General features: G+C 43.4%; 385 protein-coding genes, 3 tRNA genes and 2 pseudogenes (2 of these 390 cut by a window edge). 212 read left to right on the top strand and 178 right to left on the bottom strand.

Translation table 11 applies throughout. The features are described from left to right. The 5 genes from SKC35_RS07605 to SKC35_RS07585 all read left to right on the top strand — a co-directional run. Window positions 1-140, top strand: the 3' portion of a protein-coding gene (locus SKC35_RS07605) for a cupin domain-containing protein (protein ID WP_377978790.1). Its footprint begins 370 nt before the window's first position; the window shows 140 of its 510 coding nt (coding positions 371-510); its start codon lies beyond the left edge, outside the window; the stop codon is at window positions 138-140. Window positions 141-242: 102 nt separating this feature from the next. Then, window positions 243-845: a TetR/AcrR family transcriptional regulator gene (locus tag SKC35_RS07600; RefSeq protein ID WP_377978789.1), complete on the top strand. Its 603-nt coding sequence runs from the start codon at window positions 243-245 to the stop codon at window positions 843-845. Further along, window positions 842-2,185, top strand: a complete 1,344-nt coding sequence (locus tag SKC35_RS07595) for a TolC family protein (RefSeq protein WP_377978788.1) — start codon at window positions 842-844, stop codon at window positions 2,183-2,185. The genes SKC35_RS07600 and SKC35_RS07595 overlap by 4 nt, the downstream gene beginning before the upstream one ends. 7 nt (window positions 2,186-2,192) lie before the next feature. Continuing rightward, window positions 2,193-3,302, top strand: coding sequence for an efflux RND transporter periplasmic adaptor subunit (locus SKC35_RS07590; RefSeq protein ID WP_377978787.1), 1,110 nt, complete (start codon window positions 2,193-2,195; stop codon window positions 3,300-3,302). A 64-nt stretch (window positions 3,303-3,366) separates the two neighbouring features. Then, window positions 3,367-6,738: an efflux RND transporter permease subunit gene (locus SKC35_RS07585; RefSeq protein ID WP_377978945.1), complete on the top strand. Its 3,372-nt coding sequence runs from the start codon at window positions 3,367-3,369 to the stop codon at window positions 6,736-6,738. Between the two features lie 43 nt (window positions 6,739-6,781). Here the strand turns inward: SKC35_RS07585 and SKC35_RS07580 are convergent, their stop codons facing one another. Beyond that, on the bottom strand, window positions 6,782-6,943 hold the full coding sequence (locus SKC35_RS07580; RefSeq protein ID WP_377978786.1) for a hypothetical protein: 162 nt from the start codon (window positions 6,941-6,943) through the stop codon (window positions 6,782-6,784). 3 nt (window positions 6,944-6,946) lie between these two features. Next, complete coding sequence (locus tag SKC35_RS07575; RefSeq protein ID WP_377978785.1) at window positions 6,947-7,462, bottom strand: hypothetical protein; 516 nt, start codon at window positions 7,460-7,462, stop codon at window positions 6,947-6,949. Window positions 7,463-7,578: 116 nt separating this feature from the next. On the opposite strand from SKC35_RS07575, the gene ggt reads away from it, so the two are divergent. The 3 genes from ggt to SKC35_RS07560 are packed head-to-tail and all read left to right on the top strand — an operon-like array spanning window position 7,579 to window position 11,492. After that, entirely contained in the window at window positions 7,579-9,267 is a 1,689-nt protein-coding gene (gene ggt / locus SKC35_RS07570) for a gamma-glutamyltransferase (protein WP_377978784.1), read from the top strand. Between the two features lie 2 nt (window positions 9,268-9,269). After that, entirely contained in the window at window positions 9,270-10,340 is a 1,071-nt protein-coding gene (gene nagA / locus SKC35_RS07565; RefSeq protein WP_377978782.1) for an N-acetylglucosamine-6-phosphate deacetylase, read from the top strand. A gap of 3 nt (window positions 10,341-10,343) precedes the next feature. Continuing rightward, window positions 10,344-11,492, top strand: coding sequence for a methionine aminotransferase (locus SKC35_RS07560; RefSeq protein WP_377978781.1), 1,149 nt, complete (start codon window positions 10,344-10,346; stop codon window positions 11,490-11,492). Between the two features lie 487 nt (window positions 11,493-11,979). On the opposite strand, the gene SKC35_RS07555 is transcribed toward SKC35_RS07560, so the two are convergent. Beyond that, window positions 11,980-13,080, bottom strand: a complete 1,101-nt coding sequence (locus SKC35_RS07555) for a glycerate kinase (protein WP_377978780.1) — start codon at window positions 13,078-13,080, stop codon at window positions 11,980-11,982. 49 nt (window positions 13,081-13,129) lie between these two features. On the opposite strand from SKC35_RS07555, the gene SKC35_RS07550 reads away from it, so the two are divergent. From SKC35_RS07550 to SKC35_RS07520, 7 genes are all read left to right on the top strand, one after another. Beyond that, a complete protein-coding gene (locus SKC35_RS07550; RefSeq protein ID WP_130922319.1) occupies window positions 13,130-13,510 on the top strand; it encodes a hypothetical protein in 381 nt (126 codons plus the stop codon). A 13-nt stretch (window positions 13,511-13,523) separates the two neighbouring features. Then, window positions 13,524-14,033, top strand: a complete 510-nt coding sequence (locus tag SKC35_RS07545) for a DUF3237 domain-containing protein (protein WP_130922320.1) — start codon at window positions 13,524-13,526, stop codon at window positions 14,031-14,033. 5 nt (window positions 14,034-14,038) lie between these two features. After that, window positions 14,039-15,211 carry an MFS transporter gene (locus SKC35_RS07540; RefSeq protein ID WP_377978779.1) on the top strand — a complete coding sequence of 391 codons (1,173 nt, stop codon included), beginning with the start codon at window positions 14,039-14,041 and terminating at the stop codon, window positions 15,209-15,211. After that, complete coding sequence (gene serC / locus SKC35_RS07535) at window positions 15,211-16,272, top strand: 3-phosphoserine/phosphohydroxythreonine transaminase (RefSeq protein ID WP_377978778.1); 1,062 nt, start codon at window positions 15,211-15,213, stop codon at window positions 16,270-16,272. The genes SKC35_RS07540 and serC overlap by 1 nt, the downstream gene beginning before the upstream one ends. Beyond that, entirely contained in the window at window positions 16,269-17,507 is a 1,239-nt protein-coding gene (locus SKC35_RS07530) for a flavin-dependent oxidoreductase (RefSeq protein WP_377978777.1), read from the top strand. Before serC ends, SKC35_RS07530 begins: the two co-directional genes overlap by 4 nt. A 4-nt stretch (window positions 17,508-17,511) precedes the next feature. Next, window positions 17,512-17,895, top strand: coding sequence for a Dabb family protein (locus SKC35_RS07525; protein WP_377978776.1), 384 nt, complete (start codon window positions 17,512-17,514; stop codon window positions 17,893-17,895). A gap of 114 nt (window positions 17,896-18,009) precedes the next feature. After that, window positions 18,010-18,537: a nuclear transport factor 2 family protein gene (locus SKC35_RS07520; protein ID WP_377978775.1), complete on the top strand. Its 528-nt coding sequence runs from the start codon at window positions 18,010-18,012 to the stop codon at window positions 18,535-18,537. A gap of 40 nt (window positions 18,538-18,577) precedes the next feature. On the opposite strand, the gene SKC35_RS07515 is transcribed toward SKC35_RS07520, so the two are convergent. Then, window positions 18,578-19,033: a hypothetical protein gene (locus SKC35_RS07515; RefSeq protein WP_377978774.1), complete on the bottom strand. Its 456-nt coding sequence runs from the start codon at window positions 19,031-19,033 to the stop codon at window positions 18,578-18,580. A gap of 107 nt (window positions 19,034-19,140) precedes the next feature. Here SKC35_RS07515 and SKC35_RS07510 point away from each other — a divergent pair, with 107 nt between their 5' ends. Next, window positions 19,141-22,641, top strand: a complete 3,501-nt coding sequence (locus tag SKC35_RS07510; RefSeq protein WP_377978773.1) for a family 78 glycoside hydrolase catalytic domain — start codon at window positions 19,141-19,143, stop codon at window positions 22,639-22,641. On the opposite strand, the gene SKC35_RS07505 is transcribed toward SKC35_RS07510, so the two are convergent. Both SKC35_RS07505 and SKC35_RS07500 read right to left on the bottom strand, forming a co-directional pair. Next, complete coding sequence (locus SKC35_RS07505; RefSeq protein WP_377978772.1) at window positions 22,638-23,438, bottom strand: SDR family NAD(P)-dependent oxidoreductase; 801 nt, start codon at window positions 23,436-23,438, stop codon at window positions 22,638-22,640. The two genes, SKC35_RS07510 and SKC35_RS07505, sit on opposite strands and share 4 nt — an antisense overlap. Window positions 23,439-23,504: 66 nt before the next feature. Next, complete coding sequence (locus SKC35_RS07500) at window positions 23,505-26,234, bottom strand: DUF7133 domain-containing protein (protein WP_377978770.1); 2,730 nt, start codon at window positions 26,232-26,234, stop codon at window positions 23,505-23,507. A gap of 124 nt (window positions 26,235-26,358) precedes the next feature. On the opposite strand from SKC35_RS07500, the gene SKC35_RS07495 reads away from it, so the two are divergent. Both SKC35_RS07495 and SKC35_RS07490 read left to right on the top strand, forming a co-directional pair. Then, the gene (locus SKC35_RS07495) at window positions 26,359-28,215 is read left to right on the top strand and encodes a sialate O-acetylesterase (protein WP_377978769.1); all 1,857 of its coding nucleotides are present in this window, start codon (window positions 26,359-26,361) and stop codon (window positions 28,213-28,215) included. A 52-nt stretch (window positions 28,216-28,267) separates the two neighbouring features. Next, window positions 28,268-30,502 carry a glycoside hydrolase family 3 protein gene (locus tag SKC35_RS07490; RefSeq protein ID WP_377978767.1) on the top strand — a complete coding sequence of 745 codons (2,235 nt, stop codon included), beginning with the start codon at window positions 28,268-28,270 and terminating at the stop codon, window positions 30,500-30,502. Between the two features lie 36 nt (window positions 30,503-30,538). Here the strand turns inward: SKC35_RS07490 and SKC35_RS07485 are convergent, their stop codons facing one another. After that, a complete protein-coding gene (locus SKC35_RS07485) occupies window positions 30,539-31,210 on the bottom strand; it encodes a TetR/AcrR family transcriptional regulator (RefSeq protein WP_296684301.1) in 672 nt (223 codons plus the stop codon). Between the two features lie 132 nt (window positions 31,211-31,342). Between SKC35_RS07485 and SKC35_RS07480 the strand changes: the two genes are divergently transcribed. The 4 genes from SKC35_RS07480 to SKC35_RS07465 are packed head-to-tail and all read left to right on the top strand — an operon-like array spanning window position 31,343 to window position 36,871. Then, the gene (locus SKC35_RS07480; protein ID WP_377978766.1) at window positions 31,343-32,974 is read left to right on the top strand and encodes a peptidase domain-containing ABC transporter; all 1,632 of its coding nucleotides are present in this window, start codon (window positions 31,343-31,345) and stop codon (window positions 32,972-32,974) included. Then, on the top strand, window positions 32,961-34,259 hold the full coding sequence (locus SKC35_RS07475; protein WP_377978764.1) for an HlyD family secretion protein: 1,299 nt from the start codon (window positions 32,961-32,963) through the stop codon (window positions 34,257-34,259). The genes SKC35_RS07480 and SKC35_RS07475 overlap by 14 nt, the downstream gene beginning before the upstream one ends. Next, entirely contained in the window at window positions 34,249-35,637 is a 1,389-nt protein-coding gene (locus SKC35_RS07470) for a TolC family protein (RefSeq protein WP_377978762.1), read from the top strand. Before SKC35_RS07475 ends, SKC35_RS07470 begins: the two co-directional genes overlap by 11 nt. 46 nt (window positions 35,638-35,683) lie before the next feature. After that, window positions 35,684-36,871 (top strand): multidrug effflux MFS transporter, encoded by a 1,188-nt coding sequence (locus tag SKC35_RS07465; protein ID WP_377978761.1) that lies wholly within the window; start codon window positions 35,684-35,686, stop codon window positions 36,869-36,871. Here SKC35_RS07465 and SKC35_RS07460 read toward each other — a convergent pair. The 5 genes from SKC35_RS07460 to SKC35_RS07440 form a co-directional block, all read right to left on the bottom strand. Next, window positions 36,868-39,243, bottom strand: a complete 2,376-nt coding sequence (locus SKC35_RS07460; RefSeq protein WP_377978760.1) for a TonB-dependent receptor — start codon at window positions 39,241-39,243, stop codon at window positions 36,868-36,870. The genes SKC35_RS07465 and SKC35_RS07460 overlap by 4 nt on opposite strands. Before the next feature lie 69 nt (window positions 39,244-39,312). Next, entirely contained in the window at window positions 39,313-40,011 is a 699-nt protein-coding gene (locus SKC35_RS07455) for a hypothetical protein (RefSeq protein WP_377978759.1), read from the bottom strand. Next, a complete protein-coding gene (locus SKC35_RS07450; protein WP_377978758.1) occupies window positions 40,011-41,357 on the bottom strand; it encodes a hypothetical protein in 1,347 nt (448 codons plus the stop codon). Before SKC35_RS07450 ends, SKC35_RS07455 begins: the two co-directional genes overlap by 1 nt. Window positions 41,358-41,411: 54 nt before the next feature. After that, window positions 41,412-41,732: a hypothetical protein gene (locus tag SKC35_RS07445; protein WP_377978757.1), complete on the bottom strand. Its 321-nt coding sequence runs from the start codon at window positions 41,730-41,732 to the stop codon at window positions 41,412-41,414. Window positions 41,733-41,746: 14 nt separating this feature from the next. Further along, complete coding sequence (locus SKC35_RS07440) at window positions 41,747-42,076, bottom strand: DUF6370 family protein (protein WP_377978756.1); 330 nt, start codon at window positions 42,074-42,076, stop codon at window positions 41,747-41,749. 134 nt (window positions 42,077-42,210) lie between these two features. On the opposite strand from SKC35_RS07440, the gene SKC35_RS07435 reads away from it, so the two are divergent. Next, on the top strand, window positions 42,211-44,817 hold the full coding sequence (locus SKC35_RS07435; protein ID WP_377978755.1) for a TonB-dependent receptor: 2,607 nt from the start codon (window positions 42,211-42,213) through the stop codon (window positions 44,815-44,817). Between the two features lie 36 nt (window positions 44,818-44,853). Here SKC35_RS07435 and SKC35_RS07430 read toward each other — a convergent pair whose 3' ends face one another. Continuing rightward, window positions 44,854-46,077 carry a hypothetical protein gene (locus tag SKC35_RS07430; RefSeq protein ID WP_377978754.1) on the bottom strand — a complete coding sequence of 408 codons (1,224 nt, stop codon included), beginning with the start codon at window positions 46,075-46,077 and terminating at the stop codon, window positions 44,854-44,856. 22 nt (window positions 46,078-46,099) lie between these two features. Next, entirely contained in the window at window positions 46,100-46,999 is a 900-nt protein-coding gene (locus SKC35_RS07425; protein WP_377978753.1) for a hydrogen peroxide-inducible genes activator, read from the bottom strand. A 258-nt stretch (window positions 47,000-47,257) separates the two neighbouring features. Between SKC35_RS07425 and katG the strand changes: the two genes are divergently transcribed. Beyond that, a complete protein-coding gene (gene katG, locus SKC35_RS07420; protein ID WP_377978944.1) occupies window positions 47,258-49,405 on the top strand; it encodes a catalase/peroxidase HPI in 2,148 nt (715 codons plus the stop codon). Window positions 49,406-49,464: 59 nt separating this feature from the next. Here katG and SKC35_RS07415 read toward each other — a convergent pair whose 3' ends face one another. From SKC35_RS07415 to SKC35_RS07405, 3 genes are read right to left on the bottom strand one after another with little or no spacing between them, the layout of a single operon-like run. After that, window positions 49,465-50,865 (bottom strand): Gfo/Idh/MocA family protein, encoded by a 1,401-nt coding sequence (locus tag SKC35_RS07415; protein WP_252624642.1) that lies wholly within the window; start codon window positions 50,863-50,865, stop codon window positions 49,465-49,467. A gap of 33 nt (window positions 50,866-50,898) precedes the next feature. Then, window positions 50,899-51,816, bottom strand: coding sequence for a TolB family protein (locus SKC35_RS07410; protein WP_377978752.1), 918 nt, complete (start codon window positions 51,814-51,816; stop codon window positions 50,899-50,901). A gap of 36 nt (window positions 51,817-51,852) precedes the next feature. Beyond that, entirely contained in the window at window positions 51,853-52,203 is a 351-nt protein-coding gene (locus tag SKC35_RS07405) for a VOC family protein (RefSeq protein ID WP_377978751.1), read from the bottom strand. A 53-nt stretch (window positions 52,204-52,256) separates the two neighbouring features. Between SKC35_RS07405 and SKC35_RS07400 the strand changes: the two genes are divergently transcribed. Next, window positions 52,257-52,826, top strand: coding sequence for a methyltransferase family protein (locus tag SKC35_RS07400; protein ID WP_377978750.1), 570 nt, complete (start codon window positions 52,257-52,259; stop codon window positions 52,824-52,826). Here SKC35_RS07400 and SKC35_RS07395 read toward each other — a convergent pair. The 4 genes from SKC35_RS07395 to SKC35_RS07380 form a co-directional block, all read right to left on the bottom strand. Next, complete coding sequence (locus SKC35_RS07395) at window positions 52,823-53,329, bottom strand: hypothetical protein (RefSeq protein ID WP_377978749.1); 507 nt, start codon at window positions 53,327-53,329, stop codon at window positions 52,823-52,825. The genes SKC35_RS07400 and SKC35_RS07395 overlap by 4 nt on opposite strands. 15 nt (window positions 53,330-53,344) lie before the next feature. Further along, window positions 53,345-55,684, bottom strand: a complete 2,340-nt coding sequence (locus SKC35_RS07390; RefSeq protein WP_377978748.1) for a TonB-dependent siderophore receptor — start codon at window positions 55,682-55,684, stop codon at window positions 53,345-53,347. 172 nt (window positions 55,685-55,856) lie between these two features. Further along, window positions 55,857-56,348, bottom strand: coding sequence for a 2TM domain-containing protein (locus tag SKC35_RS07385; RefSeq protein ID WP_377978747.1), 492 nt, complete (start codon window positions 56,346-56,348; stop codon window positions 55,857-55,859). A 59-nt stretch (window positions 56,349-56,407) separates the two neighbouring features. Next, entirely contained in the window at window positions 56,408-57,055 is a 648-nt protein-coding gene (locus tag SKC35_RS07380) for a DUF1801 domain-containing protein (RefSeq protein WP_377978745.1), read from the bottom strand. 54 nt (window positions 57,056-57,109) lie between these two features. On the opposite strand from SKC35_RS07380, the gene SKC35_RS07375 reads away from it, so the two are divergent. The 3 genes from SKC35_RS07375 to SKC35_RS07365 all read left to right on the top strand — a co-directional run bounded on the left by SKC35_RS07375 (window position 57,110) and on the right by SKC35_RS07365 (window position 60,344). Next, entirely contained in the window at window positions 57,110-59,116 is a 2,007-nt protein-coding gene (locus SKC35_RS07375) for a glycoside hydrolase family 3 protein (RefSeq protein WP_377978744.1), read from the top strand. 110 nt (window positions 59,117-59,226) lie between these two features. Next, a complete protein-coding gene (locus tag SKC35_RS07370) occupies window positions 59,227-59,847 on the top strand; it encodes a putative polyvalent protein kinase domain-containing protein (RefSeq protein ID WP_377978743.1) in 621 nt (206 codons plus the stop codon). Window positions 59,848-59,855: 8 nt separating this feature from the next. Beyond that, window positions 59,856-60,344, top strand: a complete 489-nt coding sequence (locus SKC35_RS07365) for a DUF4442 domain-containing protein (RefSeq protein WP_377978742.1) — start codon at window positions 59,856-59,858, stop codon at window positions 60,342-60,344. On the opposite strand, the gene SKC35_RS07360 is transcribed toward SKC35_RS07365, so the two are convergent. Then, entirely contained in the window at window positions 60,339-60,971 is a 633-nt protein-coding gene (locus SKC35_RS07360; RefSeq protein ID WP_377978741.1) for a hypothetical protein, read from the bottom strand. The genes SKC35_RS07365 and SKC35_RS07360 overlap by 6 nt on opposite strands. 85 nt (window positions 60,972-61,056) lie before the next feature. Here SKC35_RS07360 and SKC35_RS07355 point away from each other — a divergent pair, with 85 nt between their 5' ends. Next, the gene (locus SKC35_RS07355; RefSeq protein WP_377978740.1) at window positions 61,057-62,520 is read left to right on the top strand and encodes a cryptochrome/deoxyribodipyrimidine photo-lyase family protein; all 1,464 of its coding nucleotides are present in this window, start codon (window positions 61,057-61,059) and stop codon (window positions 62,518-62,520) included. Continuing rightward, entirely contained in the window at window positions 62,517-63,956 is a 1,440-nt protein-coding gene (locus SKC35_RS07350) for a cryptochrome/photolyase family protein (protein ID WP_377978739.1), read from the top strand. Before SKC35_RS07355 ends, SKC35_RS07350 begins: the two co-directional genes overlap by 4 nt. Here SKC35_RS07350 and SKC35_RS07345 read toward each other — a convergent pair. Genes SKC35_RS07345 through SKC35_RS07320 form a run of 6 tightly spaced genes read right to left on the bottom strand, consistent with a single transcriptional unit; the run spans window position 63,936 to window position 67,483 of the window. Then, window positions 63,936-65,012: an FAD-binding domain-containing protein gene (locus tag SKC35_RS07345; RefSeq protein WP_377978738.1), complete on the bottom strand. Its 1,077-nt coding sequence runs from the start codon at window positions 65,010-65,012 to the stop codon at window positions 63,936-63,938. The genes SKC35_RS07350 and SKC35_RS07345 overlap by 21 nt on opposite strands. Continuing rightward, complete coding sequence (locus SKC35_RS07340; RefSeq protein WP_377978737.1) at window positions 65,012-65,305, bottom strand: TIGR03643 family protein; 294 nt, start codon at window positions 65,303-65,305, stop codon at window positions 65,012-65,014. The genes SKC35_RS07345 and SKC35_RS07340 overlap by 1 nt, the downstream gene beginning before the upstream one ends. After that, window positions 65,280-65,417, bottom strand: a complete 138-nt coding sequence (locus SKC35_RS07335; protein WP_377978736.1) for a DUF2256 domain-containing protein — start codon at window positions 65,415-65,417, stop codon at window positions 65,280-65,282. The genes SKC35_RS07340 and SKC35_RS07335 overlap by 26 nt, the downstream gene beginning before the upstream one ends. Before the next feature lie 55 nt (window positions 65,418-65,472). Beyond that, window positions 65,473-65,988 (bottom strand): DinB family protein, encoded by a 516-nt coding sequence (locus SKC35_RS07330; protein ID WP_377978735.1) that lies wholly within the window; start codon window positions 65,986-65,988, stop codon window positions 65,473-65,475. 53 nt (window positions 65,989-66,041) lie between these two features. Beyond that, window positions 66,042-66,827, bottom strand: a complete 786-nt coding sequence (locus SKC35_RS07325; RefSeq protein WP_377978734.1) for a PhzF family phenazine biosynthesis protein — start codon at window positions 66,825-66,827, stop codon at window positions 66,042-66,044. Continuing rightward, complete coding sequence (locus tag SKC35_RS07320) at window positions 66,827-67,483, bottom strand: DUF4386 domain-containing protein (RefSeq protein WP_377978733.1); 657 nt, start codon at window positions 67,481-67,483, stop codon at window positions 66,827-66,829. The genes SKC35_RS07325 and SKC35_RS07320 overlap by 1 nt, the downstream gene beginning before the upstream one ends. Window positions 67,484-67,633: 150 nt before the next feature. On the opposite strand from SKC35_RS07320, the gene SKC35_RS07315 reads away from it, so the two are divergent. Together SKC35_RS07315 and SKC35_RS07310 are read left to right on the top strand one after the other, a co-directional pair. After that, window positions 67,634-68,716, top strand: a complete 1,083-nt coding sequence (locus SKC35_RS07315; RefSeq protein ID WP_377978732.1) for a Fic family protein — start codon at window positions 67,634-67,636, stop codon at window positions 68,714-68,716. Next, window positions 68,709-69,251, top strand: a complete 543-nt coding sequence (locus SKC35_RS07310) for a GNAT family N-acetyltransferase (protein ID WP_377978731.1) — start codon at window positions 68,709-68,711, stop codon at window positions 69,249-69,251. Before SKC35_RS07315 ends, SKC35_RS07310 begins: the two co-directional genes overlap by 8 nt. On the opposite strand, the gene SKC35_RS07305 is transcribed toward SKC35_RS07310, so the two are convergent. The 4 genes from SKC35_RS07305 to SKC35_RS07290 are packed head-to-tail and all read right to left on the bottom strand — an operon-like array spanning window position 69,228 to window position 73,341. Beyond that, window positions 69,228-70,571 (bottom strand): dihydroorotase, encoded by a 1,344-nt coding sequence (locus SKC35_RS07305; RefSeq protein WP_377978730.1) that lies wholly within the window; start codon window positions 70,569-70,571, stop codon window positions 69,228-69,230. The two genes, SKC35_RS07310 and SKC35_RS07305, sit on opposite strands and share 24 nt — an antisense overlap. After that, window positions 70,568-71,518 carry an L-threonylcarbamoyladenylate synthase gene (locus tag SKC35_RS07300; RefSeq protein ID WP_377978729.1) on the bottom strand — a complete coding sequence of 317 codons (951 nt, stop codon included), beginning with the start codon at window positions 71,516-71,518 and terminating at the stop codon, window positions 70,568-70,570. Before SKC35_RS07300 ends, SKC35_RS07305 begins: the two co-directional genes overlap by 4 nt. A 7-nt stretch (window positions 71,519-71,525) precedes the next feature. Further along, window positions 71,526-72,368, bottom strand: a complete 843-nt coding sequence (locus SKC35_RS07295) for a DUF6671 family protein (protein WP_377978728.1) — start codon at window positions 72,366-72,368, stop codon at window positions 71,526-71,528. Then, on the bottom strand, window positions 72,361-73,341 hold the full coding sequence (locus SKC35_RS07290) for a sodium-dependent bicarbonate transport family permease (RefSeq protein ID WP_377978727.1): 981 nt from the start codon (window positions 73,339-73,341) through the stop codon (window positions 72,361-72,363). The genes SKC35_RS07295 and SKC35_RS07290 overlap by 8 nt, the downstream gene beginning before the upstream one ends. 246 nt (window positions 73,342-73,587) lie before the next feature. On the opposite strand from SKC35_RS07290, the gene SKC35_RS07285 reads away from it, so the two are divergent. Then, complete coding sequence (locus tag SKC35_RS07285; RefSeq protein ID WP_377978726.1) at window positions 73,588-74,499, top strand: LysR substrate-binding domain-containing protein; 912 nt, start codon at window positions 73,588-73,590, stop codon at window positions 74,497-74,499. A 166-nt stretch (window positions 74,500-74,665) separates the two neighbouring features. Here SKC35_RS07285 and SKC35_RS07280 read toward each other — a convergent pair. The 5 genes and pseudogenes from SKC35_RS07280 to SKC35_RS07260 form a co-directional block, all read right to left on the bottom strand. Beyond that, window positions 74,666-75,517: pseudogene (locus SKC35_RS07280) on the bottom strand (CorA family divalent cation transporter); the annotation flags it as partial. 85 nt (window positions 75,518-75,602) lie between these two features. Beyond that, the gene (locus tag SKC35_RS07275; protein WP_377978725.1) at window positions 75,603-77,843 is read right to left on the bottom strand and encodes a xanthine dehydrogenase family protein molybdopterin-binding subunit; all 2,241 of its coding nucleotides are present in this window, start codon (window positions 77,841-77,843) and stop codon (window positions 75,603-75,605) included. 1 nt (window position 77,844) lies between these two features. Further along, window positions 77,845-78,300: a (2Fe-2S)-binding protein gene (locus tag SKC35_RS07270; RefSeq protein ID WP_377978943.1), complete on the bottom strand. Its 456-nt coding sequence runs from the start codon at window positions 78,298-78,300 to the stop codon at window positions 77,845-77,847. A gap of 45 nt (window positions 78,301-78,345) precedes the next feature. After that, the gene (locus SKC35_RS07265; protein ID WP_377978724.1) at window positions 78,346-78,795 is read right to left on the bottom strand and encodes a nuclear transport factor 2 family protein; all 450 of its coding nucleotides are present in this window, start codon (window positions 78,793-78,795) and stop codon (window positions 78,346-78,348) included. 5 nt (window positions 78,796-78,800) lie between these two features. Continuing rightward, window positions 78,801-79,250 carry a nuclear transport factor 2 family protein gene (locus tag SKC35_RS07260; RefSeq protein WP_377978723.1) on the bottom strand — a complete coding sequence of 150 codons (450 nt, stop codon included), beginning with the start codon at window positions 79,248-79,250 and terminating at the stop codon, window positions 78,801-78,803. A 150-nt stretch (window positions 79,251-79,400) separates the two neighbouring features. On the opposite strand from SKC35_RS07260, the gene SKC35_RS07255 reads away from it, so the two are divergent. Next, on the top strand, window positions 79,401-80,312 hold the full coding sequence (locus SKC35_RS07255) for a helix-turn-helix domain-containing protein (RefSeq protein ID WP_377978722.1): 912 nt from the start codon (window positions 79,401-79,403) through the stop codon (window positions 80,310-80,312). On the opposite strand, the gene SKC35_RS07250 is transcribed toward SKC35_RS07255, so the two are convergent. From SKC35_RS07250 to fabV, 4 genes are all read right to left on the bottom strand, one after another. Next, a complete protein-coding gene (locus SKC35_RS07250) occupies window positions 80,309-81,049 on the bottom strand; it encodes a GLPGLI family protein (protein WP_377978721.1) in 741 nt (246 codons plus the stop codon). The genes SKC35_RS07255 and SKC35_RS07250 overlap by 4 nt on opposite strands. A 3-nt stretch (window positions 81,050-81,052) precedes the next feature. Beyond that, the gene (locus SKC35_RS07245) at window positions 81,053-83,863 is read right to left on the bottom strand and encodes an outer membrane beta-barrel protein (protein WP_377978720.1); all 2,811 of its coding nucleotides are present in this window, start codon (window positions 83,861-83,863) and stop codon (window positions 81,053-81,055) included. 118 nt (window positions 83,864-83,981) lie between these two features. After that, complete coding sequence (locus tag SKC35_RS07240; protein ID WP_377978719.1) at window positions 83,982-84,536, bottom strand: sugar O-acetyltransferase; 555 nt, start codon at window positions 84,534-84,536, stop codon at window positions 83,982-83,984. A 73-nt stretch (window positions 84,537-84,609) separates the two neighbouring features. Next, the gene (gene fabV, locus SKC35_RS07235; RefSeq protein WP_377978718.1) at window positions 84,610-85,812 is read right to left on the bottom strand and encodes an enoyl-ACP reductase FabV; all 1,203 of its coding nucleotides are present in this window, start codon (window positions 85,810-85,812) and stop codon (window positions 84,610-84,612) included. Between the two features lie 121 nt (window positions 85,813-85,933). On the opposite strand from fabV, the gene SKC35_RS07230 reads away from it, so the two are divergent. Continuing rightward, window positions 85,934-86,347, top strand: a complete 414-nt coding sequence (locus SKC35_RS07230; RefSeq protein WP_377978717.1) for an SRPBCC domain-containing protein — start codon at window positions 85,934-85,936, stop codon at window positions 86,345-86,347. Here the strand turns inward: SKC35_RS07230 and SKC35_RS07225 are convergent. The 5 genes from SKC35_RS07225 to SKC35_RS07205 all read right to left on the bottom strand — a co-directional run bounded on the left by SKC35_RS07225 (window position 86,340) and on the right by SKC35_RS07205 (window position 90,490). Further along, window positions 86,340-88,811, bottom strand: a complete 2,472-nt coding sequence (locus SKC35_RS07225; RefSeq protein ID WP_377978716.1) for a zinc-dependent metalloprotease — start codon at window positions 88,809-88,811, stop codon at window positions 86,340-86,342. The genes SKC35_RS07230 and SKC35_RS07225 overlap by 8 nt on opposite strands. 61 nt (window positions 88,812-88,872) lie before the next feature. Then, window positions 88,873-89,061: a hypothetical protein gene (locus tag SKC35_RS07220; protein ID WP_377978715.1), complete on the bottom strand. Its 189-nt coding sequence runs from the start codon at window positions 89,059-89,061 to the stop codon at window positions 88,873-88,875. A 7-nt stretch (window positions 89,062-89,068) separates the two neighbouring features. Continuing rightward, window positions 89,069-89,296: a hypothetical protein gene (locus SKC35_RS07215; RefSeq protein ID WP_377978714.1), complete on the bottom strand. Its 228-nt coding sequence runs from the start codon at window positions 89,294-89,296 to the stop codon at window positions 89,069-89,071. A gap of 17 nt (window positions 89,297-89,313) precedes the next feature. Beyond that, window positions 89,314-90,021, bottom strand: coding sequence for a subclass B1 metallo-beta-lactamase (gene bla, locus SKC35_RS07210; RefSeq protein WP_377978713.1), 708 nt, complete (start codon window positions 90,019-90,021; stop codon window positions 89,314-89,316). A 22-nt stretch (window positions 90,022-90,043) separates the two neighbouring features. Further along, entirely contained in the window at window positions 90,044-90,490 is a 447-nt protein-coding gene (locus SKC35_RS07205) for a DinB family protein (RefSeq protein WP_377978712.1), read from the bottom strand. A 37-nt stretch (window positions 90,491-90,527) separates the two neighbouring features. Between SKC35_RS07205 and SKC35_RS07200 the strand changes: the two genes are divergently transcribed. Continuing rightward, window positions 90,528-90,746: a DUF4287 domain-containing protein gene (locus SKC35_RS07200; RefSeq protein ID WP_377978711.1), complete on the top strand. Its 219-nt coding sequence runs from the start codon at window positions 90,528-90,530 to the stop codon at window positions 90,744-90,746. 49 nt (window positions 90,747-90,795) lie between these two features. On the opposite strand, the gene SKC35_RS07195 is transcribed toward SKC35_RS07200, so the two are convergent. The 4 genes from SKC35_RS07195 to SKC35_RS07180 form a co-directional block, all read right to left on the bottom strand. Continuing rightward, window positions 90,796-91,668: a sugar phosphate isomerase/epimerase family protein gene (locus SKC35_RS07195; protein WP_377978710.1), complete on the bottom strand. Its 873-nt coding sequence runs from the start codon at window positions 91,666-91,668 to the stop codon at window positions 90,796-90,798. A 420-nt stretch (window positions 91,669-92,088) separates the two neighbouring features. Then, window positions 92,089-92,889, bottom strand: a complete 801-nt coding sequence (locus SKC35_RS07190; protein WP_377978709.1) for a type II toxin-antitoxin system antitoxin SocA domain-containing protein — start codon at window positions 92,887-92,889, stop codon at window positions 92,089-92,091. Window positions 92,890-92,964: 75 nt separating this feature from the next. Further along, window positions 92,965-93,252 carry a hypothetical protein gene (locus SKC35_RS07185; protein ID WP_377978708.1) on the bottom strand — a complete coding sequence of 96 codons (288 nt, stop codon included), beginning with the start codon at window positions 93,250-93,252 and terminating at the stop codon, window positions 92,965-92,967. Continuing rightward, complete coding sequence (locus tag SKC35_RS07180) at window positions 93,252-93,593, bottom strand: putative quinol monooxygenase (RefSeq protein ID WP_377978707.1); 342 nt, start codon at window positions 93,591-93,593, stop codon at window positions 93,252-93,254. The genes SKC35_RS07185 and SKC35_RS07180 overlap by 1 nt, the downstream gene beginning before the upstream one ends. Before the next feature lie 131 nt (window positions 93,594-93,724). On the opposite strand from SKC35_RS07180, the gene SKC35_RS07175 reads away from it, so the two are divergent. The 3 genes from SKC35_RS07175 (at window position 93,725) to SKC35_RS07165 (ending at window position 95,208) form a co-directional block, all read left to right on the top strand. Beyond that, window positions 93,725-94,075, top strand: coding sequence for a hypothetical protein (locus tag SKC35_RS07175; RefSeq protein ID WP_377978706.1), 351 nt, complete (start codon window positions 93,725-93,727; stop codon window positions 94,073-94,075). 124 nt (window positions 94,076-94,199) lie between these two features. Beyond that, on the top strand, window positions 94,200-94,655 hold the full coding sequence (locus tag SKC35_RS07170; RefSeq protein WP_130895656.1) for a helix-turn-helix domain-containing protein: 456 nt from the start codon (window positions 94,200-94,202) through the stop codon (window positions 94,653-94,655). Further along, window positions 94,645-95,208, top strand: coding sequence for a PIN domain-containing protein (locus tag SKC35_RS07165; protein ID WP_377978705.1), 564 nt, complete (start codon window positions 94,645-94,647; stop codon window positions 95,206-95,208). The genes SKC35_RS07170 and SKC35_RS07165 overlap by 11 nt, the downstream gene beginning before the upstream one ends. Window positions 95,209-95,212: 4 nt before the next feature. On the opposite strand, the gene SKC35_RS07160 is transcribed toward SKC35_RS07165, so the two are convergent. From SKC35_RS07160 to SKC35_RS07145, 4 genes are all read right to left on the bottom strand, one after another. Further along, window positions 95,213-96,409, bottom strand: a complete 1,197-nt coding sequence (locus tag SKC35_RS07160) for an FAD-dependent monooxygenase (RefSeq protein ID WP_377978704.1) — start codon at window positions 96,407-96,409, stop codon at window positions 95,213-95,215. A 129-nt stretch (window positions 96,410-96,538) separates the two neighbouring features. After that, entirely contained in the window at window positions 96,539-96,892 is a 354-nt protein-coding gene (locus SKC35_RS07155) for a hypothetical protein (protein ID WP_377978703.1), read from the bottom strand. A gap of 5 nt (window positions 96,893-96,897) precedes the next feature. After that, the gene (locus SKC35_RS07150) at window positions 96,898-97,185 is read right to left on the bottom strand and encodes a GldL-related protein (RefSeq protein ID WP_377978702.1); all 288 of its coding nucleotides are present in this window, start codon (window positions 97,183-97,185) and stop codon (window positions 96,898-96,900) included. Between the two features lie 79 nt (window positions 97,186-97,264). Next, window positions 97,265-97,579: a nucleotidyltransferase family protein gene (locus SKC35_RS07145; protein WP_377978701.1), complete on the bottom strand. Its 315-nt coding sequence runs from the start codon at window positions 97,577-97,579 to the stop codon at window positions 97,265-97,267. Between the two features lie 184 nt (window positions 97,580-97,763). Between SKC35_RS07145 and SKC35_RS07140 the strand changes: the two genes are divergently transcribed. After that, window positions 97,764-98,126 carry an alpha/beta hydrolase gene (locus SKC35_RS07140; RefSeq protein WP_377978700.1) on the top strand — a complete coding sequence of 121 codons (363 nt, stop codon included), beginning with the start codon at window positions 97,764-97,766 and terminating at the stop codon, window positions 98,124-98,126. A gap of 118 nt (window positions 98,127-98,244) precedes the next feature. Here SKC35_RS07140 and SKC35_RS07135 read toward each other — a convergent pair whose 3' ends face one another. Together SKC35_RS07135 and SKC35_RS07130 are read right to left on the bottom strand one after the other, a co-directional pair. Next, entirely contained in the window at window positions 98,245-99,093 is an 849-nt protein-coding gene (locus SKC35_RS07135; RefSeq protein ID WP_377978699.1) for an alpha/beta hydrolase, read from the bottom strand. A gap of 7 nt (window positions 99,094-99,100) precedes the next feature. After that, the gene (locus tag SKC35_RS07130) at window positions 99,101-99,826 is read right to left on the bottom strand and encodes a hypothetical protein (RefSeq protein ID WP_377978698.1); all 726 of its coding nucleotides are present in this window, start codon (window positions 99,824-99,826) and stop codon (window positions 99,101-99,103) included. A 173-nt stretch (window positions 99,827-99,999) separates the two neighbouring features. Between SKC35_RS07130 and SKC35_RS07125 the strand changes: the two genes are divergently transcribed. Together SKC35_RS07125 and SKC35_RS07120 are read left to right on the top strand one after the other, a co-directional pair. Continuing rightward, window positions 100,000-101,649: a sulfatase family protein gene (locus SKC35_RS07125; protein WP_377978697.1), complete on the top strand. Its 1,650-nt coding sequence runs from the start codon at window positions 100,000-100,002 to the stop codon at window positions 101,647-101,649. Next, window positions 101,646-102,713 carry a formylglycine-generating enzyme family protein gene (locus SKC35_RS07120; RefSeq protein ID WP_377978696.1) on the top strand — a complete coding sequence of 356 codons (1,068 nt, stop codon included), beginning with the start codon at window positions 101,646-101,648 and terminating at the stop codon, window positions 102,711-102,713. Before SKC35_RS07125 ends, SKC35_RS07120 begins: the two co-directional genes overlap by 4 nt. 62 nt (window positions 102,714-102,775) lie before the next feature. Here the strand turns inward: SKC35_RS07120 and SKC35_RS07115 are convergent, their stop codons facing one another. The 7 genes from SKC35_RS07115 to SKC35_RS07085 all read right to left on the bottom strand — a co-directional run bounded on the left by SKC35_RS07115 (window position 102,776) and on the right by SKC35_RS07085 (window position 107,645). Next, window positions 102,776-102,994: a hypothetical protein gene (locus SKC35_RS07115; protein WP_377978695.1), complete on the bottom strand. Its 219-nt coding sequence runs from the start codon at window positions 102,992-102,994 to the stop codon at window positions 102,776-102,778. A 67-nt stretch (window positions 102,995-103,061) separates the two neighbouring features. Further along, window positions 103,062-103,451: a DUF6597 domain-containing transcriptional factor gene (locus SKC35_RS07110; protein ID WP_377978694.1), complete on the bottom strand. Its 390-nt coding sequence runs from the start codon at window positions 103,449-103,451 to the stop codon at window positions 103,062-103,064. 28 nt (window positions 103,452-103,479) lie between these two features. Next, window positions 103,480-103,953, bottom strand: a complete 474-nt coding sequence (locus SKC35_RS07105) for a nuclear transport factor 2 family protein (protein ID WP_377978693.1) — start codon at window positions 103,951-103,953, stop codon at window positions 103,480-103,482. Window positions 103,954-104,071: 118 nt separating this feature from the next. Continuing rightward, window positions 104,072-104,485, bottom strand: coding sequence for a hypothetical protein (locus SKC35_RS07100; protein ID WP_377978692.1), 414 nt, complete (start codon window positions 104,483-104,485; stop codon window positions 104,072-104,074). Window positions 104,486-104,581: 96 nt separating this feature from the next. Continuing rightward, window positions 104,582-104,776, bottom strand: a complete 195-nt coding sequence (locus tag SKC35_RS07095; RefSeq protein WP_377978691.1) for a hypothetical protein — start codon at window positions 104,774-104,776, stop codon at window positions 104,582-104,584. A 155-nt stretch (window positions 104,777-104,931) separates the two neighbouring features. Next, window positions 104,932-106,326, bottom strand: a complete 1,395-nt coding sequence (locus SKC35_RS07090; RefSeq protein ID WP_377978690.1) for a sialate O-acetylesterase — start codon at window positions 106,324-106,326, stop codon at window positions 104,932-104,934. A 500-nt stretch (window positions 106,327-106,826) separates the two neighbouring features. Further along, on the bottom strand, window positions 106,827-107,645 hold the full coding sequence (locus SKC35_RS07085; RefSeq protein ID WP_377978689.1) for an alpha/beta fold hydrolase: 819 nt from the start codon (window positions 107,643-107,645) through the stop codon (window positions 106,827-106,829). 346 nt (window positions 107,646-107,991) lie between these two features. Here SKC35_RS07085 and SKC35_RS07080 point away from each other — a divergent pair, with 346 nt between their 5' ends. Then, window positions 107,992-108,837 carry a hypothetical protein gene (locus tag SKC35_RS07080; RefSeq protein ID WP_377978687.1) on the top strand — a complete coding sequence of 282 codons (846 nt, stop codon included), beginning with the start codon at window positions 107,992-107,994 and terminating at the stop codon, window positions 108,835-108,837. Here the strand turns inward: SKC35_RS07080 and SKC35_RS07075 are convergent. The 6 genes from SKC35_RS07075 to SKC35_RS07050 all read right to left on the bottom strand — a co-directional run bounded on the left by SKC35_RS07075 (window position 108,829) and on the right by SKC35_RS07050 (window position 114,940). Continuing rightward, the gene (locus tag SKC35_RS07075; RefSeq protein WP_377978686.1) at window positions 108,829-110,058 is read right to left on the bottom strand and encodes a tyrosine-type recombinase/integrase; all 1,230 of its coding nucleotides are present in this window, start codon (window positions 110,056-110,058) and stop codon (window positions 108,829-108,831) included. The genes SKC35_RS07080 and SKC35_RS07075 overlap by 9 nt on opposite strands. Then, window positions 110,045-110,293, bottom strand: coding sequence for a helix-turn-helix domain-containing protein (locus SKC35_RS07070; protein ID WP_377978942.1), 249 nt, complete (start codon window positions 110,291-110,293; stop codon window positions 110,045-110,047). The genes SKC35_RS07075 and SKC35_RS07070 overlap by 14 nt, the downstream gene beginning before the upstream one ends. Before the next feature lie 248 nt (window positions 110,294-110,541). After that, entirely contained in the window at window positions 110,542-110,919 is a 378-nt protein-coding gene (locus SKC35_RS07065; RefSeq protein WP_377978685.1) for a hypothetical protein, read from the bottom strand. 181 nt (window positions 110,920-111,100) lie between these two features. Beyond that, window positions 111,101-112,765, bottom strand: coding sequence for a DNA methyltransferase (locus SKC35_RS07060; protein ID WP_377978684.1), 1,665 nt, complete (start codon window positions 112,763-112,765; stop codon window positions 111,101-111,103). 102 nt (window positions 112,766-112,867) lie between these two features. Further along, the gene (locus SKC35_RS07055; protein WP_377978683.1) at window positions 112,868-113,995 is read right to left on the bottom strand and encodes a hypothetical protein; all 1,128 of its coding nucleotides are present in this window, start codon (window positions 113,993-113,995) and stop codon (window positions 112,868-112,870) included. Window positions 113,996-114,169: 174 nt separating this feature from the next. Beyond that, window positions 114,170-114,940, bottom strand: coding sequence for a hypothetical protein (locus tag SKC35_RS07050; RefSeq protein ID WP_377978682.1), 771 nt, complete (start codon window positions 114,938-114,940; stop codon window positions 114,170-114,172). Between the two features lie 681 nt (window positions 114,941-115,621). Between SKC35_RS07050 and SKC35_RS07045 the strand changes: the two genes are divergently transcribed. Then, complete coding sequence (locus SKC35_RS07045; protein ID WP_377978681.1) at window positions 115,622-116,239, top strand: recombinase family protein; 618 nt, start codon at window positions 115,622-115,624, stop codon at window positions 116,237-116,239. A 296-nt stretch (window positions 116,240-116,535) separates the two neighbouring features. On the opposite strand, the gene SKC35_RS07040 is transcribed toward SKC35_RS07045, so the two are convergent. The 6 genes from SKC35_RS07040 to SKC35_RS07015 all read right to left on the bottom strand — a co-directional run bounded on the left by SKC35_RS07040 (window position 116,536) and on the right by SKC35_RS07015 (window position 126,486). Then, window positions 116,536-117,876 (bottom strand): TolC family protein, encoded by a 1,341-nt coding sequence (locus tag SKC35_RS07040; protein WP_377978680.1) that lies wholly within the window; start codon window positions 117,874-117,876, stop codon window positions 116,536-116,538. Then, a complete protein-coding gene (locus tag SKC35_RS07035; RefSeq protein WP_377978679.1) occupies window positions 117,876-119,243 on the bottom strand; it encodes an HlyD family efflux transporter periplasmic adaptor subunit in 1,368 nt (455 codons plus the stop codon). Before SKC35_RS07035 ends, SKC35_RS07040 begins: the two co-directional genes overlap by 1 nt. A 70-nt stretch (window positions 119,244-119,313) precedes the next feature. Continuing rightward, window positions 119,314-121,527: a peptidase domain-containing ABC transporter gene (locus SKC35_RS07030; RefSeq protein WP_377978678.1), complete on the bottom strand. Its 2,214-nt coding sequence runs from the start codon at window positions 121,525-121,527 to the stop codon at window positions 119,314-119,316. Between the two features lie 56 nt (window positions 121,528-121,583). After that, window positions 121,584-123,170, bottom strand: a complete 1,587-nt coding sequence (locus SKC35_RS07025) for a vitamin K epoxide reductase family protein (RefSeq protein ID WP_377978677.1) — start codon at window positions 123,168-123,170, stop codon at window positions 121,584-121,586. Between the two features lie 154 nt (window positions 123,171-123,324). Next, window positions 123,325-126,186 (bottom strand): carboxypeptidase-like regulatory domain-containing protein, encoded by a 2,862-nt coding sequence (locus tag SKC35_RS07020; RefSeq protein ID WP_377978676.1) that lies wholly within the window; start codon window positions 126,184-126,186, stop codon window positions 123,325-123,327. 66 nt (window positions 126,187-126,252) lie between these two features. After that, on the bottom strand, window positions 126,253-126,486 hold the full coding sequence (locus SKC35_RS07015; RefSeq protein WP_377978675.1) for a hypothetical protein: 234 nt from the start codon (window positions 126,484-126,486) through the stop codon (window positions 126,253-126,255). A gap of 255 nt (window positions 126,487-126,741) precedes the next feature. Here SKC35_RS07015 and SKC35_RS07010 point away from each other — a divergent pair, with 255 nt between their 5' ends. From SKC35_RS07010 to SKC35_RS06995, 4 genes are all read left to right on the top strand, one after another. Further along, the gene (locus SKC35_RS07010) at window positions 126,742-126,948 is read left to right on the top strand and encodes a helix-turn-helix domain-containing protein (protein WP_377978674.1); all 207 of its coding nucleotides are present in this window, start codon (window positions 126,742-126,744) and stop codon (window positions 126,946-126,948) included. A 35-nt stretch (window positions 126,949-126,983) separates the two neighbouring features. Next, window positions 126,984-128,357: a DUF6734 family protein gene (locus SKC35_RS07005; protein WP_377978673.1), complete on the top strand. Its 1,374-nt coding sequence runs from the start codon at window positions 126,984-126,986 to the stop codon at window positions 128,355-128,357. Between the two features lie 462 nt (window positions 128,358-128,819). Further along, the gene (locus tag SKC35_RS07000) at window positions 128,820-130,016 is read left to right on the top strand and encodes an SIR2 family protein (RefSeq protein ID WP_377978672.1); all 1,197 of its coding nucleotides are present in this window, start codon (window positions 128,820-128,822) and stop codon (window positions 130,014-130,016) included. Window positions 130,017-130,033: 17 nt separating this feature from the next. Next, complete coding sequence (locus tag SKC35_RS06995; RefSeq protein ID WP_377978671.1) at window positions 130,034-132,124, top strand: ATP-binding protein; 2,091 nt, start codon at window positions 130,034-130,036, stop codon at window positions 132,122-132,124. 451 nt (window positions 132,125-132,575) lie between these two features. Here SKC35_RS06995 and SKC35_RS06990 read toward each other — a convergent pair whose 3' ends face one another. The 7 genes from SKC35_RS06990 to SKC35_RS06960 form a co-directional block, all read right to left on the bottom strand. Next, window positions 132,576-133,439 carry a reverse transcriptase family protein gene (locus SKC35_RS06990; protein ID WP_377978670.1) on the bottom strand — a complete coding sequence of 288 codons (864 nt, stop codon included), beginning with the start codon at window positions 133,437-133,439 and terminating at the stop codon, window positions 132,576-132,578. Beyond that, window positions 133,420-133,710 carry a helix-turn-helix domain-containing protein gene (locus SKC35_RS06985; protein WP_377978669.1) on the bottom strand — a complete coding sequence of 97 codons (291 nt, stop codon included), beginning with the start codon at window positions 133,708-133,710 and terminating at the stop codon, window positions 133,420-133,422. Before SKC35_RS06985 ends, SKC35_RS06990 begins: the two co-directional genes overlap by 20 nt. Before the next feature lie 67 nt (window positions 133,711-133,777). After that, window positions 133,778-134,002, bottom strand: coding sequence for a hypothetical protein (locus SKC35_RS06980; RefSeq protein WP_377978668.1), 225 nt, complete (start codon window positions 134,000-134,002; stop codon window positions 133,778-133,780). Window positions 134,003-134,671: 669 nt separating this feature from the next. Beyond that, window positions 134,672-134,745, bottom strand: a tRNA-Asn gene (locus SKC35_RS06975). 76 nt (window positions 134,746-134,821) lie between these two features. After that, the gene (locus SKC35_RS06970) at window positions 134,822-136,222 is read right to left on the bottom strand and encodes an efflux RND transporter periplasmic adaptor subunit (RefSeq protein WP_377978667.1); all 1,401 of its coding nucleotides are present in this window, start codon (window positions 136,220-136,222) and stop codon (window positions 134,822-134,824) included. 89 nt (window positions 136,223-136,311) lie between these two features. Beyond that, on the bottom strand, window positions 136,312-137,664 hold the full coding sequence (locus SKC35_RS06965) for a TolC family protein (RefSeq protein WP_377978666.1): 1,353 nt from the start codon (window positions 137,662-137,664) through the stop codon (window positions 136,312-136,314). A 94-nt stretch (window positions 137,665-137,758) separates the two neighbouring features. Continuing rightward, window positions 137,759-138,442: a M15 family metallopeptidase gene (locus SKC35_RS06960; RefSeq protein ID WP_130922429.1), complete on the bottom strand. Its 684-nt coding sequence runs from the start codon at window positions 138,440-138,442 to the stop codon at window positions 137,759-137,761. Between the two features lie 48 nt (window positions 138,443-138,490). Here SKC35_RS06960 and SKC35_RS06955 point away from each other — a divergent pair, with 48 nt between their 5' ends. Further along, window positions 138,491-139,726 carry a nucleoside recognition domain-containing protein gene (locus SKC35_RS06955; RefSeq protein ID WP_377978665.1) on the top strand — a complete coding sequence of 412 codons (1,236 nt, stop codon included), beginning with the start codon at window positions 138,491-138,493 and terminating at the stop codon, window positions 139,724-139,726. An 82-nt stretch (window positions 139,727-139,808) separates the two neighbouring features. Here the strand turns inward: SKC35_RS06955 and SKC35_RS06950 are convergent, their stop codons facing one another. The 9 genes from SKC35_RS06950 to SKC35_RS06910 form a co-directional block, all read right to left on the bottom strand. Next, window positions 139,809-140,288 carry a UpxY family transcription antiterminator gene (locus tag SKC35_RS06950; protein WP_377978664.1) on the bottom strand — a complete coding sequence of 160 codons (480 nt, stop codon included), beginning with the start codon at window positions 140,286-140,288 and terminating at the stop codon, window positions 139,809-139,811. 2 nt (window positions 140,289-140,290) lie between these two features. After that, on the bottom strand, window positions 140,291-141,544 hold the full coding sequence (locus tag SKC35_RS06945; protein ID WP_377978663.1) for a nucleotide sugar dehydrogenase: 1,254 nt from the start codon (window positions 141,542-141,544) through the stop codon (window positions 140,291-140,293). 1 nt (window position 141,545) lies between these two features. Further along, complete coding sequence (gene gmd, locus SKC35_RS06940; RefSeq protein ID WP_377978662.1) at window positions 141,546-142,625, bottom strand: GDP-mannose 4,6-dehydratase; 1,080 nt, start codon at window positions 142,623-142,625, stop codon at window positions 141,546-141,548. A 49-nt stretch (window positions 142,626-142,674) separates the two neighbouring features. Beyond that, on the bottom strand, window positions 142,675-144,447 hold the full coding sequence (locus tag SKC35_RS06935) for an AMP-dependent synthetase/ligase (protein ID WP_377978661.1): 1,773 nt from the start codon (window positions 144,445-144,447) through the stop codon (window positions 142,675-142,677). Window positions 144,448-144,923: 476 nt separating this feature from the next. After that, a complete protein-coding gene (locus SKC35_RS06930; protein ID WP_377978660.1) occupies window positions 144,924-146,555 on the bottom strand; it encodes an Ig-like domain-containing domain in 1,632 nt (543 codons plus the stop codon). Further along, the gene (locus tag SKC35_RS06925; RefSeq protein ID WP_377978659.1) at window positions 146,548-147,432 is read right to left on the bottom strand and encodes a class I SAM-dependent methyltransferase; all 885 of its coding nucleotides are present in this window, start codon (window positions 147,430-147,432) and stop codon (window positions 146,548-146,550) included. Before SKC35_RS06925 ends, SKC35_RS06930 begins: the two co-directional genes overlap by 8 nt. Next, window positions 147,432-149,291 (bottom strand): tRNA uridine-5-carboxymethylaminomethyl(34) synthesis enzyme MnmG, encoded by a 1,860-nt coding sequence (mnmG, locus tag SKC35_RS06920; protein WP_377978658.1) that lies wholly within the window; start codon window positions 149,289-149,291, stop codon window positions 147,432-147,434. Before mnmG ends, SKC35_RS06925 begins: the two co-directional genes overlap by 1 nt. A 27-nt stretch (window positions 149,292-149,318) precedes the next feature. Then, window positions 149,319-149,729: an rRNA maturation RNase YbeY gene (gene ybeY / locus SKC35_RS06915; RefSeq protein WP_130895621.1), complete on the bottom strand. Its 411-nt coding sequence runs from the start codon at window positions 149,727-149,729 to the stop codon at window positions 149,319-149,321. A gap of 23 nt (window positions 149,730-149,752) precedes the next feature. After that, complete coding sequence (locus tag SKC35_RS06910; protein WP_130895620.1) at window positions 149,753-150,106, bottom strand: YraN family protein; 354 nt, start codon at window positions 150,104-150,106, stop codon at window positions 149,753-149,755. Between the two features lie 68 nt (window positions 150,107-150,174). On the opposite strand from SKC35_RS06910, the gene lipB reads away from it, so the two are divergent. Further along, on the top strand, window positions 150,175-150,909 hold the full coding sequence (gene lipB / locus SKC35_RS06905) for a lipoyl(octanoyl) transferase LipB (protein WP_130922437.1): 735 nt from the start codon (window positions 150,175-150,177) through the stop codon (window positions 150,907-150,909). Window positions 150,910-150,939: 30 nt separating this feature from the next. Then, window positions 150,940-151,665, top strand: coding sequence for a 3'-5' exonuclease (locus SKC35_RS06900; protein ID WP_130895618.1), 726 nt, complete (start codon window positions 150,940-150,942; stop codon window positions 151,663-151,665). Here the strand turns inward: SKC35_RS06900 and SKC35_RS06895 are convergent. From SKC35_RS06895 to SKC35_RS06885, 3 genes are read right to left on the bottom strand one after another with little or no spacing between them, the layout of a single operon-like run. Then, a complete protein-coding gene (locus SKC35_RS06895; RefSeq protein ID WP_377978657.1) occupies window positions 151,660-152,295 on the bottom strand; it encodes a PglD-related sugar-binding protein in 636 nt (211 codons plus the stop codon). The genes SKC35_RS06900 and SKC35_RS06895 overlap by 6 nt on opposite strands. Next, window positions 152,296-153,477, bottom strand: coding sequence for a M14 family zinc carboxypeptidase (locus SKC35_RS06890; RefSeq protein ID WP_377978656.1), 1,182 nt, complete (start codon window positions 153,475-153,477; stop codon window positions 152,296-152,298). Window positions 153,478-153,486: 9 nt separating this feature from the next. After that, on the bottom strand, window positions 153,487-154,590 hold the full coding sequence (locus tag SKC35_RS06885; RefSeq protein ID WP_377978655.1) for a chloride channel protein: 1,104 nt from the start codon (window positions 154,588-154,590) through the stop codon (window positions 153,487-153,489). 64 nt (window positions 154,591-154,654) lie between these two features. Between SKC35_RS06885 and SKC35_RS06880 the strand changes: the two genes are divergently transcribed. Genes SKC35_RS06880 through SKC35_RS06870 form a run of 3 tightly spaced genes read left to right on the top strand, consistent with a single transcriptional unit; the run spans window position 154,655 to window position 158,298 of the window. Then, window positions 154,655-156,079 carry a DEAD/DEAH box helicase gene (locus SKC35_RS06880; protein WP_377978654.1) on the top strand — a complete coding sequence of 475 codons (1,425 nt, stop codon included), beginning with the start codon at window positions 154,655-154,657 and terminating at the stop codon, window positions 156,077-156,079. Beyond that, on the top strand, window positions 156,033-156,800 hold the full coding sequence (locus SKC35_RS06875) for a tetratricopeptide repeat protein (protein WP_377978653.1): 768 nt from the start codon (window positions 156,033-156,035) through the stop codon (window positions 156,798-156,800). The genes SKC35_RS06880 and SKC35_RS06875 overlap by 47 nt, the downstream gene beginning before the upstream one ends. 7 nt (window positions 156,801-156,807) lie before the next feature. Beyond that, window positions 156,808-158,298, top strand: a complete 1,491-nt coding sequence (locus SKC35_RS06870) for a GH3 auxin-responsive promoter family protein (RefSeq protein WP_377978652.1) — start codon at window positions 156,808-156,810, stop codon at window positions 158,296-158,298. A gap of 342 nt (window positions 158,299-158,640) precedes the next feature. Here the strand turns inward: SKC35_RS06870 and SKC35_RS06865 are convergent, their stop codons facing one another. Together SKC35_RS06865 and SKC35_RS06860 are read right to left on the bottom strand one after the other, a co-directional pair. Further along, a complete protein-coding gene (locus SKC35_RS06865) occupies window positions 158,641-158,931 on the bottom strand; it encodes a hypothetical protein (RefSeq protein ID WP_377978651.1) in 291 nt (96 codons plus the stop codon). Window positions 158,932-159,123: 192 nt separating this feature from the next. Then, window positions 159,124-160,491, bottom strand: a complete 1,368-nt coding sequence (locus tag SKC35_RS06860) for a TlpA family protein disulfide reductase (protein WP_377978650.1) — start codon at window positions 160,489-160,491, stop codon at window positions 159,124-159,126. 57 nt (window positions 160,492-160,548) lie between these two features. Here SKC35_RS06860 and SKC35_RS06855 point away from each other — a divergent pair, with 57 nt between their 5' ends. From SKC35_RS06855 to SKC35_RS06830, 6 genes are all read left to right on the top strand, one after another. Further along, the gene (locus tag SKC35_RS06855) at window positions 160,549-161,709 is read left to right on the top strand and encodes a hypothetical protein (protein WP_377978649.1); all 1,161 of its coding nucleotides are present in this window, start codon (window positions 160,549-160,551) and stop codon (window positions 161,707-161,709) included. A gap of 88 nt (window positions 161,710-161,797) precedes the next feature. After that, complete coding sequence (locus tag SKC35_RS06850; protein WP_377978648.1) at window positions 161,798-162,955, top strand: helix-turn-helix domain-containing protein; 1,158 nt, start codon at window positions 161,798-161,800, stop codon at window positions 162,953-162,955. Between the two features lie 109 nt (window positions 162,956-163,064). Next, window positions 163,065-188,906, top strand: coding sequence for a tandem-95 repeat protein (locus SKC35_RS06845; RefSeq protein WP_377978647.1), 25,842 nt, complete (start codon window positions 163,065-163,067; stop codon window positions 188,904-188,906). Continuing rightward, on the top strand, window positions 188,906-189,799 hold the full coding sequence (locus SKC35_RS06840) for a PorP/SprF family type IX secretion system membrane protein (protein ID WP_377978646.1): 894 nt from the start codon (window positions 188,906-188,908) through the stop codon (window positions 189,797-189,799). Before SKC35_RS06845 ends, SKC35_RS06840 begins: the two co-directional genes overlap by 1 nt. Beyond that, window positions 189,799-190,959, top strand: coding sequence for an OmpA family protein (locus SKC35_RS06835; RefSeq protein WP_377978645.1), 1,161 nt, complete (start codon window positions 189,799-189,801; stop codon window positions 190,957-190,959). The genes SKC35_RS06840 and SKC35_RS06835 overlap by 1 nt, the downstream gene beginning before the upstream one ends. Before the next feature lie 96 nt (window positions 190,960-191,055). Further along, window positions 191,056-191,310: a hypothetical protein gene (locus tag SKC35_RS06830; protein WP_377978644.1), complete on the top strand. Its 255-nt coding sequence runs from the start codon at window positions 191,056-191,058 to the stop codon at window positions 191,308-191,310. Window positions 191,311-191,683: 373 nt separating this feature from the next. On the opposite strand, the gene SKC35_RS06825 is transcribed toward SKC35_RS06830, so the two are convergent. Then, window positions 191,684-192,793 (bottom strand): Fic family protein, encoded by a 1,110-nt coding sequence (locus SKC35_RS06825; RefSeq protein ID WP_377978643.1) that lies wholly within the window; start codon window positions 192,791-192,793, stop codon window positions 191,684-191,686. Between the two features lie 120 nt (window positions 192,794-192,913). Beyond that, entirely contained in the window at window positions 192,914-193,057 is a 144-nt protein-coding gene (locus SKC35_RS06820; protein WP_252624775.1) for a hypothetical protein, read from the bottom strand. A gap of 92 nt (window positions 193,058-193,149) precedes the next feature. Between SKC35_RS06820 and SKC35_RS06815 the strand changes: the two genes are divergently transcribed. After that, the gene (locus tag SKC35_RS06815) at window positions 193,150-194,199 is read left to right on the top strand and encodes an NAD(P)-dependent alcohol dehydrogenase (RefSeq protein ID WP_377978642.1); all 1,050 of its coding nucleotides are present in this window, start codon (window positions 193,150-193,152) and stop codon (window positions 194,197-194,199) included. Window positions 194,200-194,906: 707 nt separating this feature from the next. Here the strand turns inward: SKC35_RS06815 and SKC35_RS06810 are convergent. The 4 genes from SKC35_RS06810 to SKC35_RS06795 are packed head-to-tail and all read right to left on the bottom strand — an operon-like array spanning window position 194,907 to window position 198,479. Next, on the bottom strand, window positions 194,907-195,407 hold the full coding sequence (locus SKC35_RS06810; RefSeq protein WP_377978641.1) for a heme-binding domain-containing protein: 501 nt from the start codon (window positions 195,405-195,407) through the stop codon (window positions 194,907-194,909). A gap of 31 nt (window positions 195,408-195,438) precedes the next feature. Beyond that, window positions 195,439-195,924 (bottom strand): asparaginase domain-containing protein, encoded by a 486-nt coding sequence (locus SKC35_RS06805; RefSeq protein WP_377978640.1) that lies wholly within the window; start codon window positions 195,922-195,924, stop codon window positions 195,439-195,441. A gap of 3 nt (window positions 195,925-195,927) precedes the next feature. Next, window positions 195,928-197,310 carry a Kelch repeat-containing protein gene (locus SKC35_RS06800; RefSeq protein WP_377978639.1) on the bottom strand — a complete coding sequence of 461 codons (1,383 nt, stop codon included), beginning with the start codon at window positions 197,308-197,310 and terminating at the stop codon, window positions 195,928-195,930. Between the two features lie 11 nt (window positions 197,311-197,321). Further along, window positions 197,322-198,479, bottom strand: coding sequence for an AraC family transcriptional regulator (locus tag SKC35_RS06795; protein ID WP_377978638.1), 1,158 nt, complete (start codon window positions 198,477-198,479; stop codon window positions 197,322-197,324). A 207-nt stretch (window positions 198,480-198,686) separates the two neighbouring features. Here SKC35_RS06795 and SKC35_RS06790 point away from each other — a divergent pair, with 207 nt between their 5' ends. The 14 genes from SKC35_RS06790 to SKC35_RS06725 are packed head-to-tail and all read left to right on the top strand — an operon-like array spanning window position 198,687 to window position 224,285. After that, a complete protein-coding gene (locus tag SKC35_RS06790) occupies window positions 198,687-199,283 on the top strand; it encodes a hypothetical protein (RefSeq protein ID WP_377978637.1) in 597 nt (198 codons plus the stop codon). Between the two features lie 10 nt (window positions 199,284-199,293). Continuing rightward, a complete protein-coding gene (locus tag SKC35_RS06785) occupies window positions 199,294-207,045 on the top strand; it encodes a beta strand repeat-containing protein (protein ID WP_377978636.1) in 7,752 nt (2,583 codons plus the stop codon). 20 nt (window positions 207,046-207,065) lie between these two features. Continuing rightward, window positions 207,066-207,344: a hypothetical protein gene (locus SKC35_RS06780; protein ID WP_377978635.1), complete on the top strand. Its 279-nt coding sequence runs from the start codon at window positions 207,066-207,068 to the stop codon at window positions 207,342-207,344. 1 nt (window position 207,345) lies between these two features. Then, complete coding sequence (locus SKC35_RS06775) at window positions 207,346-207,957, top strand: hypothetical protein (RefSeq protein ID WP_377978634.1); 612 nt, start codon at window positions 207,346-207,348, stop codon at window positions 207,955-207,957. 2 nt (window positions 207,958-207,959) lie between these two features. Beyond that, window positions 207,960-210,185: a fibrinogen-like YCDxxxxGGGW domain-containing protein gene (locus SKC35_RS06770; RefSeq protein WP_377978633.1), complete on the top strand. Its 2,226-nt coding sequence runs from the start codon at window positions 207,960-207,962 to the stop codon at window positions 210,183-210,185. A gap of 9 nt (window positions 210,186-210,194) precedes the next feature. After that, a complete protein-coding gene (locus SKC35_RS06765) occupies window positions 210,195-212,087 on the top strand; it encodes a tail fiber domain-containing protein (protein WP_377978632.1) in 1,893 nt (630 codons plus the stop codon). Next, window positions 212,084-213,361, top strand: coding sequence for a hypothetical protein (locus SKC35_RS06760; protein WP_377978631.1), 1,278 nt, complete (start codon window positions 212,084-212,086; stop codon window positions 213,359-213,361). The genes SKC35_RS06765 and SKC35_RS06760 overlap by 4 nt, the downstream gene beginning before the upstream one ends. Before the next feature lie 10 nt (window positions 213,362-213,371). After that, window positions 213,372-215,015 (top strand): autotransporter outer membrane beta-barrel domain-containing protein, encoded by a 1,644-nt coding sequence (locus SKC35_RS06755; RefSeq protein ID WP_377978630.1) that lies wholly within the window; start codon window positions 213,372-213,374, stop codon window positions 215,013-215,015. A gap of 41 nt (window positions 215,016-215,056) precedes the next feature. After that, window positions 215,057-215,827, top strand: coding sequence for a type IV toxin-antitoxin system AbiEi family antitoxin (locus tag SKC35_RS06750; protein ID WP_377978628.1), 771 nt, complete (start codon window positions 215,057-215,059; stop codon window positions 215,825-215,827). Window positions 215,828-215,844: 17 nt separating this feature from the next. Beyond that, window positions 215,845-218,130: an O-antigen ligase family protein gene (locus SKC35_RS06745; RefSeq protein WP_377978627.1), complete on the top strand. Its 2,286-nt coding sequence runs from the start codon at window positions 215,845-215,847 to the stop codon at window positions 218,128-218,130. A 2-nt stretch (window positions 218,131-218,132) separates the two neighbouring features. After that, window positions 218,133-219,302: an OmpA family protein gene (locus SKC35_RS06740; RefSeq protein ID WP_377978626.1), complete on the top strand. Its 1,170-nt coding sequence runs from the start codon at window positions 218,133-218,135 to the stop codon at window positions 219,300-219,302. Between the two features lie 59 nt (window positions 219,303-219,361). After that, on the top strand, window positions 219,362-222,232 hold the full coding sequence (locus tag SKC35_RS06735) for an invasin domain 3-containing protein (RefSeq protein ID WP_377978625.1): 2,871 nt from the start codon (window positions 219,362-219,364) through the stop codon (window positions 222,230-222,232). After that, a complete protein-coding gene (locus SKC35_RS06730) occupies window positions 222,229-223,044 on the top strand; it encodes a sterol desaturase family protein (RefSeq protein WP_377978624.1) in 816 nt (271 codons plus the stop codon). The genes SKC35_RS06735 and SKC35_RS06730 overlap by 4 nt, the downstream gene beginning before the upstream one ends. Beyond that, the gene (locus SKC35_RS06725) at window positions 223,041-224,285 is read left to right on the top strand and encodes a serine hydrolase domain-containing protein (protein ID WP_377978623.1); all 1,245 of its coding nucleotides are present in this window, start codon (window positions 223,041-223,043) and stop codon (window positions 224,283-224,285) included. The genes SKC35_RS06730 and SKC35_RS06725 overlap by 4 nt, the downstream gene beginning before the upstream one ends. 50 nt (window positions 224,286-224,335) lie before the next feature. Here SKC35_RS06725 and SKC35_RS06720 read toward each other — a convergent pair whose 3' ends face one another. Next, on the bottom strand, window positions 224,336-225,637 hold the full coding sequence (locus tag SKC35_RS06720) for an alpha-L-fucosidase (RefSeq protein ID WP_377978622.1): 1,302 nt from the start codon (window positions 225,635-225,637) through the stop codon (window positions 224,336-224,338). Window positions 225,638-225,712: 75 nt separating this feature from the next. Here SKC35_RS06720 and SKC35_RS06715 point away from each other — a divergent pair, with 75 nt between their 5' ends. The 6 genes from SKC35_RS06715 (at window position 225,713) to SKC35_RS06690 (ending at window position 230,076) form a co-directional block, all read left to right on the top strand. Beyond that, window positions 225,713-226,165 (top strand): DinB family protein, encoded by a 453-nt coding sequence (locus SKC35_RS06715; RefSeq protein ID WP_377978621.1) that lies wholly within the window; start codon window positions 225,713-225,715, stop codon window positions 226,163-226,165. Continuing rightward, window positions 226,165-226,461: a Dabb family protein gene (locus SKC35_RS06710; protein WP_377978620.1), complete on the top strand. Its 297-nt coding sequence runs from the start codon at window positions 226,165-226,167 to the stop codon at window positions 226,459-226,461. Before SKC35_RS06715 ends, SKC35_RS06710 begins: the two co-directional genes overlap by 1 nt. Before the next feature lie 6 nt (window positions 226,462-226,467). After that, window positions 226,468-227,655 carry a parallel beta-helix domain-containing protein gene (locus SKC35_RS06705; RefSeq protein ID WP_377978619.1) on the top strand — a complete coding sequence of 396 codons (1,188 nt, stop codon included), beginning with the start codon at window positions 226,468-226,470 and terminating at the stop codon, window positions 227,653-227,655. Next, window positions 227,655-228,644: an SO2930 family diheme c-type cytochrome gene (locus tag SKC35_RS06700; protein WP_377978618.1), complete on the top strand. Its 990-nt coding sequence runs from the start codon at window positions 227,655-227,657 to the stop codon at window positions 228,642-228,644. Before SKC35_RS06705 ends, SKC35_RS06700 begins: the two co-directional genes overlap by 1 nt. Before the next feature lie 106 nt (window positions 228,645-228,750). Further along, a complete protein-coding gene (locus SKC35_RS06695; RefSeq protein ID WP_377978617.1) occupies window positions 228,751-229,524 on the top strand; it encodes a hypothetical protein in 774 nt (257 codons plus the stop codon). Between the two features lie 9 nt (window positions 229,525-229,533). Further along, window positions 229,534-230,076 carry a nuclear transport factor 2 family protein gene (locus SKC35_RS06690; protein WP_377978616.1) on the top strand — a complete coding sequence of 181 codons (543 nt, stop codon included), beginning with the start codon at window positions 229,534-229,536 and terminating at the stop codon, window positions 230,074-230,076. 59 nt (window positions 230,077-230,135) lie between these two features. On the opposite strand, the gene SKC35_RS06685 is transcribed toward SKC35_RS06690, so the two are convergent. Further along, a complete protein-coding gene (locus SKC35_RS06685) occupies window positions 230,136-230,975 on the bottom strand; it encodes a VOC family protein (RefSeq protein WP_377978615.1) in 840 nt (279 codons plus the stop codon). 133 nt (window positions 230,976-231,108) lie between these two features. On the opposite strand from SKC35_RS06685, the gene SKC35_RS06680 reads away from it, so the two are divergent. Both SKC35_RS06680 and SKC35_RS06675 read left to right on the top strand, forming a co-directional pair. Next, window positions 231,109-231,477, top strand: coding sequence for a BlaI/MecI/CopY family transcriptional regulator (locus SKC35_RS06680; RefSeq protein WP_377978614.1), 369 nt, complete (start codon window positions 231,109-231,111; stop codon window positions 231,475-231,477). Beyond that, complete coding sequence (locus tag SKC35_RS06675) at window positions 231,470-232,861, top strand: M56 family metallopeptidase (protein ID WP_377978612.1); 1,392 nt, start codon at window positions 231,470-231,472, stop codon at window positions 232,859-232,861. Before SKC35_RS06680 ends, SKC35_RS06675 begins: the two co-directional genes overlap by 8 nt. Window positions 232,862-232,939: 78 nt before the next feature. On the opposite strand, the gene SKC35_RS06670 is transcribed toward SKC35_RS06675, so the two are convergent. Then, a complete protein-coding gene (locus SKC35_RS06670; protein WP_377978611.1) occupies window positions 232,940-233,560 on the bottom strand; it encodes a peptidoglycan DD-metalloendopeptidase family protein in 621 nt (206 codons plus the stop codon). A 36-nt stretch (window positions 233,561-233,596) separates the two neighbouring features. Between SKC35_RS06670 and SKC35_RS06665 the strand changes: the two genes are divergently transcribed. The 3 genes from SKC35_RS06665 (at window position 233,597) to SKC35_RS06655 (ending at window position 237,232) form a co-directional block, all read left to right on the top strand. Next, window positions 233,597-234,673 (top strand): carboxypeptidase-like regulatory domain-containing protein, encoded by a 1,077-nt coding sequence (locus SKC35_RS06665; RefSeq protein ID WP_377978610.1) that lies wholly within the window; start codon window positions 233,597-233,599, stop codon window positions 234,671-234,673. Window positions 234,674-234,767: 94 nt separating this feature from the next. After that, entirely contained in the window at window positions 234,768-235,934 is a 1,167-nt protein-coding gene (locus SKC35_RS06660; protein ID WP_377978609.1) for a cytochrome-c peroxidase, read from the top strand. 35 nt (window positions 235,935-235,969) lie between these two features. Further along, on the top strand, window positions 235,970-237,232 hold the full coding sequence (locus tag SKC35_RS06655; RefSeq protein WP_377978608.1) for a M28 family peptidase: 1,263 nt from the start codon (window positions 235,970-235,972) through the stop codon (window positions 237,230-237,232). Window positions 237,233-237,284: 52 nt separating this feature from the next. On the opposite strand, the gene SKC35_RS06650 is transcribed toward SKC35_RS06655, so the two are convergent. The 3 genes from SKC35_RS06650 to SKC35_RS06640 all read right to left on the bottom strand — a co-directional run bounded on the left by SKC35_RS06650 (window position 237,285) and on the right by SKC35_RS06640 (window position 242,516). Then, window positions 237,285-238,739 (bottom strand): RagB/SusD family nutrient uptake outer membrane protein, encoded by a 1,455-nt coding sequence (locus SKC35_RS06650; RefSeq protein WP_377978607.1) that lies wholly within the window; start codon window positions 238,737-238,739, stop codon window positions 237,285-237,287. 21 nt (window positions 238,740-238,760) lie between these two features. Beyond that, window positions 238,761-241,925, bottom strand: coding sequence for a SusC/RagA family TonB-linked outer membrane protein (locus SKC35_RS06645; protein WP_377978606.1), 3,165 nt, complete (start codon window positions 241,923-241,925; stop codon window positions 238,761-238,763). Window positions 241,926-242,105: 180 nt separating this feature from the next. Then, window positions 242,106-242,516 carry a GNAT family N-acetyltransferase gene (locus tag SKC35_RS06640; RefSeq protein WP_377978605.1) on the bottom strand — a complete coding sequence of 137 codons (411 nt, stop codon included), beginning with the start codon at window positions 242,514-242,516 and terminating at the stop codon, window positions 242,106-242,108. A gap of 70 nt (window positions 242,517-242,586) precedes the next feature. Here SKC35_RS06640 and SKC35_RS06635 point away from each other — a divergent pair, with 70 nt between their 5' ends. Next, on the top strand, window positions 242,587-243,435 hold the full coding sequence (locus tag SKC35_RS06635; RefSeq protein WP_377978604.1) for a sugar phosphate isomerase/epimerase family protein: 849 nt from the start codon (window positions 242,587-242,589) through the stop codon (window positions 243,433-243,435). A gap of 45 nt (window positions 243,436-243,480) precedes the next feature. Here the strand turns inward: SKC35_RS06635 and SKC35_RS06630 are convergent, their stop codons facing one another. Continuing rightward, entirely contained in the window at window positions 243,481-244,122 is a 642-nt protein-coding gene (locus SKC35_RS06630) for a DsbA family oxidoreductase (RefSeq protein WP_377978603.1), read from the bottom strand. Between the two features lie 98 nt (window positions 244,123-244,220). Here SKC35_RS06630 and SKC35_RS06625 point away from each other — a divergent pair, with 98 nt between their 5' ends. Genes SKC35_RS06625 through SKC35_RS06610 form a run of 4 tightly spaced genes read left to right on the top strand, consistent with a single transcriptional unit; the run spans window position 244,221 to window position 247,317 of the window. Beyond that, entirely contained in the window at window positions 244,221-245,654 is a 1,434-nt protein-coding gene (locus tag SKC35_RS06625; protein WP_377978602.1) for a DUF2271 domain-containing protein, read from the top strand. Next, window positions 245,655-246,233, top strand: a complete 579-nt coding sequence (locus SKC35_RS06620) for a PepSY-associated TM helix domain-containing protein (protein ID WP_377978601.1) — start codon at window positions 245,655-245,657, stop codon at window positions 246,231-246,233. After that, complete coding sequence (locus SKC35_RS06615; protein WP_377978600.1) at window positions 246,230-246,892, top strand: hypothetical protein; 663 nt, start codon at window positions 246,230-246,232, stop codon at window positions 246,890-246,892. The genes SKC35_RS06620 and SKC35_RS06615 overlap by 4 nt, the downstream gene beginning before the upstream one ends. After that, window positions 246,892-247,317, top strand: coding sequence for a DUF6174 domain-containing protein (locus SKC35_RS06610; protein ID WP_377978599.1), 426 nt, complete (start codon window positions 246,892-246,894; stop codon window positions 247,315-247,317). The genes SKC35_RS06615 and SKC35_RS06610 overlap by 1 nt, the downstream gene beginning before the upstream one ends. On the opposite strand, the gene SKC35_RS06605 is transcribed toward SKC35_RS06610, so the two are convergent. Together SKC35_RS06605 and SKC35_RS06600 are read right to left on the bottom strand one after the other, a co-directional pair. Continuing rightward, a complete protein-coding gene (locus SKC35_RS06605) occupies window positions 247,314-247,676 on the bottom strand; it encodes a hypothetical protein (RefSeq protein ID WP_377978598.1) in 363 nt (120 codons plus the stop codon). The genes SKC35_RS06610 and SKC35_RS06605 overlap by 4 nt on opposite strands. After that, the gene (locus tag SKC35_RS06600; protein WP_377978597.1) at window positions 247,673-248,635 is read right to left on the bottom strand and encodes a zinc-binding alcohol dehydrogenase family protein; all 963 of its coding nucleotides are present in this window, start codon (window positions 248,633-248,635) and stop codon (window positions 247,673-247,675) included. The genes SKC35_RS06605 and SKC35_RS06600 overlap by 4 nt, the downstream gene beginning before the upstream one ends. A gap of 298 nt (window positions 248,636-248,933) precedes the next feature. Between SKC35_RS06600 and hemN the strand changes: the two genes are divergently transcribed. From hemN to SKC35_RS06560, 8 genes are all read left to right on the top strand, one after another. Further along, window positions 248,934-250,298, top strand: coding sequence for an oxygen-independent coproporphyrinogen III oxidase (gene hemN, locus SKC35_RS06595; protein ID WP_377978596.1), 1,365 nt, complete (start codon window positions 248,934-248,936; stop codon window positions 250,296-250,298). Between the two features lie 36 nt (window positions 250,299-250,334). Continuing rightward, on the top strand, window positions 250,335-251,456 hold the full coding sequence (locus tag SKC35_RS06590; protein WP_377978595.1) for a Fic family protein: 1,122 nt from the start codon (window positions 250,335-250,337) through the stop codon (window positions 251,454-251,456). Between the two features lie 57 nt (window positions 251,457-251,513). Then, window positions 251,514-254,735, top strand: coding sequence for a mannonate dehydratase (gene uxuA, locus SKC35_RS06585; RefSeq protein WP_377978594.1), 3,222 nt, complete (start codon window positions 251,514-251,516; stop codon window positions 254,733-254,735). 1 nt (window position 254,736) lies between these two features. Next, entirely contained in the window at window positions 254,737-255,495 is a 759-nt protein-coding gene (locus SKC35_RS06580) for an SDR family NAD(P)-dependent oxidoreductase (protein ID WP_377978593.1), read from the top strand. Further along, window positions 255,495-256,760, top strand: a complete 1,266-nt coding sequence (locus SKC35_RS06575; RefSeq protein ID WP_377978592.1) for an MFS transporter — start codon at window positions 255,495-255,497, stop codon at window positions 256,758-256,760. Before SKC35_RS06580 ends, SKC35_RS06575 begins: the two co-directional genes overlap by 1 nt. A 4-nt stretch (window positions 256,761-256,764) precedes the next feature. Beyond that, window positions 256,765-257,697, top strand: a complete 933-nt coding sequence (locus SKC35_RS06570) for a 3-keto-disaccharide hydrolase (RefSeq protein WP_377978591.1) — start codon at window positions 256,765-256,767, stop codon at window positions 257,695-257,697. Beyond that, a complete protein-coding gene (locus SKC35_RS06565) occupies window positions 257,697-258,944 on the top strand; it encodes a YeiH family protein (RefSeq protein WP_377978590.1) in 1,248 nt (415 codons plus the stop codon). Before SKC35_RS06570 ends, SKC35_RS06565 begins: the two co-directional genes overlap by 1 nt. A gap of 71 nt (window positions 258,945-259,015) precedes the next feature. Then, complete coding sequence (locus tag SKC35_RS06560; RefSeq protein ID WP_377978589.1) at window positions 259,016-259,723, top strand: DUF2490 domain-containing protein; 708 nt, start codon at window positions 259,016-259,018, stop codon at window positions 259,721-259,723. On the opposite strand, the gene SKC35_RS06555 is transcribed toward SKC35_RS06560, so the two are convergent. From SKC35_RS06555 to SKC35_RS06545, 3 genes are read right to left on the bottom strand one after another with little or no spacing between them, the layout of a single operon-like run. After that, window positions 259,720-260,277, bottom strand: a complete 558-nt coding sequence (locus tag SKC35_RS06555) for a GNAT family N-acetyltransferase (RefSeq protein WP_377978588.1) — start codon at window positions 260,275-260,277, stop codon at window positions 259,720-259,722. The two genes, SKC35_RS06560 and SKC35_RS06555, sit on opposite strands and share 4 nt — an antisense overlap. 8 nt (window positions 260,278-260,285) lie before the next feature. Then, window positions 260,286-261,758, bottom strand: a complete 1,473-nt coding sequence (locus SKC35_RS06550; protein WP_377978587.1) for a nucleoside hydrolase-like domain-containing protein — start codon at window positions 261,756-261,758, stop codon at window positions 260,286-260,288. A gap of 1 nt (window position 261,759) precedes the next feature. Then, complete coding sequence (locus tag SKC35_RS06545; RefSeq protein WP_377978586.1) at window positions 261,760-262,320, bottom strand: pentapeptide repeat-containing protein; 561 nt, start codon at window positions 262,318-262,320, stop codon at window positions 261,760-261,762. A gap of 49 nt (window positions 262,321-262,369) precedes the next feature. On the opposite strand from SKC35_RS06545, the gene SKC35_RS06540 reads away from it, so the two are divergent. Next, window positions 262,370-263,476 (top strand): alpha/beta hydrolase family protein, encoded by a 1,107-nt coding sequence (locus SKC35_RS06540; protein ID WP_377978585.1) that lies wholly within the window; start codon window positions 262,370-262,372, stop codon window positions 263,474-263,476. Here the strand turns inward: SKC35_RS06540 and SKC35_RS06535 are convergent, their stop codons facing one another. Beyond that, window positions 263,477-265,453, bottom strand: coding sequence for a beta-N-acetylhexosaminidase (locus tag SKC35_RS06535; protein ID WP_377978584.1), 1,977 nt, complete (start codon window positions 265,451-265,453; stop codon window positions 263,477-263,479). Window positions 265,454-265,540: 87 nt separating this feature from the next. Here SKC35_RS06535 and SKC35_RS06530 point away from each other — a divergent pair, with 87 nt between their 5' ends. Further along, window positions 265,541-267,592: a glycoside hydrolase family 97 protein gene (locus SKC35_RS06530; protein WP_377978583.1), complete on the top strand. Its 2,052-nt coding sequence runs from the start codon at window positions 265,541-265,543 to the stop codon at window positions 267,590-267,592. A 1-nt stretch (window position 267,593) separates the two neighbouring features. Further along, window positions 267,594-268,214, top strand: a complete 621-nt coding sequence (locus tag SKC35_RS06525; protein WP_377978582.1) for an alpha-ketoglutarate-dependent dioxygenase AlkB family protein — start codon at window positions 267,594-267,596, stop codon at window positions 268,212-268,214. On the opposite strand, the gene SKC35_RS06520 is transcribed toward SKC35_RS06525, so the two are convergent. Beyond that, window positions 268,160-268,912 (bottom strand): 1-acyl-sn-glycerol-3-phosphate acyltransferase, encoded by a 753-nt coding sequence (locus tag SKC35_RS06520; RefSeq protein WP_377978941.1) that lies wholly within the window; start codon window positions 268,910-268,912, stop codon window positions 268,160-268,162. The two genes, SKC35_RS06525 and SKC35_RS06520, sit on opposite strands and share 55 nt — an antisense overlap. Between SKC35_RS06520 and SKC35_RS06515 the strand changes: the two genes are divergently transcribed. Both SKC35_RS06515 and SKC35_RS06510 read left to right on the top strand, forming a co-directional pair. Beyond that, entirely contained in the window at window positions 268,870-269,880 is a 1,011-nt protein-coding gene (locus SKC35_RS06515; protein WP_377978940.1) for a bile acid:sodium symporter family protein, read from the top strand. The two genes, SKC35_RS06520 and SKC35_RS06515, sit on opposite strands and share 43 nt — an antisense overlap. Continuing rightward, a complete protein-coding gene (locus SKC35_RS06510; RefSeq protein WP_377978581.1) occupies window positions 269,873-270,895 on the top strand; it encodes a sodium:calcium antiporter in 1,023 nt (340 codons plus the stop codon). The genes SKC35_RS06515 and SKC35_RS06510 overlap by 8 nt, the downstream gene beginning before the upstream one ends. Here SKC35_RS06510 and SKC35_RS06505 read toward each other — a convergent pair. Genes SKC35_RS06505 through SKC35_RS06495 form a run of 3 tightly spaced genes read right to left on the bottom strand, consistent with a single transcriptional unit; the run spans window position 270,848 to window position 272,120 of the window. Then, window positions 270,848-271,102 carry a VF530 family protein gene (locus SKC35_RS06505; protein WP_269006799.1) on the bottom strand — a complete coding sequence of 85 codons (255 nt, stop codon included), beginning with the start codon at window positions 271,100-271,102 and terminating at the stop codon, window positions 270,848-270,850. The genes SKC35_RS06510 and SKC35_RS06505 overlap by 48 nt on opposite strands. Then, window positions 271,099-271,620 (bottom strand): gamma carbonic anhydrase family protein, encoded by a 522-nt coding sequence (locus SKC35_RS06500; protein ID WP_269001353.1) that lies wholly within the window; start codon window positions 271,618-271,620, stop codon window positions 271,099-271,101. The genes SKC35_RS06505 and SKC35_RS06500 overlap by 4 nt, the downstream gene beginning before the upstream one ends. Beyond that, window positions 271,611-272,120: a KdsC family phosphatase gene (locus SKC35_RS06495; RefSeq protein WP_223131674.1), complete on the bottom strand. Its 510-nt coding sequence runs from the start codon at window positions 272,118-272,120 to the stop codon at window positions 271,611-271,613. The genes SKC35_RS06500 and SKC35_RS06495 overlap by 10 nt, the downstream gene beginning before the upstream one ends. Before the next feature lie 52 nt (window positions 272,121-272,172). On the opposite strand from SKC35_RS06495, the gene SKC35_RS06490 reads away from it, so the two are divergent. The 13 genes and pseudogenes from SKC35_RS06490 (at window position 272,173) to SKC35_RS06430 (ending at window position 286,083) form a co-directional block, all read left to right on the top strand. Continuing rightward, complete coding sequence (locus tag SKC35_RS06490; protein WP_377978580.1) at window positions 272,173-276,108, top strand: hypothetical protein; 3,936 nt, start codon at window positions 272,173-272,175, stop codon at window positions 276,106-276,108. Window positions 276,109-276,193: 85 nt separating this feature from the next. Further along, window positions 276,194-276,898 carry a lysophospholipid acyltransferase family protein gene (locus SKC35_RS06485; protein ID WP_377978579.1) on the top strand — a complete coding sequence of 235 codons (705 nt, stop codon included), beginning with the start codon at window positions 276,194-276,196 and terminating at the stop codon, window positions 276,896-276,898. Next, complete coding sequence (gene recO, locus SKC35_RS06480; RefSeq protein ID WP_377978578.1) at window positions 276,888-277,565, top strand: DNA repair protein RecO; 678 nt, start codon at window positions 276,888-276,890, stop codon at window positions 277,563-277,565. The genes SKC35_RS06485 and recO overlap by 11 nt, the downstream gene beginning before the upstream one ends. Next, on the top strand, window positions 277,565-278,932 hold the full coding sequence (locus SKC35_RS06475; protein WP_377978577.1) for a M61 family metallopeptidase: 1,368 nt from the start codon (window positions 277,565-277,567) through the stop codon (window positions 278,930-278,932). The genes recO and SKC35_RS06475 overlap by 1 nt, the downstream gene beginning before the upstream one ends. Window positions 278,933-279,013: 81 nt before the next feature. Next, window positions 279,014-279,349: a helix-turn-helix domain-containing protein gene (locus SKC35_RS06470; RefSeq protein ID WP_130895532.1), complete on the top strand. Its 336-nt coding sequence runs from the start codon at window positions 279,014-279,016 to the stop codon at window positions 279,347-279,349. 62 nt (window positions 279,350-279,411) lie between these two features. Then, window positions 279,412-280,383, top strand: a complete 972-nt coding sequence (gene hemB / locus SKC35_RS06465) for a porphobilinogen synthase (RefSeq protein ID WP_377978576.1) — start codon at window positions 279,412-279,414, stop codon at window positions 280,381-280,383. A gap of 13 nt (window positions 280,384-280,396) precedes the next feature. Beyond that, on the top strand, window positions 280,397-281,566 hold the full coding sequence (locus tag SKC35_RS06460; RefSeq protein WP_269006793.1) for an AIR synthase related protein: 1,170 nt from the start codon (window positions 280,397-280,399) through the stop codon (window positions 281,564-281,566). Between the two features lie 120 nt (window positions 281,567-281,686). Further along, the gene (rplU, locus tag SKC35_RS06455) at window positions 281,687-282,001 is read left to right on the top strand and encodes a 50S ribosomal protein L21 (RefSeq protein WP_130895529.1); all 315 of its coding nucleotides are present in this window, start codon (window positions 281,687-281,689) and stop codon (window positions 281,999-282,001) included. Window positions 282,002-282,046: 45 nt separating this feature from the next. Then, window positions 282,047-282,304, top strand: a pseudogene (gene rpmA, locus SKC35_RS06450) (50S ribosomal protein L27); the annotation flags it as partial. A 311-nt stretch (window positions 282,305-282,615) separates the two neighbouring features. Then, window positions 282,616-283,209 carry a NifU family protein gene (locus tag SKC35_RS06445; RefSeq protein ID WP_377978575.1) on the top strand — a complete coding sequence of 198 codons (594 nt, stop codon included), beginning with the start codon at window positions 282,616-282,618 and terminating at the stop codon, window positions 283,207-283,209. A gap of 528 nt (window positions 283,210-283,737) precedes the next feature. Next, window positions 283,738-284,988, top strand: coding sequence for a hypothetical protein (locus SKC35_RS06440; RefSeq protein WP_377978574.1), 1,251 nt, complete (start codon window positions 283,738-283,740; stop codon window positions 284,986-284,988). Window positions 284,989-284,999: 11 nt separating this feature from the next. Beyond that, window positions 285,000-285,500 (top strand): hypothetical protein, encoded by a 501-nt coding sequence (locus SKC35_RS06435; protein WP_377978573.1) that lies wholly within the window; start codon window positions 285,000-285,002, stop codon window positions 285,498-285,500. 73 nt (window positions 285,501-285,573) lie between these two features. Further along, window positions 285,574-286,083, top strand: a complete 510-nt coding sequence (locus SKC35_RS06430; protein ID WP_377978572.1) for a hypothetical protein — start codon at window positions 285,574-285,576, stop codon at window positions 286,081-286,083. Between the two features lie 167 nt (window positions 286,084-286,250). Here SKC35_RS06430 and SKC35_RS06425 read toward each other — a convergent pair whose 3' ends face one another. Beyond that, entirely contained in the window at window positions 286,251-286,931 is a 681-nt protein-coding gene (locus SKC35_RS06425; protein WP_377978571.1) for an HAD family hydrolase, read from the bottom strand. Between the two features lie 100 nt (window positions 286,932-287,031). Further along, window positions 287,032-287,793: a triose-phosphate isomerase gene (gene tpiA / locus SKC35_RS06420; protein WP_377978570.1), complete on the bottom strand. Its 762-nt coding sequence runs from the start codon at window positions 287,791-287,793 to the stop codon at window positions 287,032-287,034. A gap of 135 nt (window positions 287,794-287,928) precedes the next feature. On the opposite strand from tpiA, the gene SKC35_RS06415 reads away from it, so the two are divergent. The 6 genes from SKC35_RS06415 to SKC35_RS06390 are packed head-to-tail and all read left to right on the top strand — an operon-like array spanning window position 287,929 to window position 296,356. Continuing rightward, entirely contained in the window at window positions 287,929-291,042 is a 3,114-nt protein-coding gene (locus tag SKC35_RS06415) for a glycoside hydrolase family 3 N-terminal domain-containing protein (RefSeq protein WP_377978569.1), read from the top strand. A gap of 1 nt (window position 291,043) precedes the next feature. Next, window positions 291,044-291,934, top strand: coding sequence for a TIGR01777 family oxidoreductase (locus tag SKC35_RS06410; protein WP_377978568.1), 891 nt, complete (start codon window positions 291,044-291,046; stop codon window positions 291,932-291,934). After that, the gene (locus tag SKC35_RS06405) at window positions 291,927-292,508 is read left to right on the top strand and encodes an LOG family protein (RefSeq protein ID WP_130895520.1); all 582 of its coding nucleotides are present in this window, start codon (window positions 291,927-291,929) and stop codon (window positions 292,506-292,508) included. Before SKC35_RS06410 ends, SKC35_RS06405 begins: the two co-directional genes overlap by 8 nt. Then, the gene (locus tag SKC35_RS06400) at window positions 292,505-294,217 is read left to right on the top strand and encodes an OmpA family protein (protein ID WP_377978567.1); all 1,713 of its coding nucleotides are present in this window, start codon (window positions 292,505-292,507) and stop codon (window positions 294,215-294,217) included. Before SKC35_RS06405 ends, SKC35_RS06400 begins: the two co-directional genes overlap by 4 nt. A gap of 1 nt (window position 294,218) precedes the next feature. Beyond that, on the top strand, window positions 294,219-295,955 hold the full coding sequence (gene recJ, locus SKC35_RS06395) for a single-stranded-DNA-specific exonuclease RecJ (protein WP_377978566.1): 1,737 nt from the start codon (window positions 294,219-294,221) through the stop codon (window positions 295,953-295,955). A 35-nt stretch (window positions 295,956-295,990) separates the two neighbouring features. Further along, complete coding sequence (locus tag SKC35_RS06390; RefSeq protein ID WP_269001369.1) at window positions 295,991-296,356, top strand: hypothetical protein; 366 nt, start codon at window positions 295,991-295,993, stop codon at window positions 296,354-296,356. Here the strand turns inward: SKC35_RS06390 and thrC are convergent. From thrC to SKC35_RS06370, 4 genes are read right to left on the bottom strand one after another with little or no spacing between them, the layout of a single operon-like run. Then, window positions 296,348-297,652, bottom strand: coding sequence for a threonine synthase (gene thrC, locus SKC35_RS06385; RefSeq protein ID WP_377978565.1), 1,305 nt, complete (start codon window positions 297,650-297,652; stop codon window positions 296,348-296,350). The two genes, SKC35_RS06390 and thrC, sit on opposite strands and share 9 nt — an antisense overlap. Then, window positions 297,649-298,353, bottom strand: coding sequence for a 2-phosphosulfolactate phosphatase (locus SKC35_RS06380; protein ID WP_377978564.1), 705 nt, complete (start codon window positions 298,351-298,353; stop codon window positions 297,649-297,651). The genes thrC and SKC35_RS06380 overlap by 4 nt, the downstream gene beginning before the upstream one ends. 1 nt (window position 298,354) lies before the next feature. Continuing rightward, window positions 298,355-299,440: a glycine cleavage system aminomethyltransferase GcvT gene (gene gcvT / locus SKC35_RS06375; protein WP_377978563.1), complete on the bottom strand. Its 1,086-nt coding sequence runs from the start codon at window positions 299,438-299,440 to the stop codon at window positions 298,355-298,357. A 3-nt stretch (window positions 299,441-299,443) separates the two neighbouring features. Beyond that, the gene (locus SKC35_RS06370) at window positions 299,444-300,439 is read right to left on the bottom strand and encodes a M28 family peptidase (RefSeq protein WP_377978562.1); all 996 of its coding nucleotides are present in this window, start codon (window positions 300,437-300,439) and stop codon (window positions 299,444-299,446) included. 105 nt (window positions 300,440-300,544) lie between these two features. On the opposite strand from SKC35_RS06370, the gene rnr reads away from it, so the two are divergent. After that, window positions 300,545-302,779, top strand: coding sequence for a ribonuclease R (rnr, locus tag SKC35_RS06365; protein WP_377978561.1), 2,235 nt, complete (start codon window positions 300,545-300,547; stop codon window positions 302,777-302,779). A 208-nt stretch (window positions 302,780-302,987) separates the two neighbouring features. Here the strand turns inward: rnr and SKC35_RS06360 are convergent, their stop codons facing one another. Genes SKC35_RS06360 through SKC35_RS06350 form a run of 3 tightly spaced genes read right to left on the bottom strand, consistent with a single transcriptional unit; the run spans window position 302,988 to window position 304,835 of the window. After that, entirely contained in the window at window positions 302,988-303,881 is an 894-nt protein-coding gene (locus SKC35_RS06360; protein ID WP_377978560.1) for an aldo/keto reductase, read from the bottom strand. Further along, on the bottom strand, window positions 303,878-304,387 hold the full coding sequence (locus SKC35_RS06355; RefSeq protein ID WP_269001376.1) for a D-glycero-alpha-D-manno-heptose-1,7-bisphosphate 7-phosphatase: 510 nt from the start codon (window positions 304,385-304,387) through the stop codon (window positions 303,878-303,880). The genes SKC35_RS06360 and SKC35_RS06355 overlap by 4 nt, the downstream gene beginning before the upstream one ends. Window positions 304,388-304,397: 10 nt before the next feature. Continuing rightward, a complete protein-coding gene (locus tag SKC35_RS06350; RefSeq protein WP_377978559.1) occupies window positions 304,398-304,835 on the bottom strand; it encodes a hypothetical protein in 438 nt (145 codons plus the stop codon). 108 nt (window positions 304,836-304,943) lie between these two features. On the opposite strand from SKC35_RS06350, the gene SKC35_RS06345 reads away from it, so the two are divergent. From SKC35_RS06345 to tgt, 7 genes are all read left to right on the top strand, one after another. Beyond that, the gene (locus tag SKC35_RS06345; protein WP_377978558.1) at window positions 304,944-305,342 is read left to right on the top strand and encodes a DUF983 domain-containing protein; all 399 of its coding nucleotides are present in this window, start codon (window positions 304,944-304,946) and stop codon (window positions 305,340-305,342) included. Further along, the gene (locus SKC35_RS06340) at window positions 305,329-306,399 is read left to right on the top strand and encodes an LptF/LptG family permease (protein WP_377978557.1); all 1,071 of its coding nucleotides are present in this window, start codon (window positions 305,329-305,331) and stop codon (window positions 306,397-306,399) included. The genes SKC35_RS06345 and SKC35_RS06340 overlap by 14 nt, the downstream gene beginning before the upstream one ends. A gap of 2 nt (window positions 306,400-306,401) precedes the next feature. Then, the gene (locus SKC35_RS06335; RefSeq protein ID WP_377978556.1) at window positions 306,402-307,316 is read left to right on the top strand and encodes a DMT family transporter; all 915 of its coding nucleotides are present in this window, start codon (window positions 306,402-306,404) and stop codon (window positions 307,314-307,316) included. Between the two features lie 183 nt (window positions 307,317-307,499). Next, window positions 307,500-308,327 carry a sugar phosphate isomerase/epimerase family protein gene (locus tag SKC35_RS06330; RefSeq protein ID WP_377978555.1) on the top strand — a complete coding sequence of 276 codons (828 nt, stop codon included), beginning with the start codon at window positions 307,500-307,502 and terminating at the stop codon, window positions 308,325-308,327. A gap of 65 nt (window positions 308,328-308,392) precedes the next feature. Further along, window positions 308,393-309,505 carry a Gfo/Idh/MocA family protein gene (locus SKC35_RS06325; protein WP_269001380.1) on the top strand — a complete coding sequence of 371 codons (1,113 nt, stop codon included), beginning with the start codon at window positions 308,393-308,395 and terminating at the stop codon, window positions 309,503-309,505. A 3-nt stretch (window positions 309,506-309,508) separates the two neighbouring features. Beyond that, complete coding sequence (locus SKC35_RS06320) at window positions 309,509-313,114, top strand: PVC-type heme-binding CxxCH protein (RefSeq protein ID WP_377978554.1); 3,606 nt, start codon at window positions 309,509-309,511, stop codon at window positions 313,112-313,114. 133 nt (window positions 313,115-313,247) lie between these two features. Beyond that, on the top strand, window positions 313,248-314,381 hold the full coding sequence (gene tgt / locus SKC35_RS06315; RefSeq protein ID WP_130895498.1) for a tRNA guanosine(34) transglycosylase Tgt: 1,134 nt from the start codon (window positions 313,248-313,250) through the stop codon (window positions 314,379-314,381). Window positions 314,382-314,407: 26 nt separating this feature from the next. Here tgt and SKC35_RS06310 read toward each other — a convergent pair whose 3' ends face one another. Continuing rightward, window positions 314,408-314,878 (bottom strand): Lrp/AsnC family transcriptional regulator, encoded by a 471-nt coding sequence (locus SKC35_RS06310; RefSeq protein ID WP_223131645.1) that lies wholly within the window; start codon window positions 314,876-314,878, stop codon window positions 314,408-314,410. Window positions 314,879-314,976: 98 nt separating this feature from the next. Here SKC35_RS06310 and SKC35_RS06305 point away from each other — a divergent pair. From SKC35_RS06305 to SKC35_RS06275, 7 genes are all read left to right on the top strand, one after another. Next, a tRNA-Gly gene (locus tag SKC35_RS06305) sits at window positions 314,977-315,049 on the top strand. 43 nt (window positions 315,050-315,092) lie between these two features. Next, a tRNA-Leu gene (locus tag SKC35_RS06300) sits at window positions 315,093-315,178 on the top strand. Between the two features lie 132 nt (window positions 315,179-315,310). Then, on the top strand, window positions 315,311-316,471 hold the full coding sequence (locus SKC35_RS06295) for a helix-turn-helix domain-containing protein (RefSeq protein WP_377978553.1): 1,161 nt from the start codon (window positions 315,311-315,313) through the stop codon (window positions 316,469-316,471). A gap of 103 nt (window positions 316,472-316,574) precedes the next feature. Further along, the gene (locus tag SKC35_RS06290; RefSeq protein WP_377978552.1) at window positions 316,575-317,177 is read left to right on the top strand and encodes a hypothetical protein; all 603 of its coding nucleotides are present in this window, start codon (window positions 316,575-316,577) and stop codon (window positions 317,175-317,177) included. A 25-nt stretch (window positions 317,178-317,202) separates the two neighbouring features. Beyond that, on the top strand, window positions 317,203-321,144 hold the full coding sequence (locus SKC35_RS06285) for a beta strand repeat-containing protein (RefSeq protein ID WP_377978551.1): 3,942 nt from the start codon (window positions 317,203-317,205) through the stop codon (window positions 321,142-321,144). 210 nt (window positions 321,145-321,354) lie between these two features. Then, window positions 321,355-323,400 (top strand): hypothetical protein, encoded by a 2,046-nt coding sequence (locus SKC35_RS06280; RefSeq protein ID WP_377978550.1) that lies wholly within the window; start codon window positions 321,355-321,357, stop codon window positions 323,398-323,400. Between the two features lies 1 nt (window position 323,401). Next, window positions 323,402-327,145 (top strand): beta strand repeat-containing protein, encoded by a 3,744-nt coding sequence (locus tag SKC35_RS06275; RefSeq protein WP_377978549.1) that lies wholly within the window; start codon window positions 323,402-323,404, stop codon window positions 327,143-327,145. Window positions 327,146-327,147: 2 nt separating this feature from the next. On the opposite strand, the gene SKC35_RS06270 is transcribed toward SKC35_RS06275, so the two are convergent. Further along, window positions 327,148-328,677: an ADP-ribosylglycohydrolase family protein gene (locus SKC35_RS06270; protein ID WP_377978548.1), complete on the bottom strand. Its 1,530-nt coding sequence runs from the start codon at window positions 328,675-328,677 to the stop codon at window positions 327,148-327,150. Window positions 328,678-328,743: 66 nt separating this feature from the next. Between SKC35_RS06270 and SKC35_RS06265 the strand changes: the two genes are divergently transcribed. The 5 genes from SKC35_RS06265 (at window position 328,744) to SKC35_RS06245 (ending at window position 337,096) form a co-directional block, all read left to right on the top strand. Next, window positions 328,744-329,121, top strand: coding sequence for a hypothetical protein (locus tag SKC35_RS06265; protein WP_377978547.1), 378 nt, complete (start codon window positions 328,744-328,746; stop codon window positions 329,119-329,121). A gap of 66 nt (window positions 329,122-329,187) precedes the next feature. Continuing rightward, window positions 329,188-331,503, top strand: a complete 2,316-nt coding sequence (locus SKC35_RS06260) for a TonB-dependent receptor domain-containing protein (protein ID WP_377978546.1) — start codon at window positions 329,188-329,190, stop codon at window positions 331,501-331,503. Further along, on the top strand, window positions 331,500-332,633 hold the full coding sequence (locus SKC35_RS06255) for a hypothetical protein (protein WP_377978545.1): 1,134 nt from the start codon (window positions 331,500-331,502) through the stop codon (window positions 332,631-332,633). Before SKC35_RS06260 ends, SKC35_RS06255 begins: the two co-directional genes overlap by 4 nt. Window positions 332,634-332,665: 32 nt before the next feature. Then, window positions 332,666-334,588 carry an FG-GAP-like repeat-containing protein gene (locus SKC35_RS06250; RefSeq protein WP_377978544.1) on the top strand — a complete coding sequence of 641 codons (1,923 nt, stop codon included), beginning with the start codon at window positions 332,666-332,668 and terminating at the stop codon, window positions 334,586-334,588. A 36-nt stretch (window positions 334,589-334,624) separates the two neighbouring features. Then, the gene (locus tag SKC35_RS06245; protein WP_377978543.1) at window positions 334,625-337,096 is read left to right on the top strand and encodes a TonB-dependent receptor; all 2,472 of its coding nucleotides are present in this window, start codon (window positions 334,625-334,627) and stop codon (window positions 337,094-337,096) included. On the opposite strand, the gene SKC35_RS06240 is transcribed toward SKC35_RS06245, so the two are convergent. From SKC35_RS06240 to pdhA, 3 genes are all read right to left on the bottom strand, one after another. After that, entirely contained in the window at window positions 337,080-337,742 is a 663-nt protein-coding gene (locus SKC35_RS06240; RefSeq protein ID WP_377978542.1) for a 5-oxoprolinase subunit PxpA, read from the bottom strand. The two genes, SKC35_RS06245 and SKC35_RS06240, sit on opposite strands and share 17 nt — an antisense overlap. 163 nt (window positions 337,743-337,905) lie before the next feature. Next, window positions 337,906-338,412: a hypothetical protein gene (locus SKC35_RS06235; RefSeq protein WP_377978541.1), complete on the bottom strand. Its 507-nt coding sequence runs from the start codon at window positions 338,410-338,412 to the stop codon at window positions 337,906-337,908. 206 nt (window positions 338,413-338,618) lie between these two features. Beyond that, window positions 338,619-339,629, bottom strand: coding sequence for a pyruvate dehydrogenase (acetyl-transferring) E1 component subunit alpha (gene pdhA, locus SKC35_RS06230; RefSeq protein WP_377978540.1), 1,011 nt, complete (start codon window positions 339,627-339,629; stop codon window positions 338,619-338,621). Window positions 339,630-339,742: 113 nt separating this feature from the next. On the opposite strand from pdhA, the gene recF reads away from it, so the two are divergent. From recF to madM, 4 genes are all read left to right on the top strand, one after another. Next, window positions 339,743-340,825, top strand: coding sequence for a DNA replication/repair protein RecF (gene recF, locus SKC35_RS06225; protein ID WP_377978539.1), 1,083 nt, complete (start codon window positions 339,743-339,745; stop codon window positions 340,823-340,825). 197 nt (window positions 340,826-341,022) lie between these two features. Further along, window positions 341,023-342,510, top strand: coding sequence for an acyl-CoA synthetase (locus tag SKC35_RS06220; RefSeq protein ID WP_377978538.1), 1,488 nt, complete (start codon window positions 341,023-341,025; stop codon window positions 342,508-342,510). Window position 342,511: 1 nt separating this feature from the next. Then, a complete protein-coding gene (madL, locus tag SKC35_RS06215) occupies window positions 342,512-342,871 on the top strand; it encodes a malonate transporter subunit MadL (RefSeq protein ID WP_377978537.1) in 360 nt (119 codons plus the stop codon). Then, window positions 342,871-343,629, top strand: a complete 759-nt coding sequence (gene madM / locus SKC35_RS06210) for a malonate transporter subunit MadM (RefSeq protein ID WP_377978536.1) — start codon at window positions 342,871-342,873, stop codon at window positions 343,627-343,629. Before madL ends, madM begins: the two co-directional genes overlap by 1 nt. Window positions 343,630-343,998: 369 nt before the next feature. Here madM and SKC35_RS06205 read toward each other — a convergent pair whose 3' ends face one another. Beyond that, window positions 343,999-345,714, bottom strand: coding sequence for a GMC oxidoreductase (locus SKC35_RS06205; RefSeq protein ID WP_377978535.1), 1,716 nt, complete (start codon window positions 345,712-345,714; stop codon window positions 343,999-344,001). Window positions 345,715-345,732: 18 nt separating this feature from the next. Beyond that, window positions 345,733-346,338 carry a gluconate 2-dehydrogenase subunit 3 family protein gene (locus SKC35_RS06200; RefSeq protein ID WP_377978534.1) on the bottom strand — a complete coding sequence of 202 codons (606 nt, stop codon included), beginning with the start codon at window positions 346,336-346,338 and terminating at the stop codon, window positions 345,733-345,735. A gap of 113 nt (window positions 346,339-346,451) precedes the next feature. Between SKC35_RS06200 and SKC35_RS06195 the strand changes: the two genes are divergently transcribed. After that, the gene (locus tag SKC35_RS06195) at window positions 346,452-347,690 is read left to right on the top strand and encodes an aminotransferase class V-fold PLP-dependent enzyme (RefSeq protein ID WP_377978533.1); all 1,239 of its coding nucleotides are present in this window, start codon (window positions 346,452-346,454) and stop codon (window positions 347,688-347,690) included. Here the strand turns inward: SKC35_RS06195 and SKC35_RS06190 are convergent. The 5 genes from SKC35_RS06190 to SKC35_RS06170 are packed head-to-tail and all read right to left on the bottom strand — an operon-like array spanning window position 347,671 to window position 354,733. Next, a complete protein-coding gene (locus SKC35_RS06190; RefSeq protein WP_377978532.1) occupies window positions 347,671-348,711 on the bottom strand; it encodes a lactonase family protein in 1,041 nt (346 codons plus the stop codon). The two genes, SKC35_RS06195 and SKC35_RS06190, sit on opposite strands and share 20 nt — an antisense overlap. After that, complete coding sequence (locus SKC35_RS06185; RefSeq protein WP_377978531.1) at window positions 348,708-351,746, bottom strand: efflux RND transporter permease subunit; 3,039 nt, start codon at window positions 351,744-351,746, stop codon at window positions 348,708-348,710. The genes SKC35_RS06190 and SKC35_RS06185 overlap by 4 nt, the downstream gene beginning before the upstream one ends. Window positions 351,747-351,748: 2 nt before the next feature. Further along, a complete protein-coding gene (locus tag SKC35_RS06180) occupies window positions 351,749-352,792 on the bottom strand; it encodes an efflux RND transporter periplasmic adaptor subunit (protein WP_377978530.1) in 1,044 nt (347 codons plus the stop codon). After that, entirely contained in the window at window positions 352,792-354,114 is a 1,323-nt protein-coding gene (locus SKC35_RS06175) for a TolC family protein (RefSeq protein WP_377978529.1), read from the bottom strand. The genes SKC35_RS06180 and SKC35_RS06175 overlap by 1 nt, the downstream gene beginning before the upstream one ends. Before the next feature lies 1 nt (window position 354,115). Next, window positions 354,116-354,733, bottom strand: a complete 618-nt coding sequence (locus SKC35_RS06170; RefSeq protein WP_377978528.1) for a TetR/AcrR family transcriptional regulator — start codon at window positions 354,731-354,733, stop codon at window positions 354,116-354,118. Window positions 354,734-354,813: 80 nt separating this feature from the next. Here SKC35_RS06170 and SKC35_RS06165 point away from each other — a divergent pair, with 80 nt between their 5' ends. Genes SKC35_RS06165 through SKC35_RS06155 form a run of 3 tightly spaced genes read left to right on the top strand, consistent with a single transcriptional unit; the run spans window position 354,814 to window position 357,379 of the window. Then, window positions 354,814-355,227, top strand: a complete 414-nt coding sequence (locus SKC35_RS06165) for a VOC family protein (RefSeq protein ID WP_223131615.1) — start codon at window positions 354,814-354,816, stop codon at window positions 355,225-355,227. Then, complete coding sequence (locus tag SKC35_RS06160; RefSeq protein WP_377978527.1) at window positions 355,227-356,195, top strand: zinc-dependent alcohol dehydrogenase; 969 nt, start codon at window positions 355,227-355,229, stop codon at window positions 356,193-356,195. The genes SKC35_RS06165 and SKC35_RS06160 overlap by 1 nt, the downstream gene beginning before the upstream one ends. Beyond that, window positions 356,192-357,379: an MFS transporter gene (locus SKC35_RS06155; RefSeq protein ID WP_377978526.1), complete on the top strand. Its 1,188-nt coding sequence runs from the start codon at window positions 356,192-356,194 to the stop codon at window positions 357,377-357,379. The genes SKC35_RS06160 and SKC35_RS06155 overlap by 4 nt, the downstream gene beginning before the upstream one ends. Window positions 357,380-357,454: 75 nt before the next feature. Here SKC35_RS06155 and SKC35_RS06150 read toward each other — a convergent pair whose 3' ends face one another. Next, on the bottom strand, window positions 357,455-357,793 hold the full coding sequence (locus SKC35_RS06150; protein ID WP_377978525.1) for a hypothetical protein: 339 nt from the start codon (window positions 357,791-357,793) through the stop codon (window positions 357,455-357,457). A gap of 324 nt (window positions 357,794-358,117) precedes the next feature. Here SKC35_RS06150 and SKC35_RS06145 point away from each other — a divergent pair, with 324 nt between their 5' ends. The 5 genes from SKC35_RS06145 to SKC35_RS06125 all read left to right on the top strand — a co-directional run bounded on the left by SKC35_RS06145 (window position 358,118) and on the right by SKC35_RS06125 (window position 366,476). Continuing rightward, window positions 358,118-360,955 carry a TonB-dependent receptor gene (locus SKC35_RS06145; RefSeq protein ID WP_377978524.1) on the top strand — a complete coding sequence of 946 codons (2,838 nt, stop codon included), beginning with the start codon at window positions 358,118-358,120 and terminating at the stop codon, window positions 360,953-360,955. Window positions 360,956-360,990: 35 nt separating this feature from the next. Then, window positions 360,991-362,781 carry an Ig-like domain repeat protein gene (locus SKC35_RS06140; protein ID WP_377978523.1) on the top strand — a complete coding sequence of 597 codons (1,791 nt, stop codon included), beginning with the start codon at window positions 360,991-360,993 and terminating at the stop codon, window positions 362,779-362,781. Between the two features lie 61 nt (window positions 362,782-362,842). After that, the gene (locus SKC35_RS06135) at window positions 362,843-363,385 is read left to right on the top strand and encodes a hypothetical protein (protein WP_377978522.1); all 543 of its coding nucleotides are present in this window, start codon (window positions 362,843-362,845) and stop codon (window positions 363,383-363,385) included. Between the two features lie 486 nt (window positions 363,386-363,871). After that, entirely contained in the window at window positions 363,872-364,936 is a 1,065-nt protein-coding gene (locus SKC35_RS06130; RefSeq protein ID WP_377978521.1) for a phosphoglyceromutase, read from the top strand. A gap of 82 nt (window positions 364,937-365,018) precedes the next feature. Beyond that, window positions 365,019-366,476, top strand: coding sequence for an inorganic phosphate transporter (locus SKC35_RS06125; RefSeq protein ID WP_377978520.1), 1,458 nt, complete (start codon window positions 365,019-365,021; stop codon window positions 366,474-366,476). Here SKC35_RS06125 and SKC35_RS06120 read toward each other — a convergent pair. Next, the gene (locus tag SKC35_RS06120; RefSeq protein WP_377978519.1) at window positions 366,450-367,712 is read right to left on the bottom strand and encodes a DUF5690 family protein; all 1,263 of its coding nucleotides are present in this window, start codon (window positions 367,710-367,712) and stop codon (window positions 366,450-366,452) included. The genes SKC35_RS06125 and SKC35_RS06120 overlap by 27 nt on opposite strands. Next, on the bottom strand, window positions 367,709-368,257 hold the full coding sequence (locus SKC35_RS06115; protein ID WP_377978518.1) for a phosphonate degradation HD-domain oxygenase: 549 nt from the start codon (window positions 368,255-368,257) through the stop codon (window positions 367,709-367,711). The genes SKC35_RS06120 and SKC35_RS06115 overlap by 4 nt, the downstream gene beginning before the upstream one ends. Before the next feature lie 127 nt (window positions 368,258-368,384). Here SKC35_RS06115 and SKC35_RS06110 point away from each other — a divergent pair, with 127 nt between their 5' ends. Then, window positions 368,385-368,801 (top strand): GNAT family N-acetyltransferase, encoded by a 417-nt coding sequence (locus SKC35_RS06110; protein WP_377978517.1) that lies wholly within the window; start codon window positions 368,385-368,387, stop codon window positions 368,799-368,801. On the opposite strand, the gene SKC35_RS06105 is transcribed toward SKC35_RS06110, so the two are convergent. Genes SKC35_RS06105 through SKC35_RS06095 form a run of 3 tightly spaced genes read right to left on the bottom strand, consistent with a single transcriptional unit; the run spans window position 368,792 to window position 371,686 of the window. Further along, window positions 368,792-369,844, bottom strand: coding sequence for an alkaline phosphatase (locus tag SKC35_RS06105; RefSeq protein WP_377978516.1), 1,053 nt, complete (start codon window positions 369,842-369,844; stop codon window positions 368,792-368,794). The genes SKC35_RS06110 and SKC35_RS06105 overlap by 10 nt on opposite strands. Next, window positions 369,841-370,998 carry a TIGR03364 family FAD-dependent oxidoreductase gene (locus tag SKC35_RS06100; RefSeq protein ID WP_377978515.1) on the bottom strand — a complete coding sequence of 386 codons (1,158 nt, stop codon included), beginning with the start codon at window positions 370,996-370,998 and terminating at the stop codon, window positions 369,841-369,843. The genes SKC35_RS06105 and SKC35_RS06100 overlap by 4 nt, the downstream gene beginning before the upstream one ends. Beyond that, complete coding sequence (locus SKC35_RS06095) at window positions 370,991-371,686, bottom strand: HAD family hydrolase (protein WP_377978514.1); 696 nt, start codon at window positions 371,684-371,686, stop codon at window positions 370,991-370,993. The genes SKC35_RS06100 and SKC35_RS06095 overlap by 8 nt, the downstream gene beginning before the upstream one ends. A gap of 234 nt (window positions 371,687-371,920) precedes the next feature. Here SKC35_RS06095 and SKC35_RS06090 point away from each other — a divergent pair, with 234 nt between their 5' ends. Next, a complete protein-coding gene (locus tag SKC35_RS06090) occupies window positions 371,921-375,142 on the top strand; it encodes a SusC/RagA family TonB-linked outer membrane protein (RefSeq protein WP_377978513.1) in 3,222 nt (1,073 codons plus the stop codon). Between the two features lie 29 nt (window positions 375,143-375,171). Continuing rightward, window positions 375,172-376,758 (top strand): SusD/RagB family nutrient-binding outer membrane lipoprotein, encoded by a 1,587-nt coding sequence (locus SKC35_RS06085; RefSeq protein WP_377978512.1) that lies wholly within the window; start codon window positions 375,172-375,174, stop codon window positions 376,756-376,758. Between the two features lie 66 nt (window positions 376,759-376,824). Here the strand turns inward: SKC35_RS06085 and SKC35_RS06080 are convergent, their stop codons facing one another. Next, the gene (locus SKC35_RS06080) at window positions 376,825-377,211 is read right to left on the bottom strand and encodes a hypothetical protein (RefSeq protein WP_377978511.1); all 387 of its coding nucleotides are present in this window, start codon (window positions 377,209-377,211) and stop codon (window positions 376,825-376,827) included. 104 nt (window positions 377,212-377,315) lie between these two features. After that, window positions 377,316-377,693: a DMT family transporter gene (locus tag SKC35_RS06075; protein WP_377978510.1), complete on the bottom strand. Its 378-nt coding sequence runs from the start codon at window positions 377,691-377,693 to the stop codon at window positions 377,316-377,318. A gap of 170 nt (window positions 377,694-377,863) precedes the next feature. On the opposite strand from SKC35_RS06075, the gene SKC35_RS06070 reads away from it, so the two are divergent. Further along, window positions 377,864-381,070 (top strand): outer membrane beta-barrel protein, encoded by a 3,207-nt coding sequence (locus SKC35_RS06070; protein ID WP_377978509.1) that lies wholly within the window; start codon window positions 377,864-377,866, stop codon window positions 381,068-381,070. Between the two features lie 58 nt (window positions 381,071-381,128). Here the strand turns inward: SKC35_RS06070 and SKC35_RS06065 are convergent, their stop codons facing one another. From SKC35_RS06065 to fbaA, 4 genes are all read right to left on the bottom strand, one after another. After that, on the bottom strand, window positions 381,129-382,298 hold the full coding sequence (locus tag SKC35_RS06065; RefSeq protein WP_377978508.1) for a glycosyltransferase family protein: 1,170 nt from the start codon (window positions 382,296-382,298) through the stop codon (window positions 381,129-381,131). A 6-nt stretch (window positions 382,299-382,304) separates the two neighbouring features. Continuing rightward, complete coding sequence (locus SKC35_RS06060) at window positions 382,305-383,105, bottom strand: UDP-2,3-diacylglucosamine diphosphatase (protein ID WP_377978507.1); 801 nt, start codon at window positions 383,103-383,105, stop codon at window positions 382,305-382,307. A gap of 77 nt (window positions 383,106-383,182) precedes the next feature. Next, entirely contained in the window at window positions 383,183-383,902 is a 720-nt protein-coding gene (locus SKC35_RS06055; RefSeq protein WP_377978506.1) for a pirin family protein, read from the bottom strand. Window positions 383,903-384,098: 196 nt separating this feature from the next. After that, the gene (gene fbaA / locus SKC35_RS06050) at window positions 384,099-385,181 is read right to left on the bottom strand and encodes a class II fructose-bisphosphate aldolase (protein ID WP_377978505.1); all 1,083 of its coding nucleotides are present in this window, start codon (window positions 385,179-385,181) and stop codon (window positions 384,099-384,101) included. Between the two features lie 313 nt (window positions 385,182-385,494). On the opposite strand from fbaA, the gene SKC35_RS06045 reads away from it, so the two are divergent. The 31 genes from SKC35_RS06045 to carA all read left to right on the top strand — a co-directional run bounded on the left by SKC35_RS06045 (window position 385,495) and on the right by carA (window position 402,582). Next, window positions 385,495-385,683 (top strand): hypothetical protein, encoded by a 189-nt coding sequence (locus SKC35_RS06045; RefSeq protein ID WP_377978504.1) that lies wholly within the window; start codon window positions 385,495-385,497, stop codon window positions 385,681-385,683. Between the two features lie 432 nt (window positions 385,684-386,115). Then, window positions 386,116-386,733 (top strand): 50S ribosomal protein L3, encoded by a 618-nt coding sequence (gene rplC / locus SKC35_RS06040; RefSeq protein WP_377978503.1) that lies wholly within the window; start codon window positions 386,116-386,118, stop codon window positions 386,731-386,733. Window positions 386,734-386,770: 37 nt separating this feature from the next. After that, the gene (rplD, locus tag SKC35_RS06035) at window positions 386,771-387,400 is read left to right on the top strand and encodes a 50S ribosomal protein L4 (RefSeq protein ID WP_130895445.1); all 630 of its coding nucleotides are present in this window, start codon (window positions 386,771-386,773) and stop codon (window positions 387,398-387,400) included. A 36-nt stretch (window positions 387,401-387,436) separates the two neighbouring features. Then, on the top strand, window positions 387,437-387,724 hold the full coding sequence (gene rplW / locus SKC35_RS06030; protein WP_223131599.1) for a 50S ribosomal protein L23: 288 nt from the start codon (window positions 387,437-387,439) through the stop codon (window positions 387,722-387,724). Between the two features lie 45 nt (window positions 387,725-387,769). Then, window positions 387,770-388,597: a 50S ribosomal protein L2 gene (gene rplB / locus SKC35_RS06025; protein WP_377978502.1), complete on the top strand. Its 828-nt coding sequence runs from the start codon at window positions 387,770-387,772 to the stop codon at window positions 388,595-388,597. Between the two features lie 4 nt (window positions 388,598-388,601). Further along, window positions 388,602-388,880 carry a 30S ribosomal protein S19 gene (gene rpsS / locus SKC35_RS06020; protein WP_130895442.1) on the top strand — a complete coding sequence of 93 codons (279 nt, stop codon included), beginning with the start codon at window positions 388,602-388,604 and terminating at the stop codon, window positions 388,878-388,880. 35 nt (window positions 388,881-388,915) lie between these two features. Then, window positions 388,916-389,290: a 50S ribosomal protein L22 gene (gene rplV / locus SKC35_RS06015; protein WP_130895441.1), complete on the top strand. Its 375-nt coding sequence runs from the start codon at window positions 388,916-388,918 to the stop codon at window positions 389,288-389,290. A 23-nt stretch (window positions 389,291-389,313) separates the two neighbouring features. Continuing rightward, window positions 389,314-390,132: a 30S ribosomal protein S3 gene (rpsC, locus tag SKC35_RS06010; RefSeq protein WP_130895440.1), complete on the top strand. Its 819-nt coding sequence runs from the start codon at window positions 389,314-389,316 to the stop codon at window positions 390,130-390,132. A 35-nt stretch (window positions 390,133-390,167) separates the two neighbouring features. Further along, window positions 390,168-390,587, top strand: coding sequence for a 50S ribosomal protein L16 (gene rplP, locus SKC35_RS06005; protein WP_130895439.1), 420 nt, complete (start codon window positions 390,168-390,170; stop codon window positions 390,585-390,587). A gap of 41 nt (window positions 390,588-390,628) precedes the next feature. Further along, the gene (rpmC, locus tag SKC35_RS06000; protein ID WP_130895438.1) at window positions 390,629-390,820 is read left to right on the top strand and encodes a 50S ribosomal protein L29; all 192 of its coding nucleotides are present in this window, start codon (window positions 390,629-390,631) and stop codon (window positions 390,818-390,820) included. 67 nt (window positions 390,821-390,887) lie between these two features. Continuing rightward, on the top strand, window positions 390,888-391,145 hold the full coding sequence (gene rpsQ / locus SKC35_RS05995) for a 30S ribosomal protein S17 (RefSeq protein ID WP_130895437.1): 258 nt from the start codon (window positions 390,888-390,890) through the stop codon (window positions 391,143-391,145). 45 nt (window positions 391,146-391,190) lie between these two features. Beyond that, on the top strand, window positions 391,191-391,559 hold the full coding sequence (rplN, locus tag SKC35_RS05990) for a 50S ribosomal protein L14 (RefSeq protein WP_377978501.1): 369 nt from the start codon (window positions 391,191-391,193) through the stop codon (window positions 391,557-391,559). Window positions 391,560-391,600: 41 nt separating this feature from the next. After that, complete coding sequence (gene rplX / locus SKC35_RS05985) at window positions 391,601-391,936, top strand: 50S ribosomal protein L24 (RefSeq protein ID WP_130895435.1); 336 nt, start codon at window positions 391,601-391,603, stop codon at window positions 391,934-391,936. Window positions 391,937-391,979: 43 nt separating this feature from the next. Then, complete coding sequence (gene rplE / locus SKC35_RS05980; protein WP_130895434.1) at window positions 391,980-392,534, top strand: 50S ribosomal protein L5; 555 nt, start codon at window positions 391,980-391,982, stop codon at window positions 392,532-392,534. A 43-nt stretch (window positions 392,535-392,577) separates the two neighbouring features. Next, on the top strand, window positions 392,578-392,847 hold the full coding sequence (gene rpsN / locus SKC35_RS05975) for a 30S ribosomal protein S14 (RefSeq protein WP_130895433.1): 270 nt from the start codon (window positions 392,578-392,580) through the stop codon (window positions 392,845-392,847). Between the two features lie 76 nt (window positions 392,848-392,923). Then, window positions 392,924-393,319 carry a 30S ribosomal protein S8 gene (gene rpsH / locus SKC35_RS05970; protein ID WP_130895432.1) on the top strand — a complete coding sequence of 132 codons (396 nt, stop codon included), beginning with the start codon at window positions 392,924-392,926 and terminating at the stop codon, window positions 393,317-393,319. Window positions 393,320-393,377: 58 nt separating this feature from the next. Then, window positions 393,378-393,935: a 50S ribosomal protein L6 gene (rplF, locus tag SKC35_RS05965; RefSeq protein WP_377978500.1), complete on the top strand. Its 558-nt coding sequence runs from the start codon at window positions 393,378-393,380 to the stop codon at window positions 393,933-393,935. A 42-nt stretch (window positions 393,936-393,977) separates the two neighbouring features. Next, window positions 393,978-394,325, top strand: a complete 348-nt coding sequence (gene rplR / locus SKC35_RS05960) for a 50S ribosomal protein L18 (RefSeq protein WP_130895430.1) — start codon at window positions 393,978-393,980, stop codon at window positions 394,323-394,325. 9 nt (window positions 394,326-394,334) lie between these two features. Continuing rightward, a complete protein-coding gene (gene rpsE / locus SKC35_RS05955; protein ID WP_377978499.1) occupies window positions 394,335-394,853 on the top strand; it encodes a 30S ribosomal protein S5 in 519 nt (172 codons plus the stop codon). Window positions 394,854-394,887: 34 nt separating this feature from the next. Beyond that, complete coding sequence (gene rpmD / locus SKC35_RS05950; RefSeq protein WP_223131594.1) at window positions 394,888-395,067, top strand: 50S ribosomal protein L30; 180 nt, start codon at window positions 394,888-394,890, stop codon at window positions 395,065-395,067. A 46-nt stretch (window positions 395,068-395,113) separates the two neighbouring features. Continuing rightward, entirely contained in the window at window positions 395,114-395,560 is a 447-nt protein-coding gene (gene rplO, locus SKC35_RS05945; protein ID WP_130895427.1) for a 50S ribosomal protein L15, read from the top strand. Window positions 395,561-395,577: 17 nt separating this feature from the next. Further along, on the top strand, window positions 395,578-396,900 hold the full coding sequence (gene secY / locus SKC35_RS05940) for a preprotein translocase subunit SecY (protein WP_377978498.1): 1,323 nt from the start codon (window positions 395,578-395,580) through the stop codon (window positions 396,898-396,900). Between the two features lies 1 nt (window position 396,901). Continuing rightward, window positions 396,902-397,708 (top strand): type I methionyl aminopeptidase, encoded by an 807-nt coding sequence (map, locus tag SKC35_RS05935; RefSeq protein ID WP_377978497.1) that lies wholly within the window; start codon window positions 396,902-396,904, stop codon window positions 397,706-397,708. 10 nt (window positions 397,709-397,718) lie between these two features. Beyond that, a complete protein-coding gene (infA, locus tag SKC35_RS05930) occupies window positions 397,719-397,937 on the top strand; it encodes a translation initiation factor IF-1 (RefSeq protein WP_127803117.1) in 219 nt (72 codons plus the stop codon). Window positions 397,938-397,968: 31 nt separating this feature from the next. Beyond that, window positions 397,969-398,085, top strand: a complete 117-nt coding sequence (ykgO, locus tag SKC35_RS05925; RefSeq protein WP_130895424.1) for a type B 50S ribosomal protein L36 — start codon at window positions 397,969-397,971, stop codon at window positions 398,083-398,085. A 46-nt stretch (window positions 398,086-398,131) separates the two neighbouring features. Next, complete coding sequence (gene rpsM / locus SKC35_RS05920; protein ID WP_130895423.1) at window positions 398,132-398,509, top strand: 30S ribosomal protein S13; 378 nt, start codon at window positions 398,132-398,134, stop codon at window positions 398,507-398,509. 40 nt (window positions 398,510-398,549) lie between these two features. Next, window positions 398,550-398,945, top strand: a complete 396-nt coding sequence (gene rpsK / locus SKC35_RS05915; protein WP_130895422.1) for a 30S ribosomal protein S11 — start codon at window positions 398,550-398,552, stop codon at window positions 398,943-398,945. Window positions 398,946-399,046: 101 nt separating this feature from the next. Further along, window positions 399,047-399,652 (top strand): 30S ribosomal protein S4, encoded by a 606-nt coding sequence (rpsD, locus tag SKC35_RS05910; RefSeq protein ID WP_377978496.1) that lies wholly within the window; start codon window positions 399,047-399,049, stop codon window positions 399,650-399,652. 74 nt (window positions 399,653-399,726) lie between these two features. Continuing rightward, window positions 399,727-400,716, top strand: coding sequence for a DNA-directed RNA polymerase subunit alpha (locus tag SKC35_RS05905; RefSeq protein ID WP_130895420.1), 990 nt, complete (start codon window positions 399,727-399,729; stop codon window positions 400,714-400,716). A gap of 87 nt (window positions 400,717-400,803) precedes the next feature. Then, window positions 400,804-401,385: a 50S ribosomal protein L17 gene (gene rplQ, locus SKC35_RS05900; RefSeq protein ID WP_377978495.1), complete on the top strand. Its 582-nt coding sequence runs from the start codon at window positions 400,804-400,806 to the stop codon at window positions 401,383-401,385. Between the two features lie 96 nt (window positions 401,386-401,481). Next, window positions 401,482-402,582, top strand: coding sequence for a glutamine-hydrolyzing carbamoyl-phosphate synthase small subunit (carA, locus tag SKC35_RS05895; protein WP_377978494.1), 1,101 nt, complete (start codon window positions 401,482-401,484; stop codon window positions 402,580-402,582). A gap of 31 nt (window positions 402,583-402,613) precedes the next feature. Here the strand turns inward: carA and SKC35_RS05890 are convergent, their stop codons facing one another. Genes SKC35_RS05890 through SKC35_RS05880 form a run of 3 tightly spaced genes read right to left on the bottom strand, consistent with a single transcriptional unit; the run spans window position 402,614 to window position 405,159 of the window. Continuing rightward, complete coding sequence (locus SKC35_RS05890; protein WP_377978493.1) at window positions 402,614-404,023, bottom strand: TonB-dependent receptor; 1,410 nt, start codon at window positions 404,021-404,023, stop codon at window positions 402,614-402,616. Window positions 404,024-404,080: 57 nt separating this feature from the next. Then, window positions 404,081-404,932, bottom strand: coding sequence for an N-acetylglucosamine kinase (locus tag SKC35_RS05885; protein WP_377978492.1), 852 nt, complete (start codon window positions 404,930-404,932; stop codon window positions 404,081-404,083). Further along, on the bottom strand, window positions 404,929-405,159 hold the full coding sequence (locus tag SKC35_RS05880) for a cytochrome b5 domain-containing protein (protein ID WP_130895415.1): 231 nt from the start codon (window positions 405,157-405,159) through the stop codon (window positions 404,929-404,931). The genes SKC35_RS05885 and SKC35_RS05880 overlap by 4 nt, the downstream gene beginning before the upstream one ends. A gap of 84 nt (window positions 405,160-405,243) precedes the next feature. Here SKC35_RS05880 and SKC35_RS05875 point away from each other — a divergent pair, with 84 nt between their 5' ends. The 3 genes from SKC35_RS05875 (at window position 405,244) to SKC35_RS05865 (ending at window position 408,823) form a co-directional block, all read left to right on the top strand. Continuing rightward, a complete protein-coding gene (locus SKC35_RS05875) occupies window positions 405,244-405,723 on the top strand; it encodes a hypothetical protein (RefSeq protein WP_377978491.1) in 480 nt (159 codons plus the stop codon). 49 nt (window positions 405,724-405,772) lie between these two features. Continuing rightward, window positions 405,773-406,798 (top strand): thiamine-phosphate kinase, encoded by a 1,026-nt coding sequence (gene thiL / locus SKC35_RS05870; protein ID WP_377978490.1) that lies wholly within the window; start codon window positions 405,773-405,775, stop codon window positions 406,796-406,798. A 105-nt stretch (window positions 406,799-406,903) separates the two neighbouring features. Beyond that, a complete protein-coding gene (locus SKC35_RS05865) occupies window positions 406,904-408,823 on the top strand; it encodes a polysaccharide biosynthesis protein (protein ID WP_377978489.1) in 1,920 nt (639 codons plus the stop codon). On the opposite strand, the gene SKC35_RS05860 is transcribed toward SKC35_RS05865, so the two are convergent. Beyond that, entirely contained in the window at window positions 408,816-409,433 is a 618-nt protein-coding gene (locus SKC35_RS05860; protein ID WP_377978488.1) for a phosphatase PAP2-related protein, read from the bottom strand. The two genes, SKC35_RS05865 and SKC35_RS05860, sit on opposite strands and share 8 nt — an antisense overlap. Window positions 409,434-409,489: 56 nt before the next feature. Here SKC35_RS05860 and msrA point away from each other — a divergent pair, with 56 nt between their 5' ends. Then, window positions 409,490-410,149, top strand: a complete 660-nt coding sequence (gene msrA, locus SKC35_RS05855) for a peptide-methionine (S)-S-oxide reductase MsrA (protein WP_377978487.1) — start codon at window positions 409,490-409,492, stop codon at window positions 410,147-410,149. On the opposite strand, the gene SKC35_RS05850 is transcribed toward msrA, so the two are convergent. Next, window positions 410,146-412,851, bottom strand: coding sequence for a putative LPS assembly protein LptD (locus SKC35_RS05850; protein WP_377978486.1), 2,706 nt, complete (start codon window positions 412,849-412,851; stop codon window positions 410,146-410,148). The genes msrA and SKC35_RS05850 overlap by 4 nt on opposite strands. 91 nt (window positions 412,852-412,942) lie before the next feature. Between SKC35_RS05850 and SKC35_RS05845 the strand changes: the two genes are divergently transcribed. From SKC35_RS05845 to SKC35_RS05830, 4 genes are read left to right on the top strand one after another with little or no spacing between them, the layout of a single operon-like run. Continuing rightward, the gene (locus SKC35_RS05845) at window positions 412,943-413,740 is read left to right on the top strand and encodes an N-acetylmuramoyl-L-alanine amidase family protein (protein WP_377978485.1); all 798 of its coding nucleotides are present in this window, start codon (window positions 412,943-412,945) and stop codon (window positions 413,738-413,740) included. A gap of 5 nt (window positions 413,741-413,745) precedes the next feature. Next, window positions 413,746-414,693: an MlaD family protein gene (locus SKC35_RS05840; RefSeq protein ID WP_377978484.1), complete on the top strand. Its 948-nt coding sequence runs from the start codon at window positions 413,746-413,748 to the stop codon at window positions 414,691-414,693. Between the two features lie 3 nt (window positions 414,694-414,696). Further along, on the top strand, window positions 414,697-415,518 hold the full coding sequence (gene prmA / locus SKC35_RS05835) for a 50S ribosomal protein L11 methyltransferase (protein ID WP_377978483.1): 822 nt from the start codon (window positions 414,697-414,699) through the stop codon (window positions 415,516-415,518). A gap of 47 nt (window positions 415,519-415,565) precedes the next feature. After that, window positions 415,566-418,502 (top strand): DEAD/DEAH box helicase, encoded by a 2,937-nt coding sequence (locus tag SKC35_RS05830; protein WP_377978482.1) that lies wholly within the window; start codon window positions 415,566-415,568, stop codon window positions 418,500-418,502. Here the strand turns inward: SKC35_RS05830 and SKC35_RS05825 are convergent. After that, on the bottom strand, window positions 418,494-419,159 hold the full coding sequence (locus tag SKC35_RS05825; protein WP_377978481.1) for a metal-dependent transcriptional regulator: 666 nt from the start codon (window positions 419,157-419,159) through the stop codon (window positions 418,494-418,496). The two genes, SKC35_RS05830 and SKC35_RS05825, sit on opposite strands and share 9 nt — an antisense overlap. 72 nt (window positions 419,160-419,231) lie before the next feature. On the opposite strand from SKC35_RS05825, the gene SKC35_RS05820 reads away from it, so the two are divergent. Next, window positions 419,232-420,554 (top strand): Nramp family divalent metal transporter, encoded by a 1,323-nt coding sequence (locus SKC35_RS05820; protein ID WP_377978480.1) that lies wholly within the window; start codon window positions 419,232-419,234, stop codon window positions 420,552-420,554. Here SKC35_RS05820 and ribD read toward each other — a convergent pair. The 8 genes from ribD to SKC35_RS05780 all read right to left on the bottom strand — a co-directional run bounded on the left by ribD (window position 420,502) and on the right by SKC35_RS05780 (window position 431,750). Continuing rightward, window positions 420,502-421,485, bottom strand: a complete 984-nt coding sequence (gene ribD, locus SKC35_RS05815; protein ID WP_377978479.1) for a bifunctional diaminohydroxyphosphoribosylaminopyrimidine deaminase/5-amino-6-(5-phosphoribosylamino)uracil reductase RibD — start codon at window positions 421,483-421,485, stop codon at window positions 420,502-420,504. The genes SKC35_RS05820 and ribD overlap by 53 nt on opposite strands. Further along, window positions 421,475-424,549 carry an efflux RND transporter permease subunit gene (locus tag SKC35_RS05810; protein ID WP_377978478.1) on the bottom strand — a complete coding sequence of 1,025 codons (3,075 nt, stop codon included), beginning with the start codon at window positions 424,547-424,549 and terminating at the stop codon, window positions 421,475-421,477. Before SKC35_RS05810 ends, ribD begins: the two co-directional genes overlap by 11 nt. 7 nt (window positions 424,550-424,556) lie before the next feature. Next, on the bottom strand, window positions 424,557-425,648 hold the full coding sequence (locus SKC35_RS05805) for an efflux RND transporter periplasmic adaptor subunit (protein ID WP_377978477.1): 1,092 nt from the start codon (window positions 425,646-425,648) through the stop codon (window positions 424,557-424,559). A 62-nt stretch (window positions 425,649-425,710) separates the two neighbouring features. Further along, window positions 425,711-426,193, bottom strand: a complete 483-nt coding sequence (locus tag SKC35_RS05800; RefSeq protein WP_377978476.1) for an Lrp/AsnC family transcriptional regulator — start codon at window positions 426,191-426,193, stop codon at window positions 425,711-425,713. A 1-nt stretch (window position 426,194) separates the two neighbouring features. Continuing rightward, a complete protein-coding gene (locus SKC35_RS05795) occupies window positions 426,195-426,695 on the bottom strand; it encodes a gliding motility lipoprotein GldH (RefSeq protein ID WP_377978475.1) in 501 nt (166 codons plus the stop codon). Continuing rightward, on the bottom strand, window positions 426,667-428,043 hold the full coding sequence (locus SKC35_RS05790; RefSeq protein ID WP_377978474.1) for a PSP1 domain-containing protein: 1,377 nt from the start codon (window positions 428,041-428,043) through the stop codon (window positions 426,667-426,669). Before SKC35_RS05790 ends, SKC35_RS05795 begins: the two co-directional genes overlap by 29 nt. Window positions 428,044-428,140: 97 nt before the next feature. After that, complete coding sequence (gene purD, locus SKC35_RS05785) at window positions 428,141-429,427, bottom strand: phosphoribosylamine--glycine ligase (RefSeq protein WP_377978473.1); 1,287 nt, start codon at window positions 429,425-429,427, stop codon at window positions 428,141-428,143. A gap of 7 nt (window positions 429,428-429,434) precedes the next feature. After that, window positions 429,435-431,750 carry a RecQ family ATP-dependent DNA helicase gene (locus tag SKC35_RS05780; protein WP_377978472.1) on the bottom strand — a complete coding sequence of 772 codons (2,316 nt, stop codon included), beginning with the start codon at window positions 431,748-431,750 and terminating at the stop codon, window positions 429,435-429,437. A gap of 80 nt (window positions 431,751-431,830) precedes the next feature. Here SKC35_RS05780 and SKC35_RS05775 point away from each other — a divergent pair, with 80 nt between their 5' ends. Further along, the gene (locus tag SKC35_RS05775) at window positions 431,831-432,799 is read left to right on the top strand and encodes a KpsF/GutQ family sugar-phosphate isomerase (protein WP_377978471.1); all 969 of its coding nucleotides are present in this window, start codon (window positions 431,831-431,833) and stop codon (window positions 432,797-432,799) included. A gap of 3 nt (window positions 432,800-432,802) precedes the next feature. On the opposite strand, the gene SKC35_RS05770 is transcribed toward SKC35_RS05775, so the two are convergent. Together SKC35_RS05770 and crtD are read right to left on the bottom strand one after the other, a co-directional pair. Next, window positions 432,803-433,279, bottom strand: a complete 477-nt coding sequence (locus SKC35_RS05770) for a DUF4293 domain-containing protein (protein WP_377978470.1) — start codon at window positions 433,277-433,279, stop codon at window positions 432,803-432,805. A gap of 26 nt (window positions 433,280-433,305) precedes the next feature. Continuing rightward, window positions 433,306-434,775, bottom strand: coding sequence for a 1-hydroxycarotenoid 3,4-desaturase CrtD (gene crtD / locus SKC35_RS05765; protein WP_377978469.1), 1,470 nt, complete (start codon window positions 434,773-434,775; stop codon window positions 433,306-433,308). Window positions 434,776-434,865: 90 nt separating this feature from the next. On the opposite strand from crtD, the gene aspS reads away from it, so the two are divergent. Next, window positions 434,866-436,629: an aspartate--tRNA ligase gene (gene aspS / locus SKC35_RS05760; protein WP_377978468.1), complete on the top strand. Its 1,764-nt coding sequence runs from the start codon at window positions 434,866-434,868 to the stop codon at window positions 436,627-436,629. A 65-nt stretch (window positions 436,630-436,694) separates the two neighbouring features. On the opposite strand, the gene SKC35_RS05755 is transcribed toward aspS, so the two are convergent. From SKC35_RS05755 to SKC35_RS05745, 3 genes are read right to left on the bottom strand one after another with little or no spacing between them, the layout of a single operon-like run. Beyond that, complete coding sequence (locus SKC35_RS05755; protein ID WP_377978467.1) at window positions 436,695-437,324, bottom strand: carbonic anhydrase; 630 nt, start codon at window positions 437,322-437,324, stop codon at window positions 436,695-436,697. A 1-nt stretch (window position 437,325) separates the two neighbouring features. Beyond that, window positions 437,326-438,852, bottom strand: a complete 1,527-nt coding sequence (locus SKC35_RS05750; protein ID WP_377978466.1) for a SulP family inorganic anion transporter — start codon at window positions 438,850-438,852, stop codon at window positions 437,326-437,328. A 31-nt stretch (window positions 438,853-438,883) separates the two neighbouring features. Next, window positions 438,884-440,020, bottom strand: coding sequence for a toxin-antitoxin system YwqK family antitoxin (locus SKC35_RS05745; protein WP_377978465.1), 1,137 nt, complete (start codon window positions 440,018-440,020; stop codon window positions 438,884-438,886). Window positions 440,021-440,125: 105 nt separating this feature from the next. Between SKC35_RS05745 and fcl the strand changes: the two genes are divergently transcribed. Continuing rightward, window positions 440,126-441,064, top strand: coding sequence for a GDP-L-fucose synthase (fcl, locus tag SKC35_RS05740; RefSeq protein ID WP_377978464.1), 939 nt, complete (start codon window positions 440,126-440,128; stop codon window positions 441,062-441,064). Continuing rightward, entirely contained in the window at window positions 441,064-441,807 is a 744-nt protein-coding gene (locus SKC35_RS05735; protein WP_377978463.1) for a class I SAM-dependent methyltransferase, read from the top strand. Before fcl ends, SKC35_RS05735 begins: the two co-directional genes overlap by 1 nt. Here SKC35_RS05735 and SKC35_RS05730 read toward each other — a convergent pair. Genes SKC35_RS05730 through SKC35_RS05715 form a run of 4 tightly spaced genes read right to left on the bottom strand, consistent with a single transcriptional unit; the run spans window position 441,804 to window position 449,604 of the window. Continuing rightward, window positions 441,804-445,658, bottom strand: a complete 3,855-nt coding sequence (locus SKC35_RS05730; protein WP_377978462.1) for a S8 family serine peptidase — start codon at window positions 445,656-445,658, stop codon at window positions 441,804-441,806. The genes SKC35_RS05735 and SKC35_RS05730 overlap by 4 nt on opposite strands. A 20-nt stretch (window positions 445,659-445,678) precedes the next feature. Next, window positions 445,679-446,266 carry a ribonuclease HII gene (locus SKC35_RS05725; protein WP_377978461.1) on the bottom strand — a complete coding sequence of 196 codons (588 nt, stop codon included), beginning with the start codon at window positions 446,264-446,266 and terminating at the stop codon, window positions 445,679-445,681. Between the two features lies 1 nt (window position 446,267). Next, complete coding sequence (locus tag SKC35_RS05720) at window positions 446,268-447,605, bottom strand: dihydroorotase (protein WP_377978460.1); 1,338 nt, start codon at window positions 447,603-447,605, stop codon at window positions 446,268-446,270. Next, window positions 447,598-449,604 carry a CHU_0125 family OmpA-like outer membrane integrity protein gene (locus SKC35_RS05715; protein WP_377978459.1) on the bottom strand — a complete coding sequence of 669 codons (2,007 nt, stop codon included), beginning with the start codon at window positions 449,602-449,604 and terminating at the stop codon, window positions 447,598-447,600. Before SKC35_RS05715 ends, SKC35_RS05720 begins: the two co-directional genes overlap by 8 nt. Window positions 449,605-449,734: 130 nt before the next feature. Between SKC35_RS05715 and SKC35_RS05710 the strand changes: the two genes are divergently transcribed. Then, a complete protein-coding gene (locus SKC35_RS05710; protein ID WP_377978458.1) occupies window positions 449,735-451,258 on the top strand; it encodes a pseudouridine synthase in 1,524 nt (507 codons plus the stop codon). Window positions 451,259-451,429: 171 nt separating this feature from the next. Here SKC35_RS05710 and SKC35_RS05705 read toward each other — a convergent pair whose 3' ends face one another. Then, the gene (locus tag SKC35_RS05705) at window positions 451,430-452,356 is read right to left on the bottom strand and encodes a helix-turn-helix domain-containing protein (protein WP_130922635.1); all 927 of its coding nucleotides are present in this window, start codon (window positions 452,354-452,356) and stop codon (window positions 451,430-451,432) included. A gap of 294 nt (window positions 452,357-452,650) precedes the next feature. Here SKC35_RS05705 and SKC35_RS05700 point away from each other — a divergent pair, with 294 nt between their 5' ends. The 7 genes from SKC35_RS05700 to SKC35_RS05670 all read left to right on the top strand — a co-directional run bounded on the left by SKC35_RS05700 (window position 452,651) and on the right by SKC35_RS05670 (window position 459,140). Continuing rightward, window positions 452,651-453,676, top strand: coding sequence for a rod shape-determining protein (locus tag SKC35_RS05700; protein ID WP_130895380.1), 1,026 nt, complete (start codon window positions 452,651-452,653; stop codon window positions 453,674-453,676). A gap of 6 nt (window positions 453,677-453,682) precedes the next feature. Then, the gene (gene mreC, locus SKC35_RS05695) at window positions 453,683-454,522 is read left to right on the top strand and encodes a rod shape-determining protein MreC (protein WP_377978457.1); all 840 of its coding nucleotides are present in this window, start codon (window positions 453,683-453,685) and stop codon (window positions 454,520-454,522) included. A 1-nt stretch (window position 454,523) separates the two neighbouring features. Further along, a complete protein-coding gene (locus tag SKC35_RS05690) occupies window positions 454,524-455,033 on the top strand; it encodes a hypothetical protein (RefSeq protein WP_377978456.1) in 510 nt (169 codons plus the stop codon). Window positions 455,034-455,102: 69 nt separating this feature from the next. Further along, entirely contained in the window at window positions 455,103-455,708 is a 606-nt protein-coding gene (locus SKC35_RS05685; RefSeq protein ID WP_377978455.1) for a sigma-70 family RNA polymerase sigma factor, read from the top strand. A 332-nt stretch (window positions 455,709-456,040) separates the two neighbouring features. Beyond that, a complete protein-coding gene (gene gmk / locus SKC35_RS05680; protein WP_377978454.1) occupies window positions 456,041-456,607 on the top strand; it encodes a guanylate kinase in 567 nt (188 codons plus the stop codon). Continuing rightward, on the top strand, window positions 456,607-457,179 hold the full coding sequence (nadD, locus tag SKC35_RS05675; RefSeq protein ID WP_377978453.1) for a nicotinate (nicotinamide) nucleotide adenylyltransferase: 573 nt from the start codon (window positions 456,607-456,609) through the stop codon (window positions 457,177-457,179). The genes gmk and nadD overlap by 1 nt, the downstream gene beginning before the upstream one ends. Before the next feature lie 17 nt (window positions 457,180-457,196). Continuing rightward, entirely contained in the window at window positions 457,197-459,140 is a 1,944-nt protein-coding gene (locus SKC35_RS05670; RefSeq protein ID WP_377978452.1) for a ComEC/Rec2 family competence protein, read from the top strand. Window positions 459,141-459,174: 34 nt separating this feature from the next. On the opposite strand, the gene typA is transcribed toward SKC35_RS05670, so the two are convergent. Then, window positions 459,175-460,983 (bottom strand): translational GTPase TypA, encoded by a 1,809-nt coding sequence (typA, locus tag SKC35_RS05665; RefSeq protein ID WP_130922640.1) that lies wholly within the window; start codon window positions 460,981-460,983, stop codon window positions 459,175-459,177. Window positions 460,984-461,078: 95 nt separating this feature from the next. After that, a protein-coding gene (dxs, locus tag SKC35_RS05660; RefSeq protein ID WP_377978451.1) for a 1-deoxy-D-xylulose-5-phosphate synthase crosses the window boundary here: on the bottom strand, window positions 461,079-461,373 show its final stretch. 1,658 nt of this gene lie beyond the right edge of the window; 295 of the gene's 1,953 nt are visible here — the last part of the coding sequence; the start codon falls outside the window, past its right edge; it ends in the stop codon at window positions 461,079-461,081.

Genomic DNA, 461,373 nt, shown 5'->3' with positions numbered 1-461,373 from the left:
CTTTACCCACCGGTATGCGCCACCGTTTAGTCGGTTTAGACAATTGGGGTGTGGTGACGGAGATTTGGCAACATACGGATGTTGCGCATCCATCGGATGAATCGGATATCGTCCGTTTGCAGGATGATTTTGGCCGTTAATCAAATTTAACCGAGCGGTCATCTTAAAATAATACAAGAAAACTTTGTAGTCTCTAAAAGTTTCCATAGTTTTGCGTCCCGATATTTGAAAAGGGACAGCAAATGAAATCGCGTATTCTACACAAAGGAACTGAATTATTCTTCCGCTACGGTGTAAAGACCGTGACGATGGATTCCATCGCCACGGAATTAGGGATTTCTAAAAAAACGATTTATCAACATTTTCCGGATAAAGACTCGATGGTCTACGAAGTCGTGAAAGGCTTCATTGAGCAGGATGTTGCGAAATGGGCAGAGCTAGATCGACTTTATTCGAATGTCATCGAGAAGATGTTCAAGTCCTTCGAAATGACGAAGGATTTGTTAACGCAAATGAATCCTCGCTTACTTTTTGAAATACAAAAATACTTTCCCAAAGCCTTTCAACTTTTTACAGAACACGGAGAAAAGTGCATTCATGAAAATCTAATTGCGGACTTTAAGAAAGGGGCGCAGTTTGGGTATTTCAGAAATGACATCGATCTCGAATTACTAGCCCGCTTGCGAATGGCCGAAGTTAATTTAGCCTTCAACCCTGATTTTTACCCGAATAATAAATTACCCCTGTTTGAAACCCAACTGGTAATGTTGGATATTTTCATGCGGGGCATTTTGACAGAAAAAGGTTTAACACTTTACACATCTTACCAAAACAATTTAAAATGATGATCCGCCTAAGAAAAATCTATGCCGGTCTATTTTTAATGACCTCTTTGGCCGCTAACGCGCAGACCTACAGCCTAAAGCAGGCCGTGGATTATGCGATAACGCACCAGGTTCAAGTTAAAAATAGCCAAATCGACTTGCAGAACGCAAGTGCGAAGATCAATGAGATCAAAGCCATGGGATTACCTCAAGTCAATGGTTCTCTTGCATTAACGAACAATATCGTCTTACAACGTGCGTTCATTCCTGCTAAAATATTTAACCCAGCTGCAGCAGATGGTGAATTAATTGCCGCGAAGTTCGGGGTAGATAATTCAGGTTACGCAAACGTGGGTTTAAGCCAATTAGTGTTTGATGGATCCTATTTATTAGGCTTGAAGGCTTCCACTGTTTACAAAGATTTAGCGGTGAAGTCCGTGACACAATCAAAGCAACAAGTAGCGGAGAATGTGGCGAAGGCCTATTATGGAATTTTGGTAAATGAAAAACGCCAAGGTCTTTTAGCCTTAAACGTGGCTCGCATCGATACCTTATTAAAGGAAACACGCGAATTAAATAAGCAAGGTTTCGTAGAAAAGATCGACGTGCAGCGTTTAGATGTGCAAGCGAATAATTTACGCACAGAATTAGAGAACGTGAATCGCTTGCAGGAATTGAGCTATTCCTTATTAAAGTTCCAAATGGGTTTCCCGATGGAAGAGCCGATTCGCTTGAGCGAGAGCTTAGAAAAAGTCGAATTAGCAACGTTTAACACAAACGCAGCAGGCGATTTCAATTATGCGAACCGCATCGAGTATTCCATCTTGCAAACACAAGAGAACTTAGCCGAACTAGATTTGAAGAGCATCAAGGCAGGATATTTACCTCGTTTAGTCTTGAACGCGAACTACGGTTATAACGCGGGGGCGAATGCGTTCAGTGATTTAATGACCAAACAATGGTTCGATAACGCCGCTGTTACGGTGGCTTTGCAGATCCCGATTTTTGACGGATTTTCAAAAAAATACAAGGCGGTTCAGTCAGAGAATAACTTGCAAAAGGTACGCCAGTCTTATAGCTTGTTAAAGTCGTCGATCGACTTGCAACGTTCACAGGCGAGCATTACGATGAAAAACGCTTTGGAATCCATGAAAGAACAAAAGGCGAACCTGGACTTAGCGAATGAGATTTCGCGCGTAACCCGGGTGAAATACCAACAAGGGGTAGGTTCAAACTTAGAGGTTTTGAACGCGGAATCATCCATCAAAGAATCACAAGCAAACTACTTTACGGCACTTTACAATGCCCTAGTGGCGAAAGTGGAATTAGAAAAAGCAAACGGTACACTATACATAGACTAATACAAACATGAAAAAAATAGCCATCCTCCTAAGTGGAATTCTTTTCTTCGCGGCATGCGGATCAAAAGACAAAAAGCAAGAATTAGCGGATTTGAAGTCTCAGGAAAAAGAAATCCAGGCGAAAATCGCGCAATTAGAAAAAGAAGTAGGTAAGCCTTCAGAGCAAGCAGCTGCAAAAGTTATTACTGTTAGCGTAAGTCCTTTAGTGGCTCAAAACTTTCAGCACTTCGTAGAAGCACAAGGAAATGTAGTCGCTGAAAACACGGTTTTAGTTAGCCCACAAACGGGTGGTGTGATTTTATCCTTGCCAGTGGTAGCAGGACAATCGGTGTCTAAAGGCCAATTGATTGCGACTTTGGACAACAACATCTTAAAAGAGTCATTAGAAGAGGTTCGTCAGCAATTATCGTTAGCGAAGACGATCTATACGAAGCAAAAAGCGCTTTGGGATCAACAAATCGGGACAGAAGTTCAATACTTGAGCGCGAAGTCGAACATGGAGTCTTTGGAGAAAAGAATCGTGACCTTGAAAGCGCAATTAGGCTTATCTCGTGTAACGGCTCCGATCGCTGGAACGATTGAATTAGTTCGCCAAAAAGCAGGTGAAATGGGCGCTCCTGGTGTACCAATCGTTCAAATCGTGAACTTAGGTAACCTAAAGATCGCTGCTAAAATCGCTGATTCGTATGTAGGAACCGTGAAACAAGGTGATGAGATCAGCATCAAATTCCCTGATTTAAACAAGGAATTAAAAGCGCGTATCTCTTTGGTATCGAAAATTGTTAATCCCTTAACCCGTACGTTTGACATCGAAGCCCGCATCCCGAATGCAGGTGGTGAGTTAAAGCCGAACTTATTAGCGGTGATCAACATCAACGATACATCGAAGAAAAATGCGATCGTGATCAGCGAAAACATCATCCAAAAGACCGAAAAAGGCAATTTAGTGTATGTGGCAGTGGAAGAAAACGGCAAAAAAGTAGCACGTGCACGTCAAGTCACGATCGGTTTAACCTATAATGGTCAAGCTGAAATCACAGACGGATTAAAGGCGGGCGATTCACTTATTACACAAGGATTTCAAGATTTAGTGGATGGTACAGCCATCTCTTTCTAAGTAGAAAATGGAAAAAAATAGCAAAAACGAGCAATTGCCCGAAGGCAAAGGCTTGATCTATAACATGGTGGGCTGGTTAGCCCAAAACCGCACGACGGTTTACATCTTCACCTTCATCATTTTTGTGGCGGGGATGGGAATCTATTCGAGCTTGCCTAAGGAGCAATTCCCAGACATCGTGGTGCCGCAAATGGTCATCCAAACGGTCTACGCAGGAACGACTCCCTCGGACATCGAAAACACGATCAACAAACCGATCGAAAAGCAAATCAAATCGATCACGGGCGTCAAGCGTGTGAAATCAAATGCTTTGCAGGATATTTCGGTCATCATCGTCGAATTCAACACGGACGTCACCGTCCCCATCGCGAAGCAACGTACGCAAGATGCGGTGGACAAAGCGATCGCAGATTTGCCGAAAGACTTAACGCGTGAGCCTTCTGTCGCTGAGGTAAACTTCTCCGAATTCCCGATTATGAACATCAACATCGCGGGGGATTATCCACTCGACAAGTTGAAGAAATACGCAGAGGATTTACAAGACGAGATCGAGGGGATGCCGGAAATTAACCGCGTAGACATCATCGGTGCCTTAAAAAGAGAGATCCAAATCAACCTAGACCTGTACAAGATGCAGAGTTACGGTTTGACTTTCTACGATATTCAATCTGCGGTGCAAGGCGAAAACGTCAACATCTCTGGCGGTGATTTAGCCGTGGATGGAGTGCGTCGTTCACTTCGGGTGACTGGGGAATTAAAGTCTATTGATCAATTAGCTAATTTGATGATCGGTTCTTCTACGGGTGCGCGTGTCCGCTTAAAGGATGTGGCTGAGGTGAAGGACAGTTATGAAGAGAAGCAAGATTTTGCGCGTTTGAACAATAAGTCCGTCATCACATTGAACGTCATTAAACGTTCTGGGGCGAACCTAATCGCAGCGGCTGATCGCATTGAAGCAACCATTGAAGACTTCAAAGAAACGCGGTATCCAGACGGATTAACAGTCACTACGACAGCGGATCAATCGGAACGTACGCGTGGCGATTTAGCTGATTTGATTAACACGGTAATCCTTGGATTCTTATTTGTGGTTATCGTATTAATGTTCTTTATGGGCGTTAGAGATGCGGTTTTTGTGGGTCTATCCGTGCCTTTATCGGCTTTGTTAACCTTCTTGTTCATGCCTTCGCTAGACTTTAGTTTAAACACTATCGTTCTATTCGGTTTCCTTTTAGGACTTGGAATTGTGGTGGATGATGCGATTGTGGTGATCGAGAATGCGCACCGTTTGTTCAATAACTTCAAGAAATTGACCATTACAGAGTCGGTAAAATTAGCGGCTTCTGAGGTGTTCGTACCGGTATTATCAGGAACGTTGACGACGATTTCGCCATTCTTGCCTTTGTTATTCTGGCCAGGGATCGTAGGTGAGTTTATGAAATACTTGCCTATCACGTTGATCATTACGCTTTTTGCGTCGCTTTTTGTGGCTTATGTCATGAACCCGGTGTTCGCGATCACGTTTATGAAGCGTCACGATGAAGAGGTGAACGATGTGAAGGCGCCTAAGTTTGCTGACATCCGTCGTACTGTATTTATTTTGTTGAGCTTAGCCGTTTTCGGCTATGTGATGGGCTTCGGCTTGGGTCACTTTGGCTTTGGAAACTTCTTCGTGCTTTGCATTATCCTGTATGCGTTCAATCACTTTGTGATCACACCGAAATGGATTGTGCCTTTCCAAGAGACTACTTTGCCTAATTTTAAGACAAATTACCGCAAGTTGATTTCGTGGGTGTTAATAGGAAAACGCCCAATTTATGCGACGATTGCCTCTTTCTTCTTGTTGATCTTCACGATCGCATTAATGGGTATTGTAAAACCTAAAGTGGTTTTCTTCCCTTCAGGCGATCCGGATTACATTTATATTTATGCCAAAAACCCGATCGGTACCGATGCGGTCGTAACCGATTCCGTTTCCAAAGTGATCGAGAAGCGTGTCTTCGCTTTCTTGAACAAAGAGGGGTATAGCAAAATCGTGAACTCCGTTATTTCCAACGTAGGAAAGAATGCTGGAGATCCGATGCAACCAGATCGTGGAGCAACGCCACACAAGAGTAAGGTGACCATCGCATTCGAGAAATTGCAAGTGCGCGAAGGCATTAAAACGGGAGAAGTATTAAGTAAAATTCAAGCGGATTTTGCCAAAAATCCCCTAGCTGGCGTCGAAATTGCCATCGAAAGAGAAAATAATGGTCCGCCAACAGGCAAGCCTATTTCGATCGAAATCGCGGGAGATGACTTCGCTGTTTTACAAGATTTGGAAAAGAAGGTACGTGGAGCCATCACCAAGGCTGGCATCCAAGGTATCCAAGAATTGAAATCCGATCTAGTGACGAACAAACCGGAAATCATCATCGACGTGAACCGCGAGAAAGCGTCCCGAGAGGGCATTTCATCGGCACAGGTGGCGATGGCTGTTCGTACCGGTTTATTCGGCGCTGAAATCTCTAAATTCCGCGACACGAAAGACGAATATCCTATTCAATTACGTTTGAAGGGAGATTCTCGCAACCAAATCGAGAAGTTATTACAGATGAATGTGACTTACCGCGATATGAATATGGGCGGCGCCTTGCGCCAAGTGCCTTTGAACTCCATCGCTGATATTCGCTACGCCACTTCTTTCAGCCAAATCAACCGCAAAAACCAAGAACGCGTTGTAACCCTAGGTTCAGACGTGGTTCAAGGCTATAACGCGAATGAAATCGTGGGTGAATTAACGACTCTTTTCGAAGGAATCGACGTGCCTCAAGGCTATACGATTCGCATGGGGGGAGAACAAGAAGACCAAAAAGAATCCGGCGCCTTCCTCGGTATGGCATTCCTTGCGGCTCTAGTATTAATTTACTTAATCCTCGCAACACAATTTAACTCTGCGGTGAAACCATTAATCATCTTCGCAACGATCTTGTTATCGTTAATCGGGGTATTGTTAGGCTTTATGGCCTTCGGAATGACTTTCTCCGTGATTATGTCCGGCGTAGGTATCATCGCCCTTGCAGGTATCGTCGTAAAGAATGGTATCCTATTAATCGAATTCATCGAGGAGCTTCGCTTCAAGCGTGGTTACGACTTAAAAGAGGCGATCATCGAAGGCGGTGGCATTCGTTTAACTCCGGTATTGTTAACGGCTTCGGCGGCGGTATTAGGCTTAATTCCTTTGGCATTAGGCTTAAGTATCGACTTCGTTACCTTATTTACAGAACTAAATCCGCACATCTTCATCGGTTCTGATTCCGCCGTATTCTGGGGAATCTTAGCCTGGACGATCATCTTCGGATTAACGTTCTCGACCATTTTAACCTTGATCATCGTTCCATGTATGTACTACATCTCGGAGCGCATCAAGCAAAAATGGTTCACGAAGTCAGTGTAAATTATATTGGGTTCAAGAATGCAAAAACCCCTGGGCGATAAGTCTAGGGGTTTTTTGTTTTTGTGATTCCTTCCCTTTTTTTGATGGGATGAATATCTCTTTTTTGTGATTGAATGTATTGACTAATCACTTTTTCATCAGAGGCAGAAAGAATTTCTTGTCCACCAATTTGATCCACATCTAAACGTATTTTTTTAGGTTGCATGAATTAAGAATTAAAATACTGGTTGACTAATTTCTTTGCTGCACTCGTATTAATAATCATTCTTCGATTGCCAAAGTGAAATGCCCCAATTGATTTTTCATAGTGCTCAATCAATTGTTCTTTAGCAATAAAGGAGACATTGCCATCATAACCAAAATGAAAGGATTGTTTACAAGCAAATGCGACTAAATTTCCCGCAACACCAGAGTATCGTTTCTCTTTCCCTTTATTGAACGGAGCACTTTCAAGTAGGTGTATGTAAATATGGTCACGTTTTTGTTCTAAACAAATTAAGCCATGGATTAAATTAGGTTCATTCACTGTGACTAATTTAAATAATGTGCGTTCATCTAGATCAAATTCCAGCATCCAATCAAAGTGCCAAATCAATTGATATAAATCAACTAACTCTACCGGCAGAATAAAGGTAGGTTCGCTTTGACCACTCGTTACCTCCTCAATCGATTTTGTCAGTTTATCAATTCTAAAATCTAAGCCATCATCCAAACTATTTCTCATTTTGGAAAGGTAAAGATCTTTTTCGAGTAGATTTGACTGCTGTCCTTTTTTATAAGTTAGTCGATAATTGCATATTTAGGGACCATTCCCTAATTTACTGTTTCAAAATCAACAACATGAAGAAATTACTCCTACTCCTTTGTTTGCCCCTGTTTGCTCAGGCGCAAGATCGTCCGTATGGTAAAGTTTGGGCGACTCGCTCACAGGCCATTGCCCAAAACGGGATGGCCGCTACCTCGCATCCTTTGTCTACCCAGGCCGCACTTGATGTGCTGAAAGCGGGTGGAAATGCGATCGACGCAGCCATTGCGGCGAATGCGATGGAAGGTGTCGTGGAGCCACACGTGAATGGAATAGGGGGAGATTTATTTGCGATTGTTTGGGATGCTAAGACGAAGAAATTATATGGTTTGAATGCGTCGGGGAGGTCGCCAAAATCTTTGACTTTAGCCGAGTTCAAAAAACGCGGATTGACACACATTCCGTCGCTGGGTCCATTGCCGGTGAGCGTGCCGGGTTGTGTGGATGGCTGGTTTGAATTGCACAAGAAATTCGGGTCGATGCCGATGAATAAGGTGTTGGAAAAAGCGGTTTCCTATGCAAGAAACGGGTTTCCGGTGCACGGTGAATTTGCTTCCGCATTAGGTCGGGTTCCGGCGAATTATGGTAAGTTTCCAAATGTGGCGAACCACTATTATCCGAACGGAAAAACGCCAGTAGAGGGTGATATTTTCAAGAACCCGAACTTAGCGAATACCTTAGAAAAACTAGGGAAAGAGGGACGTGATGCCTTTTACAAGGGAGATATGGCGCGGACGATGGACGCGTTTATGAAGAAGAATGGTGGGTTTTTGAGCTATGAGGATTTAGCGTCGCACACGTCTACTTGGGTGGAGCCAGTTTCGGTAAATTACCGCGGGTATGATGTGTGGGAATTGCCACCGAATAGCCAGGGAATCGCGGCTTTACAGATGTTAACCATTTTAGAGGGCTATGATTTTTCCAAAATTAAACTTGGTTCTGCGGAGCACGTGCATTTGTTTACAGAGGCCAAAAAACTAGCGTTCGAAGACCGCGCAAAATACTATGCGGATCCTGAGTTTGCCAAAATTCCAGTAGCGGAATTAATATCGGAAGAGTACGGCGCGAAGCGCCGGGCGTTGATCAATCCAAATCGTGCGGGTCGCCATTACGAGGCAGGAAATCCGGCCTTGAAAGAGGGAGATACGATCTACTTGACCGTGGCTGATAAAGATGGCAATATGGTGTCCTTAATTCAGAGTAATTATAGAGGTTTTGGATCAGGTATGATGCCGGATGGTTTAGGATTTATGTTCCAAGATCGCGGCGAATTATACAACTTGAAAGAGGGCGAGAATAATACCTACGCGCCAGGGAAAAGACCATTCCAAACCATCATCCCGGCATTTATGACGAAGGATGGTCAGCCGATGATGAGCTTTGGCGTGATGGGTGGCGCGTTCCAACCGATGGGCCATGTGCAGATTGTGATGAACGTGGTGGACTTTGGCCTAAACGTACAAGAAGCAGGCGATTATCCCCGCATGAACCACGAAGGTTCCTCTGAACCTACGGGCGAGACAATGGAAACGACTGGCGGTATGATTACCCTGGAGCACGGCTATCCGTATGAAGTCATTCGCGATTTATTGCAAAAAGGACACCAAGTAGGCTATATGAGCGGAATTTATGGTGGTTACCAATGTATCCAATATGATCCTGTTCGCAAGGTCTATTTTGGGGCAACCGAATCGAGAAAAGACGGACAAGCGACAGGATATTAAGGATGTTTGCAAGTCGCATTTTCACGGGCCACGAATGGCTAGAGAACAAGGAAATCACGGTAGAAAATGGTCATATTTCGGCCATTGCTGATGGCCAAGGCGCGTCGTCTGAAAACTTCCTCATTCCCGGATTTATTGACCTCCAAATTTACGGTGGCGGCGGGATTCTCTTTTCCAATCACCAGACAACGGAGGCTATTCAAGCGACCTTTGACGAACACCACAAAACGGGTACGGTTGCGTTTCAAATTACGCTAAACTGTTCGCCAGCTTCTTCCATGTGGAAGGCTGTCGAAGCTTATTCAACTTACACCGGGCCTGGACTAGTGGGATTGCATTTAGAAGGGCCCTTTTTTAATCCGGTTAGACGCGGGGCGCACCAGGAGGCCTTCGTCCAAAAGCCATCTTTGGCTTTCCTAGAAGAGCTTATCGAGCGAACGAAAGGCATTCCCACCTACTTGACTATTGCGCCTGAAATGTTCAGCGCTGAGGAGCTTTCATTAGTAGTAAAAAGCCACATCATGTGCTCTCTGGGACATAGCGACGCCACTTTTGAGCAAGCGATGAACGCCATAGATAAGGGTGTATCTCGCATCACACACCTATTCAATGCGATGTCTCAGTGGCAATCGCGTGCGTTGGGATTAGTAGGGGCTAGCTTCCAATCAGATGCTTGGACGAGCATCATTGCGGATGGTTTACATTGTGATTTCAAATCACTAAAACTGGCCTATCGCTTGAAAAAAGGACGCCTGTTTTTGATTACGGATGCGGTGACGAATGATGTGTCTGGACCCTATTCCTTTTTAGCCAAAGACGGTCGCTTCACGAACGAAGCGGGTGTTTTATCAGGTTCTTCCTTGACGATGATGGAGGGGATTCAAAACTGTGTTCAACAAGCTTCGATTCCGCTGGAAGAGGCCATTCGGATGGCGACGGTTTACCCGGCAGAAGTGGCTAATTTAGATCAATTAGGCAGTATTGAGGTAGGTAAACGAGCTTGCTTTGTAGAATTGAATTCCGCACTAGAGGTGCAGCAGGTTTGGTACGATGGAAAAGCCTTATTAAATTAGGCTATGATTTCATTCCCTTCGAAGCAGCCACAGGTTCAGACGACTATTTTTACCAAAATGTCCGCCCTCGCCCTCGAGCACGGTGCATTAAACCTTTCCCAAGGTTTTCCAGGTTTCGATTGTGCCCCCGCTTTGCAGGAATTGTTACAGCATTATGCCAAAGGCCACAATCAATATGCCCCCATGGCCGGTGTTCCCGCTTTACGTCAATCGCTAGCGGCAAAAACGTCGTCTTTTTATAACATCCCTGTCGATGCAGATTCAGAAGCGACAATTGTTTCTGGCGCGACGGAAGCCATTTTTGCTGCCATTCATTGCTGCGTTTCTCCTGGTGACGAGGTCATACTATTCGACCCAAGCTATGACGCATACGATCCCATCGTCCGTTTAGCCGGTGGAATTCCTGTTCATATTCCGCTGAAGGCTTCGAACAATTTTGCGATTGATTGGTCTTCCGTTGCTGCGAAAATTACGCCTCGAACGAGAGCGATTATGGTGAACAGTCCGCACAATCCGACCGGCGCGGTATGGTCAATGGCGGATTTGGATGCCTTTGCAGAGATTGTCAAAGGGACCGATATCCTGATCGTTTCTGACGAAGTATACGAACATATCGTTTTCGATGGCGCACAACATGCCAGTGTTTTATTGCATCCTGAATTGCGCAAACGCAGTTTTGTGTGTGGATCTTTTGGCAAAACCTACCACATCACAGGCTGGAAGATTGGTTATTGCATCGCTCCTACATTCTTAACATCCGAGTTTAGAAAACTCCACCAATGGGTTACTTTTTCGAGCGCAACTCCTTTACAATATGCACTAGCGGATTACCTAAAGGAACCCGTTCACTATCTAGGCTTATCTGATTTTTACCAAAAAAAGCGCGACCTATTCTCCTCCCAATTCATCGGAAGCCGCTGGAAAATCCTTCCAAGCGCCGGAAGTTTCTTCCAATGCCTCGATTATTCAGCCATTTCAGGCGAAAAAGATGTGGATTTAGCCGATCGCCTAACGCGTGAAATCAAAGTGGCCTCTATCCCCGTTTCCGTTTTCTACGAAACCGATCCTGGGGATAAAATCTTGCGCTTCTGTTTTGCGAAAGAGGATGAAGTGCTGGTGGAAGCGGCGAAACGATTAGTCAACGCATATTAGATTCATTAAATTATCAGTTTCTTGATAATTTATGTCCTCATTTTCCATTTTATATTGTTTCTCCAAAAACAATCCTACATTTACCTCGGCCTAAGCGATCGATTAGGTACATCTGTTCCACCCTCCTCAAACAAGTTAATCTAGTCTAATTACTTGTGATTTTTTTGAAACGAAATCAAAATTTTAATTCCAATATCTTTGATATATCTATTTGAACAATGAGATAAATATTTCAACTAACCAGCTTTATATTCATATGAAAAAGTACAAAGAATTGTTTATTACATTAATCTGTGGATTAATGGGAATTTTCACCTACAAGGTTTTACGTTTTATTTTTGAGAGATTTTAATACTATTTATATATTAATCTCCCCTTTACGTTTAAGTAAAAATACTCTCATGAAACGGAGAGAAATGTTTGCAATTCTTCAATCGAAAAAAGAATCGTTTGAAAATGCGACAACCCTAAATAAATGGTCCCAAATTTAATTCAAATACTTTAACGCAATCTCCTCACCGATCTGCTCTAAAACCTCAGCAGCCCTCGCGATTGAATCAGTTGAATCTGTAGAACGGGACGCAATCGTGAACACGTCATTTTCGTCCAAAAACAGGGGGAAATTAGTAGAACTTTCGAAGTCCCCTGAGACCAGAATTGTTTGCTTGAAGACTTTATCGCAGCGTTTTACAACTTCAGAAACTACTTTGCCGCCCCAAGTGGAGGAATCAATCTTACCTTCGCCGGTGATAATGAAATCTGCTTTTAAAAGAGCCCGATTAAAGTGGACTTTGTCCATTATCCAGCTGGAACCAGCAACGATTTTAGCATGTAGGAAATAACGGGCACCTGCTCCTAGCCCGCCAGCTGCACCAGCTCCAGGTTCTGAGGCGATGGATCCGAAGAAGGAAGCGATATTATTTAGACCTTTATCTAATTGTTTAATTACTGTCGCGGTAGCGCCTTTTTGAGCGGCGAAAACGTGGGCTGCTCCATCGCTCCCTGCGAGTGGATTGGTTACGTCTGTAACGACCGTGAATGAACAATTTATGGCCGATGGACTTCCTATAGACGCGATTTTAACTAGATTTTCACCGATGGGTTGAACTGCAGCCCCATCTCCATCCAAAAAGGTCCAACTCATAGCAGCAGCCATTCCAATTCCCGCATCATTTGTGGCAGAACCACCGATGGTGAGAATGATTTGGGTGGCGCCGCGTTGTAACGCATCCGCGATGAGAACTCCAGTTCCGAAAGTCGAAGTTTTAAGTGGATTGCGCTCCTTTATCGTTAAAAGGGCAAGGCCAGAAGCGCGGGCCATTTCGATGTAAGCCATTTTTTGGTCAGCCAGCCATAAATAATCTGCCTGAATGGGACGCATTAGCGGATCGAACGTGTCTATTGAAATCCAAATTCCGCCGTGCAATTGTTGAATCACTTCCAGGGTACCTTCCCCGCCATCGGCGAGAGGGAGGGTGGTGAAAACGGTTTTGGGACGACGTTTCTTAATCCCTTTTTCAAGCGCTTCGCATACTTGCGAGGCAGAAAGAGAGCCTTTGAACTTATCAGGAGAGATTAAAATATGCACAGCGATGGATTTATGCCGCAATTTAGCCACAATTCCTTAAATTTAAGGTATGAGAATACTGACAGCCCTTGCCCTCTTATTTTTGATCTCTGTTTCGTGCACGAATCAACCTGATTTGACCGGTTTCGATGTAGAAAGCTTTAAAAAGGACCGCGGGAGTTGTGGCGGGACGAGAGAAAAGCAGATCGACTGGCTGAAAACGCATAAAATGACGTGGAAGGGGGTTAGCTCGAATGATTTGGAAGACATCCTAGGAAAGCCCGATATTCAACAATTAGCGGACCGAAACCAGGAATATTACGTGTATTTTTTGGAAAAAGGCCCTCATTGTGATAAAATTACAAATCCGTCTCAAGCACGTACGATGGCTTTTCGTTTCAGTGCGATGGGATTAACGACTGAAATTACCTTTCAGCAAGGATTGCCCTGATTAAACTAAACCTATGAAAAAAATTCTATTCCTATTCTTTATGAGCATTACTATGTCCCAGGCCCAAACGGCGCCAGCGCTCGATTTCTTCTGTGAACTGAAAGTAAAACTGGATCCTGCCTTAATCGTGGGCGAAACCCCTCATGGAACTCGCCGTATTATTCCCATTATAGGCGGAACAGTGGAAGGCCCTAAAATCAAGGGGGAAATCTTGAATGGCGGAGCAGATTGGCAAATATTGCGAGCGGATGGAGTGACGGAATTAGAGGCGCATTACCAATTTAGAACGGATGATGGCACCTTAATTTATGTCAAAAATACGGGTATACGCGCTGCCACACCAGAAATTGCGGCGCGCTTAGCCAAAGGCGAAAAGGTAGATGCGAATGAATACTATTTCCGAGCGATGCCTAAATTCGATGCGCCAAAAGGCAAATACGATTGGGTAAACAACAGCCTTTTTGTTTGTACGGGTGAACGCTTGCCTGATTACGTGTTGATTCGTGTTTGGAAAGTAATGTAATGCCGATGAGAGCGATACAAGTACTGATTATTTTGATCTGTTTTCTGTGCAACATGCTCGATGGCATGGATGTGTTGATCATTTCTTATACGGCTCCGGCGATTGCGAAGGCTTGGAGTATTTCCCCGGCGAATTTAGGGATTGTGTTTAGTTCTGGCCTGGTGGGAATGACGGTGGGAGCGATATTTTTAGCTCCGCTGGCGGATCGTTTTGGGCGGAAGCCGTTAATGATTCTGGCGGCGGTGATTATGGGAACCTGTATTTATTTGACGTCCTACTCGACAGATGTGAACGTTTTAATGATTTACCGCTTTATTAGTGGGCTGGGAATCGGGACGATGATGGCGAGTACGGCGGCGATCACGGCGGAATATGCGCCTGCATCTACGCGCGATTTTTGGGTGAGCACGGTGGTGGCGGGCTATCCGGTGGGGGCCGTATTAACCGGCATTTCGTCTGCGAAAATTATCGCAGAAAATGGCTGGGAACACCTATTTGAACTAGCGGGTTTGGCGACTTTTTTAGTGATCCCTATCTTGTTTTTCTTCCTGAAAGAATCCGATGAATTTAAGGCCAAAGCCAAGCCAGAAGACGCCAAGATCAGCGCCTTGTTTACCTCTGAATTTAAATGGAGCACTTGGCAACTTTGGAGCGCCTTGTTCCTCTCCTTTACGACCCTCTATTTCTTGATGAACTGGATTCCGAAGTTAGCCTCTAATGCAGGCCTATCGATGGAATTAGCCATTTATTCAGGAACGATCTTTAATCTGGGAGCCATCGTGGGTATTCCGGTGCAAGGCTATTTTTCGACGCGTTTTGGATTGAAAAAATCGATTGGGGTTCTACTATTAATTACCGCAGTTTTATTAGGCATTTTCGGTCAATTTTCTGGATCTAATTTGATCTTAGTGGTGTTGTTCTTCCTCGGTTTCGGGGTGCAGGGCAGCTTCGTGGGGTTGTATGCTGTAGCGGCGAGAATGTATCCGACCGCGATTCGTTCGACGGGTATTGGCTGGGCGATCGGTATGGGTCGTTTGGGCGGCATTTTAGGTCCGATCTTAGGGGGCATTTTAGTGGGCCTAGGTTTAGGTATGGCTGAAAGCTTTTTATTCTTCGCCTTGCCTTCCTTAATTGCCGGAATTATTACGCTAAAAATTAGTTCCCAAACCATTTCCTAATGCGCAAACACAATTTCTTTCCTGGACCGGCGACTCTTCCCTTTGAGGTTATTCAAGAGGCAGCGGCGGGTTTAGTTGACTACAACGGAATGGGCGTTTCTATCGCTGAAATCAGCCACCGTTCTCCCATTTTCACAGATTTAGTAGACGAAGCGAATACGCTCGTAAAAAAACTATATGACCTTTCGGATGATTGGGCTGTACTTTGGCTACCAGGCGGTGCTTCTAGCCAACTGACGGTTGCTCCCATGAATCTGACGGAACCTTCGGACAAGATTGCCTTTGTGGACACGGGGTTTTGGGCGGATAGAGCTATCGAAGCGGCAGCGAATGAGGCGAATGCCTTCTTTTTAGCTTCTTCCAAAGACACGAATTACGACCGAATCCCTAAAATCACAGACGTTCAAGGCGCACGATATTTACACGTCGTTTCGAATGAGACGATCGACGGAACACAATACCACGCGTTCCCCGACGTCGATGTCCCCTTAGTCGCAGATATGACGTCTGATTTCTTGTCGAGACCTTTGCCGATGGAGAAATTTGGGGTGATTTTCGCATCAGCTCAGAAGAATTTTGGGATTGCAGGGATTACCTGCGTGCTGGTGAATAAGGCGGTTTTGCCGGAGAAGAATAGCCGTAAGGTTCCTAAGATATTTGATTATCATACGCATATCGCCGAAAATTCCCTTTACCATACCATCCCGACTTACCCGGTTTATGTGGCGCTATTGATGCTTCGGTATATTGATAAACAAGGTGGACTAGTAGAAATGCAGCGCTTAAGTCAGCAAAAATCAGCCTTGATTTACAACGAAATCGATAGAAACCCTTTGCTGAAAGGCATTGTGGCTACGGAAGATCGCTCCGTGATGAACGCCTGCTTTACGAGTCAATCGACAGAGATGGATCAGAAGATTAACTTGTTTTTAGAGCAAAATGACATCGTGGGGATTAAAGGTTTTCCTACCAAAGGAGGGTTCAGAGCCTCCATCTACAACGGCCAACCGCTAGCCAGCGTGGCTCATTTAGTCGATTTATTGCAAAACTTGCCCCTATGAAAATACTTATCGCCGGTGGAGGAATTGGAGGTTTAGTGACCGCGATGCGCTTGCATCAGGCCGGATTTGAAGTGAAGGTTTTTGAATCTGTGGAAGAGGTAAAACCACTTGGAGTAGGAATTAATTTACTGCCTCACGCTGTGCGTGTGTTGACTAATATTGGTTTATTATCCAAAGTCTCCGCCATAGCGGTAGAGACTAAAGAGTTAATTTATGCGAACCGTTTTGGGCAGTTTTTCTGGTCAGAACCGCGGGGAAAATTCGCCGGATACCGCTGGCCGCAGTTTTCGATTCACCGCGGGAAATTCCAGGTGATGCTTTGGGAAGAAACCCTGAAAACAATCGGTGCAGAAAACTTGAAAACGAATTGCCATCTGCATTCTTTTGAAGAAAAGGGGGACAAAATCACGGCTACGTTTATCAACAAGGAAACGGGGCAGATCGTAGCGGAGGAAGAGGGAGATATCTTGATAGGTGCGGATGGAATCAATTCCGTTTTGCGTCAAAAATTATACCCGAATGAGGGTGGAGTCGTATTTTCTGGCAATATTCTATACCGCGGAACGGCCAAAATTAAACCCTATCAAACGGGTTCTTCGATGGCCATGATCGGATCAAACAAACAGAAAATGGTCATCTATCCCATAGGCGAACCGGACGCAGATGGGAATCAAGTCATCAACTGGGTAGCGAATGTTCGCGAGCCGGAAGGGGCAAAAATTACGGTGCGTGATTGGAATCGCAAAGTGGAAAAAGGTCCGTTACTGGAACTTTACAAAGACTGGAAATTTGACTGGATCGATGTGCCGGAGATGATCGAAAAAACAGATGGCGGCATCTTTGAATTCCCCATGTCAGATAGAAATCCATTGGACAAATGGTCTTTCTCCCGTGTCACTCTTTTAGGGGATGCGGCGCACCCGATGTACCCCATCGGATCGAATGGCGCATCGCAAGCGATTTTGGATGCGGACGCTTTGGCCTTAGCATTACTTTCAGAAAAAGACGTCATTCAAGCGCTCGTTCATTACGACAAAGAACGCGTACCTGCCACGGCAAAAGTGGTCTTACAAAATCGCCAAAAAGGACCCGATTTCATTATGGATTTAATGGAAGATCGTTTCCCAGCTGGCTTTAGTGAAGCCGAAATTCCGCACGAAGAACTAGCACAAATTATGAATCAATATAAACAAGTAGCCGGTTTTGACATCCAAAGCCTCAACGCAAAAACGTAATACTATGAAAAGACGTCACTTTCTTGCCTCGGCTGGCTTATTAGCGAGCACAGGAACAACGGCCAAAGCAGCGGCTAAAAAACCCTTATTACACCACGTGTTTTTTTGGCTGAATAATCCGAATTCCGAAGAGGACAAACAGCAATTAATTAAAGGCTTGAAAGCGCTGAAAGGCATTCCCTCCATCAAGGAAATCCACATCGGAACATTAGCTTCCACCGAAAAACGCGAGGTGGTGGATACGAGCTGGGATGTGTCAGAACTGATGTTTTTCGATGATGAGGCCGGCCAAAAAGTGTATCAAGATCACCCCATTCACGTCGATTTCGTAAAGAATTATGCCCACTTGTGGAAGAAAGTAATCGTGTATGATTCGGTGGATGCATAGATGAATTTGTTCCCAAATCCGTAAACGGAACAAAAACTCGAGATCGTACTGACTGCGCGAGATAGAAAATCCACTTTCTTTGGCAAAATTATTAACCCTTTAAAAACCAAAGAAATGAAAAAAATCATTCTATTATTCGCACTTGCGGGATCAATCTTCGCTTGTACTAAAAAAGAGGACGGTGCAGCAGCATCTGCAAGCACTTCAACTGATCCTTCCGCAGTTTTAGCTGGAGTTGTTATCGATACTTCCGCTAACGTAGGTTTAGTGATGAAGGCAATTCGTGCGATTGAATCAGGTGATTCTGCGGCTTACCGTGCAACATATGCGCCAGATGTCGTATTTCACGACAATTTAGATTCAATGGGTCTTAATGAAAATATGACCATGTTTAAAACTATGGCGGAAAAAGGCATTAAGTTAAAAGTCGAGATGGGGCCAGTTTGGGAAAATCAATTCGATAAGCCTTCTAAGAAAAAAGGCTATACAAACTATGTCATGAGTAAGAGTACCTTTATCTTCACAAGAGGTGAAAAGCAAACGAAAATGGTCATTTTCGCAGTAGATGCGATAAAAGATGGCAAGCAAGTAGAAGAGTGGTTACACTATGACAGAAGTGCTTTTGTCGAAATTTCAAAATAATTGATTTGGAGCAGCGTCCTGCGGACGCTGCTCCTTTTTTTTACTTCATTTCGCCGTACGGGATGGTGTTTACATACAGCGATAATTCTTTCGCCACCTCTTTCATCAAAATCCAACGTTCTTGATTCGCTAACAGCATAATAGAGATGTTATCCGTTTTCAAGTCTTTCGAGATATAATAGTCTTTGCGCGTCTCGCTATAATAAGCTGACTTATCTTCGATCGTTGTCTCCCGTGTTCTATTCAATAAATCATTGTTAAAACGGCGGAATTTTTCCGGTGTATCTAAGGTTAAAGTGAACCAAAGATTTCTCGTGCTGATAAAAGCAAAAGTCACCTCAAAGTGCTCTTTCCCCTCGTCAGAGGTCACTTTAGAATAATTGACTTTGCAGTTTCCGTTGATGATACGGGCTTGAATGAGTTCTGTTTTAGGTTGTGCAAACGCGCTAAGCGCGAACACAAATAACAGGATGAAGCTAAGTGTTATTTTTTTCATATGGGTTTTATTATACGGCAAGGTAATAAAATAATTCCTCCGTCCTACTCACCCCTAGGACACCGGCTTGCGTTTCTTTTCGTACATTCGAATGAAACCTATTGAATATGAAAAAGTCGATCCTTGCCTGTTTGCTATTTGTCCTTTCATTTGTGGCTCAAGCGCAGTTTTCCCTTCAAAACTTACAAGTCGAATACCAAAAGGCTCCACTCGGACTTGATGAAGCTCATCCCCGCTTTTCTTGGCAGATGAATTCTAGTGCTCGCTATGCAAAACAAAGCGCCTATCGAATCGTCGTACAGACGGAATCTGGCCAAACTGTTTGGGATTCTAAAAAGCAAAGCACGGACATCTCTCTAGGCATTCAATATGCTGGAGAAGCCCTACAAGCGAAAACGGCGTATCGCTGGACGCTGGAGGTTTGGGATTCTGCGAACAAGAAATCGACACAGAACTCCCACTTCGAAACAGGCCTGATGAATCCGGGTTTTGATGCCTGGAAAGGAGCGGAATGGATCGGATCCAATGACCTGACATTCTATTCGCACTATTTATCCGTCTATAAGTTTCAATATGGGGTCCAAATCGATCAAGGATCGAAGGCTAGCTTTATTTTTGGGGCAAACGACCCGCGATTACAGAATCGCAATCTGAATATTCAAGACGTGGCTAGTGGTCCTAATCAATCCTATATTAAGCTGGAATTAGATATTTCCGGGCTAACAAAAACCGATTCTGGCCAAGCTTCTTTCCACATTTACCGGGTAGGTTACGATAAAAAAGACCAGGAAGATCAACCGTTCAAAAGCTTTACCATTCCTTTAGCTCTCATCAATGCAGCGAATCAATCTCAAAAACATACGGTGTTTGCGGAATGCAATTTTGGGGTGTTTGATTTTTACATCGATCAAGTAGACAAGGAACACAAGATTAATCCGACGGACAAAAATGCGAATATTTTTGCGCCCTCCGGCGTGAACCTTAACCCCATCGGTTTAGGCAATAATTTTATCAGTTATCCCATGCTTTCGGAGATTGGATTTGCCACTGGAGCTGGACATTCTGCCCGTTTCTCGGATGTCATCATTCGAAATTTTAGACTCCCTTCGAATCCGCTATTTGAGTCTGAGCAGAACCCTGGATTATGGAAAGATTTACCTTTTGATGGAAAGGCATTTAGCGTTTCTGGAAAATTTAGCATAGCTAATCCAAGCCGTCACGCGGCACCGATGTTGCGCACAGAATTTGCAGCGACTACAGGAAAAACAATCAAAAGTGCCCGCATTTATGCCACGACACGCGGCATTTATGAACTATACTTAAACGGTAAACGCGTGGGTGACGAGTTCTTTAATCCCGGTTTAACCCAGTATAATAAGACGCACACCTACCAGGTTTTCGACGTGACGGCGCTGCTAAACAAGGGCCAAAATGCCTGGGGAGCCTGGTTAAGTGAAGGCTGGTGGAGCGGAAATATAACCTATAGTGGTGATAATTGGAATTATTTTGGTGATCGCCAATCCCTTGTAGCCACACTCGAAATTCGCTATACGGACGGGACGCAGCAGGTCATTCAGACGAATCCTTCGAACTGGAAATCATTCAGCGATGGCCCCATCCGCGTGGGAAGTTTCTTCCAAGGGGAAATATATGATGCTCAGAAAAACGCAGCGATCGCAGGCTGGTCATCCACTAATTTCAATGATAAAAACTGGGCTCCTGCCGCAAAAATCAACTTAGAGGGAACCAGTTTCGCCCTTGATTACCAAGAAATGAAATTAGTAAATCATTTAGATGACCGCGTTACGGTGCAACAAGTATTGCAGGCGAAGTCCATTGCAGAACCTAGAAAAGGGGTTTATGTCTATGATATGGGCCAAAACATGGTCGGCTTCCCTAAGATCTTCATCAAAAACGGAAAGCCTGGCCAGGTCATCACGATGCGCTTTGCCGAAGTTTTATACCCCGACCTAGCCGAATATGCTGGTCAAAAAGGAATGATTATGCTCGAGAATATCCGAGCGGCCCTAGCGCAAGATATCCACATTCTACAAGGTGGAGACGAATACATTCAACCCCGTTTTACGTTCCACGGCTACCGCTATGTAGAGATTACGGGAGTAGAAACAGCTCCTGAACTACCTCAGGTAGCCGGAATCGTGCTTTCCTCCGTGAAAAACATTAGCTCTTCTTACGAGACCTCTGACCCAATGGTCAACAAATTATGGTCCAACATCACCTGGTCGATGCGTTCTAATTTCCTTTCGATTCCTACAGACACCCCGGCAAGAAACGAGCGGATGGGCTGGAGCGGAGACATCAATGTCTTCTCTAAAACCGCGACGATGATGGCACCGGTAAACAATTTCATGCGCCGTCACTTACTAGGCATGCGCGATGTACAACGTGCCGATGGCCGATTCACGGATGTGGCGCCGATGGGCGGAGGTTTTGGCGGAACCTTGTGGGGTAGCGCGGGTATCGTGATTCCCTGGGAAACCTATTTGCAATATGGCGATAAGGCAATGCTGGCGGAACATTATCCAGCGATGAAACGCTATATGACTTTCCTTGATTCCAAAGTAAAGGACGGCATCTTGAACGAAGGACCGCTAGGCGACTGGCTTAGTCCGGAGGGCAATAAAAATGACAATACCCTCTTCTGGATGGCCTACCAAGCGGCAGATTTAGCGATTGTTTCGAAAGCTGCCCGCGTGTTAGGATTTACTACAGAGGCAGATGACTATTTAGCCCAAAGCGAAGCCAAAAAAGTCGATTTCAACGCGATTTACGTTGATAAAGCGACACATAAAACCATCAAATCAGGCGTGAAAACCGGCTTTATGGGCGCTCCAAACGACCGTGCCAGCACAGAGTCGTCTGACAAAGGTTTGCCAATGGATACGCAGGCGTCTTATGCGATTCCTTTGGCATTAAACATCTTCAATGCAACCAATGCCCCCAAAGCAGTAGAACATTTAGTCGAAACCATCAAGCGCTCAAACAAGGATGACCAAGGCGAGGCTCGCCCGCCCTTCTCCTTGATGACCGGATTCATCGGAACGGCCTCTATCTCAGAAGCACTTTCCGCGAATGGCAAACACGACATCGCCTACGGCCTATTGACCACGAAAACCTACCCCTCTTGGTTGTATTCGGTGGCGAATGGGGCGACCAGTATTTGGGAAAGACTGAACTCCTACACGATCGAAAACGGCTTCGGCGGGAACAACAGTATGAACTCCTTTAACCATTATTCATTCGGGGCAGTGGCAGCTTGGATGTACACGCATTCGCTTGGAATTCAGCGCGACGAAACATCTCCAGGTTACAAGCATTTCATTTTGCAGCCTACGCCGGATCCTACGGGAAAGATTACGTATGCTAAAGGCAATGTCGAAACCATGTACGGTAACATAAAAAGCGAATGGACAAAACAAGGCAAGCAAACGACCTACCGTTTCACGATTCCGGCGAATACCTCCGCACAGGTGAAACTACCTAAGGGTAAAATCGTGAAAGGTAGCTTTCAAACAAAAACCAGCGCGGATCGAATGAGCTTCGAGCTAGGCGCAGGGGTATACGAATACGTCGTGGAAGAGAATTAACCGAGGAGGGCCTTCATTTTTTTGGCAATAAAATTCGTCGCATATTCTGGGGCTAAACGACTCAGGTAGTACAGGAATGTAGAATCAGATCCCACCAAAATATGGAAACGATCCGCTTCCATTCCGGCTAAAATGATGGCCGCCGCTTCTTTTGCAGGTAGGGCCGTCATTCCACTCGATTTCCCCTCCATTGCGCGCATATCAACACCAGAATTAGCCGTAATATTGGTGGCGATAGCGCCAGGAAAGACCGTTGAAACCTTGACTTTCGTATCTTTTAACTCGGCATAGAGGCCTTCCGTGAAGAGTTTGACTGCAGCTTTTGAGGCGCCGTAAATGCTTTGACCAGGTACAGGTAAAAAACCTCCCATGCTGGAAATGTTCACCACATGTGCTTCAGGACGTTCAAGAAAATAAGGAAGAAAGGCCTTAGTCAAATAAACGAGTCCGAAAAAGTTTACGTCCATCACCCGCTTCACGAGGTCTAAGGTCAGCTCATTCACTTTCACAAAGGGCTGAATAATTCCCGCATTATTAATCAGTCCGTCCACCTGCCCAAAATGCTGCAGCACTTTTTCTGGCACCGCATTGACCTGTGTAAGATCTGAAATATCGGCTTCGATAGACAAAAAATTCTCCGCTCGAGCGCCGGATAACTGTGCCGTTTCTTCCAAAGCCACTAAGTGAATATCTAGTCCTGCCACCTTGCCTCCGCGGGCAATAATCTGCAGAGCCATCTCGCGGCCCATGCCACTTCCGGCACCCGTAATGACGAATACTTTTCCTGGAATTTTCATTTGATTAGCGTTTGGTTTCCTTCAAATTTACACAGAAAGAGCTCCGTTAACAACCTTTCTTTTTCGCTAACGCAAACCAAAAATCTTCATCGAACGCATCGACCAAGGAGTGACGTCATCCACTGCTGCCGTGACTCCTTCGGCTAATTTCAATCGCATAAACTTTGCCCGCGTGGCTGGCAACGTGATGATGTTGTCGCCCTGCGTTCCTTTCACGTTCGCTTGCACCACTTTCCAATCTGAGCCATTCGTCGAGGCCTCTACGGTTATATTACGTGGATAGGTGTGCGTGAATTCAGGCGTCTCGCCTACCTTTGGTCTTATGCCTTTTTTGAATCCAGAATTGGACGTAAAGTGGAATTCTGAGAAGGTAAATTCCGCGGGAAATTCCACTTGGAAAACCATGTCTTTTTCCTGCGTTTTTCCGGTTGACCAACCCTCGTAATTGAAGGCACTTTTAGGCGATGCATTTCCACCTACGCGAGTCGATGCGGTGTGGGAGGCATAGAATTTCCAGCTTTGGTCCGGAACAAATTCCACCGGTACTTGCTTCAGTAGTGACTCGAATTTATACATCCCCGCCTGCTTGTTTGTGTTCGCCCGAATTGCCGCCACCTGCGCAGGACTAACAAACGACGCGTCGTTCGACAAGCCATTTCGGATATACGAAACCACATCCGCAATCCACTGATCAGACTGCTCTTTCATGGATTGCATCAAGCCACCTGCATAGGTTTTTCCTTCGATAGAACCCTCTAAGCCATGCAAAAGCACGCGAACGGCATATTCTGGATGCTGTTGAATGCGGAAAGATCCTGCTAAAGCTGGCGCTAACAATTTCCCATTCCCCATCGACTTACCCATTCCGTCGTTGCCATGGCATTGCGAACAAAGTTCCGCAAAAACCAATTCGCCTCGTTCTAAAATTCCTTTCTGCTCTTTGCTGAGTTCAGGCGCGTTAAAGTTGCGCGATTTAGGTGGTGAGATAATTTGTTCACCTATTAACTTCACTCCTGCCGATTTATTCGAAACCAAAGTCGTTTTGATGGAAGATTCGTGATTAGGGACCATTAGAAATTTCTGCGTAAATATCGCCTGCATCACCACCTCATTATCCGTGTCTTTCAAGGCTTTATTGTATAAATCCGCTAGCCCTTTTTCGCCGGCTTTATACAAGGTTTCAGAAGCCTTTAATGCTTGGATTCGAATGCGGGGATTTGCATCACTCGCTAAATGAGTAACCGTAGAAACTTTCAAAGCGCCTAAGCCTTCCAAAGTCCAGATGGCATGAATGCGACCATTTACATTTGTTCCCTTCAAAGCCATCGCCGTCAAAGCTGGCACCACTGATTTATCTTGGCGCTGCACCAAAACTTGTTGCGCCATATCTTGCCACCAGCCATTCGGGTGATTTAAATAGGTCACCAAAGTAGCCGATTTGTCATCGTACATCCGCGGCTGTTTCGTATCACGTTTAAAGCCCTCATGACTCACGCGCCAAATACGTCCCAAGCCCACCACTTTATCTAATTTGTATTGCTCGATTTTCGTCCGCAAATAAGATCCCTTGGGTGTCCATTGTCCCTCCTGAATAATCCCGTGGTACATATCTACGATGTACATCGTTCCATCCGGAGCGGTAGCCATATCGATGGGGCGGAACAAAGGATCGGTAGAACGAATGAATTCTGATTTTTGATCTTGGTACACATTATGCAAAGTCGTCAAACCCTCGTTTTTCACGGGGTTGATTTGGCGGACGATACGGGCCACTGGTTCTCCGTAAAAAAGCTGACCGCGCAAAGCAGAAGGAAGACGATCGCCGCGGAAAATATCGTTTCCGGCAGATCCGGTTACCCGATTGAGCGAACCATCTGGCTGGCGAATTTCATCCATTCCTCCCTGCATATCTGACACTTTCACCGCAGCGCCGTAAGGTACCACAAAGCCAGGCGCTAGTTCATTTGGCACTTCAAAATTCCCGTATTGAATCGGGAATTGGAAGTGGGACGGCACACCAGAAGCACCACCTTGGAAGTATAATTTTCCATCATCGTCTTGAGTGATTCCCCATTGGGCACGGTTTGCGCCCGTTTTTTCGCGGATGATGCCGCTAGGCGTTTCTCGGATACGGAAAGCATTATAAGTGGAATAAAGCCAATTGTCCATCCCGTAAAATAAGAAAGCTTGCTGGTGCTCGACGTTACCTGAGCGGCCGTATTTGTTCGTGAAAAACTCTTTTTTATCGGCCTTGCCGTCGCCGTTTGTGTCCGTGTATTTGTAGATATTGTCCTGATCAGACTCCATCGTCAAGATGCTATTTTTCCCATAAGGCAAGACGAAACGCGGGAAGATTAATCCATCCACGAAGGTTGTTCCCGTCTCGTAAATCCCGTCATTATTTTTGTCTTCCCAGCGAGAAATACGGCTGGTAGGTTCTAATTCGTTTTTGGAATCCGCATCAAGCATATAGGATCTTAACTCCAAAACGTACATCCGCCCATTCCCATCAAACACAATTTCCGCCGGCTGCTGAATCTGTGGCTCTGCTAAAACGGGTTGCATTTGATAGCCGGCAGGAAGTAAAAACTTCTTCAACTGTTCATCGATGGTCAAAGGTTGCACCGGAGCTTTGGGCAACAAATCAATCCCTTTCCAGTTCTCATCATTCGGATCTACCCCATCCGGGATTTTCAAGGTATCTACAGAAGTAATACGAGAAGAGGTAGAGTGAAAGGAGGCCAAAAATGCAAGCGTCAGCATCCCCGCCAAAGACAAAAGGGCTAATTTTTTCATAGGTTTAGATTTGCACACAAGGAATACAGAATTTCGCTGAATTACAATAGGTTAAGCGGAATTATCAGGGCAGGTCATCCTAAAATGCAGAAATCCTTATCTTAGCGTTACGATCTATACCTCTATGAAAAAAATCTTCTTCCTACTACTCAGCTTTGCGGCGTTTTCAGAGGTTAAACTCCCGTCTTTAGTCAGCAACGGCATGGTGTTGCAACGCGATATGCCGGTGAAAATTTGGGGCTGGGCGAGTCCGGGCGAGAAAGTAAATGTAATCTTTAAAGGAAAAAAGATCCGGGCTATTGGAGATTCCAAAGGAAACTGGGCATGCACTTTGTCAGCAACGCCTGCTGGTGGTCCCTATGAAATTACGATCAATGAAAAGTCCGTGAAAGATGTTCTTTTCGGGGATGTGTGGCTATGCGCCGGACAGTCCAATATGGTCATCAACATGGAGCGAGTAAAGGAGAAATATCCGGCCGATATTGCCTCTGCGAACAACCCACAGATTCGAAATTTCTTCATCCCTACTGCCATTTCCAAAGTCGACGTACGCAACGATTTGCCAGCTAGTTCTTGGCTTCCAGTTAACCCAGAAAACGTGCTACAAATGGGTGCGGTTTCGTATTTCTTTGCGCGTGATTTGTATGCAAAATACCAGGTGCCCATCGGGATCATTAATTCTAGCGTAGGTGGAACACCCATCGAATCTTGGATCAGCGAAGCGGGATTAAAGGAGTTTCCGGCATATGTGAAAGACACCACTCTCGCGAGCGCGGTGTCGCCTGCCCCTAGAAAATCCGCTGACCGTGGCTTATCTGAAAAGTGGGCAAATCCTGCTTATGTTCCCAAAGGTTGGAAACGCTTTTCGATCCCTGGTTTTTGGGAAGATCAGGGTTTAAGAGATCTGAACGGCGTGGTTTGGTTCAGAAGAGAAATCGAAATTCCTGCGTCGTTAGCGGGTTTGCCTGCCAAACTTTTTATGGGTCGCATCGTCGATGCTGACCAGGTATTTGTGAACGGCGAGCAAGTAGGGAATATCACCTATCAATATCCGCCCCGCAGATATAACGTTAAAAGTGGTCTCCTAAAAGCGGGTAAAAACCTCATCGTTATTCGCGTCACCAACACGGCTGGGAAAGGCGGCTTTGTGCCAGATAAGCCATACGAACTGATTTTGGGCGATCAAACAGTCGATTTGCAAGGGGATTGGAATTACAAGGTAGGCGAAGTTTTCCCTCCAGTAACGGAGAAGCCCGCTCCCTCTAATTTCACCCCTACCGCTTTGTACAACGCCATGATCGCCCCTTTTACCTCGTATTCCTTAAAGGGATTTGTTTGGTACCAGGGCGAAACCAATGTGTGGAAACCGGAGGTATATCAACAGCTATTACCGGCTTTAGCCAAAGACTGGCGGGCGCAATTCCAGCAGCCCGACATTCCCTTTTTATACGTGCAATTACCAGGCTTCCAAGACCGAACAATGCTCCCTGCAGAAAGTAATATGGCCGTTTTACGGGATGGACAACTCAAGAGTTTATCCATTCCGCGCAGTGGCATGACGGTAACGCTAGATCTAGGCGAGTGGAATGACATTCATCCATTGACGAAAAAACCGATCGGCGAACGACTAGCACTAGCAGCGCGCAAACTAGCTTACGGAGAGGACATCGTTTCGTCTGGACCTATTTATGAGTCTAACCAAATCGAAGGAAATCGCATCCGCATTCGCTTCCGTGAAACGGGCAGCGGGCTCTCCATCCATAAAACAGATGAAGATGAATTGATGCAATTTGCGATCGCTGGGAAAGACAAGAAATTCGTGTGGGCAAAAGCAATCATTGAGCGGAATACGGTGGTCGTTTGGAGCGATGAAATAACAGAGCCGATGTACGTTCGCTATGCCTGGGCAGATAATCCCGAGGGCGCAAATTTAATCAATGCGGAGGGCTTGCCGGCTTCGCCATTTAGGACGGATAATTAATTGTATCATTCTGCTACAATAACTATCTTTGGCAAAATTACCCTAACACTCTATGAAAAAGATCCTCGGATTACTCGCGATTTCGACTGTGGCTTTCAGTCAACAGCAGTTTATTCAGCAGAAAAATGGCCCTACTCTAGGCTATGATCAGGCCAAAATCATTCAAAAGGATGGCCTATCATTCAAAGACCTGAATAAAAACGGAAAATTGGATGTGTACGAGGATTGGAGAAAACCGGTAGACGAGCGGGCCAAAGATCTAGCAAAGCAGTTAAGCGTAGAAGAAATCGCTGGTTTGATGTTATACTCCGGACACCAAGCTGTTCCAGCTAGACCTGATGGTTATTTCGCAGGAACCTATAATGGGAAACCCTTTGATCCTAAGACCATGGATGCCTCGGATTTAACAGATCAACAGAAGAAATTTTTACAAGCAGACAATTTACGTCACGTCTTATTGACGACGGTTTCGAGCCCAGAGGATGCGGCGAAATGGAACAATAAAATGCAAGCCTTTTGTGAATCAGTGGGCAAAGGAATTCCGGCTAATAACAGCACGGATCCGCGTCACGGAACTTCCGCAAGAGCCGAATTTAATGCAGCGGCTGGTGGACTTATTTCCATGTGGCCCTCCTCTTTAGGAATGGCGGCGACATTCAAGCCTGCGCTAATTCAGCAATTCGGACGCATCGCGGCTGCAGAATACCGCGCTCTAGGAATCGCAACAGCTTTATCGCCTCAAGTAGACATCGCGACTGAACCGAGATGGGGTCGTTTTGATGGGACTTTTGGGGAAAGTGCTAAATTATCAGCGGCTATGGGGGAAGCGTATTGCAACGGATTCCAAGGAGACAACTGGGGTGGATTAAGCGTGAATGCAATGGTCAAACACTGGCCAGGCGGTGGCGCAGGTGAAGCGGGTCGCGACGCGCATTATGCGAACGGAAAATTTGCGGTTTACCCAGGAAATAACTTTAACGAACACTTGATTCCGTTTACAGAAGGCGCATTTAAACTAACAGGTAACACGAAGAAGGCAGCGGCCGTAATGCCCTACTACACGATCTCGTGGAACCAGACAAACGAAAACGTCGCAAACAACTACAACAAATACTTAGTGACGGACCTCTTGCGTAATAAATACGGCTACGATGGCGTCGTTTGCACAGACTGGTTAGTGACCGGCGATCACCAGGCGATGGACGTATTCATCGACGGCAAAGTATGGGGCGTAGAGAACTTAAATATGGCGGAACGTCATTATAAAGTATTGATGGCGGGAGCCGATCAGTTTGGGGGAAATAACGATATGAAACCGATTATCGATGCGTATGCGATGGGCGTGAAAGAGCATGGCGAGGCGAAGATGCGTGCGCGTATGGAACAATCTGCGGTGCGTTTATTACGCAATATTTTCCAAGTGGGTTTATTCGAAAATCCGTACGTGAATCCAGCAGAAACAAAAGCGACGGTGGGTAAGCCGGAGTTTATGCAAGCGGGTTTCCAAGCGCAATTGCAATCGATTGTGCTCTTGAAAAACAAGGCGAATTTATTGCCCATTAAAGAGAAGAAAACGCTCTACATTCCGAAACGTTTCGTGGCAGCGTCGCGTCACTTTTTAGGCTTCCCGATTCCAGCTTCGAATGACTTCCCTATCAATATGGAGCTCGTTCAAAAATACTTTAACGTGACAGACGACGCGTCGAAAGCGGACATCGCTTTAGTGTGTATCGAAAATCCGAAAAGTGGTATCGGTTACGATAAAGAAGATGTGGCCAAAGGTGGTAACGGTTACTTGCCTATCTCACTTCAATACAACGATTACACGGCAAACGATGCGCGTGAGGTGAGTATTGCGGGTGGAGATCCTTTGGAAAACTTCACAAATAGAAGCTATAAAGGCAAAACAGTGAAGTCGCGTAATGTGACGGACATCCAATTAATCGAAGAGACCAAAGCGAAAATGAATGGCAAACCAGTCATCGTTTCCGTCAACGTATCGAACCCGATGGTATTCGCGGAATTTGAAGGAAAAGCAGATGCGATTCTAGCGAGTTTTGGCGTGCAAGACCAAGCGATCTTAGAAATTATAGCAGGAAAAGCGGAGCCACAAGCCTTGTTGCCGATGCAGATGCCAGCGAATATGAGCATCGTGGAAAAGCAAAAAGAAGACGTGCCGTTCGATATGGAATGTCACTTGGATTCGGAGGGACATCGCTATGACTTCGGTTTTGGAATGAACTGGAAAGGGGTGATTCAGGATGGGAGAGCGAAGAACTTCAAATAGGCATAAGTCCGGAGGGAGGGAGTCCGAAGGGGATTTTTACTGTAACGACTTGAATAACAAATCCTTTAAATAGCGCGCGACAAATTCCGTCTTGTGCTTCTTCCCGGCGTCTGTTAATTTAGGCAGGTGCTGACTGAAAAACAGCTGCGAATGCGCGGTTTCAATTAGTGTGCTGCTTAATGAATGAGGAAATTCGTAGGCTAGATTGTGTGATTGAATCAATTCAGAAATGCGGGCACACAAGTCTTTATAGGGCTTAAATACGGCATTCTCATTGATTTCCTTGACCTCTTTCACCAAGTAGACTTTGCTACTTTCAGTGATGACAATTTGGTGTAAATACTTTTTATTGTAATCCGACTGACCTTCACTCTCCTCTAATGGGTGCGTCAATAATTCAATCAGACGTTCTAGTTTCGCTTTTGAATTTGCCAAAGGTTGCAATTGAAACACCACCAAGTACTCCATGTAGGACCAATACCAATTCAAGATATACAATAACATCCGGTGTTTATTCTCAAAATAGCGGTAGATTGACGCCTCCGTCGTATTCATTTCTTTCGCTAATTTCTTAAAGGTAAAATTCTCAAAACCCAGCGTATGAATTAAATCAATCGCATTTTTCACAATTTGTTTGCCTAATTCCGTGCTTTCCGGATCCCGTAAATAAATCTTTTCGTTGACCTTAAAACTAAGTGAATAATCCATTGTTATACCTTTTGAACAAAGCAAAGTTAATAATAGAAACACTAACACAAAAGATATTTTAACAATTATTAATAATAGTATTACTATTATTTAAAAAAGTCTTTATAGTTTTGCATCAGAAAACATATTGTTATGCAACAAACAAGTCCATTTAAGCGAGTTCAAGCTCTGATACAGGATAATAAGAAAGAGGTTACTTCGATCTATTTGTTCTCTATTTTGGGAGGTATTGTGAATCTAAGTTTACCACTCGGGGTTCAAACGATCATCGGATTAGTGATGGGGGCTACCATGGTTACCTCCATCTATGTGCTCATCTTTTTAGTGGTGCTGGGAGTATTCCTGATGGGTTTGTTCCAAATCAACCAGATGAAAATAATCGAGTCTATCCAGCAAAAAATCTTCGCTCATTATGCCTATGATTTCGCGGATAAGATCCCGCAATTGGATCTAAAACAGATGGACAAATACCATATTCCAGAGAAAGTGAACCGGTTTTTTGATACACTGAATATTCAAAAAGGCTTTGCGAAACTATTGTTAGATATCCCGGTAGCGACGGTGCAGATTGTCTTTGGCATTATTCTTTTATCGCTATATCATCCACTTTTCATCATTTTAGGGTTGATCTTATTGCTCTTGCTAGGCTTAATTTTATTTTATACTTCTAAAAAAGGGATCGAAACAAGTATCGAGGAATCGAACTTCAAATATGGGGTGGCAGGATTTTTTGGGGAAATCGCACGAACCATTAAGACTTTTAAATTTAGCCAAGGCTCAGACCTGAATTTAATCCGAACAGACGAAAACGTGCTGGGTTATTTGGGCGCGAGGACAAAGCACTTCCAAGTACTTTTATTTCAATATAAATCGCTGCTATTTTTCAAAGTTGCGTTGACCACCTTAATGCTGACTTTAGGTTCCTATTTATTAATTAACCAGCAGCTAAACGTAGGCGAATTTGTCGCGGCAGAAATCGTGATTATGTTAGTGATTGGGGCGGTTGAAAAACTCATTATCAGCTTAGATAGTGCATACGATGTGATTACAGGATTGGAGAAATTAGCGAGCGTTACGGAAAGCCCCCTTGAAGCAAGTGGTGAATTACAATTAGATGCCAAAGAGGGAATCGAAATTGACATGAGGAATTTTAGCTTTGAATTTGAGCAAGGGAAGCCGGTCTTAAATTCAATCAATCTTACCATTCAACCTGGTGAAAAAATCCAACTCTCGGGGCCAGCGGGTTCGGGAAAATCAATTTTGATGCGAGTACTTACCGGCAATTATCCAGACTTCAAGGGGACTTTATTGCTGAATAATGTTCCCATAAAAAATTACAACTTAGAAAGCCTCCGAAAACACACGGGTATTTTGCTTCAAAATCAAGAGATTTTTGATGGAACTGTGTGGGAAAATATAAGTTTAGGTAATACAGAAATAAGTTCTGCCTTGGTTTTAGCCACAGCAAACGAATTAGGTTTTGCAGACTTCTTAAACCACTTTCCACTGGGATTCGATACAGCCATTGAGCCTTTGGGTAAAAAAACACCGCAAACCATTGTCAAAAAAATACTATTACTTCGAGCATTGTGTGGGGACAAACGTTTGCTACTTTTGGAGAATCCTTGGAATGGCTTGGATGCAGAATTAGCGGAGAAATTGAGAGTTTATTTATTGAACAAATCGAAGACAACAGTGATTATTTCAACAAATGGCTCCGTAGGGTTTGAACAAAAATTGATCATCAATAATGGAAAAGTTTAAGTCATTTAATCAGATTTATCTACGCGATAAAGGCCCTGCGACGAAGCCTTGGTTAATCGGATTGGGCCTCATTATGCTGGGGGTTCTTTTCCTGCCCTGGACCCAAAACATTCGATCGAAAGGCCAGATCACCAGTCTTTACCAAGAGCAAAAACCGCAAAAGATTTATAGCCCTATTGCTGGTAAAATCAGCCGCTGGTGGGTAAAGGAGGGAGACTTTGTAGAGCAAGGCGATACCTTAGCTAAGATCTCAGAAATCAAGGCAGAATATTTAGATCCAAAGTTGATATCGAGAACGCAAGAGCAACTAGATGCGAAGAAAGGGACGGTATCTTACTACGAACAAAAGGTTAAATCCACAGAAGATCAGATCGCAAATTTACGTTCATCAAAAGCTTTAAAGCAAGATCAATTAACGAACAAGATCACGGCTTTGCAGCAAAAATTAACAGGGGAAAAAGCGGAGTTTGAGGCTGCTTCGAATGAGTATAATTTAGTCAAAGACCAATTCGAACGTAACCAAAAAATGTACAAAGAGGGATTGATTTCTCAGACGCAATTCCAGCAGCGAAATGCATCCATGCAAAATTCCTTAGCGAAAAAAACGACCGCTGAAAATAAGGTAAACCAAACCCTCCAAGAGATTCAAAACACGAAAATAGAATTGCGTGGGGTGGACCAAGAATACAGTGAAAAAATGAATAAGGCGGAGGGAGAAAAATTCCAAAGTTTAGGCATGATCGAGACCGGAAAAGGGGACGTCGCGAAGCTAGAGAATCAAGTCGCTAGTTATACGATTCGAGATGGGATGTACTACATTCTCGCGCCGCAAAGTGGGCAGGTGATCAATGCAAAAAAGGCGGGTATTGGCGAAATTTTGAAAGACGGGGAAGAGCTTTTAACCATCGTTCCGCAAAATACGAATTACGCGGTAGAGATGTATGTACGACCGGTGGATTTACCTTTGGTGTCTCCTGGACAGGATGTACGCTTTATTTTTGACGGTTTCCCTGCCATTATTTTTGCCGGGGGGTGGCCGGATCAGAGCTTCGGAACCTTTGCCGGAAAGGTGCGTGCGGTAGAAAATAACATCGACGAAAAAGGGATGTTCCGCGTGATTGTGGTGGAGAATCCGAAAGAGAAAAAGTGGCCAAAGCAAATCAAAATGGGTGCAGGTGCGCAAGGGATTGCCTTATTAAATGATGTGCCACTTTGGTACGAATTATGGCGAAATATCAATGGCTTCCCAGCCGATTTTTATACGGTAAAAAAGGATGAAAAATAGTCTACTAGTCTTTTTGTTTCTCAGCTTTGCAAGCATTGCCCAAACGCCCGTTTTATACCCCGAGGCGTTTCTAAAAATCGTGCAAACCTACCACCCGCTCGCGAAGCAGGCGAGCATCGGTGTGCAAAAATCAGAGGCACAAATCTTGCAGGCAAGAGGTGGTTTCGATCCGGTTTTGAGTCATTACAGTGCCCAAAAAACCTTTGACGGAAAAAACTACTATGAATATCACTCCCCTGAATTAAGTATTCCTACCTGGTATGGAATCGAGCTAAGTACAGGGATGGAAAACCTAGGAGGATCTCGCCTGAACCCAAATCAAACGTTGGGAGAAACAAGCTACATCGGGATCAGTGTTCCGCTGGCAAAAAACCTCTTAATGGATCAGCGCAGAGCCAGTTTACAACAAGCGAAGCTACTGAATCAGATGGCACTGCAGCAACAAAGAAGTGTCTTAAACGACTTGTTTGCAGATGCGATGGCATCCTATTGGAATTGGGTAAAAAGTGTGCGCGTTTTAAAAATTGTTGACCAAAATTTACAAATCGCAAAGGCCCGCGTTTCGTTCGTCAAACGCAGTGTGGAATTAGGCGAAAGACCGGCAGTCGATACGCTGGAGGCGACTACGCAACAACAGTATTTTGACAATCTGTACCAATCAAAATGGGTAGAACGGGAAAATGCGCGCCTAACTTTATCGGTTTATTTGTGGCAAGAAAATAATACACCACAAGAATTACCTGTGGAGGTGCAGCCGGCGGAGATACCGAATGAATTCGCGTGGATTGCAGAATTTGATTTGAACCTGAGCTCGCTCTTAGAAAAAGCCTATGCAAACCATCCAGATTTAAGCGCTTATCAATACAAAATTCAGGGCTTACAAGTGGAGAAGAAACTAAAGTTTCAAAGTCTACTACCTAAACTAGATGTGAGTTACAATGCCTTGTCCAAAGGCCTCACTCCAAGCCTCGAAGTTCGTCCTTTATTCGATAATAATTACCAATACGGGATCAAATTTGAAATGCCTTTACGCCTATCGAAAGGTCGGGCTGATTACGCTTTGGCAAAATTAAAAATCCAAGAAGAGTCCCTTAATCTGGCACAGAAAAAGCAACAAATTCAGGTGAAAGTGAGTGCATATGTAAACCAAGTTGAGAGTTTGAAAAAGCAGATTCAGACGCAGGAAAAGGCTTTAAAAAACTACCAAGCACTCGTGAAAGCAGAGGAATCGCGCTTCGCCCAAGGGGAATCGTCCTTATTCTTAATCAACAGCCGCGAAACGAAAGCGATGGAAGCGGCAGAGAAATTAACGGAGCTAAAAGCCTACTTATTTAAAACGATCTACGCGTTACAGGCAAGTGCGGGGGTATTAATTTAGGATTATTGGACGTACCTTTGCGTCTTCTAAAAATACCCCTTCTATAATGCCTACTTCTGCAAACCGCACGAAAATTATCTTAATACTTGGAATCTTGTCAGCCATTGGGCCCTTGTCCATTGACATGTATTTACCGGCTTTCAAAAACATTGCTTTAGCGCTGAACTGCTCGCAAGAAGAAATGGGCTATACGCTTTCCAGTTTCTTCTTCGGGATTTGTGTAGGTCAATTAATCAGCGGTCCATTATTAGATCATTTCGGTCGTAAAAACGTGCTGTATATTGGTTTATCGATTTACGTGTTGAGTTCCGTTGCCTGTGCTTTTTCGACTTCAGTGGAAATGCTAGTCCTATTTCGTTTGTTTCAAGCTCTCGGAGGTAGCGTAGGAATGGTGGCGCCTAACGCCGTCATTCGTGAGACGTTTGAGGAATCAGAACGTCCCAAAGTGATGTCCTTGATGATCTTGATTTTAGGGGTTTCCCCTATTTTAGCTCCGTCATTAGGTAGTTTATTATTGACGATTGCGAGCTGGAAAGCTATCTTTTTAGTCTTAGCTTTCATCCTTTTAGTGATCATTTTCTTGATCAAATCCTGGTTGCCTGAGAAGACCAATCGCGAACACGGTGGACCGTTCCGCATCACAACCATTTTGAAAGCATATAAAGCCTTATTTAAAGAAAAAGAATACTTAGTTTTCGCTTTCACTGGGGCCATTGGCGCCGGAAGTATTTTTACCTATGTAGGTGGTGCACCCCTCACTTTCTTGACCTATTATGGTGTGGATGAGTCCAAATTTGGTTTCATTTTTGCGATCGTTGCCTCGGGTATTATCTCCGCAAGTCAATTGAATCGTGTCGTTTTGAAAAAGTATTCGAGCTTACAGATTTTGAAAGTGACGCTCCCTACACAATTGATTTTAGGAATTTTATTATCGGTTTTGGCGAAGCTAAATCTACTTTCAATGGAATTAAATATTGGCCTTTTGTTCCTGATTATGGGTTGCCAAGGGTTCAATTTTCCTAACGTAGCGACCCTTGCGCTAAAGCCTTTCCATCGGGGTGCCGGAACAGCTTCAGCGATGCTAGGCTCTATTCAAATGGCTTGGGGCGCAGTTTGTGCTACTTTAGTGGGTTTGCTTTTCGATGGAACGCCGTTCACGATGGCCATCATCATCGTGGGTTGTGCGGTGCTAGCGAACACGATTTTGTTTGGGATTGGACGTAAATATATCTAGTTATTCGAGAATAAATTATCCAATAATGATTCCTTGAATATGTTGGCAAAAGAATAAGCAAACGTAACAAATACCGCGCGTGTATCTACTTTCATCTTTCTATTCAATGCAAAATTAGCCGCCGAAAGGTCCCATCCGCTGCTTTGCATATTAAAGACGTCGCTAATTACGATTCCTAAGCCACCCTTGCCTTTTAGAATCTTAGTCTGGAAGCCTAAATCCACATTATAGACAGCCATTCTCGTCCCTTGAGCCATTGCCGTGGGCGCGTTATAAGCACCAATGATTTGCAATTTAGATTGCTTCGAAAGCGTAAAGTTGTGAATCATTTTACCATACCAACTCACCACTTCATTTGCCACATCCGTGCTCACGACATTGCCATCAATCTTTTGGTCAAAAAGCGAGAGGCTCGTATTCACACTCCAAAATTTGGTCGGAAACCAGTCCAAAATTTCTTCTACACCATAAGTCGTTGCGTTGCCAAAGTTTTGCGGAGTCGTTATGGCTACTCCATTCGGCTTCAAATCAATATAGGTGCGAATGATATTATTCGATAAACGATAAAAGGCGCTGCTAGATAAACTCCAGCCCTCTCCCTCTTTGTTGTATCCTACCTCGAACGCATTCACTAATTCCGGTTTCAAATACGGATTTCCACCGTGCTGATTCAAGGAATCGGTGATGTCAATCATGGGATTTAACTCCCCTAAACCGGGGCGGTTAATGCGGCGGCTATAACTGAATTTCAGGAAGTCCGATTTGTTTACGAAATAAGCGAAATTCGCTGTGGGAAACAGGTTGAAATAGTCGCGTTGAAATGAAATGGACGAATTCGAAATCGAGGTTCCTTCGTTCATCACTTTCTCCGCGCGCAAACCTATATCATATTTAAATGAAGCTGACGGCTCCGATTTGATCTGCACATAGGCCGCATGAATTTGCTCTTTGAAGTCAAAAATATTACTCACAGCAGGATTTTTTACATAGCTAGAACCGATAAACGTTTGGTTTTGGAAGTCGATATTGTTCGCTCTGTAAATTCCTTTATACCCTGTTTCAAGAGTGGTAGAAGAAGAAATTGGCTTCGCATAATCCACTTTAAAATTAGTCGTTTGTGGCTTCGCATAGCTGTACGTACGCTGTAAAAACGTAGAGCCGTAGGTCGTTCCACTCTCCGTCAATGACTTTGTATTGATGTCCGTATCTTGGTTATCGCGACCGATGGAAGCACTCGCGTTAATAACTAATTTTTCTTTTTTGTCGGCAAATAAATGCTTGTAAGTCCCCGCAAATTCAATGGCCAATCCTTTCTCTAATTCAATGGATTCCCGGATATTCCGCGAGTTAAATGCGCCTAATTGGGTGGAGAATTGGGATCCCAAAACTTCATCGTTATCCTGTCCTTCGATATTCGATAAAACCTCAAAATTGAAAAGGTCGTGCGACGATGCCGCATAGTCTACATTGAACTTGAGATTCTGCGTACTTTCCGTGCGGATATCATTCCGGTTTTGAAGCAATAAATAATCCAAAGGCTGATCAAAACTCGTCCGCGTCGTGTTCGCCTTACGAGTCCTTTCAGAAAAACGCATGTCATAGGATAGTCCTACATTCCACTTTCCGACTGATCGATTGAGGCTAAATGCAGCACTCCCGCGGCCTTTCGCGCCAAAACCGCCACCCACAGAAGCCGACACATTCGTACCACTCTTCGCCGCCTTTTTCAAAGTAATGTTAATAATCCCACCTTCTGAATCTGCGTCATATTGAGCTGATGGATTGTTAATAATTTCCACACTTTCCACGCTACTGGCCGGAATTAAATCGGTCGATGAAATCCCAGAGGTGCGCCCATTAATCAAAATGAGTGGGCCCTTTCCGCGCACCGTAATCGCGCCATCTGGATCCACTACTACGGTAGGAATACTTTTCAATAAATCTGTCGCAGAACCTCCGGCTTGCGTTAAATTATCCTTCGCTTTGACGATGAAACCTTGGGTTGTTTTTTGGACTAATTCCTTCTGAGAAAGTACTTCGACAGCAGCTAACATCTTGCTATCCGTTTGCAGCGAAATATCGTCCAAATGCAAAGCCTGTGATTCCAACAATGACACTGGAATTTTAGTCGACACAAAGCCCATCATCTGGGTTTTCAAGACATATTTCCCTGCTGCTAAACCGGATAATTTAAATACCCCAGCACTATCGGTGGTCGCGTATTTCAGAATTTTCACTGAATCCGATGCGCTGTACAAGAGCACATTCACGAATTCAACCGGCGCCTTTTTATCGACGATGCGCGATTGAATGGAGCTTTGCGAGAAAGCGTGAAATCCGAAAAGCAGTAAAAAAAGTAGTGATTTCTTCATAAGGTTAAAGTTCAATCAAAATCGCCATTAGTCGTCTTCCATGAGACCAATGGCGATTCTTGTGCGACATTAAAGGGGGATATACGTGATTTCAAACACCACCGCATCTTGCGATTTGCTGCCCATTGTGGGAATTTGGTAGCCGGCAGAAAGCACCACATTTTTAGAAATAAAATAGGCCCCGCCTAAAACGACTTCGCCCAATGAGTGCCTTCCACTAATAAAATCAGCTTGAAATAAGAGTTTTTCTTTCCAAAGATTCCGCTCTATTCCCGCTTGAAAACCAAATTTATCCAGCGTTCCTGAGGCATTGAACCCCCGACTTTCTGGGCCGAAATAGGCATCAGAGGAATAATAGATCCCGCCCACTAATTTCGTATGCTCTAGTTTATAAACCCCATTCGAATAAGCATATGCACCCCCATCAGCCAATGAGCTTAAGCCAATTTGGCCGCCAAGTGCGGTAGAAAATACAGGCGAAACATCCCATTTCTTTTGCCCATTCAGTACAATAAAAGTTCCCGCGTTATCGGCTAAGGAGGCTGCGTAATCAACGGTCACACCGATCACATTCAACCCCATTTCATAGTTCTTTCCCAAGCCATAACAGAAAGTCGTGGACGACTGAAATCCGGCGTTAATGAAATTCAATTGTTGCTGGAAAAACACATGTTTTGCCTTCGTAATATCCGAACTCGGCACATTAAAGAAGTTCTGTTGACTGAAACCTGCAAAGGAAATCAGTAAAAAAATAAGGCCCTTCTTCATTAAATAAACAATTGAAATTGCAGCGTCACCGAATTTAAGCGTTGGCCTTTCACTAGCTCGCCTTGGCTCACTTGGAAGCTCGGGCGGTTTTGAAGGTCTAGACTTAACTTCGATTTATTGCCTTGAATATAGTAATTGATCCCCGCGTTAAAGGTGTTATTCGAGAAGCCATTCAGTCTATCGTAGTATGCCAAAGTCGCAGACGCATAGGGCATCCAGCGATTCGACATACTCGCATTTTTCGATGGCAATAAATACCCAATTTGCGTATAGACCACCGAACCCGTTCCAAACATCGGGTAACTATTGCCATACACCGGACCATGTCCGCTGATCGAGTTAGCCGCCGTCGCAGTGGTTCCATTCGCCGGATTCATCACCCCATTATAGCGCAAATAATTCGTGCCGTAATTCGTATTGAAATAACCGATGTAGGCATTCAGCGCGCTGTGTTTTTCCTTGTTTAACGGAATGTCCACAAAGCTTTCAATCGCCCAATGGGCCATATTTTGATAAGTTGTATCTGGCGAGGCGGCGGCTTTATTCCACATGGCATCCTTTTGGTAAATGAATCCTCCAGCGATATTGACAATCTTTTTAGTTCCTACATACGACCCTGTCATGTAAGGAGTCGTGTGAGCTTCTTGGTCAAAAAACTGATAGATCAAGTACGCTTGGTGTTGTAAGTTGTGACCCTTCAACGCAAAGTTCGAAACCGGTGCGAGCGCCGGTGGCGTTTGGCCGTTCGACGTGATAGGGAAAGGATCACTAAGAATGTAACGGTAGTCCCAGTGCCCGATTTGGCCCCTAGCATAGACACTTAATTTGCGCGAAAACTGATCGATTTGATCCACGGTGGTTTGTGCAAATACGGGCACATCCATCGTCGTTATCGTCCCGATGCTGGGTTGTGAAAAACGAGATAAGCCTGAAATAATGCTCAAGCCTCCACCCACTTTCAATTGATTTTTATCGGAAAGCCGGTATTCACCTAGGGCATCGTGGAAGAAAGGCGCGATTTTGCGGTTCGAAGTGGAGTTGTATTGGGCGTTGAAATTATTTTGGCCAAACTGAAAATAAATAAACGTTCGGTCCGTAATCTGACCAAACAACTGCATCCGCGTTCTACGTAAACCGATATCTGTCGACTGCGATTCCAGATTTCCTTCCACGGTTGTCCCCGGATTATTTTCTGTAGAACGCAACCAAGCCTGGTTCAATAAAGTGGCCTGAAAATAATGGGTCCCACTTTCGTTCAATTTAAATCTTAACGCTTCATTATCTGCTTGCGCCATCGCAGGCAAAATAGGGCTGATCGCAAGGATCAACAAAAGGAATTTTTTCATAAGATAGACTGGTATAATTTAGACGAATTGAATAAAGGAAAAGGTCTAATTGTACTACAGTCTTAAATTATGAAAACGTAAATATGAGGGGATTTTTGCCTGTGCATGCTGCGCATTCAGAATAAGCGCAAAAAACAGAATCAAGAAAAAGGGGGTTGCTTTCCATTCAAACGTGGACAGCAAACTGAAAAATGAAAGGGCTTCATCCTCCACTTCATCCTCTAATTCAATGGCCACAATGGCGTCAGAATGATCAATGGTGGTATGTAGAAAAGCGCGGGATGAAGACAGAAAATTGGGAGACGTAGATACACGCTCGCCTAGCAGTACAAAACTGCAAATAAAGATGAGCTTTAAAATCCACGCCTTTTTCATGTTGCAAAGATACGCTATTCTGCTTTTAATAGTTCGAAATAGGTCACAACAAATTTGTCTCCTTTCAAACTGCCCTGCACTTTGGCCTTTCGCACCGCCATACAAAAACCCTTTTCGTCATGAGCGTCACCGTGATCGTCCAGTCCCGTCCCCTCTACCGCATACGCCTTGCCGTCGAACTTCACTGCGAGAAAGCAGCCCTTTCCTTTCATCTCAAAGTTGCACGTGCCACAGGAGCTTTCTAAGACCAAAACAGGTTTTGTCGGATCAAGTTTTCCAGCTGGTTTAGTTTGTGCGGCCGCTACGAAGGAAGCCAAAACGAAGAATAAAAGGAGCTTTTTCATCCTGTAAAGAAAAACCTTTTCTCGCACAATATCCATCATTCATCTCTACAATCGACCGTCAGGCAGAAAAAATGGCCTATTCATAGAATTGAATGTACCTTTGTGGTACAATTTTATTGAAATCAATCCACCTAATGAGAAAAATACTTGCTACTGCCCTCATCGCGCTCCTTTCCCTTTCTGTTTTTGCCCAAGTACCAGGCGGTCCTCCGGCTGGAGCTGGCGCCCGCGGACCGGGAGCTAATTTAAACCAAGGTCACGTCTTCGGAAAAGTCATAGACGAAACGGGAAAACCGGTTGAATTTGCCTCGGTTGTTTTACTAAAAATAACGGTAGATCCGGCAACAAAACAAGCGAAAGACATCCTAGTTAAAGCCCAAACAGCCGAACTAAATGGTGACTTTAACTTCAAGGAAATTCCGGTAAACGCGCGTTTAAAAATCAAAATATCTTTCGTCGGCTACAAGAACTACGAAGCAACCGTTGCTTTCGAAATGCCTAAAATGGAACCAGGTGTTCAGCCTGACATGATGAAGATGATGGCGGCATTTGAGAAAGATTTAGGGAACATAAAATTAGCACAGGATTCGAAAGAATTAGAGAATGTCGTGGTGACGGGGACGAAGTCTTTGGTCGAAATGGACATCGATAAAAAATCCTTTAATGTAGCGCAGAACCTAGTAACGACTGGGGGAACCGCGATTGATGTGATGCGTAATATCCCATCCGTTCAGGTGGATATCGACGGAAACGTAAAAGTGCGAAATGCGAATCCAACCTTGTTTATCGACGGTCGTCCTACAAGTCTTTCCATGGATCAAATCCCGGCTGACATCATCGAGAAAGTGGAAGTAATCACGAATCCTTCTGCGAAATACGACGCCTCTGGAAGTATGGCGGGTATCATCAACATCGTGTTGAAGAAGAACAAAAAGAATGGTTATAATGGAATGGTGAACGTGGGGGCGGATCGTTTTGGCGGTTCGAATATCATGGGGAATTTCAGTTACCAACAGAACAAATGGAACTTAACGGCAACCTTGATGAACATGCGTGTGCGCAATAATTCCATCGGAAATAGTGTGCGCTCGAGTGATTTAGGGGGCATTTTGTCTTCTGTCAGCCAAGAATCAGATAACAAGACACAAGGGGTGATGTTTTTTCCGCGTGTCTCAGCGGATTATGCGGCGAGCAATCGGACTACGTTGACTTTGGGCGCTTTCTTTGGTGGAGGTGGTCAATTTAAACCGACAGAGGACACGTATATTTCGAGTTCTGTGAATGGGCTGACTACCTTAAGTCACCGCGTTTCTGAGAGCTCCCGCGAGTTTAAACCGGCTGGATTCCAAGCAGGATTCAAACATACTTACCCGAAAGCGGGAAGAGAATTAACAGGGGATTTGAACTACTTTGGCGGAACAAATAAAGGTGATGGTACGTTTACGACAGATTATGTAAAGAATAATGCCATCACAGGAACACAAATTCAGAAGAATTTAGGCTCTGGAACAAACGCCTTTATGACCGTTCAATTAGATTATGTAACACCGATTAAAAATGAGGGTACAATCGAAACGGGATTACGTGCGCAGATCAATGATTTAGCAAATGAAAACACGAATACCTTAAAACCAGTCGGTTCAGATGTCTACAAGACCATCACGTCAGCATCCACGAACTATGAGAGTACCAATAAAGTGTACGCAGCTTATTTCTCTATCTCCGGAAAGGCGAGTAAAACACTATCCTACAAAATCGGATTACGTGGCGAGAGCTCGGAATACGAGGGGAAATTGTTGAATACAAACCAGGCATTCAGCAATAAATACCCGCTTAGCTTATTCCCATCGATCTTTTTGAAGAAAGATTTATCGAAGACCGATCAGTTGCAATTAAGCATCACCCGACGTGTGAATCGTCCTAATTTCTTCCAAATCATTCCCTTTGTGGACTACAGCGACAGCTTGAATATTCAACGTGGAAATGCGGATTTGGTACCAGAGTTCACAACATCTGGCGAGCTCTCGTATAGCAAATCACAAGGCGCTGCGACTTTCTTGGTTTCTGGTTATTATAAATACACGGACAATTTGATCACGCGTTATTTGAAACAAGAGACGAATCCGATCAATGGTAAATTGGATTTGATTAACACATTTGTGAACGCGAATTCGAGCATTAGCTATGGTTTAGAATTCACTTACACGAACAAATTACAAACCTGGTGGGATTTGACAGCGAACGTGAATATGTATAATTCCAAAATCAATATCTCGAACATCGATGCGACGCAGGTGAACGATCCGCTTTGGTCCGTTTTTGGTAAGTTAAATAACACGTTTATTTTGCCCAAAAAATGGAGCATCCAATTGTCTGGCGATTACCAAGGCAAGACGAATGTGCCAGTCACACAGAACCAAGGAATGCAGGGCCCTCCGGGTATGCAGACGCAAAGTTCATCGCAGGGATATATTGAGCCCTTCTTTGGCATCGATTTAGCGATCAAAAAGTCGTTCTTGAAAAATGATATGGCTTCTTTGACCTTAGCGTTTAATGACCTAACCCGTTCCCGTGGAAACACCCGCGTTTCATTCGGGGAGGGATTCTCACAGGCATCTTACCGCCTATCCAATCCGCAAATGATTCGTCTGACGTTCTCGCTTCGTTTCGGTAAATTCGACATGAGCCAAATGAAAAAGAACAATTCCGGTGGCGGAATGGACTCAATGCAAATGCAATAGAAATAGAAAGGCCCGAAAATATCGGGCCTTTTTTTATTAACTAAACTGGAAAATCAGCGGGAACATGAAGCTGACTATCGCCGCCCATATGGCATAAAGGGGCAAGTAAGCGGTGATTCCGAGCTCGACTTCTTCGAGCGTTTTTTGGCCCTTCAAAAACTCCCAAAGCTTCTTCGTAGCCAGCATCAAATGCAGCATCACAATGGCGTTGCTTCCCAGTACCGCTATGCGATTTGGCGTTATCCCAAACTCAAACAGTCGATATCCAATAGCCGACAAAGCAATCCCATTATCGATGATCGCTAACACCGCTAAGGCGAACAAGAAATACTGATGCACGCGAGAAGCATTCGCCTTCGTAGCTTCGCCTAAAGAGAACAAAATCAAAGCCATCACCCCAATCAATATCCCATTAAAAACAACTAAGAATTCTCGATCATTATAGGGGTCTTTCCCCGTATAAATAATCGCCCCTAGAAATAGAGCCAGCGTGATCGTCACCAAAGGCGTAAATATACGAGCGATCACAGGGGAGATTTTGCTCACGAGACTCCCGTTTTGACGGACTAAAAAAGTGGCAAAAAGAGGTACTGAAGGCAAAATAGAGAGTACTAAATACCGAAAATAAAAGTCCTCTATCGTGATGCCAATAAGTTTGAACAGATTCAACGTTAATCCCGTAAACAAGCCTCCTGCTAATCCGATTACTGCCGTCATCACGACAAGATCCCCGTGGTAACGTAGAAATTCCATTCGCTTTGCTGAATCGTTTCCCGCAAAAAGATAGCCTACTACAAGCCAAATCAAAAGTGGAATATGCAGACAGGTCAAAATTAGCGTGGTACTTCCTTCTGGTAAAAGATTAATAAAAACGATAGAGGATAACAGCACTAAAAGTGGCGCTGCTAATTGTCTTAATGTCAAACCTTGCTTGTACGCAAAATAGGCTCCAATACCTGGCATCACAATAAATGACATATTTCGGGGGAAATAAAGATCGTGTGAAATCGAAAACAGATCTGGCATCTGCATTAAAAAAGCAACGATAGACGCGAGAATAGTCAGTAAAATCCAATCGCCTTTTACTCCCCAAGAGGTGGAAGATTTTGCTAAGCGTTCGTGCCAAACTTGCGCCGTTAGTGAAGTAGAAATTTGTGGGTAAACGACTTGAAAGGCGCGCGAAAAAGCTGTCGGATTAGACCGGTATAATTGCTCTAAAGCAGCCGGATTTGCAATCTGTTGTATGATTTGATTTTCCATAGGTGGAAATTTACGGCAAGGTTTAAGAATTCAATCGCTCATTCACTTTAGCGGTAATTTCGGCTTTTAAACGGTTCAAAATATTCCATTTCGCATAGGGGCGGTAGTACGCCATACTCACTTCGCGTGTTAAAGATCCATCCGTTAATCCAATTAAATGCGCTTGTCTGGCTTCACTCATTTGGCCTACATACAATGCTGGCAAGACCGTCAATCCGTTGAATTCGTCCACGAGATTTAACAAGGTGTCAAACGTATTCGACTCGACTGATAAATTAGAGGGCAAGGACTTGTTCTTCTTCAAATCACACAGCTGAATTATTTGATCCCGAAGGCAGTGCCCTTCTTGCAATAAAAACATCCGCTGTTTGGCCAAATCAGCTTTCGCAATGGAACGACTTCCTGATGGCAAATGCCCATAAACACACAAATCTTCCACATACAAAAGCTCCGTTTCCACCTCCGTCGAGGCAATGGGTGTACTTAAAATACCTACATCTAATTTCCCCTCACGTAAATCCTTGATCAGTTGATTTGTTGTCACTTCGTACACTTCTAGCTGTAACAAAGGATATTTTTCCACCAAATGCTTCAGAATTAGCGGCAACATCGAACTCGCAATCGTAGGAATAACACCCATCTTAACGCGTCCCTCTACTTTTTGATTAATCGCCTTAGAGGAAGATAATAACGCGTTCGCGTGGGCCACCACTTGCTGGGCCTGCATTAAGATCTCTCTACCATTTTCAGTAGTCGCAATGGGGTTTGCCTTTCGATCGAAAATGACGATATCCAATTGCTCCTCCAGCTTTTTCACCATCGCACTCAAAGTCGCCTGCGTAACATGACAATAATCAGCTGCTTTCGAGAAGCTTTTAAATTGATCAACGGCCAGTATGTATTCTAATTGATGTATATTCATTGTTATAGATAATATCTATGTCAAATATAGAAAATTTCAGTTTTCTCTATCCATTTTTTGCCACTAATTTGGCACCACTAAAAATCAAGAATCATGAAAAAACTACTTTTCCTTTGCGGCGTCCTTGCTTCCACAGCAACTTTCGCGCAAGATTATCCGAATCCGCACGCGGCGGCTGCTAATCCACACGGTAGCGGTGCGAATCCTCACGCAGCAGCTGGAGTGAATCCACACGCTGGAATTAATCCTCACACGGGAATGAAAGCGTCTGGAACGACAAACAAAGATTGGTGGCCTAACCAGTTGAACGTGGGCATGCTTCGCCAAAACTCAGAGAAGTCAAACCCGATGGGCCCAGACTTCAATTACATCAAAGCATTTAAGAGTCTTGACTACTTTGCCTTGAAAAAAGACATCGCAGCGGTCTTGACTAAATCACAAGATTGGTGGCCGGCTGACTTTGGCAATTATGGTCCACTATTCATTCGCATGGCTTGGCACAGTGCAGGTACGTATCGTACAGGCGATGGCCGTGGCGGTTCTCGCGCAGGTCAACAACGTTTCTCTCCATTGAACTCATGGCCAGATAATACAAACCTAGATAAGGCGCGTCGTTTGTTATGGCCAATCAAGCAAAAATATGGTGATAAAATCTCTTGGGCTGACTTAATGGTCTTAACAGGAAATGTATCTCTAGAGCAAATGGGCTTCAAAACCTTTGGTTTTGCGGGTGGTCGTACAGACGTATGGGAGCCAGAAGCGAACGTATATTGGGGATCAGAGAAGAAATGGTTAGACGATAAAAACCGTTATTCAGAGGGTCGCAAATTAGAGAATCCATTAGCGGCGGTTCAAATGGGCTTAATTTATGTAAACCCAGAAGGTCCTAATGGTGTACCAGATCCGGCAGCTTCTGCGAAAGATATTCGCGAGACTTTTGGCCGTATGGGTATGAATGATGAGGAGACTGTTGCGTTAATCGCGGGTGGTCACACATTCGGTAAAACACACGGTGCGGGTCCAGCGACAAACGTAGGAGAAAATCCTGAAGCGGCCGGAATCGAAGAGCAAGGTTTAGGCTGGAAAAGCACGTACAAATCAGGTAAAGGAAAAGATGCGATCACGTCTGGTTTAGAGGTGACTTGGACGTCGACGCCTACACAATGGGGTATCGGATACTTGCACTTATTGTTCAACAATGAGTGGTCTTTAGAGAAAAGCCCAGCGGGTGCGAACCAATGGATTGCGAAAAACAGCGCAAACATTATTCCTGATGCATTTGATAAAAATACCTTCCACAAGCCTACGATGTTAACAACGGATATCGCTTTACGCGTGGATCCGGCGTACGAGAAAATCTCTCGTAACTTCTTAGATAATCCAGAAGTATATGCAAAGGCTTTTGCCAAAGCTTGGTTCAAATTAACGCACCGCGATATGGGTCCTAGCTCTACTTACTTAGGACCAGAAGTGCCGAAGGAGCAATTGGTTTGGCAAGATCCAATCCCTGCATTGAATCATGAAGTGATTAACGCGGCAGATATTGCAGCCTTGAAAGTGAAGTTATTGAACTCGGGTTTATCGATCAGCGAATTAGTTTCGACGGCTTGGGCTTCGGCTTCTACTTACCGTCACTCAGATCGCCGTGGTGGGGCTAATGGAGCGCGTATTCGCTTATTACCACAACGCAACTGGGAGGTAAATAATCCAAAGCAATTAGAGAAAGTCTTAGCTGTATTAGAGAAAATTCAACAAGAATTCAACGCGAAAGCAGGTAAGAAAAAAGTATCGATCGCAGACTTAATCGTCTTAGGTGGTTCTGCTGCGGTAGAAAAAGCAGCTGCAAATGCGGGTGTGAAGACTACTGTGCCATTTATCCCAGGTCGTATGGATGCCACACAAGCACAAACGGACATCGCTTCCATCGGATTATTAGAGCCAATGGCGGATGGTTTCCGTAACTACTTGAAAACGCAGTATACGTTATCAACGGAAGAATTGTTCATAGATAAAGCGCAATTATTAACGTTAACTGCACCAGAAATGACGGTGTTAACGGGAGGTATGCGTGCCTTGAACACGAATTACAATGGTTCGAAGCACGGTATTTTCACTACAAAGAAAGATGCGTTAACGAATGATTTCTTCGTGAACTTATTAGAAATGGGAACGACTTGGAAGCCAGCGAATGCAACGAAAGAAGAGTTCGTAGGAACGGATGAGAAAACGGGTGCGGCACGCGCGACGGCGACACGTGCGGACTTGATTTTTGGATCGAATTCTGAACTTCGCGCTTTAGCGGAAGTGTATGCGACGAAAGATTCTCAAAACAAATTCGTAACAGACTTTGTTAAAGCTTGGTCAAAAGTGATGAACCTTGATCGCTTTGATGTCACATTCAAATAATAATTAGTTGAGTTTAATTAATGAAAAAAGCCGGCCCTTATTAGAGCCGGCTTTTTTGTTTACTTTAATTTCATATTGACTGGATCCCACTGAATGATTTTCTTTTGGAAGTAACTTTCGTTACAAGCTAAGGCTGGCGCCGCCGCTCTAAATCCAAAGGCCGCATCTTCTACCACAGACGTCCCGTTGCGAATCGCATCGAAGAAGTGTGTGAAGTGATCCACGTGCTCATCATATCCTGCTGGCGCTCTGAAAATCACATCCTCTTTCGTAGGGCGTTTGCGTTGTGCATCTGTCCATTTCGCGTTGTAATCGCGGGTCATTTCTTCCTGCATGCTCTTAGGAAGCGTAAACACCGAATCATATCCACCAAAGCCCGGAGCTTCTGGCATAATGCTGTGCTTCACAGAAATCGTGTTTCCTTTCACATCCATCACACCCTCAGAACCGATCAAACGAATCACCTCTTGCCCGCCTGTTCCGCTGACAAAGTTGACTTGCAAGGTTAATTGGAAAGCTGGGTGCTCCGCTGTGTTACCATATTGCATCACACCTGACATCACATCTGGTAAGTTACGGCCATCGTTCCAGTGGCTAAATTGCCCTGTCGAGAAGATCGTTTCTGGGCCATTAGAGTTCGTCATAAAGTGGGTTCCTGACAACAAGTGGATGAATAAATCACCCGCTACGCCGGTTCCTACTTCTTTAAAAGCACGCCACCAGAAGAATTTCTTCGCGTCGAATTCCATTTTCGCGGTTGCCTCGATGAAACGATTCCAATCACAAGTGGAAGCGTCTGCATCCTTCGGGATGGTATACTGCCAAGCGCCGATGGAGCTTTGACGATCGTAGACCGCGTTCACCATATTTAATTTCCCGATCTCGCCAGCCGCTAACATCTCTTTCGCTTTCGCTAAGCCGATGCTGCTCACGCGCTGAGATCCGACTTGTAAGACTTTGCCGTATTTCTTTTGGGCTGCAATCACCTTAGGGCCCTCGTCTATTTTATACACCATCGGTTTTTCGATGTAGACGTGTTTGCCTTTTGCCAAAGCGTCGATCGTAATACGCGCGTGCCACACATCATGTGTTGCGATGATCACCGCATCAATATCCGAACGGTCTAATAATTCTTTGTAATTACGGGTCGTGTATAAATCCTTACCGTATAATTCTTTCGCGTTTTCGATGCGACCCGTATATAGATCACAGATTCCGGCTAATTCTACACCTGGCACTTTCAGTGCTGAGGCTAAATCAAAGTGACCCTGAACCCCAAAACCGATTACTCCTAGGCGAATCTTTTCGCCTACCGAGATGCGTTTTTCATAAGTTAAAATGCGTTCCTCTGCTTTTTGCTGTGCGCCTAGAGAGGCGAATGGCGAAGAAGCTGCCACGAGGCTAGTCGCCCCGATTTGTTGTAAAAACTTCCGTCTAGAAGCTTGACTATCTTTGTTCATATTAACTAGGTTTTTTGTGAATTTACTCCCTTTTTACAAATCTTCCAAAGCATACCGTACATAGGCAAATTTCTTGCCATCTGGACTCCAGGAAGGCACATTAATCGTTCCTTGCCCTCCATAAAACTCTTCGGTTAAATCCTTCACCACTTTAGTTTTTAAATCCAATAAGCGCAGTTTGACTTGATGGCCAAAGGGGTGGGCCTGCTTTTGGTCTTCCATATAGGTAATAATCGTCGCGACTTTATTGTTAGGCGCGATGTGTGCAAACCAGTTCGAATGTGCATCAAAGGTCATCTGTTCTGGCTCTGATCCGTCTGGTTTCATCCGCCAAATCTGCATCATCCCAGACCGATAGGAGTTGATGTAAATATGCTTTCCATCCGGCGCATATTCCGGACCGTCATCTAAGCCTTCTGTAGAGGTCAACCGAATCTCATCGCCGCCATTCGAAGACATCGCATAAACGTCATAATTGCCATTTCTCGCCGCACAATAGACCATCGTCTTGCCATCTGGAGAAATGCCATGCCAGTAAGAGGGGGTTAATGGAGTAAGTTGAACAGGATTTCCGCCTTCGGAAGAAACTTTGTAGATGAAGGAGGTATGCTCTTTGATCTCGGCTTTAGCGCTGGAAATAAATAAGGTTTTGCCATCAAATGAATAACCGTGATCGTTGTTTGACTTAGCTACGGAGCCCGTGTTTAGTACCCCTAATTTTTCGCCCTTTGGACTGATTTTTTCTAGCTTTCCGTACGCATTAATTAGCAGAAATTTCCCGTCTCGGGACCAGTTAGGGGCCTCGAAATGGCGCTTTTCGGTGAGGATTAATTCTGATTTACCTGAGGCTAAATCGTAAACGTAAAGAGAGGAAATAACTTTCTTTCCGGCAGGGATCTGCGCAGAAAGTGACAGGCTGAATCCCAGCAAGAGAATCGCTATTTTTTTCATGTTTCATAGGTTTAGAAACATAAGTTAGAAAAATAATTAGCTATTCATATCCTGACCCAAATGAATGATGTTCCCACTGTTATCCAAAATGCTGAATTGGCGCATGCCCCAGGCCATATTTTGAAGCTTCCCATTGGGGTGCACAATTCCGAGCACTTCGCATTCTTTGTATAGAGCGTCAATCTCATCCACGTAAATATAACATCCCGTATTTTTAGGGATGCTTTCGTCATCGCAACACCACAAATGAATATTGATTTCGTCGCGCGAAAACATTAAATAGCCATCCCATTTGGCATTACTTTCGAAGCCTAAATTTTCATAGAAAGCGACCGTTGCTTTGCGATCTAAATAGGCTAGAATGGGGGTGGCTTTTAAGAGGGGCATAAGATATATTTTTAACTAATTTACACTAGATTTGTCCCTAATCAAAAATCAACATGGAAATCATGCTCTTAGGTTTTGGCTGGATAGTGTATTTTTTTATCCATAGTTTCCTGGCTTCTAACGAGGTAAAATTAAGCGTTGAAAAACGCGTTCCTGCCTTATTCGCTTACTACAGAATTAGCTATAATTTAATCGCCATATCTGGCTTAATCCCCCTTTTATACGGGAGCATCTTCCTCCCAGACCCCCTATTGTTCGCGTCTACTTGGTTAGTCCTGCTGGGGATTTGTCTTTTACTTATAGGGCTTGTGCTCTTATATCTGGCGTTTAAGGCTTTTGACGGGGCTGAATTTTTAGGCCTTAAAAAGGAGATGAAACCGGAATTAGTGTTTGCTGGGATGTATCAATACGTGAGACATCCGCTATATTTTGCCACCATTGTCTTAATTCTGGGCCTATTTCTACTTGTTACCACCCAAAAAATGTTGCTCGTCCTCCTGATTTCCTATGGCTATATCCTGATTGGATACCGTTTAGAGGAGAGAAAACTGGTGGAAGTTTTTGGCGATAAATACCTGGACTACCAAAAAAGGGTAAAAGCGATTATCCCCCGTCTCTATTAAAGCAGCAACAACACAATCGTTAAAACGGCCCCAGCCAGCGTAAATAACATCGCCTTTTTAAAGATACTCGTCTTAGGCAAGAACATCCAGAAGGATGAAATCACGAAGAAAAGCAGGGATAGTCCGAAGAAGATGTTCAGGTAGAACAAAGGATCATTCGTGGTGGCTTTATGCAATTTCGTCATCTTGTTCACGATGGCCGGTTGCTCGGAAACCGTGTAATCCGCCTCCCCCGTTTTCAAATTATAGGTCCCTTGTTTAAAGGATACCACATCGCCTATGGTTGTGTCCGGTTTTAAGCCGCGCAAATGTAATTCTTTCCCTAATTCTTCACTCGAAAGCCCGGGTTTCAAGGTTTGAACCTTGTGCACGTCGCTCTTTAAAAAGCTCGTTTCTCTGAAGATTAAGATGATTCCGCTGATGGAATAAACCGCCATAATGCCGGCTAAGAAGAAGCCTAAATAACGGTGGTAGGTGCGCATTTTAGTGGATAGCGAGCTCATAGGTCTGTTTTGATTTTACCAAAGATAAGAAATTCCAATATTCCAATTACGTGGCGCAATGGGATTCACAGAGTTATCGTCGTGTACATTATAACTGATGACGTCCCCGATGTTTGCCATTTTAGCTCTGATCGTGATGTTTTTATAGCGATAAGAAGCGGAAACATCTGCTTGCATATAATCAGGTAACTGGATTAATCTGTAGGCATCGTTATCTACTTTAATGCGCGTGGAACGCCCCGCAAAACGCTCGCCAATGTACACCGTCGTTATGCCTGCTTGAAATCCATTTAGGCGGTATGAAATACCCAAATTCGCCGTATGGCTTGGGTTATATTTCAATAGGCTTCCCTCGATATAGGTGTTGCTTTTCACGTATTTTGTCTCGTTAAAACTGTATCCGGCGTTCAATGTAAATCCATGAATTGACTTAGACATGAGGTCGATTTCGAGGCCTTCGCTTTGGACAGATCCGGCTAATTCCTTAACGTAAGAATAGGTGGTGGCGTTGATTAAGGAGTTTTGGGCTAAATTATTGTTCAAAATTCGGTATGCCGTCACGTTCGCACTCAGTAAACCTCCGAATAATTCATTCTTCACGCCCAGCTCATATTGATCAATTAACGAAGGCGGCAAGGCCTGATTATTTATATCTACACCGGAATTAATCGTGAACGAATTCGCATAACTCGCAAAGATAGAATGCGCAGACGTAGGCTGGTAAATCAGTCCAAATCGAGGGGAAAAAGCACCGTCAAAAGTGACCGCTTCCGACGTTTTCGCCGTACTAAAGGTGTAGACCTCGCTCGCCGTTTGCTGATAAGAATAGCGTAACCCAGCAAGTAGTTTCCATTTTTCAGAGATATGTACCAAATCCTGTACATAAATTCCCAAGCGATTCACCGGCGCCGTGGTAGTCGTGGCGCGCGTTAAGGTAGGTTGATCTGTTCGATTTTGATAAGTACGTGATGCGAATACATTCACCGTATCGTAGCGCGCATAATTGTTATAGGCATTCGTCACGGTATTGAAAAAATCTGAATCTGCACCTAGTAAAATCTGGTGATTCATCTGGCCAAGTTTGATGTTTCCGGTCAAATCGATTTGGGCGATGCCATATTTTTCCTGCAAATCCGTCTTTTGCAAATTGCGCACCCAAGTACCATCTGTACTGATTAAGGCGCCAGCATTCGGACGAGTATTTGCGAAGAGATCGCTAGAGTTTGTGCGTAAACCGCCCATTAATTTCAACGTCCAATCCGTATTAAATCGATGGGTTACATTCAAATTCACGCTCGCCTGTTCTTGTTTCATGTATGACCAAGCGACGCCTAAAAAACGCTCCCGAGGCACCTGCACAATTTGGTAATTAATAATTCCTGCGCCAAAATCTGGAGTTCTTTCCTCCTGCAAATAATCCCCCTCTACCAACAGTTCCGTCTTGTCATTTAGTTTAAAAAGAATGGAAGGATTCACATAGTTCCGCTTCGAACTGACCCCATCCCGAAAGCTATTCGCCTCCTCCACACTAACATTCAGACGAGCGGCTATCTTCGAAGAAAGGCCACCATAAATATCTACCGTAGGCTTTAAAGCTGACCATGAGCCTGCGCGCAATCCTATTTCACCCCCGAACGTAAACTTCGGCTTCTTCGTCACCAAATTTAAAACCCCTCCAGCAGCCACATTCCCAAAAAGAATCGCCGTACTTCCCTTCAGAATTTCCACCTTTTCTACCCCACTAAATTCCGTCATCATTCCGTTCGCAAATCGCATCCCGTTTTTAAAGGTATTCGAACTCCCTAAGGCAAAACCGCGCGCCGCAATTTCCTCCTGGTAGCCACCCGTCGCCCCCATAATGTAGACACCATTCGTATTCATCAAGGCATCGCTCATGGTTCTCACTTGCTGTGCTTCTAACAAACTATGATCTAATGTCATCATACTTTGTGGAAGATCCATGGGGCGGATGGGAAGCTTGCCTATGCTGACAGGCTTTTCGTTTTGACTCAATTGACCTACCACCATAATCTCTTTTAAATCGGTCGTGGTTTCTACTAGTTCCAAAGAGAGAGAAAGTGTCTTCCCCTCTTCCAGCTGAATCTTTTGAACCAAGGTCTTGAACCCTACAAAAGAAGCTTGAAGGGTATAGGTTCCAGAAGCTAGATTCTGAAATTCGAATAACCCCTGTTCGTCGGATAATTTTCCTTTCTTGCCTTCCATTAATCGAACGCTGACACCTGAAACAGGTCTGGATTGAATGTCTTTAACGTTACCCACGAGTTGAGCTGTTTGGCCCCAAATTAAGGGGGAGAACAAAGTAAAAAGTAGTATTAGGCGGATGGAAGCAAGCATTTGAGCGTTGTTTTTATTTAGATTGATTAAAAATAATGTCCAAAACTACAACGCGATCGCTTACAACGCAAGCTTATTTAGAATTATTTTAAATAGCCGTCCTAAAAGAGCATAAAAAACCCTCCAGTGTTTGCTGGAGGGTTTTGGAAAAATTTAAACAACCTTGATAACTTTATTCTCCCTTCTTCAGCTTATCGTATTCCCGTTGTTCTAAGGATCCCACTTGAATTACATAGGCATTCACGTATTGAATCCCTAGTCCTAATCCCCAGCCCAGCATAGGCCAAATAGGCCAAGGCAACACATTAAAGCGGATTTCTCCAGGCATCGTGATATACCAAATGATCCATAAAAAAGGGATTACAACGGAATAAGCGCCAAAACTTCTCTTAAATTTCGCTCGCTTTCTCGCAATCGCCCACAATTGTTGGTCTGTACTTTCCATAATATTTCGTGTTTCGGTTTCCAAATCCGGAGCATACAACAAGGTCAAATTCGCCCCCAAAACTTCGCCGATCGCATTCATCGAATACAGGCTAGGTTTACCCTCGTTTCGTTCCATGCGTTGAACAGTGCGCAAAGCCACGCCACTCTTTTCCGATAATTCGATTTGAGTAAGTCCTTTTGTGGTACGGATTTCTTTTAATTGTTCTCCAAAATTCATGGGGCAAATTTGAGATTAAAATCTGGTGTAAAAAACGTCATGGATATGACTTGTAAACGTCATCTTTTAAAATTTTCGATGGCTCTATGCGATCCATCGCAACTGGGTTTTCGCTTTGTTAGACCACAAATGCAATCCGTCAAACCAATTCCTTTTAGGATATATTTCTCGTTTTTTTCGATGCGCGAGGTGCGCGTTTCGGACTGTTTGCCATCTGTGAAAAAACGAAGATAGGCGCGCTGGCGGCCCGGGGTGAGTTTATCGAAAGCTGTTTTTAAAGCAAGTTTTTTATCGAAGATCGCCGTTAATTCTTCCGGATGTGGGATTTCTGTGGACTTTTCCATTTTCAAACCTAGTTTCTCTACCTCGATGGCTTCTAGGATGTAGGCCTTGATGAGGTCTTCTTTGGCCAAAATCTGCTCCACCGAACTGAACTTCATCCAGCGACCTAATTGCGTATGTTCGCCGGGTTTAATCAACAGCTTGTCCTCATCTTGCAACAGCGCACCGGTAAAAAAGTTCAAGGCGCAATGCTCTTTTAGGGGAGAAATAGCGATGAGGTTTTTCGTACCCACCATGTACACGGGTGTCCGCCACTTAAAAGTTTCCACCAGCAAACAGTCGAGCAAAATGCGGCGCAAAAAGGCCATCTCCGCGGACCACTTGTCGGCACTTTGTATGAATTCGTCTACATTCGGATCTTTCATGTGATTAGAAATGGCTACTTTTTTGCTTTCCTACACAAAGAAAGAAAAAATCCTATGAAATCTCGTGTGCTTATTGCCTTGCTTTTTGCTTCTAGTTCTTTACTAGCCCAAACGCAACCCGTTATTGTCGCTATGAAAAAACCGACCCTGCGCCTAGGGAAATTGTCCTTTAAAGATTTAAACCAAAATAATAAACTGGATAAATACGAAGACTGGCGCTTGCCGGCTTCAGAGCGGGCAAAAGACTTAGTATCCCAAATGACCGTCGAGGAAAAACTCGGTTTCATGCTGATCAGCACGACGCGAATGGGCGGAGATCAAGTGTTCGCGAATGGCGTTCAGGGAGGTGGTGCGAAAACGCCTATCACCGAAGGATTTAATGAAGAGGATTTAGTCCAAACGACAAATATGTTTACCCGCAAGCCTTTAGGCGCCCCTAACATGTCTGCGGCGGGAACCACAAAAGGAGTGACACAATATCACCTGCGCCATTTCATTTTGCGCGCGAATGCGTCGCCAGAAATCATGGCCAAATGGTCGAATAACTTACAAGAACTTTGCGAATCAACGCGTCTAGGTATTCCAGCGATTGTCGCTTCGAATCCCCGTAATCACGTGACGACGGATGCTTCCGTAGGTTTAAGCGTGGGTGTTACCGCTTTCTCTAAATGGCCAGGCGAACTAGGTTTAGCGGCGATGCGCGACTTTGAACTAACTCGTAAGTTTGCGGAAACGGCTTCAGCAGAATGGCGTTCGGTGGGTCTTCGCAAAGGCTATATGTATATGGCGGATTTAGCGACTGAACCACGCTGGGGTCGTGTGGAAGGGACTTTTGGGGAAGATGCGGATTTGACTTCGAAGATGATTACAGAGATCGTTTTAGGCTTCCAAGGAAATAAACTTTCACCATCTTCCGTAGCGATGACTACGAAACACTTCCCAGGCGGTGGCCCGCAAGTGGACGGACAAGATTCCCACTTTGACTGGGGCAAGTTTGCGCATTACCCTGGGGGTATGTTCGATTACCACGTAAAGCCATTTAAAGCAGCGATTGCAGCCGGTACGTCTGCGATTATGCCTTATTATTCTGCTCCAAAAGGAAAGGAATTCGAGGAGGTGGGATTCTCGTATAACAAAGCGATGATCGGTGATTTATTGCAAGATAAATTAGGCTTCCACGGAATCATCAATTCGGATACGGGTCCTATTGAAATGATGCCTTGGGGCGTAGAAAACATGTCGATTCCGGAGCGTTATAAAAAGGCGTTGAACGCTGGAGTAGATATCTTCTCTGGTGCCGCGGATCCTACGACTTTGATCGAAGTGGTGAAGAGTGGATTGGTTTCAGAGGAGCGCATTAACCAATCGGTGGCGAAATTATTACAAGAGAAATTCGACTTAGGCCTTTTTGAGAATCCGTATGTGAATGTGGAGGAAGCGGTGAAGACGGTGGGTAACAAAGAAGCGGTGGCAGCAGCCGATTTAGCTTTGCGCAAATCCATTGTCTTATTACGTAACGACGAAAAGCGTTTGCCTTTAGCGAAGAAGACCAAAGTATACTTCGAGACGTATTTCCAATCAGGCCGCAACGCTGGAGGAGAAGCGATTAAGGTTTCGAAACCAAATTATCCGGGTTTAGAATTCGTATCCACAAAGGAAGAGGCAGATGTCGTTTTATTGTGGTTAGTTCCTACTTCAGGGGGATTATTCAGCTCGCAGGGTTCGAAAATCGATTTGAATCTATCTAAGAATCGCATTGATGTGAATCATGTGAATGAAGTATTGAATGCCAAACCGACGATTGTAGCCATCAATTACACGAATCCATGGGTGATTGAAGAGATAGATAAGGGAAAGGCTTCTTCAATCATCGCGACTTTTGGAACAACTCAAGAAGCGCTACTTGATATTGTGACGGGAGCTTATAAGCCGACTGGTAAAATGCCATTTACGACTCCGGTGAATCAGGCGGCAGTAGAGGCGAATAAATCAGACGTTCCAGGGTATATGGAAGGTCCGGGTTATGGCTTGTTTGCGTTTGGGCATGGATTAAGTTATTAGAATATCAGTTTACTTGTTTTGTTTGTATTGGTTAACTAGGTAATTTATAGAGCATTAAGCATCCATAGTAAGTGGATGCTTAATTTTCTTACCTTTGTAGAACCAATAAAATGAAAGATGAAATACAATATATCCTTTCAGGAAAGAGCCAAGTTAAGCATTGCCATCTTATCCAAACAACCTGCAGTTACCTTAAAAGAAGCCAAGGAGCAGGCTCAGTGGCTGAAGAGTACAAGCAAAACAAACAAAAAGAAAGAGAGAGTTTAATTCAATTTGCTAACCAAGAGAATTTATGGTTAACTGATATCAATGTTGAAAATTACGTTTCACAGGGTGCTGAGCAAAAAGTCTATTTAAAAGATGGCGCCTCAGTTTTAAAATTGAATGATGCTATCTATTATGCATCTTGGATTGATTATTTGCACAATCTCCTACTCAATAATTTATTCTTCCCAGATACTGCTTATCAATTGTTAGGTTTCTTCAAAGAACTAGATGTCGTTTATGCTGTCGTAGAGCAACCATTTATTAAAGCAAGCGAAAAAACAGATTTAAGGCTTGTTAAATTATTTTTGGAAAATAATGGTTTCCAAAACACAAAAAACCACGATTATTATAATGCAGATTTAGGTTTAATTCTAGAAGACCTTCATGACGAAAATGTGCTTACGCAAAACGGAATACTCTTTTTTATAGACACTGTTTTTTATATTGCGCCAGACAAAAAATAATTCCATTTATGAACCCACAATTCCCCGCTTTCAAGCGGATCATTACGAATCCGGTATTATTCAAGTTTTTTGTTTTCCAAAAACTGTCAGCGGCCTTTTGGGCAGGTCTGTCCATGGCTCATTTCGATGAAGAATCGTGTGGGGTACGGGTGAAGCTTTCGTGGTTTAATCAGAATCCCTTTCGTTCCATGTATTTCGCCGTGGAGGCGATGGCGGCGGAGATGAGTTGTGGGATGCTGGCTTTTGGGCAGGTGTACAAGCGCCAGCCGGCGGTGAGTATGTTAGTCGAAAAGCTCGAAGCGAAGTTCGTTAAGAAAGCGACGGGGGTGATTATTTTTACCTGCGCAGATGGGGCCGCTTTTCAACAAGCGGTCAGTGATGCGCTTGAAAATAAAGAGGGCTCGAAGCTCCTCTCTACTTCCATCGGTAAAAATCAGGCGGGTGAAGTCGTGGCTGAATTCCACTTCACTTGGACCTTTAAAGCGAAAACCTTATAGGTTGTATTTCAAGCCAACGGTACCGATAACTTGACCGTCTGTAATCGTATAATTGCCAAAGGCTTTGGCCTGAAAATGGGAATTAATGTCATAGGTAATCGTCTCAGCAACGCCTGTTAAATCCCCCACCGTTAAGTAATATCCTTGCGTTAAAAATCCCCAGTTCTTGTGGCGGTAATGCGTATTTCCAGAGACTAGCGTCACTTTAAAATCAGTATTCCGAGCGTTTCCATTTAATATAAAGGACCCTAGGGTCAATTTTTCAGAAATGGGATAAGACATCGTCAATTCCCGTCCAAAGAAACTCGTCACCTCATATTCCTCCGTCATTTGAAAAGCGGGAATATGAATCCCAGCAGTGGCTTTAAATTTCTTATCGATAAACCGGTAGCGTGTAAATAAGGCCACCGTAGTAGGTGTCATACTCTTCATACGCATCATGTACATCAATGAACCTGTTAAACGTTTCTTCGGATTCGTCCCAGCATTGATGATGATATTAGGCTCTTTCGAGGTAAAAGCAGGGATAAAAGAGAAGCCTCCGGTGCTCACTTCGATGCTTCCTGTTTGGGCATTCAGGGTGCTGGTCGCGAAGAGGATAAAGCAAAGTGTTATAAATTGTTTCATTTTGATACATTAAGGTTAAAAACCGGTGCAAAGGTACGCTTTTTCTTTCTGAAAACATCCTATGGGTTTTTTCAGTTAGTAATTAATGGCCAAAACCCCTATCAACATCGTCTGGTTCAAACGTGATCTCCGCTTTACGGACCACGAGCCTTTGTACCGGGCTTTGGATTCTGATATACCGGTGTTATTGGTTTATTTTTTCGAGCCATCTCTGATCGCATTTCCAGACAGTGATGTCCGCCATTGGCGATTTATCCATGAATCTTTAGTCGAGATGCAGGGGCGATTAGAGGACCGAAACGGGACCCTTTATCTCTTTCATTCTGAGGTTTTGCCGGTGTTTCAGGCGCTATCGGAGCCATATGAAATACGCCAAATTTTTTCTCACGAAGAGATTGGAAATGATTTGAGTTTTCAACGGGACAAAGCGGTGTCGACTTTTTGCTCGAGTGCCGGAATTGTCTGGAACGAAACGCCCACTGGCGGCGTAATTCGCCGCTTGAAATCGCGGAAAACCTGGCAACAACGCTGGGAAGAGACGATGCGTCACGAACCCTATTTAGTTCGGGAGAACAATTGGAATTTGATGCGTTTATCACCTGAATTTTATGACGCTTTTAAAGGTCCAGAACTGCCACTTGCGTTTAAAACCCGGAATCCTGTTTTCCAAGAGGGTGGCGAATACTGGGGTTGGAAATACCTGAAAAGTTTCATCGAATCACGGCATAAAGACTATAGCTTTTCCATCAGCAAACCTGAGGCGAGTAGACGCGGATGCAGCCGGATTTCACCTTATTTAGCTTACGGAAATATCAGCATGCGGATGGCTCATACGTTCACCATGCAGCATTATAAGACCGCTGTGAATAAACGGGCACTCTCTAATTTCACTTCTCGATTGCACTGGCAAGGGCATTTCATGCAGAAGTTTGAAGATGAATCACGTATGGAGTTTGAACCTGTGAATAAGGCCTATCAAGCGCTGGAGAAAGACCGCGATGAGTTCTTGATTCAGGCTTGGCAAAACGGTCAAACCGGAGTTCCCCTCATCGATGCGTGTATGCGCTGTGTGGTCGCAACAGGTTATTTAAACTTCCGAATGCGGGCGATGGTCGTATCCTTTTTTGTGTTTAATCTATGGCAGGATTGGCGGGATTTAGCGCATTTTCTAGCTCGACAATTTCTTGATTACGAACCCGGTATACATTACCCACAAATCCAAATGCAGGCCGGCGTAACCGGAATTAATACGATCCGCATTTATAACCCGATTAAGAATTCTTACGCCCATGATCCAGATGGAATTTTCATTAAAAAATGGGTGCCAGAACTAGTGTCGATTCCATCTACCTTGATTCACGAACCTTGGAAATTAAGTGACATGGAACAGACTCTGTATGGGGTGAAAATCGGTGTGGATTATCCCGCTCCGGTCGTGGATTTAAGTGCGACAAGAAAGACGGCGTCGGACCAAGTTTGGGCGATGCGTAAAACGAAAAAGGCCCGGCAAGAGGGGGCACGAATCCTCCAAAAACACGTCAATAAATGAGTGCATTCCTGATCTTTCCACATCAATTGTTTGAAGAGACACTCGCTCAAGAAGCGGATGTTTTCTATGTCGTAGAATCCGATTTATTCTTCAAACAATACGCCTTTCACAAGCAGAAAATACTCTTCCATCGGGCGAGCATGCGCGCTTTTGCGGACAGACTTCGCATAGCTGGAAAAACGGTGGAATACATCGATGCGCAAGATCCACGTGCTTCGGAAGTTGCGCTCGTTTCTTCCATCGAAGGCGCGATAAGCTTGTTCGATCCGAATGATTACTTGCTAGAACGCCGTCTTAGACGAGGAGGCGACATTCACTTATTAACAAGCCCCAACTTCCTCAACACCGACACCGCACTGCTCGGTACACGTAAGCCCTATTTTCAAACAGCCTTCTATACCCAGCAGCGAAAAGACCGCGGGATTCTACTCGAGGACGACGGAAAACCAATGGGCGGTCAATGGACTTTTGATGCGGATAATCGAAAGAAAATTCCGAAGAATACGTTCATCCCAGCACCGTTTCCGGAGACTGTTACTAACGAATATATGCTGGAGGCCATCGTGTATGTTGCTAGGCATTTTCCGGACAATCCGGGTTCTTTAGAGCGCCCCTTTTCGGGAGCTTATTACCCCGTGACGCATGCGGAAGCGGAGGCTGCATTAGATCAATTTATTCGGGAAAGGATTCCCCTTTTTGGTGATTACGAGGACGCGATTAAAGCGCAAGAAAAAACTTTATTTCACAGTATTTTAAGTCCTTTGATCAATGTCGGATTACTGAATCCAGCTCAAGTTATTGAACGCGTTGTGGCCTCCGCTGCGCCCTTGAATAGCGTGGAGGGATTCATTCGCCAAGTCGTAGGTTGGCGGGAATTTGTGCAATTAATGTATCGGAAAATTGGGGTCCAACAGCGCACGACGAATTATTGGGGATTTACGAAAGAGATGCCCGCGGCCTTTTACGACGGTACGACAGGTGTGGAACCCATCGACCAAACGATTCGCAAGCTCTTAAAAACGGGCTATAATCACCACATCGAACGGCTGATGGTGCTGGGCAATTTTATGTTGTTGTGCGAAATCAAACCCGACGCGGTCTATCGCTGGTTCATGGAACTGTACATCGATGCATACGATTGGGTGATGGTGCCTAATATTTATGGAATGTCACAATTCAGCGATGGCGGCTTGATGACCACGAAACCCTATATCTGTGGCTCTAATTATATCTTGAAAATGAGTGATTATCCGAAGGGCGAATGGCAGGAGATTTGGGATGGATTGTTTTGGCGATTCCTAGATAAACAACGCGAAACGTTCCGCAAAAATCCGCGCTGGGCGATGCTAATCAGTACCTGGGATAAGATGCCTTTGGAAAAAAGAGAGGCCCACCTTGCGCGCGCGGAGACTTTTTTAGCTCAGTTGTCGGCTTAGTTTATTCCAAAACGAAAAGAAGCTATTGAACTCCCCTTGCAGACCTGGAGCTAAACTCGGATGCACTTCACGAACACCTTGAAAATGGGCATTGATCGGGTGATCACGGAAAATACCTTTCAAATTAAGGTCCGCATATTCCCCATAATAGACTTGAATGCCCGGTATATTTTCAGCCAGCGATAGGATGAACTCGATCGTCTTAGGCGCCATCGGGTGCTTCGCAAAATGGCTCGGTTCTAAGACCAAAATCCGGTTGCCGGCTTCGCCCTCGTGGAACGTGGGATCCAATGTGTAATGGGTGTAGATGAAGGTGGGAATTCCATCGATTAATTCCAGCGGTTTCGTCGTGGGCGGGGTAAACAGAAGTGAAGCTTCAACCGATCGTTGTAAATGATCGGGAACCGATTGCGAAGGCAAATCCTCGTAATCAAAATCCAAGAAAGTCCCTCTTTGCTGACTCCCCGTATAGCGATTAATATTCTCCTGATTCGCGTAATACAACTTAGTACTGAACGTGCCGGCACACCATTGCCAACTCAGCGCATTGCTCGCTAAATCGCCGTCCAATAAATGGTAATACATCCATTGGGCAGGTTCTAACCAGTGGTATTTAGCCACATTACAAATCGTCGCGGCGAGGTACATTCGGAGGTGATTGTGCAGGTATCCTTTTTCAGCAAATGTGGCTAAATGAGCATCCAAGGCCTTGATTCTGGTCGTCGATTGCAACACCGCGCGAGGGATTCCAAAACGCTCAATTCCCTCTTGTGGATGGCGAATATCTTCGAAAATAGCATCGCCTTTTTGAAACCAAGTGCGCGTATAAAACTCCCTCCAGGCTAATTCTTGGATGAATTTTTCGCCTTGAGCTAAACCAATTCCGCGGTCTTTTAATCGTTTCACTACTTGGGGAACGTTGATAAATCCACGCGATAAATAGGGGGAAAGATAGGAAACACCTCCGGTTATGAAATTCCGGCTTCGTGCATACTTTTCTGGATCAAATTGATCGATCCGTTCGTAAACGGCGGCAAGGTTCGTGGGGAAATTCATTAGCGCTTGCTGATTTTATTCATACTGATGCTGCGTTGCAGCGTGCATTTAAAACGCGGATCTACAGCGACGCGCTTTTGCAAATGCTTGGTGCCGCGGCCAGTCATTCGCTTGCGCCACATGCGGAAACTGGAATCTTTGCTATTCAAACGCATGAATTCGATGACCTCTTTTTCCTTTAAGCCAAACTGAAATTCGATCGCCTCAAAAGGCGTACGATCTTCCCAAGCCATTTGGATAATGCGGTCAATATCTTCGTCCGAAAACTTATTTGCTACGTCTACACTTTTCACCACAATAGATGATTTGGTCCCAATTCTTCTCCCATTTCTTGCGCCAGGCGAAAGGGCGATGACAGACGGGGCAGGTTTTGGAAGGTAAATGTTGTTTTTTAACGCCTTGCATAAAAAAAGGGCTTGCCTATAAAAGACAAACCCTTTTCTGGAAAGAATGTTTCAAACTAGAACAATTTCTCTGCTGGAGGAGTTGCTCCCGCTAAGCGAATGTATACAGTTGCTTGACCGCGGTGGTGTGTTTGGTGTTCAAAAGCTTTGTCAATCGCCTGGCCCTTTGTCATATCGAAACGTCCAAATAATTTAACCGTCTCCGCTAACTTCGCATCCGGCACATTTTTGATTGCATTAATGGCAAAATCATACGCCGCTAACACTTTCTCCGTTACATTCGCCTTCGCTACATCATTTGATTTTTCCAAATCCTTTGCCGTAGGGGCTACATCCGTTGCTGTTCCCACAAACATATAAATGGCGTCTGAAAGGTGTAACATTTGGCCTGCAAACGAACGCATTTCCTTAGTCGGCTTTAGCGCATAACCTGTTTCAGGCATCGCCTCTAAATACTCTTTCGTGTAAGCACGCGCGCGCTCCCAGTCTTTAATTAAATTTGCCTTAGGTGTTTGCGCCTGAAGGCTAGTGGCCATCGCTAGAATGGCGAAAAAGGTGAATAGTTTTTTCATGTTCGTTATAATTTATAGGGATTGTTTACTCGTTTATTGACTGTTTTTCATTTTTATACGTTAATCTCGCCTCGCAAATATAACACTGCTTCGCCTGCAATTTCCACGCGATCGCCCTCTAATTTACAGGTTAAGTACCCTGTTCTTTGTGATAATTGACGAGCCGTTAATTCCGTTATACCTAAAATCGAAGCCCAATAGGGTGTCAAAGTCGTGTGTGCTGAACCCGTCACCGGATCTTCATTCACGCCACAGGCAGGTCCAAAAAAGCGGGACACAAAATCGGTTTTTTCACCGGGAGCGGTGACGATAATTCCTCGAACGTCATGCGCTTTTAATGCTTCGAAATCAGGTTGCAAGGCCAAAATTTCTGCTTCAGAATCGTAGACAAATAAGTAGTCCGTTTTGCCTTTAAAAACTTTGACAGGTGCCTTAGATAATCCAATTGCAAACGCTGGCTTAAAGGGTAATTCAGTTAAAGAATCAACCGGAAAATTCAAGGCTAAAACGGAGCCATTCGTTGTTACGGATAAAGGACCGCTTCGATGAGAAATGAAGTTGATTTGGTCCCTAGCAAAACCCAATTCATTGAACAAAACATACGCACTCGCTAAGGTCGCATGTCCGCATAAATCCACTTCAACTGTGGGCGTAAACCAACGAATTTCATATTCATTCCCAGCGGGAACTATAAAGGCGGTTTCTGCTAAATTATTCTCCGCAGCGATGTTTTGCATCACGGCATCCGGAAGCCACGAATCTAAGGGACAAACGGCGGCAGGATTGCCTTTAAAGCGTTCGTTTGCAAAGGCGTCAACTTGGTAAATAGGAATTTTCATTAGCCTAAAATTACGGCATTTTCTTTAAATCCTTTAAACGTCAAATAAATCCCCAGAGAAAACTCCCACAGCGCGATGGGGACCGCAGATAAGCCGGCGATAGGTGCATGCTGATCATACACTCCATACAAAACGGCTACATCGCCAGCTACCAACGTAAAGGCTCCGATAATCCCGATGATGGGTAATATGCGAGGGACTAAACGTGTTTGATACAAAAGTGATCCTAACAATAAACCATTGACAGCGGGGATGAAGCTTTGGCTAATCAAAAACAAACGGTCGTAGAGCATCACTAATCCACGGGACATTACTTGCGCCTCCGCACCTAAAGTGCGCAAATTCAAGACTGTTAATAGGCTCGCAACACCCGCAAAAATCAGCGCCGCTTCTAAAATCCGCGCCGCCACAAAACCCAAGGCGAGCATTTCATTTTGCTTCTTTAGGACCGGATAAAACGCCAGCGCCGTACCGATGCAGGCCAAAGCCATCACCAATTCTAATATTCCTCCGAGCACTACATCAGTCGATGGAGCTGAGCCGAGAACAAAATTAGGCTGGTGAATTTCGTGGTAAAGCGATAAAGTAGGGATGGAAATAAAGGTGAGCAGGTAAAGAATACCGGCGGTCAAGGAAGTTTTGCGGGATGTTGTCATGGAAGCAAGTACGACAATTTAAACATCTTTAGACCCGTCTATTATATAAACGGCGATTGAGCGCAGCAGATATATACCAAAATGTTGATTATTTGGGTTATAATTAGTCGAAACAACCCAAATAATTAAATTTTTGGGTTATATTTCGAAATGGAAACGACAAAAATCCCTTTACTGCCTTTGCATCAGGATATTGAAACCAAAGCAGTTTTGCGTAAATCGGCGTTAGCACACCAGGCTTTGGCAGAATTTAAAGGGGTCATCAGCAGCCTTCCAAATGAACATATTCTTTTAGAAACGTTAGCCCTTAGAGAGGCGAGGGAAAGTTCCGCGATAGAAAACATCATTAGCACATTTGATGAAATCTATCGAAGTAGTTTTCAAAACCAGCAGTTTGCTAGCCCTGCAGCTAAAGAAGTTCACCAGTATGCAAAAGCATTAATTGAGGGCTTTGACCTTGTTAAAACAAATGGATTACTTACGAATAATACAATCCTGCAAATCCAAGAAGTCGTTGAACAAAACAAGGCCGGTTTTAGAAGGCTTCCCGGCACAAAATTATTAAATGATCAAACAGGAGAAGTTATTTATACACCCCCACAAGACTACGATACCATCCTTAACTTGATGCAAAACCTGGAATCCTTTATCAATGATGATTCGATGATGGACCTTGACCCATTAATAAAGATGGCTATCATTCATTATCAATTCGAAAGTATTCACCCCTTTTATGATGGTAACGGCAGAACTGGACGAATTATTAATGTATTGTATTTGGTCCAAAAAGGACTCTTAACTTTGCCTATTCTTTATCTAAGCAGCTACATCATCACCCATAAAAACGACTATTATCGATTACTTCAAGAAATCCGTGTAAAAGAGTCGTGGGAGGCATGGATGTTATTTATCCTAGATGGAGTAGAAAAAACGGCTAAAGAAGGGATTATATTAATTCAAGCGCTCCGATTATTGATGCAAGAACAAAAAAGCCAGATTAGAGCATTGGCACCTAAACTATATAGCCAAGACCTACTAAATAGTCTTTTCAAATACCCTTATACCAAAATAGAATACCTACAGAAAGATTTAAGGGTTAGCAGAAATACGGCCATTCGCTATTTGGATGATTTGGTTAGCGCCAATATCTTGGTAAAACATAAAATAGGTAGGGAGAACTATTATGAACACGTGAAATTATTTAATCTGTTAAGTGGCCGAAAAAATGCCTAATCTAAGCCTACAAATCATTCCGGCTACTTTAGAAGACCTCGCAACCTTACAAGCCATCGGTCGAAAGACCTTTGAGGAGGCTTTTGCCGCTAACAATTCTGAGGAGAATTTGGCAGCTTATCTCGAAGAGGGATTTTCGAAGCAGAAACTCGAGGCGGAATTACGAAACGAAAATTCTCAGTTTTACTTCGCACATCAAGGAGATGAAGTGATCGGTTATTTGAAAATAAACTTGGGTGATGCGCAAAGTGAAAAACAAGATCCAAACGCACTCGAAATTGAGCGCATTTATGTGCTTCAGCAATACCATGGAAAACAAGTGGGCGTATTACTTTACGAGCAAGCTTTAGCGATCGCAAAAACACGCAAGGCGCCCTATATGTGGCTTGGGGTTTGGGAGGAAAATCCGAGGGCCATTCGGTTTTACCAGAAGCAGGGATTCGTGGAATTTGACGAACATATTTTTCAACTAGGAGATGAGGCGCAACGGGATGTGTTGATGAAAAAAACGCTACCTACTCTTTTCGAAAAATAAGCGGGAACCTTTGACATACGACATAAACACATCGTCCTGATAAACGAGATTTCCATTTACAAACGTACGTTTCACTTTAGCTGAAAGTCGCTCCCCCACTACCGGTGCCCAGCCACACTTATATAAGAGGGATGACGAGGTAATTTCCCACGGAGCATTTAGCCTTATTTCCACGACATCCGCATAGTTGCCTTCGCGTAGATACCCTCTTTCTTTTAAACGATAGATATCCGCCACCCGATGACTCGTTTTTTCGACAATTTGTTCGACGGAAATTTCCCCGCGAGAAGCTAATTCAAACAGGAGCGGCAAGGTATGCTGTACGATGGGTGCCCCCGATTTTACTTGTTCGTAGGTTCCTTGTTTTTCTTCTTTACTGTGAGGCGCGTGGTCTGAGGCGATGATATCGATACGCCCTTCTTTGAGTGCCTGAATTAACGTTAAACGATCAAATTCGGTCTTTATTGAGGGATTCCATTTAATATCGCCTCCTCTTTTTTCATAGTCTTTTTCCGTAAACCACAGGTGATGAATACAGGCTTCTGCTGTTACTCGTTTGTTTCTATAATCGGTAGAGGCGGGTAATAGCATCGCTTCTTCGCCGGTGGAAATGTGGAAAAAATGGAGTCTATTTTGGTATTTTGATTGTATGTCCAAAACCCGTTTGGTAGCTGTCACGCAGGCCTCTGTACTTCGAATTTTGGCATGTAAAGCAAAAGGAATTTTGCCTTTCGTTTCGGTAAAATAACGCTCATAATTTTGATCAATAATGGATTCGTCCTCGCTATGTAAGGCAACCAAGGTTTCTGCACGCGAGAATAATTTTTCCAAATATTCCGGGTTATTCGCTAGAATTTGTTGCTCATTAAAGTACAACCCATCATCCGTAATACCACAAACGCTCTCATTATCTACCCGCAAGGCCTCCTCTAAATTCCCGGCGGTTACCCCCATAAAGAAGGAATAATTAGCGAGCGATTGCTGCGCCGCGGCTTGGTATTTTTGCTCTAGTAAATCACGGGTTAGCGTATTCGGAATAGTGTTAGGCATATCCATAAAGGAGGTCACGCCGCCTGCAACTGCCGCTCTAGATTCTGTCGCTAAATTACCTTTATACGTTAAACCCGGATCTCTAAAATGCACCTGATCATCGATCATTCCGGGGATCAAATAATTCCCATTGATATCGAAAACGTCTGCATTAGGATCAGAAATATAGGTGGCTATCTTTTCAATTCGGCCGTGATGAATCAACACATCTGAAAAAAAGGAAGTGCCTTCATTGACTATTTTAGCATTAACGAGTAATTGTTTTTTCATTTCGCGGCGGCTCTTTCAAATCGGTCATTAATGGTACGTCCCAAATTATAATTAGGCAGACGCTCTACAATAATTAATTCTACCCCTGATTTTTCTAATTGATGCAAAGCGTCATACATGTTAGCGGCCGCCTCTTTAAAACTTCCACTAGGAGATAGGATATGGTTGATGGCGACTTTGGGACTCTCGATTTTCACTTCTTTAAACCATAAAATAGCCACTTTCTTTTGCTGAACGGCACTCAGCATAAACAGCGGTTCATAGCTAATAATTAATTCACACAGAGGCGAATAATGCTTCTTGCTTCTGCCGGGTGCGAGGTGCACGGACTCGGAAGATGTTCTGTCCAAAATACGTCCGACTACCTCCTCAATTTGCTCGATTGAAATAGCGCCATGCCGCAGTAAAACGACTTCATCTCCATCAAATGAGAGAATGGTCGACTCTACTCCTGCCTCGCAATTACCCCCTTCTAAGATGGGAATTTGGGGGAAATAATCCTCCACATGCAAAGCACTGGTAGGGCTAATTCGGTTATAGGGATTTGCGCTGGGAGCCGCTAAAGGGAAGTCTAGGGTTTCCAACAAGGCTAAAGTTGTATGGTGGTTAGGCATTCTTATGGCTACTGTCGATTGCTGAGCAGTTATAGCATCAGAAATCAACTCACTTTTAGGCAGGATTAAGGTGAGGGAACCAGGCCAAAAACGCTCCGCTAAAAGGGAGGCTTTTGGAGGAAAATGCGACACCAAAGTGTGCGCTTGTTCCATCGATTTTACGTGTACAATCAAAGGGTTCGTATTTGGCCTTCCTTTGGTACTAAAAATCTTCGCAATCGCATGTTCATCGTAAATGTTAGCCGCTAAACCATAGACGGTTTCCGTAGGAATTCCCACCACTTCACCTTTTTCTAACTGGTCTTTTACAAGCGAAATATCAGACGTAATCATAGTATACTTAGGGGTTACAAAAATCACAAAACATAGGGTCCTCCATCGTTTTGGAATCAGGGAAATCAACACAAGTCGTGTAGTGGCATCCCTCACAACTATAAATAAGCGATTTAACTGATTTCGTAGGCAAGGAGCAACAGGAACAAACCAGGCCACGAATGACATCGGTGGGACTAAATCCAGGTCTTTGGCAGGTAGGACAACAGCTCTTCATCTTCTCCACTAATTTTCCCGCCAGCTCCTGTATAACAGACATCCGAGTCGGATTATTCATCGCACGCATATCGGTTTCCAGGATATAGGTTCCAAAGCGATTAACTGCCTCCTGAATCGCTTGGTTTAATCGATCTTCAGATCTAATTCCTTTTTCTACGTAAGCCTCTGGACTTTTCACATGTAAACCATGACTAGGAAATTTAACTTGTTGTAAAAAATCGGCTAAATCCTGCTCTGAACCCTGCTCAAATGAGGCATAATTTGTTTGCAGGCTGGTGTGCTTTACCACAATCTCCAGCTCCCTTTTTCGGTCCAACAGTAGCAGAATTTCTTCATCCGCAGGCAGAAAATACAGCGTAGGATGTGGGCCAAAAGATCCTTCAGAACCAATGGCAAAATCGGCATCACATTCCGCTAAAGCTAAAATGCATTTTTGCCTAGCCGCCTCGACTGGTGTTAATACACGATCCACTTCTCCTGTGAATGTGCCCAAAAGATCCGTATCTACATCTTCTGAAACGATATATTCCATCCCAAATGCCTCTTGCAACGCCGGACCAGTCACCTGTTCCTTTTGGTGTTTTGTCGCAATGACGACTTTTCGCCCGTTGAAATAGTGTTCACTAACCATGGATAATTTGCATATACAGAGGCAATCCAATCGTAATGTTTAAGGGAAATGTAACGCCTAGTGCCATCGGAATATAGATTCCCGGGTCCGCTTTTGGGGCCACTAAACGCATCGCTGCAGGTACAGCAATATAGGAAGCGCTGGCTGCCAAAATGGAGAATATCAGTCTATTCCCCACATTATCAGTGATGAATTGCGAAATAAAGGCGACAGTTACCCCATTAAAAAGTGGCACTAGCAAGGCAAAAAGCAATAAAAAAGAACCCTGTTTTTTAAACGCCTTAAACCTGCTAGCAGCCACCATCCCCATATCTAACAAAAAGATGGCTAAAAAGCCCTTGAATATATCTGAAGTAAAATGCTTAATTCCAATGGATTGAGACGAATCAGAGACGAATCCAATGAGTAAACTTCCAAAAATCATGAGCACACTTCCATTCGTCAGCGAATGTTTCATTGCCTCCCTCCATTGAACGGGGGCATTCTCTTTTTTATCCGGAAATAAATTCAGTAGAATAACGCCCATAATAATGGCCGGAAACTCCATCGAAGCCATAACTGCCACCATTTCTCCTCCTACTTTTAGCTGATTCATTTCTAAAAAAGCCACCGCAGAAACAAAGGTAACTGCGCTGACAGAGCCATAGGATGCTGCGATAGCACCAGCATCAGAGGAATTTAATTTTACGCGTAAAATGAAGTAGGAGTAAATGGGTATGATCAGCGCTAATAACATGCCAAACAAGAGGCTAACTATTACTTCATTCGTAATTCCAGTCACTGCTAATTCGCTTCCCCCATTAAATCCGATGGAGAATAATAGATACAGTGAAATGAAGTTTTTTGATGCCGCCGGAACCTCTAAATCACTCTTGACATATTTTGCGAAAACCCCCAGAATGAAAAACAGTAAGGTGGGGTTTGTCAGATTAAAAGAAAGTAATTCAAAGTTGATCATGTAGATTTCCCCCATCCCCCTTTTGTAAAAGGCGAACCAGATTTAAAGTTGTAAAAATTACCAGCGATAGATAAAGCTTTTCCTGAATGACATCAGGTCCTTGAAAAAGCAACAAGAGTAATCCTCCTATTATGAGAAGATGAGAAACAACAAAGACTATTTTTAAGGCGGCGGACATGTTGCTTGATTTAAATGCAAAATAAATACTCAAGTATCATTAATTTTTATTTAAGTTTATAATGAAATACATAACGATACATTATGAATTATACGCTAAACCAATTGCAGATTTTCTTGAAGGTGGTACAAACGAATAGTATCACCAAAGCGGCTGAAGAGCTGAACCTCACACAGCCTGCGGTTTCGATTCAGATCAAAAACCTGCAGGCGCAATTCGACATTCCACTGATCGAAATCATAGGGAAGAAAATTTACATTACTGATTTTGGAAAAGAGATCGCAGAATCTGCTAAAAGTATCCTAGATCAAGTCTATGCCATCAATTACAAGACGATGGCTTTCAAAGACCAATTAGTGGGTCGCCTAAAAATATCCATTGTCTCTACAGGGAAATATGTTTTGCCTTATTTTTTGACCGAATTCTTGCGTTCAAATCCAGGTGTAGAAATTAACATTGACGTAACAAATAGGGAAAAAGTGATGGAAAGTCAGCTAGAAAACGAAGTCGATTTTAGTCTCGTTTCAGATGCCTTAGATAACCCCACATTTGATTCCATCGACCTGCTTTCAAACGATTTATACCTCATAGGAAATAGCGAAACAGCCAAGATAAAACCAACTTTTAATTACCTTGATTTCAAAAACGAACTGCCTCTCATTTTCCGTGAATACGGGTCAGGTACCCGGAAAGTAATGGAGAGTTATTTCAAAAAGCAAGGAGTGGATGGCTTGAAAAAAATTGAATTAACGTCGAATGAAGCGGTAAAGCAAGCCGTTATTGCCGGCCTAGGCTATTCGATTATGCCCATCATTGGAATCAAAAATGAAATCAAATCAGGTTCCTTAAAAATCATCGAACGAGATGGTCTACCCATCTCTACTAAATGGAAATTGATTTGGCACAAGGATAAAAATTTGTCCCCCGTTTCGAAGGCATTCTTAGCTTATTTAGCCGAAAATAAAGAGCAGATCAAGCAGAAATTCTTTCAATAAAAAAGCCAAGCAAAATTTGCCTGGCTTTTATTGATTATTTTTTCATTAATTAAACTAACACAATTGATTGATTTATTTAATTGAGTCAGAGTCGTTTGCATGCAAAACTATACAGGCTTAATGAATAATAAAATTTAAAGTATTTTATAAAAAACATAAACAGAATTTATAACCACTTCTTCCTCCTAAACCACACATAAATCGAGCCGCTCAGTAAGCACATAAACCCAAGCAACGCCGGATATCCCCAGCGTTCTCTCAATTCAGGCATATAGTCGAAATTCATTCCATAAATCCCTGCCACAAATGTTAAAGGCATAAAAAATACAGAGAATATCGTCAAGACTTTAATCACTTCATTGGTCTTTTGCGCAGAAATCGATAAATAAAAATTGACCAAATTGGACACGTCTTCGTGAATCTGGTCATATATGTTCATCAATTTCAAATGCAAATCGCGGGTATCTTGTAAGACGTCACTTTCTACGTCGGGTAACTTAATGGAACTAACCGCCTCCTGACTAAACAACAATAACTTTTTACTCATCAGCGATTTACGTTTGATTTGGTATAATTCGGAAAGCATTTGGGGTGTTAAATTCTGCGAAAATACCTTATTCTCAAAATCATCCAGTTCATTCGATAAGCGCACCGCTGGTGTTTCGTAGGAATGCAAAATATGCCAAAGCATTTTAGCCACGATAGCCTCCACTACATGCAATTGTCCGGTATCAAAAAAGCGCGTCCGTACATCATTTATAAAGTCATGTGGAATACGGTGAATGGTTACCAACAATCCAGGCCGGTAAAAAAAGGCAATTTTAGTGGAGATAGACTGAATAGAAACCGATTGCCCCGCCCGAATAGGGATGAGAACCCGAGTGACAATAAAATGCGTCCCCTCAATATCTTCATGTTTAGGAAGATGATCAGATTGAAGACAGGCCGATAAGGCATGTTGGTTCAATCCATAGGTTTTGCTAAGTTCCGTTAACTCATCCGAAGTGGGACCAGTAACATCTACCCACGTTAATTACTGGCTTGTACACTCAAAAGTTTCTGCTGCCATAAAGAACTAGTATCTAGCATTAAACTGAATTAATTTACGCCTTCAACTGTGGCTGAAAAGGCTGTTGGTAAAAACGTTTCCCTGTCGCCTTGTATAACGCATTCGCCACCGCCCCAAAAATCGGAGGGAACGGCGGCTCGCCTAATCCAGTCGGATCGATTTCATTCTTCACAAAATGCACATCGATTTTCTTCGGTGCCTCATTGTGACGAATCATGCGGTAGGTATCAAAATTGCGTTGATCCGTGCGACCGTCCGTTAAAGTTAACTGGCCAAACAAAGCATTTCCAATCCCGTCGATTGCCGCACCTTCGGCCATGTTTTTCGCTCCTTCCGGATTCACGACCACGCCGCAATCCAAGGCTGTCGTTACTTGATCAACCGTCACTTGATCGCCTTTCACCTGTAAATCGATGACCTGTGCCGCATAGGAATTGTGGCAGAAATACGCCGAAACGCCACGTTTTTTACCCGCGTTCTCCGGTTTTCCCCAGCCCGATTTATCCCGCACTAATTCCAGCACGCCCATGTAGCGGCTCGCGTCGTAATCGTTGGTTTTTCCTACTGGGTTATCTTTAGCCCGCTGCAATAATTCCAAACGGAACGCAATCGGATCCTTGCCCATGTATTCTGAAATCTCATCTAAGAATGACTGTTCCGCAGCTGCATTAAAATTTGAACGCGGTGCTCGGAAAGCAGCAATAGTGATGTTAGATGGAATCACCCAGCTTTCGGCTAAGTAGTTGTCAATTGCTCCGGCTGGAAAACGATTCGCATGCAATGGAGATTCTGGTACGCCTCCACCTTTGGCATGAAAAGCAATCATCTTCTTATTCTCATCGAATGCGGCGCGATACGTCAATTGATACATCGGTCGGTAAGTACCACCGCTCACATCGTCTTCACGCGTATAAATGAGTTTAATAGGGGCGTTAGCTTGCTTCGAAATCAAAGCCGCCTCAATCATATAGTGACCGTAGGCACGGCGACCGAAACCGCCACCCATGCGAGCTAATTCAATTGAAATATTTTCCTTCGGAATGCCTAAACGTGCCACCATCGATGGAACCATAAAATCTGGTATTTGGATAGGGGCAACGAATCGCACTTTGTCGCCTACAAAATGCGCAAAGGTGTTCGTCGGTTCCATAATATTATGTGCCAAAAACGGTGCCGTAAATGTTCTTTCAATGACGTGTTTCGCCTCCGCAAAAGCTTTTTCTGGATCACCGTCTCTCCGCTCAATTTTGCCTGGTTTTTTATCCATTTCGAGCATTTGGGCATGATGCTTTTTCGTGCTTTCTAAGCCGGATGGAATTGTTCTTTCTTGGCCATTTTGCCCCATCTCCTTTTTCTCAGGCGCCACTTCCCAAACCGCTTTCAGCTTCTTGCGCGCATTCATCACATCCCAGGTAGACTTACCCACAATAGCAATTACTTCATTAAAAGCACGTGTATCAAATCCCGCAAATTTATGGTCATCATTATATACTTTGATCGGGAAAATATCCACGATACCTGGCATCTTTTTCGCCGCAGTCGCATCAAAGGATTTCAATTGCATCCCGAAAGCCGGTGGTCGTTCCGTCATCGCATACAACATTCCTGCTTCACGGTAGTCCATCCCAAATAAAGGTTTTCCTTGTACGATTTTAGGGGCTACTACATTCTTCTGTGGAGTACCAATTAAGCGGAACGATTGATTTCCTTTTAAAACGATATCCTTAGGCACCGGCAATTTCGCAGCCGCAGCGGCAAAAGATCCGTAGGTTTCTGACTTGCCACTGAACGCATGTGTGACCATTCCGTTAGCGGTGGTCAATTCTGTTATTGGCAAATTCCAGGCCTGGCTTGCCGCCGTCAAAATCATCTGACGCGCTGCTGAACCTACCGTCCGCAATTGCTTCCAAGCCATGCGAATACCTTGGCTGCCTCCGGTAAACTGACGCGGAAAGGCTTTGGGGTCATAATTTCCTTGTTCCACCTCCACTTGCTTCCAATCCACATCTAATTCCTCCGCGATTAACATCGGTAAGGAGGTCATTACGTTTTGGCCAAACTCTGGATTAGGAGAAAATATTTTGATCGAATTATCCGACGCAATTTTGATGAAACTAGTCACCTCTTGCCATACGGGCTCGATGTTCAATTCGCCTAAGGATTCCAACGGCTTCGCACTTGCGAACCATGAAATACCTAGCATCATGCCTCCTCCGGATAGCGATGATACTTTCAAAAACGAACGTCTGCTGAGATTTGAGTCTGTCTTTTTCATCTTATTTCGTAGCGGCTAATTGAATGGCTTTTTTGATACGCGTATAGGTTCCGCAACGGCAAATGTTGCCGGTCATGAAATTCTCAATATCTTCTTCCGTTGGATTCGGGTTGTTTTTCAAGAGAGCGGCGGCGCTCATGATTTGGCCAGACTGACAATACCCGCATTGTGCGACGTCCACATCCACCCACGCTTTCTGTACCGGGTGATCGCCCTTCGCTGATAAGCCTTCGATGGTGGTGATTTCTGTTCCTGCCAAAGCCGAAATAGGCAATTGACAAGATCGAACCGCACTACCATTTAAATGCACCGTGCAAGCTCCGCAAGAGCCCACGCCACAACCATATTTCGTTCCTTCCATTCCCAGAATGTCACGAAGCACCCACAAAAGGGGCATGTTTTCGTCCGCCTCTACCTGGTGGACATTCTTGTTAACCTTAACGGAATATTTCTTGATCATAGTCGAAGTGATTTAGGAGAATCGAAGCAAATATATTCAAATTTAATGTTTTATTTGGTGCGTATCACGCACGCTACTAAATGTCATTGCGAGCATCTTCCAATCGTTCCCTTGTTTTTGGTAGACTTCCGTCACCGTAAACTCCGTTACCGCCACATGTTCCCGCACGATAGCATCTAATGTAATGCGATTCCAAACGATGGCTGTATTACCTACGATCTCCACCGCGGTATCTTTCACTGTCGCTTTTTTATACCAAATGCTTCCCGTTTTGATGATATCCAATTCTTCATCTTTCTTCCACGTTCCGCTCATGTGAACGAATTTGGCTTTGGGGTCGAATAATTTGTCTAGTTTGTCCACGTCTTTATCCGACATCCATTGCCACTTGTCCATCGACAATTGGATCAATTCTTTTTCTGCAGCGGTCTGTGCAAAGGAAGATGAAATAGAAACGAGCAAGATGCTCAATAAGAATACTAGCTTTTTCATGTGTTTTATTGTTTTAATTTAACTGGTCGAGATAAATGAGAGAATGTTAATTGAGCCATTTTCCATATATTATTTTCCAATACATATACTTCAGTTACCATAAATGGATTCGTCACAACGTTTCCCCCTACTTGTGCAACTAAATCGATATCGCTCAATAAAATGGCCGTATTGCCATAGAATTTTACATTGGTAGAATACACTTCCGCTTGTTTATACCAAATAAACCCGGCTTTGATGATATCCACTTCACGCGCTTTCCCCCAGGTTCCTCCCATGTGAACAAACTCGCACTTTTCATCAAACAATGTGGCTAATTTATCGACATCTTTGTTGGCCATCCACTGCCACTTATCTTTCGATAATTGCTTGATCGTTTCTTCTGAATTCGTTTGTGCGAAAGCGCTGTTGAATGTCAAGAGCATAAAGCTCAAGAATAATGCGATTGATTTCATAGATTTATTGTTTAAGCTACAAATTTCAAACTTCCTTCGCACAACCAAGTAGATAAATTCCGGGATTTTCTACCATTTTTACTTATTTAGAATTTAGGCCATTTGCATCTATTCGATAAGTGGTAAATTCGTTTTCAAATCTTACGGCCCATGGAACTGAACTACCCAGTCAATAGTATTGATAAATACAATGCAGATAATAATCATAAAACGTTACATCCGTTAGTGTCTGTTGTTGATTTTTCCAAAGCAGACCTGCGTAATTGGGGCGATGCTGATACTATTAGACTTCAATATGGCCTTTATAGCATCTTACTAAAGGATGTAAATTGTGGTGATCTACGTTATGGTAAACATACCTATGACTACCAAGCGGGAACATTAGTCTTTTTTGCACCTGGCCAAGTCGTGGAAATCGAGAATACGAAAATTCCTTATCAACCAATGGGCTTCGGTTTAGTTTTTCATCCTGACTTATTAATCGGAACTAGCCTGGCCAAAAGTATTTCACAATTCAAATTCTTCCATTACGAAACTCACGAGGCATTACACTTATCAGACGATGAGCGCCAAATGATGGTCGATTCTTTCGCTAAAATCGCTTATGAACTTAAACAACCCATTGACAAGCATAGCAAGAAATTAATTGTTTCTACCATCGAATTGTTTTTGGGTTATTGCCAAAGGTTCTACGACCGTCAATTCATCACGCGGGAACATGTGAACAAGGACATTTTAGAACGCTTTGAAACCTTATTGAACAACTATTTTGAATCCGATCAGGCGCAAGTTTACGGCATTCCATCCGTTAGTTATTTCGCGAATGAGCTGCATTTATCGGCCAATTATTTTGGGGATTTAATCAAAAAAGAAACCGGTTTAACGGCGAAGGATTACATCCAAAACAAGACCATCGACGTGGCGAAAAACCGCGTATTCGAATCGGATAAAACGATCAATGAAATTGCATTTGAAATGGGCTTCAAATACCCACAACATTTCACGCGCTTATTCAAGCAACGTGTGGGACAGACGCCTAATGAGTTTAGGTTGTTGAATTAATACCGAAGACCCCAATACGGATTTCGAAAGCCTTTAATGGATTCTTTGATGAAGTCAGCAATGATTTTGTTGTACTCCGCATCGGAGATTTTCTTGCCTTTCATTTTCTTCAAATTGAATTCATTCGTCAGTTTTTTAAACTCGACTTTACTGGCAATTATCGTTACATCGCCGTCATTGACATCCAATTCTAAAATTAAACCGGGTAGTCCAAAAAAGCGTTCAGGGCCCGCTTGAACAGGAATATCTTGCGCAAACCAAGCGGTGATCGTTTGGTTTTTCACCGTATCTACCGTAACTGCTTTCATGCAAATATAACCGGCCACCTCCTTGATTTGATTCAGGATTTTCCAGGTGGGTGCGTGCAACGAATCATCCACTATATAAGACTTACCCAGTAAATCGATGTAATCCGTTGAATGCTCAGCGGCAAAATTTTTCGTTAGGAAAAAGGTTTCTTTTCTGCCAGACCAACCTTGCTCTGCGTTGTCCTCACCTTGCTGGTACAAGCTTTGGTTTTCCGTAAATGCCAAAGTCATTTTTTGCTTCCAGCCTTCGTCTGAACTACCCCATGTCAGTTTAATGCGATCTCTTTCCTCCGCACTTAAATAGGTCAATCGGGACATAATATTTGCCCAAAAAGTGGTTCGTTCATACTGAACAATTCCTTCCGTTTTCACCTCTTGACAGAAGGCGGAAAAAGAGAGTATTAACAATAAAAGAGCAATTTTTCTCATGGCTTAATTTTTGCGAATGGGTGAGCTCAATCCGCGCATGTTGTAGGTATAGCTTAACATCACGTATTGAGAAAGAGTTTGAGTCTTTTCGAAACTTACGAAGTTTTGAAAGGCGTTTTGATTCACTCCTAAATTCTTTTTAAACACATCATATACGGTCAGACGAATCTCTGATTTTTGGGCTTTCCCCACATATTTAAACACAGAAACATTTAAAATAGGCGTCTCTTGATACAATCCGCGCGTCTTATTCTCGTACACTTTGTAGTCTAAATTATAGGACAAGAACGTGTTCTTTCCAAAATTAAAGTTCAATTCAGACCCATATTGATTATTGTAAATCGTCTGCTCAGGTAAAGCTGACTTATCATAGGTCGAATGAATTAAACCAAATTGCGCATTTACATAAAGGGTAATACGATCGCTCGGAGTAAAGGAAAGACGCGAAGATATATTCCCGGAATTCGTATTGGTATTTGATAATACATCGTTCAAAAAGAGCGGGTTTTTCGCCGAATTAAAATCCGCATTAATGTTCAAAGTACTCACCGTTTTTTTCAACGGAAACCCAAATCCAAAATAGCCCACATAACTTTCGCCCCCGGAGATATTCATCGGCTTAGTCAGCACAACTCCGTTCGCGTTAATGCTTTGATTGTAGACCACCTGATTTACGTTGTAATTGTAAGAAAGATTCGAATAGAAGTTCATAAAATTCGCTGCGTCAAATAGATTAAATCCAGTACTCAGGGAATGATTCACGCTTGGCAATAAATTCGGATTTCCTACACGCAAGAACAAAGGATTACTATTGTCGACAATAGGTTGCAAGTCTCGAATAGAGGGTTCTTGTGCACTTTTATCATAGGAAAAGAAGAGATATCGGTTATTCTTTAATTCTAAATCAATCCCAATTTTAGGAATCCATGCCAGGTAATTTATGTCAATCGTTGCCAAATTCGTGGCCCCAGCAGCCCTCCTAAAATCACCCGTTAAGTTAAAGTGTTGTGCCGCTAAACCCACGGTCACATTCACCCCATCTTTTGAATAACGGACACTAGATCCTAAGCGATTATAGGTTAAGTTATTGTCATAATAACGGCTCAAACTGTCGTTTCTAGCAATTGCACCAGACGTACTACGATCGGAAAGATCGCGGTTTAAGCGGTTGTTTTGGAAACTCGTGTTAAAAAACGATTCCCAATAAAATACCTTCGATAATGGCTCCACAAAAAAGAGACTCGACTTCACCTGGGTCTTTGTAGAGAAGTTGTTTGTTAACTGATCGATGGCCTGAATTGAATCCCGCAGCGTCGTAGCATTGAGGAATTGATTCAGCGATTTTTGGGTAGAAGTCCCATCTGAATTCGCATAATTATAGCCTGCGCTGGCAGAGAAACTACGGCCTTTTTTCGCAAATTTATGGCGGAAGATAGCAGAATTTTGAGACGAAAAGGATTGCTGATCACTCCCGTTCATCAGTTTCGTGTTGCGCGGGAATAGGTTATTTTGAACGAGTAATTGTTGGAATATTTGGCTATTCTGCGTCGCATTTCCAAAGGATAGCTTTCCATTACCAATCAAAATCAAGGTATTCAACGTATCAATCGTTTTCTCGTAGCGCAAGCTCATGCGGTGATTCGCGGAGAAGGAACGTTGACTAGTGGTGTCGGCGGAGTTTTGGGTTTTATCCTGAAAAAAGCGTTGCGTACTCGAGATTTTATCAATCAACCGCTCAGATTGATTGAAGTAATAATTCGAACTAAACTTGGTCTTTTTCGTATCGTAATTGTAGTTTGCGCCACCAGAATAGTTTTTAGAAAAACCATCCCTTCTGCCACCTATCGGAACACCCATCTGGTCATCGCCATCATCAAATGTGATGTAGCGATTATTGCCTGAGAAACCGAAATCCGCCTCATCACCCCAAGAGAATGCCTGACTTCCGCGGAAGTCTTGGTAATCATCAAACGACATCCCAGACTGATTCGTATTATTCGCTAAACCAATCACCGAAACCTGGTTTTTCGCGTCGAACTTATTGTAATTTCCTTTGACCTCATTTCTCCCCTCCGTCGCAATGCCAGCAGTAATTTTACCAAAACCGCCCTTCTTATGACTCTCCTTCAATTCTAAATTAATCGTCTTCTCTTTCTTCCCATCGTCGATGCCAGTCACCTTAGCCGCTTCCGTTTTACCGTTGAAAACTTGCACTTTTTGAATCGCATCTGCGGCTATATTTTTGGTCGCTAATTTCGGATCAGAACCGAAAAAACTACGCCCGTCGACAGTCACTTTTTTCACGGTTTGACCTTGTGCCCGAATACTTCCATCTGCCTCAATTTCCATCCCAGGAAGCTTCCGTAATAAGTCTTCCACGGTCGCCCCGGGCGGCACTTTAAAAGAACCTGCATTGTATTCAATCGTATCACCACGAATACTGAGAGGCGCTTTGGCCGTCCTCACCACTACCTCAAACAATTCTTTAGAAATCGGTTTCATCGTCAGAGCGCCTACATTGATAGACTCTTCCTGGGCTGGATTCACATCCACTTGCAAGGGTACATAACTCACATAAGAGGCTTTCAAAAGATAAGCCTGGCGCTTGACATTTTTAAATACAAAAGCCCCTTGTTCATTTGCACGACCAAAATTAACCAGCGAAGAATCCTTAGGCAGCAACAACATCACCGTCGCCTGTGACAACGGATTTCCACTAGTATCGACCAGTTTTCCTTGAATTTGTACGCGGTTTTGACCTATGGCCACGAAGCTGAATAGCAATAGTACGCTGAGTGAGATTGATTTAAGCATAATCCAAAACTACAAAATCTCACTTAGTTATCGGCTCAAAAAAGGATGAGTGGTCTGGAAGAAAGTAAAATAACGTATTTCTTATTTTACTTTGGTGGCACTAAAGTAAAATAACGGACTAATCTATTTTCTTAATAAACCTCGCCGGCACCCCACCCACAATCGTATTACTCGGCACATCTTTCGTCACCACAGCACCCGCAGCTACAATCGAGTTTTCGCCTACCGTAACGCCAGGTAAAATAATGGCGCCTGCTCCCAGCCACACATTTTTTTCAATGTGAATCGATTTCAAATCTAGGCTCTTGCGATTGCCCGGATCCACCGGATGATTTTCGGTCACTAATTTCACTTGCGGCCCTATCAAGACATCGTCTTCAATCGTGATACCGCCTAAGTCCAAAAACGAACAGCCATGGTTAATGAACACGTTCTTACCTATCGTCGTATGCTTTCCAAAGTTGGTAGAAAATGGCGCTAAAACAGTCGTGGATGGATCGATGCTTTGGCCTAAAATTTCAGATAAAATGGCGCGAATCTCCTCCACATTGCCAGAAGCATTCAGCTTAGCAGAAAGCACAATCGTTTGATTCACGATCTCCCAAACCTCCGCCCATTGTGGATCCGTGTGCGGAATGATTCCGCCGGCACGCATGCGTTCGAAAATGTTCATATACTTTTATATAAAATTGGGCCAAAGCTTTTCACAACTTTGACCCAATTACCTTTGCTTTTAAAGAGTCGGTTTATTTCACTACCGTAATCAATCCCGGAATCTCCACCATTTCATTCGCCTCCGCAGCGTAATCTACGCCATCAAATCCGAAGCCAAATAGGTTTAAGAAATCGGATTTATATCCTGCTAAATCGCCAATGGCAGTCAAGTTTTCTGTCGTAGCGCCTTTCCATAATTCGGCCACTTCTTTTTGAACTTCTGGATTCATTTCCCAATCGTCGATGCGGATACGTCCTTTTTCATCTACTGGAATCGATCCATTCGTATACAAACGCGCGCTGAATAGGCGTTGGATTTGCTCGATGCAACCTTCGTGCGTGCCTTCTGCCTTCATTATTTTGTACAACAACGAGATGTACAAAGGAATGACTGGAATCGCTGAGCTGGCTTGCGTTACTAAGGCTTTGTTGACTGAAACGAAAGCTTTGCCTCCTATTTTGGCCAAATCATCTGTAATCTTAAACGCCGTCGCCTCTAAATGGTCTTTCGCCATTCCGATCGTTCCTTTGCGGTAAACAGGCTCCGTTACTTTAGGTCCAATGTAGGAATACGCAACGGTCATCGCGCCATCTGCTAAAACGCCCGCATTCAACAAAGCGTCCATCCACATCGCCCAATCTTCGCCACCCATTACTTCCACCGTGTTCGCGATATCTTCATCGCTGCAAGGAGTAATCGTCACGTCTGAAACAATCCCCGTGTGGAAATCAACCGTTTTATCTGTGAATGTATCGCCAATAGGCTTCAAAACCGAACGGTGCAACACGCCTGAAACTGGGTGTTGACGTACCGGAGAAGCTAAGCTGTAGATCACTAAATCGATTTGGCCTAAATCCGCCTTGATTAAGTCAATCGTCTGCTCTTTTACTTCGTTAGAGAACGCGTCGCCATTAATGCTTTTCGCATAAAGGCCCGCTTTGCCTGCCGCTGCTTCGAATGCAAGGCTATTATAATACCCTGGAGAGGCTGTTTTGCCTTCTGCAGGTGCTTTTTCAAAGAAAACGCCAATCGTCGCGGCATCCGATCCGAATGCACTCGTAATGCGAGAGGCTAAGCCAAAACCCGTCGAGGCTCCGATGACAAGCACTTTTTTAGGGCCATCGATGGCTCCCTTTGACTTCACATAGTCAATTTGATTTAAGACGTTTTTCTCGCAACCTTTTGGGTGTGATGTCAAACAGATAAACCCTCTCATTCTAGGTTCAATAATCATAGTGCTTGTATTTTGTTTGTGCAAATATAGTTAAAGCAAGTATATTTGTCTCAACAGTAACCGTTTTCATACCGTAAGATCTGAGAGCGGTTCATTTTTTTTACCAAAACTAGTAAGTTGCATGGCTTTCATTACGATTGAGACGACGATTAATGCTCCCATCGCGCATGTTTGGGAAAAATGGACAACACCAGAACACGTCCAACATTGGAACTTCGCATCGCCGGATTGGCATTGCCCATCGGCGAAAACGGACCTACAAGTGGGCGGAGAATTTCACTATGAAATGGCGGCAAGAGATGGGTCTATGAGCTTTGATTTTTGGGGTACTTTCCAACGAATCGAGGAGCAAAAATCACTCGAAATTCTTATCGGCGATGGCCGTAAAATGAAAGTTACTTTCGATGCTACCGAAGCAGGAACGAAAGTAACTGAACAATTTGAGCCAGAAAATCAAAACCCGGAGGATATGCAACAAGCCGGCTGGCAGATGATTTTAGATAACTTTAAAAGCTATGCTGAAAACACTATTTAGCCGGTTTTAAAATCAACGAAACACGCTCCAAACAATCATCCAAGTGATAGCGCACCTCTTTGTCTGCAAACTTCGCTTTCGAAGCTGCTATACTCGCCTGAAGCGCCTTCAATTCTCCACGCACGATTGAGCGTACATCGGATTGGGCTACTGGATAGGTTTCGCGCGACGTTATAACAACAGGCGCCTGATCCGTCATCAACGATTTCAAGCGTTCGATGTAAGCCTTCTGTAAATTTCGGCGGTATTGATCGATGTTTTTGCCGCTTGCTAATTCAGTCCAAATGCCTCCGCGTACCTCTTGAAAAAGATCAATGGTCTTGTAATGATTTGGGGTAGTCAAACTTGAATTATCCAAACGCGCAAAAGTCTCTACACTTAACATGCGGTTCAACGGACTAACCTGAAGGCTTCTCATCCGATCGATATAACCAGCCATGTTGTGCGTCACTACTTCTCTATTAATCAACCAATCCACATTCGTAAATACGTTCGAAATGATCCAGTTAACAGCGGCTTGTTGGCTCGCTTTCGGTACTGGATTATAGGAAGAAATTTGTTGATTCGGTTTAGCATATTGCTCATACACGCCGCCCACCATCGTTGTCACGTGGCCCACATAACGCGACCAAGAACTCAATAATTCATCGTTTAATTCGATCAAATCCTCGTAATCATTCGTCTTTTTACTCGTCCAATCGGCTAGGTTTTTAGCCACATATTTCAAGTTCTTCACTCCATACGTACTCGCACGAATGGGATCATTTCCGATATCTTCCGTTTGAGAACTAGGATCAAAAGTCGTTCCTTGATTTCCAAAACGGAATCTGGCATCCCCTGCTTTGGCCTCAATCCACTTGTCTAACGTAGGTACTTCGTCTTCTGGACGAGCCGCGTCTGGTAACACCCGATAGCCCCAATTCACGGCATAGTTATCATAAGGCCCCATTTGTCGGATGTAGCGAACTCCCTGGTCACCCGGCTGCGCGATGTAATTAAAGCGCGCATAATCCATGATACTAGCTGAGATTCCCTCCTTATTCGTGAAATCTGCCTTGCGGTAATTCTCCACTTCATACGAGCTACTCGCCCCCATGTTGTGTGGGAAACCCAACGCGTGACCGACCTCATGCGAAATCACCATTTCCATCATTTCGCCAATATCCTCTTCGCGGGTATCAAGCGTACGAGCGTTCGGATTAGACGCTCCCGTTTCTAATAAGAAACGGTTACGGTACGAACGTAAATGGTTATGGTACCAAATAATGTCACTCTCAATAATCTCTCCAGAACGCGGATCGCTGACGCTTGGTCCTGTTGCATTTCGGGTGGTACTAGCCACATAACGAATCACCGAATAGCGAATGTCTTCTGGTGAAAAATCTGGGTCCTCGGCTGCGGTCGGTGGATCTTTGCAAATAATGGCATTTTTAAAACCGGCTACCTCAAAGGCTTTTTGCCAATTCTCCACTCCTTTTTTCATATGCTTGCGGAGCTTCATCGGGGTCGCTGGATCCAGGTAATAAACGATAGGCTTAATAGGTTCCACCAGTTCGCCACGCTTGTAAGCCGCCATGTCTTTAGGCTCTAATCGCCAGCGCTGGATGTAGGATTTTTGAACTGATTTTAATTCCTCGCTAGAGTAATCGTATTGCTTTTGGGTAAAATAACCCACGCGCTCATCAAATAAACGGGGTTTCATCGGCTTCTCTGGCAATAAAATCATCGACTGATTCATCTGCAAACTGATGGTTTCGGTGTAGGCCGTTGCGGATGGCTTCGAAGCATTATAGGTGAAATCTTGTAGCACCTCGATGTTCAACGGGAATGATTTGATGGAACGAATGAAACTCCGTGACGCATCTAAATTTCTCACCCCGTGCGTCACGCGTAATGAAGCATCTAATGCACTCATCGCGGGAATGTCACTGCTATAAAACTTGGTCACATCGATCACTATATTGCTCGAATCTTTACTATACGTTTCGATGTCAAATAGGTACAAAGTAGGCTCGTAATTATTCGCCTTTACGGATAAACTAATAGGCAATGAATCTGCTGCTACTGCCACATAGGATTTGATTTTGATTAAGATCTTTTCTTGGAACTTTTCCCACACGATCAATTGCTCGTGCGAAGATGTTCCGGCATTCACATAGCCTCCGCCAATGCCCGTTGGAAGTTTGGCGATTTGGCTAACTAATAACATGTCTTTCCCCAAGTGTTTTTTCGGGATTTCGAAATAGAATTTATCGCCTATTTGATGCGTAGTGAATAATCCTTTCTTGGATTTTGCGTCCTTAGTAATTACCTGATCGTAAGATTTTACCTTCGATGCGGGCTTCTTAGTGGCAGAAGAATCAGCTGCTTTAGGCGGCACGGCGGCAGGTGATTTAGTGGTTTGCCCAAGGCTTAAAAAAGTAGTGGCTAGTAGCCCGCAACTGAGTAGAAGTGCTTTTTTCATTCGTTATTACAATTTGGTCCAAATTAGTAAATAATCTATAATTGCACGCCTTTCTTATGGGCTAGTGAAATTTTCCTTTTTCCATTAACAAGGCGTATGCCTCCTCCCAACTGGGAATCGTGTCAGATTCAAAGCCATATGTAGGACCCGTCGCAATTTGAGCCTGACGAAAGGAAGGAATGGCTAAAAACCAAAACCGGAAGTAGGCAAAGAAGCCTTTCGGTTTTAAGCCTGTGAGTGAGATGTACATGGAAAATTTACCTTGGTCTATAAATCGCACCTGTTGCAAAATCAATTATCGCACCAGGCCAAAACAGGATCACATCCGCAATCAATGCACCAGCTCTCACTTCTCTGGCAGGTTGACCTACCGCAGGTCTCGTTCGTTGGTAATCCGTTACTCTGCCACCTAAAACGGTAGCGCAAGAACTCATCGAAGCTAAAAGAGCTAAAGCAACTAATGATTTAAACAAGGACTTTTTCATAAGGCATTTGGTTTTATCTAAATCAAAGATAAAAACAATTTCCGGGTATAATCAAGCAAACTCGAATCCCCTGCTTCGCCATGTCCAGGAACCACGTGCTTCACATGCGGGAATGCCCTTTTCACTTTTTTCACAGTCTTAGACCATGTTTCCACATTTGCATCTCCTAGATACCCCTTAGAAGCACCTATTTCTTTTATTAAACAGCCGCCAAACAACACTTTTTCACTAGGAAAATAGCCCACCACATTATCCCGAGTATGACCTTGGCCAAGAAACTTAATCAACACTTTTTCCTGTCCCACTTTAAAGGTAAAGGATTTATGAAAGCTGAATTCGGGCACAGTCATTTGACTATTTTTAGCTAATTCTAGTGTTAATTCGTTCGCGATGGAAGCAATTCCTGCCTCGTGAAAAGCCTGCAGACCACCTAAACAATCCGTATGAAAGTGGGTCGGAATAACCACAACGATTTTGCAACGCAGAGAATCCTGTACTAAACGAATCAATTCTTTAGCCCCTTTATCGTCTGTGGGCGTATCAAAAATAAGCGCCTGCTTGCCATTTCGAATCACTAATCCATTACAAGCAACATGTCCAAAATCATCGGTTTGCAAATAGGAAGTATGAACAAAGGTGTTTTCTGACAGCTGTTTTAACAATACCTGTTGTGCCTGAATGAATGGCGAGAAGCCTAACAATACTACTAAAAGATAAGTCCTCATTTTTCGTTTACTTTCTTCAAATTTAGGTTATTATACGTCTGTGGTAATTAATTTGGCCTAAATGATACGCTAAATGTGTCTCCAAATGGATAAAAATATAGGAGACCGTTTTCTCTTCATCGAAAATCTTAATGGGATAGATTTCCTCCAGTTTTTCAGCCGGGAAGTCACGAAGAACTTGCAACACAATGGGGTGAATTTCATCCAACATGGCTAGTAATTTCGCCCGGGAAATTCCCGTCGCAGAAAACTCGAGCGGCCGATCTCGTACATAGGCGGTATTCGCATAAACTGCTCCGAAATACGTGTTCAAATTCCCCATCAAATGTAGAAATACATTTCCTCCAGGGTTATTAATCCCCTCCGCTTTTTTCCAAACAGACGCGTCATCGCGATAAGATTCGATTTCGCGGCGAAGCGTCTTCAGGTCGCGATCGTAAAGGGATATAAGTTCTTTTAAAAGGCCCATTTTTTTAATAATTTAGCGCACCAAAAGTACGAACATTATGTCATTCCAAGCCTACCTCGATAACATTCAAGCCAAAACCGGTAAAAGTCCAGACGATTTAAAGCGCTTAGCGGAAGAGAAAGGATTTCTGCAAAACGGGAAACTTGTTGCCACCGTTAAAGCAACGGAGGTTAGAGTGTGGCTCATGTCTGAATTTGGATTAGGCCATGGCCATGCGATGGCAATTTGGTCTTTATTTCAAGGAAAGCATGATTAATAAAAAAGCCCCGCAATTGCGAGGCTCTTTCTATGCTAAAAATCAAAAATTACTTGAATCCAATTTTCTCTAAACCCTTGTGGCTAATCACGATTGCTTCTAATGCCGTTTCATTAAAACATGCATCTTGCTCTACGAAATAGTATTGCATACCCGCTAATTTCTTGTTGTCTAGAATACGTTTGAAATCAATCTTTCCGTTTCCTACTGGCGCAAAACGACCTTGATCATCCATATCTTTTACGTGCCAAATTTTGAAACGACCTGGGTAGCGTTTGAAATAGTCTACTGGATCTGCTCCAGCTTTGGTTACCCAGTATAAATCCATTTGGAAATTCACATTCTTCGGATTGCAATGCTCTAAAAGATAGTCGATCGGAACAATCCCGTCTGCATCTTTGATGAATTCGAAATCATGGTTGTGGTACAATAACTGTAAGCCACCAGCCGTACATTTCTCACCTAATTTGTCTAAGATTTCTGCCAAATTCTTAGCGCCACCTTTCATCGCTAGTTTCTTGTTTACTGCGTCATACATAAACAAGCCCATTGGGGGAACTGGTACAACAAAGTACTTGAAACCTGCCGCTTTTAAATCAGCGATTTGTTGATCAATATTTTCAAACGTTACTGTTCCTTGGTGTGCCGAAATCGGCGTTAATTTCATCTCATCTAACAATGATTTGAAATCCGCTGGAGATAAATTATAGAATTTACCATTGTTGTAACCCGCAGATTCTACGTTTACATAACCTGCTTGTGCTACTTTTTCTAAGGTTGCGCGTGCATCTTTCATGGCATCACGAACCGTGTACAAGGCTAAACCGCCAAAACGCTTGTCAGATTGCACCTCTTTATCAGATGCTTTGAACGAGAATAGGGACATGGCCGTTAAGGCTAATACCGCTACAATTGATTTCATTTTCATAGTTAACGTAGGATTAAATCATTAAAGACACAATTTAATGTATTTTTTTGATAAAATAGAACCCGGATTCGATTTAACTGAAATTCGCTAAAATCCGACCCCGGTCTTCATTCTCTTTTGAATTCTTGTGGTAAAGCTCCACAAAGACCATTTTCCCTTCTTGTGGGAAATGTGCGTAAATTAACCGAAGTCCTGAATTAACACCTCTACCTTTTAACGATTTACACGCTATTTTTTTGACCTTAATAATACAAGTTGTAAGACCTAAATCTGAAATTTCGAAACTAAAAGGTGGGCGCTGATTAGGCAATGCTCCTAAAACAAGCTTAAGTACTTCTAAATCCTCTAAAAGGGATCGGTATTTCTTTCGTAAGAATTTTACCTCCTTTTGGAATTCATCTAATTCTAGAAAAATCATGGTGCTTCGGCCTCCTCCCCATAATTTCTAACAGAAAAGGGAGCTTCCCGATAAAAAGCTAATTCATAATTAATTATATCTCCATCTTTCGACGCTAACCAAGGTATATCCTTGTGAGAGTACTCGCTAATAGCGGAAGCAGACCAGTCACTCATTTGCTCGATTACGCGATCCACAACTTCAGCTTCACTTGCTTTCAATACTTTTAAGTCAGCTTTTACTAAGGGCAAATAACGGGTTTGCGGAAAGCCTCGATAAACGGTTTTAACGCGCTGTAGCTGTTTTTTTTCAATCATCTGCTGAATAAGGTTATCCAGTTTTTGAGGGACAGGGCCAAAAGGTAATTTACGGTATTGTGCTCCTGTTAAGTGCTCCTCATACAATTCGTAATAATTGAAATCCGAAAAATAAAGTAGTTTATACAGGACTGTTTCCCCTACATTGGGCTTTCCTGCGCAACGCTCTAATAAATAGAGTAAAACATTTATAAATTTTTCTACTTGAAGTTTAGGTACAGAAATGCGTTCATTTTTTTCCAAAAACGCATTTTCTTCTTCCACAAAATCAGGATTCAAATCAAAATCAGGGGACAAAAATTCATCCAATGAAAAGCCAAGTTGAAGCGAAAGTTTATGCAATTCTAACACATCGACGCCCCTATTTCCTAATTCAATTTGAGTCAATGAGGATCTAGAAATATGTACTTTCTTGGCTAAATCATCTTGAGACAAGCCTTTCCGCTTCCGAAGCTCTGTTACTCTATAACCGATATCTTTTTTAGTGAGTTTGTCAGACATTTCGCTATTGTTTAGCACTATGATGAATCAAAGGTAAACAATTGTTTGATAATAAAACTATCAACTGTTTGATAATCAAACTTTCTCGATAAAATAAGCAACTAAGTTCGCCCATTCTTCCTCCAGCGAATAGTTCGGCCGCGTTTTTTTCGCGCGGGCATACCAATAATCTGCATTCCAAATGTCCCCTTCCTTACGGTGCAAATAGGCATGAACCCAAGCAGAATCACGATCACCGAGCTGATCGATGAGGGCATGAGCTTGATCCCAATCGCCTTTAGCATCGTACCAAAGACTTTGTAAGAATATAGATAGCTGCGGATCAGGTGCTGGTTGCGACAAAGATTCTTTGAATGATTTCATCAAAAAATTTCTTTCTTAGCTAGGCAAACGACGTCCGTATCGATCAGTTCTAGTGACAAAACCATGTCCTTTACCGCGTCTTTGTATTTCTTAAAATGGGGAGTTAAAATATGAGACTGATAGGCTTCCACACTCGCGTAAACTTCAAAAATAATGATGCTCGTCGCGTCTTTTTTATCCGCCACCGCTGTATACGATAAAACGCCTGGTTCCACTTTTATCGCGGTATTCATCTGCTCATTTAAGAGAGATTTATAAACGTCGAGTTGCTTCGCATCGACTTTGATTTTCGCAATGCGGTGCATGCGATTGGATTCCTGCGCATAGATTTGGCTAGACATTAGCAGAAATAGAATGAAGAAAAAGTGTTTCATTTTAGATGGGGAATCGGTCGATTGAAAACTTAAACGCAAGATATATCAAAGCTAAAACTTTTCAACCTAAAAGGTGTTAAGCTAATAAACAAACTAAAATGATCAAATCCATTTTTAGCATCCTGATAACCGGAATCTTCCTTTCTGCTTGCAATATGCTTCATTCCACTACTACTATTCAGGCGAACGATGCGTTTATTCTAGGAAATAATAAACACGGCCAATTTTCTGCAAGTGTAACGAATGTTTCTACTTCGCCGCTAACGGTTTGGCAATATCCAATCGATGGGGGGCGTCACTCTCCTTTGACGTTACAACCCGCAGCAAATGTGAAACTTAAAGTAGGGAAAAATACCGCTCTTCGAATTGAAAATTCGTCTGATAAATCGGTGGACGTTAAGCTAGATGTGAAGGGTGATGTAGGGCTTTCGATGGGATATAAAAACTAGTCCAAAGAAATAGCATATTCACAAACTAATCGACATCTATCGTCCAACGTAACAAAATAAAATATTTTCATTTATTTCGTTTAATTCGGTTATTTCATTTAATTTCGTAAATCAACTTAAACAAATGGAAGCCGAAGCAAGAATAAGTAGACCCACTAAAGAGGAGCAAAGGGTTGCGAAAGAATCCTATGAAGCGCTATCTGCGACTTTGGAATCCCTTCATGCAACAAACCCAGAAATTGAAATTGAAGAAACCTCTGAAAAAATCAGGGTTCCGCTAAAGGCCTTAAAGCTTTTGGCAACAATCCTAAAAGCAACAAGTCAAGGTAAACCCATTTCCATCGTTCCCATAGCAACAGAAATGACTACACAGGCGGCATCCGAATTATTGGGATGCTCAAGACCCCATTTGATTTCATTGCTAGAAAGTGGAGAAATTCCTTTTATCAAAGTAGGAAAGCATCGTCGAATTAAATTCGAAGATATTACGCAATACAAAGCCCACATGTATTCCAAACAACGAGCGCGAATTATCGACATGATGAAAATGGATGAAGACCTCGGGCTGTATGATTCATAGCGTTAAGTTTACCTGCTTTCTGGACACTAATGTCATTTATCCGATCTTGACCCGGGATATCCTCCTATGGTTTGCCCACTATGAATTATATACGCCCAAATGGAGTCCTGATATTTTTACGGAATGGGCTGATGTTATGAGGCGAAAAAATGTTTCAGAAGCAGAAATACTAAAGCGCATTGAAAATGTAAATTTGGCATTTGCCGGAGCTATGGTTCAAGACTATGAATCTATAACGAAAACATTAAAACTCCCCGATTTAAAAGACCGTCATGTATTAGCAGCAGCGATTAAATCTAATGCTGGCATCATCGTAACCAATAATTTAAAAGACTTCCCAGAATCGTATTTGAAAGGCTTCAATATCGCGGCCAAAAACGCAGACGACTTTTTAACTGATCTCATTGATCTTAACCATGAAATAGCACTAGCCGCTTTTCAAATGATGGTTTCACACAAGAAAAATCCCGATTTAGACGAATATCAGGTATTAGATATTTGTCGAAAAAATGGATTAAAAGATACTGCAGATTACCTGCATGCATTATTATAAAACACTATTTCCCATACTCCTCCAACTCAATCGTATCATCTGTCGAAGACTTGTTTTTATTAGAAAATAGCTCCCCGATTTTTATCACGAACTTACTCGAAATCACGTTGAGAATCGTGTTCAAGAAGAATATCCCGAGCTTCGTTTTAGGGTGAGCCAGTCTAGGAACACCCGGAGGAAGCTTTTGGATTTCCGTCACATAAGGCCTGAACGCTTTGTCGTAAGCGGCAAAGGCATCGCTGTAATCAGCATGGCGAGATAATTCCCCCGCTAAAATATACGCACCCACCACCGACAAACTAACGCCCATTCCAGTTAATGGGGAGGGACAAAAGGCCGCGTCGCCAGTCATGGCACAACGGCCTTTGGACCAAAGGGGTGCGAAAACCTGGCTGATGGCGTCAAAATAAACGTCCGCATTGTTATCTAATTCTGCTAATACCCGTTTAGCTTCCCAACCAGCATCCGCAAATTTTTCCTGCAACAAGGCTTTTTGCTCCTCTTGTGACAGTTTTTCGTAGCCCATGGGTTCCGACATAAACGAAAAAGACGCACGTGTGGTGCCTTCGTTATCAGGGCGCAAGAAGATCACGCGGGCGTCAGTCGCATTATACCAGCGAGCCCATCGACTATCAGAAGCTGTTCTGGGAATCGTAAAATAGGAAACATAAAGTCCCACCGGTTTTACGACAGGCTCATCGCCAAAAATCAAACTCCGAGTCCGCGAACGAATCCCATCCGCACAAATAACTAAATCAAAATCACGAATTTCACCGTTTTGAAAAGTGACTTTTACCCCATCTTGATGTTCATCGAGCGCGATAATTTGATTGCCAAAAAGATACTCGACATTTTCCTTCGTATGCTCGTATAAAATCTTCACTAAGTCCCCACGAAGAATTTCTAATTCACTCGTTCCCAAATTGGATTCGCCTTTCGGTAAAGCGGCCTTGGTGACATTATTTTTATCAACAAATAAAACCCCTAATTCCCCCGTATCCGCTGCTCGAATCTCCTCTTCGATGCCCATCCATTGGGCAATTTTTTGGGCGGCTCCCTTGATGTCGACGTTTTGCCCCCCTAAACGTAATGATTCCGCACGCTCTACAATCGTGACTTCAAAACCATATCGGTGTAACCAAAAAGCGAGGGTTGGGCCAGCGATGCTTGCGCCTGAGATGAGTATTTTTTTTACCTTCATATTAATTCTTACACTGCGATGAAAAACAATAGCTCGTTGCGTAGGTATATCGCTCAGCACTTATCAAGAGCTTTCGGGAAAAGTGCCGGTATATTTTAGTTAGCTATTGCTTGGCCAAATGTAAGCAAATTATGATCCGGACCTAAGAGAGCTTAACTTAATAAGGACTTCAGAATCCGAATCTTTCAGCACAAGAAAAGGTTTCACTCCTGTTGCTTTAATATCGTTTCCTTTCATCGCAAAAGCTTCTTGTTTATAATCTGCGATGAAAATCTCTGTACGAGCAGGTAAGGAATACGTCTTGGTTTCAGCTGGATTTAGATTACTAACGCGGGTTTGTATTTTACCATCTGGAGTATAAATAATTAACGAGAGATGATACACCTCTTTGTAATCATTGGAGAAATTGATGTTAATATTATCCTGGGCTTTTACAGAAAATACCATCAAGAAAAGACTAAAGATAAAGGCTACTTTTTCCATATGAATTAAACTATCCGTTTACGCCCCATTATTACATAAAGTATTCCTGCTAAGGCACCTAAGAATCCCATAAAAATAAAGGCAATCGTCCACATCACTTTTTCATTAGTATTAATTCTCACAGATCCCCAAACTTCAGACAAAGCAGAAACAATAAAAACCCCATTTGCTACCATACCAATGATTAATAAAGCATCAGCTCCGGGGAGATGTATAATCTTCATTAACGCGCCCACTAGCTCAAAAACTAAACTAATAACAAAGCTCCATTTAACTACGATTCCGAGGTTCATCTTATTTTAACAAATTAGTAAATCAAATTAAAAGATTTGGCGCTATAAAACAAACATAGAAGTTTGAACCAATTCGATATTAGAGGCTAACATTTTGAACCTCATTTAAAATATGAGGTCCAATAAACTTACTTAATGATTGAGTGGTCACTATCTCCACTTTTCTGCCAAAAATTCCCTCTAGAAAGAAGGACAGATCCATAAAATTGTCAAAGCTCTTTTTAGCCGGGTCAAAATCAACTAATAAATCCACATCACTCGAATCCTTAATTTTCCCTTTGCTAAACGATCCAAAAATGCCTAGGCTAGTCACTCCAAATAACTTTATCATCTCTCTGTTTTTAGAAAGTGCATTCAAAAGCTCTTTTTTAGTATGGATTTTTACCTGGTTCATTGCTCAAGCAAATTAGACATTAAAACCCTAGCTAACAACATTGTCTAGCCATTTATCAAACTCTTGATTTTGAACCCCTTAAGTCATGATAATTAAACTCGATGAAATTATTTATCTTGTCATTCTAAACCTCTCAAACCTATGAAAAAGCTATTTATTGCCATTCTAACCTGTTTGGCTTTCGATGGGAAATGAGGGCTGGGAAGTGGCTGAGGCTTTGGCCAAAAAAGGAATAACCGCTTTCGTTCTAAAATACCGCTTGTTCCCAACCCCTGAAAAATTAGACGACTTTACAGCTTGGATGAACCGTCCACGTCCGGCTCCTCAAAAGACAGACAGCACGGCAAAGAATACGAATCCAATGGCTCAAATGGATCTGTCGAACCAGTTAACCGACGCAGAAGCAGCCTATGCGATGATCATCAAAAACGCAGCAGCCTGTGGCGTGGATACACAACGCATCGGCATGATTGGATTTTCTGCTGGGGCGGGCTTAACGATGCACGCAACGCTGAATTCCAAAACGGTGGTCACGGATTTGGCCTAGGCAATCCAAACAGAACGAGCAACAAATGGTTTGATGCCTTTATGCATTGGTTGGATGTGAATAAATTCTTAGGGTCAAAATAGGTTCAGGGAATGATGAACAAACAAGATATTATCACCTACTTTTTAATTGAATAAAGTACGCGCATTGTTCTACTAATCATGGCAGGTCCTACGGAATTGTGTGTTTCTTCTTTAAAAATGGCAAACTGAGAATTGAACTCCTTGTACTTTTTCAGGCGTGCCTCAAATTTCACAAGATTATCAAGACCATCTTCTAATTCCGCAATCGAGAAAAATACTTTGGCGTTTAAATCTGCGTGTGCATTAGAGTAAGTTGATTCTGCCTGTAGAATGTCATTATCCCAAAATAAAAAGGACGGACTGTTGATCCCAAATTTGGTGAAAATACCATCCGATTTAAATAAAATATTCGCTACATATAAGCCACTTAATGAATGCCCCGAAATACCTCTTTCGGTATTCGTACTATACTTTGAATCAATGAGTGGAATAATTTCTTCTTTAATGATTTTATAAAATATTTCTCCGCCGCCGGACACCAATCCTGGCGATTTGATATTCCAAACTTTGGTTAGTGTACTGTCTTTCTTAGGCAATGAAGTAAATGTGTAATCCGTCCACCGATTCACCAACCAATCATAATCGTTGGTCTCATCGCCAGCGATAGAAACTAAAATGAAATCTTGCACCAAATTTCCCATTTTAAGAACCTTCATCGATTCGCACGCAATGGGGAAGGCATAATATCCATCCAACAAATAATAAACAGGATACTTTTTCTCTTTTGAATAACTAGAGGGCAAAGCAACCGAAATCTGATAGGCTCTTTTGTTCAAAGCAGAGTTAATCGTATGGGACTCCGTACGAATGGGTGTTGTACTCCATTGGGCCTTAATAGGACTAATACTAGTCCATAAAATGACAAAAGATAAAATATATTTCATAATAAAATTAGTTTATTGTCAAAGGTAATTCTGCAAACAAAGTAACAAAATTGCGCCAAAACGGAAAATAAAGTATATCAAAAATAACCATTCCGTGTGCAATCACATAAAGGACTAGAACCAATGGAAACACCCAGCGAGCGCTCGCTTGTTTTCGCTCGAGATAAATTAAATAAATGATTACTGCGTAAACAGTTAGTATTGTTACTACATAAGCCATCATTGGATCACTAATCACTCGTAGAGTAAAGCGAATAAATGCGGGTTCAATGAATGCCAAACCCGTCACAATCATTCCCCTAGCGTGTAACTGATAATCCTTTAGATACTTTATCGCGATAAAAAAGGCAACAGCCAAAATCACTAAATCCTTAACCGAATTGAACGTACCCACTAAATGATCGTCCGTTAATTGCCCCTGATGTGGCAACCGAGAATGTGTCAATAAAATGATGGAAATAAAGATGAGGGGAATAAGCAGATAGCTTCCTTTACCCAGCAAGCGATGAATGTCTAATCGCTTTTTTCGGATTAAAATGGGCTGAAGAATAAGTAAGCTCATCCAAAGTATGAGCACGCCAGCATGGAAATGAAAATAGAAAGAAAAATCAGCTGTGCCGTTGAAAAATTTGGCAAAATACGAAGGCCAAAACCCCAGTAATACGAGAAGGACTAATCCGAAAAAGTAATATCCCGATAGGTCAAAACGTAATTTAGCTGCCTTGGTTTTCATGCTCATAGTTTGAATATAAGAATAAGCAAAAGAACTATTCAAATAAGCGCCTGAAATGTGTTCCCAAAAGGGGAAAGGGAACAAAAAAGAATTCCTGAAATTGGATTTAAATCTGTAGCCTTTAGGGTCTTTCCTGTTTATTTATCTAATTTGCCAATGTTAAACCTATTTCCATGAAACATATATTAATTGGATTGCTCATGTGCGTGAGCTTTTCACAAATTTTAGCGCAAACCAATAAGCGTCCGAACATCATCTTCATCATGTCGGACGACCATGCTTATCAGGCCATTTCGGCATATGACCAACGCTTAATTTCGACTCCTAACATAGACCGCATTGCAAAAAAAGGTATCCTGTTTACGAATGCCAGCGTGACCAATTCCATCTGTGCGCCCAGTCGGGCCACGATCCTAACCGGTAAGCATTCACACCTAAATGGTAAGGTCGACAATCACTTTAAATTCGATACAACGAACATTACCTTCCCGCAGATTTTACAGGCAAACGGATACCAAACGGCGATGTTTGGGAAACTACATTTTGGGAATAGCCCAAAGGGCTTTGATCAGTTCAAAATCTTACCCGACCAAGGCAATTATTACAATCCTGATTTCATCACAAAAAACGAGGGAAATATCAAAGTCAATGGCTATGTGACGGATATAATTACCGACATGACTTTGGACTGGTTGAAGCAGGAGCGAACTCCTGAAAAACCTTTCCTATTGATGTATTTACACAAGGCTCCACATCGTTCCTGGTTAATGGCAGAACGTCATTTGGATGAAATGACGCAGAAAACGTACCCAGAACCCAAGACGCTTTTTGATGATTATTCCGGTAGGACATCCCCCGCCAAAGAAGCAGAAATGAATATCCTAACCAGTATGAGCTGGGCCGGGGATAACAAAATTTATCCGGCCACGATGGACTCATTGAAAATCCCCGAAATCGGTTTTGATAAGCGTCGTTTCGCTGCTGAAATGGGCCGATTAAATCCGAGCCAAAAAGCGAATTTTGACCGCGTTTACGATCGGATCAATTCGGAATTCATCAAGGCCTACCCCAGCATGACGGAGCAAGATAAAATGCGCTGGAAATTTCAACGCTACATGCAAGATTATCTAGGAACCTTACGATCAGTCGATGAGAACGTAGGTCGTTTATTGGATTATTTAGAAACGAATAATTTGATGGAAAACACAATTATTGTGTATACCTCTGACCAAGGTTTCTACCTAGGCGAACATGGTTGGTTCGATAAGCGTTTCATCTATGATGAATCCTTCAAGACTCCGCTGATGGTGTCGTGGCCAAGCCAAATTAAAGCCGGTCAAAAATCAGATGCCTTAGTTCAAAACCTCGATTTTGCCCAAACCTTTTTGGATGCGGCCGGTGTCCCAGCTCCCAAAGACATGCAAGGCCAAAGTCTAATCCCGCTGATGACGGGTAAATCTTGGAAGCGCGATGCGGTATATTACCACTATTATGAATATCCCGCAGAACACATGGTGAATCGACACTATGCCATCGTGACGAAGAAATATAAGTTAATTCATTACTATTTTTCGACGGATGCTTGGGAGCTAATCGACCGCGAGAAGGACCCTTTGGAATTAAAGAATGTCTACAATGATCCGGCGTATGCTTCGATTCGAAAGACTTTGCATAAGCAATTAGACGCATTACGACTGAAATACAAGGACAATAGCACCATTAGCAACGGCTACATAGATCGCTTTTTGAATGATGCAGCAGAAGGAAAGGTATTCGGTGTGCCAAAACAAAAGGCGACGGAGATGAAAGCCAAAAGAAAATGAGTCGGTATTCTATTACCCTTTATTTATTAGTCATCACACTGTCTGTTTTCAGTCAGGCTAAAATCCCTATATGCCACGTTTCAACACCCAATCGGCTGAAACAAATTAAATCGATTAGTCCCAAACCTACGTTGAAATCCCACGCCAGCATGAAGCGTATTCAGGGAGGTATATTTTCTATGGGATCACACGATGCGCAGGGTCGTGCAGACGAATACCCGGTTCATCAAGTGCGTGTTAAAGCGTTTTGGATGGATGAAACAGAGGTAAGCAATGCGGCGTTTGCGGCATTTGTTAAATCAACGGGCTACATAACCACGGCTGAAAAGACGATTGATTGGACGGAGTTGTCTAAGCAAGTTCCGAAGGGAACGCCTAAACCGGCAGATTCGCTTTTGGCGCCCAGTTCTTTGGTATTCGTTCCCACGACAGGCCCAGTCGATTTAACCGACTATTCCCAATGGTGGGCGTTTAAACGAGGGGCCGACTGGCGACATCCAGCTGGTCCAGGGTCAACGATTCAAGGCCTAGAAAATCATCCTGTCGTTCATGTTTCATGGGATGATGCAGCCGCCTATGCCCGTTGGGCAGGCAAAAGATTGCCCACAGAAGCAGAATGGGAATGGGCCAGCCGTGGGGGATTAAAAAATAAGATTTACCCTTGGGGGAACGTATCGGTGAATTCTGCCCCGTATAAAGCGAATAGTTTCCAGGGGCATTTCCCCTATGAGGATCAAGCATTAGACGGACATAAATCGACCACTGCTCCGGTTAAATCTTTCCCTGCAAATGGATATGGATTATATGATACCGCTGGAAATGTATGGGAATGGTGCGCGGATTGGTACCGCGCCGATTATTACAAAAAAAGTCCGAGTCTAAACCCACGTGGCCCTTCCACGAGTGATGATCCGGATGAACCAGGTGTTGCCAAACGCGTCATGCGAGGCGGTTCTTTTTTATGCAACGATGGGTATTGTTCTAGTTACCGGTGCTCCGCACGGATGAAGTCAAGCCCAGACTCAGGCTTGCAGCATACCGGTTTTCGTTGTGTGATGGACTAATGTAATTAACAACAAACTACGTTAATTTCTCTTGCTGGAATTAGAAAAATAGATTGAAGATTTCAATAAATATCAATCCAAAAACAATAGCGAGGTTTACAATTAAGACCATTTTTTTGCCAAGTAGGCCTATCATTAAATTTTTGATTCGTATCAAAAGGGTCAAACGCTAAAGCAATACCTAAATAAATGAGAGCCTGTCCGATAGATTTTTCCTTCAGATAGAAGATTCCTAAAATATTCAAGGCGATGTAGATGTATTTGTTAAACTGTGTTTTCATGGAGATTTCGTTTAATTTATCCCAAAATTAAGCGCCAGAATTCAATCAAAATTGTACTTTTAAGACACTATTTAATTTCCCAAATAATCTTATCTCCATCCACTTTGCTCGTTGATTTGAAAAAGTCTTTGGGATTATGATTATCCTTAAAAAATCGATTCAAACCAAGTGGTTTGAATATGACAGAAATCTCTCGTAATGTTCCTTTATATTCTAAGAAAACGGGAGCTGTATACTTACCGAGTATTTCAATATGAACGCTATCCGTCCTATTTTCTGAAATTTGAAGAGTCCAATCTTGCCTTTGAACCGAGGCCCCCTTCATAAAAGAAAGGCCCGTGTTAAAATGGGGGAACGCTAGGTAACTAAAAGAGGAATTCGATTTGCCCTCGTAAAAATAGAAGCATTCTACGTACTTTCTCAGAATGGGAGAAGAAGGCTCAATGGTTTTTATCACAAAAAAGAGAGATTTTTTCTACAGTTAATTAATGGTCATAACTAATAACTCTTGAAATTTTCCAGCTGCCATTATCATTCTTCCAAATCATTAAGAATTTGAAAGTACCTATCTCGAGTTTGCCATTTTCAATGTGTTTAAATTGATGTTTACCAACCTCTATTGCCCCATAACCTTCTATGGGATGTACTTCTAAACTCTGTTTAATAAGATTTCTTTTGAGGTCATACTCTCTATTGAAAATTGATTGAAAATTCGAAAACACTTTTTCAAAATCTATCAAACCCCCATTATCTTGATACCACTCAAGGTCTTTAGTAAAATAGGTTTTCATCAAATCCAGATTCTTTGAATTATACGCTGCAAATAATGAACTATCGAGATTTGCTACTTTATTAAAAAGCGCTGCTTGAGTAATGGCAACCTTTCTTTCGTTTTGGTTTTGCGCAAAAGCACTTGTGCAAACTGTGAAAGTCATTAAAAACAGGAATAGATTTTTCATCTGTAAATATACAAAGATGTAACTAGCCTAATCCACTGATTGAAAACAAAAAAGCCGATCATTTCTGATCGGCTTACTCCCTTAAAGGGTGAAATTTACCATTCTTAAACTTTGGCAATTATTTTATCTCCATACCTTTTAAGGAAAAAAATTCAATCCCTAGCCAGATGACGGAAGTCGTCATACTGATTGCTCCTATCAATACTAAAATGGGAGGGAGTCCAAAATACACTTCTGATAAAATTCCTAAAGGCATTAAAAGTCCGCCAAGTGCCAACCAAGATATCGTAACTGATTGGTTTAATCGTTTAGAGAAATGAATTAATAAAAATCCTATGATGACGTTCAATACAGCGAATAAATTACCGTGCACGTGAGCAAGCCGTGATTCAAAATGTTTTCCTAAGCTATACGAATTAACCCATTCTAATTTATTGGGTGCAAAGTCTCTTAAATAGATTAATAAGAAACCATACATCATAAATAAACCCATCGTTAAAAATCCAATAGCAATGTTTTTCTTGCCTTCCATGTTGATTTAGTTTTGTGAATGGGCAAGCTACCATTTAATAAATTTCCAACTTCTGATATCCATCAGGTTTACTCGAATTAAAAATATTGCCCATGGCTAATTTTTGCGCATTGAAAACACCGCTTTGTCCATTTTAGGGGGATTGCCAAAAGGATAATTAAAAGAAACACTGTTTAAATAGGCAAAAACCTTACCTATTTCTTCCTTGCTCATTCCTACGTAATGTGTAGCCTCTTCTTTTTGATCAAAAAGGTTTCCAGAGGTGCTATACGTTCTATCAAATTTTAGCATAATCAAATATACTATGAATTTTTTTAATCCTTCCAACAACCCGAAATACAACAAAAAAGCCGATCATTTCTGATCGGCTTGCTCCCTTACTAGGTGTCATGTTGATGCCAATTTCTTTGTTCAAATCGAACGTATTTTGTCATTCCGGAATGAAATTAGTTATCCCAATTGTCGGTTCTGAATAAATTAACTGGTAAGCCTTCTTTGGTAAATAAATTAGGCATGTCGGTATTATTAAAAGCAAATCGTACAGCTACGGGATTGGTTACCTCATCTGAAGAAACGACCAAGGTGGTTCCGTCAATTTTTCCTTTTGCAGGATAAAATTTCTGATCTTCCCCAGCAATCATTAAATGACTAGGTTCTGCTCCATCTTTCGTAACTAACTTACTTCCTATTTCTCGGAAATAAATTCTGATTTTATTTTTTTCGATTTTTAAACGATCATATTTGGGATAAAAAATAGGGCCAACATCCTGTCCATAATTTTTAACCAACGCTAAATTGGCAAAACGATTTGCTACTTCAATTTTTTGCGTAGGATGGATATTGCTAACATCTGGTACTAAATCAGTCAAAACAACCATTGCCGTATTTTCAAGGGCTAAGTTTTTTGTTTGAGCTTCTCTTAATTTAGCACCAAAATTACTTGGGTATTTATCAAATGGAGCAATTTGTGCAAAGTAAAAAGGAACGTTTTTCTTAAATCCTGCTCTCCAAGAAAGAATTAATTCATTCATTAATTCCGTGTACGTGGAATACTGACTTACATTACTTTCCCCTTGGTACCATAATACTCCTGCAATTTGATAATTCAAAATAGGTGCGATCATGGCATTGTAATTGTCACCTGCACGGCTAGACCACCATTCGTAGGTTTGTAATTTCTTAGCTGCATTGGCCAAAGTTGGATTACTTATAACCTTATCTTGGGGAACCCAAACCTCTGCTGGAGTTCCGCCCCAATTCGAATTAATCAAACCCATCGGTACGCCTAATTTTTCGTTGAGTTTTTTACCAAAAAAATATCCGATAGCAGAAAATGATTTCATCGCTTCAGGATTACAAACTACCCATTTTGCCCGAACATCTTCTTGGGGGAAATCTGCAGTCGCTTTTGGAATATAAAAGAACCGAATACGCTTATTTGTTGCATTGGGCATTTCATCCAACGTTTCTCGCAAATTTTGATCACCACTCCATTCCATATTGCTTTGTCCTGAAAATACCCAAACTTCGCCGATGAGTACATCTGAAATTTGAATGGTATTATTCGTGCCAGAAACGCTGATGCTTTGATTTTCGGAAGCCGCTGGAGTGTTTACGTCTAACATCCAGTGACCATATTTAGCATTGACTTTGTAATGTGTTGTGTCCCAAGAAACTTTTACCTGAACCGTTTCATTGGGATTCGTTGTCCATCCCCATAATTTCACTTTACTTTTTTGTTGCAAAACCATGTGGTCGCCAATGATAGCAGGTAATTGAACATCAGCCTTAGCTGAGAATTGGGCTATAATACACCCAATAAGGAATAAGACTTTTTTCATCTAAAATTTAGTTTAGCGTTATATACTTCATATACAAAATACCCCAATTGGGGGTACACCATCGTGAATCATTTCTCGGTTCGTTTGGATCGAAATTTACATATTATTCGCCAACAAAAAATACCGATTAAAACCAACTATTGGCAAAAACAGAAATTCACAGGCAAAAGCCCTAATGAAATATGTCCAATAAACACGAAACAAGCTGCTGACCTCGAACCACAAAATCCAAAATTAAACCTGCCAAATGATACGATAAAACACATTTCACCTCAACCCAGTGATTTAGGGTTGTAACTCATACGAAAAATGAGGTATTAAAAATGAAAAAGTTGCAACCACAAAAAATGTCTCTTTACAGAAAGATAGGATGGTTTTTAAACAAAAAAAGAGGTCGAAATGACCTCTTTTTGATTTGTGCTCCCCTTATTGACGAAAGATGCAACTATAATACCTTAATTGAGTATGTAACTATCAGGAAATATAAGAGTTAACTAATTCTATTTCCCTAAAAAATCAACAATCATATTAGATATCAGAGTCGGTTTTTCTACAAAAACAAAATGGCTTGTATTAGGTAAAATAGTTAATTGACTACCTGGAATTTTTCTATAAATATGTAAACCATGTTCCAATTTAGTCACATCTCTATCTCCGTATACAATTAAGAATTTGCTTTTGATTTTACTTAAATGGTCATCACTAATCACTTCTTTAGTAATCCACATATGCTTCAATTGCATGTACGATTTTTGCCAATTATTTTTGTTAGGAGATAATTTCAAAAAGTCTTTTAACCAATACTCTTTAAATTCTTCAGATATAGTTTCCGGAGTCCATTTTTTCATTGCATCAATTGCGCCATCAGGATAACCATCTGTATCGCTATTTGAACCACTAACAACTACTTTTTTAACTTTATCCGGTCTATCATATGCCAAAATATAAGCAGAATTTCCACCATCACTCCACCCTAAAACATATACACTATCTAATTTCATTTGGTCAATAAATGACGCGTAATAGTTGGCATAAATTTGATAGCTGATAGAATCAATCTGCTCTGACCTTCCTTGGCCAGGACTATCAATAGCAATAACTCGATAGTTCTTCGATAATGGACCTATAACTTGATTAAAGTTACTAATAGACCCAAATCCCCCGTGCAACAATAAAAGTGGTGTTCCTTTACCATATTCTTCATAATAAACTTTCGCCCCTCTAATGCTTAAATATTTACCATTATTCGAACCATAAGGTATTTGAGCAAAAAGTGATTGGGATAGAAATAATATCCCAAGAAATAGAAGTTTTTTCATTTCAATTGAATTTGTGATATAATTTTTTGAAATATAAGAATAATAAATTCTATTGAAAAAGAAAAAGATGCAACTACCCTAACTCAATGATAGACAACAAAAAAGGCGACATTTCTGTCGCCTTGTGCACTCTAGCTCCCTCTCCTGGGCTCGAACCAGGGACCCCATGATTAACAGATTTTTAAGGGTCTTAATGATATGTTTCCATACAGGGTTTAAACACTGATTTGGTCGAAATTAAAAACTAATTAGTTTGATTTGTCCGACTTTGTCCATACTTGTTCGACATTCTTGGCGTAATTCTTGGCAGAAATTCTGTATTTTAGTTATCATCTAAAATAAAAATATGGAAATCAAACAAAATCCATTTTCAATCTACGATTTCTTAGGTTATCTAATACCTGGCACTATACTTATATATGGGCTAATTTTTGTTTCCTCAAATTATGATGTTAAAACATTCTACGATGAAATATCTTGTTACGAAAGTTTAACAGCTTCAGTACCTTTTATTATTCTTTCATACATAACTGGGCACTTAATAAGTTTTATTTCTTCGTATACAATTGAAAAATATGCCATTTGGAATTATGGTTATCCATCAAAATTTCTCTTTGGATGCAAGCCCCCAAAGTACTTTTTAGCGAATCAAACAAAAACAATAAAGTTTATTAGAATCTTATTAGCCTTAGCATTATTTCCAATTACCTTGATAGACTATATATTAGGTAAACACTTTGGATTCAACTATTGGAATAATCGAACATTGGATGATTTTTCTATTTCATTTATTAAAGCAAAAAGTGAACAAGCATATAACAAATTATCTAAAAATTCTACCATGAAGAAAATGACAATCAATCCGGATGATGTCGATTTCTTTACCATTATGCATCACTACACTTTTGAGCGAACCAAATCTCATAATCCAAAATTTCAAAATTATGTTGCTCTATATGGATTTCTACGATGCGTTTCCTTTTTATTTGTTGTCTTTTTTTGGGTAAACTTATATACATTCACATTACAAGGCTTTTCAATTGAAAGCATAAGTTGGAAGAAAACTAGTGTTATGATTATTTTACCATATTTATTCTTTTTATCCTTTTTAAAATTTTATAAAAGATATTCACTCGAAACATTAATGGCAATGACAACACTTGATGTTGAATATGGGAAAACATCAGAATAAACAACTATTAATCTCCTTTGACTGCTCCACCGTTAACTGACCAACATAATGTTGCGTCACCACTGTTGTAGCATGACCCAAGTGTTCAGCAATATGGTTTATTGAACGCCCATTCCGGTTCAAAGTAGTAGCAAAGGAATCACGAGCAATATCAAGTACAAGGTTAAGAGATAGGTCCAATTTCCGAGTTATGTACCTCAGCTCTTTGTTAATTTCACCACACAGCTTATGAGACTTGTTTGATAAAGTTGTGTCAGTATATCCATCCTTCATCTTCCCGATAATAAATAGACTATCCTTCACCCCAATTTTATCTAACACCTCCTGTAACTTGTCTGTAATTGGAGCAACGATTGGTTTAATATTACTTCGTCTGGTCGTTTTTGTTTTCGTCCTGTAAAACCTAAAACTACCTCCTTGAATGTGGTCCCATCTCATTGCTAATAGGTCCACAAAATTGATTCCGTTACATCGATACAAGAACAACCAAATATCTCTTGCCCACTCCTGTTCTTTGGTTTCAAAATCTGTCAATTCGGCAATTGCTTGGATTTCCTCCGCTCTTAATACCACCTTCGAAGGGAAATAGGTTCTGATACCATAACCACCTGCTCCAAATGGATATTCATAATCCTGAGGAATAAACTTGGTGATGTTTCTGTGATAATTGATAACCGTACGAATATCTGTCATATAACCTGAAATGGTTGCTGGTGAACCGCCACGTTTTGATACCTCATATTCAAAATCATGTAGAAAGTTAACGGTAATGTCCTTATAGGTTAACCCCGGCTTGAACTTTTCCAACTGATTTCTTGCGGTCTTCATTCTGTTCTTCGACGCTGGCTTTAACCTCTTGTTCTCTCTGAAATATTCCGCCATTTCGAAATAGGTCATTTCAGTTGGTGTCACCTTAACGACCGGTTCAACTACCTCCTCCTTAAAAAACGCATCTCGAAATTGTTGTCTATCAAATGGTCTTAGTCTTTCGAATACCTTCTCCGCCTTCTCTAAAAACTCATCACATCGTTGGCGATATTCTTTACTTTTTTCATCCAACGACCGCTTGACAAAAACATGGTTATACTGTTGTTCCGTCAGCTTATCAACGTTTAGGTACAAGACTTCCCCTTGGTGTTGAACGATGACTGATAGGTTAAATCTTCCATGCTTGTCAGGTCTATTCCCTCTCTTGTCTAATCGAATATTAATTGTTGCCATAACGTACTTTTCTATTTAATGTTGGTAATGGGGGTAAGTCTAAATTTGTTCTTGCTCCTGTTTTAATCCATTGGTCTAATTCATCTCTGTCGAATCGAGGTGAACGACCAATCTTTGAAAATGGTATCTTTCCATTCTTCATCCATTCCCCCAATGTGGAACGGGATATATTAAGATAATCACATGTCATCTTAACGGTTAGGTATTTGGTGTATATGTAAATGAAGTCTCTCATGGTAGTATGTTGCATAATTTTTCCATTCTCTTAAAGGATATAATTTTACGCTCAATGTCATTATTTGTCAAAATATCATTGTAAATAACCGAGCGGACAATAATGTTTTTAAGACCCAAAATTCCAGCTGTATCATCTCGACCGAAAATAACCAGTAACCAATTGAGCGGTCCTTCTCTAAAATTCATAATTAATTTCTTTATAAAGGAAGAAGCGCTAGGCTAAGCCCTTTTTAGTCAATAATCAAATTAGAATGAGCTATTTTCGGGAAACCATAATAGTTCGTTCTCGGGATCATTTAGCCATCTAATTAACTTATTGACTGGCAAATGGAATCCGTAAATTTCACCTCCATTTTTACGCATATTATATGGAAGATTCATGTTTTCTCGTAACTCAATAAATTCCTTCAAAGTTGAAAAGAAGTATATTTCACCTGGTTTATGACTTTCAAACTTCATTATATTAATACTTCTAGTACTGCCACTAAATTGCTTTCGAATCTCATAGGTTATTAATGACGAGTTTTTATCCCTCGTCTTTTTAAATTCTAACACTTTGTTTGACTGTAAAAAGGTATCTAATTTGTTTCCTTGTTCTGTATTTAAGCCTGATAACTTTTTCATTTTTTTTTGAATGGTTGACCCTCTATCACCAAAAGGTTATGATTTGAAATTGGGATCTGACATGACAAACCCATTAGTTTTATTTATTGATACACAAGTCCCCCTACCCATCGTTTTGATGAGGATTTCAATGTTCCAATTTAATTTTAGGGATATCTAAATCACGGTGACGCTGTGATGATTATGCGACTAATTCGTATACTTTTTGTGATTCTATTTGATGTATTGCATCCGAATTGTATTCTTTTAGACTTTCAGCCAATACTCTTTTTGAAGTATCCACATTGTTGGGATATAATTCAACTCCGCAGTAGCGATATCCCAACATCAATGCTGTGGAACCTGTGCTTGCTATACCATTGAAGGGATCAAAGACCAATGGGGTATAATCCTGCGTAGGTTTAGGACAAAATGTCGAAAGGAATATTGCAGGTAACATTTGTGAGAATGTTGCTGGGTGCCATTCTTCCCCCTCCACATGTTTAATTCGGGAAGTGTTCGTTTGAACGGTAACTATGTCATGTAATTCATTCTCGCTCATAATTGTTCGTAGTTGCTTGTAGAAGTTAGGAACGTAGTAATTAACACCCTCCCAACCATAGTCTTTACAACCTTTTAACACTGAATAATCAATATTATCTTTCTTAATTTTGAATCTATTGAAGTAAAAGTCCTTGGATTTAGCAAAGTGAAGAACTACTTCATAGCTTGGTTGAAAACGGTGGTTTTGATTCGATATAGGTTTATTAGAATCCTTCTTCCAAATAATTCTATCCACATAGAACATCCCTCGGCTAACCATTTCCAAAACAACATGTTCGATTACTGCCAGACACTGACCTTTATCATATGTCTCTCCTAAGTTTATGAACATATTGCCCGTGTCTTTAAGGCGTCTGTACGGTTTCATCAAGGAATCTACTAGTCGTTTTGCATATAGCTTTGGAGTAGCTTCCCATCCCATTTCATTGGGATCATCACCGTACCGTCTTAGTTTGTAATAAATTGGGCTGGAAAATATTACATCGAGTTGCATATCCTCTGGAAGTTCGATTTCCTCAATACTGCCTTGAATTATTTCATAATTTTCGGTTTTAATTGGATAAACATCGATTTCGGTATAACCCTCTTTTCTCTTATAGTTAAAAGTGTCTATTAGTGATTCAACTTTATCCTTTTTAAAATGACCAGCTAGAAATTTTGATAAGATATTTGACTCTTCCTCTTTTTTGTAGCTATAATCTTCTCTAGCTAAGGTTTCAATTACATAGAATGCCTGTGAGATAAGAATTTCACCTGAAAACACTCGCTCCACAATATTTAACGGGTCTCCATTTTTCTTTGTCCATAAGATGATATTTACCATCATGATTACATTGCTTCGAGACCACCCTTTTCCTAGCGATGTACTAAGAAAATCATATCGTTTATTGCGATCACGTAAAGGATTCTCATCTCCATTTTCTAATCTCATAATAGAGATAAACTCCTTCATTTTTTCTTTTGCTGTTTTTTCCTTTTTGATTTGAGAATGAACAATTAAGTCGCAAAGCGAAAAATCTTCTGCAGTCGTATCGATGTTTAGAACGATAGCATTGATTTCATTTTTTCCTGAACGAAGTAGAGCGGTAAGACGTAAGACACCGTTGATAACATAGAATTGTTGGTCAATTTCAACAACTGTAATCGGTTCAATTTGAGAGAACTCTTCGATACTTGATTGTAATGTATCGACTTCTAAACTACGATTTGTATAGTCGTACAAATTTTTCATCTCCTGTGGGATGACAACTTGAGAAATATTCAGCCTTCTAACTGAATCTAATAATTGTGCTTTGCTTTCCATTTCTTTGGGGTTTAGCGTGAAATAATACCCAAAGGTTGAACTTATTTGAAAGCACTTTTTAGAAAAACTAGCGCCTTATTTTTAAAAATGACAATTTTATTTTTATTCAATTAACTCCATCAATCCCTTTTCTATTTCAATCTTTACACGTGAATTATCAGGCATGATACTATAGAAATGCTTTGTGTTATTGTGATCTTTTGTTGAAAATGACCCAATTTTAAATAATTCTGCTAGTTCATTACCAGCCACTTCTTCAATAGATGTTTTTATAGCACTACGCTTATCCTTTATATATTTTTTCATTTGGTCTAATTCCCTGATTGTGGTTTGATTACCATTTTCATCAACGGAATAGCCCATGAATGTTTGAACAGCTTTGTCCGACCCCGTCTTTTTTAATGCAAAATAAATATTTCGAAACTGGTCAATATGAGATCTCAGATATCGGACAGAAATCTCCTTTCCCCTATGTAAAATGGTGAAAATATAAAAGGTAAGATGAATGTAGTCTAACTCGACAATTTTATCTCCTAATACAACTTTCCCATTTTCAGTGATTGTCATTTGAGGAATATCCATTTCTTGAATGACGGATTTAAAATCCAACAACTCATCCCTAAATTCATTTAAAAACCGACTAATCTGATCAATAATTTCGATTGAGGTCCCATTTTCTACAGCTACATTCAAACACGATTTGCAAATGTGACCTGCTCTTAACTTAAACTCAATCTCATATTCATTTTTACAAAAGTCATTGATGCACCCTTTTGATCTATCATGGTAATAATCATATCGTTCAAATTTATATCCAGATAATGACTGGAAAATATTTTCAATTATTTGATGAGCAATCGCTATGTGCTCTTTTCCCGGAGTATGTTCTTCCCATCCATAAGTTCGAACGAAAACATTTTTATTGTTGAAGTAACTAAACCAATTCTTTCCGAAAAATGCTAAATCAAGTTTATGAGAAGTTAGTATGACATAAAAATCACCGCTATCATAATTAGATTCTTTTCTTACTTTTTCAGCAGCTTTGTTTAAAGAATCGAAGGTAATTGCTACATCCTTTTCAGCAAGTTTAACATATGGTTCTAGGTCCTTAGATCTTAAAAGTTCAATTTGACTAGGATTTATAGGCCCCTTCGTTTTTCCTAGCAGTTGAACTACTTTTTTGATTAGCAAATTACTTACTTCTGGTGTTCCAGTTATATAAACGTTCATCGTGCATTTTTTCTAAAATTTAGCTAAACAATTATAGAAGTGCAATAATTTTGAAATTTCATACAATCAAAGCCAGTTGATTTTACCCATTGTTTGGAGCTGTGAATGAAAGTCCTAAAGGTTAGAGCTTGAGCGGCCGTTACACTCTCGTTTTCCGTTGATGAGTTATATATTCTAACTCTTTTGCTGGAGAAATCTATTCAAGTTTTGCTGAACAAATGCTAAGTCCATTCGGACTTCGAAGAAGTTTGAGGATTCATAAATTTGATATAGTTCCTTGTTACTTTTCAAAATATGGCAGTTTTCAAAAAAGCTAGAACCAAAATAAAGCTCTAGACCAGCACAACAATCTTGAAACTTTCTAATAAATGGATTTGAAATTGTTACTGGGTCTGTATTAAGCAATGCATTTATTTTAAAACAATCATCTTTGTTCTGGCAATCATTAATCTCAACTGAAATATTGTCTGTTGCCCCAGTATATTGTAGTTCTCTTTGTAGTAGTATATCTGTATTAGTTATTGTATTAGTTGTGTCGGGGATCCGACACGTGGTGTCATCATTCTCGACACCTACCTGTAATGAATCTCGACACGAGGTGTCAGATTTTCCGACACCTCCATCTTCTTCTATAGGTTCATAGGTGTCATCAATTCCGACAGGTGTTTTAATCAGCTCCCAAAAATTGGCTGAAGGCTTTGTCTTCTTACCAACTCCCGGTCTTACTTCAATGTGAATAAGTCCTTTGGACTCCAACTTCTTAACTATGCCGTTAGTAGTCTGTCTTTTCTTATTTATGATTTCAGCAAAATGGTTATCACTTGCTATGCAACCTCTCGGTCTTTTATCAAGAGAAACAATTTCTGCAAGGATGATTTTTTCATCACTTGTTAACTTAGGGTTTAAAAGGATACTATAAGGGATGTTCAAATATCGTTCTGACATTATAAATAAAAATCCCCCATTGCTAGTTGGTAACAGACAACTAAAACAATGAGGGGGGTAATCAATTTCTTATGTACTTGAATTGAATCTGTTACTCTTCAACTATGTACTTTACTAAAATATACTGGAAATAACCGATAAAGGGAAGGCTCTAATGCTAAGGAATTGCTAAGAAATCATTCCTCACTTCGTGTAATTTAAACGACGTTTTTGTCGTGATCGACGTATGTGGAATGTTACATAAATGATAAAATCCAAATTCCAGATATTGATATGGGAATCCCCAATTTATACTCTTTTGATATACCATATTTGCCGTAAATTGAGGCTGTGGGAATTGACCCATTCGTGAAACTCAAACCAAATTTTATGGAAACTGAAAATTATAAACCTAAAGTACCATTGAAGACTCTGTCAACTCTATCAAAACAAGAATTCCAATTATTCATAACGTCCCAGGACCCCAGCGCAGTTGAATGGAGGAAATTACATAAAGAAGAATTTAAATTAAGATTACGAGCTAGTGATTTATTAAATGATTTCTTTCGCCGTAATACAAAATCTTAATTTTAGGGTGTACTTTTTATTGCGCTTTCATTTTTTATAAAATGATGCTCTCAAATGCAGCATAATCGGTATTTTCTCTGGAAATTAGCCTTCACACCCAACCAAGCTAATTTTATGAGTATTTCCATTCTTTATGTCCGTTGCAGTACCATTGAACAAAACTCTGACCGGCAACGTGTCAATGAAAATGATTTTGATAAGGTTATAGAGGACCGTTGCAGTGGCACCATATCAATGTTTTCAAGAACTGGAGGAATTGAACTAAAAAAACTGATCGACTTAAAGCTTGTATCCAGTATTTCGATTTGGCAAATTGATAGATGTGGAAGGGACCTTCATGATATACTTTCATTTATCAAGTATACCACTGAAAGAAAAATTCCTGTTAAGTTCATCAATCAAGGTTTATGTACGATTCATGATAATGGAGATGAAAACCCCATATCCAAAATGGTGATTTCGATTCTTGGTGTTGTAGCGGAGATGGAAAGAAAGCTAACCCTAGAGCGGCAGAAAGAGGGGGTAGCGATTGCCAAGTTAAAAGGAAATGTGTATTTGGGAAGGAAACCCAATACAAAGGAAGACCCATTGAAATTCTTATCCAAACCTAAAAACAAACGTGCTCTAGAACTATTAAAGAAAAACTACCGGGGATCAGAAGTGGCAAAGATTACTGGTTTGAATATCAATACAGTCACCAAGGTAAAAAACCTAATAAGGAGCTTGGATTGACCTATTTGATGAATAGTTATTCCAGTAAACTATAGATCCTGATCAGCCAAGGGATCAGGGGCAGGAGGTCCCGGCAGGGAGCTCCGTATCCGAAATCACACATATACAATTAACCTTCAAATAAGGTCCTTCAATCCCTTTTGAGAAATAAAATTTTTGCGAAAAATCTTGTAATATCTGTAAAGTCTGAAAATCACGTTTAAAAATTTCCAGTAAAATTCTCAGAATTTCAATTCATTGATACACTTCTTCGAATACTTTGGTGCAATGGTTCTAGCTTGAACCTCATAGTCATTTTACCAGTTTGAATAATAGTCCAAAATAGTTTTTCTATAATAGAATTCGTATTTTGATTGAATCAAATTAGACTTTGCTATTTTCAAATTAATAGAAAAAGTATTCAAATCAATTGCATTAATTAAACCTTCTAAATAACGGTCTTTACCAGAATCGTAAGCAATTTGTTGAGATATAACTTGCCTTTGGGACGTCCTTAGCTTTTCTTGGGCAATTTTGGCCGCAAAAAATGCCTGTTCAATTTCATGTTTTGTTTGAAGTTTTGTTTGTGAAAGTTGAGTTTCAGCAATTCTTCGATTGATTTGAGCATTCAAAATACGACTTTTAACCTGCCCATTAGAATAAATTGGCAGGTTTATAGTTAGGCGCGCAAATTGATTCAAATTAACACCTAATTGATTGAAATAATTATATTCTTTCCCCGCAATACTTGAATAGGCCGAACCAAATCCTGTCCCCAATGAAACAGTTGGATATTTAGCTGCTTCTGCGAGTTTTACCCCTGTAATCAAACCTCTTAATCGCAATTCTGATCCTTTAATAATTGGTTGTAAATAAGACGAAGAAAGTATATTTTGTAAGTAAGTATCATTCAATTGAATTGAAGTTTCAACTATAGAGTCATTTTCTATGTCAAAAGTTTCAAAATTCGGTAGCGCTATCAATTGAGCTAAAGAGTGTTTTGAAATTTCAATATTATTTTTAGAATTTAAAACCTCATATTCTGCAGAAGAGAGTTGTGCATCTAAATCAATTAAATTGAATTTAGGCATATTTCCTTCACTGACTAAAGCCTTTACTCTAGAATATTGTAATTGAATATTTTGAATTTGTTCTTGTGCAATTTTTGCTAATTCTATATTAACTTGTACTTGCATATAAGCAAGAGTAACTCTATTCCGCAATTCATTTTTTGCACGAATGATATCAACTTGATCGGATTCAGCTATATATCGGTTTTGGATAATTTGATTTTTAAACAAAAAACCATTAAATAATGTAATAGTGGCATTTGCACCAAACGAATTAGAAGAAATAGTTTGTTGTACGAAATCATTTGTAAAGGGGTCAATACTCCTACCAAAATTAATCCCTTGCGAAAAAATACCTGAAACATTTGGATAAATAACTTTTTGAGATTGCTCTAAAGCATATTCTGATTGCTTTGATTTTAACTCTTTCAATTTTACATCAAAATTTTGTTTGTAAGCATAGTCAATACACTCTGTAAGGGAAAAACGTTGCTGTGCTTTTCCCCAAAAACCTGAAAATAATATAATTATAAGTACTATAAATTTATTTTCCACCGTTTGTGACCATTTGGTTAATTTAACTTTCATTAAAATAATCTCATAAACTCATTTAACAATCGATCAATTAGTCTTCTATCTTCTGTAATGATCTCAGCAGATGCAATCATTCCATTGCGATAAGAAATTGATTTCTTTGTAGAAGTTATCAAACCATTTGGAAATTTTACTTTAACAAAATAATTCGAATCTTTGGGGATTTCTGAAATACTTTGAATCTGGCCGCCAATTGTACCGTAATCTTCATAAGGATAACTTTGAAGCTTTATGATAATTTCTTGGCCTCTCTTTACTTTACCAAAATTGAATTGACCGATATTCATTTCTCCGTGAAAGCCCTCTCCATATGGTAGAATATAGAGCAATTCTTGACCTGTCTTTACAAGCTGGTTTTCTTGAAGTGACGATAAAAATATCACTTTCCCTGAAGTTGGGGCATATGCTATGAAGTTTTGTTTCCATGCTTCAATTTCATTTTTTAATGTATGCATGGATAGAATGAGAGCATTTTTTTGTTCAGTAATTGTTTTATCCAATTCTAAAATTTCTTGTTGTTTTAGATTTTGAGAAATAATATTATTCTTTAGAGAACTCAGCATTTGTTCACTAATTTGTCGTTTGCTAAGAACCTTGCTTAATGCAAGACGAAGATCATTTTTAGAAACATAGCCCTTTTCTTCTAGTCGTTTTTGACTACCAAGTTCATCTTCAGCTAATGACAAATCATTTTGATTATATTTTAATTGATTATTCAAATTTGTATTTAATGATTGTAGCTGAGCAAAATTATTTTCAAGCATTTTTCTCTTTTGTAAATAAGAGCCATTACCAACAAGTGCCTTTACTCTAATATACGTTTCTTGAAAAGCTTGATACGATTTTTGTAATTCGCCCAACTGAAAAAAAGGTGGAATTTCGATCAAATTAGCAGAAAAAAAATAATCTTGATTGGTAGCCGAATTTACTAATGAATCAATAAAATTATTTAATATTAAAACTTCCTCATGGTTCGCTATACTTTCTAAATAAGCTATCTTCTGCCCTTGTTGAACTTTTTGGCCATCAATTACCATTAATTTTATCAATTTCCCATCAGTTTTTGATATTATAGATTTTGGTAGGTTATTTGAGACTATTTTAAGATTCCCCCTAACTAAATCAGGAAAACTAATAAACCATGTCACGGACAACATTAGCATCAATACAAAGAAAAATATAGTAATCCCCCAACTTATAATCCAATCTGGAGGCGTACTTAAAATTTCATTTATTTCACTGCTTCGGAGTTCGGACATTTGACTGTTTTCACTTTCATTAAATTCTATTTTATAGACGTTCAACTTCGGTTTTGAATATGCCATTGTTTCCTGTTTCGGTAAGTCACTTTTACTATCCATTCTTTCCCCTGATTTCACTTAAAACAAATTTGATTGAAGTGTTTTTTAGAAATATTTATATTTTCTTGCATCAATTCCCTAATTCCAATTGATTTTTCACTAACTCAAAATATTTGCCTTGTTGCTGAGTCAGTTCAATATGAGTACCAACTTCTACGATTTCTCCCTTTTCCATTACTACTATTTGGTCAGCATTTTTAACTGTACTTAGTCGGTGTGCTACAACAATTACAGTTCTATTCGTAAAAAAATCTTCCAAATTTGACATAATAACACTTTCATTATTGGCATCAAGTGCGTTTGTAGCTTCATCGAAAAATATAATTTCAGGATTCTTATAAACTGCTCTAGCAATCAATAATCTTTGTTTTTGACCTTGAGAAATCCCATTTCCATCCACGCCAATTTTTGTGTTATAACCCAATGGTAATTCTTCAACAAATGAATGAATATTAGCAAGATTGGAAGCATAAAGTATCTTTTTTATATCTGGAAACTCATCGCTAAAAGCAATATTTTCGGCAATAGTATCTGAGAAAATAAACCCTTCCTGCATGACTGTTCCACATTTGCTTCGCCAAAGTTTATGGCTAATATTTTCAAGGGAAACTTTGCCAATTTGAATTTCTCCACGTTGAGGTTTGTAAAATTTCAGTAACAATTTTAAAAGTGTGGTTTTCCCACTGCCACTTGTACCAACAATTGCAGTTGTTTTACCAATTGGAATTTTTAAATTTATATTTTTTAAAACAGGTTCGTTTCCTGCACCATTATAAGTAAATGTGATATTTTTAAGCTGAATATCTTGATTCTCAAACAATGAAGGAATAATTAATTTTCGTATTGTTTCTTCATTTTCAATTTCATGAATCTCATTCATTCTTTCGAGGCTAATTTGTGCATCTTGGTAGTGTTGTAAAAACTGTATCAGTTGCTCTACAGGGCTATTGAGCTGCCCAATAATGTATTGTAATGCTACCATTGCACCTAAGGTCATTTGACCATTGACAACAGCTTCAGCAGCCAAAAATGATATGATAATATTCTTGCCCTCATTGATAAGCATACCTCCGGTTTGTTGGTATTGTTGAATTGCAAGCCCTCTTACACTCAAATGAAAACTTTTCACTTGTAGGTTCTCCCATTCCCAACGTTTTTTTATTTCGGCATTATTGAGTTTTAATTCCGGAACAGACTGCACGAGCTGTATCAACGAGCTTTGATTTTGACTTGCCAGAGCAAATCGTTTATTATCTAATTTTCGACGATAACGTAGGAAAAAAACTATCCATATACTATAAATAACACTACTCATAAGAAAAACACTGTAGATTGTAATGTTATAATAAATCAGTACTATACTAAAAACAATAAGATTGAACAACGAAAAAAGCACATTAAGCGATGTCCCTGTAAGAAAGGACTCAATTCGTTGGTGGTCACCGATGCGTTGAAGTATATCTCCGGTTTTTTTATATTCAAAAAATGAAATAGGCAAACGTAAAAGTTTACTTAGAAAATCTGATAATATGCTTAGATTGATTCGTGTACTGACATGAAGTAAAATCCAACTACGAATAAACTCTATCGATAACCTCCCTATAAAAAGCATAAGTTGGGCTGTCAAAACCAAATAAATAAAATGCAGGTTACGAGTTTGAATACCAGTATCTACTACAGATTGAGTAAGCAGAGGTAATATAAGCTGTATGATTGACCCAATAAAAAGTCCCAGAAAAAGTTGAAAAATAAGTCGTTTATACTTAAATAAATAGCTATATAAATCCAACACTCCTTTTACCCCAGAATTATGGATTTCTTTTCCTTCATTGTCATTTTCGCTTGAATTGTAAAATCTTAAGGTTGGTTCGAGTAAAAGAGCAATCCCTACTTTTTCGCCTTCATGCATAGTCGTTGCCCACTGACTCTCAAATTCAGAATAAGAATATTTAATAATACCTGATGCTGGATCAGCAACTAAAACTTGGTTGTTCTTTTTGATTTGATATACAACAATAAAATGATTCTGTTTCCAATGAACGATACATGGAAGATTTGCGTCTTTTTTAAATTGTTTGAATGTAACTTTTATAGCTAAACTCTTAATACCAATGTTCTCCGCTGCCTCACTAATACCCAATAATGATACTCCTTCAGTTCCTATTTGAGTTGCCTCACGTAGCTTTTGTAAAGAAATTGATCGTCCAAAGTGCTTTGCAACCATACGAAGGCAGGTAGGACCACAATCAATTGAATCATGTTGTTGGTAGTGTATAAATGGCATTTTGTGATGTGGATTTTGATATACCTTAACGTATTATTTTAAAATGTGCCCTACATTTAACCTTCTATCATAATTTCTTCTGATAGCTTTTTGATATAATATTTGAGATTATAAATACTATAAGGTTGTATAATCTGTTTTCCATTAATAAAGAATGTGGGAGTATGTTCAACGTTAAGACTACTAATCCATTTTTCCATTTCTTTTGTTTCAGGTTGTTCATGTATCTGACTAAAATTTGGATACTTTTCATTCCATTTTTTTAAATCTTTGGTTTTATACCAATCTTCAACCACCCCCAAAGTATTTTCTGGACCTTCGAAGCTGTAAAAATGATTAATAACATGCTGACCGTCAGAGTTAACACCCATGAAACGGATGATTACGTGTAACTCATCAACAAAATAATCAGCTAATTCTATCACTTCTTTATGTGCTTCTGCACATGCTTTACATAATGGATTGCTGATCATAGTCAAAGTAATAGATGATTGGAAGTTTCCAATTGTGATTTCATTTGAAAAGCGTCCAATTTCTGTATAAGGTTGTTTTTGAAGGACCGCAAGAAACAAATCAAAATTCATTGTCCAATTCATCAAATCCTTTTCAAAATCTAAAGACTTTATACTTTCAAGCCACCTATGTTTTATAATAAACCACAAAGCCATGGGTATAGAAAACGGAATTACAATGCTATAAAAATCATTTAATGTTATTTCATTTATTCTATCATATGTACGTGATAATAAAAATATTACAAATATTAATACTGAAATAATCTGTATCAGCATACAAAGTGTACACCATTGTTTTACAACCCTCCATTGATAGTAAACTGACCAAAAAAAATAAATAATTGAGAATAAGTGAATGACAGATAATAATTGAGTAATAGGGTAAACAAACGAAACAATAAGTGTTAATAAACTTCCAGAATAATAGAATAGTCCTATTTCTGACCAACTTATCCAATTAAAAATTTTCGAAGCTTTTGATTGCGTTACAACTTTACAACCTGTTGAATTTTGATTTGATATACTTGTAAGACTACAAATATTTTGAACAGTTTCACTTTCCTCTCCAAACTCATTGAACAGTAATAATACAGCAACTGTTAATCCAACACTATACATTAACCATAACAACTTATCGAACAATGTTCGGCAACAGTATAAACCGGCTAAAAAAAATAAGCTAATAACTAAATATGTAATGCCCTTTTCAAAAGTTTGAATGCGCTCATTATTTCGATTTTTTCTAAAGTTTGGTTCAATCGAACTTTCATCTATTGAAAGTAAAATTATTATCCCCGTCCAAGTTTTTACAAGTTCATCCAAAAATATGGTTTTTGTGCCCTCATCGGTGTCATAAATAAGGACTTCGTCATTTTCGATTCCTCGAAGAATAATAAAAACAATTTCTTCATCTTTTTGAATTTGGGCTATGGCAGGAAAATATATTTTGGGAAGTTGTTCTGCTTGAAGTTTTACCGTTATATTACCTATTTTTAACTCATCTAAGGTGCTTATCAAACATTCTATAGAAGGGTAGTTTGGTTGCTTTTTGATATTTTTTCTAAAAATACTGGTTGTTCTAATTCCTACATTGTGTATTATTTTTTCAATATTGTGGTAACCTTTCATAAATATTATTAAGATAATTTTATCTAACATTAATATTTCTAGACTAGCGTTATCCAAAAAATCATTTAAAATGTGGTGTGCTAACCCAATCTAAAACTTATGAGGATTTTAGATCTTGATTCTAATTTTATATAAAATCTAAACTCCCTTTTTACTAGTTAAAAAAGTATCCCTCTACAATAAATGTTTCATTTGGTTTCACATTCACTCTTAACGCGCCTCGACGAAGCTTTATAACAATAGCACAAGTTGCTCTTCCATAATTAGAAGGTATTGCATCTTCGAAAATTAAAATTTTCTCCACAATTGAGGGGTTGATTTCAAGATCAATATTATCAATTTCGTCTTGACGTAGTTCTTGGTTATCAATAAATACTTTTAGGCCTGGTCCGAATCTGTTTTTTCTGGGTAGGATAAGCGTATTTAACACATTGGACATTGTAGGCTGATTTATAATTCTATTTTCACCTATCAATATGCTAGGAGAAATACCATTGATTGCATTTGGATCAGATTTTTTAGTCTGGATCACGACTTCTTCCAAAACGGTATTCTCTTTTCTGATTCTTTCTAAAATTATACGGTTTTTACGATTTTCTAATTCTGCTAAAGATTCTGTTTTATCCAGTAGACTCCAATTAACGGTTGATTTTGAAGTTGAAATAGGAGGAGTAGCTGTTAGTGTGTCTAAAATAACTTTATTATCAGGGGCAATAAAAGTGGCTCTCATTTTGCCGAAAAAATCAATGTTTTGAAAAACAAATTGCTTTTTGGCTTTAGTAAAAAATGGCTTTGTATTTTGTTCCGTTGTATCGTTTCGAATATTTGTTAAAACCATCGAAAGTTTAAACTCTTTATTATTTTCCTTTCCATCTAAACCAACTATTTGCCCCCTTAAGTTAAGCCCCTTTTCTACTGAATATTTGAGTAAAGGGTCAACATTAAAAAAGTGTGAAAGAGGTTTAGTTAATACTATTTTGTCCTTATTTAAATCTATGGTGATTTCATTTGGATTAACATCAATAATACGTTCACTTATTTGATTACCATTTTTATCGATTAAATAACAGTTAATTTCTCCGAACAAAATGTTTTTAGGGATATTGATGAGTAATGTTGGTTTATTGTTTTGAAACCTTTCCAAGTAAACAATGTGATTATCTTTTGTTAATAATAGGGTAATTGTGTCATTCGATATTTCGTTAGTCTGGATAAATACGCTTAGTAGGTTATTACTACTCAAATGATCAACTGCTAAAACAGTGCCTTTAGGCCGTGATGAGGGAAGCGTAAAGTCCTTGTTTCCTGAATTAATTCGATAAACTTCACCACCTTTGGGCAATATGTCAAATACTGCCATACCTTCATTATCTGTTTGAGTGTTAGTCAAAGTGTCATTATGGCTATTCAATAATGAAAAAGGAACACTTATCTTTTCACCCCAATTATTCAGCGTTTCAATAGCCACTTTAGACTTCAATCTATCTACTAAATAGCCTCCTTCAATATGAACAATTAAGGTATCGAAAACTGATTTTGAGGAAACATGCGGCATCTCTCTTTTGAAATTTTGAGAAAAAACAGTGAAATCTTGCTTGAAGAATGCATTATCTGAAAAATTACGCATCCAGTTGGTATATGCTCGAATTTGATAATTACCAGATGGTAACTCAAGGGAAGTTGGAAATGCTAAATCTACCTTTCCGTCTTTTAATTTTAACGTAAAGCGGTTCAATATCTTTTTTTCCTTTAAGTCAATAAACTCTACATACAACGGAATACTTAATTGAGATGGTACATTTTCCTTTGTGTTTTGACTAAGGCTACTTTCAGTAACAAATGTCTTCAATCGAATTGTTTCCCCCGCTAAATAATAGGGCTGAATACCTTTAATGTTAATTTTTTCTCTGGGGATTTCTAATATAGCTTGTATTTGTTGAGGTAATTGGGGTGAATTTTGAGGAAAGGTAATTTTGTTATCCTCAAACAAATCAAAATCTAAAGGCAATAAATTGGCCAAACGTTTTTCACCCATTTTCCCATTAATTTCAACGGAGTAGGGGTCTAATAGATTCCCTTCAGAACTTATTAATATTTCAGATAAAGGCTTTATTTCTGAAAATTGGGCGGATAATTGTTCGTTTTCATATAAAATCACCATTGGTTTAAGAATGGTCAAACTATATAAATTAGGTATCGAAGTGGGTTTAATAATTTCTTGTGGGTTATAATCAAAATAAAGAGGGGAATTTGTCGACTTAGTGGAGTCAGAATTTAAGAAATAAGCCTTAAAACCTTCTTCTTTTAACCGATTATTTAATAATGATTTTAAAAAGTGTCTAATTGAGCCTTTATAAGCTATAATTCTATTTTCTTCCCAACGTGCTTTTTGTTTGTTATTTTGTGCTTCAATTGATTCATATCTACTCAGACCTTTGTATGATATTCTATTAAGTTTTTTTTCAAACCCATCTAGGACGTACGTTTGTTTATACCCTAATTTTAAATTTTCAATAACAATGGGCTGGTTTGCATGAGCTGAAAATTCTCCCGTTTCATTATTGTAATTAATGTCTATGACCTCTTTATTCAAGATTTTAACATCTTTTTTATTAAAATCATTACCTAAAAACTCACTTTCAAATTCTTTAAATTGTTTCTCCCAAACTTTTTCTCGACTTCCTACAACAAATACCTCATTTAAGACTTTACTATCTTCTTCTAGGAAAATTTGTACTTCAAGGCTTTTATCTAAAATTTCTATATTTTGAATCGCCGATTTATAGCCGATCATTGAAGCAACCAAACGATAGCTACCCATTGGTATATTTTTTATTATGAAAGTGCCGTCTTGATTGGTCTGAGTTCCAATAGTTGTGCTTTCTAGAAATACATTTACAAAAGGGATTGGGCTATTATTATTTTCTAATACTTTACCTTTTATGGACATTTTTTGTTGTCCAATTGCAATAAAAGCTAGTATTATAAAAACAAACAAGTATAGATATTTTGCCAAAAAATTAATAGTTTATACAATTACATCATTGGATTCTAGATACAAATCCAATGATGTAACTTTAGTTTAACATGGTCCGTACGATGATGAAGCAGGTGAAATGTTTTGCTTTACTACCGTAATTACCTCTTGTGTTGCTAGATTAATGACAACAACATCCCAAGTAGTTGTCATAGGACTCCACTTTACACACATTTTAGTGGTATTTTCACCATATCCACCAGTTACTTTTTTCAATTCCTTTCTTGAAAGTATTTCAACAGAATCGAAATTTAAACTTCCAAACTTTGATTTTTTCATAGTATTATGAATTTACAATAACAACTATCCCACTCTCATACTTATGAGGCATTGAGCTGCATTGCAAAACTCATTTTGTTTTTTATAAAAAAATATGCAGAAACGCATAATCGTTATGCAGTTTTGCATAATTTTTTATACGGTCTCTTAACTGTATATTTTTACACATTCCATTTTGTACTTTTAAGATATAAAATATAATTTAATAGATTTTAAATTGTGATTTAAATTCCCCCTTACCTAACCTATCCGCATATGACCTACGGTACAACACTTCGCAAATTAAGATTAAAGAGAGGTTTATCCCAAACAGAAGTTGCCAATAGTATACTGCTTGACCAAAGCACTTACTCTCGAATTGAGAGTGATTTACATGAGCCCAAAGCAAGCGTTTTATTGAGAATTGCCAATTATTATCAAGTAGATATTTCTGCACTATATCCTCCCCCAATTTCGAAATAACTCTCAGAAAATCAATTACTTTAAAGCTAAATTTGATGAAAATAATACAAACATTTTGGTCGGGTAATAATCAACAAAATATACTTCATAATCATGCTGGTTGGCTGTCTCCAGAATATAATTGGATGTCTTGGGCATTAAGTTGCTTGCAGTTAAAGAAATTTTATGGCTCGCCAAATTTAGTAACAGATCAACTCGGAAAGCAAGTACTTATAGACATTTTATGCCTTCCATATAATGACGTAAATGTAAGTTTAGATATACTTAACCGGTATTCCCCTAAACTTTGGGCATTAGCAAAAATTTATTCCTACAGTCTCCAAACGGAACCTTTTATTCATGTAGATGGAGACATTTTCATATGGGAAAGATTTGATGACCGTATTAATCACGCCGAGTTGATTGGACAGAATCTAGAAATAGATTTTGCTTATTATTATAAGAGTATGGCAGAGGTTCGGGAAAATTTCGAGTATATTCCTGAGCCTATTTTATCCACACTATTAGAAAATCCAGTGATCTATTCTTGCAATACTGGCATTATAGGTGGGCGAAATTTGGCAATTTTCAAGGAGTATACTGAACTTTCTTTGGAATTTATAGATAAAAATAAACCACATTTAGAAAATATAGATTTGCCTACTTTTAATATTGCATTTGAGCAATTATTGTATTACAGTTTGGCAAAATATAGAAATACTCCTATTGAATATTATGTTAGAGACCAAGAATTTGACCCAACCTATACAGGCTTTGCTCGTTTTGATTGCGTGCCATACCATACTAAATTTATCCATGCACTTGGAGATTTTAAAAAGAATAAAGAAACTTGTTTACACCTAGGAAAGCGATTGCGTAAAGATTATCCAGAGTTTTATTTTCGTATTTTGAAAGTTTGTCAAGAATCTGGCTTAGTTCTTCATAATAAGGCTTATCAATTATCTGAACTTTCGCCAGTATCTAATGAAATATCATACTTCCTTAATTTAAAGGTTCATTTCCAATCATTTGAAGTCAAAAATTGGCTGTATTTTTATGGAAAAGACATGTTTATTTTTGAAAAGATCGAGGAATTATATAGCCTTCCTTTTGAAAAAATTTTAAACCAAAAAATCGTTTTTGATGAGGATTCTGAAATTATAGAGATTTCCGAACAAAATTTCACACAAATCTTAAGAGTTGTTAATCTAGAAACCTTATCTTATTTGGAATTTGAATTAGATTCTTTAAATATGGTTATGTACGACGCTTTTTTAACACAAAAATGTATCAATCAAGCCATTGATGAAATAAGTATATACTTTTCGAAAGATGAAATCGAAACTGATTATCAAAAATTCCAAAATTTAGTTTTAGACAGAATCAAGGAAGGAATGTATCGAGGAAGTTTGAAATGGCTTAAAGATTAAAATTAGAAATAGTTTTTGGGTCTTTTACTGGACTAATTTTTCATGGGGATGTCAATTTCAGGTATTAGATTGCAATTAAAGTCGAGTTCCTGTTTTCCAAAAACTATGATTACGTAAAAACTGCGTTCAGTTTATTAAAGAGTAATTTTACCAATAAATGGCCCCCAACCCTTGAGATCACTAAATTATGGACTCAAGAGTTCGAAAAACTTAATACGCCACAAATAACTCATAATTTACAGTTAAATGTGTTGAAAGAATTGGTAGAGAATGGGATGATAGATTGGGAGACAGGAATTGAATGAGGGGCTTTATACCTAAAAATGTAATCAAAATACTCATTTGCAAAACCTCATATTATGTTACGATTTATAGAGAAATTTTTCGGGTATAGGAGAAGTTATTTGCATGGCTATGACGATATACACAACTAATAGTAAACCTTTTGAAATAAATTGAAATATGACAGACTCACTAAAAGAAAATAAGCTTAGGGTAAAAAAATATCTCGGGCTTGAAAATGTAAGTGTCTTAGCGGGAGCTGGAACAAGCTGGCATTTAGGAGCACCTGTTATTAGAAGCATGCCAGCTAAACTAAAGCAACTTTGCAAGAATGACATTGACACATATTTTGGAGAAGATATAAATCCATCTTTTGAAGATTTAATGAATTGTTTGCAAGCAGATAGATTTATAAAAGAGAAAAAAGGGGAATCAATTTCAGAAATTGACAAGTCAATAAAAACGATGCAGGAATGGTTGTTTGATAATTGTAACACAGAGAAAACAAAATTAAAAATTTTAGATGATGAGAGGCTCAATAAAAATCGATATCACTTTCATGAAACATTTATAAAAAGATTACTTCAAAGACCTAATAATTTAAAACGAGCAAACTTATTTACCACCAATTATGATATGGCATTCGATTATGCTCTAGACAATTTAGGAATCCATTATATAAATGGTTTTATGGGTGTCCATAATCGTTGTTTTAGACCAGAAGTTTACGACTATGATTTATACTATCCTGGTCAGAGTGTTACAGGCAGAGTACATAGAGCAGAAAAGGTTCTTAAATATTATAAAATCCATGGTTCCTTATCTTGGTTAGCCACAAAGCCCAATGTGAACAATACTTATGGGATTAAGGAAATACCCTTAAATAATGAATTTAATGTAGGAGATGTTAACGAATTAATGGTTTATCCTTGTGTGAGCAAAAAATCGTATACATTGGATTTGCCATATTCGGAATTGTTTAGACAGTTTTCCCAAACGATTAATCAACCTCAATCTGTGTTGTTTTGCATTGGTTATTCATTTTATGATGAACATATAAATGATATAATCAAACAAGCACTTTCAATCCCATCTTTCACCCTAATTATTGCAAATTATTCTCCGACAAAAGACACAAGTTCTCCGATTGAAGAACTTAGAAAATTGAATGACAAAAGAATAATAATTATTGATGAAGCAGATTGTACTCAGTCTACATTTATTGGATTTATTGATAATGTAATGCCTGATTTATATGAAGAAGAAGAAAATGAAGTGATTGCAAACACGCTAGAAATACTATATGAAAAATCATTAGCTCCAAATGCAGAATCAAAGAAAGCTGAAGAGGAAAATACTCATGATCTACCTTTTTAATGAAATAACAAGACTGTATGTCAATATCAAATAAAGTAATTGGAAGAGTTCTATCAGTTGACAACTTTAGAGTATTTATTAAAATCGATGAAGATTTAAGGGGCTCATATACTAGTGGAGTAAATGATGTTTATGAGATTGCCCGGATTAATTCATACTTAATTATACCTGTCGGTTCAGATAGGGTCGTTGCCTTAATTTCTCGTGTAACGATGAAGGAAGAAATTGAATTTGATAGAAATTCAACAAATATTACCCTTCCAACTTCTGCAAGATATATATCTGCGACAATGCTTGGCACAATAGCAAAAGAAGGCAAAAAAGAAAAGTTCATTCAAGGAGTTTACAATTTTCCAACATTGGACAATCCAGTCTGGTATGTGACAGAAAAAGACCTTATACATATTTTTGATGATAAGCAGGATACTATAGAATTAGATTACGAAAAGGATTTTTATCTACCCATAGGAACATCTCCTGCGTTTTCAAATTATAAGGTTAAAATTTGCCCTGACCAATTTTTTGTCAAACATGCGGCTATTTTAGGTAATACTGGTTCTGGAAAGTCTTGTACCTTCGCTTCTATAATTCGTAATCTATTTAAATATGATTACAATGGTAAGAAACTTGAAAATGCACACTTTGTAATATTTGACACAAACGGGGAATATAAAGATGCATTTTTACCCGAAAACCTATCTTCGTTTGGGTCAGAAATTCAAGAGGAACTGAATTTAATTAATGCCTATTACTATGGAGGTGATGAAAAAGTTCAAGTACCTTATTGGTTTATGAATTGGGAAGATGTTAAATATCTTTTTAATCCAAGCGAAGCTACACAAGCTCCAGTATTGAATCGTGCCATTGGATTGGCAAAAAATGAGCAGGAAAGTGAAAAGTTATCATTATTGCCTAATTATCTATATACAGATATTGAGGGAATTCTTGAATCTTCTTCCGAGGACCTTAAAAAGAGAACTGGTTATATTGATTACGGAAACTGGAAATGGAAGAACATTAATGAGATAATGAATATTGGATGTGCAGTAAAGATTCATGACTCAGATTTAGGCGATGCAATTTTACTATTATCTAATAGTGAAAACTTTAATAATGCTTCAAACCAAGAACCTCTAAGATTAAAAATTAAAGAGCTATTTGAATTGTTTAAAAAGAAATCGAAGTTAATGCAAATCACTAGCAATCAGAATATTGATATGCCAACATGGTTCAGTTATCAAGAACTTTGTACAAAATTTATAGATTCAGCAATAGCACAGGAATCAACAGGTAATAATCGAATTGCCGAATATATTTCGACACTTAGATTACGAATGACCAGCTTTCTTAATGATAAAAGAATGGCAGTTCCGCTTATGTTGAAAGACTCCAATATCGACAATAAAGAGGTTTTAGCTCATTTTATTGCCTTTGTGTTAGGAGACTTTAATAGGTTTTATAAAGATGAAAAAAGTAATAGTTTCATTAAGAACTTTAATAACTCTGTTGTATCCCTGAATAATAAAAAAACAAATCAAATAACAATTGTAGATGTATCTCAATTACCTTTTGAGGTATTAGAAACTGTAACCGCTTTATTAGGACGTTTAATTATTGAATTTGTATCGCATTTTTTACCTGAACAGAGAGGGAAATTCCCCATTGTAATTGTATTAGAGGAGGCTCAAAATTATATTGCAGAAAAAACCGAATCCGTTGCAAAAACTGTATTCGAACGCATAGCCCGAGAAGGACGGAAATATGGTATTTCATTAATTGTTTGTAGCCAAAGACCTTCCGAATTATCAAAAACAGTTTTATCTCAGTGTAATTCATTTATTATTCATCGCCTTCAAAATCCTGAAGACCAAAAATATATTAAAGGATTAGTATCAAGTGCGAATGCTGATATCTTAGACCAACTGCCCATTATACCACAACAACATGCAATTATAACTGGCGATTGTGTTAGAACTCCTATACAAGTTAGAATTGATGATGTGGATCCAACTCCTAATAGCCACAATCCAAAGTATATAGAAAATTGGTTGACAGAATTGGAAATTCCATATAACGAAACTTGCAAAAAATGGTTGGGGAACTCATAATAATAAAATGAGGATATATTATGATACCAAGAAAGCCAATCTTAGTATGTGTCCTTAATTACCAGAAAGTTTAGAATTGAAGAATAACCATTTAAAATTAAATAGTTATTTACACCTCATGGCAAATTTTTGGCACGAATTAAATCGTGGGTATAACTCTAAACAAAATAGCCCCAAAGTACAAAAAACTCTACTAGGCTCCAACCAAGAAAACCGATGAATAGTAGAAATGGATAGGGATTATAAATAGAAAAGTCGCCTTTTCTGATGACTTTTCTGTTTGCTACCTTACTTGTTGGAATGTTGCGACCAACTTTAGCGATTAAACTGTTTAAATTGATTGAATTTCAACTTTATTTGCAAAAAATGGATTTACGTTTGACAAATCCACTAATAAGATCAATACAAATACTTCGTGTAAATTACAGGAAGTTTAAATTTCTAATTTATTTCATTTTTTATTAGTTTTTAAAATATTCTCTCTGTACAATGTGTATGGTTTCTTATCTGAGTTTGTTTCGATTTCAATTATTGACTTTTCTATTAAATGTTTAGGGGCATCAATTTTATTCAAAAATATTTTAATTCCCGTAATTACCTGTTTACTATCATATTCGGTTTTCCTTCGGCTTATTTTAAATTTGCCGCTAATGACAATGTCTAATATTTCTTCAATTTTATCTCCAAAGTCTTGTTGTGAAGAAAAGGTCAGATCATCAACATACCTCGTATAGGTTATTGAATTTGTTTTACAAAACTGATTAAGTTTCAAATCAGTCTTCATAAAAACTAAATTTGATATTCCTAAACTTGCTGGGCTACCTTGTGGCAATTGATTATCTTTTGTCGTCAATTTAGTAAGCCAGTGAGAAAAATGAGTAGAATAACCAAGTTCCAAAAATATTTTGTAAATAACCTCTTTAGTTATGTTTGGATAGAATTCTTGTAAATCAGTTGCAAAAAGGTACTTGTTCCCTTGGTGTGATTTTGCGTTTGTGATATTGCTTCGTTTTTTTATTCCACCATGAACATTATTGGGAAGTAATACTTTGTCAATAATATTTAATTTAATCCTTTTTTGAACAAATTTCAATAGAACAGAAGGATTTCTAAATGTCCTATTTTTAACTGTTCCATCTAAATACGTTTTAGGTTTATTATTCTTGTCTTTCTTAACTTCTGACCAAACATTATAATTGTTATCAATGCTTGCTAAAAGCGATTTGAGTTCTCTTCGCTTTACTCCTAAAATAAAACATAGCTTATTGAATTCCTTCTTTTTGAATAAATCATTTTTAGACTGCAAAGAATTCATTTACTAATGATTTTACAGATGGACTGACAATTTTAAAAGCATTTCTTTTATTCGGTCCAATATCTTCTTCAGTCATAGACAAAAAAAACAATATAGGAAGTGGTACATCTAATCCTTCACTTATAGATTTCAGAGTGGAAAGATTCGGTTCTTTTAAATTACTTTCAATTTGTGAAAGATAAGTCTGGGTAATGCCAACGGAGGTAGCAAACTCAGCCTGAGTTTGCCCTTTTTGTTTTCTAATATTTTTTATTTGATTTCCTAAATCCATGGTTTTAAAGAGAAAAAATTTCAAGAAGTGTTCGGTTTATTACTCAGTCATCTTTCAAACCTCAATTTTAATCTTTTATGAAGAATGTTAATAAAAGTTCAACTGATTTTGCAATTTCATCTCGAATTTGCTTATTCGTTCTACCTTTTTTACTTCTTAAAAGTTGAAGTTTTACTGATGCTTCATTCAAGACCGTTAGGTCTTGTTCCGAAAGAGAGCCCTGGCTCTTTGTGATAGTTACAATACTTTGTATTGCATCATCAATGATTTGATTTTGTTTTACTCTACTCATTGTGTTTTCTATTTTTTAAAAGACAACAACATTATTGCCCCTGCATGTAGCAATAATGGGGAAATGAATAGAATAGGTGTTTAATTTCTAAATGCGTAGTCAAGGCTCTCGTGCACTTACTTAAAATTCCTGCATATTTAAAAATAATAGCATAATAACAACTTAAAACTCATCCTTACAAATCAGTTGAGAAACAGATTTTAGGGGAATAGCCAGCAGTTAGTTTACCTGTTAAGGTTACCCAATGGGTAGTCAAAGAAACTCCATTTAGAAAGCATAAACATCAAATCAACTTTTCAAAGAACTAATCTATTGCAAAGATATTAATAGTTTCAAGTAAAACAAACAAATATTACTAATAGTTAATAAAACTTCATTATATATAACCCTTCAGTACTATTTTAAAGCAAATAAATTGCACTGAATGAACGTATCCCTAAAATCAGACCGTTGAAAATTGAAGAAATCCCATTTAATTTTAAATGATTATTTACACCTCTTGGCACATTCTTGGCACAAATTGAAAATCACGTGTAAAACCCCTGATGAATTGTGTCGTAAAAACAGAGACCCCTCTACTGGGCTCGAACAAAGAAAATCGATGAATAGAAAAAATTGAGTTGGATTATAAACAAAAAAAGTCACCATTTCTGATGACTTTCCTGTTTGCTCCCTCTCCTGGGCTCGAACCAGGGACCCCATGATTAACAGTCATGTGCTCTAACCAACTGAGCTAAGAAGGAATTTGGTTCCTATTGGGACTGCAAAAATAGGGGGCTAAATCAATATATGCAAGATAGCCCCCTGTTTTTTTTGATTTTATTTCTTGTCAGCGGCCTTTTCTGCTGCTTTCGGATCCTTCTTCTTCACTAAGTCTCCTTCTTTCAGCTTCTTAGCAACTGTCGCGTATGGCCCTGCGATGATCTCTTGTCCGTCTTTCAAGCCGCTCACGATTTCGATATTTTCAAAATCCGATATACCTGTTTTGACTTGGATCATTTTCGCTTTGCCTTTCTCCATCACGAACACTACTTCTTTCGTGTTTTCCTTGCGTTTCTTCGCTTCTAAGGCATCGTTAGAGTTCGTTGCATTCGTTCCATCCTCTTCTTTCTTTTCACCCTCTTTAACCTCAGCACCGATCTCACGAGTGGTTACGGCAGATAAAGGTACCGTAGCGATGTTTTCTTTTCTGTTTGTCAAAATCTCCACAGAGGCTGTCATCCCCGGCTTTAACGGATAAGACAATTTGCCTTTGATTAAATCTGCATAAGAAGAACGTAATACACGAATCTTCACTTCGAATTCTGTTACCGCATCATTTGAAACAACGGAAGCTGTTCCGCTTGAATTCGCTGAACTAGCAATTTCATACACAACCCCTTTAAACTTACGTTCGCTAGAGGAGAAGGCATCTACGTCGATTAAAACCGTATCACCAATGCTTACGCGAGTGATATCGTTTTCGTTCACGTTCACGCGTACTTCCATTTTATTTAAGTTCGCGATACGTAACATTTCTGTTCCCGCCATTTGTGACGTTCCTACGACACGCTCCCCTAATTCTACGTTTAACTTCGAGATGATACCACTTTGAGGGGCATAAATCGTCGTTTTCGTTAGGTTCGTTTTAGCTTCTTTTAAGGTCGCTTGTGAAGATTTCACATTGTAATTCGCCGCATTTACGTTGGCTTTTGCCGCTTCCAAATCTTGTTTAGCCACTGTATAAGCAGACACAAATTGGTCAAAGTCCGCATCAGAGATTACTTTGTCCTTGTGCAATTTCGCATTACGATCGTAATCGATTTTTGCCTTAGAAAGACGTGCTTCGCTTTGGGCTAACACCGCCTTGCTTTGCTCCATATTTGCTTTCGTCGCATTCATTTGTGCTTCTGCACGTGCCAAAAGAGACACATAGTTATCCGGACGAATCTTCAACAATTCCTGGCCAGCCACTACAGAATCGCCTTCCGCTACGTTTAAGGAAACAATCTCCCCAGAAACGTCTGGCGATAATTTCACCTCTACCTCCGGCTGGATCTTTCCAGACGCACTGACTTTTTCAATGATCGTCGAACGAGAAACCTTCGCGAACTCTACCTCCGTAGGCTCTACTTTCCCGATCCATTCCATTTTTTTGGCTAGAAATAATCCACCAAAAATCAATACCACCGCGCCTCCGATGATCATCCAAGTCCGCTTACTGTTGTTGTTTGTTGCCATAATTTTAGTCAATAGTCACTAGTCGATAGTCGCTAGCGAAAAATTTAATTAAACTCTTTATCTATACTCTCTACTCTATTATCTATAATCTAAAAAACCAGGCTCTTCCCTTGATAAAAATCCAAAATCTTCGTTCTAAACACGAAGTCATATTTCGATTGTACCAAGCTCAAACGCGCCTTATCTAAATTCGTTTTTTGTAAGTTATAACTTACGAAATCGATTGTTCCAGCTTGAAAACGGCTTTCAGCTGCGCGGAAAGACTCTTCTAAAGCAGATACTTGTGAAAGGCCTGCCTCGTATTTCATTGCCGCGTTGTTTAAATTAACGTAGGCTTGTTCGATGTTTTGGCGTAAGGTTAAGCGCGCTTTTGAGGCTTCAATCGAAGCATTCTCGCGTTGTAAACCGGCCTGTGCAATTCTTGTTTTATTCGCAAAACGCGCGAAGATCGGGATGTTTAATCCTAGTGAAATCACCTTGTTTTGGGTATTGTTCAATTGATCAAAGTAGCCCATCGTTAAAGCATTCGACTGGTTCGCAGACATACTTGCACTTAGGGATAGGGTAGGCATGGTACCTGCTTTGGCCACCGAAATACCTTTTAAGGCACTTTGTACCCGTAAATCAGCAGCTTTCACTAGAGGCTGAATGGCTAAAGCTTTGGCATATAAATCATCCATTCCCGTGTCATATCCGTTAGAGCTAGGCGTAGGAACCTGAATGCGTTGTAACGAAATGGCCGAAATGCTCGAATCGTTTAACAATTGAATCAAGGTCAATTTATTTAGGTCCAAAGAACTCTGGAAACTCACCTCGTTCGATTCTTCATTCGCTAATTGCGCTTTCAAATCCAATAAGTTAGAAGGGGCAAGGGAGCCCGCATTCACTAATTTCTCCGTACGAGAAATCTGTAATTTCGTAATTTCTGTCTGCGACTTCGCGATGCTTAATTGATCTTCCGAATTCAAAATGGCTAAGTACGAAAGCACCACTTGTAGGGAGATATTTTCTTTGATGGATGCCAAATCTTCTTGCGAAGCCTTCAGGTTATAATCGTTTTGGAGAACCGTATTACGGATTTGGCCCCCATTAAAAAGAAGCATTCCTGCGTTTAAACCCAAGTTATTGTAATTGATATTGCGCGAATCGTATCCGTTCGTGAAGGGGTTAATACTACGTCCAAAAGAAGCCGATTGATTAATATTCGCACTTAAATTAGGCAAGGCGTTGTTCTTAGCCTGCTGCAACTGCAATTGTGCATTGCGCAAACTCACCTCGTAAGACTTCACATTCAGGTTATGTTGTAACGCGATTTCAACCGCCTTCGAAAGCGATAATTGAACTGTATTTCCGTTCGCCTGAATCGCTGAAGCGTTCTGAGCTGTCGCTGATATTCCGCTGGCCAAAAGCAAAGCAGAAAGACTGAATATTTTTAAAGACATAGGTCAACAATAAAATGTATGCAAAGGTAAACAATCCCGCGAAAGCCGCTCCTTATTTTAGGATAAACGGCAAGGCTTCAGGATGAAACCCCATTTATGGTATAACGGAGAACTTTTCTTTTGCCACTTTGCGCGAAAAAGCATTGAAGTGCCACCACTCATATTCGATGGGCATAAAGCCCGCACTTTTCATGGCTTTGCGTAGAATGAGGCGATTATCGATGGCTTTTTGGCTTAATTTTCCCGCCTTCAATAACCTCGCTTCTTCTTTCGGGTAGGCCATTTCGCCAAAGAAATCATATTTCGTCCCCATCTCCAGCGGCTTTCCTGTCTCATCCGCCACCGTCAAATCGATCGCACTTCCATAATTGTGAATCGAATGCTCCTTGGGATCCGCCACATAGGTCCGGCGTTTTTCTGGGCTATATTCCGTTAAGGTATTCCAAAGTTCCCACTGCTTCGAAAGCGGTCTGGCCGCATCATAAATCAACAAATGATAGCCAGGATGCGCTTTTCCCAAATTCTCCTGCGCCTTCTTCAACATCGCCATCGTCTCTTTTTGTAAATACGCATGCGTCAAACAACCATACACGTCCTTCTTCATAAAATTATCAGTTGTCGCATATTTTAATTCGACTAAAACACCTGGAACATGGGACGTAACCTCTAGTAACCCCTGTTTCTGCAACGATAATTCGGCTGCACAAGTCGTTTTTTGAGCCTTTACTGATAGACTTATTAGCAGCATGATGACTGCTTTAGCGAATAGATTCTTCATTTTGACGGAATTTTCCCTAAATTTAATCGTTTTTTACCTCTCTTACCTATGGCTTTAAATTGGATTTGGTTTTTGTTCTTCGGTGTCGCGTTCGTCGTCGCCCTGATTCAATTCATTTTCTTCGGCAATACCGACATATTTAAAATCCTGGTAGACGGGATGTTTGACTCCGCGGAAGTAGCCGTCATGAAAGTGGCTCTTCCATTAACGGGCGTGATGGCCTTCTTTATGGGCATTTTGCAAGTAGGAGAGAAGGCGGGTGCGATTCATTTTTTGGCCCGTAAAATCCAACCTTTCTTTTCTCGTTTGTTTCCTGAAGTTCCAAAAGACCACCCCGTTCATGGCCAAATGATCATGAACTTCTCCGCAAACCTTTTAGGGTTAGATAACGCTGCCACTCCATTCGGTTTAAAGGCTATGCAGGGTTTACAGGATTTGAATCCGGTCAAAGAAACCGCCTCGAACGCCCAAATCATGTTCCTAGTGCTCCACAGCGCAGGCCCCGTTTTAATCCCACTTTCCATCATGGCTCAGCGGGCCATTTATGGGGCTCAAGACGCCTCCGACGTATTTATTCCCTGCCTCATGGCCACTTACGCGGCCACCATCACGGGTCTGATTTTCGTCTCCTTCAAGCAAAAAATTCGTCTGTTTGATCCCGTACTTTTCAGCTGGCTTTTCAGCATCACTGCCATCCTGGCCGGCATTTTATGGTACTTCAGCAGCCTACCAAAAGAGCAAATCGACATCCAGTCCAAACTCTTCAGCAACGGTATCCTTTTCGCCCTCATTTTCTCCTTCATTGCCGCTGCCTTTTATAAGAAAGTAGACATTTTCGGAACCTTCGTGGAAGGCGCCAAAGGCGGATTCGAAACCTCTGTCCGCATCATTCCCTACCTCGTAGGCATGCTCGTAGCCATTTCTTGCCTACGTAACTCAGGCGTTTTGGACTTCATCGTAGACGGGATGAAAATGGCCGTCAACTATATGGGCATAGACAATCGCTTCACAGACGCGATGCCCACCGCTCTTTTACACCCCGTTTCTGGTAGCGGCTCGCGCGCCATGATGATCGATACGATGAAAACTTTCGGTCCTGATTCCTTCGCCGGCCGCCTTTCTTGCGTCTTCCAAGGCTCCGCAGAAACGGTCCTTTTCGTCATCGCCCTGTACTACGGCTCTGTCCAAGTACGCAACATTCGCTACACGCTTTGGGCGGGATTAGCGGCGGACTTGGTGGGGATCCTTACAGCGATAGGGGTGAGCTATTTGTTTTTTGGGTAGCCTTTAAATGGTGAATGGTAAGTGGTAAATGGTGAATGAATCTACCATCAAACATTTACCATTCACCACTTACCATTTACCATTAGGATTTTTCTGCTAATGCTGCCACCAACTCAAACCCCAAGCTCTCTATCTTAAGCCTCACCTCATGCTTATTCTTCAGCCCTACAATCTTGGCTGTTTGGCCGGTGAGTGGGCCGGATTCGATGGTTATGTAGTCGCCCACTTTAGCGGTGGTGCCGATGGTTTCTACCTCGAGGTGGTCAGATAGGAATTGTCTGATGGCGAGGATTTCTGCGTCTTGGATGACGGCAGGTTTGTGGAGCCAGTAGACGAAGTTCACAACGCCGAAGGTGCGGCGGACTAGGCCACTTTGTTTTTCGAGGTCGATGTTAACGAATACGTAGGAGCGGAATAGGACTTCTTCGACCCATTTTTTGCGGTCAGACCATTGCTTCTTGCGTTTAGTGGTAGGGCAATAGGCTTCGATGCCTAGCTCTTCGAGGCGCAAGGAGACTTTCTTCTCCATTCGGGATTTCGTATAAATCGCGTACCAAGCCATGTTTATAAGCGGGCGTCAGCCAGGTCTTTGGAAAGAATAGATTTGATGTCGAAAATGACTCCGTTCTCTGCTTTCAGGGCAGCGAAGGGGAGGTCAAGGAATTCGTTGTGGGCTACGGTTAAAACAATCGCTTGGTATTTATCTGCTAGTTTTGAGACTAGTTCGATGCCATGTTCGTGCTTCACTTCGGCTGCGTTTGCCCAGGGATCGTAGACGTCTACGTCCATGCCAAAGTCCACCAATTCCTTGTAGATATCCACCACGCGGGAATTGCGGATGTCTGGGCAGTTTTCTTTGAAGGTGATGCCGAGCATGAGGGTTTTGGCGCCGCCTATTTTTTGGCCTTTGTTAATCAATAGTTTGACTAATTTATTCGCCACGAAAATACCCATGTTATCATTCACGCGGCGACCCGAAAGGATCACTTGTGGATAATAACCGAGGCTTTCAGATTTGTGTAATAGGTAATAGGGGTCCACGCCAATGCAGTGGCCGCCTACTAATCCGGGTTTGAAATTCAAGAAATTCCACTTCGTTCCGGCAGCTTCTAACACCTCGGTGGTGTCAATGCCCATGCGATCGAAAATCAAGGCTAATTCGTTTACGAACGAGATGTTGACGTCGCGTTGGGCGTTTTCGATGGCCTTGCTCGCTTCCGCTACTTTCATCGAAGGTGCTTTGTGGGTGCCTGCGGTGATAATCGAGCGGTAAAGCTGGTCGACTTTTTCGGCGATTTCGGGAGTGGATCCGGACGTAACTTTCTTGATTTTAGTCAAGGTGTTTACCTTGTCGCCTGGGTTAATGCGCTCTGGCGAGTAGCCGCAGAAAAAGTCCTCGTTGAATTTTAATCCAGAGAATTTCTCCAAAACAGGAACGCAATCTTCCTCCGTACAACCCGGATAAACCGTGGATTCGTAAATGACTAAATCGCCCTTTTTCAAGGCTTTTCCAATCATCTCAGATGCCTTCAAAAGGGGACTTAAATCCGGCTTTTTGAAATGATCAATGGGGGTAGGTACTGTAACAATAAAGGTATTGCAAGTGCTTAAATCCGCAGCATTTGAGGAGAAAGTTAAAGAAATAGATTCCTTTAATTGTTCTGCTGTAACCTCTTGAGTACGGTCAAAACCCGTATTTAGTTCCGCGATGCGGCTCGTGTCAATATCAAATCCGAGGGTAGGGATGTTTTTTCCAAACTCCACTGCCAGCGGAAAACCCACATATCCTAAGCCAATAATGGCGATCCGTGTACTCATCTTATTTGTTCGAGAAAAGTTTTACGTCTGCCTGCACCATATCTTTTACTAAAGCGGCAAGGTCGTATTTGAGGGTCCAACCTAGTTTTTCTTTGGCCTTCGTCGGATCTCCGATCAATAATTCTACCTCCGTAGGACGGAAATAGCGAGGATCTATCGCGATCACTTCTTGTCCCACCTGTACTTGGTAGGCCGGGTTCGAGCAAGAAACGACGGTTCCTTTTTCGTTCACACCCTCACCTGAGAAGGCTACTTCAATGCCTAATTCCGCAAATGAAAGGCGAATAAACTCGCGAACGGTCGTTGTAACGCCAGTTGCGATCACGTAATCTTCTGGTGTATCTTGTTGCAAAATCAACCACATCGCCTCGATGTAATCTTTAGCGTGGCCCCAGTCGCGTTTCGCGTCTAGATTACCTAAGTGAATCTTTTTCTCTTGTCCCAAAGCGATTTGGGCCACTCCACGAGTAATCTTACGCGTCACGAAGGTCTCGCCGCGAAGCGGGGATTCGTGGTTAAATAAAATACCATTTACTGCAAACATCCCGTAAGCTTCACGGTAATTGACCGTGATCCAGTAGCCGTATAATTTAGCAACGGCATAAGGAGAACGAGGGTAGAAGGGAGTCGTTTCGGATTGCGGAACTTCCTGTACCAGGCCGTAAAGTTCCGAAGTGGACGCTTGGTACACTTTGGTCTTTTTAATCAAACCTAGCAAACGTATGGCCTCTAGAATACGCAAGGTTCCGATGCCGTCTACCTGCGCTGTATATTCGGGTTCGTCGAAAGATACTTTCACGTGAGACATCGCCCCCAGATTGTAAATTTCGTCCGGCTGCACTTCTTGAATGATGCGAATGATATTCGTGGAATCACTTAAATCTCCGTAATGCAAGATAAAAGAGGCCGAATCCACGTGCGGATCTTGGTACAAATGATCAATGCGGTCGGTATTAATCAACGAGCTTCTGCGCTTGATACCGTGCACGATATAACCCTTATTTAAAAGAAATTCCGCTAAATAAGCGCCATCTTGTCCTGTTACACCCGTAATAAGGGCTACCTTTTTTCCTGTCGACATACGATTCATTAAGAAACCAAAATTACGCAAAAAAGAGGCCTAACGCAATTTATTCATACAAGGCTAAAATCGCCTTCTCGTGTTTCGCGTAAATCGCCTTGCGCTTTAATTTCAAAGTAGGGGTGATTTCTCCATCCGCTACCGTGAACAAGCGCGGCAATAGAACGAATTTTTTCACTTGTTCGTATTTCGCCACCGAAGCCATCGTTTCCAAAACTTCTTGCTCGATTTTAGCGAACACTTTCGGGTTTTTAATCAAGGCCTCTGGACCTTTCACTCCCAATTCTTGTTGATCTGCCCACACTTGTAAAGCATTAAATTCTGGGATGATGAGCGCTGATGGGAATTTTTGGCCTTCGCCCACTACCATACATTGCTCAATAAAGGCTGATTCTTTCAACTTATTCTCCACTAATTGTGGCGCCACGTATTTTCCACCAGACGTTTTAAAGATCTCCTTCTTGCGATCGGTGATCTTCAAATATTTTCCGTCTACCATTGTACCGATATCACCAGTATGGAACCAGCCTTCCGTATCAATCGCCTCAGCCGTTGCCTCTGGATTTTTGTAATAACCGACCATCACCGAATCCCCTTTCACACAGATCTCCCCATCTTCCGCAATTTTTAATTCAATCGAGTCCACTAAAGAACCCACACAGCCTACCTTAAAATCCGGAGGATTTACACGCGATACCGAAATAACGGGCGAAGTCTCGGTTAAACCATAGCCTTCCGAAACCGGAATGCCGGCCGCCCAGAAAACACGGGATAAACGAGGTTGCAACGCAGCAGAACCCGAAGCGATCAATCGAACGCTTCCGCCCAAGGCTTCACGCCATTTGCTGAAAATAACTTTTCGATAAAAGGCCAGTTTTAAAGAATCTAGTAAACCTAGCTTCTCCATGGGATCGTATTGTAAACCGAATTCCAAAGCGCCAAAGAATAGTGTCCGTTTGATGCCGGTGAGCTCATTTCCTTTGGCCAAAATCTTATCGTAAACCTTCTCCAATAAACGTGGAACGGTCGCAAACATCGCCGGTTTCACCTCCTTGATATTATCCGCAATCGTCTCCATACTTTCCGCATAATACACCGCCACTCCGTAATACATGTACATATAGACGTCTGTGCGCTCATAAATATGGCATAAAGGCAAGAAACTCAAAGCACGATCTTGGGCATATAGATCAAAAAATTTGCCTCGAATCAAGGCCTTGATATTGCTAACAATATTGTGGTGCGTTAACATCACACCCTTCGGACGACCCGTGGTTCCAGAGGTATAAATTAACGTCAATAAATCACTAGGTTTTACCGCATCCATTAAAGGCTGTAAAACGGCCGCATCTTTTCCTTCTCCTAATTCCTTCACTGCCGTCCACATCTCCACATCCGCTACTGGATCAAAGGTATAAACGCCTTTGATTTGCTTATTCCCTTTCGAGGCTTCCTTTACTTTTAAATACAATTCTTCATTCTCACAAAAGATGTATTTCACCTCAGCATCTCTAAAAATATAATCATAATCTTCAATCGTGATGGTAGGGTACATGGGTACCGTCACCCCTCCAATGATTTGCACAGCAAAATCCACAAAATTCCAAGCAGGACGATTTCCTGAAATGATCGCAATTTTATCCCCTGGTTTTACCTTGAGTTCTAAAAGACCTAAGGCTAGGGTTTGGATGTTTTCCAAAGTATCCGCCGCCGAATACTTTTTCCATTCTCCATTTCGCTTTAAGTTAAAGAGATCTTCCTTTTGAAAACTTTGATACGCGTTTAATAAATCGAAAACGCGGTTGAATTGTTGATGAACCATTTGTCTGAAGGGTTTAGAAGCGGCAATTTAGCCAAATTGTATTAAATATAGTTCTTTTTGCACCTAATTTACTTATCCACCAGTTATCCACATATGCATAGGTGATTTATTCTTTTTTTATCTGAATGAAGTATATTTTAAATGTAAAATATCAAAAAAGCATCAAATTCTCTTTTTCAGCTTAAAACTTATCCACACACATAAATTAAAAAAAGAAAAAGTTTTTTAAATCTCTTTTTTGTTTCTTCTTGTTGTTCTCTGTGGATAAGTGGATAACTCAAAATCGTGTTTGTAAGTGCTTGATATCAGTGAGTTTTGCAAATTCGAAACGCAATACACCTGTGTGGATAAGTAGCTAACAACTTGTGGATAAGTCTTAGTTTATCCACAGTGGCGCGTGTGGGTAAAAACTTATGCACACTTATCCACCGTTTGTGTGGATAGAATGTGGATAAAAAGGGTACTTATCCACACTGCTATAGTAGGGTTATCCACAAGTCACTTAACTGGAAGTTGGCCTTTAATTTGATCTTCGTATCAAAGTAATGAACCTCTTCTGATTTAATCCGTGTCTTGTAATTTCCAATGTCCCATTGGCCATTTTCGTTGGTATCCACGATGGCTCTCAGGGTATAGATGCCAGGTTCCACGTTTACAAAAGAACAAGGACCCGTGGCTTTTTGCTCGTATGCTTTCTCTAGTTTATCCCCTTTTAACAGCTGGTAGATATAATGACCAGGCTGGCGAATACCTCCCTCGATGACACCTGTTTCCTCTGGATCTAATCGTTTAATCACCTGTTTGTATTCGTTCGTTGAATCTGCTTCAGGGCCCACAAAAGCGATTTTATCTAAGGCCAAAGTAAACTTGGGTGTCTTAGGCAAAAACGCGCTTTTGATGGTTAATACTGTTTGGAATTTGTTCCATGAGAATGCCTCATCTGGGAAGGTTAAATCATCCTCATTTTCCGTCAAAATATGCACTTTCGTGGATACCCATTGCAATACGGGTTTAGGGAAAATCAGGAGTAGGGAGTCTGTAGGAACGATTTGTGCTCCCACCTTAGGGAACACGTCGAAACCGAGTGCTGTATAGGTTACTTTCTCTTTCTTCGCCAATTCTCGGAACTTTGCCTTTAGTTTGAACTCGTATTTTCTGCCTATTGAATCCTCTAATGCGGCTTCAATTTTTAGTGTGTCCGCTTTATTTAATCCGCCGGCATAGATGCGCAAGTTGCGGTCATTTTCAATTTGATAAAGGGGTTTTTCACTAGATGAAAAGCGTAGATCAGCGGCTTTAATTCCGCGCGAAAATTCATATAGAATCGTCTTAGCGGTCGAGGTTGTTTTGCTTAATTTCAGCGGATCCTGGTTCTGGAGGGCGATTTTAAAGTTGCGCGTCTCATTTTTGCCTAGATCAATGAAGGGCTCTGTGATGAAATCTACGGATTCTTTAGCGGAATTATAGATCAGGTTATTGTTTGCGTCCTCGAAAGCCGCCATGTAATATTTCCCGGCAGCTAAGTTTTCCAAAGCATAGGTACCAGACGTATCCGTTCGAACGAAATAGTAAGGCTTCGCTTTGTCGATAGACAAACTATCCGTGTAGGGATATAGTCCCACCGTAATATTATCGGCTTTCTTGTTAGTTAACAGGTGCTTTACGCGACCCTCAATTTTCAGGGAATCAATCGCATTTGAGGTGCTGAAAACGAGTTTTATATTTTTTCCTTTATTTCGTTCTGCGACATCTTCGATCGCGTTTCTAAAATTGAAGGTATAGGTGGTATTATCTTTCAGAGCACTATCTAATACAAGTGTCAATCCTGTCGGTCGAATGCGGGTTTCATAATTGCCGATGGAAGGCGTTATCAATAATTCTTGATTCAAGCTTTTAACGGTGACATATTCATTGAACGTTAATTCAATCTTTTTGCCCTTGAAATTCTTGCTTTTATTTAGTGGAATCGATGTGGTTACCACCGGAGCTAAGGTATCCTTCTTGCCACCTGGAGGCGAAGCCATCTGGGCGCAACTTTGTAAAAACACTAAGCTGATTCCTAGGCCTAAAAATGCAAACAATAAGCTGAATTTTAGGTAATTACGCATGTTCAAAAAAGTATAAATTACTGGAAAAATTCGGTTTGCCTAGCATCGCTCGCAGGTTTGAAAGTAAACCAATACAGAACGAATGAAGTAAGCGCTTGTTCCCCGTTTTGTATTCGTTACTTAACAAAGAAATGTAAAAGCTATCGAAGATCAGTCCGCGACTCGTTTTTAATTTAAAACCGTATTTCGCTGCCAAAGCCGCAATGGTGGCTGGCGTGAAATGATAAATGTGTCGTGGAACATCATAAGCGGCCCAGTATTCCTCGAAGTAATTTGCATCGAAGGAAGCGGGATTAGGCAAGGCTAAAAGCAATTTTCCGTCGTCCGCTAAACGGCTTTTGAAGAATTGAAAATATTCGTCTAGTTCGTAGACATGTTCTAACACATGCCAAAGTGTAATCACCTGAAAGCTTTTGTCTGAGCTGATTTCTTTCAAAGACGGCGCAATGGGTAGGCCCGTTAATTTCGCAGCTCTAGCGGCCGTTTCTGGGTCTAATTCAACGCCACTAATATGCCAACCCTTTTCTTTCGCGGCCGCTAAGAAGTGGCCGTTTCCACAGCCAATATCTAGCAGTTCTTTATTTCCTTTTTTCTCTGGCTCAATCCACTTCGTTTTCGACTGCAAGGTGAATTTGCGTACGGCGTGATATAACTTATTGACAATTCCCTCATTCGTATCGCTGTGCGAAATATAGGCACTCGCGTGGTAATAAGGTCCCGCTTCGTGTGCTGCTGGTCTTGGATTCGTGTAGATCAACTGACATGAATGACAGGTCACGATATGAAACAGTTCGTTCGATACGGTATAGTCTTTCGCCTTGAATTTCAAGGCGGAATCAGGCGATCCGCAAATGGGGCAGTTTTGTATGTTTTCCATTAGCGTCCCATGAATAAAAGTAAGATCGAAACGTCCGATGCGGATACGCCAGAAATGCGACTTGCCTGTCCGATGGTCTGTGGCAAAATCGATTTTAATTTAATGCGTGATTCTGTCGAAAGTGTTTTGATTTTATCGTAGTCAAAATTCGCGGGAATGGATAGGTCTTCCATCGATCGCATTTTGTCTACCATCAAACGCTCTTTCTCAATGTAGCTTTCGTACTTCACCAAGATCTCCACTTGTTCGCGCACTTCTTGTGAGTAGTTTCTAACGATCGGTTCCACACTTGGGTGTGTTGCGATGCGGTCGAAAGACAAATCGGAACGGCGTAATAAATTCACGATAGGCGCCCCCTCTTTTAAGGTCGCGCTTCCCTCCTGCTCTAACCAGTCGTTTACTTCCGTTGGTTTTACTTTCGTGTTTTTGATCTCTTCGGTCAAAGCCGCAACTTGGGCTTTCTTCTCCTGAAATTTATTCCAGCGTTGCTCGGTCGCTAAACCTAATTGGTATCCTTTCGCGGTTAGGCGTTCATCCGCGTTGTCTTGTCTTAGCAGCGTTCTAAATTCGGCACGAGACGTGAACATGCGGTACGGCTCGTCTGTTCCTTTGTTAATTAAATCATCGATTAAAACTCCGATATAAGCGTCCGAACGAGACAACGTAAATGGATCTAATTCGTGCGTTTTTAAGTGGGCATTGATTCCAGCCATTAGTCCTTGGCAAGCCGCTTCTTCGTAACCTGTGGTGCCATTGATTTGGCCAGCAAAGAATAAGCCATTCACGCGCTTCGTCTCTAACGTGGGAGTCAATTGGGTAGGCGGGAAATAATCGTATTCGATGGCATAACCCGGACGGAACATCTTCGCTTTTTCAAATCCAGGGATTAAACGAATTGCTTCGAATTGGATGTCTTCTGGCAAGGAAGTCGAGAATCCATTGACGTAAATTTCTACCGTGCTCCATCCTTCTGGTTCCACAAAAATTTGATGTGAATCTTTGTCTGCAAAGCGGTTGATTTTATCTTCAACAGATGGGCAGTAACGCGGGCCCAAGCCTTTAATTCTACCAGCGAACATAGGCGAACGGTCGAAGCCTTTCCGCAAGACCTCGTGTACTTTCGTGTTCGTATGCGTGATCCAACAAGAGCGTTGCTCGGTCAGCGGAGTTTCAGTTAAGTACGAAAAGGAACTTGGATTTTCGTCGCCCTTTTGTTCTTCCATGGCTGCGAAGTCTAAGCTTCTACCATCTACACGCGGAGGGGTACCGGTCTTCATTCTTCCAGATTCGAAACCTAGGTTAACCAGTTGTTCGGTTAGTCCGACGGCCATCGGTTCTGCCATTCTTCCTCCGCCAAAATTCTTCTCTCCTATGTGGATCAAGCCATTTAAAAAGGTACCATTCGTTAGTACCACGGCGCGTGCGGTGAAGGTCATTCCCATTCGGGTGATGACCCCTTTCACTTCGCCTTTTTCTACGATTAATTGCTGAACAGAATCTTGCCAAAAATCAACATTCAAATTCCCTTCTAATGCATTTCTCCACTCCTCTGCAAAACGCATCCGATCGGACTGACAACGGGGTGACCACATCGCCGGACCTTTGGAACGGTTCAACATTCTAAATTGAATCATCGTCTTGTCTGAAATGATTCCGGACATTCCTCCTAAGGCATCAATTTCTCTAACGATTTGACCCTTCGCTACACCCCCCATCGCTGGGTTGCAAGACATCTGGGCAATCGTCTGCATATTCATCGTGACTAACAAAACACGTGAGCCCATCTGCGCGGCTGAATAAGCTGCTTCGCATCCGGCGTGTCCCGCTCCCACCACAATTACATCGTATGAATTTAGCATAGCTATGCATGTTTCACGTGAAACATTTTAGTATTGTTTAATGTAAAAATCTTCTTTCTCGGTCATTAACGCCTTATCCTCTTTCTTCTTGTCTTTATAACCTAGTAAGTGCAATAAACCGTGTACCATGACGCGCTCTAATTCTGTTTCAGAAGTACCGAGCTTTTCCCCATTTTCTTTCACGCGATCGATGGAAATAAAGATATCTCCTTCGATTTTCTTGGGGTCTTCTGAGTTATCAAAAGTCACGATATCCGTTAGCGTATCGTGGTTCAAATACTCCTGGTTAATCTGTAACAGATAATCATCGGAGCAAAAGACATAGCTTAGTTCTAGGATCTTTTTCCCTTCTTGTTTCGCCACCTCGTTTAACCAGGCTTTGTGTTTTAACTTCTCTTTTAGGGAGAATGTTATGTCTTCTGTGCAAAATTGAATCATGTGCGCGCTATTAAAGCGCGAATTTACGAAAAAGCATCCTCGAAATGCTCTATTTTAAAGGCTTGTGGATAAAAATTCACCGAAATGCTGTCAAAACGAACTTCTTGGCGCCATTTATGCTGGTATTGGTAGGCACAAGCAGCCCTGCTGATGAGCCTTATTTTGTTTTGGGTGATTTTCTGCTCCGGATGTCCGTGGGTATTTCTGCGAAGGGATTTGACTTCTATGAAGATTAAGAGATCCCCTTTTTTAGCCACGATGTCGATCTCCGCTCGTTTGTAGCGGTAGTTTCTTGCTTCGATGGTATAGGCGTTTTTTAATAGATAGTCTACGCTAATTTGTTCACCTAATTTTCCTTGTGTTATATGTTTTGCCATTATTGTATATTTGTTTTCCTAAAGATAGCCCGGGGTTTAGTTTGGCGCTATCAGCCTCTTGATAAAGAATGAAGCAGAATAAAGAAGTCCAATTTGTTGATTTAAAACTGATAGAATACAAGGAAGCTTGGGATCTACAGGAGACTTTATTAAATCGCATAGCGACAGTGAAATTAGATAACAGAGGCCTTGAAGAGGACCAAAAAGTCATCACGAATAATTACCTTCTATTTTGCCAACACCCCCACGTATACACCCTAGGTAAGAGCGGTGACGAGTCCCATTTGTTGTTGCAAGAATCGTTCTTGTCTACTATAGGTGCTACCTTTTTTAAGACGAATCGAGGTGGTGATATTACCTACCACGGACCCGGCCAATTAGTGGGCTACCCTATTCTGGATTTAGAGAATTTCTATACAGACATTCACTTATATCTGCGTATGCTGGAAGAGGCGATTATTAAAACCTGTGAGGGTTTTGGGTTAGTAGCTGGCCGGATTGAGGGCTTGACGGGTGTGTGGATTGATCCTACAGAAGAAGGCGCTCGCAAGATTTGTGCCATGGGCGTGAAGGCGTCTCGTTGGATAAGTATGCACGGCTTTGCGTTGAATGTAAATACGGATTTGAACTATTTCTCACACATTGTGCCTTGTGGCATTGCGACCCGTGGTGTTACTTCGTTGCAGCAGGAATTAGGCAAGGAAATGGATTTTGAAGCTGTTTCGGCTATTGTCAAAGGGCATTTGAATGACCTATTTAAAATGGAATTAGTGAATGTTTCACGTGAAACATTGAAAGCATAAGATTTACGCGTTCCACGTGGAACATGAAATATGGATACCTTAAAGAACTTCAAGAATACCCTCTTCATTGATATCGAAACTTCGTCCGGAGTATCCGATTTTGCCCTACTTTCAGATAAGATGAAAGAATTTTGGCTAAGAAAGGCGAAGAATTTGATAAATCCCGCTAATATCAGCCTAGAAGAGATGTATTTCGAAAAGGCGCCATTGTATGCGGAATTTGGGAAGATTATCGTGGTGGGAATGGGCTTTTTGTTCGTTAACAAACAGGGCGAGATGGCCTTAAAAGTGAAGACGATTGCCCACGCAGACGAAAAAACGCTTCTCACAGAGTTCATCGCGTTCGTAAATAAGACCTATAAGTCGAGAGAATTAACGCTGGTGGCACATAATGGCAAAGAATTTGACTTCCCGTATTTGTGTAGACGCATGCTCATAAACGGTTTGGAGATTCCAAAGTCGTTGCAATTACAAGGCAAAAAACCATGGGAAATTATCCACCAGGATACGATGGAGATGTGGAAGTTTGGCGATAGAAGATCCTATACTTCGCTGGAATTGTTAGCGGAATTGATGGGTATTTCAGGGGCCAAAGCTGATCTTTCAGGAGACCAGGTGAACCGTGTTTTCTACAAGGAAAATGGATTAGCTAGGATCAATGAGTATTGCCTAGAAGATGTCATCGTAGTGGCGCAACTCTATCTACGTTTTCACTTTTTAGATCTAGTTGCGCCAGAAAATATTGTCAAATTATAAGGCCTTTGCCGGATTTCCGAAGACACGTTTCGAGGCTGCTACATTCTCAATTACCACACTCCCCGCTCCTACTGTAGCGCTCTTTCCTACCTTCACACTTCCCACAATTGTTGAGTGAATTCCAACGTAAGCGTTGTTCTCAATGATCGCTTCTTTGCCTATCACTGAGCCCGCTCCGATGGAAGCAAAATCAGCAATTTGTGCACCGGTTTCCACTATAGCGCCTGAGCCAATGATGACGTGATCCCCCAGTTTTGTTTCAGGTAAAACCTGTGCTCCACTTCCGATGAATACGCCGTAAGCAAGGCTTTTTACATCAGCAATATTGGCGGTAGGATGTATGGCGTTTACGGGTTTTACCTCGCGCTCTTCTAAGATCAATTCGATCATTTTCTTGCGCTCGGTTGGGTTTTCTAAGGCCACAAATACGCCGCAGTTTTTACCAATTAATTTGAAATAAGATTCATCGTCTGCGGTTCCCAAAACCGGAATTTCGCCAATGCTGGTGTCCTTTTTCTTAGGATCATCGTCTAAGAATCCGTAGATAACGACGTCGTTCTTTTGAAAGATGTGGGCTACTTCTAGGCCAAAAGGATTTACGCCAATGATAATTACAGGTAATGAAGTCATTTAGGATTGTATTTTATGCGTGTAATCTGATAGTTTAAAGCTGGGTTTTCCGTCTTTTAATAAGACCAATTCGGTGTAATTTTCACCTAAAGAAATACTTGAATCAGGGGACAAATGTAAGTCTTTCCCGTCAATTTCCGTTAATCCATAGAATGGTGACATATCTCCGATGTTCTCGACTACCCATGAATAATGAATATTTCCATCGGTCATCGGGGTTTCTACGAGGTTAAATAAGACGTCTGCGCGGACAGTTGCGCTAAGTGGCGCATCGGTGATTTTGATATCTACAATCGTTCGTTCGTTCGTAGGTAAGGCTTCGTATTCCGCAATGGATTCCTCCGCATAGCTTCCATCGGCAATCGCGCAGAAGGCATCGAGTAATAGACAGGCGTTTAATTTGCGTAGGGATTGCTTTTCTAGGTCCCATCCTGCCCCGCCGGATTCTAATAATACCAAACCGTATCCGCGAGAAGAAAAGGTATCACCAAAGGCGCGGGACTCAAATTCGTCTGTCCATTTTGCGATTTTGCCTGGGATAATGGGCTGGATTTGGCGCAGCATTCGCTGGCAGATTTGGCCTGCGCGTAAGCGGGATGGAGTCCAAGTTCCTGCGTCGTCCCCTGTAGTGGCTAGGAAGGCGATGTGGGTTTGTTCTGGGCTATTGCCTACCGAATACAAGCGGTTTTGGTCGTGTAAATTGAAGGCGAATGCGGGCTTGATATCGTCAGCCCACGCCGATAAAAGGCGCGCTTCTACGGAGTTTTGTTTCGTCGCATCGCGGTTCATATCGATGCCTAATGCCGTTTCACGTTGCCATCTTTCTGCACCGTCTGCATTCAGGCGGGGAATGATGCGCAAGGTGATTTTCTGATGCAATTTTTGCTTAAACTCGGCACTCGGTTGGCCTGATGTGGCTAATAAACGAAAAATATCGGCCAAAGCCATCGTCGCCGTAGCCTCATCACCGTGCATTTGGGACCAGGCGATCACTTGTATGGGACCCTCGCCGTAGCGAACTTCGTGAATGGGTCTTCCCTCTTCGGTTTTACCTAGTTCGCGGACAGCAAAATGGGTGGACCATTCAGTGATTAATTCTTGCCAAAGAGCCGCCGAAAAACGGCGTTTTGTTAGGCGGTTTTCGCGGAAGGTGTCGTAGTGTTCGAAGGCTTTTGCAAACATTAGTGCTATTTAGTAGATGGGTTTAGGCAGGTAATCTGCCCAGGTTTGATTAGAGAAAATTCCTTTTTTACCTGAGCCGAATAAGACAATCAGGGTAATGATGAAATAAATGAACCAGGCGGATGGACCAAAAAGTTCCATGCCTAAGAAGGTGGCGGCAAGCGGAGTTTTGGCAAGACCTCCATACAAGCAGACGAAGCCGATGGCCGCCGATAATCCTACAGGTAATGCAAACCAAGAGGCAAAACCAGACGCCGCATGTGACCCGATCAAAAACAAGGGTGTCGCTTCTCCCCCTTTAAACCCGAGACCTAAACTCAAGTTTGTCGCTAGTAATTTCCAAAGGGCGAAGTCTGGTGCGACCGACGTAAATGGTCTAAGTAAAAATTCCGAACCAAGTCCGATCGTTTCGTGAAACACCGGGATGCTTAGCACACCGAACAAAATCAAGCCCGCGAGAATCCCTTTTAGAGGACCTTGTACGGGTGATTTGTCGAACGCAGAAATTATAATCGATTCTGAGCGCTTATAGAGAAAGGCAATTAGGGCCAAAAATAGGCCCAGGAGCGCTAATTTCGCATAAAATGCACCTGAAAACTCGGGTAAAAAAACCGAAGGGTAAGAAAGATGTTTTGTGCCGTACACGTGGAGACTGACATAATTCGCCGAAAAAGCAGCGAAAAGGCAGGCGGGGATGTGGCGAAAATTAATTTTGCCCACCTCTCCTACTTCGAGTGCAAAAAAGGCTCCGGCCAGTGGTGTCCCAAAAACAGAGGCGAAGCCAGCGGCCATGCCGGCCTTAGAGAATAGGTCAACGTCTGAAAATTTCTCTCCCAGCCCCCGTCCCATAGTGACAGCCGTTCCTTCACGTCCGACGGAGGCGCCTGCCAAATGACTGAGCCAGGTGGCGGGAATGATGAGGTAGGCTGGGACTTTGAAACTTTGGAAAATTAAACCTACCAGAGGTAAGGCATAGAGGTAGGATCCGTTGTGTTGAATCCAGTCGAGGCCTGCTAAAAATAGCGAAGAAAGGCTCCCTGTGGCGAAGGAGAGTGCGACCAATAGGCCTAGATTCAATAGAAATGCCTTAATTAATCCCTTTATTCGAGCCAAAACAACAATAATTTTGTTTCAAAGGTAAGAATTATATTTTCCCTACCTTTGCAAATCTACTACAATGCCGAATCCAATGGATGAATTTTTAAGTTTGGGATTAAATCCACAGCTGCAACGCGCGTGTACCGCGGTGGGTTATACGAAACCAACTCCGATCCAGGAGAAGGCCATTCCGTTATTATTGCAAGGCCACGATTTGCTGGGAATTGCGCAAACGGGGACCGGAAAGACGGCTGCTTATGCGTTGCCTATTTTGATGCGCTGCAAATATGCGCAGGGAAAGAATCCGCGTGCCTTGATTTTAGCGCCTACCCGCGAGCTGGTGATGCAGATTCACACCGTGATGATCGGTTTAGCGCAGTTTACGGACTTGCGTATTTTAGCCTTGTACGGTGGATTAGGGCCAAAACCTCAGATCCAAGCCCTCGAGGAAGGCATCGACATCCTCGTTTCTACGCCGGGTCGATTCTTAGAATTGTACCGCAAGGATGTGATAGTGGTGAAGGAATTGAAATTCTTGATTTTAGACGAAGCAGATAAGATGATGGATATGGGCTTTATGCCGCAGATTCGTCAGATTTTGGAAAAAATACCGTACAAAAAACGAATGAACGGCCTGTTTTCCGCGACCTTCCCAGAGAAGGTGGAGAACTTGTCCCACGAGTTTTTGGAGTTTCCGATGAAGATCGAAATCACCCCGCAGGCTACGCCAGCGAGTCAGGTGACGCAATCGGTCTACGAGGCGCCTAATTTGTTAACGAAATTACATGCCCTCGCTTACTTTATGCAAAACCCTGATTTTCATCGGGTTATGGTATTCTGTCGCTCGAAAGATGCGGCAAATGAGGTGGAGAAGTGGCTGTTGAAATCATTACCGAAAGACCAAGTTCGCGTAATTCACTCGAACAAGGGCCAGAACACGCGTATCAACGCCATGGCGCAATTCCGTGAGGGAAATGTGCGTGTTTTAGTGACGACGGATGTGGCGGCACGCGGGATTGATATCCCGAAAGTTTCTCACGTGATCAACTTCGATGTGCCTTTGATTTATGAGGATTATGTCCACCGAATCGGCCGTACGGGTCGTGCGGAGGAGATAGGGGAGTCGATTACCTTTATTACGTTAGCGGAAAGCTACCACTGGACGAAAATTGAGGAGATCATTCAACAAAAGATCGAAATCGAACAGCTGCCGGAAGGAATCAAGATCGAAGAAACGCCGTTTTTAGAGCAACAAGATATGTTACGCGCGGTCGATGACCAGCGCAAACGCGAGGATCCGGACTTTAAGGGTGCGTTCCACGATAAAAAATGGGTGATTAAGGCCAAAGCGGCAGGCAAGAAAGTGCCTCAGAAAAAGGCGGTTACCAAAGCTGGACCGAAAGGCGGTGCCGTTCAAGGCCCTAAGCTTGTCGTCCGCAATAACCGCCCAGGAAAGAATGCAAAATTCCGTCCTGGCGCAGGGTCAAGTAAAAAGAAACGTTAGTTTTGTGATTATGAAGAGAGTTCTGTTATTGTGTTTGATTTCGTTCATGGGGTATTCTCAGACGAAAAAAGAGGTGGCGGCGGCGCCGCAGGCGCCGGCTACTCCGGTTCGCGCAGCGAAGTACGAAGTTTTGTATGGTTCTAAACCGCTTTCGAAAGCCGATCAAAAGGAATTAAATGAGTTCGTGGCGAGCTGCGATGCCTCTTTTGGCTCGAGAGCTGAAGCCGTTGCTTTTTTCGCGGAACGCGCATGGGAATATGTGGCTACCGCACGATTAGACACCGCAACACAGCGATTTAATTTAATCAGCGCCTTGGACCCGAATAGCGTGGATGCGTTTTGGGGATTAGGGGTTATTTCGTTCCAAAGAGGAGACAATGATCTCGCTATTCGCCTGTTAAACAAGGGTTTAGAGTTGGATTCAACACAGTCGATGATGCGCGTTGATTATGCGATTGTGAAGTTAAGTTGCTATGAGAAAGGGCAAGATTGTGGAACTTTGGACGAAGTAGAAACGGAATTAAAGCATGCCTTGGCGCAGGATCCGAAGAACGCGAATGCGTGGATGAAGCGTTGCCAGGTGGCGTTTTACAAAGAAAATTATGAGTTAGCGTGGACCTATTTCCACGAAGCTCGCATGGCTGATATTTTGCAATTGGACTTGAATTTTGGGTCGCTGTTAGCTGCCAAAATGCCAGATCCGAAAGGCATATTTAAATAGTGTAGCGATGGGTATTCGTTCCTTTTTTGCCAAACCTCTAGCGGCCCGTGTCGTTAAAAAGTACCGCTTAAGCCAACAGCAGGCTTTTGAGCGCCAAGACTTTTGGTTGAAGCAAATGGTGGCGAAGGCGGAGAAAACGCTTTTTGGGCGCGGTCACTCGTTCTCCAAAATCAAGAACTACCTCGACTACCGTTCTAACGTACCCATCTTCGAATACGAAGACATCAAACCCTATATCGACGAAGTGGTGGCGGGCAAGGAAGATATTCTTTGGCCTGGAAAACCAGCCTATTTTGCCAAAACCTCCGGCACCACCTCCGGCGTCAAATACATTCCCATCTCATCAGATTCGATGCCTTTTCACATTACTGCTGCGCGGGATGCCTTGTTGCATTATGTGTATTACAGTGGAAATGCGTCGTTTTTAGACCGTAAATTGATCTTTCTAAGCGGTTCTCCGGAGATGACCGAAACGAATGGTGTTCCAACGGGCCGCCTTTCGGGGATCGTGAACCACCATGTGCCAGGTTATTTACGCGGCAATCAGATGCCATCTTATGAGACGAATTGCATCGAAGACTGGGAGCAAAAGCTCGAGGCGATTGTGCAAGAAACGATTTCGAAGCGGATGGGATTGATTTCCGGGATTCCGCCTTGGGTGCAGATGTATTTTGATCGTTTAGAGGAGTTATCTGGCCAAAAAATAGGTGACCTCTTCCCCGATTTCCAGGTCTTCGTGACCGGCGGTGTGAACTTCGAGCCATACCGGGAGAAACTACTGGCCTCGATAGGCCGAGAAATTGACGTGGTGGAGACATATCCCGCTTCGGAGGGGTTCATTGCGTTTGACGACTCTTCGGGCGAACCAGGGCTTTTATTGAACGTAGACGGCGGGATTTTCTTTGAGTTTGTTCCTACGGATACTTATTTCGGCGCTAACCCTGTCCGCTTAAGCCTCACAGAGGTCTCATTAGACGTTAATTACGCGCTTTTGTTAACGACGAATGCTGGCCTTTGGTCCTATTCCATCGGCGATACTGTGAAGTTCGTCTCTTTGAATCCGTACCGCATTGTGGTGACGGGTCGGATTAAGCACTTTATTTCGGCTTTTGGCGAGCACGTGATCGCTGAAGAAGTCGAGAAAGCTCTTGCTGCTGCGTTGTCTGCATGTCCAGAAGCACGTGTCGTTGAGTTCACTGTTGCGCCGCAGGTTTCTCCTTCTTCGGGTTTACCCTACCATGAGTGGCTGATCGAGTTTTCGTCGCCGCCTTCTTCTTTAGCTACTTTTCAGGAAGCTCTAGACGCGTCCATGTGCGCGCAAAATATCTATTACCGCGACCTGATTACGGGGTCCATCTTGCGCCCCTTAGTGCTTACCTCGCTTCCCTCGGGTGCTTTTATTTCGTATATGAAGTCACAGGGTAAATTAGGGGGCCAAAACAAAGTTCCCCGCCTCTCGAATGACCGGGGGCTGGCAGAAGGCGTCCTGCGGACGTAATCGCGGCGTAGCCGCTTAGTCGCCTACGGCTTAGTCATCGCTTCGCGATTAAGTCAAATATGTCGATTAAGTCGCCTGGGGGCAATAATGTGTGAAATAAACGTCGAGGTACGCAGAGGGCTTTTCAGGTATTGACAGAATGTGTCAATTATCTTCCCGTTTTTTGGCATAAAAAAAGCCTGAAGATTCAGGCTTTTTCAATTCGAATATTAATTAGGCGCTTAGCCTACAATTACATCTTTTTTCATTTTGTGTTTGTTTAAAACTGGGATAAAGGTAGGAGGAAAAATGGATTAATGATGATTGTGAATGATTTATTTTACGGTTAAATAATTGCCGGATTTAAACCAAAATGTTGCCTATTTCATAAGCATACTCAGGAGAGATGTCGTAATCCCAACGCTTTCCAGAATCATCCTTGGGCGATAAAATGATTTTTTCCCATTTTAGTTCTCCCATTTCGCCAATGAGCGCTTTTTCAAAGATTGAATGGTCTTTTAATTGATCAATACCATCTAAATGCTGGTGATTTAAAAGTAGCGGTAGAACTTCAATTCGCTTTAGTTCTCCTGTATTAAAAAGGCAATCAACATAATAGGGAGCAATTTCGATGATTTTATCTATGCGTATCATTATTGAAGTGGTTTAATACTGTGAAAACTCTTGCTATCCCACATAGTGATTAATTCAAATGTATGAATTTTCTGCCTAACCCTATCAGGTTATTGATAATCGAAAGTAGGGTATTGACAGCAATTGTCAATACCTGAAAAGTCCTCTGAGTACCTCGACGTTTATTTCACACAATAGTGGCATCAAAGCCCCCTAGGGCACATTAGGTCGCGAAGACTGTAAGCCGGCAAAGTATTTTCGGAGGGTGGAGGGGCTGATTTTTTTAGCCACGATTTCGCCTTTGCGGTTTAAGAGATAAAAGGTGGGGTTTGAGAAGGCGTCGTAGGTGCTGCGCAAGGGGGAATTAGCGGGTAATTCTACGTGGAGGACGTTCGTGTTTACGCGGTACTTAGAAATGAAATCGAGCCAAACCGCGCGGGATACTCCGGGTTCGTTACAGACCGCGAAGCGGCCTATTTTCAGGTTCATGATGCGGGAGATGACGGAGGTGGTGGAGTCGATTTCGGGGACCTCTTTTTGGCAATGATCACAGGTGGGTGCGTAGAACATTAGGAGGGTGTAATCGTTCTCTGATGCGAATTTATGGAGGTCCTGGGTGGCGCCGGCGGTGTCTTTTAGCACGATGTTTGCGGCGACTGCGTTCGATTTTAAGGCGCTCAATTTATCGGCTTCTTCTTTAAAGGCTTTTTTCTGCGCGGCGGTAAACGCGCCGCACGCATTCCCTACCCCGTATTTGGTTAAAAACCAAGCATAGCCCTCTGTGTTGCCCACGATGTTTCGGTTCTTCATCACGCTGGAGAAATAGTCGAAAACGAAGGGATAGGATTTAGCGCCGCAGTCGATTTTGGACATGGCTTTTTCTACACCTACACGGATGGAATCAGCCTGCAAAGGATAATAGGAGAGGTATTCTACGAGCAAAGAACGGAAAACGGGGGTGAACAATAACTTGCCATCGCTAAAAGGGATGCGAGAAAAGAACTTAGAGCGAGCCGCGTAGTCCGTACGGCTAGGAACGGATTCGTCTAGCGTATTGAGCGATTTGAAATAGAGCGCAAGCGTAGAAGATGGAGGAAGCGTAGCCAGCGCTTTCTTGCGGAAGGCGACTAAGGAAGATGTTTTGGACTGGAAAAAGGCGGCTTTCTCCGCGAACTTGAACTTGCGGCCGCGGGCAATTTCTACCTGGTACAGGGAGTCGATGACGGCAAAGGATTTTTCGAGTCTTTGGTAGTTTAAAAAGACTTCGTTTTTCGGATCTGAGGAGTGTGCTGAGGCTAAATAAGCTGGGCCAGAAAAGGTCAAAGCGAATTGATCGTTATTCTCGATATTGAAGTAGATGCGTTCTTTGGATGGGGCGAATTGTAGGTAATAAATACCGCCTTTGATGGGAGTTTTCGATGTTAAAAGCGTGCCGCGCACCGTGTCTTTGGCCAAATAATTCTTCTCATCAAACAGCGTTCCACGGAAATAAACGGGGTCTTTCGTGCGGGAAACAGTGATTTTAAACTGCGCCTGGGTAAAAAGAGGGATGAAAAGTAAAAGGGCAAAGATTCGGTTCATAGGGGCAAATATAAAACGAAATTATGCTTAATTTACATTCGAAAACAAAACACCACCTTGCTAACCATCGTTGAACTATTCTATGATTTCGTGATCTCCACACTGGTGGGGCTATTCGGTCTACACCTGATTACGAAGAAGGGTATGCTGGCGTCGAAGTTTTTAGGACTGTATTTTTTGATTTTTTGCTTTCGCATTATTACCGCCTATTTTGCTACGGGGGGAAGATTAATTCAATATCCTCAGCTTTGTAATTTGCAATCCCCCATTCATTTTCTTGCGCCTCCGGTAGGATTGCTATTTATCTATTTTATGTTGTATCCGCAGCGTAAATGGCAACTTTGGCAGACCTTATTATTCATTCCATTTGTGTTGCATACGGCTGAGTTGTTGCCGTTCTTTTTTGGCCCACTTGAAAATAAAGTGAAACAAGTGGAGTTGATTATGCAATCAAAATCGCTGATTAAATTTAAGAGTGATGTGATGTATTTTTCGCCGCAAGTAATGGCGATTCTAAAGGTAATTTTCACCACACTGAATGCCATTGCGTCATTCCTCCTGGTCCTCCATTTCATCCGTAAAAATAGCTACAAGCGAAGCTTTGTCATCAATTGGTTGCTTGCTTATACTAGCTTAAGTCTACTGTCCATTGTATTCATTATCGCCTACGTAATGGGTATCATCGGGTTTAATAATTTACAATTCTCCTATGCAGATTTGCTGATGAATTTAGCTGCATTCCTGAATGTAGGGGTTGTCTTATATCGTCCGGCTTTGTTAGATACCATGACTTTCCAAAGCCTGGTGGATCGGCTGCAACCAGAGCAGCGCCATCCTGAGCCAGATGAAGATGCGGAGAAATTGAAAAAATACGAGGGATTTGCCCAGCGATTAGAGGAGTATTTCGTAGCTCAAAAACCTTTTTTACAGGGCGAGGCTAGCTTGGATAGTACGGCAAAAATGGTTGGGATTTCGGCGCGGGAATTGTCGAGAACAACCCAATATATCTACGAATTAAACTATCCAGATTTTGTCAATTCGTGGCGGATCAATTATATCGTGAAGCAGCGTAAACAGCACGAATCATGGCGTGCAATGTCTCAGGAATTGCTGGCGGAACAAGCCGGTTTTGGCTCGAGACAAGGGCTTCATAATGCTATTAATAAGCTTCACAATATCACTCCGGCCGCTTTTTTTGCTCAAAAAGACGCAGAATAATTTTTGTCCAATTTTTGTAACAGGCGTAATATGTTACAGATGCACTTGTCCAATTTTTGTTATTTAGCTTATCATTCAATTGTTCTAAATGTCAAACGTCGGATCCTTGTACCTTTTCTCTTTAGTGAGCTCGCTGTGCTTGCTTTTTGGTCTGAATTTTTTGATCAGAAAAGGGAATCTAGTTGTTGCTAAAATCTTAGCGGTACAGTTTTTAATCCTTGCCTATTTAGTGGTTGCGGCTTATTATTTAATGCCGGAAGTGATTGTGGTGACCCCCTACTTCTATCGGACTTCTGCTCCGCTTTTTTATATTTTGCCGCCCTTAAATTTCATGTTTATGTGGTATTTGCTACATCCGCGCGCAAAATTCAAGTGGATACATTTAGTCTTCTTCCTACCATTCTTGCTACAACTCATAGAGAATACGCCTTACTATTTGAGTTCGAAAGAAGTTAAAATAGAAGAAGTAAAATGGATGCTCGCACAGGGGGATTATTTCGCTTATAATCCGCGTTTTTTGTGGTTCGATCCTTACTACCACGTGTATGCGAAACTGGGGATGTACTTCGTGTTCTATATCGCGATGGTGTACTATTATGTTCAATTTAGACGAGACAAACAGAATGAGGTATTGTTCCAAAAAGGGGTTTTCCATTTCTGGATCATCGGGATTCTGCTCTTTCGTTTCTGTACCATTTTTTACTTGTGGTATCTTTTCATCTATACAGGCAGCGGTAAATCGTCCTTTATCACGACGGACTATCTTTTAATCGCTGAGTTCGTTTTCCATTTATTTTACTTGGCCATTAACCCCAAATTATTGGATGTCAAAATCCTCGCTGAGAATCTACGTGGTCCAGAAAAGGAAGAAGTCGTTCTCACGGACGAAGAGGAAGTGCGATTGAAGACCTTGGCATCCAAGGTGGACGAGTATTTTAAAACCACAGAGGTCTTTCTAAATTCACAATTGACAGCGGAATTATTAGGCTCTCTAACAGGTCATCCGCATCGGTTGATAGGGCAGGCGATCAAACATACACATGGCATTTCGTTCCGGGATTATTTGAACAATTACCGGATTGCGTACATCGAAGAGAAGTTAAGTGACCCTGCTTATTTGGCCAAATCCTCCATTGAAACGATTGCCGAAGCGTCCGGTTTCGGTTCTCGCCAAAGCTTCTACACCGCCTTCAAGAAAGCCAAAGGCTGCACCCCAAAGGAGTATTTCAACTCCAGAATAGGTTAGATTATTCGTCCAAATTCTGTCAAAGACACTTTTTTTGACAAATCCCCCCACCTTGATTTACTTTATTTGTTTGCCGAATTGTATTATTTCAACACCGGCAGACTGATATATGAAATTACGTTTACCGATTCGCTTTGTTCTAATTGTCCTTTTTCAGCTGGTTTCTGTGTTCGCTTTTTCGCAGACCGTAGGCGGAACTGCTGCCGGAGATGACTTCGATGGTGATGGGATTATTAACTCCGTTGATATTGACGATGATAACGATGGAATTCCGGATACAAATGAATATTGTAATTCGTCTATTGCATTACCAGCTACTAATACCATCGCAGGTATACGAGAATATACAGTTCCAACAGGTTGGACTATTGCGAATTCTTCTCCTGACATTGCAACTACTGCGTCATCCATTTACGGTGGTTGGATTGGTGGTTGTTCAGGTGTTGCGCCTGCTGCACCGAATGGGCATACTTCATGGGTTAGCTTTTATTCCAATACGCAAGAAGCATTTAAAACTACGCTCAATAATTTAGTGGTTGGCAAGACCTATATGCTCAAAGTGTATTATGCCAAATTTGCTGCGACTGCGGCATTAGGCCAAATTACAGCAAAATTAGGGACAACCGTTATTGATCAATATAGACCTAGTTTAGGTTGTGGCTGGGAAACGCGTTTTATCACTTTTACCGCTTCAGCTACAAGCCAGGATTTACAATTTCAAAATACGGGCGTCGCATCACCCATGCAAAATGTTAGTGTGTCTGTTTCATCTGATGCCTTATATGAAGTGTGTGATACGGATAATGATGGATTATCTAACCAATTCGATTTAGATTCTGATGGAGATGGATGTCCTGATACGAAAGAATCAGGCGTTACGGGTACCGTACGCAATGGGGACGTTAAAAACGGAGCTAACGGTGGAGTTGTCACAACAACAACGAGTATTGCCGGTGCAATTGCAGGTCTTGCAAATTCTTATGGTGCGAATGGATTAGCTGACGGGATTGAGACAGTTGCTGAAAGCGGTATCCTAAATTACATTTCATCGTATTCAAATTATGCTTTATCGGCTAATTTAAATACTTGTACTGGAGTGGATTCAGATGGAGATAGCGTGTCTGATTTAATAGATATTGACGACGATAACGATGGTATTCTAGACGCAGCAGAGTGTATAACTAAGCCGAACAAAATATTATTTGCTGGATCTAACGAAGATTTTTCAACCATGCGGTCGAGCTTGTTTAATGAGTTTAACAATAATAAGGCAACGGGAGCAACAATTGTAGAATCCAATATCATTGAGTCAGCAACGGTTCCAGCAGGGTTCTATGATGGCTATGACATGGTTATTTTTGGCGGAGCTGCATTTAATGCCATTCACCCAAATCATTGGGCAGCCTTAACTACGGCGATTCAAAACAAAACGAGTAAATCGTTTATCATCCAATCCGACAACTGTTGTGTGGTAGGTAACCAAAATGGATTGGTCAATTTGTTGAATACTGTGTTTGGGACAAATTATAGTTTGTCTAATGCAAATGCAGGAGCAGATGAAGTCTTTCCTTTGAATCAGCAAAACAGCTATGCAAACCTAATTTCTACTACATCATTGGTAGGGAACAATTATTTCCCAATGTTAAATGTGGCGGTTAGCGATATTTTATTTAATTCCCCTACCGTAAGCGGGTCCGCCCTTGCGGGTATGAAACAATTGCCAGGCACAGCAGATAAAAATCGTTTTGTTGCTTGGTTTGTAGATGGTACGCCTACGCAAGGCGCACCTTGGTATCCAACGAATCAGAATAAAATTGCTGCAATTTTTAATGACGCCTATAATGCCACGTCGCCTCTAAATTGTGATACTGATAACGATGGCATTTACAATCATCTAGACTTAGATTCTGATGGTGATGGTTGTCCCGATGCGAAAGAATCAGGTGTATCAGGCACCCTAAGTCCCGGTTCTGTAAAAAATGGTATTAGTGGTGCTGTTACCTCGACAAATACATTACCCGATGCGATTGCGGCAGGTCCCTATGGAACAAATGGATTGGCAAATGGTGTCGAAACTGTTGCAGATAATGGGGTTATTAATTATTCCAATAATTATAAACTGTTTGCACTAAATAACAGCTTTACGGTTTGTGCGGATACAGATGGAGATGGAATTAAAGACGTTTCAGATATTGATGATGATAATGATGGCGTTTTAGATGCTACAGAATCCCCATTTTGTTTTTATTCGTCAGGGGAATGGCTATCAGGTGCGCGACCAAGTATTCGCGTTTCGACACCATTATCCGTAAATGCCTCCTACAATCGTCCAAATGATTTGGTAGATGGCGACAACGGCGCAGGAGCGGCTAGCTATGCCGTTATTTTTAATGCGACAAGTACGGCCGCCCGACCAGTTTATTCATTCAGTATGCCCATGCCGGTAGAGTTGAAAACCATATATCTTGGCTATATAAATGCAAATACCCACTTTAATGCGAATACCTTATTGCGTCTCGAAGGCTCAAATGATAATTCTTCATGGACCGTATTAAGCGGAAACACCTATGGTGTTGTCACTGCGGTTCCTGGTTTAGTAGGAACCATTAATGCGAATACGTTTACGGTAACTCAAAATTCAGGGAAGTACCTGTACTACCGCATTTATTGGGTTTCCGGAGGTGGTATTAATAATACGGGTTATGCGAATGAAGTGTATTTTGAAACGTTACCAACCTATCAAGCCAGCTTAAATCCTAAAGTATCTTGTACCACCGATACGGATGGGGATGGCAAATTAAATCATTTGGATACCGATTCAGATGGTGATGGTTGTAGCGATGCATTGGAAGCTGGGGCGACAACGAGTAATACGGCCAACTTCCAATTCTCTTTTGTGAGTCCGACGAACGATGCAAATAGCAATGGATTAATTGATTCAAAAGAAGGAGCAACTGCAGGAACAATTAATTATAACTCAAGTTATGGGTCCTTTGCAGTTGATGCTTTGCTCAACGGGTGTTTGGATTCCGATGGAGATAACGTTAGTGATGTAAATGATCTTGACGATGATAACGACGGGATTTTAGATTTGGAGGAATCTCAAGATTGTGGGAGTGCTGTTTTAATTACACCAGCGACTGCAACCTCAAGCCCAGTATATGGCGGCAACGCTGCAAGTTATACAATTGATGGTTCTGGGTTTTATGGTTCTGGACTTTCCGCAACCGTTACAGCACCCTCAACCTTATCAGATGCGTGGTTGCTAAAAGAACCGTTGACTTCTGGTTTTATTGAATATACTTTAGCTGCTCGGGCCAATTTAGGTGGAGTAGTATTGTGGGCACCTGATGCAACAAACTATGGAGGTGGTGATGCACCGCCCAAAGATTTCACCGTCGAAATAACCTTTAATAATGGTCAAGTATTTACGACAGGCGTTTATACAACTGCTCAACCCAACGGCAGCGGTTCACTACCTGGTGCGCAGGTATTTTATTTCCCGCGTACGTTTAAAAATGTGACTAAGTTAAAATTAAATATACTTAATGGTTGGTATGATATTAGTGCCAATAGTTTAAATCAAGTAAGTACCGATGGCCAAACAGTAAATGCGGCTTATAATATGTTCTTGGGAGAGTTTAGAGCCTTGTGTGGTGCCACAGACATGGACACTGATGGCGATGGCGTTTCTAATCGGTTGGATTTAGACTCAGATGGCGACGGTTGCTCAGATGCATCAGAAGCAGGAATATCTTCAGCTATATTAACCTCAGGACAGGCTCTGAATTTAATTGGCTCATCGATCATTTCAGGAACAAGTACATCCACTCTTTCGAACGCGGTTATAAATACGATCACATCTGCTTTAGCTACTTTTGGCCCTAATGGATTTGGGAATTCGGTGGAAACATCATCGGAAAGTGGTGTATATTCCGGTAGCTATAATTATTTATTTGCTACTTCTAAAAACTATGCAGCTTGCACTGATTTAGATCAAGATGGGGTTAATGATGTTAATGACATTGACGATGATAATGATGGCTTATTGGATGCCATTGAGTCTCCTAGTTGTTTTTATAAGGCAAGTGAATGGTTATCAGGTGCTCGCAACGAAGTTCAAGTTTCCACCGGCCTTGCTATGAGTGCAACCTATAGAAGTACGAATAAATTAGTCGACGGAGACAATGGAACGGGTGGTACAAGTTTTGCTGTTAATTTCACCGCCACCACAGTTGCCGCCCAAACTGTATATGCATTTAAAATGCCTATTCCTATTGAGCTAAAAACTATTTACTTGGGATATGTTAATACATCAAGTCATTTTAATGCGAATACCGCTTTACGATTAGAAGGATCAAATGACAACGTTTCGTGGACGACTCTGAAGGATGGTTATACGGCAGTTACAGCTATTCCTGGGATTACTGGTACGATTAATGCTAATTCATTTGCAGTCGCTCAAAACAGTGGCAAGTATCTTTACTACAGAATTTATTGGGTCTCTGGTGGTGGGATTAATGCATCCGGTTATTCCAATGAGGTGTACTTTGAAACTTATACAAATTATCAATCAAGCGTATTTCCTAAACTTAATTGTATCACTGATACAGACGGAGATGGTATAGCTAATCATCAAGATTTAGATACGGATGGAGATGGTTGTCCAGATGCAAAGGAAGCGAGCATTACTGGAGATTTAATGTCTGGTACAATAAAGAACGTAACACTAAATAATTTAATCACATCATCAAATGTTGCAAGCAGTATAGCATCCGGAACCTATGGTGCTAATGGTTTTGCAGATGCCTTAGAAACTTCGTCGGAGTCGGGTGTTTATTCAGGAATGTATACGTATGAATCTGTTATATCTAAAGCGTTAAACCCATGTATTGATTCAGATAATGATGGACTGAATGATGTTCTTGATATTGACGATGATAACGATGGTATTTTAGACACGCAGGAGCAAGTGTCTTGTGTTTCTTATGGAGTAAATTTAGAAAATGTCAACTTCTCTGGTACGTCTTTAACCAACAAAACTAGTAATTCAATTACTACCAATACTCCTGCTTGGACGTCATCTTATTCTACAGAAAATTTTACGCTTCCATTATCCCTTAAATTTAATCGGTTAACAACAGATGGAACGGTGATGTTTGGTTTATTGCCAGCTGCTGCCGCACAAACACCAGATAACTACAACGATAATGGAGCTAAGTTTTATTTAGCTGCCACCCAAGCCTACGGTTATTTTAATGGCGGTGTATGGAGCTTTAGTCATGGAGCCGTAACTGGTAGTGAAGAATATAGTATTGATATTTCTGCGACGGGTTATGTGACAGTAAAAATAAATGGGGTACAAAAAACAGCATATCAAGGCGTTAACTCAGCTTATAAGTTAGCTATTTCGGGGGGATCAACATCTGCTTTGCTGTCTAATATTCGATTAACAAACAATACCTATTTAGAAAAAACTTTTTGTTCAGATCGAGATACAGATGGTGATGGCACTCCTAACCGTTTGGATTTGGATTCTGATGGAGATGGATGTAGCGATGCCTTAGAGGCAGGAACCACTTCAAGTCGATTAACAGATTTTGTACATACAACATCTATGAGCAATAATGGTTTTGCGGATGTATTAGAAACAAGTACAGACAATGGAACCTATAGTGGCACATATACTTTATTATATGCCTTAGATAGAAACACCAAAGCTTGTTTAGATACAGATGGGGATGCAGTTAGCGATTTGTTTGATTTAGACGATGATAATGATGGTGTATTAGATGCGGAAGAATGTGATGCACCGTCTTTTGCAAGTTGGACAGAGGAAGCAAAATATAAAACTAAAATAATGAGTTCTGCCTTTCACGGGACCTTATTTAGAAGTAAAACTGGAAAGTATTATGTGGCAGGACAATATGCTAAACCAGACGGCACAGATCAAGTAATACCTACGCTAGTTACACCTGCTAATGGCTATAATTATACGGGTGAAATAATTGATATGGCAGCCGTAGGTTCAAACAGTGCTTATATTTTAGCTACAACGGAAGGAATTTGGGTTTGGGGGTATTTAAATACCAATTTTGTATTACCAGGAACAACAAATACAGCGGCAAGTCCATTCCAAAAAGTAGTTTTACCTTCAGAAATTGATCCTAAAAACATCAAATCGATCAGTGCATCGACAAATAATTTCTTGATTTTATTGCAAGATGGAACGGTGTATGCAAATGCAATGACATTCCCATCTTTAAATGGATCAGGTTTGACGGCAACAACGAAAGGATTTACGAAAGTGTTAGTTTCGTCAAATACTCCATTAGCCAATATTGATCAGATTGAAGCTACTTCAGGTGGTTCAATCGCGGCTGATGTTACCAATAATAAAATCTATACTTGGGGTAACCAAGTGTATTTAGGAAACGGTTCGGCAGCATCCGATAGAAATTTCGCGACCGAAATGACCAATCCGTTGCCAAGCGGAACAGGAATTGCGATGATTGACGCGACCTACAGTACAAGCATGACGTACATGTTATTAGGTACCGATAAAAAGGTGTATGCAATGGGGTCTGGTTCAGCAGGAATTTTAGGCCAAAATAGTACGACTAATTCAACTAGTTGGTTGCAAGTTAAAGGGAAAGATGGCGTTGGATTTTTGGAAAATATAGAATATTTAAGCGCTCAAAATTCAACTGATTTATACACTTCAGCTTCAGTGATAACTAACACAGGACAGCCGCTGTCATGGGGTGATGCTGGAGGAAGTACCATGATTGGTTTGGGGAATGCAAATACGTTAGTTCCTAAAACACCCGACGGAATTTCTCCTACTGATAAAATTTATGTCATTGAAAATGGTGGCCACCTTACCCCAATGTTAAATGATAAAGGCGAAATTGGAAATGTTGGGCATAATGTTGCGGGTTCTTTTGGTGATGGTTCGACTCAAAATAGAGCAGTCTACATTTTCAATCCTTTTGAAAGAGGGACTGATTTTTCAGACAACATTGCCGCTACCTGTAACCCGGATATTGATGGCGACGGGATTATCAATCGTTTGGATTTAGATACGGATGGTGATGGATGTAGTGATGCTAAAGAAGCGGGCGTTTCTGGAACTTTAATTTCAGGTACCCTTGTCAACAAAGTAAATGGCTCATTAACAAACACATCTGTTTCGAACGCGATAGCTCAGGGAGTATATGGGACAAATGGTTTAGCCGACGGTGTAGAAACAAGTGCTAATTCAGGATTGATTAATTATGTATCCACTTACAGTAATTATGCAAAAAGCGCTACTGTAAATGTTTGTGCTGATTTTGACACCGATGGAGTCCCTGATATCATGGATATTGATGATGATAACGATGGTATTTTAGATGCCATAGAATCTCCCAATTGTTATTCGACAGCCACATTTTTTACAAGCGGTAATAGACAAGCTAGTATTACAATCTCATCAGAGATACCAAGAGTTAGCCCCAATAATCAACCCAAAAATTTAATTGATGGAGATGGGGCTACAATTGCCATTGGGTTTGTCAATAACTCTTCTATTGTAAACAAAGAATTGTATAAAATTACGTTTAACGATCCTGTTTCTTTATCACAATTAACGCTTCGTTTTGCCGATGGTAACAGTCACTTTAATTCGGGTGCAATAGTTAAAGTTCAAGCCAGTAACGATAATTCAACTTGGACAGATTTAAACACGGGAACAACCTTTAATACCCTTACGGACAATACGATTGTTGCTCCATTTTGGACAGCAAATACACCTAACGAAATATTTACGGTTACACAAAGCCAAGCTCGATATAAATTTTACCGTTTATATGGAACGGCAGGAACGGTTAATGTCAATGGGTATGCTACCGAATTTTATTTCACCACATCAACTAACTACGAACCAAGTTTCTACCCTAAAGCAACCTGTACTGCAACAGATACAGATGGAGATGGCATTACCAATAATTTTGATTTAGATTCTGATGGGGATGGTTGTCCAGATGCTAAAGAAGCTGGTGTAAGTACGGGAGCATTAACCAGTGCATCTATTCAAAATAAAGTAAATAATGTTTTAACTACTACTGCTAATGTAGCTAGTGCAGTTATTTCTGGGACTGTTGGGGCCAATGGCTTTGCTGATGGTTTAGAAACGGCAACAGAAAGTGCTGTTTACAGTGGTACACTCCTCTACAAATATGCAATTTCAACTAATTACAATGGTTGTTTAGATTCTGATAGTGATGGAGTAGGCAACTTATTTGATTTAGATGATGATAATGACGGGGTATTAGACTCACAAGAATGTGCGCCTTTTGACCCCAATAATGTGAATTATTCAAGGCAGTCATTTACCGTTACAAATGGAGCCTCAGCCTCTCAAACCTTTCCAGCAGCACCTGATGGCTTATTAGTCAATATTTGGTCTTTAGATAATTCATTCAATGTTCGTATCAATGGTACCCATTTAGTGAATCCTCAGGAATTAGAATATTTTGTTCCATACACATCCAATTCAGTTGTAGAATTTTTAGATGGGACATCGTATACAGCAGTATGGGACATTGCAGGAAATCAACAGCGACCTTTATCACGTATCTATATAAATAAATTGGGTGAAGTAAGCATTTTTGGATCGCGTACCTCTAATGGTCCATTAGAAGAAATGCGTTTACGATCAGGTTCTTTTAATAGAATAACCTTAAATACGAATGCACAGAATACCTTTCAAATAGGTCAAGTAGTAATCGGTCAAACGTTTATCACAGGTGATTATGGTGTGATTATTCCAGCTGATTGTGATTTTGATAAAGACGGAATACCAAACGAGATTGATTTAGATTCTGACGGAGATGGTTGTAGCGATGCAAAAGAGGCAGGTGTAACCGGAACATTGAATTCAGGTAGCATTATTAATTTAGCTTCAGGTTCAAGCTCTACCACGACAACCACGGCAAACGTAGCTAACACAATAGCTAATGGACCTTATGGTACGAATGGTTTTGCAGATGCATTAGAAACTTCAGGAAATGGCATTTACTCAGGTTTATATTCATATTATTATGCGGCAAGTTCAGCATTAAATGTCTGTTTGGATTCTGATAATGATGGTGTAATTGATCTTTCAGACATTGATGATGATAATGATGGTGTTCTTGATGCTTTGGAATCAATTACTTGTTTCTTCACCAATACGGAAGCAAGCTTACCTACGAAATTAACAACAGAGTTATTAATTTATAGTACGAATGCAATCATCAATGCAATAGATAAGGATGCTACAACTTATTCGGCATTCAGTACTGGACAAAATTGGGTAGGAAAAGAATTGTTTAGAATTACCCCAAGCGTTGTAGGACCTATTGCTATTAGTGGTGTACAAATGGAGTTAGTCAATTGGGCACTTTCAAGTACAACCGCCAATACCTTTAAATTACAAGGAAGTGTAGACAATGGTTCAACTTGGGCGGACTTATCTGCAGCAGTGAGTTCAACCGCAACTTCTGGTTTGTTCACTGTATCAAACACCTTGAATCCTAATATTAAATATACTTTATTCCGCATTGTTGGAGTTGCAGGAACTTGTGGTTATGGCGGTGTCTATGAATTACGTTTAGTTTTACCCACGTCTTATCAAGCAAGTTTGTATCCCAAAACTAGCTGTACCAATGATATTGATAATGATGGCGTATTTAATCATTTGGATCTAGACTCCGATGGGGATGATTGTCCAGATGCAAAAGAAGCAGGAGTTATAGGGACATTAACTACAGGAACAGTCATTAACCGTTCTGTTGGATCAACAACGAATACCACGACAGCCGGTGTTGCTAATTCAGTAGCCGCAGGGCAGTATGGATTAAATGGTTTTGCAGATGCATTAGAATCAACTGTAGATAATGGGGTATATAGTGGAACATATACCTATAATTATGCCATATCGAATTCTATTAACGCCTGTATAGATACCGATAATGATGGAGTGGGTGATGTGATTGATTTAGATGACGATAACGATGGCGTTCTGGATACGATAGAGGATAATTGCAGCATCATCACTACTAACAAAACGGGTTTAATTATTACAAAGCCTGCCACCATTAATTATAGCTATAACTCTAACACCATCAACAATTTGATAGATGGGGTAGATGCCAATGTCTACGTAGCAAACGGTCCAACGGGAACATTGAGCAATAGTCCTTGGTTTAATTTTGAATTCCCTACTCCTAAAGCATTGACTTATTTGGAAATAGGGCACTATGTAAATCAGTATTTATTCTCCTTAAGTTCTACCTATAAAATTCAAGGTAGCAGTGATAATACGAATTGGACAGATGTAACGGGAACTTTTACGTATAACAATGTTGCCACTTCTACGAGCGGTGGATTGTCATCTAATAATTCCAATATTGCGAATTTTGCCAGCAATCGAACAGCCTATAAATACTACCGAATCTATGGAATCTCTGGTGCAGCAGGAGCAGGCTGGGCCACAGAGATTTACTTTAAAGAAGCGAGTTGTGCTTCTGATATTGATGGTGATGGAATTCCTAACCGTTTAGATTTGGATTCTGATGGTGATGGTTGTCCAGATACAAGAGAGGCGGGAATTACTACTTCATTAACGAGCGGCTCGGTTACTAATATAGTGAGCAATGTTACTAGCACGACCACGGTAGCGAGTGCGGTAATATCGGGTACATTTGGTACCAATGGATTTGCAAATAGCATTGAAACGACGTCTGAGTCTGGGTCATATTCAGGGACGTATACTTACGATTTTGCTTTAGATGCAACTGTCAGTGCTTGTTTGGATACGGATAGTGATGGCGTGCCAAATATTCTTGATATTGATGATGACAACGATGGTATTTTAGATATAACGGAATATAACTGTGAAGTTTCTACTTTGGCCAAAACAGGGATAACCGTTTCCTCTACCGTCACATGGGGTTATAATGGAACCACCTTAAACAATTTAGTCAATGGTACGGAAGACCTAACCGCCTATACGACCGGAGATTTCTTGAATCAGACCATCTTGCAATTCAATTTGCCTACTGCTAAAGTTTTAGAACAAATTGAATTAAGTACACAGTCTGGACTGACTACTTTAGGTACAACGGGTACGTATAATATTGAGGGTTGGAACGGAACGGCTTGGGATGTTATTGAGAAGAATAAAACCTTTGGTAGTCCATCCGCACCTATCAGAGCACCGGGAAATACGTACAAATTCTATATGCCTAATAACCTGACGGCCTATACGAAGTACCGTATTTTTGGTACGTCAGCTAAAGGGACATATAATTCAAGTAGTTGGATTCAAGAAGCCTATTTCTTCGAACGCGCTTGTAATACAGATATAGATAATGACGGCATTAAAAACTGGTTAGACACTGATTCTGATGGTGATAATTGCCCAGATGCGGTAGAGGCGGGAACCACTGCCATAGCGACTTCGGGTGTTACAAGTAATGCAAAATTAAGTGCTGTTATAATTCCCGCACCTTATAGCGCGAATGGTTTTGCAACCGGTTTAGAAACTACTTCTGGAAGTGGCATCTATACTGGAACCTACACCTATAATTTTGTGGTGGATGCTTCTGTGAATGCATGTACAGATACAGATAGTGATGGAATTGCGAACGCCCTTGATATCGATGACGACAATGACGGCGTGCTCGATGTAACAGAATTAAACTGTGCTATTGCTATTGTTGCGAAGACAGGCATTACGGTTTCGTCGACGGTGACTTGGGGTTATACCGGTACGACTTTGGCGAATTTAGTCAATGGAAAAGAGGATCTAACTGCGTATTCTACCACAGATTTTATTGATCAAACTATTTTACAATTTGATTTTTCGGCTGCCAAAGCCTTAAATTTAATCGAGATCAGCACACAGAATAGTGGTACAACGTTAGGAACAACAGGTAAATATAATGTACAGGGATGGAATGGTTCGAAATGGATTAATATCTTAACGAATCAAACGTTTGCCATGACGGCGCCTGTACTAGCACCGGCAAATTCCTACACGATTAAAATGCCGTTTAATACGACGGCCTATACCAAGTACCGTCTTTTTGGTACCTCAACCAAAGGAACGGTCAGCACAACTACCTGGATTCAAGAAGCCTATTTTACAGAGCAAACGTGTAATCTAGATTCAGACGGTGATGGTATTCCTAATACACAAGACACGGATTCAGATGGTGATGGCTGTTCGGACGCCGTGGAGGCGGGAACTGTCACAGGAACTTCAGCGACAACGGTTGCTGGTACCTATGGTGCCAATGGTTTTGTCAATACACTAGAAACATCAACAGAGTCAGGGATTTATTCAGGCACTTATTCGTATCAATTAGCGACAGATGCCACCTTTAATTCTTGCCTTGACACCGATAATGATGGGGTGGTAGATGTGATGGATATCGATGACGATAATGATGGAATTTTAGATAGCGTCGAATGTCCAGCCACTGAATTAATATCTAATGGCAACTTTGCAAATGGTACTACCGGTTGGACCGTAGGTACCGGATGGACATTGATTGATGGCACAATGGCTAATTTTAGTGATGGTGCGGCTAATTTCAAATTAAGCCAAACTATCGGTAGACCCTATCCAACCACGCGTCCAGGTTATGTAGATTTCAAAGTAGATGTAAAAGCAACGGGGTATAATAATATACCATCGAATGGCTATACTGCATCCATAATCATGCAAGTAAACGGTATTCAATATGCCGTTCTAACGAATCCTGCAAATAATACCACAACTGCCACCATTCAAACTTCTAATGGGGCATTAAGTTCAATCAGTACTTTCCCTGTTCAATTAGCTTCAGGCCCTTTTACGACGGTAACAATCTCCATACCAAGTAACGTATTTTATACGAGCAATTCCATGGAAGTTGGGTTTACTGCGGGTAACGACGACTTCTATATTGGCAACGTTTCGGTTTCTAGCAGTCCTAATTTAGCGGCTTGCGATACGGACAGAGATGGTATACCAAATTCAAGAGATTTAGATTCTGACGGCGACGGTTGTTTCGACGCAGTGGAGGCGAAAACAACCTATCATTCAGGCTCGGGCGTAAGTAGTTCTGCTAAATTAACGACGAGCACTTTGACAGGAGCTATTGGCGCGAATGGTTTCATCGACGGCATTGAAACTGGAACAGAAAGTGGTTTGTATAGCGGTACTTATTTGTATTCTCGTGCTACAGATCCAACGATTAAATCGTGTATCGATTCTGATTTTGATGGGGTTCCAGATGTGGATGATTTAGATGATGATAATGATGGGATTTTAGATGCAGCGGAATGTAGCGTTGCATTGATGATTGAAAATACACCGGCAAATTTAGGACAGGTTTCTCGTAAGAGCTGGACGCTGACTGGTTATGACGAGGCAGCAGTAAATACTTACGCGGGAACGACTTTCGGGGGTGTGCGAGCAGAGGCTACTCAAAATATATATGGAGAAGTAAAACTTCCTCCAGCTACACCAACCGTAGTTCAAGAGCCTATTAATTCGTTGGATATCCCATCAGCAAATTTGGGAACAATTGTATACCGTGAAGTCTTTGTCAAAATTCCAGCTACCACCTCATTTAGTACGGCAAGTCAAATTAACTTTAGAATCGCGTATACGTCTACTATTTGGAATACGGCAATGCTTTATATGTCTCACGCGGGAGCGACTATTACCACTCCAATTCAAGGTGGTGGCGGAAGTAACAGCGTACTTCTAAATGCAAATAGCACTGATTTAAAACTGGTATCTCAAACAAAGTACGGAAGTGTACAAGCTTACCAAGGAGGTACATTCGTTGTAAGTGCTGCCAATGCGGGGAAATGGGTTCGAATGGCTGTGGCGATGCACGATGGTATCAATAATGAACAAGCAACGGTTCAATATACCTTGGGAAGTTCTACCACTTGGCTACCTGTCGATGTGGCGAATGGTTTCCAATTTGCTGCAACTGGTTTTGGTAACTCATTAGACGACTCAAGACTCGTTTGTGACTTCGACGGCGACGGAATCCCTAACTCGCAAGATCTAGACTCTGACGGCGACGGTTGTTCTGACGCGAACGAAGCGTACAATAATGTGTTGACGCAGGGTACGGATGGTAACCAACAATTTGGCACAAATCCAATCACGGTAGATGCCACAGGTAAGATTACGAGTGCGACATATACCGGCACGAATAGTAATTATTTAAGTGCTGGAGCGGCGAGCGTTATCACGACACAACCGGCAGATCAATCTACTACGCCTGGTGGTTCTGCTGTATTCTCTGCGAATGTTACGGCGGGAACGGGCACGACTACCTACCAATGGCAAGTGAGTTCTGATGGTGGGAATACCTGGTCGAACGTGACGAATTCTTCGACTTATGCCGGTGCGGGAACGAGTACTTTGGCGGTGAGCAATGTGTCCATTGCGATGAAAGGTTACCGCTATCAATTGCTGTTATCGCAGTCGAATTATGTGTGCGGAAATGTGACGTCGTCTGCTGCCAAAATCCTGATGTCTAACACGCCATCGATTGTGGATGATGCCAAAACAGGAACGGAAGACACGCCCCTAACTGGCAATGTTTTAACGAACGATACAGGATCAGGAACACCCGCAGCAGCTCTAACAGTAACGACGTTTACGGTAGGTGGCGTTACGTATAATGCCGGCCAAACAGCGACGATTGCGAATGTGGGAACGTTCGTGATGAATGCTGACGGCAGCTTCACTTTCACGCCTGTCGCGAATTACAATGGCTCAGTTCCAGCGATCGAATACACGGCGACGGATGCGAATGGAGGGTCGGATGTAGGGGCTTTGGCCTTAACCATCACCCCAGTCAACGACGCGCCAGTCGCGATAGATGATGTCATTGCTACGAATGAAAATACCCCAGTTTCTGGCAATGTTTTAACTACCGGAACTGCGGATTCTGATGCAGACGGAAATACGTTAACCATTACGCAATTCACGATCAACGGAATCACCTATAACCCTGGTGATGTTGCGAATATTCCGGGCAAAGGTTCGATCACCATGAACGCAAATGGCTCGTATACGTTCACGCCTACGGCAGGTTATTCTGGAGCCGTTCCGAACTTAGATTATACGCTAAGCGATGGTAACGGAGGCTCAGATGTAGGTCGTTTAACCATTACGGTTAATCCGGTAAATGATCCGCCATTAGCGACGGATGATATTGTCACTATTTTACAAGGAAGTACCGCGACTGGCAATTTATTGACGAATGACGCGGATGTAGATGCGGGCGCAACCTTAACCGTAACTTCGTTTAGCTTTACGATTAATGCAACGACCTATACGAATACAACGGGTTCTAGTTTAGTCACGATGCCGGGTATAGGAACCATTCAGATTAGTGCAAATGGGGCTTATAGTTTTGTTCCTAGCGGAACCTACACCGGAACTGTTCCGCCTATTTCTTATACGCTAAGTGATGGATCGCTGACTGATATAGGACTATTAGACATTTTTGTGGCGCCAGTGAATGCAAATCCTGATGCAGTAAATGATGTGAATTCTACTCAGGAAGATACGCCTGTTTCCGGAAATGTTCGCTCAAACGACACCGATGCGGAAACTACAAATACATCTTTAGTCGTAACCCAATATTCATTTACGGTAAGTGGCGTAACCTACACGTATCCAGCCGGGTCGACCAATGTGATTCCGGGTGCAGGAACTATTGTGATGAATGCGAATGGAACGTATACATTTACGCCATTCCCTAATTACAACGGGACTGTTCCTACCATTACGTATACCATTAGCGATGGAAACGGGGGTACTGATACGGGAACATTGAACATCAATGTGACCGCGATGAATGATAGGCCAATTGCCGTTAATGATGACAATAAAACAACGCCGGAAGACACACCAGTCACGGTGAATGTGTTAGCGAATGATTCGGATATTGATGGTAATACTACTTTGACAGTTACTCAATTTACGATTGCAGGAATAAACGGTTCATTTACGACCTCTTCGATTGCTACGATTCCAAATGTCGGAACAGTCACAGTCACGCCTAACGGCGATTTAACATTTACGCCAGTCGCGAATTACACGGGATCAATTCCTACCATCACGTATACGGTTACAGATGGTTTCGCCACGAATACAGCCAATGTAAACATCGCAGTAACGCCAGTTAATGATGCACCGACGGTTTCTAACGAAACGCGTATAACACCTGAAAATACAGCGATCACTGGCTTTAGTGTATTAACAAATGACACGGATGTTGAAACGGCAACAGCTTCTTTAACCGTTACCCAAATCACGGTGGGCGGTGTTACCTACCCAGCGGGATCTATTGTGGAATTAACAGGGGTAGGATCGGTGATTGTGAACGCAGATGGGACGTATACGTTTACGCCTAACCGCGGGTATTTTGGCACAGTTCCTGTGATTACTTATGCTGTTTCAGATGGAAACGGAGGAGTAACTTCAGGTACGCTAAGCATCACGGTTACACCGGTAAATGATCCGCCAGTGGTGGCTCCAGAAACGGTCAATATGCTGGAAGATGCGGTCGCTACGGGTAATTTATTAACGAACGATTCAGACCCAGAAAGTAATCCATTAACGATCACTCAATTTACGATTGCAGGTATCTCTGGAACATTTACATCGACGGCAACGATTCCAGGAGTAGGAGCGATTACGATCAACGCAAATGGAACCTATACCTTTACGCCTACAGCGAATTATAATGGTATTGTTCCGATGATCGAATACACCGTTAGTGATGGCCAAGGGGCATCGACGAATGGTAATTTAACGATTGTAGTAGCGCCTGTGAACGATGCGCCTATCGTGGCAAATGAGAATTTATCCGAACCGATTAATACGCCTATCACGAATAATGTGTTAACAAATGATCGTGATGTGGAGGGTTCTTCGTTAAGTATTACGGCATATTCGATAGGTGGTGTGAGTTACCCGGCAGGTCAATTAACGACCATCACAGGGGTAGGAACCATCATCATCAATGCGGACGGAAGTTTCGTGTTTACACCAGCTTTAAATTATTATGGATCCGCTCCAGCGATTAGTTATACGGTTTCAGATGGAACGGCGACGAGCACAGGAACCTTAAGCTTAACCATCACTCCGATCGATGCGGATGGTGACGGAATTCCAGATGCAACGGAGAAAGGCTCAGGCACTCCAAGAGATACGGATGGAGACGGAACGCCAGACTGGTTAGATCTAGATTCAGATAACGACGGAATTCCAGATAGCCTAGAAGATGCCGTTTGTATCGGATTCTTACCTTGTACGCCTACGGATACGGATGGAGATGGAACTCCAGATTACCGTGATTTAGATAGCGACGGCGATGGAATTGCTGATTCGATTGAAGATAGCGGTTGCACCGGAACGGCACCTTGTACCCCTACGGATACGGATGGCGATGGAACACCTAACTATTTGGATTTAGATTCAGATGGTGATGGAATTACGGATGCGATTGAAAAAGGACCGACATCTACTCCGCGCGATACGGATAATGATGGCACGCCAGATTATTTAGATACAGATAGCGATGGTGATGGTATTTTAGATCGTATCGAAGGAACGACAGATACGGACGGTGATGGTATTCCAAATTACCTCGATCCTGATAGTGATGGCGATGGCATTTCGGATGCGATCGAAGGAACAGTCGATACGGATGGGGATGGAAATCCGAACTACATTGATACCGATTCTGACGGCGATGGTATTACAGATGCGATCGAAAAAGGACCTACCGGAACTCCAGTGGATACGGATGGAGATGGTACGCCGGATTACAAAGATTTGGACTCAGACAACGACGGTATTTTAGATAGCCTAGAGGGCTCAACGGATACGGATGGAGACGGTATTCCCAATTTCCGAGATCTGGATAGCGATGGCGATGGCATTGCCGATCGGGCAGAGGGCACCGTTGATACGGATGGTGATGGCACGCCTAATTTCTTAGATGTTGATAGTGACGGCGATGGTATCCCTGATCGTGTAGAAGGAACCGTCGATACAGACGGAGATGGTATTCCAAATTACCTGGATACGGATAGTGATGGCGATGGAATTTTGGACAGCATCGAAGACGCAGGTTGCACCGGCACCGCACCTTGTACGCCTACGGATACAGACGGAGACGGCACGCCTAATTACCTAGACTTAGACTCAGATGGAGATGGTATTTCGGATAACATCGAAAAAGGTCCAACGGGCACTCCGGTGGATACGGATGGCGACGGTATTCCTGATTATCTAGACTTAGATTCTGATGGCGATGGCATTACCGATGCCATTGAAAAAGGTACAGGAACCACTCCGCTGGATACAGACGGTGATGGCACGCCTGACTTTAGGGATTTAGATTCTGATGGCGACGGCATCACGGATGCGATTGAAGGAACCACCGATACGGACGGCGACGGCATTCCGAATTACCGTGATTTAGATTCAGACGGTGATGGTAAATCGGATGCGACAGAAGGCAACGTAGATACCGACCTTGACGGAACGCCTAACTATTTAGACTTAGATTCAGATGGTGACGGTGTGTTAGATGCGGTAGACCAATGTCCATTAGTGGCTGGTTTAGCGAACTTGAATGGATGTCCCTTAGATAGCGACGGTGACGGATTAGTTGATACCGTGGATACCGATGATGACAATGATGGCATCTTGGATACGGTGGAGGCAGCAGCTTGTAGCCCATCTGCAGTAGATTGTGATACGGATGGCGACGGTATCCCGAATCGTTTGGACTTAGACTCTGACGGCGATGGTATCAAAGACATCACGGAAGCCAATGGGACGGATGCAAATAACGATGGCATTGCTGATGGCGCAGTAGACAGCAACGGTGTTCCAGCTTCTGCGAACGGGGGTTTAACGCCGCCTAATACAGACGGAACGGGTAACAGCAATCCGTATGATTTGGATTCAGATGGCGACGGCATTTCGGATGCGATCGAGAAGGGAAATGGGTCTACTTTGGCAGATACAGATAATGACAACATCCCTGATTATTTAGATACGGATTCTGACGGCGATGGTATCACGGACGCAGTGGAAGGATCCATCGACACGGATGGCGATGGAATTCCAAACTTCCGAGATCTTGATTCTGACGGCGATGGTATACCTGATATTAATGAAGGTGTAACCGATACGGATGGCGATGGTATTCCAAATTACAAAGATCTAGATTCAGATGGTGATGGTATTACGGATGCGATTGAGGATGCGGGATGTTTGGGAATTGTTCCTTGTACCCCTACGAATTCGGATAATGACAATATCCCTGATTACTTGGATGCGGATAGCGATAATGATGGTATTCCAGATGCAATAGAGAAAGGACCTACAGGAACACCGGTAGATACGGATTCAGATGGAACGCCAGATTACCTAGATACGGACAGTGACGGTGACGGGATTTTAGACAGCGTAGAAGATGCGGGTTGCACCGGTACGACGCCATGTACTCCTACGGATACAGATGGTGATGGTATTCCGAACTTTAGAGATTTGGATTCAGATGGAGACGGCATTTCGGATGCGATTGAAGGAACCACTGATACTGATAATGATGGAAGACCAAACTACCTAGATGTGGATAGTGACGGGGATGGCATTTCCGATGCTTTGGAAGGTAACACCGATACAGACGGCGACGGCATTCCTAATTATTTAGACCTAGATAGTGATGGCGATGGTATCCCAGATAGCATTGAAAAAGGGCCTACGTCTACTCCGGTAGATTCGGATAATGATGGTACGCCTGACTATTTAGATCTTGATACGGATGGTGACGGTATTCCAGATAGCGTGGAAGATGCCGGTTGCACAGGCACCGCGCCTTGTACACCTACGGATACAGACGGCGACGGCATCCCGAATTATAGAGATTTAGATTCTGACGGTGACGGTATTCCAGACAGCGTAGAGAAAGGTGCGAATGGGTCTTCGCCAGATAATACAGACGGCGCATTGGGACCAGATTACCTAGATACCGACTCTGATAATGACGGAATCTTAGACGCAGTTGAACGCGGTATCGATGGAAATAATCCATTAGACACCGATGGCGATGGCATCCCAGATTACAAAGAAGTGGATAGTGATGGCGACGGTATTCCAGATGCAGTAGAAGGCACGGTCGATACAGATGGTGATGGTATTCCGGATTACCGTGATTTGGACTCTGATAATGATGGCATTTTAGATGCAACGGAAGACGCAGGTTGTACCGGAACGGCACCTTGTACCCCTACAGATACGGATAATGATGGTATCCCAAATTACAAAGATTTGGATTCAGATGCTGACAATAAACCGGATCAATCAGAGGGAACCACGGATTTTGATGGAGACACGATTCCGAATTACTTAGATCCAGATTCTGATGGCGATGGCATTAATGACAACGTAGATCAGTGTCCATTATTACCGGGAATTGCTGGCAACAATGGTTGTCCATTAGATACGGATGGGGACGGTGTTTACGATACGCTAGACCTGGATGACGATAATGATGGCATTTTAGATACAGTAGAAGCGGCAGCTTGTTCGCCATCAGCACCAGACTGCGATACCGATGGCGATGGCATCCCGAATCGCCTAGATCCAGACAGTGATAACGACGGCATTTCAGACGTGAGAGAATCCAATGGTACGGATGTAGATGGCGATGGAAAAGTAGATGGCGGAGTAGACGCAAATGGAGTTCCTAGTTCGACAAATGGGGGTTTAACTCCTCCAAATACCGACGGAACCACCTTGCCTGATCCATACGACACGGATAGTGACGGCGACGGAATTTCGGATGCTTTGGAAAAAGGACCGAACGGAAATGCCCCAGTCGACACAGACGGCGACGGCATCCCAGATTACCGCGATACGGATTCAGATAATGACGGCATCCCAGATAGCGTAGAACGCGGAACAGGTGCGGCGATCTTAGACACGGATGGTGACGGTATTCCAGACTTCCGCGACACGGATTCAGACAACGACGGCATCACGGATGCAGTGGAGAAAGGCCCATCTGGCGCGACCCCATTGGATACGGATTTAGATGGCATCCCTAACTACCGCGACCTCGATTCAGACGGTGACGGCATGACCGATGCGACCGAAGGAACGGTCGATACGGATGGCGACGGCAAACCGAATTACATCGATGTGGATAGTGATGGCGACGGAATTTTGGACAGCATCGAAAAAGGATTTAACCCAGCTTCTCCTGTCGACACGGATGGCGATGGCATTCCTAATTACAAGGATCTAGATTCTGACGGAGATGGCATTCCTGATGCAATTGAAGGTACGACGGATTCAGATGGAGACGGTATTCCAAATTACCTCGATACAGATTCTGACGGCGACGGCATCTTGGATAGCATCGAAGACGATGGCTGCACCGGCACTGCGCCTTGCACGCCTACTGATACAGACGGCGATGGCATCCCGAACTACTTAGACCTAGATACAGACGGCGACGGTAAAACCGATGCGGTCGAAAAAGGCCCTGGTTCGACCCCTATGGACAGCGACGGAGACGGCATTCCTGATTACCGCGATGTGGATAATTTAGGCAAGCCGGATGTGAACGTGACGAACAAATCCGTTCCAGTAAGCGGAAATGTGAAAACGAATGATCCAGTTCCAGCGGGAACCACGTATGGTCATCCAGCCCAACTAGCCGGCGCGACCTTAACGATGAACGCGAACGGAACCTATACTTTCACTTCGGCAGTGCCAGGCAAATACGTGTATTATATTTCAGTTTGTGGGCCAAATCAAACGTCCGGTTGCCCTCAAACTCCATTAGAGATCACGGTATTAGATCCATTAGTGGCGGATGCTCCGGTGGCGAATAACGATCACGTGACGATGGAACAAGGAACCGTGAAGACGGTGAATGTATTAGCGAACGACAAAGCCGGCGAGGTAAATAATGCGTTGGTTCCATCAAGCTTAAGCATCACGACAGCGCCTGCTCACGGTACGACACTGATCAATAGTGACGGAACAATTCGCTATACTCCTAGTCCGTATTTTGTAGGAACGGATAGTTTAGTGTATAGCATTTGTGATAACCAAAATCCTGCCTTATGTAAAACCGCTGTTCTCTACTTCACCGTAGAAGCGGCAGGCGCTCCGGCGGTAACGACGGCGGTGGATGACTACAATAACGTGGCCTCGGGAACCCCTGCAACTGGCGCATTGTTAACAAATGATTCGAACACAACTGGAGCCGCTTTAACGGCTAGTTTAGTAACGGGACCTAGCTCTGCGCAAGGAACGTTTACGATGAATGCGAACGGAACATATACCTTCACCCCTACGGCTGGATTTAGTGGTCCAGTAGACATTGTTTACCAAGCGTGTACGACGGGTAATATTTGCTCGAAAGCAACGCTCCACATCCTAGTGGATCCGGCGCCAGTCATAGTGAATGACGCGGCATCGGGCTATGCGAATGTGCCAGTTAGCGGAAATGTTTCGACGAACGACGTGATTCCTACCGGTTCTACGTATGGTCAACCAGCTGCATTAACCGGAGCGACAATAACAGTCGCGGCTAACGGAACCTACACGTTCACAGCCACTGTGGCCGGAACTTACACGTATACGATTCCAGTATGTGCACCGGGTCAGACCGTGAATTGTCCGACGGAAACGTTAGTGATTACCGTTAATGAGCCAGGTCCAGTGGATGACACGGCGACTGCGTTTGCTAATGTGGCGAAAACGGGTGATATTTCGACTAATGATTTAAATCCAGCAGGCACGACCTTCGGCCAGCCAGCTGCCATAACTGGTGCAACGATAACAGTCGCGGCTAACGGAACGTACAGTTTCACTGCGACAGCTGCAGGAACTTACACGTATACGATTCCAGTATGTGCACCGGGTCAGACGAGCAATTGTCCTACGGAGACCTTGGTGATTACGGTGACAGAACCGACACCAGTAGACGACACGGCGACTGCGTTTGCTAACGTTCCTAAAACCGGAAACATCGCTACGAACGACAGCAACCCAGCCGGTACGACTTTCGGTCAACCTACGCAACAAACGGGAGCGACAATCACCGTAAATGCGGACGGAACCTACACGTTCACAGCCACTGTGGCCGGAACGTATACCTACACGATTCCAGTCTGTGCACCGGGTCAGACGGTTAATTGTCCTACGGAAACGTTAGTGATAACGGTGAATGAACCGGGGCCTGTAAATGATACAGAAACCGCGATCACGAACGTTGCGAAAACGGGTGATGTTTCGACTAATGATTTAAATCCAGCGGGCACTACCTTCGGTCAGCCAGCTGCCATAACTGGTGCAACAATCACGGTAAATCCGGACGGAACGTACAGCTTCACAGCAACAGCTGCAGGAACTTATACCTATACGATTCCGGTATGTGCACCAGGTCAGACAGTGAATTGTCCTACGGAAACGTTAGTGATAACGGTGACGGCGCCTACCGTGACGCCGCCGCCAGTAACGCCTCCGGCATTAACTAAACCGATTGTCCAAAACGATTATGCCACCACGCCTATGAACGTGCCTGTCATCATTCCGGTCTTATTGAATGATAGCTCGACGAATGCGGGTAAAGTCATCAACGTGTCCTCTGCTCGTGTAACCGTAGAGCCAGTGCATTGCACGGCGGTGTTTAATGCAGATGGAACGCTGACCTACACTCCAGCTATAGGTTTTGTGGGAACGGATAGTTTAACGTATTCGATCTGTGACGATGCGGTACCAGCGAATTGCCAAACAGGGGTTGTCTACATCACCGTCACGGCGGTTCCACCGGTAGCACCTTATTTGGCACCTACCACTAATCCAGACATCGATGCGACAAACATCAATGTGCCGGTGAGCGGTAATGTGTCGACGAACGATGTTCCGGGTGCGACTTATGGTCAGCCAGCGCAACAATCGGGGGCGACGATTACGGTCAATGCGAACGGAACCTACAGCTTCACGGCGACGATTCCGGGTGTTTACACGTACCTAGTTCCCGCTTGTCCTACGGGCCAAACGACGAACTGCCCTACGGTTCCGCTCGTGATTACGGTCAGCGATCCGTTAAAAGATAGCAATAGTCCGGTCGCGAATACGGATTTGGCGACGGTTAATGCGGGATCATCTGTGACGACGAAAGTTTTGGCAAATGACAAAGCAGCAAATCCTGCGGCGAGTCTGAATCCAGCGAGTTTGGCAATCGTAACCAACGGAGCGAACGGAACGGCCGTGGTGAATTCGGATGGAACGATAAGCTATACGCCAAAAGCAGGCTTCACCGGAGTGGATGAAATCACCTATAAAATCTGTGATAATTCGACGCCGGCCCTTTGCTCGACAGCGAAAGTTACGTACACGGTTCAGCCGGTTGCAGAGCCAGCGAAGACCTTTGCGACGGATGATTATAACAGCACGCCAGCGGGATCTCCTGCGACGGGATCTGTGGTAGCGAACGACGGAAATACGGCAGGCGAGACCTTGACAGCAACGATTGTTAGCGGGGTTTCAGCGGCGGAAGGAACGCTCGTGTTTAAGGCGGACGGAACTTATACCTTCACGCCGGCGCCAGGATTCTCTGGTCCGGTGGATGTGGTTTACACGGTATGTTCTGCGAGCAATGTGTGCGCGAAAGCGACGCTTCACCTAGTCGTGAATCCGGCGCCAGTGATCACGCCTGACTTTAACGCGACCTTGATCGGGATTCCGGTGAACGGTAGCGCGGCGACGAATGACGTGGTGCCAGCGGGATCGACGTATGGACAGCCGGCTTCGATCAGCGGCGCGAGTCTGCAGATGAATCCGGATGGAACGTATCGCTTTAGTTCGACGACGCCGGGAACGTATGAGTATTTAGTTCCAGTTTGTGCCAAAGCCCAAACGACCAACTGTCCTCTCGTTCCATTAGTCATCACGGTGAGCGATCCGAATGCCATCACGAATCCACCGATCGCCAATGCGGACGTGGTTTCAGTGGCTGCGGGTTCTCCGGTAACGACGAACGTGCTAGCGAATGACCAGGCGGCGAATGTGGGAGGAGTGCTGGTGTATAGTACTTTGGCAATCACCAACGCACCACTCAATGGAACCGCGAAAGTCAATGCGGACGGAACGATCACGTACACGCCAGCGCCAGGATTCGTAGGCACAGACGTGTTAACCTACACGGTCTGCGATAACAGCCAGCCGGCACTTTGCAAGACCGCGAAAGTGTACTACACGATAGGGGCCTCGGCTTCAAAAAACTTGCTCGCCTCAGATGACTTTGCGACGACGCAGGGAGGTGTGGTCAGCGGAAACGTGTTAGGAAACGATAAGAGTTCGACGGGCAGCGCCTTGACAGCGACGGCGGTGACGAACGTGGATCCTGCGAAAGGAAGCTTCAGCTTAAGTCCTTCTGGAGCCTATACCTTCACGCCAGCGGCGGGTTATGTAGGACCAGTGGATATCATTTACTCGGTGTGCAGTGCGGATGGAAAATGTACCCAAGCGACCTTGCACATTACCGTTTTACCGGTGCCGGATATGATCGCACCACAGGCCATCACGCCTAATGGGGACGGTAAAAATGACACCTTGATTTTCCGTGGCTTGCCTGGATTGAATATTGAAAACCGCTTGACGATTTACAACCGTTGGGGTAACATCGTGTTCTCGACGGGTAATTACCAAAACAATTGGTCAGGTCAAACGGACAATGCTTTTGGGGCGCTTGCAACAGACAGTCAGCTGCCGGATGGAACGTATTATTACATCCTTGACTTCTTTGGTGCTAGACCAAACCTAGGCAATTATGTGTACTTAGATAGATCTTCGAACTAATGAAAAAGAGTTATATACTGATTTTGTTTTTGCTGGTTAGTTTGCGCTCGTTTGCGCAGATCGAGACCATGTATTCGATGTACCGTATTAACCCGATTATTTCATCACCGGCTTATGCGGGAACGATGGAGGCGGGGCACCGCGGGGAAATCGTGATGATGGACCGCCAGCAATGGTTAGGGATTCAGGGGGCGCCGCGGACGTTGGCCTTAACGGCGAACTTTCAATACAAACCCAAAATAGGCGGAGGCTTCTTATTGCTCGCAGATCAGGCGGGACCTTTGCGCATCTCGACGATGGCGGGCGATTTAGCCTACCACGTGCAGTTTAATCCGGAGTGGAGCATGGCTGGCGGGATTCGCTTAGGCGTTTCTTCGGTGTATTTAGATTATGACGGCATCCAAGTGGTGGACCCGAATGATCCGATATTAGCGACGAATAAAGGCTCAGGATTGAAAGGAAATACGGGCTGGGGCGTGCGCTTTAATCACAAAGGCGGATTCTTCGCGAGCTTGTCGATGCCGCGGGTGTTGAGCTACGATTTTGGCGGGTTTTCTGGAGCCTACAAGGACGTGACGTATTTGTATATTAATGCCGGAACGACCGTGCGCGTGAACGATCAATTGTCGTTTTCACCATCGTTTATGGCACGTGCCGCACAGGACGTTCCACTGAGCTGGGACGTGAATGTAATGGCTCGGATAGGGAAGGCCTTTGATGCGGGTTTGGCCTATCGACATAAGGATAGTTATGGATTACGTTTTGGGATGCAAGCAAACCCCAAAATCTACCTCGGCTACATCTACGAAATGCCCATTTCCGGCCTGAGCAAAGTGAGTAACCAGACGCACGAAATCGCGATTCGCCTGTCTATTTTAAATTCTCCGAAATAATGAAGAAGCTATTTTTTATCCTGTTAAGTTTCTCTGCTTTTGCTCAGCAAAGCACCGTGGAAGAGATAAAATACACCCCGCGTCACAGCATGGCGTTGCTGTTAGGGGGCACGAATCGTTGGATGCAGGAGTTACCATCGCGCCGTGATTTCTTAGTTAATTATACTGAATTAGGGTTGCAATATGCCCGCGAAACGAAGCCGAATGTGGACGTTTTTGGGACCTTATTATTCGGTCTCAATGGGTCGCGCGATCGCTATACTTCCGCGGGCCTAGGTCTTCGCTATTACCTGCGTGATAGGGATAAGTTTCGCCTGAAACCGTTTGGGCAGTTTGCGGGGGATGCTGTTTTCGATAATAATTATAACCAAACCTACCGTGATGTAGATTTCGCCGGTTCCATCGCCGCGGGCGTGGATTATAAGGTGGCGGAACACTGGCTTTTGCGTGGTCTCACGCAGGTGGGATTCCCGTTTTTTGTGTCAGGAAAACTAGATCCATTGAATCATAGAGGGACGAATTTTAGTACGACTTTAGGGCTGGTATTTGAGTGGGGTCATTCGCCTATCGCTGAACCGGTGCCTGATGTGGTGGCGGCTCCATTAGATACCGATGGCGATGGTATATTGGATTCTGAGGATGATTGCCCTACGGTGAAAGGGGTGCGCGAAAATAAAGGTTGTCCGTCTGATAAAGATGGTGATGGGGTGATCGATGCGCTGGATGATTGTCCAGTGGTGGCTGGTTTGAAGGAGTTGAAGGGTTGTCCTCCGGTAGTTCCTTCGGAGGCTCCGGTTCTGGCTGCTGTTGATCCGCGTCGCGAGGTGAATCTTGATTCGCTTTTCGATACCGTGGTTTATTTCCGCACGGATAAGTCGTGGATAGGGCCGATGAATGCGCGTAAATTAGACCGCATTATTTCCTTGTTAGCGGAGTATCCTTTTGTGAATGTGAAGCTTCAAGGTCACACGGATTACCGCCAGACCGAGCAATATAATGAAGGACTTGCGGAGCGTCGTGTGGCGTCTGTTCGCCGTTACTTGATGCAACGCGGAGTTTCTGCGGATCGCTTTAAGGGCGAGACCTTCTCAGAGTTAGTGCCGGCTTCGAAGACGGATCTGCAGTTGAATCGTCGTGTAGAGGTACATATTTGGAAATAGGAGTTTAGTTATTTAGTCCAAAAACTGTGCTTGGCGCAATTTTTGACAAAGAGTGATTTTGCGGTGATGTAGTTTTGATTGTTATTTCTCTTGTAAATGAAATCAATACGATTAAAGTACTGTACGGATAACGGTTGCACGTTTAAGTTTGTTAATCGGGCAAATCTTCAGCGCTTCGACGTAGTCGAAAAGAAAGGGTCTGTTTCTATTACGCTTTCTTTAAAGACGGGAGAATCGGTTTCGCTTTTAAGTAATGCGGAGACTATGGATGTATTTAATCAGCGCTGGTCGCGCTTTGAGGCTTCGGAAGAGATCTTTTTTGATCTCGCAGAGTTCGAAGTCATACGATAATTTAGAACACGGAGTTTCGAAACCCTTTGGCTACTGGCTGAAGGGTTTTTTCGTTGGGGGCGGCGGTCGGCGCGTTGCGCCTTAGTCGCCACTTCGTGGCTTAGTCGCGGCGGAGCCGCTTAGTCAATGAGTCGCCTACGGCTTAGTCATCGCTTCGCGATTTAGTCAAATATGTTGTTTGAGGCCTGTATGAGCACTATTACGTGAAATAAAGCTCGAGGTACGCAGAGGGCTTTTCAAGTATTGACAGAAAGTGTCAATAGTCCAAAAGCGGCTAGGGGGGCTTGAAGGTTTTCGAATATTATCATATTGGGAATCCACTATTATCGAAACTTGTAAATTTTGCAAGTTTCGATAATAGCGATGCGTGGTCTTAACTCAGGCGGTAGCGCGTACTGCGACCTCCCGCCTCTTCTTTTTGCAGGATGTTTTTAGAAAGTAGGTCGTTTAGGTCTCTGATGGCCGTGTCTTTTGAGCATTTACAGATTTTTGCCCATTTATCGGAGGTGAGATGGCCGTCGAAGCCGTCGAGGATTTTGTTGAGCATTCGCTTTTGCCTGTCGTTTAGGGTGATGAGGTTGTTTTTTTGCCAAAATTCCCCTTTTAACCATACGCGTTTTAATAGTGTGTCTGTTGATTTTAGCGCTTTGATGAGAGTTTCTAAAAACCAGTGGAGCCAGAGAGTGAGGTCGAGGTTTCCTTTTTGGGTTTTCTCTAAAATAGTGTAATAGGCATTTCTGTCCAGCTGTATTTGTGCCGAAAGGCTGTAAAATCGTTGCGCGCTGGTGTCTGAGCGTGCCATTAATAAATCCGTCACGGCGCGTGTAATTCGACCATTCCCATCGTCAAAAGGGTGGATGGTCAATAGCCAGAGGTGAGCAACGCCCGCCTTTATTACGGAGTCTAGGGTTTTATTGGTGTTAAACCAGTCTAAAAAGAGGGCCATTTCGCCCTCGATTTTCGAAGAATCCGGTGCTTGAAAATGGATTTTTTCCTTGCCAAAAGCTCCCGAAACTACCTGCATCGGACCCTTTTTATCTGTCCTCCATTGGCCTACCGAAATGGGGTACATTCCGGAACGCCCGGTGGGGAAAAGGGCGGAGTGCCAGTTGAAAAGCCGATCGGAGGTGAGTGGGTCGTTGAAGTTTTGGGTTGCATCTAACATCATTTCCACCACGCCATCCACGTGGCGATCAGAGGGAATCGAACCGGCAATTTCCAAACCTAACTGCCGCGCAATCGAAGAGCGAACCTGCTCCGCATTCAAGCGCTCGCCCTCGATCTCCGAAGTCTTCAGCACATCCAAGGTCAGGGTCTCTAAAAAAGCCTCCTTTTGTAAAGAAAAACCGAGGGCTTCCATCTTCCCCAAAATCCGCCCCTGCAAGAAATGCACCTCGCTTAGGGGCAAGATCAGCTGATCTAATCTCCAAGTGAAGTTAGACCAAGACTCGAGTTCGTGGATGTAGGTGCTTAATCGTTGCATAATGTGCAACGAATGTAGGGATTAATCGTTGCATAAATTCTTTTATGCCTTGATTTTCTTATTCTCGGCGGAGCCGCTAAGTCGTCCTTCGGACTTAGTCGAAAGGGTCATTAGTGGCTCTCAACGCTTCAATCGATATTTATCAGTAATTGCTTTTACCAAAGAAGATTTATAAATGAAATTTTTGGGGAGTTTAATCGCGCCTTTTAACAACAAGGTCTTTGCTTCAAATACTTCATTATGGGGTAATTTCTTAGTTGCCATTGTTTGTAGGGGTTTGAAATATTTTAGAAACATTTATATAATAAATCTACATATTTATAAGCTAAATTTACCTCATAATAATAAACAAGACTATGATAAAAGTACACGGATATGGCGCAGTAAATCCGCAGGCGCCCATTGCGCCGATTGATTTTGAAAGACGCGATGTAGGTCCCAAAGACGTAAAAATTGACATCCTCTATTGCGGGGTTTGTCACTCCGATATTCACATGGTGCGCTCCGAGTGGGGGCCGTCTGTTTATCCCATTGTTCCTGGCCACGAAATTGTGGGCACGATCACGGAAGTGGGAGCGGAAGTAACGAAATTTAAAGTGGGCGATTTAGCGGGTGTGGGTGTTTTTGTGGACTCATGCCGCGAATGTCCATCGTGTAAAAAGGGTCAGGAGCAATACTGCGACGAGGAGATGACGCCTACCTACAATGGCTATTACCGCGATGGGGTGACGCAGACTTTTGGCGGATATTCCTCGACTTATGTCATCGACGAAGCGTATACGTTGCATATTCCGTTTACCAAAGAGCTCGAGCGCGTCGCTCCTCTCTTATGCGCCGGCATCACGACCTATTCACCTTTGCGTTATGCAGGAGTGGGTAAGGGTCACAAAGTGGCGGTGTTAGGTTTGGGGGGGTTGGGCCACATGGCGGTGAAATTTGCGGCCTCTTTTGGCGCTGAAGTGACTATGTTGAGTACGTCACCATCGAAAGAGCAGGATGCCAAAGCCTTAGGCGCGCATCACTTCGCCTTATCGACGGATCCTGCAACCATGGAATCTTTGAAAGGCTCGTTTGACTTTATCCTGAACACGGTGGCGGCGTCACATGATTTGAACAAGTTTTTGGGCTTATTAAAGGTTGAAGGCAAGATGCTTTTAGTGGGAATTCCTCCAGAGGCGGCTCAAGTTTACGCGGCTACGTTGATTTCCAAAAGACGTTCCATCATCGGATCCATGATCGGGGGCATCGCCGAAACTCAAGAAATGCTCGACTACTGCGCGGAGCACAACATCCTTTCTGATGTCGAAATGATCAACATGAAAGACGTGAACGAGGCTTACGAGCGCGTAATCAAGTCGGATGTGAAGTACCGCTTTGTGATTGATATGAAGTCGCTGCGCGACTAGTCACGGCGATGCCGTTTAGTCGGCGCTATGCGCCTTAGTCGCTGCCGCTGCTACGCAGCGCAGTCAAAGAGTCGCCTACGGCTTAGTCATCGCTGCGCGATTTAGTCACCTTCGGTTTAGTCAAAAAGTCCCTTACTGCGCTTATTGGCACTTTTAGTTGAAATAACTCGCAAAGTATAAAAGTCGATTTTCAGGTATTGACAGATTGTGTCAATATGCGAAAATCGACTTTTTTAGTTTAGTCAATTTGTGGTTTTGGGATGGGGTAGTATGTGTCTTCATATTGTTTGACTAGCAATAATACTCTCTGTATGTTTACTCCGGCTATGCTGTCGACCGGATGGTTCTTGTCTAATTTTAGATCTAACCAATTCAGGCACTCTTGATATTCAATATCGGATTTGATTACTGTCAGTTTCATAGTGGTTTTTGATTTAGTGGTTTACTCTAATAGTGTATAAAACAAATTCAGGTATTGACAAAATCTGTCAATACCTGAAAAGCCCTCTGAGTACCTCGAGGTTTATTTCACTAGATAGTGCCATTAGAGCCTGCAGACGAACATTCGCCCTCCGCCCTCCGGACTAAGCCTTAGGCGACTCATTGACTAAGCGGCAACGCCGCGACTGAGGCGCACAGCGCCGAGCCGACTAAATCGCGCAGCGATGACTAAGCGGCAACGCCGCGACTAAGCTGCGCAGCAGCGCTTAGCCGCGCGGTCTTGGCTTCATCTTCAAACTATCCGCCGGATAGCTTGATTTCAACATCGCCATTTGCGACTTAGCCCAGTTGATGATTTTAGAGCGGTCTGCCTCTGATAATTTGGCATTACTATGTAGGCCAAAATACGTGTATGACGGCATCGGCATTTCGCCCTCTTCTACTTGTTCCACCACTTCCTCTAATTTGTGGTTTTGCACCGCGATCGGCATCTTCGTGAACGTCGCGAAATTCAAGTGCTTTTTACCATCATTCACATGGTGATCTAGCCAAAAACCAACCGGCTGAACCGAACTATACCAAGGATAGGTAGATTTATTCGAGTGGCAATCGTTGCAGGCATTTTCTAACAGGACCTTAACGTCTGCGGGAACCTCGTATTTTGTTTCCAAAGCGTAGGTGTTATCGTTCGAGAGATTTTTTTCTGTAGGAACGAATTGGATGGCGATTAATACAACGATTAATCCAACGATGATTTTGTTTTTCATGATTAACAGGGTTTTATGTAAATGCAAGGTATTAATTTATTGTTTCGAATTCACCTTTTTCTAGGTTCTTACGGACGTTATTCGTCGCAAAAATCTTACCATTCATCGAAATGTAAACGCCGGGCTCTAGAATTTGGAGGAATGCCAAAGCACTGCCCAGATTAAACATCCCATCCGAGCTACCAAATTTGTAGGGAATCATGGCGCCGGTGAGGACGATGGTTTTAGCCAAATTCTGCGCGGCCAAATACTGCGCCGTTTGGACCATCGTATCAGTTCCATGCGTAATTAAGATGCGATTAGCGCCGGCAGACGCGCAGGCAAACGATATTAATTGTCTATCCACGTCACTAAACTCTAAACTATCTTTCATGAGCAAAGTATCGATCGAAACATCTAATCGACTGCGGCCCTTTTCAAGCATCTCTGGCAGATGCGTGTCTTTAAAGAACAACGACCCATTTAGCTCGTTGTATTCCTTGTCAAAAGTGCCGCCGGTTACGAAGATTTGGATCATAGTTTACGAATTCAAAAAGGCCTCACTCACCCTAAAATACTGCTTGTTCAAACGGTATACTTTTAGGCGAGAATCGGTGTCTGATTTTTTGAAAATAATGAAATTGACATCGACTTGAAGGATGGCTTTTAGTTTCAAATTCAATTGACTTAAGAGGTCATTTTTCATCCGAATATTGTGGGAGAAATGGACGCCTTTTTGCTCTACTAAACCGAGTAATTCCGAGTTCGGAACGTCGTTATTTTTCAATAGGTATTTTAAAACAATAAGCTCTGTTTCTTCGAAATTAATCGCCGCTTTTCCCAGGTACAAGATGCCGTCTTTGTCCGTGATATAGTTAGCTTTTTTAGGATTCAGCAGAAGTAAAAAATAGATTAATAAGGAGATCAGAAATAAGACCAAACCAGAGATAAAGAGCATCCCATATTCCTCCCAATAATCTGTTTCTAAAAAGGTGGCTGAGGACTGTGGTTCTCCTAGAAAATCAGCTAAGGGAACAGCCAGTAAATCGATGCTAACAGTCGCGTGATTGTGATTAAAATAATAGAGTATATCGTTTTCTACAACGGGTTGAAACCGCTCGAATATTTTTGTGGAAAATGCTTCGTTTTGAAACGTATCGTACGTATTGGTGTCGAAGTTGATACGCAAAATTCGCCGTTCTTCTGTGAAGGCAAAGTAGTTATTTTTGTCACGAAAATTCTTTGTGTTATTGCCAAAAAACAAGGACGTTTTACCCCTCTTTTTCCACGTTTTCGTGCGGAGGTTAAATTGCCAAAAATCTTGTGATTTTTCTAGTTTTAAATAGTCTAATTCATTCGTGGTAACACCATTAAATAGGTATAAGTTTTCGCCGTTTTGGTATAGATTTACATCAAATAAACCAGGAGGAAAATTCTTACCTTGAACAGGGGAATAAATCTCCCATTCTTTGGACTTTAAATCAAAATAGGTGAAGAAATTTCTAGCGGACCAAAAGCCATAACCTCCAAAGCGAAAAATGCGATTGTCATACACAAAATCAGCACTATTAATCTGCATCTTATGTTCATAGGATTGGTCAATTCGGATAAGCAGATTATCCTTCATTTCATAGACTTCACCCCCTAAATGATGCGAAAGATAGAGGCGTTTATCGATCTCAAATAACCCATATGATACAGGAATAAATTTCCTCGAAAACGTACTATCTGTAAACTTAAAATAGACTGGCTCAGATAGCGTCATCTCTGGAATTTTAATCCGGGAATAACGATTTTTTTCGATCACATAAATGTACGGTTTCGCGTAAGCATACAGAGTCGTAGCGTTGTTTGCTAAGCTGATTTGCTCCGGCTTTGCCGCGAAATAAATGAATAACAATAAAAAGAAGTATAGCTTTTTCATGTAGCTTAAAATTAAGCTAATTTTTCCAAATATTGGCTAGGCGTCATCCCTGTTTCGGCTTTGAACGTCGCATAGAATCCAGAGCGCGAGGAGAAGCCAGACTGGGCGCCTATTCCATCGATGGACAGGGTATCTGCCGTTCCTGCTTTTAATAATTTTTTTGCGTGCTCGATACGTACTGTAGAGCGGTAAGCCGTGAATTTTTTCTGCAGGATCATGGTGAAGCAATAAATGATGTGGTGCTTCGGGATGTCGAGTTTTTCCGAGATATCTTCGATATCGAATTCAGGATATAAATAAGGTTTCTCGTTGTTGATGTAGTCGACGATGAGTTGAGCGGTTTCTGCCAAAGGATCAGCCGAATCAGCCGCCATGATAGTTAGTTTAGCCGCCTTTTTAGTCGAGGTTGCGATAGGCATCCCATACAATATTTGCGGGAAGAATACGATTAAAATGAGCGGTAGCAATGCGAAAGCAATTCCAGAAATGTTGTAGGTAGGTGCAGATTCCATAATGACGCTGCTAACAGGCGCATCATACAGATTTAGCGTCATCACAAGGAAATTCACCGCCACGATTAAGGTGACTAAAATGAGGGTAAATAACCAGTTATAAACGAGTTTATTTTGCTTGTTTGCCTCTAAGTTTTTCCGCTCTCTCCGATGGTATTTTTGCAGAAGGAAAACGCTGGCGATAGCATAGATAATCACTAAACTGGGGCGCGTCACAAAGGAGATACTAGGCGGAATAAAGAAGCCACTTCCTAGGGTGCGAACATTGTTGATATTTTCATTGATCAGCCTTGCCGTTTGCAATTTAAAGTCAAATGTGCTGAATAGATAAGGGGAAATATTGATGGCCTGAAGGAGAAAAGGCAGCAGATGTAGGTAATCTTTTTTGGAAGAAAAGAGGCTTTTATCCGTAATCGTATTTCGCGTGTATACATACAGCATCGGTCCCGGTAAATACCATAAAGGGGATAAGTTACCGTAGAAGATAGCTGTCCAAAAATCGTCGTGGTGGTAAACCGTGAAATAATGCGTCAGGCCATATGTGGAGAATATCCCGAAAATCCCTGTTAATAATAACGCATTCGGATTAATGCGCCAGTTGTAAATGGCGATAATCGCAGAGGTGATGATAGAGAACAGGGAGACGTATAAAATCATTTAATCAATGAATGGCTTGCAATTTAGCAGATTAAACTTACACTATTTTTCAAAAGTCCAAAAAAATATCAGTCACTGACTAGTCCAAAAAAACACATTTTGGACTAAAACCGTTTTATCCTATAAAGAACAATCGCATTATTAATTCGAATTTTACTTGTTGAACTAGGCCAAAACCACATTTAATGGCCATTTACAAGGAAAATTATGAAAAGAATTATGCTTCTTTTGTTGTTCGTAGCGAGCTCAGTATCAGCTCAAACATGGAATTTGTCTGTAGGGGCGAACACAACAAATTTTGTTTATACGGATTCGCAGGGAACCAATCCCACTTTTTTAAAACCAAGTTCTGGGTTTAACATGACTCTCGGTTATGAGAAATCGATGTCCCGTCGTTTCCAATACGATCTAGGCCTTGCCTACTCGCAATACAACGCGGTGGGTGATGTGCAGAACATTCCTTTTTCCTACCAAACCGATTTCATGGGTCTTTCAGGCGGTATTGGCCCGAAGTTAGAATTCAGAAATGATTTCACCCTAATGCTGAAAGCGCGAGGTGCGGTCCAAAAAATGATTAACGGCAACCAGTTCCTACAAAACCACTATGAAGATTTATCGGAAGATGATCAGTTCAAAGGACTTCGCTACTTCGTGGGCTTTTCCCTCGAATTAGAAAAGAAAGTCAATTCAAACTTGTACGTATACACGCAATATCAACATTTAGACACCATTCAGTTCGGCACTTCAACCCTGAACTTTGTACCCTCGACGGTCTCTTTTGGCATAAAGATTCAGTCGAAATAGCGTTTGTTTTATGAAGAAAATAATAACACTCATCACATTCATTTTGATTTCTTTTGTCGGTTTTTCGCAGACCAAAGGGATCTCCTATCAAGCTGTGATCATCGATCCGAACCCGATTCAAATTCCGGGTTCCGACGTGACGGCTCAACCCTACGTGAGTAAGGAAGTCTGGATCCGTTTTGGAATCTATGCCGGCACGACCTTGCAATATGAGGAACTTCACAAGACCAAAACTGACGAATACGGCCTAGTAAACCTGATTATTGGCGGTGGTGTCAATACAGGTAAAGCAGGAACATTTACCTCGTTGAGCTGGGACGGCGTGACGAAAAACATCATCACGAATGTGAGTTTTGATCAAGGCGGTCGCTACACGGAGGTGAGCAATCAAAAATTAACGTATACCCCTTACACCTTGTTAGCGGAGACAGCGGTGAAATTAGCAGGGGTTTTACCCATCGCCTCAGGTGGTACGGGTGCAACGAATGCCATCGCTGCCCGCACAAATTTAGGTTTAGGCAATGTGGACAACACGGCGGATGTGGATAAGCCGGTTTCCATACCTACTTTGGCCATCTTAGACACTAAAGAATCAGTAGCAAACAAATCAACGAACATCATCGCGGACTCGGCTTCTTCCGTAAAATATCCGTCTGTAAAGGCGATTAAGGAATACATTGATAATAGAAACTCTGCCATGGCGCAGCAGGCGCAACAGGCAAATAATGCTAATTTAGCGGCCAAAGCCACAGCCCTAGAAACCCCGCGCACCATCAACGGAATTTCTTTTGACGGTACCACAAACATCACGATTCCAGTGGGCGTAACCCCGCCAGATGCGGATGCAACCACAAAAGGTTTAGTCAAATTAGCAGGTGATTTAACTGGAACGGCAGATGCGCCGGCGATTGCTGTTAATTCAGTAACGACCGCGAAAATCATAGATGGCGCAGTGACTACGGGTAAACTTGCTGCTGGCGCAGTGACCGACGCTAAAATTACCTCCGTTTCCGGATCCAAAGTAACGGGAAATATCACAGGCAATGCCGCGAATATAACGGGAATGCTTGCTGTTTCAAACGGCGGAACAGGTGCAACGACCGCTCCAGTTGCCTTAACGAATCTAGGCGCGGAAGCAGTGGCGAATAAAAGTACAGATCTTAGCGCAGATGCAAATTCGACACAGAAATACCCTTCCGTAAAATTAATCAAAGACTACGTGGATACACGCGTGGCCGCAGCTGGGGTGAGCGACGGGTCAATTACCTCTGCTAAAATCGCAGATGCAACCATCGTCAGTGCAGATATCGCATCGAATGCAGGTATCACAAACGCGCAATTAGCGAATAGTTCTCTGACCTTGGGAACGACTAACATTGCCTTGGGTGGAACGACCACTTCGTTAAGCGGGTTGAGTTCTGTTACGGCTACTGGCTTCACGGGAGCTTTGACGGGTAATGCGACGACCGCGACTTTGGCAGATGCAGCCACAAAACTAGCGGCTACAAAAAACATTAATGGTGTGGCCTTCGATGGTTCTGCTGATATAACGGTGACGGCGGATGCGACGACTTTGACAGGTATTGTTCCCATCACTAAAGGGGGAACGGGTGCATCTACGGCTTCGGGAGCACGTACAAATCTAGGTTTAGTGATAGGCACAGATGTGCAAGCGCCATTAACAGCTGGCACAGATTATTTAGCCCCTACTGGTAGCGCAGCGAACTTAACTAACTTCCCTATCTTGAATCAAAGTACAACGGGGAATGCATCCACGGCGACTTTGGCCAATAACATTTCTGCTACAGCGAATACCTCTTTAACCTCTCTAGCGAATTTAACGACGGTGGGAACGATCACGTCCGGAATCTGGAGTGCTACAGCGATTGATGTGGCGCACGGCGGAACGGGGGCCACTAGTTTAACCGGCTTAGTGAAAGGGTATGGAACCGGAGCGTTTAGTGCGGCCGTGGCTGGAGTGGATTTCGAAACGGCTATTGCGGCGAGTACGCAAACGCCTACCGCGCAATATTGGCGGGGAGATAAGACCTGGCAAACCTTAACGACTGATGTGGTTCCGGAGCTGACAAACAACCAGTATTTCACTAAATCTCGTGTTTTAGGCACAGAATTAGCGAATCTTTTGCCTGCCCATGGCGTCATTTCTACGACGGATAACGTGAGTGTGGGATTCAATAAATTGCTCGGAAATCAATTAATGAATTTATCCACGGGCGTTTTCACGTTTACGGGGATGACGGTGACAGGTGCCACGACCTTTAATGTGGGCTCTGCGGAAGGCTACATTGTGGACAACACAACAGACATTGAGCACCCTTCGATGAAGTACCTGGAATTTGCGGGGGCTACGGGTTTAAGCACCCCTTATTTGGCCTCCCATACGATGACCTACCTTTATTTAGATCCTACAGGGGCGTTGCAAATGAGTGGCACGGAATTAACGCCAGCTCAAAGAAGACAAAATATCTTATTAGGTAAATTAGGGCATCCAGATCACACGAACATTATTAGCTATTATGTTCAACCGGATGTACTCCAAAGTCCCCTATCCCAATTGCGCGACGTTTGGCAGCCTATTCGTTTAGTCAACGATGGTTTTACGGCCACTGCGAATGGTGCAAATTTGAATTTCAATACGACGGCGGGGACTTTGTTTGGCCTAGGAATCGGATATGGGGCGAATCCTAATTCCCCTTCTAGCCTGGCCATTGCCGCTAAAACGCCTGTAACTTTTCAATACCGCACACAAAACGGCGGAGCAAACACAGATGTGACGTTGATTGATCCTACGAAATACGATAACGCGGGAACGTTGACGACGGTAGCAGGAACGGGGGCCCATGCCACGAACCAACGCATTTTCTTATTACAAAATGGGAAGATTCGAGTTCAATATGGCCAAACGGATTACACCACCTTCGCTAATGCCATCGCGGGGATTCAAAGTGAATCGTTTAGCACTTATGCCGGCATCAAGGATTACGGAATTTTGATTGGAATTTTGACGGTGCGCAAGGATGCAACCAATTTATCTGATCCGGCGAAAGCCCAGTTTTTCAATGTGACGAAGTTTGGAGAAACAATCGGTGCCACCTCCGGTACGGTGACTTCAGATCTACAGCAATCCTACAATAACGGTGCGCAAATCATCACCAATTCCACGAACGGCGCCTTCGACATTCGCCGCGGTAGCGCAGCGGATACAGACAATGTGGTCGTTCTCCAAAACGGCGCCGGCGCCCCCGTCTTAACCATTAACGGCGCGGGTACAATCACGTCTGGAACCTGGAGTGGCACGGCCATTTCAGTGGCAAACGGAGGAACGGGAACTACGACGGCAGCAGGTGCCTTACTAAATTTAGGTGCGGAGGCAATCGCTAATAAAAGTACGGACCTAAATCTTGACGCGAACTCTACACAGAAATATCCATCTGTTAAACTAATCAAAGACTACGTGGACACCCGCGTGGCTTCAGCAGGAGTAAGTGATGGTTCGATCACTTCCGCAAAAATTGCAGATGCCACCATTGTTAGCGCGGATATCGCTGCGAACGCAGGGATTACAAATGGACAATTAGCGAACAGTACGACGATTTTAGGTTCGACTACCATGACTTTAGGCGGAACGGTTACTTCGGTGACGGGCCTAACTAGTTTAGCAGCGACTACGCTTACGGGAACTTTATCGGGAACGGCAAATGCAGGAACATTAACAGGCACAACGCTTTCGGGCAATGTGGTAAATTCGAGCTTAACGAGCGTGGGAACGATTACGAGTGGTATTTGGAGTGGAACGGCGATAGCTATCGCGAATGGTGGAACGGGATCTACGACGAAAAACTTTGTGGATTTAACGACGGCACAAACGATAGCAGGAGCGAAGACCTTTAGCAATCAAATGACTGTTCCATCGATTGTATTAAATAACGGAACAGCGAATTGGGAGTTTGGAGCAGGGGCAGGTTCGACAGGAATTTCCTTATTACAGGGTGGATGTTGTGGTCGGTTAATGATGGATGATAATGGCAGATTAGCTTTAGGCGCGAATTATGCACCTACCACTTTTCAGTTCGATGTGCAAGGAAATGCCAGGTTTACGCAAGATGTGACAGCCCCTAATTTTTTAGGTAATGCCACTAACGCCACAACCGCAGGTAACATTACAGCAACTTCGAATACAACTTTGACCTCTTTAACTAATTTAGCAACGGTAGGCACGATCACGTCTGGAACTTGGAGTGCGTCTACAATTGATATTGCCAAAGGAGGTACCGGCGCCACAACCGCAGCCGGGGCTAGAACGAATTTAGGATTAGTGATAGGTACTGACGTGCAAGCGCCACTAACAGCGGGATCTGGAATTTCAATTGCCTCTGGAACGATTTCTGCAACAGGCTTAACTACTTCGAATTTAAGTTCAACGGCGGGAATAACTGTAGGTCAATTAGCGACAAGTACGACGACTTTAGGTTCGACTACGATGACTTTAGGTGGTACGGTTACTTCGGTGACTGGATTAGTTTCCGTTAGTTCCACAGATTTCACCGGGGCTTTGACAGGAAATGCGAGCACGGCGACGAAATTAGCAACTTCTCGCTCCATTAATGGGGTAAGTTTTGATGGCAGTGCCAATATTACGATTGCGGCGGATGCGAATACATTAAGTGGCACGACACTTGCGAGCAATGTGGTGACCTCGAGCTTGACTGGTGTAGGAACGTTGACATCAGGAGCAATTCCGTATTCTCTATTAACAGGAACGATCCCTACTTGGAATCAAAATACAACGGGAAGCGCGGCTACATTAACCACGGGAAGAACGATAGCTTTAACAGGTGATGTAACTTATACTAGTCCGGCGTTTAATGGCTCTGGTGATGTAACTGCGGCTGCTACATTAACGAATACAACGGTTACTGCTGGATCTTTCGGCTCTACTACGGCTATTCCTACCTTTACGGTGGATGCCAAAGGCCGTCTAACCGCCGCCGGATCTGCTTCGATCATAGCGGATGCAGGAACTTTATCAGGTACTACGCTTGCGAGTAATGTGGGAACTTCGAGCTTGACGAGTGTAGGAACGATTACGAGTGGTGTTTGGAGTGGAACGGAGGTTGCGATTGCCAAAGGAGGTACCGGCGCCACCACCGCAGCTGGGGCTAGAACGAATTTAGGATTAGGATCTTTGGCAACAAAATCAACCATCGCAAATGCGGATGTAGCCTCAGGCGCAGCAATCGATTTCGCGAAATTAAATATCACCAGAGCAGATATCGCCGGCTTAGGAATCCAAGACGGATTAACGGCTGGTTCTGGTATTTCTCTTTCCTCAGGAACCATCTCCGTTACCGGATTAACATCGGCGAATTTGACTTCATCAGCTGGAATCACGAATGGTCAATTAGCGAATAGTACAATTCAATTAGGATCGACAACGATGACCTTAGGAGGAACGGTTACTTCTGTAACAGGTTTAGTTTCCGTCAGTTCCACAGATTTCACCGGGGCTTTGACAGGAAATGCGAGCACAGCGACGAAATTAGCAACTTATCGCTCCATTAATGGGGTAAGTTTTGATGGCAGTGCCAATATTACGATTGCGGCGGATGCGAATACATTAAGTGGCACGACACTTGCGAGCAATGTGGTGACCTCGAGCTTGACTTCAGTAGGAACGATTACGAGCGGTGTTTGGAGTGGAACGGTCATTAGCAGCAATAAAGGTGGAGCCGGATCCATAAATGGATTATTAAAAGCGAACGGAAGTGGAGTAGTAAGTGCTGCCGTGGCCGGAACAGACTACTTTAATCCAAACGGATCTAATATTAAAATAGGTTATGCGGCAGGAGGAGGAACACAGGGAGCTCATTCGATTGCCATCGGAAGTAATGCAGCTCAAAGCAATACACAAGCAGAAGCCGCAGTAGCCATCGGGTATGCTGCTGGTCAAAATGGTCAAGGCGCAAACAGTGTCGCAATTGGGGCATTTGCAGGAAATACGCAAGCGGCAAATAGTATTGCATTAAATGCAAGTGGAGTTAATTTAAATCCAGTTAGTTCCGGATTTTATGTAGATCCAGTAAACAATGCATCTACTTCTTCCTTCTTGTTTTATAATCCTACTTCCAAAGAAATCACGTATAATGCCATCCCTACCTTAAACCAAAATACAACGGGAAATGCTACGACTGCCACTACTGCGGGTAACATTACAGCAACATCCAATACGACTTTAACTTCGTTAGTGAATTTAGCTACTGTAGGAACAATTACTACAGGTACTTGGAGTGCAACCACCATTGATGTAGCACACGGAGGAACTGGTGTAACTTCATCTACAGGATCAGGTAGTTTAGTTTTGAATACTAGTCCCACATTAGTAACTCCTAATTTAGGAACTCCTACTTTTGTCACTTTAACCAACGGAACAGGCCTACCTATTTCTACGGGTGTGAGTGGATTAGGAACGGGTGTGGCTACATTTTTAGCAACGCCGACAAGCGCAAACTTAGCAGGAGCGGTGACAGATAAAACAGGAACAGGGGCATTAGTATTTGCCAATACACCTACTTTGGTCACTCCTGTCATCGGAGCAGCGACAGGAACATCGCTTAGCTTAACCGGGAACTTAAGTGCGTCCGCTGGAACGTTTTCTACGACTTTAAACGCGGGAGCTACCACAGTCGCAAGTTTAGTTTCGCCATCCATTACTGGAGGATCTGGAACAACCCAATCGTTGACCTATAAAACGACTTCTGGTGTAGGTGCTACTGGGGCAGATCATATTTTTCAGGTGGGGAATAATGGAGGCACTGAAGCAATGAGAATTACAAACACGGGTAACGTTGGAGTAGGAACAAATTCGCCAACTGCAAAATTTGATGTGTCCGCTGGAACAACGACGAATGTAACGGGGATGAACTTAACAGGAAGCATTGATGATTTCTTCCAAGTGAACGTTCAAAATACTAATAATACAGGGACAAAAGCACAAAGCGGTTATGCTGCAACAGCTGACAACGGAACAACTACAACTGGATTTGCTTGGATGGGGATTAATAATAGTGCGTTCAATTTCCCGGCTCTGTACAATATCGGGGCAGCGAATGACGTCACTTACATTGGTAGTGGACAGGATATGCATATAGCAAATGCAAACCAAACAAAGTCAATCATCTTCAGTACGGGTAAAAATTCAACACCATTCTTTAATGAAAGAATGCGTATCACTAATGCTGGTAACGTGGGTATTGGAACGGCAACTCCATCTACCACCTTGGAAGTAAACGGAACCACTCGTTTAGGCGGAGCAACTACCATTGCGGGTGCGGCTACCTTTACAAGTACGGTGGCTATTACAATGGGAGCAGCTGCAGGTAAAGTCTTGACTTCGGATGCAAGTGGAAATGCTAGTTGGCAGACGGGTGTGACAACATTAGCCTCTAAAACAGCGAATTATACGCTGACTTTGAATGATAATTATATCATTATGGGAACCGCAGCCGCAACCGGCCTAACTTTCACCTTACCTACTGCGGTAGGATGTGCTGGGAAAGAGTTTACTATTAAAAATGTAAGCGCATACTCAGTTGCCATTGCTACAACAAGTTCTCAATATATCATTCAAGATAATTCCACAGCGACTACTTCAACTGCAACTATTGGAATAGAACCTTCTAATAACTGGATAAGAGTTATTTCAGATGGAGCAAACTGGATTGCATTTAGAGGATTGTTCTAACATAAAACAAACAACATAACATGAAAAACATCTTACTACTCGCCGGAACTTTGGCCTTATTCTCTTTCGCTGCTGATAAATTCATCTCTATGCGCATTGCGGAACCGACGGTGAATTACCACTGGAACAATTTGAATTCCATTAAGGCGATTGCGGACCAAAGCAACTTACCCCACTCGCAAGTGAAATTCATCATCGCTTCGATCGATAGTTTACAAAAAGACATGGCGCGCACAGCTCGCTTAGATAGCACAGTAGCGGCTCCGGCTCCTGCAGCAGCGCCAGCTAAAAAGAAATAAGGTGAAAAAAATAGTCTTCTTTTTATTGATTTCTTTCGGTGCATGGGCTCAAACCGGCATTGGCACCACCACGCCTAATGCCTCTGCGAAGTTGGATGTATTTGCTTCCGACAAAGGATTTTTACCACCTCGCATAGCACTAACCGGAACTAATGATAATACAACAATTAAAAATTCTTCAGGATCTTCTATTCCCCCGGCAACAGGATTGTTAGTTTACAATACTGCAACTAGTACAACGGATCCTTATAAGGTAGTTCCGGGGTATTATTATTATAACGGAACTAGTTGGATAGCAATTGCGAATGGATTAATTATTGATAATAGTAAGACTACTTCTCCTTCTTCGTTTTCTTTAGCAGCCACTGATAACAATAAGATATTTCTGATTACATCAACCACTAGCATTAATGTAACGGTACCTAATAATTTACCAGTTGGTTTTTCATGTCAAGTAATACAAGGCGGCGTAGGTCAAGTCATTTTTGTCCAAGGGACAGGTGTAACATTAAACTCGGCAAACGGACTCACAACAAGAGCAACAAATAGTATTATAGGGTTAGTAATGAATACTACTACAAATGGGTTTGTTTTTGGGGATAGCATCTATTAGCCATGCGTAAATATCTTTTTTTATCATTTTTATTGAGCCTTTCGACTTTGTCGAATGCGCAAATTAATTTTCAAAACTTAGCACTTCGGAAACCTTTTGTAAATACCACTCAAGTATTTTCCTATTCAGGTGCCATTCAAAAGTTCATCGTGCCTAATCGTGTCACGAGTATTCAGGTGAATGCAATTGGCGCCAAAGGTGGCACGGGTGCCAGAGGGCAAATTGGTGGTGCAGGAGCAAATATTTCGACAACTTTAAATGTAATTCCAGGCCAAACTATTTATATCGTAGTGGGAGGATTTCCGGGTCAGTCAGCTACGGCTAAGTATGGCTTTGGAGGTAATGGAGGAAGTGGAGGTAACTATGGAGGTGCAGGCGGAGGATTATCAGGGGTGTTTACTTCCGCAAGTCCAGCGAATGCAAATGCTTTAGTAGTTGCTGGTGGTGGTGGAGGTGGAGCAGGAATTTCTACAGAGTTTAATTATACTGGTGGTAATGCGGGGAATACGATTAGTGGAACTTCTAGCAATGGAAACCAACCCGTTGAGCCGGCCTATATCAAGAATAGCAAATACCAGAATGGCTATGCAGCCACTATAACTACACCTGGATTAGCCGGAGAGCCCTATGATCCTGGAACTAAAGGGACAAATGGTAATGATATTTTGGGAGGATCTGGAGGCTCAGATACTGGAGTAGGAACTTGGAACGGTGGCGGCGGCGCAGGCGGCGGATTTTTTGGTGGCGGCGGAGGTGCAGGTGGTGGCGGAGCTACGGGTGGTGGTGCTGGTGGTGCCACAAAATCCAGTTCTGCCTATAGTATATTTGGGACACCCAATACAACTGGAGATGGTAGTGTGGCTATAACTTGTTTTTCAAACTCTGGATTGGCATTAAATTTAGATGCAGGAAATTCAAGCAGTTATACAGGATCTTCAACTATTTGGAAAGATTTAACTCTTAATGCAAGCGATGCTAGTTTAAGCTCAAGTAAATACTATCCATCTTACGAGGGTTATTTTTCATTTGATGGCACAACTAGTTATGGGGATTTTACGGCTAATGTAAGTAATGCAACCGCTGTAACTGTAGAGATGTGGGCGAATGTTACGAATGTTGGGGCTTCAAATATGAATGGTATGATGTTTGGTTTCAATACATATGATGTTTGGACAAGTGATGGACATTTAGGATTTAATTGTGGCAATGGTGTTTTATATGGGATCAATACTTCTGTCTTCAGTACTTATTGGGGAGATTGGCAACATTATGCATTTGTTATGTATCCTGGGAGTAATTATACCTCCAATAAGATATATATTAATGGAGTTCAACAAACACTTAGTACACAAATTGCAGGGACAGGTTGGAGCGCAACAAATGCAGTTTTTGGATCAGGGATAGGCAGAATTTCTGGGTGTAGGCTTTCAGATGGGTATAAGATAAATATGGGTGTCGCCAATTTTAAAATTTATAATCGTGAATTAACGCAACAGGAAATCAATACTAATTTTACAGCTTATAGGTATAAATTTCGTGCTGCTAAAGATGGGCTAGGTCCTGCATCGGCATCTACTAGTGCTTATCAAATTAAACAAGATTATCCTAACTCAACCGATGGATTTTATTGGATAAAAAATGCAAATATCAATGGTGGAAGTCCTATAAAAATTTATGCTGACATGACTACGGAAGGTGGTGGATGGACATTAATATTGAAAAATTCATCTTATGCAGGATGGAATTATGCGAATGCGATTTCCTTAAATTCTTCGAATCCATTTACAACCAATGCAGATATTACAAGCACTTCTACATCAAATTATTCTATTGTTGGGTGGGCAAATTATATTAAAAAAAGTGCAAGTGGTTTTCAATATATGATTGATGCTACTAATAGAAAAAGTTATGGTGGAATTTGGACGGCCAATGGGAATTATAGTTTTGTTAATACGGATAATTCACAAACTAATGTCACAGTTGATAAAAAGTTTAATAAATGGGAATATGTTGCAAACAATATGGGGTTGTCACAAAGAATGCCATGGTATAGTTCAACTGCTGGGTCTGGTTATGGTTTATTAACGATTTGTGATGGCACAGGTAATTGGTGGGGCACATTAATTTCTACTTTTTATGGATATCCCCCAGTGCCATGGATTAGTAATGCTGGAACAGGAGGGGATGTAAATGAGTTTCCTGGAATTATTTGGTACTGGGTTCGTTAAATTTGTAGCATGAAAAAAACATTGTTTTTCTTATTGATCTCCCTTAATGTTTTTGCCCAAACGGGAATAGGCACCACTACTCCTGACGCATCCGCGAAGCTAGAAGTTGCGTCTTCTAACAAAGGTTTTCTTCCTCCTCGCGTGGCCTTAACAGCAACGAATTCGGCGAGCCCCATCACGAGTCCGGCAAATGGATTGATGGTCTTTAATACGGCTACTACTGGAGCTAGCCCATTCAATGTTTTACCTGGTTACTATTATTGGGACGGGGTGGGCTTAAAATGGGTGAGTCTTTCCACAACAGTAGGGAATGTCCAAAATCAAGGCATATTTAGATCCACTGCAAATACTGCAGTAAATTCAATTGTAAGTTCATGGAATTCGAGATTCAATAATATAGCCGCGGGGGATTTAACAATTACTTCAAACACCACCTTTGCTTTAGCAAATGGGATATATAAAATTGAATGGGCTCTTCCCTATCAATCAAGTAATACATATAACATCATCCAACTTCAAGAAAATATGTCGGGCACATGGAATGCTCTATTAAACGATGCGGGGTATTCCACGCTTGGAAACGGAGGGAATACCGACTGGGGTGGTGGAACATTCGCTGCAGATATCGTCGATTGTTCATCAAGCACAAGAACGTTTAGGTTCTTTAATTTAGACATTTATAGGCAATTGTATTATGGTGCAACTTTTATCATAACAAAACTTAATCCCTCCATTACAACATCAACAACGGCTGATAATTTAGGAAATCATACTGCGACTAAGAACATTCAGCTAGGCGGAAATTACCTGTCAAATGATGGCGGGAATGAGGGTATAAGTGTGGATAATTTGGGAAAAGTAGGAATAGGAAACAATGCTCCTACCCAAACTTTGGACGTTACCGGCACCGGAAAATTTAGTACATCGCTAATAAATGCAGGGGCAAGGACATATCTGGGTAAGGATGGAAGCAATATGCATTGGTTCGCTACTACGGATGCTGTTGTAGAGTCAAATAATCTGGCCTATGGTTTTGAATCCAATGGGTCTAGTATTCAATCGCACAAATGGTATACAGGTGGAACTTCTAAAATGCAACTGTTAAGTAATGGTAAATTAGGATTAGGGACTGCTAGCCCTGCGACAACGTTGCACATTGAAAATGCAAACACCTTTGGTACGGATCCATCAAATACAACAAGCCCTAGTTTGTATATTTTAAATACGAATAACACCTCAAGCTCCGCGCATGCGTCTGCATTAATCCGCACAGCGGGGTTAACTGGAGGTAAACCCTATTTAGGATTTGATATTGTAGGTCAGTTTGGTTACAGCATGGGGATAAATAATTCCTCGGATCAGTTTATTATAAATACAGATTGGAATTTTAACACATCCACAGCATCATCTAATGCCCTTATTATTAATAATGCCGGACAATCACGGGTTATAATTCCCTACAGCGGTGGCTCATATCAAAATGATTGGCCATCTGGATGGGGAGGCGGCCTAGCCACCTATGATATTTCTGCTAGTGCCATTTATTATAACTCTTTGGTTCAGCGCTCTGACAGGCGGCTTAAAAATACTATTGCAGATATAAATAATGACGTGAAGACAAATTACTTAAAGCTTAGGCCAGTAACGTATTATTGGAATCAGGATAAACCAAGAGATACTAGCTTGCAATATGGATTGATTGCTCAAGAAGTAGAAACCTTATTTCCGGAAATAGTTTTAACTGCAACTGATTCAGGCCAAACAAAGTCAATTAATTACCAAGCATTACATGCACTCTCCTTAAAAGTGATTCAAACGCAACAAACAGAAATTGAAGAACTTAAGCAAAAACAATTAGACTTAGAGGGCAGATTGAAATTATTAGAATCTAAAATAAAATGAAAAGACTACTACTCCTTTTCTTATTGATTTCAGAAAGTGTTTATTCCCAAACGGGCATCGGAACCTCTGCACCAGATGCTTCCGCAAAATTGGAAGTGAATGCGACGAACAAGGGATTTTTGCCGCCTCGCGTTTCTTTAACAAACGCCTATGATCAAACAACCATTCCATCGCCAGCCACAGGTTTATTAGTCTATTGTAAGGGCGACGCCGGACTTTCTGCAGGCTACTATTTTTGGAATGGAGGTGCCTGGGCAACCATTGCAACTGCAGGGGGCAGCGGTAGTGTAGCGGCGGAATTTGGTTCACAAATGTTAGGGGTAAATCCAATTTCAATTACTTCCTCAACACCTGTTGAATTATTGTCATTTACATTGCCTTCAGCTGGTACTTGGGAAATTATTCCAGTTATTAGAACTCAAGGATCAACAACGATAGTTGGACAATATGCTTTATATGACGCTTCGGGGGCATTAATTTCAAACTCTGAAATTTTAGCAGGTTATGGTGTTCTTTCTACAACAGGTACAGCAGCGTATCAGGTAACAACAACGGGTAGTGCCACCTATAAAATAAAAGCCTGGGCATCCAATGGAGCCTATAATGTTTATTCAAATACAGATGGACGATCTTTCGTTACTTGGAAAAAAATATCTGGAAATGCCCCAATGACCGTCATCAATTTTGGAGATATAAAAACGGGGATTCAAACCACAGATCACAATGGATGGGTTAAATTAGATGGGCGGTTAAAATCTTCATTAACTGCTACACAACAATCACAAGCAACGGCACTTGGAGTGGGCGCTAATCTTCCAGATGCAACAGATGCGGTTTTGGTGCAATCTAGTGGTAGTTTAGGAAGTGTAACAGGAAGCATGAGTAGGATGCTTGCTCAAAATCAATTACCTAATATTACCCCAGCTATTACGGTTAATAATACTACCGCTACTATGCAAAGTGCTGGAAGTCACCAACACCCAATTGCAGTTGTTAATAGTTCAGTCGGAGGGTATGCAGCTTACAACCCCACCGCTTTTAAAACAGGTATGGCTCCTACAACTGATGCCGATGCTGATATAACTGATCGTGGTGGCACTGCGAACCTAATTAATACGGGTATAATTGGTTCTGCAGGAGACCATACTCATATCATTGATGCACATAATCATACCGCCACATCAACCAGCATCAATGGAGGTGTAACGCAACAAACTATCGATATTACACCACGAAAATTAGTTGTAAACACGTTTATTTACCTCGGGTTCTAAAAAAGACAAATTGAAAAAGATAGTATTTTTCTTCTTAATCTCTGTAAGTGTATTTGCCCAAACCGGCATAGGCACCACCACGCCTAATGCCTCCGCGAAGCTAGATGTGTACTCCACAAACAAAGGTTTTTTGCCTCCGCGCGTAACCTTAACAAGTACGACCGATGCGTCTACAATTACCTCTCCGGCGGAGGGACTTTTGGTCTATAACCTAGGTTCTGTAGGATTGCAAGCGGGCTATTATTTTTGGAATGGAGCGAACTGGGCAACGATTGCGACGGCTACGTCGGCGGGGAATGGAGTGACGGCATCTGATATGGTAAAGATTTATGATGGAGTGGGGAATGCAGCCACAATAAATACAAGTGGTGCCACTTTTTCAGTGACAACGTCTGGTAAATATTCTTTTGATATCTCGACGAGTGCGACATGTAATAACTGTATGGTGACGCTTAATTTTCAAGTGAGAGATGGGTCAAATAGCAATGCGGTGATTGGATCAGATTATCAAACTAGTTATAGTAATAATGTGCATGCTGAGTATAATGGTAGAATAGAAGTAAATCTTATAGCTAGTAGATCCTATAATGTGTTAGTGACTGCATCAAGTGGCAGTATTAACATTAATGATTACACGAGAGTTTATATGAAACAGGTATCCGGTAATTTACCTGTTACAGGCCAAAGCGTCGAGTATGGTATTGCAAGATACACCGGTGCAGATGGTAGTGCGATCTCCGATAATGCCCTAGTTCCATTTGATGCCACTGCTTCAGGTAATTTAACTTGGTCTAGTAATAAGTTTACATTGAAAGCCAATAAAACGTATGAGCTGGAATCTAGTTTAGCTATTTATATATCGAGTAGTACTGTGGCAGGTCGTTTTCAAATTTATGATTATACAAATAGTGTAGCATTAGCGAATGGATTATTCATGTCACAAAACGGAGGAGGTAGTTATGGTCAAAGTGCAAATTCTCCCATGAAAGGAATAATAACTCCAGCCTCAGATATTCAAGTTGGTATTCGTTTATTAGACCATTATGGCCCTAATGGGCCAAGTATTATTGGAAATACATCTGTATCTGGAATAACATCTGCTCCTAATGCCTCTTATTTTATGGTGAAGCAAATTGGATCATCTGCCATAGTAAACCCTTGGGTTTTAAGTGGGTCAGATTCGTATAATACCACTGGAAAAGTGGGTATTGGGACGAATTCCCCTACGTCTGCTTTGGACGTAACCGGAAACATCAATGTAACAGGTAAGATTAATCTTACAGACCCTAGTGGAAACGTGGTTACAAAAGCTGCTGGATTTGTTGGAAGAGGAACTGATATAACGCTGGGAAATTTAAAAGTTAGATTTGCAGCATCTGGCAATATGAGTCTTCAAGTAAGTACAGTATCTGGTACTTACAGCATTTATGGAAGTGGGGTTTACGTGTCTGGGGGAGTAGCAGGACTTAGTGCAGGTAACTTAGCAGTTAATACTTCTCCAGTATATTTAAAATCTACATTAAACTTTCTTGGTGCAGGCGATACTGATAATTGGTTAATTATGGACAATAGTGCATCAATGAGCTGGAGGATTAGTATGATTATTGGCCCAGCCTATGTTAATAACTTCATCTCTATCGAGCGTCTTTTGTAAATTCAACCTAAATAGTTTATTTTTGTTTAAAATTTAGTAGTATGACTACGAATAATTTGACTAAAATAAACCAATTACTGCAATCCATACCATCAGGTATTGTGCTGCAATCGTCATGGTTAATACGTCAAGGCTACAGTTTAAATCTCCAAAAATACTACCGTTCCAGTGGTTGGCTTCAGTCTTTGGGCCACGGTGCTATGGTGCGCTCGAATGAAAACCCGGGGTATGATGGTGCGGTTTATGCTTTGCAAAATCAATCAAATCTTTCCATACACCCAGGAGCAAGAACGGCCTTAAGTTTATTAGGAAGAGCTCACTACTTAGAACTTAGTGCTTCGCAGACTTGGTTATTTGGGGGAGTTGAGGAAAAACTTCCTACCTGGTTTCGTCAGCACACTTGGGACACAGAAATTCTTTACAAGTCCACGGCATTTTTACCAGTTAGTGTAGGCTTAGTTGAGTTTCGTTTTCCTAGCTTTACACTCCAAGTTTCTAGTCCCGCCCGAGCGATTATGGAATGCTTGTATGTAGCACCTGGGGAGATGGATTTGATGGAATGCTATGAAATAATGGAGAATCTGAATGATCTGAGGCCCTCGTTGGTGCAGAAACTTTTGGAAAAATGCACTTCGATAAAAGTGAAAAGGCTATTCTTATATATGGCTGATAAACTGAACCACCCTTGGTTAAAGTTCCTTGATCTATCGAAAGTGGATTTAGGGAAAGGCAAAAGATGTCTTGTTAAAGGGGGCGTGTATATTTCCCAGTATCAAATAACCGTACCTATCGCTTTAGCTACAAGGGAATAATTTATTAAATTTACCCCATGAAACCCACCCTCTCCTCCTTCATCGCCATCATAGCCAGCGTCCTCTACTTGGCCGTCTACTTCATCCCAGACATGGGTGGATCGGACGTGATGGGTGCGCAGTGGTTGTATTCGAGCAGCTTGAGTTTAGGGATTGTGGCCTTCATCGGTCTACGCTATAAAGTCTACGAAGAGGCGATCAAACAGGTGCTTTTTTACAAGTTTACGTGGGTGTTTTCGCTGTTGGTTTTTTGGGCGATTGGGTCGTATGTGTATGCGATCAATCCCACGGAGACGCTGGTGACTTTGGCCCGATTGATTACTACCTATTTTGTCTTTTTGAATCTCTCGATTCTCTATTATAATCAGGATCGCGCGTTTCTTTTTACGGGGATTGGGTATGCGATTACGGCCTATTTGTTTTTTGATGCCATCTATGTGATCAAGGGGTTCAGCGCGAATTTGCGCACGATGGATTTAGACGCAGCCATCCTTGGCTTGAATAAATACCACGGAAATAAGAACGTGACGGCGGCGACGCTTTTGATATTGATTCCGTTTGCGATGTATATCATTATGTCTGCCAAATGGCTGGGCAAAATCGCCGGCATCTTCGCCTTATTCCTTGGCACTTTTGGTCTGTTTTTGTTGAACACGCGTTCCACCTATGTGGGCTTTGCGTTGATTATGGTGTTGTTTTTCACCGGGCTGATTTGGAAGAAAAAGTCAGCTCTAAAACCAGCGCTTCTTTTCGTTTTATTGCCGGCGGTATTAGCGATCTTCGCTTCGAATATGCGTTTGAAACTCGCGGTGGCTGGGCAAGAAAATGCGGGCGGTTATGGAACCGTAACGAAGCGTATCGGAGACATCAATATCGCTAGCGAACAGAATTCCCGTATTCACTTATGGGGAACCGCAGCAGATTATGCACTACATAATCCCGTCTTAGGCGCCGGCTATGGCAACTGGAAATTAGCCTCGATTCCGTACGAGCGCGACAGGGCGAATGAGTTGTTTGTGCCCTACCACGCGCACAATGATTTCATTGAAATGTTTGCGGATTTAGGTTTAGTAGGAGGTCTTTGTTTTGCTGGATTGTTCCTGCTTTTGCTCTATTACACGGTTCATTTTTTAGCCCAAAAACGCGGCGACGAACTCATGGTCATCATCGCCTTTTTAGCCGTTACCTGCTACGGCGTGGACGCTCTTTTGAACTTCCCGGCAGAGCGCACGGCGATGCAGACGATGCTGTCATTGGCGGCGGCTTTGGTGTTGATTCCTTTGGACAAAACCTCACGGAACTTACGTAGACTACCCTTCATTTACCTCATCGCGGGTGCCGCTCTTATAATCCCAGCCATCTACATCGCGAACGAAACCTTTGAGTCTTTGAAGATCCAAAAATTCGTGATGGGCGAAGTAAACGCAGATCCGAAAATGGCGACCATCGAGGTGGAAAAGCTACCAGATATCCCGAACCTTTCTTCGTCTACCTTGCCTATGAAAGCGATGTTATCTCGCTATTATATTCGGGACAAACGTTTTGACGACGCCTTGCGCGTATTGAAGGAGAGCGAAAACGACAACCCTTTCTTGCATTATAACGACTTCTTGCGCACCTCCATTTATGCGTCTTTGAACAAAATGGATTCGGCACATTTCTATGCCAAACGTGCCTTTGATGCTTGGCCACGTGCGTCTAGTTATTACAAGAATATGATTTTCACGTCTGCGAAACTGAAGGATACGAATGAGATCAAGCGGGCGTTACAGGTATCTTTGGACGTAAACAACGACAACGCCTTAACGTGGAATCAATACTTGCTAGGCATGTTCGAAGTGAAGCAAGGGGCAGACAAAAACTTGCTGGCGCAATTAGAAAAGACCCTGAAGAAGTTCCCGGCAGACACGGCGATATTGAATCCGACGAAAAATATGTTGCGCGGAGGCAACCGCGATTTACAAGGCTTAACGGCTAAAGGAAATGCGCTTTTTGTAAAAGGAAAATACGGGCAAGCAGCAGCCATTTATAAAGAACTATCTAGTCTAGATCCTGGAAATTTCTCCCACCTAGAAAACGTGGGAATCTGCTATTATGCGGGCCGCAAGTTTGCAGAAAGTTTGTTCTATTTTGCCAAATCCGAACAACACCCTGGAAACAATACCGGGAAATCGGCGTACTTTGCGGGTATGTCTCAGCTGTCCACTGGCAAGAAAGCAGACGCATGTGCTAGTTTTAATAGATCACAAGCAAAAGGCTACCCAGATGCAGCTACAGCCATTGCTCAGCATTGTAAAAAATAATTATGAAGAAAATCTTACTATTTCTCTTGTTCCTGAGTGGTACCATCGTAGCACAAGAAAACGATAAATCACTAGTCATCATTGGCGGTCCTACGGATCTTTGGACAAATAACCGCTTAACAGGAAAGGATGAATTCAATGCCTACACGAACTTAGGTTTGCAATTCTCGAAGCGCAAATCGGCGAACATGGATGTGGTTTATACGTCTTTGGCCGGTTTTCAAGGGGATTTCTTCAGTCCCGGTATTTGGAACAATAAATTCATCACCGCTGGCGCGAACATGCGTTATTTCCTAATTCCGCGTAAAAAAACCTCGGTATTCAATCCCTTTTTCCAAATAGGCGCAGAAGCTTTCGCGCGCCGCGACTACGGCTTCCCAGGAAATGCGTATGAATTAAGCGCTTTGGGTGGTTTAGGTTTAGATCTGAAATTATCGAGAGATTTCTCCATCATCGTTCAATCGAATTTAGCCATCCCGATGGCGCAAGCGACAGATGCGGGAGTAAAAGTAGCTTCTGTACGAGGATCGAATAACAGTACTTCTTTCGGACTTGTCTACCATTTCGGCTGGAAAGCAGCGAAGAAGAAGGCTGAGGAAGAAGCGGCCGCAGCGGCAGCGAAAGCAGCGGAAGAAGCAGCAGCAAAAGCGGCGGCGGAGGCAGCAGAACAAGATCGAATCGCACGCGAGACGGCAGCTAAAAAAGCAGCAGCTGAGGCAAAAGAAAAAGCAGAGGCTTTGGCAAAAGCAGAGGCAGAGGCGAAAGCAAAAGCAGAGGCGATCGCGAAAGCGGAGGCAGAAGTGAAGGCTGCGGCTCAGTTGAAAGCAGATCAAGAAGCGATGGCTGAAACGACTATCTTGTATATGAATAACCAGTGGGAGTTGACGACTGAATCAGAGGCTAAATTGAAAGTTGTTGCGTCTGCATTGACGGCTCGCCCAGAAATCAAGGTGCGCATTGATGGTCACTCAGATGCTTTTGGTACTTCAAAAAATAACTTAAAGGCATCTCGCTTTAGAGCACAAGGGGCAGCTAAATTCTTAGTGAAAAATGGAATCGCGGCTTCTCGCCTTAAAGTAAATGCCTACGGAGAAGACAAGCCTATCGCATCGAATAAAACGAAGGCGGGAATGGCACAGAATCGACGCATTGAAATTAGAATTATCAAATAATAAATTTCAATATTTAAAGGCTATATTTAGACTTTAAAATCAAAATTGAAATCTATTATATGGGATCATCTAGCATAAACTATTACTTTAGGGTATGGGGCTGGATGATCCTATTTTTTTGTGTAGCGCATACTTCACAGGCGCAATGCAATGTAAATGACCCTTACGATAAGCTCATCAGCGGTTACCACGCTTCGGTTGCCATCAAGAGTACGGGGGAATATTCCATTTGGGGAGCGAATATGGCTCCATCAGGTTTAACGGGGCAATTGACCCCTTTGGAAATCAACGGAACGAATTATTCTGGTATTTCAGGTACCATCTACAAAGCGGGAATCGGAGGTACAAATTCCGGGGCCTCTATAGACCAAGCTGTAGTCTTAACCTCCACCGGTTTATTTGCCTGGGGAGCCATCGGATCACTTTTTAATCCATCCTTAACGAATTCTGCCGGAGTTGCCCAAATTATTCCGCCTACAGGATCTTCTCCTATCGGTTTGCCCATGGGATTAGAACCGCAAGATGTCAAGATGCTTTTCGCCGTGTATCGTACCTTAGTTTTACTGAGCAAAAGTGGCGATGTGTACGTTTTAGGGTATTTGACCGGGGCTTTGGATGGGAATGGTGCGGCGCAAGGGACCACCGGAATGAACAGCTGGCAACGGGTGAAATTAGATGCTACCACCTATTTAACTGGAGTGAAGAATGTCCGTGGGCAATCCGCTAGCGCGAATTACAATGCGTTTGTGGCCGAAACCACGGACGGCAAAATGTACACCTGGGGAGCCTCGACTTTTTTAGGCGATGGCACCGGCGCTGCTTATCGCTCGTTTGCTACGGAGATGACCTTGCCGGCTGATGTTAAAACGAAGGGGATCAAGATGATCGGGGTGACGGGCGGAATTACAGGTGGTAGCTCGTATAACACCTATTATGTCCTAAGTAATTCCGGAAATCTGTATGCGATGGGGGATAATAAAAATTACCAGTGTGGTGATTTTTCACGTGACTTATTACATTTGGATTGGGTGCAGGCTAAAAAATCTTCGGCCCCTAATGACTTCCTCACAAACGTCATTTTCGTCACCGTACAGGAACACAGTAATTCCGTTCCGGCTGCTTCGGCCATCACCAAAGCAGGCGATTTATACTCTTGGGGTTATAATGCCCGCAACATGCTAGGCAGGCCTATTGAGAATGCTTCCTATGACCCGGGTCTAGCGGGAGGATTTAACCAAGGCACGGACAAGGCACTCTTTGCGGAAATGGGAGGCCACACGCTGTTATATGTAAAGGAAGGGAGCTCTAAATTCTGTTATGTGGGCCACCGCATTAATGGGTCTATGGGTGATGGGACGTCGTTTGATGCCAAAGAACCCATCTTCAACTGCGACCAAACCCCCACCATTGACCTCTGCGGCTCTGTACCAAACGTCTCAGATTCGACTACTTCGACCATCAACGCGAGCCCTAAAATCATCAAGGCAAACAACAAGGATTATTCCACCATCTTCGTCCAATTAAAAGATTTCAAAGGCAATAACTTAACCGGAAACGGCGGCCTTGTGACGATCTCCTCTACTCTGGGAACGGTTTCTGCCGTCGTAAACAATAACAACGGAACCTACACCGCCATATTAACAGGTGGTATCACAGCGGGTACGGCGATTGTCAGCTTCACCATCAATGGATCGAATGCCGTCCAAACCGACACGGTCACCATCTTGCCCTACCTGTGGCCTGGTGAAATTGCCTCTGACCAATCCCTCTGCTACCCGGCGAAACCCTCTCCATTAACGTCAAAAACAGACGCCTACGGCGTCCCTAGACCCATCACCTATGTTTGGCAACAAAGTCTAGACAACATTTCATTCACTCAAATTCCAGGCGCGACCGCAAAAACCTACACGCCACCGCTTTCGAAAAGCACGATTTACTACCGTCGTGGCGCGCGTTCATCAATAGATAGTTTAGAATTCACGAACTCCGTCGTCATTCGAACAGAAGAAATTGCGGGTGGAAAATTAACCGGAACCGGCACCTTCTGTGGGGACAAAAACAGCCAGCCCATTAAGCTGAGCGGGCATATTGGGACGATTTCGAAATGGCAATCGGCAGATACACCAGACTTTTTAGTGGGTGTAGCGGACATCGCGAACACGGATTCGAGTTATACCGCTACAAATCTGCCTAATACAAAATACTTCCGCGCGGTGATTACACAGCCTGTTTGTGGGACGGTCTATAGTTCTGGAACTGTGGTCGTGATTAACCCCATTCCGTCGATCACATTTGTCCCTAATCCGGCCCAAGTGGTTCGCTGGTCGAGCCTTACGATTACTGCTTCAGGTGCGGATCGGTATGCCTGGTCGCCGCGCTACGGACTTTCGGCGGTGGACAAAGCGGTAGTAATCGCGAACCCGATTAAGACAACGACCTATTCGATTAAAGGAACCAATAACACGGGTTGCAACAGCACGACGTCGCTTACAGTGACGGTTTTATCAGCCGGAACCTTGGACACGGATGGAGATGGAATTTATGACGAGGATGAGGAGAATCCGTTGAAGTACAAGCCGGATTGCGATGGCGATGGGATCGAAAATCGATTGGATCCTGATCCTTGTCCGTTCTTCGAGCCGCAAGGAATTTCGCCTAATGGGGATGGGAAAAATGATTTCTTAATCTTTGAGGGCCTGTTAACGAAGCCTATTCCGAACCATATTTCGATCTTTGATCGGGTAGGAAGTTTAGTGTATGAGACGGATAATTACCAAAACAATTGGGCCGGCGAAACATCCAAGGGCACTTCTTTGTTTGAGAAAACGGGATCTGTTCCGGATGGAACCTACTATTATATTTTGGACTTTTATGACCAAAGACCGACTGTGAAAAACTTTGTATATGTCTTACGTAACGTTAAAAAATGATGATTGAATCGTATTTTGCTACCATCCCTAGTGCACACCGCGGCTTGATTTTAGCCGGCGGAATTATGTTGTTTTGGTTGATCGAAACCGGGATTCCCTTAGTGAATTTCAAAGGTAATAAGTGGGCTCACGCGAAGCTGAACCTCTTTTTGACTTTCACCACCATTGCGATTAATTTCCCGTTTGCGATGCTATTAGTGATGGCGAGTGACTGGACGGTCTCTGCGAATTTTGGCATTTTGCACTGGTTTGCGATGCCTAGCTGGGCCTTCTTAATCGTGGGATTATTGCTGATGGACTTAGTGGGAGCCTATTTGGTTCACTTGATCGAGCACAAGATTAAGGTGCTGTGGAAGTTCCACATGGTGCACCACGCGGACACGCAGGTGGACACGACCACGGCGAATCGCCACCACCCGGGCGAGAGTGTGATCCGTGCGGTCTTTGCGATTTTGGCGATTTTGGTTTGTGGCGCGCCTATGTGGATTGTGTTTTTGTACCAAAGCCTCAGCGTCGTCCTTTCTCAGTTCAATCACGCGAATATCAGTTTGCCGCTTTGGCTAGATAAGGCCCTTTCCTATGTGATCATTTCACCTAATATGCACAAAGTACATCACCACTTCGAGCGTCCACAAACGGACTCGAACTACGGAAATATCTTTGCTTTTTGGGATCGTCTTTTCAATACTTTTGATGCTACGCCGATGGAGAAAATCAAATACGGTTTAGACGTGTTAGAAAACGACAAAGACCAATCTTTTGCTTACCAATTAAACCTTCCTTTTAACTCGAAAATTAAAACAGACGAATGAAAAAACTCTTAATGCTCTTCTTGCTCCCGCTTTCGTTAGCGGCGCAAGTGCTATCGCCGGTGGTGCAGCCCACGGCAGATTTTGATGCGAAAAAACTAGAATCGATTGATGCTTTAGTGAAATCCTATGTGGAGAAAAACCACTTAGTAGGAGCGGTTACTTTGATCGTGAAGAACAACCAACTCGTGCATTATAAGGGCCACGGTTACGCGGATTTGGCGAGCAAAAAACCCATGCCAGCTGACGCGATCTTCCGCATCATGTCACAGACCAAAGCCCTAACCAGCCTTGGCATCCTGCAGCTTTTCGAACAAGGAAAATTACGCTTAGATCAACCGATCTCAGACTTCCTTCCGTCCTTCAAATCACCGCGCGTCTTGAAGGATTATAATGCAGCCGATACGAGCTATACTTCGGAACCAGCCAAACGCGAGATCACTTTCCGCGATTTATTAACGCACTCTTCGGGCTTAGATTACGCGGGAATCGGATCCGAAAAAATGAAGGCGATCTATGCAAAAGCGGGTGTTCCATCTGGACTAGGCGATAATGGAACCACTTTATTGCAGGCAATCACGAAATTAGGGACCCTGCCTTTGATCCACAATCCAGGCGAAAAATTCACCTATGGTTTGAACACGGATGTGTTAGGCTGTTTGATTGAGGTGATTAGCGGAGAGACTTTGGAAGCCTATTTAACAAACCACATTTTCATCCCATTAGGAATGAAAGATACCTATTTCAATTTGCCGGCGGATAAGGGATCGCGCTTGCCTACGGTATACACGGAAAATGAGCAGAACCAAATCATCCCGTGGTCATCCACCTACCGTGGCATCAACCCGAACTATCCCTTATTCAAAAAGACCTTCTTCTCTGGCGGTGCTGGACTTTCGTCTACGGCATTTGACTACGCGGTCTTCTTGCAATGCATCCTGAATGGCGGTAAATACAACGGGAAGCAGCTAATCGGTCGACGTACCGCAGAATTGATGGTGAGCCCTAACTTCAATTTAGGTAACGATGATTATGGATTAGGTTTCCAAATCACTGGCGAAAAAACCGCTAACCGCAAGATGCGCAACAAAGGATCCTTCGCTTGGGGCGGCTACTATGGAACGACCTATTGGGCAGACCCGAAAGAGAAAATGATTGTATTGATTATGTCACAACACACGCCAAACTCCCACGGCGATTACCAAGAAAAAATAGAGAATATTATTTACGGAGCATTGAAATAAAAGAGGAGGGGCCGCGCGTGCATAGCGCAGCGCAAAAAGCGGCCCCTTTTTTATTTCAAAAGCTCAATCACCTGTGTCCCCACCGGCACATCCGCCACCACAATTCGCATTCCATTCTTCTCGATTTTAGCTTTGACAGGGGCGCCATTTAAAACGGAAGCCTTCTTGTATTTGCCTGGAATGAACATGCTTTCTTCACTCGGTTTGTGGAACAAATGCACAAACACACTGCTCGCGTTCTCCGTTGTCACACCCCATTGTTGCGGTTTCACCGGTCCTCCGCGCGTTCCATAAACCGAACGGCCGTTCGCCTCAAGCCATTTGCCTACCACCGCTAAACTGTCCGTGAATTCCGGCTGAATCTTGCCCGTAGGCATCGGGCCCACGTTCAATAATAAGTTCGCATTGCGACCCGCCGCTCCTACCAATAACTGGTGAATTTGGGTAGGCGTTTTGTACTTGTGGTCGTTCATATTATAACCCCAAGCGCCGTTGATGGTTTCGCAGGTTTCCAAAGGCAAAGCAGACGCCGTTTGAAAGCTCAAACCATGTAGATTTTCACCTGGAAGATCGCGTTCGAACATTTGGAAATCCTCTCCTGGAATCGGATCCAAATGGTGGTTATTCCCGATCATACACGCCGGCTGAATCGAGTGAATCAAGCCATAAATCTCATCGTATTTCCAATCAATCCGCGAGCTGCGATCCTTATTTCCCTCCGGATTCGTTTGATCCCAATGGCCATCAAACCAGATGTTTGAAATCTCGCCATAGTTCGTCAACAACTCCGTTAACTGCGCCTTCATGAATTTCAAATAAGAGGCATAATCGCTCTTTCCCGTTCTTCCCGAGCTTTGGCCCGTGCGCCCCGTTTCCCGCGGATAATCATCGCGGTACCAGTCCAAAGTCGAATAGTATAAACCCAGTTTAATCCCCTGCTTCTTGCATTCCGCCGCTAATTCCTTCAGCACATCGCGCTTAAAGGGCGTATTCGTAATCTTCCAATCCGATTGTTGTGTATCCCAATTCGAGAAACCATCGTGGTGGCGCGTGATGAAAATGATGTATTTCATGCCAGAATTCTTGGCCATAGTAACCCACTCGGCTGCGTTGAATTCGGACGGATAAAAGCCCTTTAAAAGACGTTGGTAATCTTTCTTTTCGATCTTCCGGTTGTTCATCACCCATTCGCCATCGGCTAGCATCGAAGAAATGCCCCAGTGCACGAAAAGACCGTATTTGTTGTTTTGGAAATCCGTTCTCGCCGCTAGATTTGCGGGAGTAGGGGAGTAAGTTTGGCTGTAAACCAGCGTGCTGGTAAGCAACAACGATAGTAAAAGTACTTTTTTCATAGGTCTAGATTTTCCTCAATTTACTAGTTGTCAGCGCTATTCAAAAATTTTACCGCAAATTCCTTAACTTGGTACATGGAAACGACGAATCATTTTGTCGCTGAGTGGGTCGAGGCCCGTACGCGATTTTCGAATCAATTGAAAACCTTACTTGCAGAGGATTTAAGCAAGCATTTAGGCGATTCGCCTAATTCGATTGGGTTTTTGATTCGCCACATCGGGGATGTGGAATTGTTATTTTCGAAGAATGTGTTTGGGAATTCTTCGGTGCAAGTATCCGCTAAAACGGTTATTTCCGGCCACGATACGGGTGAGTGGGTAGATTTGCCCACCTTGTTAGCCTATGTGCAGGAGTCTTTCGAAACCCTACACGACACCTTAGTTTCACAGCCTGATTCGGTTTGGTCGGAGGTGATTACGACGAAGGAATTTGGGACAAAAACAAAAGCAGAAGCCTTGGGTAGAATTGTCTCCCACACGGCTTATCATGCAGGACAAATAGCCATCATCCATAAATACGGTAACTAATGAGTTTACGACACGCAGGCATTTTTAATTTTAAGGCAACGGTTTCAGAATCACAGAAGCACGAATTCTTCGTGGCGCTGAAAGCATTAGAAGAAATTAACGGAGTAGAAAAAATGGAAGTCTCTCGCCAAACAAGCCCCAAAAACAAGTTCAAATACGGCTTCTCCATGGAATTCGCATCGCCTGAAATGTACCAAGCCTATTCGATTCATCCACAACACGACGCCTTCGTGCAGGAATTTTTCATTCCCTTAGTGGAGGACTTTATGGAAATTGATACCGAACAATTAATGTAAGAACCGATGAAATACCTTTTCCTACTACTTTGTTTTTCGGCTTTAGGCCAAGCAGATTTTGAAAAAAACCTGCAAAAGCGCCTCATTTTAGCCGAAGATGGCTCCACGATCGAGATCGAGGCGGGGCGTTTCCAGCTGACTAAATCCTTGTCTTTAGAAGGGAAAAAGAACATCACCTTGCGCGGAAAGGGCATCGATAAAACCATTTTGAGCTTTAAAGGCCAAACCCAAGGCGCAGAAGGCATTCGGGTTTCGAACTGTGAAAACATCGTGATTGAGGATATGACGACGGAGGATTCCAAAGGCGATTTGATCAAGACGATGAATGTAAAAGGTATCACCTTTCGCCGCCTGAAGGCAGCGTGGACAGGTGGTCCCAAGCCCACAAATGGCTCTTACGCACTCTATCCCGTTTTATGTGAGAATGTCTTGATCGATTCATGCATCGCGATTGGCGCTTCGGATGCGGGCATTTACGTGGGGCAGTCTAAACATATTATTGTTCGTAATTCAGAGGCCTATGAAAATGTGGCCGGCATCGAGATCGAAAATTCCCTCTATGCGGATGTCTATAATAACAAGGCGATCGGGAATACGGGCGGTATTTTGGTTTTTGATTTACCTGATTTAGTCCAAAAAAAGGGCGGCCACGTCCGTGTCCACCACAACCTGGTGAAGGACAATAATTTGAAGAACTTTGCCCCTAAAGGGAATATCGTAGGAAATGTGCCTAAAGGAACGGGGATGATGGTTTTGGCGACAAGTAATGTCGAGTTCTTTGAGAACCAAATCATCAATCACGCCACGATCGGCGTCGCGATTATCTCGTATTATATGACGGAAAACGCCATCAAAGACAAGGATTACGATCCCTATCCTACGGCGGTTTCGATTCACCACAACACCTTCGAGCGTAAACCGAGAAGGGTGCCGATGGATAGCCGTTTTGGCAAAATGTACCGCTTCGTTTTACGCTTCGGTCGCCACGTTCCGGCGGTCGTGTATGATGGTATTTTGAACCCAGCGAAGGTAGGTCCAGATGGGAAATACCCGTTGGATTATTCCATTTGTGTGCGGGATAATGTCAACCAAAGTACCGCCTACCTCGATGCCGAGAATAATTTCAAAGGCTTGAAGCAAGGCAAAGATTTGTTTGATTGTGATTTAGAACACGTGAAATCGATCAAATTCTGATGCGGATACTGGGCGTTTTATTGTTAGCGTTTATTGGGCTTATTTCGGCAGAAACTAATTACAGAGAAAACTTGTCTGATTACGGTTTTTTCAGAGGTTTTTTAAAGGACCAAATTCCGGCAGAAGGCGTCGTTCCTTACGCCCTAAATTCCCCTTTATTCTCTGATTACGCTTCGAAACTACGTTTCATAAAACTCCCTGAAGGGCAATCGGTCGCTTATAATCCGGATTCCGTTTTGCAATTCCCGGTGGGCACCGCCATCGTCAAAACCTTCTATTATCCCATCGACGAACGCAACCCGAAGAAAGGTCGCCGCCTGATGGAAACCCGCGTTTTATTGCATGAAGCCAAAGGCTGGGTGGCATTACCCTACATTTGGAACAAAGAACAAACGGATGCCACGCTGGAAGTGGCTGGCGGAAGCGACATGGTTGCGTGGACAGACGCCTCTGGTAAAAAGCAATCCTTCGAATACCAAGTCCCAAACATGAACCAATGCAAGGGCTGCCACGAACGTTCTGGGCAAATAACGCCGATTGGCCCATCCATTCGCCAATTAAACGATGGCCAACAATTGCAACATTGGGAGACGGCAGGCATATTAAAGGGCTTGCCAAAAGACCACATTCCCGCCCTCGTCAACTATTCCAACACGGCAGCTTCTCTCGACGATCGGGTGAAAGCCTACCTCGATATCAATTGTGCCCACTGCCATAATCCCACCGGTCCAGCCCGCTCTTCTGGCCTCTATTTAACTTGGGATTCCAAAGATCGCACGGCCTATGGCTTCCTAAAATCCCCTGTTGCCGCTGGCCGCGGCTCAGGAAATCTGAGTTACGATATTGTTCCCGGCAAGCCGGAACAAAGTATTTTACACTACCGAATGGCGTCCCGTGACCCCGGCGTCATGATGCCGGAATTAGGCAGACAACTCACTCACCATGAGGGAGTTGAATTAGTTCGTTCCTGGATTCAATCGATGCAGTAGGGTAGGAATTTGTTCCGTTTACGGATTTTGGAACAAATGATAATAGTGATGTAATTTCTTTTAATGGTAATGTTTCTAGGTTTGAGGAAACATAACCTTAAAAGAAATGAAAAAACTACTCACCTCTCTAGCCCTAGTCCTGCTCGTATCTGCAGCGACTTTCGCACAAAATCGCTACACGATGGTAGCGTACCACAAATTACAGCCGGGAAAAACGATGGACGATGCCATTGCATTGGAAAAGCAATATTTGCCTATTCATGAAGCGCGCAAGTCAGCTGGTATTATTGATGGCTGGGCCATGTATGTCCCGTACAATACGATTAAATCCGAGGGAATTGACTTTGATTATATGACTGTGAATTGGGGTTCCGATTTAGATAAAATTCATCTTTATCCGATGGAATTATTTGGCGAAATCTTAAAAACAGATCCGGGTTTAGCGAAACTTTCAGCCGCTACTATCAGTACTCAAACCATTCTTCGTCACTCCATAGGCAAGAAAATTACAGGTACAGCTAAAGGTACAAACAAGGATCATTTCATCATTTTTGATATGATGAAAGTAACAGACGCTGCTGCTTATGAAGCGTTTGAGCAAAAAGTATTAAAAGTGCACGAAGAGAGAGTAGCAGCTGGAAATATTTCAGGCTGGTCGTTCTACAAGACTTTATATCCTTCTTCTGATGAAGTGAAGTATAATTACACAACTGTTCAGAGCATCGATAAATTATCAAAATTAGATCAATTCTCTGATAGCTATTACAAAGCAATTCCAAAAGCATTAGGTATTTCACCTGAAGAATTCATGAAGCAGGCAACGGTGAAAAGATCACTTAATGCAACCATGATCACTAAAATTGCTCTATCTACTAAATAAACACACACAATGAAAAAAATATTCATGATCATGGCTGTTGCTACAGCCTTATTTTCTTGCGGTCAAAAGCAAGAGGCAGCTGCTACCTCTACAGAAGCAAGTGCAGATTCTTTAGGAGGCACCATGTCTTCTACGGATGAGAAATCGCAAATTATTCAAAACCAGATCAAGGCAGCTTTTGCTAATGACACGACTTATAAGTGGGATGAAATTGCAGATAACATTGCTGTTTATTATCCAGGAGATACCATTCCTGATATTAAAGGAAAGAAAGCTTATATGGCGGATTTTACTTCGAATGGCCAACTTTGGGATAATCCTCGCTTCAGTTTCCTTCGTGTGATGACATTAAAAATGAATAATGGAGAAACTTGGACTAACCTTTGGGGCACTTGGCATGTAAAAGGGAAGTTTACAGGCAAGGAACTTGTTATGAACGTGCACCAAGCTATAAAGTGGGAAAATGATAAAGTGACACAAGAAGTTCATTTTTATGATACTAAAGCGATCGTAGACGAGTTTGCAGCGATGAAAGCCGCTGCGAAGAAATAATAGAATTTTTTGTTGAAAAGGGTTTAGAAAAGGGCGGCGCTATTAGTGCCCCCCTTTTTTTATTTTACCGCATTTTCTAAATCCGCGATTACAAATTTAGACATCTGTAAAAAGGCATATGTCGCCTTAGGAGCGGTCTCTGGATTGCTCATTAATTTTCCCAAAACCGAAGGAACAATCTGCCAAGAAACCCCATATTTATCTTTCAACCAACCGCATCTTCCCGGCGAACCTCCATCGACTAAATGATCCCACAAGTGATCAATTTCTTCCTGTGTATCGACCGTGACCATCATCGAAACGCCTTCATTGAAGTTATGTTGATGATCCATCGAACTCTCCATTAAATGGAAGGGTTTGCCGTTCAATGTAAATTGAGAATATTTCACATTACCCTCCGTATCGTGTTCCCCTTTTTCATACAGCGCCTTGTGAAGTATTTCTGAGTTAGGGAAAAGGGACGTATAAAAATCAATCGCTTCGTTTGCCTTCCCATTATTGACACCGTTAAACATCAAATTAGGGGCCATCTTAGCGTGTGATTCATGGTTCTTCATGATCTGCCAATTCACCCCAAACTGATCCGCAGCCCATCCATACAAAGGACTCCATGGATACGTATTTAGATCCATTAACACGGTTCCATTTTCGGTTAATTTCGCCCAAACACGTTTGATTTCTTCCTCGTCTTCTAGATTTAAGAAGAAGGAAATAGATGGATTAATCGGGTATCCTGGTCCGCCATTTAGGTGCATAAAGCGTCTATTAAATAGACGGTAATTTACCGCCATGGGGTTTTGAGAGATAGGCTCAAAGCCTGAAAAAGTGCTTTGATAAAAGTCAGCAGCCTCTTTTGCATTCTTGTCAAACCAGAGGCAGGTCGCAATTTCGTGTATCATAGTGGGATTAAATTTCGATAGATTATTTGACTTTCCAAATTACTACACACAAAATAATAACTAAAAAAATAGTTAGAAATATTTTGTAACTAAAAATTTAGTTATACATTTGCCTCAACGAAACGCAAAACGAATGAAAAAATTAACACAAGCAGAGGAGCAGGTCATGCAGGTCATTTGGAATTTGTCGGAAGGGGGATTCTTGAAGGACATCATTGAACTATTGCCGGAGCCGAAGCCACACTCGAATACGGTGGCGACGCTGTTGAAGATTTTAGTGGAGAAGAATTTTGTCCAAATCACTAATCCGAATCGGAACAATCTCTATTCCGCGAAAGTCTCGAAACGTGATTATTCAGGCCAACGCATGGCTGGTTTAACGGAATCCTTTTTCGATGGATCTTACACGAACGTGGTGTCCTATTTAGTGGACAAAAAGCAGATGTCTATTGAGGATTTAGAACTCCTATTGCAAAACTTAAAATCGAAAGGCGATGAATAAGATGGAACTATTTATCTACCTGTTGAAGTCGATGATTTTATCAGGGATTTTCTTCGGATACTACACGTTGTTTTTGAAGAACACGATTTACCACGCTTACAATCGCTTCTATCTGTTAGCGTCAATGGCCCTGAGTCTGGTCATTCCTTTCTTTAAACTGTCCACGTTTACCGTTTCTGAGGAGCAGGCGGCAGGAGCGAAGAAGGTGCTGATCTATTTGACACAGCTACCCGCTTCACAAGTACAGCAAGAAAGCATTTCTTGGGAAATCCTTGTCATAATGGGTATAAGCGCTCTATTTGTCGGTTATTTAGCCTATTCTATTCTGAAGGTTTTCCGTTTGAAAGCGGTTAGTGCCAAAAAGCAGATGGGCGATTTCACCTTCATCGAAACAGACTTAGACGAAGCGCCGTTCTCGTTTTTCTCGAACCTTTTTTGGAAAAAATCGATCTCGATGGAAGACGAAAGTGGCCGCAAAATACTGCAACACGAGCTCGCCCACATTCGCGAAAAACACTCTTGGGATCGCCTTTTTTCTCAACTAATTTGTTCCATTTTTTGGATGAATCCTTTCAACTGGATCATGCAAAAGGAATTGCAAAACATTCACGAATTTATCGCTGACCGCGACGCGGTGGGCACCGGAGAGGTGGATGCTTTTGCCAAAATGCTCTTACAAACCTATTACGGTAATCATTTTTTAAATCCGAGTCACTCATTCTATTACTCATCTATTAAACGAAGAATTATTATGTTAACAACCTCCAATACCCCTAAATACGCCTACCTAAGAAAGGTGGCCGTATTGCCTCTAGTGGCGATTTCTTTGGTCTTATTCTCGATCCAATTGAGCGCTCAAAAGCCTAAGCCTAAAAAGGAATTGGCAACACAATACACGGTTACGATGCGACCAGATTCGACCACTTTTTCTGACCCTAAAACAGGCAAGAAAGTGTTTTCTGTTGCCACTCGTGACATGCCACCTCCGCCGCCACCCGCTGGTGCGCCTGCACCGCCGACTCCGCCTGTTCTCACTTTACATGGCTCTGGTTCTGACGTCAAATTGATCTATCTCGATTCAACCACGGTAGAATTTAAAGGTGCAAATAGTGAAGGCAAACAGGTGGTATTTCGAGCAGAGAAAGTAGGTAATACCGCTACTTCGCCTAGTGAAAAATCAGGCATAGTATTTAAGCCATCGTCTGGTCAAAAAGTCAAACCCCTCATCGTCATCGATGGCGTCATCACCTCTGAGATAAATCTAAACGATTTAAACCCGAATAACATCCAATCGATGAATGTCTTAAAAGGCGAAAAAGCCAAAGCAAAATATGCAGAAAAAGGTGCAAACGGTGTAGTAGAAATTACTACTAAAAAGCCCTAACTCTAAGGTTTTAAAAAATGATAGAATAATATGTAATAGCCGGTGATTTTCACCAGGCTATTACCGTTTAGGGGAACCCTAACTAAATCCCATAGGATCCGGGCAATTTTCCGCATAAAACGCCACATCCCGCTTAGAACAAACGCCCGGATAATCCCCATGAAATCCTTGCAGATCGCGGATGAGTTGAAAATGTAGGTGCGGCGGCCAGCCGCCATTTTCGTCCGAGTTGCCTAGGTGGCAAAGCAGTTCTCCTGCGTCAAAATTCATTCCCTCGTCTATTTCCGCCATATCTTCCATCCCTAGATGTCCGTACAAACTGTAGATGTTTTCTGCGGGGTGGTAGAGGATAATGGTGGGGCCATAATTTCCTGAGCCGCGATTAACTTGATAGCTGTGAACGATACCAGCTAACGGCGCGAAAACGGGTGTTCCCGCTGGTGCCCAAAGATCAACTCCTAAGTGAATGTTCCTGAAATCGTCTGCGTTCGTCGCAAAATTCTCGTGTGCCTCGTAGATGATGCGGTGTTCGAGGTAGCCGCCTACACCGTATTTGGCCCCTAATTTTTCTTCCATATACGCGCAAAAAGCGTCGATTTTAGAATAAATACGGCGTTTTAGCTCCTTATTCTTCGCACTTAGATCCAGCTTGATACTGTTATCAGGCGTTAATGGCTCGTAAAATAGGCGGTTAATCATTCTTGAATTTATTTGCTTACATTTAGTCAAAGATAAATGATGCGCCTGCTATTCACCCTGCTTCTTGCCCCCTTTTTCGTCTTCGCACAGCAAAAATATCAGTTAATTGGATCTGTGGTAGAGAAAGGTAACGTTTCCATTCCGGGAGCCAGTGTGTTCCTTGAAGGTACTACGATAGGTACGCAGACGGATGCGAACGGGCATTATGTCTTGAAGAATATTCCACCTGGAAGACATCGTTTGGTAGCCTCAATGGTGGGGTATTTACCTAAGCTAGTTTCCCTGGAATTCCCTGCAAAAATCTTAGAATTGAATTTCAATTTAGAAGAAGACAACAAAACACTGGCCGAAGTACGGGTAGTGGGTTCGCAGGACAAGACCTGGGAAAAGCAATTTAGGGCGTTCGAGAAGGGGTTTTTAGGGGAAAGTTATAATCGAAAAGAGGTCTATATCACGAATAGGGAAGTAGTCGATTTTTCTGAAAACGAGGACATCTTTACTGCCAAGGCCGCGCAACCCGTACAAATTGTCAACAAGACGCTGGGCTATAAGATTACGTATTTCATGGACAATTTTGAGAAGACGAATAGTCTGACGGCGTATAAGGGTTTGGCGAGTTTTGAGAAATTAGTACCGGAAGATGCGCGGCAGGAGCGGAGGTGGCAGCGAAATCGAGTGGAGGCTTATGAGGGTTCGATGAAGCATTTTTTGAAGGCTTTGGTGGATAATCGACTGGAAGAAGAGGGATTCAATGCCTATTTATTGAAGCCGGAATATTTGAATAATTTGCGGAGGGGCTTGTTTTTTGACAGGAACAATGAACGGCATGTCGCCTTTAAGGCGGCTGACTTAGCCGGCCCTGTTACCACAGATGGCTTACGAACCCTTGAATGGCGAATTCCCATGGAAATTGTCTTCAATAAAAAGCGTGTGATGAGGCCCATCTTTATAGACGCACCTTATCCATATACGATTCTAATTCCCAAAGGCCTGATCCAAGTGACGAATACAGGCGATATCATGAATCCTTACTCCATCGAAATGCGGGGAGATATGGGCAAAATAGGGATGGCGGAATTACTTCCTTTGGACTTTGACACAAATCAACCTTAGGCTATTCATCGCCAAGATGTTACGAAACGTCTACTAGACCGGTTTAAAGCATACTATTTTTCTACATTTACGTTTAGCAGAAAAAAATCAATCTATGCGTTTATACACTCTTGTTCTAAGTCTATTATTATTCAGCTGCAAAGATTCGCTGGATACCGTTACCTCGGATCCGTATGTAGAAATCCAAAAAGCACTCTCGATTAATCCTTCGGCGCTTGAAAATTATGCCGCACAAGGCAAGCCAGCGTATGTGAATAAGGATAATACGGGGGCGAATGCCATCACGGATAAGGCTGCGACGCTGGGTCGTGTCCTGTTTTATGATAAGAACCTGAGTACGAATAATACGATTGCCTGTGCGAGCTGCCATAAGCAGGAATTTGCGTTTGGGGATACGGCTATTTCCAGTTTAGGCGTGGAAAATGGGCGGACGATTCGGCATTCGATGCGTTTGATCAATACGCGCTATGCGAATGAGGCGAAGTTTTTCTGGAACGAGCGGGCGGCCAGTTTAGAGGCGCAGACGACGATGCCCATTGTGGATCATTTAGAGATGGGTTTTAGTGGCCAAACAGGACGCGGCACGATTGCCTCATTAATTACAAAACTGAATGGAATCGGTTATTACAAAGAACTCTTTACGCTCGCTTATGGTGATGCGACGATCACGGAGGCGCGGATGCAAACGGCTTTGGCCCAATTTATTCGCAGCATTCAATCCTTCGATTCGAAATACGATATAGGCCGCGCACAAGTGGGCAATGACGCGGCGCCTTTCCCTAATTTCACCGCTCAAGAAAATGCGGGCAAGGCATTATTCATTAACCCTCCCATCTTTAATGCGGCTAGCGAACGAATAGCTGGAGGTTTTGGATGCCAAGGTTGCCACCAAGCCCCGGAGTTTGACATTGATCCGAATACTCGTAACAATGGTTTCATCGGCGTGATCGGAAGCAACCAAACGGATTTGGATAACACGCGTTCTCCTTCTTTACGTGACATCTTAAATGCGGCGGGTGTAGCAAACACCCCTTTCATGCATACAGCTGCTTCTGCTACAATTCGCCAGGTGTTGAATCATTATAATACGATTGCGGCTAACCCACGGAATACGAATTTAGATGCGCGTTTGAAGCCGAACAATATCGGCCAAAACCTCCAAATGACTCCCGACGAAATCAATTCCATGGTCGCCTTTTTGCGTACCTTGACCGGAAAGGACGTGTATACGAACAAGAAATGGGGGAATCCTTTTCTGTAGATAATTGTGTAATATTGTCGGAATAAAATCTTCCGATGAAAAAAATCCTCTTACTCTTAGCGCTGCCATTATTGGCTCAAGCGCAGAAAATTAACAAAATCATTACACGCTCAGAAACCGAGCGTATCGAAACCTATTTAGCTTCTGACGAGCTGGCGGGCAGAAAACCCTTCACGCCAGGTATCGAAAAGGCGGCGCAATTTATCTCCGCTGAATTCGAAAAAGCGGGTTTGCAGAAGACGAATGGCTCTTATTTGCAGAGTTTCCCGATGTATCAGTCGAAGGTGCTTAATTTTACAGCGATCGTTGACGATGTAACCTTGTGTCCAGCAGTCGCTATTATTTCCAAAGAAGCGACCATCCAGATCGACGAAAAATCGGGTTTTGAGGTGGTGAGCATTAAGGAAGGAGAGAATTTTGGCCAAAATGCCTACCGCATTATGAGCGCAAAAAAACCTACGATCGCTTTCTTGCACGAGAGCTTTGCAAAATACATCCCGCGCCTTTCCGGCAGAGGTCCGCTGAGAGAAAATCAATCCACCATTATTTTCGTGGTTGCGAATACCATTCCGACGAAGTTTAAAGTAAGCGCGACGCAGCAAGTAGAGAAACTACAACTGTCTAACGTCGTGGGCATCCTTCCCGGCAAAAGCCGTCCGAACGAATACGTGATTTTCTCAGGCCACTATGACCATTTAGGCATTGGCAAGCCAGTAGCAGGTGATTCCATCTACAACGGCGCAAACGACGATGCCGCAGGAACTACGGCGGTGATGATGCTCGCTAAATATTACGCTAAAAAGCGAGATAACGAACGCACCTTGATCTTTGCGGCCTTTACGGCAGAGGAAAGTGGAGGACACGGAAGCGTCTATTTCTCCAAGCAATTTAATCCGGATCAAGTGATGGCGATGTTCAATCTAGAGATGATCGGTACAGAAAGTAAATGGGGTAAAAATAGCGCCTACATCACGGGTTATGAGAAGTCTTCGATGGGTGAAATCCTGAAGAAGAATTTAGTGGGAACCCAGTTCACTTTTTATCCGGATCCGTACGTAGACCAAAACTTGTTCTACCGCTCTGATAATGCCACGCTAGCCGAACTAGGCGTTCCAGCACACACCATTTCTACTTCGAAAATGGACAGCGAGCCTAATTACCACAAGGCGAGTGATGAAGTTCAGACTTTGGACCTAGACAATATGACCGAAATCATCAAGGCTATCGCGAAGAGCGCGACCAGCATCATTTCCGGACAAGATACGCCTAGCCGTGTCGATACGACTAAGCTTAAATAAACAAAAAAGCCGCTCCCTCGAAAGAAGGAGCGGCTTTTCAGTGTAATCTTAATTACTTATTCAAGTTCGGGTTGTTTTGAATCTCTTGAATTGGAATCTTCAAAGTCAAACGTGTATCGTTGTAAAGGATAGGTGTTCCTACGAACTTCAAGTGGTTAGAACCACGGTTTACCGTTCCTTTGTTACGCTTTAACGACAAGTACGACTTTCCTTCACCCCAAAGCTCAATACGAGTCTGTAAGTAAATCTCATCAGTCAACGCTTTACCTGTTAATGCATCGATGTAAGACGCATCAGGAACACGTAAGGCCATGATTGCTTTAAGCGACTTTCTTGCACCTGCTTCGTCACCTGTTTTAGCACAAGCTTCTGCATTTAACAAGTACATCTCTTCCACACGCATGTAGATGTAATCCGCGTCGATTGTTCTTTGACCACCGATTACTTTGTTCGGGTGGTAGAACTTACCCATTGGCGCTAATTTATCAGCTACGGAGAATTGTGCTTTTCTTACGTCAGTTGCCGGGATTAAGTCATATAGACCTTTATCCATACCTTTCACGTCTCCCGCCCAAGCGTAAGAATAGGTATATTTGTCCATTTGGCCCCACCAAGAGATCAAGTTTAACTTAGAGTCAGTCGTGATATCCACGCCCCACATCCATTGGCTAGTCGCTACGTTGTTAAAACCACCTACCACTTCCGTTGCCGTCATGATTTTGAATCCACCGGTTGCGATGATATCAGCAGTCACTGTTTTCATCGCCGCGTTGTTACCCATCGCACCGTGTACGTACGCTAACATACCTTTTGCTACGTTTGCATTCACTTCCGCTTTCGAAGCTCTAGTGAAATCAGACAATAACGATTGTGCATCTGTTAAATCTTTGATCATTAACGCGTACACGTCCGCTGCAGTGCTCTTAGGCAAGTTTGGATCTGTCGTGTTTGTGTACAATGGTAAGATTTTCTCAGTAGGCACGTACTCGTTTTGGTAGTATTGCGCTAAGTAGAAATAGGAGAATGCACGCATCGCTTTCGCTTGACCCATGTACCAACGACCTGAAGCCGTTCCTGGGATGGCATTGCTACCACCTAAACCATCGATTACTGTGTTAGCAGCAAAGATTAAGCGGTAGTAGAAGCGCCATGCTTGGTAGTTATCATCTACTGTGTAATCCTGAGTTGCTTGGAACTCCGTAACTGTTCTAAACCAACCGTAGATAACGGATGTTAAAGCCATATCTCCAGAAAGTAAATCTCCGTAGATATCGTATGATTTATGGCCAAAGTCATCGTGACCCGTTGTACCGCCAGAACCAGCTCCATACATGGTAGCATAAATTCCGGATACGTTCGCAGATTGTAAACCTGGATTTAAGGCAGAAGCTTCCGCGATTTGATTCGCTGAAATCAATTCGGTCGGTTCCGTCTGCAAAAATTCTTCTTTACAACTAACCGTTCCCATTAGAACAGCCGCAAATAAAAATTTATATACTGTTTTCATCTTTCTATTTCGTTTAAAAAATTAAAACTTAACTCTTAAGCCTGCGGTCATCGTAGACAATGGAGAATAACGATACGTGTCAGATCCTCCTGTTTCAGCCGTACTTGGGTTGAAACCATTTCTAGCAGATGCTAAGAATAAATTATCTCCAGATACCCAGATATATACACCTGAAATAGGGCTGTTTCTGAAGAATTTGCTAGGAACCTTGTAACCGATTTGAACGTTGTTCAACGCTAAGAAATCAGATTTCGTGATGAAGCGAGTCGATGTAGAACTAACGTTCGCATCTTGACCTGCTGATAAACGAGGAACATCTGTTGCAGAACCTGCTTTTGTCCAACGAGCTAAAATATCTGTGTGGTAGTTGTTACCACCTGCAGCACCACCTGAGTTCATTAAACCAGCATAAGCACCATCATACGCGTATCCACCTAAGCTGTAAAGGAATTGCATGTTAATGTCAAAGTTTCCTAAACCACCGTTCAAGCTAAATGCACCTCTAACTGTAGGGAATGGAGATTTGTCAACGAATTTCGTTGTAGCGTCTGCATAGGTAGCCGTTCTAGATACTTTCACTTGAGCCATTTGCTCAGGAGTTTTCGCTTGGAAATCTGCTAGAGATGGGATGTTCTCTGCTGTTTGGCGAATACCATCTGCATTTGAATCTACCCAATATACATTCCACTCAGATACTCCCGTTTCTGGGTTCACACCTGCGTATTCACGTACATAGAAATCGAAGATTGAGTGACCTACTGCTCTACCGTAAGCACCGTCGATGTCAATGATTTTTTCTTTACCTGTTGCTGGGTCGATTGGTAAACGAAGCATTTCGTTTTTGATCATCTCACCATTAACTGTGAAGTCTAAGTAGTTCTTCTTCGATTGTAACAAGTGAGCTGTAATGTCGAATTCAAGACCTGTATTACGTAAAGCACCATCGTTCACACGTAAAGAAGCATAACCTACTGAAGGTCCTACTTTACGATCGAAGATCAAGTTATCCGTAGTCTTCGTATAGTAATCAATAGCAACGTCTAAGTACTTACCTAATTTGAATTCAGTACCAATTTGCATTTGCTTCGAAATCTCCCAAGTTAAATCTGGGTTACCCTTTGAAACGAATGATAAAGAGATGTTTGAGTTCAAGTTTTGTACTTGGAATAAGTCATATCCAGGATAAAGACCGATACCACCTTGCTCTCCAATTAGACCATAAGAGGCTTTCAATTTCAAATCTTTGATCAATGGAACATTTTCCATGAACGCCTCTTTTGATACTAACCAAGCAGCACCTACTGAACCGAAATCACCCCATTTGTTTTTCAAGAAACGAGATGAACCGTCACGTCTTACCGTTGCAGATAAGAAGTATTTGCCATCATAGTCATAGCTCAATTGTCCGAAATATGATTCTAATGAATAGTTATTCAAATAAGATCCTGGAGGGTTAGAGATAACCGCGTTGTTGAATTCAACACCATCTGGCATTACTAACTTGTACATCGAAGCCCACATGTATTTCGTTTCCGTTGCATAGCTTTCGTGTGCTACGAATGCTTCTACGTTGTGTGCGTCAAACGACTTCTTGTAACGTAATAAGTTTAACAAGTTGTAGTTTAAGTTCTCTGTTTTAGCCTTGTAGATGTAACCACCTTGACCTGAGTTAGGACCATAGAATGGATTATTCTGCGTGTCTTGGCTAGAGTTTGAATATTGTAAACCTAACTTGTTCTCAAAAGATAAAGAAGGGCTAATTTGAATATTCAAAGATGTAGCAGCATTCACATCGTGTGACTTGCTATTACGGATACCTAACTTCGCATCAGCAATCGAGTTCGTTAAGGCTCCAAAACCACGACCTACACCGTAGTCATATTGGTATCCATTGTAATATGGATCACGTACGTATTGAGACGTTGTGTTATCATGCAAGAATAGTGGATAGATCGGAGGTAAGTTATCTACAAACCAGAATACAGATCCTGAATCAGATGTTTGACCTGGATTGTTTGTAACACCGTAAGAATAACCAATGTTCGTAGTCGAGCTTAACCAAGACTTCGGATTGTGCGTTAAGTTCAAACGAGTTGAATAACGCTTGTAATCCGTATTGATGGAATAACCAATATCTTCTAAAGCACCATAAGAAGCGAAATAACGTGTTTTGCTATTTCCTCCAGAGATCTTTAAGTTAGCCTCGTTACGATTTGAATTTTGGAATGCAAAATCAGACCAGTTTTCTGGATTGTAACGACGCGCTGTTCCTGGAACTACTTGTTTCGTAGCTGGATCAATTAATTGAGCCGCAGGAACTGTCCACATATTGTAGTTAGGCATGTTCGCAAACAAGTTCGTGTTTGCATAAGCCGTAGGGTTTGCGTTCGCTAAAGCAACACCTTTGTTATAATAACCTTCCCAAGTTAACCCGATGTATTGCTCTGGGTTACGGATAGTGCTATAACGAGGCAACAAGCTCATGTTTTGGCCTGATTTTAATTCTAATTCAATCACAGCCTCACCTGTTTTAGAACCTTTCTTCGTGTTGATTACAACCACCCCATTCGCTCCACGAGAACCGTAGATCGCTGTTGCAGCCGCATCTTTTAAGATCGTTGTGTTCTCGATATCACCCGGGTTAATTGAGTTGATATTTCCCTCGAAAGGCACACCGTCTAACACGTAAAGTGGACCACGGCTACCATTTACCGTACCGATACCACGGATACGAATGGATGCTGAAGAACCCGGTTGTCCTGATGAGTTGATGACAGTTACACCAGCTGCTTCACCCGCTAATCCCTTAGAGATGTTAGAGAAGTTTTTACGCTCGATGTTTTTCGCATCTACGACTTTCGCCGTACCTGTAAAAGATTGCTTTGTAGACGTGCTATAAGACGTTACGATAACCTCATCTAACGTGTTGTCAGATGTTAATGCTACTTGAACAGATGAAGTGGCACTCGTTACAGCTACGGTAGATTTGTTGTAACCTACGAAGCTGAAAGTTAAGCTTTGGCCATCCGCGGCCGCGATAGAGAACTTACCAGACTTGTCTGTGTTTGTTCCCGTTTTTGTTCCATTTACGATGACAGATGCGCCCACTAAAGGTTGGCCGTTCTCATCTGCTACCGTACCTGTTACAGTTTTCGTTGCTTTCTGGGCGAACGATACCTGCATCATGAACACTAAGATTAGTGTCAAAAGGCTAGTAATTTTTGTTTTCATAAGCGATGAATTTTGCAAAAATTGGGTTAAAAAATGATAGAATTAATTTGGGTTTTATACTGATTGCCAAATGTTTATTTGGTTTTCAAACCGAAAACAAGCACAGAATGTTTAAAATTCAAAGAAAAATCCAAACTATTTGATTTCATCTACGCTATCTAAAACGTAGCAATGTCCGTGATTTTTCATCCCAATTTTAGGATAATACCCCTCCGCTGCAGGGGCAGCTAATAGGATAACTTTAGCTTTAGGAATAAATTTTTTCACCTCTATAATGAGCTGTTTGCCAATGCCTTGGTGCTGATATGCCTCATCAATCGCGAGATCAGATAGGTAGCTAGAGAAGACAAAATCGGTCATAACGCGCGCTAAACCCACTAATTTTTCACCATCGTAAGCTCCCACATAGACATTGCCGTGATCGAACATGATCTGCATCGCTTCCTTGTCAGCTAGAGGGCGGCGCAAGCCTAAGGTCGATTTATCCAGGATGTCGATGAAGTCTTGAGTGGTGATTTGAGGCTGAGGTATATAGGTGATGGGCATGGGAAAATATTTTTTTAAGATTCTTAATTTATTCACAAAAAAAAGTCATTTTTACACAAAACCTATACATATGAAAATTAAACAACTGTTAATTGTTTGCCTTTTGGCATTACCAGCGTTCCTGCAGGCGCAAAAATTATACACCTATCCGATTGGTGTTCAAGCCTATACTTTCCGGAATCAATTCCCTAAAGATGTAGCGAAGACACTCGACCTGATTAAATCCATGGGGATCACGGAGATCGAAGGAGGGGCCCAAAAGGGTCAAACCCCAGAACAATTCAAGCAAATGTGTGCGGATCGCGGCATTAGTATTCCTTCATCCGGTGTGGGTTACGATCAACTAGAGAATCCTGCGGAGGCGATTGCAAACGCAAAAACATTAGGCGCTAAATTCGTGATGTGTGCTTGGATTCCTCACAAAGTGCGTGGTGGATTTACCTTAGAAGAGGCAGAAAAGGCAGTTGCCTTATTCAATAAAGCAGGAAAGCAATTCAAAGAAAATGGATTGACGCTTTGCTACCATGATCATGGTTATGAGTTCCAGCCTTTTGGCAAAGATGAAACACTCTTAGATTATATCATCCAAAATACGAATCCGGAATACGTTTCTTTCGAAATGGATGTGTTGTGGACGATGCACGGTGGTGGCGCTTCGATGCCAGAGAAATTATTGAAGAAATACCCTACGCGTTTTAAGCTAATGCACGTGAAAGATTTGCGCAAAGGTGTGGCAGGCGATTTAACTGGCGGAACTCCAGCTGAAAACGATGTGCCAGTGGGAACGGGTCAAGGAAATTGGAAAGCAATCATCAAACTTGCGAAGAAGAACGGCATCGAGCATTGCTTCATCGAAGACGAAAGTAATCAAGAAGAGCAATTTGTTCCGATTAGCATTGCGTATTTGAAGAGTCTTTAAGTAAAAGGGCCTCGATGGAGGCCCTTTTTTATTGTTCCGCGGCTGTTATTGTTCTGCGGCTGTTTGTAGCAACGTTTTCGTAAACACTTCGATGGGTTCCGCCCCAGAAATGCCGTATTTTCTGTCAAAAACAAAGAAGGGCACGCCTCGCACGCCCAGGTTTTCTCCCTCTTGAATATCTTGTTTCACGCGGTACGCGTAGTTTTCGTCTTGCAAGGCATTCAGAATTCCCGCGCGTTCTAGTCCTACCGTTTCTCCACATGCTACAAGCGCTTCGTCGAGTGCTAGGTTTTTGCCCTCCATAAAATAGGCTTGAAACAAGCGTTCCTCGATGGCATCGCCTTTGCCTTGGTCTTTCGCGTATTGGATGAGGTGGTGGGATTTAAGGGAATTGGCGACTTTGGCCTGATCAAAATCATAGTGTAAGCCTACCGCTTCTGCCATGTCTGAAACGCGGTCGTGCATCAGCTTCACTTGCTCTAAGGAGATTCCTTTGCGCGCAGCTAAATAATCGTAGACACTCGTTTCTTCGCCTAGTTCCATCGGAATCGTGGGGTCTAATTGGAAACTCTTCCACTCGATCTCCACTTCGTCCTTTCCAGGAAACGTTTCTAATGCTTTTTCCAAATGCCTTTTGCCTATGTAGCAAAACGGACACATGATATCACTCCAAATTTCTATTTTCATTTTATTCCCGATTATATCTACAAATCTCTACGCTTTATCGCAAATATCGTTCCATAAACCTGATAAATTTTCAATATTGTGGTCTAAATGCAAACCCTATGATCCATTCAATCGCCCTAAGTCTACTTAGTTTAACGCCCTCAGCCTCGTCTCATGGCCTTTTGACCTCCCATTTTGAAAATGTATTAGGTACTTCTCTAGATCTTAAGATCATCGCTTCGTCAGAGGCCGCAGCTTCCATCGCAGAATCCAAGGTGTTAGCGGAGATTAATCGCTTGAACGACATTCTTTCCTCTCGTGAATCTTCGGAGTTTAATGTATGGCGCTCGTCACATGGCGAGTCCATTGAAATTTCGTCCGAATTACGTGAGGTGTTACAGCATTTCGAAGAATGGAATTTGAAAACGGACGGAGCTTTGAATCCGGCGTCGGAACATATCGCCAAAATGTGGACATCGGAAATTCCCTCAACTTCAGACTTAGCTTTGGCGGTGAACGAAGTGAATCAAGCACATTGGTCACTAGACGAAAACGGAGCGACGCGATTAACGGAGACAGAATTGAAATTACACAGCTTTACGAAGTCTTATGTGATGGAGAAAGCAGCTGCAGAGGCGATGAAAGAGTACGGAGTGGCTGGAGTGGTCGTGAATATTGGGGGTGATTTTGTGGTGAAAGGGGATTGGACGGAGAAAATAGGTGTGTCTGATCCGCGAAATGCGGGAGAGAACGCGGAGGTTTTGGGCTATATCCAAGTGAATAATCAAGCGGTGGCGACATCCGGTGATTACCGCAGAGGTTCCGATATTGATGGCGTGCATTATTCGCACATCATGGATCCGCGAACGGCGGAACCTGCTTCGGAAGTGATTTCGGCGACGGTGGCCCACGTGGATGCGGTGACGGCGGGGGCTTTGGCAACCGCATTTAACGTAGTAGGGGTGGCTGCTTCGATCGATTTAGCGGCGCAGTATCCAGAGGCATCCTATTTAATCGTGGACAAAGAGGGTGCGGAATATAGAAGTGAGAACTGGCCTGCGACTTCTACGGAGAAGTCTGCGATCAGCTTAGTGAACGTCAAAGAGAAATTGTGGACTGCAGGCCAAACATTGGATATCAATTTTGAACTAGCGCGATTCGAAGGACGCGCACGTCGTCCGTTTGTGGCGGTTTGGATTGAAGATGAGAACCACAAGCCAGTGAGAAGAATCGCGGTTTGGTATAATAAGCCACGTTGGTTGCCAGATTTACGTTCATGGTTTGCGGCGAAAAGAGAAGTGGAATTCGATGCGGCTTCGGTGACGGGTGCGACGCGTGGGGCGGGGCAGTATACCTTGGTTTGGGATGGAAAGAATGATGCGGGGGAATATGTACCTTTGGGGAAATATACCGTGTTTATTGAGGCGGCTCGAGAGCACGGAACGTATCAGTTGATTAAGCAAGAAATGAAGTTTAACGGGAAGTCAACTAGCCAAACATTACCAGGCGGCGAGGAGATGACGGCGGCTTCTTTGGTTTATAAAGCGAAGTAAATGAGAGATTTAGCGACGTGGTCGAGGTGGCTGCACATCTATTTGTCGATGTTCAGTTTCATTATTGTCTTGTTCTTTTCGGTGACGGGTTTGACCCTGAACCATGTGGATTGGTTTCCAGAAAGCACGGTTGTTTCTGAGCAGAAAGGTTCTGTGAAAGCTGGCTGGGTTTCGGTGGCTGACACTGCTAAAATTCCTAAACTCGACATCGTCGAGCAGCTTCGCGCGAACCATAGTATTAAGGGACAATTGAACGATTTCCGAATCGATGAAGAAGAGATTTCGATCTCCTTTCAAGGACCTGGTTATACGGCAGATTTCTTCGTGAATCGCGCGGATGGGAAATACGAATTGACGGAAACGAAGATGGGTATTATCGCCGTGATCAACGACCTACACAAAGGACGTGATACCGGGAAATCGTGGTCGTGGGTCATTGACTTTTCTGCGATCTTTATGATTGTAATCTCGGTAACGGGGTTAATTTTGTTATTATTTTTAAAGAAGAAACGCGCGAACGGGATGCTTTGGTTAGCTATCGGCGGGATCGTTGCCTGGGTATTTTATTATTTTGTATGAAACGTATATTCACCATTCACCATTTACCATTCACCATTTTACTTTTCTGTTCAGTAGCTGTTTTTGGTCAAGACCACGCTCCCCTTCCGCCACTTCCGGTGGAGGCGACTTTTGGCAATAACCGTGTTCAGTTTATCGGTGTTATCAATCGCCCCGTTTCAGCGGATGGGAAGTTGAGTTATTTTAATCTCAGCACAGGGATGGTGGATTATAATAACACCGCTTCAGAGACGGAATTAGTGATTGTGAATAACCTCACGTATAAGCTTTTTGGGAATATTCGAGCGACGGCTGGAGCGGAATGGCATTATAAATTAGGCTTAGTGCCACAGGTGGGTTTGCAGTATTTTAAGGCGAATCGGACGTGGTTATTTTTATTGAATCCCAATATTAATTTACAGCCTTCGCGTAACATCTCCACTATTGGTATCGTCGAATTTAAGCCGGCTATTTCGAAAGATCTTTCTTTTTATTCCAAAGCCCAGATTTTACATGTCGCTAGTTTAAGCGAAGGAACTCACGCGCGTAGTGCCTTGATGTTGCGTGCGGGTATTACTAAAGGAAAATTCACAGTTGGTCTAGGTGCGAATTTCGATTATTATGGACCGATGAAGATGGAGAAAGATAATGTAGGTCTATTCACCCGCTTAGCGCTGTAATGAAGAAATTACTCTTTCTTTTCTGTTTGAGTATGTTAGGCTGCAAAACCGTGGAGCCGCTAGATGATGCGACGGCAAATCTGAATCTTTGGAACGAAAAGAAAATTGTTAACTATTCATTTTCCTTTAAACGGGTTTGCTTTTGTCCCCTGGAATATGTGGGGCCACATCAAATTGTCGTTCAAAATGGTAAAATAACCACCGTAAATGGCGCGCCCTATAATGCTGCGGAGCGCTACGGTGTGATGTATACGATCCCGGAATTATTGCAAGTCATTAAGGCGAACGTCGACAAAAATCCAGCGAAGAAAGTGCTGAATTTTAATGCCACTTATGGCTACCCCACGAATGTCTTCTTCGACTTTTCGGAAATGATGGCGGACGAAGAAATCGGCTATGAGGTGACTAATTTCAAAATCAATTAGGGACAGATTGAGATAGGTAAGGCCTTTTTAGGAGTCGGGCTGTAAGCCTTGCAAGTAATGCATACTTCTGTCAGCTGGGTGGAGTCTAACTTGAAAAAGAATTCGTCCCCTTCTTTCAGGCTAACAGGTAAGGCGCAAGGGTTTGAAAGTGCGAAGGCATTGGTATATTTTTTCCCCGTTGAGGGATTTTCCCAAGTAGTTTCAACTTTAGATAAATCAATCGTTCCTCCTATCAATTCAATCACGTAATTATTGCAAATACCCTTTAGGGAAAGACGCCCTTTGTAGCAATTATCAGGTAGCACTTCTTGGGATTTACAGGCGCCTAAAAGTAGGCAGAATAGGAGTAGTGGTTTCATTCCGCTAAAGTAATCATCGCCTTGATTACTTGTTGAGTGGGCTCGTTAATTTTTGCAAAAATACCAGGAACTTGATTTTTTGTGAAGCGATGGCTGATGAATTTATCTGCCTGAATCTTACCATCGCGGAATAAATTTATGACGTAGTGGAAGTCTTCCAAAGTTGCGTTTCGGCTACTCATTAAAGTGGCTTCTCTTTTGTGAAATTCCGGATGTGAAAAGGAGATGGCCTGTTTTTGTAATCCGATCAAAACGTATTTTCCACCGTGCGCCATTTTGGCGAAACCTGATTCAATAGCGTTTAGATTTCCGGTGGCATCGATGACGGTGCTGTAGGCCGCTGAGGAAGCTTCCGAAACCCCTAAATTGTCGACACAAAATTGCAAACGAGCTTTATTAGGTTCCGCTACTTCGACTAAAGCCCCTTGAATTTTAGCCAATAAAATCGTGAATAAACCAATAGGTCCGGCACCCATCACGAGGACTTTTTCACCTGCTTTTAGTTCCGCGCGGCGAAGTCCGTGCGCGGCGATCGCTAAAGGTTCTACTAAAGCAAGTTCATCTGCTGAAAGGCCATTCCCCGGTAAAATGTAACGATCTTCTACCACGATATATTCGCGCATTCCGCCGTCTGTATGCACCCCAAAAACCTGGATATTCTCACAGCAGTTCGGCCGCTCCATTAAGCAAGCCCCGCAAGTAGCACAATTAAAATAGGGGATAATCGTCGCTAATTCTCCCGGCGAAAAGGTGTCAGATTCCACGATTTCTACTGCCAGTTCGTGGCCTAATATGCGGGGATAGGAAAAGTAGGGTTGGTTGCCAGCGAAGGCGTGAATGTCCGTTCCGCAGATGCCGATGTTACGTACGCGAAGGAGGGAAAATCCGGGTGTGCGCTGAGGCATTTCTACTTGTTGAGAAACCAAAACTCCAGGCTCATTACATATCCATTGTTGCATAGGGTTGAAATTAACAATTTTAATTAAATGAAGCAGGAATAAATGGGGAGAGATTATAGATAATGGTAAGTGGTGAATGGTAAATGGGGGTGGTTTTATCGATCATGATAATTGGGAATATCGATCATTATTTACGTTTTTATGATCGATAAATAGGTTTTTTGTGATCGATAAATGCAGAACAGTTCAAATCAGATCATTCACCATTTACCATTTATCATTCACCATTTAATTTTGCTGAAAGCAAAATTGACATTCGTCATTTTTCAACAATCCTCTCAAAGCTACCTTTGCCCCCATGCAACCGGTAAGCCTAGATTTATTGAACAAGTACAACGTAGCGATTCCGCGCTACACGAGTTATCCGACGGTACCGTTTTGGGATGAGACGATTGACAGCGAACATTGGGAACGGATGTTTGTGCGTCGTTTCGAGGAGAGCAATGAACAGGAGGGGATTAGCGTGTACATTCACTTGCCTTTTTGCGAGAAACTCTGCACTTTTTGTGGCTGTAATAAGCGCATTACGACGAACCATTCCGTGGAGGAGGAGTACATCGATGTGCTGTTACAGGAGTGGAATTTGTACCGAAAATCGATGAGCTCTAAGCCGGTTATTCGGGAATTGCATATCGGAGGCGGGACGCCTACGTTCTTTTCGCCGCAGAATTTACAGCGGATGTTGCAGGGAATTTTAGCGGATTCCGTTGTGCCAAAGATCCACGAATTCGGTTTCGAGGGTCACCCCAATAACACGAGCCGCGAACATTTGCAAACGCTTTTTGAGCTGGGATTTAACCGCGTGAGTTTTGGGATGCAGGACAGTAATCCGCAGGTTCAGGAGGTGATTAATCGGGTGCAGCCTTTGGAAAATGTGAAACAGGTGGTGCAATGGGCGCGAGAGATCGGGTATGAATCGGTGAACTTGGATTTAGTGTATGGCCTGCCTTTGCAGACCTTGCCGCGGATCGAAAAGACCATTCAGGATGCGATTTCGATGCGGCCGGATCGTATTGCTTTTTATTCGTATGCGCATGTGCCGTGGACGAGCAAGGCGCAGCGACTTTTTGACGAAAACGATTTACCGGAGGCGTCTGAGAAGATGCAGTTGTACCAAAAAGGCAAGGAGCTTTTCCGCGCCGCCGGTTACACGGACATCGGGATGGATCACTTCGCGCTCCCATCGGATTTGATGGTCAAAGCGCACAACGAGGGCACCTTGCACCGCAACTTTATGGGCTACACGGTGCAGCAGACGGGTTTGCTTTTAGGTTTAGGCGTCTCGAGCATCAGCGACATTTACTATGGTTTTGCCCAAAACAAGAAGACCATTCAGGAATATTACCAGCAAATCCACGCCGGCGAACTGGCCGTTTTCAAGGGCTATTTTTTAAGTCAGATGGACCAAAAAATGCGCCAATACATCCTCGACATCGCCTGCCAAGGCAAGACCCATTTCCACAAAGAAGACCTTGAAGTCCTCCGCCAATACACCTTTCACGAACTCGACGAACTTGCGATCGATGACCTCGTCACCTGGGGTGAACACGGCGTCATCGTCACAGATCTAGGCAAGCATTTCATCCGCAATATCTGCAAGGCTTTTGACCTGAAACTGCTGGCGACCGCGGAGGCTGTGACTCAATTTAGTAGGGGGGTGTAAAAATGAGTCGATTAATTGTGCTAATCGCCTCAAAAAATGCTTATATTTGAGGCGATTATACTTCCTAATCGCCTCATCATGTACAATTGGCAACGCGTTTCTTGGCCCCATTTTGAATTCGATACGAATCGTATCGAGCCGCAAATCTTTGCATTTATGCAGAAATCAGGCGAATTGAGCGGTAAATTAGCTGCTTTGCCTGTGGAGGATCGGACGGAAATGATGATTCAATTGATGGTGGCGGAGGCCTTAAAGACGTCTGCCATTGAAGGGGAACACTACAGCGAATTAGATATTATGTCTTCGGTTCGTCGGAATTTAGGTTTAGCGAGTCCGCATTTGCCTAAAAATAAGGATGTTATTGGGCTGAGTGAGATGTTAATGGATGTGCGGAATTCGTTTGCTGAGCCATTGACGGAGGAGCGGCTGAAGCTTTGGCATACAAAATTAATGGGTAATACGCCGCAGATAAATGCGGGCGAATGGCGGACGGATGAGGCGCCCATGCAGATTGTTTCTGGGTCTGTCGCTCGGCCTACCATTCATTACGAGGCTCCACCGTCTTCGCGCGTTCCACCCGAAATGGCGCAATTTTTACAGTGGTTTAACGAGTCAGCTTGGATGGCGCCACCGGTTAAGGCGGCGGTCGCTCACTTGTATTTCGAGTCGATTCACCCGTTTGAGGATGGCAATGGCCGTATCGGTCGCGCCATCGTGGAGAAAGCGCTTTCGCAGGGTCTTCAATGTCCTTTGCCTTTTAGTATTTCCAAAGCCATAGAGGCAAACAAAAAGGCCTATTATCAGGCCCTCCAGCAAGCAGAAAAAGGGCTTAACATCACAGATTGGATCGAGTGGTTCGTGCAAACATTGTTAGAAGCCCAAACCTTTGCCGACAAACTCATCCAGTTCACCATTTCGAAATGGCACTTCTTCGCCGTCTTCGAGCACCAACTGAATGAGCGCCAAAACAAAGTCATCAACCGCATGCTAGCAGCCGGTCCTGACTCTTTCCAAGGCGGAATGAATGTCCGCAAATATGTGGGAATCACGGGAACCTCCCGAGCCACCGCCTCCCGCGATCTTCAGGAACTCGTTTCAATGCAGGTATTTACGCCGGTGGGGGCGGGGAGATCGGCGAGGTATGAGTTGGTTTTTTAATCAGTATTTTTTGTGCATTTTGCACTTTAATAAGCATAAGCCTCTAAACAAAATACAATGATACACACGATGCGTTGGTTCGGTCCGAACGATCCGGTTTCCTTGATGGATATTCGTCAAGCCGGATGCACAGGAGTCGTTACCGCATTGCACCAAATTCCGGTGGGGGAAGTTTGGCCTATCGAAGCCATTCAAGAACGCATTGCTATTATTGAAGCGGGGAATCAGGATTGGACGCCCTTACATTGGTCAGTCGTGGAATCACTGCCGGTTCACGAGGGGATTAAGAAAGCCTTGCCGTCTCGCGCTGGGTTGATTGAAAACTACAAGACTTCTTTGCGAAATCTGGCAGCATGCGGCATCAAAACCGTGTGCTATAATTTCATGCCCGTGCTCGATTGGTCACGGACAAAATTGAATTTCGAGATGCCGGATGGGGCACGCGCTTTGCGTTTTGTTTGGACGGATTTCGCGGTGTTTGATTTGCATATTTTACAGCGTCCGGGCGCCGCTGCGGATTATACGCCGGCGGTTCAGGCTGCGGCTTCACAGCGTTTCGCGACGATGACTTCTGACGAAATAAAAGAATTAAAAAATACAGCACTTTTAGGTCTTCCCGGCTCAGAGGAGGCCTTTCATTTAGCCAATTTCCAAAGTCTTTTAGACGAGTACAAGGATATATCTGCCGACCAATTGCGCGAAAACTTGCACTACTTTGTGCGATCCATTGCGCCTTTGGCACAGGAATTAGGTATTAACTTATGCATCCATCCGGATGATCCTCCTTTCCCTTTATTGGGCTTGCCACGGGTGGTGAGTACGGAAGCGGATTTGGCGGCGTTGATGGCGGCTACTCCAGAACGCGCGAATGGAATTACGTTCTGCACTGGTTCGTTAGGGGTGAGAGCGGATAATGATTTACCTGGTATGGTTCGTCGCTTCGCAGATCGCATTCACTTCTTGCATTTGCGGACGACTTTTAGAGAACAGAATGATCCCTTGATTTTCCACGAGGCGCCGCATTTAACGGGTGATGTGGATATGTTTGAAGTGGTGAAAGCGGTGGTGGAAGAAGAAAAAAGAAGAGGGGGAGAACAGATTCCGATGCGCCCAGATCATGGTCACCAAATGTTAGATGATTTGAAAAAGAAAACCTATCCAGGCTATTCGGCGATCGGACGATTGCGTGGTTTATCGGAAATCCGCGGATTAGAATTAGCGATTCGCTCCTTTTTAGCGGTGTTTTTTGTGGTTTGTAGTTTTACTTTGAAGGCGGATGATGGCTACCGCTTGTGGTTGAAATTTGACAAAGTCGCATCCGCGGCTCGTTATGCGCCGTATGCAAAATCGATTTCATCGGAGTTTGCCTCGACGCCCATTTTAGTGACGGCGAAGAAAGAATTAACGAATGGTTTGAAAGGGTTGACGGGGGTGGCGCCGGTGAGCCTAGCAAAGAATGGAAGTATTCAATTCGTGAAAGACCCGAGCTTAAAAGAAGAAGCTTTTAGCATCGTTGCAGGCCCGCAAATTCAAATCAAAGCCAGCTCTGACCGCGGGATTTTGTACGGGGTTTTCGAATTGTTACGGATGATTCAGCAGGAGAAGCCTTTGGCAAACTTCAGCTCATCGCCCAAAGTCAAATTCCGCATGTTGAACCACTGGGACAACGTGATGGGCACGATCGAACGCGGATACGCGGGGCAATCGCTGTGGAAATGGTACGAATTGCCGGAAACGGTCGACCCGCGCTACACGGATTACGCCCGGGCAAACGCGTCCATCGGGATCAACGCGGTCTCCGTGAACAACGTAAATGCCTCGGCGCGGTTCATGACGCCGGAGTATTTAGCGAAGGTAAAAGTGCTCGCCGACGTGTTCCGCCCATACGGCATCAAGCTATTTTTATCCGTGAATTTTGCCTCTCCTAAACTGGTGGGAAAATTGAAAACCTCGGATCCGCTAGACCCCCAAGTGCGCGCTTGGTGGACGGCGAAAACGAAAGAAATTTATGCGCAGATTCCGGATTTTGGCGGCTTCTTAGTAAAGGCAAATTCTGAGGGCGAACCGGGTCCACAAGAGTTCGGTCGCACCCACGCGGACGGCGCGAATATGTTAGCGGAGGCGATGCAACCCTTTAATGGAATCGTCATTTGGCGGGCCTTCGTTTATGCCCCTAATCCCAAAGGCGATCGCTTCAAAGAGGCTTATAACGACTTCAAACCTTTGGATGGAACCTTCGCGAAAAACGTGATCGTACAAGTGAAGAATGGTCCCATCGACTTCCAGCCGCGCGAACCATTCCACCCCTTATTCGGTGCGATGCCGAAGACGCCTTTGGCCTTAGAATTCCAAATCACCCAAGAATACACGGGTTTCAGCACGAACGTTTTCTACCAATCCATCCTCTTCAAAGAGTGCTTGGATTCAGATACCTACCAAAACGGCAAAGGTTCCACCGTCGCCAAAGTCATCGACGGCAGCCTAGGAAACGACCAAATCACCATGATGGCGGGCGTGGCAAACACGGGTTCCGACAGAAACTGGACAGGACATTTACTGTCGCAAGCAAACTGGTATGCATTCGGCCGATTGGCTTGGGATCACACATTAAGCTCCGAAAAAATTGCGGACGAGTGGGTAAAGCAGACGTTGACCCACGACGAAAAAGCAGTGAAAACAGCTTCGGATATTCTGATGAAATCCCGCGACACCTATGTGAAATTCACGACACCTTTAGGCTTGCACCACGTGATGGGCCAAAGCATTCACTGGGGCCCGGAGCCTTGGCTCGAGCGCAGCCAACGTCCGGATTGGACCTCGATATATTACCACCGAGCGGATTCTGTGGGTCTAGGTTTTGACCGAAAAGCGTCGGGAAGCAATGCCTTGAGTTTATACCATCCAGCGGTCGCACAACAGTGGCTTGATCCGGCGAAGACGGATCTGAACTATCTATTGTGGTTCCACCACGTGGGTTGGAAAGAGAAATTGACTTCTGGGCGGACGCTTTGGGATGAATTCTGCTACCGCATAAATACTGGTTTGCAGGAAGTGAAGGATTTGCAAAAGGACTGGGATTCGCTGCAAGGCAAGGTGGATCCGGAGATTTTTGCGGATGTTCGCGGTCGTTTGGCCGCGCAACAACGGGAGTCTGTTTTGTGGCACGATGCCCATTTACTGTACTTCCAAACCTATTCGAAATTGCCGATAAGCTATGGGACGCCCACGCGGACTTTGGCAGAAATAAAAGAAATTGTACGTATTTACCAACTGAAATAAGATGCAACAACCATTCTCATTGCAAGGGCGCGTGGCGCTCATCACGGGCGGCGGAACCGGAATCGGATTCGATATCGCGAAATGCTTTTTAGCGTCCGGCGCCACGGTCGTGATCACGGGTCGCCGCGAAGAGGTGCTAAAAGAGGCGGTGGCAAACCTGGGTTCAGGGGCACATTATGCGGTGAATGATGTTTCAGACTTGAGCTTGACGGCACAGCTGGTTTCGGATCTTGTGGCGCAGCATGGCGCCATCGATATCCTCGTCAACAACGCGGGCATCAACATGAAACGCCCGGCCGTGGAAGTGTCGGATGACGATTTTGCGAACATCATTAACGTGAATTTAAATGCTGTTTTCTCGCTGACGCGTGAAGTGGGAAAACATATGTTAGACCGCGGAAAGGGTTCGATTATTATGATCTCATCGATGGCAGCTTATTATGGAATCGATAGAGTCGCGGCCTATGCATCTTCTAAAACGGGGATCTATGGTTTAGTGCGCGTGCTCGCTTCCGAGTGGTCTGGCAAAGGCGTTCGCGTGAATGCAATTGCGCCAGGATTTATCGAAACGGCGATGAGTAGAACGGCGATGAATTCAGATCCGGATCGCAAACACAAGGCGATGGATCGCACGCCGATGGGCTATTTTGGGAAACCAGAAGACATCGGTTGGGCAGCGGTTTATCTAGCTTCTGATGCAGCAAATTACGTTACAGGCGTCTCAATCCCGGTTGACGGCGGGAATTCAATCGGATTCTAATGAAAGGAAATTACCGCTGGGTGGTGGTCGCCCTCTTGTTTTTTGCGACGACGATTAACTATTTAGATCGCCAGGTGATCGGCTTGTTGAAGCCCACGCTGGAGAAGGAATTGAACTGGTCGGAGACGGATTACAGTTTCATCGTGATGTGTTTCACGGCGTCGTATGCGATCGGATTGTTGGCTTTTGGGAAGGTGATCGATAAGATCGGTTCCAAAATGGGTTACGCCATCTCCATCGTCATCTGGTCGTTCGCGGCGATGGCGCATGCCTTGGCGAAAACGTCGTTTGGGTTCGGCGCGGCACGCGCCGCTTTAGGTGCCGGCGAGGCAGGGAATTTTCCGGCGGCGATTAAGACGGTCGCGGAGTGGTTTCCTAAACGCGAACGCGCTTTAGCGACTGGGATATTTAATTCCGGAGCGAACATCGGTGCGATGGTGGCTCCCATTATGGTGCCCTGGATTTTGGGAGCCTACGGCTGGCAAGAAGCATTTATTATTACCGGCGCCATCGGATTTATTTGGTTGATATTGTGGTGGGTATTTTATGAAGTCCCCGCGAAACATACTTCGGTTACTTCAGAAGAATTAGCGCATATACAGTCTGAGGAAGAAAAGTCCGAAGTCGCACCCATCGCTTGGTCTAAACTTTTTGGATATCGCCAAACCTGGGTCTTCATCGTAGGTAAGTTCTTCACGGATCCGATCTGGTGGTTTTTCTTGTTTTGGTTGCCGTCTTATTTCTCCACGACCTTTGCGCTAGACTTGAAAAAGCCGAGTTTGCATTTGGCGATTTTGTTTACGTGTACATCCATCGGGAGTATTGGCGGAGGCTATATTTCTGGGTATTTCATCAAGAAAGGCTGGCCGGTATATAAGGCGCGGAAGTATTCGATGTTCTTCTTCGCGCTCTGTGCGGTGCCCATTATTGGGGCGCGTTGGGCGACGGATATTTGGCAAGCCGTATTCTTAATTTCCATTGCGGCATCTGCGCACCAGGCTTGGTCGGCAAATATTTTTACGACGGTTTCGGATATGTTTCCAAAACACGCCGTTTCTTCCGTCGTGGGCATCGGTGGCTTGGCAGGTTCGCTGGGTGGCGTGATTTTTCCCTATATTATTGGAGTCATTTTAGATTCCTACAAGGCAGACCAGGCTTTGTCAGACGGATATAATGTTATATTTGTGGCTTGTGGCTGCGCGTATTTGTTTGCGTGGTTATTAATTCATTTCATTTCGCCTCAGATGAAGGCGGTTCAATCGTAAGACTATGAAAAAAGTATTATTTGCTTTATTTGCCTTTGCATCAAGCGCTTATTCGCAAGAGCACCATCCTCTAGAAGGCGCTTGGGATCTAAACGTATCCATGGAAAACCGCAATGGCGGAGTTTCGACGGCACCCTCTTGGTTAGAAGTGCGTCACTCAGGTCACAAAACCTTAACGGGTCGTTTTGTAGGTGATGGAGGTTCAGCACGTCCCATTTCAGAAGTGTTTTTTAAGGACGGCCATATTTCGTTTAAGATTCCACCACAATGGGAATTAACAGACGTTCAGATGAGTTTTGAAGGAGATTTGAAAGACGGAAAATTGTCTGGAACGATCGTAAAACCAAACGGCAAAGCGATGGCTTTTACAGGCGTTCGCGCTCCCTCTTTATGGAGAACGGCGGAACCGGTTTGGCAAAAACCGATCACCCTATTTAATGGAAAAGATTTAACAGGCTGGAAAGCCTTAGGGCCTAAAAACCAATGGATCGCAGAGAATGGCGTGCTGAAAAGCCCAGCCTCTGGCGCGAACCTATGCACAGAACAAAAGTTCAACGACTTCAAATTGCACATCGAATTCCGCTTGCCTCCCTCTAGCAATAGTGGCGTCTACTTACGCGGCCGTTACGAGGTGCAGGTGGAAGATAGCTTTGGCAAAGAGCCCTACAGCATCTATTTAGGCGGTATTTACGGCTTTATCGATCCGCTTTTCCAAGCCGCAAAACCATCCGGCGAATGGCAAACTTATGACATCACTTTAGTGGGGCGCAAGGTTTCAGTCACCTTAAATGGCCAAAAAGTCATCGTCGAACAAAACATCCCCGGCATCACCGGCGGCGCGATGGACAGCGACGAAGCAGCGCCAGGGCCCATCATGTTTCAGGGCGATCATGGTCCCGTGGAATATAGAAACATCGTGTTGACTCCAGCGAAATAATGAAGAAGAGCCTTTTAACAGAAGATTGGACCGTTGTCCTTTTAGGATTTATCATCATCGGCGTCGCCCTTGTAGGGGTGAAAATTCCATCTCCTTCTTTCGGCTGGGAGACAACCGTTGACTTATCAGAAAAAGTGCTCACAGCGGGTAACTTAATGAAGCTAGGTCAGCTATTCGTTTTCACGTACATCATCGCGATTCTCGCGGCAAGTGTTTTAGGCAAAAGTGTGTCAGGAACGGCCAAAGGTTTTCCCATTGTTTTCGTGCTTACCTCACTTGCTTTAGTGTTAGCAGGCAACGCATTTCTGAAAAATTGGAATTTAGAAGCGGTGATTTTCAGCTTAACGATCGGGTTGGTTTTGAGTAATTTCTTCACGCTTCCGACCTGGTTGACTGAATCCCTTTCGACGGAATTGTTCGTGAAAATTGGTTTGATCTTATTAGGTACGAGCGTAATTTTCGGGGACATTTTGAAGGCCGGTTCACTCGGTTTGATTCAAGCCTTGGTGGTGGTGATTTCGGTTTGGTACTTTGCGTTTTGGATCTCCAAAAAAATGGGCATCGACGAGGAATTCGCCATCATGATCTCTAGTGCGGTGTCTATCTGTGGCGTTTCAGCTGCGATTGCGACGTCTGGAGCCATTAAAGGCGATTCGAAAAAGCTGTCTTATGTTATCTCCATCGTCTTGATTACAGCGATTCCGATGATCATCTTTTTGCCATTTATAGCGCAGGCTTTGGGTCTTTCGCAAGCGGTGACTGGTGCTTGGTTAGGCGGAACCATTGACACAACTGGTGCGGTAATCGCGTCTGGAACGATGGTGGGCGAGGAGGCTTTGAAGATCTCGACGATCGTTAAATTCTCCCAAAACGTATTGTTAGGTTTCGCCGCTTTCGCCATCTCCATTTATTGGACGGTGACGAACAATCAATCTTCGGCCGTGCAAGAAGCAAAGCCTACGGGCTCGATTATTTGGGAGCGTTTTCCTAAGTTCGTTTTGGGATTCATCGCGGCATCGCTGCTTTTCTCATTCGTGATTTCAGCCGAAACGATCGATTCAGTGAAGGGAGGTTTCAAGGCTTTGCAAGGACTTTGGTTTGCCTTAGCTTTCACTAGCATCGGTTTGGAAACCAAATTCTCAGACCTATTCTCGAAAGAAGGGAAGAAGCCATTGTATGCCTTCTTAATCGCGCAGTTATTTAACGTGTTTGTGACGCTGGCGGTGGCTTATGTGCTGTTTGGTTAGTTTTTTAAGCAGAAATACACAAAGAATACTTAGTCTATCGTTTTTATAGAATAAAATAGTATCATTGCCAAATGAAGTATGTCTTTTTCTTTTTGTTTCCCCTCTTCGTAGCGCAAAGCCAAGGTCTAATAGAGCATCAATCCCAAGTTTGGTACGGATATTACCTCATGCATTCTTTAAATCCGAAATGGTATGTTCAAGGTGAAGTGCACACACGGCATTTCATAGACCCATTAGTGCACCACCAAAATGCTTTTAGAGCACATGTGCACCGAACGATAGGGGATAATTGGGATCTTTCTGCTGGAGCAGCCCTTTTCCTAAACACGCCTAATGATCCGCGGACGGCGAATAGACTAGCCATTCCGGAATACCGCCCTCATCTAGATGTCGTATACAAACATCGCTGGTCCAAAGTTCGGTTAGATCATCGTTTCAGATTAGAGATGCGCTTTAACCGAGTACCGAATGCGAGTCGTACAGAACTGACGGATGCTATTAACTTTAGCAATTACCGTCTTCGTTACCGAATTCAAGCCTTATTTCCCTTCATCAAGCGAATACAGGGAAAAGTGAATACGGAAATTTTATTGAATGCGGCGCAGGAAAATCCCGCGAATGAGTTAGACCAACACCGGATGTTTGCCGGTGTCAGTATTCCGCTGCGGGAAAATTTAACAGTTGATGTGGGTTATTTGCACGCCTTTCAGCAACGCCCTAATTTGAATTATTACGATCGCAGTATTTTGAGCATTATGGTATATCATCGTATCCCTTAAAAAGTTTTTTTATTCCAATCCCACAACACAATATTCCAGCCAATTCCACCATATTCTAAGGTATCAATTACTTGGAATCCCCGTTTTTGATGCGCTTTTAGCGAACGGTGATTTGCCTGGGCGACGTCTGTTACACAATACGTGTAACGATTAGCATAATGATCTCGGAAACTTCCGTAGAGTTTTTGGACCAAATCCTGTCCCCTATACTCCTTCGAAACACAAAGCTGAGCCACAATCGCATAATTTTCAACCGGCTTACCTTCGAAAATGCAGCGTTCAATATTCTGCACCAGATCTGCTAATAAAGGATGCTGGCGTGCCGTTTCTGGCAACGCGACTAAACTGTATCCCACCACTTTTTCTCCATCTTTCGCAATGATACCCGGGCTTTTTTGGTTCAGCAATTCCAGAAAATCAAGGTCATATTCCGCCATCAAAAAACCCTCCGTCTCCGCCTCTTCCTGCGTAATGTTATTACGCAAATTAGCTTGCTGTAAGGCTAAAACGCCTTTCATCTCCTCCTTGGCTTTGACTAATTGAAGTGTGATCATGAGGGAATTTAGTTTATAGTAATCACTACTCTCTTGTACCTCGTCAAAGCCGGCGACCCCGAATCCGTTCCTTCCACCACGACGTGAAAAGTATCACCTTTTTTTGCATCAGCAGGTATTTTCACGGTGATGTTGCCGTCTTTTAGTGTCACTTCAGCTTTCCCAGATCCTGCCTCCGAATAAGGCCAAACCTTCAGCTTCACCGCGTTCCCATCCGGATCTCCCGTCGTGACATGAAGTGCAATTTGATCTCCTGCTTTTGCGGTAATCGAAGTGCCTTCTTTCACCAAAATCTGAGGCGCGTGATTCGCCTCTTTATACGATTTCACACACCAATCTGCGCGGGCTGCGAAGTCTTCTTGCGCGGCGATTAACCAGCGGGTTTGGGAATAAGAAATGTCTAATTTACCGGTCTCCGGATTGAAATCAGCTGCCTTTTCGTTGTCTTCGAATCGATACGGATTTCCCTCCGCTAGAGCGAATCGACCACCCCAACCACCGTAGGATGGGTTGTTCAAGTTATTCAACCCCACATCCACTAGGTGCAAGAAAGCGGGTGAATCTCCCTCGGAAATAAAATCAAAAGGTTGGAAAGATCCCCATTGCGCATCCTTCAATTTAGTCGGATCACCGTGTATGTGCTCGTCGTCGCCGGGCTGCTTTTGGCCATCTCCATAGGCATAATACATCTTCAATAAAGGCCCGTGATTTTGGATGATTTTAGGCCCCATATAGGTTCCCTCGAAATAGGGTTGCGTCGCCTTAGGCATCACGCGCTTCCATGGGTAGGCAAAACTGGCAAACTGCTGCGCATTATAAAATACCCGAATCTGCGGCCAATGTCCACCGATGTAATTTTTCAGCGTCGCATCCTGATCCATCACGGTGTAGATGATGGCTTTTCGAGAGATTTTTTCTTTGATGCTGGGCCAGTTTTTTTCGCTGGCATATTGCTCTTCAATCGATTTCAAAGCTCTAGCAATCGTATTTGTCCCACCCCACGCTTGCAAATAAATAGGCTCCGGATCGTTGTCTAACAATTTTGCTTTGATCCATTCTGACCCCTCTGTCACCTGCTCCATTTCTCCTTCGAAATCAATATTTCCCACTTTGACTAAACTATTTAAGTAGGCTGGAGATGGGTAGTTTTTGTCGTGCAAAATTAGGTTCGGATGAACTTGTCCATACGCTTTCAATAAATCTTGAATCCATTGAACGCCTGGCCAGCGCAAGTCTGTTTTCGCACCATACATTTTGCGGGTCATCTCCATTTCTGAGGTGAACTTGGTCCCTTTCCCGTCGCCTTTGTAATGCCACATGGAGCTAGAATACACTAAACCTTCCAGCTGGTATTCATTCGAATACAAAAGCATCCGGATGAACGTATCCACGTCATCGATTTCGCCGTCTGTCGTGACAATCGTACGAGGCTGAGCGAAAAGTGGCGCGCTCAGCAGGAGTAGCAATAAGATTTTTTTCATATTAGGATATAGAGATGTCAAAGCCCTGCAATAATCCCGCCAAACCATTCTGCGAAAACTTCGCCTTCTTGATCTGATTTATGCTGGGGTGAATGATAAAATTAAACGCGCTGCGGAAGTCCGCTTTGCTTAGATTCGTCTGGTCAAAAAGTGCCCCAGCCAAATCGCAATCATCGAAAACGGCTTCCGAGAAATCGGATTCTGTGAAGTCCACTTCGTGCAAAGAACAGCCCGCGAACTTTGTCTTTTTTCCTTTGATTTGGTAGAAGGAAGACAAGTTTAAAACACAGGTATCAAAACTTACTTCGAATAAAAAAGGATTGCAGGCTTCGAAGCGAAGGCCCTGCATTTTGCAGTCTTTGAAGTGCACTTTTTGGAGTGCTGCTCCGCTAAGTTTGACTAAACTGAGATTGCAAGATTCAAAGCTGCAGTCTACGAATTGGAAATTTTTAAAATCTTCTGATTCGAACTGGCAGTTTTTGAAAACGCAATGTTCGTATTCGCCGATGGCGAGCGTGCTTTCTTTCTCGAATTTTTGGTCGACGATATAAGGCTTCTCCATACCGCAAATTACCATTTTTTCCCTATTTTGCTTCTCCTTAATCTTCACTATGAAAAAACTATTCCTCTTCCTCGCACTTAGCACCACTATTTTTGCCCAAGAAAAAATCGATTTAGGTACCCTGAAAGGGGGCGGCTATCAAGTTTTGATGCCAGCTAAATGGAACAAAAAACTAGTGATGTATGCCCATGGTTACCAATTTATGGGAACCCCGACGGCGAGTGCCAATGCGGGATTGGATAAGCGCTTACAGGTGATTTTGGATCGAGGTTTTGCCGTTGCAGCATCTGATTACCCTATCCAAGGTTTTGCCTTACCGGAGGGAGTTGATGCGACCGAAGAATTGCGCCAAGCTTTCGTGAAGAAGATGGGCCAACCGGACTCGACCTTTATGATGGGGCACTCGATGGGCGGTGGAATTACGTTCGCGACTTTGGAGAATTTTGGCCAATACTATCATGGTGGATTACCTCTTTGTCCGCTATCTTCTCGCCCGTATTTACAGTGTAGAAAAGAGTACGATATGTATGCGACGATGAACGGTTTATTCCCAGGAATCGTACCTTCGTTGAAAGATATTTTTGACGTCAATAGCTCTGTCGGATTCGTATCCTTTGCCACCGCAGGCAAACGAATGGGGGAGATCAAAAAGGCTTTATTGCAGAAAGATTCCGTGTTAGCCGTGGCTTTTGCGAAGCGCTTTGACTTGAAATTCGATGACCTTCCTGGCGCCTTATTTTTTAACCAAAACGTGTTACGCGACATCGCCCTCAAGCTAAAAGGCAACCCTTTTGATAATACAGAAACGCTTTACACGGGCTTCCCAGATAACTTGAAAGTAAATGCGGTAGCAGAACGCTTACCTGCCACGAAGGATCAGGCAGAGCTTTTTGCGCGCTACGACCGCACCGGAAAAATTGATAAGCCAGTCGTATTGATGCACACGATTTACGATCAATTAATTCCGGTTTCCTATGCCGTGACGAACATTGAAAATATGATTCACGCACAAGGACGCGATCAATATTTCGCCGTTAAATACACGAACGGTCAGGCCCATTGTCAATTCACAGATGCACAAACCGCTAAAGCTTTTGATGCGATGCGGGCTTTTGTGAAGACAGGACGGAAGCCGGCGATCGAGTTTTTACCTTAATTACATCAAAGGGATATTCTCCGGTCGGTCTTTCAAAGTTCCAGTAACTAATGCTTCTAATTCATCCCAAATACCCAGCTCCAAGCTCGCAGCTGGCTTGCGCGCCGCTTTGATTTCGGCAATAAGAGCAGATGTTTTTTCGGGATTTTTTTGGCCTAAATAATCAATGATCTTAGGAGCAATAGTAGAGAATGAATTCACTAATGGTTGAATAGAAGAGATCTTTTTAGCCTCTTCTGCTGCCTTTAGCATCGACTGCAAACTTCCTGCAATTTGTTTAGAATCCCCGTTTTTTAAGAAATCTTTTACTTGTAGTCTAAACGCAAAGGCCTCTTTCGAATCCGGACGCAACACATCCCGTAAGTTGCGGTAGGTTTTATCGCGTTGTTCTGTGGGGATAGTCATATCACCCATTAAACGCTTGTACCCTTTGATAGGCGTTAAAAGATTTAAGAAGGATTCCGTGTTTGGAAAAGAAGCTAGCACTGCTTTTTTTGAATCATTCAAGTGCAACCCTGTTTTCTCCAGGTAGGCTTCAGCGGCAAAAAGTCGCTCATGAAATTCGTCTATGTCTGCAGTAGCCGGATTCGTCCACAATCGTTCCGCAATAGCTAAGGTTCTAGGCCAAACACGGCCCTCAAAAACTTCTGCATCCACCACTTCTGACCACATCGCAGCTTCGCCACCTTTCCAAGGGCTGCTTTGCGTGAAGTCTTTATTCATCAAATGGATATAGGAAGGCATAAAATGATCCAAATAAAAACCTCTCGAATCAATCGCAGGATTACCTTGTTTCACAATCGCGTCTAACGAAAGTCCGGGTCCCATCATACTTGGTTTCCAAACTTGGACGGTTATGTCGGCTGGAGTTTTGGCATTAAAAGCTTCCTCCCATACCACGGATTTATATCCCTCTTTTTTTACTACCGCATCGAAACGTTGCAAGAAATATTCTTGTAATTCGTGCACATTGGCAATCTTTTTTTCCGCCATAAAAGCCACAATCTCTGGGTTGTTTTTCCACGCAACGCCATTACTCTCATCCAAGCCCAAATGGAAATATGCGAAAGGAAAAATGCTTTTCATTTCTGAAACTAATCCGGCTAAAAACGTATAAGTATTCTCTTTCGTGGGATCAATCGTAGGAGTGGGAGCGGTGTTCATCATTTGCATAATGGCCATCATATTCATGGGCTTTGCTCCAGCCTCTATTTTGAATCTCGGCCCCGGTTTGTATTCCTTTTTCTCACTAGCTAGTTCTGGATAGCCTGCAAAGAAACTTTGACTATGGCCGGGAAGATCGAATTCTGGGTATACGTCGATTCCTCTATCAGCGCAATAGGCTACGAGTTCCTTCATTTGGGCTTGCGTGAAATACTGTCCGCCGGAACCTAATTCGTGTAATTTGGGGTATTTTTTTGACTCGATTCGAAAGCCTTCGTCATCCGTTAGGTGCAAGTGCAAAATGTTTAATTTTGCCGCTGCCATGGCATCTACGTTTCTTTTTATGACGTCCAAAGTAATAAAGTGCCGCGCCACATCAATCATTAAACCGCGCCATTCAAATCGTGGTTCATCTACAATAGTTACATAAGGAATCGACTTATTTTCGACTAATTGAGTTAGTGTTTCAAGTCCTTCCATCACTCCTCTAACACTGCCTGCACTTAATTTCGCGCCTTTCGCATCTACAGCTAATGAGTAAGCTTCTTTTTTCAAATCTGACTTCAATTGTACTTGAATGGCTAATTTCTTAGCGCCCGCGGGCAAAGCAGTTAAGGAAGCGATACGTTTTTCTGCTCTTTTTGCCGCTTTTAAAATTAGGGGATCAGTAGAACCCGTAACCGAAATGGAGGAAGATATGAGGGAATATTTCCCGTTATTTAGTTGTATCGTTTGCGGTTTAGGCATCAAAGATTGCGCCGAAACTTGAAGTGATAAGGAAATTCCTAGCCATAGAAAGGCAATTTTTTTCATAATTAAAGGTTTAGAAAGCAAATTAATCAATTTTTTTAACACCAATAAATTGACTGATTAAACGGCAAGATTTAGTAATTTTGCGGTATGAACAAAACCCTTCTTCTCCTACTTTTGAGCGTCTCTTTATTCGCCCAAAAATCGTTTAAGATAGCTTCGCCTACAGATCAAATTTCAATTCAAGTATCGCAAGGTGCTGACAGAGCCCTTAAATACCAGGTTTTTTATAAAGCCAAAGAGGTCATCGCAGCCTCTGACCTAGGTCTAACCCTGAAGAAACCCGCTTTGGAGTTACGTAAATTTCAAATCTTAGGCGTGGATTCTACCCTCGTGGACGGCACCTGGAAACCGGTGTGGGGAGAGGTTAAGGAGATCAGAAATAATTACAAGGAATTGACCCTGCATTTGAAGGAATCCGGGGTCTTGATGGACGTGATTTTCCGCGTTTTTGATGACGGAATCGGCTTCCGTTATTTCTTCCCTACCCAAGACAATTTCAACCATTTTATCGTCGATAACGAGTGGTCTTCTTTCACGATGACGGGTGACCACAATGCCTTCTGGATTCCAGGAGATTATGATACAAACGAGTATACCTACCAAAGAACCAAAATCTCCGAAATCGATGCCTTAGCTGCGGCAGCTAAAGAAAAAGACATCGCGGTGACGTCTTTAATGGGCAAAAACTTCGTCCAAACTCCCCTGATGTTAAAGTCAGCGGATGGCCTCTATGTGAATGTGCATGAGGCGGCATTAGTCAATTATCCGGCGATGCATTTGAAACTAGAGGGACTCGAATTTACCTCCGCTCTAGTGCCGGATGCAGTTGGAAATAAGGCCTACGCACAGACGCCATTCAACACCCCGTGGAGAACGGTGGTGGTGTCGAATAAGGCGGAACAGATTTTGGCCTCTAAATTAATCTTGAACCTAAACGAACCCTCGAAAATCAAGGATTCCACCTGGATCAAACCCCAAAAATTCATGGGCATGTGGTGGGAAATGCACGTGGGCAAGGCGAACTGGCCTTTGGCAGGTGGAAAACACGGCGCAAATACGGAGAACGTGAAACGCTACATCGACTTCGCGGGCAAACACGGATTCGACGGCGTCTTAGTGGAAGGCTGGAACACGGGCTGGGAAGATTGGTTCGGAAACTGGAAGGAAGAAGTATTCGATTTCGTGACGCCTTACGCGGATTACCAAATCGACACCCTCACAAAATATGCCGCTTCTAAAGGTTTGAAGCTAATTATGCACCACGAAACCTCGAGTTCCGTGACGAATTACGAGCGCAGAATGGACGCCGCCTATCAATTTATGGTAGACAAAGGGATCAACACCGTGAAGACGGGTTACGTGGGCAAAATCATTCCACGAGGCGAGCACCACGACAGCCAATGGATGGTCAACCACTACAACCGCGTCGCTGAGAAAGCGGCAAATTACCACCTGATGGTTGATTCCCACGAATCCGTTCACCCCACAGGCTTGCACCGGACCTACCCGAACTGGATGGCCGCAGAAGCCGCTCGTGGATCGGAATTTAACAATGCGCCAACGCTTGGAATTAACGCGGAGCACACGACCATTTTACCTTTCACTCGCTTGATGGGCGGACCGATGGATTATACGCCGGGGCTTTTCCACATGAATTTGAACCAGTTCGATTCGACGCGGACGACGAAAGTACGCTCTACTTTGGCCAAACAATTAGCGCTCTATGTCACCATCTACAGCCCCTTGCAAATGGCGGCAGATTTACCAGAAAACTACGAACCTAAACTGGACGCTTTCCAATTTATCAAGGACGTCGCAGTGGACTGGGACGATACGAAAATCATCGCCGCAGAACCGGGCGAATTCGTAACGATTGCCCGCAAGGCGAAAAATAAAGACACCTGGTTCATTGGTTCGATCACGAACGCGACGGCCAGAAATATGTCTTTCGATTTAGACTTTTTGGATCCGGACAAAACGTATGAAGCGATGCTCTACCGCGATGCGGATGACGCCGATTTTGAGAAGAATCCAGAAGCCTACGTAGTCGAAAAACGCCTCGTAACGGCGAAGTCAAAAATGACATTCCGCCTGCAACGCGGTGGCGGCTGTGCGATCAGCCTTAGACGCTTAAACTAGTATGGAGCTATTCGATTTTCCTGCGGACCCTTCGGTAAACCTGCTTCCAGGCGACGGAATCGTCCATTATTACGGGAAATTGATGTCTTCTACGGAAGCAGCCGACATGGCGCAGGCCTTACTAGAACGCATCGAATGGCGAAACGATGAGGCGGTCATTTATGGCAAACGCATCATCACGAAACGCAAAGTGGCTTGGTACGGAGACGAACCTTTTTCGTATACCTACAGCAATACAATGAAGACCGCCTTGCCTTGGACACCTGAATTGCAAGCCTTAAAATCCCTCGCGGAAAAACACTCCGGCGAAACCTATAATTCCTGCTTGTTGAACCTATACCACGATGGCTCTGAAGGAATGGCCTGGCACAGTGACGGCGAAAAAGATTTGCAAAAAAATGGGGCGATTGGCTCGCTGAGCTTTGGCGCAGAAAGAAAATTCTGCTTCAAGCACAAACAATCCGGCGAAAAAATAGACGTCTTCCTCGAAGCAGGAAGCTTACTCGTCATGAAAGGCGAAACCCAAACCCACTGGCTGCATCGTCTGCCACCCACCACAAAAATTCATCAGCCCAGAATCAATTTGACTTTCAGAACAATCGTCACCACGAGTGCGACATAGACGGGGAAAGTAAAAAGCAAAAGGGCGAACAAAACCGAATCGTAAAAGACGGAATCCTTCGTTTTCGCCGCCGCAAAAGCCCGTACCGGAATATACAGAGGCAAGGCAAAATAGTAAAGCAATCCGTGCGGGAATCCTACGTGCTTCGGCACCTCAATCAAGCGTTCCATCTTCTCGAAAACCGCCGCATTAAACTTGACTCGATCCGCCGCTTCCACGATAGGCGCAGGCCACGGCATATTTTTGAAAGCCAGGTGAATTCCCTTCCCAAAAGCCGTAAAACTCGAATACCCAATCCCCGCAATCTGAACAATCGGGAAAATTCCCTCCGCGTGCGCACTCTCTAAAATACGACTCGCGCCCTTTTTAAATGGCTGCAACTCGTGGGTATTGAGGCAGATTCCTTCGATGAAAATCAATACAATTCCGTCGTTGCGGAGGCATTCCACTGCTTGACGAAAGGTGGTTGAATTCAGGTGCAAGTGCTCTTTTCCCTCACGTTGGCGAAAGACGGGAAGCATATTTAATTGCCTTAATAAAAACCCGAAAACTGGGTTTCTAAACACGTCTCCCCGCGCTAAATAGTTGATATTTCGCGGATACAAAGCGCCTATGATGACGGCATCTAAAAATGAATCCGGGTGGTTAACGACCAATAGAACAGGGCCTTTGGTTTTCATCAACTCCGCATTTTTCACCACGAGGGACGGGCAAAAGAGTCGCAGCGCGAATCGAACAAAGATTTTTAGGAGAAAGATCAAGTATTTCTTTAATTTTAAGCACCGCAAGGTTTAAAAATTTTCGCATGCAAGCAAGCTTTCTCTCCGTCGTTTTAATGCCCATCGCCCTCGCGATAATTATGACCGGATTAGGTTTGTCGCTCACGATGGCGGATTTCAAGCGCGTCTATGAATATCCGAAAGCGGTCATCGTAGGCCTAGGAACCCAAATGATTCTGCTGCCTATCATCTGCTTTTTCATCGCGAAAGGGCTAAACTTGCCCCCTGAATTAGCCGTAGGTTTGATGCTTTTAGCTGCGGCTCCCGGTGGTCCTTCGGCGAATTTGTATTCGCATATCGCCAAAGGCGACGTCGCGCTGAATGTCACCCTCACCGCCCTCAACAGCATTTTATCGGTGGTTTCCATCGCTTTTATCGTCAATCTTTCGATGAAATTATTGATGCAGCAGGACGCCTATGTTCCTCTGCAATTTTCGAAAGTATTAGAGGTGTGTTTGATTGTTATTTTACCTGTTTCGGTGGGTATGCTGGTTCGAAAAAAAGCACCCGGATTTGCACAAAAGCTCGAGTCTCCCGTGAAAATCTTGTCCGCCATTTTCCTCGCCTTGATTATTGTTTTAGCCGGTTGGAAAGAGCGTGATCACTTGATGCAGGATATTCAGACGGTCGGTTTGGCCTGTCTTTTATTTAATGTGGCCTGTCTCTCGATTGGGTATTTTCTGCCGCGATTGTTGAATTTGGAGAAGAAGCAAGCTATCGCGATAGGGATGGAGATCGGGATTCACAATGGGTCTTTGGCGATCTTTATAGCCTTGAGCGTGATCGGGAATGGGACAATGACGATTCCGGCGGTGGTGTATAGTATCATCATGTTCATTACGGCGGCTATTTTTGGCTGGCTGGTAAATCGCGGCGAACATGTCTGATTTCATCCTAGTAGCTATTTTTCTGGTTTCAACCGCCGTGATCTGGATCACCGGAATCCACTTGACTAAGGCCATTGACCATATTACAGACCATTATGATTTAGGGGAGGCTTTTGGGGGGATGGTTTTTTTGGCCATCGTGACTAATCTGCCTGAAATCGCTATTACGGTTGTCGCGGCCTATCACCGAGATTATGATATCGCCGTCAGCAATATTTTAGGCGGCATTGCGATTCAGACGGTGGTGCTGGTATTAATCGATGTATTTGGGGTGGGAAGATCGGCCCCCTTGACCTGGAAAGGGCATTCAAAGGTACTCGTTTTAGAGGGTGTGGCGCTTATATTTATCTTGACTTTGGTACTGATGGGGACCACATTCCCGTCCTCTTTCCTGATATTGCGTTCGACCCCCTTCGAGTGGATGATTGCATTAATCTGGTTGGGATCGATTTTTATGATTGCCAAAGTAGGTAAATCCGAGCCGGACTACCGCAGCAAACAAGATGTGAATTACCAGCTTCGTCATCCCAATGTTCGATTTAAGGGGACATTACGTCAAGCCTTTTTCGTCTTAGCGGGTGGCGCCGTGCTCACTTTAGGCGCTGGCTGGGCCTTAGAAGCTTCTGGAGAAACGTTGTCTGTTCGCTGGGGGATTGATGGGGTACTTTTTGGAGGAACAATACTGGCACTTTGTACTGCCTTGCCGGAGATTTCCACCGGAATTGCGTCAGCACGGATCCGGGATTATAATATGGCGGTGAGTGATATTTTTGGCGGTAATGCCTTCTTGCCGGTCTTGTTTTTAGTCGCCTCACTGATCGGTGGCGACGCGATTTTGCCGAGTATTTCCAAACCAGATATTTACCTCACGGCTTTGGGCATCTTCTTAACCGGCATTTACATGGTGGGAATGGTGATACACCCGAAAAAGCAAATTCTGCGAATGGGCTACGACTCCTTTGTGGTTCTACTCGTCTACCTGCTGGGCATTGCGGGCCTTTTTGTGCTTCTCTAGTTTTTTAATATTCCAAACATACAGCGTCTCCACCTTCGCCCTCGCCCAAGGCGTCTTGCGCAAGAATGTCAAGCTAGATTTGATACTCGGATCACTCGCAAAGCAGTTAATTCGGATTTTGCGAGCCATCTCTTCCCAGCCTAATAAATCGACTAGATCAGTTAAAATGGCTTCGAGTGTTACGCCATGTAAGGGATCATTGCTCATTGTGTTGGATTTGAAAACCACGACGCGTATTCTACATAATTATAAGCCGTGCGCTTGAAAACTTCGGCAGCCTCTGGGCTGACATCTTTTAAATATTTGGCTGGATTTCCCGCGTAAATACTGCCTGCCGGCACCCGAGTTCCTTGCGTCACCACGGCACCCGCCGCCACAATACTGCCTGTTTCGATATAGGCGTTGTCCATCACGATGGCCCCCATTCCGATAAGCACGTTGTCCTCGATGGTACAACCGTGGACGATCGCATTGTGTGCGATGGAAACATAATCGCCTATGTTGGTGACGGTTTTTTGGTAGGTACAATGCACCACCGCACCGTCCTGAATGTTCGAATAATTGCCAATGCGGATGGAATTCACATCCCCGCGAACGACCGCATTAAACCAAATCGTGCACTGCTTTCCGGTCTGCACATCCCCCACGATGGTGGCATTAGGTGCGACCCAGTTGTCTTCTCCTAAAACGGGTGATATCCCCTTTACTGGTAAGATTAAGCCCATTTTCCTTGGAGTTTTAATACTTTTTCAATCACATCTCTCACCGCACCACGGCCACCATTAAAGGGAGAAACGTATTTCACGACTTGGTGCAATTCAGGAATCGCATCTGCCGGGCAGGTGCTTAAAATATCCGGGCGAGACAGGACTTTTAAATCCGCCATATCGTCTCCCATGTATAAGATTTCGTTCTCTTTAACGCCTAATTTTGGCAATAATTCTAAATAAGTTTCCAGCTTATCTTTCCCACCTAAACCGAAATAGATGTGTTGAAACTTGAGATTTTCTAAACGTTTTTTGACCCCTGGATGACTTCCACCTGTAATCACGCACATTTGAAAATTAGCCTCACGCGCTTTTTCGAGCGCATAGCCATCGCGGATGTAGAAGGTGCGGAAATGTTCGCCTGTCTCCAGAACGTGTACATTGCCGTCCGTCATCACACCATCGATGTCAAAAATGAAGGCTTTAATATCTTTAAATAAGGAAAGTACGTTAGACATAGGGATTATTTTGACCCAAATATCTGAATATTTTATGTATTTTTATCCCTTTATGCAGAATACGATCACATTCTTTCGCATCCTACTTTTCACCCTTGCCCTGAGCTTTAGCCTTTCTGCGCAAAAGATTCAGGTAGGGCCCTATTCGCTGCGCGTGAATAGCGCTCAGAAAGAGAAAAACCAGTGGGGGCCTACAGAAATCACCTACCGTATCGCGAATGATAGCCTTGTTTTTCAGGTGACTGAATTTGCCTGGGACGAAAAGTCGAAAACAGGTATGGCCAAAGGCGGAGAAATTCAAGGTGAAAAACTAGGTCACAAAAACGCGCGTCTGCAGATCGATGCCATGCAATTTCAACCGGCGAATGGGACGCTTCGATTTATTTCGGCGGACTGGATCGAGCAGGAAAAAGCGCTGAATGGCGAGGGATCACTTACTTTACGGCGAAAAGACAAATACTTCTCTTTCGAATTTAAGGGAACAGAATTCACCGAAATGACGGGGGATGTGTGGTCCGCGGAAGGAAAACCAGTTTTCAAGGATCTGCGCAAAGGTTTACGGGATGGGGCTTTGCATTTCCAGAAGCTAGGGACGATGTCCGCACCACAGATTTGGTTCTTGCCAGACTCGTCTATTGTCGTTCCGCAAGGTCGCTGGAGTAGTCCATTAAGCGAAAAGGATTCGCTCACAAGAAAGGATGTGGCCGGTCAGTATTATCCGAAAAACCAGACCTTCCATTTTAAAAAATTAACCGGGGCCACGAATCGCGCCTTGTTCGAAGACACGTTCCACGATATGCGGATGTCGGTGGATTTAGGGGTACTAAGGGTCAAGGAAAAGCGCATCGATTTTTACCAAATTTCCGGCCGAAACCAGGTTCCCGCTTGGCTCGAATCGAAGGATTATTACAATGACGGCCGCATTCAGGAATTACAAGGCTTGTTGAATTATAGCCCGATGCGGATTCTGTACCGCTATTTAGTCGAAAATAAAGTGGAGACGGCGACCATCGGCGACCTAGCCGTTTTAGTGAATCGCCGGCCAGAGCAGATTCAATCCGGTTTTCTGTCCTACGTGGATGCGGGCTATATGCAAGTGGTGGATGAGCTGTATTCTTTTACGGCTTTGGGGCGGCATTATGCGCGGGTGGCTTATGAGAAAAAGGATTTTGACACCTTTTATGCGGCCTCGATGGGCGAAAATCTCGATGCGGATTCTGCCTCGATTTCCCTCGATTTAGTGGACAAGAAATTGCGCATTCGGGGCATCCAGCAGGTGATGATTTCGGACTCGCTGAAGGCGGAATTTATTCCCTATGACGAGGCGTTGACCTTCCAAAAAGGCCGCGACTTCAATTTCTTAGGCGAAATCAAGATCGGCGATTACCGCTTCCGAGGCCCAGATTTTGCCTTTAAATTCAACGACTTTACGGCGCAATTCGCACAGATTGATTCGATTACTTTTATCCCTAAAGGCCAATCCAAGGAGTTTGGAGGGGCTTTTCGCTATGGATCAGGTTCGCTTATTTTGAGCCCACCGGGCAATAAGTCAGGGCGTTTTGGGGTAGCAGAATACCCTAAATTACTTATCCCAAAAGGGATGACCGCCCACTTCGACGAGCCATGGCGCGCGAAAGGGGTGTATGATTCGACCTACTATTTTAAAGTGCCCAGCATCGCCCTCGATAGTTTGACGCAAAAGGCGCCCGTATTTGTGGGGACCTTTCACTCTAAAGGGCTTTTACCCCCCTTAAACACGCAATTGATCTTGAAGCCGGACCAAAGTTTTGGCTTTACCTATACCCAGAAAACGCCCCTAAAAATCTATCAAAACAAGGCCAACCTCAGCCTGAGCGCCCCGCTGGAAATGGACAAAAAGGGCCTTCACACGGCAGGATCTTTCTCGATGGATGGGTTCCAATCCACGCTAAAAGAGGCCTTCCTGTATCCGGATTCGCTAATTAGTGTCGGCTCCGAAGGTAAACTAGGGGAGATGGCAAACAAGAAAGGCCCCATTGCGAGTCTGCCAGGACACCGATTCACCTGGTTGCCACGCGAGGATTCCTTGGCCATTTATCCAGAGAAGAATTCCTTTGCGCTCTATGCGAATCAATTGCAATTAGAGGGGCCGGTTTGGATGCACAAAAAGCAGGTTTTTGGCAAGGGCGACATTACCTTAGGTGATGGAAAACTGAAATCAGAACTGTATTATTTCCAACCCGCGACGTGGAAATCGAAGGATGCATCGCTCACCATAGGATTGAAGAAACCGGTATTCCAGGCGGAACGGATTTCTATCGAAGCTGCACCAGGCGCGGTGAATCTGAACTTTAAAGCGGTGGAAGATGCGAAAGCGCTATTACCTATTCAAGGGTATTCCACGACTTACGCAGGGGCGGTTTGGGAGCAAAAAAACCAAAAGATAAAGCTACAGAAGCCTGTTTTACACATCTTAGATTCCGCTTCAAAAGCCGGGCCCATCACGGCGAAGTCAGGCGTGCTGGATCAAGTTTCTGAGGTCATTTCGCTAGAAGGCGTGAAAGAAATCGAGATTGGGCCAGCGACGGTTTATCCGGCAAAAGGTCTATTAGCGATTGCGAAGGGTGGCCAATTTAAATCTTTAGTAGGTGCGAGGGCGACGGTGAATGGCCACGTTTTGGCAAACATTAACACCGTCACCGCTAACGCGAATCGATTTACGGGAACAGCGAATTACTTGTTGCCGGTGGAGGGAAGCGATAGCTTAGTTATTCCTATGAAGAATTTCGATTTTCTGCCGGAGGGAATCCGGGCGGAGGCACGCTACATCGAGAAAACGCCTTTAAAATTAACGGCACACCAAGAATTCAAAGGCGATGTGTATTTCTTATCGGAGAAACCGAGTTTGGAATTCAAAGGATCCATCCGGCCCTTATTAGGCACCCTGAAATTCAAAACGGCCTGGATTCCGTTCGCGAATTCGAAGGGAATTGTGGTGAACGACGAGTTGAAAGATGAACTCGGTCGCTCCGTCACCGCCGGCATTTTCGTGAATGCGGCGAATAAATTATACCCTTCTTTCCTGGGCCCCATGTCGAATGAAGACGACCCCGTCTTGTTCAAAGCGGCCGGCGAAGTGACGGAAGCGTCCGAAGTGTACAGCATTAAAAATGCGGAATCGCAGATGCATTTATCGATTCCGAAAAAGCGTGTGGACACGGACGGAATGGTGCAATTATTCACGGGTAACAAACTAGTTCGGTCTTTTGGCAAGATTTCCATGTCCATCGACACGCTCATTCCGCGTATCGAATCTTGGCTCAGTTTACAGTTCCAAGTGCCGGTTCCCATTCTGCAGAAAATGGGTGATCGCATTGTGAAATACAATTTAGAAGAGGGATTACTTACAGCTGCGGCGGATGAGCCGGCGGATCGAGACGAATACTTGAAGCGAGTGGAACCGATTTTAGGCAAAAAAATTCCTGAGGCCACGAAAGCACGCATGGATCGGGAGCATTTAGCCTTGGATAAAGTGGATCCAGAATTCACGAGCATGATTAATTTCTCCTCCGTAAAATGGGCTTGGTCACCAAATTTGAGCGCTTTTTACTCGATTGGGGATTTGCCTTTGATCAATGTGGGACCTGTAGATGTGAATGCCACGATTAAAGGATTTATGGAGGTGGTGAAGAAGCCAAACAAGGAAGAGTTTTACGCCTATTGGGAATTATCGGAAGATCTTTGGTATTATTTCGCTTATTTTGAGGGAGAGTTAGGTGTTTATTCTTCTGACAATTCCTTTTTAGCCACAGTGCGTGAGTCGATGAAGACACAGAAAAAAGGAGGAGTAAAAGTTGTAGAGGCAGCTGCAGAAGAAAAAAATGCGTTTATCAAGCGCTTCACTTCCTATTACAAACCATTGATTCCGGTGAAGAAAGCGCCGGCTAAGATAGAACCAACAAAAACAAAACCAGCCAAGAAAGGCAAAGAGAAGAGCGGTGGATTTTAAGAGTATAACCTTTTTACAGCATTTTTTTGATTGCCTAGACCGCTGGGGTCTGGTCCGTCGTGACCCGTTTGGGAACCCGATCGGAATGAAACGAATTATCGTGTTTATTCTGGGCTGGTTAACCTTTGCTCGCTTGAGCATTTACAACAAAACCGAAATAAAGGGAACAGAAAAAATCATCGATTTACCACGTGAAGGCGTTCTGTTTTTATCGAATCACCAAACCTATTTTATGGACGTGATTTGCCTCTACCACATCTTTTTCTCCGTGAAATGGCGGGTGAATAACAGTATTCGCTTTCCTTTTTATTTACTGGCTCCGCGTTCTCGGCTTTTTTACGTGGCGGCATCAGAGACGATGAAGGAGGATGGTTTTTTACCCCGAGTATTTTCGTTAGCCGGGGCTATTTTAGTGAATCGCTCCTGGCGTGCACATGGCCAGGATGTAAAGCGGGAGGTAGATTTAGAAGCCCAAGCGAAGGTTATTAAAGGCCTAAATTTTGGCTGGGTAGTTAGTTTCCCACAAGGAACTACGCGCCCATTTGCCCCCATCAGAAAAGGAACTGCGCACCTCATTAAGGCCGCAAATCCCATCGTCGTTCCTGTCCAAATCAACGGTTTCCGCCGCGCCTTTGACAAGAAAGGCTTCTTCTTAAAGAAACGTAACACGACTTTGAGCGTGGAGTTCAAAGACCCGATTCGCTTTAAAGAATCAGATTCAATCGAAGAAATTTGCCAACGAATTTCGGAAGCTACTGGTATTCCGATGGCCGACCCAAATGCTAACTAAAACCCAAGGCATCGTCATTTCCTACATGCGGTATCGGGAAACCTCGATCTTGGTGAACGTCTACACCGCGGAAATGGGGATCAGTTCTTACATCGAAAATGGGGTGCGTTCTGCCAAAGCCAAGCATAAAATGGCCCTCTTCCAACCGCTCACCTTGCTAGACTTAGAAGTCTACCACAAGCCGGGAAAGGGGTTGCATCGGATTTCAGAGGCCAAATGTTTCTTCCCCTACCAAGCCATCCCCTTTGACATCGCGAAGTCTTCGCTAGCTTTATTTCTTTCTGAAGTTTTAAGCAAAGTATTAAAAGAAGAGGAGGCGAATCCCGCTTTGTTCGAATTCTTGAGCCATTCCATGCAATATCTGGATCGCGCTTCAGAACATTTCGAAAACTTCCATCTACAGTTTTTATGGCAATTAGCTGCCTTTTTGGGTTTTGGGGCAGGTAATGCCGCGGAATTCTACCAGCAACTGAAAGCCGCCGGCTGCATCGTGCCAAATTTTACGGAATTAGACGCCTTGATTCACGCGGATTACGGTCACCCCATTATGCTTCACCGGGCGGAACGCAAAGAATTATTGGCCGGAATGCTTAATTATTATCAATTGCACATGGAAAATTTCGGAGAGATTCGTTCCTTGCAAATCCTACAAGAAGTATTAGCCTAATGCTTAATCGTTATCACATTCAGCTGGCTGAAAAGCCGAACTATTTGGACATCACCTTTCAGTTTACCCCACGTAAACCGGGCAAACAGGTGATTCAACTACCTATTTGGCGTCCAGGCCGCTACCAGGCTCAAAACTTTGCGAAAAACATTCCAGTTCTGAAGGCCTTTAGCGGAGGTGTTCCCATACCCATCGAAAAAATCGCTTCCTCTATTTGGACCTTAGAAGCATCGGAACCAGTCGAAATTCGCTACAGCTATTATGCGAATCAACCCGATGCCGGCGGATCTGTGGCGGAGGCTGACTTGCTTTATATCAATTTCATCAACTGTCTTCTGTATGTCAAGGGCCGTGAAAACGAGCGTTGCGAGATTCAAATTGAAAAACCAGCCGGCTGGCAGAGTGTCTGTACTTTCAAAAACGGTGGAAAATACCGCGAGCTTGTGGACTCGCCTTACATCGCGGCCCCTGCCATCTTTCAACATAAATGGAAATGCAATGGCGTGAAATTTGCGATCGATGTAGTCGGATCGCGCCAGGCTTTGACGAAAAAACTCACTGACGCCTACGAAAAATTCACCCAAACCCAGCTCGACTGGATGGGCACTTTCCCCGTCAAAGAATATCACTATATGCTCTGGGTTTGTCCTACGCCCTATTACCACGGGGTGGAGCACACAAAATCTACGATGATGGTGATGGGACCGCCGGATCGCGATGCCTACGAAGACTTGATCGGCTTAGGCTCGCACGAACTGTTTCACGTTTGGAATATTGCGACGATTCGCCCGAAGGAACTATTTCCCTATGCATACGACCGAGAGGTGCCGTTTTCCACCGGCTGGGTCGTGGAGGGAATTACGACCTATCTTGGGGATTGGTTTTTGTATGAGTCGGGCGTTTGGACTCGGCAAGAATACCTGGCCGGTTTATTAGGCAACTTGAAATTGCATTTTGATCGCGATGCGAATGCGCAGCAGTCGCTGGAGGAAAGTTCGATCGATTTATGGCTGGACGGCTACGGGGTGAGCTTGCCTTCTAAGCGCGCGTCCATTTATTACAAGGGAGCGGTGGTGGCTTTGGCTTTGGACCTACAATTACAGGCAAAAAACGGCAAGTCGTTAAAAGAAGTGATGCATAAAATGAACGCGGAGTTTGGGGCATTGAAAAAAGGCTACACGAAAGCCGACTTCATCCGGATTTGCGAGGAAACGTATGGCGAATCTTTACAGGATTTTTTCCATCAATTCGTAGAAACGACAACCGACATTACCGCTGATTTACAGGACATTCTGGAAAGTGCCGGCTTGCAATTCGCGCAGGACATCACGAAAGGTTGGACCTTAATCGAAAAACACGCCTTTTGATTGCGCTTTTTTTCCTGAAAGTAGAAGTTTTGTCTTTTCAGTAGCTACGAATTATCCTCATAGTTTTGGAATTTTACCGGAATGAAAGAATTTGCTACTTTAATTCGAAAAGCCCGGATAGATATAGGCTACAGCCAAGATTATGTATCCTCGGAATTAGGAATTACGGTATCTGCCTACTCTAAAATCGAACGTGGCCTGACGGACCCTTCCCTGAGTCGCATGAAGCAAATCGCAGGAATTTTAGAAGCAGATTTGTCGGTTCTTTTTAAGTCCAAAGACTATCCCCATTTCTCCGGCGTTGCCGATCCTGGTGGTTCCAATGAACCCGTTTTTCGCTATGAATTTGATGCTTGTGTAGGCTTAGTTCGAGACCTGCAAGAGCAATTGCGGAATTTGAACGATCGCCTCCTTTAATCCCCCTTTTTCATTGCGGAATCAGGGCTTATGCCTAAATTGCAGGTTCAAAATCAATTCCTATGTTGAATAGACCGCGTCGTAACCGTTCCAGTGCCGCTATCCGTACGATGGTGGAGGAAAATCGCCTTTCGGTGAAGGATTTACTTTTCCCTCTTTTTGTGATGGATGGTTCTGCCACGAAAACCGAAATCAAGTCGATGCCGGGCATTTACCGCTACACGACGGACCTTTTATTGAAAGAAATCGAGGAGTGTCTCAATCTAGGAATCACTTCTTACGCCCTTTTTCCCCAAGTAGCAGAGGACCGCAAGGATTCGCTAGCGACTGAATCGCACCGCCAAGGCAGTCTGTATTTAGAGGCCATTCACGCCGTGACGAGTCGTTTTCCGGAGATTTCGATGTTAACGGATGTGGCGATGGATCCCTACAGTTCGGATGGACACGACGGGATTGTACGCGGCGGCGAGATTTTGAATGACGAGACTTTAGAGGTGTTGGCCAAAATGACCGTAGCACAAGCCCAAGCCGGATCAAAACTGATCGGTCCATCGGATATGATGGATGGTCGCGTGGGTTATCTACGCGAATCGTTAGACGATGCTGGTTTCACGAATGTGGGCATTATGGCCTACAGCGCGAAATATGCGTCTGCTTTTTACGGACCTTTCCGCGATGCGTTAGAGTCTGCGCCTAAATTTGGCGATAAAAAGACCTACCAAATGAACCCCGCAAACAGCCGCGAAGCCCTTCGCGAGGCGGAATTAGATGAATTAGAAGGAGCAGATTTCTTGATGGTCAAACCGGCTTTGGCCTACTTAGACATCATTTCTTTACTCCGCGACAATACCAATTTACCGATCGCCGCCTACAACGTTTCAGGCGAGTACGCGATGGTCAAAGCAGCCGCAGCAAACGGCTGGATTGATGGCGAAAAAGCGATGTTAGAAAGCTTGCTTTCGATGAAGCGCGCCGGAGCCCAGGTCATTTTGACCTATTTTGCCAAAGAATTTGCCCAATTAAAAATATCCTAAAACTGATCCTACGATGTCGTCAGACCGTTACATGCAACGAGGTGTTTCTGCCTCGAAAGAAGATGTTCACAAAGCCATTGCGAACTTAGACAAAGGTCTTTTCCCGCAGGCATTCTGCAAAATCTCCCCAGATATCTTGGGCGGTGATGCGGACTATTGCAACATTATGCACGCGGATGGGGCGGGAACGAAGTCGTCTTTGGCCTACTTATACTGGAAGGAAACGGGTGACATCTCCGTCTGGCGAGGCATCGCACAAGACGCGGTGGTGATGAACACGGACGATTTAATCTGCGTGGGCGCGACAGACCAAATGTTGCTTTCCAGCACCATCGGCCGCAACAAAAACTTAATTCCAGGCGAGGTTATCGCCGAAATCATCAACGGAACCGAAGAAGTTTTACAAATGCTACGCGATAACGGCATCGGCATTTATTCCACTGGCGGTGAAACCGCAGACGTAGGTGATTTAGTGCGCACGATCATCGTGGACAGCACGGTTATCGGTCGTATGAAGCGCTCAGACGTCATTTCAAACGGCAATATCCAAGCAGGCGATGTGATCATCGGCTTAGCCTCTGACGGCCAAGCGAATTACGAAACGACTTACAATGGCGGAATGGGCAGCAATGGCTTGACTTCCGCACGTCACGACGTGTTAGGGAAATACCTAGCGAATAAATACCCAGAAAGCTTTGACCCATCTGTTCCTTCGGATTTAGTGTATTCCGGCTCTCGCAACTTAACGGAAGCGGTTCCCGGAACCCCGTTAAACGTAGGTCAATTGATCCTTTCCCCTACGCGTACCTACGCGCCAGTGGTGAAAGCTTTACTAACAGAATTACGTCCTCATTTGCACGGAATGGTGCATTGTTCCGGTGGAGCGCAGACAAAAGTGATGCACTTTGTGAACAATGTCCACGTGATTAAGGATAATTTGTTCTCGATTCCACCGCTGTTTGATTTGATCCAAAAAGAGAGCGGAACTAGCTTCAAAGAGATGTACCAAGTATTCAACATGGGCCATCGCTTAGAAGTCTATGCGAATCCAGCACACGCGGATGAAATCATCCGCATCTCCCAGTCCTTTGGTATTCCTGCCCAAATCGTGGGCCGCGTAGAAGCCTCAGCGACTAAGAAGCTGACCATCAGCAGCGAATACGGAGAATTTATTTATGAATAGTGTTTGCTATTAAGCGAATTAATTTTTAGATTTGCACCCCCATTTAAAAGGCTTTTAAAAGTTTTTCATTTGTCTTGAATCACTAGCCTCGTGGGATTGTTTCACTTAAATACAGTAAAAATGTACGCAATCGTAGAAATTGCCGGGCAGCAATTTAAAGTAGAAAAAGACCGTTCTGTATACACTCACCGTTTAGCGGGAGCAGAAGGCGCTGCACTGGTTATCGACAAGGTATTACTTGTTGACAATGACGGAAAGATTTCCGTAGGAGCTCCCACAGTAGCTGGAGCCACTGTTACAGCTAAAATTGTTGCACACGTTCGTGGCGAGAAAGTTTTAGTTTTCAAGAAAAAGCGTAGAAAGACCTACCAAAAAATGAATGGTCACCGTCAAGATTTGACGAAAGTATTGATTGAATCAATCAACCTAAAATAAGTCTTAAACTAAGCGATTCTTCGGAACGCATAAATAAATAATAACATGGCACATAAGAAAGGCGCCGGATCATCCAAAAACGGTCGCGAATCACATTCAAAACGATTAGGCGTTAAGTTATTTGGAGGTCAAGCAATCATTGCAGGAAATATCATCGTTCGTCAACGTGGTACTGCTCACAATCCTGGCTTAAACGTAGGAATCGGAAAAGATCACACATTATTCGCTTTGACGGATGGTGTTGTAAAGTTCCAAAAAGGTTTCAAAGGACGTTCATTCGTTCACGTTTTACCTATTTCAGCTAATGCAGCTCCTGCAGATGCACCAGCGAAAGCTCCGGCTAAGAAAGCAGCTCCAGCACCTAAAGCTGAGGCAGCAGTAGAAGCAGCTCCAGCAGCGGAGGCTCCAGCTAAGAAAGCTCCTGCGAAAAAAGCAGCAGCTCCAGCAGCAGAGAAAAAAGCACCAGCGAAGAAAGCAGCTAAGGCTGAGTAATTTCATTCGTTAGACATAGAAAACCCGGCATGAAAATGCCGGGTTTTTTTGTTTTTTGGAAACCAAATAGGCCGTACCTTTGTTCTAGATATTAAAATACCCCTCCCTTTAAATACTTTGGAATGAACACATCTTCAACTATACATATCTATACCGAATCGACCCCTAATCCACATTCCATGAAGTTCGTCTTCAATATGGAATTACTACCAGAAGGGATGTCATTCGATTACACCCAACCAGCCGACGGATTAACGAAGGAGAAAAACTCGCCTTTAGCGGTCGCTCTTTTTGGCTTTGATTTCGTATCCCGTGTTTTCATCACGAACAACTTCATCACCTTAACAAAATCCGAGTCAGTGGCTTGGGAAGATGAGTTATTCGGGATCAAGACCTATTTAAAGAAATATTTCGAGGAGAAGCAACCCGTTTTCTCTCTACCAGAAGCAACGATTGCTGACGACCAGTCTAACGACACGCCAGCCATCAAGCAAATCAAGCAAGCTCTAGACGAATACGTTCGCCCAGCAGTAGAATCCGACGGTGGTGCGATCACCTTCCACTCGTTTGACGAGACAACAGGCCAGGTAAAGGTTTTATTGCAAGGTTCTTGCTCTGGCTGCCCATCATCAACCATGACCCTAAAGCAAGGAATCGAAGCGTTATTAACGCGTATTGTTCCGGGTGTGAAGGAAGTAGTGGCGGAAGGGGTTTAAAAATCGCGAAGGCGATTTTTAGAGTATAGATTATAGAGTAGAGAGTAGAGATAGGAGTTGATAGTGCTGGGATTTGTTTATCTCTTCTCTATGCTCTCTAATCTCTACTCTTTTTTTAAAGAATAGAGCACAAAGCACAAAGAATAAAGTTGGAATAAAAAAAGGGGCCTCGGCCCCGTTTTTTATGGTTTATGAAATGCTTTAAACCATTTCACGAATGTTATCGCCGCAGGCGATGCTAACTCTGCTCTTTGAACCTAGCACTTTTTAAAAATACCAGATTACTGATATTCTACTTGCATTCTTTAGATTGTAATTGTTTCTTCAATTATTAAGGGTACTTTTAATCCAGTGGTGAAACTCAATTCAGAATAGACAACCACTTATTTTACTTCGTATTGTTGGATTTTTTCTGTTTCAATAATCCTGTTCTCCCCCATCATAATTTGTTTTAATCATCCTACTGATGGATGATCTCACCATTCTCTATTTTGGCCTGGCTAAGATCTAGATAAAACATCTTTTATTATGGAAAACAAAGTACCATTAACCTTAAGTGAATGTCGAGTTATTCATTTAACCCCCGAAGGTTTTTTCAAACTATTATTCGGATTATTCTCTCTCTTGTTGTTGAATTCATGTAGTAAGGAAGTTACATTGGATGAGGTAAGACCTTCTTCTGTTGAGACCATTTCTGAATTAAAAACGTGGGCAACAAAAAATGATAAGTTAAATCAGGCCAATTTGATTGAATGGAATAATTCTATTCCAATTATGCTGCCTGATAGTATTAAAGGATATGCTGCTCCTGTGAAGACAGCATCTGGATACAAAGAGTTTATTACTTTTGAGCTAGGAGGAAAAAGACATGGATGGTACAAGTCTTACAATAGATTAAATAGTACCGATATGCAAATCGTGATTCAGACGGCAGAGGGAAAAACGTTAAGATCTGGATTTATCCGAAAGAAAAGTGCGTCTACCCCTAAAGGAAAGGCTACACCGATGCGCGAAATGAATTTTGATACACCGATAGATTGGATGCTTATTGAAGAAATACTCGGCATTCTATTAGAAAACGTTACTATTAGTGCACCCAGATTAAACCAAGGAGGGGGTGGATTTTATTTTGGGAATACCAGATTCGACATGAATACTTTTAATTATTATTTTGAAGCGGGCTACTTTAATGCAGGAAATTATGGTGGGGGTAATTCTCCGTATAGTTTTGTTGATTATAATTACACAGAATTCGAAGACAACTTTACCAATCCATGTTTTTCAAAGGTTTTAACTAACTTAAAAACTCATAATTTTCATGGAGTAATAGGAGACATCATTAAAAATTTTGTCAATAGCCCTACTTTCAATTTAAAATTCTCAAATGAACCAGTAATTTGGAATGACGATAAAACACATAAATTGGATGGTGGTTACTATCCAAGTAGCAATACGATTAAGTTAAGTGAAAGTTCACTTTCTCAGGCATCACAGGAATATATCGCTGCAGTTATAATTCATGAAATATTGCATGCTAAAATTGGCAAAACTGAAAAAATCGACCACACGACCATGTTACGTGAATATATTAAACCAGCCAGTGAATTTTTGCATTCCATGTATAGTAATATTAGAGTAGATCAAGCAGAAACTATATTTATACGTGGAGTATCAAATAATGCTGATGGATACGGCAAAATCGTTTCTTTTCGAAGATCATTTGATATTGAAATAGAAGATGCGCTTTTGAAATTTTATTTTGGTCATTCTTGCAACTAAATTTTATTGTTATGAAAAAAATATTCTTATTATTTTTTGCAATGCTCTCATTTACAGCTTTCTCGCAAAAAAAAATCAAAATTTTACCAATTAATATTGAACGTGACAATTTATACGAGCACATTACCTCTGGTTTATTTATTGACTCTACTGATAAATTTCAATCAGGATGGCTATTTATCAAAGTTGAAAAAACGGGTAAAGTATCTGAAATCAAAGTAAATGGATTCTTTGATGAAAAATTTGTCAATGTTTTGAAATCTAATATTTACAACCCCAAAGCACCCTGGTTGAAAAAAAATAAAAAAAAATACCTATGGTATATTTTACCAATGCAATTCGGCCAAATACAATCTAATTATTCTCCTAAAGAGATACAGTTAAACGTTTTAACACATGACTACAACCTTAATGCTTTAGGAGAACTAATTGTGGAGGAACCAGGGCACGTTATTATTCTACATTCTCTTAAAAGATTAACTAATGAAAGAATGCAGGAGGTATATATGTGACCTTATCGCATCAAATTTTAAATATGAATTACAACATATAAGTAGGTTTAATTTAGAGAGATTCAGATACAAAATGAAATACACATTTATCACTTTTATGCTCTTATTTGCAACCATATGCCAGGCACAGAAAAGCAAATTAAATTATAAAAAAATATATGAACATGTTGAATCAGAAAAATTACGATCATTCTTGACAAAAGGGTTAATTATTGATTCTACAATAAAACTGCAATCAGCCTGGGTTGTAATTAAAGTTGAAAAAACAGGAAAAGTCACAAATCTTCATTTGGCAGGAGAACTTGAGGATAAATTTAAGAAAATTTTAGAAGCGAATGTTCATGACGCAAAAGCTCCTTGGCTGAAAAAGAATAGAAATAAATACTTGTGGTATATACTCCCAGTGTTATTTGGCCAAATTCAACCGAATTATAGACCTAAAGAACTTGAATTGGCAATACTAACCCAAGAGCACAATTTTAATGCATTAAGAGATTTTATGATGAAATACCCTGGACATGTTGTATTGATCCGCGCATACAAAAGTCTGACTAACAAGACCATGGAAGAAAGTTTTATGTGACTTCTGAAACTATAATGGCTGTTTAATCAATTGAAAGCACAAAGAATAAAGTTGGAATAAAAAACGGGGCCTTGGCCCCGTTTTTTATGTTTTATGAAATGCTTTAAAACATTTCACGAAGGTTATCGCCGCAGGCGATGCTAACTCTATTCTTTATTCTTTGTGCTTTATAAATAATTTAGCACCTCCCTCAACTCCTCCACCTCTCTAAAATTCTCATGCTCCACCTTGTGCGAAACCACCTCATGTGCCCAAGTCGTGTGATAAGGAACATGGATTCCGTGTCCACCAACTGCGAGTGCAGGTAGGATATCTGATTTCAATGAATTCCCAATCATTGTGAAATGTGCTGGATCGACATCGAGGTGTTTGATCAGTTTTAAATAATCGCTTTCTTGCTTATCCGACATGATTTCGATGTGGTGGAAATATTGCTCTAAGCCGGATTTAGCGAGTTTGCGTTGTTGATCTAATAGGTCACCTTTGGTGGCCACGACTAATCGGTATTTGCCTTGCAAGGATTGTAGAACTTCGACGACGCCTGGCAAAATTTCGATATCGCGCTCGAGTAATTCTTTGCCCAGGTTTAGAATTTTTTCGATTCCGTCTAGGCTCATCGTTCCGCCAGAAACTTGAATGGCCGTTTCGACCATGGAAAGCATAAATCCTTTGACCCCATAACCATAGAGTGCGAGGTTATTCATCTCGACTTTGAAAAGCTCTTGACCGGTGGTGTGGACGGGTAAATAGTCTTCTAAGAGCGCACAGAATTTATCTTCTGTCTCTCTAAAATAGGGTTCATTCACCCAAAGGGTGTCGTCTGCGTCGAATGCGATTACATGGTTCATGATGCTAAAATAAAAAAAGAGTAGAGATTATAGAGCATAGAGTAGAGATGGGTTAATCTCTATCTACAATCTATACTCTCTACTCTATTATCTCTAATTCTTAATAAGAAGTAGCAATCGTAATAAAATCAGCCGCAACTAGCGAAGCGCCACCGATTAAACCACCATCTACGTCTGGGCAAGCGAATAATTCTTTCGCGTTTTTCGCGTTGCAGCTTCCGCCGTAAAGGATAGAGATGCTGTCGGCTACGTTTTGGCCATATTTTTTAGCGATGTGTGCACGTAAAAAGGCGTGCATTTCTTGTGCTTGGTCTGAAGAAGCGGTTAAACCGGTTCCAATCGCCCAGATGGGTTCGTAAGCGATCACTACTTTGCTGAATTCCTCCGCTGAAAGGTGGAATAAGCTTTCTGTTAATTGTTGTGCTACGTGGCCTAAGAAATCTGCGCCTTCGCGTGTTTCTAAGCTTTCGCCGCAGCAGAATAAAGGCGTTAAGCCGTTTGCCAAAGCTGCGTCTGTTTTAGCCGCTAATTGCTCGTTTGTTTCTGCAAAGTATTGACGACGCTCAGAGTGTCCTAAGATGACATATTGTACGCCAGCAGAAGCTAACATGGGAGCAGATATCTCTCCTGTGTAAGCGCCAGAGGCTTTTTCGTGGCAGTTTTGGGCTGCAACGGCTAAATTTGGAATGCCCTCAATCACTTGATTTACACCTGTTAAATACAAAGCCGGGGTCGACATAATCACCTGAACATCCGCGGAAACGCTAGACTTCACTAATTCTGCTACTTCAGTAGCCAAAACGAATGCTTCTTGCGCCGTTTTGTTCATTTTCCAGTTACCTGCAACAATTTTTTTTCTCATACGTTCATCATTTAAGTCCTAAAATTACGAATGCTTTCGTTGGAATGAAAATTAGCACGAAAAATTAGGGCGGATATTTCAGAAGATTCCCACATTTAGCGTATTTTCACACCTTATATGAATGTTAACCTTGCTATGAAAAAAATCAGCACCGGATTACTGCTTTTCCTTTTAAGTTTCCAGGCCTTTTCACAGGATTTATTCCCACATACCCAGCAAAAATGGGTGGATTCCGTTTTCAATTCCTTGAGTGTAGACGAGAAAATCGGTCAACTATTGATGCCCCGTGGAAATGTGGCGGATACCTATGACACGACGCGTTTGTATTCGATTGTGAAAGACTACCATGTGGGAGGCTTCGTGCTGTTTAAAGGACACCCGGTGAAGCAGGCGCTGTTAGTGAATGAGTTACAACATAGAACGAAGGTTCCGCTGTTTATCGGGATGGATTTAGAGTGGGGATTGGCGATGCGTTTGGATTCGACGTTTCGTTTTCCATACCAAATGACTTTAGGTGCGATGCAAGGGAATACGGCTTTGATCGAGAAGATGGGCCTGCAAATAGGGGAGCAATGTAGACGAATGGGCGTGCACATTAATTATGCGCCAGTGGTGGATGTGAACAATAATCCGTTGAACCCGGTGATTAATTTCCGCTCGTTTGGGGAGAATCGGGAGGATGTGACGGCGAAGTCTTTGGCCTATATGAGAGGGCTCCAAAAAGCCGGAATCATTACTTCAGCGAAACATTTTCCAGGCCACGGCGATACAGGCGTGGATTCTCATTTTGATATTCCGGTCTTGAATCACTCGCGTGCGCGCTTGGATAGTTTGGAATTGTACCCGTATCGAGAATTGATCTCGAATGGCTTGCAGGGCGTGATGGTGGCTCACCTGAATTTGCCCGCGTTAGATACGACGAAATCTTTAGCCTCGACACTTTCGAAACCGATTGTGACTGGTTTATTGCGCGATGAATTGAAATTTAAAGGCCTCGTGTTTACGGATGCGATGGACATGAAAGGGGCGACGAAGATGTTCCCAGAAGGCACGGCGAACGTGAAGGCGATCCTTGCCGGTAATGATATTTTAGAAACATTTGTGGATGTTCCGGCGGCTTTTGATGCCATTAAGAAGGCGTTAACGGACGGCGAAATCTCGCAAGAGGATATCGATCAGCGGGTTAAACGTATTTTACATGCCAAAGCCTGGGCGGGACTTGCCCACTACGAACCGATCGTCGTGGAGAACTTACTCAAGGATTTGAATCCGATTAAGAGTGAAGTGTTGAACCGCGAATTAGCAGAGAAGACGATCACGTTAATCAAGAATCCGGGCGAGTTAGTTCCCATCAAAGCGTTGGATAAAACACGTATTGCGACCCTAGCGATCGGGAAACCATCTTACGGCTCTGCATTTCCTACGGAGTTCCAAAAAATGGCCAACAACTACGTCGAAATGCCTCATTTCTATGTAGATGAAACGAGCGCGGATACGACGATTACACGTATCGAAAATACCTTGAAAAACTACGATGTGGTGTTGATGGGGATTCACAGCATTTCGATTCGCCCGGCGAATAATTACAGTTTGAAGCCGGCAATCAAGGCTTTGGTGAACCGTTTTGCCACGCCTAAAACAGTGGCGATTCACTTTGCAAACGTGAATACGTTGACACAATTTGACAGTTTGAAGAACGCTGGAGCTTTGATGACGGCCTATCAGGATGGGATAACGCAGCAGGAAGCGGCGGCGGAGATTGTTTTTGGGGCGATTCCGGCGACGGGGAAATTACCGGTTAGTTTGAATGCGACTTACAAGCAGGGGATGGGTTTGACGACGACTTCGTTAGCGCGTTTGCAATACAATTTACTTCCGGAAGCGGTGGGCATTTCGTCTGCCTACTTAAACGCGAAAGTGGATTCGATGGCGAAATTAGCGATCGCGGTGAAGGGCGCTCCGGGTGTGGTGGTGTTGATTGCCAAAGAAGGGAAGGTCATTTACCACAAAGCTTTTGGCAACCAGATATACGAAACGACAGTTCCACTGAAGACTTCCGATATCTTCGATTTAGCTTCTATTACCAAGATTTCCACCTCCGTTCCGGCCTTGATGAAATGGCAGGATGAAGGTAAATTCTCTTTGAAAACGACGATGGGACAACTCGTTCCTTCTTTTGCTAAATCGAATAAATCAGGACTTTTATACGAAGATGTGTTAACACACCAGGCTCGCTTGAAGGCTTGGATTCCGTTCTGGATGGACTATATCGATAGTACCGATATGATTTTCCACAGCAAGAAATTCCAAGCTAAATACACGCAGGACGATGTGAAGTACAAATACATTGAACGTTTCTTGAGCCCAGCTTCTGGGGAAGCGCGTTTGAAGAAAAATATTACCGACCAAAAAGCGATGTGGAAAGAATTCGTTGATATCACGAAAGACGTGACGCGTTGGAAGCCATTTACCTTATCTTATGCGCAATCCGAGGAATACCCCACGCAGGTGGCGCCTACTTTATGGGCACACAAGACCTTGAAAGAGCAGATTATGACGGCGATTAAAGAGAGTCCGTTGCGCGAGAAGAAGGAATATGTGTACTCTGATTTATCGTATTATTTATTGCCATCAGAGTCGCCGCGTATGACCGGAAAGCCTTGGACGGACTTTTTAGCAGATTCGTTTTACAAACCTTTAGGAGCATCGACTTTAGTTTATCAAGCAGAGAAACATTTCCCATTAGCACGCATTGTGCCATCTGAATATGATTCATTATTCCGCAAGACCTTGATTCACGGAAAGGTGCACGATGAGGGTGCTGCCTTATTGGATGGCATTTCAGGTCACGCGGGCTTGTTTGGGAATGCGAATGACTTAGCGAAATTAATGCAGATGTACCTCCAAAAAGGCTATTACGGTGGCCAGCAATTCATTCAAGAATCGACGATCAAACAGTGGACTTCGTATCCATTTAGTGCGGCGGAAAATGCACGTCGCGGGGTAGGATTTGACAAAGTGGATCGCAACAAGGCGGGTATTTCTGCGGCGGCTTCGGCGAGTCCGGAGAGCTTTGGTCACTCGGGTTTCACGGGAACCTATACGTGGATTGATCCTACGCAGGATTTAGTCTACGTCTTCTTATCGAATCGAGTGTATCCGACGCGGAATAATTCCAAAATTTCGGATATGAACATTCGCACAGGAATCAATGAAGTGATTTACCAAGCGATTAAAAAAGGAAACTAAAATGCGCATTCTCATCACGGGGGGTACAGGTTTTGTGGGTGGTGCTCTGAAGCAATTTTTACTTGCTCAGGGTCACGAGGTGGTGATTTTATCGCGATCTGGCGGAGACTTCCAATGGGATGTTTCCTATGGCTACATCGACCCAGCGGCTTTCGAAGGCGTAGATGCGATTGTGCATTTAGCCGGAGCGGGCATTGCAGACGAACGCTGGTCTGCCGCGCGCAAAAGAGAATTGATCAACAGCCGAGTGCGCAGCACCGCGGTTTTATATCAGGCCTTATCAACGATTCCTCATTCCATTAAGACCGTCGTTTCTGCTTCCGCCATCGGCTTTTACGGAGCTGATACCGGCGAGAAGGACTGTGTGGAAACATCTCCTGCAGGCTTGGATTTTCTAGCGGATTGTACCAAACAATGGGAAGAGGCGGTTGACCAAATCGCCACGGTAGGTATTCGCCTTGCTAAAGTCCGCATCGGCTTAGTAATGGGCGCTAATGGCGGAATATTTCCCGTTATTTCGAAACCGATTCGGTATTACGTAGGAGCTAATTTAGGTTCGGGAAAGCAATGGCAATCCTGGATTCACATTAACGACCTAGTGAGAATTTTTAACGAGTTATTGATAAATTCGAGCCTTTCAGGTGTCTATAATGGCGTAGCTCCGGAGCCTATTAGGGCAGGAGAAATGAATAAACAAATTGCCAAAGCATTACACAGACCCTTCTTCTTACCCGCTATTCCAGGGTTTTTACTTCGCCTGGTTTTAGGGGAGATGGCGTGTTTAGTGCTGGGAGGTAGCCGTGTGTCTTCGGCCAAATTAGAAAAAGACGCAGCCTTTTCCTTTACCTTTGTCCGCTTCGAGGAAGCATTAAAAGAACTAGTACATGTCTAAAAAAATATTGATTTATTGTGGGTCTTCGAAAGGCCATAATCCGGTTTATGCGGAGCAGGTAGTGAAATTAGCGCAGGCCTTACACGCACACGGTTGCCAGGTGATTTTTGGAGCTGGAAGTGTAGGTTTGATGGGTGTTTTAGCCGATGAGTTTTTGCGCTTGGGCGGACACGCTATCGGTGTGATTCCTCAATTCATGGAACCATGGGAAGTGAAACACAAGGGTTTGCCAGAACTGCATGTGACGGATACGATGCACACGCGTAAGGCTTTGATGGCCGATATGGCGGATGGTGTGATTGCGATGCCAGGAGGCTTTGGGACTTTGGACGAATTGTTCGAAATCTTAACCTGGAAGCAATTGGACCTACATGAGATGCCGGTTTCGGTATTTAATATCAATGGCTATTTTGACCACCAATTGAAGCAAATTCAACACATGGTGGACGAAGGATTCTTGAAGCAACCAAATATGGATGCCCTGCAAGTGGAATCAGATCCAGAAAAATTAGCGGATTGGATCATGGCGTATGAGCCAGAGAAGATGGAGAAGAAGTGGATTTACGTGGGATGAGAAAGCTGTTGTTCTTCTTGATGATGTCGGGATTTCTGATGGCCCAAAAAGCCCCGGAGAACTTAGGTTCTGCCGTGAATTCAGAATTTTCGGAGCTAAATCCGGTGATTTCGCCGGATGGAAGAACACTGTATTTTGGACGTAAAAACCACCCAGCTAATCGCTATGGAGTGAAAGGATCTGAGACGATTTCAGGTTCACAGGATATTTGGTTCTCCGAAAAAGTAGGGGATACCTGGAGCACCGCAAGACGACTTTCCGAGGTCTTAAATCGCGATCAGTACAACACCATTTTATCGATTTCCCCAGACGGCCAAACGATTCTCCTGAAAGGGGCTTATGTCAATGGCGCCTACGAAACACGTGGTTTCTCCATCTCGAATAAAACGACCGCCGGCTGGACCGTTCCCGTTAAAGTTGACATCCCGGGCTACGAACAAATGAGCAAAGGGAAGAATGAATACGGTTATTTGACGATGGATGGGAAGGCGATTTTACTGGCTTTTGCCCGCAAGAAAAACAGCGAAGACGACGATTTATACATCAGCTTTTTTGAGGAGGGCCGCTGGACGCGCCCGCTCGAATTAGGCGAACAAATTAATACGAAATACTCGGAGACCACCCCCTTTTTATCAGCCGATGGAAAGACACTTTATTTTTCATCCGATCGTCCGGGAGGCCAAGGAAGTCAAGATATCTACCTGACACGTCGTTTAGACGATACGTGGCAACACTGGCGCAAACCTCAAAACCTAGGTTCCCCCATCAACACCGATGAATACGACGCGTATTATTCCATCGCGGCAAAGGGCGATTATGCTTATTTTATGTCTGGGAAGGGGTCGCTAGGGAAGAAGGATATATTTAGGTTAGCTATCGAGAGTCCGGAGTCCGCAGGGACTGAGGTACTGAGTCCGAAGGCCGAAGGGAAAGAGTCCGGGGTTAGTCCGGAGGGAACGAGTCCGAAGTCCGGAGGAAAAGAGTCCGGTGGAAAAATTGGCAATGCGCCAGCGGATGCCGCTATGGCGGATAGCCGTTTCGGGTCATCATCCACCCGCTCCGTGACTTCCCAAGAGTCAGATCCAGTCATTTTATTGTCTGGAACGGTACTTAATCAGCAAACGGGTAAAGTGCCGGAGGATGCTTCGGTGACATACGAAGACCTGTCGAATGGAAAAGTATTGGGTCAGGCGAAGCCAGATCCGACCACGGGTAAATATAAATTAGTCCTTCCTTATGGAAAGAATTATGGAATTACGGCGAAGGCTAAAGGTTTGATTCCCACTTCCACTAACCTCGATTTGACTACAGCGCGTGGGCGTTATTTGGAATTAGATGACCGCGATCTGTCGATGGTACCACTCGTAAAAGGGAATACGGCGACGATTAATAACTTGTTCTTTGACCTGGGTAAGGCGACTTTGAAGCCTGAATCGGAGCCTGAATTGAAGCGGATTCTACAGGTGATGAACGAGAATAAGAACTTAGTGATTGAGATCAGTGGGCACACGGATAACACGGGATCGGACGAGATCAATAATAAATTGTCATTAGAGCGGGCGAATGCGGTGAAGGAAAACCTACTGAAAGGGGGAATTGATCAAGCGAGAATTAAAACGAAAGGCTATGGTAAGTCGAAACCCAAGGCGGATAATGCCACCGAGGAAGGACGCCAAATCAACCGCCGCGTAGAAATAGAAATTTTATAAGATGGAGCCAAAAAAGAATTGGAAATACGTGCCCGCACCGCCGGCAGCGGAGGTGGAGGCATTAGGTGAGGCTTTGGGCTTAAAGAATCCGTATTTTTTGTCCTTACTCGTATCGCGAGGGATCAAGACTTTCCAAGAAGTAAAGGACTTCATGGTTCCAGAAATCAGTCAGCTGCACGACCCTTTCCTGATGAAGGATATGGACAAAGCGGTGGAGCGCCTTGGACTTGCCCTAGAATCTGGAGAGAAAATCCTGATTTATGGTGATTATGACGTGGACGGTACGACGGCGGTAACGTTAGTCTACAGTTATCTCGCAGGTATTTTAGGTGCGGATTGTGACTACTATATCCCGGATCGCTATGCGGAAGGCTATGGCGTATCGCAGGCAGGTATTCAATATGCGAAAGACAATGATTATACCTTAATCATCTCTCTCGATTGCGGTATCAAAGCCCACGAACGTGTGGCTTGGTGCAACGAAAACGGAATCGATTTTATCATCTGTGATCACCACTTACCAGAGGCCACGATTCCAGATGCGGTCGCGGTATTAGATCCTAAAAGAAAAGATTGTCCTTATCCCTTCAAAGAATTAACGGGCGCTGGTGTCGGCTTCAAATTGATGATGGCTTTTGCCATTGCGAATGATCTAGAACTCGATCCTTTGTGGGAATCAATAGATCTTCTAGCCTGCAGTATCGCAGCGGACATTGTGCCCATGAATGGGGAGAACCGGGTGTTGGCCTTTTTTGGCCTGGCTAAATTGGGTTCCAATCCAAGTCCCGGACTCGCCTATCTATTGAAAAAGGCGAAGAAAAAAGCGCCAATTCAAATCTCAGATATTGTCTTCTCTATTTCCCCCATTATCAATGCAGCGGGTCGAATGGACCACGCTCACGGAGCGGTAAAATTAATGTTAGCCGCTGATGATCAGGAGGCGGAGGCGCTGGCGGAGGCAGTGATTCAACAGAATTTGGATCGCCGTGTAGTGGAGAAGGAGATTGTGGCGCAGGCTTTGGCGATGTTTGAAGGGAATGATTTTCTACTCTCAGCACGCAGCACCGTATTATTTAATCCGGCCTGGCATAAAGGCGTGGTGGGTATCGTGGCCAGCAAGATTCAAGACCAATATTTCAGACCCACGATTATTTTAACGGAATCACACGGTCAATTAGTGGGTTCTGCTCGGTCTGTTCGAGGTTTTGATGTACACCACGCTTTGGAGGAATGCGCGGATTTATTAGAGCAATTCGGAGGGCACACGCATGCGGCAGGTTTGCATTTGAAACCGGAGAATTTGCAGGCATTCATTGAGAAGTTTGAGCGTATTGCGCAGGAAGGTTTAGCGAATATCTCGCTGAAAGCGGATTTGCCGGTCGATATTCAGATTCCTTTAGAGGCTTTGAGTCTGTCGTTTTACGATAAACTCTTAGTTCGTCTATCTCCATACGGCCCAGGAAATATGCTCCCTAACTTTGTTTCAGGACCAGTTTTTGTAACGAAAAGTCCTTTTGTCATGAAGGAAGAGCATCTGAAAATTTACGTGGGTTCTACGCCAGATGAGCGGTGCCTTGAGGTAGTAGGCTTTGGAATGAAAGCGGATTTTTATGACGGATTATGCGCCGCTTATGAGCAGCGGTTACCCATCAAATTGGTTTACCATCTGGAAGTGAATGAATATTTAGGCAATCGCACGGTACAATTACGGGCGCTAGATTTTGCATCTTTTAATTAAAAATTATAATTTTAACCATAACCAAAAAACTACATATGAAAAAAGTACTCGACTTATTGCCTTCAGTTCTCGTGGGAGCCTTGTTCTTATTCGGAGGATTGAACTTCTTCTTTAATTTCGTTGCACAGCCACCTATGACTGGAGATCCAGGTGTATTCATGGGTGTATTGTTCTCTTCAGGAATTTTGAAGGTTATCAAAGTATTAGAAGTAATCGGAGGAGCCTTGATCTTATTCCCGGGCAAACGCGCCTTAGGACTAACGATTTTAGCCCCAATTTCAGTGAACATCTTGTTATTCGAATTGTGCTTAGCGCATCAACCTGGTGTGGGTATCGCTTTAATGGTATTATCAGCGATTATCGCTTACCAAGAAAGAGAAAAATTCAAGGCGCTATTGTAATAAATAAGCTTTGAAATCAGCGAAGTCCGTCCCCATGGGGATGGACTTTTTTGTTTTATCCAAAAGCTCCGCTAAGCGAGCAGGCACCGGAACGGAAACGCCTAATGTCCCTTCCACGGTAGGTAAGAACTTCGCGTAATGGGCGGTAGACAATAGAATTCCCGTGATTTCGCCCGGATATTCATCGGCATATTGTTGCAAACCATCGTAGGCAACAGCTGTGTGTGGACACATCACATAACCGGTGCGTGCGAACACGTCAGCCATAATTTCTTGCGTTTTCTGGTCGTTTGTATAATAGCCTTTGATGATCTCGCGCACTTGAGACCATTCGTCACCTGCTAGTAAACGCATGCGAATGAAGTTTGAAGGGCTACCTACATCCATCGCATTCGACAATGTTTCAACAGAGGCAACCGGATTATATGCGCCAGTGCGTAAATAATCAGCCACCGGATGGTTCTCATTACAAGAAGCAACGAATGCTTTTACCGGAAGACCCATTCGGTAGGCCATTAATCCAGCGCTTAGGTTTCCAAAATTTCCAGATGGCACACTAAATACCACCGGGGCATTCAAACCTTTCTTTTTCGCTTGCGCGTAGGCTGCGAAGTAGTAGAAGGACTGTGGAATTAAGCGAGAAATATTGATGGAATTAGCAGACGCTAAATCGAAAGCCGCGCGTAGTTCCTCGTCGAGGAAGGCTTGCTTGACTAATCTTTGGCAATCATCAAACGTGCCATCAATTTCTAATGCGGTCACATTTCCGCCCAACGTCGTTAGTTGTTTCTCCTGAATAACGGATACCTTTCCAGTAGGATATAAAATCGTCACCGAGATGCCTGGAGTGTTGAAAAAACCCTGCGCTACCGCACCACCCGTGTCTCCAGAAGTGGCCACTAAAATGCGGATTTCGCGCTTCGATTTCAACAAATAATGGGACATAATCGCCGCCATGAAGCGCGCGCCAAAATCCTTAAACGCCATCGATGGCCCGTGGAATAATTCCAAAACCTCCGTGCCCGGCTCTAAGGAAACGATAGGCGCCTCGAAAGTCATCGATTGATCGATGATCTTCTTGATCTCCGCAGACGTTAGGCTATCCCCGAGCAAATTTTCACACACCGCGATCGCCATTTCTGGCAAGCTGCGGTACTGAATCGTTTCGAAAAACGAAGCTGGCAAAGGTTTAATTTCTGTAGGCATATACAAGCCATTGTCCGGGGGAAGACCACGGAAAATAGCCTCTTCTAGGCTTACATTAGGGCTTTTGTGTTCAGTGCTATATAATATCATACTAATCTTAGGGCATCTCCCTCCAGTGTAGGAAGTACGGAATACCGATCAAATTCAAGGCAAAACGCGATATCTTTTTCAATCCCTAAACCTAATAAGCGGTTCACGTGGGACGAATTCTTTACCGCCGTTAATAGATCATTAGAGGCTACATTGTATTGTTTCCAGGCCATCAAAGCCGCATCATCTGCCGCCTCGTATTCGCCCGTCAAGGCATCAATTAAAGCACCCGCGAACAAGGTGTCTTCTAAATTTGGTTTCCCTTTCCAGCCAGCACAAACGACTAAGGCATTTCCGTTCCAGGCTTTTAAAGCGTCCGCCACTCGGGAAATATTCAAGAATGCTCCCACATACACCGCAGGTGCGCTACTCGACCGACGAATTGCCACGGTACCGTTCGTGGTGGTGACGCAAATTTTGGCCCCTTTCACCTTCTCTACTTGATAAGAAAAAGGAGAATTGTCAAAGTCGAATCCCGCTGGGGTAATCCCGTTGCGTTCCGCCGCCGTCAAATACCCTTTTGCGCCATATTGCTGGCACAATTCAACCTCTTCCACTGGAACAATCTCCGCGGCACCGCTCGCAAAAGCAGTTACCATGCAGGAAGTCGCACGGAAAATATCCACCACAACTACCGCTAAGGCCGATAAATCATATAAATGGATCAAGTCCGGCGATAAACAGACGTCGATTTTCTTCATTTTATAAGAAAGGTAATTTGACGATTTCGGCTTTGATGGCTTTGTCACGGATCGAGATAAAGATCTCTGTTCCTGTGTGTTTTGTGCTCACATAACCCATTCCGATTCCTTTTGAAAGGGATGGAGATTGTGTGCCCGAAGTTACTTCGCCAATTGTCTCGCCTGCCGCGTTTAAAATCGGGTAATGTTGGCGAGGAATTCCGCGCTCAATCATTTCGAAGCCTACTAATTTTTTCGAAGGACCATTCGCCTTGATGGCGGCGTGGTGGTCTTTCATAATGAAATCTTTGTTAAATGACGTGATCCAGCCTAAGCCAGCCTCGATCGGCGACGTCGTGTCATCGATGTCGTGTCCGTATAAGCAATAGCCTTTTTCGGTACGAAGCGTATCGCGCGCACCTAAACCGATTGGTTTGATGTCGAATTCTGCACCTGCTTCGAAGATCGCGTTCCACATCGCTAACGCGTTTTCGTTTTTCACGTAAATCTCGAATCCTCCCGCGCCGGTATAGCCCGTGTTCGAGATGATGATGTCAGATAAACCGGCCATTTCACCTATTTTGAAGGTGTAATACGGCATGTCTGCTAAGGTAACAGACGTTAATTTTTGTAGTGCCAAAATCGCCTTCGGCCCCTGCACCGCTAATAAACTATATTCGTCGCTGCGATTCACCATCTCCACCCCGAAGGAATTGTGTGAGGAAATCCAGTTCCAGTCTTTCTCAATGTTCGATGCGTTCACGACCAAGATGTACTCGTTAGCGTTCACGCGGTAGACTAATAAGTCATCGACGATACCTCCCTCATTATTTGGCAAACAGCTGTATTGCACTTTCCCGTCCACTAATTTAGACGCGTCGTTCGAAGTCACGTATTGGATAAAGTCCAAAACGCGGTCCCCTTTCAAGAAGAATTCACCCATGTGACTCACGTCGAAAACACCTACCGAATTGCGCACAGCTAGGTGCTCTTCGATCAGGTTCGTGTACAATACGGGCATGTTAAAGCCAGCAAAGGGCACCATTTTAGCGCCTAGCGATACGTGAAGGTCATTTAAATGGACCTGTTGTAAGTTTGTTTCTTCCATGGATTATTCTCGGTATAGAACCTGTAAAAGTGTTTGGCCGACCGCTTTAAGGGTCGATTTGTCGATGTTAGCTAAATTATCTGCATGCGTGTGGTGGAAGCTTCCAAACTCGAAGCCGCCATTCGACGCGCGTAAATCAATTAAATCAATCATTTGGATTTTGGCAACCTCATTTACCGCCGTATGGTCATCTGAAATCCCGAAGGCATCCTGATCCACGAACAGATGACTGTATCCTAAATCCGCCGCCGTCGCCCAAACCGAGCGCACAATTCCCGGCGCATATTGCATCGAAGTCCCCTCGTGCGGGAACATCGCGCCTTTTCCACCCACCATATCTAATAAGATACCATAGTAGGGGCGGTAGTTCGCTGGAACCAAATTCGCAGCCCAGTGCTGTGACCCTAAAGCCCAGCTATTCGGCTTGTGTTCGCCCGTATAATCTTCCGGCTCCCCGTGATCTTCTAAGTCAAAAAGGACGATATCAACCCCCACCGCGGGTTTCGTCTTAGCCTCGTGCAAATTGCGCGCGATTTCTAACAAGACCCCCACACCACTCGCACCATCATTTGCCGCATCGATCGGTTCGTTTTTACGCACTGAATCTTTGTCCGCAATACTGCGTGCATCCCAATGGGACGACAACAAAATACGTTTAGCGATGGCTGGTTGGAATTGAGCGATGATGTTCGTGCCTTGTAATTTCTGGCCGTCGTAGCGGAAAGCCGTAAAAGGCTGTTCCGTCACGGTCCAGCCGTAGGATCGTAATTTGGAAACTAAAAATTGTAAAGTATTTTGACTCGCCTCAGAGCCCGGAACACGCGGGCCAAAAGCCACTTGTTGCGCAATAAATTGATAGGCAGAATCCGCCTTGAAATCAGGCGTTTCTACTAGGTTAACTTCAGCAGCTGGCACCTCCGCAGCTGGCTTCCAAACAAAGTAAGCGCCAGTCAGGGCGAAAACAAGCAGTAAAAAGAGGGCAATGCGGGAACGGTTCATCTAAGAAATGCTGAAAAACAAGCTCAAAGATAGCAATACAATGCCGAATTAGGAATTAAGAAATCAATAATGTGTACCTTGCAGGATAATTTGAATTGAAATACCATGCCTTCTCCTAAGGAACTGAAATTTTTGAGCGGCTTAAAAGCTGAAATATTGGAGTTTTTTGAATTGAACGACTACCGTTCGTATTCTTTGAACCAATTACACAAGGCTTTTGCTATCCGCGATCGCAAGACGAAGGAGATTTATTCTGACCTTGTTGGTAAGTTGATTGCTGAAAATCGATTAATCAAGAATGAGGAGGGGAATATTCGCTTTGATAACGAATCTTTCCAGGTGACGGGTCGCGTGGATCACGTGAATGCGCGTTTTGCGTTCGTGATTCCGGAAGATGGGGCGAAGGATATTTGGGTGGCTACAGGCGATTTAAATAATGCCAAAGACGGGGATAAAGTCATCGTCCAAGCACGTCGCCCATCAGAAAAAAGAAAAAATGACCGTCCGGAAGGAGAGGTCGTACAAATATTGGAACGTCGTTCCGCTGAATTAGTGGGTGTCATTCAAGTGACTCCGCACTACTCATTTTTAATCCCCGATTCGAAGAAAATCTACGAAGATGTCTACTTGCCTAAGTTCGAAATCAAGGACGCTAAGCACTTAGATAAAGTAATCGTAGAAGTAACTCGCTGGGGAACAGACGGTAAAAAGGCCGAAGGTCGTGTCATCAAAGTGCTCGGTAAAGCCGGAGAAAACGATACGGAAATGCACTCGATTTTAGCGGAATACGGCTTGCCCTACGACTTCCCTGAAGAAGTAGAAAAAGCTGCTGCCTCGATCTTGGTGCAGATTCCTGCCACTGAAATCAAGAAGCGCAAGGACATGCGTAACGTCTTAACTTTCACGATCGACCCGATCGATGCGAAGGATTTTGACGATGCCATCTCTTACCAAAAACTAAAGAACGGCAACACCGAAATCGGTGTCCACATCGCGGACGTTTCCCACTATGTTAAACCCGGCAGTGTACTCGATATTGAGGCCTATAAGCGTGCTACTTCGGTTTACTTAGTAGACCGCGTGGTGCCTATGTTGCCGGAAAAACTATCGAACGGACTTTGTTCCCTTCGTCCAAACGAAGATAAACTAACCTTCTCCGCCGTTTTCGAACTAGACGCGAACGACACGATTGTGAAAGAGTGGTTTGGCCGCACGGTTATTCACTCAGACCGCCGTTTCGCTTACGAGCAGGCGCAAGAATTAATCGAAAATGATTCCGATGACAGCTATGTGCCCGTTATTCGGGATTTGAATCGCATTGCGAAAAGTTACCGCGCTAGACGTTTCGAGCACGGCTCCGTGAACTTCGAAACAGCCGAAGTCCGCTTTGAATTAGACGCGGATGGCAAGCCTATCGGCGTTTTTCCACGCGAGCGGAAGGATGCGCACAAGTTGATTGAGGAGTTTATGCTTTTGGCTAACAAAAGAGTCGCTGAATTCGTCTTCAACAAGAAAAAAGACGAGCCTCGCAATACAATGGTGTACCGTATCCACGAAGCACCGGATCCAGAAAAATTGCAGGTATTCTCGTCGTTCGCGAAGAAATTTGGCTACCAAGTAACGACTGATCCACAGCACGTCAGCAAATCGTTCAATGCCTTGATGGAAAACATCGAGGGCAAGGGCGAGGAGCATGTATTGCAGAGTTTAGCGGTGCGTACGATGTCTAAAGCCCGTTATAGCACCGATCCTGTCGGTCACTTCGGCCTTGCGTTCCCGTTCTATTCACACTTCACCAGCCCGATCCGTCGTTACCCAGACGTGATGACGCATCGCCTGTTGCAACATTATTTAGACGGCGGCACTCCAGCGGAGCGCGCCCCATTAGAAATCCAATGTAAGCACAGCTCAGACCGCGAAAAACTCGCTTCTGATGCAGAACGCGCTTCCATCAAGTACAAGCAAGTGGAATACATGAGCTTGCACGAACCACAAGTTTTCGACGGTATCATCACGGGTGTTACCGAGTTTGGAATCTTCGTAGAGATCGGAGAAACTTCATGCGAAGGCCTTGTGCGTATGGTCGACTTGAATGATGACTTCTACGATTTAGATAAAAACAATTACCGCATCGTGGGTAAATCGAATGGCCGTGTCTTCACCTTTGGAGATAAGGTTCAGGTGAAAGTCCGCGACACGAACTTAGCGAAACGCACGATCGACCTCGAATTAATTGGTATGCGCTCTGGCCTAGTAGGCAAATTCGCAAACAACCGTTCTCGTAAGAGAGAAGCTCCGAGGGGAGGAAGGGTGATTCCGAAAGGCAAAAGGAGAAGATAATTTTATATTTCATTCAAAATTGTGCTGCGCAATAATTTTCGAATGAAACATAAAATTTCTCTCTCTCTCTTATAATAGGCGTAGACTTAGAATAAAAAAAGGCTTCAATTCGAAGCCTTTTTTTATATATTAAGAGATTTTTATCTATACTCTCTACTCTATTATCTCTACTCTATTATCTATCCACTCTACTCTATTATCTCAACTCTCAGTCCAGCACCGAAGGTGCAGGACGACTCGTATTATACAACTCATACCAATCCTGGTGATCCATCTCGATGTCGAATGCGTCCACGATGTTTTGGATACGATTCTCTTCTAAAGTGCCGATTAATGGTAAAGCGCCTAATTTGATTAACCAAGCCACAGCGACTGATTCGATATTGCTATCGTATTTTGTAGCCATCTCATTCAATTTCTTGCGCAATTTCAAAGCTTGCTCGTCCGTTCCATGCTCGATGCGACCACCGGCTAGTGGCGAAACCGCTAAAGGGCGCATGTATTTTTGCTTGATGTAATCTACGATTCCGTTATCTAATGCGCTTGTGTTTAACAAGTTCAAGTCGATGTGGTTAGAAACAACTGGAATGTTCAAGAAAGAAACTAACAATTGGTGTTGGTAAACCGAGAAGTTCGAAACACCGATGTTTTTCACCTTGCCGGAGCTCTTTAGCTTTTCTAATGCGAGCGCCGTTGTTTCAATATCTGATAAAGGATCTAATTGGTCTAATAAAAACACGTCCAAATAGTCCGTCTGCAAGTTGCGAAGCGAGTTTTCGACAGACGCCGTGATGTGGGCTGATGAGGTATTTACATGTGCTACGCGAATGTCTGGTCTGGCAGGGGATGGAATGTTAACTCCACATTTGGAGAACAAAACAATGTCAGAACGCTGAATGGATTTTTTTGCCAAAAGCTCTCCAAAAGTCTTTTCCGCCGTGTATTCGCCATAACGATCCGAATGGTCAAAGGTGTTAATGCCTTTGTCTAAACAGAAATGTACGATTTCGTCCATTTTCTTGTCGTCTTTTTCCCAACGCCAAAAGCCGTAGATGGCTGGTGAAACTTTGGGGCCGGCGTCACTTAGGTATACTTTTTTCATCCTACAATTATTTTAGAAGCGGCTAATAAATCATCCACTAAATGCGTGGCTTTGGTTTCTGTTCCAGCAGGCGCTAAACGAATGGTCCGCAAACCCGCTCGTGTTCCCGCTGTAATATCGCGCTCGTGGTCGCCCACCATCCAAGAGGCATCCATATCGATGTCGTATTTCGCAGCGGCTTTCTCAATCATCAATGATCCGGGTTTACGCGTCAGCGAATGACTGTCAAAATTCTCGTGGTAAGGGCAGAAGTAGATGTCATCTAATTTCACTCCCGTTCCCTCTTGGATCGCATCGTGAATTAAGTACACGTCTTCACGTTTATAAACGCCTTTTGCAATACCGCTTTGGTTCGTAATAATAATCAACAAATACCCCGCGTCCTTAAGAGCCTGTAAGCCTTCTTTCACGCCGGGTGGGATCACAAAATGGCCTAAATGGTATACGTAATCAACGCGATCCACATTTAGAACGCCATCGCGATCTAAGAAAATACACTTATTCATTCAATTTTTTTTAGGCAAATAACGCAGCTAAGCGGCTCCAAGGGATACGGCTTAAAATCAAAACTAGACCAAGGCCGTTCAATAACCACATGTTTTTGAACTTCGCGGCATCGGTGATGGCTTTCTTGTTTTTGGCATTCACTACCGTCGCTAAAACAATCGCGATAATGTTAACTGAAACGTGTTCTACTAAGATTAAGCGAGTCGCTGAATCTTTCATAGCTGCACCAAAATCAGCAAATGCTGCTGTTGTTACCGGGCTAAGCGCTACATAAAGCACTAATCCGATCAATAATTGCGTGTGTAATGAGATCATGTAAAACAAGCCTACTTTGCGATCAGATTCTGTGAAAGTTTTGCCTGTCAAGCCTTTGAAAATAGATAAAATTCCTAGGGCTAAAACCACTAGAAACAAGATCGAGTGAATGGTAACGAAAGTTGAATACATAAGAGTGTGTTTAATTTTAACAAAGATACAAAAAGCCTCCGTAACGTGACCTTTGTTACGTTTAATCGTCTAATTTTCTTTACCTTTGGGCATAAATTACCCGATTCTATGTCAAATCCCAGCAAGCTAACGGCTATGTTTAACGCCCGTTGCCCGCATTGCCACGAAGGCCGTCTGTTCAAATATAAATGGTGGAATGTTCTTAATTTTGCTCAAATGCACGAACACTGTCCATCCTGCGACGTTCGTTACGAAGTGGAGCCTGGATTTTTCTATGGTGCGATGTATATTTCCTATGCGTTTACGGTGGGAATCATGTTAGTGGGGGGGATTTTGGTCTTTAATTTCCTAAACGATCCTCCGGCAGAGGGCTACGTGGTGCCTATCACGACCGTTTCGCTGCTGTTAGTGCCGGCTAATTTTAGGACAGCTCGTGTATTATTTATACATTGGTTCTCTGGTTTAAAATACGACCCAAGCGCTGCTGCTAAGCATGAAAATTCTTGATTATTACATTTTAAAGAAATTTCTGAAGACCTACGTTTTCGCCGTTTTCATCATCGTTCTCATCGTGATGGTGATCGACTACACGGAGAAAATCGATGATTTCATTCGCAAAGAGGCTCCTTTACGGGAGATTCTCTTGGATTATTACCTGAATTTCATTCCCTATTGGGCCTCGTATATTAGTCCTTTAATGGTCTTTATCGCGACCGTTTTCTTTACCGCAAACCTTGCAGCCAAGACAGAAATTATTGCCATTCTTAGTTCTGGAGTTAGTTTTACGCGCTTGATGCGTCCCTATTTAATCGGTTCAGGCATCTTAGCGATTGGGACCTTTTTTATGATCGGTTGGGTAGTGCCAAACGCGAACAAGATTCGCGTCCCTTTTGAGCATAAATACATCAATAACACCTACTATTTCGACAAGCGCGACGTCCACATTAAGATTGGGCCAGAAACGTACGCCTATTTAGAGACCTACGATAACACGACGAATACGGGCTATCGCTTCAGTTTAGAGCGTATTGTGGGGACGGAAATTCAGCAGAAATTGATGTCGGATCGCATCACTTGGGACTCGACTTCGAAGAAATGGACGATTCATGATTACCGCATTCGGACGACAGGGGCGACCTCGTTGAAGTTTGGCGCGAAGATCGATACGACGCTTAATTTGTTTCCCAAAGACTTCGAGAACAAACACTTATTACATGAAACCTTTACCCTGCCAGAGCTAAATCGCCACATTGACTTAGTGCAATCGCGCGGTGCGGACGGGATCGAAGTCTTTCAAATCGAGAAATACCTCCGTTTCGCCAATCCTTTTTCGGTGATGATTTTGACCATTATCGGCTTCTTGGTTTCGGCTCGAAAAGCACGCGGCGGCGTTGGATTCCAGATTGCGTTGGGCTTTAGTTTGGCTTTCATTTATATCCTCTTCTTTATGATGAGTAAGGGAATTGCGGAGGGGGGAGGAATGCCTCCGTTATTAGCGGTTTGGCTACCTAATATCGTGTTCTCCGCCGTGGGTGTGGGACTTTATTACACTATCCCGCGCTAATTATGAGACAGGCTCCTCAGCTTCTCGACTATTTTAAGATCCATTTTATTGTGATTTTGTATGCGTTTACCGCCATTCTGGGGAACGCGACAGAGGCGAATGCGCTGACGATTGTCTTCTTTCGTTGCGTGATTGCGGCGGCTGGATTAGGGCTGATGCTCGCTGCTTCTAAAAAGTCCTTTCAGGTTGCCGCTTCGGTTTTAAAGATCTGGCTGCTGAATGGCGGATTTGTAGCGCTTCACTGGTTGTTATTTTTCGGTGCTGCCAAAGTTTCTACGGTTGCCATGTGCCTCGCCGGTCTTTCTACCCAGACCTTTTGGACCTCCATTTTAGAGCCCATTGCGAAGAAAAAACCCATTGCGAAGATCGAAGTGTTTCTCGGAATCTTAGTAATTATTGCCTTAGGCATTATTTTCTCAGTAGAGCCAGGTCAATGGATTGGTTTGGTAATGGGCATTGGGGCAGGATTTTTTGGGGCCTTATTCTCTGTCATTAATGGAAATTATACCCACACCCACGACCCTAAATTGATTACCGTTTATGAGATGGTGGCGGCAGGATTCGTCACGGGTGCCGTTTGGTTGAGCGGCCTTTTAGGCGGTTCGCCTGGCTTCGTTCCGATTGGACTTGATTGGCTCTGGATTAGTATTTTGGCAGTCGTTTGTACCGTTTATGCGTACACCGAGACCATCCATTTGTACAAGGTTTTCTCCGTCTTTTCGATCAATCTCGTAATCACGCTCGAGCCCGTATATGGAATTTTGCTGGCGGTCTTTATTTTTGGCCAAAAAGAAGTCATGCAACCCGCTTTCTACTGGGGAACTGGTCTGTTGGTGCTGACGGTGATGGCGCATCCTTTTTTGTCGCGGAGCGACAAAAAACAGTTGCCAGTGGTCAGTAGTCAGTGGATGGAGTGAACTAGTCATTTACCATTCACCATTCACCATTTACCGTTTCTTTTCTCTACTCTCTTATCTATTATCTCTACTCTCAATCAGGACAGACTAGTAGAATTACCCATTTTTTTCTTTTATATTTAGTCGTTTTTGGAACCAGTGGACTACTGCCCACTGACAACTGTCTACTGACTTACTAAACCTATGAACCCAATCGCCATGAATCTGCTCGTTTACGGGCCAGATATGAATGAATCTGTATTATCAGAGCTTGCCTTTATTCAAGAGGTGGGTTATCAAGGCGTTGAAATTCCGGTATTTAATGTTGATTTAGCGCATTGGTCTGCTTGGAAAAAGGAGGTCGATCGGCTGGGTTTACAACCTTTCGCTTGTGCGATTGCGGGGCCTGCGGAGAATTTGATTTCGCCGGATCCAGCTGTTAGAGCGGTGGGAATTGCGTATTTGAAAGGGGCGGTAGATGTGGCGGCTTATTTAGGGTCACCGTATTTGTCTGGTCCGTTTCATTCGGCGCTTGGTGTTTTTTCAGGAGCCAAAGCCACCCAACAAGAAATCGACTGGTCCATCGCCAGCATCCGAGAAGTGGCAGATCATGCGGCCACGAAAAACATCACCCTTTGTTTAGAATATTTAAACCGTTTCGAGAGCTATTTGGTCTCGTGTGCGGATGAATTATATGCCTTAGTGGAGCAGATTAATCACCCGTATGTGGAGATTATGTTTGATACGTTCCACGCGAATATCGAGGAAGTGAGTACAGCAGACGCGATTCGTCGGATTGCGAAGCGGACGCCGCACATTCAATTGTCGGAGAGTACACGGGGAATTTTGGGCGAGGGACAAGTGAACTGGCCGGATGTTTTGCAGTCTATTAAGGACATTAACTATTCAGGCTGGCTCGTGGTGGAGGCCTTTAGCGAGAAATTACCAGCGGCCCATATTTGGCGAAAAATGTTTAATTCTGAAAGAGAGTTAATCGAGAAATCATATAAAATGGTAAATGATAAATGGTGAATGGTAAATGAATGGTAAGTGGTAAATCAATGGTAAATGTTGGTTGAATTGAAATCTTTTAAACTATGAAAAAATATAACGTTGCGATTGTCGGACTAGGTTTCGGCGCAGAATTTATTCCTATTTATTTGAAGCATCCGTTGGCGAATATGTATGCGATTTGCCAAAGAAATGAAGAAAAACTCAACTCCATCGGGGATGCGTATGGGATCGAGACGCGCTACACGGATTTTGAGAAGCTAATCCAAGACCCCAATGTAGATGTCGTTCATATCAATTCTCCTATTCACTTGCATGCAGAACAGACGCTTAAGGCGCTTAATGCGGGTAAACACGTGGCTTGTACGGTGCCTATGGCGACGACCGTAGAGGAATGCAAAGCGATCGTGGAGGCGAGCAAGCGCATGGGCAAGAAATACATGATGATGGAGACCGTGGTCTATGCGCGCGAGTTTTTGTACATCAAAGAATTATACGAAAAGGGTGAGCTAGGCAAGATTCAATTCTTGAAAGCTTCGCACCAACAAGATATGGACGGATGGCCGGATTATTGGCCAGGTTTGCCTCCGATGCACTATGCGACACACTGCGTAGGGCCGGTGGCTGGATTGTTACGTTTGGAAGCGGAATATGTTTCTTGCTTCGGATCGGGTACGATTCGCGAAGAATTGATTCAGCATTATAATTCGCCATTTGCGGTGGAATCAGCGCACATTAAGTTCCGTGATTCGGATTTGAGCGCGATGGTATACCGTTCGCTTTTCGATGTGGCGCGTCAATACCGTGAGAGTTTTGAAGTATATGGATCGAAGAAATCGGTAGAATGGCCTTTAATTGAAGGCGAAGAATTAGTGGTGCATACGGCGAAAAAACCGGAGCCAGAGATTCCATCTAAGGTGCCTACGCCGGATTTTGCCCATTATTTACCGGAAGAAATTCAACGTTTCACGACTAAAGGCGTGTACGATGAGGAGGATAACACCCACCTTTCGTTTACCCAAGGGGGTGGACACGGTGGATCGCATCCCCATTTGGTGAATGAATTCTTGCAAGCTTTGGCCGCAGATCGCGATCCATTCCCGAATGCTCCGCAGTCCGCTAACTGGACGTCGGTAGGTATACTAGCTCACGAATCTGCTCTTCAAGGCGGAAAAATTATTGAAATTCCTAAATTCTAAGCCATGCGTTTTCTCTTATTTGCTGCGGCACTTTTGTTTCAATTTTCAGTTTCGGCTGCTCCAGGCAGACGTCTCGAATTATTGTTTTTAGGCGATAAAGGCCACCACAAACCCTTTGACAGATATCCTGCGCTGCAATCCGCGGTGGGCATCAAGGGGATGAATATCACCTACACGGAATCCTTGAAGGATTTGAATGAGGCGTATTTGAATAAATTCGATGCCTTGGTGATCTATGCGAACCATGATTCGATCGCATCACCGCAGGAGAAAGCGCTCTTGAATTATGTGGCTTCGGGTCACGGTTTAGTGGCGATTCACTGCGCGTCGTTTAACTTCCGGAATTCGAAGGAATTTGTGAAGATGGTGGGCGGTCAGTTTTGGCGCCATGGGATGGATTCGATTCGCGTGAAAAACGAGGCGAACACCTACGTGAAGATTAAGACGGTCGACGAGACCTATTTGCACAGCCAATTGCAGCCGGATAACCAGATTTGGCAATCACGAATTCTAGGACCAGAGCAGGCCAAAGATAAGCCAGGTGCCACCACCGAACCTTACACTTGGACGCGTACGTATGGAAAAGGAAATGTATTTTACACAGCCTATGGACACGATGAGCGTACCTGGGAAACCGAAGGATTTCAAGATCTAGTGACGCAAGGTATTCTACATGCGGTAGGGGCAGAGAAAAGAGCTTTATTAATGGCATTGAATATCCCGGTATTGAAATACCGCGAAGCGAAATTGCCTAACTACGAGAAACGCGAAGGCGCTCAATTACAGCAATTACCTTTAAGTCCAGAAGAATCAGTGAAGTTTATTCAGGTTCCGGTGGACTTTAATTTGCAGGTTTTCGCTTCTGAACCGAACGTGATGCACCCGATCGCGATGGCGTGGGATGAGCGCGGACGTTTATATGTGTTGATCACGAAAGACTATCCAAACGAACGCAAAGAAACCGGCGGAAGCGATTACATTTTATTGTGTGAAGACACAAACAAAGATGGCAAAGCAGATAAATTCACGAAATGGGCGGAAGGCCTAAGCATTCCTACGGGGATGGTGTTCGCAAATGGAGGCTTGATTATTTCCCAAGCACCGCACATGATCTTGTTGAAAGACACGAATGGCGATGATGTGGCGGATGAGAAGAAGATTTTATTCACCGGTTTTGGAACAGGTGATACCCATGCTGGACCGTCGAATTTGCATTATGGATTCGATAACTGGATTTGGGGTTGTGTGGGTTATTCAGGATATAAGGGCAAAGTGGGAGCGGATTCGCTACAATTTGCGCAGGCATTCTTCCGCTTCAAGCCAGATGGTTCGAAGATGGAACACATGACAACGACTTCGAATAATACCTGGGGCTTCGACTTCAACGAGGCAGGTGATGTGTTCGGTTCGACGGCAAATAATGCGCACGGCTGGTATATGGCCATTCCGCACCGCAATATTTGGCATGCACCTATGACCTTGAATGGTTCCAAAAATACAGATACGCACAAGGACATGCGTACGATCACGAAGAAAGTGCGTCAGGTCGATGTTTTTGGCGGATTTACAGCAGCCGCAGGACATAATTTCTACTCTGCGCGCTCGTTCCCGAAAGAATATTGGAACCAAATCGCTTTCGTTTCAGAACCAACGGGTCACGTGATTCACCAAAATCGCCAGGTGCCGACGGGCTCTGATTTCAACGACAAAGAAGCATTCAACTTCCTAGCCGGTGCTGACGAATGGGTATCTCCGGTGTTTGCGCAGGTGGGTCCGGATGGAGCTGTTTGGGTGGCGGACTGGTATTCGTACATCATTCAGCACAACCCGGTTCCGCAAGGATTTAAAAACGGTGGAGGTAATGCCTACGACACGGATTTACGTGATTTCACCCACGGTCGTATTTACCGCGTAGGGTATAATAAAGCACCAGAATACACGCCAGTTTCCTTGAAAACGCAGGCGGAATGTGTGGCGGCTTTGAGTAATTCGAACTTGTTTTGGCGTTTACAGGCGCAGCGTTTGTTAGTAGAACGCGGAAATAAGGATGTGGTTCCGGCTTTGGTAGCGCTTTTAGGTTCTGCCAAAACCGATGAAATCGGTCTCGCTCCTGGTGCCATCCACGCGCTTAGAACGTTAGAAGGTTTAGGTGTTTTACCAATGTACGCTCTAGCACGTGCGATGAAACATACATCGGCAGCGGTTCGTAAGCAAGCGGTGCAGGTATTGCCTCGTACGGCGGCTTCGGCGAAATTGATTTTGGACCAAAAAATGCTGAACGACAAAGACTCCTTAGTCGTATTGCATTCCATTTTAGCTTTAATCGAATCTCCCTCTTCTCCAGCAGTAGAAGCGGCGATGGCGCGTAAAATCGCGGTCTCTGCTAAAACAACGGATCGTTGGATTCCAGACGCTTTAGCGGCCTATGTAATGGCCGGTGGTCCTGCACGTCGTGCGGCATTCATTGCTAAACAAGGCGCTCAATCAAGCGCGGTGGTAGCAGAGAAATTAGCGAAGGAGGCTAAAAACCCATCGACAGCTGGCACGGAATCAGGCCTAGATTTAGTCGTGGAAGAAGTACAAATCAAAGGCGGAAACTTCCGTTTACGTGAAGGCGCTAGTTTCGTGATCCGGGTGAAAAACAGAGGCGATAAAGCCTTGCCAAAAGGCACCCCACTTCCGTTAACCGTCAAAATCGAAGGAATGGGCCGTCGTACGGATTTGGAATCTTACACGTTCACAGACGGTGCGGCTCCAGGTGAAACGGTCTCTGTCGTGAAAAATAACAACGGTCCTTGGACAGGAAACCTAGGCTGGACGGCAGACGAAGCAGGCAATTACGTGATGGAAATTGCTTTAGATACGAAAGCCGTATTAGGCGAATCGAATCGCAACAATAATATCTTCAGACAACCGATCGTGGTTTCTTTACCAGCGGATTTAGGGTCGTATATCGTAGAGAAATCGTTCCGCGGAATGACCTCAGATGATTCAGCGAATGATATCGTTGCTTTGTTACGTTCGATCAAACAAGTGGCTAGCCCTACCATGGGTGCGGCTTTGAAAGGCGCTTCAGCTACTTGGAATGCAAAACGCGTGGCAGAATTATCTGCTGAAAATACGGACTTCCTAAAAGGTTTAGGTAAGCAATTACGTCCGCAGGATGTGGAGGCGTATGAGCGTTTAGCGGGTCTTTGGAAAGTAGAAATTCCAACTTCCGAAGTGAAAGGAGTAGTCGTGAAACGCACGATTATGACAATCAAAGAAGCGATGAAATACAGCCCAGCGGAATTCACCGTTCCAGCAGGCGCGACGGTCGAATTAATCTTCGAAAACGTGGATGCGATGCAGCACAACTGGGTTTTAGGCGCCTTAGGTAGCCAAGAAAAAATCGGCTTAGCCGCAGACAAGATGATCACGGCAGCAGATGGAGCAGCTAAAAACTACATTCCTGCGATGCCAGAAGTGTTAGCCTACACGCCATTAGTGGAATCAGATGGCCGCGTGAAAGTGGTCTTCAAAGCACCAAGTGTTCCAGGCAATTATCCATTCTTGTGTACGTTCCCGGGACACTGGAGGATTATGAATGGGGTTATGAAAGTGGAATAATGCGGCTTTCGCCACATTAGAGATAGTAGAGTAGAGAGTATAGATAAGAGATTGTAGATTAGAGTTGTGGGATGTTTTTAAATATCTCTACTCTTTACTCTATAATCTCTTATCTGTTTCATAGCTTTGCAGCATGAAATTCTCAATAAGCCACACGGATCCTAGCTCGAAGGCACGCGCAGGGGAAATTACCACAGATCACGGGACGATTCAAACGCCCATTTTCATGCCTGTAGGCACTGCGGGGACCGTTAAAGGCGTTCATATTTCAGAATTAACAGATCCCATTAAGGCCCAAATTATTCTTGGGAATACCTACCATTTGTACTTACGTCCCGGTTTAGAGGTGATTGAAAAGGCAGGTGGATTGCATAAATTCAATGGCTGGCAGGGACCTATTTTGACGGACTCGGGAGGCTACCAAGTGTATTCTTTGGCAGGAACCGGACGAAAAATTCAGGAAGAGGGAGTCAAATTCAAATCACATATCGACGGTAGTATCCACTATTTCACGCCGGAAGGTGTGATGGATATTCAGCGCACGATCGGGGCGGATATTATGATGGCTTTCGACGAATGTACGCCGTATCCGTGTACCTACGAATACGCGCGCAAATCGATGGATATGACGCACCGCTGGCTGGATCGTTGCATCAAGCGTTTTGACGAAACAGATCCTAAATACGGCTATAATCAGACTTTATTTCCCATTGTACAGGGGAGTGTTTATTCTGATTTACGGAAAGTTTCGGCGGAATATATCGCGTCCAAAGGCGCTTTTGGCAATGCCATAGGAGGTTTATCCGTGGGCGAGCCAGTTGAAGATATGTACGCGATGGCGGATGAGGTGACAGATATTTTGCCCAAAGACAAACCGCGTTACCTGATGGGCGTGGGGACGCCGGCGAATATTTTGGAAGGAATCGCGCTCGGAATTGATATGTTCGATTGCGTAATGCCTACGAGAAATGCCCGCAACGGGATGATTTTTACGACGCAGGGAATTATCAATATCAAGAATAAGAAATGGGAGTCTGACTTCTCGGTCATCGATCCACATTTCGTGAATGAGGTGCACGGTCAATACACGAAATCGTATTTACGTCACTTAGTGCGTTGCGAGGAAATGCTAGGCGCCATGATTGCGAGTGTGTGTAACCTGCGCTTCTATCTGTGGATGGTGGGCGAGGCACGCAAGGAAATTCAAGCGGGAACTTTTACGGCTTGGAAAAACCGAATGATCCCGCAATTTATGCATCGGTTGTAAAGTTTCGCAATACGCGAAACGTTTGATCAAGGAATAGGTAAAACCTTACTTTCTTTGAATGAAGACAAGATCACCATCGTCGAAGTGGCAGCCACTTCTTCGATTTCATTGATTTTTTCTAGCATTAATTTCTGATAAGTCGAAATATCTTTGGAAATTATTTTCAGCATAAAATCGCCAGAACCCGTCACGTGGTGGCACTCAATTACCTCTGGAATTTGGTTGATTTGTTTGACGAACGACTCCGTTACTTGCTTCTTGTGACCCGTCAAAGTAACCGTCACAAACGTGCTCACTCCTAAGCCCACTTTTTCTCTATCCACCTGAGCGTGATAGCTTTGGATAATTCCCAAAGTCTCTAATTTCTTTACGCGTTCCAAAGTAGGAGCCGGTGAAAGACCAATTTCTTTGGATAATTGGGCGTTTGTGATCTTCGCATTTTGCTGCAGAATCTCTAGTAATTTGTGATCAGTTTGGTCGAGTTTGTTGATGCTCATATTTTTTTCTAAAGTATAAATTTAGAGAATATTTTCACTAAAATTTGATTTCGACTTGCATAATTCAATAGGAGGCCGTATTTTTGCATCCACAAAACGCGAAAGTAGCTCAGCTGGTAGAGCGCGACCTTGCCAAGGTCGAGGTCGCGGGTTCGAACCCCGTCTTTCGCTCAAAACGAAAAAGCACCATCGGTGCTTTTAGTTTTACCAGGACGCTTGGGTGGTGGAACTGGTAGACACGCGGGACTTAAAATCCCGTGAGCCGTAACGCTCGTGTGGGTTCGATTCCCATCCCAAGTACAATTCAAGCGTCTGAAAAAGCCTTCCTTTACGGGAAGGCTTTTTTGTTTTCTGGCTAGTGCAATGCGGGACAGCGAATCTCAAAATATTGTGTACCTTTCCGTTAACTAATTGTTCTAATAAATATAAAGCGTGATTCCTGCGATTTGTCTTCTCGGATTCTTAGGATCGATTCTTCTTTTGAAGTTTACAGACAAGGTAAATCCCGCGAACCGCTATTTAGGGTATCATTTCTTTTTGAATTCCTTGTTCGGTATTGCGCATTGGGCCTCCGTTGTTTCAGACTCAGAAACTCTGCGAGCAATCTTTACCGTTCATTATTTTCCTATTTATCTGTTAAATACTCCTTTCTTATATTTTTATGTGAGAGCTGTGTTGACTGATAATATTCAAATTAAAGGCTTGGATTATTTTCATTTTTTGCCTTTTGGCATTGTATTGATCAACATTCTTCCTTTCGCGCTTCATTCTTGGGCATTTAAATTGGATTTCGCTTACCGCTTACATCAGGACTTCCGTACTATTTATGAGGTTCCATTTCTACTCATTTCTTTCCCCGTGTATTTTGTTTCTAGGTCGATTTTCTCCCTCATTTATATAGCGGTTTCGTCATATATTGTGTGGCAGGCCATTCAAAAAAGACTTTTGGCAAAATCCCTAGTCCTAAAAAGTTGGTTAATTACCTGTCTAGGTTTAGCGGCTATTTTTAATATATCCTTGTTAGCGTTCAGTTTTTATTCCTTGTGGCAAAATGATTTTGTGCTCATGATGGATGAGCAGGGTAGAGGCAGGACGGTTGCTACCATTTTTATGTCAGCGCAAACTATTTCGATCTACTTTTTCCCTAGAATTTTATATGGTCTTCAATTGAATAGTGGCTCTAGTATGAGTGATGTGATTAAATTAAATGAAGAAATTTCGTCAGTCGCAAAGAGTTTAGATATCTCAAAGACTCGCTTAAAGCAAGTGGATAAACTGATGGAGGTTCATCTGTTGGAAAAAAAATATTTACTACCAGGATATTCCTTGTCGGATTTAGTTTCTGCTATTTCAACCCCAGAACACGTATTAACCTATTACTTTAATAATTACAAAGGCATTACTTTTCTAAAGTGGAAAAACCAGCTTCGGATCGAAGAAGCGGTCAATCTACTGAAGGCTGGCGAGGCAGAAACGAATACGTTAGAAAGTGTAGGGAAGGCCTGTGGCTATAAATCTCGCTCTAATTTCATTCAGGCTTTTAAAGCACAAACGGGGGAATCTCCTTCGGTCTATTTAAAAAAGCTTACGTAGTGATTTGATTCAATTCGGCGAATCGGAACAAGGCCTTTGTCCAAAAAATATTTTTCCGGACATCTTTACACTAATATTGATCTTCAAGATTTAATTCTGTTCTATGAGATCAATTTTTACCCTCCTGATTGCCCTATTTTTTGTTTCTTCGCTACAAGCGCAAACCTGGAATTTCGAATCCGGCAATAACATCACCCGTTATGTTTTTACGAATTCTGCCGGAAATAATCCGGATTTTTTGAAGTCTAGTTCTGGTCTTCATTTGGCGTTATCCCGCGAGAATAAACTATCGAAAGTATTTGTGTATGATTTAGGTTTGGCCTATAATCAATACAACAATGTGGGCGATGTACAGAACATCCCTTTTTCTTATCAAGCTGATTTTATGGGCTTGACCGGTGGCATCGGGCCCTCTTACACGGGTTTACATGGTTTAACGGTTTCTGCCAAAGCTTCAGCAGCCGTCCAAACCCTAATGAACGGCACTCAGTTTCTACAAAACCGCTACCTCGATTTAGCGGATGACGATCAATTTAGCGGCCTGAAATTCTCGGTAGGTTTTACCTTATCGATCACGAAAAAAGTCAACGATCAGCTTTCGGTTTACACTTCTTTTCAACACCTAGACACGAACACTTTCGGTTCATCGACACTGAATTTCGTTCCCTCTACTTTTAGTTTTGGCCTTAAATTAGCCACAAAATAATCCCTCAATCATCTGTTCTATTACCATGAAAAAATTATTACTCCTTGTTCTATTATTTATTTCAGTTGTTGCAAATGCCCAAAAAGGAATATCCTACCAAGCAGTCGTTTTAGACCCAGCCTCCATCGAGTTGCCCGGATCTGACATTACAGGTCAACCGCTAGTGAATGGAAATGTCTCTGTAAAATTTGTTATTATTTCCGGAACGAATATTCAATTCGAAGAGGTGCAACAAACTAAAACGGATGCCTATGGTTTAGTGAACCTAACGATCGGTTCGGTAGCTAGCACAGCATTCAATGCGATGAGCTGGGACGCGAATCAAAAGTCCTTGCAAGTATATGTGAGTTTCGATAACGGAGCCTCTTATACCAAAGTGTCTGACCAAAAATTAACCTATTCGCCTTATGCTTTGTTTGCAGAAACAGCTGGGAAATTAAGTACGACCTTAGGGATTACTGGCGGCGGAACTGGTGCAACAACGGCCGTGGGCGCAAGAGCCAATTTAGGTTTAGGTAATGTGGATAATACCGCAGACGCAGACAAACCCATTTCTGCAGCCACGCAAGCGGCTTTGAACTTGAAAGCGAATGTGGCAGATGTAAATGCGGCGCTAGACTTAAAAGCAAGTGCAGCGATGTTAGCGGCACACATGGCCATCACGGTAGACACGAGTATGCTGGCGACGAAAGCGGCCTTGACAGATTTGAATGACTATGCGCCTATTAATTCTCCTACGTTTACGGGTACCGTTTCTGGTATTACAAAATCAATGGTGGGTTTAGGTTTAGTGGATAATACGACTGATGCGGCAAAGCCGATTTCGACGGCTTCACAAGCAGCGTTGGATTTGAAAGCTAGCGTAGCATCGGTAAACTTAAAAGCCCCTTTGGCCTCTCCAAGTTTAACAGGAACCCCCTCTGCTCCTACGGCAAGTCCTGGAACAAATTCGGCACAAATTGCAACAACGGCTTTCGTTCAAAGTTCAATTGCTTCAAATACGCTTAGTTTAGGGTCGGCTAATGCCACTCCAAATACAAACGGTGCTACATTGGCGTCCAATATATTGAAATTAAGCCCAGCGGATGGCACAAACTCTGGTATAGTCAATACATTTGACCAGACTTTTGGAGGGATAAAAATCTTTAAGGATGGAGCTGCTAAACAAATTATTGCAACGAATGCCGTTTTAGATCAAAGTAACACAACCTCAGCGAATCAAGCAGGATGGACCAACCAATGGCAATCATTTACTGCAGGCACGACAGGAGTATTAAGTTCTATAGAATGGAAAATGGGCACACCTACATTGCCATACGGAACAGCTGCCAATGTTACTATTAAATTATACGAGGGAGAGGGAATTGATGGAACACTATTAACCACTGTTAATGGTTTAACACCAGCCAATGGGAGTAATATCTTTATAAATTTTCCACTCACGAATATAATCGTAACGGCAGGGGCAAAATATACTATGTTATTAACAACTCCTACGGTTAATGTAAGCTGGCTAGATGTAAATATTTCAAATTCTTACGGTAGAGGAAAAGGGAGTAATGATCCAAATTGGGATTATATTTTTAAAACTAATGTTAAGGCCATTAGCTCTGAACCTTATATTACAGCAAATAACTCTGGAGTAATTACTGCTAGTTCTTTTGTGAAATCTGGTGGGACCTCATCAGAGTATTTAATGGCAGATGGTTCCGTTTCTTCTGGAGGAGGATCTTCTTTAGTGAATGTAGGAAATTCTGTAACGGGTCTATTATCAGTTTCAAATGGAGGAACAGGAGTTTCAACATTGTCTAGTTTAAAAACAAATCTTGCTTTAGATAATGTTAACAATACAACAGACGCAGCGAAGCCCATTTCCAATGCTACTCAAACTGCGCTAGATTTAAAATCTCCGTTGGCATCACCTGCCTTCACGGGCGTTCCTTTAGCACCTACCGCAGCTTTAGGTTCAAATACCACTCAATTGGCTACAACGGCATATGTGCAAAATGCCTTATTAAATTCTTCTGTAAGCACTGCTTTAAATGGAGCGATATGGACAAGTGCAACCTCGGGAAGTTTGAATGGAGTAGCATTTACAATAGCTTTAACTTCATCAGTCCCAAGTATTGGATCTCCTAGCTCATGGGTTACGACACAAACCCAGGCAAATTATAGTACGGGTTATTATTCTTCAGGCACATTAAGTTCAACGCAATCAGCAATTCTTGCCCCATCTGGGAGCAGTTGGAGGGTAACTTTTGCATCCCCCATCCCTAATTTAAAACTTTATGTATACTGGCGCTCAAGCGGTATCGGAGGTTCTACACTTTATCAATTTGATCAAGCATTTTCGATTTTGAGTGGTTCAAATGGGTTAACTAAAACCAGTAATACATTGAATATAACTAATTGGGGACAAGGCATTTTGGAATTCACTAGCCCAGTAACAACTTTAAATTTAACGGCAGATGGAACCAGCTGTTGTTCTAGTCAATCAATGACTTTTGCATCAGGTGGCACAATACCGATCTCTGGTACAGGTGAAGTAATTAGAACAGCTTCCCCTACATTAATAACCCCTAACCTAGGAACGCCAAGTACGGTCAATTTGACTAATGGAACAGGCTTACCTCTCTCAAGTGGCATTACAGGGGTACTATCTATTGCCAATGGTGGAACAGGAACATCGACACAAAATTTCGTTGACTTAACTTCAACACAAAGTATTACCGGTGCTAAAACATTTAATTCTAATTTACGAGTAAATGGAATGACCATTGGGACAATTACGTATCCAAATACAGCAGGAACGAATGGATATTATTTAAAAACAGATGGAACAGGAACAGCTAGTTGGGCAGCCATTTCTGGAGGATCTTCCTCCCAGTGGACAACAGCTACCAATGATATTTATTTTAATACCGGAAATGTGGGTATTGGAGTATCTTCACCTGGATCTGGCTTTAACACTAATTTCGATCTTCAGGGTCGTGCGTCTTTTAGAACCAATGGAGCTAATAGTGGTATGATCTTCGATGGATATTCTCCATCTGGTAGTCTGCAGGTGGCAAGAATATATACGGATGCGACAAGTGGTACGCCAAGTGATTTTGTTTTAGGGACCTATCCTAATGGTCACATGAAGCAATTGTTTTTAAAGCAAAGCAATGGCTATGTAGGTGTAAATAATGATAATCCTACAGCGCAATTAGATGTAGAAGGTAATTTGAAAACTAGCGGTACAATTACTGCGGGTGCTGTTGCCTATCCAAACAGTAACGGAAGTGCAGGACAAGTATTAACCGCAAATTCTAATGGGCAAGCTTCCTGGACAAGTATTTCTGGAGGTGGTGGACCTCAAATAATTACGGAAGCTCAGCGTGATGCCCTAAATGTAACAACCTCAGGGGTATTGATTTTTAATAGCAATACAAATCAATACCAAGGCTCTGTTTATTATACCACGGGTTATAATTATAATTACTTTACGACGACTAATTACGGATTTACTGAAATAAGACCCGGTTATGGTTTAACACAAACTTTTACAGGGAAAGGGCAAGTTATCACTTCCGCGAATATCGCTGTGGTCAATATGGGACGTGTAAGTAATACTGGTGATTTTACCTTCGCTATATGGGACGAAACGTATCAATATCCGATATTTAGTACAACAATTACATTAAGCGGAGCTGGAACAGTTTCGGTATCTATTCCAAATAGCTGGATGAATCTGCCACAAACTTTACCAAATGGCCCTTGTTCAATTCGAATTACTTCTGCATCTGGATCTGGAGGATCTGCGGATTTCTTATTAAATGCAGGAGCTAGTGTCGGGTCATTGAGTAATACCTATTGGTCCTCATTGGGTGGAACAGCTGGAGGTTACACAACTCCAGATACGGGACATCAATTAGCCATTGACCTGTTCCCACAAAATGGGCTCAGATGGGTAAGTTTTAATTAAATCATTTATAATTCAACTATAAATAACATAAAACCCTCTGCCTCGGCGGAGGGTTTTATGCTTTTAGCTATAATTATTGGAATAAATCCCCCTCCCCCTTTGCCCTCTGCAAAATCCTAGTACCTTTGTTATCAACACAATACCCTCAATTTATATTCGTATTGCTTCTTAACCACTAATAAGCAATCTGTTCTGTTTAAAAGATTGCTTATGAAAAATTATTTCATTCTCACAGCCTTGCTGTGCAGTTTCTATTGTGCTCAGGCACAAACTCCTTTAAAGTCGATTAATTACCAGGCCCTGATCGTTGATCCGGCCGCGATTGAATTGCCCGCGAATGGGGTGCAGGCGCAGCTGTATTTGAACAAGGATATTTGGGTGAAGTTTGGGATTTATGCGGGGGCGACTTTGCAGTTTGAAGAGTTGCATAAGGCGAAGACGGATGGGTATGGGTTGATTAATTTGGAGATAGGGGCGGGGGAGAATACGAGGGCGGCAGGGACTTTTGCCAGTTTGAACTGGGGCGGTCCGGTGAAGAAATTGGTGACGCAGGTGAGTTTTGATTTGGGTGCCAAATACACCGAGGTTAGCAATCGCGGCCTAAATTACCTGCCGTATGCGCATTTTGCGGAGGAGGCGGGGAAGCTGAGTGGCACGTTGCTACTTACTGCTGGCGGAACGGGTGCGACCTCCGCGGTGGCCGCGCGGTCTAATTTAGGATTAGGTAATGTGGACAATACGGCGGATGTGGACAAGCCGGTGTCTGGCTTGGTTTTGGCCCAATTAAATACCAAAGAATCCCTTTCTAATAAATCTAATTCGATTCTTTCTGACTCCGCTTCGAGCGAAAAATATCCATCGGTTAAAGCGGTGAAGGAGTATGTTGATAGTCGTTCGGCGAATTCGAGTGTCGCAAATCAAGCAAGTTCTGCAAACTTAGCTGCGAAAGCCACGGCTTTAGAAACTGCACGCACCATCAATGGAGTGTCTTTTGATGGATCATCCAATATTTCATTTGCATTAGATTCCCTTAGCGGAATTTTATCCTTAAATAAGGGCGGAACAGGAGCTACGAACGCGGCTGTTGCGCGAACTAATTTAGGGCTTCGAATCGGACTAGACGTACAGGCTCCATTAGTAGCGGGGGTGGATTATCAAAGTCCCATACGGCTCGGGATAGATGTGCAAGTGCCCCTAGTTTCTGGGGTCGACTATCAAGTACCATTATTGGCGGGAGTAAACTACCAAACCCCTTTAATCGCCGGTTCAGGCATTACACTCACTGGAAACACCATCCAAGCCACCGGTTTAACCACAGCTAATCTTTCCGCCACCGCCAGCATTACGAATGGCCAATTAGCCAATAATCAAATTACCCTTGGTTCCACGAGCGCTATTTTAGGAGGAACCTATTCCAGCATGTCCGGATTTAGCTCCCTAAGCGCAACGACTTTCATAGGAGACCTAAGTGGAAATGCGAGCACCGCAACAGCGGCCTTGACCGCAGTTACTGCTGCGTCAGCCACGACGGCCTTAACTGCTAACTCAGCATCGACCGCGACAAGTGCCACTTTCGCGACAGCTGCCACCACCTTATCCTCCCCCCAAACCATTTTCGGCTACCCCTTCGACGGAAGCGCCGCGATTACAGGAATTATTTCCCCCGCCTTTGGAGGAACTGGAGTAAACAATGGTAGCAAAACGATCAGTTTAGCGGGCGACCTCGTGACTTCTGGGAATTATTCCACGACGATAAACACCACGGGCATCACGAACATTACGCTTCCCACCTCGGGTACGATGGCCACGCTAGCCGGCACGGAAACACTCACGAACAAAACCTTTGTGAATTCGAGTTTAACCGGAACGTTAACGCTGGGAGGAACGACATTTCCATCCAACCCGGGTGCCACGGGTCAAGTCCTGAGTTTAACCTCCTCCGGAGTGGCAAGTTGGACGAGCGCCTTGAGAGATGGCTTTGATGAGACCACCGCCACTGGTTCCTCGGGGAATTTAGCAGCAGTTACTGCAGGGCAAACCAATTTTACGTTGACGCAAACACCGCACACAACGACTAAACTGAAGATGTATGTGAATGGTATTTTGATCAGCCAAAACGCGTACAGCTATAAGACCACAAGTGCGTTTACGACGACGGCTACGGCGCCTACGCCTTTTTTGGCCTATGTAACCGCAAACAATGGCTCCTACGTGATTGCCCTAGGAGATCGTATTCAATTTGTTTACTCGTACTAGGATGAAGAAGCTATTCATTCTATTCGTGTTTTTTGCGGGGCAACTATACGCCCAAAACAGCAACTTATCCATCGTTTCAAGCGCCACGAGTGGAGGAACCTGGTCGCCGCTATTATCCTCTGCCACCACCCAAACGACGTATACTTTCACCCCTAATGCAGACAACGCGACCGTCAGTACGGCAGAATTAGACGAATTGTTGCGTGTGAAAATTAGCAACGTCATCATTAATACGGCTTGTGCAGGCTGCACACAGCCGGGTCAAATCGATTTTAATACGACGCTGAATTCGTACAATCAAAATAGTCCTACCTACAACAAAACGCTCACCTTCAACGCGGCCTCAGACGTAACGATACCTAACGCCATTGCGATGCGCAGTACCACTTCGAACAGTTCAAATAAAGGTTCCTTAAGCTTAGTGATTAACACCCCTGGAAACATTACCGTGACGGCTGATATTTCGATGGCGAATATAGTGCAAACCTGGGCTACCGCCATTCTAAATGAGGGCGGTTCTGTGACGCTCAATTCGACTGCAGGGGCAGTGAAAGTCACTGGGAATATCAATTGCAGCGGTACCGAAAATTTAACCAATTCAGGTCTTTATACAGGGAATGGAGGAGCTATTACCATAAATGGTCCAGCAGGCGTAAGTATTACGGGTACTTTATTATCCACTAGTCGGACGAATTTTGCTGGGGCTATTACTATTTTAGATGGAAACACAAGTGTGACGACGGGCGGGGCGAATGATGGTATAAGCGGCCTCATAAAGGGGGGAGCTTTTAAGAAATTGGGTTCTGGAATCCTGAAGTTAAGCGCGACAAACAATGCCGTAACCTCTTCTGAGCTGGCGGATGGAACCTTGCAATTAGCGGGGGGCACGGCTTTGCCAGACTATAACACGTTATCATTTACGGGGGCGAACACGACCTTGGATTTAAACGGAGTTTCGGAAACGATTGGTTCGATTGCTAGTTTAAATGGCTATGGGAAAGTGACCAGTAGCGTGGCGGGGAATATCACGTTAACGGTGGGCTCGAGTAATATGAATACGGTGTATACCGGTTTGATAGAGGATGGGCTGGGCGTTTTGTCTTTGGCCAAATACGGAGAATCTTTCTCCCTCGGAAATGCCACCCACAGCCAAGCGAACACCTACACCGGTTTGACCACGATCTACGCGGGAACCCTAGCGATTTATAACAGCCGTTCCTTAGGAATTACGAGTGGAGGGACGATCGTCAGAGGGTCTGGAAAATTAGCCTTGTACAACAACATCCAGGTGGGGGCGGAGGATTTAGCCCTGAATGCCTCCGGTGTCACCTTATCGAACGAAAGTGGGAATAATAGCTGGGATGGACCTGTTGTCTTAGGCCAAACCACCACCCTCAACAGCACCGCCGGCACACTTTCTTTAACGCAGACGATGACAGGAAACAATGTTTCCCTAGTCACGACAGGCGCTGGTTCGATGACACTCAGCGGAACCCTAACTTTAGGTACAGGAGGCATTACGAGCAATATGGGCACTTTTTCCCTTTTCTCTGCCGGTATTTACAGCGGAGCAACGACCGTCTCGAGTGGCATTGTACATATTCGAAATAGCGGATCCTTAGGTTTCGGCACAGTCACCGTGGCGCTGGGAGGAAGCTTGCAATTGCAAGGGGGAATAACTATTTCTAATACCCTAAGTTTGAAAGGCACAGGCCCCCTCGGGACTGGCGCACTCCAAAGTGTCGCAGGAATAAATGCAGTAAGCGGTACGATTACTTTGACGGGCGATACACGTATGAATGCGGATCTAAACAGCCAGTTAACCATAAATAGCAACCTTAGTGCAGGAGCCATGGCCTTAACGCTTGGGGGAGCTGGAAATGTCTTTTTGAATGGTAGTTTGACTGGAAGCGGGAGTCTGGTGAATACGTGGGGGATTAGTCCCGTTTCCTTGAATCTTGCGACTAGCTTGATCAAAGATGGCACGGGATCATTGACCTTGAATGCTGCCAATAGTTATACTGGGGCTACGGTCATTAGTGGTGGAAATCTGGCTTTAGGGGCGACAGAAGTGGTTAATAATGCTTCCATGATTCTTTTTAATGGAGGTAAATTGAGTTCGGAAGGTTTTTCGGAGACCTTCGGGCCTATTTCGATTTTGTCAGAGGGCTCTGAGATTGAATTAGGTGCAGGTGTTCATGAGTTGCGTTTTGGCCCTAAAAATACGTGGGATTTTAGAACCCTGAACATAAGCGGCTGGCAAGGAACCGCCGGTATTTCTGGGACGGATGGACGTATTTATGTGGAAAATAGCGCTGTACTTTCGTTAACGGAAGTAGAGCAGGTGAAATTTAGTACGGCTAATGCGATTCAATTGATATCGGGAGAACTAGTCCCGAACGCCATAGCTCAAAGCGGGAATGCGAATATTCGTTTTATGACCGGGATTACGGTGAATGGAACGTGGTCCCCCGCACTTTCGAGCGGCGCCACGAATACGACGTATACCTTTACTCCCTCCGCGAATCACGCGAATATAAATCCAACGGATATAGACCTAATTTTGCGCACCCGATATAGCCATGCTACGATCAATACGGCCTGTGTTTCTTGTTCCCAATCGGGAATTATTAACGTAAATACACCCATCGAAACCTGGAATGATCATGGACCCACTTTTAACAAGTTGTTGACCATTAATGCTGCATCAGAAGCGAACATTTTGTCCCCTATCGCCTTGCGCTACGCTACGGATGCTTATGGAGATAAGGGGGTTTTGAGTTTTTATTTGAATACGGCGGGGAATATTTATGTGAACGCAGCGATAAATACGAACATTCCGCTTTCTCGAAGTTCGACTATTCCATTGACGGATGGTGGGAGTGTGTATTTGAATTCAACGGCTGGTTCGGTTTTAGTCAACGCGGCTATTAACACGAGTGGGGCAGTTAGTACAACGAACGCTTCGTCTTATTCCGGAGTCGGAGGGACGATTTCCATCACGGGTGCTGGTGGGATTAGTGTGTATAACACGCTAACGGCAACAGGACGAACATATGGTAATTTAACTTTTAGCACCGGAAATAATGTGGTGACGACGGGTAATGGGGTAAATGATGGAATCACGCGTGTGATGATAGGCCGTACGCTTTCCAAATCAGGTACAGGAACACTCCAGCTAAGCGCAGCGAATCAGATTTCGGACACTTATCTGTATGGAGGAATTTTACAAATAGGGATAGCAGGTGCCATTCCATCTTATAGTACAGTCAATTTTTCAGGAGGCCATTTAAATGATGGAGGCTTTAGCTCTACGTTAGGTACACTATATGTGTATAATAATGCTACAATTACCTTAGGAAATTCAGCCCATGAGTTGAAATTCACGAATTTAGGGTCCTTGTCAGCTACTAAAATGTTGACTTTTGCGATGGGTGATGGGTCGGTAGCGGATTTGGGTTTGAATATGTATGGGGCTTTCGTTAGTACATCCACTTCGTTTGTTAACCTTTTTGGCAAAAAGCAAAGTACGCTCACAGGCGGATTAGGCCGTTTCGGAACGGTAGTCTCCTCGATTATTGGTGCGCCAGGAAGTCCGGTGCGTGTTTATTTGGGCTATGACTTAAGTACATCCCAAAAAGCCCAAGTCCAATTCTATAACTCCAGCCTGGCGAAATACTACACCACGACGCAAAAGCCCGTGGCCGTCACGAATGGCGAGATGTTGCCATTGGCGGTGAAATAAAACTAATTCCCTAATCTATAATACCTTTGATTCGTTGCTAAAAATGGCTTCTCTGCATAGACGATGGCATCGAATAATTTGCAGTCGTAGCCGGCTACTTTGTTCAATACTTTCAGTTTCACGTGGTGTTTTCCCGTCGCTAATTTGTACTTCCAAGTAATCTCGTGACGTCTCGTTGTGAAGGCCACCGGTAGTTTTACTTTTTCAAATAGCTTGCCATCCACAAATACTTCTAAATCAAAAGTCCCTGGATCCAAGGACGCCCATTTCGCGGTTTCGCCGCGCACCACGAAGCCATTTCCCTCGAAATCGAAGTCATATTCGTCGGTTAAGTTTTTACTGATGTTAATCTTCTCTGTAGGGAATGAGTGGTCAAAACTTTGTTCGAAAGCTACTGCTTTAGGGGCTGAATAGGGAATACTTACGGCGTTATCGGAAACGCTACCGCCGTTGTTTTTGATATTTTGCAGGGCGTGTTTGAAACCGATTTCATAGACGTCATTTAGCGAAGTGGACGTGTATTTAAAGTCAATGTCTTCTGCCTCTTGTAAGCCTAATTTCCAATAAGCCGGAATCCTGTCATATCCGATCATCGCACCTAAAATTCCCGCTGCAGATGACGGATTGCAATCCGCATCTTGTCCACAGCGAGTGGAGATTTCAATCGTTTTGCCAAAATCCCCATTACCATACAATAGCCCTATCACCACATACGCGGAATTCACGGTCGCATCGATGTTAAACGGAGCGAAAACGCCGTCCGGACAACCAATGTCGTTCGCCCATTTGTTTTGGACTTCTAACCAGGTTTTTGTCCAATCGTTCGGGTATTGTTTGTGCCATTTGATGACATCGGAGATGCATTTGTAGTATTGGCTGTTTGCTGGGATGGTTTTCAAAGCTTCAGCAACGACCTTGTTAATGTCGTTGTTAATGAATGCTAACGTATAGCAGGCCCCTAAATACACCCCACCATAATAGCCGTCTCCGTAGTTCATGATGTGCCCGATTTTATCGGAGATTTTGGATGCCGCATTCGGCATACCTGGCGACATTAAACCCGCAAAGTCACATTCAATTTGGTAATCGATACAATCCGCGTGCGGATTATTTTCCCAATATCCAGACGCTGGAGGCATCATCCCGTTCAAGATATTATAACGTCCTGCCTGATTTGCATGCCAAAGCGCATAACCCGCATTCGCATACGCCTTCGCGTGTGATTCGATAGGCGCATTCAATCCCTCTTTTTCGAATACTTCCACGAATGTCAAATCCATATACAAATCATCGTACAATCCCGGATTATTGATCATCGTGTTCTTTAAATAGCCATCATACCACGGAATTGGCTGGTAGGAATTGATCATCGTGCCATTATAGCGAAACTCCATAGGACCCCCGAAAGTCACTCCAATCGTCTGGCCAGCCCAGCCACCCTTGATTTTATCTTTCAAGACGGCTTTGCTCATCGAGATATTTTGCGCTTGTGTCGCGAAGGCTAGCAAGCATAGGAAGGCTATTTTTTTCATTTTTTTGTCGTATTTATTCCCTGTAAATTAATAATTATTTTTCAATTTCTGCCTTACCTTTGCGTCGTGAAACGCATCGTCGCTCTTTTATTGTTCTTAGCTATGCAGGTTCCCTTGATGAATCAATGGGGTGCCGTGGCATACTACCGCATTAATCGCGACTATATTGCTGAAAACCTTTGTGTGAACCGCGATAAACCGATGTTGAACTGTAATGGTCAATGTTATTTAGCGAAAAAACTACAGGCAGCAGAGGAAAAAGAGCAAAAATCAAATTCAGAGCGTTTAGAAAAAATGCCGGAAGTGGTGTTGAGCTTTCAAGCCATTCAACCGGTATTTACAGCTCGTTTCATTGCTTCTGAACTCGTTGAAAATCATTTCACATCAACGGAATTCTTTCCTAACTCAGCCGCTAAAGGCTTTTTTCATCCTCCACAGGTTTAATTAATTTTCTTGACACTTTACCCTTGGCTTGAAGTCATGGGCATTACTCATTTTAATTAATTATACATGAAACAGCTATTAATAGCGGTGTTAATAGGTATAACATCACTAGCGCAAGCGCAAAAAATCAAAGTACTTAATTCGATTACAAACGAGCCTATCGTAGGCGCTAGCCTGAAAAAAGGCGATAAAACAATTTCCATTTCAAATGAAAGAGGGGAATTCCAAGTTAAAGAAAAGGGAGAATTCACAGTAACGGCTTTAGGTTTTAAAGCAGCGAAAACGACTGGGGAAACAAGCCCTATTTTTCTAGAGGAATCCACTCAAACCTTAGAATCAGTCGTGGTAACTGCCTCTCGCCAAGCGGCGACGCGTGCGGAGACGCCTGTTGCCATTCATAAAATTGGATCTGCGCTGATTCAAGATACGAAAGCACTTCAATTAACGGAGATTATCAATAAAGTTCCGGGTGTGGTGATGTTGGATTACCGAAATGAACAACACGGGATGGGTATTCGCCAGCCTTTTGGTACATCTGCTTATTTCTTGTACATGGAAGATGGTCTTGCATTGCGTCCTTTGGGGGTATTTAATCACAATGCCTTAATTGAATCGAATCTACAAGGATTGAATTCAGTGGAAGTAATTAAGGGACCAGCGTCCTCCCTTTATGGGCCTGAGGCCGTGGGTGGAGCGATTAACTTGATCACGAAGACGGCACCGGGAATTCCTACGGCGCAAGTGGGTTTACAAGTAGATGAGTGGGGTTACAACCGCGTGCAGTTCACTGCAGGGGCACAAGTAGGCAAAAAATGGTCGATTATGACGGGCGGTTATGTAGCGCGCCAAAAAGGCTCTTGGGCCTCTAATTCCGACTTCGACAAGTCTTCGATCAACGTACGCTTAGATTATCAATTTACGCCTAAGACGAAACTTTGGGGTTCTTTTGCCTATAATGATTACTTCTCGCAGACAGGTGGGAACATCGACAGTACGGGCTATTATTCTCGTAGCTATAAAAGCCCGGCGGATTTCACTTACCGCTCATCGTTCTCGTCTCGCTCTCGTTTAACGTTAGAGCACAAATGGTCGGACAATGCGAATTCTAGTTTGACTGCTTTTTATCGGGATAATGCCTTAGGCCAAAACCCATCCTATTCGATTTCTTGGACAAGTCCAGCAGTTACGGCTTCAGGACAAGTGAATCAAAACAGTTTCAAAAGCTTTGGCTTGATGGGGCAGCACTCGCAAAATTTTGAATTCCTGAACTCAAAATTAGTAGCAGGATTTTTGTTAGATCGCTCACCAAATGATTATTGGGCTTACAAAATTAACTTAGCGGCGACGCTTCGCCCAGACAAGAAATCGGTGGAGAAATTCACGATTACACAAGTCTTGCCATCGACGTTCTTAGGCAATTATTCGGCGGTGATTTGGAACAAAGCGGCTTACGCGCAGTTTGACCTGCATCCAGTAGAGAAATTGCGTCTTTCTTTAGGAGGTCGTTTCGATCAAATGTCCTTTGACTATACGAACTTCATCGATAATTCGACGGGCACAAAAAGCTACGAACAATTCTCGCCTAAGTTAGGGGTCACGTATGAGGCTTCCTCAGCCCTAGGTTTCTATGGTAATTTCTCCAAAGGCTTCTCGCCACCTGCCCTTTCAGCGGTATTCCGCGCGAGACCAGCGGCACAAGCGGCGGCAACAGGGGAGAAATTCTATTTAAGCATTGACCCAGCTGTTTTTTCGAATTACGAAGTGGGAGGTTGGGCCTCTCTTTGGCAAAATAAAGTCTTCTTTGATTACACATTCTATCGTTTAGAGGGCAATAATGAACTTTTAGGAATTCGCCAGCCGGATAACACGACGGATTATCAATCTGCGGGTAAGACCTTGCACGAGGGGATTGAGTACCAAATCACGATCCGCCCGAACGATTCTTGGAACTTCCGCTTTGGAGGAACGAATGCAAAACATACGTTTGTGGATTTTGTGTTAAGTACAAAATCAACAGATGCTTTGAAAAATGTGAATGGCAAAGAGATGCCGCAAGCGCCTAACTTCATCGCGAATTCAGAGGTGACTTACAAGTACAAAGGAGCGCGTATTGCCTTAGAATGGCAAAAAATTGGGCCTTGGTTCCAAGATCAAGTGAACAAAGTAAGCTTCGAAGGCGTATCTGTTTTCAATCTAAGAATGGGATATAATTACAAAGCGTATCAATTCTTCACTAACATCTTGAATCTAGGTGATGCTTTATATGCCACCACGGCGACTCGTGGAAATAACGCTACAGATAAATCAACCTATACGCCAGCGGCTCCTCGCACAGTGGTTGCCGGTGTACAAATCGACGTATTCCAACTATTCAAAAAATGAAAAAATTAATCCTTTTGCTCGTTTTCTTTGCGCAGATCTCTTTCGCGCAAACGGTGTCTAATCCTGCTAATCAGGCGTTAGACCCCTCTTTTGCACTGAAATCAAACGGCGATGTCGTTCTATCTTGGGTAGAGAAATCAGCTAATGGGGTTTTGTTCTTTCGAAAAGTCAATCAGGGGCCTGCTGAGCAGGTCCCTATTGATAAAAAAGCGTCAACTCATGCAGAGGGTATGCCTAAACTGGCCTATAAAGCGGATGGCACGTGTATCCTTTTGTATGAGATGAATCGCCCTACAGCAGCGTCTCGATTTAATGGAGATTTGCTATATGCAATGGAGGTGAATGGGGTTTGGCAAAAACCACAACACATTCACCAAGATACCGCGGCAGGACTGAGCCACTCGTTTGGGAAGATCATTTCTCTGCCGAATGGTCAGGTGGGTGCGTATTGGTTAGATGTGAAAGTAGGGCCAAAAGGCCGGACGCTCGTTACGGCTTCTACTGCGCCTGGTTTAGGTTTTGGGGACATGAAAATTCTCGACAAACAAACCTGCGAATGTTGCCGGATCGATGCCTTAGCTGATACAAAAGGAAATGTTGATGTGATTTACCGCGATCTGAACGACAAAGGAGAACGCGATATGGGGTACATTCATTCCAATGATTTTGGCAAAACCTATACAGAATCAGTACCCTTGTATGAAGATCACTGGAAAGTAAATGCATGTCCTCACGCAGGACCGTCTTTAGTTCGTGGGTCAAAAGGCCTAGAAGCCGCTTGGTATACCGGCGCAGAGGGTTCTTCTGGCGTAAAATGGGCGTATCAAGGATCTAAAAAGATGATTCTCCATTTACTTGGTGATAAAATCAGGATGCCTCAGTTAGCCTCGAATCCGAAAGGAGAAACGGCACTCGTTTTCGCCGAAATCAAGCAAGAGGGCGATCGTTATTACAAGCAAATTGGCTTCGTCGTAAAGGATTTGTCCGGGAAATTGACCAAATCCTATGTTTCAGACCCTGCCTTTGATTGCTCTTATCCAGCGATTAAATGGGGTGGAAAATCCTGGATCATTGCTTACGAGGCGGTTAAGGAGGAGGTAAATCAAGTGGTTCAAGTTATTTCAAAATAAGAGCGCGCTATTTTTCTGCTATCTTTACATTGATGAGAAAAAGGCTGATCGTCTTGCTGTGTCTTTTATCGCTTTCATTGAAAGCGCAGCAGATCTCCTTTGACCAAATCACCAATCTCCCCGTTTCCGGATTAAAAAATCCTTGGGCGGGTGGAATTAATTCGGTGCATTTTTTTTCCATTGACCTCGATGGCGACGCGCGAGAAGACCTCGTTGTTTTCGATCGCAGTGCGCAACATCTGAAGACTTTTTTAAGAAATGCCAGCGGTGGTTTTACCTATTCTCCCGGTTACCAAAAACGTTTTCCCCTCATCGAAAACTGGATGAACCTATTGGATTACGATGGGGATGGAGACAAAGACCTTTTTACCTCGACTCCCGGCGGGATTCAGGTATATCCGAACGTCGGTAATAATTTCCCTAAGTCAACAGGCACCCTCAAATCAACAGGCCTCAATGGCCTCATCAATATCTACGTCAGTGCAACAGATATTCCCGCCATTGCGGATATCGATGGGGATGGGGATTTAGATATTTTGGCCTTTGAATCTGCGGGGCATTTTATCACGTATTATGAAAATACGGGAGATTTGAAATACGTCACCAAGTCCCTTAATTGGGGCAATTTTTATCTGAATGATTGTCAGGATATCACGTTTGGGTTGGTTCCAGAATCTGTTTTAAGTACTCAGTCTACAGCGGCGGTTCAACATGCCGGAAGTACGTTAGCTTTATGGGATCCGGATAAAAATGGAGTCTATGATCTGATTATAGGCCACGTGGGTTGTCCAGGATTTATCTTCCTAAAAAATGAGGGGACTCGTGAGAAACCGAAGTTCCGCAATGCAGACTATAATTTCCCAACTAGTGCGCCACATACTGTTCCTTCTCTTGCTAGTGGATCACCCATTGATATCGATGGAGATGGCGTTTTGGATTTGATCGCGTCATCCCATTTGCCGGATCTGAATCCGGCTTTGGAAACGGCCTCTTATTACCGGTCTGAAAATGGCCAACTTACCCTGAAAACCAAGGTATTTCTCCAAGAAGAAATGATCGACGTGGGCGATAATGCCTCGCCTGCATTCTATGATGTGGAGGGTGATGGGGATCTGGATTTGTTGATAGGAAGTGGCAGTGTCACTTTTTATGAAAATGTGAATGGGGTGTTGTCGTTTAAATCGAGGGATTTTTTAACGCTTGCCGGAGCTTCCTCAGTACAATTACAAGTTGTGAATGGTCGCCTGATGTTGTATTATGTAAAGGGTTCAGCCGCGTTTTATCGGGTCTATTCAGGAGGACAGCTAGGCGAAGAAAAGGCTTTGAATGTTGTGAGTCTTCGCGAAACGCCTCGGCTTTATGATATCAATCAAGATGGCTCGCTGGAACTCGTGGTTTTGGATTATTTAGGTGGCACACGGGTGTATGATTGGTCGGATTTGGCCAAACCTTACCAGCGAATCGAAACCCTATTTCGCGGCATTGCTTATGCAGATATCACGGGAGATGGCAATGCAGAGCAAATCACCATTGATGCTTCAGGTTCTATCTATGTGTCCGGTTTAGGGCTGGAAGTGCAGCGTTTGCCTTTTCAGGTAGGCCAAAATGCCCAAATATCTACTGCCGATTTCAACCGCGATGGCAAAATCGATATCGTAGTCGGACTTGCCTCTGGCGGAGTTCAATTGCTCCAAAATACCTCGGACATTATCGTTCCCTCGGAGGAATTGTATGTGTGGCCTAACCCTTCCACATCGCTCATTAATATTCGAGTGAAAAATGCAGGATCGTTGCATTGGTTTGATCTTTCAGGTCGCGCTTTAGGCGGTGCGATTTCGGTCGATGCAGGGGAAACCTTGCGCATTCCTGCGCCGTTGCCAGGGGCAGGAAATTATTTATTGAAATATGAGTCTGCCAAAGGTTCGGCCACTCAAAAGGTGTTGATTCAGCCTTAAATGAAACAAATCTGACCACTTACGTGTTTAGCAAAAATGAAACAAACTCTACTTTTACTGCTTTTTTCTTTTTCGGTTTTGGCCCAAAACAGCGGCCGAATCTCTGGAAAAATCGTTGATCAATTAACGCAAAAGCCGATTGCTGGGGTTTCTGTGACGCTGGATGGTTCTACAAAAGGCGTAAATGCAGATGACAAAGGAACTTTCCGTTTAACAGGTTTGGCCTTAAAAACATACAACATTTCATTCTCCGCGGTAGGCTACGAGAAATACACGGCCTTCAACGTGATCATCAATGCGGGTAATGAAAATTTCTTGAACATAGAATTACTCCCATCAAATCAGCAATTAACGGAGGTGGTAGTCACCCAAAACCGCCGCACCGCTAAAGCCGCGACCCTCGAATCTCCACTCAGCGTTCAACGCTTAACAGCGGAGGAAATCAAGAGCAACCCAGGTGGAAACTTCGATGTCAGCAAAGTAATTCAAACCCTACCCGGTGTAGGGGGAGGCCCACAAGGCGGAGGCTTCAGAAATGACATCATCATCCGTGGCGGAGGCCCGAACGAAAACGCCTATTATCTAGATGGTATAGAAATCCCTGTATTAAATCACTTCCAAACCCAAGGTAGCAGCGGAGGCCCGCAAGGAATGCTAAATGTGTCTTTTATCGAAGATGTGAAGCTTAGTTCTTCGGCCTTTGATGCGCGTTATGACAATACGCTAAGTTCTGTTTTTCAGTTCAAACAACGCACGGGTAATCCGAATAAATTCCAAGGTAATGCGCGTCTAAGTGCGACTGAATTCGCTTTAACGACTGAGGGGCCACTTTCTAAATCAGGTAAAACCACGTTTTTAGCCTCTGTTCGCCGCTCGTATTTGCAGTTCCTTTTTCAAGCTTTAGATATTCCCATTCGCCCGAATTTCTGGGACGGACAATTTAAAATCACGAAGCAAATTAACTCGACTACCACTTTATCGCTGATGGGACTAGGGGCGATTGATGACTTCTCTTTTGGTCCGCTGAAAAAAGCCACGCCGGAGAAATTGTACATCTATAATGCGAATCCGTTGATTAATCAGTGGAATTATACGCTAGGGATGTCGCTCAAGAAGTTGCTGGATAATGGCTATGTGAATGTGGCCCTTTCTAGAAACGTGTTTGACAACAATTTCTTGCGTTATGAGGACAATTTAAAAAAGGATCCATCGCAATTAAACTTTGATTATGCCTCACGCGAAACGGAAAATAAGTTGCGCGTAGACGTGAACAAGAATACCAATGGCTGGAAGATCAATTATGGCCTTTCTGCGCAATTCGTGGAATATGCGAATAGTACCTACCAAGTTTTGAATAATACGATTCCAAACCCCGCCATACGTTTAGCTTATCCAACAACGACTATTTCTTACACGAGTCCCCTAAATTCGCTTTGGAAATACGGTGCCTTTGCGCAAGTTTCGAAGACCTTTTTTGACTCTAAATTAGGTCTAAGTGCTGGCCTTCGCACAGACATGAACAGCTTCACAACGACGGGAATGGATCCTTTGGAAACAATTTCTCCCCGCGTTTCGGCTAGCTATGTATTGTCTGAAAAATGGACGGCAAATGCTTCAGTGGGTCGCTACTTCAAATTAGCGCCGTATACGATTTTAGGCTATGCTATTACACCTCCTTACAGTATGTATAGCCTCGCATACACGCCGCCTCATTTAGTCAATCAAGATGCGAAATACCAGCAAAGCGACCATTATGTAGCAGGACTAGAATACTTACACGACGAATCGTTGCGTTTCACGGCGGAAGCCTTCGTGAAGGAATATGCGAATGTGCCTATTTCAAATGCTAAGGGGATATCATTGGCGAATTTAGGTGGTGACTTCAACATTCTAGGTAACGAAGATGTCACGACTACGGGTAAAGGTCGTGCCTACGGTTTTGAGTTATTTGCCCAAAAGAAATTGACCGACAAATCGTTCGGAATCTTGTCTTACACCTATTACCGCAGTATGTACAGCGGTTTTGATGGCAATTTAATCGCCTCTAGCTGGGATAACCAACACTTATTAAGTGTGACCTGGGGCTATAAATTCCCACGCAACTGGGAGTTAGGTCTTCGTTTCCGTTACCAAGGAGGCGCACCCTACACACCTTATGATGAAACTACGTCCAAGTCAAGTTACCTGACTTTAGGCCAAGGAACCTTTGATTACTCGCGTTTGAACACACAACGTCTTCCTAACTTCCATTCGAGTGATGTGCGTATTGACAAGAAATACAATTTGAAGAAAACGACCATCGATTTGTTCCTAGACGTGACCAATTGGTACATCGCCGTGAATCCAGGAATTCCCACCTACACGTTCAAGCGTTTAGAGGATAATTCAGCCTTTGCGACGACGAATGGTTTACCTATTGCCAAAGACGGTAGCAACGCCATTCCTACCCAATTCTTAAATGACAAGGCGCAGGTAACGCCTACGATCGGATTTATAGTGGAGTTTTAAGGCTTTGTATAGCTTTGGCAAATTCCAAAGCATGAGGGCCGTCACCATGGATACACCAGGTGTCGGCCTTTATTTTTTCCACCTGATCTAGCACATCTTGTATTTCTGTGATGCAAGCCCCTGGCTGACTGCGCGGAGTTAAGGAACCATCACTTTCATAGCGACGATCGGCAAAAGCCTCTTCTGCTGTTTGTAGACCCATTGCCTGTGCGACCTCGATCGACTGGCTGCCTTTCAGTCCGAATAAAATTAAGTCTCCATTCACATCCTTTACCGCTTTCGCAATGGCCTTTGCGACATCAGGATTTTTAGCCGAAGTATTATACAAAGCACCGTGTGGCTTCACGTGATTTAGCGTTCCACCTGCAGTTTTTACGATTTGATTCAGCGTCTCTATCTGCTTTTTCACCAGCAAATAGATCTCCTCTGGGCTCAGTTCAATCTCTTTTCTCCCAAAATTCTCTCGATCTAAATAGGACGGATGCGCCCCCATTTTAACTCCGTGGCGAATACACAATGCCACCGTTTCGCGCATGGTAAACGCATCCCCCGCATGAAATCCGCAGGCAATATTTGCTTCATCGATGTAGGGCATGAGTGCGGCATCATTTCCAATGCCTTCGCCAAGGTCGCAGTTGATTTGCATATAATAGGTAGCTAAAAAAAAGCCTGTGTTTCCACAAGCTCGTTCATTTAAAATTCTGGTAGGCCTAGCCTAAGATGATGTCTTTTTTCATGAGATGGGTTTTTAATACTATTAAACCTTTGCTAAAGGTACTCATTAATTTTTCAATTAATTCCGCTAATTCCTATTTTAATTCAACAGAATTTCCAGATAAAAATTTACCTGAACTAATTCGATCTTTACTAGGGTAATCTTGTACAAAAACCTTGTTGAAGCCCGATAAGGCGTGTTTTGCAATAATAGTTAATCGAATAAAGGACGATTCATCTAACCAGGTTTCTTCAAGCGGCTCAATCGTTCGAATGCGTACGGCGTGCAATGAAAATTGATCTGTATCTCTTTCGCGTGGGACATAAGCGATAAAATTATCTTTTAGCTTAATATCTCGACCTTGTAAATTGCTTCCGTTAAACGTACCTACTGGTTTATAGAAAGTGAGTTCGATGTGCACATCAAAAATTTCAGAGTTCGTTAAGTTGACGAACTTGAACAAGTAATTTTGTTCTCCATTAAAACGGATTCGGCTGATCTGGTTCGAAATGAGAATTTTAGGTTTCTTATTGAGTAAAAAGAAGACTAAAAACAAATAGGACGACAGTAGTCCTGCTGCGATACTTAAGATAAAATTCATAGTGGTTGTTTTTTCAAAGGTATTCCAATTTCACCTTCTTTCAATCCCCCACTTTCATTTTATCAACTAATTGAAATGCAACAAAAAAGCTCATCCGACTTTGCGAATGAGCTTTTGACTTAATGACTAAATCGCGAAGCGATGACTAAGACGAAGTCGACTAAGCTGCGAAGCAGCGACTTTTTGACTTAGCTGCGAAGCAGCGACTACTCTTCGATAAAAGGATAATTTTCTTCGACATATACATCTTTGTAAGCCTCTGATTTATCTGGGAATGGAGATGTTTCTGCGAAATCAACTGATTCTTGAACTAGAACCTTGATTTTAGCATCGATCTCGTCTAATTCTGCTTGCGTTAAGATGTTGTGCTCTAAGATCGTGTGTTTCACCTGTTCGATTGGGTCACGGTCTTTGTAAGCCTCTACCTCTTCTTTAGAACGGTATTTCTGCGGATCAGACATCGAGTGACCTCTATAACGGTAGGTTCTGAATTCTAAGAAAGTAGGACCTTCGCCTGCACGAGCACGAGCTGCGGCGCGAGAAACCGCCTCATGAACCGCTTCCACATTCATCGCGTCTACTGGCTCCGATGGCATATCGTACGCCTCACCGATTTTGTATAATTCAGTTACGTTAGAGGTACGTTCTACGGAAGTACCCATCGCATAACCGTTGTTTTCAACCACGAAAATAGCCGGTAATTTCCAAAGCATCGCCATGTTAAATGCCTCATGTAAAGCACCTTGACGTGTCGCACCGTCACCAAAATACGTGATAGATACGTTACCTGTTTTCTTATATTTTTCGGCGAAGGCAAGGCCAGCTCCCATCGGGATTTGGGCTCCTACGATACCGTGGCCTCCTACGAAACCTACTTCTTTATCGAAGATGTGCATTGAGCCACCTTTTCCTTTAGAAGCGCCGGTGATTTTACCGTATAATTCCGCCATAATTGCGTTAGGAGAGGTTCCTAAGGCCAAAGGGATACCGTGATCACGATACGCTGTGATGTATTTATCACCTTCAATTAGGGCAGATTTGGAACCAGAAGAACAAGCCTCTTGTCCAATATATAAGTGACAAAAGCCTTTAATTTTCTGCATTCCGTACAACTGACCGCATTTCTCTTCGAATTTGCGTTGTAATTGCATGGATTCGTACCAATACTTGTAAGTCTCTTTAGAATACTTGGGCGCGTCTGCGTTTTTCTTTGCCATCTTCTTGATAGAATATTTTTAAAGCGGTATGCCGGGTTAATTCCGGCGCTAATCCCTGCAAAATTAGTACAAAATCTTTATTTTTACACGCTTTTAATCGCATTCCTACATCCATGCATCTCAAATCTCTTCAGGTAAATCAGTTTAAATCCTATGAGGAGGCTAGATTTAGCTTTATTTCGGAGATTAATTGCATTGTAGGAGAGAATGGGATTGGGAAAACCAACCTATTGGATGCCATCCATTTCCTTTCGATGACGAAAAGTGCGAGGGGCATTTCGGACCAGCTCTGCATCAAGCATACGCAGGATTTTTTCCGGGTACAGGGAGATTTTGTCGACACTCAGGATCGCGAAACCCAGATTACCTGTGTTTTTCAGAAGGGGACCAAAAAGCAATTCCTCCGCGATGACAAACCCTATCCCCGTTTAGCGGACCACATTGGCCATTTTCCGGTTGTATTAATGGATCCACACGACACCGATTTAGTTCGTGAGGGAAGTGAGGAACGCCGCCGGTTCTTTGACGGGATGATGTCCCAGCTCGACCGCAATTTCCTGGATCAATTATTACGCTATAACCGCATCGTCCAGCAACGCAACGTATTGTTAAAGCAATTCGCAGAACGCGGCCAGGTCGATCGCCTGCATTTAGATAGTTATCACGCGCCCTTAGTAGAACTAGGGGAATCGCTGGCAAAAGCCCGAAAGGAATTCCTAGAGGTCTTTTTGCCTAGTTTTAAATTTCATTATTCCAAACTTTCAGACGACCGCGAGGACGTCGATATTCAGCTCGAATCCACCTTTGAAGCTGGGGGCTTTGACGCGGCGCTGCGCGCCGCGGAACCGCTGGATTTGTCCGCGCAGCGGACATCCATCGGAATTCATCGAGATGAATTTGATTTTAAAATCAATGGCTACTCCTTGCGCAAATTTGGCTCCCAAGGTCAGCAAAAATCCTTCGTCGTCGCGCTAAAATTAGCGCAATTCGATTCCCTCGTAGCCGCCAAACCCCGCAAACCCCTCTTGCTCCTCGACGACATCTTCGACAAACTCGACGACCGCCGCATCCAGCGTTTGGTCCAAATGATGGCAGAAGACCACTTTGGCCAAGTCTTCATCACCGATGCTAGACCGGAAAGAACGAAGAAATTGCTGAAGGATTTGAAGGGGAATATTCATTATATCACGCTTTAGTCGCCGCTTCGCGGCTTAGTCATCGCTTCGCGATTTGGTCACGACTGCGTCGTTTAGTCGCCGCTTCGCGGCTTAGTCACGCAGTGACGACCCTTTGACTTAATCGCGCAGCGATGACCCTTTGACCAAGTCCGCAGGACGACTAAGCGACAAAGTCGCGACTTATTTCCTATCTTTGAACAAACCTATTCAACCACATGATATCCATTTTTGCCCAAGCTGAAAAGCACCTGGAGAAGACCGCCATAATTTCAGATGGCACAACTTATACTTATTCCCAGCTTTTAGACGCTTCGAAAGCCTTCGCCTCGACTTTATTAGATAAAAATACGGACCTAAATGAAGCCCGAGTTGCCTACATGGTGAACCCTGGTTTTGATTATGTACGGGTACAGTGGGGGATTTGGCGCGCTGGCGGTGTAGCCGTTCCGCTTTGTCTGACCTATCCGTTGCCCTCTTTGCGCTATACGATCGAGAATTCTGGCTCGAGCATCGTAGTCGTTTCCCCAGAATTCGAAGAATTACTCAAGCCATTATGCGAAGAACTCGGAATACGCATTCTGACCACTATCGACTCTCGACTAGCGACTAGCGACTCCCCACTGCCTACCGTTTCTGACTCCCGCCGCGCCATGATGCTCTACACGTCTGGCACGACGAATTTACCTAAAGGTGTGGTGTCCACGCATGCGAATTTGAATGCGCAGATTTCCACCTTGATTGATGCCTGGCGTTGGACTTCTGCAGATTATTCGATCTGTATTTTGCCTCTGCACCACATTCACGGGGTAATTAATATCGTTTCTTGCTCGCTTTGGGCGGGGGCGACGTGCCAGTTTTTGCCTAGTTTTTCTGCGGAAGCGCTGTTTGATATCTTTAAAAAAGGTCAGTTGAACGTCTTTATGGCCGTTCCTACCATCTATTATAAGTTGATTACGCATTGGGAATCGTTGTCTGAGGTGGACCAAAAAGAGATGACCCACATTATGTCCAAATTCAGACTCATGATCTCTGGTTCTGCCGCGCTGCCGGTCTCGGTGATGCAGCGCTGGAAGACGATTAGCGAACATAGCCTTTTGGAGCGTTATGGCATGACCGAAATCGGGATGGCCTTGAGTAATCCCTACGATGGTCCGCGCGTTCCGGGTCACGTGGGATATCCACTTCCGGGCGTTCAGGTGCGTTTAGCAGACGAACAAGATAACGTAATTCCAGGTACGGAGATAGGAGAGATTCAGGTCAAAGGGCCAAACGTCTTCAACGAATACTGGCAAAAACCGGAGTCCACCGCGGAGTCATTTACGAAGGATGGATTCTTCAAAACCGGCGACATCGCGACGATGGACGAGCTGGGAGGCTACCGGATTTTGGGCCGAAACTCCGTCGACATTATTAAATCTGGAGGCTATAAAATTTCCGCTTTGGAAATCGAAGAAGTCCTTCGCACCTACCCCGGAATCGACGATTGCTGTGTCGTGGGCGTCGAAAATGACGAATGGGGCGAACTCGTAAGCGCCGCCATAGTCTGCCAAGATGATTTCGACACCAAAGCCTTAAATGCCTGGATGCGCGAGCAAATGCCCGCCTATAAAACCCCTCGGGCCTACCACCGTTTAGCCGAATTACCTCGAAACGCGATGGGAAAAGTCACGAAAAAAGACGTCGTCAACCTAATCAAAAACTAATATGCTATTACGCGGAGTTGCCTTATTAGCTGCCTGTTTCGTTGCAGGCCAAATTCTGGGGGAAACCCTCGGTCGTTTCTTGGGGATCCAAGCCAATGTAGGAGGCGTCGGATTTGCGATGCTTTTCCTCATTTTAGCCCAAAACGAGCTCGAAAAACGCGGCCTCTTCCACCTCGAAATGGAGGAGGGCGTACACTTTTGGTCCAAAATGTACATCCCCATCATCGTGGCCATGTCATCTGTCCAAAACGTCCGCGTCGCCTTCTCTAACGGCCTACTCGCCCTTTTGGCAGGCATCATTCCCGTCATCGCCTGCCTCGCCTTAATGCCCATTTTATCTAAACTAGCGCCCAAAGACTAATGGAATACATCATCACTTTCCTCGACAAAAACGGCCTAGTCTTCGCGTTCCTCGTAACGGGCTTAATCATGTATTTTTCCGAGGGAATCTCGAAAAACCTGACCCGCGGCAAAATCCCAGGCTCCGCCATCTCCATCTTCATGGGCTTAGTTTTGGCCTATTTCGCTGGCCTTGAAACCTTGGGCAAAAAAGGCATCGCCGACATCCCCGGTTTCTCCGGCTTCGAAATCATGGGTGGCCCCATGTTCCGCGACTTCGCCATCGTCTCTACCGCGATGGGCGCCAGCTTCGCCATCATTAAAAAGACCGGCCCCATCGGAGTCCTATCCTTATTTTTGGGAGTCATCATCTCCTTCGCAGCCGGCGTCATCATCGCCTATGCCATGGGAATCACAGATGCCGAAAGCCTCACCACCATCGGTGCCGGCGCCTGCACCTTCGTCGTAGGCCCCGTAACCGGAACAGCCTTAGGAGCAAGTTCAGACATCATCGCCATCAGTATCGCGGCAGGAGTGGTGAAATCGATTTTGGTAACGATCGGAACCCCTTTAATTGCCCCTTACATTGGTCTAAAGACGCCACAATCGGCGATGATTTTTGGTGGGCTCATGGGTACCACCAGCGGAACCGCTGCCGGTCTAGCGGCCACAGATCCTAAATTAGTGCCCTATGGAGCCATGACGGCTACGTTCTATACGGGATTGGGTTGTTTGATGTGCCCGTCGGTGTTGTATTTTTTGATGCGCGCAATTTTGTAGAGTATAGATTGGAGAGTATAGAGTAGAGATAATGATGGTGAATGGTAAGTGGTGAATGGTAAATGTGTCCGCAGGAAATTAGTCCGCAGGGAGGTAGTCCGAAGTCCGGAGGGAAATCAATTCTCTCTACTCTATAATCTCTACTCTACCATCTCTTCTCTATACTCTCCAATCTTGACAAAAGTTGTCAATACCCGAAAAGCCGCTTGAGTGCCTCGCGCTTATTTTCACTCAAAAATGCCCTACAGAGCAGCAAACCACATAAAATAAAAAGGGTGACAGAATCTGCCACCCTTTTTATTTCCACCGGACTTATTGACTAAGCCGCAGGCGACTAAGGCGCTTCGCGCCGACCAGCGACTTCGTCGCTTACAAATTCTTCTTCTTCAACTCATTCACCGCAAAGTCAGCTGCACGAGCTGTCATCGCCATGTACGTTAACGAAGGATTCACACAAGAAGCGGAAGCCATTGCCGCACCATCCGTCATGAACACGTTTTTTACCTCGTGAACTTGGTTGTGCTTGTTAACGATTGAGTTCTTCACAGATGTACCCATACGAGCCGTACCCATTTCGTGAATACCTAAACCGATATGTGTGTCTTGCTTGTTGTATGCGTTGATGTTTTTGAAACCAGCTGCCTCTAACATCGTAGCTGCCTCGTTCATCATGTCCTCGCGCATTTGTAATTCGTTTTGGCCAAAGTCTGCTGAGAATTCCAATACTGGTAAGCCCCACTTGTCTTTTTGTGCGCTTAGAACGAAACGGTTTTCTGGGTTTGGAAGAATTTCTCCAAAACCACCAAAACCAACCGTCCATTGTCCTGGGTGCGTTAAGCTCTCTTTGAAATCTGCACCAAAGCCATCTGCTCCCACGCCACGGCCCCAACCCTCGCGGCTCGCGCCACCTTGGTATCCGAAACCACGTGAATAAGCACGCTTGTCTTTGCCCCAGTTTTGGAAACGAGGAATGTATAAACCATTCGGACGATTTCCGAACATGTAATCTTTTTCAAAACCTTCCACGGTCGCACTTGCACCTACCCCTAAGTGGTGGTCCATAATGTTACGGCCTAATTGATCTGAGTCGTTTCCTAAACCGTTTTGGTAACGATTAGATTTTGAGTTCATTAAGATCGAAGTAGACTGGATAGCACCAGCGTTCACGAAGATGATTTTAGCGAAATATTCTTTCGACTCGTTCGTGATTTGGTCAATCACGCGAACACCTTTGGCTTTCTGCGTAGCTTCATCATAAATGATTTCAGCCGCAATCGCATTGTGAACCATCGTTAAACGACCTGTGCGCATCGCTGCTGGCAAAGTCGCTGATAAAGAGGAGAAATACGCGCCATACGGGCAACCGCGCATACACTTGTTACGGTAGTTACAAGACGAACGACCTAAAGCGGTATGTTGTTTTCCTGGGTTTGTTAAGTGCGCTACGCGACCTACGGTCACGGCACGACCTAATTTCTTATTCACTGCATTTTTGAAGTGAGTTTCTGGAGCAGTCATCTGCATCGCCGGCATGAATTCAGAATCCGGTAATACGTCTAATCCTTCAGCTTGACCTGAAATACCTGCAAATTTCTCAACATACGAATACCAAGGAGCTAAATCATCATAGCCGATTGGCCATGGTGTACCGACACCTTCTTTTTCATTTGCTAAGAAATCCTCACGGTTCCAACGGTATGTTTGGCGACCCCATAACAACGATTTACCACCCGTGTGGTAAGCGCGAGTCCAGTCGAATCCGCCTCTTTTCTCCAAATAAGGGTTTTGCTTATCGTTTTCGAATAAATACCGGTGCTCTTCGTTTGCCGTATAGCCTGTACGCATACCTGCCCAATACTCTTCAGCAGCCATATTCGTAGGACGACCACGGTGATCGAATTCCCACGGGTTTTTATTCGCCGTTTCGTAGCCTTCGATGTGCTTGATCTCGCGACCACGCTCTAAAACCGCTACTTTTAAGCCTTTTTCTGTTAATTCTTTTGCAGCCCAACCTCCGGAGATACCGGATCCGATGACGATTGCGTCGAACGTTTGGCCTTTAATTGCATCTATATTCAGATTCATTTTTTCTAATTTTTCAGATTAATACATGAAAGATTTTTGAGACGGCTTCATATCCGTAATCAACTCAAATTTGCCAGGAACTGGCTCGTAAACGAAAGAAGCTTCAATGCCTTTTTCAGATGTATAGTATCCTAAAAGCGTTAATTCTTTCATTAATCTCCAGAATGGAACACCGTTAGCGCCTTCTAAAGTGTCTTTATCTACGTTATCGCCCACTTTGATTCGCTTTTGAGAATAGCTCTTCATTAAATCTTTTGTGTTTGCCTCTAGTAAAGTCAACATCGCCACTTGACCTGCCGCAGGTTGTGCTAAGAAATTAGCTTTCGCTAAGTCGTTCACCCCTTTTAGGAAGCTGTTGTGTTCTGGTTTTTTGTAGCAATCTTTTAACATCATTTCGATGAAAGCGGGAACACCTGCATCGATAGCACCTGGCGTAGACGTTCTTGGAATAATATGTTCAGCGACAGCTGAGACGATTTGACGTTGCGCATCTGTTAGGCTGAAATCTGCTGCAACGATGGAGGTATTGCCTTTTCTCACATCCATGGCCATTAAGGTAGGAGCTGTGAAAGCACCCCCTAACAACAAGGCGATTTGAGAGATGGCATCTCTTCTTTTCATCATGAGTTTTATGTTAAATTGTTCTAGGTATTCGCCTAATATGAGGCGGAAAACAAATTTAATCACATTCTTCATTATTCAAGGGCAAAATGTGATTTTTTTGCTAAATTTCTACCATGAATAAACGCACTTTCCTTAAAGCCTGCACACTTTTGGGGGCTTCGGCGCCTTGGTTTTCGTATGCCAAAACTCAAACAGTCGAATCACTCGCTTCAGACGAAGATTTTTGGGAGGGAATCCGCGGTGGATATAAGCTCAGTCCAGACTTCATTAACCTAGAAAGTGGGTATTATAATATCACCCCAGAAGCCACTTTGGAAAAATACTTTCAGCATATCCGCAAAGTCAACGCCCAAGGAGCCTATTACATGCGGACGGTGCAATTCGATAATAAAAAACGAATCGCCGCTCGCGTCGCTCGACTCGTCGGTTGCCCAGAAGACACGCTCGTGTTAACGCGAAATACCACCGAATCCCTCGACACCATCATCAGCGGTTTTCCTTGGAAAGCAGGGGATGAGGCCATCTTTGCGATTCAGGATTATGGCGCGATGCAAGATATGTTCAAGCAGGTCGCTCGTCGTCAAGGGATCGTTTTGAAAGTCATTTCATTACCTACTAACCCTGCTTCTGATCAGGAGATTGTTGATTTATATGCCAAAGCCATCACCGACAAAACCAAGCTCATCATGGTGTGTCACATGGTGAATGTGACCGGCCAAATCAATCCCGTGCGCCAAATCTGCGACATGGCACACGCCCACGGTGTGGAAGTGATGGTCGACGGCGCACACGCCGTGGCGCAAATTCAATTCAAAATTTCAGACCTGAATTGCGACTATTATGGGGCGAGTTTGCACAAGTGGCTGGCGGTGCCTTTGGGGGTAGGCATCTTGCACGTGCGAAAAGAAAAGATCGCCCAAATTTGGCCCTTACTTGCGGAGGAGGGAGTTCCTTTGACAGACATTAAACACTTAAATCACGTAGGAACGATTCCTGTTTACACCGATTTAGCGGTTGATGACGCCATTGATTTCTACGAAAAACTGGGTCCAGCTAGAAAGGAAGAGCGCTTACGTTATTTACAAAATTACTGGACCACGAAAGTGCGCGCTATTCCGCGTGTTCGATTGCACCATCCGGCGGATCCCACGAAATCGTGTGCGATTGCGAATGTAGGTATTGTGGGTATTAAGCCATCGGTTTTGGCTGAGCGCTTGATGAAAGAATTCAAGATTTTCACCGTAGCCATCGACGGAGGCAATATCCACGGCTGCAGAATAACCCCGAATGTTTTCACGACGCCGAAAGAACTAGACGTTTTAGTGAAAGCGATTAGTGAATTAGCAAGCTAACAGGCGATTTGACCAAGATATCTTGATGACTATCTTTTAGTGATCCTGTTTTATCGTCAAAGTGAAACACCTGCACACGGTCTTCCTCTTGGCTAGCGACTAACACAAACTTGCCCGATGGATCGAATGTGAAGTTGCGGGGGATTTTGGCTACGTTTTGGTGAAATACACGTGTTAATTGTCCGTCTGCTTCAATCTTAAATACCACGACTTGATTGCTTGAGATTCGGTTAGAGGACATCAGCCATTTGCCGTTCGGCGAAATATGGATGTCTGCTGAGCCTTTCACTTTTGTGGCCGATGTGTCAGCGGGAATGCTTTGGATTTTTTCCAATTGCGAGCCTTTCACGGCAAACACATCCACATCCGAACTCAACTCGTTCAATAAATAAGCACGATCGCCTTTCGCATTGAAACGAATGTGGCGAGGTCCGTTGCCGGAGGTGAGGGCGATTTCTGTGCGACTTTCTTCTAAAAGCCCGTTTGCCAAAATGCGATGCGCATAGATCTTATCCGAGCCCAAATCCGTCACAAATAACGTATTTTGATCAGGAGAAAGAGCGACCATGTGAGCGTGGGCACTGTTTTGGCGGTCCTTGTTTAGGCTGGAACCTGTGTAGGCGATGTATTGGGCTAGAGGCTTCAGTCTCCCGGACACTGTTTGGAAAACACTCACACTTCCGCCCGAATAATTCGCGGTATAAACCGTTTGTGATTTTTCGCGGTACAGGATGAAGCAGGGGTGATCACCACGACTTAATTCCGTGTTGATGGCCTCGTATTTTCCATTGCGTCTTTGGAAAGAGGAAACGCTCGCCTTGCCGTCGCCCTCTTCCGAAACGGAGAATAGGTAATCCCCTGAAATTGTCTGATAGGACGCTGCAGGGGAGTTTAAGGCATAGCTTTTGAAAGCTTTACCGGTCTTCGCATCCCAATTGAACACCTCGATGCCGGGGTTGCCTTTGGACGTATACGAACCAATAATCAGTTGCGGAAGTAGTAAAATCGTGCTCAAAGTCATATCGCTGGAGGGATTAATTTGTAAACTACCGGGGTCACGATGCGGGATAGGAGGGTGGAGCTAATCAGTCCACCGATCATCACGATCGCAAGCGGTGAAATAAGGGGATTTGTGGATATCGCGATGGGGATAAGGCCCCCTATCGCTGTCAAAGTTGTCAAAATTATCGGTAAAAAGCGAACTTCGCCGGCTTCGCGGATGGCTTGTTCCATCGGCATACCTTCGGCCCGTAGCTGGTTCGTGAAATCCACCAACAAAATGGTATTTTTCACCTCTATACCCGCGAGCGCAATCAGTCCCACCGTCGCCACAAAGGAAAGCGGCGTTCCCGTAAACCACAGCGCTAAAAGGGCTCCCACGATCCCCAATGGAATCACAGAAAGTACGATCAGAGTGCTTTTAAAAGTCCCAAACTCAAGAATTAATACCGCGATAAAGAAGAAGATCGTCACTAATATGATCGTCCCAAAACCACTGAAACTCTCGTTCTTACTCTCCACTTCTCCACCCATTTCGAAGTGGTATCCAGCAGGCAAGGCGATCTTCGCGAGACTCTTTTCTGTCTCTGCGATCACCTCGTTGTTCAAGAATCCTTTTTCCACAAATGAACTCACTGACACCAAACGATTCTTATTCAAGTGACTAATGCTGACGGGGGAAGTTTGCAATCTGACTGAAGCCACCTGGCTCAATGGAATCGCAGTTCCTTGCACGTTATTCACGTACAGGTTATCAAATACCTCTAGACTCGGGTGTTTCGGATGCGGTTTTGAAACTACGATGGCATATTCCTTGCCTTCCTTGTCTGTCATTTTGCCCAAATCAAAACCGGCCACCACCAAGCGAATCATCCGGTCGATGCTGACCGTCGGGATGCCTAGCATGCTGGCTTTTTCCTTGTTGATATCGAATTTGATGTCCGATTTCAGGTTTTTCAAGGGGTTTTTCACGTATATCGTGCCTTTCGTATTCTTCAGCATTGTTTCGACGCGGCTGGCGATTTGGCGCAAGGTGTCTACGTTATCCCCTAAAATACGCACCTCCACAGGAGCCACCACTGGCGGCCCTTGTTCGAAGTTTTTCACCTCGATGGTCGCGGCAGGATAGTTCGTGTATTTCGTGCGCAATTTCTCGATCAGGTTGATTTTCTCGTCAGCACCTAAATCATCCTGCAGTTGGACGAACAAGTTGCCGTAATCGGTTCTGTCATTCAAAGGAATCGCATTATAGTAGATCCGAGGATTTCCTTTGCCCACGTTCGCAGAGACATATTTTACCTCGGGCAGCTTGCGCAGATCGCTTTCGATCAGTTTGGAAACCGAATCCGTGTAGGCCATATTCGACTGCAAGGGGCTGAAAATATTGACCATAAATTGTGGTTTTTCCGACGCCGGGAAAAGGCTAAATCCTACGACTGGGAAGAGTCGCAACGAAGCCACAAAGATGACAAGGGCGATCAGCAAAGTCGTTTTGGGGCGAATAATAGCCCAATCTAACAAACGAGAATACGAACCCGAAATCAATTTTTTCAACACGCGCATGAATAGATTTCCCTCTGGATTGCCTTGGTGGGATTTTAGGATACGGCTTGATAAAAACGGTACTACTGTCAGCGAAACGACCAATGAAGCTACGATACAGAAAATCACTGCCATCGGTAGACTGCGGATGAATTCGCCAGACGCTTCTGGTAAAAATACTAAGGGCAAAAAGGCGATAATCAAGGTCACCGTGCAACCCAAAACCGCCATTCCTATCTGATTCGTTGCCTTTAAAGTTGCGTCTAATCGGCTGTGTCCTTCGCGCATCCAGCGCTCAATATTCTCCACCACCACGATGCTGTCATCCACTAAAAGGCCCAGTGCAACAACTAAACCTACAATACTCAGCTGGTTCAGGCTATATCCCATGATGTTCAAGAGGATAATTCCTATGGCTAAGGATAGCGGAATCGAAATCATCACGATGGAAGCGGCGCGTAAACCGAGGGGTAATAAAGTCAATGCGACTAATAAAATAGCGATAATAAAGTCCTTCAATAGGCCGCTAAGGCGGGTATTGACGTTTTCGGCTTGGTCGAAATTCACGACTAAGTCGATGTTCTTCGGCAAAGTCTTCTTGAATTGGGCGATCACAGGTTCGTAAGCGGCCTGGGTTTTCGCGATGTTTTCGCCGGATTTTTGGGCGGCCGTCACGAATAGACAGCGGTTCTGGTTCAAGCGCGTAATGTGATTTTCTGGGGCGTAGTCGAAATAGACTTTGGCTACATCCGTTAACAGTACGTTTTTCCCTTGATACGAAAATACGATCGTGTTTTTAATCTCCTCGATGTTTTGGTAATTGCCGGACGTCAGGATATTAAAGGACTTCGAATTTTCCACGATACTTCCGCCGGGAATGTTCGCGATTTCGCTTTGGATTGCTTGTAAAACACGGTCTGGCGATACCTGCATCTGCGCCATCTTTTCGATATTCAAATCGATCTTTACCTGTGATTCTGGCAAGCCAGAAATCGTCACTTTCTTCAAGGCGGTTACCTTTTCCAGATCCTCTTGTAGGCGTTCAGCCGTGATTTTTAATTGGTCCAAAGACGCATTGTTCGAAATCAACGCCATCTGCAACACGTTCGTGCCGGATGGAGTGGCTTTTTGAGCCTCAAGTTTGATGACCTCTTTAGGCAAATCCCCCTTGATACTGTTCAATTCGCGAACAACCTCGGAGTATTTCTCGTCCACGTTCACGCCGTATTTATAATAGACCGCAAACACCGCAAGGCCATCACTAATCGTTGTGTTGATCTTGCGCACGTTCTCCAGTTCGTACAATCTTTTCTCGACCGGCTTCACCACTAATTCCTCCATATCGTCCGGACTCGTGCCCGGATAAACAGCGATTATAGGAAATTGAGGGGCATTCATGTCCGGATCTTCCGACCGGGGCATCGTCATAATCGTGACAATCCCCACGACCACGACCATTAAAAACATTGTGAGCGTAAATTGGTAATTCTTTACCGCGTAGTTAGCTATCTTCATAATTAGCGGACGATTTTAATGGCTGAACCTGCGTCTAAATAGGCATTCCCGCTGGTGATGAGTGATTTTGCGTCTTCCAAACCTGCAGAAACAAATACCTTCCCGTGATCAATACTCGCGATCTGGATCTTCACTTTCTCCGCGGTTTTCCCGTCTTTCGTGATAAACACATATCCCTCCGTCGCATTTCCATCCAAAATCGCGTCATATGGAATCACCCAGGATTTAATCTGTTTCCGTGGACGAATTTTCGCTTTCCCAAAAAGCCCCGCCGCCAGCTGCGCTGTCGGCGCACCACTGATGCGCAAACTCACCCAAAGCGTCCCCGTCACCGGATCGACTCCTTCGGATTTGGCTAAAACAGACGCGTTAAAAGTCTTCCCGTCAGCCGCATCCAACGTTATTTCCGCCGGATCTCCCGCCTGCGTCGCCGCCCAATCACGATCGCTCAAACCCACTTTTAACACCCAATTTCCTTTGTTCGCTCCATTCAATAAAACGACCGGAGTTCCGGGTCCTACGACCTGGCCGTCGTTCGCTAATTTCTTCAAGACAAAGCCGGATTTCACGGCTCTGATTTCGGCATAGCTTTGGTTAAACGCGCCCGCATTATAGGCCTGCTGTGCGATTTCTAGGCCGGTTTTGGCATTTTGAAATTGCTCCAAAGTCGCCACGCTATCGCGGTACAAGTTCTTCGCTCTCGCGTGATCGCGTTGTGCTTTTTCGAGCATAATTTGCGCTTGCTGCACCTGCGCCTTGATTTCGGTTAGGTTTAAGCTGGCCAATAGTTGACCCGCTTTCACGGCGTCACCCTCTTTGACAAATACGTGCTGAATCACGCCGCCTATTTTGAAACCTAAATAGGTCTCATCTTCCGTCGTGAAGACGCCAGAAGCCTGGATGGGGCGGGTGATGGATTCTTGCTGCAGGGAAATTACGGAAACCGGGATGACGTCGCTTGCTGTGGTAGCCACGGCTTCCTTCTTCTTCGAAGAGCAAGCGGAAAATACCGTGATAAGGGAAATAAGTAGGCAGATCTTTTTCATTAGAGTGGGTAGCTGGCAGCTTCGCGCTCGTAAGCGGCAGCGGCGATTAATACGTTGAATTGTTTTAATTGGTAGTTGATTTGGGCGTTCATCCACTGATTTCTGGCGTCCACCGTTTCTAAATAGGTGCTCACGCCCTCTTTATAACCTTTTTCGATGAGGCGCAAATAAGCGGAGGCCGCCTCGTAGGATTTCGTGGAGGCCTGAAAGCTAACAATAGAGGATTGCACGTTTTTCTGAGCGATTTCGGTCGCCATATTGAATTGTTTCGTACTCAGATCCAACGCATTTTTCGCGGTGGCGATGTCTAATTGCGTCTGTTTCACCTTGTACAAATTACGTTTCCCGGAGAAAATAGGAATGTCCATTTGTAGGCCAAAGAAATAGTAGCCACTCTTCGAGCTGATGTTATTTAACGTAGCCTGCGATCCCAGGTTCACAAAACCATTTAACTTAGGCAGGTAAAAGGACTCATTCATCTTCAAAACCGTCTCCTGGATGTTGATCGATTTAGAAAGCAAGGATAATTCCTCTCGAACACCGGGAACCACCGAGTAAACTCCGGCCACCGCTTTCTCAACCTCGAAATCGATGCGTATTTCAGCTCGTAATTCGCGGTTCAATAAGAAGTTGAAATAGTATTGAGCCGACTGGTTTTGCTTCACCGCATCTGCGATCTGTGCTTGAATCGTGGCGATTTCACTGTCTGAGCGCAGTAAATAGGCAGGTAATCCTTTGCCGTTTGCCAACAGCTTTTCGTTGACTTTTTTGCCCTCTAACGCTAGATTGAGGCTGTTTTCGTAGACTTTTACTAAACCTAAGCTGAGCAAATAGTTATAGTAGGCCGTCTTGATTTGCTTGACTAATTCGCGTTTGTACAGTGAAACATCTTCGCGTTGTAGACTAAGCGATTGCTCTTGTATCTGCTTGTTAAAGCTGATGTCCTTGTTATACAGTGGCATCGTCGTTTGCACTTTCACATCGTAGAAGTCGCGGGGGAAGAAATTCGTCTCAACGTTCGCAATCTGTGGAAAGGCTGTGCTTTTCGTCAACGCATTCAGCGTGGAATAGACAGGATTCAATAAATCGCCCACCGGGAAAGCAATGCTACGGCCACCCTCGCCACTTTGGTAGCCACCTTGGAAGGCGACGTTGGGTTGGTAGAGGCTTTGGGCGGTTTTCAATGCGATCATCGCCTTTTCCACCTGGATGGATTTTTGTTGCAGCGTGATGTTTTGTTGAAAGGCCGTGGCGACGTATTCGTCGAGGACGGACTTTTGGCCAAATATTGGCAACGCAAAAAGGAGTAATAAGTATTTCATCTTAGGCTTTTTTCATCGTTTTCAATAACCAATCCAGCGACTCGTGCATCGTCTTTTCCACGTCCTCCGCTGGCACTAATTTGTCTAATCGCTGGCGAATCGCGAGGGAGACCAGGCCGTGCACCATGCTCCAAACCGCCATCGCCACCGTTTCCACTTTGGCAGGAACTACTAATCCTTTGTCCATCGCATCTTGCACGATCATTTTCAAGGCCTCTAGCGCCTGATCGCCACTCGACCAACCTGCGCCCATATCGATTAAGGCGGACATTGGGGCCTCCTGAATGAACATCAAATCATAATATTCCGGATATTCTAGGCCAAAATTCAAGTAATTCACGCCCATCTGGTGCAAGCGTTCGATAGGATCGCTGATCAACCCTAAAGCAATATTTTGCTCTAGCATCTTCTTAAACCCTGACTCGCAGCAGTAAAATAAGATCTCGTTTTTATCCTTAAAATACAGATAGAGCGTCGTGGGGCTATATTGTATGCGTTCAGCAATCTTCCGGACGGACACTTTGCTGAAGCCCTCTTCCACGAACAATTTCATCGATTCTTCTAGAATCAAGGATCGAATCTCCTGTTTTTGTTTCTCTTTTCTAGCGACTATTCCCATATGTACAAAATTACACCGTAAAGTTAATTAACAGTGTTAAGTTTTCAAAATTTAGTATTTTGCAACAAATACCAAAAGCTATGAAAATCAACTTTATCCATAAAATCCAACACATCGGGATTCCCGTACATAACATGGAAGTCTCGATTCCTTTCTATGAACGTCTTGGTTTCGAGAACGTGATGGAATCGCCATTCGAATTTGACGGCGGTTTTGGGACTTGCGTAATGATGAAAAATCACGAGGTGATCGTGGAGTTATACCAAATGCCGGAAAAGCAATTAGCCGAAATCAAACAGCGCAAAGTCGGTCACATCGACCATTTCGCGATCGACGTAGAGGATGTGGATTACGCATTTGAAGCTTTGAAGCAAGCCGGTTTTGAGATTTTAGAAAAGGAACCTACGTTTTTGGCTTTTTGGAAAAACGGCACGCGCTTCTTTAATGTCAAAGGCCCGAACGGCGAGATCATCGAATTCAATCAGATCCTCTAATGAAAGCGGCTGTTCTCGTAAAACCTTTGCAAATCGAACTAGGCGATCATCCTATCCCAAACCCCGGTCCAGGCCAGCTGCGTATTCGCTTGCAGGAAGTGGGCATTTGCGGATCGGATGTGCATTATTTTGGGGGCCATCGTCCGCTGCCTGAACCCACCATCATCGGTCATGAGGGCTGGGGCTACATCGACGCGCTAGGTGAGGGAGTGAATCGCGTACTTGGCGAAAGAGTAGTCGTAGATCCTAATGCACCGTGCGGAAATTGTACCTATTGCGCACGCGGTCAAGCAACAGTTTGCCCGAATAAACGCACGATCGGTCTAAACGTCCCCGGTTGTTTCGCTGAATACGTGCTGATTCCGGCAGATTTTGCCCATAAACTCCCGGATTCCATTTCCGCACAGGATGCCGTTACCATCGAACCCACGGCTGTTGCCTACCATGCCTTGAAAAAAGCGTCGCTCACGAAAGGCGATGCCATCTATATCTTAGGCCTCGGAGCTATCGGAATGTTAATTACGCACCTCGCGGTGGAACAAGGTTTGAAAGTTTATGCGAACGATTTGAATCCTGTTTTGCAGGAGAAAGCGTATGAATTCGGGGCACTAAAAGATGATTGGAAATCCCAAGACATCCGCGTGATTTTCGAATGTACGGGTTCAGCCGCTGCTACTACACAGCTTATTGCTGATGCTCCGCGCGGTGCCAGTGTGATCCTCTTAGGCTTATCCGAAAAGCAGGCTAGCTTTACCCCCTTGGATTTAGTTCGCCGAGGCATTTCGATCCAAGGATCTTTAATTTACGATCATCCAGAAGATTTCCAGTCCGTGATTCAGCTGATCAAAGACGGAAAAATTCAACCGCATAAAATCATTTCAAAATACATTCCTTTAGCGGAAGTACAGGCTGGTTTACAAGCTGCTACTGACGGACATCCGGGAAAAATAGTCGTTCAAATCGTATGAAAAACTCGATGTCTTGGCTCCAAATAGGCGTAGTCTCCCTCTGCTTTTTGCTCAATTTCAACGACGGAATAGACGTTTTGCTTGTTTCCTTTGCGGGCGAGCACATCATGAAAGAATGGGGATTAAACAATGCACAGCTGGGTTACGTATTTTCGGCGGGATTAGCGGGGATGACGGCGGGCTGTTTCCTAATTGCTCCTTTGGGGGATCAATGGGGTAGACGCAAAGTCTTTTTAGGATCTTTGTTTCTGATCAGTGTGGGCATGTTATTCGTTTATTTTGCTCCATCATTCAATGCATTACTAATTTTCAGATTCATTACTGGTCTAGGCATCGGCGGGATCCTCCCTAATTTAGCGACAGTTGCCTCCGAATTTTCCACGGATAAAACCCGCGATTTCAATGTGGGGATTGTGCAAGGAGGTTGGCCTTTGGGAGCGATTTTGACCGGTTTTGTGGTGGCCAGGGTATTTCCCCTTTTAGGCTGGCGCGCGACTTTTTTGATTGCGAGTGCTTTCTCGTTTGCGCTTTTACTCTTAGTCTATTTCTTTTTGCCAGAATCCCCAGGATTCGTGCCGGAATCGAAACACAGTAAGACGAAGATTAATGAACTCTTTACCCCAGAATACAGAACCTCCACACTCTTACTGTGGACAGCCATTTTCTTCGGCTTTTTGACTTTATACACCTTAATCAGCTGGGTACCTACGCTCGCCAAACAATCCGGCATGCCCTTCGAGCTCGCCACCTACGTAGGGATGACCTTGAATTTTGGGGCCTTTACTGGCGTATTTGTAATGGGTTTAGCGATCTCTCGAATTGGCATCAAGAAAACGATGACGCTCTTCTTCATCGTCGCTTTTGTCTTGATGACCTTCTATGGTAATGTAAAACTCGATTATGTAGTAAACCTCACCTTAGTCTTCTTTATCGGCTTTTTAGTCCAAGGAGGGTTTAATAGTTTCTATCCGGCAGCGACGCGTATTTATCCTGCGGCAATCCGTTCGACGGGGGTGGGATTAGCAATGGGGGCGGGCCGTTTTGGAGCGATTTTGGGACCCACCGTCTTTGGCCTACTGACAGATTCCGGCATGTCCGTGGCAGGCCGATTCCTAATTTTCTCGCTTCCAATCCTGGTCGCCGTGTTTTTATTGCATAAAATCAAGAGCAAAGAACTGAGCTAAAACAGAAAAAGGCGAACCACTGGTTCGCCTTTTTACCCCTTAATCTTTCACTATAATTTGTTGATGTTGGGTAAATTAGTTCATAGCGATGATATCGCGCTTCACTTCCGTTTTGATCGTAAACGACTTAGAAGTCAACACGTTTTTGTGGTCATCTAAGACTACCATTCGGTAGTTTCCATCAGATAATCCCGTCAAATTGAACAATTTTTGCGATGCGATTCCTTCCTTATGAATCTCGTTATTTTCTCCATCGTAGATAATGACTGTGGCTCCTGCTTTGGCAGACACCCTATATTTCAATTTACCTACAGATTCAATGTTCACGGGAAGCGATAATTCTGCTCCAGTAGCGGCAGAAACGACAAACAGGCTGGCTGCGAAAAATAGGGCAGCAAATGTGTACTTTTTCATAATGCTTGATTTTAATAAACTTAGGCGGAATGATTTCCGTTTGTTGACCCAAAACTAGTCCTTTCACATTACCCGCAAATTAAATCCGTGTTAATTTTCACTTTTCTAAGAAAGTTCTTCTATAGAAAATGCAAAAACTTGAAATTGTACTATAAAACAGTGTAGAAAAGTGAAATTTTCTGTGAAAAATACCCATGTTACCGAATTGTTAATCGAATGGGGTTTCTTTTAACATATACATAACAAAAGCCTAACATAGGCTTAATCGAGCTCAGCGCTGGCGGGAATACTTTTGTGTCGTCAAAATCACCAGTATTCCTTTTTATGAAATCAGTTTACAAGTACACCAATCTCATCATCTTATTCTTATCGCTCTCAACAGCGGCATTTGCACAAGATGGAACCTTACGCGGAACTATCAAGGACGCAAAAACGAAAGAAGACATTATCGGAGCTACCATCTTAGTGCAAGGCATTAATAAAGGCGCAGCGACTGACATCAACGGTTTCTTCTCGTTCTCAAAACTTCCAGTTGGGTCTTATTCATTAAAGATCTCCTATGTAGGTTACGAATCTAAAATCTATGAGGGAGTTAAAGTAGAAGCGGGTCAAGTAACCGACTTGAACTTAAATCTCCAAGAATCTAGCTCTACCTTAGCGGAAGTGAAAGTGGTAGCGCAACGCTTAACAAATACAGAGGTTTCTGTTATCTCAGAGATCAAAGCCTCTCAATTAGTCGTAAGTGGTATCTCCGCTGCACAAATCACGAAGACTTTAGACCGTACGGCGGCAGAGGTCGTGAAACGTGTTCCAGGTGTAACCATCTTCGGTGAACGTTTCATTAACATTCGAGGTCTAAACGAGCGTTATAACACCGTACAATTGAACAATACTTTCGCTCCATCGATGGAGACGGATATGCGTTCATTCTCCTTCGATATCATTCCAGCTGGTCAAATCGACCGCATTTTGGTGTTCAAATCACCAGCAGCAGAATTACCCGGCGAATTTGCGGGTGGTGTGGTGAAGATCTTTACCAAAAGTATTCCAGAACAAAACTTCCTAACAATCGACGCAAGTTCTTCTTACAGAGATGGGACGACAAATTCGACGTTCTACTCTCCTTCACACGGTGCGAACTATTGGACAGGTTTTAACTCAGGGTATTTTGACCTGCCTAAATCTTTCCCAGCAACGAAATTAGAAATCAATAACGCTGGTCCAGCGCAATTAGCGCAAATCGGTCAGTCTTTAAAAAATAACTGGGTTCCGGTGAAATCAACACCACTTCCAGACATGCGTTTCTCCTTATCTAGTGGTTTGAAATTTGATGTTGGAAATGTGAAAGTGGGTAATGTAACGGCCATTAACTACTCGAGTACGTATTCGAATTTTGGAATGCAACGGAACGATTATGGATATAGCTCCATTTTATCAACTGGAAAACCCGATGTCGTTTTCAACTTTTTGGATCAACAATATTCAACAGCTATTCGTGTAGGGGTGATGCACAACTGGGCGGTCAAATTTTCGAATAACCACAGCATTGAAATCAAGAACTTATTTAACCAATTAAGTAATTCCCAGTATGTGGATCGTAACGGAACGGATATAGGTAATACGTGGAATATTCGTTCTTTTGATCAAGTCTACCGTGGTATTTATACGGGTCAATTAGCTGGTAAGCACGACTTTAACGACGGCAATACGAAATTAGACTGGGTAGCTGGGTATAATTCCTCATTCCGTGAACAACCGGATTACAAGCGTTTCCGTTATTTAGTAGATGGGAATTCTCGTGCCTTATACGTACCTCAAGGAGCAGCTCAAACCTTTAATTTAGGTCGCACGAATATCATCTTGAATGAAAGCGCAATAACGGGTGGTCTGAACTTAGCGCATAAATTTATCTTGGCTTCAGGCAAGGATGGTGCAAAAGGGAAGGAATTAGAGTTCAGAGCAGGGGTTTATGCGGAATCGAAAAAGCGTCAATTTGATGCAAGAAACTTAGCCTTTGTCAGAGCAAATTCGAGCCTATACAACTTAGGGGGATTACCTGTGGAGCAAGTATTTGATCCATCGAATATCAATCCTACGACAGGCGTAAAGATTGATGAGCAAACAAATCCAAATGACTCCTATTCTGCCACTAACGTTCTTTTCGCAGGATATGTGCAAGCCGGTTTGGCCTTAGGATCTAAGGTGAATGTGGTCGCTGGCGCACGCGCAGAAAATAACAGCCAGAAATTAGATTCGTATGATTTAATCGGTAAGCCTTTAAAATACGATAATACAGTCTTGAATATCTTGCCGTCAATTAACTTGACGTATAATTTCACAGAGAAGTCATTACTTCGTTTAGCTTATGGTCAAACAATCAACCGTCCTGAATTCCGTGAAGTGGCACCTTTCTCTTTCTTTGATTTTGTAAATAACCGTAACATCACGGGTAACTCTAAATTAAAGAATGCAGAGATCCAAAATTATGATTTCCGGTTTGAGTCCTATCCTACGCCATCAGAGGTAGTGAGTATAGCCTTATTCTACAAGCAATTTACAAATCCAATCGAGGTCGTTTTTGCAACTGGATCTAATCCAAATTTAAGCTTTGAAAACGCTGCTAGTGCGTATTCTGCTGGTATTGAAGCGGAGGTTCGCAAGAACTTGAATTTCATTCAAGCAACCGGTTTCTGGGCTAAATCAAGTGTGGTATTTAATGCGGCTTTCATTGCAAGTAAAGTTTCTTTAGGTACGACCGCGGGATTGAATCAATCGGATAATCGTCCCTTACAAGGCCAAAGTCCTTACATCATCAATGCGTCTTATAACTACAATGACACACAAAAAGGCTTGCAGTTAAACCTGTCCTTTAACGTGATTGGTAAACGTATCTATGCCGTAGGAAATAACTACGGATATGCCTACCCAGACTGGTATGAGATGCCTCGTAATGTAGTGGATTTTACTTTCTCTAAGAAAGTCTATAAGAACATTCAGATCAAAGGTGGCGTATCTGATATCTTAAATAACAACAACCTTGTCTTGCAAGATGGTAACCAAGATGGAAGCTTTGATTCAACAAAAGATCAAACAATCCAATCCTACGCTCCAGGCCGTGTATACTCTTTAGGGCTTATTTTCACCCCTTTTGGCTATAAATAATTTTACAATTAAACTAAACAATCAATTACAATCCAATGAAACTTTTTACAAACAAATTGATCAAGTTAATGGCTATTTTGTCAGTCGTTTCTCTTGCATTCTCTTCTTGCCAAAAAGAAGAAGAGGTATTCCCGCTTCCTACGGTAACGTCTAGCGGTGAATTGTCTGGTATCGCGGGTGCTTCTGTTACAGTTAGCGCTACAATTTCTGCTCCTGCAGGTTTGAAATCTATCACTGTTTTGAAAAATGGTGCTGCTTTCGAAACGAAAGTTTTAGCTGGGGAGAAATCATATACGTATACCTCTACTTACACGATCGAAACTTTAGCCGCTGGCTCGAAAGTGAATTTCACTATCCAAGCAACGGATAACAAAAGCCAAATTTCTGCTTTAGTTCCAGTGGTTGTTACAGTGACTGCAACTCCTCCTAAGCAAATCGTTACCGTAACGGGCGTGATCGAAGGAAACGTAACTTGGACAGCAAACAAAATCTACAAATTATCAGGTTTTGTACGTGTAGGTGAAGAAGCTACTTTCGGTACAGTGACTAAAGTAGGAAATTTAACGATCGAACCAGGTACTGTGATCATCGGAGAACGTGCTACTAAAGGGGCTTTAATCGTTCAACGTGGTTCTAAAATTACTGCGATTGGTACAGCTGCTGCACCTATCGTGTTTACTTCAGAGAGAGATCCAGGAACACGCGAACCAGGTGACTGGGGTGGTTTAGTTATTTGTGGTCAAGCGCCAAACAACTTACCAAACACACAAGCTTCTCGTGAATTAGAAGGTGGTTACGGTGCATTCCACGGAGGTACTGATGCAGCGGATAACTCAGGTACGTTAAAATATGTACGTTTAGAATACGCTGGTATCCCGATCAACCCGAACCAAGAGGTTAACTCATTAACAATGGGTTCAGTAGGTTCAGGTACGACGATTGATTACGTGCAAGCTTCTTATGGTCTTGATGATTCATTTGAGTGGTTTGGTGGAACAGTAAACGCAAAACACTTAATCGCTTACAAAGGATTAGATGATGATTTCGATACAGATAACGGTTATTCAGGATATGTACAATTCGGTGTAGGTATTCGTGGATCAGCTATTGCAGATCAATCAGGTTCAAATGGTTTTGAGTCAGATAATGATGCTGCAGGTTCTCAAAATACACCATTTACATCTGCTGTTTTTGCTAACATGTCAATTATCGGAGCCAAAGGTGTTGTAGGAACTGCAATTGACCCATTATTCCAACATGGTGCTCAATTACGTCGTAGCACGAAACAAAAATTATACAATACGGTAATTACAGGTTATCCATACGGAGTTTATATTGATGGTCGTAACGGTATTGCAAGAGCGAATGCTGCTGCAGGAGATATCGATTTAGGAAACGTGATTTTAGCAGGTGTTGAAGGCTGGGGAACTAATGGTTTTGGCTTAGGCTGGTCTGTTAACGTGGCTCCTAAAGGGGTTCCGGTTCCAGGTTATGACAACATGACATCATTGAACAATGGTACAACAACAGGTTTGACGGCGTTTACGATTGGCACTGCGGTACCTCAAGATTGGTTCTTATCTTTAACAGGTAACAAAATCTTAGCAACGACAGGAAACACGGGCTTATCTACAACGTTATGGGCTGCAGGTCGTCCTACGTTCACATTAACGGCAGGTACAACTGAAACGTTAATTGGTGCAAACTTGAAATCAGGTCTTCCTGCTTTCTTCGAAGCAACAGATTACGTGGGTGCATTTAAATCTACAGACTGGACAGCGGGTTGGGCAGAATTTGCTCCTCAAGCAGTCGTTTATATTAAGTAATGATATCCAAGGGAGCTGGCTCAGGTCAGCTCCCTTTTTTTTATTTTTTACACCAAACACCATGAAACAAATTATTGCCCTTTTTGCCCTGTTATCTTTGGCCTCTTGCCATAAAAAAGACGAAGTCGCTTACTACTTTAATGAAGCGCAACAAGATACCCTTACCACCAATATTATGACATTCGTGGCGGAGAACCCGCCCTTTGCAAACGATATAACGCGTTTTCAAGCTAAATACAACAATTATTACTGGATGCGTTTACCCTTTTATAAACTAGTGAAACTAGAGATGAAAGAAGATAGTACGTGGTACTATTTCCTTACTAGACCCGTTGCAAACCTACAAGTTTTCCAACGCGGTGTCGTGGGAACATTTAAATTAAAACCGGGCAGCTTAAAACCGTACGATTTTAAAGAAGTGGTGAATACACCGCACTTAAAAGAAGCAGACGTGTTAGAGCGCGGCGCTTTCCTTTTTAGAGAATTAAAGAATAACGGGAAGCTAAATGAGTACTTGGTCATGAAAGATTACATCCAATGGCCAGATTCAACATTACTATACAATGAAAATATAAACCGGTGGGTACCCACCCACAAATTATAGTGGTTCAAAGACAATATATTGGTGTAATACAGAAAATGCCAGGAGGTTTCCTTCTGGCATTTCTTGTTTTTTTTCTATCGGGTTGTTTACAAGATAAGGAAGGCAACGTAGCCCCCTCTACTTGTTCTACGTCTCCTTTATCCACGGTCTCTTATACCCGAGATATCTATCCCATTATTAAGAATAATTGCTTGTCTTGTCATGATGCGAAGAATCATTTTGGAGGAATTGTGATTGAGAATTACACACAAATTTCCGAGTCCTCGAAATCAGGCGAATTATATGGACAAGTGTATTTTCCTCCAAGCGGGAATCAGCCCTATATGCCTAAAGGAGCCCCATTGCTAAAATGCGAGATAGCCTTGATTGAAGCTTGGGCAAAACAGGGATCATTGAACAATTAAGGGAATAATTAACAGAAAGTTTATAGCTCGTTTATATTCTGATTATTTGTATATCTTAGCTTTGGCTTTCTAAACAAAGAATATGAACAAACTATACACTTTACTATTTATCCTAGTAGCCGTTGCATTTTCGGCTTTTGCACAGAAAGAGTCAGACGCGCGCGTCATTGTTATCACCACCGATGGTTATCGCTGGCAAGAAGTATTTAATGGAATCGATACCTCCATCGTCAAAATTAAGCGATTCCATCACGGGGACTCCGCTCGATTAATTCAGCAATATTATGCGCCTACTTTGGCAGAAAGACGGGCTAAATTAATGCCTTTTTTCTGGGGTAAATTAGCTGCTGCGGGTCAGCTGCACGGAAATAGAAAAGAAGGAAGTCAAGTGGATAATGCAAATCCGTATTGGTTTTCTTATCCAGGATATAGCGAGATTTTAACGGGTCAAGTAGATACGGCGGTTAATTCAAATGATTATAAGCCTAATCCGAACACCAACTTTTTTGAGTATTTGAACGCTTTGCCAGCCTACAAAGGCAAGGTGGCCGCTTTCGGTGCTTGGGATGCCTTTGATCGTATTTTGAATGAGAAAAGAGCGGGTTTTCCAGTGGTGAATGCCTTTGATTCCTATCCGGAATTAGAGAAAGATCCAGAGACTCAGCTGCTGGCGAAGATGATGAAGGAGTCATTCAAGCCTTTTGGTATGGCGGAATCTTTGGACGCATTTACGCATTTCAAGGCGATGCATTATTTGAAAAAGAACAAGCCTAAGGCCTTATACATTTCCTACGGAGAAACGGATGAATTTGCGCACGAAGGAGCCTATAATCACTACTTAGATGCGGCACACCAGTTTGATGCTTGGGTAGGGGAGATTTGGGATTTTGTGAATTCGGATGCAGATTACAAAGGCAAAACGACTTTGTTGATTACGACGGATCACGGTCGTGGGGACGCCATCAAGACGCAATGGACTTCTCATGGGGAAAGAGTGAAAGATTGCTACCAGATTTGGTATGCGATGGTGGGTGCAAATGTTCCTGCTCTTGGAGAGGTAAAATCAGCAGAGAAAGTATTTCAGAAAGAGTTGATTCACAAGGCTGCGAAGGCTATAGGTGTGTCGTTTAAAAGTGAAGTAAAATAATGGATTTAACAATTCCTTAACATGGGTTTTGGAAATCAAGCTTACCTTAGTAAATTGAATTTTTATCTCTAAAAATTATTTTATGTTCGGATTAGATCCTACACTGTTTTTCCTTTTGTGTTTCTGCCTGTTAGCCGCTTGTGCTTTCGAATTTGTGAATGGTTTTCACGATACGGCAAATGCAGTGGCTACCGTCATTTATACGCATTCTTTACGTCCTACCCAAGCCGTGGTTTGGTCTGGATTTATGAATTTTTTAGGATTATTAACCGGAGGAGTAGGGGTAACCATGAGTATTATAGGGCTGCTCCCCACTGAGCTGCTCGTCGATACGAATGTCTATCATTCGATGGCTATGGCCCTTTCCCTATTGATTTCAGCGATTTTGTGGAATCTGGGTACCTGGTATTTTGGTATTCCGGCTTCTAGTTCTCATACCTTAATTGGTTCTATTATTGGAATTGGATTAGGTCACGCCTTGTTGCCGGAGCAATCGAATAAAGGTATATCTGCATTGAATTGGGATAAAGTAATTGAAATTGGACAGGCCCTTTTGCTTTCTCCGTTGTTTGGATTTGCTCTGGCGATTATATTAATGTATGTTTTGAAGAAGACGGTTACGAATAAAGAAATCTTCAAAGAACCGAAGAAAAAATCTCCTCCCCCGGTGTGGATTCGTTCTATTTTAATCGCGACATGTACCTTAGTTTCCTTCTTTCATGGACGTAATGATGGCCAAAAAGGAATCGGCTTAGTGATGGTTATTTTGATTGCTTTCTTACCAGGGTATTTTGCCATCAATACGACTTTAGATATGCAAATGGTGAAGTCAAGTTTAGCGACGGTTCAAACGATTTCGGCTAAAATTGATACGATCCCCTTGTCTGAAAAAGAACGTGATGGTTTAGCACAATTGAAGAAATCAGCTGTTGAATTGTCCGTGATTACGGCACAAGATTTAAATCCATCAACACTTTCGACGGATCAAAAATTTGCGATTCGTAAGGCTGCCTTAACGATCAATAAATTCTCGAAGAAGTTAATCGAAAGTGAATCAGTTGCCCTTTCTGAAAATGATAAATCTGCTTGGAAAAAGGCCACGGCAGGAACAAAGGCGCCTTTCTTTACGTTTGGAGCTTCGTCTAGTACGGGTATGGCAGGCGTAACAGATTTTGCGCCTAATTGGGTGATGTGGATGGTAGCGTTGTCACTTGGACTTGGAACGATGATTGGTTGGAAACGTATCGTCGTAACCATTGGTGAGAAAATTGGTAAAGATCACTTGACATATGCGCAAGGTGCTTCGGCGGAATTAATTGCTTCCTTAACCATCGGGTTAGCGACGGCTTATAAATGGCCAGTGAGTACGACTCACGTATTAAGTTCTGGTATTGCAGGAACGATGGTGGCGCAACGCGGGATTAAAAATTTACAAGGAGGAACGGTGAAAAATATCGTGATGGCTTGGATTTTAACCTTGCCGGTGACGATTATTCTTTCTGCTTTGTTGTTCTTATTCTTCCGTTGGATTACGGGATAATTTTTGCTTAAAATAGACCCACGATCCGGCAGATAGCGCAAGTCCTGCAAATCCTAAGATCGTGATCCAAGAGAAGAAGAGTTGCGGCAGGTTCCAGTTTGGAAAAATAAAGCCTGCCGCAATTAATAACACATTGTATCCTAAGTAGCCAATCGAGTCTACGATATACATCAAGAAACCGATATTTGCTTTATGCCTAGTGATCGCGATCATGCGTTCAAACACGGACGTTGTGATGGTCAAATAGGGCAAGTATATGCCAAATCCGGTCAATACAATCAGCCAAAAACTGTTCATCGAATGCACACCCCACAAGCCGGCAATGACCAGTAATAAATAACCGGTTGCAATGGCGCTAAGGCTAATGAAAAAGGCCAAATAATTTCGCTTTATTAGGACCAAACTCCCGTTAATCACGAGAATTCCCACAGTGACCCAGATCTCTGTTTGGGAATATATCGAAGGCACTCCATCATACCCTAAATAATGCCAAATTTCGGGTGCAAAATCAGATCGAATCCCACGTAATAGGGACGCGAACAAATACAATAAAGAAATAGTTAATATGCCCGGCCAAAGTTGCTTTACCAGCTGGATACGGTCTTTCTGCGTCATAGGTTGACGTTCTGCTCGATCGGCCACTTCTTGCGCGGTAGGTCGCGGAATCTGTGTCAACATCCAGACAAAAAACAGAAAAGGAAGCGCGTATAGTAAACCAGCTGCGAAGGGCATCCAGTTCTCAGCGACGCCCCAATTCAATAAGGAAACCCCTACGGATTTAGAAACTCCATCAGCTAAGATAAAACTGCTTCCTAAGGCAGCGATAAATAATTCGGTGTTCTTTTTGCCCTCTAAAAAGCCTTGGATATAACCGAAAATCATCCCGAGCGGGAGACCATTCAGTAGTAAAAAGATCAAATTATAGGGCTTTGGCACTAGCCCAAATCCCAATAACGCTAACTCTGCTACTAAAATACTAATGATTATCGCCTTCGCTCGCTTCTCCCAAGTAATGGAAGAGACGAAGAAGATGCCACACCATTTAGAGAGCATGTAACCCGCAATTTGAGAAGATATGAGGATGGATTTCCAGTGGATTCCCATGAAAAATTGTTCCTCATAGGTGCCTGCTGTGAATGGTTTACGGAAACCATAGACACAGAAATAGCAACCAAAAGCGGCGATCATGGACCAGGCAGGATGCCATTTCCAGCTCTTTACATCTGTCTGGATCATTTCAAGTGTTCCCGTAGCATCGAGGCGTAAAATTCAATTGGCTGAACAGGTAGGTTCGGGACTTTGGCCATATCATCACAGCGACGCAACTGTACCGCGTCCCGGTAATAGGGATTCGCCTCAAAAGCCTGGCATTCTTCCGCTGACATCGGTCCGCCTTGTAATTGCAGGCTGATAACCGACGGCTCGCTTAATAGCGCAAAATAGTCCGGTTCCACCGCACACAAATAGCGTTTCGCAGCTACGTGCAAATGCACCGGCTCTGAAACAGCTTGCGTGAAATACTTGATCAAAAAACGATGGCCTAATTCTTCATGCAAATCATCTATGCCATGCTCTGGCGCATCATCGGGTAAGGCGTGCAAAAGATGCCCTATATCATGCAAAAGCGCGGCAACCACTAAACTCGCAGGGGCGCTTTCAGCCCTTGCTAAATGGGCCGTTTGTAAGGCGTGTTCCCCTTGTGTAACGGGTTCGCCACCGTATTCAGAATCTCCTTGTTCGTGGAATAAGGTGATGATTTTTTGGACGATTTCTGCAGGCATACTTATTCAATTATTTATGTTAAATTAGGGCTTATAAAAGGCCTAAAAAAGGCCTAAAAGGTGATTTAAAGTAGATTTTACTCAGGGGTAACGATTCGATAATATGGAAGAAAACTATACGATAAGAATGGCAGAACTATCCGATGCAGCATCCGTAAAACGTTTGCTGGAGGAGTTAGAAAATCGCGAATTTGACCAAGAAATTTTCGATCGTATTTATGCGGAATACTTGCATACTCCTTTAACGCTTATGCAGGTTGCCGTCCATGGTGAGGATGAAATCGTCGGTTTCATCTCCTGCAAAGGACAATCCCTTTTACACCACGAAGGCCTCGTTTTTGAGATTCAAGAATTAATTGTAACCGCGTCGCACCAAGGGAGAGGAGTGGGTCGTCAATTAATCGCTGCATTGAAGCCTGAATTAGCGCAGCTAGGAGCTAAGTCTTTAGAAGTTACCTCTAACAAAAGGCGTAAAGAAGCCCACGCATTTTACCAAACCGTGGGCTTTGCGAATTCGCATGAAAAGTTTACGATTTACTTTTGACCTAGTTTCAAGGCCAGCTTGATTTTGGTAAAAATATCGTAGTTATTGTAAATGCCTCCGAAGACTCCCGCACCAGGACCAAAAGCAAATACCGGAATCATTTGACCCGTATGTCCTTTCGTCGTGAAGGCTCCTTTAACCTCACCTGTTTTCATATTTCCACCCATTAACGCAAATCCCCCCGTCTCGTGATCGGCTGTAATAACTACTAAGGTTTCTTTGTCCTTTGCCGCAAAATCTAGGGCATATCCGATACTCTTATCGAAGTCCACCATCTCTGTAATGATGTAGTCCGTATCGTTCGCGTGGCCACCCCAATCAATCTGGGAACCTTCGATCATGACGAAGAATCCTTTCTTATTTTGATGCAGAATCTCGAGTGATTTTTTAGTCGATTTCAATAAGGCATCGCCGCGACCTTCCATTACTTTGATCGGATTTTCTTCTGCGTACAGCGCGACAAGTGGGCCCTTTGTGATACCATCTACATCCAACGTCGATTGAACTTGGTATCCTTTTTTGCGCAAGGTATCTAACAAATTCATGCCGTCTTTTCGTTTCTCAAAATACTTTCTTCCTCCACCTATTACTACATCGACGGGCGTTTTCATAAAATCCAATGCGATTTCTTCGTGCATCGAGCGTTTCAATTGATGCGCAATGAAAGAGGAGGGAGTCGCGTCTGTGATATCACACGTACTGACGAGTCCGGTGGCTAAGCCTTTTTGTTCCGCCATTTCTAGCAAGGTAGTCGAGGGAACTTTCAAAGAATCTAATCCAATAGCCCCATTATAGGTTTGTTTTCCCGTGGCAAAAGCGGTGGCACCGGCAGCAGAATCCGTCACATAATTATCAGACGCTTGGTTTTTATGAAAGCCGATCACCTTCACGCGTTCTAGATTTAGATGTCCCCGATTAGCGGTTAATCCAGCATAAATCTGGCTGACACCCATTCCGTCACCTATTAAAAAGATGACATTTTTCGGTGCTTTTTGGCCCATTAAACTAGCACTTAATAAGCACAGAGCTATGATTTTTTTCATGAGTATAATTTTTGAATGTATTCAGCTGTAAAACCAGGCGATGTGGTCATTCCTTTGCCACCAATTCCGTTGATAATATGGATCACGTCATCCACGACTTTCGTGAATACCTCTGACTGAGTTCCTTGTAAATAGAAACCAGCCCAGGTCGAATCAACGGTCCAGTTTTCAAGCGATGTGATTCGCTTCGCTTCCGCCAGCATCATCTCATTAATCTCAGAGGAGACTTCAAACCCAAAATTAGCTTGTTCTCCTGCCGGCACATATTCGTGCGAATCCCCTAGAATGATTGAACCATCATCTGCTTGTTTAAACAAGATGTGTATGCCTTTTGCCTGTAATTGTTTTTGCTCGGAAGACGTATAAATCTTTGAAAATGATGGGCAAGATTTGAAGCTATCGTAGCGACGAATCGTTAAGCCTGTCAGGATATTCGATTTGAGTATTTTCTTCTGAGGCGCTAGGCGCATCATCTGCAATTTGCTGATTTTTAGCTCAGCGCTAGGGTAGTGTTCTGGTAATAAAAATTGCGTGTCTCTACCATTCGCCAGGATCACTTGATCCCCCCAAAACGTTTGTTTTTTCGACGTTGTCAACATAGCGATTCCGCGTTTTTTCTCCACGGAAATCACCGGACATAGGTTATGGTAATGTAAGCCTAAATGCTTAATCATGAATTCACGAACGCGGTGCACCATGACAAGGGGATTCAAAGAGGCTTCCTCTGGGATAAATAGCCCGCCTTTGACATAGTCTTTTTTGAAATGAGGATTAATCTCCAAAGTTTCAGTGGCCGTATACAATCGAGAGGTATAGTCGCGGTCTTTGAAAAGCTGCGCCATCTCCTCTAGCAAAGTCATTTCTTGGTCATCTGAGGCCACGTACCATGAGCCGTTTTTGACGACCGAAATATCCACTTCTTCCTGAAGATCCTTGTAGATTTTCAAGGACTTTCTCCCGTAATCGAACCAGGAATCTAACGCCTGACCTGAAGGAACGGCTTGGCCAAAATTACGGAAGCTCGCCTCGTAGGGCTGCGCATCCTTTTCTAATAACAAGACCGATTTTCCTCTTCGAAGGGCATGGTAGGCACAATAGGTTCCGATGATTCCGCCACCTACAATGACTAAATCGTATTTTCTATTTTTATACATATGCTAAGAGGTCAGAAATTTTTTCGAGTAGGCCATCGTTAGAATGTGCAGCTAATTGCTCGCGGCTATGGGTGCCGTTGCATACGCCCAGAGCATAACGAACTCCCGCATTTTTGCCGAAAAGCAGATCCACCGGGGTATCCCCCACATTAATTACTTCTTCTAGATCGGTAATACCTAGCGACTTCATCGCATACTGAATCATCGCAGGAGAGGGTCTTCCTTCGCCTTTCACCTCGTCCGGAGTCACCGAAAGATGAATGCTTGTCGAGGATTCCAAGTTAGCCACCCAGCCAAGGCGACCTAAAATAATATCCGCTACCTCGCGGTAAAAACCGGTGGTAAGCGCAATTTTAATTCCCTTCTGATGCAAGGCCTCGAATAAGGCTAAGCAACCTTCCGTAGGAAGGACGGGTTGATTCCGGTAGTGGTTTTCTAGAATGGTTTTAAAATCCGCATATGACTGCGCGGCTAGTTCTGATATGCGCGGATCCCCTTTTCCTAATTGCTCCGTCCACAACAAAGTGAAAACATACAATTTAGCATAGCCTTGTAAGGCTAAAATACGCTCATCACTGGAATGCAATTCGTTTTTAATGGCAGCCTGTTTAAAGCAATATTCCACTTCATGTTGATCCATCACGGTGGTGCCCGCCATGTCCAAAACAACTAGTTTAATCTCTTTCATATTCGAAAATTACAAACCCTAGATTACGGATCTGTTAAGGCTAAATAATGAAATTATTATGCTTTATAATATGGTATTTTTCGAAGATTTTCTGCGGAGAATTATTGTTTTGATTTCAAGCTTAACAGCCCCTTAACACTGCCGGCTTTTTCTTAATCATCTCTTAATTTTTCTGCACCATAGCCTTTAAAAACGCAACCTACTTTTGCACCAAATAATATTAAACAAACTCATATGAAAAACAATGTACAAATGTTTTTTGCTAAAATGAGCCCAAAATCGTTGATTTGGCTGGTTTTTGCACTGATTACTACGGTAAGTATGACTGCTTTTGGTCAATCGCGTAGTTTGAAAGGAACGGTTACTTCTGCAGAGGAGAAATCGGGTGTTCCTGGTGTTACTATCCGAGTGAAGGGTAGTTCTAAAGGTACGTTATCGGATGCACAAGGTGCTTATTCGATCTCAGTATCTGGAAATGAAGTTTTACAATTTTCTATGATTGGTTACACTTCTAAAGAGGTGACAGTAGGAAATGTTTCTGAATTAAATGTCGTTTTAGCTCAAGACGAAAAACAATTACAAGAAGTAGTTGTAACTGCCTTAGGTATTAAGAAAGACATTCGTAGAATCGGGGTTGCTATCCAGTCAGTAGACGGAGCTAGCACCATCAAAGCACGTGAGCCCAATGCGATCAACGCATTGTCAGGTCGTGTAGCTGGTTTAACGATCGGTTCTCAACCTGAATTATTACGTAAACCTAATATCTCCTTACGTGGTAGCTCTACTGTATTATATGTAGTAGATGGTGTACCTATTAACTCAGATACATGGAATATCTCAGCAGATGATATCGAAACATATTCGGTATTAAAAGGAGCTTCCGCTTCTGCTCTTTATGGTTTCCGCGGAAAGAACGGTGCGATCCTAATCACTACAAAACGTGGTTCATCTGACAAACGCGGTTTCTCTGTAGAAGTGAACTCTTCTACTCAAATGCAATCAGGTTTCTACGCAATTCCTGAAGTACAAGACGAATATGGTCCTGGTGATCACGGTTCGTATGCTTTCGGTGATGGTAAAGGTGGTGGTTTGAACGATGGTGACTACGATGGTGGTTGGGGTCCACGTTTTAACGGACAGTTAATTCCACAATACGATTCTCCAGTAGATCCTATTACGGGTGTTCGTTCAGGTACTCCTTGGGTAGCTCGTGGTAAAGATAACTTAAAGCGATTCTTAGAAACAGGTATTTTATCTACGAATAACGTTTCGGTATCGGCTACTGGTGAGAAATACAACTTGCGTTTCTCAACTTCTCATATTTACCAAAAAGGTATTGTTCCTAATACCCAATTGAATATGACGAACTTCAACATTACGGCTGATTATAAGTTCTCGAACAAATTAAAGTTTGAGTCGAACTTACAATACAACCGTCAATATACGCCTAACATTCCTGACGTAAACTACGGTCCTAACTCGATCATCTATAACATCGTGTATTGGGCAGGTGCTGACTGGAATATCGACGATATGAAAAACTACTGGCAAAAAGGTAAAGAAGGTGTTCAACAAATCTATGCAGAATACCAACGTTACAATAACCCTTACTTTATGTCATACGAGTGGTTACGTTCACACTACAAGACAGATATCGTAGGTCAAGCTTCATTACGTTATACGTTTAACGAAAACTTGAACTTATTAGCACGTACACAAGTAACAACTTGGGACATGGTGCGTACAGAGAAATTCCCTTACTCTGCTGGTACCTATGGTCGTGATGAGCGTCGCGGTGATTACCGCGAAGATCGCCGTTCTTTATTTGAGAACAACACAGAATTGTTGTTAACGTTTGACAAAGATTTGTTACCAGGCTTTAATACAAAAATTAACGCGGGTGCCTCTCAACGTGTATTCCAATACAAGTCAATCTTTGCTTCTACGAACTACTTGAACGTTCCAGGTTTATACAACTTCTCGAACTCTTCTAACCCAGTTCAGGTAGCTAACTTTGGTTCTGACATGAATGTTCTTTCAGCGTATTATTCTGCTGACTTCTCTTATAAGAAATACTTAACTGTGTTTGCTACAGGTCGTGTAGATAAATTATCTACGTTACCAGCAGGTAAAAACTCGTTCTTCTATCCATCATTCGGTGCTGTGACTGTCGTATCTGATTATGTGAACTTACCAGAAGCAATCTCGTTCTTGAAATTCCGTGGATCATTTGCAAACGTGAAAGATGGGTTAACATCGTCTACGATTGATAACCGTGCAGGGACGTATTCTGGCGAAAATTATAACTCACCTTACGATGGGCCATCTTACCAAAATAATACGGTTTACACGACGGGTTTCTATTATAATAACCAAACGGGTGCTTCTTATGGTAACGAATTAAGCAACCCGAACTTGAATCCTTCAGAGACTTCTCAGACGGAATTCGGTATGGACTTACGTTTATTCAAAAACCGTATCGCGATTGATGCCGCTTATTTCATCTCGAATGATGGTCCTTCGATCTTCTCTTTACCTATCTCTTCTACTTCAGGTTATACGTCTGCTTTAGTGAATGGTATCAAAACACAGAAGAAAGGGTATGAAATCTCTGTAACCGGTTCTCCTATTCAAACGGCGGATTTTAGCTGGGATGTATTAGCAAACTACTCTACGTATGAGCAAACGTTAACAGATATCTATCCAGGTATCAATAGCTTAAATACGTTCTTAAAAGTAGGAGATCGTACAGATAAATTATACGGTTCAGCTTTCGTTCGTACACCAGATGGGAAAATGATTAATACATCAGGTGGTATTCCTGTAACAGTTTCTGGAACTCAAGCGCAATACTTAGGAAATATTAATCCTGATTTTGTGTTTGGTTTAAATAACAAATTTACCTACAAGAATGTAAGCTTAAGCGTTTTATTAGACGGTCGTGTAGGTGGTGTGATTATTGATTACACGCAACAACAAGCCTACCGTGGTGGTCGCCACATCGGAACTACGCAAGGTATCTTCGCTGAAGCTCGTCCACAAGATGCTTTAGGAGTAAAAGCATTCGTAGGTCAAGGTGTGGTTGTTTCGAATGGTGTTGCCATCAAGTACGATGCAAATGGTAAGGTAACGAACTATTCTGAATTACAGTTTGCTCCTAACACGGTTAAGACGTATGTACAAGATTATGTAGGTCGCTATTACAACACAAACGAAGGAAATTTAATCAGCCGTTCTTTCGGTATGGTTAAAGAAGTGGTAGTAGGTGTGAAGCTTCCTACTAAATGGTTTGGTAAAGCAGTTTCTGGCGCAAACGTTTCTTTCGTAGGACGCAACTTGTTGTACTTCGCTGAAAAGAAAGATGTTGACTTATCTCAATACATTACGGATGGAGCTTCAGGTTCACAAACTCCTTCAGTTAGAAGCTACGGAGTTAACTTAAACTTCACATTCTAATATTTTCATTCCTATAAATAGTTCAAAAAATGAAAGTTAAAAATATAATCTTAGGTATGTTGAGCTTCTCGTTACTTGCATTAAGCAGTTGTGAGAAAACGTTCGACCAGTTAGAGAAAGACTCTAACCGCGCGGTACAAGTTCCTGCCTCTTTAGTGTTGCAGGCTGTAGAATACAACGTAATGAACGACAATGGACGTCCATTCTCTGCGGAGGCACGTTGGAATCAGTTTTATTGCTCTAACTATAATTATTATGCAAATAATGAATATAATTTAGGCCAAATGCCTAACCAATATACTACCTTGAAAAACGTAGTAAAGATGGAAGAGGAAGCAAAAAAATTGGGTTTGCCTGATGTTAACGGATACTCTGCTTTAGGCAAATTCTTCCGTGCCTATTTCTTCGATCAAATGTCGAAGCGTGTGGGAGATTTACCTATGAATGAAGCTTTGAAAGGAATCACGAATACCGCTCCGGCGTATGATTCTCAAAAAGTAATTTACGTTCAAATCTTGAAGTGGTTAGATGAAGCGAATGCGGATTTAACAACGGTAATTGCAAGAGGAGAAACGGTTTCAGGTGATTTCTATTTCGCTGGAGATTTGAAAAAATGGCAAAAAGTAGTGAACGCTTACCGTTTACGTGTCTTGATTACTTTATCTAAAAAGGATACAGATACCGATTTATCGGTAAAAACGAAGTTCGCTGAAATGGTAGGTAACCCTACGAAATATCCTTTGTTAGGAGCGAATGGTGAATCGTTACAGTTTGTTTGGAACTCATTCAACAAATACCCATCTAACCCGGATAACTTTGGTTTCGATGCTACGCGTCAAAACATGGCTTCTACGTATGTAGGCCTATTAACGAAAGTGCAAGATCCACGCGTTATGGTTACATGTGAGCCAGCAGGTTCAGATTTAAAAGCAGGTAAATTGCCTTCAGATTACACGGCTTACCGTGGTGCTGGTTCAGGTGATGTGTTAGATGATATGTCTAAAAATGCAGGTTTATCAAATGGTGCTGGTTATGCTCCTGGTATCTATTCTTTCCAAAACCGTGCACGCTATTACCAAAACTACACTGGAGAAAATACCTTCATCGTAGGATATCCTGAATTATGTTTCAACATCGCGGAAGGTTATGCCCGCGGATGGGCTACAGGTTCTGCGGAAGACTGGTACAAGAAAGGGATCAAGGCATCTCACGCATTCTACGGTATCGTAGAAGGTGCGAATACATTTACCTATTCGAAGACAGGTACAAAAGATGCTGCGGACTTAACTAAGTTCACGGTGAACTTTAACTTCGATACGTATTATGCACAATCTGCAGTAGCTTATGATGCAACAAATGCGATCGAGAAAATTGTATCTCAAAAATATGCAGCCTTCTTTATGAACTCAGGTATGGAAGCGTATTTCAACTGGAGAAGAACTGGTTTCCCTGCATTCTCTACAGGTGCTGGTAACGGAAACTCAGGTCGTATCGCTTTACGTTGGTTATACCCTACAACAGAGAGAACGGCAAATGCAACGAATTACACCGCAGCGATTACTAGCCAATATGCTGGTAAAGATGATATCAACGACGTGATGTGGTTGAATAAATAGTCGATGATTCTGGTACAAAAAAAGGAGGGACATTGTCCCTCCTTTTTTTTATTCATATCTCAAACTTTATTTTTTAGCTCTAGGAGTTCTTGCTTTAGGTTTCGCTGGAGCTTTAGCAACAGGCGCCTTTTTAGCCACTGCTGGTGTTGCAGGTTTTTCTTTTGCGATTAATGAAGCTAATAATTTAGCTTTCGCTACTTTCTTGCCTTCTTTCGCTTTTTTCTTCGCTTCTTTTTCTGATTTCTTTTTAGCGTCTTTTGCAGCTTTCTCTTTTGCTTTCGCTTTTTCTTTTTCTTGCTCTGCAATTAACTTACTGTATTTCTTAGCAACGGAAGCAATTGACTTGTGTGTCTCGTGCAATACCTTCTTTGCGTTCTTTTCAGAAAGTCCTTTTAGTTTAGGCAAGATAGCTTGCACAAGTTGATCGGTCAATTTTTTGTTATCCTCACTCATAATGGTCTTATTTAATTGTATGATCAAACTTATAGAAAGAATTCATTAAAAGAAATTTATCTGTGTTAACATTTCGGTAACATAGAAAAATTTAATATTGGAATTTAGGCGGGGGCACTGTATTTCAGGCCCACTATCCCCACGATAATGAGGGCAAGGAAGAAGAATTCGTAAATATTTGTTGCATTTTTGAGGATAAAAATATCGCAAATTTTGATTAAAATCAGAGAAACCGAAGTCCAGGTGGCGATAGCGATCGTCATCGGAATGGATTTCATAGATAGGGATAAAAAGAAAATGTTAGCGGCTCCTAAACCTAAATAGGTGAGCAAATAACCTAATTCTCTGCCTACTGGGGCACTTAACAGAGAATTTTCAATTGCGGCATTTTTGAGGGCCACTAAGTCAAGTTTGCGCAAGGAAAAGGTCCAAGCAGCTTCTAAAGCAGAGGCAATGAATAAAAAGATCCAAGGTTTGCCCATAAAACAAGTATATAGAAGTCTCAAAGCTAGGAATAAACACCCGCTTCACCATCGAAACTGGATTAACAAACCATCAATAACAATTACTTCACACTCTCTTAACAATTTGGTAACATTGGAAGGTTGGTGCGCGTATTACCTTTGCGCTACAAACAACCAATATATTCAAAATGTACAATTTTAGTCAAAAGGCATTCGGCCTACTAATTTTTGTTTTCACTTTATTTGCTTTTAATGCAAATGCGCAAGTGACGACCGCTTCTTTAGCGGGTAAAGTGAAAGATGCGAAAGGAGAAGAAATTCCAGGAGCTAGTGTGATTTTAGTGCATACGCCCACAGGAACGCGTTATGGTGTTTCTACCCAGATCGACGGTAACTTCGTTTTGGCAAACATGAACCCAGGTGGTCCTTACACGCTTTCTGTATCTTTCGTAGGATTCAAACCTTTCAAAGCTGAGAACTTAAACTTGACGCTAGGCTCTAATCCGTCTGTGAATATTGTTATTTCGGAAGAAACGACAACGTTAACGGAAGTCGTGGTAAAAGCGGATAAGGGAGGTACAAGAACAGGTTCCGTTACTTCGTTAAACGAAGCAGCGATGAAAACGGTTCCTACGATCTCGCGTAGTTTAACGGATATGACTAAATTGACTCCACAAGGTAGTTCATCGAACTCCTTTGCTGGAACGAATTTCCGTTACAACAACGTAACGGTGGATGGTTCGATTAATAACGATGCGATCGGATTTAGCCCATCATTAGGGGGCCAAAGCGGTACATCAGGGATGCCTGGTTCTTCTACACGTACGAATCCGATCTCTTTAGATGCAATTCAAGACGTGCAAGTTTACGTAGCTCCTTATGATGTGAAGATCGGTAACTTTACAGGTGGTTCGATCAACGCAGTTACGCGTACAGGTACAAACCAAGTGAAAGGATCTGCTTATGCTTACGGTCGTAACTCATTAATTACAGGACCAAACAACGCAGGAGACGGTTCAAAAATCCCATCGGATTATTCAGATATCCAAACGGGTTTCCGTCTAGGTTTGCCTATCATCAAGAACAAATTATTCTGGTTTACAAATGAAGAAATCACACGTCGTAATGAGCCTTTGTTTTACGGAGCAGGTGATCAAGGTACCATTATCGATGCTGCGACAGCAAACTCTATTTCTTCTTTCTTAAAGACGAACTACGGATTTGATCCAGGTGCCTTTGGTGCTTATTCTATCAATTCATCGAGTAATAAATTCTTTAACCGTTTCGATTGGAATATTTCTGATAAACACCAATTATCGATTCGTAATTCATACGTAGCTTCTGAAGCGACGAATTTAGAGCGTGATGCGTCTAACTTCCGTTTCGGATCGATGGACTTTAAGCAAGTAAACCGTACGAATTCAACGGTTGCGGAATTAAAGAGCCACTTTGGCAGCTCTTCAAATAGCTTTGTATTAGGTTACTCAGATATTCGCGATTCACGTGAGCCATCTAGTGCTAATCCAGCTTTCCCTCAAGTGGAAATTGCAGCAAACGGAGGGACCATTTTCTTAGGAAATGAGCGTGAAGCAACGATCTTTAATATGAAGCAAAAGACCTTTGAAATCACGGATAACTTTACGTGGTTTAAAGGAAATCATACGTTCTTAATCGGTACCCACAATGAGTTGTATAATATCAACTATGGTTTTGTGAACTCTTGGAACGGCCGTGTGGCTTACAAAAGTGTTGCAGATTTCTTAGCGGGTAACGTAAACCGTGTGCGTGGATCTTATAGCTTCTCAAATAACGATCGTGATTACATCTTAAACAATCCTTATGCCACTTTTAATGTAGGTCTTTACAGTATCTACGCTCAAGATGAGATTCAAGTAACGGATAAATTGAAATTGTCTCCTGGTATTCGTTTTGACGTGGCTAGCACGGACAAGCCTACGTTGAGCCCTCAAACAGCTGCCACGAAAGTAGATCCAAATGCTGGAACAACTTACACAGCTGGAACGCCATTGAATCAAGTGTCTAACTCGATTTTTGGTCAGGTATTAGTTTCTCCTCGTTTAGGATTTAACTACGATGTGAATGGTGATCGCTCGACCATTATTCGTGGTGGAACAGGAATCTTTACCGGTCGTATTCCTTTTGCTTGGTTAGGCTATGCATTCTATAATGACGGTGTTGGTTTTGGGTCATTTGACGTAAACAACGTAGCAGGTAAGAATGTAGGTGATGTGTTAAAAGATGGCGCTAAGACGTTTGCCTTTAACAACGGCCAAAAAAGCTTAACACAAGTGGATGCGATGGCGAACAACTTCAAAATGCCACAAGTATTACGCTCTAGCTTAGCGGTGGACCATACGGTGGATGGTTACAAATTCACTTTGGAAGGTATCTACACAAAGACGATCAATGACTTGAAATTCCAACAAGTAAACTTGAAAGACTCGGTAAAATACTATTCATATGACGTGTTGAAGCAAATGCCAATCTATTTATCAGGCGGTGCAACGGGTCAAAAATTGAACACGAACTTCGCAAATGCGTACGAATTATCGAACACCTCTGAGGGTCACCGTTACAGCTTAACGGCTCAAGTTTCGAAGACATTCACGAACGGATTTACGTTTATGACGGCTTACACGTTTGGCGAAAGCTTTGACTTAACGAACGGTATCCGTAATTCGATGGAATCTAACTGGCAGTTAAACCAATCTTTAACGCCTAATGATCCTAAGATTGCGTATTCAAACTTCGATATCCGTCACCGTATTATCGGTTCATTCGGATACACGAAAGTGTACAAGAATGGTAGTGCAACCACTCTATCGGGTGTATTCAGTGCACAATCAGGAGCTCCATTTACGTGGGGTTTTGTGAACTCAACGATTGCAAATACACCACAAGCAGCTGGTTTAGCCTATGTATTTAAGGATGAAACAGAAGCGGCTAAATATATGGTTGCGGATGCCAAATTAGGAACGGCCGCAGATCAAGCGAAAGCATTCATGGCATACATCAATGCAGATGAGTATTTGAGCACACGTAAAGGAGATTTTACAGAACGTAATGGTGGTCGTACCCCTTGGAATGCGACATTAGACTTGAAATTGAATCACTTGATCAAAATGTCAAATGGCCACGATTTACAGTTCTCTTTAGACATCATGAACGCAACGAACTTGATCAACAGCAACTGGGGTAGAATCTATTTCTCACCTAACACCTTTAATTCAACAGCTAGCTTAGGCTTATCTCGTGTGAATTCAGGTACAGCAGCTGATCCAACGTACAAGTTTGCCGTTCCATCTTCGCCTTACACGGTAGATCAAATGGGATCTAGATGGCAGATGCAGGTAGGAGCGCGTTACACGTTCTAATCTACTTAGTTTTAAATGAAAAAGGCGAATCGAGAGATTCGCCTTTTTTTATGTCCTTTTACCGCGACCAGCGGAATCTTCGTCTGCCCAGCATGCCGGATAAACCCGTTCCTTGGTTTTGGCCAAAGTTTGCCACATAAACCGGTTGTGCAATTAAATCTGTTAGATGTCCGGCCATCAAACGCTGTGATTGAGAAACCCATTCCTGGTATTGATCTTTCACCGAAACGTGAGAAGGTAGGTAGTTTTTGAAAATGCTTAAATCGAAGGAAGAAGCGCCGATTCCTGCGCCTGACATCTCGCCATCGAACGCGTTAATCATCTGTTCGATGTGATTCGGTACCGGAACCATCATCGCCGGTTTGCCTAAGTACATCGCTTCGGCTACTGACTCAAAACCGGCCGTAGAAATCAAGCCCGCACATTCGGTCATTTTAGCCAAATAATTCTCCGCATCAATCGGATGAAAAGTCAAGGAGTCAGAATAGTGATACGTCTCTTTGCGCGCTGGATTATCCCAAAAGCAATCCAATTTTACCTCCGGATTCGCATTCGACCACGCCATGATATCTTCTGATAAACGGAAGTGCGTTAAATACGCTAACCAACGCTCGCCAGCCTTAGGAACAATACTTTTTACTTGCTGACGCAATAGGGGAGGAACCACCTCGATCTTTGCGTCGTTATCGATCGGGCGGAAAGACAAGCCCAATAGCTTCTTCGAACCGATCGACGTGATCATCGTATTCATATTTAAAAGCATTCGGTCGATCTTCTTCTCTGGGATACTTTCGAAGTTCTTGTTCAGTAACAGGAATTGATGTCCCACGGACATCGTTGGGATTTTGGATCCCGATTTTAGCTTATATAATCCCGTGATGGACTCGTAGAAATTGACGATTCCGTCTGGCTGTAATTCTTCGATGAATTCTTCTAATTGCGTGGCGCTCTTCCAAAAAGTCTTGAAATTCGTGAAGGCCTGCGCGGCTGTTTTAAAAAGCTGAACCGATTTCCCATTCCCAAAAATAATGGATGGACTATTGTATTGTAATAGTGGAGTATTGCCAATGAAATCTAAAAAGAAGGATGGGATTTTACGCCCCTGAAAGGACCCTACAGCATATCCGACCACTTCGTGACCCGCCTCACGTGCGATTTGTGTGAAGGAAATCGCTTGCGTTAAATGCCCGCGACCCTCGCCTTGTACGGTAAATATGAATTTGCCCATCTTATGTTAGACTGCTACTGCTTCGCCCAAAATTTCGTTTAACTCTGCTTTCAAATTGTATAGTGGGAATTCAATGATTTGCCATTCCCCTTTGTGTGTTTCCACTAAGGCCGTTAAGGATTCGACCCAGTCTCCGGAATTCATGTACGCGATTCCGTCGATCATTTTGATTTCAGCTTTGTGAATATGACCACAGATGATGCCATCCGCGCCTTTGGCCTTCGCTAACTCCGCTAGTTTCTCCTCAAAATCCGATATGAAATTCACCGCCGCCTTCACTTTCTGCTTAATCACCTGCGATAAAGAATAGTAAGGCTTTCCTTGCCAGCTGCGGTATTGATTATACCATTTATTCAGCCACAACAAGAAGGTGTAGCCGATATCGCCTAAATAGGCTAGCCATTTCATTTGGCTCGTAATGCTGTCGAAAATATCGCCGTGAGTGATGAAGTATTTCTTGCCAAAACTCTTCAACATATAATCTTGGCGAATCGAAAACTGCTTTCCAATTTTCAACGGAAGCACTTGCTCTAAGAAATCATCGTGATTCCCACGCAAATAAATCACCTCCGTATCGCACTTATCCATCATCTTTAATACACAACGGAAAAAAGCCGTGTGCTTCTTCTTCCAGCTGCCTCCTTTTTTTAGTTGCCAGCCGTCGATGATATCGCCGTTTAAGATGAGTTGGTGGCACGAATGTGCGCGTAAGAATTCGTTTACCTCGGCTGCTTTAGCTCCCTTGCTACCTAAATGCAAGTCTGAGATAACGATCGTTTTGTAGGTGGGTTGTGAATGATGGCCCATGTTTGCCTATTTGGTTTACCAAAAATAGACCATCACTTTAACCTCCCTATTAAGAGAATATTACTCTATTGTTAAATCTACCAAACCATTGGTACCTCAATCAACAACACCTTCGTGCCCGCTGCTGAAGCCTTTACTTCAATTTGATCCGTCTGCGAAATCCCGATCGCATCTCTGCGTTCCAGATTCTCGCCAGCCACTTCGATGCCACCTTCAATCACAAATACGAATGCCCCTTGCTGTGCGCCGTGCAACGCATAGCTCAGACTTTCGCCTTCCGCGATTTCGGTGATATTAAAATAGGTATCTTGATTTACTTGCAATGAATCAATGTCCGTTCCCAGTGGCGAAACCACCGTCTTCCATTGTCCCTTAAAATCGGCTGGATTATAGGTACGCTGATCGTAGCGCGGTGTGATATTTTTCAGTTTAGGCATGACCCAGATTTGGAACAGTTCCAAACCTTCTGTTTGACTCGCATTAAACTCCGAATGGTAGATCCCAGAGCCCGCAGACATAATCTGCACATCCCCCGCATTAATAATGCCATTCGTTCCCATCGAATCCTCGTGCGCCACCGCGCCTTTCATCGGAATGGTCACGATCTCCATATTATCATGTGGATGTTTGCCAAAACCCATCCCCGCCGCAATAAAATCATCATTCAGCACGCGCAACGCACCAAAATGGATTCTCGCCGGATTATAATAACCAGCAAAGCTAAAACTAAAGGCGGTCTTCAACCAGCCGTGATCGGCTGTTCCGCGGGTGTGAGAGGGGTGTAGTTCGGTTTTCATAAAGGTAGTCCGGAGTCCGGAGGGAAAGAGTCCGAAGGGTTTTAGTCCGGAGGGTTAAAATTTATACAAATATCATTTCTTTATTTTCGTCCAACAAAAAAGTCGGAACAATTGTTCCGACTCCTTTTTATTTAGTCCTTTTCGACTCCTTACTTCGGACTCAGTCCCTTCGGACTTAATCCCTCCGGACTGTCGACTACAAGTATTGATTCGCGTTCGTTGCGTTCAAGTCTTCGAAAGCTGTTTTTAAGCGAGCTACCAAAGTCTCTTCGCCCTTACGTAACCAAACACGTGGGTCATAGTATTTCTTGTTCGGAGAATCGTCGCCTGTTGGGTTACCGATTTGGCCTTGTAAATAAGCCTCATTTGCTTTGTAGAATCCTAAGATACCTTCCCAGAACGCCCATTGCGTATCTGTATCGATATTCATTTTGATTGCACCATAAGATAATGCCTCACGGATTTCTTCGCGAGAAGAACCAGAACCACCGTGGAATACGAAGTTGATTGGTTTCTCAGCGGTTAAGCTATATTTCTCTTTGATGAATTCTTGTGAGTTCTTCAAAATCACTGGTTGCAACTTCACGTTACCCGGCTTGTAAACTCCGTGTACGTTACCGAATGCCGCAGCGATCGTGAAACGGTGTGAGATTTTGGACAATACTTCATAAGCATAAGCCACCTCTTCCGGTTGTGTATATAATTTAGATGAATCAACGTCAGAATTATCCACGCCATCTTCTTCACCACCTGTAACACCTAATTCGATTTCTAAGGTCATGCCCATTTTAGACATACGCTCTAAATATTTTGCGCAGATTTCTAAGTTTTCCTCCAAAGGTTCCTCAGATAAATCAATCATATGAGAAGAGAACAAAGGTTGTCCCGTCTCAGCGAAGAATTTCTCACCAGCATCTAATAAGCCGTCGATCCAAGGCAATAATTTTTTCGCGCAGTGGTCAGTGTGTAAAACTACTTGAACACCGTATGCTTTCGCCATTTGGTGAACGTGGTAAGCGCCAGAGATCGAACCAGCGATTGCCGCTGCTTGATTCTCGTTAGAAAGCGTCTTTCCAGCGTAGAAAATACCACCACCGTTAGAGAATTGGATGATTATCGGAGAATTCACCGCTTTCGCTGCTTCTAATACTGCATTTACAGTATCTGTACCTGTTACGTTAACCGCTGGTAAAGCGAATTGATTTTTCTTAGCGATTTCAAATAACTCTTGAACCGCATCTCCGTGCAACACTCCTGTTTGATTGGATAAACTTGACATAATGCTTTTTTTTCTTGGGAAATAAATAAAAACTGCCTGATTTTCAGCAACTAAAGCCCAAAAATACAAATAATTATTGATTTTTCGAGGGGTAATATGAGAAAAATCCAATTTTGGGGCCTGGCGGCAGTCATCGCTGCGCGATTTAGTCCGGAGGGACTGAGTCCGAAGTCCGGAGGATTTTACCATCTATACTCTCTACTCTATAATCTATACTCTAAAGGAGTCCGGAGGGACTGAGTCCGAAGTCCGGAGGATTTTACCATCTATACTCTCTACTCTATAATCTATACTCTAAAGGAGTCCGGAGGGAATGCGTCCGAAGTCCGTAGGTAGTCCGGAGGGAATGAGTCCGGAGTCTGGATGTTGTCCGGAGGGAATGAGTCCGGAGTCTGGAGGATTTTATAATCTACAATTCACCATTTACCATTTACCATTCACCATTCACCATCCCTCCGGACTATTTCCCTCCGGACTATTTCCCTTCGGACTATTTGACTAATTGCTTGATTCTCAAAATATTTTTACTCACCCTCTTGTTTGTATTATTTTTTTTCCTACCTTTGCACTCCCGTTCGACAAACGCAGTTTTTTATTCAGAGAGAGGTTGGCAGAACTTCCCGAATTTATTTAAAACACATAAAATGCATGTCAAACAGGTCTTAAATCGAGGAAAGCTTGATTTTTGTGTTAGAACTGGTATTAATTAATGACCGTTGAATGCCCAGCCCATTAATTAAATATTAAGCTACACAAGGTGTTTTTTTCACTGTTATCCACAGTGGACCCACCTTGTCGCCTTATACCAATTCTGCTTTTTTTTATTGTTTAGATTCCTATATCACGTTCAGTTGAACGATGATTTTGAATAAAAGTCTTACAACAAGCCACGTTAGCCTTGTAAGCATATTTATATTTTAAATATTAACATATTATGTCAGGAATTATTGGTAAAAAAGTCGGAATGACTAGCCTATACATGGAAGACGGTAAAGCTGTTCCATGTACGCTAATTGAAGCCGGTCCTTGTGTGGTTACACAAGTGAAAACTGTAGAGAAAGAAGGCTATAATGCTGTTCAAATTGGCTACGGTGAGAAAAAAGAAAAGCACACAACAAAATCTTTGTTGGGTCACTTCAAAAAAGCAAATACAACTCCCAAGAAGAAATTGGTAGAATTTCGCACGTTTGAGCAGCCTCTTGCATTAGGAGATGTTTTAACGGTAGAAATGCTAACACTTGATACGTATGTGGACGTTGTAGGAACTTCTAAAGGTAAAGGTTTCCAGGGTGTTGTTAAGCGTCACGGATTTGCCGGTGTGGGTGGTCAAACTCACGGTCAGCATAACCGCGGTCGTCACCCGGGTTCAATTGGTGCGTGTTCATTCCCATCTCGTGTATTCAAAGGCTTACGCATGGCGGGTCGTACAGGTGGTAATCGTGTTAAGGTTCAAAACTTACAAGTTTTGAGAATCTATCCAGAGAAAAACTTATTAGTAGTTTCTGGATCAGTACCTGGAGCAAAGAACTCATACGTAATCATTGAAAATTAAAAATTGGGCCTAGCCTAAACAATAGACATTCTGAAACATGGAATTATCAGTATATAACATAGCAGGAAAAGATACCGGAAAGAAAATTACTCTTTCTGACGAAATCTTTGGTATCGTTCCTAACGAGCATGTGGTTTACTTAGATGTGAAGCAATATTTAGCTAACCAACGTCAAGGAACTCACAAAGCGAAAGAGCGTGCAGAAGTTTCTCGCTCGACTCGCAAGATTAAGAAACAAAAAGGTACGGGTGGTGCGCGTGCAGGTTCAATGAAATCTCCTTTGATGAAAGGTGGTGGACGTATCTTCGGACCACGCCCACGTGATTACCACTTCAAGTTGAACAAGAAAGTGAAAGCATTGGCTCGCCAATCAGCTTTAGCTGCTAAGGCTCAAAGTGGAGATATCGCGATCTTGGATTCAGTTTCTTTCGCAACACCACAAACTAAAGCGTATTTAGCGATGTTAAAAGCGCTTCAATTAGATAACACAAAAACATTATTGATCACTCCAGAAGTAGACAAGAATGTAGTATTATCTGGTCGTAACGTTCCAAAAACGAAAGTAACAACTGCCGGAGATGTGAACACATACGATTTAGTGAACGCAGGTAAGTTGTTAATCACGACTGCAGCGATTGAAAAAATTGAGTCATCATTCAGTAACTAATTGACAGAAGATTTTCTGTTATAAACGAAAATAAAAATGGGCATTATTAAACGTCCGGCCTTGACTGAAAAGTCGCAAGCCATGCAAGAGAAAGGCCAATACACGTTTGTTGTTGAGTTGACAGCAAACAAGATTGAGATTGCCAAAGAGGTGAAGAAGATGTACGGTGTTGATGTTCAAGATGTGAGAACAATGCGTCAGATTGGAAAAGTAAAATCCAAGTCTACACGTACGAAAGTCACTTCTGGACGTACTTCTACGATCAAGAAAGCAATTGTAACAGTAGCTCCGGGTGAAGTAATTGACTTCTACCAAGGAATCTAATTAAAAAAACTAAGGGGGTTCATCCCGATAAATTGAACTAATTAAATGGCAGCAATTAAAAAAATTAAACCAACAACTCCAGGACAACGTCACCGCATCGCGCCGACGTTCGAGGAGATTACTACGGACAAACCGTACAAGCCTTTACTAGAACCGATCAAAAGAACGGGTGGTAGAAATGCAGATGGTCGTCGCTCGATGCGTTACATCGGTGGTGGTCACAAGCGTCGTTACCGTGTGATTGATTTCGCTCGTTTGAAATTTGACGTTCCTGCAACGGTATTAACAGTAGAATACGATCCAAACCGTACTTCTCGTATCGCTCTTATTGAGTATACAGACGGTCAAAAGTCATATATCTTGGCACCAGCTGGTATCCAGGTAGGCCAAACAGTTATCTCAGGAGAGAAAGTAGCTCCAGAGGTGGGAAATACATTGCCTTTGGCAAACATCCCATTAGGTACATTAGTGCACGCAATTGAATTACAACCTGGTAAAGGAGCTGAAATGGCTCGTTCTGCTGGAACGTACGCTCAATTGTTAGCACGTGATGGAAAATATGCAACCTTGAAATTGCCTTCAGGTGAGATGCGTATGGTACTTGCTCGTTGTCTTGCGACAATCGGTACAGTATCTAACTCGGATCACATGAACGTGAACTTAGGAAAAGCAGGACGTCACCGTTGGTTAGGTCGTCGTCCACGTGTTCGTGGTGTTGTAATGAACCCAGTCGATCACCCTATGGGTGGTGGTGAGGGTCGCTCTTCAGGAGGTCACCCACGTTCTCGTAACGGTTTATTGGCTAAGGGTAAGAAAACTCGTAATCCAAAGAAAAACACAAATCGTCTTATCATCAGTAGAAGAAAAAAATAGTTAGATGGCACGTTCACTAAAAAAAGGTCCTTACATTGATTACCGCCTTGATAACAAGGTTCAGGCTATGAACGAATCCGGAAAAAAATCCGTGATTAAAACATGGTCTAGACGTTCAATGATCTCTCCAGATTTCGTAGGTCACACATTCGCAGTTCATAACGGGAATAAGTTTATCCCTGTATTTGCAACGGAGAATATGGTAGGTCACAAATTAGGTGAGTTCTCTCCCACACGTAACTTCCGTGGTCACGTGGCGAAAAAAGACAAAGGTAAAAGGTAATTAGATAGACTCTCGGGTCTTAATCAATATTGAAAATGGAAGCAATTGCTAAATTAAGAAATGTTCCTACGTCGCCGCAGAAGATGCGTATTGTCGCAGACATGGTACGTGGACAGAAAGTATCCAAAGCGTTGGGTATCTTAAAATTTGAACCCAAAGTTGGTGCTAAATCGATAGAGAAATTATTACTCTCTGCGGTTTCTAACTGGCAAAACAAGCATGTCGATGCTAAAATTGAGGAAGCTGACTTGTTTATCAAGACGATTTTCGTTGATGGAGGTGCTTCGATCAAGCGTTTACGCCCTGCTCCGCAAGGAAGAGGTCACCGCATCTTGAAGCGTTCAAATCACATCACTATTGTAGTGGCTTCTTCTGAAGCTCCAGCTTTAGTAACCAGTTCAGCAGAATAATAGACTATTAGATAAAACAAGAAATGGGACAAAAAATTAACCCTATTGGATTAAGATTAGGTATCGTGAGAGGTTGGGATTCTAATTGGTACGGAGGTAAAACTTTCGCTGATAAGCTTGTCGAAGACGAGAAAATCAGAAAGTACGTAGCCGCTCGTATTCCAAAAGGATCTATCTCAAAGGTTATTATTGAGCGTACCTTAAAGCGCATCACTTTGACAATCAACACAGCTCGTGCTGGTGTGGTTATCGGTAAGCAAGGTGCTGAGGTAGATAAAGTAAAAGAAGAGTTAAAGAAAATCACAGGTAAAGATGTTCAAATCAACATCTTTGAGATTAAGCGTCCAGAAATCGATGCTAAATTAATCGGTGAAGCTATCGCTCAACAATTACAAGCTCGTATTTCATTCCGTCGTGCGATGAAGCAAGCAATCGCGTCAGCGATGCGTGTAGGTGCACAAGGAATTAAATTAAAATTATCAGGTCGTTTAGGTGGTGCTGAAATGGCACGTTCTGAAGGATACAAAGAAGGTCGTATTCCTCTTCACACACTTCGTGCTGACGTAGATTACGCTATCTCTGAGGCTTTAACTGTATACGGAAAGATTGGTATCAAGGTATGGGTATTCCGCGGTGAAGTTTTTGGTAAGCCAGATTTATCTCCTAATGCAAACATGGGATTACAATCTACTGCAGCGGATTCTCGCGGTGGTGATCGTGGACCTCGTGGACGTGGTGATGACCGTGGTCGTGGCCGTCGTCCAGAAGGAGCAGATCAAGGTGGAGACCGTAATAAGCCAGGTGCTGGCGGTGCGAACCGTGGCCGTGGTGGAAAGCGATAAAATATATTTGAATTAGATATTAGACTTATAAGAAGATGTTACAACCAAAAAGAACGAAATTTCGTAAGCAACAAAAAGGTCGCGTAAGAGGTGTTGCAACCCGTGGCCACGAGATTGATTTTGGATCATTCGCTATTAAATCTTTAGAGCCAGGTCGTATCACCGCTCGTCAAATTGAAGCAGCTCGTATCTCGGTAACCCGTGCTATGAAACGTGAAGGACAAGTTTGGATCCGTGTTTTCCCTGACAAACCTATCACTAAGAAGCCTGCAGAGGTTCGTATGGGTAAGGGTAAAGGTGCTCCTGAGTATTGGGTAGCTAATGTTCGCCCAGGAACTATCTTGTTTGAATCGTCAGGTGTACCTTTGGCGGTTGCTCAAGAGGCTTTACGTTTAGCAGCACAAAAGTTGCCAATGCGTACAAAGTTTGTTGTTCGTAGAGATTATTCAGAATAGGATATTAGACCCACAGTTTAATACATCCAAATAACATTGTTATGAAAAACGCAGAAATACAAAAATTAGGAGTTGAAGAATTAAAGAAGCAGATCGCTGCTGAGCAAGAGAATATCTCTCGTTTGAAATTAGCTCACGCTATTTCACCGATTGAAAATCCGATGCGTATTCGTCAAAACCGTAAATTGATCGCGAAATTAGAAACTGCTCTAAGCGCGGCAACAAAAGCATAAGTATTAATTTTAATAGGCTGGTTCAACTACGCTATCAGCCAATTGTTTAACAAGTAATCCAACAACCATGGAAGAAAGAAACCTGAGAAAAGTAAGAATTGGGAAAGTGGTGAGTAACAAGATGGATAAGTCTATCACCATTACCGTTGACCGTAAGGTTAAGCACCCATTGTACGGAAAGTTCGTACAGAAAACAACAAAATTGATGGCACACGATGAGAACAACGAGTGCGGAATCGGTGACACAGTGAAAGTGATGGAAACACGTCCTCTTTCTAAAAACAAGTGTTGGAGATTATTAGAAGTAATCGCAAAAGCGAAATAATTCTAAGATTGTTATTCAAAATTTAAAATTTAAAGATCAAATATAATGTTACAGCAAGAATCAAGATTGGGTGTAGCGGATAATTCTGGAGCAAAAGAAGTTTTAGTCATTCGCGTTTTAGGCGGTACTGGCAAAAGATACGCTTCTATTGGAGATAAAATTGTCGTTTCTGTGAAGTCAGCTCTTTCTTCTTCTAGTATGAAGAAAGGAACCGTTTCAAGAGCAGTAGTTGTTCGTGTGAAGAAAGAAATTCGTCGTAAAGATGGTTCTTATATTCGTTTCGAAGATAACGCAGCCGTTTTATTAAACGCAAATGATGAGCCGAGAGGAACTCGTATTTTCGGGCCAGTTGCGCGTGAGTTGCGTGATGCAGGATTCATGAAAATTGTTTCCCTAGCCCCTGAAGTTTTATAATTAGATGAGATATTGGGTGAACCCAATTTAATAATCATACAATGGAAAAAAATACAAGTAAACCAGCAAAATTGCACGTTAAAAAAGGAGATACTGTTCAAGTGATCGCAGGTAATGCGAAAGGTAAAACAGGTGTAATCACTCAGGTGATCGTTGAAAAATCTCGTGCAATCGTAGAAGGAGCTAACTTGCAAACAAAGCACGTTAAGCCATCTGCAGCTAATCCTCAAGGAGGAATCGAGAAGCGTGAAGGTTCAATCCACATCTCTAACCTAATGGTAGTAGAAAATGGAAAACCTGTACGTACAGGTCGTAAATTGAACGAGAAAGGTAAATTACAACGCTATTCTAAAGCGACTGGTAAATTTATCGCATAATTAGAACTTAACCGTGGGTCGGAAATCCACAAAATATACTACAATGGCAGTACCTAGATTAAAAGAACGTTTTGTTAAGGAGGTTGTACCAAGCTTAAAAGAAAAGTTTCAGTACAAGTCTATCATGCAAGTGCCTAAGATTACTAAAATCGTAATCAACAAGGGTGTAGGAGCCGCAGTGTCGGACAAAAAATTAATCGATATTGCAATCGAGGAAATCACACAAATCGCTGGTCAAAAAGCGGTAGCTACGATCTCTAAGAAAGCTATCTCGAACTTTAAGTTACGTGAAGATATGCCTATCGGTGTTAAAGTAACGTTACGTGGAGATAAGATGTACGAATTCTTAGATCGTTTAACAACAGTTTCTTTAGCACGTGTACGTGACTTTAAAGGAATCTCTGAAAAAGGATTTGATGGTCGTGGAAACTATACCTTAGGGGTGAAAGAGCAAATCATCTTCCCTGAGATTTCAATCGATAAAGTAAGCAAGATCTCTGGTATGGACATCACGTTTGTGACGACTGCTGGAACAGATGAAGAAGCTTATGCTTTATTAGCAGCGGTTGGAATGCCTTTTGCAAATCAAAAAAAATAAATAGCCCTTTAGGCTTTCATAAAAACCTTTAAATTTTTACAAAATGGCTAAAGAGTCAGTAAAAGCAAGAGAAAGAAAACGCGAAGCAGCAGTTGCAAAATATGCAGTGAAGCGCGCAGCTTTAAAAGCAGCTGGAGATTACGTTGGATTGGATAAACTTCCAAAAAATGCATCTCCTGTACGTTTACACAACCGTTGTAAATTAACAGGACGTCCTCGTGGATATATGCGTAAGTTCGGTATTAGCCGTGTTACGTTCCGTGAAATGGCATCCAATGGTTTGATTCCAGGTGTAACTAAATCAAGCTGGTAATATTATTTGATTAATTAAATTCATTTTTGTAATTTTGCAGGCCCATTTTAAAAGACCTGCGGCAAATTTAAAAACAATGACAGATCCAATAGCAGATTATTTAACCCGATTGAGAAATGCCTTGAAGGCACGCCATAGGGTAGTTGAAATTCCTGCTTCCAACATTAAAAAGGAAATTACGAAAGTACTTTTTGATAAAGGATACATTTCAAACTATAAATTCGATGATTCATCCGTACAGGGTACCATCAAAATTGCGTTGAAATACAACTCAGTTACGAAGCAACCTGCTATCGTTAACTTGACTCGTATCTCTAAGCCAGGTCTTCGTAAATACAATGGTGCTGAAGAGTTGCCACGTGTATTGAACGGATTGGGTATCGCTATCTTGTCTACTTCTAAGGGAGTAATTACAGATAAAGAAGCTCGTACTTTACACGTAGGTGGAGAAGTACTTTGTTACGTATATTAATAATTGTTTCACGCTGAAAGGGGAGCGATCCCGGAATTTAAGCTATAATTAAAGTCTAATGTCAAGAATTGGAAAGAAGATTATCACTATCCCTGCAGGAGTTACTGTAGACGTGAGTGCTGGTAATTTAGTGACAGTGAAAGGTCCTAAAGGAACTTTGTCACAACAAGTTGATCAAGATATGATCATTGCTATTGAAGAGGGTGTTTTAACTGTGGCTCGTCCGACAGAACAAAAACGTCACAAAGCGATGCACGGATTATATCGTTCATTGATCAACAATATGGTCGTGGGTGTGAGTGAAGGTTATACGAAAGTATTAGAAATCATCGGGGTTGGATACAAGGCCGCAAATCAAGGAAATATTTTAGAATTAAGCTTGGGTTACTCTCACGCGATTTTCATGTCGATTCCTGCTGAAGTAGCTATTGTAACTGCAATGGAGAAAGGTAAGAATCCAATGGTTACATTAAACTCGATCGATAAGCAATTAATTGGTCAGGTAGCTGCGAAAATTAAGTCGTTACGTCCAGTTGAACCATACAAAGGTAAAGGTGTTCGTTTCCAAGGAGAGCAAGTACGTCGTAAAGCTGGTAAAGCGGGCGGTAAAAAATAAATTATAAGCGTGGGCCGGAAATCCACACAAACAAGTTAACAAATGGCAACAACCAAAAATTTACGCAGAACCCGCATTAAACGTGCGATTCGTGCTAAAATCGCAGGAACAGCGGAGCGTCCGCGTTTAACTGTATATCGTTCTAATTCTGCATTATATGCACAATTAGTGGATGATTTAGCTGGTAAGACTTTATTCTCAGCTACATCTTATACAAAAGATAAAGTGAACAACAACATTGAAGCTGCTAAGACAGTAGGTTTAGCGATCGCTGCAAAAGCGAAAGCGGCTGGAATCGAGAAGGTAGTTTTTGACCGTAACGGTTATTTGTATCACGGAAGAATTAAATCATTAGCTGAAGGTGCTCGCGAGGGTGGCTTACAATTTTAAGAAATAGATATGTCGCATTTACAAGCAAAACCAATAAAGGTTAACGAAGGTGAGTTGAAGGAGAAAGTAGTAGCCATCAACCGTGTTGCAAAAGTAGTGAAAGGTGGTCGTCGTTTTAGTTTCTCAGCAATCGTTGTCGTAGGTGACGGTGCTGGTATCGTAGGATACGGTTTAGGAAAAGCAAACGAGGTAACTGATGCTATCACTAAAGGTATCGAAGACGCTAAGAAAAATTTATTCCAAATTCCTTTGTTGAAGAACACGGTTCCTCACGAGCAATTAGGAAAGTTCTCAGGTGGTTTCGTTTTAATTAAGCCAGCTGCTCCAGGTACAGGATTGATCGCCGGTGGTGCGATGCGTGCCGTGTTAGAATCAGTAGGTGTGCATGATGTCTTAGCTAAGTCTAAGGGATCTTCTAATCCTCACAACGTAGTGAAGGCAACCATCGATGCATTAGTTAAGATGAGAGCTCCACACACGGTAGCATTCCAACGTGGAATCTCTGTTGCTAAAGTATTTAATGGATAATCAGAGCGCGTAAGCCTCTCTAATAGAACATACAATGTCTAAAGTTAAAATTACTCAAGTTAAAAGTGCAATTAAGCGCCCTGAAGTACAAAAACGTACGATCGCAGCTTTAGGATTAGGTAAAATCCGTAAGAGCGTTGAGGTAGAATTGAATCCAGCTATTGCGGGTATGATTCGTGCCGTAAACCACTTAATTGTAGTTGAAAATATTTAATTAACATGCGAGTTGCTGGCAACAGCAGCGCTAAGCCCCCAATAGAATGAAATTATCATCATTGAAGCCGGCAGAAGGTTCGGTAAAAGTTAGAAAAAGAGTAGGTCGTGGTCAAGGTTCTGGTTTAGGTGGAACTTCTGCTCGTGGTCACAAAGGTGCTCAATCACGTTCAGGTTATTCTCGTAAGAGAGGTTTTGAAGGTGGTCAAATGCCATTACAACGTCGTGTTCCTAAGTTTGGTTTTAAAAACCACAACCGTGTAGAATACAAAGCAATCAACCTAGATACATTGCAGGCATTAGCTGACTCAATCGGAACTAAGGTGATCACGTTTGAAACACTTTATACGAATGGTTTAGTATCTAAGTCTGACTTAGTGAAAATCTTATCTCGTGGATCTGTAACATCTGCTTTAGAAGTTACTGTGAAAGGTTTCTCAGGTGCTGCTAAAACTGCGATTGAAGCAGCTGGCGGTAAAGCAATTGTTGGTTAATCCTCTATTCTAATCGAATGAACAAGTTAATAACAACTTTCAAGCATATTTTCTCAATCGAGGAGTTAAGAAGCCGTATTATTAATACGCTTCTTTTCATTGCATTCTTCCGTTTAGGTTCTTATATCGCTTTACCAGGTGTAGACGCGACTAAGTTAACACAAGCAGGAGAGGGTGGTCTTTTCGGTTTATTAAATATCTTTTCAGGCGGTGCTTTAAGTAATGCTTCGGTATTTGCTTTAGGTATCATGCCTTACATCTCTGCTTCGATTGCGATTCAGTTATTGACCATTGCCCTTCCGTATTTCCAAAAAATGCAGAAAGACGGTGAGTCAGGTCGTAAGAAGTTAAACCAAATCACACGTATCTTAACGATTTTCGTAACAGCTGCTCAAGCGTTCACTTACTTACAAGTGACGATCCCAACTGAAGCGATCATGGTGGATCCTTGGTTCTTCCGTTTATATGGCGTGGCTATCTTAATCGGTGGTACGATGTTGTGTATGTGGTTAGGAGAGAAGATTACAGATAAAGGTATCGGTAACGGTATCTCGATGTTGATCATGATTGGTATCGTTTCTCGTTTTCCAGCGTCTATTTTACAAGAAGCAGGTTCACGTGGAATGTCCGGTGCTTTGATGTTCATCATTGAAATTATCGCTTTATTCTTCGTCGTGATGGGAGCGATTATGGTGACTCAAGCAGTTCGCCGTATTCCAGTTCAATATGCGAAACAAGTAGTGGGTAGCAAAGCAACTGCAGTAGGTGGCGAGCGTCAATACATTCCTTTGAAGTTAAACGCTTCAGGTGTAATGCCAATCATCTTCGCACAAGCTTTAATGTTTATCCCAGGATTAGTCGCTCAGTCGTTTGCTGAAAAATCAGAATTTGCTTCTTCGGTTGCCTCTGCTTTCGGTGATTTCACGACATGGCAATACAACGTATTATTTGCATTCTTAATCATTGTGTTCACGTTCTTCTACACAGCGATCTCGATTAACCCGACTCAAATCTCTGATGATATGAAACGCGGTGGAGGTTTTGTTCCAGGTGTGAAGCCAGGTGAAGAAACAGCTGGTTTTATTGCAACAATTTTAGATCGTATTACTTTACCAGGTGCTGTGATGTTATCGTTAATCGCGATTCTTCCTGCAGTAGCTAACTTGTTTGGCGTGACGAGAGGTTTTGCTTCCTTCTTTGGGGGTACATCACTCTTAATCCTAGTTGGAGTAGTATTAGATACATTGCAACAAATTGAAAGTTATTTGTTGATGCGTAAATACGAAGGTTTAATGCAATCAGGACGAGTGAAAGGTCGTTCTGAATTGATTAATCGTTAAGATGATTTATTTAAAGACACCCGCTGAATTAGCCATCATTCAACAGAATGGGGAAATCCTAGGGAAGTGTCATGCTGAAGTAGCAAAGGCGATTGTGCCGGGAGTTAGTACTTTGGCTTTAGATAAAATTGCTTACGAATACATTAAGGATAATGCCGCGCATCCATCCTTTTTGAACTACCAAGTAGGAAGCCAGAAATATGCCTATTCATTGTGTATTTCGGTAAATGATGTGGTGGTTCACGGTTTACCGGGTGAATTGATCCTGAAAGAGGGAGACATTATTTCGATAGACGGAGGAGTTTATAAAAATGGCTACCACGCCGATAGTGCTTATACCTATGCTATAGGGAATGTCGCTGAGGATGTAGTTCAATTATTACAACGGACGAAAGAGTCTTTGTATTTAGGTTTGAATCAAGCCGCACCAGGCAAACGAGTAGGCGACATTGGTTTCGCCGTTCAATCATACACGGAATCTTTTGGATACGGTGTCGTGAGAGAGCTAGTAGGTCACGGGGTAGGTAAGAAGCTTCACGAAAGCCCAGAGGTTCCTAATTATGGTCGTCGCGGGGAAGGAGCTAAGTTGAAAGAAGGAATGGTCATTGCGATCGAACCAATGATTAACTTAGGGAAGCGTCAAATCTCAGTAGATAAGGATGGTTGGACTATCCGTACACAAGATCGCAAGCCAAGTGCTCACTTTGAACACACGATTGCGGTAGGGAAAGAAGGTCCCATTATTTTGACGACCTTTGCTCCGATTGAAGAAGTGATTAAAACATCAACAGTATTGTTGAATATATAAATTAATAATTATGGCCAAACAGTCCTCGATAGAAGTAGACGGAATTATTTTGGAAGCTCTTTCGAACGCGATGTTTCGGGTAGAATTGGAAAATACGCACCAAGTCATTGCACACATTTCGGGCAAGATGCGGATGCACTACATCAAGATTTTACCAGGAGATAAGGTGAAGTTAGAGATGTCCCCTTATGATTTAAGTAAGGCTAGAATTGTTTACAGATACAAGTAATTTAAGGTTTGATTTTATAAATACAGTTAATATGAAAGTTAAAGCATCTATCAAAAAACGTAGTGCAGATTGCAAAGTAATCCGTCGTCACGGAAAGCTTTACGTAATCAACAAGAAGAATCCTAAGTTCAAACAAAGACAAGGATAATTCGACAGAATTTTAAATTGATTAATAACAACAATTAATTACCTATATGGCTCGTATTGCAGGGGTTGATATTCCCGACAAAAAAAGAGGAGAAATTGCGTTGACTTATATTTTCGGTATTGGTCGTAGCACTGCTCAAAAAATTTTAACGAAAGCTGCGGTTTCGTTTGACAAGAAAGCTGGTGAGTGGAACGATACGGAGGCTAGCGCTATCCGTGCGATCATCGCTGCTGAATTCAAAACGGAAGGTCAGTTGAAATCTGAGGTTCAATTGAACATCAAACGTTTGATGGACATCGGTTGCTACCGTGGATTACGTCACCGTAAAGGTCTTCCATTACGTGGTCAACGCACTAAGAACAACTCACGTACTCGTAAGGGTCGTAGAAAAACAGTTGCTAACAAGAAAAAAGTAACTAAATAATAACTAGAGGGTAACACCTCTTCGTATTTCATTTCAAATTATGGCACAAGCAAAAAGAAAAGATAAAGCGAAGAAGAGAGTAGTTGTCGTTGAACAAAACGGACAAGTACATATCAAAGCTTCCTTTAACAACATTATTATCTCCATTACTAACTCAGCAGGTCAAGTGATCTCTTGGGCATCAGCAGGAAAGATGGGTTTCCGTGGGTCTAAGAAAAACACTCCTTACGCAGCACAGATGGCAGCATCTAACTGCGCAGCGGTAGCTGTTGAAGCAGGAATGAAGAAAGCGGAGGTTTTCGTAAAAGGACCAGGAGCTGGACGTGAGTCTGCTATCCGTACTATCCAAAACTCAGGTATTGAAGTTTCTATCATCAAAGATATTACGCCAATGCCTCACAATGGATGTCGTCCTCCAAAACGTCGTCGCGTTTAATAATTTTTATGCAGGGGTAATTAGTAATTATTTTCCCCCGCTTTTTATTCACAATTTAATTACTTCATTGGGCATAAGAGGTCCAATGACTTTTAAGAAAAATGGCTAGATATACAGGTCCCAAATCCAAGATTGCACGTCGTTTCGGTGAAGCAATTCTAGGTCCGAGCAAAGCATTAGCTCGTAAAAACTATGCTCCAGGAATGCACGGTAAAGGAAAACGTTCAAAGGTTTCTGAATACGCAGTGCAATTGAAGGAAAAGCAAAAAATGAAATACACATATGGTATTTTAGAACGCCAATTCGAAAACTTGTTCCACAAAGCTGCTGTTAAGGCAGGGATCACAGGTGAAAACTTGATCAAATTATGTGAAGCTCGTTTAGATAACGTAGTGTACCGTTTAGGAATTGCTCCTACTCGTCGTGCAGCACGTCAATTAGTTATTCACAAACACATCATTGTAGACGGCGAAGTAGTAAATGTGCCATCTTACTCTTTACGTCCAGGCCAATTAGTAGGTGTTCGTGCAAAATCAAAATCTCTAGAAGTAGTATCTAACTCTTTAGCAGGTCGTTCTCCTAAGAACTTCAACTGGTTAGAGTGGGATGGTGTTGAATTGGTTGGTAAATTTGTTGCTATGCCAGAGAGAGATCAGATTCCTGAAAACTTCAACGAACAAGCAATTGTCGAATTATACTCTAAGTAATCTCCTAACGAGATTGCTAGAGTTTATTAAGAGTACCAATAACGTTTTTTCAGTATCATTTTAAGCTACGAAATATGTCAATATTAGCATTCCAAATGCCCGAAAAAGTTGTGATGGAAAAAGCCACAGACTTCCACGGGTTATTTGAGTTCAAGCCACTCGAAAAAGGTTACGGTGTTACCATTGGTAACGCACTTCGTAGAATCTTACTTTCTTCATTAGAAGGATATGCTATAACAAGCGTTAAGATTTCTGGTGTGTTACACGAATTTTCTGCCATTGAAGGCGTTCACGAAGATGTATCTGAGATCATCTTGAACTTGAAAAAAATTCGTTTCAAGAAGACACAAGAAATTTTGGATAACAAAGTTTCTATGAAAATTAAAGGACAAACAGCTATCACTGCAGGTGATATTGCTAAGTTTACTCCTTATTTTCAAATATTAAACCCTGAATTGGTTATTTGCAATTTAGATTCTTCGAAAGAAGTTGAAATTGATTTAGTAATCGAAAAAGGTCGTGGTTATGTGGCCGCTGATGAGCCTCGTGCAAACGAGTTAGCCTTCGGACACATCGCTATCGATGCGATCTACACACCGATCAAAAATGTGAAGTTTAGCATTGAGAACACACGTGTAGAGCAAAAAACGGATTATGAGAAATTAGTTTTAGATATCGAGACGGATGGTTCAATCCACCCAGAAGATGCATTGAAAGGTGCTGCGTATATCTTGATCCAACACTTTATGTTGTTCTCTGATCAAACAATGACATTTGAAACTCCTAAAGCAGAAGAAGATAATGTAGTAGATGAGGAATTACTTCACATGCGCAAGTTATTGAAGACTTCATTAGCTGACTTAGATTTATCTGTACGTGCTTACAACTGCTTGAAATCTGCAGACGTTCGTACCTTAGGTGAATTAGCGAAATTAGAAATCTCTGATATGATGAAGTTCCGTAATTTTGGAAAGAAATCATTAACTGAATTAGAGCAATTGATCGAGGAAAAAGGTTTGACCTTTGGAATGGATGTTTCTAAATATCGTTTAGACGAAGATTAATTAATAATTTAAACAAAGTAATAGGTGGTTTGCCGCGAGGTAAACTAACCGCAGCTCGCAAGAGCTTTTAACTTACGAAATAACACAATGAGACACGGTAAAAAATTTAATCACCTAGGAAGAACAGCCTCTCACAGAGCAGCGTTGTTATCAAACATGGCTTCATCTTTGATCTTACACAAGCGTATTCAAACGACTGTTGCTAAGGCAAAGGAATTACGTAAATACGTAGAGCCAATGATTACAAAGTCAAAAACAGATAGCACTAACAATCGTCGTGTGGTATTCTCTTATTTACAAAATAAGGAAGCGATCAAAGAATTGTTCTCTATCGTTTCTGAGAAAGTAGCGAATCGTCCAGGTGGATATACACGTATTATCAAGTTAGGTAATCGTTTAGGTGATAACGCAGAAATCTGCTTCATTGAATTAGTTGACTTCAACGAAACAATGTTAGCTGCATCAGCGGAGAAAGCGGGTAAAACTCGTCGTAGCCGTCGTGGTGGCGCTGCAAAAGCAACTGAGGCTGCGGCTCCAGTAGCGGCTGAGGAAGCACCATCTGCAGAAGTTGTTGAAGAAGCTCCGGCAGCGGAGGTTGCAGCTGAAGAAGCAGCACCAGAAGCACCAGCAACTGAGGAGTCCACAGAAGAAAAAGGAGAAGACGCTTAATCTTTCTCTTTCTATTTTTTTAAAGGGCTTCAACTTTCCGTTGAAGCCCTTTTTTTAGGTAATTAGCATTTGACCCCTATTTTATAACAGCATTTTATGAGATTTACCGAGTCCACACCAGCGGTTTTAATTTTACAAGACGGAACCATCTTCCACGGGAAAGCACTAGGAAAAATAGGTACTCACGGCGGTGAGATCTGTTTTAACACCGGTATGACGGGTTATCAAGAAATCTACACGGATCCCTCTTATGCGGGTCAGGTAATCATTAATACGACGGCTCACATCGGAAATTATGGTGTGATGCAAGAAGCTGAGGCAGAATCAAATAAAGTTCAAATCGCCGGTATGGTTTGTAACGAATTCGCTAGTGTTCACTCACGTGAGACGGCTGACGGATCACTACAGGACTATTTGGCGGATGCAGGTATCGTGGGCATTTCTGGCATTGATACGCGCGCTTTAGTACGTCACATCCGGACGAAAGGGGTGATGAACTGTTTGATTTCTTCTGAAATTTTTGACGAAGCGGCCTTAAAAGCTGCCCTAGCTAAAATTCCTTCAATGGAAGGTTTAGAATTATCTTCCCAAGTATGTACGCAGGAAGCCTATTTCTTAGGCGATGAGAAAGCAGAGCGCAAAGTAGCGGTGCTTGATTTAGGCGTTAAGAAAAGTATCTTGTCAAATATCGCGGAGCGTGGATGCTATTTAAAAGTATTCCCCGCTAAGACTTCATTTGCGGAAATCGCCGCTTGGCATCCAGATGGATATTTCGTTTCGAATGGCCCAGGTGATCCTGCCGTGATGTCTTATGCGATTGAGACGGTAACCCAATTCTTGAATAGCGATAAGCCTGTTTTTGGGATTTGTTTAGGTCACCAAATTCTAGCACAAGTAGTAGGATTAACTACATACAAAATGCACAATGGTCACCGCGGTTTAAATCATCCGGTGAAAAACTTGGTGACTGGTCTGTCAGAAATCACCTCCCAAAACCACGGTTTTGCGGTGAAGATGGACGAGTTGAAGTCATCGGATCAAGCAGAATTGACGCACATTAACTTGAACGACCAAACGGTTGAAGGTTTACGTGTGAAAGGTCGCAAAGCCTTCTCGGTGCAACACCACCCGGAAGCGAGTCCAGGACCACACGATTCTCGTTACTTATTTGATCAGTTTATCGATCTAATGAAATAAAAAAAAGCCCTGAGAGATCAGGGCTTTTTTGTTAGGCTTGGTAGCCAAAGAGCGAATGCTCTTTAATTAATTTTGAGACGGATTTAGGTACATAATCAACCCATTCATCGGTACCACTTTGGATTAATTCTAGTACCTGATCCGTGCGAATGTTCATCAGTTTTTCGTCGTAATTTTTAATCTCAGCTAGCTTGTTATTATCCATTAAATACTGGAACAAGCCTTTCAAATGAGCTTCTGGTTCGAAATTCTTCAATTGAACGATGTCTCCATTTTCGGCGACGGTGGGGTAGAGGTATAATTTGATGTTTTGGCCAAATAAACAGCCAAAAGCACTCATAATTCCGCCGGGTACCCCCTTATAATGCTTTTCCTCGAAGATGTATTCTAAGTTCGGCATACCCATGACGAGGGCCATTTTTAACTTAGAGAACTGACTCAAAAAGTCGACTAATTTGAAGTATTCGTGGAAGTTAGATATTAATACTGTTTGGCCTAAAGAACATAAAATGTCCACGCGGTCTAAGAAGTCTTTCTCATCGATCTTGTGCGTCTCATTCTCTAAGCTTTTAAGCGTTAATTCGGACAATACACAGATTTTATCATCATCCACATCAGGCTCCTGCTCGAACTGCGCGACGCCTTTCTTTAACATGTCCGAGAAGATATTCGTCACGGGACGGAAACGTCCACGTACCGCCACGATGTGTTTTTTCGACAAAGCATCGTACGGTTGCATCACCTTACCATCGGGACCAAAAACCGCCGCCTGTGTATATCCATGCTTTACTAAATACAAGGACATCAAGCGATTATCCACCTCTTTAAAGTCTGGTCCCTCGAAACGAATCATATCGATTTCGATCCGGTCTTTAGACAAATCATCTAAAAGGGATAAAAGTAATTTTTCAGGATTATCGTAATAATGGTAGCACCCGAACAATAAATTCACCCCAATCACCCCTAAGGCTTGTTGTTGCAAAATATTGTCATTGTCGAGCATATTGACGTGGATAACCACATCATTAAATCCGCCGTTTGGAGTTAGTTGGAAACGTAAACCGATCCAGCCGTGGGCGTCATTGGTCTTTTGGAAATTTAAGGCAGAAACCGTGTCAGCGAAGGCAAAGAAGCGTTTCTCCGCAGCAGTTTCCGTCAAACGTACATTTAGTAATTTAAATTCCCGGTTTAACATCTTCATTAAACGCGGCTCACACACATACTTTCCAGAGGCCTCTTCGCCATAAATAGCATCCGAGAAGGCCATATCGTAAGCGGAGATCGTTTTTGCAATGGTGCCCGAAGCACCGCCCGCTTTGAAGAAATTCGCAGCTACATCTTGACCTGCCCCGATTTCCGCGAAGGAACCGTAAATGCTGCGGTCTAGATTAATTTGAAGTGCTTTTTGTTTAGTCCCTATGGATTTAATATGCGATGTCATAGGCAATGTGTTGTGTTTGTTGTCTTAGGCTTCTGAAGATGGTCGCAATTTACGAAATTATGGCCAAAATTCCCCCTTGTGATACAAGCAAAGTCCTGCCATCGGTCCTTCACTAATATGCCCCACATTCAATCCATGCTTCTTTAAAATTTTCTTCAGTATATCCGAATAATAAAAAGCTACTGAACCGGTAAAATGAACTACGGGCGCCTCCGTATAGCGTTTTAAATACAACGAAATAAAAGCCTCGAAGGATTGTTCAATCAAGCCATAACAATAGGCATCGCGGCGATGATCAAACAAGAATTTCGAAAAGCTGGCAAACCAGCGATTCGGAAAGGCTTGTTTATAGGCCTTGTCTAAAACGGTTAAGCGGTCCATTATGCCAAATCGTTTCTCGAAAACGGCACGAACCTCCGCCGGCATTTGGCCATGTAAATAACTCAGGAGTACTAATTTCCCTAAATGTCCGCCGCTCCCCTCGTCACCTAACCAAAATCCTAAAGGTGGAATTTGCGCCGAAATGCGCCCGCCATCCCAGAAACCGGAATTAGACCCCGTTCCTAAAATGCAGGCGATCCCAGCCTCTTTCCCGCAAAGCGATCTGGCAGCGGCGATGAGGTCGTTCTGGATTTCAAGGGAACAAGTACTAGGGAAATAAGGTCGAAAGGCAGCGGCAATCACCTCGCATTGCGCCTCGCTCGTAACCCCCGTTCCGTAATAATAGATGGCTTGGATAGGAAGTTCTTTAAATCCGCTTAAAACCGATTGTTGCGCTGTGGTAATCTCTTCGGTAGTTTGGTAGTAGGGGTTGATACCCGCACTGCTAAAACTTTCATAAGCCGAAGCCGGATCTTTGATGAGTCTCCAGGCCGTTTTAGTCGATCCACTTTCAACGATTAATATCATACTGCTAGGATTCCGATGGGGATAAATTTCTCAAAGACTTTTTCAGAATGTGGCGCATCGGCTAGTTCAGGCGTTAAATCCTGCCCCGCCCAGTGTTCGTAATGTTTGCCATTTTTCCACAGTTTGGACTCCGTCATGTCATAAATAAGACCCTGAAAGGCAACCCAAATCTCAGGCTTGTCCTGCCCATTTCGAAGGGCTAACTGGCTGCGCGTATATGTCTTCATAATTTACACGAAGCTAAATAAAAAGGGCCAAACCCGCCTTTTTTTCAGAAAGATTTTTAATTTTACACCGTAAAACACTCGAACATGAAACAGTTTCTACTCCTATTATTGACGATTTCAGTGCTGGCTTGCGGCGGCGGGTCAGACCCAGCGCCTACTCCTACACCTCCCACTCCTACGGTGAGTGTGTCTACTTTAGTGAAGAAAGTGTGGACAGTTAGTACGGCTCAGTGGGATGGTGTTACGAAATACGATAAAACGGGTACCGCTAACGTAGTACAGGGATATTCGCAATACAAACTAGATTTATCTACGGCAGGTTCGGTGACTTTAACTGAATTTGACGGAAAAATATTTACAGGAACCTATACCGTAGCGACGGATGGTCTTTCCCTTACTTTGAATGGATTAACCTCTGCAGATGGAGCACCTACTGGGACAGGTGGTACAATTACCTACACGATTCTAGCTACACCTACAGCGACTGGCTTGAGTCTACAACAAACGACCGCTTATGTGAAAGCAAGTAGCGCTATCGTTAAATTAGCCTTAGTTAATCCTTAATCAGAATTGAATTAATAGAAGCCGTCCTTGTGGCGGCTTTTTGTGTTATATGGAAAAGAGAACGGAAATTGGAGAAGTAGGGGAGTTTGGTTTAATTAACCACATTGCCGCGAAGTTTACGCAAAAGCAGGAGTGGACGGATTTGGGTATCGGAGATGATACCGCTGTTTTGGATCCCAAAGGAAATAAGGTCGTTACGACGACGGAATTATTCATCGAGGGAGTTCATTTTGACCTAGGTTATACGCCATTACAGCATCTAGGCTTCAAAGTAGTTTCTGTCGTTCTCTCTGACATTGCTGCGATGAATGCCATCCCAGCTCAAATCACAATCGGTTTAGGCTTAAGTAATCGCTTCTCAGTGGAATCGGTGGATGCCTTGTATGAAGGGATTCGTTTGGCTTGTGAGGAATACAAAGTGGATTTAGTGGGAGGAGACACAACTTCTAGTCCGCAGGGTTTAATTATTTCGATGACTGCGACAGGTGTGGTGGAAGCCGATAAATTAGTGCAACGTGGTACGGCGAAACCCAATGATGTCCTGTGTGTGACAGGGGATTTAGGTGCGGCGTTAATGGGCTTGCATTCTTTGGAAAGAGAAAAACAGGTATTCTTATCTAATCCAGATATGAAGCCGGAGCTGGAAGGAAAAAGCTATGTCGTTTTACGTCAGCTGAAACCGATGGCACGTTTTGATATGATTCATGAATTTAGAGAACTAGGAGTGGTGCCTACCTCGATGATCGATTGTTCAGACGGCTTAGCCTCAGAAATCATTCATTTATGCAATGCCTCTGGTTTAGGTGCACGCATTTTTGAGAAAAATATCCCGATTGATGATGAAACGTACCTGGCCGCAACGGAATTTAATGTGAGTCCTTTGACCGCTGCCTTGAATGGAGGAGAGGATTACGAATTAGTATTTACTGTTTCACAAGAAGATTTCCCTAAAATAGAGAAGATCGCTGATGTGACCGCGATCGGATACATGACGAACATCGGTAACGAAAGAGTAATGGTGATGAAATCGGATGCAATCGTCGACTTAACGGCCCCGGGGTTCGGGAAACAATAATCCGTTCGTCTACTTTTTCGGCCGTTTGATAAATTTACGGATGGAATCGTTTTAAAATTGGTAATTTTGTCATTGAAATCTAACCGTGTTTAGAAGAGATAAATTATGACGAAGTCTTCCTTCATTCGGAAATACTCAAACCGCTTTCTATCCAGATGGCTGGTCTTGGTCTTTGACTCGTTAATTGTCATTTTCTCGTTTTCTATTGCGACACTTTTGCGAATGAATTTCCAGTTAATGGAAATTGATTTCTCTGTGTTCGCCTCTCAATTGATTTTTGTCTTAGGCTTGCGACTTTTAGCCTTTCTGTATTTTCAATCCTATGCTGGGATCATTCGCCACACGAGTATTGAAGATGCCATATTGATTTTGAAAGCCGTATTCACCGGTTCATTCGGTGCCGTATTAGTTTCTGCGGTCATTCGAAACACACTTGGCTTTGAGCACGTCTTTAATTTATCCGCTTCCATCCTAATTATTGACTTTTTCATCTGTTTGTTCTGGATGGTCATTCTTCGCTTCTTTGTAAAGAGCTTCTATGAATCCTTCATTAATCAGTTTAAACCTACTATTGGGGTGTTGATCTATGGTGCAGGATATACGGGAATGTTGACAAAGAATGTATTCCAAACAGATCGCAGCACGAATTACAAGATTTTTGGTTTTATAGATGACAATGAGTCTAAAATAGGGAAGACCATCGAGGGGATTAAGGTCTATAGTTTACCGGAGGTATTAGATAAGTTTGTAGGTTCTAATGACGGAATGGAAGTCATTATGGCCATCAATAATATGTCGGCTAAATCGAAGCGCAAGATTTCAGATATTTTCTTAGATCGCGGAGTGGTGGTAAAAGCCCTTCCTCCAGTAGATAAGTGGGTAGAAGGGGAGTTTGCGATGAACCAAATTCACAATGTGAAGATTGAAGATCTCTTAGGTCGTGAGGTGATTCAAATGAATAACAAGCGCATAGGCGAGGAGATTTCAGGTAAAGTAATCCTGGTGACGGGTGCCGCTGGGTCGATTGGTAGCGAAATTGTTCGACAATTGATTGCTTATTTCCCTGCTAAATTAGTGTTAGTAGACCAAGCGGAATCGGCCTTGTATGATTTAGAATATGAATTAGCCGGTAAGGTGCCTACGAATGTACAGTTAATTGTGAATGTGGCGGACGTATCTGATACCCGTCGTGTTAGTAAGATTTTCAAGAACCATCGTCCTGATATTATTTTCCACGCGGCGGCCTATAAGCACGTTCCTTTGATGGAAAATAATCCATATGAAGCGATTAAGACGAATGTGATTGGTACGCGTATCTTATCAGAATTAGCGGCTGAAGTAGGTGTTGAGAAATTTGTGATGGTTTCTACGGATAAGGCCGTGAATCCAACGAATGTGATGGGAGCGACAAAGCGTTTAGCTGAGATGTATACGCAGTCCATGAACCAATTGGAAGGGGTGAAGACGAAGTTTATTGCGACACGCTTTGGGAACGTATTAGGGTCTAATGGTTCTGTGATTCCCTTGTTCAAGAAACAAATCGAACGTGGAGGCCCAGTGACGGTGACTCACCCAGAAATAACCCGTTATTTCATGACGATTCCAGAAGCTTGTGAACTCGTATTAGAGGCGGCAACGATGGGTCAAGGAGGAGAAGTTTTTGTCTTTGATATGGGTGAATCGGTGAAGATTATTGACTTAGCGAAGAAGATGATTACATTGAGTGGTTTACGTGTCGATAAAGATATTGAGATTCGCTATACCGGATTGCGTCCAGGTGAGAAGTTGTATGAGGAGTTGTTAAATAACGACGAGAATACGCTTCCTACCCACCATCCTAAGATTTTAATTGCGGAAGTTAATACGCCTTCTTACGCTTACATGGAAGTGGCGACGAACGATTTGAATCACTTATTATCGAGTGGCACGAACAATTCGATTGTGGCCAAAATCAAGGAAATTATTCCAGAGTACAAATCAAACAATTCCGTGTTTGAAACATTAGACAAGAAATCGTCTAAATAATCCCCGTCTTTTTAACGATCCAGATAGCCGCTAGTGTAAACAGCGGAGCAGCTGCCACGTCTAAGCTGTAATGTACGTGTTGAATCAATAATAAGCTAACTAATACCAGACTAAGGGTGATGGCGATGACTCTTTCTTTAGCTGTTGGTAAAAAGAAGCACACAAACACCATCGTGGCCGTGTGGCCTGAAAAGAAGAGGTCTTTTGTGATGGGCATATTTTCGCCATAGATAAAAAACTCCGCTAGAGGATCGTGCAAATCGACTAAGCCTGCAGGAGGATTTAGGGCGACTAAATAGATGGTCAAAAATCGAAATCCAGTCTCCAGATTAAACGCCCAGGCGAACCAAACGAATCTTTTAGGGTCTTGCAGTAATCGATATAACAAGTAGATGACGGATAAATAGATGATCCCAAAGATAGGGTAGGAAACATTTAGGGCCGGAAGAGCGTTAAGTAATGGATCGTTCCACTGGATGCCTTCTCGCAATTGAATCCATTGGAAATAATCATCCGCTTTAAAAGGGAAAATGAGGAACACAGCTAAGGCGGCTACGAACTGTAGCGTGAAGGTGCGGTCACGAAAGGCGGCTTTCCAGGTTTGTTTCAAGTTTGAACTAAAATTAGGTAATTTGGGAAGCGAAATTAGTGCTAAAAAACAATAAGATGAAAAAGATCTCGAAAATAACGGTAATTGTGTTGAGTATCATCACCAGCGCATTTCATTTTTCGTGCGGAAGTGCTGGCGAAAAAAAGGAGGCAGGTTTACAAAATCAAACAAAAAAGATGGATCAGAAATTAGATAAAATTACGTTTGGAGCGGGATGCTTCTGGTGTGTAGAAGCGGTGTTTCAGCGCGTGAAAGGGGTGAAGTCAGTTACTTCTGGCTATATGGGAGGGAAGATCAAGAATCCTACGTATCGCGAGGTTTGTTCAGGGCTTACAGGACACGCAGAAGTATGTCAGTTAGCTTATGACCCGAAGGAAGTGGATGTGGCAACGTTGTTGGAGATCTTTTGGCAGACACATGATCCTACCACTTTAAATAGACAAGGGGCGGATACGGGCACGCAATACCGTAGCGCGGTGTTTTTTCATACGCCCGAACAACAGAAAGAAGCAGAGGCTTGGAAGCAAAAGTTGAATGCACAACACGTTTTCCCTAATCCGATCGTAACGGAAATCGCGCCGGCATCAGAATTTTACGTGGCGGAGGATTACCACCAGAATTATTTCAATGAGAATGGGACGGAGCCTTATTGCCAAATCGTCATCAAGCCGAAAATGGATAAGTTCCTGAAAGCGTTTAAGTCTAAATTAAACTAGAATCCTCCTTTGTCGTAGAAACTACGTCTGCGAGACAGTTTTAAGTCCTGTAAGAGCGTAGATTTTACGCGAAGGTCAAAGGAATAGTTACTCGCGCGTCCATAAAATGGGCTCGCGATAGGTGTCCAGTTAAAGTTCATTTCCCAGCAATGTAGATCGCGGTGCACGGACATATTCGTGTAGGTTAATCCTTTGTACTTAAAGTCAAAGCCGGAAGTCACGGAGACCTTCCATTTTTCAGAAAGACTCAAATCTCCCTGGAAGCTTAAGCCACTGATGTTTTGAGGCGAGGCTAAGCCTGTCTTATTCATGCTGTATTGGTAGGAGAACGAGAAATTCCAAGGCACATTCCAGTCGACATAGTCGTCTAGGTTTCGGTTAATTTGATTCATTTGTGCCTCGCTGGCATTCTTGTTCTCTTTTGGCTTAGGCTTCCCAGCTGAGAAACGGCGACCAATTGAGAAATTAAATCCTTGTAGACGCGCTAAACCCGCTCCTTGGCTGAACATGTAGTCTGGCGTTCTACGTCCAATGTCAAAAAATAAAGGATCGGCTACATACAAATAAGGGTCAAAGCTACCACCCATATTGATATCAAAATCCTTCACGCGGGAGGCTAGGTTAAAGCCGATATTCGACAAGGCATATTCTTTCGCGAGTAAATTATAGCTTCCATTAATGCCAAAGTTATCCAGGATGCGGACCTTCTCCGTGAGCACGCTGGCCGTGTCTGACTTGGTTTTTAACTTCGCTTCGAGGGTATTTTGGAATCCAAAAGAAACAGCCCCAGAGGCGCCGCCATAACTCATCGTGCGCGGATCAAATGTGCTGATGCGGCGAATATCCCCTATCTGTTCTTTCCCCTCCGTATTGATGAATTTACGATTGTTAATCCGCACATCTTGGTAATACCCGAAACTCGGATCTGAATAATCCGGCGTATAGCTCAAACTAACCGATGGGACTAACGTATGTCTAATGGCCTCTAAACGGCCTTTTTTGAAACGCAAGGTCCCAAACAAACGCGTATTCATACTCGCAGAAAAGGCGATCTGAGAATTGAATTTAGGCAAGCCGCCTACTGTATCGATGCGCACCGTTGAATCAGCCGCCACATACGTGTATTTATACGATCGCGTGTACATATTTCCAGACCAAGAAACACCAGGGGTTAGGTTAATGTGCTTTGTTAGCTTCAAATTAGGCAAAGCTAAAGGTATGCTGTAATTGAATTTCGTCTGGGCCTTTTCCCATAAAATAGGAAGCGTGCTTGCATCTACTGGGATAACGCCGGCCGGCACATCGTCAGCTCCTGTAGGAATAAACGGCTTCTGTATCGTTCCACGCAAGGAATTAGAGGATCTTGGGTAGACATCGAATTCATAACGCGTATAGGGGTCACCCACTTGGTTGGTCATCGAAATGCCACCAGAGAAGTCTAAGCCGATTCGGAATTGATCGATGAAGCGATCGCCCAGCGAGTTTTTCTTTTTGAAGGGTTGTATTTGGTTTAGGCCAAAGTTAAAGTCTGTTCCCGCATCAAATACGCGAGTACTCGTGTTTTGGTTAATACGTAAGTTGATGCTAGTGCGGACGGTTTGGCCAAAATTTCGGGAATACTGAACGGACGATCCAATCGTGTTAGATAAGTATTGTTGCGTATTGAATGTATTGTATTGATTGTACGAGTTCGAGGCAATGTTTACCGAAGCGGAGAAACTGGAATTGCCGGAACTGCGGGGCGTATGCGACCATTGCAAGGCAAAGTCTGTTCGTTTCGTAGGGGCAAATTCATCCCCATTGCTGTTGCGATTAAAGGCTAAATTAAAGCTGCCGGCATAGCGATAGCGCTTGTTGTATTGCGAATTCGCGCCCAAACCCCAGCCACCTTTGGAGTAGATTTGGCCGGTAAAACGAATCCCGATGTTTTCACTTGCGGCCCAATAATACCCGCCTTCCCGCAAATAGAAACCGCGTCCATTCGGCTCCTCGCCATAAGTGGGCATTATGATCCCTGATTTTCCGGCCTCTTTCGGCTGCGAATAGGGAAAGAACCCAAAAGGCAAGCCAATGGGCAGTGGAATGTCATTTAATTCAAAGTGAAAGGGACCGGAGATGATCTCTTTTTTACCCACGACTTTGATCTTGCTGGCCTTGATATGAAAGTGGGGATGCGTTAAATTACAGGTGGTGTAGATGGCATTTCGGATGTAGAGGTTCTCCTCTTCGTCTTTTTTGACATTTTTGCCCTGTACAAATCCTTCGCCTTGTTGTGTTACAATGCCTTTGATGATGGCTCGTTTGGTCTTAAAATTATAGCGAATTTCGTCTGAATCGTATTTATCACTGCCTTGAAGAAAAACGGGCAGTCCTATCATTTTCTTCGTAAGCGTATCTTGAGTTCCGATGGCGTAGACCTCATTTTTTGCCCAGTCGAGGCGGATGTAGTTCGCCTCGAGGGAGATTTCGCCGTACTTGACTTTGGCACCCCCATACAAATTCACCACTTGCTTGTCTGCATCTAAAATCGTAGAGTCTACGGCAGAATAGAAAACGGTGGTCTGTAAATCAGCGGCCGTGTCCTTAGGAATGGATTTTTGTAAAGTATCCGTCGAGATTACCCGCTGCGCTTTGGCCTCTGAAAGCGAAGCAAAAAGGACAAGCAGGGTAATAAAAAGGTAATATGTGGATTTCTTTACCAAATGGAATTTAAAAATTATATTTGTACTTATTACATACAAGCCTACAAAATTACATCTTTGCTTGTTATCAACGTGTAACAATTAGAAAATAATGTTTAATCAGATAAAATCTATCGGTTTATTTTTTTCGTTGGGTTTATTGCTGACTGCTTGGACGCCTAGCGGCTTTCAGAAGGGAGACATTAAGAATCGAATAAAAATCGTTTGCCTCGATGCAGGTCACGGGGGAAAGGATCCAGGTTGTTCAGGCCCTAAAGGCTCACATGAGGGAATTGTCACGCTGCATATCATTCAAGAATTAGGCAGAAAGCTGAAAGCGGCTCATCCCGATTTGAAGATTATTTATACCCGAGATACGGACACGTTCATCGAATTAAATGAGCGGGCAAATATCGCAAACCGCAACAAAGCGGATTTATTTATCTCCGTGCATTGCAATGCCGCAGTGAATAAAAATGCCTACGGAACAGAAACCTACACGATGGGTTTACACAAAACGGATGGCAATTTAAACGTAGCGAAGCGAGAAAACTCCGTTATCTTGCAAGAGAAGGATTACCAAAAGACCTATGATGGCTTTGATCCAAACTCTCCTTTAGCTCATATTATGATGGCAAATTACCAAAGTGCTTTTATGGCGAGCTCGGTAAAATTTGCCTCTAAGGTAGAGGAGCAGTTTACAAAGACTTATCAGCGTAAGAGTTTTGGGGTAAAGCAAGCTGGATTTTTAGTGATCTGGCGCACGGCGATGCCTAGTGTATTAGTAGAGACTGGTTTTTTGACAAACCCGGAGGAAGAGAATTATTTAGCTTCCGAAAAAGGACAAAACGAAGTGGCAACAGCTATTGCTTCTGCGTTTAAAGCTTATAAAGAAGAAATCGAAAAATAGATACGATGTTTCAAAGCAATGAATTGAAAGTAGGGTTTTTGGCATTGTTAGCCTTCTTAATCCTCTATTTCGGGTTTAATTTTCTAAAGGGGAATGATGTATTCTCTACGGCTCGTATTTATTACGTAGAATACGAAAACGTGGATGGACTGATGGTTTCGAACCAGGTAATGGTCAATGGAATCGAGGTGGGTAAAGTGAAGAAAGTCGAAATTCAGCCGGCCAAAGCGAACAAAATTCTCGTTACGCTACGTTTAAGTCAAGATATCGTTATCCCAGACAAAACCGTTGCCGTCCTTTCGGATGGAGCTTTGTTAGGTGGCAAAATCATTCGTTTGCGATTAGAAGGGAAAGGGAACTTAGTGGAGGATTCGTTCTTAAAAGGAGAAACCGAAGTAGGAGTGACAGCCTTATTAAAAGAACGGGCGATTCCCGTGATCGCTAATGCGGATTCACTTTTAGTTTCTTTCCGCCAAATTTCGAACAAATTTGATCACACCGGCACGTATTTGAATACCTTGTTGAAAACATCGAATGAGACGGTTTCAAACATCAATGGATCAGTCAATGGAATTGTGGCAGATAACCGCGCGAATATTGCGCAGATCTCTTCGAATATGAAGACCTTGTCTATTGATTTAATAGAGACAGAAAAGCAATTGCGCCCTTTGTTAACGAAGTTTAATACCGTAGCTGATTCTTTAAATGCCTTGAAGATAGGCAAGACTTTGAAAGAGGTGGATGCGACGGTACTTTCGTTAAAGAAGATCGTACAAGGAATTGAGCGTGGCGAAGGTAGCGCTGGTAAATTAATTAAGAACGATAGCCTGTACCTAGGCTTAAATAAAACGCTCGTGGATCTGGACAAGCTATTGCTTGATTTTAGATTACAGCCAAAGCGTTATATCGGCATTTCTGTTTTCGGAAAGAAAAACACCCCTCCATCTAATTAATCTATGTCTACGATTCAAGTGAAAATTACAGCCAGTCCTGAGCTGTCTGATATTTTAGTCGCTGAGCTAGGCGAAATTCAATTCGATATTTTCGAGGATTCGGAGTCTGGGGTGATTGCCTATTGTCCTGAAGTGGATTTCTCTGCGGAGGCTTTGACGGAAATAATGTCCCGCTATGGTCTTGAGACCTACGAGACGAATCGCATCGAAAAGCAAAATTGGAATGAGGTGTGGGAGAGTAATTATGATCCCATTCGCATTGAGGATTTGGTTTTGATTCGGGCGAGTTTTCACCCCTCTGAGTCTGGATTTCAGATGGAGGTGGTGATTAATCCCAAAATGTCATTTGGCACTGGCCATCATGAAACGACTTCGCTGATGACGAAAGCGTTATTCGATGTGGATTTAAGCGGTAAAAGTGTGTTAGATGCGGGAACCGGCACCGGGTTGTTAGCATTTGTGGCAAAGAAACGCGGGGCTGGATTTGTCCGCGGATTCGATATCGATGAATGGTCAGTGGAGAATTCGATGGAGAATGCAGGACTGAATGATTGTGCCGAAATTCCATTTGGCCTAGGGACCATCGCTGACGAAGATAACACGCCATACGATGTGCTTTTAGCCAATATCAATCGCAATATCTTATTAGCCGAAATGGCCGATTACGCCGCGCGCATCAAGCCTGGCGGACTACTTTTCTTAAGCGGTTTCTACACCGAAGACATTCCGCTTTTACTGGAATCCGCTGAAAAGCAGCAACTTAATTTTATCGCGCAAGCATCAAAAAACAACTGGGCTTGCTTGCAATTGAGAAAAAAATCTTAATTTTAAAGGTTTGACTCTTGTAATCCGAGAAATCGGGTGTTTTAAAAATGAAAATCTCCCCTAACAAACCTTTCCAGGTTGTTTATTCTTTATTGTCTCACGAATGCCTCGGATATTTATTCGATGTCTTTGTGGTGCAATTAAATGAGAAAGGTCAATTGACCTGGGAGTACCAAACGCTTACTTCTCGGAACTTCCACGAATTTGAGCACGCCTTGGACGATCGCGATCGCACGGCGGTGGGTTTGATTGAGAGTATGAAGCCAGTAGCGGTTTTTGAAAAGTTCAATACCTCGAAGCGCAAGACGATGGAGGAATTCTTTTTGAAGACTTGGGACGCGGAGAAAGGCGAGAAAGAAATTCAAGAGGCAGTGATGTCCGTGATTGAGAAGAAAAGAGGTCAAGTGTTTGGCTTAATTTGTCCAGATAAGACGCTTTTCATCATGGGGAATGATGGCAATCCGATGCGCCAATCGGTGCAAATCGAGGCGGAGGCCGTGGATGTGTTGTTCCACTTTATGCGCAATGAGGAGAACACACACTATTTTCCTACCCTAAAATACCTAGGCAATAAACTCGAATTTCAGTACAAAGACGCGGTCGTATTATGCGACGAGCCGGCTTGGATGCTGATGAATCAAAAACTATACCACTTCAATCCAGAACTAGAGGGCAAGAAATTGCGTCCGTTCTTGAACAAGAAGTTTGTAGCGATTCCGAAGAATATGGAGGAAGATTACTTCCGAAAATTCGTGAAGGCGATGGTGGCTCGTTACCCCGTTCACGCGAAAGGATTCGAGATTACCAATACTGAAAAACCGGTTCAATTCTTACTTTCTTATGGCCCTACGGCGCCTAAAATGGAGGACGAAGAGACCCTGAAAAAGAAGGCGGCACTTGAAGCAGCAGATCGCTGGAACTTCGTGCTATCCTTCCAATACGGCAATAACCGCTTCCCTTGGGATGGCTTATCATCTGAGGCAAACGTGCTTTTCGAGAAGAAAGGCGATAGTTATGCCTTCCAAAAAATTATGCGTTCCCACGTCAAGGAAAAACGTGCCTTCCAACAACTGAAGACCTTAGGGTTAAAGATGGAAAACGATGGCCGTGCTTTTATGCAACGTGGGGATGCGGTTCAATGGTTAACGGCGAACAAAGAATCGCTAGATCAAGCGGGCTTTGTTGTACAATTCAAGGGCGATGGCCAAGCGCCACGCTATTTCTTAGGAAAACCAGAAATCAAGATACGCATTGGCGAAAAACTAGACTGGTTTGACATTCAGGCGGTTATTTCGTTTGGGGAGTTCCAAATTCCTTTCTTGAAAATTCGCCAGCTGATCTTACAAAAGAAGAAAGAATTCCATTTGCCAGATGGTTCCATCGCGATGATTCCGGACAACTGGTTCCACGATTACCAAGATCTTTTCTACTTCTCCGAGACGCGCCCTGGCGAAGAAGGCGTGTTCTTGCGTCGCCAGCATTACCAATTAGTGCAGGAATGGGAGAATCAAGACTTAGTGAAAACTGCTCTGCGCGCTAAAACGGTGAACGATTTAGCGTTGGAAGCGAAAGAATATCCCGTACCGAAGAACTTCAAAGGTACCTTGCGTCCGTATCAATTAGAAGGCTACCGTTGGATGCGTACGCGTCAGGCAGCCGGATTGGGGGCTTGTTTAGCAGATGATATGGGTCTGGGTAAAACTGTTCAGACACTTTGTTTATTGCAGAGCTTAAAAGAACAAGGGGAAACCTTGCCTACCTTGCTCGTGATGCCTACTTCCCTGTTGTATAACTGGGAGATGGAGGCGAAGAAGTTTACTCCACAGTTACGCGTTTTAGTCTACAGCGGACCTCAAAGAGAGAAATTGCAGGCGCAAATCGGGAAAGTTGATTTGATTCTATGCTCGTTCGGGATGGTCCGCTCGGACATCGAATGGTTCGAAAAGCAGGCATTCTCGTATGTGATTTTAGATGAGTCTCAGGCGATTAAGAATCCGTTAGCGAATATTACCAAAGCCGTTCAAAAATTAAATGCGAAATTCCGTCTCGTAATGACGGGAACACCGCTGGAGAATTCGACGATGGATCTTTGGTCCCAAATGAATTTCGTGAACAGTGGTCTACTAGGTACTCAACGTTATTTCAAAGACCATTTCCAATTGCCTATCGAGAAGAAGGCGGATATGGAGAAGAAAAAACGTCTTTATTTCTTAATCAAGCCCTATTTATTGCGTCGTGAGAAGCGTCAAGTAGCTGCTGATTTACCAGAAAAAATGGAATCGGTGACCTATTGCTCGATGACCGAGGAACAAGAGCGCTTGTATGACAAGACGAAATCGTTCTACCGTGACGTGTTGTTGAAGCAAATTAAGGACGAAGGCTTGCAGAAATCGCGCTTCTCTGTGTTACAGGGTTTGACCAAATTACGTCAGCTTGCGAATCACCCATCGTTGTGCGAAGAGGGTTATGCAGGAGATTCAGGTAAGATGGAGGCCGTGTTAGAAAAATTAGAGACGGTCTTAGAGCAGCATCACAAAGTGTTAATCTTTAGTCAATTTGTTCAGCATTTGAACTTGATTAAGGCCGCATTAGAAGAGCGCGGAATTCCGTATGCCTACCTCGATGGTAGTACGGTGGACCGGAAGGGTCAAGTAGAAAGTTTCCAAAAGGACGATGGTCAATCCGTTTTCCTTATCTCCCTAAAAGCGGGTGGGGTAGGTCTCAACCTGACCGCAGCGGATTACGTATTCTTGTTAGATCCGTGGTGGAATCCAGCGGCAGAGGCTCAGGCGATCGACCGGGCGCACCGCATCGGCCAAAAGAAAACCGTATTCACCTACAAGTTCATTTCGAAAGAAACGGTAGAAGAGAAGATCCTTGCCTTGCAGCAACGCAAAAAGGATTTAGCCTCTGAGCTTGTGACATCTGATGAGAGCATCTTGCGCGCATTGAGCGAGGATGAAGTACTCGATTTATTAAGCTAAGATTTTGACGAGGATGTTTTTCGCCACTTCATGACTAATGAAGATGGGCGCAGCGTCGTTAATGGAAACGAAGATCGAACGATCGAATTCGTTGATTTCTTGAATGGCCAGTTTTGCGCCTAAACTCAAATTTAATTTCGTCAGTAATTGCAAGAAGACCGCCGAATCTTGGGCCACCCCCATCAATTTGCAGGTTTTGTTTGCCTTGATATCAGACAAGTGAGAATAGGCTAGCTCGGGTAATATACCGTCCTTATTGGGGATAGGGTCGCCATGTGGATCCGTTTTAGGGAAGCCTAGGTATTCGTCTAATTTGTGGATTAATTGATCTGATTCGATGTGCTCGAGCTGTTCAGCGATTTCGTGCACTTCGTCCCAGTTGAATCCCATTTTGTCCACTAAGAATACTTCCCAAAGTCGGTGTTTGCGCACAATCGACAACGCAATTTTCTCGCCTTCTGCACTTAAACGAACGCCTTGGTATTTTTGGTAATTCACCCAGCCTTTTTCGGCTAGTTTACGCAACATGTCGGTCACCGATGCCGCTTTAGTCTGCATCAATTCCGCTACCGCGTTCGTAGAAATGTCCTCCGAAGTCGCCTCAGATAGGCGATGTATAACCTTTAAGTAGTTTTCTTCTGTGAATGAAATGGCCATGGAGTAAAGGTAGTAAATTTATTTTTTAGGTTAATCTAAAAATTATTTTTAAATTGTACAAAATTCTACTTTATGTCGAGTCCGTGGCGTTCTAGTCCTAAAATGAAATCCCTCTCCGAAGTGTTTGGGACGATTCCTGTACCCACGGGTAATGGATTTTGGAAGAATTTACGTGCCTTTATGGGGCCAGGCTTCTTAGTCGCGGTGGGATATATGGATCCGGGTAACTGGGCGACCGATTTAGCTGGTGGAGCCTCTTTCGGCTATACCTTATTGTCTGTGATTCTTGTCTCGAGCATTTTCGCGATTGTCTTGCAGCATCTAGCTTTGAAATTAGGCGTTGCCTCAGGACGCGATTTAGCCCAAGCCTGTGGCGATGCATTTTCGAAACCGGTAGCGATTTTTCTGTGGTTGGTCTGTGAGCTAGCGATTGCGGCTTGTGATTTAGCAGAGGTGATTGGGTCAGCGTTAGCGCTTCAATTGTTGTTTGGGATTCCCATTTTAGCAGGTATCGTCATTACGATTTTAGATGTATTTTTGATATTATATTTCCAAAACAAAGGATTTAAAGTCATCGAATCCATCGTTTTATCCCTCTTAATCGTCATCGTTTGCTGTTTTGCCTATGAGTTATTTATCTCGCAACCTTCTATCGCAGGAATCCTAGGCGGCTTAGTTCCACAAACTTCCGTTGTGATGAATCCTAGTCAACTCTATGTGGCTATTGGTATTTTAGGAGCGACTGTGATGCCGCATAATTTGTACTTGCATTCGAGTATTGTACAAACACGTGCCATCAAGGATACGGACGAAGACAAGGCTAAGGCGATTAAGTACGCCACTTGGGATTCGACACTATCTTTAGGATTAGCCTTTTTCATCAATGCGGGGATTCTGATTTTAGCGGCGGCAGCCTTTCATGGGAACAACTTGCAACATGTGGCGGATATCCGAGATGCGTATCAGTTATTGGACCCAGTATTAGGCAGTAAATTAGCGAGTATTTTGTTTGCGGTTGCCTTGTTAGCATCGGGCCAAAATGCCACGTTGACAGGAACATTAGCCGGCCAAATCGTGATGGAGGGATTCCTCGATCTGCGCATTGCCCCTTGGTTAAGACGTTTGATTACCCGCTTAATTGCCATCATTCCTGCTTTTTTTATTACCTGGATCTACGGAGAATCGAAGATAGGGGAGCTGTTAGTCTTCTCTCAAGTGGTACTTTCGATGCAGCTAAGTTTTGCGGTGATTCCGCTGGTCTTATTCACAGGGGATAAACAGAAGATGGGAAAATTCGCGAATTCATCGCTTTTGCAAGGAATTGTTTGGGTGATAACCGCAATTATTTTGGGTCTGAATATGTACTTGCTGGGGCAGGTTTTAGGATTCCTTTAAACCAGGTATCGTCACTTAGGTAGTCAATTGCTCGCCATTTCACAGGCAGTTTAGGTTCAGGGATTCCTTCATCAAGTGTTTTGGCACTTCTGATTTTCCAAAGCTCATCCACCAGTCCATCCGCAAACAACATTTCCATCGTTTTCGCGCCGCCTTCCACTAGGATAGATTGAAGGGGTAAGGCAGCTACTTCCGCTGATGAACGTAAGACGATTGTTTCTCCTTCATCTGTTAAGACTTTAGCGGTGGAAGGAATTCTGCCGGTAGGATCTAACACGATTCGAACTGGATTTGTACCTGCTACTAATCGAGTCGTTAGCGATGGATTGTCGTTAATAATGGTTTGGACCCCTACTAAAATTCCTTGATGTTCAGCGCGCATTTGATGCACTCGTATAGCCGATAACTCGTTCGATAGCTGAATGGGCGCACCGGTGGCGCCAGCGATGAATCCATCGGCACTAGCCGCGTATTTGAAGGTAAGGTAGGGCCTTTTTAGGCGGTGAAAGGTAAAGAATTGGCGGTTTATCCATTCTCCTTTTTCTGCTAGTAAACCGATGTGGCAAGTTATGCCTGCAGCTTCCAATTTCTCAACCCCTTTTCCTGCCACGAGTGGATTAGGGTCTAGGTTCGCAATGCAGACAGTGGTGATTCCAGATTGAATCAGCAAATCAGCACAGGGAGGAGTTTTGCCAAAATGGGAGCAAGGCTCCAAGGTCACAAAGGCCGTCGCGCCTTCTACAGATTCCGAGCATGAACGTATCGCATTTACCTCTGCATGAGGACCACCATACTGTTGGTGATAACCTTCGCCTAGAATGCGGTTATCTTTGACGATGACACAACCTACTAAAGGATTAGGAGCAACGCGCCCTGAGCCTAATAAGGCTAGGTCAAAGGCGCGTTGCATCCAAATTTCTTTATTCGGCATGAACTGGTTTGCGGTTACTCGATAAATAACTGTAAATCGCTGGAATGATGTACAAGGTCAGCGTAGTAGAGAATAACATACCACCCACTACGGCGATACCCATCGAAACTCTACTTTGAGATCCCGAACCTAAGGCTAAGGCGATCGGTAAAATACCTAAAATCGTACAAAGCGAAGTCATAATAATAGGACGGAAACGAGCAACAGCTGCCTCTTGCACCGCCTGTGTTTTTCTCAAACCGGTTTCTTTCCGCTGATTGGCAAACTCCACGATTAAGATACCGTTTTTCGTCACGAGACCGATGAGGACGATGATACCGATTTGCGAGAAGATGTTTAGTGTTTGGCTGAAATCCCAAAGCGTTAATAACGCTCCTGCCACCGCCAAAGGAACAGTAAACAAGATGATGAATGGATCGATGAAACTTTCAAACTGGGCCGAAAGAATCAAGTAGATCAATAAAATGGCAAGAGCGAAGGCGAAGAGTAGGGAAGAGCTGGACTCTTTGAATTCCTTACTTTGGCCATCATATGCGGTAGAGAAGGAAACGTCGAAGGTCTCTTTCGCTAATTTATCCATCTCGTTCAAAGCCTCGCCTAAAGTCACCCCTTTCGCCATCTGCGCCGTTACCGTAGCCGCTACGTAGCGGTTATAACGGAATAGTTGGGGAGGCGTACTCTGTTCCGTAATTTTCACTAGATTGTCTAATTGGATCAAATCCCCGCGGTTGTTTTTCACATAAAGGGACTTCAAATCAGAAACGTCATTCCGCATAGGGCGGTCGATTTGGCCGATGATTTGGTATTGTTTCCCGTCCATCACGAAGTAACCAAAACGTCTACCCGAAAGGCCTAACTGCAAGGTTGTTGCCACATCTTGGATGGAAACGCCTAGGTTTTGTGCTTTATCACGGTTGATTTCAAGGCGCAATTCGGGTTTTGTAAACTTCAAGTTCACGTCTGCCATTTCGAACTTCGAACTCTCCCTCACTTTGGCCATAAATAACGGGATATTCTTCTTCAAACTCTCGAAAGTGGAAGCTTGAATCACGAAGGCTACCGGTAAACCACCGCCACCACGTTGTCCCGTAGACAAGGTCGGCTCTTGGATTAAGGTCGCCCGGGCACCAGTGAATTTCTTGATTTTAGGTTGAATGGCATCCGCAATTTGTTGCTGCGTTCTACGTCCTTCCGGATCCGCTAAAATAACGCGCATAGTTCCCGTATTCGAACCACCATTCCCAAAAGGAGGGGACGTAATGGAGTAAACGGCATAGCGTTCGTGCGCCGGAATATCCGTCATCAAGAACTTCGCCATTTCATCGGTGTAGTTCAACATATACTCAAAAGTCGCGCCCTCTGGTGCTGTTGCACTGACACGCAATCCCCCTCTATCCTCTAAAGGAGCTAATTCAGAGGGAATAGCTTCGAATTTAAACAGGGCGTAAATAATGCCAAATAAGGAGAACATTATCACCCAAGCCATCCAACGAATCTTAATAAAGGCCGCTAATGAGTCTTCATATCCTTTCGTTAAAGCAACAAAGAATGGTTCCGTAACGGTATAGAACCACGGTTTTGTATGACTCCCCTTTAATAAACGGGAGCTCAACATAGGTGTTAATGTCAAAGAAACGAAGGCAGAAATAATCACGGATCCTGCCACCACGATTCCGAATTCGCGGAACAAGCGTCCTGTAATCCCTTGTAAGAAAATGACCGGTAAGAATACGGCTGCGAGTGTAACGGTCGTCGAAATAACGGCAAAATAGATCTCTTTCGATCCTTCTACGGCCGCTTCCCAGGGGCTGAGTCCCTCTTCGATTTTGGTGTAAATATTCTCTAAAACCACAATCGCATCATCCACTACGAGGCCGATCGAAAGCACGATACCTAATAGCGTCAATACGTTGATGGAGAACCCGGCTAGATACATAAAGAAGAACACCCCAATCAAACTGACTGGAATGGCCGTCAATGGAATGATCGTCGATCTCCAATCACGCAAGAACAAGAAGATGATAATCGTTACTAATAAAATCGCGGTGAAGATGGTTTCCTCCACCTCTTCAATCGATTTACGCACATATTTCGTATTATCGAAGCCTTCCTTCATCTCCACATCCGCCGGCAAAGTCAAGCGAATTTGTTCCACTTTCTTGTGGATGGCATCTACGATTTGAATTTGGTTCGAACCCGGTTGCGGAATTACCGCGATGGAAATCATCGGTTTTAAATCCCGCTTGAAGAATGTTTTGTTGTTTTCTGGCGATAGTTCTGCCCTACCTACATCAGAGAATTTTACCGAGCGATCACCCTCTTCTTTGATGATCAAATTATTGAAATCATCCTCTGTAGTCATACGGCCCTGTGTTCTCACAGTTAATTCCGTGTTCGCTCCTTCGATACTTCCAGAGGGTAATTCGATATTTTGTTTGGCTAATGCATTCACGATATCAGGCGCTGTCAAACGGAAAGAGGCTAATCGTTCCGGATCGATGTGCAAGCGCATCGCATATTTCTGCTCTCCCCACAATTGCACGGAACTAACGCCCGGAATCGTTTGGAATTTCTCTTTGATATTTCGGGTGGCTAATTCATTCAATGAAAGCAAGCTACGCGTCGAAGAGAACACATTAATGTTGTAAATCGGGTTCGCATCCGCATCAGCTTTCGCTACGATGGGCGGATCCACGTCTTTAGGTAATTGACCCATTGCCCGAGATACGCGGTCACGCACGTCGTTCGCTGCATCTTCGATATTCACCGAAAGATCAAATTCGACCGTGATACTTGAACGGCCATCCCGACTCGAACTGGATAAAGTACGAATACCGGCGATACCGTTAATCGATTCTTCTAAGGGCTCGGTGATTTGGGATTCAATAATGTCTGCGTTTGCTCCCGTGTAGGACGTTTGCACGTTCACTACTGGCGGATCCACCGATGGATATTCACGAACCCCTAAATAGGTGTATCCGATGATTCCAAATACAATGATCGTGATGGACATCACAATCGAAAGTACCGGTCTTTTTATACTAATCTCTGAAAAAGATGCCATAGCTAGTTTATTTTACGACTTCTTTAATTTCTACTTCGCCATCAGGTTTCACTTGGATGATACCATTGGTAATCAACGTATCTCCAATCGCTAATCCGTCCAAAATTTCAACGGTCTTGTCACCTCGCGTTCCTAAAGTTACTTTTGTCGAAACTGATTTGCCATTTTTTACCACATACACTTTGCTACCTTTCGCCTCGGGAATGACTGCTTCCGTAGGGATCATGATCGCCGATCCTTTTGTTTTCAAGATCAAATTTACCTTAGCAAAGGCTCCTGGAACCAATTGATTACCTGGATTAGGCGCTTGCGCACGGATCTGTAAGGTTCTTGTTTGGGGATCGATTTTCGGATCAATCGCATACACACGACCGATGAAGTTCTTTTCCTCGTTCTCTGTTACGAATTCGATGGTTCCGCCATTCTTCACCTGAGTGGCGTATTTCGCCGGAATTGAGAATTCGATTTTCGCCGGATTCGTGTTGGTCAAAGTCGCAATTTGCGTGCTAGGAGAAATATAACTTCCCATACTTACGTAACGGAAACCAATTCTGCCCGCAAACGGTGCGCGAAGCGTTGTTTTTAAGATCTGCGCTTTTAGGTCTTCGATATCCGCCGAAATCGTATTCACCGAGTTCACCGCAATATCATATTCCCTTTGCGAGATCGCTTCTTTTTGCAAAAGGACTTTTTGGCGAGCCTCGTTGTCTTCTGCTAATTTCTTATTGAAACCGAGTTTGCGAAGACGTGCTTGTAAATCATCGTCGTTGATGCGAAGTAAAACCGTTCCTTTGGCTACCACATCCCCTTCTTTGATGTTGAGTAAAATGATACGTCCCGCGATTTCAGAACGAATTTCAACTTCCTCATTAGGCAAAATAGAACCCGTTGAGCTGATCATATCATCCAAGCGCGTCGATTTAACCACCGTTACAATCACGGATGTTTTGCCGCCCTTTCCACCAGGTCCACTTTTCTCTTTCCCTTTTTCCTTCGTCTCCTCAGCGAAAAAGGTCTTTTTGATTTTCGGATAAAAAGCCAAACCCAAGATCAAGGCAATGGTCAAAACCGACAGAAGCGTCTTTGTAATTTTATTCATAGTAATAGGTTTTCATACTAAGGTAAACAAATCCGAGGAAAGCATTACCCTAACTTATAGGCTTAATTGGTTAAAGAATTCGAAATCCAAGGCATAAACTGCTCATTCTCTACTTCGTTCATCACGAAATGACTCTGAGCGTTGCCTATGTTTTTAATACTAGCTAGTTTGTGCAAAATAAATTCGCGGTATTCATCCATGTCAGCGACCACGATTTTCAATAGAAAATCACTATGTCCTGAAACGCAATAGCATTCTTGCACTTCGACTAATTGCATTACATCTTGTTCGAATTGCTTCAAATAGTCTGCCGCGTGTTCTTTCAGGGAGATGTCACAGAAAACGGTTAAGGTTTTACCTAGTTTGGCTGGGTTGATCATCGCTCGGTACCCTGTGATCACGCCCTCTTTTTCCATGCGCTTGATTCGCTCGTGGATAGGCGTCGCACTCATTCCTAAGCGTGAGGCCATTTCTTTATTGGAAAGAAAGGCATCTTCGTGCAGAAATGCGAGGATCTTTTTATCGATGTCATCTATTTTTGCCATGCTATTTTGTCCTCTCGTTTTTCTCCAATCGTAGTCCAAATGAAACCATTCCCGCTAAGGTATCTACCCGCATTGATTGTGCCACTTGAATTTGGTATTTTCCTGGTTTAGGAAATTTCAAAGCGGAATAAATAAGAAATTTTTTCTCATATATATCGCCAAAACCGGCGCCTTTCGGCTTCCCCGTTGTAGGGTCATATAAAATTGCTTCAGCTAAACCTTTTTGTATGGTTGTTCCTTTGGCATCTAAAATACTCGGGCTAAAATACAGGTTATAAAAGGGGTAGGCGTTGTTTTGACGTACCACCACATAGGTCGCATAACTACTCGTGGAGTCAGAAATTTCTACGTTAAACCGTATGGGTTGCTTTTGAAACCAACCTGATTTTTCGAAATTAGTGGTCTCATCCAGCACTACATTTGAATCACTGCAGGCAAAAAACAACAGCTCAAACAGGAAAATCAATCCAAGGCTAAGCTTCAGGGGTAGGCGCTGCACCATCTCTTGGAGGTCTTGGTTTAAACTTCTTTTTCTTTTTGAATGGTTTAGGCGTTGCCGTTCCACCATCTGCTATGGGCGCTGCTCCTTCCGGACGAGTTTGTCCTTCTGGACGAGGTCCGCGATTTTCACCTTCCGGCCTAGGAGGTCTAGGTCCGCGGTTTTCTCCTTCTGGTCTCGGAGGTCTAGGTGGGCGATTTTCTCCTTCAGGTCTTGGTCCACGATTCTGTCCCTCCGGACGAGGGCCTCTCTCAGGACGTGGTCCGCGATCTTGCCCTTCAGGACGTGGTCCACGATTTCCTCCATCACGATTTCCTCGATTGTTTCGGTTGTTGCGATTGCCGGATTTTACACCGCCGTATTTCTTATCCATCCGCTCTAAATCAGAATTTAGCTCAGATACGGTAGGTTTTTCCACTGCTGGAGCATCTGGATTCAGATCCTCAAATGACTCCGGAATAATCCCTTTCTTATTTAAATCAACAATTTCAGCCACGCGATCACAGCTCACTGGAATCCAGATGGCCTCTTCGCCCACAATCCCAAACCACATCATTCGCTTGAAAATATCCGTCTTCTGCAAGATAGCCTCTCCACGCTTTGTTTTTAAACGACCCTCAATGGTAGGAATGCTCTTTAGGGCATCCATATAAGTCTCTAACTCGTAGTTTAAACAGCATTTTAAACGACCACATTGGCCACTTAATTTGACTGGATTCAACGATAGATTTTGGTAACGAGCCGCAGAGGTTGTTACGTTTTTGAAATCAGATAGCCAGGTAGAGCAGCATAATTCACGTCCACAAACTCCGATTCCGCCTAATCTACCTGCTTCTTGACGAAGAGATATTTGCTTCATTTCGACCCGAATCTTGAATTCTGTCGCTAGTAATTTGATTAATTCGCGGAAATCGACGCGGTCTTCAGATGAATAATAGAAGATCGCTTTGGCCCCATCGGATTGGAATTCCACATCCGAAAGTTTCATGTTTAGCTTTAGGTCGCTGATGATTTGACGACCACGGTACATGGTAGGTAAATCACGCGCCATCGATTGCTCGTGCTTTTCGATGTCTTTTTCTGTCGCTAAACGGAAAATGTTTTTGACCTTATCGTCGTCTTTGATATTCTTCTTCAGCAATTGAAGGCGAACGAGTTCTCCTTGCAAGGAAACGGTTCCTAACTGGGTTCCGCTGCTAGAATCGACCATAACGGCGTCACCGGTATGTAATTCAAGTTGATCTACGTTTCGGAAATACTCTTTTCTACCCCCTTTGAACTTCACTTCCACGATGTGAAAGCGCTGAAAAGAAGGGACGTCTAAGTCTGACAACCAGTCAAAAACGTTCATTTTATTGCAACCACCTGAGCCACAACCGCCATTACTTTGACAGCCTTTTACCTCTCCGCTTGCGCTGGTAGAGCCACATGACCCACTGGAACACGATTTACATGCCATATCTTAATACATCTAATCCGATGTCTCTTCTAAAGTTTTTTCCTTCGAATTGGATGGTTTGAGCGGCCTTTTGTGATTTTTGGATCGCTCTTTCCAAGGTATTCGAAGTTCCAGTTAAAGCCATAACACGGCCGCCACTAGTAATAATATCGCCGTCTTTTGACGTCGTACCTGCGTGGAAAACGATGGCGTCTTCCACTTTTTCAACCCCTGTTAACACATCGCCTTTGCGGTATTCCTCTGGATATCCGCCCGCCACTAACATCGTTGTTACGGCGTATTGGTCCAAAATGGAAATCGTTTGTTCGCTCAGCGTGCCATTGGAGGCTGCAATTAGCAAAGATAGGAAATCTGATTCGATTCTTGGTAAAACCACCTCCGTTTCCGGATCCCCCATTCGTGCGTTGTATTCGATGACGTATGGCTCGCCTTCGTGGTTCATTAAACCAATGAATATGAAACCTTTATAGTCTATATTTTCTGCTTTCAAGCCTTTAACCGTAGGTTCGATCACCTTTTGCTTCACCACTTCCATGAATTTCGCATTCGCAAATGGAACGGGTGAAACGGCTCCCATACCACCGGTATTTAAACCTTCGTCGTTTTCGCCGATGCGCTTGTAGTCTTTCGCCTCCGGTAAAACCACGTAGTTTTCTCCATCAGTTAACACGAAAACGGATAATTCGATTCCGCGTAAGAATTGCTCGATCACCACTTTAGAACTGGCATCACCAAACTTCGCATCTAATAACATTTCGTTCAAGGCCGTTTCCGCTTCCTCTAAAGTCAGGGCAATAATCACTCCTTTTCCAGCCGCTAAACCGTCCGCTTTTAAAACGATGGGTAAAGATTGTGTTTGCAAATAGGCTAATCCGTCCGCGATGGTGTCCTTCGTGAAAGTTTGCGATGCGGCTGTTGGGATGCCGTATTTGTGCATAAAGTTCTTTGAGAAGTCTTTGCTTCCTTCAATTTGGGCGCCTTCTGCACCTGGTCCTACGATTCCTACGTGCTTCAGGTCAGCCTGTGATTCGATGAAATCGCGCACCCCTTTTACTAACGGCTCTTCTGGGCCCACAACTACTAAACCTATGTCATGCGTCCGAATCGCCGCAGCAATTCCCTCAAAATCGGTCACGCCGATCGCTAAATTGGTGCCGCATTGTGCGGTTCCCGGATTACCCGGAGCAATGTATAAATTACCTAGGATAGGGCTTTGGCTAATCTTCCAAGAAAATGCGTGTTCACGGCCTCCAGCACCTAATATTAAAACGTTCATATACTTATTAATTGGCTAATTCACTTAAAAATTTAATGCGCATTAAACGAAGTTCTTCCTCCGTCACATCTTCGATATCACACGTATCCAAGGCCTCTGCGATGTCATCTGTATCCGCAGACATGAAGTATTCGTATATTTCCTCTTGTTTGTCTAGTTCCATCACCTGATTGATGTAATAATCCAGGTTCAGCTTCGTACCTGAGAAGCAGATGGTCTCGATCTCTTCGATCAATTCCGCCATGCTCACTTCTTTTTGCTCAGCGATCAGGTCTAAATCGATTTTGCGATCGACCTGTTGGATGATATAAATCTTGATTTTGGACTTATTGACCGTCGATTTGACGACTACTTCTTTCGCCGTCTCAATCTCGTTTTCTTCCACGTAGCGATTGATCACATCGAGGAATGGCTTGCCAAATTTCACGACTTTACCCATTCCTACGCCGTTGATTTGGGCCATTTCATCCTGTGTAGTCGGATAAGTGGTCGCCATTTCTTCCAAAGATGGATCTTGGAAAATCACATACGGAGGCAAATTTTTCTCCTTCGCGATCTTCTTGCGGAGGGTTTTAAGTATGTCGAAGAGGGCGTCGTCATAGGCTTTGGCCCCTAAAGCAGCTCCCTCATCCTCATTTTCAGCGGGCTCCGCTTCTTTTTCGTAATCGTGGTCTTTGTAGAACGTAATCGGGAAGGATTCCTTCAAGAAAGCCTGTCCAGCCTCGCTTAAACGCAGAACTCCGTAATTCTCAATGTCTTTTTCTAGCAGGCCAAAAATGGCCATTTGCTTGATAAAGGAGATCCAAGGCGACTTTTCATCTTCGATAGGCACCGGCTTAGAGGCCGTTTTGCGCATCTTCGGTTTTTTAGGCGTATCCTCGTCTCCGTCTTCATCTTCGTCCTCATCATCCTCTTCGTCTACCTCAGGGGCAATCCACGAAACCGTTTTTCCTGCACCAAACAGAGATAATTTCTCCTGTTCGTGGCTCGCAATAAAAGAATTTGATTTGCCCTCTAAGAAATCAGCGATATGTTCTGCATCGAATTGTTCGCCAGTTTGCTGCACTGCTTTCAACACAAGGCTAACCTCCTCTTCCGCCTTAAACGTAGGCGTAGGGTGCATGCAATTGTCGCAGAAACCACAGTTTTCGGCCATGTGCTCTCCAAAATAGTGAAGCAATTGCTTGCGACGGCAAACCCCTAAATTCGTATAGTAAACCATTTCAGATAAGAGAATTTTCGCATTCTCCTTTTCTGTCACGGCCTTATCTTTGTTAAACTTATCTAATTTCAGGATGTCATCGTAGGTATAGAACAAAATACACGTTCCATCCAAACCATCGCGACCTGCGCGACCCGTTTCCTGATAATAACCCTCCAGTGACTTAGGGGCATCATAGTGAATCACAAAACGCACATCCGGTTTATCGATTCCCATTCCAAAAGCAATCGTCGCCACCATCACATCCACTTCCTCATTCAAGAAAGCTTCTTGGTTCGCCATGCGTACCTGTGGCTCTAAACCGGCGTGGTAGGGAAGCGCCTTTACGCTATTCACGTGCAGTAATTCTGCAATTTCCTCGACGCGCTTTCTAGAAAGGCAATAAATAATGCCCGCCTTGCCGTTATGCGATTTAATAAAACGGATCAATTGCTTATCGATATCTTTCTTCGATCGGATCTCGTAATAGAGATTTTTGCGGTTGAAAGAGGATTTGAAAACGGTCGCATCTTCCAGATTTAAGGTCTTTTGGATGTCGATTTGTACTTTAGGAGTTGCCGTCGCTGTTAGAGCGATGATGGGCATTTTCTCATCGATCGTCTCGATGATGGTACGAATCTTGCGGTATTCCGGTCTAAAATCGTGACCCCATTCGGAGATACAGTGAGCCTCGTCGATCGCGACAAAGGAGATTTTAGCCTGTTTTAAGAAGTTCAGGTTCTCTTGTTTATTTAGTGATTCCGGGGCGATGTACAATAATTTCACGGCTCCAGAGATCACTTCGGCCTTTACCCGGTTGATTTCAGCACGGGTTAAAGAGGAATTTAAGAATTGAGCATTGATGCCAAAAGCCAACATTTGATCTACCTGATTCTTCATCAATGCGATCAAAGGCGAAATAACAATCGCTGTTCCCTCCATTACAATCGCCGGTAATTGATAGCAAAGCGATTTGCCTGCCCCAGTAGGCATCAGAACGAAACTATTCTTTCCTTGAACGGTATTTAGAATAATGGCTTCTTGTTCACCCCGAAATTGGCTAAATCCAAAGGTTTTTTTTAGCTGTTCCTTTAAGCTATCGATCGTAATTGGATGGGGCATAATTTGATTAATGGGTTGTTTCGGCGATGATTAGATTCTGCGGGCTTCTACTTATCTTTGCCCTACAAATTCTTCTAACATTGAAATTAAGCAAAAATATCCAATCCACAGCAAAAAAAGTTTTGACACAGGAAGCAGAGGCCATTCTGCAAGTGAGCGCCGGAATTAATTCGGATTTTGAGGCTTGTGTAGAACATTTGTTGAGCATCCCAGGGCGCATTGTCTTCACGGGAATCGGTAAATCGGCCATTATTGCCCAGAAAATTGTGGCAACGATGAACTCGACCGGAACGCCTGCTTTATTTATGCACGCGGCGGACGCGATTCACGGGGATTTAGGGATGATTCAGGACGGCGATGCAGTGATTTGTATTTCGAAGTCAGGCGATACGCCGGAAATTAAGGTGTTAGTGCCTTTGATCAAGCGTTTGCAGGTGAAATTGATTGCGATGGTATCGAATAAGCATTCGTATTTAGGCCAGCAATCGGATTATATATTACATGCTTTGGCGGAGCAGGAGGCGGATTTGTTGAATCTGGCACCTACGACATCGACGACGGTGGCTTTGGCTTTAGGCGATGCGTTAGCGGTTTGTTTGTTAGAATGCAAAGGATTTACGGCACAGGATTTTGCCAAATACCATCCAGGCGGCGCCCTCGGTAAACGCCTTTATTTAAAAGTGGGCGACATTTACCCGACCCACGATTTCCCTGTCATCTCCCACACGGCCTCCATCCAGGAAGCGATCCACGAAATTTCCTCTAAGCGTTTAGGTGCAACGGCAGTATTGGATGCGCAAGGAGAATTAGCCGGAATCATTACGGATGGAGACGTTCGCCGTACTTTGGAAAACTCGAAAGATTGGTCTGCGATAGTGTTAGCAGACATGATGAATACCACACCGAAGACAATTGAGGCGGAGGCATTTGCGACGGAGGCTTTGGCGATCATGCAAAGCAAAAATATCACTCAACTGGTGGTGACGGCAAATAAAAAGGCCGTGGGATTTGTACATCTCCACGACCTGTTGAAAGAGGGTATCGTCTAAAACTTAGCGCATACGGTTCGACGATTGCACCAGCATCTCGTCCTTGCGGATGAGGCGGTTCGCAATCATATTAGCCAGCAGGGAAACCACTAAGGCGTAGAATCCGTAGCCATATTTTCCCTGAATTTCCGGTTCAAACGTAGGCATCGCCTCCTTAAAAATCACCCAAAAAGCATAGCCCATCGCCCCCGCTAAAACCAGCGAGTTGATTAAGCCTAACATCATTTGACGCATGCGGCTTTTGAAAGAGAAGATCGTTACAAGCGTAATAACCGTCGATAAAGTCACTAAAAGGGCAATCGCGATATTGCTATGCGCGGCTACTTCTTTTCCGTTTTGGAATAATTGCCATTGGTTCGAGAAAAGTTCTGCTTTTTGGCCTGAAGTGCCTATTTTTTGCCAAATAGAAATGCCCGATGTTGCGATGGCATTGCCAATAATCGCTAAGGCTAAGAAAAGGGTTTGTGGTCTTTGAATCATAATAGTATAGAATTGAATAGGCGAAATTACGCATTTTCTGCAAAAAGCTTCGCCGCAATTTTTGCCGAAGATAAACAAAGCGGAATTCCTCCGCCCGGATGGACGCTGCCGCCTACCCAATACAAATTTTTGATCGCCTTGCGGTAATTAGGATGACGTAAAAACGCTGCGAAGCGATTGTTCGATGCATTACCATAAAGCGCACCACCAGCCGAAGACGTTCTCGCCTCGATGCGTCTCGGGTCTAAATAATCCTCTGCCACGATGTGTTTCTCGATATCTACGCCTAAGTTACGCGACAATTTCTCGATCACATTTTTTCTCATTTTTGTCACCAGCGCATCCCAATCCTGTCCCTCGTTTGCCGGGACGTTCATTAAGATAAACCAGTTTTCGCTACCTGCTGGAGCATCTGATTTCTCTACTTTCGAAGAAATATGTAGGTAAATGGTCGGGTCGTCGTTGATGGTTTGGTCCTCGAAGATGGCCTTGAATTCACCCTGATAATCGTCTGAAAAGAAGATGTTGTGCACGCCTAATTCGTCAAAACTACGGTCCATTCCCCAATAGAAGATGATGCCGGAGCTCGATTTAGGCTGGTTTAATAGCTTTTTAGGTTGTGGTTCTTGTTCTAGAAGTTTTGTGTAACTCGGGCGGATGTCTGCGTTGCAGGCGATGTAGTCAAAGGTATAATTTCCTTTTTCGGTCTCTAATCCGGTCGCAGTATGATTTTCGGTGGTGATGCGGGACACTTTCTCGTTGAAGTGAAAGTCCACACCTAGTTCTTCGGCGAGGCGGTGGAGTGCTCGAGGGATGCTGATGATACCACCTTTGGGGAAAAAGGCACCTATGTTGTATTCTAAATGGGGAATGATCGATAAAGTCGCTGGCGTTTGGTAAGGATCCGAGCCGTTGTAAGTGGCGTAGCGGTCAAAAAGCTGGACCGTTTTCGGGTTAGTAAAACGCTTCGCGTGGGAGCGGTGCATCGTGTTGAAAAGACCTAGGCGCGGAATATTCAGGTAGCCTTTCAGGGCTTTCCGCCCTGTCCAAGTCGATAAAGAATGCAAAGAATTGTCTAAGAAAAGCTCACTGATGATGTGGTAGTTTTCTCCAATCTCGCGCAAGAAACGTGCTACGTTCTCCTCCGATTCGCCCAGTTCCGAAGCAATTGCTGCGGCTGTTTCTGCCGGTGCAGCATTCGTTTGCAAGCGTGTGCCATCTTCCCAAAAGTAGCGGCAAATCTCCGGCAATCGTTCGTAGCTGAAATAGTCACGGGGATTTTTGCCTGCCAGCGTGAACAGTTCGTCCACTAAATGCGGCATCGTAAATAGGGAGGGGCCGGCGTCAAAACGAAATCCGTTTGTCTCGATTTGGGCTAATTTGCCTCCAGGATAGGAATTCGCTTCGAAAACGCTGACTTGGTGGCCCGCCACCGCGCTGCGAATGGCAAAGCCCAAACTACCCATTCCGGATCCAACAATCCCAATTTTTGACATAATTCAAAATTAAGTAAAAAAGAATAAAGCCCTAAATGTTTTTCTCTCCCTGCGCTTTTCCGTAATTTTGCCCGAATTTTAAAATTTTCTATGCTACGTACACATACAAATGGCGAATTGCGCATCGAACACGCGGGCACCGAGGTAACTCTTTGTGGCTGGGTTCAGCGTTCACGAGATAAAGGGGGGATGATTTGGGTGGATCTTCGGGATCGTTACGGGGTCACTCAATTGATGTTAGAAGAGGGGAAATCGTCTGCGGAGGCTTTGGCACTAGCTAGAGGATTAGGCCGTGAATTCGTCGTAGAAGCGAAAGGAATCGTGGTAGAGCGTTTGTCCAAAAACGACAAAATGCCCACCGGCGACATCGAAATCAAAGTAAAAGAATTGCGCGTATTGAATCCGGCGAAATTGCCTCCGTTCTTGATCGAAGACGAGACAGATGGCGGCGATGACATTCGCATGAAATACCGTTATTTAGACTTGCGCCGTAACCCCATTCGCGAGAGTTTGCAATTGCGCCACCACGTGGGCCGCGAAGTGCGTAATTACTTAGATAAGCAAGATTTTATCGAGGTGGAAACACCCGTTTTAATTAAATCAACCCCAGAGGGTGCGCGCGATTTCGTCGTTCCTTCTCGGATGAATCCAGGCGAATTTTATGCCTTACCGCAATCTCCACAAACCTTTAAGCAATTATTGATGGTATCCGGTTTTGACCGTTACTACCAAATTGTGAAGTGTTTCCGAGATGAAGATTTGCGCGCGGATCGCCAGCCAGAATTTACCCAAATCGACTGCGAAATGTCGTTCGTGGAGCAAGAAGATATCCTGCATATGTTTGAGGGATTGATTCGTCATTTGTTCCAAAACGTGAAAGGCCTGGACATCGGTCAAGTGCCTCGCATGACCTACGCGGACGCGATGAAATACTACGGTTCTGATAAGCCAGACATTCGTTTCGATATGAAATTCGTGGAATTGAAAGGTGAGGGCGTGGATTTGACGTCAGGCAAAGATTTCCAAGTTTTCGATGCAGCGAACACGGTAGTAGGTATTTGCGTGAAAGGCGCAGCGGAATATACCCGCAAGCAAATCGATGAATTAACTGATTTCGTTCGCCGCCCACAAATCGGTGCGAAAGGATTGATTTACGCTCGCGTTCAAGCGGACGGCGTGGTGAAATCATCCGTAGATAAATTCTACTCAGAAGCAGATCTATCGACTTGGGCCGCGGCGTTTAACGCAGAGCCAGGCGACTTGATCTTGGTGCTTTCTGGCGATGGAGATAAAGTGCGCAAGCAATTGAACGAACTTCGTTTAGAGATGGGAGCGCGTATGGGTTTACGTGATCCGAATAACTATACCGTTCATTGGGTAGTGGATTTCCCACTATTAGAGTACGGTGAAGAAGAAGATCGCTGGTTTGCGATGCACCATCCGTTTACGAGCCCTAAGCCAGAGGATATTCCATTGATGTTAGCTGGCGAATTCGGCAAGGTTCGCGCAAACGCTTACGATTTAGTTGTGAATGGCGTAGAAGTGGGCGGAGGCTCGATTCGTATCTTCCAAAAAGACCTGCAATCAAAAATGTTCGAAGTCCTTGGATTCACTCCAGAGGAAGCACAAGCACAATTCGGATTCTTATTAGATGCCTTTGAATATGGGGCGCCGCCGCATGGTGGTTTGGCCTTTGGTTTTGACCGTCTTTGCTCTTTATTCGGTGGAACAGATTCGATTCGTGATTATATCGCTTTCCCTAAGAACAACGCTGGGCGCGACGTGATGATCGATTCACCATCTCCACTAGCGCAAGCGCAGTTAGATGAATTGAAGATTAAGACGACGGTTTAGTCGATTAGATAGGAGAAAAAAGGGGGCCGCGCAGCGGCCCCCTTTTTTTATGCAAACTTGTAAATTTAAAAATCGTAATGGAAAACGGGACTTGTCCATTCGCCCGCATTGATATTCAATACTTCCTTGATTTCGCCATGGTGAATATCAAAAACCCAGCCGTGTAAGTGCGGGAATTGTCGATTTGACCAGGCCTTCTGGACGATGGTTGTTTTGGCCAAATTCTGAATCTGCTCTGCCACATTCAATTCAACTAGGCGATTAAATCGCGCCGTCTCATCCGCAATTTCATGTAAGTCCGTATAGTGCTTCTCGTATACCTCCTTGATATTTCGCAGCCACTTATTGATTAAGCCAAAATCTTGATTGGTCATCGCAGCTCTAACTCCACCACAATTATAGTGTCCGCAAACGATAATGTGTTTCACTTCTAAAACTTCCACCGCATATTGTAAAACGGATAGCAAGTTAATGTCCGTATGCACCACCATATTCGCCACGTTTCGGTGTACGAAAATATCGCCCGGATCCGCATGTGTAATTTCCTCTGCTGGAACGCGACTGTCTGCGCATCCAATCCATAAAAATAAGGGATTTTGGTCTTTCGATAAATTATCGAAATAAGTGGGGTCTAATTCTAGCCTTTCGCTAGCCCAAGCTTTATTACTCAGCAGTAATTTTTTGTATTCTTTCATCTTATTTCTTTTTAAGGTCGACTTCGATGCCGCGTTCTGGTGCTGTACTTATAAATTCCTGAATCAATAAATTAATATCGTGGTCCATAAAATGTACTTTGGTTGTATCGATGTACACTTCTGAGCCAGTCGGCATCTTTCTTAGGGCTTCTTTTAAGGACATTTTGTGTAAAAAGGTGACATCTTTCTGAAATTTGATTAGGATTTCATTTCCATTTTGGAAAACGGTGAAAACCGACGAATAATTCGTGATGACCACGAAGATCAATCCCACTAATGTTCCTATGAAAATTCCCCACAGCAAATCAACTCCTACCACCACAGCTACTGTCACCAGAAAGGGAACCCATTGCTTCCAACCTTCTGAAATGACCTTTTTGAATTCCTTGGGATGCGCTAATTTATATCCCGTGTAAAGCAAAATACTCGCTAGGCAAGCCAACGGGATTTTATTCAAATATACTGGCAAAGCTAGGACAGCAACGAGCAATAATACACCATGGAAAAAACCAGACATACGCGTCTTACCTCCGGCATAAATGTTTGTGGATGATCGCACGATCACGGAAGTGATAGGGATTCCACCTAGTAATCCACTACTTATATTTCCGATTCCTTGTGCTAATAGTTCTCTATCAGGTGATGAGATTCGTTTTAAGGGGTCCAAAGAATCAGTCGCCTCTAATGACAACAAGGATTCTAAAGAGGCTACGATGGCCAAAGTGATGGCGACGGAATAAACTTTGGGATTCGGTATAAAACGCCAGTCAGGGGAAACCAAGCCGCCCCAAACTTCGCTACTTGAAGCAAACAAAGGCAGGTTCACCATATGGTCTTTGGAATCTCCTAAATACCAGTTCGGGGCATATGTGCCTAGTAATTCATTGATCCCTATTCCGACTAAAACAACAAATAGGGAGGCTGGCAAGGCATTTAACCAACGAAAAGTGTTACCTAAAGCGGTCCAAGAAAAGAGGATTAGTAAGCCAACAATGGAAATCAAAACAGCTCCTGCTTTTATTGTCGCGAATGAAGCTAAAATTTCAGTAAAGGTGTTCTCTCCATCTTTTTGGTCAAATTCAAACTCACCAATAAAGTCCAAATCATCTCCAATAGCATGTGGTATTTGCTTTAAAATGATGACGATTCCAATCGCCACTAGCATGCCTCTTATGACAGACGAGGGGAAAAAGCCACCAATTTTCCCCATTTTTAAGAGCCCTAAAGCGACTTGAATGAGACCGGCAATAATAACGGCTACTAAAAATCCAGGAAAAGATCCTAGGTCAGTAATAGCCGTGGCGACAATAATAGTTAAGCCTGCCGCAGGTCCGCTGACAGAAAGCTCTGATCCGGATAACAGCGAAACGAGCGTTCCGCCCACAATTCCAGCGACAAGGCCGGCTAATAATGGAGCACCTGAGGCTAGTGCAATTCCTAAACAAAGGGGTAAGGCGACTAAAAAGACCGCTATTCCTGATTTCCAATCCCCTTTTAAAAAGGATTGAATATATGCTGATTGTTTCATAAGGTTGTTTAAATGGTTTGTAAAAAATCAATTAAACAACGAAATCAGGAGGGGTTACAGGTGAGTTTCTGAATCCCGATGTTAGGACAACACGTAATTCATTTTGGGACTCTAACGTATACCCGTAAGAGAACATGTAAACAGATGGAGTCCAAATGATTTCTGCATCTTCAGAAGCATCATCATCTTCATAATCTTCATCATCTGAGTCCATTGGCGGAATCTGCAAAGGCTTTCGTTGTGATACGGGTTCATTGCCCTGGAAAATAACCTTAGATTGTTGGTCTCTTTCTTGAATCAGTAAAGGCTCCGTCGAGTCGAATTTGTCCTTACCAAATCTCCACTCTTTCTTCAAGCGGCCACCACTCCCAAACTCGTGGTATTCTCTCCAACGACCTACTTTTACACTGTCGTCCATTCGTCCATCCTCCTTTAAACTACCATTCGGATAGAAGAAATAATAGGTGCCGCGGACTTTACCATATAATCGCGGAATGACTTCTTTGATTTTCTTTTTAGCCGCATCGTAATACGCGATATGTGATCCAGCGGTATATCCTTTTTCGTAGTAGACTTTATTCTCTAATTCATTTTCGGGACCATAGGTTTCCCAACGTCCGTCTTTTACACCCATGAAGTAAAAACCCTCTTCGATGAGTTTTTGGTTGACGTATTTTTTGAAGGGGCCGTGGCAGATTTGTGCGTTTTTCGCCTCTTTCGTAGGGATAGAAACGACACGGGATTGAGAGGGGTCGAAGATGAAAATTTCCGAAGCATAAGGGCTTAATGCCTCATCTTCTACGTATTTTACCACATTTACCTCTTCCACGGTCATTCGAACGCCACTGCCATAATTGCCCAGTTTGCGTTCTGTTTTAATGCCAGCATATTCGTCGCGAGCTTGGAGTTTTTTCTTCGCCGTTTTGACGATTTTTTTGCCTAAATCCTTAACTCCTAAACTCTCAATAAAGGCCTTGCTATCTTCTTTGAATTTCTTCGCTTCAGCGGCTTTGTTTTCTAAGCCGGTGGAAAGGCGGCCGTTTAATAAACCCTTTTCGTGAACCGAGGTGTCTATGAGTGGCTTGTTCGTGTTAATAGCCCGATTCTGCGCTTGAACACGTAGGTTCAAACAAAGCAACAAACAGAAAAGGGCAACGCGTAAAAGCATAGGGTAGACCTAAAAATATTTCCCAAAACTACGAATTAAACTTATTACCTGACGGACTTTGTGTATTTTTGCAAGGATTTTTTGAGGCCTTATTTGATTCATTCATTGGAAAAACAAGCAAAAATATATGTAGCCGGGCACCGCGGCATGGTGGGTTCTGCTATCGTTCGGAAATTACAGAAAGAAGGATACACGAATTTAGTGCTGAAAACCTCGGCGGAATTAGATTTACGTGACCAAGTAAAAGTTGCCGCCTTTTTCGCGGCAGAGGAACCCGAATACGTCTTTTTGGCAGCGGCTAAAGTAGGTGGTATCGTGGCGAATAATACGTACCGTGCGGATTTCTTGTATGAGAATTTGGCCATCCAAAACAATATCATTCACTCTTCCTTTGTCAATAAGGTAAAGAAATTGCAGTTTTTAGGCTCCTCTTGTATTTACCCTAAATTAGCCCCTCAGCCTCTTAAAGAGTCGTATTTGTTAAGTGGGTATCTAGAAGAAACAAATGAACCTTATGCCATCGCGAAAATCGCCGGCATCAAAATGTGCGAGGCTTACCGCGCACAATATGGCTGTGATTTTATTTCCGTGATGCCTACAAATCTGTATGGCCCGAACGATAATTACGATTTAGAAAATTCTCACGTCTTACCTGCCATGATTCGCAAGTTTCAGGAGGCCAAAGAACGAGGAGATGCGTCGATGACTCTTTGGGGAACTGGTTCGCCGATGCGCGAATTCTTGCATGCGGACGATTTAGCGGAGGCTTGTGTCTATTTAATGGAAACCTACAGCGACTCAGAACTGGTAAATATTGGTACGGGAATCGATGTGACGATTAAAGAGTTAGCAGAGACCGTGAAAGAAATAGTGGGCTTCACTGGCAGTATTCAATGGGATACTTCGCGTCCAGATGGCACGCCGCGCAAATTGATGGATGTGTCTAAATTGCATTCATTAGGTTGGAAACATAAAATTGAATTGAAAGAAGGAATCGCACTGGCTTACCAGGACTTCTTAACGAATGTCAGTATCAGAAAATAATGGAGGAGAAAGAGTGGTTTAGTACCTGGTTTGATTCCCCCTATTACCATATCCTGTATGCCCAACGGGATGAGACAGAAGCCCAGGATTTTATAGGCTCACTTCAGCGTAATTTACACCTGGAACCCGGTGCTCGCGTTCTCGACGCGGCTTGCGGAAAAGGACGCCACGCCATCACCTTAGAGCAATTAGGCTTCTCGGTCGATGCCTTTGATTTATCTCCTTCGAACATTGAGGCTGCTCAGGCCTTTGAAAATAAAAATCTTCTATTCTTCGTACATGATTTGCGGGAGCCCTTGCCCTTGCAAAACGAATACGATGCAATCTTTAATTTTTTCACGAGTTTCGGGTATTTTGACGATCAGCAAGACAATCAAAAAGCTTTCAATACCTTCGCCGGCGGATTGAAAGAAAACGGCTTATTGGTTCTGGATTTCTTCAATCCCACCTATGTACTAGCGAATTTAGTGTCCACAGAATCAGTGGAACGCGCGGGAATTACCTTCCACATCAAGCGCTGGTCAGAGGCCGGATATTTGTACAAATCCATCGATTTTAGCGATGAAGGCAAATCCTATTCCTTTGTGGAAAAGGTAGAGCTAGTGGCTAAAAATGATTTCGTTACTTATGCGGCTCAGGCAGGTTTACAATTAGTCGACTTAAAAGGCGACTACCACTTAGCTGAGTTTAATGAGCTGACCTCGCCTAGAATGATCTTCACTTGGGCTAAAAAATCGAATTAATTTTTCTGGAATTTGATGCTCACTTGGTTTTCTAATTCTGGGAAACTGATCACATAATTACCTGTCGTCAAAGCAGAGATATCTAAACTTAATCTGTTATCTCTGCTCTCTACTCTATAATCTCTAATCTCCTTTCCTTGCATATCACTAATGCGCACGCGGATGTTAGCCGCTTGAAAAGCACTAGGAATTCCGATATGCAGCACTTCTGTTGCGGGGTTAGGGAAGGCATAGAAAGTAGCAAATGGATTGTCTGGAGTTGCCGCTAAAATCGTAATGCCATAACTCGCAGAGGCTAAGCAGCCGTTGATGTCTTTTAGTTTTACTTTATAAACCCCATTCGCTGTTGGTTTGTAGGTGGTGTTAGTTGCGCCAGAAATCGCCACGTCATTAAAGTACCATTGGATGTCATTTCCAGTGGAGGTAGTTAGCGTACCTTGATTAAAGGTAATTAAAGGTTCTAAGGGGTTAGTCGTCGTCACCGAAGCGGCAGGTGATACAACGGGGCAAATGCCATTAAAGCTGGAATTTAGGGTATAGGCTCCTGAAGTATTAACCTCTAATTTATTCGTTGTTGCACCTGCGATGGCTGTTCCATTTTTAAACCATTGGTAAGTAGGTGTTCCGGAGGCAGGCGTTCCCGTTAACGTGATTTTGTCCCCAGCACAGATGGTGGAAGCTCCTGTTGGACTAACGGCTACGACTGGACTTTCCCCTGTAGTTACGGTTACTTGTACTTTCGGGCTAGGGCAGGCGTAAGATTTGAACTTCATTCCGTATAAATAATAATACCCGGATTGGATTTCAGCGCCACTGTAAAGCGCCCCTGTTAATTTTAAAACGCCCGGTATGGCGTAGGGATAACCAATATTAGTAGGTGCATTTACGGTATCGGCAGCGGTTCGATTGCTGCGGAAAATCGACGCGCCGTTTGAGCAGACGTGGGATAAAAGGTAATTTCCGGCTTTCGGGAAAGGAAGGTTTAGAATAACTTTTTGGCCCGGATCACTTTTATCGTCAATTAATTGACTGCTGACAGTAGTGGAATTTGCAGTTGTTCGAGTGGCTGTTAGGTCTTTCGAAACGGAGGCAATTAATTCGCCCGTGTCTTTGTCGAAAATTCCGAAAGTTACCGTTCCAGAAGTTCCGATATACACCGTTGCTGATTCTAAAATAGTGGGTTGGCTCACAACGAAAATGGGTTCAGGGCCAAAATTGCCGTAATAACTTCCTCCCCCAAAATCCGCCTTCGATGCAGGTCCCATCGTGCCACTAAAATTGTCGAATGCTGCATAAAAGGTCCCTATTGAGGTGGTCTTAAAAGAGGCTCCAGCACCTAAAAGTGTGGATCCATTGTACCAAAGTGGGCTGCCATTTGTTGTCGATAAATTTAGCTCAGAGGCTCCGCTACATACGGTTCCTGTCACCACGGGAGCGGCCGGGCTTTCGATCGTTTTGCTGATGCTCACTAAATCGTTTGAGGTGTTTTGGTCTCCTGCTAATTGCGATTTTAAACTGAAGGTATAGCTCGTTCCAGCCATCAGTGTTGCATCGCCTGCCAAGGTTACATCGATCTCTCTCCCAGACGCTAAGCTACTTATGGTCCCCGTTGCGGTACCTACAAGCGTAGCGCCCGATTTGATTTCTAGCAATACCGGAATATTGGTTTGCGTAAGAGACCCCGCGTTTTTTATGCGAGCAACAAAACTCGAAGCACCAGTTGTTGCGCAAAATCCAGCCGTTGTTTGTGCAATAGATACCGCCGTAAAGTCTTTTGAAGCCTGCAAAATCTGTAAGGCATAATCCTTCGTTTCGCCGGAGGAAATGCTTCCACAGGAGGTGGCAGCTCCAGAGGAAGCGACCCATCGAATGCGGTAAAAATTGTCTTGTTTTAGTGTGCTAGGGATCGAAATAGTCGTTGCATTCGAGACGGAATTATACAATTCCTCCCCCGAATCGGTAAAGTCCCCATCTTGGTTCCAATCGCCGTACAGGCGGATTTGGGCTGTGGAATTTCCCGCAAAAGTAAATTTCACAGGGAGCGTCGAACCTAGTTCGGCTTTAAAGGCTGGGGTTAAACCTGTGGAATCTTTCGTCGTTCCTAAGGTAAATGTTTGGAAGTTTGTCGTGGTGGTAGTGGGTGCCAAAGCACAATAAGCCGGGCCACCTATCCCAGAAACGGCTAATCCAAAATCCTGTAAGACATTCTTTAGAACGCCTTTGTGGCTCACAGTTACCGTGAATGTTTGGCCAGGCATCGTATTGTTGATGACAATTTGTTCAACGTTGTCGCGAATATTATCTCCAGGAACGGCTAAGGCATCCGGTGTGGCTGGATCCAAAGTGAAAGGCAAATAACTCGATGATCCACTCGTTAATCGAATGTCCAGGTCATTGACTAAACGTGGGGTCCGGTCGTTTAGCGCAGAAGAGGTGCTTGCCTCTGGGTCTGTCCAGGCAATGGTCGCTTTTATTGGCCCATTTCCGGAGCTGGTGATGGTATAGGTTTTGGTTTCACCTTGGTTTAATTTCCCCTCTGTTAACAAGTGTGCATTCCCTTCATTTTTTAAAAGGGCTGCCGCTTTGTCCATTTGAATAAGTCCAAAGCCTGATTTATAGTCAGGACCCACCGCCTCCATATCCAACGCCGTATGAATAGCCACCGCTTTCAGTGTGGAAGCAAGCATGAACCGATTATTATTTAAACGATTGTATAATTGTTGAATTAGAAACAAAGATCCAGCCGCTTGGGGAGATGACATCGACGTTCCGCTCAGGGTTGTGTAGCCTTTGTCCCCTGAATTGCTCGTGGAAAACATACTTGTCCCTATAGCCATTACGTCCGGTTTGATTCTTCCATCGTCTGTGGGACCCCAGCTTGAAAAGTTCGAAAGTGTCACATCTGCCGCTTTCATTGGAATCAAGGAACTCAATGCGGCAGCACCTACCGTTAAGATATTTTTAGCCGTTCCTGAGGTAGAAATGATGTCGTAGCCATCATTTTTTGAACGAGCTTTGTTCGAGGAGTCGGAAGAAGTTTTTAGAAAATAATATTCTCCTGAAGCGGGTCCATTTTCGTTTCGACTATTTCCCGCTGATTTAACGATCAGGTAATTAGGAGCGTTATAGGCGATGCGATCCCAGGTTTGGGTATTGGCATCATACAAACCAAATTTATAATCTTCCGTCGTACTCACCGCATCGTTTCCCCACCACTGCCATTTCTTTTTGGTCTCATCATATACCCAGCCCGCTTGGTAACCATAGGAGTGGTTACTGATAAGTAGAGAAGTGGAGGCCGTACTAATTTCAGAATTGTCATTCGAATAGTCCCAAACCTTCAGGTCCGCCTCATAGGCCATTCCTTTCGCTGATGGACTCACGCCACCTGCGACCAAAATTCCAGCCACGTGAGTGGAGTGCTCATTAGTACCGGTGATGGTTTGTTGTGCCACGGCTCTTCCTCCAAATTCCTGGTGACTCGTCAAGACGCCACCGCCGTCCCACATGCCTAGTTTCCCTTTGATGGAATCTGATTTTCCAGTAATACCGATGTTCAATGATCCTCCTGGATATAGGAGGTTAGTTTTGGTCATTTTAGCGGCTTGTGCATTGGATTCAGGTCGTAAATACAGTGCTTCGCCTATTTCTGAGAAGCCTTGAAAAGTCAGCGTACGCCCTTTTCCGATGTTTTGTTGCAAGGGAATCCCCTTCTTTTTAGCTAAAGCCTGATCCCCGCGGTAAATAGAATCTTGTTGCATTCCAAAGCGCAAGGCACGTTCTTTTCTAGAGGCATCTTGTGCCCAGACGGAAAAACTTAACAAGAAAAGAAGTACTATTTTACCCTTCATACAGCGTTCAATTTACGCAATTATTTGATCTCTACCTTAAACGTTTTTCGGTGGTAAATTGTTAGACCTTTTTCCAGAATGGCTCTGCGGTGTTGCAAGGTGGGATAGCCCGCATTTCGTTCCCAACCATAGTCAGGGTGTTCTAGGGCCATCTTTTCCATTAGTTCATCTCGATGCGTCTTCGCAAGAATGGAGGCGGCTGCAATGGAAAAATACTTCGAATCTCCCTTCACAATACAGGTATGCGGGGTTAAGGGGTAGCTGTAAAAGCGATTTCCATCGACTACTAAATGTTCAGGCCGATGTGTTAACTGATCCACCGCCAGGTGCATCGCCAAAATACTCGCCTTTAAAATGTTGATTTCATCAATTTTCGCCGCATCCACTTCTGCGATGGCATAGTCGATGGCATATTCCCGCACTAAACGTTTTAGTTCGTTGCGTTGGCGCAGCGTCATCTGCTTCGAATCCGTCAAGAACGGATGGTGAAAATCCCGGGGTAAAATTACTGCTGCCGCTACAACCGGCCCCGCTAAACAACCTCTCCCTGCTTCATCTAAGCCAGCTTCTAGCCCGATAGGCGCATAAAAGGGGAGGAGCGCAGCCATCTTAGCGGTTAAACAATAAGCGTTTACCCGTTTTACTTTCGTCGAAAGCACCTTGTGAATAGGCCAGATGCCCAGAAACAAACGTATGCTCCACGGAAGCAGACAACGTGTGTCCCTCCAGAGGTGACCACCCGCATTGGTATAGGATATTCTCTTTTGAAACGGTCAATGGTTTGTTTAAATCCACGATGGCTAAATCTGCCCAATACCCTTCACGGATATACCCACGCTCTTCGATTTGGAAGCAATCAGCCACTGCGTGCGCTGTTTTTTCGGCGATGAGCTCGAGGCTGATGTGACCTTCTTTGGCCAAATCAATCATCAACAATAAAGGATGCTGGACTAAAGGCAAGCCAGATGGCGACTTCCAAAAACTCTGCGATTTCTCCTCCCAGGTGTGTGGCGCGTGATCCGTTGCAATAATATCCAATTCCCCAGACAAAAGAGCCTTGCGCAAAGCGGTCTTATGGCGCGCATCTTTGATGGCCGGATTGCATTTAATTTGATTACCCAGCGTGTCATATTGGGCCGCGTCGAACCACAAATGGTGTACACAAACTTCCGCGGTAATCTTCTTGTCTTTCACCGCTTTACCGGTCTCGAACAAGGCTAATTCCTCCTCCGTCGAGATGTGTAAAATGTGCAAGCGCGTGTTATTTTTCTTGGCTAAATCGACCGCCATCGACGACGAAAGGTAGCAGGCTTCCTCGTTTCGCACTAAGGGGTGGATGTAGGCCGGCGCGTCTTCTGGGTATTTTTCTTTGAAAAGTTCCGTGCGTGCGCGCACTGTGGGCTCATCTTCGCAGTGCGTCGCGATGAGCATTTCGCAGCTGGAGAATAATTTCTCTAAGGTCTGCTTGTTATCCACTAGCATATTGCCGGTGGACGAACCCATAAATATTTTGATGCCGCATACATCGCGGGAATTGGTTTTTAACACCTCTTCTAGGTTGTCGTTGCCGGCACCCATAAAGAAGGAGTAGTTGGCCAAAGATCCAGCCTCCGCTATCGCGTATTTGTCCGCCAATAATTCTTGAGTCAATGCATTAGGCACCGTGTTCGGCATCTCCATAAAACTGGTGACGCCACCCGCCACAGCTGCCCGCGCCTCGCTGGCAATCGTCGCTTTGTGGGTTAAACCGGGCTCTCTGAAATGTACCTGATCATCAATCATTCCGGGGAAAACGTGTTTCCCGTGTAGGTCTAAAACGACATCCCCCGCAGCAGGGCTAATATCTGCGGCTATTTTCGCAATTCGACCATCTGCGATGCGTATGTCGGAGGCAATGATTCGCCCTTCATTAACGATTTGGGCATTTTTTAAAACGTAATTAGTCATTCAGATCAGTGATTTTAAATTCAGTTCGGCGGTTTTCTTGGTGTGCTTCTTCGCTGCAATCGACGCCATCAGAACAACCGTTGATGAGTTGCGTTTCGCCATAGCCTTTGGCTTTTATACGTGACGCTTCGATTCCGTGCTCGATGATGTATTTGACAGCTGAATCAGCTCTTCTTTGGGACAATTTCAAGTTATAGCTCGCACTCGCCCGAGCATCCGTATGGGATCCTAATTCGATAGAAACGCCAGGATTGTCCTTTAATACTTGAACGATTTTGTCTAATTCTGCCGCTGCATCTGGGCGAATATTGGACTTATCTAGATCATAATAGATCGGATTTACGTCAAATAAGGCGCCTAACTCTTCTCCCACTTCAGCAAGTCCCAGCGTAATTTTATGGTCAAAAGTCGTGTCCGTTAATTCTTTCTTCAATAATTGCTTCGGAATCTCGCGGCCATCCATCAAGAATTCACTGCGCTTGGTCAAGTATTTCTCTTTGCTGGCGTTGAAGCTGATTTGGTCTGCCGGATTTAAGTCGATGATGTCAAGGTAACCTTCGGCATTACTAAATTGAACCGGTTGAATTTCTCCATTGCGCTTAATACCCACTTTCGCCTTCGCAATTGGCTTATTGCGCTCATTAACAATCTGTGTTCTCAAATGGTATAAGGCCACTTTCGCAGCTTCTCCGCTCTCCGAGATCATGATTTCGTTAGACCACCAGCGATCCTCTGATCCAGTGGATTCAAAATAATAGATATCGTCATCGCCTTTGCCTCCCACCCGATTAGAGCTGAAATAACCTTGCGTGGAATCTGCTAAAAACAACCCAAAATCATCTCCTACCGAGTTAATCGGAACGCCTAAATGTTCGATTTGAATTTCATCTCCACTGCGACTCGCCACAAAAAGGTCTAAGCCACCTAAACTCGGATGACCATCCGAAGAGAAGTACAATTTACCGTCCTCAGAAACATATGGAAATAGTTCATTGCCACGTGTATTAATGGTGGAGCCTAAATTAATGGGTCTTCCAAAACGCCCCGAATTATCCATGGGCGCCCGGTACAAATCCAATCCGCCTTTTCCGCCTCTTCTATTTGAGCTAAAATAAAGCGTTTTCCCATCTCTAGAAAAGGCCGGACTCCCATCCCAACCAATCGAATCCGAAATCGCTAATCGTTCTGGGGTAGACCAGTTGCCATCTCTTTTGGTCGAAATATACAAATCCACATCCGGTGAAGGATCCTTGCTTTTACCTGAATTCCCGCGTGCAAAAACCATCGTATTTCCATCCTTAGAAAAGGCTGGCGTCCCTTCGTTTGCATTCGCATCTAACAGATTCGCGCTGAATAACTCGAGCTTTTCAATTTCTCCCGGGCTTTTCAATCGTGCTTTATACAAGCCTAAAAAAGGCAGACCATTATTTTTATAGATCAAGGGCTTCTTTGAACTCGTTAATATCAGCTCGTCGCCTATTTTAATAGGACCAAATTCTGCCTGATTCGTATTTCCCACCAATCCTTGAATCTTCACCGGACTCGGCTTTTTGCTGTATTCTTCTACTGCTGGTAAATTTTCTAACTCGATTTCAGCTTTCACCACCAGCTCACGCGAAGGTTTAGAATCGATAAATTCTTTCAGGTATTTGCGCGCATCCGCATATTTTCCGTTCGCTTTTGCGGCGTAGGCGAGGTGTAGATTGATGTTTTTGTCGTCGTAGCCCTTTTCTTTGGCAATCAAATAAAACGGCGTTGCATACTGAATGCGGTTCGAAAGTCGATAGGATTCCGCCACGAAATAGTTCGTTTCTTTTGCTCTGTAGTTGCGTTGGGCCAAAGGCTTCACCTCCCGAATCGTCCACTCATATTCCCCCAATTCAAAATTTTGCTTCGCCTTTTTGAACAATCGAGCATCATAATTACAGCCGCTTAACACACCTGCAACAACGATCAAAAAGAGGTAAATGCTTGAATTAAATGGCTTTACGAATTTCATAGTGGACTAATGTAACGTAAAAATAAATACAAACCGGATTATTTTCTGTACCTTTGCCTAAATTTCGACAATCGAAACCAAGATGACAAACGTTCGTCCTCTTTTATTCCAGCAGTGATGTTGTACCATTATGAGAAAAAGAATTTCAAACGACGATAACCGTCGTGACAGCCGACCATCAGAAGGTCGTGCATCCACAGGAAGATCTACTAGCAGATCAGATAGTCCTCGCGAGTTTAGAGGACCACGTAGTGACTCAGGAGCTCCACGTGAGTTCAGAGGCCCACGCAACGATTCAGGTGCCCCACGTGCACCACGTTCCGAATCATCCAATCGTTTTTCAGGAGAACGCAAACCATTTGATGGAGAGCGCAAGCCATATCAAGGTGGAGAACGCAAACCATTCAATCGCGATAACCGCGAAGGAGGCGGAGAGCGTCGTTCATTCGGGGATCGTAAGCCATTTGATGGGGAACGCAAACCATACCAAGGTGGCGGCGAGCGTAAGCCATATCAAGGAGGCGAACGCAAACCATTCAATCGCGATAACCGCGAAGGTGGTGAGCACAAGCCATACCAAGGCGGCGAACGCAAGCCTTTTGGCAGAACAGAAAATCCAACACGTACACCCTATAAAGGAGATAATCGCTGGGATCGCAATGCGGCCCCTAAGGTAGAAGGTTCGGAAGAATCGACGAAACCACTTGATGAGAATCCAACAGCGCGCATCGAGCGTCGCTACGAGGAGCGTACAGAACGTTTTGCAGACCGCGAAGAACGCCCAGAAGGCTCTCGCAATCCGCGTTATTCAGATCGCGAGACCTTTAAAAGTCGCTCGCGTTTTGATGCTGGTCCTGCCTACGAACCACAATACAAATTAGATCGCTATAAGGAGCGTGCTCCTTCGAAAATCCAGAAGAAAATCGCTCAAACCGATCGTCGTTCTGACGAAATTCGCTTAAATCGCTACATCGCTAACGCGGGAATTTGTTCTCGTCGTGATGCGGATAAGTTAATCGAAGCAGGTGAGATTAAAGTAAACAACAAGGTAATCACCGAAATGGGTTACCAAGTGATGCCTACGGATATCGTAAAATACGGTAACCGTAAGTTGAACCGCGAAAAACCCGTTTATTTATTATTAAATAAGCCCAAAGACTTCTTAACCACCACTGAAGATCCAAACGATCGCAAGACCGTAATGGAATTAGTGAAGAACGCGACAGAATCGCGTATTTACCCGGTGGGACGTTTGGATAGAAATACGACTGGTTTGTTGTTGATTACGAATGATGGGGAATTAGCGGATAAATTGACGCACCCATCGAACGAAATCGAGAAGATTTACCAAGCGGAATTAGACAAGCCATTGACAGACGAAGATTTCGAGAAAATCAAAGAGGGTTTAACCTTGGAGGATGGCGAAATTAAAGTAGATGATTTGGCCAAAGTAACTCCAGACGGTTACGTGATCGGAGTGAAAATCCACTCCGGTAAAAACCGTATCGTTCGTCGTATTTTCGAACACTTAGGTTACGAAGTGACTAAACTTGACCGCACGACTTTTGCCGGCTTGACTAAGAAAGACCTTCCACGCGGAAGCTGGAGATTCTTGACGGAAAGAGAATTAGTGAAGTTGAAGTATTTGATGTAGTCGCAGCGGAGCTGCGACAGTCGCCGCAGGCGGCTTAGTCAAAGAGTCGCGACTTCGTCGCTTAGTCATCGCTTCGCGATTTAGTCGACTATCGACTAGTGACTATCGACTAACAAAAAACCCGCTGAAAGAATTCAGCGGGTTTTTTGTTTATCAGCAGGGTTTTTTGTTTTAGATATTCATCAACGACTCTCTGCGTCTCATCTTTCCAGCTGGAATACCGAACATCATCTTGAAACGACGGCAGAAATAGGCCGTGTCTTTGTAGCCCACTTCGGAGCCGATGGCGCGGATAGACTTCTTCGTTGTGCGAAGTAAACCTACTGCCGCTTCCATGCGTTGGTACTCAATATAATCTTGTGGGTTGATACCCGTTAACATCTTGAAATATTGGCCTACGTAGTCTTCTGAAACGTTAGCGACGTTTGCCAAAACCTTATTAGATAAATCACCACCCAAATGATCCTTGATATAAGCGAAGATATCGATTAAGCGTGGGTCTTTAAAGTATGTCGAGTTAGTAGCTAATTGCTCTACGAATAAACGGTTCTCAATGATGTAACGAATCACTTCAATGACGATCTCTTCCGTTTTGATCTTAATGATACGTCCTTTACCGATCGCGTCAGATAGATCCTCTTCTAAGATTTCACGGATGGTTGCCGCTAATTTATCATCCCGTTTGATTAAGAACGGTGGAATGTCTAGCGAAGTAAAGAAGTTCACTGAATCGAAAACTTTCGCTTCGAAGGCTACCATTCCGAACGAGTTCGGTTGGGTTCCGATAAGTGAAGCGTCGGTGTTTTGGTCAAAGTACAATTCCCGATGCGTCATGAACTCTTCATTGTTCACCGCTTTCGGTTTTTCTGCGTTTCCGTAGGTTACGCTGATCATTTTACCCCCTGGGATAAAAAGCATATCGCCTTCCTCCACTGGAGTCTCCTCCTCGCCAAATGAAACCTCCCCTTTGTACAATATCAAGAGTGAATTTTCTACGTCGTAGAAATTCTTGATACGAATCGGTTGTAATATTCTAATGTTTCTCGCTTTGATGAATTTAACACCTAAGGACTCGATGATCTTGTTATAATCTTCCATAATGTATCACCAAAAGGTGTAATTAATACGATTTTTCTACTAAACTTGGACAAAACTAATAAATCAGATAATAATTCCAAATTATTTTGTCGATTAATTTGCCCCTTTTGTCCTATTTTTTTTCAACGATTTTATTGTAATATATTAATAAGACGTGGATTTTTTGATTTAGGTAATTCTACGCTCCTGCTTTGGCCTATTTTATAATTATTTCGTGGAAAATGTAAAATTCGATTTTTTTAAAATTTTAGCTCATTTTTTATGTAAATTTGTGTTTTACTATCACAAAATCAGATGGGCTTATTTAATTTTCTTTCGAAGGATATTGCCATGGACTTAGGTACGGCAAACACCTTGATTATTCACAAAGATCAGGTTGTTGTAGACGAACCTTCGATTATCGCTTTAGATCGCAATACAAACAAAGTGTTAGCGGTGGGTCGCCAAGCGATGATGATGCACGAGAAAACGAATGACAATATTAAGACCATCCGTCCCTTAAAAGATGGGGTGATTGCTGACTTTACCGCGGCTGAATTAATGATGCGTGGTTTAATCAAGATGATGGATAAAGGAAATTCTTTCTTTTCTCCAGCCCTACGAATGGTAATTTGTATTCCTTCTGGCATCACAGAGGTGGAGAAAAGAGCCGTAAAAGACTCCGCAGAACACGCTGGAGCACGTGAAGTGTATATGGTACACGAACCGATTGCTGCGGCGATTGGTATCGGAATAGATATTGAACAACCGAATGGATCCTTAGTCGTGGATATCGGAGGTGGTACTACGGAGGTGGCGATTATTTCCTTGAGCGGAATCGTGGTTGAAAACTCGATTCGTGTAGCTGGGGATGAGTTTACACGTGATATTAAAGATTATTTGTTGCGTGAGCACAAGCTGGTTATCGGTGAGCGTTCAGCGGAGCAAATCAAAATTCAAGTAGGTTCTGCCTTGCCGGAATTAGAAAATCCACCAGCGGATTTTGAAATCCGTGGTCGTGATCAAATGACCGGTATTCCTAAAGAAATCTTGATCAACTATTCAGAAATCGCTTATGCCTTAGATAGCTCAATCACGAAAATTGAGGTAGCGATTATGGAGACTTTGCAAAGAGCTCCAGCGGAATTATCTGGAGATATCTTCCACAACGGTATTCATTTAGCGGGTGGTGGTGCGATGTTACACGGATTAGATAAGCGTATTGAGAAGAAGACTCAGTTAAAAGTACATGTAGCTGACGATCCGTTGAAAGCGGTAATCCGTGGTACAGGAGAAATCTTGAAAAACTTAGAGAAATACCGTCCGGTATTGATTACCTAGTAGGGGATGAATCAACTGTTTGAGTTCTTATTGCGTCAGCGAAACCTGCTATTGTTTGTTCTGCTGCAGTTGATCAGTCTTTGGTCTGTGTTTACGTACAATAATTACCAACATACCCTCTATTTTAACACCACGAATGCCTGGGCGGCGTCTATTTTGTCCACGCGTCAAGAAGTGGCATCCTACCATCAATTACGGGAGATTAACGGCGAATTAGCATTAGAGAATCAAAAACTGCATCAGCAAGTATTTCAATTGCAAGCGCAGGTTCAACAGAAAGCGGATTTGCCGGTATTTTTCAGCAAGGCATCCCTAGATCGTTATAAGCCTATCGCGTGTAAAGTGATTGATCAGAGTACGAGGAATTCGCAAAATTATTTAACGATTGAAAAAGGCTATTTAGATGGTATCAAACCAGGCATGGCGGTTATTTCTTCAACGGGAGTGGTAGGGAAAGTCATCTCTTGCCAAGCAAATTTGTCCTTAATCGTATCTGTTTTACACACTAGCAATACTGTTTCTGCTAAAATTAAGTCATCAGGGGAATTAGGTTACATCAAATGGCCTGGCTATCAACCCGAAGTGGCCGAGTTAATGGATGTTTCGAAATACAAAAAAGTAGTAAAAGGGGATACCATCGTTACCTCTGATTATAATGCGGTTTATCCGCCAAATGTTCCCATTGGTATTGTAGCAAAAGTAGGATTGCAAGACGATGGAACTTTTCATGATATCAAAGTGATGTTATTGACCCATTTCTCCACCTTACGCTATGTGTATGTGATTGAAAATAAGTTTGCGGGTCAACAAGCGAAATTAGAACAAGCTAAACCTAAAATCGACTAAGATGAACGCTACCTTTCAATACAAATGGTGGATCGCGGTCGTTATAACGATTGTCGTGCAACTTTTGTTTTTGCGTGATTTGGCCCTGTTTTATTACGGATTTTGCTTCATTTATTTGTGGGCTATTATTAAAGCGCCTATCGAAACGCCTCCTGTTTACCTGATTGTAGGAGCTTTTGTCTTGGGATGGTTATTAGATACCTTTTATAATACCCATGGGATGCATGCGTTCGCAACAGTTTTAATTGCGTGGCTACGTCCTACTTTTTTCAATATCTTGACGCCTGCGAATGGATACGATGAGCGTTCTTCGATCAGTTTGGCGGAGATGAAGTGGATGTGGTTTTTCCCTTATTTGGCATTGATGCTCTTAACGCATCACCTGGTGCTATTTTTACTGGAGGCGAGTGATTGGAGTCTTTTTGGCCTGAGTCTATGGAAAGCCTTTCTGAGCACTATGTTAGGCGCAATCGTATTTACCTTATTGGAGTTATTCAACAAGGGGAAATAAGTCTTTTTGTCACCTTTTCTTTTTGGCGTTTAAATTGTAGGCATGCTGGTATCTTATCGATAAACCGCCATGAGTACAGAAACGAGTTCAGCCGTTGCGCTGACTGAATCGCAAGCCAGAGCACTCTTCGAAAAGGAGTTTGTGCCGCATATGGATGCGATGTATAATTTTGCCCTTCGACTGACGAATGACGAGGACGATGCGCACGATTTAGTGCAGGACACCTGTATGCGTGCTTTTCGATTTATCGGTTCTTTTGAGCCAGGTACGTATGCCAAAGCCTGGTTATTCCGCATTCTCAAGAATAATTTCATCAACGATTACCGCAAGAAATCCCGTGGCCCGTCCAAGGTAGAATTCGAATGGGTGGAGCAATCCTTTGCGGGTGATGACGATCCAGAACCTGCATTCCAGGCAGATTTGCAGGCGGAAACGGTGAATGAAATGCTAGGCGATGAAATCACCTCTGCGATTCAAGCTTTACCTGTTGACTTTAGAATGATCATCATTTTGTGTGATTTAGAGGAGTTTAGCTATGAAGAGATGGCCAAAATTCTGAATATCCCCATCGGGACCGTGCGTTCACGACTTCACCGTGCGCGAACCTTTTTGAAAGAAACCTTAGCTACCTATGCTGCAAAGAAGGGCTACAAAACTGACATGTTGTCAGCCTAGCCCGGAACTATTTTTTTACGATCCATGTTTAAAAACGTATGAAGACGAATTGTTCCCATCAACCAGAGTGTATGAAGTTGATCCAACGCATCCTTGATAAGGAGGCGACAGCGGAGGAGGAAGCCCGTTTTTTAGCGAATAAAGACCATTGTTTGCCTTGCAGCGAGGGTCATAAACTTGAAATAGCTTTACGTAAAGCCTTAAAGTCAACCTGTACGTCTACCTGCCCCACCAGTTTGCTCGATAGCATTCGTTCAAAAATATCGTCGATTGTACTCCTTATATTGCTCTTAATTCCCTTATTTTGTTGGTTCATTTAATCATCGAAATTTTTGGAAGGCAAACTCATCATATTTTCGGCCCCTTCGGGCTCCGGTAAAACCACCATCGTTAAAGAATTATTGGCGCGCAATGCAAATTTGGGCTTCTCGATCTCTGCCTGTACCCGCGATAAGCGTGGTCGTCACGAAGAGCACGGGAAGGACTACTATTTTTTGACGCCAGATGATTTTCGCGCTCGCATTGCAAATGATGAATTTGTAGAGTGGGAAGAGGTATATGCAGGGGCCTATTATGGCACCTTGAAGTCGGAGATTGAGCGGATTTGGGCTTCTGGGAAACATGTGATTTTTGATGTGGATGTGCGCGGAGGTTTGGCCTTAAAGAAGTATTATGGGGATCGTGCCTTAGCCGTTTTTGTGAAAGTGCCTACGTTGGAAATTCTTGAGGAGCGTTTGCGTTCACGGGGAACGGAAGATGAGGAGGCATTATCAAAGCGAATTTTTAAGATGAAATTTGAATGGTCTTTCCAGGAACAATTTGATGTGATTTTAGTAAACGATAAGCTCGAGGACGCGGTGGCAGAAGCGCAAGATTTGTTTGATAAATTAACAAAATAATGAAGGTAGGCCTGTTTTTTGGTTCGTTTAACCCGATACATCAGGGTCATTTGATCATTGCGCAGGCGGTGTTGAATCAAACGGAGGTTGACCAAATCTGGTTCGTCGTTTCTCCTCAAAATCCCCACAAGAAAAGTAAATCCTTGTTGCATGAATTCGATCGATTAGACCTGGTAGAGCGGGCCATATCCGATAATTACGCTTTCAAATCATCTAATATTGAGTTTCAATTACCTCGTCCCTCTTATACCATAGACACGCTCGTGCATTTAGCAGAGCGTCATCCGGATACGGAGTTCAAGTTAATCATAGGGGGAGATAATTTAGAACAGTTCAAGAGCTGGAAAAACTATCACCAAATACTTGATTATTATGGTCTCTACGTCTATCCGCGGGGCGAAGAACCGGCATCGGATTTATGGGCACATAAGAACGTTCAGCGCATTGAAGCACCTATTTTACACATTTCAGCTACTTATATCAGGGCCTGTATCCAACAAGGTCAGTCGATAAAATATCTAGTTCCTGATGAGGTGGAGGCCTTAATCTCCTCCAAAAAATTCTACCTTTAGGCCTTTCCGCCTAATCAATGATCTCCTATTTTTCTCGTTTTCCTTTTGTCCGAATTTTGCTGTTTTGGATGCTAGGTATCCTGCTTTCTGGATTTGCTTATTGGCCTCTTTTAGGTGTTTTGGGTTTTCTTTTGCCGGGGAGAGTTAGTAGAAGTGCCGGCATCTCCTCCTTGATTGTCGTTTTTGCGATGGCCTGGACGGAGCGGCTGCAACCTGTTTTGCCTGCTTTGCCGAGGAATGGTTTTGTGTTTCGAGTGGATGGATCCGTAGAGGAGAAACCGAAGTCGTGGTCTGTGTTAGCTCGCTGTATGGGCTCACGAGATTCGACGCGGGTATGGTCTTCTTCCTCTGGATTATACAGGCTTTATCTCGCTAAAACATTACCTAAACCCCAGGTTGGTGATGTGTATGCCGTGCGGCAAGCGGTCGAGCCTTTCCCCTTGCCCCTTTTTCCTTTTGAAAAGGATTGGGGTGCCTATTTTTCCCAAAAGGGAATAGGCGGATCTGCTTTTGTTTCGCTCGATCGAATTCGGCTCATTGAAAAAGGAGGTGTAGAGCGGACTTTTTTTGAAAAGGCTCAGGCGCATTTTGTGGGCTTACTTGAACGGGCTTTCGAGCCGGGGCGAGATCGAGACGTGGCCGAGGCGATGCTTTTAGGAGTGAAGACGAAGATTGATTTCGAGACCTTATCTGCTTATTCGGCTTTAGGTGCGATTCATATATTGTCTGTTTCGGGTCTTCATGTCGGGCTATTGTATATGGGATTGAGCCTTTTATTGGGTTTCTTGCTTAAACGGCGGCCGTTTGGACCCTATGTGTTTTTTGGATTGATGATGGCTTTGTTATGGTGCTATGCCGGGATTAGTGGCTTTTCTTTGCCGGTGCTGAGGTCTGCTTGGATGTTTTCGGTGATATTGTTTGCTAAAACCTTTCTTCGAAGGCAAGAGAGCCTGAATACCTTGGCTTTTAGCGCCTTCGTTCTATTGTTCTTGCATCCGGCGTCCTTATTTGATGCGGGGTTTCAGTTATCTTATTTAGCGGTTTGGGGATTAATTGCCTTTCAACAGCGCTGGGCTTCAGTTATCCAGTTCAGAGGTCGGCTTCACTGGCAGTTGACCCAAATTTGGGAATTAACCTGCGTGGCCTTAGCAGCTCAAGTATTTACCTGGCCTTTGATTGTGTATTATTTTCATCAATTGCCGCATCCACTTTCCTTCTTTCTGTTGAATCCTTTCTTGATTTTATTCTCCTCTATCGCCTTGTTTCTAGGTTTTTTGCTGTTGGCGATAGGTTCTTTTTTGCCCGAATGGGCTTTTCAACCGTTGGCTTATTTATTGAAGTCAAGTTTTCAACTTTTACATGGTTTGATGTTTAGTTGGGTGGAACGCGTCACATCCGTAATCCCCTTTTTGCGGATTTCGCTGCTTGAAATGGGATGTTATTTCGTGGCGATTGCCTTACTCGTTTGGGCGCCGCGTCGCTGGAAAGTGTGCGCGTGCATCACGCTAATTTTTTGGCAAACACCTGAAACGATACCTCAGGCTTACCTAAGTGCGTTTAAAGGAGAAGCCGTTTGGGTAGAGAATGAAGGGGAGAAATCCATTGCTTCTTTGCCTGCGAGTACGGACCCTGCCTGGATTCAGGCGCACTTAAGTCCGATGTGGGCGAATGTAGGGGTGAAGGATACGCTGACGCGTAGGTGGCCTGTTAAGGGTAATCTACAATGGAAATACCGAAGTGAATCGTTTGCATATGTGCGCATCCCCACGGAATCTCGGGGGCAGCTGCATTTGATTTTAGGGAAGGAATTAAAATATCGGAACCCAGTGTGGCTAAAAAGTTGGCGACAGGCCACGTGGTATTTTCTAAAGCGACCATCGGTGTATTGGATGGGGGAGCTGAAGCCTTACTTACCTTCGCGGTATTATTTTTTGGATGAGCAACCTGCGTTTAGACCATAAAAAAAGGCTGCCGGTGAGGGCAGCCTTTTCAGGATTAGCTTGGCTTCTTTTCGTTACGCTTACGCTCACTTGGATCTAACCAAATTTTACGCATACGTAAAGACTTAGGAGTGATTTCTAAGTATTCATCCTTTTGGATAAATTCCATACACTCTTCTAATGAGAAGTTTAATTTAGGAGCAATTTTGGTATTCGAATCCGTACCAGAAGCACGCATATTCGTTAATTGCTTCGCAGCTTGAAGGTTCACTTCGATGTCATTTTGGCGATTGTGCTCACCTACTACCATCCCTGTGTATACTTCTTCACCTGGATCGATGAAGAACACCCCTCTATCTTGTAATTTATCAATTGCGTAAGGAATCGCGGGACCTGTGTTCATTGAGATCAATGATCCGTTGATACGGCCTGGAATTGCTCCTTTGAATGGTTCGTAAGCGATGAAACGGTGAGCCATAATTGCCTCTCCAAAGGTAGCCGTCAATACTTTAGAACGTAAACCAATCAAACCACGAGATGGAATGTTGAATTCTAAGTGTTGTAAGTCACCTTTAGGTTCCATAATCAACAACTCACCTTTACCTTGAGTCGCTAATTCGATCACTTTACCTGCAACTTCTGCTGGAACGTCTACTACTAATGATTCTACTGGTTCTAAACGCTCGCCGTTTTCTCCTTCTTTGAAGATAACCTGAGGCTGACCTACTTGTAACTCATATCCTTCACGACGCATCGTTTCGATCAATACAGACAAGTGAAGAATACCACGACCGAATACTAAGAATTTATCTTCGCTTTCTGTTGTAACTACTTTCAAGGCTAAGTTTTTCTCTGTCTCTTTGAAAAGACGATCACGTAAGTGACGAGAGGTAACTAATTTACCTTCTTTACCAAAGAATGGAGAGTTGTTAATCGTGAACAACATATTCATCGTAGGCTCATCAATCGCGATACGCGCTAATGCCTCTGGATTTTCTGCATCTGCAATCGTGTCACCGATTTCGAAATCTTCGATACCTGTTACTGCGCAAATTTCACCACACTCTACTTTCTCTACTTTTACTTTTCCTAGACCTTCGAAAACTTGAAGTTCTTTGATACGCATTTTCTTCGTTGTGCCATCCGCTTTGCAAAGGGAGATTTGCATCCCTTCTGTCAACGTACCACGCTCTAAACGTCCGATCGCGATACGACCTACGAATGAAGAGTAATCTAATGACGTAATCTGCATTTGAGGAGTACCTTCTTGTACTTTAGAAGCTGGAATGTGCTCGATGATCGCATCTAACAATGGAATGATGTTATCTGTAGGTGTTTTCCAATCAGTACTCATCCATCCTTGCTTAGATGAACCATAGATACAAGGGAAGTCTAATTGATCTTCTGTTGCTTCTAAGTTAAACATCAAGTCGAAAACACTTTCGTGTACTTCGTCTGGACGACAGTTCTCTTTATCTACTTTGTTTACAATAACGATAGGCTTTAATCCTAACGCAATCGCCTTCGAAAGTACGAAACGTGTTTGAGGCATCGGGCCTTCAAAAGCATCCACTAACAAGATAACGCCATCAGCCATACGTAGAACGCGTTCTACCTCACCGCCAAAGTCGGCGTGACCAGGTGTATCGATAATGTTGATTTTTACTCCATTGTAACGAACAGATACGTTTTTAGACGTAATCGTAATCCCTCTTTCTCTCTCTAAGTCGTTATTGTCAAGGATCAAATCTCCAAATTCTTGATTTTCTCTAAAAATCTTGGATGCATGAATGATTTTGTCAACTAGGGTCGTTTTACCGTGGTCAACGTGGGCAATAATGGCAATGTTGCGAATGCTTTGCATAAAAATGTATTCGTTGAATGAAACGAAATTCCTTTAATTGGGAAATTCAAGGTGCAAAGGTAGGGATTATTTCTTTGAAAAGTACTATTAACGCTTTAAGAAACAAGCGCTTTCGGATTATTTTTCGCCACTTGCGTGGAGACGTTCGCTTGGATTTTTGCTAAAATGCCGTTTGCGTCGATTCCGCATAGGGCATACAATTCTTTTTGCTCCCCGTGCTCGACGATTTCGTCTGGAATTCCAAGGCGAATAAGTTGTGAAGTATAGTGGTGATCTACCATAAATTCCGCAATCGCAGATCCAAATCCACCTTGAATCGCTGCGTCTTCTACCGTGATTACCTTCTTGAATTGTGTAAATACGCGGTGCAATAACTCCTCGTCTAATGGC

The sequence above is a fragment of the Aquirufa originis genome, from assembly GCF_042714495.1.
GTDB lineage: Bacteria > Bacteroidota > Bacteroidia > Cytophagales > Spirosomataceae > Aquirufa > Aquirufa originis.
Note: the sequence above shows the minus strand (reverse complement) of the source record. Positions and strands in the feature narration are given on the sequence as shown.

Excerpts from the sequence above, each read along its gene's own strand:
- SKC35_RS07600 (WP_377978789.1), top strand. The coding sequence starts at position 243 with ATGAAATCGCGTATTCTACACAAAGGAACTGAATTATTCTTCCGCTAC.
- SKC35_RS07595 (WP_377978788.1), top strand. The coding sequence starts at position 842 with ATGATGATCCGCCTAAGAAAAATCTATGCCGGTCTATTTTTAATGACC.
- SKC35_RS07590 (WP_377978787.1), top strand. The coding sequence starts at position 2,193 with ATGAAAAAAATAGCCATCCTCCTAAGTGGAATTCTTTTCTTCGCGGCA.
- SKC35_RS07585 (WP_377978945.1), top strand. The coding sequence starts at position 3,367 with ATGGTGGGCTGGTTAGCCCAAAACCGCACGACGGTTTACATCTTCACC.
- SKC35_RS07580 (WP_377978786.1), bottom strand. The coding sequence starts at position 6,943 with ATGCAACCTAAAAAAATACGTTTAGATGTGGATCAAATTGGTGGACAA.
- SKC35_RS07575 (WP_377978785.1), bottom strand. The coding sequence starts at position 7,462 with ATGAGAAATAGTTTGGATGATGGCTTAGATTTTAGAATTGATAAACTG.
- ggt (WP_377978784.1), top strand. The coding sequence starts at position 7,579 with ATGAAGAAATTACTCCTACTCCTTTGTTTGCCCCTGTTTGCTCAGGCG.
- nagA (WP_377978782.1), top strand. The coding sequence starts at position 9,270 with ATGTTTGCAAGTCGCATTTTCACGGGCCACGAATGGCTAGAGAACAAG.
- SKC35_RS07560 (WP_377978781.1), top strand. The coding sequence starts at position 10,344 with ATGATTTCATTCCCTTCGAAGCAGCCACAGGTTCAGACGACTATTTTT.
- SKC35_RS07550 (WP_130922319.1), top strand. The coding sequence starts at position 13,130 with ATGAGAATACTGACAGCCCTTGCCCTCTTATTTTTGATCTCTGTTTCG.
- SKC35_RS07545 (WP_130922320.1), top strand. The coding sequence starts at position 13,524 with ATGAAAAAAATTCTATTCCTATTCTTTATGAGCATTACTATGTCCCAG.
- SKC35_RS07540 (WP_377978779.1), top strand. The coding sequence starts at position 14,039 with ATGAGAGCGATACAAGTACTGATTATTTTGATCTGTTTTCTGTGCAAC.
- serC (WP_377978778.1), top strand. The coding sequence starts at position 15,211 with ATGCGCAAACACAATTTCTTTCCTGGACCGGCGACTCTTCCCTTTGAG.
- SKC35_RS07530 (WP_377978777.1), top strand. The coding sequence starts at position 16,269 with ATGAAAATACTTATCGCCGGTGGAGGAATTGGAGGTTTAGTGACCGCG.
- SKC35_RS07525 (WP_377978776.1), top strand. The coding sequence starts at position 17,512 with ATGAAAAGACGTCACTTTCTTGCCTCGGCTGGCTTATTAGCGAGCACA.
- SKC35_RS07520 (WP_377978775.1), top strand. The coding sequence starts at position 18,010 with ATGAAAAAAATCATTCTATTATTCGCACTTGCGGGATCAATCTTCGCT.
- SKC35_RS07515 (WP_377978774.1), bottom strand. The coding sequence starts at position 19,033 with ATGAAAAAAATAACACTTAGCTTCATCCTGTTATTTGTGTTCGCGCTT.
- SKC35_RS07510 (WP_377978773.1), top strand. The coding sequence starts at position 19,141 with ATGAAAAAGTCGATCCTTGCCTGTTTGCTATTTGTCCTTTCATTTGTG.
- SKC35_RS07505 (WP_377978772.1), bottom strand. The coding sequence starts at position 23,438 with ATGAAAATTCCAGGAAAAGTATTCGTCATTACGGGTGCCGGAAGTGGC.
- SKC35_RS07500 (WP_377978770.1), bottom strand. The coding sequence starts at position 26,234 with ATGAAAAAATTAGCCCTTTTGTCTTTGGCGGGGATGCTGACGCTTGCA.
- SKC35_RS07495 (WP_377978769.1), top strand. The coding sequence starts at position 26,359 with ATGAAAAAAATCTTCTTCCTACTACTCAGCTTTGCGGCGTTTTCAGAG.
- SKC35_RS07490 (WP_377978767.1), top strand. The coding sequence starts at position 28,268 with ATGAAAAAGATCCTCGGATTACTCGCGATTTCGACTGTGGCTTTCAGT.
- SKC35_RS07485 (WP_296684301.1), bottom strand. The coding sequence starts at position 31,210 with ATGGATTATTCACTTAGTTTTAAGGTCAACGAAAAGATTTATTTACGG.
- SKC35_RS07480 (WP_377978766.1), top strand. The coding sequence starts at position 31,343 with ATGCAACAAACAAGTCCATTTAAGCGAGTTCAAGCTCTGATACAGGAT.
- SKC35_RS07475 (WP_377978764.1), top strand. The coding sequence starts at position 32,961 with ATGGAAAAGTTTAAGTCATTTAATCAGATTTATCTACGCGATAAAGGC.
- SKC35_RS07470 (WP_377978762.1), top strand. The coding sequence starts at position 34,249 with ATGAAAAATAGTCTACTAGTCTTTTTGTTTCTCAGCTTTGCAAGCATT.
- SKC35_RS07465 (WP_377978761.1), top strand. The coding sequence starts at position 35,684 with ATGCCTACTTCTGCAAACCGCACGAAAATTATCTTAATACTTGGAATC.
- SKC35_RS07460 (WP_377978760.1), bottom strand. The coding sequence starts at position 39,243 with ATGAAGAAATCACTACTTTTTTTACTGCTTTTCGGATTTCACGCTTTC.
- SKC35_RS07455 (WP_377978759.1), bottom strand. The coding sequence starts at position 40,011 with ATGAAGAAGGGCCTTATTTTTTTACTGATTTCCTTTGCAGGTTTCAGT.
- SKC35_RS07450 (WP_377978758.1), bottom strand. The coding sequence starts at position 41,357 with ATGAAAAAATTCCTTTTGTTGATCCTTGCGATCAGCCCTATTTTGCCT.
- SKC35_RS07445 (WP_377978757.1), bottom strand. The coding sequence starts at position 41,732 with ATGAAAAAGGCGTGGATTTTAAAGCTCATCTTTATTTGCAGTTTTGTA.
- SKC35_RS07440 (WP_377978756.1), bottom strand. The coding sequence starts at position 42,076 with ATGAAAAAGCTCCTTTTATTCTTCGTTTTGGCTTCCTTCGTAGCGGCC.
- SKC35_RS07435 (WP_377978755.1), top strand. The coding sequence starts at position 42,211 with ATGAGAAAAATACTTGCTACTGCCCTCATCGCGCTCCTTTCCCTTTCT.
- SKC35_RS07430 (WP_377978754.1), bottom strand. The coding sequence starts at position 46,077 with ATGGAAAATCAAATCATACAACAGATTGCAAATCCGGCTGCTTTAGAG.
- SKC35_RS07425 (WP_377978753.1), bottom strand. The coding sequence starts at position 46,999 with ATGAATATACATCAATTAGAATACATACTGGCCGTTGATCAATTTAAA.
- katG (WP_377978944.1), top strand. The coding sequence starts at position 47,258 with ATGAAAGCGTCTGGAACGACAAACAAAGATTGGTGGCCTAACCAGTTG.
- SKC35_RS07415 (WP_252624642.1), bottom strand. The coding sequence starts at position 50,865 with ATGAACAAAGATAGTCAAGCTTCTAGACGGAAGTTTTTACAACAAATC.
- SKC35_RS07410 (WP_377978752.1), bottom strand. The coding sequence starts at position 51,816 with ATGAAAAAAATAGCGATTCTCTTGCTGGGATTCAGCCTGTCACTTTCT.
- SKC35_RS07405 (WP_377978751.1), bottom strand. The coding sequence starts at position 52,203 with ATGCCCCTCTTAAAAGCCACCCCCATTCTAGCCTATTTAGATCGCAAA.
- SKC35_RS07400 (WP_377978750.1), top strand. The coding sequence starts at position 52,257 with ATGGAAATCATGCTCTTAGGTTTTGGCTGGATAGTGTATTTTTTTATC.
- SKC35_RS07395 (WP_377978749.1), bottom strand. The coding sequence starts at position 53,329 with ATGAGCTCGCTATCCACTAAAATGCGCACCTACCACCGTTATTTAGGC.
- SKC35_RS07390 (WP_377978748.1), bottom strand. The coding sequence starts at position 55,684 with ATGCTTGCTTCCATCCGCCTAATACTACTTTTTACTTTGTTCTCCCCC.
- SKC35_RS07385 (WP_377978747.1), bottom strand. The coding sequence starts at position 56,348 with ATGAATTTTGGAGAACAATTAAAAGAAATCCGTACCACAAAAGGACTT.
- SKC35_RS07380 (WP_377978745.1), bottom strand. The coding sequence starts at position 57,055 with ATGAAAGATCCGAATGTAGACGAATTCATACAAAGTGCCGACAAGTGG.
- SKC35_RS07375 (WP_377978744.1), top strand. The coding sequence starts at position 57,110 with ATGAAATCTCGTGTGCTTATTGCCTTGCTTTTTGCTTCTAGTTCTTTA.
- SKC35_RS07370 (WP_377978743.1), top strand. The coding sequence starts at position 59,227 with ATGAAAGATGAAATACAATATATCCTTTCAGGAAAGAGCCAAGTTAAG.
- SKC35_RS07365 (WP_377978742.1), top strand. The coding sequence starts at position 59,856 with ATGAACCCACAATTCCCCGCTTTCAAGCGGATCATTACGAATCCGGTA.
- SKC35_RS07360 (WP_377978741.1), bottom strand. The coding sequence starts at position 60,971 with ATGAAACAATTTATAACACTTTGCTTTATCCTCTTCGCGACCAGCACC.
- SKC35_RS07355 (WP_377978740.1), top strand. The coding sequence starts at position 61,057 with ATGGCCAAAACCCCTATCAACATCGTCTGGTTCAAACGTGATCTCCGC.
- SKC35_RS07350 (WP_377978739.1), top strand. The coding sequence starts at position 62,517 with ATGAGTGCATTCCTGATCTTTCCACATCAATTGTTTGAAGAGACACTC.
- SKC35_RS07345 (WP_377978738.1), bottom strand. The coding sequence starts at position 65,012 with ATGAATTTCCCCACGAACCTTGCCGCCGTTTACGAACGGATCGATCAA.
- SKC35_RS07335 (WP_377978736.1), bottom strand. The coding sequence starts at position 65,417 with ATGCAAGGCGTTAAAAAACAACATTTACCTTCCAAAACCTGCCCCGTC.
- SKC35_RS07330 (WP_377978735.1), bottom strand. The coding sequence starts at position 65,988 with ATGAAAAAACTATTCACCTTTTTCGCCATTCTAGCGATGGCCACTAGC.
- SKC35_RS07325 (WP_377978734.1), bottom strand. The coding sequence starts at position 66,827 with ATGAAAATTCCTATTTACCAAGTTGACGCCTTTGCAAACGAACGCTTT.
- SKC35_RS07320 (WP_377978733.1), bottom strand. The coding sequence starts at position 67,483 with ATGACAACATCCCGCAAAACTTCCTTGACCGCCGGTATTCTTTACCTG.
- SKC35_RS07315 (WP_377978732.1), top strand. The coding sequence starts at position 67,634 with ATGGAAACGACAAAAATCCCTTTACTGCCTTTGCATCAGGATATTGAA.
- SKC35_RS07310 (WP_377978731.1), top strand. The coding sequence starts at position 68,709 with ATGCCTAATCTAAGCCTACAAATCATTCCGGCTACTTTAGAAGACCTC.
- SKC35_RS07305 (WP_377978730.1), bottom strand. The coding sequence starts at position 70,571 with ATGAAAAAACAATTACTCGTTAATGCTAAAATAGTCAATGAAGGCACT.
- SKC35_RS07300 (WP_377978729.1), bottom strand. The coding sequence starts at position 71,518 with ATGATTACGTCTGATATTTCGCTTGTAAAAGACCAGTTAGAAAAAGGT.
- SKC35_RS07295 (WP_377978728.1), bottom strand. The coding sequence starts at position 72,368 with ATGGTTAGTGAACACTATTTCAACGGGCGAAAAGTCGTCATTGCGACA.
- SKC35_RS07290 (WP_377978727.1), bottom strand. The coding sequence starts at position 73,341 with ATGGGGGAAATCTACATGATCAACTTTGAATTACTTTCTTTTAATCTG.
- SKC35_RS07285 (WP_377978726.1), top strand. The coding sequence starts at position 73,588 with ATGAATTATACGCTAAACCAATTGCAGATTTTCTTGAAGGTGGTACAA.
- SKC35_RS07275 (WP_377978725.1), bottom strand. The coding sequence starts at position 77,843 with ATGAAAAAGACAGACTCAAATCTCAGCAGACGTTCGTTTTTGAAAGTA.
- SKC35_RS07265 (WP_377978724.1), bottom strand. The coding sequence starts at position 78,795 with ATGAAAAAGCTAGTATTCTTATTGAGCATCTTGCTCGTTTCTATTTCA.
- SKC35_RS07260 (WP_377978723.1), bottom strand. The coding sequence starts at position 79,250 with ATGAAATCAATCGCATTATTCTTGAGCTTTATGCTCTTGACATTCAAC.
- SKC35_RS07255 (WP_377978722.1), top strand. The coding sequence starts at position 79,401 with ATGGAACTGAACTACCCAGTCAATAGTATTGATAAATACAATGCAGAT.
- SKC35_RS07250 (WP_377978721.1), bottom strand. The coding sequence starts at position 81,049 with ATGAGAAAAATTGCTCTTTTATTGTTAATACTCTCTTTTTCCGCCTTC.
- SKC35_RS07245 (WP_377978720.1), bottom strand. The coding sequence starts at position 83,863 with ATGCTTAAATCAATCTCACTCAGCGTACTATTGCTATTCAGCTTCGTG.
- SKC35_RS07240 (WP_377978719.1), bottom strand. The coding sequence starts at position 84,536 with ATGAACATTTTCGAACGCATGCGTGCCGGCGGAATCATTCCGCACACG.
- fabV (WP_377978718.1), bottom strand. The coding sequence starts at position 85,812 with ATGATTATTGAACCTAGAATGAGAGGGTTTATCTGTTTGACATCACAC.
- SKC35_RS07230 (WP_377978717.1), top strand. The coding sequence starts at position 85,934 with ATGGCTTTCATTACGATTGAGACGACGATTAATGCTCCCATCGCGCAT.
- SKC35_RS07225 (WP_377978716.1), bottom strand. The coding sequence starts at position 88,811 with ATGAAAAAAGCACTTCTACTCAGTTGCGGGCTACTAGCCACTACTTTT.
- SKC35_RS07220 (WP_377978715.1), bottom strand. The coding sequence starts at position 89,061 with ATGTACATCTCACTCACAGGCTTAAAACCGAAAGGCTTCTTTGCCTAC.
- SKC35_RS07215 (WP_377978714.1), bottom strand. The coding sequence starts at position 89,296 with ATGAAAAAGTCCTTGTTTAAATCATTAGTTGCTTTAGCTCTTTTAGCT.
- bla (WP_377978713.1), bottom strand. The coding sequence starts at position 90,021 with ATGAGGACTTATCTTTTAGTAGTATTGTTAGGCTTCTCGCCATTCATT.
- SKC35_RS07205 (WP_377978712.1), bottom strand. The coding sequence starts at position 90,490 with ATGGGCCTTTTAAAAGAACTTATATCCCTTTACGATCGCGACCTGAAG.
- SKC35_RS07200 (WP_377978711.1), top strand. The coding sequence starts at position 90,528 with ATGTCATTCCAAGCCTACCTCGATAACATTCAAGCCAAAACCGGTAAA.
- SKC35_RS07195 (WP_377978710.1), bottom strand. The coding sequence starts at position 91,668 with ATGAAATCAATTGTAGCGGTATTAGCCTTAACGGCCATGTCCCTATTC.
- SKC35_RS07190 (WP_377978709.1), bottom strand. The coding sequence starts at position 92,889 with ATGTCTGACAAACTCACTAAAAAAGATATCGGTTATAGAGTAACAGAG.
- SKC35_RS07185 (WP_377978708.1), bottom strand. The coding sequence starts at position 93,252 with ATGAAATCATTCAAAGAATCTTTGTCGCAACCAGCACCTGATCCGCAG.
- SKC35_RS07180 (WP_377978707.1), bottom strand. The coding sequence starts at position 93,593 with ATGTCTAGCCAAATCTATGCGCAGGAATCCAATCGCATGCACCGCATT.
- SKC35_RS07175 (WP_377978706.1), top strand. The coding sequence starts at position 93,725 with ATGATCAAATCCATTTTTAGCATCCTGATAACCGGAATCTTCCTTTCT.
- SKC35_RS07170 (WP_130895656.1), top strand. The coding sequence starts at position 94,200 with ATGGAAGCCGAAGCAAGAATAAGTAGACCCACTAAAGAGGAGCAAAGG.
- SKC35_RS07165 (WP_377978705.1), top strand. The coding sequence starts at position 94,645 with ATGATTCATAGCGTTAAGTTTACCTGCTTTCTGGACACTAATGTCATT.
- SKC35_RS07160 (WP_377978704.1), bottom strand. The coding sequence starts at position 96,409 with ATGAAGGTAAAAAAAATACTCATCTCAGGCGCAAGCATCGCTGGCCCA.
- SKC35_RS07155 (WP_377978703.1), bottom strand. The coding sequence starts at position 96,892 with ATGGAAAAAGTAGCCTTTATCTTTAGTCTTTTCTTGATGGTATTTTCT.
- SKC35_RS07150 (WP_377978702.1), bottom strand. The coding sequence starts at position 97,185 with ATGAACCTCGGAATCGTAGTTAAATGGAGCTTTGTTATTAGTTTAGTT.
- SKC35_RS07145 (WP_377978701.1), bottom strand. The coding sequence starts at position 97,579 with ATGAACCAGGTAAAAATCCATACTAAAAAAGAGCTTTTGAATGCACTT.
- SKC35_RS07140 (WP_377978700.1), top strand. The coding sequence starts at position 97,764 with ATGGGAAATGAGGGCTGGGAAGTGGCTGAGGCTTTGGCCAAAAAAGGA.
- SKC35_RS07135 (WP_377978699.1), bottom strand. The coding sequence starts at position 99,093 with ATGAAATATATTTTATCTTTTGTCATTTTATGGACTAGTATTAGTCCT.
- SKC35_RS07130 (WP_377978698.1), bottom strand. The coding sequence starts at position 99,826 with ATGAAAACCAAGGCAGCTAAATTACGTTTTGACCTATCGGGATATTAC.
- SKC35_RS07125 (WP_377978697.1), top strand. The coding sequence starts at position 100,000 with ATGAAACATATATTAATTGGATTGCTCATGTGCGTGAGCTTTTCACAA.
- SKC35_RS07120 (WP_377978696.1), top strand. The coding sequence starts at position 101,646 with ATGAGTCGGTATTCTATTACCCTTTATTTATTAGTCATCACACTGTCT.
- SKC35_RS07115 (WP_377978695.1), bottom strand. The coding sequence starts at position 102,994 with ATGAAAACACAGTTTAACAAATACATCTACATCGCCTTGAATATTTTA.
- SKC35_RS07105 (WP_377978693.1), bottom strand. The coding sequence starts at position 103,953 with ATGAAAAATCTATTCCTGTTTTTAATGACTTTCACAGTTTGCACAAGT.
- SKC35_RS07100 (WP_377978692.1), bottom strand. The coding sequence starts at position 104,485 with ATGGAAGGCAAGAAAAACATTGCTATTGGATTTTTAACGATGGGTTTA.
- SKC35_RS07095 (WP_377978691.1), bottom strand. The coding sequence starts at position 104,776 with ATGCTAAAATTTGATAGAACGTATAGCACCTCTGGAAACCTTTTTGAT.
- SKC35_RS07090 (WP_377978690.1), bottom strand. The coding sequence starts at position 106,326 with ATGAAAAAAGTCTTATTCCTTATTGGGTGTATTATAGCCCAATTCTCA.
- SKC35_RS07085 (WP_377978689.1), bottom strand. The coding sequence starts at position 107,645 with ATGAAAAAACTTCTATTTCTTGGGATATTATTTCTATCCCAATCACTT.
- SKC35_RS07080 (WP_377978687.1), top strand. The coding sequence starts at position 107,992 with ATGGAAATCAAACAAAATCCATTTTCAATCTACGATTTCTTAGGTTAT.
- SKC35_RS07075 (WP_377978686.1), bottom strand. The coding sequence starts at position 110,058 with ATGGCAACAATTAATATTCGATTAGACAAGAGAGGGAATAGACCTGAC.
- SKC35_RS07070 (WP_377978942.1), bottom strand. The coding sequence starts at position 110,293 with ATGAGAGACTTCATTTACATATACACCAAATACCTAACCGTTAAGATG.
- SKC35_RS07065 (WP_377978685.1), bottom strand. The coding sequence starts at position 110,919 with ATGAAAAAGTTATCAGGCTTAAATACAGAACAAGGAAACAAATTAGAT.
- SKC35_RS07060 (WP_377978684.1), bottom strand. The coding sequence starts at position 112,765 with ATGGAAAGCAAAGCACAATTATTAGATTCAGTTAGAAGGCTGAATATT.
- SKC35_RS07055 (WP_377978683.1), bottom strand. The coding sequence starts at position 113,995 with ATGAACGTTTATATAACTGGAACACCAGAAGTAAGTAATTTGCTAATC.
- SKC35_RS07050 (WP_377978682.1), bottom strand. The coding sequence starts at position 114,940 with ATGTCAGAACGATATTTGAACATCCCTTATAGTATCCTTTTAAACCCT.
- SKC35_RS07045 (WP_377978681.1), top strand. The coding sequence starts at position 115,622 with ATGAGTATTTCCATTCTTTATGTCCGTTGCAGTACCATTGAACAAAAC.
- SKC35_RS07040 (WP_377978680.1), bottom strand. The coding sequence starts at position 117,876 with ATGAAAGTTAAATTAACCAAATGGTCACAAACGGTGGAAAATAAATTT.
- SKC35_RS07035 (WP_377978679.1), bottom strand. The coding sequence starts at position 119,243 with ATGGATAGTAAAAGTGACTTACCGAAACAGGAAACAATGGCATATTCA.
- SKC35_RS07030 (WP_377978678.1), bottom strand. The coding sequence starts at position 121,527 with ATGCCATTTATACACTACCAACAACATGATTCAATTGATTGTGGTCCT.
- SKC35_RS07025 (WP_377978677.1), bottom strand. The coding sequence starts at position 123,170 with ATGAAAGGTTACCACAATATTGAAAAAATAATACACAATGTAGGAATT.
- SKC35_RS07015 (WP_377978675.1), bottom strand. The coding sequence starts at position 126,486 with ATGAAAAAATCAAAGTTTGGAAGTTTAAATTTCGATTCTGTTGAAATA.
- SKC35_RS07010 (WP_377978674.1), top strand. The coding sequence starts at position 126,742 with ATGACCTACGGTACAACACTTCGCAAATTAAGATTAAAGAGAGGTTTA.
- SKC35_RS07005 (WP_377978673.1), top strand. The coding sequence starts at position 126,984 with ATGAAAATAATACAAACATTTTGGTCGGGTAATAATCAACAAAATATA.
- SKC35_RS07000 (WP_377978672.1), top strand. The coding sequence starts at position 128,820 with ATGACAGACTCACTAAAAGAAAATAAGCTTAGGGTAAAAAAATATCTC.
- SKC35_RS06995 (WP_377978671.1), top strand. The coding sequence starts at position 130,034 with ATGTCAATATCAAATAAAGTAATTGGAAGAGTTCTATCAGTTGACAAC.
- SKC35_RS06990 (WP_377978670.1), bottom strand. The coding sequence starts at position 133,439 with ATGAATTCTTTGCAGTCTAAAAATGATTTATTCAAAAAGAAGGAATTC.
- SKC35_RS06985 (WP_377978669.1), bottom strand. The coding sequence starts at position 133,710 with ATGGATTTAGGAAATCAAATAAAAAATATTAGAAAACAAAAAGGGCAA.
- SKC35_RS06980 (WP_377978668.1), bottom strand. The coding sequence starts at position 134,002 with ATGAGTAGAGTAAAACAAAATCAAATCATTGATGATGCAATACAAAGT.
- SKC35_RS06970 (WP_377978667.1), bottom strand. The coding sequence starts at position 136,222 with ATGGCAACAAACAACAACAGTAAGCGGACTTGGATGATCATCGGAGGC.
- SKC35_RS06965 (WP_377978666.1), bottom strand. The coding sequence starts at position 137,664 with ATGTCTTTAAAAATATTCAGTCTTTCTGCTTTGCTTTTGGCCAGCGGA.
- SKC35_RS06960 (WP_130922429.1), bottom strand. The coding sequence starts at position 138,442 with ATGAAGAATCTATTCGCTAAAGCAGTCATCATGCTGCTAATAAGTCTA.
- SKC35_RS06955 (WP_377978665.1), top strand. The coding sequence starts at position 138,491 with ATGGCTTTAAATTGGATTTGGTTTTTGTTCTTCGGTGTCGCGTTCGTC.
- SKC35_RS06950 (WP_377978664.1), bottom strand. The coding sequence starts at position 140,288 with ATGGCTTGGTACGCGATTTATACGAAATCCCGAATGGAGAAGAAAGTC.
- SKC35_RS06945 (WP_377978663.1), bottom strand. The coding sequence starts at position 141,544 with ATGAGTACACGGATCGCCATTATTGGCTTAGGATATGTGGGTTTTCCG.
- gmd (WP_377978662.1), bottom strand. The coding sequence starts at position 142,625 with ATGTCGACAGGAAAAAAGGTAGCCCTTATTACGGGTGTAACAGGACAA.
- SKC35_RS06935 (WP_377978661.1), bottom strand. The coding sequence starts at position 144,447 with ATGGTTCATCAACAATTCAACCGCGTTTTCGATTTATTAAACGCGTAT.
- SKC35_RS06930 (WP_377978660.1), bottom strand. The coding sequence starts at position 146,555 with ATGCGTAATTACCTAAAATTCAGCTTATTGTTTGCATTTTTAGGCCTA.
- SKC35_RS06925 (WP_377978659.1), bottom strand. The coding sequence starts at position 147,432 with ATGGAAAACATACAAAACTGCCCCATTTGCGGATCGCCTGATTCCGCC.
- mnmG (WP_377978658.1), bottom strand. The coding sequence starts at position 149,291 with ATGCTAAATTCATACGATGTAATTGTGGTGGGAGCGGGACACGCCGGA.
- ybeY (WP_130895621.1), bottom strand. The coding sequence starts at position 149,729 with ATGATTCAATTTTGCACAGAAGACATAACATTCTCCCTAAAAGAGAAG.
- SKC35_RS06910 (WP_130895620.1), bottom strand. The coding sequence starts at position 150,106 with ATGGCAAAACATATAACACAAGGAAAATTAGGTGAACAAATTAGCGTA.
- lipB (WP_130922437.1), top strand. The coding sequence starts at position 150,175 with ATGAAGCAGAATAAAGAAGTCCAATTTGTTGATTTAAAACTGATAGAA.
- SKC35_RS06900 (WP_130895618.1), top strand. The coding sequence starts at position 150,940 with ATGGATACCTTAAAGAACTTCAAGAATACCCTCTTCATTGATATCGAA.
- SKC35_RS06895 (WP_377978657.1), bottom strand. The coding sequence starts at position 152,295 with ATGACTTCATTACCTGTAATTATCATTGGCGTAAATCCTTTTGGCCTA.
- SKC35_RS06890 (WP_377978656.1), bottom strand. The coding sequence starts at position 153,477 with ATGTTTGCAAAAGCCTTCGAACACTACGACACCTTCCGCGAAAACCGC.
- SKC35_RS06880 (WP_377978654.1), top strand. The coding sequence starts at position 154,655 with ATGCCGAATCCAATGGATGAATTTTTAAGTTTGGGATTAAATCCACAG.
- SKC35_RS06875 (WP_377978653.1), top strand. The coding sequence starts at position 156,033 with ATGCAAAATTCCGTCCTGGCGCAGGGTCAAGTAAAAAGAAACGTTAGT.
- SKC35_RS06870 (WP_377978652.1), top strand. The coding sequence starts at position 156,808 with ATGGGTATTCGTTCCTTTTTTGCCAAACCTCTAGCGGCCCGTGTCGTT.
- SKC35_RS06865 (WP_377978651.1), bottom strand. The coding sequence starts at position 158,931 with ATGATACGCATAGATAAAATCATCGAAATTGCTCCCTATTATGTTGAT.
- SKC35_RS06860 (WP_377978650.1), bottom strand. The coding sequence starts at position 160,491 with ATGAACCGAATCTTTGCCCTTTTACTTTTCATCCCTCTTTTTACCCAG.
- SKC35_RS06850 (WP_377978648.1), top strand. The coding sequence starts at position 161,798 with ATGTCAAACGTCGGATCCTTGTACCTTTTCTCTTTAGTGAGCTCGCTG.
- SKC35_RS06845 (WP_377978647.1), top strand. The coding sequence starts at position 163,065 with ATGAAATTACGTTTACCGATTCGCTTTGTTCTAATTGTCCTTTTTCAG.
- SKC35_RS06840 (WP_377978646.1), top strand. The coding sequence starts at position 188,906 with ATGAAAAAGAGTTATATACTGATTTTGTTTTTGCTGGTTAGTTTGCGC.
- SKC35_RS06835 (WP_377978645.1), top strand. The coding sequence starts at position 189,799 with ATGAAGAAGCTATTTTTTATCCTGTTAAGTTTCTCTGCTTTTGCTCAG.
- SKC35_RS06830 (WP_377978644.1), top strand. The coding sequence starts at position 191,056 with ATGAAATCAATACGATTAAAGTACTGTACGGATAACGGTTGCACGTTT.
- SKC35_RS06825 (WP_377978643.1), bottom strand. The coding sequence starts at position 192,793 with ATGCAACGATTAAGCACCTACATCCACGAACTCGAGTCTTGGTCTAAC.
- SKC35_RS06820 (WP_252624775.1), bottom strand. The coding sequence starts at position 193,057 with ATGGCAACTAAGAAATTACCCCATAATGAAGTATTTGAAGCAAAGACC.
- SKC35_RS06815 (WP_377978642.1), top strand. The coding sequence starts at position 193,150 with ATGATAAAAGTACACGGATATGGCGCAGTAAATCCGCAGGCGCCCATT.
- SKC35_RS06810 (WP_377978641.1), bottom strand. The coding sequence starts at position 195,407 with ATGAAAAACAAAATCATCGTTGGATTAATCGTTGTATTAATCGCCATC.
- SKC35_RS06805 (WP_377978640.1), bottom strand. The coding sequence starts at position 195,924 with ATGATCCAAATCTTCGTAACCGGCGGCACTTTTGACAAGGAATACAAC.
- SKC35_RS06800 (WP_377978639.1), bottom strand. The coding sequence starts at position 197,310 with ATGAAAAAGCTATACTTCTTTTTATTGTTATTCATTTATTTCGCGGCA.
- SKC35_RS06795 (WP_377978638.1), bottom strand. The coding sequence starts at position 198,479 with ATGATTTTATACGTCTCCCTGTTCTCTATCATCACCTCTGCGATTATC.
- SKC35_RS06790 (WP_377978637.1), top strand. The coding sequence starts at position 198,687 with ATGAAAAGAATTATGCTTCTTTTGTTGTTCGTAGCGAGCTCAGTATCA.
- SKC35_RS06785 (WP_377978636.1), top strand. The coding sequence starts at position 199,294 with ATGAAGAAAATAATAACACTCATCACATTCATTTTGATTTCTTTTGTC.
- SKC35_RS06780 (WP_377978635.1), top strand. The coding sequence starts at position 207,066 with ATGAAAAACATCTTACTACTCGCCGGAACTTTGGCCTTATTCTCTTTC.
- SKC35_RS06770 (WP_377978633.1), top strand. The coding sequence starts at position 207,960 with ATGCGTAAATATCTTTTTTTATCATTTTTATTGAGCCTTTCGACTTTG.
- SKC35_RS06765 (WP_377978632.1), top strand. The coding sequence starts at position 210,195 with ATGAAAAAAACATTGTTTTTCTTATTGATCTCCCTTAATGTTTTTGCC.
- SKC35_RS06760 (WP_377978631.1), top strand. The coding sequence starts at position 212,084 with ATGAAAAGACTACTACTCCTTTTCTTATTGATTTCAGAAAGTGTTTAT.
- SKC35_RS06750 (WP_377978628.1), top strand. The coding sequence starts at position 215,057 with ATGACTACGAATAATTTGACTAAAATAAACCAATTACTGCAATCCATA.
- SKC35_RS06745 (WP_377978627.1), top strand. The coding sequence starts at position 215,845 with ATGAAACCCACCCTCTCCTCCTTCATCGCCATCATAGCCAGCGTCCTC.
- SKC35_RS06740 (WP_377978626.1), top strand. The coding sequence starts at position 218,133 with ATGAAGAAAATCTTACTATTTCTCTTGTTCCTGAGTGGTACCATCGTA.
- SKC35_RS06735 (WP_377978625.1), top strand. The coding sequence starts at position 219,362 with ATGGGATCATCTAGCATAAACTATTACTTTAGGGTATGGGGCTGGATG.
- SKC35_RS06730 (WP_377978624.1), top strand. The coding sequence starts at position 222,229 with ATGATGATTGAATCGTATTTTGCTACCATCCCTAGTGCACACCGCGGC.
- SKC35_RS06725 (WP_377978623.1), top strand. The coding sequence starts at position 223,041 with ATGAAAAAACTCTTAATGCTCTTCTTGCTCCCGCTTTCGTTAGCGGCG.
- SKC35_RS06720 (WP_377978622.1), bottom strand. The coding sequence starts at position 225,637 with ATGAAAAAAGTACTTTTACTATCGTTGTTGCTTACCAGCACGCTGGTT.
- SKC35_RS06715 (WP_377978621.1), top strand. The coding sequence starts at position 225,713 with ATGGAAACGACGAATCATTTTGTCGCTGAGTGGGTCGAGGCCCGTACG.
- SKC35_RS06710 (WP_377978620.1), top strand. The coding sequence starts at position 226,165 with ATGAGTTTACGACACGCAGGCATTTTTAATTTTAAGGCAACGGTTTCA.
- SKC35_RS06705 (WP_377978619.1), top strand. The coding sequence starts at position 226,468 with ATGAAATACCTTTTCCTACTACTTTGTTTTTCGGCTTTAGGCCAAGCA.
- SKC35_RS06700 (WP_377978618.1), top strand. The coding sequence starts at position 227,655 with ATGCGGATACTGGGCGTTTTATTGTTAGCGTTTATTGGGCTTATTTCG.
- SKC35_RS06695 (WP_377978617.1), top strand. The coding sequence starts at position 228,751 with ATGAAAAAACTACTCACCTCTCTAGCCCTAGTCCTGCTCGTATCTGCA.
- SKC35_RS06690 (WP_377978616.1), top strand. The coding sequence starts at position 229,534 with ATGAAAAAAATATTCATGATCATGGCTGTTGCTACAGCCTTATTTTCT.
- SKC35_RS06685 (WP_377978615.1), bottom strand. The coding sequence starts at position 230,975 with ATGATACACGAAATTGCGACCTGCCTCTGGTTTGACAAGAATGCAAAA.
- SKC35_RS06680 (WP_377978614.1), top strand. The coding sequence starts at position 231,109 with ATGAAAAAATTAACACAAGCAGAGGAGCAGGTCATGCAGGTCATTTGG.
- SKC35_RS06675 (WP_377978612.1), top strand. The coding sequence starts at position 231,470 with ATGAATAAGATGGAACTATTTATCTACCTGTTGAAGTCGATGATTTTA.
- SKC35_RS06670 (WP_377978611.1), bottom strand. The coding sequence starts at position 233,560 with ATGATTAACCGCCTATTTTACGAGCCATTAACGCCTGATAACAGTATC.
- SKC35_RS06665 (WP_377978610.1), top strand. The coding sequence starts at position 233,597 with ATGATGCGCCTGCTATTCACCCTGCTTCTTGCCCCCTTTTTCGTCTTC.
- SKC35_RS06660 (WP_377978609.1), top strand. The coding sequence starts at position 234,768 with ATGCGTTTATACACTCTTGTTCTAAGTCTATTATTATTCAGCTGCAAA.
- SKC35_RS06655 (WP_377978608.1), top strand. The coding sequence starts at position 235,970 with ATGAAAAAAATCCTCTTACTCTTAGCGCTGCCATTATTGGCTCAAGCG.
- SKC35_RS06650 (WP_377978607.1), bottom strand. The coding sequence starts at position 238,739 with ATGAAAACAGTATATAAATTTTTATTTGCGGCTGTTCTAATGGGAACG.
- SKC35_RS06645 (WP_377978606.1), bottom strand. The coding sequence starts at position 241,925 with ATGATGCAGGTATCGTTCGCCCAGAAAGCAACGAAAACTGTAACAGGT.
- SKC35_RS06640 (WP_377978605.1), bottom strand. The coding sequence starts at position 242,516 with ATGCCCATCACCTATATACCTCAGCCTCAAATCACCACTCAAGACTTC.
- SKC35_RS06635 (WP_377978604.1), top strand. The coding sequence starts at position 242,587 with ATGAAAATTAAACAACTGTTAATTGTTTGCCTTTTGGCATTACCAGCG.
- SKC35_RS06630 (WP_377978603.1), bottom strand. The coding sequence starts at position 244,122 with ATGAAAATAGAAATTTGGAGTGATATCATGTGTCCGTTTTGCTACATA.
- SKC35_RS06625 (WP_377978602.1), top strand. The coding sequence starts at position 244,221 with ATGATCCATTCAATCGCCCTAAGTCTACTTAGTTTAACGCCCTCAGCC.
- SKC35_RS06620 (WP_377978601.1), top strand. The coding sequence starts at position 245,655 with ATGAGAGATTTAGCGACGTGGTCGAGGTGGCTGCACATCTATTTGTCG.
- SKC35_RS06615 (WP_377978600.1), top strand. The coding sequence starts at position 246,230 with ATGAAACGTATATTCACCATTCACCATTTACCATTCACCATTTTACTT.
- SKC35_RS06610 (WP_377978599.1), top strand. The coding sequence starts at position 246,892 with ATGAAGAAATTACTCTTTCTTTTCTGTTTGAGTATGTTAGGCTGCAAA.
- SKC35_RS06605 (WP_377978598.1), bottom strand. The coding sequence starts at position 247,676 with ATGAAACCACTACTCCTATTCTGCCTACTTTTAGGCGCCTGTAAATCC.
- SKC35_RS06600 (WP_377978597.1), bottom strand. The coding sequence starts at position 248,635 with ATGCAACAATGGATATGTAATGAGCCTGGAGTTTTGGTTTCTCAACAA.
- hemN (WP_377978596.1), top strand. The coding sequence starts at position 248,934 with ATGCAACCGGTAAGCCTAGATTTATTGAACAAGTACAACGTAGCGATT.
- SKC35_RS06590 (WP_377978595.1), top strand. The coding sequence starts at position 250,335 with ATGCTTATATTTGAGGCGATTATACTTCCTAATCGCCTCATCATGTAC.
- uxuA (WP_377978594.1), top strand. The coding sequence starts at position 251,514 with ATGATACACACGATGCGTTGGTTCGGTCCGAACGATCCGGTTTCCTTG.
- SKC35_RS06580 (WP_377978593.1), top strand. The coding sequence starts at position 254,737 with ATGCAACAACCATTCTCATTGCAAGGGCGCGTGGCGCTCATCACGGGC.
- SKC35_RS06575 (WP_377978592.1), top strand. The coding sequence starts at position 255,495 with ATGAAAGGAAATTACCGCTGGGTGGTGGTCGCCCTCTTGTTTTTTGCG.
- SKC35_RS06570 (WP_377978591.1), top strand. The coding sequence starts at position 256,765 with ATGAAAAAAGTATTATTTGCTTTATTTGCCTTTGCATCAAGCGCTTAT.
- SKC35_RS06565 (WP_377978590.1), top strand. The coding sequence starts at position 257,697 with ATGAAGAAGAGCCTTTTAACAGAAGATTGGACCGTTGTCCTTTTAGGA.
- SKC35_RS06560 (WP_377978589.1), top strand. The coding sequence starts at position 259,016 with ATGAAGTATGTCTTTTTCTTTTTGTTTCCCCTCTTCGTAGCGCAAAGC.
- SKC35_RS06555 (WP_377978588.1), bottom strand. The coding sequence starts at position 260,277 with ATGATCACACTTCAATTAGTCAAAGCCAAGGAGGAGATGAAAGGCGTT.
- SKC35_RS06550 (WP_377978587.1), bottom strand. The coding sequence starts at position 261,758 with ATGAAAAAAATCTTATTGCTACTCCTGCTGAGCGCGCCACTTTTCGCT.
- SKC35_RS06545 (WP_377978586.1), bottom strand. The coding sequence starts at position 262,320 with ATGGAGAAGCCTTATATCGTCGACCAAAAATTCGAGAAAGAAAGCACG.
- SKC35_RS06540 (WP_377978585.1), top strand. The coding sequence starts at position 262,370 with ATGAAAAAACTATTCCTCTTCCTCGCACTTAGCACCACTATTTTTGCC.
- SKC35_RS06535 (WP_377978584.1), bottom strand. The coding sequence starts at position 265,453 with ATGAAAAAAATTGCCTTTCTATGGCTAGGAATTTCCTTATCACTTCAA.
- SKC35_RS06530 (WP_377978583.1), top strand. The coding sequence starts at position 265,541 with ATGAACAAAACCCTTCTTCTCCTACTTTTGAGCGTCTCTTTATTCGCC.
- SKC35_RS06525 (WP_377978582.1), top strand. The coding sequence starts at position 267,594 with ATGGAGCTATTCGATTTTCCTGCGGACCCTTCGGTAAACCTGCTTCCA.
- SKC35_RS06510 (WP_377978581.1), top strand. The coding sequence starts at position 269,873 with ATGTCTGATTTCATCCTAGTAGCTATTTTTCTGGTTTCAACCGCCGTG.
- SKC35_RS06505 (WP_269006799.1), bottom strand. The coding sequence starts at position 271,102 with ATGAGCAATGATCCCTTACATGGCGTAACACTCGAAGCCATTTTAACT.
- SKC35_RS06500 (WP_269001353.1), bottom strand. The coding sequence starts at position 271,620 with ATGGGCTTAATCTTACCAGTAAAGGGGATATCACCCGTTTTAGGAGAA.
- SKC35_RS06495 (WP_223131674.1), bottom strand. The coding sequence starts at position 272,120 with ATGTCTAACGTACTTTCCTTATTTAAAGATATTAAAGCCTTCATTTTT.
- SKC35_RS06490 (WP_377978580.1), top strand. The coding sequence starts at position 272,173 with ATGCAGAATACGATCACATTCTTTCGCATCCTACTTTTCACCCTTGCC.
- SKC35_RS06485 (WP_377978579.1), top strand. The coding sequence starts at position 276,194 with ATGAAACGAATTATCGTGTTTATTCTGGGCTGGTTAACCTTTGCTCGC.
- recO (WP_377978578.1), top strand. The coding sequence starts at position 276,888 with ATGCTAACTAAAACCCAAGGCATCGTCATTTCCTACATGCGGTATCGG.
- SKC35_RS06475 (WP_377978577.1), top strand. The coding sequence starts at position 277,565 with ATGCTTAATCGTTATCACATTCAGCTGGCTGAAAAGCCGAACTATTTG.
- SKC35_RS06470 (WP_130895532.1), top strand. The coding sequence starts at position 279,014 with ATGAAAGAATTTGCTACTTTAATTCGAAAAGCCCGGATAGATATAGGC.
- hemB (WP_377978576.1), top strand. The coding sequence starts at position 279,412 with ATGTTGAATAGACCGCGTCGTAACCGTTCCAGTGCCGCTATCCGTACG.
- SKC35_RS06460 (WP_269006793.1), top strand. The coding sequence starts at position 280,397 with ATGTCGTCAGACCGTTACATGCAACGAGGTGTTTCTGCCTCGAAAGAA.
- rplU (WP_130895529.1), top strand. The coding sequence starts at position 281,687 with ATGTACGCAATCGTAGAAATTGCCGGGCAGCAATTTAAAGTAGAAAAA.
- SKC35_RS06445 (WP_377978575.1), top strand. The coding sequence starts at position 282,616 with ATGAACACATCTTCAACTATACATATCTATACCGAATCGACCCCTAAT.
- SKC35_RS06440 (WP_377978574.1), top strand. The coding sequence starts at position 283,738 with ATGGAAAACAAAGTACCATTAACCTTAAGTGAATGTCGAGTTATTCAT.
- SKC35_RS06435 (WP_377978573.1), top strand. The coding sequence starts at position 285,000 with ATGAAAAAAATATTCTTATTATTTTTTGCAATGCTCTCATTTACAGCT.
- SKC35_RS06430 (WP_377978572.1), top strand. The coding sequence starts at position 285,574 with ATGAAATACACATTTATCACTTTTATGCTCTTATTTGCAACCATATGC.
- SKC35_RS06425 (WP_377978571.1), bottom strand. The coding sequence starts at position 286,931 with ATGAACCATGTAATCGCATTCGACGCAGACGACACCCTTTGGGTGAAT.
- tpiA (WP_377978570.1), bottom strand. The coding sequence starts at position 287,793 with ATGAGAAAAAAAATTGTTGCAGGTAACTGGAAAATGAACAAAACGGCG.
- SKC35_RS06415 (WP_377978569.1), top strand. The coding sequence starts at position 287,929 with ATGAAAAAAATCAGCACCGGATTACTGCTTTTCCTTTTAAGTTTCCAG.
- SKC35_RS06410 (WP_377978568.1), top strand. The coding sequence starts at position 291,044 with ATGCGCATTCTCATCACGGGGGGTACAGGTTTTGTGGGTGGTGCTCTG.
- SKC35_RS06405 (WP_130895520.1), top strand. The coding sequence starts at position 291,927 with ATGTCTAAAAAAATATTGATTTATTGTGGGTCTTCGAAAGGCCATAAT.
- SKC35_RS06400 (WP_377978567.1), top strand. The coding sequence starts at position 292,505 with ATGAGAAAGCTGTTGTTCTTCTTGATGATGTCGGGATTTCTGATGGCC.
- recJ (WP_377978566.1), top strand. The coding sequence starts at position 294,219 with ATGGAGCCAAAAAAGAATTGGAAATACGTGCCCGCACCGCCGGCAGCG.
- SKC35_RS06390 (WP_269001369.1), top strand. The coding sequence starts at position 295,991 with ATGAAAAAAGTACTCGACTTATTGCCTTCAGTTCTCGTGGGAGCCTTG.
- thrC (WP_377978565.1), bottom strand. The coding sequence starts at position 297,652 with ATGATATTATATAGCACTGAACACAAAAGCCCTAATGTAAGCCTAGAA.
- SKC35_RS06380 (WP_377978564.1), bottom strand. The coding sequence starts at position 298,353 with ATGAAGAAAATCGACGTCTGTTTATCGCCGGACTTGATCCATTTATAT.
- gcvT (WP_377978563.1), bottom strand. The coding sequence starts at position 299,440 with ATGGAAGAAACAAACTTACAACAGGTCCATTTAAATGACCTTCACGTA.
- SKC35_RS06370 (WP_377978562.1), bottom strand. The coding sequence starts at position 300,439 with ATGAACCGTTCCCGCATTGCCCTCTTTTTACTGCTTGTTTTCGCCCTG.
- rnr (WP_377978561.1), top strand. The coding sequence starts at position 300,545 with ATGCCTTCTCCTAAGGAACTGAAATTTTTGAGCGGCTTAAAAGCTGAA.
- SKC35_RS06360 (WP_377978560.1), bottom strand. The coding sequence starts at position 303,881 with ATGAAAAAAGTATACCTAAGTGACGCCGGCCCCAAAGTTTCACCAGCC.
- SKC35_RS06355 (WP_269001376.1), bottom strand. The coding sequence starts at position 304,387 with ATGAATAAGTGTATTTTCTTAGATCGCGATGGCGTTCTAAATGTGGAT.
- SKC35_RS06350 (WP_377978559.1), bottom strand. The coding sequence starts at position 304,835 with ATGTATTCAACTTTCGTTACCATTCACTCGATCTTGTTTCTAGTGGTT.
- SKC35_RS06345 (WP_377978558.1), top strand. The coding sequence starts at position 304,944 with ATGTCAAATCCCAGCAAGCTAACGGCTATGTTTAACGCCCGTTGCCCG.
- SKC35_RS06340 (WP_377978557.1), top strand. The coding sequence starts at position 305,329 with ATGAAAATTCTTGATTATTACATTTTAAAGAAATTTCTGAAGACCTAC.
- SKC35_RS06335 (WP_377978556.1), top strand. The coding sequence starts at position 306,402 with ATGAGACAGGCTCCTCAGCTTCTCGACTATTTTAAGATCCATTTTATT.
- SKC35_RS06330 (WP_377978555.1), top strand. The coding sequence starts at position 307,500 with ATGAACCCAATCGCCATGAATCTGCTCGTTTACGGGCCAGATATGAAT.
- SKC35_RS06325 (WP_269001380.1), top strand. The coding sequence starts at position 308,393 with ATGAAAAAATATAACGTTGCGATTGTCGGACTAGGTTTCGGCGCAGAA.
- SKC35_RS06320 (WP_377978554.1), top strand. The coding sequence starts at position 309,509 with ATGCGTTTTCTCTTATTTGCTGCGGCACTTTTGTTTCAATTTTCAGTT.
- tgt (WP_130895498.1), top strand. The coding sequence starts at position 313,248 with ATGAAATTCTCAATAAGCCACACGGATCCTAGCTCGAAGGCACGCGCA.
- SKC35_RS06310 (WP_223131645.1), bottom strand. The coding sequence starts at position 314,878 with ATGAGCATCAACAAACTCGACCAAACTGATCACAAATTACTAGAGATT.
- SKC35_RS06290 (WP_377978552.1), top strand. The coding sequence starts at position 316,575 with ATGAGATCAATTTTTACCCTCCTGATTGCCCTATTTTTTGTTTCTTCG.
- SKC35_RS06285 (WP_377978551.1), top strand. The coding sequence starts at position 317,203 with ATGAAAAAATTATTACTCCTTGTTCTATTATTTATTTCAGTTGTTGCA.
- SKC35_RS06280 (WP_377978550.1), top strand. The coding sequence starts at position 321,355 with ATGAAAAATTATTTCATTCTCACAGCCTTGCTGTGCAGTTTCTATTGT.
- SKC35_RS06275 (WP_377978549.1), top strand. The coding sequence starts at position 323,402 with ATGAAGAAGCTATTCATTCTATTCGTGTTTTTTGCGGGGCAACTATAC.
- SKC35_RS06270 (WP_377978548.1), bottom strand. The coding sequence starts at position 328,677 with ATGAAAAAAATAGCCTTCCTATGCTTGCTAGCCTTCGCGACACAAGCG.
- SKC35_RS06260 (WP_377978546.1), top strand. The coding sequence starts at position 329,188 with ATGAAACAGCTATTAATAGCGGTGTTAATAGGTATAACATCACTAGCG.
- SKC35_RS06255 (WP_377978545.1), top strand. The coding sequence starts at position 331,500 with ATGAAAAAATTAATCCTTTTGCTCGTTTTCTTTGCGCAGATCTCTTTC.
- SKC35_RS06250 (WP_377978544.1), top strand. The coding sequence starts at position 332,666 with ATGAGAAAAAGGCTGATCGTCTTGCTGTGTCTTTTATCGCTTTCATTG.
- SKC35_RS06245 (WP_377978543.1), top strand. The coding sequence starts at position 334,625 with ATGAAACAAACTCTACTTTTACTGCTTTTTTCTTTTTCGGTTTTGGCC.
- SKC35_RS06240 (WP_377978542.1), bottom strand. The coding sequence starts at position 337,742 with ATGCAAATCAACTGCGACCTTGGCGAAGGCATTGGAAATGATGCCGCA.
- SKC35_RS06235 (WP_377978541.1), bottom strand. The coding sequence starts at position 338,412 with ATGAATTTTATCTTAAGTATCGCAGCAGGACTACTGTCGTCCTATTTG.
- pdhA (WP_377978540.1), bottom strand. The coding sequence starts at position 339,629 with ATGGCAAAGAAAAACGCAGACGCGCCCAAGTATTCTAAAGAGACTTAC.
- recF (WP_377978539.1), top strand. The coding sequence starts at position 339,743 with ATGCATCTCAAATCTCTTCAGGTAAATCAGTTTAAATCCTATGAGGAG.
- SKC35_RS06220 (WP_377978538.1), top strand. The coding sequence starts at position 341,023 with ATGATATCCATTTTTGCCCAAGCTGAAAAGCACCTGGAGAAGACCGCC.
- madL (WP_377978537.1), top strand. The coding sequence starts at position 342,512 with ATGCTATTACGCGGAGTTGCCTTATTAGCTGCCTGTTTCGTTGCAGGC.
- madM (WP_377978536.1), top strand. The coding sequence starts at position 342,871 with ATGGAATACATCATCACTTTCCTCGACAAAAACGGCCTAGTCTTCGCG.
- SKC35_RS06205 (WP_377978535.1), bottom strand. The coding sequence starts at position 345,714 with ATGAATCTGAATATAGATGCAATTAAAGGCCAAACGTTCGACGCAATC.
- SKC35_RS06200 (WP_377978534.1), bottom strand. The coding sequence starts at position 346,338 with ATGATGAAAAGAAGAGATGCCATCTCTCAAATCGCCTTGTTGTTAGGG.
- SKC35_RS06195 (WP_377978533.1), top strand. The coding sequence starts at position 346,452 with ATGAATAAACGCACTTTCCTTAAAGCCTGCACACTTTTGGGGGCTTCG.
- SKC35_RS06190 (WP_377978532.1), bottom strand. The coding sequence starts at position 348,711 with ATGACTTTGAGCACGATTTTACTACTTCCGCAACTGATTATTGGTTCG.
- SKC35_RS06185 (WP_377978531.1), bottom strand. The coding sequence starts at position 351,746 with ATGAAGATAGCTAACTACGCGGTAAAGAATTACCAATTTACGCTCACA.
- SKC35_RS06180 (WP_377978530.1), bottom strand. The coding sequence starts at position 352,792 with ATGAAAAAGATCTGCCTACTTATTTCCCTTATCACGGTATTTTCCGCT.
- SKC35_RS06175 (WP_377978529.1), bottom strand. The coding sequence starts at position 354,114 with ATGAAATACTTATTACTCCTTTTTGCGTTGCCAATATTTGGCCAAAAG.
- SKC35_RS06170 (WP_377978528.1), bottom strand. The coding sequence starts at position 354,733 with ATGGGAATAGTCGCTAGAAAAGAGAAACAAAAACAGGAGATTCGATCC.
- SKC35_RS06165 (WP_223131615.1), top strand. The coding sequence starts at position 354,814 with ATGAAAATCAACTTTATCCATAAAATCCAACACATCGGGATTCCCGTA.
- SKC35_RS06160 (WP_377978527.1), top strand. The coding sequence starts at position 355,227 with ATGAAAGCGGCTGTTCTCGTAAAACCTTTGCAAATCGAACTAGGCGAT.
- SKC35_RS06155 (WP_377978526.1), top strand. The coding sequence starts at position 356,192 with ATGAAAAACTCGATGTCTTGGCTCCAAATAGGCGTAGTCTCCCTCTGC.
- SKC35_RS06150 (WP_377978525.1), bottom strand. The coding sequence starts at position 357,793 with ATGAAAAAGTACACATTTGCTGCCCTATTTTTCGCAGCCAGCCTGTTT.
- SKC35_RS06145 (WP_377978524.1), top strand. The coding sequence starts at position 358,118 with ATGAAATCAGTTTACAAGTACACCAATCTCATCATCTTATTCTTATCG.
- SKC35_RS06140 (WP_377978523.1), top strand. The coding sequence starts at position 360,991 with ATGAAACTTTTTACAAACAAATTGATCAAGTTAATGGCTATTTTGTCA.
- SKC35_RS06135 (WP_377978522.1), top strand. The coding sequence starts at position 362,843 with ATGAAACAAATTATTGCCCTTTTTGCCCTGTTATCTTTGGCCTCTTGC.
- SKC35_RS06130 (WP_377978521.1), top strand. The coding sequence starts at position 363,872 with ATGAACAAACTATACACTTTACTATTTATCCTAGTAGCCGTTGCATTT.
- SKC35_RS06125 (WP_377978520.1), top strand. The coding sequence starts at position 365,019 with ATGTTCGGATTAGATCCTACACTGTTTTTCCTTTTGTGTTTCTGCCTG.
- SKC35_RS06120 (WP_377978519.1), bottom strand. The coding sequence starts at position 367,712 with ATGATCCAGACAGATGTAAAGAGCTGGAAATGGCATCCTGCCTGGTCC.
- SKC35_RS06115 (WP_377978518.1), bottom strand. The coding sequence starts at position 368,257 with ATGCCTGCAGAAATCGTCCAAAAAATCATCACCTTATTCCACGAACAA.
- SKC35_RS06110 (WP_377978517.1), top strand. The coding sequence starts at position 368,385 with ATGGCAGAACTATCCGATGCAGCATCCGTAAAACGTTTGCTGGAGGAG.
- SKC35_RS06105 (WP_377978516.1), bottom strand. The coding sequence starts at position 369,844 with ATGAAAAAAATCATAGCTCTGTGCTTATTAAGTGCTAGTTTAATGGGC.
- SKC35_RS06100 (WP_377978515.1), bottom strand. The coding sequence starts at position 370,998 with ATGTATAAAAATAGAAAATACGATTTAGTCATTGTAGGTGGCGGAATC.
- SKC35_RS06095 (WP_377978514.1), bottom strand. The coding sequence starts at position 371,686 with ATGAAAGAGATTAAACTAGTTGTTTTGGACATGGCGGGCACCACCGTG.
- SKC35_RS06090 (WP_377978513.1), top strand. The coding sequence starts at position 371,921 with ATGAAAAACAATGTACAAATGTTTTTTGCTAAAATGAGCCCAAAATCG.
- SKC35_RS06085 (WP_377978512.1), top strand. The coding sequence starts at position 375,172 with ATGAAAGTTAAAAATATAATCTTAGGTATGTTGAGCTTCTCGTTACTT.
- SKC35_RS06080 (WP_377978511.1), bottom strand. The coding sequence starts at position 377,211 with ATGAGTGAGGATAACAAAAAATTGACCGATCAACTTGTGCAAGCTATC.
- SKC35_RS06075 (WP_377978510.1), bottom strand. The coding sequence starts at position 377,693 with ATGGGCAAACCTTGGATCTTTTTATTCATTGCCTCTGCTTTAGAAGCT.
- SKC35_RS06070 (WP_377978509.1), top strand. The coding sequence starts at position 377,864 with ATGTACAATTTTAGTCAAAAGGCATTCGGCCTACTAATTTTTGTTTTC.
- SKC35_RS06065 (WP_377978508.1), bottom strand. The coding sequence starts at position 382,298 with ATGGGCAAATTCATATTTACCGTACAAGGCGAGGGTCGCGGGCATTTA.
- SKC35_RS06060 (WP_377978507.1), bottom strand. The coding sequence starts at position 383,105 with ATGGGCCATCATTCACAACCCACCTACAAAACGATCGTTATCTCAGAC.
- SKC35_RS06055 (WP_377978506.1), bottom strand. The coding sequence starts at position 383,902 with ATGAAAACCGAACTACACCCCTCTCACACCCGCGGAACAGCCGATCAC.
- fbaA (WP_377978505.1), bottom strand. The coding sequence starts at position 385,181 with ATGTCAAGTTTATCCAATCAAACAGGAGTGTTGCACGGAGATGCGGTT.
- SKC35_RS06045 (WP_377978504.1), top strand. The coding sequence starts at position 385,495 with ATGCGTCCGAAGTCCGTAGGTAGTCCGGAGGGAATGAGTCCGGAGTCT.
- rplC (WP_377978503.1), top strand. The coding sequence starts at position 386,116 with ATGTCAGGAATTATTGGTAAAAAAGTCGGAATGACTAGCCTATACATG.
- rplD (WP_130895445.1), top strand. The coding sequence starts at position 386,771 with ATGGAATTATCAGTATATAACATAGCAGGAAAAGATACCGGAAAGAAA.
- rplW (WP_223131599.1), top strand. The coding sequence starts at position 387,437 with ATGGGCATTATTAAACGTCCGGCCTTGACTGAAAAGTCGCAAGCCATG.
- rplB (WP_377978502.1), top strand. The coding sequence starts at position 387,770 with ATGGCAGCAATTAAAAAAATTAAACCAACAACTCCAGGACAACGTCAC.
- rpsS (WP_130895442.1), top strand. The coding sequence starts at position 388,602 with ATGGCACGTTCACTAAAAAAAGGTCCTTACATTGATTACCGCCTTGAT.
- rplV (WP_130895441.1), top strand. The coding sequence starts at position 388,916 with ATGGAAGCAATTGCTAAATTAAGAAATGTTCCTACGTCGCCGCAGAAG.
- rpsC (WP_130895440.1), top strand. The coding sequence starts at position 389,314 with ATGGGACAAAAAATTAACCCTATTGGATTAAGATTAGGTATCGTGAGA.
- rplP (WP_130895439.1), top strand. The coding sequence starts at position 390,168 with ATGTTACAACCAAAAAGAACGAAATTTCGTAAGCAACAAAAAGGTCGC.
- rpmC (WP_130895438.1), top strand. The coding sequence starts at position 390,629 with ATGAAAAACGCAGAAATACAAAAATTAGGAGTTGAAGAATTAAAGAAG.
- rpsQ (WP_130895437.1), top strand. The coding sequence starts at position 390,888 with ATGGAAGAAAGAAACCTGAGAAAAGTAAGAATTGGGAAAGTGGTGAGT.
- rplN (WP_377978501.1), top strand. The coding sequence starts at position 391,191 with ATGTTACAGCAAGAATCAAGATTGGGTGTAGCGGATAATTCTGGAGCA.
- rplX (WP_130895435.1), top strand. The coding sequence starts at position 391,601 with ATGGAAAAAAATACAAGTAAACCAGCAAAATTGCACGTTAAAAAAGGA.
- rplE (WP_130895434.1), top strand. The coding sequence starts at position 391,980 with ATGGCAGTACCTAGATTAAAAGAACGTTTTGTTAAGGAGGTTGTACCA.
- rpsN (WP_130895433.1), top strand. The coding sequence starts at position 392,578 with ATGGCTAAAGAGTCAGTAAAAGCAAGAGAAAGAAAACGCGAAGCAGCA.
- rpsH (WP_130895432.1), top strand. The coding sequence starts at position 392,924 with ATGACAGATCCAATAGCAGATTATTTAACCCGATTGAGAAATGCCTTG.
- rplF (WP_377978500.1), top strand. The coding sequence starts at position 393,378 with ATGTCAAGAATTGGAAAGAAGATTATCACTATCCCTGCAGGAGTTACT.
- rplR (WP_130895430.1), top strand. The coding sequence starts at position 393,978 with ATGGCAACAACCAAAAATTTACGCAGAACCCGCATTAAACGTGCGATT.
- rpsE (WP_377978499.1), top strand. The coding sequence starts at position 394,335 with ATGTCGCATTTACAAGCAAAACCAATAAAGGTTAACGAAGGTGAGTTG.
- rpmD (WP_223131594.1), top strand. The coding sequence starts at position 394,888 with ATGTCTAAAGTTAAAATTACTCAAGTTAAAAGTGCAATTAAGCGCCCT.
- rplO (WP_130895427.1), top strand. The coding sequence starts at position 395,114 with ATGAAATTATCATCATTGAAGCCGGCAGAAGGTTCGGTAAAAGTTAGA.
- secY (WP_377978498.1), top strand. The coding sequence starts at position 395,578 with ATGAACAAGTTAATAACAACTTTCAAGCATATTTTCTCAATCGAGGAG.
- map (WP_377978497.1), top strand. The coding sequence starts at position 396,902 with ATGATTTATTTAAAGACACCCGCTGAATTAGCCATCATTCAACAGAAT.
- infA (WP_127803117.1), top strand. The coding sequence starts at position 397,719 with ATGGCCAAACAGTCCTCGATAGAAGTAGACGGAATTATTTTGGAAGCT.
- ykgO (WP_130895424.1), top strand. The coding sequence starts at position 397,969 with ATGAAAGTTAAAGCATCTATCAAAAAACGTAGTGCAGATTGCAAAGTA.
- rpsM (WP_130895423.1), top strand. The coding sequence starts at position 398,132 with ATGGCTCGTATTGCAGGGGTTGATATTCCCGACAAAAAAAGAGGAGAA.
- rpsK (WP_130895422.1), top strand. The coding sequence starts at position 398,550 with ATGGCACAAGCAAAAAGAAAAGATAAAGCGAAGAAGAGAGTAGTTGTC.
- rpsD (WP_377978496.1), top strand. The coding sequence starts at position 399,047 with ATGGCTAGATATACAGGTCCCAAATCCAAGATTGCACGTCGTTTCGGT.
- SKC35_RS05905 (WP_130895420.1), top strand. The coding sequence starts at position 399,727 with ATGTCAATATTAGCATTCCAAATGCCCGAAAAAGTTGTGATGGAAAAA.
- rplQ (WP_377978495.1), top strand. The coding sequence starts at position 400,804 with ATGAGACACGGTAAAAAATTTAATCACCTAGGAAGAACAGCCTCTCAC.
- carA (WP_377978494.1), top strand. The coding sequence starts at position 401,482 with ATGAGATTTACCGAGTCCACACCAGCGGTTTTAATTTTACAAGACGGA.
- SKC35_RS05890 (WP_377978493.1), bottom strand. The coding sequence starts at position 404,023 with ATGACATCGCATATTAAATCCATAGGGACTAAACAAAAAGCACTTCAA.
- SKC35_RS05885 (WP_377978492.1), bottom strand. The coding sequence starts at position 404,932 with ATGATATTAATCGTTGAAAGTGGATCGACTAAAACGGCCTGGAGACTC.
- SKC35_RS05880 (WP_130895415.1), bottom strand. The coding sequence starts at position 405,159 with ATGAAGACATATACGCGCAGCCAGTTAGCCCTTCGAAATGGGCAGGAC.
- SKC35_RS05875 (WP_377978491.1), top strand. The coding sequence starts at position 405,244 with ATGAAACAGTTTCTACTCCTATTATTGACGATTTCAGTGCTGGCTTGC.
- thiL (WP_377978490.1), top strand. The coding sequence starts at position 405,773 with ATGGAAAAGAGAACGGAAATTGGAGAAGTAGGGGAGTTTGGTTTAATT.
- SKC35_RS05865 (WP_377978489.1), top strand. The coding sequence starts at position 406,904 with ATGACGAAGTCTTCCTTCATTCGGAAATACTCAAACCGCTTTCTATCC.
- msrA (WP_377978487.1), top strand. The coding sequence starts at position 409,490 with ATGAAAAAGATCTCGAAAATAACGGTAATTGTGTTGAGTATCATCACC.
- SKC35_RS05845 (WP_377978485.1), top strand. The coding sequence starts at position 412,943 with ATGTTTAATCAGATAAAATCTATCGGTTTATTTTTTTCGTTGGGTTTA.
- SKC35_RS05840 (WP_377978484.1), top strand. The coding sequence starts at position 413,746 with ATGTTTCAAAGCAATGAATTGAAAGTAGGGTTTTTGGCATTGTTAGCC.
- prmA (WP_377978483.1), top strand. The coding sequence starts at position 414,697 with ATGTCTACGATTCAAGTGAAAATTACAGCCAGTCCTGAGCTGTCTGAT.
- SKC35_RS05830 (WP_377978482.1), top strand. The coding sequence starts at position 415,566 with ATGAAAATCTCCCCTAACAAACCTTTCCAGGTTGTTTATTCTTTATTG.
- SKC35_RS05825 (WP_377978481.1), bottom strand. The coding sequence starts at position 419,159 with ATGGCCATTTCATTCACAGAAGAAAACTACTTAAAGGTTATACATCGC.
- SKC35_RS05820 (WP_377978480.1), top strand. The coding sequence starts at position 419,232 with ATGTCGAGTCCGTGGCGTTCTAGTCCTAAAATGAAATCCCTCTCCGAA.
- ribD (WP_377978479.1), bottom strand. The coding sequence starts at position 421,485 with ATGCCGAATAAAGAAATTTGGATGCAACGCGCCTTTGACCTAGCCTTA.
- SKC35_RS05810 (WP_377978478.1), bottom strand. The coding sequence starts at position 424,549 with ATGGCATCTTTTTCAGAGATTAGTATAAAAAGACCGGTACTTTCGATT.
- SKC35_RS05805 (WP_377978477.1), bottom strand. The coding sequence starts at position 425,648 with ATGAATAAAATTACAAAGACGCTTCTGTCGGTTTTGACCATTGCCTTG.
- SKC35_RS05800 (WP_377978476.1), bottom strand. The coding sequence starts at position 426,193 with ATGGCAAAAATAGATGACATCGATAAAAAGATCCTCGCATTTCTGCAC.
- SKC35_RS05795 (WP_377978475.1), bottom strand. The coding sequence starts at position 426,695 with ATGGTGCAGCGCCTACCCCTGAAGCTTAGCCTTGGATTGATTTTCCTG.
- SKC35_RS05790 (WP_377978474.1), bottom strand. The coding sequence starts at position 428,043 with ATGAACGTTTTTGACTGGTTGTCAGACTTAGACGTCCCTTCTTTTCAG.
- purD (WP_377978473.1), bottom strand. The coding sequence starts at position 429,427 with ATGAACGTTTTAATATTAGGTGCTGGAGGCCGTGAACACGCATTTTCT.
- SKC35_RS05780 (WP_377978472.1), bottom strand. The coding sequence starts at position 431,750 with ATGCCCCATCCAATTACGATCGATAGCTTAAAGGAACAGCTAAAAAAA.
- SKC35_RS05770 (WP_377978470.1), bottom strand. The coding sequence starts at position 433,279 with ATGATTCAAAGACCACAAACCCTTTTCTTAGCCTTAGCGATTATTGGC.
- crtD (WP_377978469.1), bottom strand. The coding sequence starts at position 434,775 with ATGTCAAAAATTGGGATTGTTGGATCCGGAATGGGTAGTTTGGGCTTT.
- aspS (WP_377978468.1), top strand. The coding sequence starts at position 434,866 with ATGCTACGTACACATACAAATGGCGAATTGCGCATCGAACACGCGGGC.
- SKC35_RS05755 (WP_377978467.1), bottom strand. The coding sequence starts at position 437,324 with ATGAAAGAATACAAAAAATTACTGCTGAGTAATAAAGCTTGGGCTAGC.
- SKC35_RS05750 (WP_377978466.1), bottom strand. The coding sequence starts at position 438,852 with ATGAAACAATCAGCATATATTCAATCCTTTTTAAAAGGGGATTGGAAA.
- SKC35_RS05745 (WP_377978465.1), bottom strand. The coding sequence starts at position 440,020 with ATGCTTTTACGCGTTGCCCTTTTCTGTTTGTTGCTTTGTTTGAACCTA.
- SKC35_RS05735 (WP_377978463.1), top strand. The coding sequence starts at position 441,064 with ATGGAGGAGAAAGAGTGGTTTAGTACCTGGTTTGATTCCCCCTATTAC.
- SKC35_RS05730 (WP_377978462.1), bottom strand. The coding sequence starts at position 445,658 with ATGAAGGGTAAAATAGTACTTCTTTTCTTGTTAAGTTTTTCCGTCTGG.
- SKC35_RS05725 (WP_377978461.1), bottom strand. The coding sequence starts at position 446,266 with ATGGCTGCGCTCCTCCCCTTTTATGCGCCTATCGGGCTAGAAGCTGGC.
- SKC35_RS05720 (WP_377978460.1), bottom strand. The coding sequence starts at position 447,605 with ATGACTAATTACGTTTTAAAAAATGCCCAAATCGTTAATGAAGGGCGA.
- SKC35_RS05715 (WP_377978459.1), bottom strand. The coding sequence starts at position 449,604 with ATGAAATTCGTAAAGCCATTTAATTCAAGCATTTACCTCTTTTTGATC.
- SKC35_RS05710 (WP_377978458.1), top strand. The coding sequence starts at position 449,735 with ATGAGAAAAAGAATTTCAAACGACGATAACCGTCGTGACAGCCGACCA.
- SKC35_RS05705 (WP_130922635.1), bottom strand. The coding sequence starts at position 452,356 with ATGGAAGATTATAACAAGATCATCGAGTCCTTAGGTGTTAAATTCATC.
- SKC35_RS05700 (WP_130895380.1), top strand. The coding sequence starts at position 452,651 with ATGGGCTTATTTAATTTTCTTTCGAAGGATATTGCCATGGACTTAGGT.
- mreC (WP_377978457.1), top strand. The coding sequence starts at position 453,683 with ATGAATCAACTGTTTGAGTTCTTATTGCGTCAGCGAAACCTGCTATTG.
- SKC35_RS05690 (WP_377978456.1), top strand. The coding sequence starts at position 454,524 with ATGAACGCTACCTTTCAATACAAATGGTGGATCGCGGTCGTTATAACG.
- SKC35_RS05685 (WP_377978455.1), top strand. The coding sequence starts at position 455,103 with ATGAGTACAGAAACGAGTTCAGCCGTTGCGCTGACTGAATCGCAAGCC.
- nadD (WP_377978453.1), top strand. The coding sequence starts at position 456,607 with ATGAAGGTAGGCCTGTTTTTTGGTTCGTTTAACCCGATACATCAGGGT.
- SKC35_RS05670 (WP_377978452.1), top strand. The coding sequence starts at position 457,197 with ATGATCTCCTATTTTTCTCGTTTTCCTTTTGTCCGAATTTTGCTGTTT.
- typA (WP_130922640.1), bottom strand. The coding sequence starts at position 460,983 with ATGCAAAGCATTCGCAACATTGCCATTATTGCCCACGTTGACCACGGT.